The sequence below is a fragment of the Roseococcus sp. SDR genome (assembly GCF_019083995.1).
Lineage (GTDB): Bacteria > Pseudomonadota > Alphaproteobacteria > Acetobacterales > Acetobacteraceae > Roseococcus.
In genome coordinates this window covers 1-376,805 of sequence record NZ_JAHRCU010000002.1, presented here as the reverse complement: position 1 = coordinate 376,805, position 376,805 = coordinate 1, and the positions used below count along the sequence as shown (strand labels likewise).

At 70.4% G+C, this 376,805-nt stretch carries 359 protein-coding genes, 4 tRNA genes, 1 pseudogene and 1 riboswitch; of the genes and pseudogenes, 163 read left to right on the top strand and 201 right to left on the bottom strand.

Annotated elements, in window-relative coordinates; translation table 11 throughout:
• Nucleotides 1-326 precede the first annotated feature (326 nt).
• Nucleotides 327-412: transfer RNA gene (locus KTR66_RS03955), tRNA-Leu, on the bottom strand.
• Nucleotides 413-432: 20 nt separating this feature from the next.
• Here KTR66_RS03955 and lipB point away from each other — a divergent pair.
• From lipB to KTR66_RS03935, 4 genes are all read left to right on the top strand, one after another.
• The gene (gene lipB, locus KTR66_RS03950; protein WP_213610629.1) at nucleotides 433-1,116 is read left to right on the top strand and encodes a lipoyl(octanoyl) transferase LipB; all 684 of its coding nucleotides are present in this window, start codon (nucleotides 433-435) and stop codon (nucleotides 1,114-1,116) included.
• A 358-nt stretch (nucleotides 1,117-1,474) separates the two neighbouring features.
• The gene (gene pufB / locus KTR66_RS03945) at nucleotides 1,475-1,627 is read left to right on the top strand and encodes a light-harvesting antenna LH1, beta subunit (RefSeq protein ID WP_213610627.1); all 153 of its coding nucleotides are present in this window, start codon (nucleotides 1,475-1,477) and stop codon (nucleotides 1,625-1,627) included.
• Nucleotides 1,628-1,639: 12 nt separating this feature from the next.
• Nucleotides 1,640-1,882 carry a light-harvesting protein gene (locus tag KTR66_RS03940; RefSeq protein ID WP_213610625.1) on the top strand — a complete coding sequence of 81 codons (243 nt, stop codon included), beginning with the start codon at nucleotides 1,640-1,642 and terminating at the stop codon, nucleotides 1,880-1,882.
• 101 nt (nucleotides 1,883-1,983) lie between these two features.
• Nucleotides 1,984-3,378, top strand: a complete 1,395-nt coding sequence (locus tag KTR66_RS03935) for a PucC family protein (RefSeq protein ID WP_213610624.1) — start codon at nucleotides 1,984-1,986, stop codon at nucleotides 3,376-3,378.
• A 66-nt stretch (nucleotides 3,379-3,444) separates the two neighbouring features.
• On the opposite strand, the gene KTR66_RS03930 is transcribed toward KTR66_RS03935, so the two are convergent.
• The 7 genes from KTR66_RS03930 to KTR66_RS03900 all read right to left on the bottom strand — a co-directional run bounded on the left by KTR66_RS03930 (nucleotide 3,445) and on the right by KTR66_RS03900 (nucleotide 10,290).
• A complete protein-coding gene (locus tag KTR66_RS03930; RefSeq protein WP_213610622.1) occupies nucleotides 3,445-4,854 on the bottom strand; it encodes a DEAD/DEAH box helicase in 1,410 nt (469 codons plus the stop codon).
• 263 nt (nucleotides 4,855-5,117) lie between these two features.
• Nucleotides 5,118-6,434, bottom strand: coding sequence for a TRAP transporter large permease (locus KTR66_RS03925; RefSeq protein ID WP_213610620.1), 1,317 nt, complete (start codon nucleotides 6,432-6,434; stop codon nucleotides 5,118-5,120).
• Nucleotides 6,431-6,979: a TRAP transporter small permease gene (locus KTR66_RS03920; protein WP_213610618.1), complete on the bottom strand. Its 549-nt coding sequence runs from the start codon at nucleotides 6,977-6,979 to the stop codon at nucleotides 6,431-6,433. The genes KTR66_RS03925 and KTR66_RS03920 overlap by 4 nt, the downstream gene beginning before the upstream one ends.
• Nucleotides 6,976-8,019, bottom strand: coding sequence for a TRAP transporter substrate-binding protein (locus KTR66_RS03915; RefSeq protein ID WP_213610616.1), 1,044 nt, complete (start codon nucleotides 8,017-8,019; stop codon nucleotides 6,976-6,978). Before KTR66_RS03915 ends, KTR66_RS03920 begins: the two co-directional genes overlap by 4 nt.
• Before the next feature lie 143 nt (nucleotides 8,020-8,162).
• Entirely contained in the window at nucleotides 8,163-8,438 is a 276-nt protein-coding gene (locus tag KTR66_RS03910; RefSeq protein ID WP_213610614.1) for an acylphosphatase, read from the bottom strand.
• On the bottom strand, nucleotides 8,435-9,139 hold the full coding sequence (locus tag KTR66_RS03905) for an ATP12 family chaperone protein (protein WP_213610612.1): 705 nt from the start codon (nucleotides 9,137-9,139) through the stop codon (nucleotides 8,435-8,437). Before KTR66_RS03905 ends, KTR66_RS03910 begins: the two co-directional genes overlap by 4 nt.
• Before the next feature lie 47 nt (nucleotides 9,140-9,186).
• On the bottom strand, nucleotides 9,187-10,290 hold the full coding sequence (locus KTR66_RS03900; RefSeq protein WP_213610610.1) for a 2-aminoethylphosphonate--pyruvate transaminase: 1,104 nt from the start codon (nucleotides 10,288-10,290) through the stop codon (nucleotides 9,187-9,189).
• A gap of 117 nt (nucleotides 10,291-10,407) precedes the next feature.
• Here KTR66_RS03900 and KTR66_RS03895 point away from each other — a divergent pair, with 117 nt between their 5' ends.
• Entirely contained in the window at nucleotides 10,408-11,775 is a 1,368-nt protein-coding gene (locus KTR66_RS03895) for an MDR family MFS transporter (RefSeq protein ID WP_371819013.1), read from the top strand.
• A gap of 6 nt (nucleotides 11,776-11,781) precedes the next feature.
• Here KTR66_RS03895 and KTR66_RS03890 read toward each other — a convergent pair whose 3' ends face one another.
• From KTR66_RS03890 to KTR66_RS03880, 3 genes are all read right to left on the bottom strand, one after another.
• Nucleotides 11,782-12,135, bottom strand: a complete 354-nt coding sequence (locus KTR66_RS03890; protein WP_213610606.1) for a hypothetical protein — start codon at nucleotides 12,133-12,135, stop codon at nucleotides 11,782-11,784.
• Between the two features lie 74 nt (nucleotides 12,136-12,209).
• Nucleotides 12,210-15,308: an efflux RND transporter permease subunit gene (locus tag KTR66_RS03885; protein WP_213610604.1), complete on the bottom strand. Its 3,099-nt coding sequence runs from the start codon at nucleotides 15,306-15,308 to the stop codon at nucleotides 12,210-12,212.
• Between the two features lie 12 nt (nucleotides 15,309-15,320).
• The gene (locus tag KTR66_RS03880) at nucleotides 15,321-16,433 is read right to left on the bottom strand and encodes an efflux RND transporter periplasmic adaptor subunit (RefSeq protein WP_213610602.1); all 1,113 of its coding nucleotides are present in this window, start codon (nucleotides 16,431-16,433) and stop codon (nucleotides 15,321-15,323) included.
• 190 nt (nucleotides 16,434-16,623) lie between these two features.
• Here KTR66_RS03880 and KTR66_RS03875 point away from each other — a divergent pair, with 190 nt between their 5' ends.
• Nucleotides 16,624-21,684: an alpha-2-macroglobulin gene (locus KTR66_RS03875; RefSeq protein WP_213610600.1), complete on the top strand. Its 5,061-nt coding sequence runs from the start codon at nucleotides 16,624-16,626 to the stop codon at nucleotides 21,682-21,684.
• 10 nt (nucleotides 21,685-21,694) lie between these two features.
• Here KTR66_RS03875 and KTR66_RS03870 read toward each other — a convergent pair whose 3' ends face one another.
• From KTR66_RS03870 to KTR66_RS03860, 3 genes are all read right to left on the bottom strand, one after another.
• On the bottom strand, nucleotides 21,695-24,544 hold the full coding sequence (locus tag KTR66_RS03870; RefSeq protein WP_213610598.1) for a glycosyltransferase: 2,850 nt from the start codon (nucleotides 24,542-24,544) through the stop codon (nucleotides 21,695-21,697).
• A gap of 7 nt (nucleotides 24,545-24,551) precedes the next feature.
• The gene (locus KTR66_RS03865; protein WP_213610596.1) at nucleotides 24,552-27,470 is read right to left on the bottom strand and encodes a glycosyltransferase family 1 protein; all 2,919 of its coding nucleotides are present in this window, start codon (nucleotides 27,468-27,470) and stop codon (nucleotides 24,552-24,554) included.
• Nucleotides 27,471-27,624: 154 nt separating this feature from the next.
• Nucleotides 27,625-28,503: a branched-chain amino acid aminotransferase gene (locus tag KTR66_RS03860; RefSeq protein ID WP_213610594.1), complete on the bottom strand. Its 879-nt coding sequence runs from the start codon at nucleotides 28,501-28,503 to the stop codon at nucleotides 27,625-27,627.
• A 145-nt stretch (nucleotides 28,504-28,648) separates the two neighbouring features.
• Between KTR66_RS03860 and KTR66_RS03855 the strand changes: the two genes are divergently transcribed.
• From KTR66_RS03855 to KTR66_RS03840, 4 genes are all read left to right on the top strand, one after another.
• Entirely contained in the window at nucleotides 28,649-29,266 is a 618-nt protein-coding gene (locus KTR66_RS03855; protein ID WP_249731812.1) for a MarR family winged helix-turn-helix transcriptional regulator, read from the top strand.
• Nucleotides 29,267-29,269: 3 nt separating this feature from the next.
• A complete protein-coding gene (locus tag KTR66_RS03850) occupies nucleotides 29,270-29,974 on the top strand; it encodes a response regulator (protein ID WP_213610590.1) in 705 nt (234 codons plus the stop codon).
• Nucleotides 29,975-30,030: 56 nt separating this feature from the next.
• A complete protein-coding gene (locus tag KTR66_RS03845; protein ID WP_249731811.1) occupies nucleotides 30,031-31,398 on the top strand; it encodes an ATP-binding protein in 1,368 nt (455 codons plus the stop codon).
• 83 nt (nucleotides 31,399-31,481) lie between these two features.
• Nucleotides 31,482-32,807 (top strand): LLM class flavin-dependent oxidoreductase, encoded by a 1,326-nt coding sequence (locus tag KTR66_RS03840; RefSeq protein WP_213610588.1) that lies wholly within the window; start codon nucleotides 31,482-31,484, stop codon nucleotides 32,805-32,807.
• 7 nt (nucleotides 32,808-32,814) lie between these two features.
• Here KTR66_RS03840 and KTR66_RS03835 read toward each other — a convergent pair whose 3' ends face one another.
• The 11 genes from KTR66_RS03835 to KTR66_RS03785 all read right to left on the bottom strand — a co-directional run bounded on the left by KTR66_RS03835 (nucleotide 32,815) and on the right by KTR66_RS03785 (nucleotide 45,373).
• Nucleotides 32,815-34,272, bottom strand: coding sequence for a PAS domain-containing methyl-accepting chemotaxis protein (locus KTR66_RS03835; protein WP_213610586.1), 1,458 nt, complete (start codon nucleotides 34,270-34,272; stop codon nucleotides 32,815-32,817).
• 95 nt (nucleotides 34,273-34,367) lie between these two features.
• On the bottom strand, nucleotides 34,368-35,348 hold the full coding sequence (locus tag KTR66_RS03830; protein ID WP_213610584.1) for a tripartite tricarboxylate transporter substrate binding protein: 981 nt from the start codon (nucleotides 35,346-35,348) through the stop codon (nucleotides 34,368-34,370).
• Between the two features lie 222 nt (nucleotides 35,349-35,570).
• Nucleotides 35,571-36,428, bottom strand: coding sequence for a fumarylacetoacetate hydrolase family protein (locus KTR66_RS03825; protein ID WP_371819012.1), 858 nt, complete (start codon nucleotides 36,426-36,428; stop codon nucleotides 35,571-35,573).
• Between the two features lie 54 nt (nucleotides 36,429-36,482).
• Complete coding sequence (locus tag KTR66_RS03820; RefSeq protein ID WP_213610582.1) at nucleotides 36,483-37,877, bottom strand: amidase; 1,395 nt, start codon at nucleotides 37,875-37,877, stop codon at nucleotides 36,483-36,485.
• Nucleotides 37,878-37,908: 31 nt separating this feature from the next.
• Nucleotides 37,909-38,316, bottom strand: a complete 408-nt coding sequence (locus KTR66_RS03815) for a hypothetical protein (RefSeq protein ID WP_213610580.1) — start codon at nucleotides 38,314-38,316, stop codon at nucleotides 37,909-37,911.
• A 27-nt stretch (nucleotides 38,317-38,343) separates the two neighbouring features.
• Nucleotides 38,344-38,760 (bottom strand): hypothetical protein, encoded by a 417-nt coding sequence (locus KTR66_RS03810; RefSeq protein ID WP_213610578.1) that lies wholly within the window; start codon nucleotides 38,758-38,760, stop codon nucleotides 38,344-38,346.
• Between the two features lie 97 nt (nucleotides 38,761-38,857).
• A complete protein-coding gene (locus tag KTR66_RS03805) occupies nucleotides 38,858-40,147 on the bottom strand; it encodes a hypothetical protein (RefSeq protein WP_213610576.1) in 1,290 nt (429 codons plus the stop codon).
• The gene (locus KTR66_RS03800) at nucleotides 40,147-41,829 is read right to left on the bottom strand and encodes an AMP-binding protein (RefSeq protein ID WP_213610575.1); all 1,683 of its coding nucleotides are present in this window, start codon (nucleotides 41,827-41,829) and stop codon (nucleotides 40,147-40,149) included. Before KTR66_RS03800 ends, KTR66_RS03805 begins: the two co-directional genes overlap by 1 nt.
• Nucleotides 41,830-41,946: 117 nt before the next feature.
• A complete protein-coding gene (locus KTR66_RS03795) occupies nucleotides 41,947-42,924 on the bottom strand; it encodes a hypothetical protein (RefSeq protein WP_213610574.1) in 978 nt (325 codons plus the stop codon).
• Nucleotides 42,921-44,210, bottom strand: coding sequence for an adenylosuccinate synthase (locus tag KTR66_RS03790; protein WP_213610573.1), 1,290 nt, complete (start codon nucleotides 44,208-44,210; stop codon nucleotides 42,921-42,923). The genes KTR66_RS03795 and KTR66_RS03790 overlap by 4 nt, the downstream gene beginning before the upstream one ends.
• A 5-nt stretch (nucleotides 44,211-44,215) precedes the next feature.
• Complete coding sequence (locus KTR66_RS03785) at nucleotides 44,216-45,373, bottom strand: ATP phosphoribosyltransferase regulatory subunit (RefSeq protein ID WP_213610572.1); 1,158 nt, start codon at nucleotides 45,371-45,373, stop codon at nucleotides 44,216-44,218.
• 78 nt (nucleotides 45,374-45,451) lie between these two features.
• On the opposite strand from KTR66_RS03785, the gene KTR66_RS03780 reads away from it, so the two are divergent.
• A complete protein-coding gene (locus KTR66_RS03780; protein WP_213610571.1) occupies nucleotides 45,452-45,982 on the top strand; it encodes a hypothetical protein in 531 nt (176 codons plus the stop codon).
• 12 nt (nucleotides 45,983-45,994) lie between these two features.
• Here the strand turns inward: KTR66_RS03780 and KTR66_RS03775 are convergent, their stop codons facing one another.
• The 4 genes from KTR66_RS03775 to KTR66_RS03760 all read right to left on the bottom strand — a co-directional run bounded on the left by KTR66_RS03775 (nucleotide 45,995) and on the right by KTR66_RS03760 (nucleotide 48,867).
• Nucleotides 45,995-46,513 carry a DinB family protein gene (locus KTR66_RS03775; protein ID WP_213610570.1) on the bottom strand — a complete coding sequence of 173 codons (519 nt, stop codon included), beginning with the start codon at nucleotides 46,511-46,513 and terminating at the stop codon, nucleotides 45,995-45,997.
• A 19-nt stretch (nucleotides 46,514-46,532) separates the two neighbouring features.
• Nucleotides 46,533-47,039, bottom strand: coding sequence for a YbjN domain-containing protein (locus KTR66_RS03770; protein WP_213610569.1), 507 nt, complete (start codon nucleotides 47,037-47,039; stop codon nucleotides 46,533-46,535).
• Nucleotides 47,040-47,248: 209 nt separating this feature from the next.
• Nucleotides 47,249-47,599 (bottom strand): DMT family protein, encoded by a 351-nt coding sequence (locus KTR66_RS03765; protein WP_213610568.1) that lies wholly within the window; start codon nucleotides 47,597-47,599, stop codon nucleotides 47,249-47,251.
• Nucleotides 47,596-48,867, bottom strand: a complete 1,272-nt coding sequence (locus tag KTR66_RS03760) for an AmpG family muropeptide MFS transporter (protein WP_213610567.1) — start codon at nucleotides 48,865-48,867, stop codon at nucleotides 47,596-47,598. The genes KTR66_RS03765 and KTR66_RS03760 overlap by 4 nt, the downstream gene beginning before the upstream one ends.
• Nucleotides 48,868-48,913: 46 nt before the next feature.
• Between KTR66_RS03760 and KTR66_RS03755 the strand changes: the two genes are divergently transcribed.
• The 5 genes from KTR66_RS03755 (at nucleotide 48,914) to KTR66_RS03735 (ending at nucleotide 52,265) form a co-directional block, all read left to right on the top strand.
• Nucleotides 48,914-49,555, top strand: a complete 642-nt coding sequence (locus KTR66_RS03755) for a histidine phosphatase family protein (protein ID WP_213610565.1) — start codon at nucleotides 48,914-48,916, stop codon at nucleotides 49,553-49,555.
• Between the two features lie 91 nt (nucleotides 49,556-49,646).
• Entirely contained in the window at nucleotides 49,647-50,450 is an 804-nt protein-coding gene (locus tag KTR66_RS03750) for a lipid-binding SYLF domain-containing protein (protein WP_213610563.1), read from the top strand.
• 101 nt (nucleotides 50,451-50,551) lie between these two features.
• Nucleotides 50,552-51,007, top strand: coding sequence for a YcgN family cysteine cluster protein (locus KTR66_RS03745; protein WP_249731834.1), 456 nt, complete (start codon nucleotides 50,552-50,554; stop codon nucleotides 51,005-51,007).
• Nucleotides 51,004-51,945, top strand: a complete 942-nt coding sequence (locus KTR66_RS03740; RefSeq protein ID WP_213610559.1) for a dihydrodipicolinate synthase family protein — start codon at nucleotides 51,004-51,006, stop codon at nucleotides 51,943-51,945. Before KTR66_RS03745 ends, KTR66_RS03740 begins: the two co-directional genes overlap by 4 nt.
• A 5-nt stretch (nucleotides 51,946-51,950) precedes the next feature.
• On the top strand, nucleotides 51,951-52,265 hold the full coding sequence (locus tag KTR66_RS03735; RefSeq protein WP_371819009.1) for a cupin domain-containing protein: 315 nt from the start codon (nucleotides 51,951-51,953) through the stop codon (nucleotides 52,263-52,265).
• 19 nt (nucleotides 52,266-52,284) lie between these two features.
• Here KTR66_RS03735 and glmS read toward each other — a convergent pair whose 3' ends face one another.
• Together glmS and glmU are read right to left on the bottom strand one after the other, a co-directional pair.
• A complete protein-coding gene (glmS, locus tag KTR66_RS03730; protein ID WP_213610557.1) occupies nucleotides 52,285-54,108 on the bottom strand; it encodes a glutamine--fructose-6-phosphate transaminase (isomerizing) in 1,824 nt (607 codons plus the stop codon).
• 25 nt (nucleotides 54,109-54,133) lie between these two features.
• Complete coding sequence (gene glmU, locus KTR66_RS03725; protein ID WP_213610555.1) at nucleotides 54,134-55,432, bottom strand: bifunctional UDP-N-acetylglucosamine diphosphorylase/glucosamine-1-phosphate N-acetyltransferase GlmU; 1,299 nt, start codon at nucleotides 55,430-55,432, stop codon at nucleotides 54,134-54,136.
• A 118-nt stretch (nucleotides 55,433-55,550) separates the two neighbouring features.
• On the opposite strand from glmU, the gene gph reads away from it, so the two are divergent.
• Nucleotides 55,551-56,177 (top strand): phosphoglycolate phosphatase, encoded by a 627-nt coding sequence (gph, locus tag KTR66_RS03720; RefSeq protein WP_213610553.1) that lies wholly within the window; start codon nucleotides 55,551-55,553, stop codon nucleotides 56,175-56,177.
• On the opposite strand, the gene KTR66_RS03715 is transcribed toward gph, so the two are convergent.
• Entirely contained in the window at nucleotides 56,151-56,918 is a 768-nt protein-coding gene (locus tag KTR66_RS03715) for a DUF3108 domain-containing protein (RefSeq protein ID WP_213610551.1), read from the bottom strand. The two genes, gph and KTR66_RS03715, sit on opposite strands and share 27 nt — an antisense overlap.
• Before the next feature lie 83 nt (nucleotides 56,919-57,001).
• Between KTR66_RS03715 and KTR66_RS03710 the strand changes: the two genes are divergently transcribed.
• Nucleotides 57,002-57,076: transfer RNA gene (locus tag KTR66_RS03710), tRNA-Val, on the top strand.
• Nucleotides 57,077-57,345: 269 nt separating this feature from the next.
• Complete coding sequence (locus KTR66_RS03705) at nucleotides 57,346-57,693, top strand: hypothetical protein (protein WP_213610549.1); 348 nt, start codon at nucleotides 57,346-57,348, stop codon at nucleotides 57,691-57,693.
• 3 nt (nucleotides 57,694-57,696) lie between these two features.
• On the opposite strand, the gene KTR66_RS03700 is transcribed toward KTR66_RS03705, so the two are convergent.
• The 8 genes from KTR66_RS03700 to KTR66_RS03665 all read right to left on the bottom strand — a co-directional run bounded on the left by KTR66_RS03700 (nucleotide 57,697) and on the right by KTR66_RS03665 (nucleotide 63,618).
• Nucleotides 57,697-57,876 carry a hypothetical protein gene (locus KTR66_RS03700; RefSeq protein WP_213610530.1) on the bottom strand — a complete coding sequence of 60 codons (180 nt, stop codon included), beginning with the start codon at nucleotides 57,874-57,876 and terminating at the stop codon, nucleotides 57,697-57,699.
• Between the two features lie 58 nt (nucleotides 57,877-57,934).
• The gene (locus tag KTR66_RS03695) at nucleotides 57,935-58,414 is read right to left on the bottom strand and encodes a DUF5681 domain-containing protein (protein ID WP_371819006.1); all 480 of its coding nucleotides are present in this window, start codon (nucleotides 58,412-58,414) and stop codon (nucleotides 57,935-57,937) included.
• Nucleotides 58,404-59,051, bottom strand: coding sequence for a hypothetical protein (locus tag KTR66_RS03690; RefSeq protein WP_213610527.1), 648 nt, complete (start codon nucleotides 59,049-59,051; stop codon nucleotides 58,404-58,406). Before KTR66_RS03690 ends, KTR66_RS03695 begins: the two co-directional genes overlap by 11 nt.
• Nucleotides 59,048-59,398: a hypothetical protein gene (locus tag KTR66_RS03685; RefSeq protein WP_213610525.1), complete on the bottom strand. Its 351-nt coding sequence runs from the start codon at nucleotides 59,396-59,398 to the stop codon at nucleotides 59,048-59,050. The genes KTR66_RS03690 and KTR66_RS03685 overlap by 4 nt, the downstream gene beginning before the upstream one ends.
• A 937-nt stretch (nucleotides 59,399-60,335) precedes the next feature.
• Nucleotides 60,336-60,551 carry a hypothetical protein gene (locus tag KTR66_RS03680; RefSeq protein ID WP_213610523.1) on the bottom strand — a complete coding sequence of 72 codons (216 nt, stop codon included), beginning with the start codon at nucleotides 60,549-60,551 and terminating at the stop codon, nucleotides 60,336-60,338.
• On the bottom strand, nucleotides 60,551-60,793 hold the full coding sequence (locus tag KTR66_RS03675; protein WP_213610521.1) for a hypothetical protein: 243 nt from the start codon (nucleotides 60,791-60,793) through the stop codon (nucleotides 60,551-60,553). The genes KTR66_RS03680 and KTR66_RS03675 overlap by 1 nt, the downstream gene beginning before the upstream one ends.
• Nucleotides 60,794-60,965: 172 nt before the next feature.
• Nucleotides 60,966-62,282, bottom strand: a complete 1,317-nt coding sequence (locus tag KTR66_RS03670; RefSeq protein ID WP_213610519.1) for a site-specific integrase — start codon at nucleotides 62,280-62,282, stop codon at nucleotides 60,966-60,968.
• A gap of 469 nt (nucleotides 62,283-62,751) precedes the next feature.
• Complete coding sequence (locus tag KTR66_RS03665; protein WP_371819004.1) at nucleotides 62,752-63,618, bottom strand: oxygenase MpaB family protein; 867 nt, start codon at nucleotides 63,616-63,618, stop codon at nucleotides 62,752-62,754.
• 58 nt (nucleotides 63,619-63,676) lie between these two features.
• On the opposite strand from KTR66_RS03665, the gene KTR66_RS03660 reads away from it, so the two are divergent.
• Nucleotides 63,677-64,363, top strand: a complete 687-nt coding sequence (locus KTR66_RS03660) for an SDR family NAD(P)-dependent oxidoreductase (RefSeq protein ID WP_213610517.1) — start codon at nucleotides 63,677-63,679, stop codon at nucleotides 64,361-64,363.
• A gap of 5 nt (nucleotides 64,364-64,368) precedes the next feature.
• Here the strand turns inward: KTR66_RS03660 and KTR66_RS03655 are convergent, their stop codons facing one another.
• Both KTR66_RS03655 and KTR66_RS03650 read right to left on the bottom strand, forming a co-directional pair.
• Nucleotides 64,369-65,385 (bottom strand): hypothetical protein, encoded by a 1,017-nt coding sequence (locus KTR66_RS03655; protein WP_213610515.1) that lies wholly within the window; start codon nucleotides 65,383-65,385, stop codon nucleotides 64,369-64,371.
• A 62-nt stretch (nucleotides 65,386-65,447) separates the two neighbouring features.
• The gene (locus tag KTR66_RS03650; RefSeq protein ID WP_213610513.1) at nucleotides 65,448-66,032 is read right to left on the bottom strand and encodes a LemA family protein; all 585 of its coding nucleotides are present in this window, start codon (nucleotides 66,030-66,032) and stop codon (nucleotides 65,448-65,450) included.
• Nucleotides 66,033-66,193: 161 nt separating this feature from the next.
• On the opposite strand from KTR66_RS03650, the gene rpmE reads away from it, so the two are divergent.
• Both rpmE and KTR66_RS03640 read left to right on the top strand, forming a co-directional pair.
• Nucleotides 66,194-66,421, top strand: coding sequence for a 50S ribosomal protein L31 (rpmE, locus tag KTR66_RS03645; protein ID WP_213610511.1), 228 nt, complete (start codon nucleotides 66,194-66,196; stop codon nucleotides 66,419-66,421).
• Between the two features lie 221 nt (nucleotides 66,422-66,642).
• The gene (locus KTR66_RS03640) at nucleotides 66,643-67,125 is read left to right on the top strand and encodes an Hsp20 family protein (protein ID WP_213610509.1); all 483 of its coding nucleotides are present in this window, start codon (nucleotides 66,643-66,645) and stop codon (nucleotides 67,123-67,125) included.
• A 61-nt stretch (nucleotides 67,126-67,186) separates the two neighbouring features.
• Here KTR66_RS03640 and KTR66_RS25005 read toward each other — a convergent pair whose 3' ends face one another.
• Complete coding sequence (locus tag KTR66_RS25005; protein ID WP_213610507.1) at nucleotides 67,187-67,384, bottom strand: DUF1192 family protein; 198 nt, start codon at nucleotides 67,382-67,384, stop codon at nucleotides 67,187-67,189.
• Nucleotides 67,385-67,535: 151 nt separating this feature from the next.
• Here KTR66_RS25005 and KTR66_RS03630 point away from each other — a divergent pair, with 151 nt between their 5' ends.
• Entirely contained in the window at nucleotides 67,536-68,108 is a 573-nt protein-coding gene (locus KTR66_RS03630; RefSeq protein WP_213610505.1) for a DUF1013 domain-containing protein, read from the top strand.
• Nucleotides 68,109-68,155: 47 nt separating this feature from the next.
• Here KTR66_RS03630 and KTR66_RS03625 read toward each other — a convergent pair whose 3' ends face one another.
• Complete coding sequence (locus KTR66_RS03625; protein WP_213610503.1) at nucleotides 68,156-68,326, bottom strand: YdcH family protein; 171 nt, start codon at nucleotides 68,324-68,326, stop codon at nucleotides 68,156-68,158.
• Between the two features lie 184 nt (nucleotides 68,327-68,510).
• On the opposite strand from KTR66_RS03625, the gene KTR66_RS03620 reads away from it, so the two are divergent.
• The 5 genes from KTR66_RS03620 to KTR66_RS03600 all read left to right on the top strand — a co-directional run bounded on the left by KTR66_RS03620 (nucleotide 68,511) and on the right by KTR66_RS03600 (nucleotide 72,940).
• On the top strand, nucleotides 68,511-68,711 hold the full coding sequence (locus KTR66_RS03620; protein WP_213610501.1) for a YdcH family protein: 201 nt from the start codon (nucleotides 68,511-68,513) through the stop codon (nucleotides 68,709-68,711).
• Nucleotides 68,712-68,726: 15 nt separating this feature from the next.
• Nucleotides 68,727-69,215, top strand: coding sequence for a 5-(carboxyamino)imidazole ribonucleotide mutase (purE, locus tag KTR66_RS03615; RefSeq protein ID WP_213610499.1), 489 nt, complete (start codon nucleotides 68,727-68,729; stop codon nucleotides 69,213-69,215).
• The gene (locus KTR66_RS03610) at nucleotides 69,202-70,332 is read left to right on the top strand and encodes a 5-(carboxyamino)imidazole ribonucleotide synthase (RefSeq protein WP_213610497.1); all 1,131 of its coding nucleotides are present in this window, start codon (nucleotides 69,202-69,204) and stop codon (nucleotides 70,330-70,332) included. Before purE ends, KTR66_RS03610 begins: the two co-directional genes overlap by 14 nt.
• Nucleotides 70,333-70,524: 192 nt before the next feature.
• Nucleotides 70,525-71,631: an OmpA family protein gene (locus tag KTR66_RS03605; RefSeq protein WP_213610495.1), complete on the top strand. Its 1,107-nt coding sequence runs from the start codon at nucleotides 70,525-70,527 to the stop codon at nucleotides 71,629-71,631.
• Nucleotides 71,632-71,860: 229 nt separating this feature from the next.
• Entirely contained in the window at nucleotides 71,861-72,940 is a 1,080-nt protein-coding gene (locus tag KTR66_RS03600; protein WP_213610493.1) for an OmpA family protein, read from the top strand.
• 144 nt (nucleotides 72,941-73,084) lie between these two features.
• Here KTR66_RS03600 and KTR66_RS03595 read toward each other — a convergent pair whose 3' ends face one another.
• The 3 genes from KTR66_RS03595 to def all read right to left on the bottom strand — a co-directional run bounded on the left by KTR66_RS03595 (nucleotide 73,085) and on the right by def (nucleotide 74,908).
• A complete protein-coding gene (locus KTR66_RS03595; RefSeq protein ID WP_213610491.1) occupies nucleotides 73,085-73,732 on the bottom strand; it encodes a hypothetical protein in 648 nt (215 codons plus the stop codon).
• Nucleotides 73,733-73,853: 121 nt separating this feature from the next.
• Complete coding sequence (locus tag KTR66_RS03590; protein ID WP_213610489.1) at nucleotides 73,854-74,411, bottom strand: COQ9 family protein; 558 nt, start codon at nucleotides 74,409-74,411, stop codon at nucleotides 73,854-73,856.
• Nucleotides 74,408-74,908 carry a peptide deformylase gene (def, locus tag KTR66_RS03585; protein WP_213610487.1) on the bottom strand — a complete coding sequence of 167 codons (501 nt, stop codon included), beginning with the start codon at nucleotides 74,906-74,908 and terminating at the stop codon, nucleotides 74,408-74,410. Before def ends, KTR66_RS03590 begins: the two co-directional genes overlap by 4 nt.
• Before the next feature lie 155 nt (nucleotides 74,909-75,063).
• Here def and rpsU point away from each other — a divergent pair, with 155 nt between their 5' ends.
• Nucleotides 75,064-75,267 carry a 30S ribosomal protein S21 gene (rpsU, locus tag KTR66_RS03580; RefSeq protein WP_027286066.1) on the top strand — a complete coding sequence of 68 codons (204 nt, stop codon included), beginning with the start codon at nucleotides 75,064-75,066 and terminating at the stop codon, nucleotides 75,265-75,267.
• 175 nt (nucleotides 75,268-75,442) lie between these two features.
• On the opposite strand, the gene KTR66_RS03575 is transcribed toward rpsU, so the two are convergent.
• The 7 genes from KTR66_RS03575 to KTR66_RS03545 all read right to left on the bottom strand — a co-directional run bounded on the left by KTR66_RS03575 (nucleotide 75,443) and on the right by KTR66_RS03545 (nucleotide 80,523).
• The gene (locus KTR66_RS03575) at nucleotides 75,443-76,843 is read right to left on the bottom strand and encodes an NAD(P)(+) transhydrogenase (Re/Si-specific) subunit beta (protein WP_213610485.1); all 1,401 of its coding nucleotides are present in this window, start codon (nucleotides 76,841-76,843) and stop codon (nucleotides 75,443-75,445) included.
• Nucleotides 76,844-76,847: 4 nt separating this feature from the next.
• Nucleotides 76,848-77,246: a proton-translocating transhydrogenase family protein gene (locus KTR66_RS03570; RefSeq protein WP_213610483.1), complete on the bottom strand. Its 399-nt coding sequence runs from the start codon at nucleotides 77,244-77,246 to the stop codon at nucleotides 76,848-76,850.
• 13 nt (nucleotides 77,247-77,259) lie between these two features.
• A complete protein-coding gene (locus KTR66_RS03565; RefSeq protein ID WP_213610482.1) occupies nucleotides 77,260-78,375 on the bottom strand; it encodes a Re/Si-specific NAD(P)(+) transhydrogenase subunit alpha in 1,116 nt (371 codons plus the stop codon).
• A 192-nt stretch (nucleotides 78,376-78,567) separates the two neighbouring features.
• On the bottom strand, nucleotides 78,568-78,849 hold the full coding sequence (locus KTR66_RS03560) for a hypothetical protein (RefSeq protein WP_213610480.1): 282 nt from the start codon (nucleotides 78,847-78,849) through the stop codon (nucleotides 78,568-78,570).
• A 38-nt stretch (nucleotides 78,850-78,887) separates the two neighbouring features.
• Nucleotides 78,888-79,460: a pyridoxamine 5'-phosphate oxidase family protein gene (locus tag KTR66_RS03555; RefSeq protein WP_213610478.1), complete on the bottom strand. Its 573-nt coding sequence runs from the start codon at nucleotides 79,458-79,460 to the stop codon at nucleotides 78,888-78,890.
• On the bottom strand, nucleotides 79,457-79,921 hold the full coding sequence (locus tag KTR66_RS03550) for a nuclear transport factor 2 family protein (protein WP_213610476.1): 465 nt from the start codon (nucleotides 79,919-79,921) through the stop codon (nucleotides 79,457-79,459). Before KTR66_RS03550 ends, KTR66_RS03555 begins: the two co-directional genes overlap by 4 nt.
• Nucleotides 79,922-79,971: 50 nt before the next feature.
• Nucleotides 79,972-80,523 (bottom strand): carboxymuconolactone decarboxylase family protein, encoded by a 552-nt coding sequence (locus KTR66_RS03545; protein ID WP_213610474.1) that lies wholly within the window; start codon nucleotides 80,521-80,523, stop codon nucleotides 79,972-79,974.
• 122 nt (nucleotides 80,524-80,645) lie between these two features.
• Here KTR66_RS03545 and KTR66_RS03540 point away from each other — a divergent pair, with 122 nt between their 5' ends.
• The gene (locus KTR66_RS03540) at nucleotides 80,646-81,539 is read left to right on the top strand and encodes a LysR family transcriptional regulator (protein WP_213610472.1); all 894 of its coding nucleotides are present in this window, start codon (nucleotides 80,646-80,648) and stop codon (nucleotides 81,537-81,539) included.
• Here the strand turns inward: KTR66_RS03540 and KTR66_RS03535 are convergent, their stop codons facing one another.
• The 3 genes from KTR66_RS03535 to KTR66_RS03525 form a co-directional block, all read right to left on the bottom strand.
• On the bottom strand, nucleotides 81,540-82,514 hold the full coding sequence (locus tag KTR66_RS03535; protein ID WP_213610470.1) for a tripartite tricarboxylate transporter substrate binding protein: 975 nt from the start codon (nucleotides 82,512-82,514) through the stop codon (nucleotides 81,540-81,542).
• Nucleotides 82,515-82,579: 65 nt separating this feature from the next.
• Entirely contained in the window at nucleotides 82,580-83,635 is a 1,056-nt protein-coding gene (locus KTR66_RS03530; RefSeq protein ID WP_213610468.1) for a calcium:proton antiporter, read from the bottom strand.
• A 230-nt stretch (nucleotides 83,636-83,865) separates the two neighbouring features.
• Nucleotides 83,866-85,023 (bottom strand): MFS transporter, encoded by a 1,158-nt coding sequence (locus KTR66_RS03525; RefSeq protein ID WP_213610466.1) that lies wholly within the window; start codon nucleotides 85,021-85,023, stop codon nucleotides 83,866-83,868.
• Between the two features lie 181 nt (nucleotides 85,024-85,204).
• Here KTR66_RS03525 and KTR66_RS03520 point away from each other — a divergent pair, with 181 nt between their 5' ends.
• Entirely contained in the window at nucleotides 85,205-85,954 is a 750-nt protein-coding gene (locus tag KTR66_RS03520; protein WP_213610465.1) for a hypothetical protein, read from the top strand.
• Here the strand turns inward: KTR66_RS03520 and KTR66_RS03515 are convergent.
• From KTR66_RS03515 to KTR66_RS03490, 6 genes are all read right to left on the bottom strand, one after another.
• Nucleotides 85,945-86,625 carry a hypothetical protein gene (locus tag KTR66_RS03515; RefSeq protein WP_213610463.1) on the bottom strand — a complete coding sequence of 227 codons (681 nt, stop codon included), beginning with the start codon at nucleotides 86,623-86,625 and terminating at the stop codon, nucleotides 85,945-85,947. The genes KTR66_RS03520 and KTR66_RS03515 overlap by 10 nt on opposite strands.
• Nucleotides 86,622-88,559, bottom strand: coding sequence for an acetate--CoA ligase (acs, locus tag KTR66_RS03510; protein ID WP_213610461.1), 1,938 nt, complete (start codon nucleotides 88,557-88,559; stop codon nucleotides 86,622-86,624). The genes KTR66_RS03515 and acs overlap by 4 nt, the downstream gene beginning before the upstream one ends.
• 204 nt (nucleotides 88,560-88,763) lie before the next feature.
• Nucleotides 88,764-89,075: a hypothetical protein gene (locus KTR66_RS03505; RefSeq protein WP_213610459.1), complete on the bottom strand. Its 312-nt coding sequence runs from the start codon at nucleotides 89,073-89,075 to the stop codon at nucleotides 88,764-88,766.
• Between the two features lie 123 nt (nucleotides 89,076-89,198).
• Nucleotides 89,199-89,654 (bottom strand): hypothetical protein, encoded by a 456-nt coding sequence (locus KTR66_RS03500; RefSeq protein WP_213610457.1) that lies wholly within the window; start codon nucleotides 89,652-89,654, stop codon nucleotides 89,199-89,201.
• Complete coding sequence (locus KTR66_RS03495) at nucleotides 89,651-91,102, bottom strand: amidohydrolase family protein (protein ID WP_213610455.1); 1,452 nt, start codon at nucleotides 91,100-91,102, stop codon at nucleotides 89,651-89,653. Before KTR66_RS03495 ends, KTR66_RS03500 begins: the two co-directional genes overlap by 4 nt.
• Before the next feature lie 14 nt (nucleotides 91,103-91,116).
• Nucleotides 91,117-92,076, bottom strand: coding sequence for a tripartite tricarboxylate transporter substrate binding protein (locus tag KTR66_RS03490; protein ID WP_213610453.1), 960 nt, complete (start codon nucleotides 92,074-92,076; stop codon nucleotides 91,117-91,119).
• A gap of 175 nt (nucleotides 92,077-92,251) precedes the next feature.
• On the opposite strand from KTR66_RS03490, the gene KTR66_RS03485 reads away from it, so the two are divergent.
• Nucleotides 92,252-92,944, top strand: coding sequence for a DJ-1/PfpI family protein (locus KTR66_RS03485; RefSeq protein ID WP_213610451.1), 693 nt, complete (start codon nucleotides 92,252-92,254; stop codon nucleotides 92,942-92,944).
• On the opposite strand, the gene KTR66_RS03480 is transcribed toward KTR66_RS03485, so the two are convergent.
• Together KTR66_RS03480 and KTR66_RS03475 are read right to left on the bottom strand one after the other, a co-directional pair.
• Nucleotides 92,934-93,962, bottom strand: coding sequence for an amidohydrolase (locus tag KTR66_RS03480; RefSeq protein WP_249731810.1), 1,029 nt, complete (start codon nucleotides 93,960-93,962; stop codon nucleotides 92,934-92,936). The two genes, KTR66_RS03485 and KTR66_RS03480, sit on opposite strands and share 11 nt — an antisense overlap.
• A 4-nt stretch (nucleotides 93,963-93,966) precedes the next feature.
• Entirely contained in the window at nucleotides 93,967-94,941 is a 975-nt protein-coding gene (locus KTR66_RS03475) for a tripartite tricarboxylate transporter substrate binding protein (RefSeq protein WP_213610449.1), read from the bottom strand.
• A gap of 169 nt (nucleotides 94,942-95,110) precedes the next feature.
• Here KTR66_RS03475 and KTR66_RS03470 point away from each other — a divergent pair, with 169 nt between their 5' ends.
• Nucleotides 95,111-95,479, top strand: coding sequence for a hypothetical protein (locus KTR66_RS03470; protein WP_213610447.1), 369 nt, complete (start codon nucleotides 95,111-95,113; stop codon nucleotides 95,477-95,479).
• A 12-nt stretch (nucleotides 95,480-95,491) separates the two neighbouring features.
• Here the strand turns inward: KTR66_RS03470 and KTR66_RS03465 are convergent, their stop codons facing one another.
• From KTR66_RS03465 to KTR66_RS03455, 3 genes are read right to left on the bottom strand one after another with little or no spacing between them, the layout of a single operon-like run.
• Nucleotides 95,492-96,376 carry an amidohydrolase gene (locus KTR66_RS03465; RefSeq protein WP_213610445.1) on the bottom strand — a complete coding sequence of 295 codons (885 nt, stop codon included), beginning with the start codon at nucleotides 96,374-96,376 and terminating at the stop codon, nucleotides 95,492-95,494.
• Nucleotides 96,377-96,403: 27 nt separating this feature from the next.
• Entirely contained in the window at nucleotides 96,404-97,342 is a 939-nt protein-coding gene (locus KTR66_RS03460; protein ID WP_213610443.1) for a TAXI family TRAP transporter solute-binding subunit, read from the bottom strand.
• Complete coding sequence (locus tag KTR66_RS03455) at nucleotides 97,339-97,812, bottom strand: Lrp/AsnC family transcriptional regulator (protein ID WP_213610441.1); 474 nt, start codon at nucleotides 97,810-97,812, stop codon at nucleotides 97,339-97,341. Before KTR66_RS03455 ends, KTR66_RS03460 begins: the two co-directional genes overlap by 4 nt.
• A 259-nt stretch (nucleotides 97,813-98,071) precedes the next feature.
• On the opposite strand from KTR66_RS03455, the gene dnaK reads away from it, so the two are divergent.
• The gene (gene dnaK / locus KTR66_RS03450) at nucleotides 98,072-99,979 is read left to right on the top strand and encodes a molecular chaperone DnaK (protein ID WP_213610439.1); all 1,908 of its coding nucleotides are present in this window, start codon (nucleotides 98,072-98,074) and stop codon (nucleotides 99,977-99,979) included.
• 172 nt (nucleotides 99,980-100,151) lie between these two features.
• Nucleotides 100,152-101,285 carry a molecular chaperone DnaJ gene (gene dnaJ, locus KTR66_RS03445; RefSeq protein WP_213610437.1) on the top strand — a complete coding sequence of 378 codons (1,134 nt, stop codon included), beginning with the start codon at nucleotides 100,152-100,154 and terminating at the stop codon, nucleotides 101,283-101,285.
• A 60-nt stretch (nucleotides 101,286-101,345) separates the two neighbouring features.
• Here dnaJ and KTR66_RS03440 read toward each other — a convergent pair whose 3' ends face one another.
• A complete protein-coding gene (locus KTR66_RS03440) occupies nucleotides 101,346-102,320 on the bottom strand; it encodes a 2-dehydropantoate 2-reductase (protein ID WP_213610435.1) in 975 nt (324 codons plus the stop codon).
• On the bottom strand, nucleotides 102,320-103,834 hold the full coding sequence (locus KTR66_RS03435; protein ID WP_213610433.1) for an acyl--CoA ligase: 1,515 nt from the start codon (nucleotides 103,832-103,834) through the stop codon (nucleotides 102,320-102,322). The genes KTR66_RS03440 and KTR66_RS03435 overlap by 1 nt, the downstream gene beginning before the upstream one ends.
• A 191-nt stretch (nucleotides 103,835-104,025) precedes the next feature.
• Between KTR66_RS03435 and KTR66_RS03430 the strand changes: the two genes are divergently transcribed.
• From KTR66_RS03430 to KTR66_RS03415, 4 genes are all read left to right on the top strand, one after another.
• Entirely contained in the window at nucleotides 104,026-105,030 is a 1,005-nt protein-coding gene (locus KTR66_RS03430; protein WP_213610431.1) for a tripartite tricarboxylate transporter substrate binding protein, read from the top strand.
• 4 nt (nucleotides 105,031-105,034) lie between these two features.
• A complete protein-coding gene (locus KTR66_RS03425; RefSeq protein WP_213610429.1) occupies nucleotides 105,035-105,565 on the top strand; it encodes a tripartite tricarboxylate transporter TctB family protein in 531 nt (176 codons plus the stop codon).
• Between the two features lie 206 nt (nucleotides 105,566-105,771).
• The gene (locus KTR66_RS03420; protein WP_213610427.1) at nucleotides 105,772-107,274 is read left to right on the top strand and encodes a tripartite tricarboxylate transporter permease; all 1,503 of its coding nucleotides are present in this window, start codon (nucleotides 105,772-105,774) and stop codon (nucleotides 107,272-107,274) included.
• A gap of 59 nt (nucleotides 107,275-107,333) precedes the next feature.
• Entirely contained in the window at nucleotides 107,334-108,407 is a 1,074-nt protein-coding gene (locus KTR66_RS03415; RefSeq protein WP_213610425.1) for a mandelate racemase/muconate lactonizing enzyme family protein, read from the top strand.
• On the opposite strand, the gene KTR66_RS03410 is transcribed toward KTR66_RS03415, so the two are convergent.
• The gene (locus KTR66_RS03410; RefSeq protein ID WP_213610423.1) at nucleotides 108,408-109,454 is read right to left on the bottom strand and encodes an NAD(P)-dependent oxidoreductase; all 1,047 of its coding nucleotides are present in this window, start codon (nucleotides 109,452-109,454) and stop codon (nucleotides 108,408-108,410) included.
• Between the two features lie 82 nt (nucleotides 109,455-109,536).
• Here KTR66_RS03410 and KTR66_RS03405 point away from each other — a divergent pair, with 82 nt between their 5' ends.
• On the top strand, nucleotides 109,537-110,742 hold the full coding sequence (locus tag KTR66_RS03405) for a CaiB/BaiF CoA-transferase family protein (protein ID WP_213610421.1): 1,206 nt from the start codon (nucleotides 109,537-109,539) through the stop codon (nucleotides 110,740-110,742).
• A gap of 241 nt (nucleotides 110,743-110,983) precedes the next feature.
• Here the strand turns inward: KTR66_RS03405 and KTR66_RS03400 are convergent, their stop codons facing one another.
• Entirely contained in the window at nucleotides 110,984-111,424 is a 441-nt protein-coding gene (locus KTR66_RS03400) for a hypothetical protein (RefSeq protein WP_213610419.1), read from the bottom strand.
• A 175-nt stretch (nucleotides 111,425-111,599) separates the two neighbouring features.
• On the opposite strand from KTR66_RS03400, the gene KTR66_RS03395 reads away from it, so the two are divergent.
• Nucleotides 111,600-113,183 carry an ABC transporter substrate-binding protein gene (locus tag KTR66_RS03395; protein WP_371819014.1) on the top strand — a complete coding sequence of 528 codons (1,584 nt, stop codon included), beginning with the start codon at nucleotides 111,600-111,602 and terminating at the stop codon, nucleotides 113,181-113,183.
• A gap of 50 nt (nucleotides 113,184-113,233) precedes the next feature.
• Here KTR66_RS03395 and KTR66_RS03390 read toward each other — a convergent pair whose 3' ends face one another.
• From KTR66_RS03390 to KTR66_RS03360, 7 genes are all read right to left on the bottom strand, one after another.
• Nucleotides 113,234-113,998 carry an ABC transporter ATP-binding protein gene (locus tag KTR66_RS03390; protein ID WP_213610415.1) on the bottom strand — a complete coding sequence of 255 codons (765 nt, stop codon included), beginning with the start codon at nucleotides 113,996-113,998 and terminating at the stop codon, nucleotides 113,234-113,236.
• Nucleotides 113,991-114,974, bottom strand: coding sequence for an iron ABC transporter permease (locus KTR66_RS03385; RefSeq protein WP_213610413.1), 984 nt, complete (start codon nucleotides 114,972-114,974; stop codon nucleotides 113,991-113,993). The genes KTR66_RS03390 and KTR66_RS03385 overlap by 8 nt, the downstream gene beginning before the upstream one ends.
• The gene (locus KTR66_RS03380) at nucleotides 114,974-115,906 is read right to left on the bottom strand and encodes an ABC transporter substrate-binding protein (RefSeq protein ID WP_249731809.1); all 933 of its coding nucleotides are present in this window, start codon (nucleotides 115,904-115,906) and stop codon (nucleotides 114,974-114,976) included. The genes KTR66_RS03385 and KTR66_RS03380 overlap by 1 nt, the downstream gene beginning before the upstream one ends.
• Before the next feature lie 86 nt (nucleotides 115,907-115,992).
• Entirely contained in the window at nucleotides 115,993-116,787 is a 795-nt protein-coding gene (locus tag KTR66_RS03375; RefSeq protein ID WP_371819000.1) for a molybdate ABC transporter substrate-binding protein, read from the bottom strand.
• The gene (locus KTR66_RS03370) at nucleotides 116,784-117,608 is read right to left on the bottom strand and encodes a substrate-binding domain-containing protein (RefSeq protein WP_213610409.1); all 825 of its coding nucleotides are present in this window, start codon (nucleotides 117,606-117,608) and stop codon (nucleotides 116,784-116,786) included. The genes KTR66_RS03375 and KTR66_RS03370 overlap by 4 nt, the downstream gene beginning before the upstream one ends.
• Before the next feature lie 5 nt (nucleotides 117,609-117,613).
• Nucleotides 117,614-118,300, bottom strand: a complete 687-nt coding sequence (locus KTR66_RS03365; RefSeq protein ID WP_213610407.1) for an ATP-binding cassette domain-containing protein — start codon at nucleotides 118,298-118,300, stop codon at nucleotides 117,614-117,616.
• On the bottom strand, nucleotides 118,297-119,001 hold the full coding sequence (locus KTR66_RS03360) for an ABC transporter permease (protein WP_213610405.1): 705 nt from the start codon (nucleotides 118,999-119,001) through the stop codon (nucleotides 118,297-118,299). The genes KTR66_RS03365 and KTR66_RS03360 overlap by 4 nt, the downstream gene beginning before the upstream one ends.
• Before the next feature lie 82 nt (nucleotides 119,002-119,083).
• Between KTR66_RS03360 and KTR66_RS03355 the strand changes: the two genes are divergently transcribed.
• A complete protein-coding gene (locus KTR66_RS03355) occupies nucleotides 119,084-119,950 on the top strand; it encodes a helix-turn-helix transcriptional regulator (protein WP_213610403.1) in 867 nt (288 codons plus the stop codon).
• Between the two features lie 76 nt (nucleotides 119,951-120,026).
• Here the strand turns inward: KTR66_RS03355 and KTR66_RS03350 are convergent, their stop codons facing one another.
• Nucleotides 120,027-120,566, bottom strand: a complete 540-nt coding sequence (locus tag KTR66_RS03350; RefSeq protein WP_213610401.1) for a carboxymuconolactone decarboxylase family protein — start codon at nucleotides 120,564-120,566, stop codon at nucleotides 120,027-120,029.
• Between the two features lie 51 nt (nucleotides 120,567-120,617).
• Nucleotides 120,618-121,586 carry a tripartite tricarboxylate transporter substrate binding protein gene (locus tag KTR66_RS03345; RefSeq protein ID WP_213610399.1) on the bottom strand — a complete coding sequence of 323 codons (969 nt, stop codon included), beginning with the start codon at nucleotides 121,584-121,586 and terminating at the stop codon, nucleotides 120,618-120,620.
• 116 nt (nucleotides 121,587-121,702) lie between these two features.
• Between KTR66_RS03345 and KTR66_RS03340 the strand changes: the two genes are divergently transcribed.
• Genes KTR66_RS03340 through KTR66_RS03325 form a run of 4 tightly spaced genes read left to right on the top strand, consistent with a single transcriptional unit; the run spans nucleotide 121,703 to nucleotide 125,730 of the window.
• Complete coding sequence (locus tag KTR66_RS03340) at nucleotides 121,703-122,449, top strand: arylmalonate decarboxylase (RefSeq protein ID WP_213610397.1); 747 nt, start codon at nucleotides 121,703-121,705, stop codon at nucleotides 122,447-122,449.
• Between the two features lie 2 nt (nucleotides 122,450-122,451).
• Nucleotides 122,452-124,116, top strand: coding sequence for a M3 family oligoendopeptidase (locus KTR66_RS03335; RefSeq protein ID WP_213610395.1), 1,665 nt, complete (start codon nucleotides 122,452-122,454; stop codon nucleotides 124,114-124,116).
• Nucleotides 124,109-125,428, top strand: a complete 1,320-nt coding sequence (locus tag KTR66_RS03330; protein WP_249731808.1) for a hypothetical protein — start codon at nucleotides 124,109-124,111, stop codon at nucleotides 125,426-125,428. Before KTR66_RS03335 ends, KTR66_RS03330 begins: the two co-directional genes overlap by 8 nt.
• A gap of 47 nt (nucleotides 125,429-125,475) precedes the next feature.
• Nucleotides 125,476-125,730, top strand: coding sequence for a hypothetical protein (locus KTR66_RS03325; protein ID WP_213610393.1), 255 nt, complete (start codon nucleotides 125,476-125,478; stop codon nucleotides 125,728-125,730).
• Nucleotides 125,731-125,742: 12 nt separating this feature from the next.
• Here the strand turns inward: KTR66_RS03325 and KTR66_RS03320 are convergent, their stop codons facing one another.
• Both KTR66_RS03320 and KTR66_RS03315 read right to left on the bottom strand, forming a co-directional pair.
• Nucleotides 125,743-126,168 carry a DUF3830 family protein gene (locus KTR66_RS03320; RefSeq protein WP_213610391.1) on the bottom strand — a complete coding sequence of 142 codons (426 nt, stop codon included), beginning with the start codon at nucleotides 126,166-126,168 and terminating at the stop codon, nucleotides 125,743-125,745.
• Nucleotides 126,169-126,217: 49 nt separating this feature from the next.
• Complete coding sequence (locus KTR66_RS03315; protein WP_249731807.1) at nucleotides 126,218-126,538, bottom strand: DUF167 domain-containing protein; 321 nt, start codon at nucleotides 126,536-126,538, stop codon at nucleotides 126,218-126,220.
• A 215-nt stretch (nucleotides 126,539-126,753) separates the two neighbouring features.
• On the opposite strand from KTR66_RS03315, the gene KTR66_RS03310 reads away from it, so the two are divergent.
• Both KTR66_RS03310 and KTR66_RS03305 read left to right on the top strand, forming a co-directional pair.
• Entirely contained in the window at nucleotides 126,754-128,067 is a 1,314-nt protein-coding gene (locus tag KTR66_RS03310) for an NAD(P)/FAD-dependent oxidoreductase (RefSeq protein ID WP_213610387.1), read from the top strand.
• Nucleotides 128,068-128,090: 23 nt separating this feature from the next.
• Complete coding sequence (locus KTR66_RS03305; protein ID WP_213610385.1) at nucleotides 128,091-128,309, top strand: hypothetical protein; 219 nt, start codon at nucleotides 128,091-128,093, stop codon at nucleotides 128,307-128,309.
• On the opposite strand, the gene KTR66_RS03300 is transcribed toward KTR66_RS03305, so the two are convergent.
• From KTR66_RS03300 to KTR66_RS03285, 4 genes are all read right to left on the bottom strand, one after another.
• On the bottom strand, nucleotides 128,306-129,097 hold the full coding sequence (locus KTR66_RS03300) for an enoyl-CoA hydratase-related protein (protein WP_213610383.1): 792 nt from the start codon (nucleotides 129,095-129,097) through the stop codon (nucleotides 128,306-128,308). The two genes, KTR66_RS03305 and KTR66_RS03300, sit on opposite strands and share 4 nt — an antisense overlap.
• Nucleotides 129,094-129,762, bottom strand: coding sequence for an isochorismatase family protein (locus KTR66_RS03295; protein WP_213610381.1), 669 nt, complete (start codon nucleotides 129,760-129,762; stop codon nucleotides 129,094-129,096). Before KTR66_RS03295 ends, KTR66_RS03300 begins: the two co-directional genes overlap by 4 nt.
• On the bottom strand, nucleotides 129,759-130,955 hold the full coding sequence (locus KTR66_RS03290; RefSeq protein ID WP_213610379.1) for an NAD(P)/FAD-dependent oxidoreductase: 1,197 nt from the start codon (nucleotides 130,953-130,955) through the stop codon (nucleotides 129,759-129,761). Before KTR66_RS03290 ends, KTR66_RS03295 begins: the two co-directional genes overlap by 4 nt.
• Nucleotides 130,956-131,088: 133 nt before the next feature.
• Entirely contained in the window at nucleotides 131,089-132,690 is a 1,602-nt protein-coding gene (locus KTR66_RS03285; protein ID WP_213610377.1) for an EAL domain-containing protein, read from the bottom strand.
• A gap of 139 nt (nucleotides 132,691-132,829) precedes the next feature.
• On the opposite strand from KTR66_RS03285, the gene tcuA reads away from it, so the two are divergent.
• From tcuA to KTR66_RS03270, 3 genes are read left to right on the top strand one after another with little or no spacing between them, the layout of a single operon-like run.
• On the top strand, nucleotides 132,830-134,227 hold the full coding sequence (gene tcuA, locus KTR66_RS03280) for an FAD-dependent tricarballylate dehydrogenase TcuA (RefSeq protein WP_213610375.1): 1,398 nt from the start codon (nucleotides 132,830-132,832) through the stop codon (nucleotides 134,225-134,227).
• A complete protein-coding gene (gene tcuB, locus KTR66_RS03275) occupies nucleotides 134,214-135,353 on the top strand; it encodes a tricarballylate utilization 4Fe-4S protein TcuB (protein ID WP_249731806.1) in 1,140 nt (379 codons plus the stop codon). Before tcuA ends, tcuB begins: the two co-directional genes overlap by 14 nt.
• A complete protein-coding gene (locus KTR66_RS03270) occupies nucleotides 135,350-136,309 on the top strand; it encodes a tripartite tricarboxylate transporter substrate binding protein (RefSeq protein WP_213610373.1) in 960 nt (319 codons plus the stop codon). Before tcuB ends, KTR66_RS03270 begins: the two co-directional genes overlap by 4 nt.
• A 232-nt stretch (nucleotides 136,310-136,541) precedes the next feature.
• Here KTR66_RS03270 and KTR66_RS03265 read toward each other — a convergent pair whose 3' ends face one another.
• The 5 genes from KTR66_RS03265 to KTR66_RS03245 form a co-directional block, all read right to left on the bottom strand.
• Complete coding sequence (locus KTR66_RS03265) at nucleotides 136,542-137,489, bottom strand: beta-ketoacyl-ACP synthase III (protein ID WP_213610371.1); 948 nt, start codon at nucleotides 137,487-137,489, stop codon at nucleotides 136,542-136,544.
• A gap of 6 nt (nucleotides 137,490-137,495) precedes the next feature.
• Entirely contained in the window at nucleotides 137,496-138,593 is a 1,098-nt protein-coding gene (plsX, locus tag KTR66_RS03260; protein WP_213610657.1) for a phosphate acyltransferase PlsX, read from the bottom strand.
• A 33-nt stretch (nucleotides 138,594-138,626) separates the two neighbouring features.
• Nucleotides 138,627-138,827, bottom strand: a complete 201-nt coding sequence (rpmF, locus tag KTR66_RS03255; RefSeq protein WP_213610369.1) for a 50S ribosomal protein L32 — start codon at nucleotides 138,825-138,827, stop codon at nucleotides 138,627-138,629.
• Between the two features lie 156 nt (nucleotides 138,828-138,983).
• Nucleotides 138,984-139,478: a DUF177 domain-containing protein gene (locus KTR66_RS03250; protein WP_213610367.1), complete on the bottom strand. Its 495-nt coding sequence runs from the start codon at nucleotides 139,476-139,478 to the stop codon at nucleotides 138,984-138,986.
• Nucleotides 139,475-140,005, bottom strand: a complete 531-nt coding sequence (locus KTR66_RS03245) for a ubiquinol-cytochrome C chaperone family protein (protein ID WP_213610365.1) — start codon at nucleotides 140,003-140,005, stop codon at nucleotides 139,475-139,477. Before KTR66_RS03245 ends, KTR66_RS03250 begins: the two co-directional genes overlap by 4 nt.
• Nucleotides 140,006-140,094: 89 nt before the next feature.
• On the opposite strand from KTR66_RS03245, the gene KTR66_RS03240 reads away from it, so the two are divergent.
• From KTR66_RS03240 to argF, 3 genes are all read left to right on the top strand, one after another.
• Nucleotides 140,095-140,646, top strand: a complete 552-nt coding sequence (locus KTR66_RS03240) for an outer membrane protein assembly factor BamE (protein WP_213610363.1) — start codon at nucleotides 140,095-140,097, stop codon at nucleotides 140,644-140,646.
• Between the two features lie 103 nt (nucleotides 140,647-140,749).
• On the top strand, nucleotides 140,750-141,952 hold the full coding sequence (locus KTR66_RS03235; protein ID WP_213610361.1) for an aspartate aminotransferase family protein: 1,203 nt from the start codon (nucleotides 140,750-140,752) through the stop codon (nucleotides 141,950-141,952).
• 5 nt (nucleotides 141,953-141,957) lie between these two features.
• Nucleotides 141,958-142,899, top strand: coding sequence for an ornithine carbamoyltransferase (argF, locus tag KTR66_RS03230; protein ID WP_213610359.1), 942 nt, complete (start codon nucleotides 141,958-141,960; stop codon nucleotides 142,897-142,899).
• 6 nt (nucleotides 142,900-142,905) lie between these two features.
• Here the strand turns inward: argF and KTR66_RS03225 are convergent, their stop codons facing one another.
• The 6 genes from KTR66_RS03225 to KTR66_RS03200 form a co-directional block, all read right to left on the bottom strand.
• Nucleotides 142,906-144,441, bottom strand: a complete 1,536-nt coding sequence (locus KTR66_RS03225; RefSeq protein ID WP_213610357.1) for a D-aminopeptidase — start codon at nucleotides 144,439-144,441, stop codon at nucleotides 142,906-142,908.
• Between the two features lie 28 nt (nucleotides 144,442-144,469).
• Entirely contained in the window at nucleotides 144,470-145,438 is a 969-nt protein-coding gene (locus KTR66_RS03220; RefSeq protein WP_213610355.1) for a tripartite tricarboxylate transporter substrate binding protein, read from the bottom strand.
• Nucleotides 145,439-145,471: 33 nt separating this feature from the next.
• Nucleotides 145,472-146,449: a tripartite tricarboxylate transporter substrate binding protein gene (locus tag KTR66_RS03215; protein WP_213610347.1), complete on the bottom strand. Its 978-nt coding sequence runs from the start codon at nucleotides 146,447-146,449 to the stop codon at nucleotides 145,472-145,474.
• Nucleotides 146,450-146,545: 96 nt separating this feature from the next.
• The gene (locus KTR66_RS03210) at nucleotides 146,546-146,899 is read right to left on the bottom strand and encodes a hypothetical protein (RefSeq protein WP_213610345.1); all 354 of its coding nucleotides are present in this window, start codon (nucleotides 146,897-146,899) and stop codon (nucleotides 146,546-146,548) included.
• A 53-nt stretch (nucleotides 146,900-146,952) separates the two neighbouring features.
• A complete protein-coding gene (locus KTR66_RS03205; RefSeq protein ID WP_213610343.1) occupies nucleotides 146,953-147,282 on the bottom strand; it encodes a hypothetical protein in 330 nt (109 codons plus the stop codon).
• 58 nt (nucleotides 147,283-147,340) lie between these two features.
• Nucleotides 147,341-147,679 (bottom strand): hypothetical protein, encoded by a 339-nt coding sequence (locus KTR66_RS03200; RefSeq protein WP_213610335.1) that lies wholly within the window; start codon nucleotides 147,677-147,679, stop codon nucleotides 147,341-147,343.
• Between the two features lie 144 nt (nucleotides 147,680-147,823).
• Between KTR66_RS03200 and lpdA the strand changes: the two genes are divergently transcribed.
• Nucleotides 147,824-149,215 (top strand): dihydrolipoyl dehydrogenase, encoded by a 1,392-nt coding sequence (lpdA, locus tag KTR66_RS03195; protein WP_213610333.1) that lies wholly within the window; start codon nucleotides 147,824-147,826, stop codon nucleotides 149,213-149,215.
• Between the two features lie 147 nt (nucleotides 149,216-149,362).
• On the opposite strand, the gene KTR66_RS03190 is transcribed toward lpdA, so the two are convergent.
• The 4 genes from KTR66_RS03190 to KTR66_RS03175 form a co-directional block, all read right to left on the bottom strand.
• Nucleotides 149,363-150,199 (bottom strand): SDR family NAD(P)-dependent oxidoreductase, encoded by an 837-nt coding sequence (locus KTR66_RS03190; RefSeq protein ID WP_213610331.1) that lies wholly within the window; start codon nucleotides 150,197-150,199, stop codon nucleotides 149,363-149,365.
• Nucleotides 150,196-151,158: a tripartite tricarboxylate transporter substrate binding protein gene (locus KTR66_RS03185; protein WP_213610329.1), complete on the bottom strand. Its 963-nt coding sequence runs from the start codon at nucleotides 151,156-151,158 to the stop codon at nucleotides 150,196-150,198. Before KTR66_RS03185 ends, KTR66_RS03190 begins: the two co-directional genes overlap by 4 nt.
• The gene (locus KTR66_RS03180) at nucleotides 151,158-152,159 is read right to left on the bottom strand and encodes an NAD(P)-dependent oxidoreductase (protein WP_213610327.1); all 1,002 of its coding nucleotides are present in this window, start codon (nucleotides 152,157-152,159) and stop codon (nucleotides 151,158-151,160) included. The genes KTR66_RS03185 and KTR66_RS03180 overlap by 1 nt, the downstream gene beginning before the upstream one ends.
• A gap of 65 nt (nucleotides 152,160-152,224) precedes the next feature.
• Nucleotides 152,225-153,163, bottom strand: coding sequence for a DUF2125 domain-containing protein (locus KTR66_RS03175; protein ID WP_213610325.1), 939 nt, complete (start codon nucleotides 153,161-153,163; stop codon nucleotides 152,225-152,227).
• A 48-nt stretch (nucleotides 153,164-153,211) separates the two neighbouring features.
• Here KTR66_RS03175 and KTR66_RS03170 point away from each other — a divergent pair, with 48 nt between their 5' ends.
• From KTR66_RS03170 to KTR66_RS03160, 3 genes are all read left to right on the top strand, one after another.
• Nucleotides 153,212-153,766, top strand: coding sequence for a gamma-glutamylcyclotransferase (locus KTR66_RS03170; RefSeq protein ID WP_213610323.1), 555 nt, complete (start codon nucleotides 153,212-153,214; stop codon nucleotides 153,764-153,766).
• 74 nt (nucleotides 153,767-153,840) lie between these two features.
• Nucleotides 153,841-155,460: a benzoylformate decarboxylase gene (mdlC, locus tag KTR66_RS03165; RefSeq protein ID WP_249731805.1), complete on the top strand. Its 1,620-nt coding sequence runs from the start codon at nucleotides 153,841-153,843 to the stop codon at nucleotides 155,458-155,460.
• Entirely contained in the window at nucleotides 155,461-156,447 is a 987-nt protein-coding gene (locus tag KTR66_RS03160) for a tripartite tricarboxylate transporter substrate binding protein (RefSeq protein WP_249731804.1), read from the top strand. It abuts the gene before it with no gap.
• Nucleotides 156,448-156,536: 89 nt separating this feature from the next.
• Here the strand turns inward: KTR66_RS03160 and KTR66_RS03155 are convergent, their stop codons facing one another.
• From KTR66_RS03155 to cysD, 3 genes are read right to left on the bottom strand one after another with little or no spacing between them, the layout of a single operon-like run.
• Entirely contained in the window at nucleotides 156,537-158,276 is a 1,740-nt protein-coding gene (locus tag KTR66_RS03155; protein ID WP_213610321.1) for an SLC13 family permease, read from the bottom strand.
• Nucleotides 158,277-158,301: 25 nt separating this feature from the next.
• Nucleotides 158,302-160,161 (bottom strand): sulfate adenylyltransferase subunit CysN, encoded by a 1,860-nt coding sequence (gene cysN, locus KTR66_RS03150; RefSeq protein WP_213610319.1) that lies wholly within the window; start codon nucleotides 160,159-160,161, stop codon nucleotides 158,302-158,304.
• Nucleotides 160,161-161,081 (bottom strand): sulfate adenylyltransferase subunit CysD, encoded by a 921-nt coding sequence (gene cysD, locus KTR66_RS03145; RefSeq protein WP_371818998.1) that lies wholly within the window; start codon nucleotides 161,079-161,081, stop codon nucleotides 160,161-160,163. The genes cysN and cysD overlap by 1 nt, the downstream gene beginning before the upstream one ends.
• 289 nt (nucleotides 161,082-161,370) lie before the next feature.
• On the opposite strand from cysD, the gene KTR66_RS03140 reads away from it, so the two are divergent.
• On the top strand, nucleotides 161,371-162,957 hold the full coding sequence (locus KTR66_RS03140) for a hypothetical protein (protein ID WP_213610317.1): 1,587 nt from the start codon (nucleotides 161,371-161,373) through the stop codon (nucleotides 162,955-162,957).
• 18 nt (nucleotides 162,958-162,975) lie between these two features.
• Here the strand turns inward: KTR66_RS03140 and KTR66_RS03135 are convergent, their stop codons facing one another.
• The 6 genes from KTR66_RS03135 to KTR66_RS03110 form a co-directional block, all read right to left on the bottom strand.
• Nucleotides 162,976-163,989 (bottom strand): NAD-dependent epimerase/dehydratase family protein, encoded by a 1,014-nt coding sequence (locus tag KTR66_RS03135; protein ID WP_213610310.1) that lies wholly within the window; start codon nucleotides 163,987-163,989, stop codon nucleotides 162,976-162,978.
• Nucleotides 163,989-165,080, bottom strand: a complete 1,092-nt coding sequence (locus KTR66_RS03130; protein ID WP_213610308.1) for a GSCFA domain-containing protein — start codon at nucleotides 165,078-165,080, stop codon at nucleotides 163,989-163,991. The genes KTR66_RS03135 and KTR66_RS03130 overlap by 1 nt, the downstream gene beginning before the upstream one ends.
• Nucleotides 165,080-165,781, bottom strand: coding sequence for a hypothetical protein (locus tag KTR66_RS03125; protein ID WP_213610306.1), 702 nt, complete (start codon nucleotides 165,779-165,781; stop codon nucleotides 165,080-165,082). The genes KTR66_RS03130 and KTR66_RS03125 overlap by 1 nt, the downstream gene beginning before the upstream one ends.
• Before the next feature lie 66 nt (nucleotides 165,782-165,847).
• A complete protein-coding gene (locus KTR66_RS03120) occupies nucleotides 165,848-166,795 on the bottom strand; it encodes a hypothetical protein (protein ID WP_213610304.1) in 948 nt (315 codons plus the stop codon).
• A gap of 205 nt (nucleotides 166,796-167,000) precedes the next feature.
• Entirely contained in the window at nucleotides 167,001-167,927 is a 927-nt protein-coding gene (locus KTR66_RS03115) for a hypothetical protein (protein WP_213610302.1), read from the bottom strand.
• A gap of 6 nt (nucleotides 167,928-167,933) precedes the next feature.
• A complete protein-coding gene (locus tag KTR66_RS03110; protein ID WP_213610294.1) occupies nucleotides 167,934-168,224 on the bottom strand; it encodes an HU family DNA-binding protein in 291 nt (96 codons plus the stop codon).
• A gap of 416 nt (nucleotides 168,225-168,640) precedes the next feature.
• On the opposite strand from KTR66_RS03110, the gene KTR66_RS03105 reads away from it, so the two are divergent.
• The 9 genes from KTR66_RS03105 (at nucleotide 168,641) to KTR66_RS03065 (ending at nucleotide 183,146) form a co-directional block, all read left to right on the top strand.
• Nucleotides 168,641-170,170 carry a lipopolysaccharide assembly protein LapB gene (locus tag KTR66_RS03105; RefSeq protein WP_213610292.1) on the top strand — a complete coding sequence of 510 codons (1,530 nt, stop codon included), beginning with the start codon at nucleotides 168,641-168,643 and terminating at the stop codon, nucleotides 170,168-170,170.
• 89 nt (nucleotides 170,171-170,259) lie between these two features.
• Nucleotides 170,260-173,577, top strand: coding sequence for a glycosyltransferase (locus KTR66_RS03100; RefSeq protein WP_213610290.1), 3,318 nt, complete (start codon nucleotides 170,260-170,262; stop codon nucleotides 173,575-173,577).
• 6 nt (nucleotides 173,578-173,583) lie between these two features.
• Complete coding sequence (locus tag KTR66_RS03095; protein ID WP_213610288.1) at nucleotides 173,584-174,495, top strand: class I SAM-dependent methyltransferase; 912 nt, start codon at nucleotides 173,584-173,586, stop codon at nucleotides 174,493-174,495.
• Between the two features lie 23 nt (nucleotides 174,496-174,518).
• Entirely contained in the window at nucleotides 174,519-176,378 is a 1,860-nt protein-coding gene (locus KTR66_RS03090; protein ID WP_213610286.1) for a DUF4915 domain-containing protein, read from the top strand.
• A gap of 126 nt (nucleotides 176,379-176,504) precedes the next feature.
• Complete coding sequence (locus KTR66_RS03085) at nucleotides 176,505-178,382, top strand: class I SAM-dependent methyltransferase (protein WP_213610284.1); 1,878 nt, start codon at nucleotides 176,505-176,507, stop codon at nucleotides 178,380-178,382.
• A 126-nt stretch (nucleotides 178,383-178,508) separates the two neighbouring features.
• Nucleotides 178,509-179,462 carry a hypothetical protein gene (locus KTR66_RS03080; protein ID WP_213610282.1) on the top strand — a complete coding sequence of 318 codons (954 nt, stop codon included), beginning with the start codon at nucleotides 178,509-178,511 and terminating at the stop codon, nucleotides 179,460-179,462.
• Nucleotides 179,463-179,802: 340 nt separating this feature from the next.
• Nucleotides 179,803-181,536 carry a gamma-glutamyltransferase family protein gene (locus KTR66_RS03075; protein WP_213610280.1) on the top strand — a complete coding sequence of 578 codons (1,734 nt, stop codon included), beginning with the start codon at nucleotides 179,803-179,805 and terminating at the stop codon, nucleotides 181,534-181,536.
• A 3-nt stretch (nucleotides 181,537-181,539) separates the two neighbouring features.
• Nucleotides 181,540-182,190 (top strand): polysaccharide deacetylase family protein, encoded by a 651-nt coding sequence (locus tag KTR66_RS03070; RefSeq protein WP_213610278.1) that lies wholly within the window; start codon nucleotides 181,540-181,542, stop codon nucleotides 182,188-182,190.
• The gene (locus KTR66_RS03065) at nucleotides 182,187-183,146 is read left to right on the top strand and encodes a tripartite tricarboxylate transporter substrate binding protein (protein WP_213610276.1); all 960 of its coding nucleotides are present in this window, start codon (nucleotides 182,187-182,189) and stop codon (nucleotides 183,144-183,146) included. The genes KTR66_RS03070 and KTR66_RS03065 overlap by 4 nt, the downstream gene beginning before the upstream one ends.
• A 62-nt stretch (nucleotides 183,147-183,208) precedes the next feature.
• Here KTR66_RS03065 and KTR66_RS03060 read toward each other — a convergent pair whose 3' ends face one another.
• Nucleotides 183,209-183,949, bottom strand: a complete 741-nt coding sequence (locus tag KTR66_RS03060; RefSeq protein ID WP_213610267.1) for a GDSL-type esterase/lipase family protein — start codon at nucleotides 183,947-183,949, stop codon at nucleotides 183,209-183,211.
• Nucleotides 183,950-184,086: 137 nt separating this feature from the next.
• On the opposite strand from KTR66_RS03060, the gene KTR66_RS03055 reads away from it, so the two are divergent.
• Genes KTR66_RS03055 through KTR66_RS03045 form a run of 3 tightly spaced genes read left to right on the top strand, consistent with a single transcriptional unit; the run spans nucleotide 184,087 to nucleotide 187,091 of the window.
• Entirely contained in the window at nucleotides 184,087-185,391 is a 1,305-nt protein-coding gene (locus tag KTR66_RS03055) for a GDSL-type esterase/lipase family protein (protein ID WP_213610265.1), read from the top strand.
• Entirely contained in the window at nucleotides 185,392-186,780 is a 1,389-nt protein-coding gene (locus KTR66_RS03050) for an MBOAT family protein (RefSeq protein ID WP_213610263.1), read from the top strand. It abuts the gene before it with no gap.
• A gap of 11 nt (nucleotides 186,781-186,791) precedes the next feature.
• A complete protein-coding gene (locus KTR66_RS03045; RefSeq protein ID WP_213610261.1) occupies nucleotides 186,792-187,091 on the top strand; it encodes a hypothetical protein in 300 nt (99 codons plus the stop codon).
• Between the two features lie 4 nt (nucleotides 187,092-187,095).
• Here KTR66_RS03045 and KTR66_RS03040 read toward each other — a convergent pair whose 3' ends face one another.
• A complete protein-coding gene (locus KTR66_RS03040; protein WP_213610259.1) occupies nucleotides 187,096-187,698 on the bottom strand; it encodes an SGNH/GDSL hydrolase family protein in 603 nt (200 codons plus the stop codon).
• Between the two features lie 190 nt (nucleotides 187,699-187,888).
• Here KTR66_RS03040 and KTR66_RS03035 point away from each other — a divergent pair, with 190 nt between their 5' ends.
• Complete coding sequence (locus tag KTR66_RS03035) at nucleotides 187,889-188,200, top strand: integration host factor subunit alpha (protein ID WP_213610257.1); 312 nt, start codon at nucleotides 187,889-187,891, stop codon at nucleotides 188,198-188,200.
• A complete protein-coding gene (locus tag KTR66_RS03030; protein WP_213610255.1) occupies nucleotides 188,197-188,571 on the top strand; it encodes a MerR family transcriptional regulator in 375 nt (124 codons plus the stop codon). The genes KTR66_RS03035 and KTR66_RS03030 overlap by 4 nt, the downstream gene beginning before the upstream one ends.
• Before the next feature lie 3 nt (nucleotides 188,572-188,574).
• Here the strand turns inward: KTR66_RS03030 and KTR66_RS03025 are convergent, their stop codons facing one another.
• Nucleotides 188,575-190,620: an ATP-binding protein gene (locus KTR66_RS03025; RefSeq protein WP_213610253.1), complete on the bottom strand. Its 2,046-nt coding sequence runs from the start codon at nucleotides 190,618-190,620 to the stop codon at nucleotides 188,575-188,577.
• Nucleotides 190,610-191,135 (bottom strand): annotated as a pseudogene (locus KTR66_RS03020) (adenine phosphoribosyltransferase). The gene KTR66_RS03025 and the pseudogene KTR66_RS03020 overlap by 11 nt, the downstream one beginning before the upstream one ends.
• Nucleotides 191,136-191,304: 169 nt before the next feature.
• Here KTR66_RS03020 and KTR66_RS25225 point away from each other — a divergent pair.
• Complete coding sequence (locus tag KTR66_RS25225) at nucleotides 191,305-191,499, top strand: DUF2842 domain-containing protein (protein WP_213610251.1); 195 nt, start codon at nucleotides 191,305-191,307, stop codon at nucleotides 191,497-191,499.
• Nucleotides 191,500-191,643: 144 nt separating this feature from the next.
• On the opposite strand, the gene KTR66_RS03010 is transcribed toward KTR66_RS25225, so the two are convergent.
• From KTR66_RS03010 to KTR66_RS02985, 6 genes are all read right to left on the bottom strand, one after another.
• On the bottom strand, nucleotides 191,644-192,612 hold the full coding sequence (locus tag KTR66_RS03010; protein WP_213610249.1) for a tripartite tricarboxylate transporter substrate binding protein: 969 nt from the start codon (nucleotides 192,610-192,612) through the stop codon (nucleotides 191,644-191,646).
• Between the two features lie 83 nt (nucleotides 192,613-192,695).
• Nucleotides 192,696-193,436, bottom strand: a complete 741-nt coding sequence (locus tag KTR66_RS03005; protein ID WP_213610247.1) for a Crp/Fnr family transcriptional regulator — start codon at nucleotides 193,434-193,436, stop codon at nucleotides 192,696-192,698.
• A 91-nt stretch (nucleotides 193,437-193,527) separates the two neighbouring features.
• The gene (locus KTR66_RS03000) at nucleotides 193,528-193,902 is read right to left on the bottom strand and encodes a hypothetical protein (protein WP_213610245.1); all 375 of its coding nucleotides are present in this window, start codon (nucleotides 193,900-193,902) and stop codon (nucleotides 193,528-193,530) included.
• Nucleotides 193,903-193,926: 24 nt separating this feature from the next.
• On the bottom strand, nucleotides 193,927-194,226 hold the full coding sequence (locus tag KTR66_RS02995; protein WP_213610243.1) for a hypothetical protein: 300 nt from the start codon (nucleotides 194,224-194,226) through the stop codon (nucleotides 193,927-193,929).
• Nucleotides 194,227-194,241: 15 nt separating this feature from the next.
• On the bottom strand, nucleotides 194,242-196,728 hold the full coding sequence (locus KTR66_RS02990) for a glycosyl hydrolase family 28-related protein (RefSeq protein WP_213610241.1): 2,487 nt from the start codon (nucleotides 196,726-196,728) through the stop codon (nucleotides 194,242-194,244).
• A 45-nt stretch (nucleotides 196,729-196,773) separates the two neighbouring features.
• Nucleotides 196,774-197,430, bottom strand: a complete 657-nt coding sequence (locus KTR66_RS02985; protein WP_213610239.1) for a hypothetical protein — start codon at nucleotides 197,428-197,430, stop codon at nucleotides 196,774-196,776.
• Between the two features lie 223 nt (nucleotides 197,431-197,653).
• Here KTR66_RS02985 and KTR66_RS02980 point away from each other — a divergent pair, with 223 nt between their 5' ends.
• Genes KTR66_RS02980 through KTR66_RS02965 form a run of 4 tightly spaced genes read left to right on the top strand, consistent with a single transcriptional unit; the run spans nucleotide 197,654 to nucleotide 201,331 of the window.
• Entirely contained in the window at nucleotides 197,654-198,742 is a 1,089-nt protein-coding gene (locus KTR66_RS02980) for an extracellular solute-binding protein (protein WP_213610237.1), read from the top strand.
• Entirely contained in the window at nucleotides 198,739-199,728 is a 990-nt protein-coding gene (locus tag KTR66_RS02975; RefSeq protein WP_213610236.1) for an ABC transporter ATP-binding protein, read from the top strand. Before KTR66_RS02980 ends, KTR66_RS02975 begins: the two co-directional genes overlap by 4 nt.
• Complete coding sequence (locus KTR66_RS02970; protein WP_213610235.1) at nucleotides 199,725-200,561, top strand: ABC transporter permease; 837 nt, start codon at nucleotides 199,725-199,727, stop codon at nucleotides 200,559-200,561. The genes KTR66_RS02975 and KTR66_RS02970 overlap by 4 nt, the downstream gene beginning before the upstream one ends.
• Nucleotides 200,558-201,331, top strand: coding sequence for an ABC transporter permease subunit (locus KTR66_RS02965; protein ID WP_371818995.1), 774 nt, complete (start codon nucleotides 200,558-200,560; stop codon nucleotides 201,329-201,331). Before KTR66_RS02970 ends, KTR66_RS02965 begins: the two co-directional genes overlap by 4 nt.
• Here the strand turns inward: KTR66_RS02965 and KTR66_RS02960 are convergent.
• Complete coding sequence (locus KTR66_RS02960; RefSeq protein WP_213610234.1) at nucleotides 201,321-201,944, bottom strand: hypothetical protein; 624 nt, start codon at nucleotides 201,942-201,944, stop codon at nucleotides 201,321-201,323. The genes KTR66_RS02965 and KTR66_RS02960 overlap by 11 nt on opposite strands.
• A 138-nt stretch (nucleotides 201,945-202,082) precedes the next feature.
• On the opposite strand from KTR66_RS02960, the gene KTR66_RS02955 reads away from it, so the two are divergent.
• Nucleotides 202,083-204,155, top strand: a complete 2,073-nt coding sequence (locus KTR66_RS02955) for a methyl-accepting chemotaxis protein (RefSeq protein ID WP_213610233.1) — start codon at nucleotides 202,083-202,085, stop codon at nucleotides 204,153-204,155.
• A 21-nt stretch (nucleotides 204,156-204,176) separates the two neighbouring features.
• Here KTR66_RS02955 and KTR66_RS02950 read toward each other — a convergent pair whose 3' ends face one another.
• On the bottom strand, nucleotides 204,177-205,706 hold the full coding sequence (locus KTR66_RS02950; RefSeq protein ID WP_213610231.1) for a 4-hydroxyphenylacetate 3-hydroxylase family protein: 1,530 nt from the start codon (nucleotides 205,704-205,706) through the stop codon (nucleotides 204,177-204,179).
• Between the two features lie 57 nt (nucleotides 205,707-205,763).
• Between KTR66_RS02950 and KTR66_RS02945 the strand changes: the two genes are divergently transcribed.
• Genes KTR66_RS02945 through KTR66_RS02935 form a run of 3 tightly spaced genes read left to right on the top strand, consistent with a single transcriptional unit; the run spans nucleotide 205,764 to nucleotide 207,681 of the window.
• Nucleotides 205,764-206,333 carry a TetR/AcrR family transcriptional regulator gene (locus KTR66_RS02945; RefSeq protein ID WP_213610229.1) on the top strand — a complete coding sequence of 190 codons (570 nt, stop codon included), beginning with the start codon at nucleotides 205,764-205,766 and terminating at the stop codon, nucleotides 206,331-206,333.
• Entirely contained in the window at nucleotides 206,327-206,872 is a 546-nt protein-coding gene (locus KTR66_RS02940) for an isochorismatase family protein (RefSeq protein ID WP_213610228.1), read from the top strand. Before KTR66_RS02945 ends, KTR66_RS02940 begins: the two co-directional genes overlap by 7 nt.
• A 50-nt stretch (nucleotides 206,873-206,922) precedes the next feature.
• Nucleotides 206,923-207,681 (top strand): GntR family transcriptional regulator, encoded by a 759-nt coding sequence (locus KTR66_RS02935; protein ID WP_213610226.1) that lies wholly within the window; start codon nucleotides 206,923-206,925, stop codon nucleotides 207,679-207,681.
• Here the strand turns inward: KTR66_RS02935 and KTR66_RS02930 are convergent.
• The gene (locus KTR66_RS02930; protein WP_213610224.1) at nucleotides 207,665-208,558 is read right to left on the bottom strand and encodes a CoA ester lyase; all 894 of its coding nucleotides are present in this window, start codon (nucleotides 208,556-208,558) and stop codon (nucleotides 207,665-207,667) included. The two genes, KTR66_RS02935 and KTR66_RS02930, sit on opposite strands and share 17 nt — an antisense overlap.
• A gap of 127 nt (nucleotides 208,559-208,685) precedes the next feature.
• Here KTR66_RS02930 and KTR66_RS02925 point away from each other — a divergent pair, with 127 nt between their 5' ends.
• From KTR66_RS02925 to KTR66_RS02910, 4 genes are all read left to right on the top strand, one after another.
• Nucleotides 208,686-210,092, top strand: a complete 1,407-nt coding sequence (locus KTR66_RS02925) for an MmgE/PrpD family protein (RefSeq protein ID WP_213610222.1) — start codon at nucleotides 208,686-208,688, stop codon at nucleotides 210,090-210,092.
• 12 nt (nucleotides 210,093-210,104) lie between these two features.
• Entirely contained in the window at nucleotides 210,105-211,475 is a 1,371-nt protein-coding gene (locus KTR66_RS02920; protein ID WP_249731803.1) for an LLM class flavin-dependent oxidoreductase, read from the top strand.
• Nucleotides 211,472-212,446, top strand: coding sequence for a tripartite tricarboxylate transporter substrate binding protein (locus tag KTR66_RS02915; protein ID WP_213610218.1), 975 nt, complete (start codon nucleotides 211,472-211,474; stop codon nucleotides 212,444-212,446). The genes KTR66_RS02920 and KTR66_RS02915 overlap by 4 nt, the downstream gene beginning before the upstream one ends.
• Nucleotides 212,447-212,517: 71 nt before the next feature.
• Nucleotides 212,518-212,592, top strand: a tRNA-Gln gene (locus KTR66_RS02910).
• A 7-nt stretch (nucleotides 212,593-212,599) separates the two neighbouring features.
• On the opposite strand, the gene KTR66_RS02905 is transcribed toward KTR66_RS02910, so the two are convergent.
• The 9 genes from KTR66_RS02905 to KTR66_RS02865 are packed head-to-tail and all read right to left on the bottom strand — an operon-like array spanning nucleotide 212,600 to nucleotide 220,270.
• Nucleotides 212,600-213,274 (bottom strand): nitrile hydratase subunit alpha, encoded by a 675-nt coding sequence (locus KTR66_RS02905; protein WP_213610215.1) that lies wholly within the window; start codon nucleotides 213,272-213,274, stop codon nucleotides 212,600-212,602.
• Entirely contained in the window at nucleotides 213,271-213,561 is a 291-nt protein-coding gene (locus KTR66_RS02900) for an SH3-like domain-containing protein (protein WP_213610213.1), read from the bottom strand. Before KTR66_RS02900 ends, KTR66_RS02905 begins: the two co-directional genes overlap by 4 nt.
• Complete coding sequence (locus KTR66_RS02895) at nucleotides 213,551-213,898, bottom strand: SH3-like domain-containing protein (RefSeq protein WP_213610211.1); 348 nt, start codon at nucleotides 213,896-213,898, stop codon at nucleotides 213,551-213,553. The genes KTR66_RS02900 and KTR66_RS02895 overlap by 11 nt, the downstream gene beginning before the upstream one ends.
• A complete protein-coding gene (locus KTR66_RS02890) occupies nucleotides 213,895-214,947 on the bottom strand; it encodes an ABC transporter ATP-binding protein (protein ID WP_213610209.1) in 1,053 nt (350 codons plus the stop codon). The genes KTR66_RS02895 and KTR66_RS02890 overlap by 4 nt, the downstream gene beginning before the upstream one ends.
• 9 nt (nucleotides 214,948-214,956) lie before the next feature.
• Complete coding sequence (locus KTR66_RS02885) at nucleotides 214,957-215,757, bottom strand: ABC transporter permease (RefSeq protein WP_213610207.1); 801 nt, start codon at nucleotides 215,755-215,757, stop codon at nucleotides 214,957-214,959.
• Entirely contained in the window at nucleotides 215,750-216,610 is an 861-nt protein-coding gene (locus tag KTR66_RS02880; RefSeq protein WP_213610205.1) for an ABC transporter permease, read from the bottom strand. Before KTR66_RS02880 ends, KTR66_RS02885 begins: the two co-directional genes overlap by 8 nt.
• Nucleotides 216,610-217,656 carry an extracellular solute-binding protein gene (locus KTR66_RS02875; RefSeq protein WP_213610203.1) on the bottom strand — a complete coding sequence of 349 codons (1,047 nt, stop codon included), beginning with the start codon at nucleotides 217,654-217,656 and terminating at the stop codon, nucleotides 216,610-216,612. The genes KTR66_RS02880 and KTR66_RS02875 overlap by 1 nt, the downstream gene beginning before the upstream one ends.
• A gap of 51 nt (nucleotides 217,657-217,707) precedes the next feature.
• Nucleotides 217,708-218,559: a 4-(cytidine 5'-diphospho)-2-C-methyl-D-erythritol kinase gene (locus tag KTR66_RS02870; RefSeq protein ID WP_213610201.1), complete on the bottom strand. Its 852-nt coding sequence runs from the start codon at nucleotides 218,557-218,559 to the stop codon at nucleotides 217,708-217,710.
• A gap of 1 nt (nucleotide 218,560) precedes the next feature.
• Nucleotides 218,561-220,270 carry a tetratricopeptide repeat protein gene (locus KTR66_RS02865; protein WP_213610199.1) on the bottom strand — a complete coding sequence of 570 codons (1,710 nt, stop codon included), beginning with the start codon at nucleotides 220,268-220,270 and terminating at the stop codon, nucleotides 218,561-218,563.
• 171 nt (nucleotides 220,271-220,441) lie between these two features.
• Here KTR66_RS02865 and KTR66_RS02860 point away from each other — a divergent pair, with 171 nt between their 5' ends.
• From KTR66_RS02860 to KTR66_RS02785, 16 genes are all read left to right on the top strand, one after another.
• Nucleotides 220,442-221,200 (top strand): ABC transporter substrate-binding protein, encoded by a 759-nt coding sequence (locus tag KTR66_RS02860; protein ID WP_213610196.1) that lies wholly within the window; start codon nucleotides 220,442-220,444, stop codon nucleotides 221,198-221,200.
• A gap of 7 nt (nucleotides 221,201-221,207) precedes the next feature.
• Nucleotides 221,208-221,867 (top strand): amino acid ABC transporter permease, encoded by a 660-nt coding sequence (locus tag KTR66_RS02855; RefSeq protein WP_249731802.1) that lies wholly within the window; start codon nucleotides 221,208-221,210, stop codon nucleotides 221,865-221,867.
• Nucleotides 221,864-222,598: an amino acid ABC transporter ATP-binding protein gene (locus KTR66_RS02850; RefSeq protein WP_213610192.1), complete on the top strand. Its 735-nt coding sequence runs from the start codon at nucleotides 221,864-221,866 to the stop codon at nucleotides 222,596-222,598. The genes KTR66_RS02855 and KTR66_RS02850 overlap by 4 nt, the downstream gene beginning before the upstream one ends.
• A 3-nt stretch (nucleotides 222,599-222,601) precedes the next feature.
• Nucleotides 222,602-223,864 carry an FAD-binding oxidoreductase gene (locus KTR66_RS02845; protein WP_213610190.1) on the top strand — a complete coding sequence of 421 codons (1,263 nt, stop codon included), beginning with the start codon at nucleotides 222,602-222,604 and terminating at the stop codon, nucleotides 223,862-223,864.
• Between the two features lie 6 nt (nucleotides 223,865-223,870).
• Entirely contained in the window at nucleotides 223,871-224,836 is a 966-nt protein-coding gene (locus KTR66_RS02840) for a tripartite tricarboxylate transporter substrate binding protein (RefSeq protein ID WP_213610188.1), read from the top strand.
• Between the two features lie 258 nt (nucleotides 224,837-225,094).
• Nucleotides 225,095-225,658: an ANTAR domain-containing response regulator gene (locus tag KTR66_RS02835; protein ID WP_371818994.1), complete on the top strand. Its 564-nt coding sequence runs from the start codon at nucleotides 225,095-225,097 to the stop codon at nucleotides 225,656-225,658.
• Between the two features lie 168 nt (nucleotides 225,659-225,826).
• Nucleotides 225,827-226,843 (top strand): ABC transporter substrate-binding protein, encoded by a 1,017-nt coding sequence (locus KTR66_RS02830; RefSeq protein ID WP_213610186.1) that lies wholly within the window; start codon nucleotides 225,827-225,829, stop codon nucleotides 226,841-226,843.
• Nucleotides 226,840-228,105, top strand: a complete 1,266-nt coding sequence (locus KTR66_RS02825) for a CmpA/NrtA family ABC transporter substrate-binding protein (RefSeq protein ID WP_213610184.1) — start codon at nucleotides 226,840-226,842, stop codon at nucleotides 228,103-228,105. Before KTR66_RS02830 ends, KTR66_RS02825 begins: the two co-directional genes overlap by 4 nt.
• Before the next feature lie 3 nt (nucleotides 228,106-228,108).
• Nucleotides 228,109-228,984 carry a nitrate ABC transporter permease gene (gene ntrB / locus KTR66_RS02820; protein WP_213610182.1) on the top strand — a complete coding sequence of 292 codons (876 nt, stop codon included), beginning with the start codon at nucleotides 228,109-228,111 and terminating at the stop codon, nucleotides 228,982-228,984.
• A 13-nt stretch (nucleotides 228,985-228,997) separates the two neighbouring features.
• On the top strand, nucleotides 228,998-229,789 hold the full coding sequence (locus tag KTR66_RS02815) for an ABC transporter ATP-binding protein (protein WP_213610180.1): 792 nt from the start codon (nucleotides 228,998-229,000) through the stop codon (nucleotides 229,787-229,789).
• Nucleotides 229,786-230,976, top strand: a complete 1,191-nt coding sequence (locus KTR66_RS24710) for an FAD-dependent oxidoreductase (RefSeq protein ID WP_213610178.1) — start codon at nucleotides 229,786-229,788, stop codon at nucleotides 230,974-230,976. The genes KTR66_RS02815 and KTR66_RS24710 overlap by 4 nt, the downstream gene beginning before the upstream one ends.
• Nucleotides 230,976-232,709: a NirA family protein gene (locus KTR66_RS02805; protein WP_213610176.1), complete on the top strand. Its 1,734-nt coding sequence runs from the start codon at nucleotides 230,976-230,978 to the stop codon at nucleotides 232,707-232,709. Before KTR66_RS24710 ends, KTR66_RS02805 begins: the two co-directional genes overlap by 1 nt.
• A complete protein-coding gene (locus KTR66_RS02800; RefSeq protein ID WP_213610174.1) occupies nucleotides 232,706-234,214 on the top strand; it encodes a sulfite reductase subunit alpha in 1,509 nt (502 codons plus the stop codon). The genes KTR66_RS02805 and KTR66_RS02800 overlap by 4 nt, the downstream gene beginning before the upstream one ends.
• A gap of 55 nt (nucleotides 234,215-234,269) precedes the next feature.
• Complete coding sequence (locus KTR66_RS02795; protein WP_213610172.1) at nucleotides 234,270-236,819, top strand: nitrate reductase; 2,550 nt, start codon at nucleotides 234,270-234,272, stop codon at nucleotides 236,817-236,819.
• Nucleotides 236,819-238,144, top strand: coding sequence for a siroheme synthase CysG (cysG, locus tag KTR66_RS02790; RefSeq protein ID WP_213610170.1), 1,326 nt, complete (start codon nucleotides 236,819-236,821; stop codon nucleotides 238,142-238,144). The genes KTR66_RS02795 and cysG overlap by 1 nt, the downstream gene beginning before the upstream one ends.
• A gap of 44 nt (nucleotides 238,145-238,188) precedes the next feature.
• Nucleotides 238,189-239,136: a tripartite tricarboxylate transporter substrate binding protein gene (locus tag KTR66_RS02785; RefSeq protein ID WP_213610168.1), complete on the top strand. Its 948-nt coding sequence runs from the start codon at nucleotides 238,189-238,191 to the stop codon at nucleotides 239,134-239,136.
• 9 nt (nucleotides 239,137-239,145) lie between these two features.
• On the opposite strand, the gene KTR66_RS02780 is transcribed toward KTR66_RS02785, so the two are convergent.
• The 4 genes from KTR66_RS02780 to KTR66_RS02765 are packed head-to-tail and all read right to left on the bottom strand — an operon-like array spanning nucleotide 239,146 to nucleotide 243,431.
• Entirely contained in the window at nucleotides 239,146-239,586 is a 441-nt protein-coding gene (locus tag KTR66_RS02780; RefSeq protein ID WP_213610166.1) for a DNA polymerase III subunit chi, read from the bottom strand.
• Entirely contained in the window at nucleotides 239,583-240,566 is a 984-nt protein-coding gene (locus KTR66_RS02775; RefSeq protein WP_213610164.1) for an NADPH:quinone reductase, read from the bottom strand. Before KTR66_RS02775 ends, KTR66_RS02780 begins: the two co-directional genes overlap by 4 nt.
• Before the next feature lie 24 nt (nucleotides 240,567-240,590).
• Nucleotides 240,591-241,967, bottom strand: a complete 1,377-nt coding sequence (locus tag KTR66_RS02770) for a leucyl aminopeptidase family protein (RefSeq protein ID WP_213610162.1) — start codon at nucleotides 241,965-241,967, stop codon at nucleotides 240,591-240,593.
• A 3-nt stretch (nucleotides 241,968-241,970) separates the two neighbouring features.
• Nucleotides 241,971-243,431, bottom strand: coding sequence for a leucyl aminopeptidase (locus KTR66_RS02765; RefSeq protein ID WP_213610160.1), 1,461 nt, complete (start codon nucleotides 243,429-243,431; stop codon nucleotides 241,971-241,973).
• Between the two features lie 84 nt (nucleotides 243,432-243,515).
• On the opposite strand from KTR66_RS02765, the gene cysQ reads away from it, so the two are divergent.
• Together cysQ and KTR66_RS02755 are read left to right on the top strand one after the other, a co-directional pair.
• A complete protein-coding gene (gene cysQ / locus KTR66_RS02760) occupies nucleotides 243,516-244,280 on the top strand; it encodes a 3'(2'),5'-bisphosphate nucleotidase CysQ (protein WP_213610158.1) in 765 nt (254 codons plus the stop codon).
• 10 nt (nucleotides 244,281-244,290) lie between these two features.
• Nucleotides 244,291-245,244, top strand: coding sequence for an L-threonylcarbamoyladenylate synthase (locus KTR66_RS02755; protein WP_371818992.1), 954 nt, complete (start codon nucleotides 244,291-244,293; stop codon nucleotides 245,242-245,244).
• Between the two features lie 75 nt (nucleotides 245,245-245,319).
• Here the strand turns inward: KTR66_RS02755 and KTR66_RS02750 are convergent, their stop codons facing one another.
• Entirely contained in the window at nucleotides 245,320-245,616 is a 297-nt protein-coding gene (locus KTR66_RS02750; RefSeq protein WP_213610155.1) for a hypothetical protein, read from the bottom strand.
• Between the two features lie 170 nt (nucleotides 245,617-245,786).
• On the opposite strand from KTR66_RS02750, the gene KTR66_RS02745 reads away from it, so the two are divergent.
• The 7 genes from KTR66_RS02745 to KTR66_RS02715 all read left to right on the top strand — a co-directional run bounded on the left by KTR66_RS02745 (nucleotide 245,787) and on the right by KTR66_RS02715 (nucleotide 255,187).
• Nucleotides 245,787-247,229 carry an FAD-binding oxidoreductase gene (locus tag KTR66_RS02745; RefSeq protein ID WP_213610153.1) on the top strand — a complete coding sequence of 481 codons (1,443 nt, stop codon included), beginning with the start codon at nucleotides 245,787-245,789 and terminating at the stop codon, nucleotides 247,227-247,229.
• Nucleotides 247,230-247,263: 34 nt separating this feature from the next.
• The gene (gene lptF / locus KTR66_RS02740) at nucleotides 247,264-248,394 is read left to right on the top strand and encodes an LPS export ABC transporter permease LptF (protein WP_213610151.1); all 1,131 of its coding nucleotides are present in this window, start codon (nucleotides 247,264-247,266) and stop codon (nucleotides 248,392-248,394) included.
• Entirely contained in the window at nucleotides 248,391-249,515 is a 1,125-nt protein-coding gene (lptG, locus tag KTR66_RS02735; RefSeq protein ID WP_213610149.1) for an LPS export ABC transporter permease LptG, read from the top strand. Before lptF ends, lptG begins: the two co-directional genes overlap by 4 nt.
• Nucleotides 249,512-252,007: an LPS-assembly protein LptD gene (locus tag KTR66_RS02730; protein WP_371818991.1), complete on the top strand. Its 2,496-nt coding sequence runs from the start codon at nucleotides 249,512-249,514 to the stop codon at nucleotides 252,005-252,007. Before lptG ends, KTR66_RS02730 begins: the two co-directional genes overlap by 4 nt.
• A gap of 46 nt (nucleotides 252,008-252,053) precedes the next feature.
• Complete coding sequence (locus KTR66_RS02725; RefSeq protein WP_249731801.1) at nucleotides 252,054-253,421, top strand: peptidylprolyl isomerase; 1,368 nt, start codon at nucleotides 252,054-252,056, stop codon at nucleotides 253,419-253,421.
• Nucleotides 253,414-254,241 carry a 16S rRNA (adenine(1518)-N(6)/adenine(1519)-N(6))-dimethyltransferase RsmA gene (gene rsmA, locus KTR66_RS02720; protein WP_371818990.1) on the top strand — a complete coding sequence of 276 codons (828 nt, stop codon included), beginning with the start codon at nucleotides 253,414-253,416 and terminating at the stop codon, nucleotides 254,239-254,241. Before KTR66_RS02725 ends, rsmA begins: the two co-directional genes overlap by 8 nt.
• A 67-nt stretch (nucleotides 254,242-254,308) precedes the next feature.
• Entirely contained in the window at nucleotides 254,309-255,187 is an 879-nt protein-coding gene (locus KTR66_RS02715) for an MBL fold metallo-hydrolase (RefSeq protein WP_213610147.1), read from the top strand.
• A 21-nt stretch (nucleotides 255,188-255,208) separates the two neighbouring features.
• Here KTR66_RS02715 and KTR66_RS02710 read toward each other — a convergent pair whose 3' ends face one another.
• From KTR66_RS02710 to KTR66_RS02700, 3 genes are read right to left on the bottom strand one after another with little or no spacing between them, the layout of a single operon-like run.
• Nucleotides 255,209-256,423: a CaiB/BaiF CoA-transferase family protein gene (locus KTR66_RS02710; protein WP_213610145.1), complete on the bottom strand. Its 1,215-nt coding sequence runs from the start codon at nucleotides 256,421-256,423 to the stop codon at nucleotides 255,209-255,211.
• The gene (locus KTR66_RS02705; protein ID WP_213610143.1) at nucleotides 256,420-257,661 is read right to left on the bottom strand and encodes an acetyl-CoA hydrolase/transferase family protein; all 1,242 of its coding nucleotides are present in this window, start codon (nucleotides 257,659-257,661) and stop codon (nucleotides 256,420-256,422) included. The genes KTR66_RS02710 and KTR66_RS02705 overlap by 4 nt, the downstream gene beginning before the upstream one ends.
• Nucleotides 257,658-258,824 carry an acyl-CoA dehydrogenase family protein gene (locus KTR66_RS02700; protein WP_213610142.1) on the bottom strand — a complete coding sequence of 389 codons (1,167 nt, stop codon included), beginning with the start codon at nucleotides 258,822-258,824 and terminating at the stop codon, nucleotides 257,658-257,660. Before KTR66_RS02700 ends, KTR66_RS02705 begins: the two co-directional genes overlap by 4 nt.
• Nucleotides 258,825-258,956: 132 nt before the next feature.
• On the opposite strand from KTR66_RS02700, the gene KTR66_RS02695 reads away from it, so the two are divergent.
• Genes KTR66_RS02695 through KTR66_RS02675 form a run of 5 tightly spaced genes read left to right on the top strand, consistent with a single transcriptional unit; the run spans nucleotide 258,957 to nucleotide 263,052 of the window.
• Nucleotides 258,957-259,949, top strand: coding sequence for a tripartite tricarboxylate transporter substrate binding protein (locus KTR66_RS02695; RefSeq protein WP_213610140.1), 993 nt, complete (start codon nucleotides 258,957-258,959; stop codon nucleotides 259,947-259,949).
• A complete protein-coding gene (locus KTR66_RS02690) occupies nucleotides 259,949-260,746 on the top strand; it encodes an IclR family transcriptional regulator (protein WP_213610138.1) in 798 nt (265 codons plus the stop codon). Before KTR66_RS02695 ends, KTR66_RS02690 begins: the two co-directional genes overlap by 1 nt.
• Before the next feature lie 10 nt (nucleotides 260,747-260,756).
• Nucleotides 260,757-261,215, top strand: coding sequence for a MaoC family dehydratase (locus KTR66_RS02685; RefSeq protein ID WP_213610135.1), 459 nt, complete (start codon nucleotides 260,757-260,759; stop codon nucleotides 261,213-261,215).
• Nucleotides 261,215-262,072 carry a CoA ester lyase gene (locus KTR66_RS02680; RefSeq protein WP_213610133.1) on the top strand — a complete coding sequence of 286 codons (858 nt, stop codon included), beginning with the start codon at nucleotides 261,215-261,217 and terminating at the stop codon, nucleotides 262,070-262,072. The genes KTR66_RS02685 and KTR66_RS02680 overlap by 1 nt, the downstream gene beginning before the upstream one ends.
• On the top strand, nucleotides 262,069-263,052 hold the full coding sequence (locus tag KTR66_RS02675) for a tripartite tricarboxylate transporter substrate binding protein (protein ID WP_213610131.1): 984 nt from the start codon (nucleotides 262,069-262,071) through the stop codon (nucleotides 263,050-263,052). The genes KTR66_RS02680 and KTR66_RS02675 overlap by 4 nt, the downstream gene beginning before the upstream one ends.
• Before the next feature lie 6 nt (nucleotides 263,053-263,058).
• On the opposite strand, the gene KTR66_RS02670 is transcribed toward KTR66_RS02675, so the two are convergent.
• The 3 genes from KTR66_RS02670 to KTR66_RS02660 form a co-directional block, all read right to left on the bottom strand.
• Nucleotides 263,059-263,132 (bottom strand) — tRNA-Pro (locus tag KTR66_RS02670).
• A 35-nt stretch (nucleotides 263,133-263,167) separates the two neighbouring features.
• Entirely contained in the window at nucleotides 263,168-264,580 is a 1,413-nt protein-coding gene (locus KTR66_RS02665; protein ID WP_213610129.1) for an FAD-binding oxidoreductase, read from the bottom strand.
• Nucleotides 264,581-264,624: 44 nt separating this feature from the next.
• Complete coding sequence (locus KTR66_RS02660; RefSeq protein WP_213610127.1) at nucleotides 264,625-265,062, bottom strand: MarR family winged helix-turn-helix transcriptional regulator; 438 nt, start codon at nucleotides 265,060-265,062, stop codon at nucleotides 264,625-264,627.
• Nucleotides 265,063-265,127: 65 nt separating this feature from the next.
• Between KTR66_RS02660 and KTR66_RS02655 the strand changes: the two genes are divergently transcribed.
• The 3 genes from KTR66_RS02655 to KTR66_RS02645 are packed head-to-tail and all read left to right on the top strand — an operon-like array spanning nucleotide 265,128 to nucleotide 268,814.
• Nucleotides 265,128-265,529 (top strand): nuclear transport factor 2 family protein, encoded by a 402-nt coding sequence (locus KTR66_RS02655; protein ID WP_213610125.1) that lies wholly within the window; start codon nucleotides 265,128-265,130, stop codon nucleotides 265,527-265,529.
• 52 nt (nucleotides 265,530-265,581) lie between these two features.
• Nucleotides 265,582-267,177: a GMC family oxidoreductase gene (locus tag KTR66_RS02650; protein WP_213610123.1), complete on the top strand. Its 1,596-nt coding sequence runs from the start codon at nucleotides 265,582-265,584 to the stop codon at nucleotides 267,175-267,177.
• Entirely contained in the window at nucleotides 267,177-268,814 is a 1,638-nt protein-coding gene (locus KTR66_RS02645) for an NAD(P)/FAD-dependent oxidoreductase (RefSeq protein WP_213610121.1), read from the top strand. Before KTR66_RS02650 ends, KTR66_RS02645 begins: the two co-directional genes overlap by 1 nt.
• On the opposite strand, the gene KTR66_RS02640 is transcribed toward KTR66_RS02645, so the two are convergent.
• Complete coding sequence (locus KTR66_RS02640; RefSeq protein WP_213610119.1) at nucleotides 268,759-270,369, bottom strand: ABC transporter substrate-binding protein; 1,611 nt, start codon at nucleotides 270,367-270,369, stop codon at nucleotides 268,759-268,761. The genes KTR66_RS02645 and KTR66_RS02640 overlap by 56 nt on opposite strands.
• A 103-nt stretch (nucleotides 270,370-270,472) precedes the next feature.
• Between KTR66_RS02640 and KTR66_RS02635 the strand changes: the two genes are divergently transcribed.
• The 6 genes from KTR66_RS02635 to KTR66_RS02610 all read left to right on the top strand — a co-directional run bounded on the left by KTR66_RS02635 (nucleotide 270,473) and on the right by KTR66_RS02610 (nucleotide 278,381).
• Nucleotides 270,473-271,588: an FAD-dependent oxidoreductase gene (locus KTR66_RS02635; RefSeq protein WP_213610117.1), complete on the top strand. Its 1,116-nt coding sequence runs from the start codon at nucleotides 270,473-270,475 to the stop codon at nucleotides 271,586-271,588.
• Complete coding sequence (locus KTR66_RS02630) at nucleotides 271,585-273,177, top strand: acyl-CoA dehydrogenase (RefSeq protein WP_213610115.1); 1,593 nt, start codon at nucleotides 271,585-271,587, stop codon at nucleotides 273,175-273,177. The genes KTR66_RS02635 and KTR66_RS02630 overlap by 4 nt, the downstream gene beginning before the upstream one ends.
• A gap of 135 nt (nucleotides 273,178-273,312) precedes the next feature.
• Nucleotides 273,313-274,872 carry a phytoene desaturase family protein gene (gene crtI, locus KTR66_RS02625; protein WP_213610113.1) on the top strand — a complete coding sequence of 520 codons (1,560 nt, stop codon included), beginning with the start codon at nucleotides 273,313-273,315 and terminating at the stop codon, nucleotides 274,870-274,872.
• A gap of 2 nt (nucleotides 274,873-274,874) precedes the next feature.
• Nucleotides 274,875-276,455, top strand: a complete 1,581-nt coding sequence (locus tag KTR66_RS02620) for an NAD(P)/FAD-dependent oxidoreductase (protein WP_213610111.1) — start codon at nucleotides 274,875-274,877, stop codon at nucleotides 276,453-276,455.
• A gap of 56 nt (nucleotides 276,456-276,511) precedes the next feature.
• A complete protein-coding gene (locus KTR66_RS02615) occupies nucleotides 276,512-277,279 on the top strand; it encodes a lysophospholipid acyltransferase family protein (RefSeq protein WP_249731799.1) in 768 nt (255 codons plus the stop codon).
• Between the two features lies 1 nt (nucleotide 277,280).
• Nucleotides 277,281-278,381, top strand: a complete 1,101-nt coding sequence (locus KTR66_RS02610) for a glycosyltransferase family 2 protein (protein WP_213610107.1) — start codon at nucleotides 277,281-277,283, stop codon at nucleotides 278,379-278,381.
• A 99-nt stretch (nucleotides 278,382-278,480) separates the two neighbouring features.
• Here the strand turns inward: KTR66_RS02610 and KTR66_RS02605 are convergent, their stop codons facing one another.
• Nucleotides 278,481-278,903 (bottom strand): hypothetical protein, encoded by a 423-nt coding sequence (locus tag KTR66_RS02605; RefSeq protein WP_213610105.1) that lies wholly within the window; start codon nucleotides 278,901-278,903, stop codon nucleotides 278,481-278,483.
• Nucleotides 278,904-279,043: 140 nt separating this feature from the next.
• Between KTR66_RS02605 and KTR66_RS02600 the strand changes: the two genes are divergently transcribed.
• From KTR66_RS02600 to KTR66_RS02585, 4 genes are read left to right on the top strand one after another with little or no spacing between them, the layout of a single operon-like run.
• Entirely contained in the window at nucleotides 279,044-280,669 is a 1,626-nt protein-coding gene (locus tag KTR66_RS02600) for a squalene/phytoene synthase family protein (protein ID WP_213610103.1), read from the top strand.
• On the top strand, nucleotides 280,666-281,880 hold the full coding sequence (locus KTR66_RS02595) for an FAD-dependent oxidoreductase (RefSeq protein WP_213610101.1): 1,215 nt from the start codon (nucleotides 280,666-280,668) through the stop codon (nucleotides 281,878-281,880). Before KTR66_RS02600 ends, KTR66_RS02595 begins: the two co-directional genes overlap by 4 nt.
• On the top strand, nucleotides 281,877-283,205 hold the full coding sequence (locus KTR66_RS02590) for an aldehyde dehydrogenase family protein (RefSeq protein ID WP_213610099.1): 1,329 nt from the start codon (nucleotides 281,877-281,879) through the stop codon (nucleotides 283,203-283,205). Before KTR66_RS02595 ends, KTR66_RS02590 begins: the two co-directional genes overlap by 4 nt.
• Nucleotides 283,206-283,221: 16 nt before the next feature.
• The gene (locus KTR66_RS02585; RefSeq protein ID WP_213610097.1) at nucleotides 283,222-283,977 is read left to right on the top strand and encodes an SDR family NAD(P)-dependent oxidoreductase; all 756 of its coding nucleotides are present in this window, start codon (nucleotides 283,222-283,224) and stop codon (nucleotides 283,975-283,977) included.
• A 6-nt stretch (nucleotides 283,978-283,983) separates the two neighbouring features.
• On the opposite strand, the gene ptsP is transcribed toward KTR66_RS02585, so the two are convergent.
• From ptsP to KTR66_RS02560, 5 genes are all read right to left on the bottom strand, one after another.
• Complete coding sequence (gene ptsP, locus KTR66_RS02580; RefSeq protein WP_213610095.1) at nucleotides 283,984-285,840, bottom strand: phosphoenolpyruvate--protein phosphotransferase; 1,857 nt, start codon at nucleotides 285,838-285,840, stop codon at nucleotides 283,984-283,986.
• Nucleotides 285,830-286,099 (bottom strand): HPr family phosphocarrier protein, encoded by a 270-nt coding sequence (locus KTR66_RS02575; RefSeq protein WP_213610639.1) that lies wholly within the window; start codon nucleotides 286,097-286,099, stop codon nucleotides 285,830-285,832. Before KTR66_RS02575 ends, ptsP begins: the two co-directional genes overlap by 11 nt.
• 98 nt (nucleotides 286,100-286,197) lie before the next feature.
• Nucleotides 286,198-286,644, bottom strand: a complete 447-nt coding sequence (locus KTR66_RS02570; RefSeq protein ID WP_213610093.1) for a PTS sugar transporter subunit IIA — start codon at nucleotides 286,642-286,644, stop codon at nucleotides 286,198-286,200.
• Complete coding sequence (rapZ, locus tag KTR66_RS02565; RefSeq protein ID WP_213610091.1) at nucleotides 286,641-287,582, bottom strand: RNase adapter RapZ; 942 nt, start codon at nucleotides 287,580-287,582, stop codon at nucleotides 286,641-286,643. The genes KTR66_RS02570 and rapZ overlap by 4 nt, the downstream gene beginning before the upstream one ends.
• Nucleotides 287,579-288,025: an HPr kinase/phosphorylase gene (locus KTR66_RS02560; protein ID WP_213610089.1), complete on the bottom strand. Its 447-nt coding sequence runs from the start codon at nucleotides 288,023-288,025 to the stop codon at nucleotides 287,579-287,581. Before KTR66_RS02560 ends, rapZ begins: the two co-directional genes overlap by 4 nt.
• An 85-nt stretch (nucleotides 288,026-288,110) precedes the next feature.
• Here KTR66_RS02560 and KTR66_RS02555 point away from each other — a divergent pair, with 85 nt between their 5' ends.
• Entirely contained in the window at nucleotides 288,111-289,070 is a 960-nt protein-coding gene (locus KTR66_RS02555; RefSeq protein WP_213610087.1) for a serine/threonine dehydratase, read from the top strand.
• A gap of 1 nt (nucleotide 289,071) precedes the next feature.
• Here the strand turns inward: KTR66_RS02555 and KTR66_RS02550 are convergent, their stop codons facing one another.
• Nucleotides 289,072-289,779, bottom strand: coding sequence for an ABC transporter substrate-binding protein (locus KTR66_RS02550; RefSeq protein ID WP_249731798.1), 708 nt, complete (start codon nucleotides 289,777-289,779; stop codon nucleotides 289,072-289,074).
• Between the two features lie 313 nt (nucleotides 289,780-290,092).
• Here KTR66_RS02550 and KTR66_RS02545 point away from each other — a divergent pair, with 313 nt between their 5' ends.
• On the top strand, nucleotides 290,093-292,579 hold the full coding sequence (locus tag KTR66_RS02545) for a response regulator (protein WP_213610083.1): 2,487 nt from the start codon (nucleotides 290,093-290,095) through the stop codon (nucleotides 292,577-292,579).
• A 57-nt stretch (nucleotides 292,580-292,636) separates the two neighbouring features.
• Here the strand turns inward: KTR66_RS02545 and KTR66_RS02540 are convergent, their stop codons facing one another.
• Nucleotides 292,637-293,410: a creatininase family protein gene (locus KTR66_RS02540; RefSeq protein ID WP_213610081.1), complete on the bottom strand. Its 774-nt coding sequence runs from the start codon at nucleotides 293,408-293,410 to the stop codon at nucleotides 292,637-292,639.
• Between the two features lie 68 nt (nucleotides 293,411-293,478).
• On the opposite strand from KTR66_RS02540, the gene KTR66_RS02535 reads away from it, so the two are divergent.
• Nucleotides 293,479-295,008 carry an FAD-binding domain-containing protein gene (locus tag KTR66_RS02535; RefSeq protein ID WP_213610079.1) on the top strand — a complete coding sequence of 510 codons (1,530 nt, stop codon included), beginning with the start codon at nucleotides 293,479-293,481 and terminating at the stop codon, nucleotides 295,006-295,008.
• Nucleotides 295,009-295,061: 53 nt separating this feature from the next.
• Here the strand turns inward: KTR66_RS02535 and ykgO are convergent, their stop codons facing one another.
• The 3 genes from ykgO to argH all read right to left on the bottom strand — a co-directional run bounded on the left by ykgO (nucleotide 295,062) and on the right by argH (nucleotide 296,818).
• The gene (gene ykgO, locus KTR66_RS02530) at nucleotides 295,062-295,187 is read right to left on the bottom strand and encodes a type B 50S ribosomal protein L36 (protein WP_213610077.1); all 126 of its coding nucleotides are present in this window, start codon (nucleotides 295,185-295,187) and stop codon (nucleotides 295,062-295,064) included.
• A gap of 108 nt (nucleotides 295,188-295,295) precedes the next feature.
• A complete protein-coding gene (locus KTR66_RS02525; RefSeq protein ID WP_213610682.1) occupies nucleotides 295,296-295,493 on the bottom strand; it encodes a hypothetical protein in 198 nt (65 codons plus the stop codon).
• The gene (gene argH, locus KTR66_RS02520) at nucleotides 295,490-296,818 is read right to left on the bottom strand and encodes an argininosuccinate lyase (protein ID WP_213610637.1); all 1,329 of its coding nucleotides are present in this window, start codon (nucleotides 296,816-296,818) and stop codon (nucleotides 295,490-295,492) included. The genes KTR66_RS02525 and argH overlap by 4 nt, the downstream gene beginning before the upstream one ends.
• A 90-nt stretch (nucleotides 296,819-296,908) precedes the next feature.
• Between argH and KTR66_RS02515 the strand changes: the two genes are divergently transcribed.
• Together KTR66_RS02515 and KTR66_RS02510 are read left to right on the top strand one after the other, a co-directional pair.
• Nucleotides 296,909-297,469 carry a TlpA disulfide reductase family protein gene (locus KTR66_RS02515; RefSeq protein WP_249731797.1) on the top strand — a complete coding sequence of 187 codons (561 nt, stop codon included), beginning with the start codon at nucleotides 296,909-296,911 and terminating at the stop codon, nucleotides 297,467-297,469.
• Nucleotides 297,470-297,536: 67 nt separating this feature from the next.
• Nucleotides 297,537-297,989 (top strand): nuclear transport factor 2 family protein, encoded by a 453-nt coding sequence (locus tag KTR66_RS02510; RefSeq protein WP_213610074.1) that lies wholly within the window; start codon nucleotides 297,537-297,539, stop codon nucleotides 297,987-297,989.
• 69 nt (nucleotides 297,990-298,058) lie between these two features.
• Here the strand turns inward: KTR66_RS02510 and gcvP are convergent, their stop codons facing one another.
• The 3 genes from gcvP to gcvT are packed head-to-tail and all read right to left on the bottom strand — an operon-like array spanning nucleotide 298,059 to nucleotide 302,414.
• Nucleotides 298,059-300,947, bottom strand: a complete 2,889-nt coding sequence (gene gcvP, locus KTR66_RS02505; protein ID WP_213610072.1) for an aminomethyl-transferring glycine dehydrogenase — start codon at nucleotides 300,945-300,947, stop codon at nucleotides 298,059-298,061.
• Nucleotides 300,944-301,318, bottom strand: a complete 375-nt coding sequence (gene gcvH / locus KTR66_RS02500) for a glycine cleavage system protein GcvH (RefSeq protein ID WP_213610070.1) — start codon at nucleotides 301,316-301,318, stop codon at nucleotides 300,944-300,946. Before gcvH ends, gcvP begins: the two co-directional genes overlap by 4 nt.
• Nucleotides 301,319-301,328: 10 nt before the next feature.
• Entirely contained in the window at nucleotides 301,329-302,414 is a 1,086-nt protein-coding gene (gene gcvT, locus KTR66_RS02495) for a glycine cleavage system aminomethyltransferase GcvT (RefSeq protein WP_213610068.1), read from the bottom strand.
• A 144-nt stretch (nucleotides 302,415-302,558) separates the two neighbouring features.
• Nucleotides 302,559-302,660, bottom strand: a riboswitch (glycine riboswitch).
• Between the two features lie 185 nt (nucleotides 302,661-302,845).
• Here gcvT and KTR66_RS02490 point away from each other — a divergent pair.
• Entirely contained in the window at nucleotides 302,846-303,994 is a 1,149-nt protein-coding gene (locus KTR66_RS02490) for an alpha/beta hydrolase (RefSeq protein ID WP_213610066.1), read from the top strand.
• 4 nt (nucleotides 303,995-303,998) lie between these two features.
• Here KTR66_RS02490 and KTR66_RS02485 read toward each other — a convergent pair whose 3' ends face one another.
• Nucleotides 303,999-305,402 (bottom strand): alkaline phosphatase family protein, encoded by a 1,404-nt coding sequence (locus tag KTR66_RS02485; protein ID WP_213610064.1) that lies wholly within the window; start codon nucleotides 305,400-305,402, stop codon nucleotides 303,999-304,001.
• Nucleotides 305,403-305,578: 176 nt separating this feature from the next.
• On the opposite strand from KTR66_RS02485, the gene KTR66_RS02480 reads away from it, so the two are divergent.
• The 4 genes from KTR66_RS02480 (at nucleotide 305,579) to KTR66_RS02465 (ending at nucleotide 315,470) form a co-directional block, all read left to right on the top strand.
• On the top strand, nucleotides 305,579-306,235 hold the full coding sequence (locus KTR66_RS02480; RefSeq protein WP_213610062.1) for a hypothetical protein: 657 nt from the start codon (nucleotides 305,579-305,581) through the stop codon (nucleotides 306,233-306,235).
• Nucleotides 306,232-307,059, top strand: coding sequence for a cellulose synthase operon protein YhjQ/BcsQ (locus tag KTR66_RS02475; protein WP_213610060.1), 828 nt, complete (start codon nucleotides 306,232-306,234; stop codon nucleotides 307,057-307,059). Before KTR66_RS02480 ends, KTR66_RS02475 begins: the two co-directional genes overlap by 4 nt.
• Nucleotides 307,056-311,678, top strand: coding sequence for a UDP-forming cellulose synthase catalytic subunit (gene bcsA / locus KTR66_RS02470; protein WP_213610058.1), 4,623 nt, complete (start codon nucleotides 307,056-307,058; stop codon nucleotides 311,676-311,678). The genes KTR66_RS02475 and bcsA overlap by 4 nt, the downstream gene beginning before the upstream one ends.
• Before the next feature lie 78 nt (nucleotides 311,679-311,756).
• A complete protein-coding gene (locus tag KTR66_RS02465) occupies nucleotides 311,757-315,470 on the top strand; it encodes a cellulose biosynthesis protein BcsC (RefSeq protein ID WP_213610056.1) in 3,714 nt (1,237 codons plus the stop codon).
• On the opposite strand, the gene KTR66_RS02460 is transcribed toward KTR66_RS02465, so the two are convergent.
• A complete protein-coding gene (locus KTR66_RS02460; RefSeq protein WP_213610054.1) occupies nucleotides 315,467-316,297 on the bottom strand; it encodes an aldo/keto reductase in 831 nt (276 codons plus the stop codon). The two genes, KTR66_RS02465 and KTR66_RS02460, sit on opposite strands and share 4 nt — an antisense overlap.
• A 36-nt stretch (nucleotides 316,298-316,333) precedes the next feature.
• Between KTR66_RS02460 and KTR66_RS02455 the strand changes: the two genes are divergently transcribed.
• The 4 genes from KTR66_RS02455 to KTR66_RS02440 all read left to right on the top strand — a co-directional run bounded on the left by KTR66_RS02455 (nucleotide 316,334) and on the right by KTR66_RS02440 (nucleotide 319,033).
• Nucleotides 316,334-316,966, top strand: coding sequence for a hypothetical protein (locus tag KTR66_RS02455; protein WP_213610052.1), 633 nt, complete (start codon nucleotides 316,334-316,336; stop codon nucleotides 316,964-316,966).
• Nucleotides 316,963-317,493: a sigma-70 family RNA polymerase sigma factor gene (locus KTR66_RS02450; protein ID WP_213610050.1), complete on the top strand. Its 531-nt coding sequence runs from the start codon at nucleotides 316,963-316,965 to the stop codon at nucleotides 317,491-317,493. The genes KTR66_RS02455 and KTR66_RS02450 overlap by 4 nt, the downstream gene beginning before the upstream one ends.
• Entirely contained in the window at nucleotides 317,490-318,155 is a 666-nt protein-coding gene (locus KTR66_RS02445) for an anti-sigma factor domain-containing protein (RefSeq protein WP_213610048.1), read from the top strand. Before KTR66_RS02450 ends, KTR66_RS02445 begins: the two co-directional genes overlap by 4 nt.
• 98 nt (nucleotides 318,156-318,253) lie before the next feature.
• A complete protein-coding gene (locus tag KTR66_RS02440; RefSeq protein WP_213610046.1) occupies nucleotides 318,254-319,033 on the top strand; it encodes a DUF4394 domain-containing protein in 780 nt (259 codons plus the stop codon).
• 96 nt (nucleotides 319,034-319,129) lie between these two features.
• Here KTR66_RS02440 and KTR66_RS02435 read toward each other — a convergent pair whose 3' ends face one another.
• On the bottom strand, nucleotides 319,130-319,933 hold the full coding sequence (locus KTR66_RS02435; protein ID WP_213610044.1) for a cyclase family protein: 804 nt from the start codon (nucleotides 319,931-319,933) through the stop codon (nucleotides 319,130-319,132).
• A gap of 101 nt (nucleotides 319,934-320,034) precedes the next feature.
• Between KTR66_RS02435 and KTR66_RS02430 the strand changes: the two genes are divergently transcribed.
• Nucleotides 320,035-320,511 carry a DUF1203 domain-containing protein gene (locus KTR66_RS02430; RefSeq protein ID WP_213610042.1) on the top strand — a complete coding sequence of 159 codons (477 nt, stop codon included), beginning with the start codon at nucleotides 320,035-320,037 and terminating at the stop codon, nucleotides 320,509-320,511.
• Here KTR66_RS02430 and KTR66_RS02425 read toward each other — a convergent pair whose 3' ends face one another.
• From KTR66_RS02425 to KTR66_RS02410, 4 genes are all read right to left on the bottom strand, one after another.
• On the bottom strand, nucleotides 320,512-321,738 hold the full coding sequence (locus KTR66_RS02425) for an ABC transporter permease (protein WP_213610040.1): 1,227 nt from the start codon (nucleotides 321,736-321,738) through the stop codon (nucleotides 320,512-320,514).
• An 86-nt stretch (nucleotides 321,739-321,824) separates the two neighbouring features.
• Entirely contained in the window at nucleotides 321,825-322,550 is a 726-nt protein-coding gene (locus KTR66_RS02420) for an ABC transporter ATP-binding protein (RefSeq protein WP_213610038.1), read from the bottom strand.
• Nucleotides 322,547-324,043, bottom strand: coding sequence for a histidine ammonia-lyase (gene hutH, locus KTR66_RS02415; protein WP_213610036.1), 1,497 nt, complete (start codon nucleotides 324,041-324,043; stop codon nucleotides 322,547-322,549). The genes KTR66_RS02420 and hutH overlap by 4 nt, the downstream gene beginning before the upstream one ends.
• Entirely contained in the window at nucleotides 324,043-325,665 is a 1,623-nt protein-coding gene (locus KTR66_RS02410) for an efflux RND transporter periplasmic adaptor subunit (protein WP_213610034.1), read from the bottom strand. Before KTR66_RS02410 ends, hutH begins: the two co-directional genes overlap by 1 nt.
• A gap of 62 nt (nucleotides 325,666-325,727) precedes the next feature.
• On the opposite strand from KTR66_RS02410, the gene KTR66_RS02405 reads away from it, so the two are divergent.
• Nucleotides 325,728-326,660: a ketopantoate reductase family protein gene (locus KTR66_RS02405; RefSeq protein ID WP_213610032.1), complete on the top strand. Its 933-nt coding sequence runs from the start codon at nucleotides 325,728-325,730 to the stop codon at nucleotides 326,658-326,660.
• A 45-nt stretch (nucleotides 326,661-326,705) separates the two neighbouring features.
• Here KTR66_RS02405 and KTR66_RS02400 read toward each other — a convergent pair whose 3' ends face one another.
• Genes KTR66_RS02400 through KTR66_RS02385 form a run of 4 tightly spaced genes read right to left on the bottom strand, consistent with a single transcriptional unit; the run spans nucleotide 326,706 to nucleotide 331,056 of the window.
• Nucleotides 326,706-328,040, bottom strand: coding sequence for a class I adenylate-forming enzyme family protein (locus tag KTR66_RS02400; RefSeq protein WP_213610030.1), 1,335 nt, complete (start codon nucleotides 328,038-328,040; stop codon nucleotides 326,706-326,708).
• Nucleotides 328,040-329,302, bottom strand: a complete 1,263-nt coding sequence (locus KTR66_RS02395) for an acyl-CoA dehydrogenase family protein (protein WP_213610028.1) — start codon at nucleotides 329,300-329,302, stop codon at nucleotides 328,040-328,042. Before KTR66_RS02395 ends, KTR66_RS02400 begins: the two co-directional genes overlap by 1 nt.
• A gap of 12 nt (nucleotides 329,303-329,314) precedes the next feature.
• A complete protein-coding gene (locus tag KTR66_RS02390) occupies nucleotides 329,315-330,025 on the bottom strand; it encodes an alpha/beta fold hydrolase (RefSeq protein WP_213610026.1) in 711 nt (236 codons plus the stop codon).
• A complete protein-coding gene (locus tag KTR66_RS02385) occupies nucleotides 330,022-331,056 on the bottom strand; it encodes a 2,5-dihydroxypyridine 5,6-dioxygenase (RefSeq protein WP_213610024.1) in 1,035 nt (344 codons plus the stop codon). Before KTR66_RS02385 ends, KTR66_RS02390 begins: the two co-directional genes overlap by 4 nt.
• 129 nt (nucleotides 331,057-331,185) lie before the next feature.
• On the opposite strand from KTR66_RS02385, the gene KTR66_RS02380 reads away from it, so the two are divergent.
• From KTR66_RS02380 to KTR66_RS02360, 5 genes are all read left to right on the top strand, one after another.
• Nucleotides 331,186-331,653 (top strand): MarR family winged helix-turn-helix transcriptional regulator, encoded by a 468-nt coding sequence (locus KTR66_RS02380; protein ID WP_213610022.1) that lies wholly within the window; start codon nucleotides 331,186-331,188, stop codon nucleotides 331,651-331,653.
• Between the two features lie 130 nt (nucleotides 331,654-331,783).
• On the top strand, nucleotides 331,784-332,731 hold the full coding sequence (locus KTR66_RS02375; RefSeq protein WP_213610020.1) for an Hsp33 family molecular chaperone HslO: 948 nt from the start codon (nucleotides 331,784-331,786) through the stop codon (nucleotides 332,729-332,731).
• A 19-nt stretch (nucleotides 332,732-332,750) separates the two neighbouring features.
• Nucleotides 332,751-333,377, top strand: a complete 627-nt coding sequence (locus tag KTR66_RS02370) for a hypothetical protein (RefSeq protein ID WP_213610018.1) — start codon at nucleotides 332,751-332,753, stop codon at nucleotides 333,375-333,377.
• Nucleotides 333,374-333,763 (top strand): RidA family protein, encoded by a 390-nt coding sequence (locus KTR66_RS02365; protein WP_213610016.1) that lies wholly within the window; start codon nucleotides 333,374-333,376, stop codon nucleotides 333,761-333,763. Before KTR66_RS02370 ends, KTR66_RS02365 begins: the two co-directional genes overlap by 4 nt.
• A gap of 14 nt (nucleotides 333,764-333,777) precedes the next feature.
• Nucleotides 333,778-334,749, top strand: coding sequence for a tripartite tricarboxylate transporter substrate binding protein (locus KTR66_RS02360; RefSeq protein ID WP_213610014.1), 972 nt, complete (start codon nucleotides 333,778-333,780; stop codon nucleotides 334,747-334,749).
• Nucleotides 334,750-334,753: 4 nt separating this feature from the next.
• Here KTR66_RS02360 and KTR66_RS02355 read toward each other — a convergent pair whose 3' ends face one another.
• Genes KTR66_RS02355 through KTR66_RS02345 form a run of 3 tightly spaced genes read right to left on the bottom strand, consistent with a single transcriptional unit; the run spans nucleotide 334,754 to nucleotide 338,413 of the window.
• Nucleotides 334,754-335,977, bottom strand: coding sequence for an MFS transporter (locus tag KTR66_RS02355; protein ID WP_213610012.1), 1,224 nt, complete (start codon nucleotides 335,975-335,977; stop codon nucleotides 334,754-334,756).
• Nucleotides 335,970-336,737, bottom strand: coding sequence for a 2-keto-4-pentenoate hydratase (locus KTR66_RS02350; RefSeq protein ID WP_213610010.1), 768 nt, complete (start codon nucleotides 336,735-336,737; stop codon nucleotides 335,970-335,972). Before KTR66_RS02350 ends, KTR66_RS02355 begins: the two co-directional genes overlap by 8 nt.
• A complete protein-coding gene (locus KTR66_RS02345; RefSeq protein ID WP_213610008.1) occupies nucleotides 336,734-338,413 on the bottom strand; it encodes an acyl-CoA dehydrogenase family protein in 1,680 nt (559 codons plus the stop codon). Before KTR66_RS02345 ends, KTR66_RS02350 begins: the two co-directional genes overlap by 4 nt.
• A gap of 96 nt (nucleotides 338,414-338,509) precedes the next feature.
• Between KTR66_RS02345 and KTR66_RS02340 the strand changes: the two genes are divergently transcribed.
• Nucleotides 338,510-339,385, top strand: coding sequence for a LysR substrate-binding domain-containing protein (locus KTR66_RS02340; protein WP_213610006.1), 876 nt, complete (start codon nucleotides 338,510-338,512; stop codon nucleotides 339,383-339,385).
• An 8-nt stretch (nucleotides 339,386-339,393) separates the two neighbouring features.
• Here the strand turns inward: KTR66_RS02340 and KTR66_RS02335 are convergent, their stop codons facing one another.
• Genes KTR66_RS02335 through KTR66_RS02320 form a run of 4 tightly spaced genes read right to left on the bottom strand, consistent with a single transcriptional unit; the run spans nucleotide 339,394 to nucleotide 342,321 of the window.
• Complete coding sequence (locus KTR66_RS02335; RefSeq protein WP_213610004.1) at nucleotides 339,394-339,717, bottom strand: AzlD domain-containing protein; 324 nt, start codon at nucleotides 339,715-339,717, stop codon at nucleotides 339,394-339,396.
• Nucleotides 339,704-340,381: an AzlC family ABC transporter permease gene (locus KTR66_RS02330; RefSeq protein WP_213610002.1), complete on the bottom strand. Its 678-nt coding sequence runs from the start codon at nucleotides 340,379-340,381 to the stop codon at nucleotides 339,704-339,706. The genes KTR66_RS02335 and KTR66_RS02330 overlap by 14 nt, the downstream gene beginning before the upstream one ends.
• 30 nt (nucleotides 340,382-340,411) lie before the next feature.
• A complete protein-coding gene (locus KTR66_RS02325; RefSeq protein WP_249731795.1) occupies nucleotides 340,412-341,278 on the bottom strand; it encodes a TIGR01459 family HAD-type hydrolase in 867 nt (288 codons plus the stop codon).
• On the bottom strand, nucleotides 341,275-342,321 hold the full coding sequence (locus KTR66_RS02320; protein ID WP_213610000.1) for a quinone-dependent dihydroorotate dehydrogenase: 1,047 nt from the start codon (nucleotides 342,319-342,321) through the stop codon (nucleotides 341,275-341,277). The genes KTR66_RS02325 and KTR66_RS02320 overlap by 4 nt, the downstream gene beginning before the upstream one ends.
• 106 nt (nucleotides 342,322-342,427) lie before the next feature.
• On the opposite strand from KTR66_RS02320, the gene KTR66_RS25220 reads away from it, so the two are divergent.
• The gene (locus KTR66_RS25220; protein WP_213609998.1) at nucleotides 342,428-343,303 is read left to right on the top strand and encodes a DMT family transporter; all 876 of its coding nucleotides are present in this window, start codon (nucleotides 342,428-342,430) and stop codon (nucleotides 343,301-343,303) included.
• Here the strand turns inward: KTR66_RS25220 and KTR66_RS02310 are convergent.
• From KTR66_RS02310 to KTR66_RS02300, 3 genes are all read right to left on the bottom strand, one after another.
• A complete protein-coding gene (locus KTR66_RS02310; RefSeq protein ID WP_213609996.1) occupies nucleotides 343,276-343,632 on the bottom strand; it encodes a DUF952 domain-containing protein in 357 nt (118 codons plus the stop codon). The two genes, KTR66_RS25220 and KTR66_RS02310, sit on opposite strands and share 28 nt — an antisense overlap.
• Nucleotides 343,633-343,702: 70 nt before the next feature.
• Nucleotides 343,703-344,200, bottom strand: a complete 498-nt coding sequence (locus KTR66_RS02305; protein WP_371818984.1) for a cell wall hydrolase — start codon at nucleotides 344,198-344,200, stop codon at nucleotides 343,703-343,705.
• Entirely contained in the window at nucleotides 344,197-344,502 is a 306-nt protein-coding gene (locus tag KTR66_RS02300; RefSeq protein WP_213609994.1) for a hypothetical protein, read from the bottom strand. The genes KTR66_RS02305 and KTR66_RS02300 overlap by 4 nt, the downstream gene beginning before the upstream one ends.
• 61 nt (nucleotides 344,503-344,563) lie before the next feature.
• On the opposite strand from KTR66_RS02300, the gene KTR66_RS02295 reads away from it, so the two are divergent.
• Nucleotides 344,564-344,782: a hypothetical protein gene (locus KTR66_RS02295; RefSeq protein WP_213609992.1), complete on the top strand. Its 219-nt coding sequence runs from the start codon at nucleotides 344,564-344,566 to the stop codon at nucleotides 344,780-344,782.
• 60 nt (nucleotides 344,783-344,842) lie between these two features.
• Here KTR66_RS02295 and KTR66_RS02290 read toward each other — a convergent pair whose 3' ends face one another.
• The 14 genes from KTR66_RS02290 to KTR66_RS02225 form a co-directional block, all read right to left on the bottom strand.
• A complete protein-coding gene (locus KTR66_RS02290) occupies nucleotides 344,843-345,604 on the bottom strand; it encodes a DUF6973 domain-containing protein (RefSeq protein WP_213609990.1) in 762 nt (253 codons plus the stop codon).
• A gap of 55 nt (nucleotides 345,605-345,659) precedes the next feature.
• Nucleotides 345,660-346,145: a hypothetical protein gene (locus KTR66_RS02285; RefSeq protein WP_213609988.1), complete on the bottom strand. Its 486-nt coding sequence runs from the start codon at nucleotides 346,143-346,145 to the stop codon at nucleotides 345,660-345,662.
• 137 nt (nucleotides 346,146-346,282) lie between these two features.
• Nucleotides 346,283-347,710, bottom strand: a complete 1,428-nt coding sequence (gene terL, locus KTR66_RS02280; RefSeq protein ID WP_213609986.1) for a phage terminase large subunit — start codon at nucleotides 347,708-347,710, stop codon at nucleotides 346,283-346,285.
• A complete protein-coding gene (locus KTR66_RS02275; protein ID WP_213609984.1) occupies nucleotides 347,688-347,981 on the bottom strand; it encodes a hypothetical protein in 294 nt (97 codons plus the stop codon). The genes terL and KTR66_RS02275 overlap by 23 nt, the downstream gene beginning before the upstream one ends.
• Complete coding sequence (locus KTR66_RS02270; RefSeq protein ID WP_213609982.1) at nucleotides 347,978-350,260, bottom strand: glycosyl hydrolase family 28-related protein; 2,283 nt, start codon at nucleotides 350,258-350,260, stop codon at nucleotides 347,978-347,980. The genes KTR66_RS02275 and KTR66_RS02270 overlap by 4 nt, the downstream gene beginning before the upstream one ends.
• A 34-nt stretch (nucleotides 350,261-350,294) precedes the next feature.
• On the bottom strand, nucleotides 350,295-350,735 hold the full coding sequence (locus KTR66_RS02265; RefSeq protein ID WP_213609980.1) for a hypothetical protein: 441 nt from the start codon (nucleotides 350,733-350,735) through the stop codon (nucleotides 350,295-350,297).
• Nucleotides 350,735-352,615 carry a hypothetical protein gene (locus KTR66_RS02260; protein WP_213609978.1) on the bottom strand — a complete coding sequence of 627 codons (1,881 nt, stop codon included), beginning with the start codon at nucleotides 352,613-352,615 and terminating at the stop codon, nucleotides 350,735-350,737. The genes KTR66_RS02265 and KTR66_RS02260 overlap by 1 nt, the downstream gene beginning before the upstream one ends.
• Before the next feature lie 3 nt (nucleotides 352,616-352,618).
• Nucleotides 352,619-353,188, bottom strand: coding sequence for a hypothetical protein (locus KTR66_RS02255; protein ID WP_213609976.1), 570 nt, complete (start codon nucleotides 353,186-353,188; stop codon nucleotides 352,619-352,621).
• A gap of 365 nt (nucleotides 353,189-353,553) precedes the next feature.
• Nucleotides 353,554-354,387, bottom strand: a complete 834-nt coding sequence (locus KTR66_RS02250; protein ID WP_213609974.1) for a phage capsid protein — start codon at nucleotides 354,385-354,387, stop codon at nucleotides 353,554-353,556.
• Nucleotides 354,388-354,761: 374 nt separating this feature from the next.
• Nucleotides 354,762-355,496 carry a capsid assembly protein gene (locus tag KTR66_RS02245; RefSeq protein ID WP_213609972.1) on the bottom strand — a complete coding sequence of 245 codons (735 nt, stop codon included), beginning with the start codon at nucleotides 355,494-355,496 and terminating at the stop codon, nucleotides 354,762-354,764.
• 8 nt (nucleotides 355,497-355,504) lie between these two features.
• Complete coding sequence (locus KTR66_RS02240; protein ID WP_213609970.1) at nucleotides 355,505-356,929, bottom strand: portal protein; 1,425 nt, start codon at nucleotides 356,927-356,929, stop codon at nucleotides 355,505-355,507.
• A 5-nt stretch (nucleotides 356,930-356,934) separates the two neighbouring features.
• Entirely contained in the window at nucleotides 356,935-357,162 is a 228-nt protein-coding gene (locus KTR66_RS02235; RefSeq protein WP_213609968.1) for a hypothetical protein, read from the bottom strand.
• A 184-nt stretch (nucleotides 357,163-357,346) separates the two neighbouring features.
• Complete coding sequence (locus KTR66_RS02230) at nucleotides 357,347-357,799, bottom strand: hypothetical protein (RefSeq protein WP_213609966.1); 453 nt, start codon at nucleotides 357,797-357,799, stop codon at nucleotides 357,347-357,349.
• A complete protein-coding gene (locus KTR66_RS02225; RefSeq protein WP_213609964.1) occupies nucleotides 357,796-358,230 on the bottom strand; it encodes a hypothetical protein in 435 nt (144 codons plus the stop codon). The genes KTR66_RS02230 and KTR66_RS02225 overlap by 4 nt, the downstream gene beginning before the upstream one ends.
• Nucleotides 358,231-358,375: 145 nt before the next feature.
• Here KTR66_RS02225 and KTR66_RS02220 point away from each other — a divergent pair, with 145 nt between their 5' ends.
• The 3 genes from KTR66_RS02220 to KTR66_RS02210 all read left to right on the top strand — a co-directional run bounded on the left by KTR66_RS02220 (nucleotide 358,376) and on the right by KTR66_RS02210 (nucleotide 363,520).
• Nucleotides 358,376-359,026: a helix-turn-helix transcriptional regulator gene (locus KTR66_RS02220; RefSeq protein WP_213609962.1), complete on the top strand. Its 651-nt coding sequence runs from the start codon at nucleotides 358,376-358,378 to the stop codon at nucleotides 359,024-359,026.
• A gap of 1,063 nt (nucleotides 359,027-360,089) precedes the next feature.
• Nucleotides 360,090-361,496, top strand: coding sequence for an HlyD family secretion protein (locus KTR66_RS02215; protein WP_213609960.1), 1,407 nt, complete (start codon nucleotides 360,090-360,092; stop codon nucleotides 361,494-361,496).
• Nucleotides 361,496-363,520 (top strand): glycosyltransferase family 2 protein, encoded by a 2,025-nt coding sequence (locus tag KTR66_RS02210; RefSeq protein ID WP_213609958.1) that lies wholly within the window; start codon nucleotides 361,496-361,498, stop codon nucleotides 363,518-363,520. The genes KTR66_RS02215 and KTR66_RS02210 overlap by 1 nt, the downstream gene beginning before the upstream one ends.
• A 4-nt stretch (nucleotides 363,521-363,524) precedes the next feature.
• On the opposite strand, the gene KTR66_RS02205 is transcribed toward KTR66_RS02210, so the two are convergent.
• Nucleotides 363,525-364,934, bottom strand: a complete 1,410-nt coding sequence (locus KTR66_RS02205; protein WP_213609956.1) for a TRAP transporter large permease subunit — start codon at nucleotides 364,932-364,934, stop codon at nucleotides 363,525-363,527.
• The gene (locus KTR66_RS02200; RefSeq protein WP_213609954.1) at nucleotides 364,934-365,482 is read right to left on the bottom strand and encodes a TRAP transporter small permease subunit; all 549 of its coding nucleotides are present in this window, start codon (nucleotides 365,480-365,482) and stop codon (nucleotides 364,934-364,936) included. Before KTR66_RS02200 ends, KTR66_RS02205 begins: the two co-directional genes overlap by 1 nt.
• A 182-nt stretch (nucleotides 365,483-365,664) precedes the next feature.
• On the opposite strand from KTR66_RS02200, the gene KTR66_RS02195 reads away from it, so the two are divergent.
• The 7 genes from KTR66_RS02195 (at nucleotide 365,665) to KTR66_RS02165 (ending at nucleotide 373,175) form a co-directional block, all read left to right on the top strand.
• Entirely contained in the window at nucleotides 365,665-367,644 is a 1,980-nt protein-coding gene (locus tag KTR66_RS02195; RefSeq protein ID WP_249731814.1) for a proton-conducting transporter membrane subunit, read from the top strand.
• The gene (locus KTR66_RS02190) at nucleotides 367,644-368,603 is read left to right on the top strand and encodes a respiratory chain complex I subunit 1 family protein (RefSeq protein ID WP_213609950.1); all 960 of its coding nucleotides are present in this window, start codon (nucleotides 367,644-367,646) and stop codon (nucleotides 368,601-368,603) included. The genes KTR66_RS02195 and KTR66_RS02190 overlap by 1 nt, the downstream gene beginning before the upstream one ends.
• A 115-nt stretch (nucleotides 368,604-368,718) precedes the next feature.
• The gene (locus tag KTR66_RS02185; protein ID WP_213609948.1) at nucleotides 368,719-369,387 is read left to right on the top strand and encodes a hydrogenase-4 component E; all 669 of its coding nucleotides are present in this window, start codon (nucleotides 368,719-368,721) and stop codon (nucleotides 369,385-369,387) included.
• Nucleotides 369,384-370,799 (top strand): proton-conducting transporter membrane subunit, encoded by a 1,416-nt coding sequence (locus tag KTR66_RS02180; RefSeq protein ID WP_213609946.1) that lies wholly within the window; start codon nucleotides 369,384-369,386, stop codon nucleotides 370,797-370,799. Before KTR66_RS02185 ends, KTR66_RS02180 begins: the two co-directional genes overlap by 4 nt.
• The gene (locus tag KTR66_RS02175; RefSeq protein WP_213609944.1) at nucleotides 370,796-372,280 is read left to right on the top strand and encodes a nickel-dependent hydrogenase large subunit; all 1,485 of its coding nucleotides are present in this window, start codon (nucleotides 370,796-370,798) and stop codon (nucleotides 372,278-372,280) included. The genes KTR66_RS02180 and KTR66_RS02175 overlap by 4 nt, the downstream gene beginning before the upstream one ends.
• Nucleotides 372,277-372,654 (top strand): glyoxalase superfamily protein, encoded by a 378-nt coding sequence (locus KTR66_RS02170; protein WP_371818983.1) that lies wholly within the window; start codon nucleotides 372,277-372,279, stop codon nucleotides 372,652-372,654. The genes KTR66_RS02175 and KTR66_RS02170 overlap by 4 nt, the downstream gene beginning before the upstream one ends.
• Nucleotides 372,654-373,175, top strand: a complete 522-nt coding sequence (locus tag KTR66_RS02165) for an NADH-quinone oxidoreductase subunit B family protein (RefSeq protein ID WP_213609942.1) — start codon at nucleotides 372,654-372,656, stop codon at nucleotides 373,173-373,175. The genes KTR66_RS02170 and KTR66_RS02165 overlap by 1 nt, the downstream gene beginning before the upstream one ends.
• Before the next feature lie 3 nt (nucleotides 373,176-373,178).
• Here the strand turns inward: KTR66_RS02165 and KTR66_RS02160 are convergent, their stop codons facing one another.
• The 5 genes from KTR66_RS02160 to KTR66_RS25165 are packed head-to-tail and all read right to left on the bottom strand — an operon-like array spanning nucleotide 373,179 to nucleotide 376,673.
• Nucleotides 373,179-374,102, bottom strand: a complete 924-nt coding sequence (locus tag KTR66_RS02160) for a sugar kinase (RefSeq protein WP_213609940.1) — start codon at nucleotides 374,100-374,102, stop codon at nucleotides 373,179-373,181.
• Nucleotides 374,099-374,710: a bifunctional 4-hydroxy-2-oxoglutarate aldolase/2-dehydro-3-deoxy-phosphogluconate aldolase gene (locus tag KTR66_RS02155; protein WP_213609938.1), complete on the bottom strand. Its 612-nt coding sequence runs from the start codon at nucleotides 374,708-374,710 to the stop codon at nucleotides 374,099-374,101. Before KTR66_RS02155 ends, KTR66_RS02160 begins: the two co-directional genes overlap by 4 nt.
• A complete protein-coding gene (locus tag KTR66_RS02150) occupies nucleotides 374,710-375,162 on the bottom strand; it encodes a GNAT family N-acetyltransferase (RefSeq protein ID WP_213609936.1) in 453 nt (150 codons plus the stop codon). The genes KTR66_RS02155 and KTR66_RS02150 overlap by 1 nt, the downstream gene beginning before the upstream one ends.
• A 27-nt stretch (nucleotides 375,163-375,189) precedes the next feature.
• Nucleotides 375,190-375,783 (bottom strand): DUF1194 domain-containing protein, encoded by a 594-nt coding sequence (locus KTR66_RS02145; protein ID WP_213609934.1) that lies wholly within the window; start codon nucleotides 375,781-375,783, stop codon nucleotides 375,190-375,192.
• Nucleotides 375,780-376,673: a peptidoglycan-binding protein gene (locus tag KTR66_RS25165; protein ID WP_305799099.1), complete on the bottom strand. Its 894-nt coding sequence runs from the start codon at nucleotides 376,671-376,673 to the stop codon at nucleotides 375,780-375,782. The genes KTR66_RS02145 and KTR66_RS25165 overlap by 4 nt, the downstream gene beginning before the upstream one ends.
• Nucleotides 376,674-376,805 lie beyond the last annotated feature (132 nt).

Sequence of the window (376,805 nt, the reverse complement as noted above, 5' to 3'; positions counted from 1 at the left end):
CGCCGCCCAACCGCCTGTGATGCCGAGGATGCGCGTGGCGCGGCGAAGCCAAGCCCACGAAGTGGGCGCCCGGCGTCTGAGGGCGAGCGCAGGATCATCCGGCCGCAAAGCGGCCGGCGCCGCCCAATCGCCTGTGATGTCGAGGATGCGCATGGCGCGGCGAAGCCAAGCCCACGGAGTGGGCGCCCGGCGTCTGAGGGCCCGCGCAATCCCATCCGGCCGCAAGGCGGCCGGCGCCGCCCAACTGCCTGTGATGCCGAGGATGCGCGTGGCGCGGCGAAGCCAAGCCCACGGAGTGGGCGCCCGGCGTCTGAGGGCAAGAAATATGGTGCGGTCGAGAAGATTCGAACTTCCAAGGGGTTTCCCCCACCAGCACCTCAAGCTGGCGTGTCTACCATTCCACCACGACCGCAGACGAGAGCGTCCTAGCGCATGATCCCGAGCTGTTCAACCGACCCCGCCGAAAAACCGCATTGGCGGATCAGCGAGGGCCTCACCCCCTATCCCGAGGCGCTGGCCGCGATGGAGGCGCGCGTCGCCGCGATCCGCGCGGGCACGGAGCCAGAGGCCGTGTGGCTCGTCGAACATCCGCCGAGCTACACCGCCGGCACCAGCGCCCGGCCGGAGGAGCTGATCGAGCAGCGCTTCCCGCATTACGCCGCCGGGCGCGGCGGGCAATGGACCTATCACGGGCCTGGCCAGCGCACCGCCTACGTCATGCTGGACCTCACGCGCCGCCACGGCACCGTGCCGCCGCGCGACGTGCGCGCCTATGTCCACGCGCTGGAGGAATGGATGATCCGCGCGCTGGATCGCTTCAATATTCGCGGCGAGCGGCGCGAGGGGCGCGTCGGCATCTGGGTGGTGAAGCCCGGGGGCGGGGAGTTCAAGATCGGCGCGATCGGCGTGCGGGTCACGCGCTGGGTCTCCTGGCATGGAATCGCGCTGAATGTGGACCCGGATCTCACGCATTTCGGCGGGATCGTGCCCTGCGGCATCGCCGAGCATGGCGTAACGAGCCTGCACGAGCTGGGCGTGCTGGCCACGATGGAAGAGGCTGATTCGGCACTGATGTCGGCCTGGGACGAGGTCTTCGGCGGGGGCGGCGCTGTCTGATCCATGCCACATCCGCGCATGGAAACGACCGTTCGGCTGCCAGAACACTTGACAATTTGACCCTAAGGAATGTCAGATCGAATTGACAGTTGGTTTGTCAAGTTAGATTGACATTCAGGGCAAGGTCAAGATCGCAATGGGACATGACCCACAGGCGGAGATCGCGCGGCCCAGCGCCGTCGCCCTGCCGCATGTCCATGCGCGCCGCCCCGCCGCCCATGCTTCCCCCAACGCTTCCCCCAACGCTTCCCCTCTGGGGGCGCGGCCGGACCGCGCCGCCCCGACGCCGAAGCCCCGAGGAACCCGCTCCTGGGTTCATCACGCAACGTCCACAGGTCTCCAAAGGAGGGACTGAACCATGTCTGAAAATAGCAAGGTCTGGCCGACCGGCCTGACCGTCGGGGAAGCGGAGGAGCTGCACCGCTACCTGATCAGCGGCACGCGCACCTTCGGCTTCATCGCCGCCTGCGCGCATTTCCTCGCCTACACCCTCACGCCCTGGCTGAAGTAGGAGGAAGCCCCCATGATCAATGGCAAGATGTGGCTGGTGGTGAAGCCCACCGTCGGCATCCCGCTGATGCTGGGCGGCGTCGTGGTCTCCGCGCTGTCCGTCCACACGGCGATCCTGCTGAACACGACCTGGTTCCCGGCCTTCCTGCAGGGCAAGCCCCGCGCGGCGGCCAGCCTGTCGGACAGCACCGCCCCGGCCGTCGCGCTGATGAAGCCGGGAACACCCAATGAGTACGCGGCCCTGCTGGTGAAATAGCCAGGGCTGCCTCTCATGGGTTTGACGGGGGGCCGACCCTTGGTTGGGCCGACCCCTCATTCGCCCTTTCGAGCCTCTCGCCGGGACGGGAGACGCCGCGCATGAATCCGCTGACCAGCAAGATCATCCATGGCTGGGCGAGCCTCGGCCCGAAATTCCTGCCCTTCGCCGATGCGGCGACGCCGGAGATGCCGCTCTCGCGCCTGCTGCGCCTCTCGCTCTTCCAGGTCTCGGTCGGCATGGCGATGGTGCTGCTGATCGGCACGCTGAACCGGGTGATGATCGTGGAGCTGGCGGTGCCGGCCTCGCTCGTCGCCATCATGCTCTCGCTGCCGCTGGTCTTCGCGCCCTTCCGCGCGCTGATCGGCTTCCGCTCCGACACGCACCGCTCCTTTCTCGGCTGGCGGCGGGTGCCCTTCATGTGGCAGGGCACGCTGATCCAGTTCGGCGGCCTCGCCATCATGCCTTTCGCGCTGCTGGTGCTGGCCGGCGAGGGCGAGGCGCTGGACGCGCCGCGCTGGATCGGTCTGGCCGGCGCGGGCCTCGCCTTCCTCATGGTCGGCGCCGGGCTGCACACGGTGCAGACCGTGGGACTGGCGCTGGCGACCGACCTCGCCCCCCCCGAGGCGCAGCCGAAGATCGTGGGCCTGATGTATGTGATGCTGCTGGTCGGCATGATCGTCAGCGCCGTGGTGTTCGGCGCGCTGCTCTCCGATTTCACGCCGGGCAAGCTGATCCAGGTGATCCAGGCCTCGGCCGTGGTCACGTTGGTGCTGAACGTCATCGCACTCTGGAAGCAGGAGGCGCGAAACCCCGCCCGCACCGCCTTCCATCTGCCGCAGCCGAGCTTCCGCGAATCCTGGGGCAGTTTCATCGAGGGCGACCAGGCGCTGCGGCGCCTCATGGCGCTCGGCCTCGGCACCGCGGCCTTCTCCATGCAGGATGTGCTGCTGGAGCCCTATGGCGGGCAGATCCTGGGCCTCACCGTCTCCGCCACCACCACGCTGACGGCGAGCCTCGCCTTGGGCGGGTTGATCGGCTTCAGCTATGCCTCCCGCGTGCTGAGCCGGGGCGTGGACCCCTTCCGCATGGCGAGCTTCGGCGTGGGTTTCGGCGTGCCGGGCTTTGCGCTGGTCATCCTGGCGGCCCCCCTGCACATGCCGCTGCTCTTCGGCCTGGGCGTGCTGCTGATCGGCTTCGGCGGCGGCTTGTTCAGCCATGGCACGCTGACGGCGACGATGAACCTGGCGCCCCGTGATCAGGTGGGCCTCGCGCTGGGCGCCTGGGGCGCCGTGCAGGCGACGGCGGCGGGTGTCGCGATGGCACTCGGCGGCGTGATCCGCGATGTGGTGACCGGCTGGGCCGGCCCCAAGGGCACGGGCGCGCTGCTGGGCTATGCCAGCGTCTATGTGATCGAGATCGCGCTGCTGCTGGCGGCGCTGCTGGTGATGATGCCTTTACTGCGGCGCAGGGGCGCAACGGCGCAGGTGGTCTGAAGGCGGGGTCCGGGGTGACACTGTCACCCCGGCGGGGGCCCGGGGGCAGCGCCCCCGGATACCGCCTTACCGCCCGCGCGCCAGAAATCCGCGCTGCTGCGGCTGGCCCGAGGGCCGCTTCCGCCCCGCATCGCCCAGCGGCTTCACATAGGCCCGCGCCGGCTCCATCGGCCGGTTCGGCGCGCGCGGCTCGTCGCGGTGATGATCGCGGCGGTCATGGTCGCGCCGGTCATGGTCACGGCCACCGCCATGCTCCCGCTTCGGCGCGCGCGCATTCTGCTGCGGCGCGCCGCCGCGGCCGCGCTGCGGGCGCACGGGCGTCGCCCGGTCGTTCAGCGGCACGGTCGGGTTGGCCCGGCGATCCTCGCTCTCGATCTTCTGGCGCGTCACCTTCTCGATGGCGCGCAGCAGGCCGACCTCATCCGGCGCCACCAGCGCGATGGCGACGCCCGAGGCGCCGGCGCGCGCGGTGCGGCCGATGCGATGGACGTAGGTCTCGGGCACTTCCGGCAGCTCATGCTGGATGACGTGCGTCACCTCCGGCACGTCAATGCCGCGGGCGGCGATGTCGGTCGCCACCAGCACCGGCGCGCGGCCGGACTTGAACTCGGCCAGCGCCCGCTCGCGCTGGGACTGGCCCTTGTTGCCATGGATCGCATTGGCGGCGATGCCGTCCTGCTCCAGCGACTTCACGATCTTGTCCGCGCCATGCTTGGTGCGGGAGAAGATCAGCACGCGGCCCACGCCCTCGCCGCGCAGGATGCCGGTGAGTGCGGCGCGCTTGCCCGCGCCATCCAGGAAGATGACCTTCTGGTTCACGCGCTCGGCCGTGGTCGAGACGGGGGTGACCTCCACGCGGACCGGGTCGGTCAGCATGTCGGCGGCGAGGCGCGCGATGTCGGGCGGCATGGTCGCGCTGAAGAACAGCGTGCGGCGCTGGGTCGGCACCTGCGCCACGATCTTGCGGATGGCCGGGAAGAAGCCCTGGTCGAGCATCTGGTCGGCCTCGTCGAGGACGAGGATCTGCGTGTGATCGAGGCGCGCATGGCGCGTGCCCATATGGTCCATCAGGCGGCCAGGGGTCGCGACCAGCACGTCCACGCCGCGGGCCAGCGCCCGCTGCTGCGGCACATGGCCGACGCCGCCGAAGACGGTGGCGACGGAATAGCCCATGTGGCGGCCATAGGTCTTGAAGCTCTCGGCGATCTGGCTGGCCAGTTCGCGCGTCGGGCTCAGCACCAGGACGCGGCAGCCGCCGCGCGGCGGGTGGCCGCCCATCTGGGCCAGCTGGTGCAGGATGGGCAGCGCGAAGGCGGCGGTCTTGCCCGTGCCGGTCTGCGCGATGCCGAGGATGTCCCGCCCCTGCAGCGCGGCCGGAATGGCCTGCGCCTGGATGGGCGTGGGGTTGGTGTAGCCGGCCTGTTCCAGCGCGCTCAGGAGGAGCGGGTTGAGGCCGAGGTCTTGAAAGGTGGTCATGACAAATCCAGCTGCGCGGCGCGCGCATCGCGGCCGCGGAAGTTCAGGGTTGGACACCCCGCGTGGCTGGGCTGATCCGGGAGAAGCATCGAAGGGCCCGGCAGTTCGGCTGCCGTATGGCGCCTCAGGGGTGCTGAAGCGCGGCGCCGCTCACGCGGCCGGGCCCTGGCGGGCATGCTTGCCCGCGTGATGTCCTGGATATGGTGCATCGCAAAACAAAGCGCAAGGCAAATCCGCACCGCGCATGTCGGGCATGCGCGGCCTCACCAAAGTCCAGGCAGCCAGAGTGTGATCGCCGGCAGCAACGCCAGCAGGATGATCCGCACGAAGTCCGAGGCCACGAAGCCCATGACGCCGCGATAGGTCTCGCCCATCGGCACATCCTTCGCCATGGCGTTGATGACGAAGAGGTTGAGCCCGAAGGGCGGCGAGATCATCCCCACTTCCACCGACATCAGCACCAGGATGCCGAACCACACCAGCACCTGTTCCCTGCCCAGGCCGAAATCGAGGCTGAGCATCAGCGGGATGAAGATGGGCAGCGTCAGCAGCACCATCGCCAGGCTCTCCATGAAGCAGCCCAGGATGAAATAGATCAGCAGGATCATCAGCAGGATGACGATGGGCGCCACGTCGAAGGTGGCCACCACGGCGGATAGCTCCGCCGGCAGGCGGGAGAGGGCGAGGGCCGCGCTGAACAATTCGGCGCCCAGCAGCACGACGAAGATCAGGCCGGTGGTGACGGTGGTGGAGAGCAGGCTTTCACGCAGCCCCTCCCAGCGCATGCCGCCCAGCGTGACGGCCAGCAGGAAGGTGGCGGCGGCGCCTATGGCCGCCCCCTCGGTCGCGGAAAACCAGCCGCCATAGATGCCGGTGACGACGAGGATGAAGACCATCGCCACGGGCCAGACCTCGGCGGTCGCGCGCAGCTTCTCGCGCAGGTCCAACCGCTCGGCGGGGGGCGCGGCGTTGGGGTTCAGGCGGGCATAGATGTTCACCACCAGCATGTAGCCGGCGGTCGCGATCAGCCCGGGGATGACGGCGGCGACGAAGAGCGTGCCGATGCTCATCTCCGTATAGATCGCATAGATCACGAGGATGACGCTGGGCGGGATCAGGATGCCAAGCGTGCCGCCGGCGGCCAGCGTCCCGGTGGCGAGCGCCGGCGAATAGCCGTTCCGCCGCATCTCCGGCCCCGCCACCTGGCTCATGGTGGCGGCGGTGGCGAGCGAGGAGCCGCAGATGGCGCCGAAAGCCGCGCAGCCGCCGATGGTGGCCACCGCGAGGCCGCCGCGCCAATGCCCCATCCAGGCGCGCGCGCAGCGGAACAGCGCGCGGTTCATGCCGCCCTTGGTGGCGAAATCCCCCATCAGCAGGAACAGCGGAATGACGGAAAGCGTATAGGAGGAAAACCGGCTGAAGGTCATCGAGTTCAGCGTGGCAAACAGCCGGTCCCAGCCGCCGATCGTGGCGAAGCCGACGCCGCCCACCAGCAGCATCGCCACCCCCACCGGCATGCGCAGCGCGATGAGCACCAGGGCGGCGGCGAACATCGCCAGCCCGATATCGAAATCGCTCATGCCGTCTTCCGCACGCGGGCCGCGCTTTCCAGGGCCACGAAGGCGGAGCAGACCATCCAGAGCGCCATGCCGATGGCCGCCCCCGCATAGCCCCACCAGAAGGGGATCTCGAGGAACATGGTCTCGCGCTCACGGTCCCAATTGTTGTAGCCACCGATGGCGAGCCGCCAGGCGAGCACGAAGACGACAGCGGCCGCGACGGCGCGCATCAGCGCATCCAGTCCCGCCAGGCCGCGCGCCGGCAGCTTCTGCGTGAAGAAATCCACCATCACATGCGCGCCGCGCATCTCCGCCAGCGGCAGGCAGAAGGCGACGGCCACGCCCAGCAGCATCTCGACGATCTCGGAATCGCCCAGGATGGGCTTGTTGATCACCGCCCCCTGCAGCACCGAGCCGGTGGTGACCGCGACGGCGGCGATGAGCAGCAGGCCGGCGAAGAGCGCTGCCCAGGTGGCGATGCCTTCCAGAGCCGTGCGCAGCTTCGGGAACGGGATGAAGTCCGGCGCCGCGAGGACGCCGTGTTCCGTGACCTCCGGTGTGCTCAAGTGGGGCGGCCGTAGCGCGCGGTGATGGTCTGGATCGTCTCGAAGAGCTGGCGGCCATTGCGGTTGCGCCGCGTCATCTCGCCCATCCAGGCCTCATAGGCGGGGGCCACGGCGGTGCGCCAGCGCGCCATCTCGGCCGGGCTGATCTCGATGATCTCATTGCCCGCATTGCGCGCGGCATCGATGGCGGGCTGGGTCTGCGTGTCCCAGGCCTCGCCCAGCTGCTTCGACAGCGCGGCGCCCGAATTGGCGTCGATCACCGCGCGCAGCTCGGGCGGCAGGCGCATGTAGCTGCGCTGGTTCATCAGCGTCAGCAGCATGCCCTGGAACAGGCCCACCCCCGGCGGCTCGCTGTGGTATTTCGACACCTCGAAGAGGCGGAAGGGCTGGGTGATGGCCCAGTTGATCAGGAAGCCATCCACCTGGTTGCGCGACGCCGCCTCGTACACGCCCCCCAGCGGAATGCCGACCGGGGTCGCGCCCATCGCCGTCACCGCCTCGCCGATGAAGCGGCCGGCCACGCGCAGGCGCAGCCCGCGGAAATCCTCCAGCGTGCGGACGGGCCGGCGCGAGGTGTGGATCAGCGCCCGGTCGGTCGAGTGGATCGAGATGATCTTGATGCCGCGATATTCGGTGTCCGCCAGGTTCTGCGAGACATACTCGTAAGCCGCCTGGGACATGGTGGCGCTGCGGCCGGTGTTCATGAAGGGCATCTCCAGCCCTTCCGTCCCCATGAAGCGGCCCGGGGTGAAGCCCGGCACCGTCCAGATGATGTCCACCACGCCGTCTTCCAGCTGCTGCGGCAAATCGCGCGGCTGGCCGCCCAGCTGCATGGCCGGGAAGGACTGGATGACGATGCGGCCCTGCGACTGCTGGTTCACCCGCTCGGCCCAGCGGTCGAGGTGGATGGTGTGATCGAGCGCCGTCGGCGAGGAGAAGCTGTGCAGCCGCAGCGTGAAGACCTGCTGGGCGCGGGCCACGAGAGGGGCGGCGAGGGCTCCCAGCGCGAGGCCGGCACCCATGAGATCACGTCGTTGCATGCTTTGCTCTCCTTCGTTGGAAGCAAGCGTCGCAAGCTTTCGGCGCGGATGTCCAGGGTGGCGCCAGCCACCTCTTGGCGGCCCAGGCCGCAGCCGCCTCATCTCGCGCCGCCTCCTGCCCGCAAGGCGGGCAGACCGGAGCCCTAGAGGCTCGGCCGCCGATGGAAGCCCGGCTCTTCCGGCGGCTCGGCGAAGCTCTCTTCGATCGCCGTCACCTGCGCCAGCGGCGGGCCGCGGCGGCAGGCGGTGAGCACGGCGTTCAGCCCATCCTCCTCACCGGCCAGCAGCGCCTCCACCGTGCCATCCGCGCGGTTGCGCACCCAACCCGAGATGCCATGGCGCCGCGCCTCGCGCAGCAGCCAGTCGCGGTAGCCCACTCCCTGCACGCGCCCGGCGATGCGCAGCAGGCGGGCCTTCATCCCTGGCTCAGCGCTGCGAGCCGCGCGGCGAGCGCGAGGTCGGCCGCCACCTTCTCGCGGCGCTCCTCGGCCTCCCAATCGAGGCCCCAGCGTTCCTCCTGGAAGAGTTCGTCCAGCACGGCGAGGCGATGCGCGGCGGCCGGCTCCAGCGCGCCCTGCACGACGGCGAGGCCCAACACGCAACTGCCCAAGGCGGGCACCAGCACGCCCAGCGCGGAAAGGGCCACGGGCGAGAGTGCGGCCACCGCCCCATGCAGCGCGGCCAGCGCCGCCGGTGTCTGCGCCACCGGCATGATCCCGCGCGTCACGCGCAGCTCCGCGCCGAGGTTCGCCCGCGCCCAGTCGAGCCAGGGCTGCCACGCCGCGTTCTGCCGGGCGGCCAGGTCCTCATCCTCGGCGCGGTAGCAGAGCAGGTCCGTCTCCGCATATTTCGCGATGGCGGCGATGGTCGCCGCAGGATCGGGCGCGATGCGCTCCGCCGCCGTGCCGGTGAGGCGGGTGAGGGGGACATCCTCCCAGGACATCTCGCCGCCGCGCTCGCCGCCCGCCGCCTGCCATTCGGCGGCGATCGCCTCGCCCAGCTCACGCGTGGCGACCCGCAGCGAGGCGCCCGTCGGCAGCTTCACCGGGCGGCCGTCGAGGTGGATGGCGAAGCCGTCGCCCTCGGCGACGCAGGTGGCCTGGTTCCAGAAGCGTTTCATGACGCGCCCGTGTTTAGAGCATCCGCCGGGGCGGTGGAATCGGGGAATCAGGCGGCCTGTCGCAGGCCCAGCTCATCCAGCGCGGCCGCGACCGCACGCAGCGCCAGCTCCACATCCGGCAGGCCGATATCGCCGATGGCGCCGATGCGGAAGCTCGGCGCCTCGGTGGTGAAATAGCTGCTGATGGTCACGCCGTGGCGCTTCAGCGCCGCCACGAAATCCGACAGCATCAGCCCGGCCGGCTGATGCACGGTCACGACGATCGGCCCCTGATGCGCCTCCTCCAGATAGGGCTTGAGGCCCAGCGCCTTCAGGCCGCGATGCAGCGCCAGCGCATTGGCGTGGTAGCGCGCATGGCGCACGGCGCGCCCGCCCTCGGCGTCGAAGCGATCGAGCGCCACATCCAGCGCACGCAGCGTCTGCACGGGGCCGGTGAAGCGCAGGCTGCCCATGCCGTTCTGCCGGCTGTTCGCCAGCACATCGGAAAGGTCGAGGCTCCAGGACCGCGCATTCCCCGCGCATTGCTCCGTGCGGTCCACGCGCGCCACCGCGAAGCCGAAGCCCGGCAGCCCCTCCAGGCATTTGTTGGAGGTGAAGACCACCGCATCCATCTCGGGCTGGGCCGAGAGGTCGAGCGGCAGCGCCCCGAAGGCCGAGACCGCGTCCAGGATCATCCGTCGCCCCGCCGCGCGCACCACGGCGCCGATGGCGGCCGGGTCATTCACGATCCCGCTGCCCGTCTCGCTCTGCACCATGCCGAGATGGCCGCATTCCGGATGCGCGGCCAGCGCCGCTTCCACCTCGGCCGGCGTGATGCCGCGCGTGTCGGGCGCGTGCAGCTCCACCACCTCGCGCCCCGCCTCGCGGGCCAGCCGCGCCATGCGCACGGCGTATTCGCCGTTCATCGGGATCAGGATGGCGCCGCCCGGCGCCACATAGGTTCGGATCGCGGCTTCCAGGATCATGTGGCCGGCGCCCTGCAGTGGCAGCGTGACATGCTCGCCCTCCACGCCGCCCGCGATGACGCGGATGCGCTCGCGCAGGCGCGTGTAGAAGGGGCGGAAGGCGGCGTCCCAGGGGGCGATGTCCTCGGCCATGGCGGCGCGCACCGAGGGGTGGGTCTGCACGGGGCCGGGGGTGAGGAGCAGCATCGCGGGTCTTCCAGGGTCTGAGGTGCGGCTCTTGCCGCGAATTCACGCCCGGGGGAACCCCGAAGCGGATGACTTGGGCGCATAAACCTCTACCCTGCGGGAATGGCCGATGCGCGCGTGACCGCCGTGATCGTCGCCTCCGCGCTGTTCATGCAGAACCTGGACAGCGCGGCGGTGGTGACCGCCCTCCCTTCCATGGCGCGGGAGCTGAATGAGGACCCGGCGCGGCTGGGTGTCGCCATCACCTCCTACCTCGTGGCGCTGACGGTCTTCATCCCCGTCTCGGGCTATGTGGCGGATCGCTTCGGGGCGAAGCGCGTCTTTCTCATCGCGATCGCGCTGTTCGGCCTCTCCTCCGCCGCCTGCGGCCTGTCCAACAGCCTGGTCGAGCTGGTGGCGGCGCGGGTGATGCAGGGCATGGCCGGCGCCATGATGGTGCCCGTCGGCCGGCTCCTGCTGCTGAGCGGAATCCGCAAGGACGAGATGCTGACGGCGATGACCTGGCTCACCATGCCGGCCATGCTGGGGCCGATCATGGGCCCGCCGCTGGGCGGCATCCTGACGGACCTCTTCGGCTGGCGTAGCGTCTTCTGGATCAACCTGCCGGTGGCGGCCTTCGGCCTGGTCATGGTGGCCTGGAAGATCACGCCGCTGCCGCCGGCCAACCCCGGCCCGCCCGATCTGCGCGGCCTCGCGCTGGTGGGCGGCGCGCTGGCCGCCGCCATGGCCGGCATCGAGACGGTGGGGCGCGGCGTCTTGCCGGATTATTGGCCCAGCGCGTTGCTGGCGCTGGGCGGCGTGCTGGGCTGGCTCGCGCTGCGGCATTGCCGGCGCGTGGAGAAGCCCGCGCTCGACCTCACGCTGCTGCAGCATGCGAGCTTCCGCCACGCGACCCTCTCCGGCAGCCTCTTCCGGATGGGGGCGGGGGGCGTGCCCTTCCTCGTGCCCATGCTGCTGCAGGTGGGCTTCGGCTGGGGTGCCACGGAAGCTGGCTTCGTCGCCTTCGCCACCGCCATCGGCGCCTTCGCCATGAAGCCACTGACGCGCCCCATCCTGCGCCGCTTCGGCTTTCGCACCGTGCTGGTGGGCAATGGCCTGCTGGCCGCCGCCGGTGTGGCCATCGGCGCCGCCTTCACCCCCGCCTGGCCGATCGCCGCGATGTTCGTGGTGTTGGCCTTCGGCGGCCTCTTCCGCTCGCTGCAATTCACCGCGCTGAACACGCTGGCCTTCGCCGATCTCCCGCGCGAGAAGCTCAGCGCGGGCACCAGCTTCTACGGCACCGCCCAGCAATTGCCCCCGGCGCTGGGTGTGGTGCTGGCCACCACCTCGCTGGAAGTCAGCCGCCACATGGCGGGCCATGAGGCGCTGCTGCCCAGCGACTTCACCGCCGCCTTCCTCATCGCGGGGCTGGTGGTGGCCTCGGCCAGCCCGCTCTTCGCCATGCTGCCGCGCGATGCGGGGGCGGAGGTCAGCGGGAAGCGCTGATCCTGGTCAGCGCGGCACCAGCGCGGGGTTGGTCAATTCGCGCAGGATCTGCTCCTCGCGCCGCGCATCCTGGGAGACGGTGCCCGAGGCGGGCGGGGGCGTCGCACGGCTGGGCGCGCTCTGGCTGCGGCCGGTCTCCTCGCGGAAGAGCTCCGCCTCGCGCCGTGCATCCTGACCCGGCGTGGCGTTGAGCGAGGGCGGCGGCAGCGTGCCGGGCGCGTTCGGGCTCTGGCCCATCAGCTCCCGATAGATCTGGTCCACCGCCTGCCCCTGGTTCTGCTGCGCCTGGGCGGCGCCGGCCAGCAGCGTGATCCCGAGGAGCAGAAGGTGCGACGCCCGCGGGCGCGTGACGGTGATCATGCGGGTCTCCGACGAAGATGCTGCCCTGAGCCTAGCAACATCCCATGACAATCACAGGGGTCTCGCCAGGGGTCTCACTCGGCCGGTGCCGGGCTTGGTCCTTCGACCTTGCCGCGCCCGCGGCTGAAGCGCCGCGCGAGACCGTCGAAGCCCAGATAGAGCACGGGCGTGACGAAGAGCGTCAGCGCCTGGCTGACCGCGAGCCCGCCGATCACGGCCAGGCCCAGCGGCTGGCGCAGCTCCGCCGCCGCGCCCCAGCCGGCCGCGATGGGCACCGCGCCGGCGGCGGCAGCCAGCGTCGTCATCAGGATGGGCCGGAAGCGCAGGATGCAGGCCTGGCGCACCGCCTCGGCCGGCGCCTCGCCCGCGCGCTGTCGTTGCAGGGCCACATCCACCACCATGATGGCGTTCTTCTTCACGAGGCCGATCAGCAGCAGCACGCCGATCACCGCGATCACCGAGAGATCGAGGCCGAAGAGCCAGAGCGTGGCGAAGGCGCCGAGTGCGGCGGCCGGCAGGCCCGAGAGGATGGTCAGCGGATGGATGAAGCTCTCATAGAGCACGCCCAGCACCACATACATGATCAGCACGGCAGCCAGCACCAAGGCCCCCTGGCCCGCCAGCGCCTGCTGGAACACCTGGGCTGAGCCGGAGAAGCCCGAGACGATGGTGGGCGGCAACCCCATCTCACGCTCGACGGCGCGGATTGCGTTCACCGCATCGCCCAGCGCCACGCCTGGCGGCGTGTTGAAGCCGATGGTGACCGCCGGCAGCTGCCCCTGGTGGCCCACCGTCAGCGGCCCCGAGCGGCGCTCGATCGTCGCCACCGCCGAGAGCGGCACGAGCCGCCCGGTGGCCGAGCGCAGATACAGCTTGGCGAGGCCCGTCTCATCCCGCTGGTCCTCGGGCAGCGCCTCGAGGATCACCGGATAGGCATTGGCCTGGCCATAGATCGTGCTGATCTGGCGCGAGCCGAAGGCGGAATACAGCGCCTGCCGCACCTGCTCGACGGAGACGCCGAGCGCCGTCGCGCGGTCCCGATCCACATTGACCATCACCACGGGGCTGTCGAGCTGCAGGTCGGTGTTCACGTCCTGCAGTTGCGGCAATTGCGCGAGGCGGGCTTCCAGCCGCGGCGCCCAGTCATAAAGCTCGTCCAGCCTGAGCCCCTGCATGGTGTAGATGTAGAGGGTGCGGGTCTGCCGCGCGCCGAAATTGATGTTCTGGATCGGCTGGAGGAAGACGCGCATGCCCGGCACGCCCGAGGCCTGGCGCCGCAGCTCCTGCAGGATGGTCGTGATGTCGGGCCGCTGGCCGCGCGGCTTGAGTTCGACGAAGAGCCGGCCCTGGTTGATCGAGGCCGAGCCGCCCACCGCGCCCACCGTCGCAACCACGCTGTTCACATGGGGCGAGGCGGCGAAGATCTGCGCGATGCGCTGCTGCTTTTCCGCCATCGCCTCGATGGAGGCGCCGCGCGGCCCCTCGGTGTTGACGATGACGAGGCCGGTATCCTCGATGGGGAAGAAGCCCTTGGGCAGCTTCACCGCCATCCAGCCCGCGCCGACGACCGAGGCGAGGAAGAGCACCCAGATGATCAGGCGGAAGCGCAAGGCGAGGTCGAGCAGGAAGGCGTAGCTCTTCTCGATCAGGACGAAGCCGCGCTCCAGCGTGCGGTCCAGCAGGCCTGGCGCGCCGTGATGGCCCTTGATCCGGCTCGCCATCAGCGGCGTCAGCGTGAGCGAGACGATGAGCGAGGCGATGACGGCGAGACTCACCGTCGCCGCGAAGGCGTTGAAGACGCGCCCCACCACGCCGCCCATCAGCAGGATCGGCAGGAAGACGGCGATGAGCGAGAGCGTGATGGAGAGCACGGTGAAGCCCACCTCCTTCGAGCCGCGGATCGCGGCGGCGACGGGATGCATCCCCTCCTCGATGTGGCGGACGATGGCCTCCAGCACCACGATCGCGTCATCCACGACGAGGCCGACCGCGATGGTGAGGCCCAGCAGCGTCACGTTGTCGATGCCGTAGCCCAGCGCATACATGAAGCCGAAGGTGATGCAGAGGCTGATCGGCACGGCGATGCTGGGGATCAGCGTCGCCGTCAGCCGCCGCAGAAACAGGAAGCAGACGAGCACGACGAGGCCGATCGCGATCAGCAGCGATTCCTGCACGTCATGCACCGCATCGCGGATCGAACGGCTGCGGTCCAGCATGACGCCGAGGCGCGCGCCGGGGGGCAGGGCGGATTGCAGCGCCTCGACGCTGCGCAGCACGCCATCCACCACCTCCACCGTATTCGCATCCGGCTGGCGCTGCACGGCGAGAACGAGGGCGCGCTGCCCATCCCGCCAGCTCGCCACGCGCTCATTCTGCACGCCATCCGCCACTTCCGCGATCTCGGAGAGGCGGATCGGCGCATTGGCGCGGCCGGCGACGACGAGGTTGCTGAACTCCTCGGCATTCTGCGGCTGCTCGGTCGCGCGCAGCGTCAATTGCTGCCGCTGGCCGCTGAGCAGGCCGACCGGCGCGTTGGAATTGGCCTGCTGGATGGATTGCTGCACCGTGTCGAAGGCGAGCCCCATGGCGGCGATGCGGTCGGGGTCCAGGCGCACGCGCACGGAGAAGAGCTGCTCGCCATAGGTCACGACCTGGGCCACGCCCTGCACGCGGGAGAGCGCGGGCGCGATGATGGTGCTGGCGACGTCGTTCAGCCGGTAGAGTGGCACGTCGCCGCCCGAGAGCGTCAGCAGCAGCACCGGCGCATCGGCCGGGTTCACCTTGCGGTAGCTGGGCGGCACCGTCATCTCGATCGGCAGGCGCCGCTGCGCGCGGGTGAGTGCCGCCTGCACATCCTGCGCCGCGCTGTCGATGTTGCGGCCGAGCTGGAATTGCAGCGTCAGATTCAGCGTGTCCTGCCCCGAGGTGGAGCTCATGCTCTCGAGGCCCGCGATGGTGCTGAACTCACGCTCCAGCGGCAGCGCGACGGATGTGGCCATCGTCTCGGGGCTGGCGCCCGGGAAATTGGCGAAGACCGAGATCACGGGGAAGTCCACGCGCGGCACGGCGGCCACCGGCAGGCGCGTATAGGCGATGGCGCCGGCCACCACGGCCGCGATGGTCAGCAGCAGCGTCATCACCGGGCGGCGGATGCAGAGCTCCGAGATATGCATGGCGGCCGCCCCTCAATTCGCCGCGGAGAGGCGCTGCGGCGCGGGCGCGGCGGGCGGCGCGTTGCGCTCGACGGCGCGCGCGCCTTCGGTCACGCGCTGGGCGCCGTCCACGATGATCTTGTCCCCCGCCGCGATCTCGCCGCGCACCACGGCGCGGTCGCGCAGCGTGCGGACGAGTTGCACCGGCCGCCGGCGGGCCGTGCCGTCGGGGGCGAGGACGAAGATGTAGCGCCCCTGCTGGCCCGTCTGCACCGCGGCGGAGGGAATGGAGATGGCGTCCTGCTCGATGGTCGGCACCACCGTCACGCGCACATATTGCCCCGGCCAGAGCGCGCCATCCGGATTGTCGAAGCGGGCGCGGAGCTGGATGGTGCCGGTCGCCACATCCACCGCGCTGTCCACGAAGACGAGCGTGCCTTGGGCGGGCGGGCCCGTCTCGCCATCGCCCAGCGCCTGCACCGGCACCTCGCCCGCGTTCAGCGCGGCGCGGATCTGCGGCAGCCAGCGCTCGGGCACGTTGAACTGCACGAGGATGGGGTTCATCTGCGTGATGGTCCCCATCGCCACATTCTCCGCCTGGCGGACGAAATTGCCGACGCGCAGCGGCAGCACGCCGAGCTTGCCGTCCGCCTCGGCCGTGATGGTGGCGAATTCGATGTTGAGCCGCGTCTGCTGGATCAGCGCCTCGGTGGCGCGCGCATTGGCAACGGCGGCGGCGGCTTCGGCCGTCGCCTGCTCGAAGCGCTGCTGCGCCGCGAAACCCTCGCCGCGCAGCGCCTGGTAGCGCACCGCATCCGCCTGGAAGCGGACGATCTGAGCGCGGTTGGCGGCGAGCTGCGCTTCCTGCTGCGCCAGCAGCGCCTGGTTCAGCCGCGAATCCAGCGTGAACAGCACCTGCCCGCGCCGCACCAGCTGCCCCTCGGTGACGTGCACCTGGGTGATCTGCCCATCCACCCGCGTGCGGATGGTCACGACGCTCTCCGAGACCACCGTGCCATTGGCCAGGATCTCGATGGGCATGGCGCCCACACGCGCCGGCTCGGTCGTGACCGGGATGCCGGGCTGGGCCGCGGCGGCCAAGGGAAGCAGCAGGGCGAGGGCGAGGGGAATGACGCGCGCGAGCATTTTTGACCGGCTCCGGGCAGGCGAGACACAGCAGGCCACGCGGCGGGCCGCGAACCTCCTGCGATTGAAGCGCATCCGTCGCGAATGCCGCGTGACAACGCAGCAAGGTTACCCTTCGTCACCCCGGGTTCTTCTGGGACTGCAGGGCAAAACGTGCATGATGTCGGGGTTGAGGAAAGGACCGCGTCGCATGTTTCGCTGGCTGGTTGTGCTTGCCCTGTTCTTCACACTTCCGGCGCAGGCCTTCGACCTTCCGGGCCTCTCCCGCGATTCCGGCCAGTATCGCGAGCAGTTGGAGCGCCGCTTCCCCGCCGGCGGCACACCGCAGCAGCGCCAGGCCGCCGAGCAGCGCGCCACCACGGCGGAACGTGCCAACAATTGGGCCAATGCCGCACAGGCCTGGGAGGAACGCGCCGGCATGGGCGAGATGACGCCCACCCAGTGGATGGCCCTGGCCCGCGCCCAGCTGCGCCGCAACCCGCCCGAGCCCGTCCGCGCCATCCAGGCCGCCTGGCAGAACTTCATGATGGTGCCCGCCGGCCCGCCCGAGATCCCCTCGCTGCTGCTGATCGCCGAGGCGCTGGGCCGGATGGACCGCCCGGCCCAGCAGATCGCAGCCCTTGAGGCCGTGCTGCAGCGCGCGCCCAATGATGCGCGCCATGTCGAGGCGCTGGCCCAGGCGCGCCGCGCGGCCGGCCTTCTCATCACCCGCGTGAACACTGAGAGCGAGGCCGAGCCGCCGCGCGCCTGCCTCAGCTTCACCCTGCCGCCCGCCCGGCGGCAGGACTGGCAGCCGCAGGACTGGATCCGCGCCGAGCCCGCCATCCCTGGCCTCGCCATCACGCGCGACGGCGATTCGCTCTGCGCCGTCGGCCTGCCGCATGGCCGCACCACCCGCCTCATCCTGCGCGCGGGCCTGCCCGGCGAGGACGGGCTGCGCCTGAATCGCGATACGGCGCTCAACATCGCCATGCCCGACCGCGCGCCCCGCATGGCCTTCGACAGCCGGGCCTTCCTGCTGGCGCGCGGCCAGCAGGCGCGGGTGCCGCTGGCGCTCATGAACATCTCCGGCGTGCAGCTGCGCATCATCCGCGTGGCCGAGCGCAACCTCGTGCCGCTGACGCGCGACTGGCGCCTGGGCGACCAGATGGATTCCTGGACCGCGCAGGACCTGCAGGAGAGCTGGGGCCGCGTCGTCTGGGAGGGAGCGGTGGAGGTGCCGCGCCACCCGACGAACAGCCTGCAGCGCATCGCCATCCCGGTGCCCGATGCGGTGCGGACCGCGGGGCCCGGCCTCTACGTGATGGTGGCGCAGCCGAATGACGGCACGCGCAACGCCCAAAGCCTCGCCACCGCGCAGCCGCTCATCGTGACCGATCTCGGCCTCACCGCCTGGCGCGGCGCGGGTGGGCTCGCCGTCCAGGCCCGGCACCTGGGCGATGCGCGGCCGGCGGCCGGCGCGCGCGTGGCGCTGATGGCCCGCAACAACGAGATCCTGGCCGAGGCCGAGACCGGCACGGATGGCCTGGCCCGCTTCGCCGCCGCCCTGCTGCGCGGCGAGGGGCCCATGGCGCCGGTCGCCCTGCATGCGAGCACGGCGGATGACCTGGTCGCGCTCGACCTCGAGGCGGCCGCCTTCGATCTCTCGGATCGCGGCGTCGCCGGCCGCCCGCATCCCGGCCCGCTGGACGCCTTCCTCTGGCTCGACCGCGGCATCTACCGCCCGGGCGAGACGGTCCAGGCCATGGTGCTGCTGCGCGACGTGGCCGGGCAGCCCGCGAGCCTGCCGGTGCGCCTGCGGCTGCGCCGCCCGAATGGGCAGGTGGCGGCCGAGACGGTGCTGCGCGATGGCGGCCATTGGCCCGTGACGCTGCCCAGCGCGGCCCCGGCCGGTGCCTGGAAGATCGAGGCGCTGACCGACCCCAATGCGCCCCCGGTGGGCGAGGTGACGCTGCGCGTGGAGGCCTTCGTGCCGGAGCGCCTCGCCGTCGAGGTCGGCCCCGCGCCCGGCCCGCTCACCCCCGGCCGCCCACTGGAAATCCCCGTCACCGCGCGCTTCCTCTACGGCGCGCCGGGCTCGGGCCTCACCGGCAATGCGCAATACCGCCTGATCACCGAGCGCAGCCCCTTCCCCGCCTTCCAGGGATTCCTCTTCGGGCTGGAGGATGAGGTCTTCGCGCCCGACATGCTCTCGGCCGAACTGCCCGAGACCGATGCCCAGGGCCGCGCCACGCTGACGCTCAACCTGGAGCGCGCGCCGGACACGACGCGCCCGCTGCGCGCGGAACTCACGCTGCAAGTGGAGGAACCGGGCGGGCGCGCAAGCCGCGTGGACCTGCCGCTGGCCGTGGCGGGCGCGCCGCGCCTCATCGGCATCCGCGGACCGCAATCGGTGGATGCGAATGCCGAGGCCGGCTTCGACTTCGTCATCGTGAACCCGGCGGGCCAGCCCCAGGCCGGCCAGCTCAGCCTGCGCCTCGTCCGCGAGCGGCCCGATTGGCGCATCGTCATGCGCTCCGGCCAGGCGCGCTACGAGACGGTCTGGACCGACGAGCCGGTGGATACGGCGAGCCTCGCCGTCACCGCCGCAGCACCCGCGCGCTTCGCCCGCAGCCTCCCCTTCGGCCGTTATCGGCTGGAGGCGCAGGAGGCGGGCGGCATGGCGCTGGCCTCCGTGCGCTTCCGCTCCGGCTGGGCCGGCTCGGAATCCGCCGAGGTGCCGGACAAGGTGGATGTGGCGGCGGATCGCCGAAGCTATGCCCCCGGCCAGAACGTGACGCTGCGCATCACCGCGCCCTTCGCCGGCCGCGCCAGCCTCGCCATCCTGACCGACCGGCTGGTGGCGCTGCGCGAGATCGAGGTGCCGGCCGCCGGCGCCGAGGTGACGCTGGAGGCCGACCCCGCCTGGGGCGCTGGCGCCTACGCCGCCATCACCGTCTTCCGCCAAGGCCAGGCGACCGAAGCGCCGGGCCGCGCCCTCGGCCTCACCTGGCTGCAGATCGACCCCGCCGCGCGGCGGCTGGAGGTCGCGATCGGCGGCGAGGAGCGCGTGCGCCCGCAGCGCCGCGTGACCATCCCGGTCAGCGTCACGGGCGGGCAGGGTGCGGTGCACCTCACGCTCGCCGCCGTGGATGAGGGCATCCTGCGCCTGACGCGCTTCGCCACCCCGGATCCGCTGGCGCATTACGCGGGCCGCCGCACGCTCGGCACCGATATCCGCGACGATTACGGCCGGCTGATCCGCGCCAGCGACGGCACGCTCGCCGTGCTGCGCCAGGGCGGCGACGAGCTCGGCGATCTCAGCGCCATGCGCATCCCGCAGCGCAATGTCGTGCTGTTCAGCGGCGTGGTGACGACCGATGCCCAGGGCCGCGCGGAGATCCCGCTCGAAATCCCGGATTTCGCCGGCGAACTGCGCCTGATGGCCGTCGCCTGGGATGGCGCGCGGGTCGGTTCCGCCGCCCGCACGCTGCTTGTCCGGGATGCCGTGCTGGCCGAGGCGATCCTGCCGCGCTTCCTCGCCCCCGGCGACGAGGCGAGCATCGCCGTGCTGCTGCACAATCTCGAACTCCCCGCGGGCGAGGTGAGCGCCACGCTCAGCACCGAGGGTGCCATCGCGCTGGCTGGCCCCAACCGCCTTGCCGCGCGGCTCGCGACGGGCGCCCGCGCCCAGCCCACGGCCACGCTGCGCGCGACCGGCCCGGGTGAGGGCGTGCTGCGCCTCGCCGTCGCCGGGCCGGACGGCTTCACGGCGACGCGCGAGGCGCGGATCGAGGTGCGCTCCTCCCGCGCGCCGCTCTCGGTGGCGAGCGTGATCGAGGTGGCACCCGGCCAGGAGGTCCGCCTCGCGCCGGATGCCGCGCGCTTCCTGCCGGGCTGGCGCGCCACCGCGCGTCTCGGCACGCCCGTGCGCTACGACGCCGAGGGCATGCTGCGCGCACTGGACGCCTTCCCGCTCGCCTGCCTGGAGCAGCTCTCCTCCCAGGCGATCGGCCTTGCCGCCGCCACCACCGAGGCCAGCAGCCCGGCCCAGGCGGCGCGGTTGCAGCGCGTGGTGGATGGCGTGCTGGCGCGGCAGCGCTTCGATGGCAGCTTCGGCCTCTGGTCCGCCCAGGGCGAACCCGAATTCTGGACCTCGGGCTATGCGGTGGAGGCGCTGCTGCGCGCCAAGGCGGCCGGCGCCGCCGTGCCGGATGCCGCGCTGGAGGCGGCGCTGGTCAACCTCTCGGAACGGCTGGAGGAAACCAGCCCGACCGAGCCCGCCGAATACGCGGCGCAGGCGGCGCGGCTGAGCGCGCTCTCCATGGCCGGCCGGCACCGGCTGGGCGCCGCGCGCCGGCTGATGGAAAGCCTGGACCGCCTGCCCACGCCGCTGGCCCGCGCGCAGCTCGGCGCCGCCTTCGCCCGCGCGGGCGATGCGGAGCGCGCGACGCGCGCCTTCACCGCGGCACTCGCCGCGCCCGCCCGGCGCGACTGGATCTATGATTATGGCAGCGGCGCGCGGGATGCGATGGCGATCCTTGTCCTCGCGCAGGAGAGCCGCATGCCGGCCGCCATGCTCACCACGGCGCAGGGTCGCCTGCCCGGGCCGGAGCTGACGCCCGCGCTGGCCTCGACGCAGGAGCAGGCCTGGGCGGTGCTGGCGGCGGCGACGCTCGGCCGTGACGGCCGCCCGGTGCGCGCCAGCCTGGAAGGTGCCGCGGTGACCGGCCGCGTGGTCAACGCGACCACGGGTGGCACGCTGCGCAACCTCGGCGATGCGCCCCTGCCGGTCAGCCTGACCGTCACCGGCATTCCCACCGAGGCGCTGCCCGCCGGGCGCAACGCCATGCAGATCCGCCGCCGCTTCCTGAACCTGGAGGGCATGGCGCTCAACCTGGACCAGCTGCGCTCCGGCACCTCCTTCATCATGGTGATCGAGGGGCGGGCGGAATCCAGCCAGAACCACCTGGCCATGATCAGCCAGGGCCTGCCGGCGGGATGGGAGGTCGAGGCGCGGCTCGGCCCGGGCGCGGTGCCGGGCCTGCCCGGCCTCGGCGAATTGCCCGAGGCGGATGCGCAACCGGCGCTGGACGACCGTGTGGCGGCGGCCTTCGCCTTCACCGCCGATCTGCGCGAATTCCGCCTCGCGGTGCGGCTGCGGGCGGTGACGCCGGGGCGCTTCGAGCTGCCGGGGGCCGAGGTGTCGGACATGTACCGCCCGGCCTTCTTCGCGCGGCAGGCGGCGGGGCGGATCACGATCCTGCCCTGAGCCGCCCGGCTCAGGCGTGCATCAGCCGGTCCACCAGCATGCGCTGCGCCGGGCCCTCGCCGCGCTGGAAGCCGGGATGCAGCCCGTCCAGCACCCGCACCCCCTGCGCGGCCGCGAGGTCCCGTGCCAGGCCAGGCGGCGCCACCAGCACGTCGCCTGCGGCCATCACGGCCGGCCCTTCCGGCGGAGGCTGGCCTGGCAGCTCAAGCTTCTCCCAGGCCCAGCCATGCGCGGTCACCCAGCCGTCGCCCGCCTGGAGGCAGGGTTCGGGCCGCAGCGCGCCGAGCCCCTCGCGCAGCAGCGTGAGGATGCCGGGCTCCAGCCCGCCGAGGCCGACATCGAGCCAGAGGCGGCTCTGTCGCGCTCCGGGGAAGGTCCGGGCCAGGGCCAGCCCCGCCGCCGCCGCGTCCCGCGCTGAGAGCGGCAGGTCCCGGCTCGCCGCAAGCATCTGCGCCAGCCCTGCCTGGGGCCCATGCGTGTAGGAGTGCTCCAGCACGGCGGCATAGGCGGCGGCGATGCGATCCGGGTTCAGCTCCCACAGCGCCCAGCGCCGCGCGGCCGCGCCCATCTCGGCGCGCAGCGACGCATCACGGCCGATCTCCAGCAGCGCGGCGGCAAGCTCGGCGGTCTCAGCCGCTTCGGCGACCAGCCGGCAGCCTGAGGCCTCCATCTCCGCCATCGCGCCATGTCGGTTGGAGACGAGCGGACGGCCCGCCATCAGCACGTCCTTGGCGGCGGCCGAGGTCTCACCCCGGCTGCCGCGCCGAAGCTGCACCGCGAGGTCACAGGCGGCGAGCCAGGCCTGGTAGGTGCCGGGCGGCACGCGGCCCGTCACGCTGACGCGTCCGGTCAGGCCCTGGCGCTCGGCCGCGGCCAGCACCGCGGCGCTGCCATCCTGCGCTTCGCCGACGAAGACGAGGCGTGCGGCGGGCACCGCCCGGGCCAGGCCCGCGAAGCCGGCCAGCACGCGCTCGGGCAGCTTCTGCGGCGTCACGATGCCGAAGGAGGCGACCAGCAGATCCTCCGGCGCGAGGCCGAGCGCGGCGCGTGCCGCCTCGCGTGCCGGCAGCGCTACCGGCTGGCGCATCAGCGGCAGGACATGCGCGTGGGTCAGCGCGGCGTTGCCGTACTGCGTCTCCAGCAGCCAGCGCGCATGGCCGGAATGCAGCACCAGGCCCAACGCCTCGGCCATCGGGCCCGCGCTGCCGGCCAGTTCGATCGGGGCGAAGAGGGCCGGGTAGCCCTCCTCGCGCGCCACGCGCGTGGTCCGAGGCTCCGGCGCGTCGGCCCGGCGGTCGAGCCAGTTGCGCAGATCCGTGATCGCGGCCTCATGCAGCGTGACCACGCCGGGGATGCGCGGCAGCAACTCCTGCAGGATGCGCGTGTGCATCGGGTTGTTGCCGATGTGGTAGAGGACACGGTCGAAACGCCCGCCCTGCTCGGCGAAATCCTCCTCGCTGATCCAGGGCAGACGCCCCGCCAGCGGCCCCTCAGGCGGCGCGGCACTGACCAGGGTCACGGCGTAATGCGCCGCCAGAGCCGGGGCCAGCTCCGCCGTGTAGTCGGCGATGCCGCTGGGCGTCGGCGGCAGGGGGGAGACGATGGCGAGGCTCTTCCGCCGCGCCAGCCGGCCCTTCGCGGCCTTGGGCTGCGCGCGCTCGAAGGCGGCCCAGGCCTCCGCCGCGGCGCGCTCCCAGCTGAAGTCGCGGGCGCGGCGCGGGCCATAGGCGGCGAGGTCGGCGCGCAGTTCGGGCGCCTCCAGCAGGCGCTGCATGAGCCGCGTGAGCGCCCCCGCATCCTCCGGGTCGAACAGCGCATCGCTGCGCGAGAGCACCTCGGGCAGGGCGGAGCGGTTGCTGGCGATGCAGGCCGCGCCACAGGCCATGGCCTCCAGCAGCGGCAGGCCGAAGCCCTCCGCCAGCGAGGGCATGACGAAGAGCGACGCCGCGGCATAGAGCCCCGGCAGGTCGGCGTCGGGGATGAAGGGCAGGCAGATCAGCTCATGTTCGGCGACGCCCGCGCCACGCGCCATCTCGCGCAGATGGGGCGGGTTCACATGGCCGATGGCCAGGCGGTGGCGCGCGCGCAGGCCCTCGGGCAGCGCCGCGTAGGCGCGCAGCAGCAGCCCCTCGTTCTTCCGGAAATCGCCGGCGCCGAGATAGAGCAGGTAGCCCTCGGTCAGGCCATGGCGCTGCAGCAGCGCCGTGCGCGCCGCAGGGTCGGGTGGCGGGGGCGCGAAGCCGGGCGAGGCGCCGCCGCCGATCACCACGACGCGATCGGGCGGCAGGGCCAGATGCCGCAGCACTTCGGCGCGCGTCGCCTCGGAATTGGCGAGCAGCGGCGCGCAGGCCGCCAGCTCATCCAGGCAGCGGGCATACCAGGGGACGAGCCCCGCCTCTCGCCAATGCCCGTCGAGATAGGTCTCGCGCAGCGTCAGCGGGATCAGGTCATGCACCGTGGCCGCGATGCGTGGGCGCTCCCGTTCGGCCGGCCAGGTGGTGACGACATCATGCCGGAAGCCTTCGAAGACGGAGCCGAGATGCAGCAGGTCGGGTGCGGCCGCGCCGATCACCTCGGCGCGCAGATTCTCGGCAAGCCGGCGCAGCGGCGCCTGCGGGTGCTGGCCAGCGGCTGAGCCTTCGGGTGCCGTCCAGCGCACAATGCCGGTGGGGCCCAGCAGCGGGGTGAACTCCGCAGCCAGCCGCGCCGCGGATTCGGCGAGCCGCATGTTGAGCAGGATCTGCACCTCATGCGCGCCGCGCCCGCGCACCAGCGCGCGCGCCAGCTCCAGGCTGAACCGGCCGAGCCCGGCATGGCGCGCCGCGCCCTGCACGCCCTGGAGGTCGAGCATCAGGCGCATGGGGGCCTCAGCCCTTGCGCGAGGCGGCGAGGCGCAGCGCCGCCCGGCCGGCCTCGCCGCCCGGCAGTGGCGTGGCGGGTTCGGCCGTCTCGGCGCGCAGCCGCGCCTCGAGCGCCGTCAGGCGCGTGGCGGAAAGGGCATGCGCGGCACCGCCTTCGGGCAGCATCACGGATTCGATCATCGCCAGCCGCGCGGCCATGTCCGCCTCGGCGGCCCACTGCAGCGCGGCGAGGCGGATCGGCGGCACGCTGCGATCCTCCATCTCCAGCGCGATGCGCGCCTGGCCCTCGGCGTCGGTGGTGACGGCCAGCGGCAGGAGCAGCGCGCCGCCGCCCTCGGGCAGTGCGGTCAGGCCGCCCGGGTGGCGCAGCCGGGCATGCGCGCCGGCGCGGACATGCAGGTGCAGCAGCACGCGAATCTCGCCCACCGCCTCGGCCGGCACGGCCAGCCGCAACACCGCCATGGGCGCCAGCACGCCCACGCCCTGGCCATTGGCCGTCTGGCTCCAGCCCTCGGCCAGCAGGGCGAGCCAATCCTGCGCCGCGGCCGCCGGGCCGAAGATCACGGCCCGCCCCGGCGCAAGGCGGGGTGTCTCATGCGCGACGGCGGTGATCTCGCTGAGCGCCACGCGGATCGGGCGGCGCTCGCCCTCTGGCGGCGGATGGGTCGGCCCATCCACGACGAGGCGCAGCGTCGCGTGGCCGGCCGGCACATCGAGCGCCAGCATCGCTTCCTGGCCCGGCTCGATCTCGGCCCATTGCAGTGGCCCGTCGCCCAGCGCGATGCCGGCGCGGTTATCCGTCGCCCAAGGCGCAGCACGCAGGCGGAGCCAGAGCCGCATGGGCGCAGCACACTCCACCGTCAGCGTCCCGGAGCTGCCGATGAGCCAGGCGCCCGGCGGCTCCGGTGGTTCGAACCCGGCGCCCAGCACCAGCAGGTCGCCCAGCGCGGCTCCCGGCGTGAAAAGCAGCCGCTGGCCGGGCGCGAGGCGGGGTGCCTCCGGTGTTGCTCGCTGCGGGGGCGGCACGGCCAGGCAGGCGGTAAGCTCCGTCAGGAAGTGGCGGGTGACCTCGGGCCAGCCGCGCGGCGTGAAGCCCTCGCGCAGGCGCGCCTCGGCGGCTGCCAGGGCCGCGCGGTCGGTCACGAAATGGCGCACGCGCGCCGCGATGTCGCGCGGGCTGTAGGCGTCGATCGGTTCGGCGAAGCCGCCGGCGGCCTCGGGTGTCGCGCCTTCCAGCGCGGCGAGACAGAGCTTGCCCAACGCCAGGGATTCACCGACCGGCAGGCCCCAGCCCTCGGTGAAGGAAGGGAAGATGGTGAAGAGGCAGCCGCGGTAGAGCCCCTCCAGCTCAGGATCTGAGACGCCATGGACGAGGCGCACCCGGCCACCCAGGAAGCCTGTCGCCTCCAGCTGCTCCATCAGGTCCGTCACGCGCCAGCCCGGGCGGCCCACCAGCACGAGCGGCGGCGGGTCCATCCCCTCGCGCAGCAGGATCTGCCAGGCCTGGAACAGGGCCAGGTGGTTCTTCCGCGATTCGATGGTGCCCACGCAGAGCACGTAGTCCTGGCCCCGCAGGTCCCGCACCGCCTCGGGGAAGGCTGCCGCATCCGGCTTGTCCGGCGGGCTGATGCGATGCGCGAGCGGGACCGGGCGGATCGGGATGGGCGGCGCCTCGATCGCCCTCAGCTGGCGGCCAAGTTCGCGCGCGGTGAATTCCGAGATGGTGAGCGCGAAGTCCCAGAGCGCGGCGCCCTCCTCCAGCCCCTGGCGGAAGGCGGCGACCGTGCCCTCGCTCGTGTGCTCGGGATGGGTGAGGGGGATCAGGTCATAGACGAGGAGACCGATGCGAAGCCCTGCCGCGCGCAGCCGCGCCAGCGCCGAGGGAACGCCCGCCCAGAACCAGAAGGCGCCCATGATGAAGAAGACGCGGGCTGAGGGCAGATGCGTCGGCCGAGCGCGGTCCATCGCGCCGTTCACCAGCGCCTCGGCGCGCAGCGGATCATGCGGCTCGTGCAGGCAATAGGCGATGATGGCGGCGATGTCCTCTCGCGCCAGCGTCCAGAGTGGGCCGAAGCGCTCGGCCAGGAAGACGAAGCGCGCCTCCTCGGCCGCCGCCGGGTCGGCCAGGATGCCCTCGGCGAGACCGAGCTGCACGCGCTGGATGCCGGTGGCGCGCCCGGTGTCGCGCACCATGGTCAGCAGGTCCGTCACGTCGTGCAGCTGTGGCCCGCCGGGCGTGCCTTCCTCGGGCGGGGTGCCACCGACGCGGCGGATGGTCTGCCAGTTCCGCCGCTCGGGCATGAGTCGCCAGGCCTCGCGTGCGGCGGCGATGGCGGCATTGCGCCGGCCGGACTGCAGCAGCGCCTCGGCCAGGGCGCGGTGCGCCGCGGGGTTGTCCGGTGCGCGCGCGACGTCCAGCTCGGCCTCGCGCAGGCGTTCCAGGGCCAGGCGCTCGCGCTCGGAGATCTGGCGGGCGGTGACGCCCGCCGGGCGCGGCCGGATCTCGACGCCGGCCAACGCCGCCAGCTCCTCCGCCGCATGGTTGATGGGCGCGAGCTGATCGGAAAGGGCATAGGCGGCTGCCGCCTCTTCCAGCCGACCCTGGAGTTTCAGGGCGTGGCCGAGTTGGAGCGCGATGTCATGGTCGCGCGGTTGGCGCTCCTGCGCGGCGCGGTAGGCCAGCTCGGCGGCCGGCAGGTCGCCTGATTCCTTGCGGGCATGGCCGAGCTGTACCCAGAGCGCCGCGTCATCCGGTTGAAGGGCGAGGTAGCGGTCGTACTGGCTGGCGGCTTCGGCCCAATCCCGCCGGTCCCGCGCGGCATCGCCCGCGCGCCGCGCCGCCAGCGCGGCCATGCGCCGCTTCGTCCGCTCCCGCTCGGCGGCGCGCGCGGCCAGAAGGCGGGAGAGAAAGGCGAATGGGTTCAAGCCGATGCTCCGGGGGATGACCCTCAATCCCCCGGAGCGGTGCGCCGCGTCAAGCGCTTGCGCCGGCCACTGCCGGCGCGGCTTAGCGGTCCTGTCCTGGTGCGGCTCAGCCGTCTCGTCTTGGCGCGGCTCAGCCGTCTCGTCTTGGCGCGGCTCAGCCGCGACGGTTCACCAGCGCGTCATAGTCCTTCATCAGCGTCTCGGTGATGGCGCCCGGCGTGAAGTCATGCGCGCCGATGCGCCGCACCGGCGTCACCTCGGCCGCGGTGCCGGCCAGGAACACCTCGCTCGCCTTCGGCAGTTCATCCGGATGGATCACGCGCTCCACCACCTTCATCTGGCGCTTGCGGGCCAGGTCCATGACGGTGCGACGGGTGATGCCGTCCAGGAAGCAGGTGGGCTTCGGCGTATGCACCTCGCCATCCATCACGAAGAAGGCGTTGGCGCCTGTGGCCTCGGCGAGGTCGCCCTTCCAGTCGAGCATCATGGCGTCGTCGGCGCCCTCATCCATGGCGGCCTCCTTGCTCATGGTGCCGATCATGTAGAGGCCGGCCGCCTTGCTGGCCGTGGGCGCGGTCTCGGGGTGCGGGCGGCGCCACTTGGCCATGGCGAGGTTCACGCCCTTCATGCGCTGCTCCACGCCGAAATAGGCGCCCCATTCCCAGACGGCGATCGCCACCTGCACGGTCGTCGCCTTCGCGGCCACGCCCATCTCCTCCGCACCGCGCCAGGCGATGGGGCGGACATAGGCATTGGTCAGGCCGTTGCGACGAATCGTCTCGTTGCAGGCATCATCGATCTGCTGCGCGGTATAGGGGATCTCGAAGCCGAGGATCCGGCCCGACTGGAGCAGGCGCTCGGTGTGCTCGCGCAGCTTGAAGATCTCGCCGGCATAGCACCGCTCGCCCTCGAAGACGGCCGAGGCATAATGGAGGCCATGGGACAGGACGTGCAGCTTCGAATCGCGCCAGGGGCGGAATTCGCCATTCCACCAGATCACGCCGTCGCGATCATCGAAGGGAACCAGGGCCATGTATGTCCTCCTTGGCGCCGTGAGAGACCCGAACGGAATGCCGGGGGGCGGATAGGCGCATCATCCTGTCGTTTTACCGTTCCTATGTAGAATGACCGCAAAAAATGTGTCAATGAAGCTGACCGAAAATGGAATCATGGCTGCCATGCCGGAATCACTGAAGTCCGAACTTACCCGCCCTGACGCCCTCCGAGCGGAGCCATCGCGCCCGCCCGGTGGCACGCGCAGCCTGCTCTTCCTCCGCGAGGAGGAACTGCGCCTCGCGCAGGACCTGCTCTATTTCGGCTACCGCGACTTCACCGCGGGGGCGGACCGCATCCTCGCCACGCTCGGCATGGGCCGCGCGCATCACCGCGTGCTGCACTTCGTCGGCCGCGCGCCAGGCATCAAGGTGGGAGAGCTGCTCGCCATCCTGGACATCACCAAGCAGTCGCTCGGCCGCGTGCTGCAGCCGATGATCGAGGACGGCTATGTGCGCCAGGCGCCCGGCCTCACCGACAAGCGCCAGCGCCTGCTCAGCTTGACCGAGCAGGGCGCCGAACTGGAGCGGCGCCTCTTCGACGCGCAGCGCGAATGGGTTCTGCGCGCCTATCGCGAGGCGGGACCGCAGGCTGTCGAGGGCTTCCGCCAGGTGATGCGCGGCCTGATGGGCCCCGAGGCGCGCGCCCAGTTCGAGGCGCTGGAGCGCAGCGCCGCCCCGGGCCGCACCACGCCCACCTTCTCCCCCAACCCGATCCCCCGCCCCGAGTCCCGAGGAGGCTGAGCCATGGCCGAGACGAGCGCCGACATCCTGGTGGTGGACGACGATGCCCGGCTGCGCGCGCTGCTGCAGCGCTTCCTGACCGAGCAGGGCCACCGCGTCGCCGTGGCGGGCGATGCGACGGAGGCGCGCGCCGCCATCGAGGCCATGGCCTTCGACCTGCTGGTGCTGGATGTGATGATGCCCGGCGAGACCGGGCTGCAGCTGGCCGAGCATCTGCGCCGCGAGGGGCATGAGACGCCCATCCTCATGCTGACCGCGCGCGGCGCGCCGGATGACCGCGTGGCGGGCTTCGAGCACGGCGCCGACGACTACCTGGCCAAGCCCTTCGACCCGCGCGAGCTGGCGCTGCGCATCCGCACCATCCTGCGCCGCGTGGCACCCCGCGCCGCACCCACGGCCCTGCCGGACGGGCCCATGCAGCTCGGCCAACGCTGGTTCGACGCCGAGCGTTGCGAGCTGCGCGGCCCCGAGGGCACCCAGCGCCTGACGGGCGGCGAGGCCGCGCTGCTGACGGCGCTCGCTCGCCGCGCGGGCGAGGTGCTTTCGCGTGAGGAGATCGCAGTGGCGCTCGGCACGCCCGATGCCGGCGAGCGCAGCGTGGACGTGCAGGTCACGCGCCTGCGCCGCAAGATCGAGGTGGACCCGCGCGAGCCGCGCTTCCTGCACACCATCCGGCACAAGGGTTATGTGCTGAGACCCGGGCCGTGAATGAAGGGGCCGTCAATGAGGGGGCCTCGAACCAAGGGGCCTTGAACCAAGGGGCCTTGAACCACAGGCCGGCGGCCAAGCGGCCCCACAAGTCGCTGCTGCGCGGCCTCGGCGGGCTGCTGCCGCGTGGCCTGCTGGCGCGCACCCTGCTGATCATGCTGCTGCCGTTGGTCGTGCTGCAGGGCGTGGCGCTCCAGCTCTTCTATGGCGGGCATCTCGACGTCATCTCGCGCCGGCTCTCCGCCGGCCTGGCCGGCGATGTCGCCTTCGTGGCGAACCTGGTGGACCAGGCGCCCGAGGCGATGCGCGGCCAGATCCTGCGCGAGGCCAATTGGCGCCTTGGGCTATCGCTCGGCTTCGAGCCGGGCCAGCAGCTCGGCACGCCGCCCGCGCGCGCCGCCTGGATGCCTTTCCTGCCGCTGGAGGAGGATCTGGACCACGCGCTGCGCGAACGCATGAGCTTCGCCTTCGACGCCGACTGGCACAGCGACCCCCAGGCCATCGTCATCCGCGTGCAGACCGGCACCGGTCTGCTCTCGGTGGAGGCGCCGCGGAAGCGCCTGTTCAGTACCACGCTCTACGTCTTCGTGCTGTGGCTCGTGGGCTCCGCCCTGCTGCTGGCGGGCATCGCCATCCTCTTCATGAAGAACCAGGTGCGCGCCATCCGCCGCCTGGCGGAGGCGGCGGAATCCTTCGGCCTGGGCCGCGACACCGCGCCCATCAAGCCGGAGGGCGCCCGCGAGGTGCGGCAGGCGGCACTCGCCTTCAACGCCATGCAGGGCCGAATCCTGCGTTTCGTGAGCCAGCGGACGGAGATGCTGGCCGGCATCAGCCATGACCTGCGCACGCCGCTGACGCGCATGCGGCTCGCCATCGTCATGCTGCCCCGCTCGCCCGAGACGGCGGAGGATCTGGAGGCACTGAACCAGGACCTCGAGGAAATGGAGCGCATGGTCGAGACCTATCTCGCCTTCGCCCGCGGCGAGAGCATCGAGGCGCCGCGTCCTTCCGATCTTGTCGAACTGGTCGAGGAGATGGCGACGAAGTCCCGCCGCAGCGGCGCCGATGTCAGCACGACGCTGCCGGAGGTGCTGGTGCTGCCGCTGCGCGCCGATGCGCTGAAGCGCGCGCTGGGCAACCTGCTCGACAACGCCCGGCGCCACGCGCGGCGCATCGCGATCGGCGTGGCCGAGGTCCAGGAGGCCGGCCGCCACTGGGCAGAGCTGACCGTGGATGACGACGGCCCCGGCATTCCCGCGGCCGACCGCGCCGAGGCCTTTCGCCCCTTCAGTTCCGGCTCCGCCACCGGAACGGGCCTGGGGCTGGCCATTGCGCGGGACATCGTGCGCGCGCATGGCGGGGAGATCCTGCTGGAGGAGAGCCCCATGGGCGGCTTGCGCGCGCGGATGCGGCTGCCGGTATGACCGCATGGCAGGGCTGCGCCTGCCGCCCTGCAACCTGGCAAGGTGCCGCGCCAAGTCACTGACGTGTACGGAGGGTTTGGCGCATGGCGCGGAAGCAATTGCACCTCGGGGCCTTCATGCGGCCCGTCGTCATCCATACCGGCGGCTGGCGCTATCCCGGCGCCTGGCCCGACGCGAATTTCAGCTTCCCCAAGCTGAAGGCGCTCATCCAGAAGCTGGAGGCCGCGAAGTTCGACGCCTTCTTCATGGCCGACCACCTGGCCCTGCTGAACATGCCCATCGAGGCGCTGCGCCGCAGCCACACGGTGACGAGCTTCGATCCGCTGACCCTGCTGCCGGCGCTGGCCGCCGTCACCGAGCGCATCGGCCTCATCGCCACCGCCAGCACCACCTACAACGACCCCTATCATGTCGCGCGGAAATTCGCCTCGCTCGATCACATCTCGAACGGGCGCGCGGGCTGGAACCTCGTCACCACCGCCAACCCCGATGCGGCGCAGAATTTCGGCCATGACGAGCACATGGCGCATGGCGAGCGCTACAAGCGCGCGCGCGAATTCTACGACGTCGTGACCGGCCTCTGGGACAGCTTCGCGGACGATGCCTTCATCCGCGATGCCGAGAGCGGGATCTTCTGGGACCCGGCGCGGATGCATGTGCTGAACCACAAGGGGCCGGAGCTTGCCGTCCGCGGGCCGCTCAACGTGGCGCGGCCCGTGCAGGGCTGGCCGGTCATCGTCCAGGCCGGCGCCTCCGAGGCCGGGCGGCAGATCGCGGCCGAGACGGCGGAGATGGTCTTCGCCGCCGGCGGCCCCATCGCCGAGGCGCGCGCCTTCTACGCCGATGTGAAGCGCCGCGCCGTGGCCCTCGGCCGCAATCCCGATCACCTGAAGATCCTGCCCGGCGCGCTGGTCGTTGTGGGTGCGACGCTGGAGGAAGCGCGGGAGAAGCGCGCGCGGCTCGACAGCCTGGTGCATTACGAGAGTGCGCTGGGTGCGCTGTCCATCGCGCTCGGCGTGGATGCGCGCGGATTTGATCCCGACGGGCCGCTGCCCGAGATCCCGGAGACGGAGGGCGGCAAGTCGGGCCGCGAGCGCGCCATCGCCATGGCCCGGCGCGACAACCTCACCGTGCGCCAATTGGCGCAGCGGCTCGGCGGCTATGGAGGTGCGGCCATCGTCGGCACGCCGCAAAGCATCGCGGATGAGATGCAGGAATGGCTGGAGACGCAAGCCTGCGACGGCTTCAACGTCATGTTCCCCTTCGTGCCCGGCGGCCTCATGGATTTCACCGAACAGGTGGTGCCGGAACTGCAGCGGCGGGGCCTGTTCCGCAAGGAATATTCGGGCACCACGCTGCGCGAGCATCTGGGCCTGCCACGCCCGGCCAACCGCTTCTTCCCCGCCTGAGCGCGCCTCAGACGGCCAGCTCGCGCGCGCTCTCCTGCACCCGGGCGGTCTTGTCCGCGACGCCGGCCGCGGCCGAGGCGATCTCCTCCAGGCTCTGGTTGACCGACGCCACGGCCCCGGCCGCCGCCTGCATGTTCGCCGACATGTCGCGCGTCACCCCGCTCTTCTCCTCCACCGCCGCGACGATGCCGGCGGTGATGGCGTCGATCCGCGCGATGGCCTGCGTGATCGAGGCGATGGCGCCGACCGCGCCATCCACCGCGCCTTGCACCTGGCCCACCTGGGCGGCGATCTCCCCGGTTGCGCGGGCGGTCTGGGCGGCGAGGCCCTTCACCTCGGAGGCGACCACCGCGAAGCCCTTGCCGGCATCGCCTGCGCGCGCCGCCTCGATCGTGGCATTCAGGGCCAGCAGGTTGGTCTGGCCCGCGATCTCCGTGATCAGCTCCACCACCTGGCTGATGCGCCCGGCGGCGGTGACGAGGTCCTGCACCATCTGCGTCGCGCGCTCGGCCTCGCCGGTCGCGGCGGCGGCGGAACGCGAGGCCTCGCCGATACGGCCGCTGATCTCCGCGATGGAGGCCGCCAGATGCTCGGCCCCGCTGGCCACGGCCCGCACGCTCGCCGCCGTCTCGCGCGAGCGGCCGGCGGCGGCCTCGGCCTGGCCCCGCGCGAGGGAGATACTGCCGCCGACGCCCTGCAACGCGGCATCCACCTCCCGGCCCCGGGCGTTGCGGCGCTGCCGCTCCTGCATCTGGGCGGTGATGTCGGTGGCGAATTTCACCGCCTTCAAGGGCTTTCCGGCCATGTCGAGGATGGGGGTGTAGGTGGCCTCGATCCAGATCTCCCGTCCGCCCTTGGCCAGGCGGCGGAACTGGCCCTGGCGCGCTTCGCCCTGCGCGATGCCGGCCCAGAGCTCGGCATAGGCGGGCAGGGCCGCCTCGGCCGGGTCCATGAAGATCCGGTGGTGCCGGCCCCGCACCTCTTCGATCGCGTAGCCGGTCGCGGCCAGGAAATTCGCGTTGGCGTCGAGGATGTGCCCATCCAGCGTGAAGCTGATCACCGCCTGGCTGCGCTGGATCGCCGCCATGAGGAGCGTGTCCTCCCGCGCGCGGAGGCTGCGCGCAGTGGCATCGGTGGCGAGCAGGATGACCTGCCCCGCGGCCCCGGGCACCGGGCAATAGACGCCGTCCAGCAGAACGTCCTGGCCATCCGGGCCGCTGCATCGGAACGTCGCTTCCCCCGCCATCTCCGGCGCGGGGGTGGCGGGATCGGTGGGCTGCAGGATTTCGCGATGGGGCCGGCCGCGCAACGCCTCGGGGGCCAGGCCGGTCAGGGCGAGGAAGCCCGCATTGGCGTCGAGGATGCGCCCGTCTGGCGAGAGGGTCAGCGCCATGTGCCGCGCCATGATGGCGGCGAGCTGCGTCGCGGGACGCGCGGAGAACAGATGAATGAGCCGCTTCATCATGGTTGGCCGCCTTTTGGCAAGGAGAGCCTGCCCCGATCGGCAGGCTGCCCGCCGCGACTAGGCCAGCCGGATGAAGGCGCGGTTAAGCGCGCCTTCTATTCGACGCGCCCGATGCGCTGCACGGCGCGCACGAGGCGTGCCGAATCCTCCGCGAAGAAGCGCGCGAAATCCGGGGCGTCCAGGTAGCGCGGCGGCGAGCCCGCGGTCTCGAAGGCGCGCTGCAGCTCGGGGTCCTGCATGGCGACACGCAGGCTCTCGCGCAGACGGAGCTGGATCGCGGCGGGCGTGGCCACGGGCGCGAAAAGGCCGGCCCAGATGTAGAACTCCACCTCCGGGAAGCCGGATTCCATGAAGGTCGGCACATCGGGGAAGGCGGGGGCACGCTCACGGCCCCAGCAGGCCAGGACGCGCAGCCGGCCGGATTGCACGTGCTGCGTCACCGTGCCCGGCGCCGTCGCCAGCGCCTGGATATTGCCCGAGAGCAGCGCCGTGATGGCCGGGCCCGCGCCCTGGAAAGGCACGTGCAGCAGGCGGATCTGCGCGGCGGCGGCGAACATCTCCATCGCCACATGCAGCGTGCCGTAGGCGCCGGAGGAGCCATAGGGGATGTCGCCGGGCCGTGCGCGCGCGGCGGCGACGAATTCCGCGAGATTGGCCCAGGGGGCCGAGGCCGGCACGGCCAGCACCGTCGGGTCCGCATTGACCAGGCCGATCGGCGCGAACTGATCCACCGTGTAGGGCGGCGCGCGGCCGAAAAGGCGCTCGGCTTCGGGGATCACGGCCAGCGAGGAGAGGGCCATGAGCAATGTCTGCCCGTCCGGAGCGGCACGCGAGACGAAGCCCGAGCCGATCGCCCCCGCGCCGCCCGGGCGATTCTGCACCACCACGGGCTGGCGGAGGTTTCGCTCCATGGCGGCGGCAACGGGCCGCGCGGCGAGATCGGCCTGGCCACCCGGCGGGAAGCCGACCACCATGGTGACGGGGCGGGTCGGGAAATCAACGCCTTGTGCCATCGCGACACCGCTTGGGGCGGCGCCGGGCAGCAGGGCCAGGAGGCCGCGGCGGTCCAGCCTCATGCGGCGGCGGCGGTGTCGCGATCGTCGAGGAGGCGGGCGGGCTGCTGAGGGGCTTCGTCCCGCGGCGGCTCATAGAAGGCGGCAGCGCGCTGCGCCTGCTCGGGCAGCGTACAGATTTGCGTTGCCGTCAGAGGACGACGCCGCAGCATGGGCAAGGTGCTGGGTCCGCGCAAAGTTGTTCCTCCCACCGAAGGTTGTCACGCCTTAGTCAAAAAACGCGCTTCAGGCGACTCGATTCTCAAGCATTCCAATTCCGGGAACCTCGATCCGCACCACATCGCCGGAGGCGAGGAAGCGCGGCGGCGAGAAGCCGATGCCGACACCGACCGGCGTGCCGGTGGCGATGACGTCGCCCGGCTCCAGCGTGATGCCGGCGCTGATCGCTTCGATCAGCGTTGGAATGTCGAAGATGAGGTCGCTGACCGAGGCGTGCTGCCGCTGCTCGCCATTCACCCAGGTGGTGAGCGTGAGCTTGGCGGGGTCTGGCACTTCGTCGGCGGTGAGGATCGCGGGGCCCATGGGGCAGAAGCTGTCCAGCCCCTTGCCCAGCACCCATTGGCTGTGGCGCTTCTGGAGATGCCGCGCGGTGACGTCGTTGATGATGGTGTAGCCGAAGACGTGCTTCAGCGAATCCGCCTTGGCGATGCCGCGCCCGCCCTTGCCGATGACGACGCCGAGCTCGCCCTCGTAGTCGAGGCCGCCGGTGGGATCGAGATGGCCGAGGATCGGCTCGCCGGTCGCGATGATGCTGGTGTGCGGCTTGCTGAACACGACGGGGAAGGGGGGAACCACATCCTTGGCGCCGCCGTCGAACCCGGAGCCGGCGAATTCCTTGGCGTGTTCGTGATAGTTCTTGCCGACGCAGAACACGTTCTTCGGCGTGCGCGGAATCGGTGCCAGAAGGCGCGCCTCGGGCACCACAGGCGCATCGCCGATGGCAGGAACGCGGCCCGAGGCGATCAGCCCCAGCATGTCGCGCGGGAGGGTGGAATCGATGGCGGTGATGTCACGCACGGCGCCCGAGGAGTCCAGGGCGCCGACGCGGGCACCCATGCCATCGGTGAACGTCACAAGCCGCACGTGTCATGCCCCCGTCACAATGAGTGGCGGGGGTGAAGCATCTTTTCGTGGACGTTACAAGATGGGTGCGGCGGGGGACTGGAGCGCGGTTTCCAGGGCCCTGGCCGCCCGGAAACACAGGTCGTCCCGGTAGAGGGCGGCGGCCACCTGGACGGCGCGCGGCATGCCTTCGGCATCCAGGCCGACCGGGACCGAGATGGCGGGCTGGCGCGTCAGGTTGTGGCTGAAGGTCCAGGGCGCCCAGTCGCGCCAGAGCGCCATGCGCGGGTCGATCGTCGGCTGGTCGGCGGCGAAGGCGGCGGTGGGCGTGCAGGGGGTGAGCATCAGGTCATAACGCTGGTGGAAGCGCGCCATGGCATGCGCCGCCTCGATCCGCATCGCGTCGGCGCCGAGGAAATCCACCGCGCTCATCCGCCCCTCGGCCTCGGCCACCTCCAGGATGCCGGTATCGAGCAGCGCGCGCTTCTCCTCCGGCACGGAGGCGACGAGGCGGGAGAGGGCCACGCCCCAGACGCGGCCGAAAATGGCGCGCGTGTCGGGCAGGTGGGGGTCCGCTTCCTCGACGATGGCGCCGGCCGCTTCCAGCGCGCGGGCGGCCTGCATCAGCGCTTCCTCGCCCTCCGCATCCAGCGGCGCGTCGAAGCCCAGGCGGCGGACGAGGGCCACGCGCATCCCGGCGACACCCTCCTCGATGCCGTCCCGCCAGTCGCGCTTCTCATCCGGCAGGCAGAAGGGGTCGCGCACGTCGTTCCGGGCCATCGCGTTCATCATCAGCGCCGCGTCGCGCACGCTGCGCGCCATGGGGCCGGCCACCGCGACATTGGCGAATGCGCCGAGCGGCCATTGCGGGATGCGCCCGAAGCTCGGCTTCACGCCCACCACGCCGCAGAAGGCGGCCGGGATGCGGATGGAGCCGCCGGCATCCGTGCCGATATGCAGCGGCCCGAAGCAGGCCGCGGCGGCCGCCCCGGCGCCGGAGGAGGAACCGCCCGGCGTGCGCTCGCGATTCCAGGGGTTGCGGGTGATGCCATGCAGCGGGCAGTCGCCCGGCGATTTCCAGCCGAATTCCGTGGTCGTCGTCTTGCCGATGATGACGGCGCCAGCGAGCTTCAGGCCGAGCACCGAGGGCGAGTCTTCCGCCATGGGCGTGGCCTCGGTCGTGCGGCTGCCGCGCCGCGTCGGGAAGCCCGCCACATGCAGCAGGTCCTTCACCGTCACCGGCACGCCATCCAGCGGGCCCAGGGGGCGCCCGGCCGCCCAGCGCGCCTCGCTCTCGCCCGCCTGCTGCAGGGCGCGCGGGTTGAGGGCGGCAAAGGCATTCACCCAGGGGTTCATCCGCGCGATTCGCTCGGTCACCGCCTTCAGCGCCTCCACGGGCGAAAGCGCGCGGCGCGCATAGAGGGCCAGAAGCTCTTCGGCTTCCATCAGGGCGGGGTCGGTCTGGGTCATGCGGGGAGAATGCCCCCGCTCGGAAGGCGCGTCACCTGGGGCTGCGCTCGACGTTGCACTGCTCAATCCGCACGGTTGCGCGGCCATTGGCGAGGCTGGCCGGCAGGGGCGGCAAGCCGGTCCGGATCGGGATGATCAGGCGGCCCGGCCTTTGCCAGCCCCCCGGGCCGGCGTGGACATCGGTCCGGAAGTTCGTGCCCTGGATGGTGATCACCATCCAGAAGGACACGAAGCCGTTCGATGTGTTGATCAGGCCGACGTCCAGGGAATCGGAACTGGGCGAAGCAATCTCCGCGGGGATGAACGAGCAGCCCTCACTCCCGACCATATTCAGCGTAACCGCCGAGGCGGGGATGACGAACTGCGCCTGGACGGGCGCGGCCTGGCCCAGGGCAAACCCGGCGACCAGGAATCCAGGCAGAAGGCGGCGGATTGGCATCAGCGTCTCTCTGGGGTGGGGCGCGCTTCAGCGCCAGTTGCGGGGCGGGCCGCCTGGGGTGGGCGCGGTGGAGCAAGTCTGGATGGTCACGGTGGCGCTGCCATTGGTGATGCTGGCCGGCAGCGCTGGGGTCAGCCCGCGGATCGGGACCACGAGCGAGCCCGGGCCCAGCGCGCCCGTGGCCGCGCTCTGGATGGTGCGGCTGAAGCCCGTGCCGCTCAGCGCCACCTGGACGCTGAAGGAGATCCAGTTCGTACCGGTGTTCGTCAGGCCGACCACCAGCTGGTCCGTGCCGATCGAGTAGATCTGCCCGGGCGAGAGCGAGCAGCCATTGTTCATGCTGTAGTTCAGCGTGACGGCCGAGGCGGGGATGGCGAATTGCGCCTGGGCCGGCAGGGCGAGGGAGAGGCCGGCGAGGAGGGTCAGGGCGGGAAGCTTGAACATGGAAGGCTCGTCTTCAGGTGATCGCTCGCCGGAGATTGCCGCAGGGCGGACGACCGCGCCAATCGGCGGTGACGATCCTGATCGAAGCGCGCGCCTATCAGTGCGCGACGGGCACGCGCGCGGGGCCGATCCGCCGCCGCGCCAGGATGCGTTGCAGATCATCGCGCCGCCCGGCCTCCGCGCAGGCCCGCAGCAGGGTGAACTCCACAAGATCCGTCTGCGCCCGGCTGCCGCCGATGCGTTCGCTCTCCGCCAGCAGCGGCTCCAGCATCTGGATGACCCGCGCGTGGTCGCCTTGCCGGTAGGCCAGGAAGGCGCGGGAGATGGTGGGGATGACCGGCCCCGAAGGGTAGCGCCCGGCCTCGGCCAGGGCCGCGATCTGCGCGATGCGGGCTTCCAGGGCTTCGGCGTCACCGGCCACCGCCTCGGCCAGCATCACATGCATGTCGGCGAAGGCGATGCCGGGCTTGGGGAAATGCGCGCGGGCGAAGTCGCGCATCGCGGTCCAGGCCGCTTCATCGCGCGCATGCCCGGCCAATTCCCAGCGCCAGAGGAAGGAGGTTGCATCCTGCAGCTTCTGCCGCGCCGTGCCGCTGCCGCCCTCCAGCGAGAAGGCGGCGCGGTAGAGGGCCAGCGCCGCATCCGTCTCGCCCGCCTCCAGCTCACCCAGCGCGAGATGCCAGTGCAGATGCCCGTGCAGCACGCCGCCGCGCGGATAGGCTTTCAGCCACTCCCGCAGGAAGGCGCGCGCGGCGTCGGTCTCGGCCTGCTCGTAGCAGAGATGCGCGCGCGAATGCGCGACCCAGGCGCTGTCCGGCCGCTGCGCGAAGGAGGCCTCGACGCGATCGCGTGCCGCCGCGTGCTGGCCGGTTTCGTTCAGCGCCATGGCGTGCGCGGAGGCGAACCACCAATCGCCCGCGTAGTGCGGCGCGAGCCGGTCCATCATCGCCGCCAGCCGCGCCTTTTGTCCGACCTGTCCGGAGGAACCCAGCAGCCCGTTCGGATTGGCGTTGGTGTTGAGCACCATCGCATCGCGCGGCCAGGAATCGATATGCTGCTCCAGCGCGGCGATCGCGGCCTCGATCGGGCGCGTCATCAGCGTGCGATAGAAGGCGATCTGGCTCGCCTCGCGCGGCGTGATGCCGCCGGTCAGCGATTCCGCCGTGGTCAGCGCCTCGGCCGCCGCCGCCGTCTCGCCGCGCAGCAGCAGGCCCTGCGCGCGGCCGACATGCGCGAGCGCGAAGCCCTGATCGGCGGCGATGGCGTCCTCGAAGGCCTCGACGATACCGTCATATTGCGTGAGGATCCGGTCCAGCCCCAGCGCATGCGCATCCCGCGCGGCAGCGGAGCTGGTGGAAAGCGGAAGGCCGTAGGAATCGGTCAGCATCAGCGCAGCTCCGGGAAGTCTTCCTCACGGAACTCGGCCTCCCCGCGCGTGCCGCTGGCGAAGCGCTTCTCCTCCAGCTGGCGCAGCTCCACGCGGCGGATTTTTCCCGAGATTGTCTTGGGCAGGTCGTACACCTCCAGCCGGCGGAGGCGCTTGTAGGGCGAAAGCCGTTCGCGCAGGTGCTGGAAGATGCTGAGCATGGTGGCGCGATCCGCCTCCACCCCCTGGGCCAGCACCAGATAGGCCTTGGGCACGGCCAGGCGCACCGCGTCCGGCGCCGGCACCACGGCGGCTTCCACCACCGCCTCATGCTCGATCAGCGCGCTCTCCAGCTCGAAGGGCGAGATGCGGTAGTCGGACGCCTTGAACACGTCATCCGCGCGGCCGACGTAAGTGAAGTAGCCATCGGCATCGCGCGTCGCGACATCGCCGGTGCGATAGGCGATGGAGCCCAGCGGCTGGAAGCTGCCATCATCATTCTGATAGCCCTGCATCAGCCCCATGGGCGGTGGGTCGAGCAGCAGGGAGACCTCGCCCTCCTCCACCTCATTGTCATCGGGGTCGAGCAGGCGGACGCGATAGCCGGGCGATTCCTGGCCCATGCTGCCGGGCTTCACTTTCTGGCCGGGGAAGCTCGCGATCTGCAGCGTCGTCTCGGTCTGGCCATAGCCCTCGCGGATCGTCATGCCCCAGATCTTCTGGACATGCTCGATCACCTCGGGGTTCAGCGGCTCACCGGCGGAACACAGCTCGCGCAGCGCGCCGCGATGCGGCGCCATGTCCTGCTGCACCATCATGCGCCAGACGGTCGGCGGCGCGCAGAAGGTGGTGACGCCCTGCGCGGCCATCGTCTCCAGCGTGGTGCGTGCGTCGAAGCGCGGCTGGTTGTTGATGAGGATGGTCGCCCCCGCATTCCAGGGCGCGAAGACGTTGCTCCAGGCGTGCTTGGCCCAGCCGGGCGAGGAGATGTTGAAATGCACATCGCCGGGCTGCAGGCCGAGCCAATACATCGTGATCAGGTGCCCCACCGGGTAGGAGCACTGGTCATGCAGGACGAGCTTCGGCTTGGCCGTGGTGCCGGAGGTGAAATAGAGCAGCAGCGGATCGCGCGCCTGGGTCACGCCCTCCGGCGTGAAATCGGCGCTGTTGTCGAGGAGCGCGTCGTAATCCACCCAGCCTGACGCGCCGCCGACCGCGATGCGCGAGACCTTGGGATCGAGCCCGTCGAACTTCGCCGCATCCGTGCCGTTCGCCACCACATGCTGCACACGGCCGCGCTCGAAGCGGTCCTTCAGGTCGGCGGGTGTGAGCAGCGTGGTGGCGGGGATGACGACCGCGCCAAGCTTCTGCGCGGCCAGCATCGTCTCCCAGAGCGGCGCGATATTGCCGAGCATCATCAGGATGCGGTCGCCCCGCTTCACGCCCATGCCGCGCAGCCCGTTCGCCAGGCGGCTGGAATCGGCGGAGAGCTGGGCGAAGCTGCGGGTGGTGGCGCCTTCGCCGAGAATCCGCAGCGCCTCGCTGTTGCCGAGCGGCCCGCGCGCCAATTCGGCGTCGAACCAGTCCAGCGCGTAGTTGAAGCGCTCCATCGCGGGCCAGCGGAAGTCGCGATGCGCCGCCGCGTAATTGCCCCGATGGGCAAAGAGAAGATCACGCGCCTGCTTGAACGCCTCGCCGCTCATGGGGGCCTCCCCGCCCTGTTCTTGTGCGGGGAGGTTAGGCGGTGGGGCGCGCCCCCTGCAATCGGTGACACGGTTGCTTAGACCTCGCACGACCTCCAAACATTGAATGGGCTATCGCTATGCACCCTTTTGGCTTGGCTTGTTGTCGCGTGAGGCGTGTGGCCGAACCACCATGAACCCATCACCGCTTTCTTCGGCCTCCCATTCCTCGACGCCTCCTACGAAACCTCGTCGCAATGGAACCGTAGCAAAGGGATTGTGCACGAGGACAAAATCGCTGCCAGGCTCCACAGGAGCATCGTGAGCGAGGCGTCCGAGATGGGTCGTCGAGTATAAGACGGCGCTTACTCCACGACCGCGTGGATTGGCGAAGAGTGTTGTCGCGACCGCTCCGCCACCGCTCTTCTCAATTTGAGGGCGACTTGACCAACCAATTCTGCTTGAGACACGACTCTCCAGATCGAAGGAAACCGTCATGTGTCCAATAGGAAACAGGGCCTTCAGGATGGTGGGTATTTGAGCTCCCCACCACGCCTCGGGGATGCCGCCGACATTGATGGCGATAACGTAGGCATCGCGGAGCCCAACGAGTCGGCCTCGCATTTGACGTGCGCGCTGCCTTCGCTTCTCGCGTAGTGCCTGCGTCAAACGGAGCAAAATCTGCTCTTCAGGAAACTGCCGCGCAATGGAGACCCGACCGGTCATGGGTTCCAAGGGCGGTACGCTATCGGGAGCGCCTGGAACCCCTGGGCCTGGTGCGACGGCCTCGAACCAGACCTTCTGTCCGCAATCAAGAGTCAGTCCCACGTCAGGGGCGTTGTCCGTCAAGCGCGATAATTTGAAATCGCGCTGGAGCAGGGCGGCCGCAAGATACATTTCCCAAAAACGATCTTGCGTGTGCAGCGGGAACTGGTCGTAGAAATGCTTCGTCGCGTACGGGCGGTAAATCGTCCAGAGCCGTTCCAAGTGGCTCCTGACTAACGTTGCGCGGTCATGTTCAGCTTGAATGGCGGTGTAAAGCTGACACGGTGCTTTCGGCGCTGCCCTCTTCAGCAACTCAATAGGCGCCTCCCATTTCGAGGAGGCGGCTGTCATCCCGCGAAAGGGTCCCTGAGCGCAATGGTGTCGTCGCGGTCGGGCGAGGTGCTGAGCATCATCACCGGCGCCTCCACCAGCTCCTCGATGCGGCGGATATACTTCACCGCCTGGGCGGGCAGCTGCGCGTAGCTGCGGGCGCCCATGGTCGAGCCGGCCCAGCCTTCCATCGTCTCGAAGACGGGCTCCGCCTTGGCCTGGGCGCGCATGGCGGCGGGCAGGTGGCGCATCTCCACGCCATCCACGCGGTAGCCCGTGCAGATCTTCAGCTCCGGCAGGCCGTCCAGCACGTCGAGCTTGGTCAGCACCAGGCCGTTCACGCCGCCGATCTTCACCGCCTGGCGCACCATGGCCGCATCGAACCAGCCGCAGCGGCGCGGCCGGCCGGTGACCGTGCCGAATTCGCGCCCGCGCTCACCCAGGCGCTTGCCGATCTCATCATGCAGCTCGGAGGGGAAGGGGCCGGAGCCGACGCGCGTCGCATAGGCCTTGGCGATGCCGAGCACGAGGCCGATGGAATCCGGGCCCACGCCCGCGCCGGCCGCCGCATTGCCGGCGACGGTGTTGCTGCTGGTCACATAGGGGTAGGTGCCATGGTCCACATCCAGCATCACGGCCTGCGCGCCCTCGAAGAGCACGCGCTTGCCGGCGGCGCGGGCCTCGGCCAGCCGCTCCCAGACCGGCTCGCCATAGGGCAGCAGCTGGGGGGCCAGGGCCAGCAGCGCATCCAGCAGCGGCTGCTTCTCGAAGGGCGTGGCGCCCAGGCCGCGCAGCAGGGAATTGTGGTGCAGCAGCAGCTCATCGAGCTTGGCCGAGAGCGTCTCGGGCTCGGCCAGGTCGCAGAGGCGGATGGCGCGGCGGCCCACCTTGTCCTCATAAGCCGGGCCGATGCCGCGTCCGGTGGTGCCGATCTTGTCCTCGCCGCGCGCCGCCTCGCGCGCGCGGTCGAGTGCGGGGTGCAGCGGCAGGATCAGCGGCACATTGTCCGCGATGCGCAGATTGTGCGGGCCGACATCCAGGCCCTGGGCGCGCACCTTGGCGATCTCGCCCAGCAGCGCGTCGGGGTCCAGCACCACGCCATTGCCGATGATGCCGAGCTTGCCGCGCACCACGCCCGAGGGCAGCAGGCTGAGCTTGTAGGTGGTGCCATCCACCACCAGCGTGTGGCCGGCATTATGGCCGCCCTGGAAGCGCACCACGATCTCGGCGCGGCTCGCGAGCCAATCCACCACCTTGCCCTTGCCCTCGTCGCCCCACTGGGCGCCGATCACGGCGACATTGGCCATAACGCTTAACCTTTCTGAACCAGCGGGACGGGGTTTGCGCCATCCCAGACATGGGTGCAACGGAGGGCGACCGCCCCATCCTCGGCGGCCAGCGCCGCGACGGTCGCATAGCCCTGATCCCGCAGGGCCGCACCCACCGCGGCCGACGTGCCGAGCGGCAGGAAGCAGCGCGGGCGGGGCGGCGTGGCGGGGGCCGCGCGCAGCACCGCATCGGGGTAGAGCGTCATGCCCGTCGCCGGCTCGTCATTGGCCGAGAGATAGCGCCCGCCCTTGGCGAGCTCGCCCGATTGCCCGGGGCCGAAGATCGTGAAGGCGACGCCCACATGATAGCGGAAGCCCCGGAACTCCACGGGGTCGAGCGTGATCCGCAGCTGCGGCGCGCGGGCCGCGATGGCCTCGATGATGCGGGCCGCGTTCTCGGCGATGGCGCGGGCGGCTTCCGGCAGATCGGCCTCCCGCAGCACGGCGAGCGCGGGTCCGGCCGGGCCGGCGGCGGCGAGCAGGCGGGGCAGCAGCAGCGCCACGGGCCCCGCACCCTCGGCCAACGCCGTGACGGCGGCGGCGTCCTTGCGGTCCAGCGCACGGATCAGGCGCTGGGCCAGCGCATCCTCGATGCCCGCGGCATCCAGCAGGGCCTGGGCCATGCGGGGCAGCGTCACGTCGAGCGTGATGCCCGTGACACCCACGCGAGCCAGCGCCTCGGCGGCGACGAGCGCCACCTCGGCATCGGCCTCGGGTGCCGCGCCGCCGATCAGTTCCACGCCCGCCTGGGCCAATTGGCGGGAGGGGGCGAGCTCACTGCCGCGCACCCGCAGCACCTGGCCGGCATAGCACAGCCGCAGCGGCCGGGCCTGGAGGCCGAGCCGCGTGGCGGCGATGCGGGCCACCTGCGGCGTGGTGTCGGCCCTGAGGCCCATCATGCGCTGGCTGACCGGGTCCATCAGGCGGAAGGTCTGCTCGGCCACGGCGGCGCCGGAGCCGCCCAGAAGCCCTTCCTCGAATTCCAGCAGCGGCGGCTTCACGCGCTCATAGCCGTAGCGGGCGAAGCCCTCCATCAGCGCCTCGATGAGCGCGGCCTCCCGCTCCGCCTGGGGCGGCAACAGGTCCATCAGCCCGGCCGGCAGCAGCCCGGGCGGGGTGGTCAGGGAGGTTCCGTCGTTCATGCGGTTACCATCTGTGACAGGGGGGATGCTGACCGGCAAGATGCCGGCATGGCATGGGTGACCCTCGAAGGAGAGCCCATGAACCGTCGTCCCCTGCTGGCACTGCCCCTGATCCTGACCATCGCCGCCTGCGACATCGACCCCGTGACGGATTACATGGGCGGCTTCGGAGACCCGGTGCGCGGCGCCGCCCTCTTCGCGCCCAGGAACCTCGGCGATACCTCCCGCTGGCAGGGCGACCCCGCCGGGGCGGCCATGGCGGCGGCGCAGCTGGAATTCCTGGCCCGCAGCTTCCGCGACAACCCGATCTACAATGTGAACAACGTCGCGACGAGCCAGACGCTCCAATCCGCCGTGGCCGAGATGCGCTCGTACCTCGGCATCGCGCCGGGGGCCCGGAATGCGGATGTCGAGATCCTGCTGCGCCGGGCCAGCGTGGCGCTGCGCGAGGGCAGCCAGGCCCAGGCGCTGGCGGCGCTCACCGGCCCCAATTTCACCGCCCCGCCTGCCGAGGTGCTGCGCCGCCTGGGAGATATGCCGCGCCTGCCCATCGTCTCGGCGGCGGCCGGCATGGCGGCGAATGCGATCAGCCCTGGCCGGCGGAGCTGAGCAGCGCCGGGGCTATCCGGCCCAGGCCTCCGGCCCGATCACCCAGGGCAGGTCGGTATCGTCCACCGTGGCGCCGGCGGCCGTGAGCATGGCATGCGCCTGGCCGCGATGATGCGTCTGGTGGTTGAACATATGGGTGACGAGCAGCCAGCGCGGCCGCTGCATCTCCCGGTTGGTGGCGCCGCTGAACCAGGTCAGCTCGCCTTCGAGGTCAGCCGGCGTGAGGCGCGCGGCCCAGGCCTCGATGCCGGCATCGGCCGCGGTGCGGCGGGCCTTCAGGTCGTCCCAGCCGTTGATCCAGCCGGGGCTGCCCGGAATGCCGGTGGGCGGCCGTTCCCAGGCGTCGAAGCGGTGCATCCACACCGTGTCGCCCCAGACGAGGTGGCACAGCGTGCCGTGGATGCTGCCGAAGAAGGCGCCGCGCTCCGCATGGCGGGCGGCGTCGTCCAGGGTCTCCGCCGCGCCATAGAGGCGGCGGTTCATCTCGGTGTTGTAGGCCGCCATGGCGCGGACCCATGCGGGCGTGATCATGGCGGCCGGGATCCCCCGCTCAGGCCTCGCCCACGCAATCCAGCATGGCGGCGTCCAGCGCCTCGGCCGGGGGCTTGCCGCCCCAGAGGACGAACTGGAAGGCGGGGAAGAAGCGCTCGCACTCGGTGAGCGCGATGTCCACCATGTCCTCCAGCGATTCCGCCGAGGCGCCAGGGGCGCCGCGGAGCAGGACGGCGTGGCGGAAGACGGGCACGCCCTCCTCGCTCTCCAGGCCGAAATGGCCGATCCAGAGGCGCTCATTGGCCAGGGCCAGCAATTCGAAGAGCGGGCCGCGCTTGGCGTCGGGCACCTTCACGTCGAAGGCGCAGGAGAAATGCATGGCGCTGATCTCGGGCGACCAGGAGAAGAACAGCGTATAGTTGCACCATTTGCCCGGGGCTTCCGCCGCCATTTCCCCATCGGACCGGCGGTCGAAGGTCCAGTCATTGGCGATGACGATCTGTTCGAGCACGTCGAGCGGGTTGGTGGCGCGTTCTTCTCCAACCTCGGCCAGCATTCCGGACATGTGGCACTCCCCAGGCACCCCGTTGCGAGCACCCGCCGGGCCCCGGGCGGGCCATGGCGCGTGGGTGGCGGGACCGTGACGCCCCCCGCAGGCCCCCCTTGGCCTAGGGATTGGGGTGCCGCGCCCGACTGACCACCACCGCTAGGGTATGGCACCCTGAATCCGCGCCGCAAGTCCTTCCGAGAAGAAGAAGCTGTGAATAACTCGTCTCAATCCACCGGCAGGAAGATGAAGATCACGGCCGCGACCAGACAGGCCATGGCGGCGAAATAGGTCCAGCGCAGCTGCTCGCCCAGGAAGGTCACGCTGAAGACGGCGAAGACGCCGAGCGTGATCACCTCCTGCATCACCTTCAATTGCTGGCCGGTGAAGGCGCCCGAGGCATAGCCGATGCGATTGGCCGGGACCGCCAGGCAGTATTCGAAAAACGCGATGCCCCATGAGACCAGCACCGCCACGTAAAGCGGCCAGGCGGGGGCCTTGAGGTGCCCGTACCAGGCGAAGGTCATCAGGATGTTGCTGCCGATGAGCAGCAGGGGGGTCAGCCAATAGGCGCTCATGGATCGGGCATCGCTCCCAGGGGTTGCGCCGTCTTCGGCGCCGGCGGCAGGCGCTTCAGCAGCCAGAGCATGATGCAGAGCGCTGGCAGCGCCGCCGCCGTCGTCATCAGGAAGAAGTTCGTCCAGCCCAGCGCCTCGGCCCATTGGCCCGACCACGCCCCCAGGAAGCGCAGCGGAACGGCGGCGAGCGAGGAGAGCAGCGCATATTGCGTGGCGCTGAAGGCGCGGTTCGTCAGGCCCGTGAGGTAGGCGACGAAGGCGGCATCGGCCAGGCCATCGGTGAAGTTCTCCACCCCCACCTGGGCGTAGAGCATCCCCATGTCCCGCCCCGCCCAATAGAGCGCGACATACATGAGGTTGGAGAGCATCTGCAGCAGGCCGGTGATCACCAGGGCCCGACCCACGCCCACCCGCGCCACGAAGAAGCCGCCCGCCAGCACGCCGGCGAGCGACATGACCAGGCCGAAGACCACCGCCACCTGCGCCACATCGGCGCGGGAGAAGCCGATGGCGCGGTAGAAGGGCGGCGTCATGATGCCGGCCAGCGCCTCGCCCAGCTTGAACAGCACCACGAAGAGCAGGATCGCCAGCCAGTACCGCCGCCGCGTGAAATCCACGAAGGGGTCCACCACCGCGAGCTTGATGCGCCGCGCCCAGGACATCGCTTCGCGCGGCGGTGCGGCCGGTTCGGGGGCGAAGAGGACGGCCAGGAAGCCGATCGCCACCAGCCCCGCGCAATAGGCGAAGGCGCCCGACCAGCCGATCAGCCCCACCATGCCGAGCGCGCCGGCATTGGCCGCCAGCAGCGCGAAGCGATAGCCCCAGACATAGCAGGCGAAGCCATAGCCCTGCTCCTCCTCCTCCAGGATCTCGATGCGGTAGGCATCGATCACGATGTCCTGGCTGGCCGAGAGGAAGGCCACCAGCACGGCAACGGCCGCTGTCAGCCAGGCCGCACTTGCCGGGTCCGTGAAGCCCAGGGCGAGGATGGCCACCATCAGCGGCGGCTGGATGGAGGCGAGCCAGCCCCGCCGGCGCCCCAGCGCGCGGAAGAAGGGCGGCGCCGCATGGTCCATGACGGGCGACCACAGGAATTTCAGCGAATAGGCCGTGCCGATCAGCGCCGTGAAGCCGATGGCGGCGAGCGAGATGTTGGATTCGGAAAACCATTGCCGCAGCACGAAGCCGGTCAACGGCAGCGGCACGCCGGCGGCGAAGCCCAGCGCCAGCATGATCAGGAAGCGGCGGTCGCGGAACAGGATCAGCATGCGGCGAGGCTACCGGTCCGCCGGGCGCGCCGCTACACCGCGTGCCATGCACATCACCCGCTTCTTCCTGATCCGCCACGCGCTCGTCGAGCCTTCGGCCCGCGCCATGCTCTACGGCAACATGGATGTGGCGCTCTGCGATGCGGCCCTGCGGGAGGAGGCGGCGCTCTATCGCTGGCTGGCGATGCGGCTGCCGCGCCCGGCCCGCTGGGTGGTCACGCCGCTCAGCCGCACCCGCGCCACGGCGGCCGCCATCTTCGCCGCCGGCTACCCCGAGCAGCCCCTGGTGGTGGAGCCCGACATGGCCGAGCAGTCGCTCGGCGAATGGCAGGGCATCACCCATGAGGCGCTGACCGAGCGGCTGCGCCAGCCGCCCCACCCCTTCTGGCCCCATGCCGCGGCCGAGCGCCCGCCCGGCGGCGAAAGCGTGGATGACGTGCGTGACCGCGTGGGCCCGGTGCTGGAGGGGCTGGCGGCCAGCCTGCCCGGCCAGGATGTGGTCATGGTGGCGCATGGCGGGACCATCCGCGCCGCGCTCTCCCACGCGCTGGACCTCAACGGGCACCAGGCGCTGACCTTCTCGGTGAAGAACCTCTCGCTCACCCGCATTGAGAAGCATGGGCCTGATTGGCGGGTGGTCTCGGTCAACGAGGAACCCTGGCTGATCGAGAACCCGACGCCGCCCTGACCTTGCCACAGAACCCCTGTTGAAAGCCCTTCCGGCGCGGCCCCCGGCTCGTTAGAATCGTGGCGCTGCGAAGGGTTATCGGGGGAAGCTCATGCGCCTTGTCATTCTGGCCGCCGCGGCGGCGCTGCTTGCGGCCTGTGCCGGCTCCCCCCAGGGGAACGCGCCGCAATCGCTGGTGGATCGTTCGGCGCTCACCGTCCAGGACATCCTCTCCGGCGAGAATGACCGGCTCGATGCGGCCAGCGTGCTGCGCCGGGCGCGCGGCGCCGTGGTCTGCCCGCAAAGCTTCCGAGCCGCCTTCTTCGCCGGCGGCTCGGGCGGGAATTGCGTGCTGGTCGGGCGCGACGCCGCCGGCTCCTGGTCCTCGCCCGCCTTCTACGCGGTGGGCTCGGGCAGCCTCGGCTTCCAGGCCGGCATCCAGGACAGCCAGACGCTGCTTCTGCTGATGAATGACCGCGCGCTGAACGCGGTGATCGACCGCCAGTTCAAGTTCGGCGCCGATGCCTCGCTCGCCATCGCGCATCTCGGTGGCTCGGTCGAGGGGGCGACCACCACGGCGCTGGGCGCGGACATCCTCTCCTTCTCCCGCTCGCGCGGGCTCTTCGCCGGCCTCGCGCTGGAGGGTTCGGTGCTGAACCCCATGCCCGACTGGAACGCCGCCTATTACGGGCGGGATGTGGGCGCGCGGGAGATCGTGATCAGCATGTCGGCGCATAATCCGGGTGCCGACCCTCTGCGCGCCGCGCTGATGCGCTTCGGCGGCCAGGCCACGCCGGCCGCAGCTCCCGCGCCTGCCGTGCAGCCGGTGGCGAGCCCCGCCACCAGCACGCGCAGCGGCACGGCCTCGCGGGGTGGCGTGGCGCGCACGCCGCTGCCGCCCCCGCCTCCGCGCTGAGCAGGGTTGCCCGCCCCGCCGTTTCGCACCCGGCGGGATTGGTCTAAACCTCTCGCGTGCTCGCCAACGCGCCCTTCTGGAAGACCAAGACGCTCGACGCCATGACGCGCGCCGAGTGGGAAAGCCTCTGCGACGGCTGCGGCCGCTGCTGCCTCCACAAGCTGCGCGAGGACGACACCGGCCGGCTGCACCACACCGAGATCGCCTGCCGGTTGCTCGACACCGCGACCGCCCGCTGCACCGACTACGCCAACCGCAAGCGCCGCGTGCCCGACTGCATCCGCCTCACCCCCGCCCGCCTGCAGAAGATCGACTGGCTGCCACCGACCTGCGCCTATCGCCTGGTCCATGAGCGGCGGGACCTGCCCGAATGGCACCCGCTGCGCTCGGGCGACCCGGAGAGCGTGGTGCGCGCCGGCGTCTCCGTGCGCGGCCGCGTCGTGCCGGAGCGTGAGGCCGGCGCCTCGGAAGACCACATCGCCACCTGGCCCGGCAACTGGCCGAAACGCGCGGGCGTCAGGCCCGCCATAGGTTCACTGGAAGGAAAGACCCCATGAAGGACGCCCTGTTCGGCGGCATCAACGCTGCCGTGCTCACCGCGATGAAGCCGGACTTCACGCCCGATCTCGACCGCATGGCGAAGCATGCCAAGTGGCTGCTGGCCAATGGCTGCAACGGCCTCGGCATCATGGGGACGACGGGCGAGGCGAACAGCTTCGGCCTGCATGAGCGCAAGCAGATCCTGGAAGGCCTGATCGCCCGCGGCGTGCCGGCCAAGACAATGATGCCCGGCACCGGTTGCGCCTCGCTCGCCGATACGGTGGAACTCACCATCCATGCGCGCGAGCAGGGCTGCCGCGGCGTGCTGCTGCTGCCGCCCTTCTACTACAAGGGCCCGTCGGATGACGGCCTCTTCGCCTATTTCGACGAAGTGGCGAAGCGCGTGGGCGGCGGCATCGCCCTCTACCTCTATCACTTCCCGCAGCAATCGGCGGTGCCCTTCAGCCTGAGCCTGATCGGCCGCCTGCTCGACGCGCATCCCGGCGTCTTCAAGGGCGTGAAGGACAGCTCGGGCGACTACGCCAATATGAAGGCGATGATCGACGCCTTCGCCGCGCGCGGCTTTGAGGTCTATTCGGGCTCGGACGAGTTCGTCCAAAAAATCCTGGCCGAGGGCGGGGCGGGCTGCATCACGGCGGCGTCGAACTGCAACAGCCATTGGGGCGGCATCGTCTATGCCAAGCGCACCGGCCCCGAGGCCGATGCGGCCCAGGCGATGCTGACCGCGACGCGCCGCGCCGCCACCGCCGTGCCACTCATCCCGGGCCTGCGCGAGATCATCGCGCGCAGCACGGGCGATGATGGCTGGCGCGTGATCCGCCCGCCGCACCTGCCGCTCTCGAAGGAGGATGGCGACAAGGCCTGGGCGACCTGGCAGGCGACGGGTGCTCTGCCCCTGCCGGGCATGCCGGCGGTGAAGCAGGCGGCGGAGTAGGCGCGGTGAAGGAGCCGATGCGCTGCCGGGAGCCGGCGGTCGCCGTGCCGCAGATCGATGACGACAAGGTGCGCGTCATCCGCTGGGATTTCGGCCCCGGCGCCGAGACCGGCTGGCACCGGCATGGCTGGCTCTATGTCGTGGTCCCGATGATGGATGGCGAGCTGCTGGTCGAATACCCGGACGGCACGACCAGCACCTCCATCCTGAAGAAGGGCGAGGCCTATCACCGCGTCGCCGGCGTCGAGCACAACGTCATCAACAACGGCCCGGGCCCGCTCTCCTTCGTGGAGACGGAAGTGAAGGCGTTTCCGGGTTAAGCCCGGAAACGCGTCTGCCTCACTCCACCGTCACGGATTTCGCCAGGTTGCGCGGCTGGTCCACATCCGTGCCCTTCAGCACGGCGACGTGATAGGCCAGCAGCTGCACCGGGATGGCGTAGAGGATGGGCTGCGCGAAGACGCCCACCTCCGGCAGCACGATGACCCGCTCGGCGAAGCGCTCCAGCCCTGGCGCGCCCGCCGCGTCGGTGAAGGCCATGATCCGCCCGCCACGCGCCGAGGCCTCCTGCAGGTTGGACAGCGTCTTCTCATAGAGCGGCCCGCTCGGGCAGAGCGCGATGACCGGCACGCTGTTGTCGATCAGCGCGATGGGCCCGTGCTTCATCTCGCCGGCGGCATAGCCCTCGGCGTGGATGTAGCTGATCTCCTTGAGCTTCAGCGCGCCTTCCATGGCGATGGGGAACAGCGCGCCGCGGCCCAGGAACAGCACATCGCGCGCGCCCGCCACCTCGGCGGCCAGCGCCTTGATCTGCGCGTCCTGCTCCAGCACCTCGGCCGCCTTGTGCGGCACTTCCAGCAGCGCCTTGGTCAGCGCGCCCTCATCCAGCGTCGTCAGTTCGCGCCGGGCGCGGCCCAGGCCGATGGCGAGGCAGGCCAGCACGGCCAGCTGCGCCGTGAAGGCCTTTGTGGAGGCGACGCCGATCTCGGGCCCGGCCACGGTCAGCACCGTCGCGTCGCTTTCGCGCGCCATGCTGCTCTCGGGCACGTTGACCACGGAGAGGATGCTCTGCCCGTTCTCGCGCAGCAGCTTCATCGCCGCCATGGTATCCGCCGTCTCGCCGGACTGGCTGACGAGGATGGCGGCACCGCCTTCCAGCAGCGGCGGGTTGCGGTAGCGCAGCTCGCTCGCGACATCGGCATCCACCGGGATGCGCGCCAGCTGCTCAATCCAGTAGCGGCCCACCTGCGCGGCGAAGAAGGCCGAGCCGCAGGCGGTCATGGTGATGCGCGGCACGCGCGCCGCGTCGAAGGGCAGGCGGGGGAGGTTCACTTCCAGCGTGCGCGGGTCGAGATATTGCCGCAGCGTGTCGCCCAGCACGGCGGGGTGCTCGTGCAGTTCCTTCTCCATGAAGTGGCGGTAGTTGCCCTTGCCGGTCGCGGCCCCCGAGACGGCGGTGACCCGCACCTCACGCGTCACCGGATTGTCGTGGATGTCGAAGAAGCGCGCGTCGTTCTCGGAGAGGATCGCCCAGTCGCCCTCCTCCAGATAGGCGATGCGGCGGGTGAGCGGGGCGAGCGCCAGCGCGTCGGAGCCCACGAACATCTCGCCCTCGCCGAAGCCGACCGCAAGCGGCGCACCCTGGCGGGCCACGATCAGCGTCTTGGCCTCGCCCGCGAACATCATGGCCACGGCGAAGGCGCCCTGCACGCGCTTCAGCGCCGCGGCGGCGGCCTGCTCCGGCGTCATCCCCTGGGCCAGCAGGTCATCGAGCAGCAGGCAGAAGGTTTCGGTGTCGGTTTCCGTCTGGAAGACGGCGCCCTTCGCTTCCAGCTCGTGCCGCAGCTCGGCGTAGTTCTCGAAGATGCCGTTATGCACCACCGCCACGCGCGCCGTGGCATGGGGATGCGCGTTGCGCTCAACCGGCGCGCCATGCGTGGCCCAGCGCGTATGGCCGATGCCGGTGGTGCCGCTCAGCGGCGATTCCGCGAGCACCTGGGCCAGGTTGTTGAGCTTGCCCTCGGCGCGGCGGCGCTGCACCTCGCCCTCCACCAGGGTCGCGATGCCCGCGCTGTCATAGCCGCGATATTCCAGGCGGCGCAGCGCCTCCAACAGGCGGGGGGCGGCCGCTTCACGGCCGACGACGCCGACGATTCCACACATGCGATCGAAATCTCCCGGTTGGAGCCTATTTGCCCTTGAAGCCACGGCCCGGCTTGTTCACCTGCCGCCCGCGCGCCACGGCCAGCGCGTCATCCGGCACGTCCTCCGTCACGACGCTGCCGGCCGCCACAAGCGCGCGGTCGCCCACGCGGACGGGCGCCACCAGCGCCGTGTCGCTGCCGATGAAGGCGCCGGCGCCGATCACGGTGCGGTGCTTGTTCACGCCATCATAGTTGCAGGTGATGGTGCCGGCGCCGATGTTGGAGCCGGCGCCCACCGTCACATCCCCCAGATAGGTCAGGTGATTGGCCTTGGCACCCTTGCCGAGGCTCGCCGCCTTCAGCTCCACGAAATTGCCGACATGTGCCCCTTCGCCCACCTCGGTGCCAGGGCGCAGCCGCGCATAGGGCCCGATGATCGCCCCGCTGCGCACCACGCATTGCTCGAGATGCGAAAAGGCGCGGATCGTCACCCCCTCTTCGACCGTGACGCCGGGCGCGAAGACGACATGCGGCTCCACCACCACGTCCCGCCCCAGCTGCGTGTCCCAGGCGAGGCAGACGGTCTCGGGCAGGGTCAGCGTCGCACCGCCCAGCATGGCGGCCTCGCGCAGCTTGGCCTGCACCTCCGCCTCGGCGGCGGCGAGCTCGGTGCGGCTGTTGATGCCGCGCAGCTCGGCCTCCGGCGCCTCCACGGCGCGGTTGCGGCGGCCCTCGGTGCGGGCGGCGCCCACCACGTCGGTCAGGTAGAATTCGCCCTGCCGGTTGTCATTCTTGAGGCCCGCGAGCCAGCGCGCGAGATCGGGCCAGGCGGCGCAGACCACGCCCGCATTGCACAGGCCGATGCCGCGCTCTGCTTCGTTCGCATCCGCCCATTCGACGATGCGCTCGACTTCGCCCGCCGCGTCCTGCACCACGCGGCCATATCTGGCAGGGTCCGTGGGGCGCATGGCGAGCAGCGTGAGGTCCGCCTCCGTCCGCGCCGCCACGAGGCGCTGCAGCGTGGCGGGCGAGATCAGCGGGTTGTCGCCATAGAGCACCGCGACATCGCCGGTGAACCCCTCCAGCAGGGGTGCCGCCATGCGGGCGGCGTGGCCGGTGCCCAGCCGTTCGGCCTGGACCACGCTCGCATGCGGCAGCACGGCCTTCTGCAGCTCCGGCATGCCCGGCCCTGCCACCACGATGATCCGCTCGAACACCGTCTCGCAGGCGGCGATCAGGTGGTTGATCATCGGCCTGCCGGCGATGCGATGCATCACCTTGGGCATGGCGGACTTCATGCGGGTGCCCTGGCCCGCCGCGAGGATGATGGCTGCGCGCATCATCCAGGCGTAGCCGCCCCGGCCCCTGCGCCGCAACCCCGGCGGCGGATGACGCTTTCTTGCAGCGCGTAACGCCCGGGGCTTTCTTGCCCGGCGCCGGCCTGGCGGCTACCACGCTTCCATGCCGCTCGCCATCTTTGATCTCGACGGAACGCTGGTGGACAGCGCGCCTGACCTCCGCGCCGCGCTGAACCGCCTGATGGCGGCGCAGGCCGAGGCTCCCTTCGCCCTGCCCGATGTGGCGGCGATGATCGGTGACGGCGCCCGCGCGCTACTGGTCAAGGCCTTCAACGCCCGGGGCCGGAGCTTCGACGAGGCGCTGCTTCCCGGCTTCCTGGAGGATCTCGAGGCCAATTCCGCGGTTCTGACGCGCCCCTATCCGGGCATGGTGGCGGCGCTGGAGGCCTTGGCCGCGCGCGGCTGGCGGCTTGCCGTCTGCACCAACAAGCCCATTGCGGCCACGCGCGCCCTGCTGGCCGAACTCGGCCTTGCGCCGCATTTCGCGCTCGTCCTGGGCGGCGACAGCCTGCCCATGAAGAAACCCGATCCTGGCCATGTCCGTGGCGTGCTGGAGGGTCTGGGCGTCGCCGCCGCAGACGCGGTGATGATCGGCGACCATCAGAATGATATCCGGGCCGCGCGTGGCGCCGGCGTGCGCAGTGTCTTCGCCGCCTGGGGCTATGGCGATGGCGCGGGCGCGGATCTCATCGCTGCCACGCCGTCAGCGCTGCCCGCGCTCCTCGGATAGTTCCACCAGGCTTGCCTGGATGGTGCCCCACCAGCGGCTGGCGATCTCGACCTGAACGGGGATCGCGGGCGCGCCCGGCTGCGTCACGCCGAAGACCAGCGTGCTGCGCGTCGGCCGGCTCGTCTCCTCGATGGGGCGGTCGAGCGGGATGCCGGCGATGGGACGGCTCTCGACGTCACAGCGCAGCAGGCCGCGATCCGAGGCCAGCACGACGGGATGTGTCCTGACCTCGAACTCGGTCACGCGCCGGCCGTCGAAAGTGCGGGCGCGGACGTCGCACCGCGCCGTCTCCCGCACATGGGCCGTCAGCAGGACGATGGCCGAGAGCGGGTCGATATGGCCGCGCCGCGCGTCATCGGGCACAGGGGTGCGCTCCATGTCCTGCGCGGGTTCGAGCGTTGCGACGCGCGCCGTGCCATCCGGTGCGTAGTCCAGGACCGTGCGGCGTGCCGCGCCGCGCCAACTGCCCTCCGTCTGGTAGCGGCGGGGCTGGGTGGCGCCAGGGTGGAGCAGCCCATCGCTGCGCGCCTGGGTCTCGGATCGGATGAGCCAGGCGGCGACGCCCCGCGTGCGGGAGCGTGTCTCGATGCTGTAGGGCGTGCCGGCGGGCCCGAGGGTGAAGCGCACCTCCGCATCGGCCACAGTGATTCCCGCCGCGGTGATGGTGTAGGTCGCGCGCCATCGCTCGGCGGAGGCCGGGGCCGCGAGAAGCAGCAGGGCAAGGGCGATGCGCGCAAGCATGTGTTAACATGTAGGCCGTGCGCCTTGCGGCGCAACCGGCTTGACAGGAACGGCGTCCCGCCGCAAAGGGAGCGCCATCGGATGGGCGCGTAGCTCAGCGGTAGAGCACTGCCTTCACACGGCAGGGGCCACAGGTTCAATCCCTGTCGCGCCCACCATCCAAATCAATTACTTAGCCCCTACCTCAGATCGCTCGGCACAAGCCGGGGTAACACCGGGGTAACAGCCGTCACGGCAAGCGCGGACCCCGCCACCGTGCTACCCTGGCGACATGCCCACGCCTCGGAAGAAGCCCCTCCCCAAGAGCCTACGCGCCGTCCGGGCCATCCACCCTGGCGACCCGCACCAACCGCACGTCGGCAACCTTTCGGCCCTTCGGGCACGGCTCCTTGCCCTCATAGACGCGGACGATGCGGCGCTTGACGCCTTGGAGGCCGGCACCGTCTCGAAGGACCAGGCGTGGGCGATGATCGAAGGGGCTATGGACGCGCTCACGCGCGCTCTGCTTGGTCTGGACCCGGACGTGGGGCATCTGCCGGCCTGGAACGCTCCCGGCGCCATAGACGCGCACCTGAGGCGGGTTCTGAACCTGCCGGACGGGCCGCCAGAGGATGCGGTCAAGACAGCGCTGGCGAAGCTGCTTCACGTCTCGCGCCAGGTCAGGACCGATACGGGCAAGGGGAGCAAGGATGCCGAGACGGGCAGCGCGGTCCTCATCCACTTCATCGGCCTAACGGCCGCTCATCTGCTTGGGGAATCCCCGCCGCCGGCCTGAGGGTCAGCCCTCGCCGGCAGCCGGCCCGTAGCGCAGCCGCCAGTCGTTGAGGTCCGCCGCCTGCTCCGGAGCGACCGTGACCGCGACCCGGCCCGTCCATCCCGTTGCAGCCCGCCAGGCCGCGACCCGCGCGGCGATCTCGGCATCCGAGAGCCGGTAGCCCTCCATGTGCAGCCATCGCACGGCCCCGGCCTGCCCTCGACCGGCAGCACGTTCCAAGCGCGCGACGCGCCCCGCCAGCTCAGAGCGCCGCACTGCCCACCCCCTGCCGCTCCGCCTCAAGCGCCGCGATCCGCTCGGCCAAGTCTGCCAACTGCACCGCGCCGGCATGGCGCTCCACAAGGCCGGCAATCGCGCCCGCTTCGTCGGGCGCCAGGTGACCACGGGCCACTTCCTCCGCCAGCCGCGCCAGCGCCTCGCCATGGGCGCCAGGTGCTCGCAGATCGGGCAGGGGAACGGTGACGCGCCGTGTGCGGGGGGCTGGCCACGTCCGCGCTAGGACCAGTTCAGCCGCGCGCGCATCGCCAGCAAGCGCCCGATCAAGCACCTGGCGCAGCACCTCGCCCGCGTCGCGCTCCGCCAGCTTGTCCAACTTCAACAGCGCCGCCGGGCGGCTCCCGCGCTTGCTGCCGCCCGGACACCCACTCACGCCGGGAGCGAAGCGCCCGCGCTGGCGACGCGGGCCGCCTGCATTCTCAGGCTCCGCCCCCTCAGGCGGCATTGGGTCGCCAGGCCATTCGCTCGGCCGCTTCCAGCGCAATCCGCATCTCAACAGCCTGGTCAACGCCCGGGACCGCGATCAACACCACCTCCGCGAACGGTTCATCGCTCGCGGTTGGACGACGCGGCAGGCGGAAGTGTCGCGTGTCGGCAAGCACGCTGGCGTTCGTCGCCGCCTGGATCGCACGCAGCGCCCCAAGGTGCCCATAGAGCGCCGCCAGCGCCGCCGCGTAGCCTTCCGCGTGCGGCGAAGCCGCCGCGCTTCCCCATCGCCGGAGGGCTTCGCCGGCAGCCTCCCGCGCCGCGATGATCGCGGCCTCAAGGCGCACGCGCTCGCGCCGCGCGGCTTCGCCGCGTCGCTCGGCCTGGCGCACCGCCTCACGGGCCGCCTGAGCATCACGGGCAAGCTTGTCCGCCTGCTCCTGCGGGATGCGGGCCAGCAGCGCGTCACCCTCGCCAGCCTCAGCCGCTTCGGTGGCCCGGGCCGCCTCCACGCGCAGCGCAGGCAGGGCGGATGAGCACTCAGATTCGATCCGCTGCGCCTGGTTATGCTCGACCATGAGCTTCATGAACCCCGAGCACTCGACCGGCAGTTCAGGCAGGGGGGCCGCCTCCAACTCCATCGCTTCGCGCATCATCGGGCAGCCTCCCGCCGCGCCATCGCCAGCTTCACCAGCGGATGCCCCGCGCCCTTCATCAGCACGACGTGGCACCCGGGCGAGGCCGGCTGATCCACCAGCGACACTTCGGTAATCACCGGCCGGAGGCGATGCTTCGCCGCCGCCGCTCGCGCCTTGGCGATCTCGACCAACGGATGATCGCCGCCCCCCTTCTTCACGTCCTCGGGCTGCGCCTCCGGCGCCCCCGGGCGCTTGCCCGGCAGCATCCCGGCCGCCGCGCCGGTTGCGTGCAGGAGGCGCTGCGCCTCCTTGAACAGCCGCGATGCCTCCCGATAGTCCGCCAATTTCTGAGCCTGAGTCGCCATCTATATCGCCTCCATTGCCTGAGAAAATCCGCAGCCGACCAACGGAAAGCGGCCGGCGTCGCCCGTCGCCATCCACCACCAGGTGACGGCCTCGCCCTTCGACGCCAGCCGCGACGCGGCCGGCCGGGACTGATGTTTTCGCGCAGTAGGCGAGCCATCCGCGCAACTGCACCACGTTCGTTGACACGATCTCGCGCCAGCGCCCCGGCTCCGGTCTATCAGCCATCCAGAGCAAGCCGCCCGGCAGCTTCGCCGCCGCATCGCCCCGATACTCCTTGGCGAGAAAGGCTCGGACGAAGCGCCAGAGGTCCCAGCCCTCCGAGCGCGGCACGACCAGCGCCAGATGCAGATGCACGCCCCGGCGCGGCTCATATTCAGCGCAGCACCACCCGCGCAGGCTACGCCCGCGCCGCCGCTGCCAGTCCGCCACCGCTCGAAGAAGCCGACGCCGAAGCGCACCAACCGCCCGCGCCTCAGCCTCAATCCGCCGCCCGGACCAGTCCCCCGGATGGTCACGCCCGATGCTCCCGCCCGCAGCGCGCGGCGAGATGCCCAGCCGAACGACGCCCTCACCGCGTGCCATCGCTTCCGCGATGACACGCTCACCAGCGGCGATGAGATGACCCACCTTATAGGCGACACTCGCAGAAGCATCCCGGAGGGCGCCATTTCCCGCAGATTTCCGGGGCTTTCCGCGCGATGCGCTGCGCGTCGAAACTTCGCGGTAACTGACGGACCGCGCGCCGGTTCCTTCACCGAAGTTTGCTCCGCCAGGGTAGTCACCCGCAGGCGGGCCGCCATCACGGGGCATCCCCGCGATACTGCTTGTCTAGACGAATCGGGCGCGATAGACTGCAACCTTCTCCGGAAATGGGCATGTGACTTCACCGGCTCGGGGTTCCCTCCCCCGAGCCGGCCCCCACTGGCACGCTTGAAGTCAGGCCGGAGCATCACTCTCGGCCGGCAGGCCCATCGCCGCGATGGCGAGGGCGCGATGCACGCCATCTTCGTAATCGGCGCCCTTCGTCCGCGCTTCCAGCAGCAGGGCGACGATATGCGCCGGCTCGCCAGTCTCACGCGCGCGGCGGATCGCCTCGCGCGTGTCCGCCTCACCGATCTCGGCCGCGACGCCGTAACCGGACAGGATCGCCATTACGCGGCCCGGCGCGCGTCGCGCTCGGCCGTGCTGGCGCAGCGCGCCGATGCGGTCCGCTCGGCCCATTCCAGCAGATCGGACCAGCGATAAAGCGCCCGCCCATTGAAGGTGCGGAACGGCGGGCCACCCCCGCGCGTGGCCTTCGTCGCCAGCGTCGCGGGCTTGATCAGGAAGCCGGCGGCAGTCAGGGCCTCCGCCGCCGCCTTCCGGATCAACAGGGTGTCGGGGTGCAAGGTCATGGTGCGATCTCCGCGCTATTGCCCCTCCGGTGTGGCGATATTTGCGCGGCCAATCTACCGATTTTTTCTGATTACTTTGCCTTGCACCGTTCGATTGCGATTTTGCCCGATTAGTCCGAACAAAGAATCGCAATCCATTGCGATATTGCCCACGTATTCTTGCGATGCGCCCTCAGGCGCCCGCCGCGTGAAGCTGGATGATCTCGGCCCCCGAATTCGCGGCCGGGTCCATTCGGCGCGCGGTTTCGTCCGCGACCTTATCCGCAGCCGCCAGCAGCACATCGTCCGCGTGATGGATGTAGTCCGGCGTCACGCCGCCGCCTCGGGTCTGGTGACCGATCATGGCGCCCACTGTCAGTTCGCCCATCTTGAGGTCGCTCCCCGCCACACTGGCGAAGCTGTGACGCAGCACATGCGCCGTCACGTCGGGCGGTAGCCCTCCAAGCTTGACAATGCGTGCCATGAATTTCTTGAAGCCGGTCATCGTCGTTTCACCGCGCGACGGCGGGAACACCAGCGCCTCCGGCTCGCCGCCTGTGGCAGCCTTCTGGGCAGCAAGCACCTCACATGCCCGCCGCGAGAGCGGGCGCATGCTGAACCCCGTCTTGGTGTCAGGGAGGAGCGCAGTGCGCCACTCAAGGTGGAGGTCGCGCCAGCGTAGGTTGATTGCCTCGCCGCTGCGCCAGCCGGTCAGGGCCAGGAAGCGCGCGGCAGCGACGGCATGCGGCCACATGCCCGCCTCCGAAGCAGCCACCAGCCCATCATGCAGCCGGCGATACTCATCATCTGAAAGGCGCCGCTTCCGCTTGCCATCGGCCGGGCGCAGCACGCCACGGGCGGGATTGTCGGGGCAGATGCCCACCTTCACGCCATAGGCGAAAACGGCGCCCAACAGGCCGATGGTGCGGCTCGCTGTGCCCATGCCGCCGCGCACATTCCGGAAGGCGTGCGCCTTCTCCAACTTTTCGCGCCGATGCGTCTTGCCGTCCGCCACCGCATACATGAACGATTCAAGATCGGACGTGGTGACGCTCCGCGCCTTCCTGTGACCCAGCAGGGGCAGGATGTGGGCATCAATCCGGCTCTGGTCTGTCGCAAGCGTGCTGGCCTTCTTGGTGCCGCCTCGCCGCGTGGGCAGCCGCCCTGCCTTTGCGGCACGCATGTAGGACTCGCACAGTTCCTTGATGGTCGGGGCCTCGCGCGCCTCGCGCTTGGCGGCGGCAGGGTCAGCACCGCCGGCAGCCTCGGCCAAGATCGTCCGCGCCTTCGCCCGGGCCGTCTCAGGCGTCCAGGGGGCGCCGTGGGTTCCGATGGTGAAACGCCGCTGCCGGGCTTCGGCCGTTCTGAACATGACGAAGTAGCTCACGCCCGGCCCCGAGCGCCGCCGGACACCAAACCCCGGCAGTCCGCCCGGCCCGTCGAACAATTCCGAGTGAGGCGCCAGCGCCCGCACCTCCCGCAGTCCAATCTTCCCCACCGCTGCCGCCATGATCGCCCCCGCAGATGCTCCCCCGTGCGGGGTAACACCGCCGGGGTAACAGCGGGGTAACAGCTATCGGCATGCCGACGCAACAGAAAGCGATAGACAGATAATCGCGTCATGGCAAAGGCGATTGATTCGGATCATAATTTCCGAAGACGAATAGTCGTATCGAAGCCGCGCAAAGCAGGGGCCTTGCCTTCACACGGCAGGGGCCACAGGTTCAATCCCTGTCGCGCCCACCATCCGACCTTCTCCTCATGTGGCGATGTGAGGCCGACTGGCCCGCGCGAGACGCTGACCGGAAAAGCGCGCCCCACCCACCTGCGGATGAGCCGGGCGGAGCCCGCAGCATGTTGCGTCAGGGCGGGAAGGGCGAAGCGCTGACCCATCCTCTCCGCCAGGATTTGATCACGCTTCAGACCTCGCTGAGAGGCTGGTTCACGCCTTTGGCGATGCCACCAAAGGCGATCAGACTCTAGCGAAAGGCCCAGCGCAGGGTCTCGGCCAGGCCGCGCGTGCCGGCGCGCAGGAGCGGGCGGCCGAGCGCTGGATTGGCCAGCCCATGCATGTGCCTGGCCCAGTCGGGCAACAGGTCGATTGCCGCCTGGTTGCCCAAGGCCTGCAGGGGCGCGGTCAGCGGCGCGCGGCTGGCCGGCTGCAGCAGGAAGCGACGCACCTCCCGCGTGCGGGCGTCACTGCGCAGGGCGCCACGACCCTCGGTGATCAGCCGTGCCGCCGCGGCGGCGTCGCGCGGAACCGGATCGGCGCCAAGACGTTCGCCGATTTCCGCCATCTCGGCGAAGTAGCGGTCCCGGTCCGCACGGCCCATGCCTGGCTCGCCATAGCGCCGCCAGGCCGCGAGGAAGCTCGTCGCCTCCGTCACATGCACCCAGGCCAGCAGCATGGGGTCATTCGCGCGGTAGGGCGTGCCATCGGGCAGCGTGCCGCCCACCCGTTCATGGATGGCCCGCACGCGCCTGATCGCGGAGAGCGCCTCCTCCTGCCCGCCATAGGTGGTCAGTGCGATGAAGCGCGCGGTGCGGCGTAGCCGGCCATGGAGATCGGTGCGGAAGCTGGAATGGTCCCAGACGCCGGCCAGCACCGCCGGATGCAGCATCTGCAGCAGCAGGGAGGAGATCCCGCCCACCATCATCGAGGTGACGTCGCCGTGCACACGCCATGCGACCGAGCGCGGGCCGAACAGACCATCGGGCCGGCGCGGCACCGGCGCCTCCCCCCGCGCGCGATCATTGAACAGCGCCACCACCCGGGCGGCGATGGCGTCCTTGATCGGTTGGGCGGGATGGGGCGTCGCACGGGCCATGGCTGCGATATGGGGCACCGCTCCGCGATGGGGAGGGCCGCTTGCGGGCTGGCGGCGGCGCCCCCATTCCAGCGACATGCAAAAGGAACCTTCCACCTCCGCGATCGTCATCGGCGCCAGTGGCGGCATCGGCGCAGCGCTGGCCGACGAACTGGAGCGGCGCGGCCAGCCGGTGCGGCGCCTCGGGCGGCGGACCACGCCCGCCCTCGACCTGCTGGACGAGGCCAGCATCGCCCGCGCGGCGGCCGAGACCGGGCCGGGCCTGCGCCTCGTCCTGGACGCGACGGGCTTCCTGCACGACGGGCACTTCCAGCCGGAAAAAAGCTTTCGCCAGCTCGACCCGGCTCACATGGCGCGGAGCTTCGCCCTCAACGCCACGGGTCCCGCTCTGCTGATGAAACATTTCCTGCCCCTGCTGGCGCGTGATGGTCGCGCCGTCTTCGCCACGCTCTCGGCGCGGGTGGGCAGCATCGCGGACAACCGCCTGGGCGGCTGGACCAGCTATCGCGCGGCGAAGGCGGCGCTGAACCAGATCACGCGCACTTGCGCGATCGAACTGGCGCGCACCCGCCCGCAGGCCATCTGCGTCGCGCTGCACCCCGGCACGGTGGACACGTCGCTCTCAGCCCCTTTCGCCAAGGCTGGGCTGGAGGTGCAGCCGGCCGTGCTGGCCGCGGGACGGCTCCTGGACGTGGTGGCCGCGCTGACGCCGGCCGACAATGGCGGCTTCTTCGATCATCATGGCCGGCCCATTCCCTTCTGAGGCGCTCAACCGCCCAGTTGGGCCAGCTCGCGCTCCAGCTCGGCGATCTCGGCCCGCGTCTGGGCGAGGAAATTATCGCGCTGACTGATCTCCGCCTCGGTCTTCAGGTGCCACCCGAAGGCCGTGGTGATGTCCTGCCGCTTGCGGCGGATCAGGGCGCGCAGGTCGTCTCGCCGCGCCGCGCGCTCCGCCGTATCGGCGGGTTCACCCGGCGGGGCGGGGGTGGGGATGCTGGCGGGGGGCGCCGCCGTCTGGCCCGCGCTGCCGGGCCAGTCCTTGCCCAAGCGCGCCAGCTCCGCCGGCATGGTGTCGGGCCATAGGGCACCGTCGCGCGCGAGCCGGGCGAAGATCGCGATCAGGGCGGACCAGCGCAGCTCGGCCAGACGGCGGGCGGCCCGCCGCCGCGCGGCACCGTCCGGGGCCAGCCCCAAAGGTGCGCGGCCCAGCGACTCGGCCTCCTGCCGGAAGGCTTGGGCGGCCCGGGCGCCATGAGCCGTCGCCAGGAAGGCGGCAACATCCTCGAGCCCTGGCCGGTGTGGCAGGCTACGCCGGTGCCGACGCCAGCCGGACATCACCTCGCGCGCCACGATCCGGGCCTCCAGGCGCTCCATCGCGGTCAGGCTCAGGGTCTCCGCGAACCAGTCGTAGAGCCAGGCCAGATGGTAGGCGACCCAGCGCGCCCCCTCGGCCAGCGCTTCTCCCTGGTGCCGCAGGCGCAATGCGAGCCAGGCCGCGGGCGGCAGGGCAAGCCCGCCCAGCGCGAGAGAGGCCTCGCCGGAGCTGGCGAGGAGCACCGCCATAGTGGCCAAGCCCAGCATGGCGGCGTCCATGGCGAGGGTTGCCAGCGTGGCGAGCTTGCCCGCGATGCGGCGCGGCCCCCTCTGGCGCTCGCGCAGCAGGACGCGCGAGCGCAGCAGCAGGGCCCGGGCCTCGGGTCGCTGCTCGGCGATCCCACTGCGTTCGAGCATGGTGATCAATTGGTGCAATTCCTGCACCGAGTGGCGGGTCGGCATGCTGGACAAGGCGTGCTCCGGCGGGATGAGTGGTCCCGCACGGGGCTTCGCACAACCGGATGAGGGCTTCGTTAAGCCATCGGTGCGCCGGGCTCGGCCGCTTGCCCGCGCTCGTTCTGCGTCGTTGGCCCGCGCTCGGTCAGGTCCAGGCCGAAATACTCGAGCGGCCAGTAGTTCGATAGCTTGGCGACGAGGGTGACCGGGGAGCCCACACAGGCCGAATTGTAGGCGAAGGCGGCTTCGTTGAACGCCTCGGCGGCGGCGCTGATCCGTTCGGCCGCCTGCTCGAAGGCATCGGCGAACTGTGCGAGGCGCGCGGTGTCCACCTGGTCCGGAAAGGCCTCGCCATGGATCAGGGCTTCGATGATCGCAGTCTCGAGCGCGTGTTCCGCGGCGCCGGCCGCCTGGGGCGAGAGGTCCGCCACCAGCGCAGCCTTGCGGGCCTTGACCAGGTTCTGCAGCGGTCGCTGCGACTTGCGCGGCAGCGGTTCCAGCGTCTTGACGAGGGGCGTGACCAGCGCGTGCCGGCGCTGCAACGCGGCGGCAAGGGGGGGCCATGCCTCGACCGCCGCCGTATGCAGGCGCTTCAGCCGCGCACGGATCAGTGTGCCCCATCCCAGGAGGACCACCAGCACCGCCGGGATCACCCACTCCATCGCAGCCCGCCCTCCTTCCGCTTCTCCTTGCGATGCTAAAGCGCTTTGGCCGCGATGGGGGAGGGGGGCGCCGCGCTTGCGTCCGCGGCCGGGATGCCCTAATCCCCGGCCTTCAACGGCTGGGCAGCCATCGCCGCCTGCCGCATCCCGGAAAGCCCGACATGAAGCCCGACACGCACCCCGCCTATCACGAGATGACCGTCATCATGACCGACGGCACCACCTTCAAGACCCGCACCGCGGGCGGCAAGCCGGGCGACACGCTGCGTCTCGACATCGACCCGAAGAGCCATCCGGCCTGGACGGGCGTGCAGCGCATCCTGGATACGGGCGGCCAGGTCGCCAAGTTCAACAAGAAGTTCGCCGGGATCGGCATGCGCAAGGGCTGAGGCCCGCGCCATTTGCGGTTTCGGGAGCCGCCCTGGCCATCGGCCAGGGCGGTTTTCGTTGTTGACCTCCCCCCTCTTGAAAGCTTGGCCGCCGCATTCCAGATCGTTGTCGTCGAGGCGCCGTCAGGGCCTCGGCGTGGATCCGGCCAAGGCATCGCCCGCTCTGGGGATGCGCAAGGCGGAACACTCAACCCGGACCTTGCTACCGCAGGAGGTTCTTGATGAACGCCGTTGATTTCTCCCCGCTTCTCCGCACCGCCATCGGTTTCGACCGCTTCGCCCGCCTGTTGGACGGCGCGCGCGTCCAGGCGGAATCGCCCGCCTATCCGCCCTACAACATCGAGGTGACCGGCGAAGACAGCTACGTGCTGACCATGGCCGTCGCCGGCTTCGGCCCGGATGACCTGGAACTCGTCGTGCGCGAGGACACGCTCTTCATCTCGGGCAAGGCCCCGCAGGGCGAGGGCGAGGCGCGCCGCTACGTCCATCGCGGCATCGCCGGCCGTGCCTTCGAGCGCCGCTTCGTCCTGGCCGACCACCTGGTCGTGCAGGGCGCGCGCATCGAGAACGGCCTGCTGCATGTCGCCCTGCAGCGCGTGGTGCCCGAGGCGCTGAAGCCCCGCCGCATCCCGATCTCGGCCGGCGCTGCCCAGCCGGCACCGAGCCGGCCCGTGGCGATCGAGCAGGCGCCCCAGGCCGCGTAAGCTCCTTCCCGAGCTTACCAGGCGCATGGACCGGGAAAGGGGGGCGCGAGCCCCCCTTTTCTCACTCCGGCGGCTTGCGGAAGAACGCCTCGGCCGCGGCGCGATGGCTGCCCGCGGTCAGGATAGCCGCCTCGGCCCGGGCGATTTCCGCCTTCAACTCGGCGATATAGGCGCGCAGGTCCGCCTCCGACCAGCCTTCCAGCCGGGGCGGCTGCAGCCCCTCCCGGGGCCTGGGCCGGGGATCATCCTCGAAGATCACGCGATTTCTCCTCTCCTGGCGGGGCTGCTCCTGCGCGGGGGGTGACAGTCCCCGGGGGGGAACAGTATAGGGCATGCACAGACCGGGTGTGGGCCCCAAGGTCCCCCCGCCCACTCACGGAACCAGACCTTTCTCTCTCGGAAACACTGACATGGCCCAGCCCCTGATGCCCAAGGCAACCGCCGTGTGGCTGATCGAGAAGACCTCGCTCTCCTTCGAGCAGATCGCTGACTTCGTTCAGATGCACCCGCTCGAGGTCCAGGCTATCGCCGATGGCGAGGTGGCGCAGGGCATCATCGGGTATGATCCGGTGGCCAACATGCAGGTGACGCGCGAGGACATCGCGCGCTGCGAGGCCGACCCCACGGCGCGACTGGTGCTGGCCGCGCCCGCGGTGCCGGTGGCCAAGGGCCGCGGCAAGGGCGGGCGCTACACGCCCGTCGCCAAGCGCAATGACCGTCCGGACGGCATCGCCTGGCTGCTGCGCAACCATCCGGAACTCCCGGATGTGCAGATCGGCAAGCTGCTCGGTACCACCAAGGAGACGATCCAGAAGGTGCGCGACCGTACCCACTGGAACAGCGCAAACATCAAGCCGCGCGACCCGGTCATCCTGGGCCTCTGCACGCAGGGTGCGCTCAACAGCGCCGTCACCGTCGCGCAGGAACGCCTGCGCGCCGAAGGCATCGCCATCCCGCTGCCCGTCCCGGCGGAACCGGAATAGGCGAGGGCAACGCGCGCCCGGTCAGGCCGGGCGCGGCGCCGTCGGCCTCAGTGGGAGCGTCGCAGCCGCTCCATCTCTTCCTTCAGGTGCAGCTTTTCCAGTTTCATCTTGGCGATGGCCGCATCATCCGGGCGGGGACGCGCACCCTCATGGGCGATGCGGGTCTCGATTTCGGCGTGACGGGTTTCCAAGGCGCGAATCCTGGGGGCATGCATCATGCGTGGGCATCCTCTTTCGATTTCGCCCGGGCGGGAACGCCCACCCGGGGCATCACCAGCGCGCGCGCTCTGTTGCCAGCGCGCCAAGCCATGCTATCCCCTTTTCGCTGGCTGAGGGAAAAGATTTCGTTTCCCGAGCCGGCCGAATTTCCAGCCCTCGCGATCAGGATGGCGGCACATACGGATGCTTGAAGACCGCGAAGCCCTGCTCCGCCGACTGCACGAACTGCGCAGCGAGCACCGCGACCTCGACACCGTGATCGCCCGGCTTGAGACCGGCCTGGGCGACCAGTTGCAGATGCAGCGGCTGAAGAAGCGCAAGCTGAAGCTCAAGGACGAGATCGCCTGGCTCGAGAGCCAGCTCGTCCCCGACATCATTGCCTGACACAGGACCAGCATCATGGCAGAGAGCGCGCCCCGCGTGGGCGTCATCATGGGCAGCCGTTCCGATTGGGAGACGATGCGCCATGCCGATGAGACCCTGACGGCGCTCGGCATCGCGCATGAGTGCCGGGTCGTCTCGGCGCATCGCACCCCGGAGCGTCTGTTCGAATACGCCAGCACGGCGCGGGATCGGGGAATCCAGGTCATCATCGCCGGCGCAGGCGGGGCTGCCCACCTGCCGGGCATGGCCGCGAGCATGACGGCGCTGCCGGTACTGGGCGTCCCGGTCGAGTCGCATGCCCTCAAGGGCATGGATTCCCTGCTCTCCATCGTGCAGATGCCAGGCGGCGTGCCGGTCGGCACGCTCGCGATCGGCAAGGCGGGCGCCATCAACGCTGCGCTGCTGGCGGCCTCCATCCTGGCGCTGGCCGATCCGGCGCTGGCCGGGCGGCTGGATGCATGGCGCGCACGCCAGACGGAGGGCGTACCGCATGACCCGGCCTGACGCGGCGCTGCCGCTGGGCGCCACCATCGGCATCCTGGGCGGCGGGCAATTGGGGCGTATGAGCGCGATGGCGGCCGCCCGCCTCGGCTATCGCTGCCACATCTTCGCCCCCGAGGCCGATTCCCCGGCCATGCAGGTCTCTGCCGCCGCCACCGTGGCGGCCTATGAGGATGTGGAGGCGCTGCACCGCTTCGCGGCCGCGGTGGATGTCGTCACCTATGAGTTCGAGAACGTGCCGGCCACCACCTTGGCCGCGTTGGAGGGCCGCGTGCCTTGCCGGCCTGGCCCGCGTGCGCTGGCGATCTGTCAGGACCGGGTGGCCGAGAAGCGCTTCCTGGCCGAGGCCGGTGTGCCCGTGGCCCCCTGGCGTCCGGTGGCCAGCCTCGCCGAGCTGGAGGGCGCCATCGCCGCGATCGGCCTGCCCGCGGTGCTGAAGACAACCCGGCTCGGCTATGACGGACGCGGCCAGGCCGTGCTGCGGCGGCCCGAGGACGCGGCGCCGGCCTTCGAGCGGCTGTCACCCAAGCCGCTGGTCCTGGAGGCGTTCGTTCCATTCGCCGCGGAGATCTCGGGCATCGCGGCCCGAGGGCTGGATGGGGCGGTGGCCAGCTATGACGCCGTTGAGAATCGGCACCGCCATCACATCCTCGATCTCTCCTTCGCACCGGCGCGGCTGCCTGCCGGGGCGGCACGGGCCGCGCGGGAGAATGTCGCCAAGGTGGCTGTCGCGCTGGAATTGGTCGGACTCGTGGCGCTGGAGATGTTCCTGCTGCCGGATGGATCCTTGCTGGGGAACGAAATCGCGCCGAGGCCGCATAACTCCGGGCATTGGACGATGGATGCGTGCCCGTGCAGCCAGTTCGAGCAGCATATCCGGGCGGTCGCCGGTCTCCCTCTCGGGCCCGTCACGCGGCATTCCGATGCCGTGATGCGCAATCTGGTCGGGCCGGAAGGGCTGGCGGCTTGGCCGCGGCTGGTGGGGCGGGCCGATGTGGTGGCCCACTGGTATGGCAAGCTGGAGGCCAAGCCGGGGCGCAAGCTCGGCCATGCCAACCGCTTGCTGCCACTGGGCGCTCTGGCAGGTCTGGATGACGCGTCCGCTTGTGACGGATTGTGACCTGTGGCCGAAAAGCCAAAGCGCGATGTTGCCTTTGAGCCACAGATGCAGGGAAATGCGGGGCAGGGTGGTGCATTTGCCGGAACACTGGTGTTAAGGTGCCCCCACGCAGCGAGGATTCTCATCCGAGTGATTTCCACAGGGTGTGCCACGCAGCGACCGAACAAACGTTTTGATCTAAGGAGAACGAGGATGAGCCTCAAGAAGGCCCTTATGGCCGCGACGGTTCTGTCGCTGCCCGTGGCCGCCCAGGCGCAGCCGATCTCGGGCCTGTATCTGGGCGCGGGCGTGGGTGCGAACTACCGTGAGAACAACACCGTCAACCCGCGCCTTTCCCCGTCGGGCATCCTGACCGGTCAGGTCGGCGTTGACACCGACTGGGGCTGGGCTGGCGTGATCAGCGTCGGCTGGGGCTTCGGCAACGGCCTCCGCGCCGAACTCGAGGCGAATGTTCGCCAGGGTTCCGTCGGCTCCGCCTCGATCGCCTCGGCGGCCGGCACGCGCGCCGCGACCAACACGGGCGGCCAGATCTATCAGTACGGCCTGATGGGTAACGTGCTGTACGACATCCAGACTGGCTGGCGTCCGGGCGGCGTCTCCATCACCCCGTATGTGGGCGGTGGTATCGGCGTCGTGCAGAACAACTGGCGCAACGTCCGCGCGAGCGCGCCGGGCGTGAACATCACGATGGACGACACCGCCAACAACTTCGCCTATCAGGCGATCGGTGGCGTGGCGTTCGGCATCACGCCGGCCCTGGCGCTGACCCTCGAATACCGCTTCTTCGGCTCCACGCAGCCGGACATCGGCATCCGTGGCCAGATCGTGGGCGGCCCGAACAACGGCGTCCGCCTGCAGGGCAACTATGACGGCGACAACCTGAACCAGTCGGTTCTGGCCGGTATCCGTTATGCCTTCAACGTTCCGACCCCGGCCCCGGTTGCGGCTCCGGCCCCGGCGCCGGCTCCGGCCCGCACCTTCCTGGTCTTCTTTGACTGGGATCGCGCTGACCTGACCGACCGCGCCCGCCAGATCATCGCCGAGGCGGCGACGAACGCCCGTACGGTCCGTTCGACCCGCATCGAGGTGTCCGGCCACGCTGACCGCACCGGTTCCGCGGCCTACAACCAGCGCCTGTCCGTCCGCCGCGCCGAAGCGGTGGCTGCCGAGCTGGTCCGCCGTGGCATTCCGCGCAACGAGATGACGATCCAGGGCTTCGGCTTCGATCGTCCGCTGGTTCCGACGGCGATGGGCGTGCGCGAGCCGCAGAACCGCCGCGTCGAGATCGTCCTGCGCTAAGCCGGACGTCTCCTCAGCGAGACTTCGAAAGGGGTGGCCTCGGCCACCCCTTTTTTTTGGCGGGGCTTTTGTGTGGCGCAATTAAATGTGACTAATTTGCATCATGTGCTTTGAATGTTGTTGCTTGGGTGCCTGAACCCTCACGTTGCGCGTGCATCCAGTCCGAACGCCTGCTAACAACAAGTATGAATTAATTGATTCTTTGCATTTATATATCGGAAGGATGACCATGACGCTCCGCAGATCGACCTTCGCACTGGGTTTGCTCGCCTCGTGCATGATGGCTCCTGGGATCGCCGCCGCGCAGCAGGTGTCCGGCCTGTATATCGCCGGAGGCCTTGGCGCCAGCTGGAAGGAATCCGTTTCCTCCGGCAACAACAACACGGACTGGAATGTGGGTTGGACCGGCGTTGCCAGTGTGGGCTGGGGCTTCGGCAACGGTATCCGCCTCGAGGGTGAGGTGAGCTACCGTGAGAACGAGTTCGATACCTTCACGCGCAACAACCAGCTTTCCAACAGCGTCGGCGGTGTGAACCGCCAGGTCGGCCTGATGGCCAATGCCCTCTATGACATCCCGACGGGGTGGAGCGTGTCGGGCGTGACCATCAACCCCTACATCGGTGGTGGTATCGGTGCCGGCTGGGTGCAGGGCAGCGGCATTCGTGCCGGCTTCCCGGGCGGTGGCTCCTTTACCATCGACAATGGCTCGGGCTGGAACTTCGCCTATCAGGCCATCGGTGGCTTTGCCTTTGGTCTTGGCCAATTCGTTCCCGGTCTGTCGCTGACGGCCGAGTATCGCTACTACGCGACCCTCGACGTCGATTACAGCGGCAGCAACCGGAGCAACGCCGCCTCGGCTTCCAGCCGCGTGTCGGGCTCTGCGTCGAACCAGAACCAGTCGGTCCTGGTCGGCTTCCGCTACGCCTTCAATACGCCGCGTCCCGCTCCGGTTGCGGCTCCGGCCCCGGCGCCGGCTCCGGCCCGCACCTTCCTGGTCTTCTTTGACTGGGATCGCGCTGACCTGACCGACCGCGCCCGCCAGATCATCGCCGAGGCGGCGACGAACGCCCGTACGGTCCGTTCGACCCGCATCGAGGTGTCCGGCCACGCTGACCGCACCGGTTCCGCGGCCTACAACCAGCGCCTGTCCGTCCGCCGCGCCGAAGCGGTGGCTGCCGAGCTGGTCCGCCGTGGCATTCCGCGCAACGAGATGACGATCCAGGGCTTCGGCTTCGATCGTCCGCTGGTTCCGACGGCGATGGGCGTGCGCGAGCCGCAGAACCGCCGCGTCGAGATCGTCCTGCGCTAAGCCGGACGTCTCCTCAGCGAGACTTCGAAAGGGGTGGCCTCGGCCACCCCTTTTTTGTTGATCGTCCGCCCGGTCCGCTGGGCAGCAGACACAAAAAAGGCGGCCCAAAAGGGCCGCCTTCTCCGCTCTGATGAAGCCGGTGGGTCAGCGCGCGGGCGTGGACCGCTGCGGGGTCTGGCGGGGTGCCGGCGCCGGGCAGACAGGCGCCGACAGGGCCTGGTGCACCTGGCGCGTCACCGACACCTGAGCAAGTTCATTGGGGCTATTTGCAGCCATCGCCGCCTGGAAAAGCGGACCCTGCTCGTTACAGAAGAAGCTGCCGCGATCAATGCTGATGCGCGACTGGCTGTTCGCCAGCTCGGTGATGTACTGGTCGAGCTGACGCTGACCCTGTGCGCCTTCCGTCCGGCGGAAATAGGTCCCCAGAGTGCGGAAGGCCGTCCCAAGCTCCGCCTGGTTCTTGCGGACGAACGCGTTGTAGTTGTCGTGCTGGCCGCAAGCGAGGGCGGCCACCAGCAGTTGGCTTTGCAGGGCGCGGATGTCGAAGGCGGTCTTCTCCGCCGGCTGCAGGCAGGCCTGCCGGCTCGTGGCCGATGCGCCGGGCGCCGGCGCGCGCTGGGCGCTCGTGGTTGCGGCAGGCGCGGCCGGCGCAGCGGCGGCCACCGCAGGGGCCGGCGCTGGCCGCGCGGCCGTCGTCGTGGGGGCCGGATCCTGGGTGCAGGCAGCCAGCGCCGAAAGGGCCGCGACGCCCGTGAGAAGGCGCCGTGCCAGAGGGCTCTTTGAAGGCGTCATTCCGCCCAATCTCCCGATTCGGTGGGCCAGCACTCCGCACCCGGCGAATCCAGGCGAAACGGCCATGCTGACCAGAACAGCATCGCCCTTTACACGCTCCAAGGCTGGCCGCGAAGCCTGTTTACGCGGCTTTCCGCGCCGGTTGAGGCAAATCTTGCAAGCGCCTGTCCAGGAACGACAAAACATCGTCCAGTTCCGGCTCCACGGGGCGCATCCAATAGGCCAGTGTTGCGGAGTAGACGGCGGCCAGGGTGGCGCGGCGCGTATACCACGAGAAATCGGCCGACCGATCCCCCGCGGCATGCCAGATCGCCGAAGCCGTGCGCGCCAGGAGGCGCAGGGCAAGCGGCGCGTTCCAGGGCAGCGCCAACAGCGCCAGGGCCCCGCGCAGGGCGTCACGATCCGGCTGGAGCAGGCGCAGGCGCAACTCCACCACGCGACGGATGCGCTGCGGTGTCCGCAGCACCGCGAGATCCTCGGCGGCGGCTGCCGCATCCATGCGCCCATCCACCAGCGCGAGCCACGCATCAACCGCCCCCGTCACACCCCGCGGGAAGGCGCTGGAGAGGAGTTCAGCCGGCTCGCCGCAGTCGGCAAGCGCGCGGCGCAGCGTCTCGCGGCTCCAACCCTCGGTGCGGGCGCGCCGCACGGCGGCTTCGATCCAGGCGGTTTCGGTCATGCGGATTCCTCCGGAAAACGGGCCAATTCCTCGATGAAGCCGAGTCGGGCCAGATCGGTCATGCGGCTGAGATAGAAGAGGCCATCCAGGTGGTCATTCTCGTGCTGGAGAACCCGCGCGGCGATCCCTTCGGCCTCGCCCTGCACCGGGCGCCCCTCATGGTCCAGGCCACGCCAGGCAACCCGCGCCGGGCGCTCCACCTCGCCGCGCAGGCCAGGGATGGAGAGGCACCCCTCCCAGGCGCGCGCACGCTCCTCCCCCAGCGGCGTGATCTCGGGATTCATGAGCACACGCAGTTCTTGCCCGTCGCGCCAGAGGAAGAGGCGCAGCGCCCGGTGCACCTGCGGCGCGGCGAGCCCGATTCCACCCGCATCGGCCAGCGTCTCGGCCATGTCGAGGATGAGCTGGCGGACCTCCGGGCCGGTGGGGTCCTCCACCTCCGCGGCGCGGCCGAGCAGTACCGGGTGACCCATGCGGGCGATCTTCAGGATGGCCATGCCACTTTCTCGCTGTCCCGGCTGATGTGGGGCTATTTTTCCCGCATGCGAGGGCTTCCCGCCAGAGGGGCGGATGTGTTATGCGCTCCGCACGGCCACGGAGCGTATCGCCCCGGGGCGATACGTCGTTGTCGGCCATCAGGAGATTCGCCCGCGTGCAAGTCGTCGTTCGGGATAACAATGTTGACCAGGCGCTGAAGGCGCTCAAGAAGAAGCTGCAGCGCGAAGGCGTGTTCCGCGAGATGAAGCTTCGCCGGCACTATGAGAAGCCCTCCGAGCGCCGTGCGCGCGAGGCCGCTGAGGCCGTTCGCCGCGCCCGCAAGGTCGAGCGCAAGCGCATCGAGCGCGAAGGCTTCTGAGCCTGGCCCCGGCGCTTCGGCGCCGGTTCTTCCGGATCGAGATGGCGTCGCCGTGGCAGGCTTCCTGCCGCGGCTTTTTGCGTTGTGGCCGGCGCTCACGCGGCGCCACGCAGAGCCCAACAAAAAAGGCGCCGCATCGCTGCGGCGCCTTCTTCGTGTGTGAAGGACCTGCGGCTTAGCGCTGCAGGGCCTGCACGATCTCCTGCGTCACCTTCTTGGCGTCGCCGAAGAGCATCATGGTGTTCGGGCGGAAGAACAGCTCGTTCTCCACGCCGGCATAGCCGCTGGCCATGCCGCGCTTCACGAAGAACACCGTCTTGGCCTTCTCCACGTCGAGGATCGGCATGCCGTAGATCGCCGAGCTCTTGTCCGTCTTGGCGGCCGGGTTCGTCACGTCATTCGCGCCGATGACGTAGGCGACGTCGGCCTCCGCGAATTCGGGGTTGATCTCCTCGAGCTCGTGGACTTCCTCGTAGGGCACGTTCGCCTCGGCCAGCAGCACGTTCATGTGGCCGGGCATGCGGCCCGCGACGGGGTGGATGGCGTAGGAGATCTCCACGCCTTCCTTCTTCAGCAGGTCCGCCATCTCGCGCACCACCTGCTGCGCCTGGGCCACCGCCATGCCGTAGCCGGGCACGACGATGATCTTCTGCGCGTTCTTCATGATGAAGGCGGCGTCTTCCGGCGAACCGGCCTTCACCGGCGCGCGCTCACCGCCGCCACCGGCCGCGGCCGCGCCGCTCTCGGAGCCGAAGCCACCCAGCAGCACGTTGATGATGGAGCGGTTCATCCCCTTGCACATGATGTAGGAGAGGATGGCGCCCGAAGCACCCACCAGCGCGCCGGTCACGATCAGCAGCAGATTGCCGATGGTGAAGCCGATGCCCGCCGCCGCCCAGCCCGAATAGCTGTTCAGCATCGAGACGACCACCGGCATGTCGGCGCCGCCGATCGGGATGATCAGCAGGAAGCCCAGCGCGAAGGAGAGGATCGCGATCACCCAGAAGAGGAAGGGCGAACCGGTCAGCATGAAGAGGAAGATCAGGAAGACCAGCACGCCGCCCAGGATCGCGTTCAGCTTGTGCTGGCCCGCGAAGGTGATGGGCGCGCCGGACATGCGGCCGTCGAGCTTCAGGAAGGCGATGACCGAGCCCGAGAAGGTGATGGCGCCGATGGCGAGGCCGAGCGACATCTCGAGCAGCGAGGCCGTCTTGATGTTGCCGACGACACCGATGCCGAAGCTCTCGGGGCTGTAGAAGGCCGCGCCCGCCACGAAGACGGCGGCGAGGCCGACCAGCGAGTGGAAGGCCGCGACCAGCTGCGGCAGCGAGGTCATCTGGATGCGGTTGGCCAGCACCGCGCCGATCGAGCCGCCGATGGCGAGGCCCGAGACGATCAGCACGAAGCCGCCGAAATCCATGCCGGAATTCAGGATGGTGGCGATGATCGCCACCGCCATGCCGATCATGCCGTACTGGTTGCCCTGACGCGAGGTCTCGGGGTGAGACAGGCCGCGCAGCGCGAGGATGAAGAGGACCGAGGCCGCCAGATAGGCGAGGGTCGAGATCGTCGCCATGGGTTCAGCCCTTCTTCTTCTGGAACATGGCGAGCATCCGGCGCGTCACCATGAAGCCGCCGAAGATGTTCACGGCGGCCAGCGTCACGGCCAGGAAGCCGAAGAGGCGCGCCGCATCGCTCTGCGCCGCCGCGGCCGCCAGGATGGCGCCCACGATGATGACGGAGGAGATGGCGTTGGTGACGCCCATCAGCGGCGAATGCAGCGCCGGGGTCACGTTCCAGACGACATAGTAACCCACGAAGCAGGCCATCAGGAAGATGGTCAGCATCAGCAGGAAGGGCTCCACCACCTGGGCGGCGGGGGCGGCGGCCTCGGCGGCGCGGCGGGCGTATTCCGCCAGCTCCGCCGCGCGGGCCGCAAGCTCGGCGGCCTTGTTGGCCAGTTCGGACTGGGTGCTCATCGGGGCTCTCTCCTCAGGCCGAGAAATTCTTGTGAACGACGGCGCCGCCGCGGGTCAGCGTCACGCCGGCGACGATGTCGTCCTCGGGCGGCAGCTTGGGGGCCTTCGCTTCCTTGTCCCAGAAGGTGGTCAGGAAGGTCAGCAGGTTGCGGGCATAGAGCGCGCTGGCGGCGGCCGGGATGCGGCCGGGCCAGTTGGTGAAGCCCAGCACCTTCACGCCGTTCGGCGTCACGATCATCTCGCCCGGCACCGTCGCGGCGCAATTGCCGCCGGCATCGGCCGCGATGTCCACGATGACCGAGCCGGGCTTCATGCTGGCGACCATCTCGGCCGTCACCAGCGTGGGTGCCTTGCGGCCCTGCACCAGCGCCGTGCAGATCACGATGTCCTGCTTGGCGATGTGGGCCGCGACCACCTCGGCCTGCTTCGCGTAGAACTCGGCGGAGAGCTGCTTGGCGTAGCCGCCGGCCGTCTGGGCCGCCTTGCTCTCCTCATCCTCGTAGCCGACGAAGCTGGCGCCGAGGGACTTGATCTCTTCCTTCGCGGCCGGGCGCACGTCGGTCGCCGAGACGCGGCCGCCCAGGCGGCGGGCGGTGGCGATGGCCTGCAGGCCGGCCACGCCCGCGCCCATGATGAAGGCGTTGGCGGCGGGGATGGTGCCGGCGGCCGTCATCAGCATGGGGAAGCCGCGGTCAAAGGCCTCGGCGGCCTCGATCACGGCGCGGTAGCCCGCCAGGTTCGCCTGGGAGGAGAGCACGTCCATGCTCTGCGCCCGGGTGATGCGGGGCAGCAGCTCCATGGAGCAGGCCTCGATCCCGGCGGCGGCATAGGCCTGCGCGGCGGCGGCATCGGCGGCGAGCGTGCCGATCAGCAGCGCGCCCTTCGGCAGGGCCGCTTCCGGCGCGCGCACGGCGAAGACGATGTTCGCCCCCGCGAGCGCGGCGGCGGCGTCGGCGGCCATTTCGGCGCCGGCGGCCGCGTATTCCGCGTCCGGAATGCCGGAGGCCAGGCCCGCGCCCGCCTCCACCGCAACGCTGAGGCCCATGGCCTTCAGCTTCTTCACCGTTTCCGGCGTGGCGGCGACGCGGCTTTCGCCGGCCCGCCTTTCCTTGAGAACCGCGAGGCGCATACCGTGCTCCAGAAGGATAATCCGCGCTCCATAGTCACGCCGGGCCGGGAAGTGCAAGCGGGGCACCGTGATTTCCCGACCGGAATGTTCGGAAATCATCCGGACAGCGCGGAAACGCCGCAGGGCCTGCCCAGCCATGCGGCAGGCGGCCTTGCCTGGAGGCGTGCGGACAACCCTCCGCGGGCGGGCGGGTCAGCCCCCGCCGGGGCGCGCCATGGCGAGGCAGGGCCCGGCGGATTCCGCGGCCTGGCGGGCCGCATCGCGGCTGATCGCACCGGACATCACCATCGAGACCGCCGCGTTGCGCAGCGCATCCGGGATGGAGGCGCCGCCCAGCACGCCCGGCAGGGCGCGGGTGAAAAGCTGCTGGCCGAGCGGTTGCAGCCCCGCCGCGCAGCGCTCGGCCCCCGCGCGATCCGCCAGGGCCGGCGTGGCGGTGAGGATCAGGGCAGCGGCGAGGGTCCAGGCTTTCATCATCTCTCTCCAGAGGCTGTCCCAGGGATAGGCCAGCCTCAGCGCCGCGCCAATTCCGCCTCCAGCTCCGCGATGCGCGCATCGCGCTTCGCCAGCGCCGCCGCCACATCCGCCGCCTCGAAGCGCTGGGGGATATGCTGCGGGCAATTGGCGTCCCAGGCCGTCACGTCGAAGAGGATCGCCTGTTCGGGAATGCCGGAATACCCCTCGGGCCGCAGCGCCTGGAGCAGGGCCGGATCATCCTCGACCACGCGCGCCGTGCCCCAGAGCTTGATGCGCCGGCGGTTCGCGTAGTCCATCAGGAAGAGATAGGCCCTGGGGTTCTCGGCCAGGTTGCCCAGCGTGATGTATTGCTTGTTGCCCTTGAAATCGGCGAAGCCGAGCTGCGTGGGCGAGAGCACATGCAGGAACCCCGCCGGTCCGCCGCGATGCTGGATATAGGGCTGCCCCTCGGCGCTGGCCGTCGCCAGGAAGACGCTCGTCTGCGCCGCGATGAAGGCGGCGAGATCGGGCGTGATGCAGCCGCGGAACGCCATCTCGGCATGGCGCGGGCGGGCCGTCTTGCGGTCCTGCACCGCGCGGATGCTGGGGGTGAAGGGGAGCTGGTTCATAGCCCCAGCTCACTCAGGCCGGGATGGTCGTCGGGGCGTCGGCCCTGCGGCCAGTGAAACAGGCGCTGCTCGGCGCGGATCGGCAGGTCGTTGATCGAGGCGATGCGGGTGCGCATCAGGCCATGCGCGTCGAACTCCCAGTTCTCATTGCCGTAGCTGCGGAACCAATGGCCGCTGTCATCATGCCATTCATAGGCGAAGCGCACGGCGATGCGCTCGCCCTGCCAGGCCCAGACTTCCTTGATCAGGCGATACTCCAGCTCGCGCGCCCATTTGCGGGTGAGGAAGGCCTCGATGGCGGCGCGGCCCTGGAGGAATTCGGCCCGGTTCCGCCAGCGGCTGTCCTCGGTATAGGCGAGCGCCACGCGGGCGGGGTCGCGGCCATTCCAGGCATCCTCGGCCATGCGGGCCTTCTGGGCGGCGGTCTCGGCGGTGAAGGGCGGGAAGGGGGGGCGGGACATGGCGGGCTCTCCTGCGGGCGGCGGGGGGAAGGCGCCCCCGCCGGCATCATTCACGCGGCGCGGGCGGGCGTCACGGCCGGAAAATCCACCTCGGTCCGGGCCACCTCGTTGAGGTAGTTGGTCCAGGTGTTCAGCGCGACGTGGAGAACGATCTCGACGATCTCAGCATCGCTGTAGCCGGCGAGCTTCACCAGGCGAACCGCGTCATCCTCCACATGGCCGCGCTCCCGCGCCACCTTGGCGGCGAAGCGCACGGCGGCATCGGCCTTGGGGTCGTTCGAGGAGCCGGCGCGGTTGGCGGCGATCTCAGCCGCGTCGAGCTTGGCGAGGTTGCTGCCGAGGTAGCTGTGCGCGGCGAGGCAGTAACCGCAGCCATTGATCTCGGCGATGGCCAACGCGATGCGCTCGCGCGTCTGCGCGGGCAGGCTGCCCTTGGCCAGCGCGCCGCTGAGGCCGAGATAACCCTCCAGCGCAGCCGGGCTGCTGGCCACGGTGCGGAAGAGGTTGGGCACGGAGCCCAGCTGCTTTTGCACGGCGCTGAGGAAGGGGCGGGAGGCCTCGGGCGCGGCGTCGATCGAGGCATGGGTGACAAGGCGGGTCATGGAAGTGGTCCTTCTGGGGCGGCTGGAGGATCCCGCCGCGACAGGAAGGGGTATGCACCGTTGCTGACCGCGCGATAATTTCCGTTATTGGCACTTCATCATTGCTCATGCTGCAATGATGCATGGACCGCTTCGCCGCCATCTCCGCCTTCATCGCCGTGGTGGACCGGCACGGCTTCGCGCCGGCCGCGCGCCATCTGGGCCTCGTCCCATCGGCCGTCACGCGGCATGTGGCGGCGCTGGAGGCGCATCTGGGCGTGCAATTGCTGGCCCGGACCACGCGCTCGGTCACGTTGACCGAGGCCGGCGCGCATTACCTGGAGCGCGCGCGCCGCATCATGGCCGAACTGGCGGAGGCCGAGGAATTCGCGGCGTCCGAGCGGCTGACGCCGGTGGGCCGCCTCGTCGTCTCCGCGCCTGCCGTCTTCGGACGCCTGCATGTGGCGCCTCTGCTGGCGGAGTTTCTGGCCCGGCATGACGCGGTGCAGGCGGATCTGCGCTTGTCGGACCGCTGGGTGAACATGGTGGAGGAGGGCGTGGATTGCGCCATCCGCATTGGCCACCTGCCCGATTCCGGCCTTGTCGCGCGCCGCCTGGGCGAGACGCGGCGGATCATCGTGGCGGCACCCGGCTATCTCGCGCGTCATGGCACGCCGCGTGAGCCGCGCGACCTTGCGCCGCATCGCATCATCCGCTTCTCCGCCTTCGAAGGTGCCGAGGAATGGCGCCTGTACCGTGATGGCGTGGAGGAGCGCGTGCCCATCGCGCCCCGCCTCGTCACCAACAGCGCCGATGCCGCCCTCTGCGCCGCCGAGCGCGGGGGCGGGCTCACCATGGTGCTGGCCTACCAGGCGCGTGAAGCGATCGCGGCCGGTCGCCTCACGCGGGTTCTTGGCACCTTCGAGCCGCTGCCCCTGCCGATCCAGCTCGCCTGGCCCGCGGCGCGGCTGGTGCCGGCCAAGCTGCGCGCCTTCATCGCGCTGGCGACGGAGAGCTGCGACTGGCGCTTCGCCTGATCAGTCGAGCTTGATCGCCGCCTGCCGGATCACCTGCGCGTAGCGCGCGGCGTCGCGTTGCAGGAGCGCGGCCGCATCCGCCTGGGTGCCGCCACCGGGGATGAAGCCCGACTCGCTGATGCGGGCGCGCACGGCGGGGTCGCGCAGGCCGCGATTCACACCCGTCACCCAGCGCGCGGCGATGGCCTCCGGCAGACCGGGCGGGCCCATGACCATGTACCAGACATTGGCGTCGAAGCCGGGGAAGCCCTTCTCGGCCACGGTCGGGATGTCGGGCAGCCATTCGACGCGCTCGGGCATGGTGACCGCGATGGCGCGCACGCGCCCCGCTCGGATATGCGGCAGGTAGGTGGGCAGGGTGTCGAAGGCGATGTCGATCCGCCCGGCCAGGATCTCCGTCACCGCCTGGCCGGTGCCGCGGAAGGGCACATGCGTCATGCGCAGCCCCGCCTGGGCGGAGAGCAGCTCGGCCGCGAGGTGCTGCTGCGTAGCGACGCCGGAGGAGGAGTAGTTCAGCACGCCCGGATTGGCCCGCGCATGGGCCAGGAACCCGTCGAAATCCCGCACGGGGGAGGAGGCCGGCACCACGCCCACCAGCGGCACCGTGCCGGCCAGCACCACCGGCGTCTGGTCGCGGTGGATGTCGAAGGGCGGCGGGTTGAGCAAGGGCGGCACGACGGCCGAGGCGCTCACCGTCGTCATCAGCATCGTGTAGCCATCTGGCCGGGCGCGGGCCAGCTGCCCCACCGCCAGCGTGCCCGAGGCGCCGGGCCGGTTCTCCATGGCGAGCGCCTGGCCGAGCTCTTCCTGGAGTGTGGGCTGGAGCGCGCGGGCGATGATGTCTGTGCCGCCGCCCGGCGCGAAGGGAATCAGGAAGGAGATGCTGCGCGTGGGATAGGCCTGGGCGCGGGCCCCAAGGGGCGCAAGGCCGGGCATTGCGAGCGCACCCAGCAGCAGCGGGCGGCGGTGGATCATGGCGTTTTCCTCGGGTCTTGTTGGCCCGAGGCTACGCGATGCGCCGGGCGGCGCGGAAGCCCGCCTCAGGGCAGGAAGGAGAAGATCAGGAAGACCGCGAAGACGGCGAGGTGCACAGTCCCCTCCAGCACCGTCGTGCGCCCGCTGCCGAGTGTCACCGCCAGCAGCAGGAAGGTGAGGCCAAGCAGAACGGTCATGGATTGGCTGAGGCCCAGGTGCAGCGGTTCGCCCAGCCAGAGCGCCACGCCGGCGACGGCTGGGATGGTCAGCCCCACGCAGGCGACGATGGAGCCGAGCGCCAGGTTGAGCGCGGTCTGCAGGTTGTTGCCGGCTGCCGCCTTCACCGCCGTGATCCCCTCGGGCAGCAGGACGATGGCGGCGATGACGATACCGACCACGGCCAAGGGTGCCCCGATGGCCGCGACGCCGGACTCGAGCGTGGGGGAAAGCTTCTTCGCCAGCAGGATCACGACCAGCAGCGCGACACACAGCAGCAGGAAGGCGAGCCAGGCGGCGGCGCGGGTCGGCGGCTCGCCGTGCAGCCCGTGATCCACCATGAAGTCGCTCTTGTGGCGGACCAACTGGACGTAGAGGAAGAGCGCGTAGAGGGCGAGCGCGATGATCGAGACGAAGACCAGCTGCGGTGGGCTGAAGACCGGTCCCGGCGTGCTGGTGGTGTAGCTCGGCAGCACCAGGGTCAGGACGGCCAGCGGCATCAGCACGACCAGCAGCGCATTGGCGGCGACGGGGCGGAAGCTCTGCGCGAAATGGCGCACGCCGCCCAGGACGAGGCAGAGGCCCAATATGCCGTTGAGCGCGATCATCAGCGCGGCGAAGATGCTGTCCCGCGCCACGGTTGGGCTGTCGCCGCCCAGCATGATGGAAACGATCATCCCCGCCTCCAGCACCGTGACGGAGAGGGCGAGGACCAGCGTGCCGAAGGGCTCGCCCAGGCGCTGGGCCACCGTCTCGGCGTGATGCACGGCAGCGAATACGGCGCCCAGCAGGCCCGCCGTGACCAGAAGGGCGGGTGCGCCGTCACCCCAGAGCAGGGACAGCGCGAGGCCGAAGACAGGCAGCGTCCAGCTCCAGAGCGGCAGCTTGCTGACGGCCTGTTTCATTCCCCGGCATCCCTGATGATTGATGTCTGTCATCATGCCAGAAAGCGCCCCGGGGACGAAACACGGGGCGGTATCCTGTACAAATATGGAACACGCTGGTGGCCCATCGGCGAGGATAGACACCAGGGATTGTAGGTCAGGTCCGCGAATCGGACGATCCCGATTCGTTCGCGCGAATCGGAGTGGAGCTTTGATTTTAAAGGATTTGATCTTTGAGAATCGGGAAATGTTCAGGTCTTGTTCTTTTGACGGCCCATGACGATGCCGAGACCCACCAATCCGAGCGCCGCCACCACCATGGCCGGGGTGAACCCGACCCATTCCCGTGCCAAGCCTATCACCACCGGCCCGGCGGCCTGTCCCAGGAAAAAGTGGAACGCGTGCATCGCCACCGCCGAGGCGCGGGATTGTGGCGCCACCTCCGTCACCCGGGTCTGCAGGGAGTTGTGGAGCATGAAGAAGCCCAGCCCGAGCACACCGCCGGCCACCATGAAAACCACGGCTGCCGGTGCGAGCCCCAACCCCGCCACGCCCGCCCCCGCCAGGCTCCCACCCAGCAGCATCATCCGGCGCGAGCCCAGGCGCGCCACCAGCAGGGGCGCCAGCGCGGCATAGGCGAGTCCGCCCGCGCCGAAGGCGGCGACGGTGAGCCCCGCCTCTCGCGTGCCGCCCAGCCCCGACTCGGCCAAGTGGTTGGCGAAATAGGGAAAACCGCCAAAGACCAGCAGCCCCTCGATGCCAACCGCCCAGAACAGCACCAGCGCAGGCCGGTGGGTCAGCAGGAAGCGATACCGCGCGATGGCCTGGCCGAGGTCGAACCGCCCCGTGGGTTCGGGCGTGCGGTCCCGCAGGATGGTGAGCATGGCGGTCAGCGTCAGCGCGCCACAGAGCAGCATCAGCCCGCGCCAGCCCAGCAGCGGCTCCAGCAGCCCCGCCACCGCGCCGCCCACCATCTGGCCGATGATGGCGCAGGCCAGGAAGCGGCTGATCGCCACCTGGCGCTCGGCCAGCGGCACGCGGTCGCCGAAGAGGGCGAGGGTGGTGGGGAAGATGCCGCCGCCGGCCGCGCCCGTCAGCACGCGCAGCACCATCAGCAGAAGAAGCGTCGGCACCAGGGCGGAGGCCATCAGGAAGAGCGCCTGGAAGGCGAGGGCGAAGGTGATGACGCGCCGCTTGCCGAGTGCATCCGCCACGGGGCCCAGCACCGGTTGAACCAGCGCATAGGGCAGGGCGAAGCAGGTGGCGAGCAGCGCCACGCGTGCCGGATCAGCCTCGAAATCCAACGAGATCACGGCCACCAGAGGGTCGGTCAGGCGGGTCGCGAAGGCGGAGGCGAAGCCTGCCAGCGCGAAGGTGAGGATCAGGGCGCTGTGCGGGGAGCGGGGCATGAGGTCCAGAACTGGCATGGTTGTGGCGTGCGGCAAGGCGGCCACGGTTACGTTTACGTCATCGAGGCGGTCCGGCCCCGACCTCCACCCCGCGCCGCATCACGCGAGGCGCGCTTGCGGTTTCGCCGCCGACAGCGGATGACGCCGGTTCAACCGTGACGGACCGAGCATGGCGAGAAGTGTGATCCTGTTCTCCACGCCGACGAGCGCGAATGGCTCCCTGTTCCGCAGCGCGGCCCATATCGCGGCCGGTCGTTACCGGCCGGTGCCGTGGGTGAACGAAATCTTTGATGCCGGCCGGCCGGAGGATCTGCGCGTGCTGGTGCCGCCGGCCGAGGACTGCCTGATCAAGCACAACGCGCCGGAGCGCTTCAACCCGGCCACGCGGCTTTCGGATTACCGCTTCGTGCTGAACGCGCGAGACCCGCGGGACCTGCTCTGCAACCAGTATCACTGGCAATTCGTCCACCCCTTCCCCGGCGAGACGCCCGAAGCCGCGGAGGCTCGAAAGGAGAGCGTGCGCGCGGCCGGCATCGACCATTTCGTCCTGAATCTGGACATCAGCCCCTATCTGGACGGTTTTCTCGGCGTGGCGCGCCGGATTGCCCCGCCCGACCGGATCTTCATCGGCTACGCCATGTATTGCCTGCATTTCGACGTGGCGATGGAGCGGCTGGCGGCCTTCCTCGGCACGTCGCTGGCCGCGCTGCCGCCCGCCCAGCGCCGGGGTCTGAACAAGGAGCGCGTGGAGAACCTGCCGGCGAATTCCAACTGGATCGGGCGGATCTGGTCCGGCACGGACACGGCGCCCGGGCGCCATCGCCACGAACTCCAGCCCGGGACCATCAGTATCCTGAGCCAGCGCTACGCGCGCTTCCTGGATTTCCTGCGCCGGATGGATGACCCGCGGGTGGCCGAGACCTACGACTGAGACGCCTCGCAGAGGGCAAGCTCCGTCTCCCACAGCTCGCCATAGTCCACTTCACGGGTCTCGGCGAACCATGGTCCACCATTGGTATAGTGGATTCCGCGGGGTATCGCGGCGGGTGGGTCGTACTCGCCGACCAGGAAGTTCCAGTCGGGGGCGAGGGCGCCGATCGCGGCATCATCGGCGACCCAGGCGAACCGATGCAGCTCGGCCGGCGTCAGCCGGTTCACCACCTCCGGCGTCAAAGCCCTGACGGCCGGATGCGCGCCGTTGAAGACCATCAGCGAGGACCAGTTCTTGCGCGGATAGGCCTGCTGCATCTGGCCATCCATCTTCATCGCCTGGCGCGGCACATAGTCATGCTGGACGACATGCACCGCCTTGGCGGGATCGAGGCGCTCGAGGATCTGGCGCAGGTCGGTCGTGAAGAGGATGTCGCAATCGGCGAAGAGGCTCCATCCCTCCGTCGCCGCCAGCCAGGGTGTGAGAAAGCGGGTCAGTGAGAAGGCGGTGCTCGCCGCCTGGTCCGGCGGGCGCGTGTAGAGGCCGAGTTCCCTCAGCGCCTCCTGGCGCAGAGGGTGGACCGCAAGCCCGGGGCCGTGGCGCAGGATCGCGTGGCGGCACACCCGCCACGCGATGTCCTCCCGCGCGTCGTAACCGATGAAGACCTTCAAACCACCCGGTTCTCGACGAGATCCGTCACCACCGCGGGGTCGGCCAGAGTCGAGGTGTCGCCCAGCTGGTCGGTCTCATTGGCGGCGATCTTGCGGAGAATCCGGCGCATGATCTTGCCCGAGCGCGTCTTGGGCAGGCCCGGCGCCCATTGGATCGCATCCGGCGTCGCGATGGGGCCGATCTCCTTGCGGACCCAGGCCACCAGCTCCTTCTTGAGCGCGTCCGACGGCTCCTCGCCCGCATTCAGCGTGACGTAGCAGTAGATGCCCTGGCCCTTCAGGTCATGCGGCATGCCCACCACGGCGGCCTCGGCCACCTTGGGGTGCGCCACCAGCGCGCTCTCGACCTCGGCCGTGCCCATGCGATGGCCGGCGACGTTGATCACGTCATCCACGCGGCCGGTGATCCAGTAATAGCCATCCTCGTCCCGCCGCGCGCCATCGCCGGTGAAATAGAGGCCGGGGAAGGTCGAGAAGTAGGTCTGGATGAAGCGCGCATGGTCGCCATAGACGGTGCGCATCTGGCCGGGCCAGCTGTCGGTGATGACGAGGTTGCCCTCCGTCGCGCCCTCCAGGAACTTGCCCTCGCCATCCACCAGCGCCGGCTGCACGCCGGGCAGCGGCAGCGTGGCGGAGCCGGGCTTCTGCGCGACCGCGCCCGGCAGCGGCGAAATGAGAATCCCGCCCGTCTCGGTCTGCCACCAGGTGTCCACGATGGGGCAGCGCTCCTCGCCCACCACGCGGTAGTACCAGAGCCAGGCTTCCGGATTGATCGGCTCGCCCACGCTGCCCATCACGCGCAGCGACTTGCGGGAATGCTTCTTCACCGGGCCCTCGCCTTCGCGCATCAGGGCGCGGATGGCGGTGGGCGCGGTGTAGAAGATGTTGACCTGGTGCTTGTCCACCACCTGCCACATGCGGCCGAAATCCGGGTAGTTCGGCACGCCCTCGAACATCAGCGTGGTGGCCCCGTTCGCGAGCGGGCCATAGACGATGTAGGTGTGGCCGGTCACCCAGCCCACATCCGCCGTGCACCAGTAGATCTCGCCCGGGCGGTAGTCGAAGACCAGCTCATGGGTGAAGCTGGCCCAGACCATGTAGCCGCCGGTCGTGTGCAGCACGCCCTTGGGCTTCCCGGTGGAGCCCGAGGTGTAGAGGATGAAGAGCGGGTCTTCCGCGTTCATCCGCTCGGGTTCGCAGGTGGCGGGCTGAGCCGCCGCCGCCTCATGCCACCAGATGTCGCGCCCCGCCTGCATGGCGACGTCGGCGCCCGTGTTGCGCACCACCAGCACATGCTCGATCGAGGGGCAGACCTTCAGCGCCTCGTCGGCATTCACCTTCAGCGGCACCTTGCGCCCGCCGCGGCGGCCTTCATCGGCCGTCAGCAGGATCTTGCACTCGGAATCCTGGATGCGGGAGGAGAGGCTGTCCGGGCTGAACCCGCCGAAGACGATGGAGTGCACCGCGCCGATGCGCGCGCAGGCCAGCATGGCGACGGCCGCTTCCACGATCATCGGCAGGTAGATGCAGACGCGGTCGCCCTTCTTCACGCCCAGCGCGCGCATGGCGTTCGCGATGCGGCAGACCTGCTCGTGCAGCTCGGCGTAGGTGACCTTGCTGTCGCTGTTCGGGTCATCGCCCTCCCAGATGATGGCGACCTGATTGCCGCGCCCGGCCTCGAGATGGCGGTCCAGGCAGGAGACGGAGGCGTTCAGCTCGCCATCCTCGAACCACTTGATCGAGACATCGCCCGTGAAGCTGGTGTTCTTGATCCTGGTCGGCGCCTTCATCCAGGCGATGCGCTTGGCTTCGTCCCGCCAGAAGCCGTCGGGGTCGGACTTGGCGCGGGCGACCATGGCGGCGCGCGTCTCGGCATTGACCTTCGCCGTGCTGGCGATGCTGGGCTTGATGGCGATGAGCGCGTCATCCGACATGGGCGTTTCCTTCCTCGAACCGGACCTTGGACCAGGCGTGTTTGCGGAAGATAACCGCATGCCGCCTTGCGCCGCGTCAATCGCGCGATCCGTCGGGAAAGAAAAGACCCTCCCTGGGGTAAGCCAGGGAGGGCGAGTCGGGGTCTGGGAGGGATGGGCCCGGCCGGCCCTCGCGGACCGGCCGGGGTGGTCAGGCCGAGCGCCTCAGTTGGTGCGCGGGGCGCTCGGCGCCGGGGTGGTGGCCGCGGTGCCGGAGGGCTGCGCCGGGCGGGCGGGCGCCTGGGCCGTGCTGCCCCCCTGGCCCTGCACCGAGCCCTGGGCAGGCGTCGCCGGGCGGGCCGCGGTCTGGCCGCCGGGGTTGGTCGGCGTCGCGGGGGCTGCGGCGACGGGGCGCTGCGTGCCGCTCGCGGCGGGGGCCGGCGTGCTGCCGCTCTGGCTCGTCCCCTGGGCGAAGGCCGGGGCCGCGCCGATCAGCAGCGCGAGGGTCAGGAAGGCGGGGCGGAAAGTCTTGACCATCTGAATGTTCCTCCTTGGGGAACCACGTTGCCCGGGGTGGGCTTCGTGTGAGGAGGAATATGCGGGTCGCCTGTGCCGGGCCTTGGGCATCCGCGAGGTATGTTGAGGGCAGGCGCGGCGGATTCAGGGCGATTGCGGCGGACTGCCGCAATCCGGGGGGAAGGGCTGCCAGACACGCCGGAAAGCGAGGGCGGCGAGGCCCCCGGCCAAGGCGCCCGCCAGCGGCAGGAGAGGTTTGGCGAAGAGCAGCAGGTGCAGCAGCAGCGCGCCCGCCAGCGCACCCCCCGCCGCATAGGCCAGCCGCCCCTGCCGCCCGAGCGCCGCGAGCTCCAGATGCACCGGCAGCCCGCCGGCCAGCGTCATCAGGACGGCAAGGGGCCAGGCGAAGACCATGGCCGCCGTGCCCAGGGCGAAGTCGCCAAGCAGCGTCGGCGTGATCTCATCCAGCCCGGCCTTCGGGAGGTAGGAGATCAGCAGCAGCACCGGCAGGGGCGTGAAGCAGGCCACCACCGAGGCCGCGAGAACGCCCAGCAGAAACCGCCCGGGCCGGCCCGCGAGCAGCCGCTGGCGGAAGCTCACCCCTCCACGCGGCGGGCCGGCCCCACCGGATGCATGGCCACCGCCGCACCGCCCGTGGCGCCCGCCGCCGGCAGCGGCCGGAAGCCCTCGGGCACCTCGATGTCGGGCCGCCCGGCGAAGAGCCGCGCCCAGGCGCGGTTCGAGACCTCATCCGCCTCGCGCAGGATGCGCGCCTCATCCATGGTCAGGATCGCGCCGTCGCGCATCAGCCAGCGCCCATCCACCATCACGTCGTCCACGTCGCGCGCCTGGCCCTGATGCACGAAGACCGAGACGGGGCGCAGGAAGGGCACGAGATGCGCGCGGTCGGTGCGCAGCATGATGAGGTCCGCCAGGTTGCCCGGCGCGAGCCAGCCGCCATCGGGCACGCCCATCGCCTTGTAGCCGTTGCGGGTGGCCCAGCGCAGCGCCTCTTCCGGCGTCGGGTTGCGGCCATCCTTGCGGCGCACACGCTCCATGAAGAGGCCGGTGCGCATCACCTCCACCATGTCCTCGGCCATGTTGTCGCTGCCCATGGCGATGTTGCAGCCGGCCTCGGCCATTTCGCAGACGCGCGGGCTGAGGCCGCGGCGGGCGGCGATGGCGGAGTTGAACGCCACATGCGCGCCGCGCTGGCCCAGGATCTTCTCCTCCAGCGGCGCCATGCAGCGGCAATGCGCGCCGATCATCCGGTCATGGATGAAGCCGATGGAATCCAGGAACTCGGTCGGCAGCATGTTGTGATGCGCCTGCACCGCCGCCACCTCGCCCCAGATCTGGTTGAGGTGGATGGTGCAGACCGTGTCCAGCTCCTGCTGCAGCGCGCGCAGGTTCTTGAGCAGTTCGGGCGAGCACATGTCCGGCGCCCAGGCGGAAACACCCACGCGGATGCGCCCCTGGCCCGCGCCGTTCCACTTCGCATGCAGCGCGCGGATGCGGGCGATGCCGGCCTCGCCCACCTTGGCATCGCGCTTGAATTCCGCCGGGTCACCGATGGAGGTGCCCACACGGTCCCAGCTGCGCTCGGCCAGGAGCATGCGCAGGCCCGTCGCCTCCATCGCCGCCGCATAATTCTCGATCTGCGTCGCATCCTCGAGCACGGCGGTGGTGCCGGAGCGCAGCGCTTCCAAGGCGCCCAACTCGCACATCACGCGCTGTTCGTCGGGCGTCAGCGGCGGCAGCGGGATGGGCGAGAGGCCACCGGTGAAGGGCGGCTCATGCGGCGGCGAGAGATCCTCGAAGACACCACGCGCGAGCGTCATCACCAGATGCGTGTGGATATTGGCGAAGCCCGGGAAGATGGCGCGGCCCGTGGCGTCCACCACCTCGGCGCCCGGATACTTCGCGGCGATCTCGGCGGTGGGGCCGAGGGCGGCGATGCGGTTGCCCTCGATGGCGATGGCGCCGTCGTGATGGATGGTGCCGGCCTCGTCGCCGGTCACGATGGTGGCGTGGGTGATGATCTGCATGAGCGTCGCCTTCCCTATTCCGCCTGGATGTTGGCCTCGCGCACCAGCCGCGTCCAGAAGGCGCGCTGCTCGCGCATGTGCTGATCCAAGGCGGCACCCGGCGTGAAGGCCGCGACGGAGCCGAGGCTGATCATCTGCGCCACCATCTCCGGCTGCTGCATCACGGCGCGGAAGCCCTCCTCCAGCAATTGCCGGCGCGCGGGCGGGATGCGGGCCGGCGCGATGACGCCGTTGAAGCCCATCAGCGACCAGTCCGTTCCCGTCTCGCGCACTGTCGGCACATCGGGCAGGGCCGGATGCCGCTCCGGCGAGGAGATGGCGAGCACGCGCACGCGCCCCCCCTCATGCGCGCCGCGGAACACGCCGTAATTGCTGACCATGAGCTGCACATCGCCCGCCAGCAGCCCCTGCAGCGCGGGGCCGGTGCCGCGATAGGGCACATGCGTCATGGAAACGCCCGCCGCGCGCCGCCAGGATTCGTAGAACAGGTGCGGCCCCGAGCCGATGCCGGCCGAGCCGAAATGCAGTGCATCCGGCCGCGCCTTCAGCAGGGCCACGAATTCCTGCATGGTCCGCGCCGGTACGGTCGAGGAGATGACCAGCACCGAGGGCCCGGCCGTGAGCTGCGCCACCCCCACGAAGTCGCGCTGCGTGTCGAAGGGCAGGTTCGGATAGAGCGCATGCGTGATGCCGAGATTGCCCGCATCGCCCATGAAAAGGGTGTAGCCGTCGGGCTCCACGCGCGCCATGAACTCCATGGCGATGTTGCCATTGGCGCCCCCGCGATTCTCCACCACCACCGGCTGGCCCAGGCGTTCGGCGAGCTTCTGCATGATGGGCCGCCCCACCGTGTCCACGCCGCCACCGGCCGGATAGCCGATGACGAGGCGGATCGGCCGGTCGGGGAAGGCGGTCTGCGCGAGGGCAGGGGTTGCGAGCGGCGAGAGGAGCAAGGCGCGGCGCGTGGCGAGCATGGGTCAGGTCTCCGCTGGGACAACCGAGCCTCGCGCTTCGCGGCGGGCGGGGGAAGCCAGAAGTTTCATGCCGCCTTCGGGCATCACGCGCGCGCTGCCCAAGCCTTGGGCGGCGCCCCTTTGGGATGCGCGCGATGCGGGGCATGCTGCGGCCTACACCCGCAGGGAGAAGAACATGTCCAACCCCCAGCCCGTCGCCGGCCTGCTGCTTTTTCCCGGCCTGACGCAGCTCGACCTCACCGGTCCCTATGAGGTGCTGGCGCGCCTGCCCGGCTGGCGCACTGAGATCGTCGCCAAGACGACGGCACCGGTGAAGACCGATCGCGGCCTGGTCATCACGCCCTCCATCGGCTTTGCCGAAGCGCCGCAATTCGACCTGCTGGTGGTGCCCGGCGGCCCAGGGACCGATGACGCGATCCTGGATGCCGAGACGGTGGAGTTCGTCCGCCGCCAGGGCGCCGCCGCGCAGCATGTCTTCGGCATCTGCACTGGCAGCCTGCTGCTGGGCGCGGCCGGCCTGCTGAAGGGCAAGCGCGCGGGCGGCCATTGGGCGGCGCGCGACCTGCTCACCCATTTCGGCGCCGAGGTGAGCGATGCGCGCATGACGCAGGACGGCAAGATCTACACGGCGGGCGGCGTCACCTCCGGCATCGACATGGCGCTGCGCGTCGTGGCGGATCTCGCGGGCGAGGATGTCGCGATGGCGATCCAGCTGCAGATCGAATACGACCCCGAGCCGCCTTTCCGCGCCGGTACGCCCTTCGTGGCGCCGCCGGCGATCGTGGAGCGCGCGCGCACCGCGGGCGCCCAGCGCCGCGCGATCCGTGCGGCGGCGGTGGAGACCGCTGCGGCAAAACTCAAATCGTGAGGCGATAGACGCGCGCGGCGGTGCCCGAGAACAGCGCCGTCCGCTCGCTCTCACTGGCGCCGGCCGCGAGCCGTTTGAAGGCGTTCCACAGCACCGGATAGCTGCACATCCCCTTATCCACCGGGAAGTTGCTCTCGAACATGCAGCGCTCCGCGCCGAAGGCCTCGATGCAGGCCTCGATGGTGGGGCGCCAGGCCGCGGCCAGCGTCTCGGATGTCGGCGGCAAGGGCTGCTCGTGGAAGCCGTAGCCGCCCACCTCCATGGCGATGCCGCCCAGCTTCATCACCACATTCGGGCAGGTGGCGAGCGCCTGGATCGTGGCGTGCCACGGCGCCCAGACCTCCGCGTGCTTGTAAGGCCCGACGCCGATGGGCCCGCCGCAATGATCCACGATGATGGTCAGCTCCGGCACCGCGCGCGCCACTTCCAGCACCTGCGGCAATTGCGGGTGATAGGCCCAGACATCGAGCGTCAGCCCCATCGCCGCGAGCCGCCTGGCGCCCTCACGGAAGGCCGGCAGCGGCAGCGGCCCCGGCGGTGGCGATTCCAGGTTGCTTCGCACGAGCGGCGAGGCATCCCAGGCGGTGCGGTTGCGCACCCCGCGGAAGCGCCCGCCGGCGATCGCCACATGCTCCTCCAGCAGCGGCGTCACGCGGTCGCCCAGCGTCAGGTCCACGATGCCGACGATGCCCGCGCAGGCGCGGGTCTTGCCGCCCTCCGCCGCCTCGGCGATGCGTGTCATGAAGCGCGTCTCGCCCAGCGGCCGGCGCTCCGGCGTCTCCGCCATGTCGTATTGCGAGGCGCATTGGATGAAGACGGTGGCGCGGATGTCGTGCCCCGTGCCCGTATCCGCCAGCAATTCCGGCAGCAGATAGCGCTGGTCCGCCTGGTCCCAGATGTGATGATGCGGATCGATGATCGGCAGGCCCGGATCCAGGATGGGTTCCCGGACCTGGTCGAGCCAGGCCTCCCGGATGGCGATGTGGCGCGAGGCGGTCATGGAGGCGGGCGGGATCATGCGGCTACTCCAGGCGGATGCCGGCCTCGCGCACGAAGCCCTGCCACTTGGCGCTCTCGGCTCGGAAGAAGGCGGCGAATTGCGCGGGCGTATTGGGCTCGGCCGTCAGGTCGCTGGCCTGCAGCGTCTGCTGGAAGGCGGGGTCCGCCACGATCTCGTTCAGCAGCGTCGAGAGCCGCTCCACCACCGGCTGCGGCGTGCCGGTGCGGAGAAAGATGCCGTTCCACTCGACGGTGGCGAAGCCCGGCAGCGTCTCGGAGAGCGCCGGCAGGTTGGGCAGGGCGTTGATGCGTGGCCGCGCTGAGGTGTGCGCCAATGCCTTCACCTGCCCCTCGCGCACCTGGGCGATGGCGCTGTTCACATTGCCGAAGAAGAGCCTGATCTGCCCTGCGACGAGATCCATCAATGCCGGCGCGCCGCCGCGATAGGGGATGTGGTTGGCCTTCACTCCCGCATCGCGCAGGAACAGCTCCAGCACCAGATGCTGCTGCGAGCCGATGCCCGAAGAACCAGCGGCGAAGTTCCCATTGGCGCGTCGCATCGCCTCGATCAGCTCCGGCACGGAATGGATCGGCGAATTACGCTCGACCAGCACCAGCTGTGGGACCGCCATGGTCTGGAAGACCGGGATGAACTCGCGCTCCGGACTGTGTCGCTGCCCGGCGAAGAGGGCAGGGGTCACCGAGATCGGCGTCGCCTGGTTCATGATGGTGTAGCCGTCATTCGCCGCCTGGATCATCGCCTGCTCGCCGATGGTCCCGGTGGCGCCGCCGCGATTTTCCACCACGAAGGTCTGGCCGGTGCGGGTGGCCAGGGCCTGCGCGTAGAGGCGCCCGACAAGGTCCGCCGCGCCGCCCGCCGGCCAGGGCACGATCATCCGCACCGGCCGGTTGGGCCAGGGCGCCTGGGCGAGGGCAGGGGTGGCGAGCGCCAGGGGCGCGGCCAGCAGGGCGCGGCGCCCGCGAGCGTGATGGTTCATGTGATGTTTCCTCCAGGCCGCTTCCGGCGGTGCCGCATCTTGGTTCACTCACTCGGCCTTGACCACCCGAGGGGCATGATCGGCGCCGCCCATGCCGAGCATCGTCCGGATGGATTGGCCGCGGAACATTCCCTTGGCTAGGCTTCCCGCAGCCAAGGAGGATCGCCCCATGCTTCGTGCCGCACTTGCCGCCGCCCTGCTCACCGGAGCGGTTCATGGCGGCATCGCGTCCGCCTCTGCCCAGGGCGTGGATTGCCTGAGCAGCGGCCGCATCAGCATGCTCTCCGTGCAGCGGATCCAGATGCCGGGCGGCGAGGGGGCGGGGCTCGCGATCAACGTCCTCTTGCAGAACAACCAGGCCACCACGCAGAATTTCACGGTGAACTACGTGGGGTTCGGTCGCTACAAGGCGACCAATGAGCGCGTCACGCTGCGCGGACGCCAGCAGGCCACCACCTGGGTGGTGACCTTCCAGGTCGGCGGCAGCAGCGTCACTGACGATACGATCCGCAGCAATGTGCGGCTGACTTGCGACTGAGCGATCCCGGCCTCAGAACCCGTAAAGGCTTGCCGGATTCTCGCTGAGGATCATCGCCCGCTTCGCGGCATCTGGTTCCCATTGCGCCAGCAGCCCCAGCAGGTCGCCGTCATTGGGCATGGGCTTGTCGAAATGCGCCACATGCGGCCAGTCGCTGCCCCAGATGACGCGTTCGGGCGCGGCGGCGATGACGGCACGCGCGAAACTCGCCGTGTCGGAATAGGGGAAGGCCGGCTCGGCCGAGATCCGGTAGAGGCCGGTCAGCTTCACCCAGAAGAGCCCGTCGCGCAGCATGGCGAGAAACTCCTGGTAGCCCGGGTGCGCGATGCCGCCGCGTGCCACCTTGGTGTAGCCGATATGGCCGACCGAGACGGGCAGCCGCATCGCCTCCGCAAGGGTGCGCAGCTGGGCGGGCTTCTCTTCGACATGCACCAGCAATTCCACATGCCAGCCGAAGGGGCGGATCACCTCCGCCACATCCGCCAGGGCATCGAGTGAACGGAAGGGCATTCCGCCCTTGTCCACCAGGTTCACCCGGATGCCGCGCGCGCCCTTCGCATGCATGGCCGCGATCTCGGCCTCGGTCACGCCCTCACCGACGGAGACGATCGCCCTCAGGCGGTCGGGATGGCTGCTCGCGGCATCCAGCACGGCGCGGTTATCGGTGCCATGCACGCTGGCCTGCACCACCACGCCGCGGGCAATGCCGAGCGCGTCATGCAGCGCCAGCAGCCGGCTCACGTCATTGTCGGGCGGCGTGTAGCCGCGCACGGCCTGGTAGGGGTAGCGCGCGGCATCGAAGACGTGGAAATGCGTGTCGCAGGCCAAGGGTGGCATGCCCATGGCGGGCGGGCGGGGCACGGGGTCCGGGCCGGGGCAGTCGCGAATCTCGGTCATGGTCCGACCTTAGGGCCGTGGGCCTGCTCAGCCCAGCAGGCCGAGCCCGCGCAGGAAGCGTCGCACCCCGGGTTGGATCAGCGCCGGGTCGGTGACGGCACTTGCCGTGTTTTCCGCCGTGGTCTCGCTCGCCTGGGCCAGGCGCTGGCCGAGGTCGCCCCGCGCCTTGTGCAGGGCGGCGGCCAGCCGATACCCGACCTCTTCCTCCAAGCCCGGGCGGGCGAGGACAAGGCTCCAGGTCCCCACCGAGTCCACCGCTTCGGCCTGCCCCGGATAGCTTCCGGCAGGCAGCGCCATGGGCCTGAGCGCCGGGTCGGCGGCCAGGATGCGCGCACGTTCGATCGCGTCGGGCGCCACGAAGCGCAGCCCCTGCGGCCCGCGCGCGAGGGTCACGAAGCCCGGCCAGCCCGCCCCCCCGCCCCACAGGGCGGCCACGCGCCCATCCATCACCATCGCCGGCCCGTCGCCCGCGCGGTCGAGCAGCACGCCATGGAAGTCGCGCTCCATGTCGAGGCCGAGGCCCGTCATCACCTGGCGGGCCAGCACCACGAAGCCTGAGCCCCGCGCCCCCCAGGCGACGCGTTGGCCACGCAACTCGGTGATGGAACGGATGGGGTTGTCGCCGCGAAGGCCGAAAAGGCCGGGCTGGGCGTACATGGCGAAGAGCAGCGTCACCCCGCGCCCGGCCGCCATCGCCGCCGTCGCGGTCTCGCCCGCGACGAGGCCGAGATCCACCCGCCCCTCGGCCAGCAGGTTCACGTTTTCCAGGCTGCCGGCGGTGTTGCGCGGCTCGATCGTGAGCGTCGGGTCGGCGGCATGTACGGCGGCGGCGAAGGCGGCGCCATAGGCCGGGAAGCCGCCGCCCGGGGTGGCGGTGGCCAGCGAGAGGGTGATGGGCGCCTGGGCATGGGCCTGGCCGGTGAAACCCAGCATGGGCGCGGCCAGCAGGGGGCGCCGGGAAATCACGCCTCCTCCTCCTCCGGTGCGCGGATCACGGGCAGCAGCGCCGTCTCTTTCACTGTGGCCATGGCGATCTCGATCGAGACGCGCTCCATGCCGGCCAGGGGCCGGATCTCCTCCGCCATCAGGGTCTCCAGCGCCGCGATGTCGGGCAGGCGCAGCTTCACGAGGTAGGACCACTCGCCGGTGAGCTGGTGGCATTCCAGCACCGTCTCCAGCTTGCGGACCAGCTTGCGGAAGGCGATATCCTCCTTGCCCGGGCGGATGGCGACGCGCAGGAAGGCCAGCAGCGGGCAGCCCACCTCGGCCGGGTCCAGCTCGGCGTGCCAGCCGCGGACCACGCCGCGCTCCTCCAGGCGCTTCAGCCGCTCCGCCGTGGCCGAGACCGACAGGCCGGAGACCTTGGCCAGATCGGCCAGGCCCGCGGCGCCATCCTGCTGCACCGCGATGACAATTTTCCGGTCAATTTCGTCCATGGCGGGAGGCTATTCGGATAAACTTGGGGTGTAAACGAAAATCGGGCGTTCCTGTCGGAAAAGCAAGGCTTTGCGCCCTGCAAAATTGCCCGGCAAAGACTTGGGCCCCGCCTCTTGTCCGCGCGCCCGCTGCTCAATACATGGGCAGCAGAAGCCGCGCATGGGGCGCGGAAGCCGCGTGACCGCGCGGCCATAACAGGGGCTCAGACCGGTGCCTGACAGGGGCCGGACGAGAGCCGCCGCACAGGAGCATGCTCGCATGAGCAAAGTCATCGGTATTGACCTCGGGACCACCAACTCCTGCGTCGCCATCATGGAAGGCGGCGAGGTGAAGGTGCTGGAGAACGCGGAGGGCGCGCGCACCACCCCCTCCATGGTCGCCTTCGCGAAGAATGGCGAGCGTCTGGTGGGCCAGAGCGCCAAGCGCCAGGCCGTGACCAACCCGAACAACACCCTCTACGCCGTCAAGCGCCTCATCGGCCGCAAGTTCGACGACGCCATGGTGCAGAAGGAGAAGGGCCTCGCCCCCTTCAGCATCGTGAAGGCCGATAATGGCGACGCCTGGGTCGAGGTCGAGGGCAAGAAATACGCCCCGCAGCAGATCAGCGCGAACGTCCTGACCAAGATGAAGGACACGGCCGAGGCCTATCTCGGTGAGAAGGTGACGCAGGCCGTCATCACCGTCCCCGCCTATTTCAACGACGCCCAGCGCCAGGCGACGAAGGAGGCCGGCGCCATCGCGGGCCTGGAAGTCCTGCGCATCATCAACGAGCCGACGGCGGCGGCGCTCGCCTACGGCATGGACAAGAAGACGTCGGGCACCATCGCGGTCTATGACCTCGGCGGCGGCACCTTCGACGTCTCCATCCTTGAGATCGGCGACGGCGTCTTCGAGGTGAAGTCCACCAATGGCGACACCTTCCTGGGCGGCGAGGATTTCGACCAGCGCGTGATCGACTACCTGGCCGATGAGTTCAAGAAGGAGAACGGCATCGACCTGCGCGGCGACAAGCTCGCGCTGCAGCGCCTGAAGGAAGCGGGCGAGAAGGCCAAGATCGAGCTCTCCAGCTCGAAGCAGACCGAGATCAACCTGCCCTTCATCACCGCCGATGCGAGCGGCCCGAAGCACCTCGTCATGCAGCTCACCCGCGCCAAGCTGGAATCGCTGGTGGAGGACCTGGTCGCCCGCACCATGGCGCCGGTGGACCAGGCGCTGAAGGATGCCGGCCTCTCCGCCGGCGAGATCGACGAGGTGATCCTGGTCGGCGGCATGACCCGCATGCCCAAGGTCATCGAGGCGGTGAAGCAGAAGTTCGGCAAGGAGCCGGCGCGCAACGTGAACCCGGATGAGGTCGTCGCCATCGGCGCCGCCATCCAGGGCGGCGTGCTCAAGGGCGATGTGAAGGACGTCCTGCTGCTCGACGTGACGCCCCTCTCGCTCGGCATCGAGACGCTGGGTGGCGTGTTCACGCGCCTGATCGACCGCAACACGACCATCCCCACCAAGAAGTCGCAGACCTTCTCGACCGCGGATGACAACCAGACGGCTGTCACCATCAAGGTCTTCCAGGGCGAGCGCGAGATGGCGGCGGACAACAAGCTGCTCGGCAATTTCGACCTGCAGGGCATCCCCCCGGCACCGCGCGGCGTGCCGCAGGTGGAGGTGACCTTCGACATCGACGCGAACGGCATCGTCAGCGTCTCGGCGAAGGACAAGGCCACCGGCAAGGAAACCCAGATCAAGATCCAGGCGAAGTCGGGCCTCTCCGACGCCGACATCGAGAAGATGGTGCGCGACGCCGAGGCCAATGCCGAGGCCGACAAGAAGCGCCGCGAGGCGGTGGAAGCGCGCAACCAGCTCGACACGCTGGTGCACTCCACCGAGAAGACCATCCGCGAGAATGGCGACAAGGTGCCGGCCGATGAGCGCGCCGCCGCCGAGGCGCTGATCACCGAGGCCCGCGCGGCCATGGAGAGCGGCGACGCCGATGCGATCAACGCCGCGGCCGAGAAGCTCAGTCAGGCCGCGATGAAGATCGGCGAGGCGATGTACAAGGCCGAGCAGGCTGCCCCGCAGCCCGAGGCCGGCCCCGAGGCCGCCAAGCCGAACGACAAGGTGGTCGACGCCGAGTTCGAGGAAGTGGACCCGAAGAAGAAGAAGGGCTGAGCGCCCGCTCAGTCTGACGGCTTCCAGCGCCCGGGCCAGCAATGGCCCGGGCGTCTCTGTAATTCCGCCTCGACCGTGATCCGCTGTCGCTGGATGACGGTTTCGCCCTGTTGAGAGGATGATTCACCGCTTCGGTGATCCCACCTCCGCGGATCATGCTCTAGGAGTGACCATGGCCAAGCGCGATTATTACGAAGTGCTCGGCGTCAGCCGGGACGCCTCCGAGGACGAGCTCAAGAAGGCCTATCGCAAGCTCGCGATGCAGTTCCACCCTGACCGCAACCAGGGGGATGCGAAGGCGGAGGCGCGCTTCAAGGAAGTGAACGAGGCCTATGAGGTGCTGAAGGACGGCGACAAGCGCGCCGCCTATGACCGCTTCGGCCATGCCGCCTTCGAGGGCGGCGGCGGTGGCGGGGGCGGCGGCAATCCCTTCGGCGGCGGCGGCTTCGAGGACATCTTCGAGGAGATGTTCGGCCGCTTCGGCGGCCGCGGCGGGCGCCAGGCCACCGGCCGCGGCGCCGATCTCCGCCAGGAGGTCCAGATCACGCTCGAGGAAGCCTTCGCCGGCACCAAGAAGACCATCCGCGTGCCCAGCAGCGTCTCCTGCGAGGCGTGCAACGGCTCGGGCGCCGAGGGCGGCAGCGCGTCCGCCACCACCTGCGGCACCTGCCGTGGCACGGGCAAGATCCGCGCGCAGCAGGGCTTCTTCCTGATCGAGCGCACCTGCCCCACCTGCTCGGGCTCGGGCAAGATCATCAAGAACCCCTGCAAGGTCTGCTCGGGCTCCGGCCGGGTGCAGCGTGACCGCACGCTGAACGTGACCATCCCGGCCGGCGTCGAGGACGGCACGCGCATCCGCCTCTCCGGCGAAGGCGAGGCCGGGCTGCGCGGCGCGCCGGCGGGCGACCTCTATGTGGATATCGGCGTGAAGCCGCACCCGATCTTCCAGCGCGAGGGACCCAACATCATGGTCCGCGTGCCGCTGCGCATGACGCAGGCCGCACTCGGCGCCAGTGTGGAGGTGCCCTCCATCGATGGCGGGCGCTCCGCCGTGAAGATCCCGGCCGGCACCCAGACGGGCGATAATTTCCGCCTGCGCGGCAAGGGCTTCTCCGTCCTGCGCAACCCCGCGCGCGGCGACATGTACGTCCAGGTCGTGGTCGAGACTCCGCAGAACCTGACGCCGAAGCAGCGCGAGCTGCTGGAGGCCTTCGAGGCCGAGGCGGTGCAGGGCGGCAAGAGCAGCCCGGAGAGCGAGGGCTTCTTCGCGAAGGTGAAGGAGTTCTGGGACGGGCTGGGCAGGTAAGGGGAAGTCCAGGGCGCTGCCCTGGACCCGCCGGGGCCGAGAGGCCCCGGACCCCTCGACTTAGAGTCCCGCGGCGCGGGCGCGGGCGCGGACCAGGGCAAGCACCGTGCGGCAGGTGGGGGCGGGCAGGCCGGTCAGCTCGGCGAACTCCACGATCACGCCGAGCAGTGCCTCGATCTCCATCGGGCGGCCACGCTCCAGATCCTGCAGCATGGAGGTCCGGTGCGCGCCCACTTCGGCCGCGCCGGCGATCCGCTTGTCCACATCAATGGCGAAACGCACGCCCAGCGCCTCGCCGATCGCCTGCGCCTCCAGCATCATGTTCCGCGCCACCTCGCGCTGGCCGGGATCACCGGTCAGTTGGTCCAGCGTGTTCACCGTCAACGCCGAGATCGGGTTGAAGGCCAGGTTGCCCCAGAGCTTCACCCAGATCTCATCGCGGATCTTGGGCCGCACCGGCGCCTTGAACCCCGCCGCCACCAGCGCCTTGGCCACCGCCTCCACGCGCGGCGTACGCTCACCGGATGGCTCGCCCAGGGTGAAGCGGTCGCCATAGGTGTGCTCGATCACGCCAGGCTCAGGCACATCCGCGGCCGGATAGACGATGCAGCCAATCGCGCGTTCCGGCGCAAGAAGCGCGGAAACCTCGCCACCCGCATCCACGCTCTCCACACGCCGGCCCTCATATTGGCCGCCGATCTTGTGGAAGTACCACCACGGAATGCCGTTCACGGCCGAGACGATGGAAGTCTCGGGCCCCAGCAGCGGTTGCATCTGCTTCGCCGCACCGGCCAGAGAATGCGCCTTCAGCGTGACGATCACCGCATCCTGCACGCCCGCCTCCTCGGCGGTGGCGACGCAGCGCGGATGCACGATGGTCTCCTGCCCGTCGCTGATGAGCTTCAGGCCGTTCTTCTGCATCGCCGCCAGGTGCGGCCCGCGCGCGATGATCGTGACCTCGGCCGACTGCGCCGCCGCCATCTTCGCCGCCATCAGCCCGCCAATGGCGCCCGCCCCGAAAACGCAGATCTTCATCAGAGCGAAATCCCCAGCTTCTCGGCGAGGCCGATGCGCATCAGCTTGCCCGTGGCGCCCTTCGGGATCTCGGGCAGGAAGACGACCTTCCGAGGCACCTTGAAGTCCGCCAGGTACTTCGCCGCGAAGTCACGCAGCTCGCGCTCTGTCAGCTCGGCGCCTTCGCGCAGCACCACGGCGGCACCCACTTCCTCGCCCAGCTTGCTGTGCGGGATGGCGAAGGTCAGCGCCTGCGCGACGGCCGAGTGCGCCGAGAGCACGCCATCCACCTCCAGCGGGCTCACCTTCTCGCCGCCACGGTTGATGAGCTCCTTCAGGCGGCCGGTGAGCTGGAGATAGCCATCCGCATCCAGCATCCCCTGGTCGCCCGTGCGGAACCAGCCCTTCGTGAAGGCCTTGGCATTGGCTTCCGGATTCGCCTCGTAGCCCGCGGTCACGTTGGGGCCGCGGATCACCACCTCGCCCACCTCGCCTTGGGGAAGGAACTCGCCCTCATCGGACATGATGCGCACCTCGGGGCCGGCGGGCAGGCCAACCGCACCCGGCTTGCGCTTGCCGCGCAGCGGGTTGGAGGCCATCTGGTGCGCCGCCTCCGTCATGCCGTAGCTCTCCACCAGCGGGCAGCCGAAAGTGGCTTCCATCGCCTCCATGACCGGCCCGGGCAGCGAGGCGGAGGAGGAACGGATCAGCCGCAGCTTCGCGCGCTGGATGATCTCGGCATTGCGGTCCGCGCGGCTGAGGATCGTCTGGTGCATCGTCGGCACCGCCGTGTACCAGCTGGGGCGTTCCTCATCGAGCAGGCGGAAGAACTTCAGCGCATCGAAGCCGCCCGTGCAGCACACCGCACCACCCGCCGCGACGCTCGACAGCACGGCGGCGATCAGCCCGTGGATGTGAAACAGCGGCATGATGTTCAGGCAGCAATCGTTCTCCGAGAGCTCCAGCGCCGCGCCGATATGCCGTGCCGAGGCGGTGATGTTGCGCTGGCTGAGCGGCACGATCTTCGGCCGCGCCGTGGTGCCGGAGGTGTGCAGCACCAGCGCCTCGTCATCCGCCTGCGCCATGCCGGGCATCTTCGCCGCGCCGGGCGCGCCGCCCTGCAGCGTGAAGCTGCCCGCCGCCTCGCCGGGGATCAGCTCCAGCACCGCGATGCCCAGCGCCTCGGCCGAGGCGCGCGCCGGCGTCGCATCGCCCTGCTGCACGATGATCGCCTTGGGCTTCAGGTCATCCAGGTAGAAAGTGAACTCATCGCCCTTGTAGGAGGGGTTGAGCGGCGCGGTGGACGCGCCGGCCGCAACGCAAAGGAAGGCGGCCGCCATCTCGGGCCCGTTCGGCAGCACGATGGCCACGCGATCGCCGCGGCCGATGCCCTTGCTGTTCAGCGTCGCGACCGTGCTGGCGGCGAGCTGCCGCAGCCCCTCATGCGTCAGCGCCGGGCGTCCGGGCGCGCGCAGCGCTGGCGCATCCGCTTTGCCGCGTTGCAACAATTCACCGAGGTTGCTGATCGCACTCATGAAACGCAGTTCTCCTGGAACACGGACTCAATAAAGCGCGGCATCGCGCGGATGCGAAAGGCTGCCAAGCGGCTTTGCAAGCTTTTCATCGCTTCACAATCAATTGACTCCTTTACGGAACGAGAGGGGTTCCAAGCGCGTTTGTAAAGGGCATTTACAAGCTCGGTTCACGCCACAGGAGGCCGCCGTCCATGATGCTCAGTCGTCGCCAATTGCCGATGATCGGGGCGGGTCTTGCCGTCGCCGGCGGCACGCAAGCCCAGGCCCAACGCGCGTGGGAGCCGCAGCGTCCCGTGCAGTTCATCGTCCCCGCCGGCACGGGCGGCGGCGCGGATCAGATGGCCCGCATCATCCAGGGCATCATCACCAAGCACAGCCTGATGCGGCAGCCGATGATGGTGGTGAACAAGGCGGGCGGCGCCGGCGCGGAAGGCTTCCTCGAAGCCCGCAACGCGCGCGGCAATCCGCATGTGCTGATCATCAGCCTCTCCAACCTCTTCACCACGCCGATGTCCACCGGCATCCCCTTCTCCTGGCGGGATCTCACGCCGGTGAAGATGATGGCGCTGGATGAGTTCGTGCTCTGGGTGAACGCTTCCTCGCCCTGGCAGACGCTGCCGCAATTCGTCGAAGCGGCGCGCGCCGGGCGCATCCGCATCGGCGGCACCGGCTCCAAGCAGGAAGACCAGATCATCACGGTCGCCATGCAGCGCGCCATGGGCACGGAGTTCATCTACGTGCCCTTCCGCGGCGGCGGCGAGGTCGCGACGCAGCTCGTGGGCGGCCACATCCAGGCGACGGTGAACAACCCGATCGAGGCCGTGACGCATTGGCGCGCCGGTACGCTGCGCCCGCTCTGCGTCTTCGACACGCGCCGCCTGCCGGGCGAGGGCCGCATCACCGACACGATGGGCTGGCAGGACATCCCGACCTGCAAGGAAGCGGGCCTCGACGTCGAATACCTGATGCTGCGCGGTGTCTTCGCCGCCCCCGGCATCACCGCGCCGCAGATCGCCTTCTACACCGATCTGCTGAACCGCGTGACGCAGACGCCCGAATGGCGAGAGCTGATGGCCAATGGCGCCTTCAACACCACGACGATGACGGGCGCGCCCTTCGTCGAGTGGCTGACGCGCGAGGAAGCGCGTCACCGTTCCCTGATGCAGGAGGCCGGGTTCCTGGCCGCGGGAGGCTGAGATCATGAGCGTCACCACCGGAAACGACACCCTGGTCGAAGCGGGCGCCGAGCGCGGCCCCAGCATGAAGGGGATGGAGATCGGCACCGCCGTCATCCTGATGGCGATGGGCGGCATCGCCATCATGGACAGCCTGCGCATCGGCGCGGGCTGGGGCAGCGATGGCCCGCAATCGGGATATTTCCCGTTCTGGCTCGGCCTCATCCTGGTCGGCGCCAGCCTGGTGAACCTCGCCATGGCGCTGAAGCCCTCCGCGAAATCCGAGGGCGCGCTCTTCGCCACCTGGCCGCAGCTGCGCATGGTGGCCTCCGTGCTGGTGCCCACCGCGATCTATGTCGCGGTCATCCCCTTCGCCGGGATCTATGTGAGCTCCGCCCTGCTGATCGCCTTCTTCATGATCCGCTTCGGCGAATTCCGCTCCGTCGTCTCCTTCCCCTCGGGCGCGCTGGCGGCGGGTGTCGCCTTCGCGATCTTCGAGCTGTGGTTCCTCGTCGCCCTGCCCAAGGGTCCGCTCGAGACCTACCTGGGATACTGACGTTCCCCACGAAGTTTTCGCTGCCGGAATGCCGCGTTGCGGCATGTCCGCCAGCGAAACCTTCGCGGGGGCCCCGATCTCCTCATTCTTCGAAACTCATCTCATCCCGATGCGGCAAAGCCGCACCGGGGCTCCTCCGGGCGCGCCGTCGCGGTGGCGCTTGAGGCTTCACGCGTGCGCCTGGTGGCGCTGAAGGGTTCGCTGCCATGGAAGAAATCGGCCTCCTGATGCAGGGCTTCGCGGTGGCCCTGCAGCCGGAGAACATCATTCTCATGGTCGCGGGCATCGTGCTCGGCGTGCTCATCGGCGTGCTGCCGGGGCTGGGTGGTGCGAATGGCATCGCCATCCTGCTGCCGCTCACCTTCGCGCTGCCGCCGGTCAGCGCCATCATCCTGCTCTCCTGCATCTATTGGGGCGCGCTGTTTGGCGGCGCCATCACCTCCATCCTCTTCAACATCCCGGGCGAGCCCTGGTCCGTCGCCACCACCTTCGACGGCTACCCCATGGCGCAGCAGGGCCGTGCGGGCGAGGCGCTGGTGGCGGCCTTCACCTCCAGCTTCGTCGGCGCCTTCATCGCCGTGCTGATGATCACCTTCGTGGCACCGCTCGTCGCGCAATTCGCGCTGCAATTCGGCCCGCCTGAATTCTTCGCGGTGATGTTCCTCTCCTTCGCCTGCTTCATCGGCCTCTCGAAAGGCTCGCCCTTCAAGGCGTTGGCCGCGATGATGTTCGGCTTCCTGCTGGCGGGTGTGGGCTTGGATGGCGTGACGGGCCAGCTCCGCATGACCTTCGGCTCGATGGAGCTGATGCGCGGCATCGACTTCCTCGTCGTCGTCATCGGCCTTTTCGGCCTCTCGGAGATCTTCCAGTCCATCGAGGAAGGGCTGCGCTTCAAGGGCCAGTCGGCGAAGATCACCATGCGGACCATGCTCAAGACCTGGGCCGAACTGCCGCGCCATTGGTGGCTCTTCATCCGCTCCTCCGTCATCGGCTGCTGGATGGGCGTGACCCCGGCAGGTGCGACGCCCGCCAGCTTCATGAGCTACGGCGTGGCCCGCCGCATGGCGGCCGACAAGGAGAGCTTCGGCAAGGGCCGCGTCGAGGGCGTGATCGCGCCCGAGACCGCGGCGCATGCGGCCGGCACCTCGGCACTGCTGCCCATGCTCTCGCTGGGCGTCCCCGGCTCGCCCACGGCGGCGGTGCTGCTGGGCGGTCTGATCATGTGGGGGCTGCAGCCGGGGCCCATGCTCTTCGTCGAGCAGAAGGATTTCGTCTGGGGCCTGATCGCCTCGATGTATCTGGGCAACATCGTGGGCCTGATCATCGTGCTGGCCGCCGTGCCCTGGTTCGCGATGATCCTGAGGGTTCCCTTCTCCATCATCGCCGCCATCATCCTGATGGTCTGCGCGATCGGCGCCTACACCGTGAACAGCGCCGAGTTCGACGTGGTGCTGATGCTGATCTTCGGCGTCATCGGCTATGTGATGAAGAAGCTCGACTATCCGCTGGCGCCGCTGGTCCTCGCCTTGGTGCTGGGCGACCGCACGGAGGAGAGCTTCCGCCAGGCGCTGCTGATCAGCGAAGGCTCGCTCTCCGTCTTCTTCTCCAACTGGCTGGTGGGCAGCATCATGGTCGCCGGCCTGACGCTGATGTTCTACCCCGCCATCAGCAAGCTGATGGCCGGCTTCCGCAGCCCGAAGCCGGCCTGATGGCGGGGTAGCCCCGCGCCCCTCCCGGTGCCAGCATCGGCGCCGGGAAGGGACACGCCATGAAGATCACCGGCATCGAAAGCCGCATCCAGCGCAGCAGCTTCACCTATGGCGCCGGCAGCGCGGGCGTGGGTGGCAATCTCCATCTCAAGGACATGGACACGCTCATCCTCCGCGTGGAGACCGAGGATGGCCGCGTGGGCTGGGGCGAGGGCTTCGGCTTCAACCTGGTCGAAACCACGAAGGATGCGCTGGACCGCCTGCTTGCCCCCGCCTGCCTGGGCCAGGACGCGACGGACATCGCCGGGCTGACGCGCATGCTGGCGCGACGCTTCCACAATTTCGGCCGCAATGGCCCGGTCACCTTCGCGATCTCGGGGCTGGACATCGCGCTCTGGGACCTGGCGGCGCAGCGGGCGGGCCAGCCCTTGCATGCGCTGCTGGGCGGCGCGGGCCGCAGGCGCGTGCCGGCCTATGCCAGCCTGCTGCGTTACGGCGTTCCCGAAGACGTCGCCCGCAACACGGCGGCCGCGGTGGCGGAGGGTTATCGCGAGATCAAGCTGCATGAGGTGGACCTCGCCTGCATCCGCGCGGCGCGCGACGCGGCGCCGTCCGAAATCCCCCTCATGCTCGACATCAACTGCGCCTGGACCACCGAAGCCGAGGCCATCGCCTTCTGCCACGCTGTCGCAGGGATGAATGTGCGTTGGGTGGAGGAGCCCATCTGGCCGCCCGAGGACGCGCCCGCCATCGCCCGCGTGCGCGCCGCGGCGGGTGTGGCCGTCGCGGGCGGCGAGAATGCCGGCAGCCCCGCGGATTTCGCCGCGCTGTTTGCGGCCGGCGCGCTGGATGTGGCGCAGCCCAGCGTCACCAAGATCGGTGGCGTCACCGGGCTGATGGAGGTGGCGCGGCTCGCATGCGCGGCGGGGGTCACGCTGGTGCCGCACTCGCCCTATTTCGGCCCGGGCCTGCTGGCCACGCTGCATGTGCTGGCCGCGCAGGCGCAGGAGGCACCGATCGAGGTCTACTATGCTGACCTCGCAACGCCCCCCTATGGCCAGGCTCTGGCGGTGCGCGAGGGCTTCATGACTGTGCCTGAAGGGCCCGGCCTCGGCCTCGCGCCCGCCTTCTGATCACCCGACGGGCGGCTTGCCGAAGGCGGCGGTGTAGCGCGCGATGAAGCGCGGCTTCACCTCCGGGTTCACGATGCGCGGCGGCATGCGCCCCGCCGCCAGTTCCGAGAAGGCGAGGGCCGCGATCTTCGTGATGTTCGCGCGGCTCTCCTCCGTGACACCCGCCGTGTGCTGGCTGGCGATGACGGCGCGGTGATGCAGCAGCGGGTGGTCCACCGGCGGCGGTTCCACCTCCCACACGTCGAGGCCCGCACTCGCCACCTGGCCGGATTCCAGCGCCTCGAACAGCGCGGCCTCGTCATGGATGGAGCCGCGCGCGGTGGTGACGAAGATCACGCCCTTCTTCATTGCGGCATAGGCGGCGGCGTTGATCATGCCGCGCGTCTCTGGCGTCAGCGGGCAATGGATGCTGACCACGTCGGACTGCGCCAGCAGGGTCGCGAAATCCACCTTCTCACCGCCATGGGCCGCGATGGTCGCCGCATCCAGATAGGGGTCGCTGACCAGGACGCGATTGCCGAAGGCGGCCTTCACGATCTCCGCCACGCGCCGGCCGACATGACCGAAGCCGACGAGGCCGACCACCTTGCCGCGCAGCTCGCGCCCCAACAGCGTGGCGCGGTTGCGCGCCGTGCCCGCGATCATCGAGGCCTGGGCCTCCGGCATGCGCTTGAGGCAGGCCAGCATCATGCCGACGGCGTGTTCCGCCACACCCTCCGCATTGCCGCCGGCCTGATTCACCAGCAGCACGCCGGCATCGGTGCAGGCCTCCGGGTTGCAGGGGTCGTAGCCCGCGCCATAGCTCGCCGCCATCAGCAGGTTGGGCAGCTTGCCCAGCAGCTCGGCATGGACATGCAGCGGCAGGGGCAGCTCATCGCGCGCCGCCATGACGTAATAGCCATGGCAGGAGGAAAGCGCCTGGATCTGCTCGCCGGTGCTGGCCTCGAGCGGGATATGGACGATCTCCAGCGCCGGGTCCTGCGCCGCGGTCGCGAGGAAATTGGGGTGGGGCACGAAGCCGACATAGCCGATGCGGAATCTTTGCAACTTGGGTCTCCCGTTTGGCCGGCAGGCTCGCCCAAGCCGCGCCGCTTGGCTAGCCTCACCCCCGCAATCCAGGGAGGATGAAATGGGCGCCGGACCACTCGCGGGCATCCGCGTGCTCGACATGACGACGGTGCTCTTCGGCCCCTATGCCACGCAGCTCCTGGCCGAGATGGGCGCCGAGGTCATCAAGCTCGAAGCCCCCGAGGGCGATGTGACGCGCCACACCGAGCCCGCGCGCAATCCCGGCATGGGCGCCATCTTCCTCACGCTCAACCGCGGCAAGCGCGGCCTCTGCCTGGACCTGAAGCAGCCCGCCGCGCGGGAGGCGGCGCTGGCCGTGGCCCGCACCTGCGACGTGGTGGTGAGCAACATCCGCCCGCGCGCGCTGCAGCGCCTGGGCCTCGATTCCGCGACGCTGCGCGCCGCCGATCCGCGCCTCGTCTTCTGCGCCTTGGTGGGCTTCGGGCAGGACGGGCCCTATGCCGAGAAGCCCGCCTATGACGACCTGATCCAGGGCATTGGCGGCCTGGCGCATCTGGCCTTGGCGCAAGGCGGCGCCGCGCCCCGCTACGCGCCCTTCGCGCTGGCCGACCGCGTGGGCGGCATGCACGCGCTCTCCGGCATCCTGGCCGCGCTCTTGGAGCGCAGCCGCACCGGCCTCGGCCAGGAGGTGGAGGTGCCGATGTTCGAGGTGATGGCGAGCATGGTGCTGGGCGACCATATGGGTGGCCTTGGCTTCGAACCGCCGACCGACCAGGGCGGCTATGCCCGCCTCATCAGCCCCGACCGCAAGCCCTATGCGACGCAGGACGGCTTCATCGGCGTGATGATCTACAACCAGGCGCAATGGGAGCGCTTCTTCGCCGCCATCGGCACGCCCGAGCGCATGACGCAGGACCCGCGTCTCAAGGATCACACCACGCGGCTGCGGCATATCGACGAACTCTATGCCGAGCTTGCCAGCATCTTCGCCACGCGCGGCACGGCGGAATGGTTGGCACTTCTGGAAGCGGCGGACCTGCCCTGCGCCCCGGTGCATGACCTGCCCGCGCTCCGCGCCGACCCGCACCTCAACGCGCGCGGCTTCTTCCAGCCGGAGGCGCATCCAAGCGAGGGGAGGCTCACCCGCATGGCCGCCCCCGTGCGCTTCTCCGCGCATGGCGAAATTCCGCGCCGCCCGACGCCACGCCTGGGCGAGCATGGGCGGGAGGTGCTGCGCGAGGCGGGGCTGGAGGAGGCGGCTATCACGGCGCTGGTGCGGGCGCGGGCGCTGATCCTGCCGGGGTGAGGTCAGCGCGCCAATCCGGCGCGTCAGTTCCGCTGCACCGACCATGTGACGGAACGCATCGCCGGGGCCAGATTCGTAACCAGGCAAGCGAGACGCAATGGCGGCTGCTTTTGCGAATTGATGAACCTCACGGATCAATTGACCCGCTTGGACGATATCGGGAATCGAAGACATGAGGGTTGCTCCTCAGCGTTCAGAATAACGGAACGGGAAACACAGGGAGAGCGCGACCGCAGTCGCTTCAATCGGACGTGGAATCGCCTGGCGCGTCGCAATCCGACATCTCGAACCCGGTGACCGATGTCATGACGTTGACGACACAGGCGCTGCCAAGCGACGGCATGAGGGTCCTCTCCAGCTCATGGGTCGTATCATCACCGTCGAACCGCAACCGGAGGCCAAGCGCCACCGTCGCCTGCCCCATCGAGCGGAAGCGCACGGCACCGTGGTGTGAGACTGAGGCACTGGAGCGATCGAGGGCGATGGGCTGAGCGTTCAAGTAAACGCCCTCGATCATGAGAGGTCTGTTGCTGAACGTCTCAAACCGGATGCGAAGCTCGACGTCTTGCCCGCTCCATCGCGTCGGCGGGCGGAGCGCTTCGCGAAGGCCGAGCAGCCCCACGCAGAGCAGACAAGCACCGAGGAGCAGACGAGAGGCCCGACGCGGGATCAAACGACGCATGTCTCCCTGGATGGCGGGAACATAAGGGGAACATATATGCCATGTCAAGCAAAACTCCCTCTCGCGGATCAGCCAGCCGCGCGCGTGATCATCCGCCCTTCAAGGATGTCTTGCTCCAGCCACGCCGCTTACCCAGGATGGGGGTGTCCCCACCGGAGCCCGCCGCATGACGACATTGCCCCGCCGCAGCCTGCTAGCCGCCCCTTTGGCCGCCCCTCTGGCGCTCGCCGCCCCCGCCATGGTCGCGGCCCAGGGCGCGCGCACGCTGCGCTTCGTGCCGCAATCGGATGTGACGGTTCTAGATCCGCTCTGGTCCACCGCCTTCGTCAGCCGCAACCACGCCTATCTGGTCTATGACACGCTCTACGGCACCGACGCCAATTTCGCGCCGCAACCGCAGATGGCCGAGGGCCATGTGGTCGAGGATGGCGGCCTCACCTGGACCATCACGCTGCGCCCCGGCCTGCGCTTCCATGATGGCGAGCCGGTGCGCGCGGCGGATGCGGTGGCGAGCCTGCGCCGCTGGGGTGCCAGGGATGCCTTCGGCCAGGCGCTCTTCGCGGCGACGGATGAACTCACCGCCCTCGATGACCGCCGCCTGCGCTTCCGCCTGAAGAAGCCCTTTCCGCTGCTGCCCGCGGCCCTCGGCAAGACCACCGTCACCGTCCCCTTCATCATGCCCGAGCGCCTGGCCCGCACCGATCCCGGCACGCAGGTGAGCGAGATCGTGGGCTCCGGCCCCTATCGCTTCGTGCCGGGTGAGCGCGTGGCCGGCGCCCGCACCGTCTATGCCCGCTTCGAGAACTATGTGCCGCGCGAGGGCGCGCCCAGCTTCACCGCCGGCGGCAAGGTGGCGAACCTGGACCGCGTCGAATGGGTGGTGATGCCCGATGCGGCGACGGCCTCGGCCGCGCTCCAGGCGGGCGAGGTGGATTGGTGGGAACAGGCGGTGACGGACCTGCTGCCGACGCTCCGCCGCAACCGCAATATCGAGATCGGCACGCTTGAGACCTCGGGCTGGGTGGGCTTCCTGCGCTTCAACCATCTGCAGCCGCCTTTCAACAATCCGGCCATCCGCCGCGCGATCCTGGGCGCCATCAACCAGCCGGACTTCATGCAGGCCATCGTCGGCAACAACCCCGATCTCTGGCGCGGCAATGTGGGCGTCTTCACGCCGGGTACGCCGCTCGCCAATGACGAGGCGATGGGCGCACTCACCTCCCCGCGCGATCTCGACCGGGTGCGGCGCGAGCTGGCGGCGGCGGGCTATAACGGGCAGCGGATGGTGCTGATCGTGCCCACGGACTTGCCGTTCCTGAGAGCAATGTCGGAGGTCGGCGGTGATCTCTTCCGCCGCATCGGCATGAACCTCGATTACCAGGCGCTCGACTGGGGCACGGTGCTCTCCCGCCGCACCTCGCGCGAGCCGGTGGAGCGTGGCGGCTGGTCCGCCTTCTTCACCTTCGGCGGCGGGCAGGATTTCGCCTCGCCGGCCGGGCATCTCGGGCTGCGCGGCAATGGCACGAATGGCTGGATCGGCTGGCCTGATTCGCCCGAACTGGAAAACCTGCGCAACGCGTGGTTCGACGCGCCGGACCTGGCCGCCCAGCAGGCCATCGCGCGGCGCATCCAGGCGCAGGCCATGCAGGATGTGCCGATGATCCCGCTCGGCCAGTATTTCCTGGCCACCGCGCATCGCCGGAACGTGTCGGGGATCGTGCAGGGCGCGCCGCTCTTCTGGAACGTGCGCAAGAGCTGATCTGTGAGGATGATTCAACGCTTCGGTGGAGACACCGAAGCGGATCATGCTCAGATCAGCGGCGCCACAACCCGCCGCGCGCCGAGCGTGCCGATCGCCGCCTCCACGCCATAGGCGGCGCGCAGCGTCTCGGGCGTGATCAGCGCCTCGGGCGGTGCCGGGCCCTGTGCGCCGCCCTGCGCCACCAGCATCACCGCATCGGCCAGCAGCAGCGCGTGGTCGGGCTGATGCGTCGTCATCAGCACGGCCAGGCCATCGCGCCGGGCCAGCGCCCGCACCTCGCGCAGCACCAGCGCCTGGTTGCCGAAATCGAGGCTCGCCGTGGGCTCGTCCAGGATGATCGCGCGGCCGCCCTGCGCCAGGGCGCGCGCGACCAGCACCAATTGCCGCTCGCCGCCGGAAAGCTCCGTGACCGGCCGGTCGGCCAGATGCGCGATGGAGAGGCGATCGAGCGCGGCCTCAGCCGCCGCGTGGTCGGCCGCGCCGGGGGCGGCGAAAAGGCCGAGATGCGCGGCGCGGCCCATCGCCACCACCGCCCGCGCCGGATAGGCGAAGCCGCCCTGCGCCGCCTGCGGCACATAGGCGAGGCGCTGCGCCACCGCGCGGCGGGAGAGCCGCGTCAGGGGCTGACCCTCCAGCAGCACCGTGCCGCCGAGCGGCGGGATCAGGCCCAGCAGCGTGCGCAACAGCGTCGTCTTGCCGCCGCCATTGGGGCCGAGCAGGCAGAGCAGCTCGCCCGCGCGCAGATGCAGGTTGAGCCCGGAGAGCACCTTGCGGCGCCCATGTCCCACGGCCAGGTCGCGCGCCTCAAGCATGCCGGCCCCGCGCCAGCAGCCAGAGAAACAGCGGCGTGCCGAGCAGCGCGGTCAGCACGCCCAGCGGCAATTCGGTGCGGCCCAGATTGCGCGCGGCCGTGTCCACCGCCAGCAGGAAGGCCGCGCCCAGCAGCATGGAAAGCGGGATCAGGCGCCGCAAATCAGGCCCGCCGAGCAGCCGCGCCATGTGGGGGACAACAAGGCCGATCCAGCCCACGGCCCCCGCCAGTGCCGTAACGGCCGCCGTCGCCAGCGTGGCGCCGGCCACCGCCGCGCCGCGCAGCAGCGCGGTATTGGCGCCCAGCGCCCGGGCCTCATCCTCGCCCAGCGTCAGCAGGTTCAGCCGCCAGCGCAGCAGGAAGAGGATGGCGAGGCCGAGGGCCGCCGGGATCGCCGCCGCCAGCACATCGCCGCGCGTCACCGCGTTCAGCGAGCCGAGCAGCCAGAAGGTGATGGCGGGCAATTGGTTGTAGGGGTCGGCCAGGATCTTCAGCAGGCTGATCGCCGCCCCCATCAGCGCCCCCAGCGCGATGCCGGCGAGGATGAGCAGCAGCGCCGGATCGCCCCGCCCGCGCACCAGCGCGGCCAGGCCCGCGACGCCCGCCACGGCGGCCACACCGCCCGCGAAGGCGAGGCCCTGGATCGCCGCCACCGGCAGGCCGAGGAAGATGCCGAGCACCGCCCCCAGCGAGGCCCCGGCCGAGACGCCCAGCAGATCGGGCGAGGCCAGCGGGTTGCGGAACATGCCCTGGAAGGCCGCCCCCGCGCCGGCCAACGCGGCACCCACCAGGATCGCGGCCGCCACGCGCGGCGCGCGGATGTTCCAGAAGACGATGGCGGCCGGCCCTTCCTCCTGCCCCAGCAGGATGGGCACAAGCTGCGAGGGCGGGATGGGAAAGCGCCCGAAGGCGAGCGCCAGCAGCACGGCACCCGCCAGCGCCGCCAGCGCCAGCCCCCAGGCGAGCGTGCCGCGCATCAACCCGGCAGGGCCGGGCGCAGCAGCGCCGCGATCTGCTGCGGCTCGGGCCGGCGATGGTAGAACAGCGCGTGGAAGTCACTCACGCGCTCGGGCAGCGTTTCAGCCGGTACCAAGCCGAACAGCACGGGCAGCCAGATCAGCCCCAGCAGCCGGTTCACCGCAGGCGGGAAATCCACCCAGCCGAAGGGCAGGCCGGGCGCGAGGACCAGCCGATTGGCCCGCACCGCCGGCAGCGCGCGCCAGAGCGGGTCCTGCCGCGCATGGGCCGGGAAATCGGGATGGATGGCGATGACCCAGTCCGGGTTCCAGGCCAGCACCTGCTCCAGGCTGATCTGCGTGAGGCCACCCGGCCCCAGCGCGCGGCCGGCCACATTCAGCGCGCCGGCGAATTCGATGATCTCGGTGTTGATGGAGCCCGCGAGCCCCGTCTCCAGCCCGCGCGGCCCGCGCACATAGAGCACGCGCGGCCGCCCGCGCTGGCCGAGGCGCGCGGCATGCGCCTCCGCCTCGGCCAGGATGCGCCCCGCCGCCTCGGCGCGCAGATCGGCATCCTTGCGGCGGCCCAGGATCTCGCCCAGGACGCGATAGGTCTCGGGGATGCGCGCCAGCGCGCCGTCCAGCAGCAGCGTCGGGATGCCCGTCTGCTCCTGCACGCGATGGGCGAGGCTGACGAAGCTCGGCGCCACGCTGCCGTAATCCAGCACGAGGTCCGGGCGATGGCGCAGCACCGCCTCGATATTGGCGGTGTTGTCGCGGCCCGTCAGGCGCCCCGTCTCGGGCAGGGCTGCGGCCCCCTCGGTCAGGAAGCTGGCCTCCAGCCGGCTCGGCGGGCGGGCGGGCCAGCCGGCGAGCAGCTCCGGCGCCAGCGTGTAGAGCAGGATGGCGGCGGGCGGGCCGGCCGCCAGCACGCGGCTCACCTTCTCGGGCATGCGCGCGCTGCGCCCCACCGAATCCCGGACCTCTCTCGCAAATGCTGGCGAGGCGAGGGGGGTGGCGAGCAGCGCGCGGCGGAACATCATCTCTCCTTGGGCAGGCCCGGCGCGTCGAAGCCGTGCCGGTCCAGGATCATCTGGCCCTGGGGGGAGAGAATGAACAGGGCCAGCCGCGCCGCTTCCGGCCGGGGGCTGAGCAGCAGCATCCCGTAATCGGCGAAGACCGCCAGCGCCTCCGGCACCTCGATGCGCTGCAGGCGCGGATCGGCGCGCAGCGCCAGCACGGCATTGGTGCAATAGGTGAGGAAGAGGTCCACCGCATCGCGCTCGAACTGCCAGGCGTAGAGGTCACGCCCGGCCGGCGGGCGCGCGGAATCCGGCCCGCCCGTGACCGTCAGCGCCTTGGCCTCCAGCGCGGCGCGCGCACCGGGCCGCAGCGCCTCGGCCCGGGCGAAGAGCGCAAAGGCGTAGTCGCCCGCGGGATCGGCGCGCGGCGTGGAGGTGCCGAGGCGAATGGCCGGGTCCAGCATGCGCGCCAGCAGCGTCTCGGGCGTCACCTCCAGGCCCGGCCGCGCCAGGGCGCAAAGCCGGTTGCGGGCGAAGAGCACGACCGGCATGCCGCGCGTCTCGGCCAGCGCCTGCGGGTGCGCCATGTTCGCGCTGGCGAAGAGGTCGAAGCCCTCGCCGCCCGCGATGCGCTGCCGCAGCAGGCCCGAGGGGGCATAGGTCTCCGTCACCGGCGCGCCGCCCGGCCGGGCGGCGAAGGCGGTGGCGACCTCGGAGAGGGCCGCGCGCAGGCTGCCGGCGGCGGCGAGGCGCAGCGGCTCGGCCTGGGCGGGGGCCGCCATCAGCAGGGCCGCGAGGATCAGCCGCTTCACGAGGTCGGCTCAGGCTGCGCGGCGTTGGGGAAGAAGAGCTGCTCGCCATTGATCTTGTAGCTGGCGATGGCGGCCTGGCCGGCGGGCGAGACGATCCAGTCCACGAAGGCCTGGCCATCGGCGGCCTTCACATGGCTGTGGCGGGCCGGGTTCACCAGCATCACGCCATACTGGTTGAACAGGCGCGGATCGCCCTCGGTCAGGATGCGCAGATCCTGGCGGTTGCGGAAGGAGAGCCAGGTGCCGCGATCGGCCAGGATATAGGCGTTCTGTGCGGCGGCCGTGTTCAGCGCCGGGCCCATGCCCTGGCCGACCGCGCGATACCAGCTGCCGGAGGGCTCGACGCCCGCCTGCTGCCAGAGGCGCAGCTCCGCCGCATGCGTGCCGCTGCGGTCGCCGCGGCTGACGAAGGGCGCGCGCGCCTCGGCGATGCGGCGCATGGCGGCCACCGCATCGCGCGAGCCCGCGATGCGCGCGGGGTCGCTGGCCGGGCCGATGATCACGAAGTCATTGAACATCACGTGCTGGCGGCGCGTGGCGAAGCCCTCGGCCACGAAGCGCTCCTCCGCCGCGCGGTCATGCACGAAGACGACATCGGCATCGCCGCGCCGGCCCACATCCAGCGCCTGGCCGGTGCCCAGCGCCACGACGCGCGCGGTGATGCCGGTCTGCTCGCGGAACAGGGGCAGGATATGGCCGAACAGGCCCGACTGCTCCGTGCTGGTGGTGCTGCTGATGGTGATGACGCGCTCCTGGGCCCCAGCGGGGAGAGGGGCGGGCGTGGCGAGCAGCGCGAGGGCGAAGAGAAGACGGCGGAACATGCGGTTCACTCCAGGATGTCGCCGCGCAGGAAGGCCTGGGCCTCGGCGCTGGCGGGGGATTGGAAGAAGGTCTCGGCGGGCGCCTGCTCGATCAGGCGGCCCCGATGCAGCAGCAGGATCTCGCCGGCGAGGCGGCGCGCCTGGTGCAGGTCATGCGTGGTCATCACGATCTTCATCCCGCGCGCGGCGGCGCGGGCGAGGATCGCTTCCACCGCGCGCGTGGCCGCGGGGTCGAGGCTCGCGGTCGGCTCGTCGAGGAAGAGGATGTCGGGGTGCAGCGCCAGAGCGCGGGCAAGGGCCACGCGCTGCTGCTCGCCGCCTGACAGCAGGCGGGCGGGGCGATGGGCGAGATGCGGCAGGCCCACCTCCTCCAGCGCGGCGGGGATGCGCGCGGCATCCCGGATGCCGGCGAGGGAGAGCGCATGCGCGATGTTCTGCGTGACGCTGCGGCGAAGCAGGACGGGCTTCTGGAACACCATGGCCTGCCGCCCGATGCCGGCCTGCACCACCCGGCCCTGGCTTGGCGCCAGCAGGCCGTGCAGCAGTCGGAGCAGCGTGGATTTGCCCGAGCCATTGGGGCCGATCACGAAGCTCGGCGCGCCGGGCGCGATGCCGAAATCGAGTCCCTGCAGCAGGGCGCGCTCGCCCACGCTGTAGCCCAGCCCCTCGGCGCGCAGCACGGGCCCGCTCATCCGGACCACCGCGCCGAGGCCTCGCGCAGCAGCTGCGCCGCCGCATTCACGCCGAGCACGATCGCCATCAGCACGATGCCGAGGCCGAGTGCCAGCGGGAGGTCGCCCTTGCTCGTTTCCAGCGCGATGGCGGTGGTCATCACGCGGGTGAAGCCCTCGATATTGCCGCCCACGACCATGACGGCGCCGACCTCGGCCGAGGCGCGGCCGAAGCCCGCCAGCAGCACGGTCAGCAGGGCGAAGCGGCCATCCCAGAGCAGGGTGCGGACGGCGCGGCCGGGGCCGGAGCCCAGCGAGCGCAACTGCTCGGCATATTCCTCCCACATGGCTTCCAGCACCTGGCGGGTGAGGGCGGCCAGGATGGGCGTGATGAGCACCGCCTGGGCGATGACCATGGCCGCCGGCGTAAAGAGCAGGCCGAGGGCGCCGAAGGGGCCGGAGCGCGAGAGAAGGATGTAGATGATGAGGCCGGCGACGACGGGCGGCAGGCCCATCAGCGCGTTCAGCACCACGAGCAGCCCCTGCCGCCCGGGGAAGCGCGCGACGGCCAGCAACGCGCCCAGCGGCAGCCCGATGCAGGCGGCGATGAGGGTGGCCGTCAGCGAGACGCGCAGGCTGAGGGCAATGATGGCCCACAGCCCCGCATCGCCCGCGGCGACCAGGCCCAGCGCCTGCTGGAATGCGGCTCCGAGGTCTTGCATGACGCGGCTGTAAGCCCGGCGTCCGGTGGCGTCCACGGCGAAGGCTATTGAACATCTGCCGTCATTTGCCGATATCTGCCGGATGGATGTCTGGACCCTGAAGGAGGCGGCGGGCTTCCTCCGCCTCTCCGAGCGCGCCCTTTATGACCTGGCCCGTGCCCGGCGCCTGCCGGCGGCGCTGGTCGGCGGCAAATGGGTGTTTCCGGCCGAGGCGCTGCGCCGCTGGCTGGTGGCGCAGGCCGAGACCGGCGGCCGCCCCGCCCCGCCCCCCATCCTGGCCGGCAGCCATGACCCTCTGCTGGATTGGGCGGTCCGCCAATCGGGCTGCGGCCTGGCGCTGCGGGCCGGCGGCAGCCTGGAGGGGCTGGATGCGCTGGTCGCCGGCAGCGCGGTGGCGGCGGCGCTGCATCTGCGGGACGAGGAGGGCGGCTTCAACGAGGCCGCGGTGCGCGCCGCCCTGCCGGGCGCGCCGCTGGTGGGGCTGATCTGGGCCTGGCGCGAGCAGGGGCTGATCACGCCGCCCGGCAACCCGGCGGGCCTTGCCGCCGTGGCCGATCTCGCCCGGCCCGGATTCCGCGTCATGGGCCGCCAGCCGCGCGCCGGCAGCCATGTGGCGCTGGTGGGCCTGCTGAGCGATGCCGGCGTGGCGCTGCGCGACGTCGCCTTCCTGCCCGAACCGGCGCTGGCGGAGGATGAGGTGGCCGCCGCGGTGCTGCGCGGCGCGGCCGATGCGGGCTTCGGCATCCGCGCCGAGGCGATGCGCGCGGGCCTGGGCTTCGTCCCCCTCCTGCGCGAGCGCTTCGACCTGGTGCTGCACCGGCGGGACGCCTTCGAACCCGCGATGCAGACGCTGCTCGCCTTCGCCCGCACGCCGCTCTTTGCCGAGCGCGCGGGGCGGATGGGGGGCTATGACGTGACGGAGACGGGGCGGGTGGCGTTCAATCTGTGAGGCTTGTTCAGATCAAAAAAAGGCCTCCGGCGGCTGGGGCCTCGGGCCCCAGACCCCTTGAATCGGCCCGTGATCGTCAGGCGTGGACCTCCTCTTCCTCCTCGATCTGGAGGGCGTCGTTGAAGCGGTTGAAGAAGCCGCAGAGGGTGATGCGCAGCGTCAACTCCACGATCTGCGCCTCGGTGAAATGCTCCAGCAGTTCGGCATGCAGCCCGGGCGTCACGCGGTTCGGCGTTTCCCAGGCCACCTTGGCGTAGCGGATCACCAGCCGGTCCACCGCGTCGAATTCCGCGGGCAGGTCGGCCTCCATGATGCGGTCCACCGCCTCGGGCGAGACGCCGGCGACCACCAGGAAGGGTTTGTGGTGCGCCACGCAGTAATGGCACTCGTTGAGCCGCGAGACGACGACGATGGCGATCTCGAGGTAGCGCTTGGGCAGCGTCGCCGCCGCGCGGAGTTCCATCAGCATCGGCATGAGGTGCCGAAGCGCGGCCGGCACATGCGCGATGACCGCGACCTGGTTACGGAAGGGGCCGTATTGCCCGGCGAAATCCTCGTAGATCGCGGCGAGGTCCGGCGGCAATTCTTCGGAAGGGATGGAACGCACGCGGGCCATGGCATTGCTCCTGTCGGGGAAGGGTGAGCCTGGACCGCGTCCGCGCCGTATTCAATCCACGCTGGCGCCCGAGGCGCGGACCACCGGCGCCCAGCGCGCCGTCTCCTCCGCCATGAAGCGCGCGAAATCGGCACGGCTGGGCGAGGGGCGGGGCAGGCTGCCCCCGGCCGAGAGGCGCGCCTGCAGATCGGGCTCGGCCAGGGCGGCGACCGTCTCGCGGTGCAGCCGTTCCAGGATCGGCTCCGGCGTCTGGGCGGGTGCCACCACGCCGAACCAGCCGGTGGAGACGATGTCCACGCCGCCCTCGCGCAGGGTGGGCACATCGGGGAAGGCGGGAATGCGCTCGGTGCCCGTCGCGGCGATGGCGCGCACGCGGCCGGAGCGCGCCAGTTCCGCCACCGCGCTGACCGATTGGAACAGCACCTGGATGCGGTTCTCGATGAGGTCCGTGTTCATCTGCCCGCCCGCATTATAGGGGATATGCGTCAGCTCGATGCCGGTGGCCTGCGCGAATTGGGCGCCCGCCAGATGCTGCGAGGAACCCGCGCCGACCGAGCCGAAGTTGATCTGCCCCGGCCGTGCCCGGGCATAAGCGATGAACTCCCGCAGATTGGTCACCGGCAGAGCGGGGGGGATGACCATGAGGTTGGGCACCACCGCCATCAGGCTGATGGGCGCGAAATCCGCCACCGGATCGAAGGGCAGGCTGCGATAGAGGGTGCGGTTCACCGCATTGCTCGCGATGCTGGCCAGGCCCAGCACATAGCCATCCGGCGCGGCACGGGCGACCACCGTCATGCCGATATTCGTGCCCGCGCCGGGCCGGTTCTCGATGACGATCTGCTGGCCGATGCGCGCCGCGACGCGTTCCATCACGAGCCGCGCGGTCACGTCGCCCGCGCCGCCCGCCGGGCCGGGCACGATGAAGCGGATCGGCCCGCGCATGGGCCAGGCCTCCTGCGCCTGGGCGGTGAGGGGCAGCAGCGGGCTGGCCAGGACAAGGCGGCGCGAGAGGGGCATGGCGGGCAACTCCGGATTCGCCCCGGCAATAGGCGGCGCCCTCGCCGCCCGCAAGCGTGTCTTGTACAGGCGGGCCTGCGGGGCAAGACTCGCCCCGGAACCAAGAGGATGATCCGATGCGCGATGTGCTGGGCTGGCGGAAGAAATTCGGGGTGATGGGCCCCTCCACCAACACCGTGGTGCAGCCCGATTTCGACATGATGCGCCCGCCGGGCGTCACCTCGCATTACAGCCGCATCTTCACGCCCAACGCGCACGCGGTGAGCAATGAGACCTTCCGCGCCGGCGCCGAGCTGATCGGCGCGAACACGCTGGACGCCGTGCGCAGCGTGATGACCTGCGAGCCGGATTACCTGGTGATGGGCATGAGTGCCGTCACCTTCTTCGACGGCGTGAAGGGGGCGGACGCCTTCGTGAAAAGCGTGGAGGAGGTCAGCGGCCTCAAGGTCAGCGTCGGCTCGCATTCCTGCCACGCGGCCTTGCAGGCCTATGGCGGGGTGAAGCGCATTTCCGTGCTCTCGCCCTACTGGCCCAGCATGAATGCCGAGGTGATCCGCTATTTCGGCGACATGGGCTACACCACGGTGCGCGACCGCGCCCTGCAATGCCCGCGCTGGACCGCCATCGCCGAGGTGACGCCGGCCGAGCTGGTGCCGGTTCTGCGCGAGCTGGATGGCGATGATGTGGATGCCATCGTGCAGGTGGGGACCAACCTCTCCATGGTGCGTCTTGCCGCCGCCGCCGAGATGTGGCTGGGCAAGCCCGTCATCGCCATCAACACGGCCACCTGGTGGCACGCCCTGCGCGCCAATGGCATCACGGACAGGCTGGACGGCTTCGGCCGTCTCATGGCGGAGTTCTGAGCATGCGCTTCGACGGGATCACGGCCCCCACGCCGACCGAGGAGAGCCTCGCGGCCGAGGCCGCCGCCATCAGCGCGCTGCTGGATGCGGGGGATCGCGCGGCGGCCGTTGCGCAATGGGATGCGGCGCGCCGCACCTATGACACCTGGTCCGCGCTGGTGCATCTGCGCTTCGCGCAGGACACGACGAATGAGGAAGCCAAGGCCGCGCGGGAATACGCCGACAAGCTCTCGCCCGTCGCGACCGGGCATGAGGTGGCGATCAAGCGCCGCCTGCTGGCCGACCCCGATCGCGCCGGAATCGAGGCGCTGGTGGGCGGCCATGTGCTGCGCCTGTGGGAGACGGACATCACCACCTTCGACCCTGCCATCGCGGCGGATCTGGAGGAGGAGGCGAAGCTCTCCGCGCGCTACACAGCGCTGCTGGCCTCGGCGAAGATCGAGCTGGACGGGAAGGTGCTGAACCTCTCCGGGCTCGCTCCCTATGCCGAGCATGCGGACCGCGCCATGCGCCATGCGGCCGAAGCCGCGCGCTGGGCCTTCTTCGAGAAGAACGGTGCGGAGCTGGATGAGATCTATGATGCCCTGGTGAAGCTTCGCCATGGCATGGCGGTGAAGCTGGGCGACCCCAACTTCATCCCGCTCGCCTATCGCCGCATGCGGCGCGTGGATTACGACGCCGCCGATGTCGCGCGTTATCGCGAGGAGGTGCTGCGCCATGTGGTCCCGCTGGTGGGCAAGCTGCTGGAAGCCCGCCGCGCGCATTTCGGCTGGGACCGGCTGCGCTACTGGGACGAGGCGCTGATCGACCCTGCCGGCAACCCGGCGCCGATCGGCGACCACGACACGTTGGTGACCGCCGCGCAGACCATGTTCGACCGGATGGACCCCCGCCTCGCGGAGTTCTACCGGCTCATGCAGGCGGGCGGGTTCCTGGACCTCAAGAACCGCCCGGGCAAGGCGGGGGGCGGCTTCTGCACCTCGTTCCCGACCGTCGGCGTGCCCTTCATCTTCGCCAATTTCAACGGCACGCATCACGATATCGGCGTCTTCACGCATGAGATGGGCCACGCCTTCCAGTGCTGGGAAAGCCGCAAACTGCCGGGCATCGATCAGCTCTGGCCCACCATGGAGGCAGCCGAGATCCACTCGATGGGCCTCGAGTTCCTGACGCACCCGCAGATGGGACTGCTGGTGGGCGAGGATGCGGCGGACCGCTTCCGCCGGATGCACCTGATCTCCTCGCTCGCTTTCCTGCCCTATGGCGTCTGCGTGGATCACTTCCAGCATGAGGTGCATGCGAACCCGCATGCCACGCCGGCCGAGCGCCACGCCATCTGGCAGCGGCTGGAGCGGCTCTACATGCCCTGGACCGATTATGGGGATCTCGCCTACCCCGCCAAGGGCGGGCGCTGGCAGGCGAAGCAGCACATCTACAACAGCCCCTTCTACTACATCGACTACACGCTGGCGCTCTGCTGCGCGATGCAGTTCTGGGTGAAGTCCCGCCACGATGCGAAGGCCGCGCTGGATGATTATGTGGCGCTTTGCGCCCGCGGCGGCTCGGCGCCTTTCCAGCAATTGGCGCAGGGGGCGGGGCTGGTCTCGCCCTTCGCGGCGGGCGCGCTGGCGGAGGTGGTCCGGGAGGCGGAAGTGGCTCTTGGCTAGGGTTCTTCTCGCCATTCTGGGCGGCGCGCTGCTTCTGATCTGGCCCGCCGCGCTGAACCTCTATCCGCTCGTCTTCGTCGACAGCTTCACCTACATCCGCCAGACGACGATGGGCGTGCCGCCCTGGGACAAGTCGCTCACCTATGGTGCGGCCATCCATGCGCTGCATGGGGCCTGGTCACTCTGGCCCGTGGCGCTGGGGCAGGGGCTGCTCGCCTCCTGGCTGGTCTGGCTGACGCAACGCAGCCTGCGCGAGGCGCCCTCGCCCGCCGCGCATCTGCTGGTCTGCTTGGGTCTTGCGGCGCTCACCTCGGCGCCCTGGTTCCTGGGGACGGTGATGCCCGATGCGCTGACGGCGCTCGGCCCGCTTTGCCTCTTCCTGCTGGGTTTCGGCAGGCTCTCACGCGCCGAAGTCTGGGCCGTTGGCCTGTTCGGCGCGCTCGCGATTTCAGGCCATATGGCGCATCTTCCGGCCGCGCTGGCGCTGGTGGCACTGACCGCGCTGCTGACGCGCCGCCTGGCCCCCGTGCTCCGCGTGGCGGCACCCCCGCTGCTGGCAGTGCTCGTCCTGGCCAGCGCGAATGCCGCCGCCTTCGGCCGCTTCGCGCCCTCGCCGCATGGCGCGATCTTCCTCCTCGCGCGGCTGCAGGATGACGGTCCGGCGCTGCGCCTGATGCGCGAACGCTGCCCGGAAGACCCCGGCTGGCGCCTCTGCGCCTTCCTCGACCGACTGCCGATGGATGCGGAGGATTTCCTCTGGGGCATCAGTCCGATCAACAGCGAGGCGGATGGCAGCCTGCGCAAGCTGGGCGGGCTGCGCGCCGTGCCAGAAGCGCGGGAGATCGTGGGCGCCACGCTCGCCGCCTACCCGCGCGAGGTGGCGCTGGCCATGATCGGCAATGCGTTGCGCCAGCTGACCCTGTTCCGTGTCGGGGACACGCTGGTTCCCACCTCGCTCTTCAGCACGCGCGAGGTGATCGAGCACGGCTTCCCGCCGGAAGAACTGGCGCGCTTCGACGCCGGGCTGCAGGCGCGTGGCCTTCTGCCGGACGCGGCCGCGCCCTTCCTGATCCTGCATGTGCCGGTGGTTCTGCTGGCGTTGCTGCTGGCTCCTTGGCTGCTCTGGCGCGCGGCGCGGGCGCGGGACGTTCCGCGCGCCGCCCTCATCCTCTTCGCGCTCGTCGCCATCGGGGCCAATGCCGCGGCGACGGGCGCGCTCTCCAAGCCGCTGAACCGCTATGAGGCGCGGATGATCTGGCTCCTGCCGGCCGCGGTGGGCCTCACCCTGCTGGCGCGGCCGCGGCGTCATTGACCACGGGTTTGGGCAGCGTGCAGCATCGCCCGAAACGGAGACGTTCCATGGCCTCGCTGCGCGTCCTCACCGCCACCCTGGCGCTGCTTCTGGTTGGCGCCGCCTGGCCCAGCCCCGCCGCTGCCTACGCCGTGATTTGCAAGCACGGCAAATACGACATCGACGGCCGCTCGGACGAGCAGCTGCGCATCGCCTTCGGCAGCAGCGCCTGCGTGCTCCGCCGCTTCAGCTACCGGACCGATGCCGAGAATTTCGCCCGGAACAACAATATGCGCCCGGGCGGCAACTGCTCCTGCCGGTGACGCGCCCGGCCTTCAGCCCGCGCTGAAGGTGATGTCCTTCGCGCCGTCCCACAGCACGGAGCGGCAGACCTTCGCCAGCCGGTCGAGGTCGGCCGTGATGGTCAGGAAGTGGTTGCCGGCGAGCTGCCCGGCCTTGCTGGCGAAGCAACAGGGGCCATAGGCCACCAGGATCTCGGTCTCGCTCATCGAGGTTGGCATGCCGCCCGGATAGACGATGATCTGCCCCGGCGCCGGGTAACTCGTCGCATTCTCATAGCTGAGGGAGAGGTCGCGCTCGCCCATCGGGATCCAGCAGGCCTCGCCGCTCCAGCGGACATGGATGATGCGGTCCTTGTAGGGCAGCAGGTGGCGGAAGCGGGCCACGGTCTGCGGCGCGGCCTCGGTCTCGAAGCGCGCCTGGAAGATGTCGCCGCCGATATTGATGGAGATGTCGCTCACGATCCTGCCCTTTGCTGGTGTTGCCGGCGGAAAAAGCACGATGCGCGCCTCAGGTCGAGGGGGTGATCCAGGCCGCGACCCGGCGGGCCAGGGCCGGGCCGTCACCCGCCAGCAGCAGGCGCTTCACGCGGGAGCGGTCACCGGCCAGCAGGTGGATGTCGGATTTCCGCAGATCGAGAGCCTTGGCGAGGAAGGCGATGAGCGCGGCATTGGCCGCGCCGTCCACCGGAGGTGCGGCCAGGCGCAGGCGCAGATGCGTACCGGCATCCGGCGTGGTGGCGATGCCGTCGATCCCATCCCGCTCCGCCCGCGGTGTCAGGCGCACGACGAGGCGCACCCCCTCGGGTGTGATCTGGTACGGCTCTGGCAATCCGCTCCTCGTTGCCGGTGCCCCATTGCCATCGGAGCGATGACGCTGATCCGGGACACACTTGCTGGGTGGATATTGCCATGCTCCCTGCCACGACCATAGCCGTCCGATGGGGCGAGCATGTGCGGGCGGACACATGCGCCTTCACCTGCGGTATGTTTTTTGCGAGCAACGATGCCGGGCGTTAGGCTCTTGGGCGCAGAAGGGGGCTTGGCATGGCTGATCCGCACCGCATCGTCATCGTCGGAGGGGGCGCCGGTGGGCTCGAGCTCGCCACCCGCCTCGGCAACCGCTACGGCAAGGGCCAGCGCGCGCGGGTGACGCTGGTGGAGCGCAGCCGCACCCATCTCTGGAAGCCGCTGCTGCATGCGGTGGCGGCGGGCAGCCTGGATCGCGCGCAGCATGAGCTGAACTACCTGGCCCAGGCGCATTGGCACCACTTCACCTATCGCTATGGCGAGATGGTGGGCCTGGACCGGGAGGCGAAAGAGGTCCTGCTCGGCGCCATGCTGGATGAGGAGGGGCGCGAGATCACGCCGGCGAGCCGCGTGGGCTACGACACGCTGGTCATCTCGGTGGGCTCCGTTACCAATGATTTCGGCACGCCGGGTGCGGCGCAGCACGCCATCCCGCTGGAGACGCTGGACCAGGCGAGCCGCTTCAACCGCCGCCTGGTCAATGCCTGCCTGCGCGCCAATGCCCAGCCCGAGCCGGTGCGGCCCGGGCAATTGCATGTCGCGATCATCGGCGCGGGTGCGACGGGCACCGAGCTCGCGGCCGAGCTGCACCGCACGGTGCGCGCCGTGGTGGCCTATGGCCTGGACCGCATCGAGCCGGAGCGCGACATCCGCATCATGCTGGTGGAGGCGGCCCCCCGCATCCTGCCCGCGCTGCCCGAGCGGATTTCCGCGGCGACGAGCGACTTGCTGGCCAAGATGGGCGTCGAGGTACATGTCGGCACGCGCGTGGCCGAGGTTCGCGCCGATGGCGTGGTGCTGGCCGATGGCGGCTTCCTGCCGGCCGAGCTGACGGTCTGGGCGGCGGGCGTGAAGGGCGCGGATTTCCTGAAGGAGATCGGCGGGCTGGAGACCAACCGGATCAACCAGCTCAAGGTGCTGCCCACGTTGCAGACGACGCGCGACCCAAGCGTCTTCGCGCTCGGCGATTGTGCCTCCTGCCCGCGCGAGGGCTCGGAGCAGCCCATCCCGCCGCGCGCCCAGGCCGCGCACCAGCAGGCGAGCCACATGTACAACCAGATCGAGCGGATCCTGGACGGCAAGCCGCTGGAGCCCTTCGTCTATCGCGACTTCGGCTCGCTCGTCTCGCTCGGCAAATACAGCACGGTGGGCAGCCTGATGGGCTTCCTGGTCGGCAAATCCATGTTCATCGAAGGGTATTTCGCCCGGCTGATGTACCGTTCGCTCTACAAGATGCACCAGACGGCGCTGCATGGCAGCGCACCCACCGCCTGGCGCAGCCTCGCCAGTCTCGTCTCGCAAAGGGCGGAGCCCGGTGTCAAACTCCACTGAACCATAAGGAGTGGAGGAAGGACATGGATCGCAGGATGCGCCTGTTCGGCATCTGGGGCACGGCCATCGGGAGCGTTGGCGTCATCATCTTCGGCCTGCTGCTGATGCAGGTGATGGACGACCCCAAGGCCCGTACCGCGGGCCTGAAATGGGGCTTCATCCTGATGGCGCTGCTGGGCGGCATGGGCGTCTTCGTGCTCAGCATGGTGATGACCAAGCGCAAATTGGAACGCCGCGACTAGCTTCCGGTGAAGCGCGGCGGGCGGCCCTCGCGCCGCGCGGCGCGGCCCTCGGCATAGTCGGCGCTGTCGTAGCAGGCATCGGCCAATGCCTGGGCGCGCGCCAGGTCCGGCCCGCCATCGCGGCGGGTCAGTTCGCGGAAGGCGGCCTTGGCGGCGCGCAGTGCGAGTGGTGCGGCCGCCGCCATCTCCGTCGCCGCCACCTCGGCCGCGGCCAGCATCGCCGCCCGGTCCGGCAGCAGCTGCGTGACGAGGCCCATCCGCTCCAGCTCTGCGCCCGCGAAGCTGCGCCCGGTCAGCACCATCAGGCGCGCGGTGGCGAGGCCGGCCACATCCGCCAGTTTCACGATATCCTCCAGCCGGTAGGGCAGGCCGAGGCGGACGGCGGGCACGCCCATCCGCGCCTCCGGGCTCGCGAAGCGCAGATCGCATTGCAAAGCGAGTTCCAGCCCGGCGCCCAGGCAATGGCCGTGGATGGCGGCGATGGCGGGCTTCTCCAGCATCGCCATACGCTCCGCCACCGCGCGCTGCAGCGCGTTATAGGCGGCGGATTGTGCCGCGTCGGCGCGGATCGCCTCGAACTCGGAGATGTCATTGCCGGTGCAGAAGGCGCGCTCACCGGCGCCTTGCAGCAGCAGCACGCGGATGGCGGGGTCGTCCTGCACCTGGTCCAGCAGTCCGGGCAGCGCCTGCCACATCGTGGCGGTGATGGCGTTCATCCGGCGCGGATGGTCGAAGGTGAGGCGCGCGATGCCGCCCGCGACCTCGAGCGTGACGCGCGCTTCGCTCACCCCAGCGCCTCGATCTCCGCGCGCGTCATCAGATCCGCGTATTTCTGGCCCATGTCGAAGAGGTTCGCCTCATGCGGCGCGATGGCGCGGTCGCCCACGCAATCGGTCGCGACGATGGTGCGGAAATCATGCTGCAGCGAATCCACCACGGTGGCGCGTACGCAGCCCGAGGTGGTGCAGCCCGTCACGATGAGCGTGTCCACGCGGCGCATGGTCAGGAAGCCGGCGAGGTTGGTGTCGAAGAAGGCTGAGGCGCCGCGCTTGCGCACCACCAGCTCGCCCGGCGCGGGCGTGAGTTCCGGGATGATCTGCGAGAGCGGCGAATGCTCCGTCAGCTTCAGCAGCGATGGCGCCTTCAGCGTGAAGACCCCGGCATCCGAGCCATCCTCCGCATAGACCACCCGGGTATGCGCGACCGGCCAGCCCTTCCGCCGCGCATGGGCCAGCAGATGCACGGTCTGCTCGATCGCGGGGCCGATATTGCCGCCGCCGAATTGCGAGGGGTCGGCGAAGCCCACGACGTAGTCCACGATGACCAGCGCCGGCGCCACGCCGAAGCCGGCGCGGCGGCCCAGGCCCTGGCGGGCGTAGATCTCTTCATCCGTTTCGCCGTTAGGCGGCTGATTCACGCCCTCGCTGACGCTCGGTCGATCAGACGCTGTCATTGAACCGCCTCCAGGTCCCGCAGGCTTTGGATCATGCTGGTGCGCAGCAGATGCGCCCGATGCCGCGCCGGGTCGGCCACCGTCGCGCGCAGATCATCCAGGAAGGCCTGCCGCACCGCGGGGTCCTTCTGATTGAGGATGCTGCGGTTGCGCAGCGCCTGCTGCTGCACCACCTCCAGCGCCACCTTGCGGCGCTGGCGTTCGTAGCGCCCCATCGCTTCGAGCGGCGCGCCGCGCCAGACGGCGGCGAGTTTCTCCGCGAGGTTCAGCGCGTCATGGATGCCGCCATTCATGCCCATGCCGCCCAGCGGATTGTTCACATGCGCCGCATCGCCGGCCAGGAAGACGCGCCCCGCCACATAGCGCTCGGCCACCCGCTCATGCACGCGATACGCCGTGCGATGGGTGATCTCATAGGCGCCGGCCTTGGGCAGCACCTGCTGCATGCGGCTCTCGATCCGCGCATCGGACAGCATCACCTCCTCGGGCTCCGCCGGGTCGGTCGGCAGCAGAAGGCGCCAGAGATTGCGGTTGCGCAGCAGCACGAACCACTCATCCGGGTCGCTGATATAGGCGATATTGGTCAGGTCCTCGATCGCATCGTGATAAGCGAAGGGTGTGGAGAGCGTCAGGTAGATCTCGGGGATGGTCTGCCCCTCGAAGCCGATGCCGAGGCTCTTGCGGATGGCGCTGCGCGCGCCGTCGGCGCCGATCAGATAGCGCCCGGCCAGCTCCTCGCGATGCCCGTCGGGCCGCTCGATCGAGAGGCGGACGCCCCGCTCATCCTGCGCCACGCCCAGCGCACGCGCGTCGTAGATGAATTCCACATCCGGGTTGGCGGCCAGGCGCTCGCGCAGCAGGCGCGTCAGGCGCCATTGCTCGCATTGCAGGCGATAGGGGTGGCGCGTGTCGTCCGCGATCATCGCATGGTCAAAAGTGGCGATCGGCCCCTCGGCGCGGTCGCGGAACTGCCAGGTGGGGCAGATCAGCCCATCGGCGATCAGGCTCTCCACCACGCCGAAACGGTCCAGCATGTCGAGCGTGGGCGGATGGAAGGTGCTGGCACGCATGCCATCGGGCAGGTCACGCTCGGCTTCGATGACGGCGACGGGAATGGCTTCGGCGGCCAGCGCGGCAGCGGCGACCAGCCCCACCGGCCCGGCCCCCACGATAAGGACACGATCACGAATCATGGGCAGAGCCTAGAGCATGATCCGCTGAGGTGGAATCACCGAAGCGGTGAATCATCCTCGCAACATGGCTGGAGCGTGATCCAGCGATAGCGGATCACGATCTAGGGCCAGGCGCCCGCGGCTGGGAAGCCCGTCAGCCCCAGCTTTCCTGCGCGCCGCTGCGCCGCGCCACCGCCACCGGCTGCAGCTTGGGCAGCGGGCCAGGCCGGCCGAAATGCCAGCCCTGGCCGAGATGGACGCCGAGGCCGCGCATCATGAGCGCCATCTCCTCCGTCTCGATCCGCTCGGCCACCACCCGGGCGCCGACCGCGACCGAGAGATCCACCATGGAAGCGACGAAGCTGCGGTCCCGCTCGCTGCGCATCGCCGCCTCGACGAAGCTGCCATCCACCTTCACGTAATCCACCGGGAAGGCCTTCAGGTAGCGGAAGGCAGCCGAACCCGCGCCGAAATCATCGAGGCAGACCGGAATGCCCCGGCCGCGGAGGCTTTCGAGCGTAGCGGCGGCGGCCGCTTCCTCCTCGATCTCGGCGCTCTCGGTCAGCTCCACCATCAGGCGCTGCCCGGCGGCCGGATGTGCGTCGAGCAGCGCGTCCAGGCTCTTGCGGAAGGCCGTGCTCTGCAGGGAGAGGCCGGAGATGTTCACCGCGATCCGCTGCGCGCCGCTCAGCGCATGCGCCGCCTGCAGCGCGACCTCGGTCACGGCGAGATCGAGCTCCTCCGTGAGGCCCACCGTCTCGGCCAGGGTGACGAAGTCCTGAGGGCCGGCCTCGGTGCCCAGCAGTCCTTTTTCGGGCCGCAGCAGCGCCTCGTAATGATGCAGGGCCCGGTCGCCGAGCCCCATGATCGGCTGGTAGTCCAGATGGAAGCGTCGCTGGGCGATGGCGCGGCGGATGGTGCCGGCGCGTGCCGTGATCTGCTCGACGAAGCCTGAGAGGCCATTGTTGAACCCTTCCTCGCGCAGCCCGGCGGCGCCGGCGCGGGTGAAGGTGGCGAGGCCATGGCGCAGCGCCCGCACCGCCTGGACGGGCGAGAGGGCTCCTCCATCAAGGGGCAGCAGGCCTCCGCTCACGCTGCCGCCCTGGCCCTGCTGCCGAAGCACCGCCTCGAGGCGCTCGGTCACGGCGGCGAGGTCGCGGGCGCTGGCGCCGCAGGCGGAGAGCAGGCCGTAGCGGCCTGGTGCCAGCTCCGCCGCCATGTTCCCGGACTGGCTGGTGAGGGCGGCTCGCATCTCCTCCGTCATCGGACCGGACACTTCGATCAGGCTCAGTCCGCCCGCGCCGGCACCCGGCCGGCGCAGCCGCGTCTCCGCTTCGCGGAGCAGCGCCACGGCGGTGGGCGGGGCATCCGCCGCCGGATCAAGCGGGATCGGCACCGGACCCATGGAGAGGCAAAGGCGCGCGGGCTCCCCGGGAAGGGCCAGGTGCAGGCCAGCCACCACGAAGGGCGTCTGCTCCGCATTCGCGAGGCGGATGACCGTGGGGGAAAGGCGTCCCCGCTCGGGCATCATCGCCAGCGCCGCCGCGAAGCTGCCGCGATCGGAGGGCGCGATGAGCGTGGCGAGGTCCTGGCCCATGAAGCTCTCGGGCGCCGCGCCGAAGCGGTGCCGGAACGCCCCGGCCGTGAAGGCGATCTGCCCCTCCAGATTGGTCTCTACCAGCATGTCCGCGCCGGCGAAGGCGAAGGCGACGAAGCGTTCGCGGTCGCCCAGGGGGCGGCGGGCGGCGATGTTCATGCGCTGGTCTCCCGGTGATCCGGCACGACGTGGTGTCCTCATCGGCCCCGCGGGTATATGCGCGCGCGGGGTGAATCCGCGCTTAAGGCCCGTCCTCCCCCCGCTGGACAGGCGCGCCCCGCCGCGCATATGCAGACATATGGTTGATTTCACACGCCTCTGGGATGTTCTGGTGGTGGGCGGCGGCAACGCGGCGCTGTCGGCGGCGATCACCGCGGCGCGGGCGGGCGCCAGCGTCATCGTGGCCGAGCACGCGCCAAAAGCCATGCGCGGCGGCAATTCCCGCCACACCCGCAACCTGCGCGCCCTGCATCCCAAGCCGACCGACGTGCTCACCGAGAGCTACCTCGAGGAGGAATACTGGGACGACCTCCTGCGCGTGACCGGCGGCCGCACCGATGAGGCGCTGGCCCGCATGTGCATCCGCGCGAGCGAGCATGCGCCAGGCTTCCTGCGCGATTGCGGCGTGGTGTTCCAGCCGAGCCTCTCGGGCACGCTGAGCCTCAGCCGCACCAACGCCTTCTTCCTGGGCGGCGGCAAGGCGCTGGTGAACGCGCTGTACCGCACCGCCGAGAAGCTCGGCATCACCATCCTCTATGACACCGAGGTGCAGCACATCGCGATCGAGGAGGGCTTCGCGCGGGAGGCGATCGTCTCCTGGCGGGGCTTCCCGCAGCGCATCCGTGCCAAGGCCGTCATCGCCTCGGCCGGCGGTTTCCAGGCGAACCGGGAATGGCTGCGCGAATACTGGGGCGATGCGGCGGACAATTTCCAGATCCGCGGCACGCCCTATGCCCAGGGCCGCGTGCTGCGCGACATGCTGGCGAGCGGCGTGCAGGAGGTGGGCGACCCCACGCAGTTCCACGCGGTCGCGAATGATGCCCGCGCGCCCATGGCCGATGGCGGCCTCGCCATGCGGCTCGATTGCGTGCCCTTCTCCATCGTCGTGAACAAGGATGTGGAGCGCTTCTATGATGAGGGCGAGGATGTCTGGCCCAAGCGCTACGCCATCTGGGGCCGGCTGATCGCCCAGCAGCGCGACCAGCGCGCCTTTGCCATCACCGACAGCCAGGCGCTGCACAACTACCTGCCGAGCGTCTTCCCGCCCATGAAGGCGGACAGCATCGCCGAGCTCGCCGTGATGCTGGATCTCGATCCCGTGAAGCTCGAACGCGTGGTGGCGGAGTACAACGCGGCCGTACAGCCCGGCACCTTCCACGGCAACAAGCTGGATGATTGCCGCACCGAGGGGCTGGCGATCCCGAAAAGCCACTGGGCGCGGCGCATTGATCAGCCGCCCTTCTACGGCCACCCGCTGGCGCCGGGCATCACCTTCACCTTCCTGGGCGTGAAGGTGAATGACCGCGCGCGGGTGATGATGGCCGACGGCAAGCCCTCCGGAAACATCTTCGCCAGCGGCGAGATCATGGCCGGCAATATCCTGGGCCAGGGCTATCTCGCCGGCTTCGGCATGACCATCGGCACCGTGTTTGGCCGCATCGCAGGCGAGGAGGCCGCGAAAATTGGAAGGAATTAACCGCCCGCCCGCACCGGCCAGCGCGACGGGCCCGGAGAGCGAAGCCACCATCGAAGCGCGCCGGCAGATGGAGATCTGCAACGCCTGCCGCTATTGCGAGGGCTATTGCGCCGTCTTCCCCGCGATGACGCTGCGGCGGGAATTCTCCACCGGCGATCTCACGCACCTCGCCAACCTCTGCCATTCCTGCAAGGGGTGCTACCACGCCTGCCAATACGCGCCGCCGCATCCCTTCGGCATCAACATCCCGCAGACCTTCGCGACGATCCGCGCGGAATCCTACGCGGAATACGCCTGGCCACAGGGCATGGGCCGCGCCTTCGAGCGCAACGGCACGCTGGTCTCGCTGGCCGCCTTCCTCTCGGTGACGCTGGTGCTGCTGCTGACCATGGCGCTGCAGGACCCCGCCATCCTCTACACGGCGCAGACCGGCACGGGCGCCTTCTTCCGGGTGATCCCTTATTGGCTGATGGTGGGCATGGCCTCGCTCAGCTTCGGCTACGCGCTCTTCGCCATGGGTATGGGGGCGGTGCGCTATTGGCGCGGCACGGCGCCGGGCGCGGGGCAGAAGCCCATCACCGTGGCTCCGGTGGCCGAAGCGGCGGTGGACATCCTGACGCTGCGCAACCTGGGCGGCGGCGGGCATGGCTGCAACGACCTGGATGACAGCTTCGCCCAGGCGCGGCGGCACCTGCACCACGCCATGTTCTACGGCTTCATGATGTGCTTCGCCGCCACCAGCGTGGGCGCCTTCTACCATCACGTCATGGGCTGGAAGTCGCCGCACGCCTTCTTCAGCCTGCCCGTGCAGCTCGGCACCTGGGGCGGCGTGCTGCTCTGCATCGGAACGGCCGGGCTGCTCTGGGTGAAGACCGTGACGGACCCTGGACCGGTCGCGAAGCGCCTCCTGGGCGGCGAATACGCCATGCTGGCGCTGCTGTTCCTGATTTCGGTCACCGGCCTGCTGCTTCTGGCGATCCGCCACACCGGGGCGATGGGCGTGATGCTGGCCATCCATCTGGGCCTGGTGCTCGCCTTCTTCCTGGTCATGCCCTACTCGAAGATGGTGCATGGCGTGTATCGCGGCCTGGCGCTTCTGCGGAACGCGCAGGAGAAGCGCAAATGATCGCGCGCCGCGCCACGCTCGGCCTGCTGGCCCTGCCGGCCGTCGCGCGCGCCCAGGGACAGGCGCGGCCGATCCGGCTTATCATTCCGTTCACCGCAGGCGGCAGCAACGACATCGTGGGCCGCATCCTGGTCGAGGGCATGTCGGCGCGGCTCGGCCAGCCCATCGTGATCGAGAATCGCGGGGGCGCTGGCGGGATCCTGGGCAATGACGTGGTGGCCAAGGCGGCGCCGGATGGGCTGACCATCCTGCTCGCCGGCAGCGGCTCCTTCGTGATTTCGAGCCTGGTGCATCCGCGCGTGCCCAATGACGTCGCCAATGGCTTCGCGCCCATCGGGCTGCTGGGGGCGGCGCCCAACGTCATTGCGGTGCACCCTTCGGTGCCGGCGCGCAACCTCTCGGAACTGGGTGCTTTCGCGCGCGGCAGGAATCCACCTCTGACCTTCGGTACGCCGGGCGCCGGCACCACGGCGCATGCGCTGGGAGCGATGATCGCGCTCACGCTCGGCTTCGAGATCGATCACATCCACTACCGCGGAACGGCGCCGGCCCTGACGGACGTGGTTGCCGGCCGCGTGCAGATGATCACCAATGCGGCCGCGCCCTTCCTGCCCTTCCTTTCGGCCGGGACGCTGCGCGCCATCGCCATCGCCGGGCGCCAGCGCGCCTCCATCCTGCCGGAGCTCAGCACCTCCTTCGAGCAGGGCTTTCCGCAGATCGACAGCGCCACCTGGTATGGGCTGGTCGCACCCGCCGGCACGCCTGCCGAAGCGACGGCACGCCTGCACGCGGCGATGAATGCGACGCTGGCCGACCCTGTGGTGCGCTCACGCCTGACGGAGAACGGCGTGGAGTTGGAGACGAGCCCAACGCCCGCCGATTTCGGCCGCTTCCTGACCACCGAGCGCGAGCGCTGGGGCGCGATCGTCCAGCGGGCGAATCTGCGCGCGGAGTAGGGGCGTGGGCCCCGCCGGAGAGTGACCCAAGCGGATTGCGGCCGCCATCCGAGAATCCGGACCGAATAGGCCCGGCGGGACGCTTCAGCGTTCCGAAGCCGAGGCCGCGGACGCGGCCGCCCGGCGCTTGAGGGGACAACAACGACGAATGCGAGGCGAATAGCCGAGCCGGAACGCTTCAGCGTTCCGAAGCCAAGCGCGCGCGGATGCGCGCGCCCGGCGCCTGAGGGCGTCAAAACCTGATCAAGGCCCCGCCCCAGGTGAGGCCGCCACCGATGGCTTCCAGCAGCACGAGGTCGCCGCGCTGGATGCGGCCGTCATGCACCGCCTCGGCCAGGGCCAGCGGCACGGAAGCGGCGGAGGTATTGGCGTGGCGATCCACCGTCACCACCACGCGCTCGCGCGGCAGGCCGAGCTTCTTGCCCATCGCCTCGATGATGCGGATGTTGGCCTGGTGCGGCACCAGCCACTGCACATCCTCGCGGCTGATCCCATTGGCCGCCAGAGCTTCGTCCACCACGCTGGAGAGCTTGTTCACCGCGTGCTTGAACACCTCGCGCCCCGCCATGCGCAGCGGGCCGGCCGTGCCCTCGACCAGCAGGATGTCGCCATGCCGCCCATCGGCGTGCAGGTGGGTGGAGAGCACGCCGCGCTCGCCCTCCTCCGCGCGCAGCAGGACGGCGCCCGCGCCATCGCCGAAGAGCACGCAGGTGCCGCGATCCGTCCAGTCGAGGATGCGCGAATAGACCTCGCTGCCGATGACGAGCAGGGACTTCGCCTGGCCCGCGCGGATCATCGCATCGGCGATGGAGAGCGCGTAGACGAAGCCGGTGCAGGCGGCCGAGACGTCGAAGCCGAAGCCGCGCGTCATGCCGAGCAGCGCCTGGATGCGGACGGCGGTGGAGGGGAAGGCGTGGTCGGGCGTGGCGGTGGCGACGATGATGCCGTCCACCTCCGCCACATCGGCCCCGGCATGGGCCAGCGCCTGGCGGGCAGCGGCCGCGCCGAGGGAGGCGCAGGTCTCGTCAGGGCCGGCGAGGTGCCGCTGGGTGATGCCGCTGCGTTCGCGGATCCATTCGTCGCTGGTGTCGAGGCCGTAGCGCGCGGCCAGCGCCGCGTTGTCGAGCACGGTCGGGGGCAGGTAGCCGCCGCAACCGGCGATCACGGAACGAAGCGTCAAGGCGGATCAGTCCTGCTGGGCGGTCACGGCCGGCGCATCGGCCTCGGAGCTGGTCATGGGCGGCGCATGGGTGGCGAGGCGGGAGAGGCCCTCGCGGATATTCTGCGTGAAGCCGTGCGTCACCATGTCCATCGCCACATCCATGGCATGGGCGAAGCCGGTGGCGTCCGTTCCGCCATGCGACTTCACGACGACGCCGTTGAGGCCGAGCAGGATGGCGCCGTTGTAGCGGCGCGGGTCCATCCATTCGCGCAGGCGCTCCAGCGCGGGGCGCGCGAGCAGGTAGCCGGCGCGGGCCGGGATGGAGGAGGTGAAGACCTGGCGCAGCAGGTCGCGCATCAGCTTCAGCGCGCCCTCGCCGGTCTTGAGAGCCACGTTGCCGGTGAAGCCGTCCGTCACCACGACATCCACCGTGCCGGCGGCGATGTCATGGCCTTCGACGAAGCCGTGGAAGTTGATCCCGGCATGCCCCTCGCGGAGCACCTCGGCCGCCTGGCGCACGCGGTCATCGCCCTTAAGCTCCTCGGAGCCGACATTGAGAAGGCCGATGGTGGGGTTGGGGAGGCCGAGCACGGCGCGGGCGAAGGCATCGCCCATGATGGCGAATTCGACCAGGTTGCGGGCATCGCACTGGATGTTCGCGCCGAGGTCCAACATGACCACGTCACCCCGCGCCGAGGGCGTGATGGCGGCGAGCGCGGGCCGGCCGATCTCGGGCATCGTCTTGATGACGATCTTGGCGAGCGCCATCAGCGCGCCGGTGTTGCCGGCGGAGACGACGCCCGCAGCCTCGCCCTTGGACACGGCGTCAATGGCCAGGCGCATGGAGGAGTTGCGACCCTGGCGCAGCGCCATGGTCGGCTTCATGTCGCCCGGGATGGCGTCTGGTGCGTGACGGATGACGCAGAGCTTGGCCGCGCGCGGTCGGCTTTTCAGCGCCTCGCGCAGGCGTGCTTCATCACCCACCAACAGAAACTGGGCCTTGGGGTGCCGTTCGGCCGCGAGTTCCAGGCCGTCGAGGACGCTGTCGGGGGCGTGGTCGCCGCCCATGGCGTCAACGGCGAGGGAAAATCGCCGCAAAGCCCCCTCGGAGGGTGCCGCCATGTTCACGCGCGGATCGCCCCACCCGTCATCGGCTTAGCCGCGAACCACGCCCTTCAGCGCATCGGCCGCCGCAACCTCACGGCCGTCGTAATGGCCGCAGGAGGGGCAGACATGGTGCGGGCGCTTCAGCTCGCCGCAGTTGGAGCACTCGACATGCCCTTCCTTCGCCAGCGCCAGGTGGCTGCGGCGCATGCCGCGCCGGGAGGGGGAGACTTTCTTCTTCGGGACGGCCATGGAGCCAGCCTTTCAACAGATAGGGGGCCGTCCGGACGAGTGCCGGTCAGCCCTGGCAGGAGAGGGGGCGGGGTGCGCCCAAGGAGGTACGGCCGCTGCGGGCAAGCGGCAGCAGGGAGGGAGCGCGATTAGCACCCATTCTTCCCCTCGCGCAACCTACCCTTGCGGCTTCAGACGCAACAGCTTTGCAAAGGGGCTATGCGCAGCGTCGTCCTCCGCCGTGTCGGGCATGGTGGCGCCGGGCGCCCGCGGATAGGGGTCGAGCGCCAGCGAGAGCTGCTGCGCCAGCGCCTCGCCGAGGTCGGCCACGCCTTGCTCCGTCTCGATATCGTCCGGGTCGTCCTCGCCATCGGCGGGCTCCATGCCCTCGGGCAGCAGGCGCCAGGCGATCGCCTCGCGCACGGATTGCCGGATGGGTACCAGGGTGATGCCGCAAGCCTGCTCGAGCTCGGCCGTCAGCTCGCCCCGGACCTGGACCGCGCCCTCATCCGCCGGGGTGAGGTGCAGATCGGCCATGAGGCTGTCGAGGCTGATCAGGTCGAAGCGGCGGGCCAGGGCCGCGCGCTCGGCCGGGCCGGCCTCGAGACGGAGGTGCTGGCCGGCGGCGGGCACATGGGCGAGCGGCAGGCGGTGGCTGAACTCTGTGCTCATGCGAAACGCACCTGGCCACGCAGCATCGCCTCCAGATCCTGCCCGGCCAGCAGGGTGGAGAGCCGCTCGGCATGGCGGGCCAACTCCAGCGCGGCGCCCTCGGGTGCCGGCTCCTTCACCCAGATATTGCGCTCCAGCGCGGCGGCCAGCGCGGCGATGTCCGCCTCGTCGAGCGCCTCGCCATAAGCCGTGGCGCGGCCATGAAAGCCCTCCCACAGCATCTTCACGCGCTTGCCCACGCTGAGGTCACCGATTCCCATCTCGCGCAGGTTCACGTCCATGTCGGCGAACATCGCGTCGAACACGGCCTGGCCCAGGGCATCGGCGGTCTTGTCGGTGGCGGCACGCAGGCGGCGGATCAGCAGGCCCACATGCAGGCAGACCAGCTCGAAGCGCCCCGCTGTCGTGTCGGGGACGCCGAGTTCGGCGTAGAATCGGGGCGTCCGGGCGGCGCCGACCGCGGCCGTGTAGAGCTCGAAGCCGGTCCGCTCATGCGGGCGGCGCCGGAACAGGCCGAAAAGGCCCATGATGCAGAAAATCCTGACAAGAGCCTCCGGGCGCGGCGCGCCGTCGAGGCGCATTGACCACGGGGGCAGGGTGGCGTTAAGCCCGGGACATGGCCCGTCACCCAGCCTTGGTCAACATCCGAATCCTGGCCCTCCTGGCGCTGCCGGCGCTGGCCGGCTGCTCCTATCTGCCGCCGATGCCCGAGCGGCCGCGCGACGTGTTCACCACGCCCATCGTCAACCGTGGCCACCCGGTGACGGAGGACCAGATCGCGCAGATCACCACCGGCGTTTCCACGCGCGCCGATGTGCAGGCCCTGCTGGGCAGCCCGAGCCAGACCAGCACCTTCTCGGACAACAGCTGGTACTACATCAGTGGTGTGACGCAGCTGCGCCCCGCCCGCAGCATGGCGCTGCGCTCGCAGCGGGTCGTCGCCATCGACTTCAATCCCGCCGGCACCGTCGCCGAGATCCGCCAGCTCGACTTTACGCAGGGCGACATGCCCCGCGTGAACTTCGTCGAGCGCGAGACGCCGAGCCCGGGCAATGAGCGCACGCTGATGCAGGCGCTGTTCGGCAATGTCGGCCGGATCGGCCCCAACCCGGCCGGCAATGCGGGCATCCTGCCCGCGGGCGGACCCGTGGCCGGCGGCGGCCGCTGAGGTCGCTTTCGCCAGCCAAGGGTTGATTCCTGGCGGTTTTCCGTCACACTGGCCGTTTCCGCCCGCATGTCGCAGGCGGAACACTCCAGAGGAGCGCTGCCGCGTGATCCCCGCCCTGATGCCGACCTACAACCGTGCCGACCTCGCTTTCGAGCGGGGCGAAGGCGCCTATGTGTGGACGGATGCGGGGCGACGATTCCTCGATTTCGGCTCCGGCATCGCCACCTCCTCGCTCGGCCACGGCCACCCGCATCTGGTCAAGGCCATCGCCGAGCAGGCGGCGCGGGTGATGCACGTCAGCAACCTCTATCGCGTGCCACAGGCCGAGAAGCTGGCTGCGCGCCACGTCGCGGCCTCCTTCGCCGACAGCGTGTTCTTCTGCAACTCGGGCGCCGAGGCGAATGAGGGCATGGTCAAGGCGGTGCGGAAGTACCACGCCGAGAACGGCCATCCGGAGAAGTTCCGGATGATCTGCTTCGAGGGTGCCTTCCACGGCCGCACGCTGGCGATGCTGAGCGCCACGGGCAATGAGAAGTACCTGGCGGGTTTCGGCCCGGCCGTCGAGGGCTTCGATCACGTGCCCTTCGGCAACATGAACGCCGTGCGCGATGCCATCACCCCCGAAACCGCCGGCATCATGATCGAGCCGGTGCAGGGCGAGGGCGGCGTCCGCCCGGCTGATCTGCGTTTCCTGCGCGATCTGCGCGCGGTCTGCGACGAGTTCGGCCTGCTGCTGGCGCTGGACGAGGTGCAGACCGGCATGGGCCGCTCGGGCAAGCTCTGGGCGCATCAATGGGCCGGCATCGAGCCTGACGTCATGTCCTCGGCCAAGGGCATTGGCGGCGGCTTCCCGCTCGGTGCCGTGATGGCCAAGGAAGCGGTGGCCAAGCACCTCAAGCCCGGCACGCATGGCACCACCTATGGCGGCGGGCCGCTGGCCTGCGCCGCCGGCAATGCGGTGCTCGACGTGGTGCTGGCGCCCGGCTTCCTGGAGCAGGTGGACCGCGTGGCGCGCCATCTCTGGCGCGGCATGCTGGCGCTGGCCGAACGCCATCCGCGCGTCATCCAGGGCGTGCAGGGCGCCGGCCTGCTGCTGGGCCTGCGCCTCGTGCCCGAGGTGAGCAACGGCGCCATGCAGGCCCAATGCGTCGAGGAAGGCCTGCTGACGGTGGCGGCGGGGATGAATGTGCTGCGCGTGGCGCCGCCGCTCATCATCACCGAGGCCGAGGCCGATGAGGCCCTGGCCATGCTGGACCGCGCCTGCACGGCGCTCACGCCCGCGGAAGCCCTGGCAGCCGCAAAGTGAGCGCGATGTTGAAGACGACGGCCGGGGGCGGCGAAAGCCCCCGGCATTTCCTGGAATTGATGGACCTCGACGGCCCGACCCTCCGGCACATGCTGGAGCTGGGCAAGAAGGCGAAGCGCGGCGAGGTGCAGGGCCAGCCCCTGGCCGGCAAGACGGTCGCGCTGATCTTCGAACTGCCGTCCACGCGTACCCGCGTCAGCTTCGAGGTGGGCATCCGCCAGCTCGGCGGCACGCCGCTGGTGCTGACGGCGCGCGAGATCCAGCTCAACCGCGGCGAGAGCGTGAAGGACACGGCCCGCGTGCTCTCGCGCTATGTGGACGCGATCATGCTGCGCACCGCGGATGTGTCCAACATCCGCGAGCTTGCCGCGCATGCGACGATTCCGGTCATCAACGGGCTGACCAATATCAGCCACCCCTGCCAGCTCATGGCCGATGTGATGACCTTCGAGGAGCATCGTGGCCCGATCGCCGGCCAGGTCGTTGCCTGGACGGGCGATGGCAACAATGTGGCCCAGAGCTTCATCCAGGCCGCCGCGCGCTTCGGCTTCACGCTGCGCATCGCGACGCCGCCCGAGTTGGCGCCGCCGGCCGAGCTGATCGCCTGGGCGCGGCGCGAAGGCGCGCAGATCGAACTGACGAATGATCCTGTGGCCGCCGTGCAGGGGGCCCGCTGCGTCGTCACTGATTGCTGGGTCTCGATGAGCGACGAGAAGGATGGCGAGACGCTGAACCGCCACAATTTGCTGGCGCCCTATCAGCTCAACAGCGCCCTGCTGAAGAATGCCGCGCCGGACGCCATCGTCATGCATTGCCTGCCGGCGCATCGCGGCGAGGAGATCACCGACGAGGTGATGGACGGCCCGCAAAGTGTTGTGTTCGACGAGGCGGAGAACCGGCTGCACGCGCAGAAGGGCGTGCTGCTCTGGGCCATGGGACTGGCCTGAACCCGCTCAGGCACGGGCATAGTCCAGCCCGCGCGCCAGCCAGCAGCCGACCCGCAAGCCGGTGATCGCGCCACCCTCGCGCCGAAAGGCCAGCGTCCAGTCACCCGGCGGCGCATGGTCCAGCGCGCGCGGGCAGGGCAGGGCCCAGAGGTCGGGACCGATCGGCTCCAGCATTTCCATCCGTCCCTGGCCGAGCGCGCCCGAGAATCCCCCATAGGCGACGCCGCCCGCGGTGGTGACGAGCAGCTCCGCCTCCAGTTCCGCGCAGTGATAGCGCCCGGCGATGTCCAGGCCGGGCGTTCCTTCGCAGGGGATGAGGCGCGAGCGGAAATTCTCCTGCGGGCGCTCCATCCAGAGCCCGTCCGGCGCCATATGCAGCCGGGTGCGGGCACTGCCGGCCGAGCCATTGGGCTGGAGGTCCAGCCGCTCCGGCCCTTGGCCGAAGCGCAACCGGATCTGGCCGGGGGCAGCGAGGTCAATGCGGGCTGACAGCCCCGTCTCCGGCTCGCGATAGCTGCCGAGCCAAGCGGGCGCGGGCAGATCCGGGTCGGGCTGCGGGCGTTCCTCGCCCAGCACGGCGGCGAGCGCGTCCAGCGCGGCGCCGGCCGCATCGCCCATGTGGTTGAACAGCACCACCACGGAAATCCGCTCGGATGCCACATGCAGGCGGTGGCTGCGCCAGCCGCGCAGCGCGCCGCCATGGCCGGTGATGGCCCGGCCGAATTCCTGGCCGCGCGCGAGACCAAAGCCGTAGGGCGCCGGCGCGCCATCGGCGAAGGTCACGGGCGCTGAAAGCCGCGTGTAGAGCGCCGCCGGATCATCGCGCGTGGCATCCACATGGCGTTCCCAGGCGATCATGTCGTCCAGGCTGGCGCCAAGCCCAGCATCGCCGGTCCAGAGGATGCGGTTCTCCGCCGCGCGGAAGCCGGTGGCGACGCTGCCCTCATAGCCTTCCGTGCCGTCGGGCATGGCGCGCGTGTCGGCGGCGAGGAAGGCCGTCGCCATGCCGGCCGGTTGGAACAGGTGCTGCGTCAGCAGTTCCGCAAAGGAGCGGCCGGTCTCCGACTCCAGCGCATCGGAGAGGAGGCGGAAATTCTGGTTGCAGTAGGAGAAGCGCGTGCCCGGCGTGAATTGCAGGCTCCGCGTGGCACCGATCAGGCGCGTCGCCTCCGCATCGCCGAAGGGCGCCTCGGCCGGCGAGCCGAGCAGCATGGCGACGGCCCAATAGTCGCGCAGGCCGGACTGGTTGTGCGCGAGGTGGAGCGCGCCGGGTGCAGCCCCCTCCAGCAACCGCAGCCGCGCGCGCACCGCCCCGTCCAGCGCGGCTCCGCTCGCCAGCATCGCCCCGCAGGTGAACTGCTTGGTGATGGAGCACATGCGGAACAGGCTGGCGGGGGTGAAGGGGATGCGACGTTCGGCATTGGCATAGCCCCAGGCGTGGCGCGTCAGCACCTCGCCCGCGCGCAGCACGGCGATGGCGCCGCCCGGGCCCGGATAGGCCCGGGGCAGCGTTGCAAGCAAGGAGTCGAGGCGGTCCGTCATGGGGCGCAGTCTCGCGCCGATGCGGGCTTCAGTCGATGCTGAGGTTCAGGCGGCGGACCGTATCCCGCTCATAGGCCACGCGCTCGCGCGCGAATTCGAGATAGGCCTGCGGGCCTAGATACTCGTTCGGGTTTTCCCAGCGCCGCATGATCGCCTGGCTGGCCTCATCCTCGAAGGCCTTCTTGAGGCTGCGATGGACGATGTCCACGATCTCCGGGTCGAGACCCTTGGGCCCGACGATGCCGTAGGGCGAGGTCACGCTCGGCCCGAGGCCCAGTTCGACCAGCGTCGGCGCATTGGGCGCAGAGGCGAGGCGCGTCGGCGTCCAGGCGCTCAGCAGCTTGAACTCGCCGCTCTCCACCTGCGGCCGCCAGGATTGCGCATCGGCCACGATGTCGATCTGCCGGCCGAGCAGCATGGTCACCCCCTCCTGCGCGCCGCGCGTCGGGATGTGCTCCATCCGCACGCCGCGCCGGGCCAGGATGTCCTCCATCGCCAGGTGGTTGGTGGTGGCGATCCCGGAGGTGGAATAGGTCAGCTCGCCCGGGCGGCGGCGGGCCTCGGCGATCATGTCGTCAAACGTGTTCCAGCCGCGATCGGCGCGCACGGCGGTGCCGAAGACGAAGCCGGTGACCTGCATGATGTAGCTGAAATCCGTCACCGGATCCCAGGTCGGCTGCCGCGTCAGGAAGGGATGGCGCAGGATGGAGAGGTGGTGATGCGCCAGCGTGTAGCCATCGGGCCGCGCCTGCTGCGTCAGGAAGAAGGCGGCGCGGGTGCCGCGCGCGCCGGGCATGTTCTCGATGACGATGCTCTGCCCGGTGTCGCGCTGGAAGATCTCGAACATCTGCCGGTGCAGCGCGTCCAGGCTGCCGCCGGGCGGCCAGGGGATGAGGAAGCGGATGCTGCGGTTCGGGTAGCGCCCCTGGGCCAGCGCCGGGGCGGCGAGCGGGGATGCGGCGAGCGCGCCGAGCAGCGCGCGGCGTTGGATCGTCATTCTTATCGTTTCCTCCCTGAACGCGAAGCCACGCTATTCCATGCGGATGCCGAGCCTCGTGACCATTTCGCGCTCATAGGCGGCGCGTTGCACGACGAATTCCTGGTAGTCGGCCGAGTTGTAGTAGACGAGCGGCATGTCGAACTGATTGCGCACGCGCGTGTTCTCCGGGCTCATCAGCGCCGTGTGGAAGGCGTCATGCAGCAGGCGGACGATGCCCGGGTCCATGCGCGGGGGCGCGCAAAGGCCGTAGTTGGACGTCACCACCAGGTCATAGCCCAGCTCGCGCAGCGTCGGCGCATTCGGAAAGCGTGACACGCGCTCGGCCGTCCAGACGCTGAGCAGGCGCATCTGCCCCGCCTCCACCGGCCCGGCCCAGACGCTGCTGTCGGCGATCATGTCGATCTGCCCGCCCAGCACCTGGGGTACCGCCTCGGAGGCGCCGCGGAAGGTGACATGCGTCATCTCGATCCGCTCGCGCGCCATGATGTCTTCCATCGTCAGATGGTTCGTCGTGGCGATGCCCGAGGTCGCGAAGCTCAGCTTGCCGGGGTTGGCGCGGGCATAGGCGATCATGTCCTGCCAGGTCTGGAAGCGGCTGTTGGTGGCGACCGCCACGCCGAAGAGCCAGCCGCTCAGCCCGATGAAATTGGTGAAGTCGGTCGTTGCGTCCCATTGCGGATTGCGCACCAGGAAGGGGCGGCGGATCACCGAGAGGTGCATCTGGCCGATGGTGTAGCCATCCGGCCGCGCCTCGCGCGCGATGTGCACGGCGTGCAGCGTGCCGCCGGCGCCGCCCCGGTTCTCGGCCACGACCGGCTGGCCCAGCAGGCGGCCGGCCTGCTCGCCCAGGCTGCGGAGCTGCGCATCTGCGCTGCCGCCCGGCGCCCAGGGGATGATGAGGCGGATGGGACGCTCCGGGTACCGGCCCTGGCCGCTGGCGACATGCGGTGCCGCGAGCACGGTGCCGCCGGCCAGGAGCGCGTGGCGGCGTGAAAGCGAGTGGCCCATGGCGTATCTCCCAAGACATCGGCGCATCTTACGGCGCCGTCATCCTCGGATTGGGGCATGGAAGGGGGCCGCTTGCCAAGCCCCTTTCGCCTGCGCTCAGGGCGCGAAGCACCGCAGCGTGGTCGCGGCCTGCAGCGCCCGGGCGTCGAGGTTGCGATCGCTCGTCCCCAGCGCATGCTCGATGCGCCCGCCGGGCGGCAGGTAGCCGTTCAGCGCCTCGGCCGGGCGACTGCTGCCGGGCAGGGTGAAGCTGTAGCTGTAGCGGATGCCCGTCCGGCCGTGGTCGGCCAGGTCCATCCGGTAGATGTAGCTGCCATCCCCAAGCGCGACGCTCGCGAAGCGCGGGGGCGCCAGGCCGAGGGCCGCGCAGTCGCGCTCGACGCCCGGAAGCTGCGCCAGCGCGCCGGCGGGCAGCAGCATGGGGAGGGCCAGGAGGAGAAGACGGCGCATGGGAACCTCGTTGCGGGCGGCGCAGCATGCAACGCCGCGCCAAGCCCGGTCCATCAGGGTTGGCGGGGGATCGGCTGGCAGCGCAGCCGCGTCGCCGCCTCGATCTCTTCGGCCGTGAGCCGGGTGGCGCCCAAGCCGAGCCGCACCCGCTGCATGCGGCCGGCTTCGATGCGCAGGGCCGGCAGGGTGGCCTCGGCCCAACGGGGCTCCACCTGCACGCCGCGCATGCCCGGATTGGAGAGCGTGGCCCAATAGGCGAAGCCCGCGCCCTCCGCCTGGCTGCCGGCGCCCAGGACGATCACCTGGCCCGCGCAATCCTGGGCAGCCGCCGGCAGCGTCCCGAGCAACAGCGCCGCCACCCCCATCCATCCCGCCCCGCGCATGCCGCATCCTTTCCGTCGCGCCGTGAGAACTGCCACGCGGGCGGCCCAATGGCGAGGCTCAGCGAGGCTCGGCGCAGATCAGGGTGGTGGAGGCGCGCAAGGTCGCCTCGGGCACGCCGCTGCTCGTCCGGGCCAGCCAGCGCCGGATCCAGGCGCCGGGCTCCATGCGGAAGGCGGGCTGGTTGAAGGCGCCGGCGCCGTTGTACTGCACCGTCACCTGGACCGCCCGGCCCGAGACGTTGCGCAGATCCACCGAACTGGCCCAGTAGCCACGCTCGGACTGGCTCTGCCAGCCCACCGCCTCCACGACACCGCTGCAATTGGTCGGGATCGCCTGGGCCTGGGCTCCGGCCAGCGGCAGCGCCAGCAAGGCGGCCGCCAGGATCATCTTGCGCATGGTCGTCTTCCCTCCTGATGAGGTGAGCTTGCCCCGGCCCCGCGCCCTGCGCCAATCGGGGCTGCGCATGGCGCCGATCGGCCGCACCTTGCGCCGCGCCCCCGCCCGCGCCAGTTTGCGGCCAAATACGGTTGAGGATCACCCATGTCTGACAGCTTCGACGTCATCGTCATCGGCGCCGGCCCCGGCGGCTATGTCTGCGCGATCCGCGCGGCCCAGCTCGGCATGAAGGTCGCCTGCGTGGAGAAGCGCGCGACCCTGGGCGGCACCTGCCTCAATGTCGGCTGCATCCCCTCCAAGGCGCTGCTGCAATCCTCCGAGCATTTCGAGGAAGCCAAGCACAAGCTGGCCGATCACGGCGTGAACGTGACCGGCGTCTCCTTCGACCTCGCGCGCATGCAGGCCCGCAAGGCCGAGGTGGTGGGCGCGAACACCAAGGGCGTCGAGTTCCTCTTCAAGAAGAACAAGGTGACCTGGCTGAAGGGCGCGGGGCGCATCGTGAACCCCACCACCGTCGAGGTCGCGGGCCAGAGCTACACCACGAAGAACATCGTGATCGCGACGGGCAGCGAGAGCATCCCGCTCAAGGGCATCGAGGTGGACGAGGCGCGCATCGTCACCTCCACCGGTGCGCTGGAACTGGCGAAGGTGCCGGAGCACCTGGTCGTGATCGGCGGCGGCGTGATCGGGCTCGAGCTGGGCAGCGTCTGGGGCCGCCTCGGCGCCAAGGTGACGGTGATCGAGTATCTCGACCGCATCACGCCTGGCATGGACAACGAACTCTCCAAGGCATTCGAGCGGGTGCTGACCAAGCAGGGCTTCACCTTCAAGCTGAAGAGCAAGGTGACCGCTGCCGTCGCCGATGCGACGGGCGTGGATGTGACGATCGAGCCGGCCGCCGGCGGCGATGCCGAGAAGATTCGCGCCGATGTCGTGCTGCTGGCCATCGGCCGGCGCCCCCATGTGGAGGGGCTGGGCCTCGCCGAACTGGGCGTTGCCCTGGACGAGCGCGGCCGGGTGAAGACCGACGCGCATTACGCCACCAACGTGCCCGGCATCTACGCCATCGGCGATGCCATTGCCGGTGCGATGCTGGCGCACAAGGCCGAGGATGAGGGCGTCGCCCTGGCCGAGCAGTTGGCCGGCCAGAAGCCGCACATCAACTACAACGCCATCCCGAGCGTGGTGTACACTTGGCCCGAACTCGCTTCCGTGGGCGAGACCGAGGAGCAGCTGAAGGCCCGCGGGCAGGCCTACAAGGTCGGAAAATTCCCCTTCACGGCGAATGGCCGCGCGCGCGCCATGGGCGACATGGACGGCTTCGTGAAGATCCTGGCCGATGCCAAGACGGATGCGGTGCTGGGCGCGCACATCATGGGGCCCGATGCAGGCACTCTGATCGCCGAGATCGCCATGGCCATCGAGTTCGGTGCGAGTGCGGAGGACGTGGCCCGCACCTGCCATGCGCATCCGACCCTGAGCGAGGCGGTGAAGGAAGCTGCGCTGGCCGTGGACGGCAGGGCTTTGCATATCTGATGCCCTCAGGCGCCGGGCGCGCGCAGCCGCGCGCTTGGCTTCGGAATGCCGAAGCATTGCGCCGGCCGCAGGTGCGGCCGGATTCGTCGTTGGCGGCCCCTGAGCGCGGGGCGGCCGCGTCCTGCCTGGGAACCGTCGCCGCCGGCGTCACGGCGTCTTCAGAGTGAGCCCGCCATCCACAACGATCTCGGCGCCGGTGACGTATTTCGCCTCATCCGAGGCGAGGTACAGCGCGGCGTAGGCCACATCCCAGGCATCGCCCATCCTGCCCATGGGCGGCTGGGCGTTGCGCTTTGCCACGATGGCCGCGACATCGCCGCCGCTGCGCTGGCCAGCCAGGCGCGCCTCCACCAGTGGCGTGTGCATGAGCCCCGGGATCACCACGTTGCAGCGGATGCCCTGTGGCGCGTAGCGCACCGCGATCATCCGCGAGAGGGCCATGACGCCTGACTTCGACGCCGCATAGGCCATGAGGTCCGGACCGATGTTGCGCAGCGCCGCGACGGAGGAGAGGTTCACGATGGCGCCCCCGCCCTGCTTCACCATGATGGGCAGCACGGCACGCGTGCTGAGGTGAACGTAGTGCAGATTATGGTGGAACTGCCTGTGCCAGATCTCCGGCGACATTTCCTCCGGCCCGCCTGGCACGCTGCCGCCCACATTGTTCACCAGGATGTCGATGCGCCCGAAGGCGGCCATGGTGCTGGCCACGATGCGCGCGATCTCGCTCTCCTGCGTGACGTCCGCGCTGAGGGCGAGGGCCTGGCCGCCCTCGGCCGCGATCATCGCGGTGGTTTCCTCGGCGGCGGCCTGGTGGAGGTCCACGCAGGCCACCTGCGCGCCCTCGCGGGCGAAAAGGATCGCCATGGCGCGGCCATTGCCGATCCCTTCGCCAACCGAACCGGCGCCCAGCAGCAGCACGCGCTTGCCGGCGAGGCGCGGCGTGCCGCGCGGAGGCAGCGCTTCGAGCGAGGCGACGCTCATCGCTGCGCCCAGGGCGTGGTTTGCCACAGCGCGCGGTAGCGGCGCTCATCCTCGCGCAGGCGCGCGAACCAGGCCTCGCCGGATTCGTGCCGCACGAGCAGCGAGCGCGCCTCGATCGCGCGAATGAACTCCGGGTCCTTCGCAATGTCGTCCGTTGCTTCCCGGAAGCGCGAGACGATATGCGCCGGCGTGCCGACGGGCATGACCAGGCCGCGCTCGGAGGCCATGGTCACATCCACGCCCTTCTCCTTCAGCGTCGGCAGCTCGGGCGCGAAGCGGCTGCGCTCGTTGGCGGCCAAGGCCAGCAGGCGCATGCCCTCGTTGTTGCTCAGAACATAACCCAGGTTCAGGCCGGTCGAGACGATCTGCTTGCCAAGGATGGCGGTGCGGATCTGCGGGTCGCCCTGGAAGGCCACATGGTTGAAACGCAGCCCCGTGGCCTGCTGCATCAGCACCATCAGCAGGTGGTCATCCGTGCCGATGCCCGGCGAGCCGAAGGTGATGCCCCCCGGATCGCGCCGTGCCGCGGCGAAGAGGTCCTCCAGCGTGCGATAGGGGCTGTCGGCCGCCACCGAGATGGCCGAGGGATCGCCCACGAGGTTCCCGATGGGCGCGAAGTCGTCGAGCTTGAACTGCGCCGTCCGCTCGATCGGGATGGTGAGCAGGCCGGGCATGTTGGTGGTGCCGATGACCGTGCCATCCGCCCGCCCGCGGGCGATGGCGGCCAGTGCCACCTCGCCGCCTGCGCCGGGCCGGTTCACCACGACGACGTTCCCGCCGATCCGCGGCTCCAGGAAGCGGGCATAGAGCCGCGCATCAACGTCGGTGGCGCCCCCCGCGACGAAGCCCACGATGATCTCGATGGGCCTGTCCGGCCGCCAGGAACCAGCCCCCCCTTGGGCGAGGGCAGGCGAGGCGAGAAGCGCCGGGGTGGCGCCGAGAAGCGTGCGACGAAGCATCAGCCGTTTCCTTCCTTGAGCCACTTGATGAGGCGCGAGAGCCCCTCGCGCATCTCCACCTGCGGCTTCCAGCCGATGGCAGAGAAGGCCTTCTCATGCGCGATGCGGAAGGCGCCGCCCGAGGTGAGGCGCACCTTGCCCGCGGTCTCGCCCACGAAGGTCGGCGCCGGGCCGCCGCCGGCGAGCTCCGTCACCAGCTGCACCAGCTCCAGCGTCGTGATCGGCGCGGGGCCGGAGGTGTTGACCGCAACATTGCTGGCCGCACTCTCGAAGGCCATGCGGTTGGCGCGCGCGAGGTCGCCCACATAGACGAAGTGCTTCGTCTCGCTGCCATCACCGAAGATCTCCGGCGGCTCGCCACGCGCCAGCTTCTCCAGCGTCTCGATGATGTAGAGCGCATTGGCCGCGCGGTGGTGCTGCCGCTCGCCATAGACGGTCGAATAGCGCAGCACGACATGGGGCAGGCCGCGCTTGGCGGTGTAGGTGCGGCAGAGCTGCTCGCCGATGATCTTGGTGGCGCCATAGATGATGGCGGCCGGCGGCGCGCCCTCGCTGTAGAAGGGCGTGCCCTCCACTAGGTCGCCCTTGATGCCGGGCCCATAGCCATAGACCGCGTTGGAAGAGGCGAAGACGACCTTCTTCACGCCGCGCGCCGCGCTGGCTTCCAGCGCGTTCTGCACGCCGCGGATGTTCACATCCAGGCCGCCCCAGGCGTCACGGTCCATGTTCAGCGTCATGTAGGCGGCCAGAAGCAAGGCGCCATCGGCACCCTCCAGCGCTGCCAGCAGGTCGCTCATCCGCATCACGTCGCCGCGGATGATCGTGAGACGGGGATGGTCCTTCAGATGCGCGACCGCGCTTTCAGCCCCCATGGAGAAATTGTCGAAGAGCCGGACTTCGGCCGCGCCCGCATCGAGCAATTCGCCCGCCGTGGCCGAGCCGACGAGGCTGCCGCCGCCGATGATGACAAAACGCGAGCCGGCGATGGGGACGGACGCCATGCTGTTCCTCCAAGGTGATTTCTTGGCGGGCAGCATGCGGCCGGGTTCAGCTCAGGACAACCCGGTCAGCGGCGGGGCGCACCTGGCCATTCGATGGGCGGCATGACGCCCAGCGGAATGCGCGCCATGGTCAGGCGACGGCCGCGCAGTTCCAGCGGCAATTCCACGCGCGGCGGCCCGCCCTCAGGCGGCACGCGGGCGCTGAGCATCAGGCCCGCGCGCAGCGCTCCCACCATGTTGGGCGCAACCAGACCGGCCGCCACCACGGCGTTCAGCCCTTCCTGCACGCCCACGAGGGTAAGCGTGCCCCGCCCCTCAGGCTGGAGCTGTGCGTCGAGCGTGAGGGTGGCGCGAAGCTGAATCACCGCCTCGCCCGCACGGGCCTCGGCCAGGCCGATGCTGAGCGCCCCGCCGGCCGCGCGCCAGGCGCTGGCACTCGTGCCCGGTGGAGTGTTCAGCTTGCCGGCGATCTGGAAGCTGTCCAGGCGCGGCAGCCGGGACGCCGCGAGCCCGGCGGCGCGGATGTCGAAATCCAGGCCGAAGAGGTTCACAGCCAGGCCCTGCACGGCGACTTCCTCGCCGAAGCGCAGCCCGTCCCCTTCCAGCGTGAGGCCCTGGCCGTCGAGGCGCAGCCGCGCGATGAGCGAGCGGCTTTGAACCGGCATCGCCCCGCTCGGCTGCAGGAGGCGCTGCGCACCGGTCAATTCCAGCCGCAATTGCCGGTGATCCTGCGGGAAGAGCCCCAGCTTGGCGCCCTCCGATTGCCAGCCCACGCCATTGGGGGCGCGGACCGACAGGCCGGAGAGGTTCAGCACGGCGCCGAACGGGAAGCCGGCACGCTCAGGCGATGCGTGGCTCACCTGCCAGCCCTCGGCCCGGCGCGCCTCGCTCCAGCGCGCCAGTTCCACCTCCAGACGGCTCGTCGCCTCCTGCCAGGTCCAGTAAAGGCCGCCGCCGGCCAGGATCAGGGCGAGGAGGAGGAACGCCCACCATTTTCTTGCCATCCGGGCAGGGTTAAACATCCGCGCCGATTTCGCAAAGGTTCAGGCCGCGTGCAGGAACTTCCTCTCGATGCCGACGGGCATCTCTACGTCTTCGCCTATGGCTCGCTTATCTGGCGTCCGGGCTTTCCGCATCTGGGCCATGAGCCGGCGCTGCTGCGCGGCTATCATCGGCGCTTCTGCCTCTGGTCCCGGCATTATCGCGGCACGCCGGAGCGGCCGGGCCTGGTGCTCGGCCTGGATCGCGGCGGCGCCTGCCGCGGCGTCGCCTTCCGCGTGGCGGCCGCCGAGGCGCCGGCCGTGCTCGACTATCTGGAATCGCGCGAGAACCCGAATGGCGAGAATGTCTATCACCGCCGCCTGCTGAAGCTGCGCCTTGCAGCGGGGCGGGAGGTCCGCGGCATCAGCTACGTGGCCGATCGCAGCCACCCCGCCTATTGCCGCCCTTGCGAGCAAAGCACGGCCGCCACCATCGCACGCGGCGCGGGCAAGACCGGCACCAACCGCGAGTATCTGGAAAACACCGCCCGGCAACTCGCCTCTCTGGGTCTTGCTGACCGCCGGCTGGAGCGGCTGATGCGCCTCGTCGCCACCAGCGGGGACTGAATCAGGTCCCGCTTGCGGGCAGGGGGCCCCAGGCCGTAACCCTTGCGGACAAGACACGCAGGGGAAACGCGAACATGCCGCATGGCCCGATGGAGACCGGCCTCGTCACCGTGCGCGAGGCGACCTACGCGCTGATGCGCGAACTCGGCATGACGACGGTCTTCGGCAATCCCGGCTCGACGGAACTGCCCTTCCTCGACCGCTGGCCGGATGATTTCAACTATGTGCTCGGGCTGCAGGAATCCGTCGTGGTGGGCATGGCGGACGGCTATGCGCGCGCCACCGGCCGCGCCGCCTTCTGCAACCTGCATTCGGCGGTGGGCGTCGGCCACGCCGCGGGCAACATCTTCACCGCCTTCAGAAACCAGGCACCGCTGGTGATCACCGTGGGCCAGCAGGCGCGCTCGCTGCTGCCGGGCAATCCCTTCCTCGGCGCCACCGAGGCCGCGAACTTCCCGCGCCCCTATGTGAAATGGAGCATCGAGCCGGCGCGGGCCGAGGATGTGCCCGCCGCCATCGCCCATGCCCATCGGATCGCCATGCAGCGCCCCTGGGGGCCGACCCTCGTCAGCATCCCGATGGACGACTGGGGCGCGCCCACCCGCCCGCTTCCGGCGCGCAGGGTGAGTGTGGACGTGGCGCCCGATCCGGCCCTGCTGGAGCAACTTGCCGTGGCACTGACGCGCGCGGAACGCCCGGTCTTCGTCGTCGGGCCCGAAGTGGATCAGGAGGGCGCAGGCCCAGCGCTGCTGGCCCTGGCCGAGCACGCGCGCGCGCCCATTCTGGCCAGTCCCTTCGCCAGCCGCGTCGCCTGTCTGGAGGATCATCCGCTTTTTCAGGGCTTTCTCGCGGCCGCGCCCAATGCGGTGGCGGCGGGACTTGCGGGATATGACCTGATCGTCGTGATCGGCGCGCCGGCCTTCACCTTCCATGTGGCGGGCGAATGCGCCGTGTTCCATGACGGCACGCCGATCTTCCAGCTCACCTCGGATGGCGAGGCGGCGGCGGCGGCGGCCTCCGGCACAGCGATCCTGGGCAGCATGCGCCTCGCCTTGCCGGCGCTGCAGGCGCGGCTGCCGATGCCCCAGCGCGCCAGGCCGGCGCCGCGCCCGCCCGCGCCCGAGCCCGCGGCGGCGATCCCGCTGCCGGCCGAATATCTCTTCGCCGCGCTGCGCGCCGCCATGCCGCGCGACGCGATCCTGGTGGAGGAGGCGCCGTCGCACCGCCCGGCGCTGCAACGTCACCTGCCCGTCACGCGCTGGGGCGGCTTCTACACCATGGCCTCGGGCGGCCTGGGCTATTCGCTGCCCGCCGCAGTCGGCGTCGCCATGGCCAACCCCGGCACGCGCGTGGTGGCGGTCATCGGCGACGGCTCGATGATGTATTCCATCCAGGCCATCTGGAACGCCGTCCAGGCGCGGCTGCCGCTCACCATCATCGTCGTGAACAATGCCGGCTATGGCGCGATGCGCAGCTTTTCCCGTGTGCTGGGCGTGGAGGGCGCGCCGGGGATCGAGCTGCCGGGCCTGGATTTCGTAAGCCTGGCGGCCGGCCAGGGCTGCCCTGGGCGCCGCGTGGAGACCGCCGAGGCGCTGCATGCCGGCCTGTCCGACGCTTTCGCCGCCGAGGGGCCCATGCTGCTCGACGTCGTCGTGGATCACGCCATCCCCCACCTCTACCACAAGGCCAAGTAGATGATGGATCGCCGTACGCTGCTCGCCGCCGCCACGCTCCTGCCGGCCGCCGCCACGCTCCTTCCGGCCGCCGCCTCCGCGCAGGCCGCCTGGCCCAGCCGGCCGATGCGGATCATCGTGCCCTTCCCGCCGGGCGGCCTGGCTGACCTGCTGGCCCGACCGCTGGCCGCCAGGTTGCAGACAACGCTGGGCCAGCCGGTGGTGGTGGAGAACCGGCCGGGCGCGGGCGGGAATATCGGGGCGGATCTCGTCGCGAAGGCAGCGGCCGATGGCTATACTTGGCTGCTGGGTTCGATCGGCCCGCTCGCGGCCAACCAGTTCCTGTTCGCGTCCATGCCCTATGACACGCGCACCGCCTTCGCGCCCGCCGCGCTTCTGGTGAACACGCCGAAGGTCATCGTCGTCGCGCGCAACCGGCCATGGCAGAGCGTGCAGCAGATGCTGGAGGCGGCGCGTGCGCGGCCGGATTCCGTCCGCGCGGGCTCCGCCGGCAATGGGTCCTCGCTCCACATCGCGCTGGAATTGCTGAAGCAGCAGGGCGCGGCGCCCATCCTCCATATCCCCTATCGCGGTGCGGCGCCAGCGGTGACGGACCTCGTCTCCGGTCAGATCGATCTCATGGTGGACAACCTGCCCAACATCCTGCCGCAGATCCGCGAGGGCACGGTGCGCGCGCTGGCGGTGGCGACGCCCCAGCGCCTGCCGCAATTGCCCGACGTGCCGACCACGGCGGAGGCTGGGTTGCCCAACTTCGTCTTCGGCACCTGGTTCGGCCTGGCCGCGCCGGCGCGCACGCCGCCTGAGATCGTGGCCCGCATGGCAGGCGCGGTGGATGCCGCCCTACGCGAGGCCGAGATCGGGGGGCGCCTCAGCGAGCAGGGCGCCGTGCTGGGCGGCGGCACGCCCGAGGCCTTTGCCAGCTTCATCGCTGCGCAGACGGCCGCGCTGGAGGCGGTGATCCGGGCCGCGAATATCCGCGCGGAGTAAAGCGCGGTACGCGGCGGCGTTGGTCCGGCCAGCCGATCCTGGCCGGGCTGGTTGCCGACCCCTGCGCGGCCTTGCCGATACGCCGGCGATCAACCCCACCAGTGCAGGGGACCGCTCAGGACCCAGAGCGAGACGACGCTGGCCAACCCATAGACGACCAGGACAACGGAGCCGAGCTTCAGGAAATCGCTGAAGCGGTAATTCCCGGGCGACATCACCATCAGGTGCGTCTGGTAGCCATAAGGCACCAGGAAGGAGGCGGAGGCACCGAATGCGGCCATCACCGCTGCGGCCTCGGGCGGCAGGCCGGTCAGCGACGCGAATTGCAGCGCGATGGGCAGCGCTGTCACCGCCGCCGCCACGTTGGAGAGAAGTTCGGTCAGGAGCCAGGCGAGAACGAAGATCACCGCCAGAGTGGCCAGATTGCCAGCCACGCCGAAGACATCGACCACCATCCCTGCCACGACCCCGTCCAGCCCTGCCTGCGTCACCAATCTGGCCAGGACCAGCGAGCCCCATAGCGCCATCATGAGGTCGAACGGAAAGAGCGCGCGGAAGTCGCGCCCGTTCAGCAACCCGAAGGCCATGGCGCCGCCGACCAGCAGCAGGGTGAGCAGCGCGAACTCCGTGAGCTCGAAGATGGCGAGCACCACGAAGAGGCCGAACATGACGGTGGCGATGATCGCCTCTCGCGGTGACAGCGCCGTCGTGGGCGTGCCGTCGCGCGCGATCAGGTGGAAGTTGGACTGCACCTCCGGGTGCGCGAAGAAATCACTGCCACCGGCGATGGCCAGCAGATCACCCGCCTTCAGCTCGACCTCGCCGAGCTTGCCCGAGAGGCGCTCATCGCCGCGGCGGATGGCGAAGACCGAGGCGCTGAACGCCGCGCGGAAATTGCTGCTTTTCAGTGTCAGCCCGACCAGTGCGGAATCCTGTGCCACCACCGCGTGGTGCACCTGCAGGCCGGATCGTTGCCGCACCTCCTCCATCACGCCCAGGCCCGGGATCGCCATGAGCTCGTCGAGGAAGCGCACATCACCCACAAAGATCAGCACGTCGCCCGACTGCAGGATTTCGTCCGGCCTGACCGGCGAGAGCAGCGCGTCGCCGCGGATCAGTTCCGCGACATAGAAATGGCCGAGGCTGCGCAGGTGGTTTTCGGCAAGCGATCGGCCCACCAGCGGCGAGGCATCGATCACGCGCGCTTCGACATGGAACAGCTCGGGCAGGCGGGCGGCCTCGTTCCCCTTGGGGGCGCGCATCAGGCGCGGTGCCGCCACCAGCACCGCCAGATAGACGGCGAAGGCCGTGACCGAGCCTGCCAGCACGAAATCCATGAAGCCGATCTCGACCCCAGCGCGGGCCGCCTGGCCCACGGTCATCAGATTGGCCGAGGTGCCGAAATGCGTGATCATGCCCCCAGCGAGGGCGACGTAGGAGAGCGGCAGGAGCAATTGTCGCGGTGCGATGCGCGGGTTGCGCGCGGCAGGTCCCATCAGCGCGCCCACCACCGCTGTATTCGGCATGACGGCGGAGACGAGCGTGGCCATCCCGAGGAAGCGTCGGCGGATGGCGCCCTCTGACGCCGGCTTCCGGCTGAACAGCAGCCGGCGCAGCCAGGTGAGCCGGCCCAGCACGCTTGAGAACACGACGAGGCACAGCACCGCGACCAGGGTGGGTTCGCCGAGGGACTCCAGCACCGTGCGGCTGGGCACACGCTCCAGCAGCAGTACGGCCAGGATGAAGGCCAGGAAAGCGCCGGCCATGGGTACCCGGCCGCTGATGAGCGCCACCAGCAGCACGCCCACCAGGATCAGGTCGATCCCCATGCCTGTCACGGCGTTCCTCGCGGGGTCAGGTGGACGACATCCGTCGTTCGATCAATTCCAGCACCTGCTGCGCCAGAGCTTCGGCCGACGGGCCGCTGCCATCCAGCACGACATCCGCCGCCTCGGGCGGCTCATAAGGGCTGGTGACGCCGGTAAAATTCGCGATCTCGCCACGCTTGGCCTTGGCGTAGAGCCCCTTCACGTCGCGCTCCATGCAGACCTCGATCGGCGTGTCCACGAAGACCTCCAGGAACTCACCTTCGCCCAGCATCTCCCGCACCATCTGCCGCTCGGCCCGGAAGGGCGAGATGAAGGAGGCGAGGACGATAAGCCCCGCATCCACCATCAGCTTCGCCACCTCGCCGACGCGGCGGATGTTCTCGACGCGGTCCTGGTCGGTGAAGCCCAGGTCCCTGTTCAGGCCGTGGCGCAGGTTGTCTCCGTCGAGCGAATAGGTGTGGCGGCCGGCGCGATGCAGCGCCTGCTCCACCAGCTTCGCCACCGTGGACTTGCCCGAGCCCGAGAGGCCGGTGAACCACAGCACCATCGGCTTCTGGCCGAGGGCCGCCGCGCGCGCCGCCTTGTCCACCAGGAAATGCTCGTGATGGACGTTGGTCGCGCGGTGCAGCGCGAAGTTGATCATGCCGCAGCCGGCGGTGCGGTTGGTGAAGCGGTCCACCAGGATGAAGGCGCCGGTCAACCGGTTCTGCGCATAGGGATCCATGGGCACGCGCTGCGCCGTGCTGAGATTGCACAAGCCGATCTCGTTCAGCGAGAGGCGCGTGGCCGACTGGTGATCGAGCGTCGTGACGTCCACGCGGTGCTTCAGCGTGGTGACCGACGCTGTGGTCCACAGGTTTCCGATGCGCATCATGTACTGGCGGCCGGGGAGCAGCGGCTCCTCATCCATCCAGAGCACATGGGCGGCAAACTGGTCGGCCACCGCTGGCCGGTCGGCCATGGGTGCCAGCACGTCGCCACGGGCCACGTCCACCTCATCGGCGAGGCAGATGGTGATGGCGTCACCCGCGGTAGCGCGTTCCTGCTCGCCGGCCGGACCGAGGATGCGGGTCACCTGGCTCGTCACGCCCGAGGCCGCGACGACGAGCTTTTCGCCGAGCGCGACAGCGCCGCTCGCCACCGTGCCGGAGAAGCCCCGGAAATCCTGGTTCGGGCGATTGACCCACTGCACCGGGAAACGGAAGGGGATCTGCGTGAGTTCCTCCTCGACGCTCACACTCTCCAGGTGCTCGAGCAGTGTCTCGCCGCGGTACCAGGGCGTGTTGCCCGAGCGCGCGCTCACATTGTCGCCGAAGCGGCCGGAGACGGGGATCGGCACCATGGTGTGGAAGCCGAGGCCGGCCGCGAAGGTCGCGTATTCACCCACGATGCGATCGAAGACCTGTTGGTCGAAATTCACCAGGTCGATCTTGTTCACCGCCAGCACGACATGGCGGATGCCGAGCAGGGAGCAGATGTAGGAGTGGCGCCGCGTCTGGGTCAGCAGGCCCTTGCGCGCATCCACCAGGATGATCGCGAGCTCGCAGTTCGAGGCGCCGGTCGCCATGTTGCGAGTGTACTGCTCGTGCCCCGGGCAGTCGGCGACGATGAAGCTGCGCTTGGGTGTCGTGAAGAAGCGGTAGGCGACATCGATCGTGATGCCCTGCTGGCGCTCCGCCTCGAGCCCATCCACCAGCAGCGCGAGATCGACATCCTCGCCGACCGTGCCGTGCTTGCGGCTGTCGCGCGTGATCGCGGCGAGCGTGTCCTCCATGATCATCTGGCTGTCATAGAGCAGCCGTCCGATCAGCGTGGACTTGCCGTCATCGACCGAACCGCAGGTCAGCAGGCGCAGCAGGCCTCGCGAGAGCGTCGTGCCGTCCATCAGAAATAGCCCTCGCGCTTCTTGCGTTCCATCGAGGCCTCCTGATCGTTGTCGATCAGGCGCCCATGCCGTTCCGAGACGCGGGAGAGGCGCAACTCGTCAAGCACCTGCTCCATCGTCTCGGCGCGGCTCTCATGCGCGCCGGTCAGTGGCCAGTCGCCCATGGTGCGGAACCGGACCCACATCTCCTCGACTTGCTCGCCCGGCTCCAGCGGCATGCGCTCGTCATCGCGCATGATGAGCGCGCCGGAGCGACGCAGCATCGGGCGCTTGGCTGCGAAATAGAGCGGGACCACGGGGATCTGCTCGGCGGCGATGTAGTCCCACACGTCGAACTCGGTCCAGTTGGAGATCGGGAAGACGCGCATGGACTCGCCCGCGGCGATGCGTGTGTTGTACAGGCCCCACAATTCCGGGCGCTGGCCGCGCGGCTCCCAAACATAGCCAGGCGCGCGGTGGGAAAAGACGCGCTCTTTCGCGCGGGCTTTTTCCTCGTCCCGCCGGGCGCCACCGATGGCCGCGTCATAGCCGCCCATGTCGAGCGCCTGGCGCAGCGCCTGGGTGCCCATCACATCCATATGCACCTGGCTGCCATGCGTGATGGGCCCGATGCCGCGCGCAAGGCCGTCGGGATTGGTGTGTACGATCAGCTTCGCATTCAGCTCGGCGGCGCGACGGTCCCGGAACTCGAGCATTGCGCGGAAATCCCAGCCGGTCGCGATGTGCAGCAGCGGGAAGGGGATGCGGCCGGGTGCGAAGGCCTTCATGGCCAGGTGCAGCACCACGCTGCTGTCCTTGCCGATCGAATAGAGCAGGACCGGATTCCGGAAGCTCGCTGCCGTCTCCCGCAGGATGGCGATCCCCTCAGCTTCTAGACGCCGGAGATGGGGGCTCAGGGAGCGAGGCTGGTCCGGCTGCACGAAGATATCCTTGGCTGTACTGACCCCAGAGGCCTCGCCTGCGCCGGCGGCCCGATGCCGCTCAGCGCTGTGCTGGCCGCAACTGACGCCCGCAGTTTGGTCGCCGGTACCTTCTCAGGCATCGTGTCGCCTCAGCTACAGAAGGCGCGTCAATTGCACGCCGAGGGATAGCCGAACAGCCTTCGCGCGTCAAAGAACGCGCGCCGCGCGGGAGGTCGGCTGCGCTTGGCCCCCGGCACCTGCTCGGCTAACGTTCGATCGCCCGTAGGCGGTGCGAGGGAGGATCGAGTTGTCTGAGCATGCCCCGCCGAGCCGGCGCCGCTTCATGGCCCTGGGTTCCAGCGCATTGGCCGCGTCGCTGCTGCCCAGCCCGGCGCTGACGCAGGCCGAACTGACGCCGCAGCGCTTCGGCGCCCGCGGGGGCGACGCGGCCGCCGACACGCTCGGCTGGAACCGCGCCATCGAGGAGGCGAGCCGCACCGGCCGGCCCGTGGTCGGGCGGGGTACCTACCTGCTGCGCGTGGGCGCCGAGACACATGGGCAATGGGGCGGCAAGCCGGATGCGCCGATCCGCGTGGCCGTCCAATTGCGCAGCAACGTGACGGTCCAGGGTGCCGCTGAATTCGTCGTCGCCCCGCCCGAACGCCCTGCCGCGCATCGGCTGGAGCGCCACTTCCTTTTCGGCACCGCCCTGAACGAGCGCCCGGGTACGCTGCGCAACATCACGCTGGACGGCGTGACCTTCGATTTCCGGGAGGAGTTCGGCCGCCCGTATCCGTTCACATATGCCTGCGGCGTCATCGGGGTGGACCGCTTCACGCGACGCGACATGCGCATCCGCTCCACGGGCGCGCAGGCGGGGCGCGGCCTGCTCTCCGAGAATGCGCGCGAGCGCACCGACCGTGGGATCACGCACACCAATATCGTCCAGGGCAGCTACACGCGCTACGAGCAGGGCGTCTCGATGCGCGGCATCCGTTTCGAGCGTTTCAACGAGGCGCTGGACTTCGACGGCCCGTGTTGGGACGTCGTGCTTGACGACCTGCAGTTCCGCGAAGGCTTCCGTGAGGCGCAATGCATCGATTTCGGCGGCGGAGCGCGCTGGCAGGTGACCAACGTCACGGCCGAGAACACCGGGCCGATCGCCTATCTCTACATCAAGGGCAATGGCTGGCCGAGCTACGACAGCTGGCTGCGCAGCGGCGAGCGCTTCACGCCTGACCACGTCCCGCCCTCGGACATCACAATCCGCGGCGTGCGTGGACGCAATGCCGGCTGGGATGGTCTGAAGGGCGAGGCGGTGCGCGTGGGCACCTACCGCAACCGTGCCTGGGTCCGCCGGCAGCCGGGAGGCGCCGGCCCGCGCAACATCACGCTTGAGGATTGGGAGCTTCAGGGCGGTGGGTCGGTCATCGTGAACGATTGCGAAGGCCTCACGATCCGCCGCTTGCGGATGTCAGGCACGCAGAGCCTGAACGACGGCGAGGCGGGGGCGGCGCTGGTGCTGCGCGAGGCGCCGCCGGAGGCGGGCGGTGCCGTCACCGGACAGGTCTCCGACGTCGAGATCCGCAATGCCAGTCACTCGGGCGTGATCGCCATCGCCGGCTCGCAACTCTCGCTCACCGGCATCACCGTGCGCGGTTTCGGTCGGGCGGAGGGGCGGCACGTGCCGGCCGGCATCCGCCTGCGCCCGCGCGCGAGTGGCGGCGCCTTACCGCGCCTCGCACAGGCTTCGGCCAGCGGCGGTCCGCCCGGCGCGCCTGAGATCGATGCCGACCGGCGCCGTGACCCGCCGGAGGAGCCGGAGGCACGCACACCGCGTGAGCGGCGGCGCGACACGCATCGCCCGGTGGAGCGGGGGGGCGCGGTGCCCTGAAGCGGGCGGGGTGGCGCCTCAGCCGCCCGCGCGCCAGCCGCGGTACCACTCCACGAAGCGCGCGAGCCCGACATCCAGCGGCGTGGTCGGGCTGAAGCCGGTGGCGGCCTGCAGGGCGGAGACATCGGCCCAGGTGCGCTCGACATCGCCAGGCTGCATCGGCAGGTCCCGGCGCAGCGCGGTTCGGCCGGTCAGGCGTTCGAGGATGGCGAGGAAATCGCCCACGGCGACCGGCGTGTGGTTGCCGATGTTGAACAGGCGATGCGGCACCTCCGGCACCACGCGGCCGGGTTCGTCCGGCCCGCCGCCGGGTGTGCGCAGCAGGCGCGAGATCGCCTCCGTCACCTCGTCCACATAGGTGAAGTCGCGCCAGACGCGGCCGTGGTTGAAGACGTTGATCTCCCGCCCGTCGAGCAGGGCCTCGGTGAAGCCCCAATAGGCCATGTCGGGCCGGCCCCAGGGCCCGTAGACGGTGAAGAAGCGCAGCCCCGTCAGGCGCAGGCCGAAGAGCGCGGCGTAGGATTGCGCCATCACCTCATTGGCGCGCTTGGTCGCGGCGTAGAGGGAGACGGGGCGGTCCACCGGATCGGTCTCGTGGAAAGGCACCTTGGTGTTGGCGCCATAGACCGAGGAGGAGGAGGCATAGAGCACCGGCGTCGCGGGATCGGCGCGGGAAGCCTCCAGCACCTCGAGGAAGCCGTCGAGGTTGGAATGGCCGTAGGCCCGCGGTTCCTTCAGCGAATAGCGCACGCCGGCCTGCGCGGCGAGGTGGGCCACGGAATCCGGCGCGAAGCTCTGCCACGCCGCGGCGAGCGAGCCTTGCGTCGCGATGTCGAGCGCTTCGAAGGTGAAGCGCGGATGGGTGAGGGCGCGCAGCCGCGCCTGTTTCAGCGCAGGGTCGTAGTACGTGTTCAGGTTGTCCACGCCGAGCACGGTCGCGCCCTCGGTGAGGAGGCGCTGCGTCAGGTGGAAGCCGATGAAGCCGGCCGCGCCCGTGACGAGGACGCGCTGGCCCTCCATCGCCCCTGCCATCAGTCCTCCGCTCCGCCGACCGGTTCTATGTCGAGCAGCTCCTCGTCGCAGACCACGGCGGTGGCGGCCCTGGCGCGGGCGATGCTGCGGTCCTTCTTGCGGGGCGGCGCGGGTGCGGGTGGCGGTGCCTCGCCCGCCGTCGCCGTGGCGTGGCGGAAGAAGAGCCGCATCACATGCTCCACGCCCGCCTCCTCCACTTCGCGCAGGTCGGGGCCGAAATAGGCGCCGCGGTTGTAGGCGCCGGTGATGATCTCGTAGGAGGGGAAATAGGCGACGTCGGCGTGGCTGTCGGCGATTTCCTGCGCTGCGACGCGCAGCACGGACTTCGAATAGACGGTGGATTGCAGCACGTGGCGGTCCTCCGCCGTCGCCTTCAGCGGCACCGGCGATACGGTGAGGATGACGCGCGCGCGGGGATTCACGCGCCGCAAGCCGGCGATGAAGACCGACATGTTCTCCACCACCTCGGCAGCGCGCTCATTGACGAAGATGTGGCGCTCCGGATCGAAGGTGCCGCCGGCGACGCCAGGGCAGACCGGAAAGGCGGCGCCGTCCTCCCGGCTGACGAAGCCCTCGGTCAGGCCAAGGGTGAAGACGAAGATGTCGAGCTCCTCGAACATGCGGCGCACGGCGGCGAGGTGCTGGGCGCGGTCCGCTCGGAACTCCGCCTCGGAAGCGAAGCCGTCGGGCTGGATGGTCGGGCGGAACGGATCGAGGAAGCGAGCACCCTTGCGCCACATGTCCTCGACCGGGCTGAACCGGCCGTAGCAGCGGTCGAAGAGCTGGCGCAGCTGGCGCGTGGTATAGATGTTGCCGAAGCGTGCGGAGAAGACGCCGTAGCCGAACTCGGCCCGCAATTTCTCGCTCAGCAGCGGGTGGCCCGGCTCGGTCACGAAATAGGTGAAGCCGCTCGCACGCAGGCGGCGGGCGATGTGCTGGGCGAAGCAGCTGCCGGCCGTCGCGACCTTGTCCGTTGGGCTCACGGTCATCGGGAACTTCGCGACCGGGTCCACCTCCGTCATCGGGATGTCCTGGAAGCTGCGCCGCCAGGAGGCATAGGGCGGCATGGAGGCGTAGGGATGGTCGGCCATCACGCGAGCTCCTTGAGTTGCCGCAGCACTGCCGCGCCGTAGCGCGCGTTGCCGTGGACGATGTCGCCCCAATACTCCTGCTTCAGGAAGCCATCCGCATCAGCAACCTCGGGTGGATTGCGAGCGTAGCCGATCTGTCGGCTCTTGCAGAACTGCTCGAAGAGCTGGCTGTGCAGCCGCCAGATCTTGTAACGCATGGCGGGCGGCGAGATGCTCGCTACGTCGACCTCCGGATGGGTCTGCGCGACGTGCCGGGCGAGGAAGCCATTGTCCGGTACCGGGGGAGGCGTCTCGCATTGCACGACGGGGACGCCGAGCGCCGCGAGACGGTTCAGGCGGCGGAAATGCCGCCGCATATGCGCGCTGGCAATGGCTCGCACGGCGTCATAGGGCAGCACGGTGCTCCCCTCTGAGAGCGGCAGCGTTGGCGCATCGGGCAGGACGAAGTCGAAGGGCTCGGAGTGGCGCAACAGGCCGAGCATGGCCGGCGTTCCGCCCCCGATGAAGGCGAAGATGCGTGTTGGCTTTCGGGTGGCGACTTCTTCGGAGATCTTGGCCCAGAAGGCCTCGCCCAATTCGCCCTCTTTGTGCTTCGCCAACTTGTGCCTCATCGCAAGGGCCAGCACCGGGATATCGGCGATGGAAGCACCCTTGGCCACGGCGGCGAGATGGCTGTTGCCGACGCAGAACATGGTGGTCACGAGCATACCTCCAGCACGGTTTCCAGGCGCCGCCGTGCTCCATGAATGCACAGGGCGCGCCCCACCCTACGCTGCCTGGGCCGCCACCGGCGCGTCGCCGGCGGTATCGGCAACGACCGCGATCCTGGCGATCGCAGCCTCGATCTCGGCGTGGTGCGCCGGGTTCTCCACGTTCTTCAGGTGGCCCCGCACCATCTCGGTCCCAGGCAATTGCCGCAGTTGGCCGGTCGTCAGGAGATGGAGCTTCTGCACCTCGTGATAATAGTGTCGCACGGTCGGCAGCGTGGCGTAGACGTCCTCGATATGGCGGTTGGACAGCCATCGACCATCATAGGAGAGCGTCGCGCGCCGCTCCGAGAAGACGAACTTGTTGCCCGCGATCGCATGCTGGTTGGCGTTGAGGAGCGAGAACTCCCCCTCGACCTCCGGCAGCCCGAGTTGCTTGCCGAGCTGCGCTTCCTGCCGCTCAAGGACAAGCTTGTCGTACCAGAGATAGATCTTCTCCACATCGGGACGGTGGGCGCGACGATCGAGCCGGATTGCGCCCAGCAGCCAGCGATAGAACAGGCCCCGGATCGCCGTGGTGTCATCGGCCGCGATCTCGTTCCGGCGCATCATGGAATGCACCCAGCCGCGCGGATCGCGCACGAGGCGGAGCATGACGACGCGGTCTACCTCGCCGCGGTCGCGCAGCCGTGCGTAATGGGACACACCGGCCATGGCCTTCGAGGTATCCACCAGCGTCTTCTGGCCTCCATGCGCGGCCGATTCAACGACGGCACGAAAGAACTGCTCCTGCGTCGGATGGCGACGACTCAGGATCCGGCCCCAATAGGGGCAGCCGGGCGCCGTCTCGCCGCAGGGGCAGCGCGAATTGTCGAAGGTCCCGTTCTCCGCCTTGATCCAGAGCTGCCCGACCTCGCCCAGACCCACGACCCCAGGAAAGCAGGAGAGGATCCGGTCCGTGACGGTGGTCCCGCTGTGAGCGAGACCCGCAACCTGAATGACTTGCATGAGACTAATCCCGGGCTTGAGACGACCGAAGGGGCGCAATCAAAAAACGCGAATACTATACCACCGAGGCCGGATCAAACCCAATGGCGGCTGGGCGCTCAGACGTCCGATCTCCGATTGGCATATGGCAATATGAGGTTTGCGCGCGTTCGGGGGCAGCACAAGGCCGCGCCCAAGCATGCGGGCAGGACGATGCCGAACGGCGTCAGGCTGCGTCTGGCGTGCCCGCGCTCTTTTCGCGTTCGCGGCGCGCCAAGCGCTGCTGCTGCCGCTTTGCGCGGATCCGCTCGAACTGCGCGGTGACATATTCGCTGCAGACGGCCGGCGCGATGTCCCGCGGACCCGTTGGGCGTTCCTCCGGGTCAAAGCCGAGCAGGCGGAAATCATCGGCCACCGGCCTCACGAAGAACTCGATATCCTCTTCGAGGAACCAGTTGACCCAATCCTTCGCGGCCTTTCGGCGCGCGACGTAGCCGTGCTTCTTGTCAACCTCGAAATCGCCGCTCACCGGGAAGCCAAGGTAATGGCTCAGTGCGTCGAACTGCCCCGCTACCATGTCCTCATAAGGCATCATGAAGTACTTATCGCCATGATCCCGCTTCATCTTCGCCGCGAGGACGGAGTTTTCCCGCAGCTTCAGCGCCAATTCGTCGCGCCCTGACAATTCACCCAGCCGACGGACAATGGCCATGATGCTCATGGCTTCCGGGCGCTGCTCCTTTGCGCGAAACAGCGCGATGACCTGCTCGATCTTGTCGCGTTCCCGGGGGTGGAACAGGTTGGTCAACATGAAGACCAGCCGGCTCACGATATTGTCGCGTGGGTCGCGGAAAATCACGATCCGCCGCTCAAACCGCTCAAACTCGGAAAAAGCTCCCGGGCGTCGCAGCAACGGGCCGAGTAGGCCCTTGACCAGCCGAACCTCGTCTGTGCTGTCGCGCAGATAGTTCGTGATAGCGGGAAGCTCGGTCGGTTCGAACAGCCCCTCGACCTGCAGGCCGGGCCGCCCTCTCAACGCCGCCCGAATGGCGTAGAAAAGTGCCGTAGTACCGCCCTTGGCGGGACCGAGGATAAGAATGCTGCCCGGCAGTGACAAAGCGGTCTTCTCCATGCCCATCACAAGCCGGTCCACGCTGCCTCAGTCGGCGGCCTTCGACTTCTTCGGCCGGCCGGTTGCCTTGGCCGACGGCTTCAGCACGGTGAAGCGCGCAGCCGTCACAGCCTTCGTCTCACCAGTCTTCGGGTTCACCTTCTCACCGGCCGCACGCTCCTTGAGCTGAAACGCGCCAAGCCCGGGGACGTTGACCTTCTGGCCGGCCTCAACCGCTTCCTTGATCGAGGAAAAAAGCGCCGACACGACCTTCTTCACGTCCCGGCGGGAGACCTGCGTGCTTTCGGCGATCGCGGGCAGCATGTCATCGATCTTCATCGTGTTCTCCTTGAGACGTAGCTCGGAACCTTGGCGGGGATATCGCCTATCACCCTGACTGTCAATTGATACAGGCTGTTAAACCAGGGTGCGCGCTGCTTCGTGCGGCGTGTGACGCCGCCGCGCGCATGCCCCGGAAGCACTCCAGCCCGCCCCATAAACCAGTTCTTGGTGCCACCCACGGTCTTCGGGTCCGCGCGCATGACACGTGATGGCCGAGTGTTCGCAGGATCGTGCCGCGCCGGATGTGCCGGTCCGCGTCCAGCCGCGAGGCCAGCGGGCAAGTTGAAGGCAGGGCCGCCTGGTCCGTGGGGGCGGGACAAATTGGGTGTGCCTGCATCACCGCGCCGCCGCATCGCCGCGGCCGAGGGCGCAACGCGTTGACAACGACGCCATGTAACAACCAAGGTGCTAGGATGATTCTCTTTGACGGGAACGATATCAAGGTCGTCGGTCGGCAGTTCCAGGCGACCGGGGGGGATCTGGTCATCACCTTCACCGGCCGCGCCGCCAACCCGCCGGTCGAGAAGGGCTTTGGCGAGACCTACCTGGAGAAGCGGGGCATTTCCGCGATCCATTTCATCAGCAAGAAAAATCATTGGTGGCAGACGCCCGAGACCGTCGAGGCGCTTGAGAGCCTCCGGGCCTCCGGGGTCTTCGAGGGGCGACGTCTGACGCTCTATGGTTCCAGCATGGGCGGATATGCCGCCATGCGTTTCTCGCGCCTGCTGCAGCCCTACCAGGTGGTCGTCTTCTCGCCCCAGTTCTCGATCGACGCCGCCAAGGTCCCGTTCGAGACTCGTTGGCGCAACTATGCGGCGAAGCTCGATTTCGCTGCGGATAATATGGCCGAAGGGATCGATCCGAAGAGCCGGATGCTGGTCCTGTTTGATCCCATGTTCAGACCCGACGCCAAACATGTCGCGCTGTTCGAAGCACTGCGCCCGGTGGAACGTGTCATCATTCCCTTTGCCGGACATAACACCGCCCGTCTTCTCAGCGAGGTCGGCATCATCACTGCGGTAACGGGTTCTCTGATCCAGGGCGGCTTCGATTGCCGGCAGTTTACCGGGCTCTATCGGCGCGAACGGTGCACCGGGGCCCTGTTCTGGCATGGGTTGGCGGAGACGCTCCGTGCGCATCGCCGTCCGGGCGCCGCGGTGCTGGCGGCACTGGCCTCCGTAAGGCTCCTGCTCAAGCTGGACCGTATGCATGACCGCACGCTGCGCCTGGATATCCTGCACTCCGGTCTCGCTGCGGCGCTGGAACTTGGCCGACTCGATCTGGCGCAGGCGATGCTCGAACTGGCCACGAAGCTGGACGCAGCCAGCGCGCGCAGCCTTAACGCCCAAGCCGCTGTCGCGCGGGCCATCGGCCGCATGGAGGATGCCCATCGCCTGGCGGAGACGGCGGCAAACAGTCACCCCAACGACCTCGCGGCGATGGTCGGACTCGCCAGCATATTGACGGAGCTGGGGCGTACTGAGCAGGCCATTGCCATCCTGGATCGGCTGCCGCCGAAGCTTCAGGGGGCACCGCCCGTGCTGCTCGCGCGCGCTCGCCTTCAGGTCGCGGCGGAGCAATGGGAGGACGCAAAGACGACCCTCCGACGCTTCTGCCGCCTGGAAGGCAGGGACGCAGAGGCGCGGGTGCTGCTGGCGCGATGCTGGGCGCGGACCGGCCGCCCGGACGCGGCAGAGGTGCAGCTCAGGCCTCTTCTTTCCGCCCCGATCGTCAGCCCCCGTCTTGCACGCGAAGCAGTCCTGCTCCTCGAAAGTGGAGGCAGCGGGGCGTTGGCCGTGTCGACCGCAAATTTACATGCCAAATACAATAAAGCTTGCGACATCATTACGGCTTTTGGTGAAGAGCGTGTCTGGTCCGATGATCCCCACATGATCGTCAGGGAGGTGCGTTCTGCGGTTCGGAGTGCCGTCTCCGGCGCCTGAACGGAAGTCAAAAAAGAGAAAGTATGACTTTGTCGCGAGGTGCGGCCTCTCACCCTTGTTGCGCTCAATTTTTCCGATAGAACGCGATCATGAGCAAGGATCTTCCGCGCAGTGTCAGCGTAAGCGACGCCGACGTGTCGAACGATACTGCTGCGGCACTGGCGGCCCTGCGTGCGTCGGTTGACCGTTCCAATGCACACATCGCCCGCCTTGCCGCCGCTGTCGAGGCGGCCTTGCAGCTGCTCGCGAACCGCGCCGAGACTGTTCAGGGCCGGCCGAACGAAGGCCGGACGCCATCCGCCCCCGCGATCGCGACAGTGCCCGCTGCGTCGGATGGCGCGGCCAAGGCGCGATCGAACAAGCGGGCCGTCAACTGGATCATCGGTCCGGCGGACAATGCCGGCTGGGCCTATGGCAACAACGCCAAGCGCCTGGCTGAGCGGCTCCCGAACTTCGAGCACTCCATCGCCGGCAGCGACCCGGCCGCCATCGCGGTCTATTTCGATGCAATCGTCGCTGAGCGCTACCCTGCGGAGGCCCGGCGCTCGGTCCTTCGCATCGGCGGCCCGCGTCCGCTTGATCGCCTCTTCGGCGATGATGTCGAGGCGATGCGCAAGGGCCTCAAGCGCTTCGACGCGATCGTCGCGCTGAACGCCGAGCTCTACCTGCGCGTCAGCCGCGCGCATGGAAATGTCCACCTCATTCCGAATGCACTCGACCTCGAGGAGTGGTCACCCGCCAAGCGCGTGGTGGGCGAGCGTCCCTTCACGGTTGGCTTCGCGGCCAGCCTGAAATCCTCGGCTGAGGCGGAGATCAAGGGCTATCCCCTCGTCAAGGCCGCGACGGAGCGTGCGGGCGTGCAGCTTCTGCTGGCCTCGAAGGGAACGCACCAGATCCCGCATGACCGGATGATCCCGGATTTCTATTCGAAGATCGATGTGCTGCTGCAGCCGGTTGCGCCCGGTCGGGAGGGCACCTCCAATGTCATCATGGAGGCCATCTCGCTCGGCGTCCCCGTGATCACGACGCCTCACGCCGGCTACCACAGCGAGTTCATGGTCAACGGCAAGAGCATCCTGATCGCCGATCGCGACGAGATGATGATCGCCGAGACCATCTCCCGGCTGCAGCGCGACGACCGCTTCCGGCGACGGATCGGCGCCGAGGCGCGGGCCTTCGCAGAGCGGCACCACAACATCGCCCAGGCGGCGCGCGAGTATGGCGAGGTCTTCCGCTCGCTCTTCTCGCAGTCGCGGCGTGCCACGGCGCGGCGGCCCAAGGTCGCCTTCGTGCCTTTCTGGGAACCGCCGGAGAAGTTCGGCTCGTCCCGCCTGCGTGCCAAATACCCTTCGGAGTTTCTGGCTGAGGGCGGCCGCTTCGATGTGGTGCAGGGCTACCACGAGGATGCGGACATCGTCATCGTCGTCCAGATGTGCGACGACGTGGTGATGGCGAAGCTGCGCGCCAATCCGGATCAGTTCCTGATCTACGACGTCTGCGACAAGTACTACGAGAACCCGCGCCTTTTTCGTCATCTCGATCCGCCGGTCTCTTCGATCGACCGCTATGCCGAACTGATCGAGCGCGCGAACCTCGTCACGGTTCCGAGCAGGGAATTGAAGGCGGAGGTCGCCTCCCGCGCACCGCACCGCCCCGTGCGCTACGTGCCCGAGCCGGTGGACTACGGCGCCGTCGCGCGTCCGCCGCGCCTCAACGGCAAGAAGGTTGTGCTGTGGTTCGGCAACCCGGATCGCGGCAACTTCGAGAGCGCGCGCTGGATGCTGGACCGGCTGCGCCGTCGCTTCGGCTACGAGCCGCTGGTCATCTCCCGCCGCAGCTTCTTCAAGGCGCATCCGGACTACCTGCCCTTCTGCCAGGACTGGTCGCTGGAGGCGATGGAGGCGGGCTTCGCGGAAGCGACGCTCTGCGTCGTCGCCTATGACGACGCGGAACAGGCCAAGAGCCCCAACCGCTTCATCGCGGCCATGATGCAGGGCATCCCCACGCTCGTCTCGAACTCGCCGGCTTGCCGCGAGATATTGCGGGCCACGGGGCACGAGGTCGCCGACATCCAGGGCGAACGTGGTCTGGACCGCGCGATGGCGAAGCTCGAGGCCGATCCGTTCCGCCACCTCTACGTCCGCCGCGTGCAGCGCTTCATCGCCGCGACCTGCGGCCGCGAGGCGACGACGCAGAATTACACCACGCTGATCGAGAACCATACCTACGCGCCCGCCCTGTTCAAGGAACGCCCGCGCCGCGTCGGTTTCGTCTCGCACAATCTCTCGCTCGGCGAGGGGGCGCCCTGGAGCCTGTTCGAGCTCGCCTCCGGCCTGTCGAGCCAGGGCATCACGCCCTTCGTCTTCGCGCCTGGCCCGGGTCCGCTCGCACAGCAATACGCCAAGGCCGGCGCCGCGCTCGAGATCTTCGATCCCTACGCCCGGCACATGGTGAAGTCGCTGAACACGCGCTTCGCCGCGATGCGAGACACTGTCATCAGCTTCCTCAAGAAGCACGAGATCGAGGCGCTGGTCTGCAACACGGTGAAGTCCGCGCCGATGGCCGATTTCGCGGCCAGCATCGGCATCCCGAGCATGGTCATCGTCCGGGAATCCTACACCGCGGAGGAGCGCTTCTCGCACTTCACGGGCGATGCGCGCCTCGCCGCGATCCGGGGCCTGACGCAGGCCTCCAATGTGGTCTTCGTCGCCCAGACAAGCCGCGACACCTGGGCCGACCAGGCCATGCGCGGGCAGGTCCATGTGATCCCCAACGGCATTTCCGGTGATCGCTTCGAAGGCGTCGCGGAGATGGACAAGGCGACGGCGCGCGCCCGCCTCAATCTCCCGGCCGAGGGGCTGATCGCTCTGTGCGTCGGCACGGTGAACCTTCGCAAGGGGCAGCGTGAACTGGCCCAGGCCTTCGCGGAGCTGCCGGCCGAGGTGCGGGAGGCCTGCGCCATCGTCTTCCTCGGCGCCGTCGAGGGCAGCGGCCTCAACGACTTCATGCGCGAATTCACGCAGCTTCCCGAAGAGGTGCGCAGGCGGCTGGTCGTCGTCGACGCGACGGAGGATGTGGCGCCCTATTACCGCGCCGCCGACATGTTCCTGATGAACTCCAGCTCCGAGGCCTATCCGCGCAGCGTCGTCGAGGCGCTCTATTCCTCGCTGCCCGTGCTCTCGACCAAGGTCTTCGGCGTGAACGAGCAGGTCACCGACGGTGAGTCCGGCTATCTTTACGACTTCAACGACATGCAGACGTGGAAGCGGCGCTTCGTCGAACTCGTGACGGATGACGCGCGGCGCGAGGCCATGGCGCATCAGGCGCGGCGCGCCTTCTGGAAGCTCACCGGGCACCAGGAAATGCTCCTCGCGTACAAGAGCATTCTCTCCCGCATGATAGGCTGATGTACCATGAGCGACGCTTCCGAGAGCGCAAACCAGATCGCGCCGGCTGATCTCGCGGCTCTTGCGCTGCGCATGCGCCAGCCCGCGGATGCGGCGGCGCTGCTGTTCAACTACGTCTTCCACGGCGCCAGCCTGAAGCCGCGCCATGTGCCCTCGCTGACGCGAATCTTCGAGCAGGTCATCGCGCTTGGCCATGTGGCGATGCCGTTGCAGGTGCGTGCGCTGTGCCACGGCAAGGACGTGCTCGACTTCGGCTGCGGCGCCACCTTGTACGGCCCCGCCTTACGCGCGCTCGGCGCCAACACCTATACGGGCGTGGACCAGGCGCTCGACATGAAGCGCAAGAAATTCCGCAGCCGCCTCCAGAAGAAGACGGTGGACCTGCCCTTCTCCCTGGCCGATGTCGCGCACATGATGCCGGGCGTCAGCTACATCCGCGCGAACGCCGTCAACTCGCGTGAGGCCTGGGACGTCGTCATCATGCAGTCGGTCACCCATCTGCTCGAGAATCCGGCGGCGACCATGGCCCAGATCAGCCGGGCCCTGCGGCCGGGCGGGCAGGTCTGGATCCTGCACGAGAACTACTACGCCTGGGGCGGTCACCAGAAGGAGCCGCGCAGCCCGGCCGCCTTCGATCCTGCGAACGCGGACCACATGAAGTTCGCCGATTGGCGCCATGTCGTGCCCGACCAGCGGCCGGCCGAGCCTGTCGTCATGCCGCTGCGCCTGCCGCAATTGCGCGAACTGGTCTCGGCGCATTTCGAGATCGGCAAGTGGGAGGAGGTGCCTGACCGCAGCGTGATCCGGCCGCGCCTGACTCCGGAAGTGCGCGCACGGCTTGCCGGATATGCCGACCAGGAGTTGCTGACCAAGCAGGTCGTCCTGACCGCGCGGAAACGCTCCGTCGATTTCGACTGATCTTCCCTGGCGTGGAGCGAGCGGTGCGGTTCCTGGCCAGCTTCTGCAACACCGGCCACGCCGACGGGCGCTTCTCGCTCGGCATGTTCACTTGGTCCGCTGGCGCGCCCGTCTTTGAGGGGTTTGTCGACCTGGGCGGGCTGCACCGGCGCCTCGGGTTCACGGGGATCACGGGTCTGTGCGTCGAGAATGGCCGCCTGCATGCGGGCCTGCAGCGCACACCCTCCGCCTTGGCCACATTCGACCTGACGAATGGCACCGCCGCCGCGGTCGAACTCACGCAGGTGCGCAAGCTGCATTCGATCTGCACGGCGGAGCAGGGCCTCCTGCTGGTCTCAACGGGAACCAACCGCATCATCCACCGCAACCGGCAGGATGGCACCGAAACCCCGGCCCATGTGCTGGACCCGGCCGAGCACGACACGCTGCACCTGAACGGGATCGCCATGCGGGACGGTCAGCCCCTGGTTGCGATGTTCGGACCGGCATTGCCCGGCGACTCACGCCGCTTCGGCGAGGTGCGAGACTTGCGGAGCGGCCAGGCGCTGGTGGACCGCCTGCACACGCCTCACAGTGTCGTGATGCGGGGTGACGAGGTGCTGGTGCTCGAATCAGGCTCGGGTCAGCTCCTGCGCACCCGGCCGGGCGGCTCGCACGACGTTCTGCGCAGCTTGTTCGGCTGGGTGCGCGGTCTGCTCGTCACGCCGGAGGCGCTTTTCGTCGGACGGAGCGGCTTCCGGGCCAAATCCGCTTCCCTGGGGCCGGAGCGCAGCCTGCCGGTCAGCCTCCTGGCTGGAATGCATGAGGAGAGCGAGCGGTCAGCGATCTACGTGCTGGCACCCGATGGACAGGCTGCCGCCGCCCTCGACACCAGCGATATCTGCGATGAGATCTACGACCTCGTGGAGCTCGATCCGTCCGCTTGCCTGCCGCTCATGGCAGCGGAGGAGACTGCGCTGCTGCGCGCACGCCGCCGGCGTGACGGAGCTGCGCTCCTGGCGCTGGCGGCCATCCTGCCACCGCTTCCCGCGGCCGAGGCACGATTGGCCGCGGCGGAGCAGGCGGGGGACACCCGTGCAGCGCTCCTCGCCGCCGAGGATGCTGCACGGCTTGCGCCGGCCGATCCGACCTGGCCTTGGCGCGCGAGCGAACTCGCCGGCCAGGCCGGAGATGGGGCGGCTGCCCTGCAGCATGCAGGTCGGGCCGCGGCCCTCGCGCCGAACAGCGTCGCGATGCAACTGGCCCTTGCCGCCCGTGCCCTGCAGGAGGGTGCGCTCGCCACCGCCGAAGGGGCCGTGCGGCAGGCCTTGGAGCTGGAGCCTCGGGGCGCCGCCATCCATGCGATGAACGCGCAGCTTCGTGAAGCGCAGGGCGACCTGACAGGCGCCGCGGCGGCCCTCGAGGCGTTGCTCGACATCACGCCCGCCGCGCGCCACGCGGCCCGGCTTGGCCGGATCTACCTGAGCCTGGGCCGGCGCGAGGAGGCGGAGCGCCTGCTCGACGCAGAACAAGAGGCGGATATCACCGATCCGATGCTGCTCACCGACCGTGCCAGAGCTGCCCTGGCGGCCGGCGAGCCCGCCCATGCGCTCCGTCTGGCGCGGCGGGCCGTGGCCTTGGCGCCCGGCAGACTGGGCCTTCTGCTGCTGCAGGCGCGGGCCGCGGGCGAGGCGGGCGAGACCGAGGAAGCGCGGGCCGCCTTCCAGGCCGTGATCGCGCGGCAGCCGTCCCTGGTGGAGGCGGTGATGGGGCTGGCCCGCCTTGAGATCGGCATCGGCCGCAAGGATCTCGCGGCGAAGGTGCTGCGCGCTGGACTGACGGCGAAGCCCGATCATCCGAAGATCCTGGCCCTGCTCGCCAAGATCGAGAGACGCGCGTCGTGAGCGGAGCTTTGATGCGCCTCGTGATCTCGGGTATCACTCGAACATGGCGCGAAGCGCCTTGCCGCCGGTTGTCTCCACCGTCCCACCGGCCTTTCCAGCCCGCCTTCCGTCCATGTTGGAGCATCGATGTCCAAGATCGAAATATTTAGCGCGAAGGCCGCGAACTTCGAGGCTGACTCGTCCATGCCCTCCATGCTGAGCCTGGACGAGAAGGCGCTCTATCGGGATGTGGCCCGGCAGTACCGCGGCGAGGGCGAGGTGATCGAGATCGGCTCCTGGCTCGGCTCGGGCACGATCGAGATCTGCCGTGGTCTTGAGGAGACCGGCGAGGATTGGCGGCTGACGGTCATTGACCGCTTCCGCTGGAGCAAGCTCTACATGACCCGGTATCCGGAAGTCCCGCTCACCGAGGGGGCGAGCTTCCTGGAGATGTTCCAGGCCAATATGGGCGAACACGCTGCCAGGATGACGTGCCTGCAGGCGGAACTGCAGGACCTTCCGAAGGTTTTCGAACCACCGGCCAAGATCGAGCTGCTCTTCGTCGATGCCCCGAAATCCTGGAGCATGCTGCGGAGCGTCCTCGAGCACCTCGGCCCGCGGCTCCTGCCGGGGGGCAGCGTGGTCTTCCAGGATTTCCTTCACATCACGTCGCGTCAGCTCGTCTGGCTCCTGGCCTCGATTCCCGAGCTGCGGCCCGTCCGGCTGGTGGAGAGCGGCACGGCCGCCGTGTTCCGCGTCGAAGCGCCGGTGAATTTGCGTGATCAGACGGTCCCGCGCAGCATCTCCAGCCTTGGTGTCGAGGAACTCCTGCGCATCTGGCGCCATGCCTGCGATGTCTTCCCTGCCGCCCGCAGCGGTGAACTGTCGGTCGGCATGGCACTCGACCTGCTGAACCTGCAGGCCGATGATGCGGCCGAAGACGTCCTCGCCCATGCGCAGGCGGCCGAAGCCAATGGCGTCCTCGCGGACGAGGTGGAGCGGCTCGCCCGGTACAGCGATCGCCAGATCGGCCGGGCGCTGACGATGGCGGGCGCCTACCTGCGCGGTGGGGTCCGGCCCAGGGCATCCCGCGCGGCCCTTGAGGTGATGGCGGAAGAGGACGCCACCATCGGCGGCAACCAGGAGAACGTGACCCTGCGCGGTCTCTCAAGCGAGGCGCTGGCGGGCCTGGCGAAGGCGCTGCGGCTCCCAAAGACGGGCCGTGACCTGGCAACGCGCTACGCGATCCATGCCCGCGCCACCCGGCAGGACATCTCCCGCCTCGTTCCGCTCTTCGATGCTGCCGTGCGGTCGGGCGCCGTGCTGCAGGCGGCCGGAGTGGCCGATCTCGCCCTGGGGCGTGACGTCGTGGAACTCACCGGGACGATGACGCTGCACGGCGTCGCGTTGCGGGCACTGGGCGCGCGGAGCTACGCCGCGGTCAACCCGCGCCACGACCCGGCGCAGCGCACCTATACCGGCGGTATCGCGGGCCTGCGCCATCGGTCCGCGATCCGGCTCGGCGACGTCGAGGACATGATCCCCTTCTTGACCTATAGCCGCGATGCCGATGCGCTCCGCGGGACCCGGTTCGACCTCGCGATCATCGACGCTCCCTCCCCGGAGATCTCGCTGGATTCGATGCTGGCTACGGCGGCGCGCCTTCTGCGCCCGGACGGCGTGCTCTGCGTCCGCTGGCAGAATGCCTATGCGTGGTCCGGTCATGGACGACGCCCGCAGCGTGCCTCGGAGATCGACCGCAATGATCCCTCCCAGGCCACCCTGCTGGACTGGCGACACATTCGCCACCTGCGGCCGCGGCCGCTGACCCTGACCGCGCTCCGCGAGCAGTTGGAGGCCGTCATGAGCATCCAGGAGTGGCGTCCGCAGGCGGAGGATCCGGCTGTCGTCATGCGCCTGCGCGACAAGGTGCTGGCCGCCAATCCCGACCTCACACTCGCTGACCTCACGACGAGCAGCGTGACGGTCGTCGGTCGGCTCGCTGCGGTGAAGCAGGGGAATTGACGAATGCCCGACCTTTACATCCACATCGGGTCGCCCAAGACCGGCACGACGGCCATCCAGCACTTTCTCGCGGAGAACCGCGAGGCCCTGGCCGCCCGCGGCATCCTCTACCCCTCCGCCGGAACGATGGGCAAGGCGCATCACGTCATCGGCGCCGCGATCTTTCCGGGCCGCGCTGGGCGACTGGGTGACGTGTCGCGCGACACTGCCCTGTCCGAGGCTGTTCACGGCATCGGGCGGGAGATCGAGGCGAGGCGCCCTCGCGTGTTGGTGCTGTCGACCGAGTATCTCTGGGGCGCCATTCCCCCGCGGCAGGTTCGGCGGCTGCTGGATGCCTTCCCCGGTTGGACGCCGCGCATCGTCGCATATCTGCGCCGGCAGGACCTGCTGGCGCAATCGCTCTATGTCCAGGCGATCAAGGGCGGTGCCACGGTGGAGTTTCCCACCTGGCTGGAGCGCGCGAAGGCGGGGCGCAATGCCGGATTTGACTTCAACGGCGTCCTGCAATCCTGGGCTTCCGCCGGGGCCAGCGTGGTTGTTCGCGTGTATGAGAAGGGCAGACTCGAAAGCGACATCCGCGCCGATTTCCTCAAGGCGATCGGCGAGGAGGCGGCGGTTCCGGTTCCACCGGAGAACCGCGCGGTCAACACCGCGCCCGACATGACGACCGTCGAACTGTTGCGTGCCATCAACCAGCGCATCGCCGATCCGGAACTGGCGAACCGGCTGCGCCGGCGGATCATGGGGTGCAGCCCTGCACGCCCGCTCTTCGCGCCGCTCCGATACCTCTCGAGCGAAGGGGCGGCGGAATTGCTGGCGCAATACGCGGAAGGTGACGCGCGCGTTGCACGCGAGTTCCTGAAGGACCCCGATGGCGTGCTGTTCCGCGATCCGTTGCCCGCCGTCGGCGATGCAGCGCCCCAGGATCTCGGTGATCGGGCCCTCCTCGAACATCTGATCGACCTGCTGCCGCAATTGGTCGCGCCCACGGCGCGGGCCGCACGACCCCGCCCCGAGGCCACGGCCAAGCAGCGCCGGCGGGCGGCGGAGAAGGCGGAGCCGGTATCGGGCCAGGAGTGACGTCGCCGCGGCGGCAAGGGTGGCTTGCCTGTCGCGGAGCGCATCGATCTTGCGGGAGCACCTGGGCGGCGGAAAGGTCGGTCGTCCTGGCCGGGAGCGGATCAGGGCATGCGAAGCGGGCGGCAAGGATGCGCGCTCTCGCCCGCAAGGACGCGATGCCAACCGCATAGGGACCCTGGCTCGACAGAGGGCGCGCCAGACCGTCAACCCGGTTGCGCGGTCACCGGTCCGTCCTGTTGGCTCGCCTGCCGGCGAGACTTGCCCCATCCTGGCCGCGCCTGGACACGAGATCGAGGCCATGCCTCGAACATCATCCCCGTGCCAAGACTGGAGAGCCGTGATGCCCGACCCCATCGAGCCCTATGCCCAACGCCCCGCCTTGCGCGGCACGCGGCACATGGTCTCCGCGGGGCATTACGGCGCCGCGCATGCTGCCTTCGCCGTGCTGGAGGCGGGCGGCAATGCGGTGGATGCGGCGGTGGCCGGGGGCATCGCGCTTGGCGTCGTGCAGCCGGACATCGTGAACGTCGCGGGTGTGGCGCCCATCATGATCCGCATGGCCAATGGCGCGGTCTGGACCATCGCGGGCCTCGGCCCATGGCCGCGCGCGACCGACCCGGAGCATTTCCTCAAGGCGTGCGGCGGCACCATCCCGGATGGGCTGCTGCGCACGGTGGTGCCTGCCGCGCCCGATGCCTGGATCACGGCGCTGGCCCGCTTCGGCACCATGCCCTTCTCAGAGGTGGTGCAGGCCGCGATCCGCTTCGCCGAGGGCTTCCCGGTGCATCCGCTGATGGCGGACACCATCGCGGGCTATGCCGAGAAATACGCCCGCTGGCCGTCGAACGCCGCGATCTTCCTGCCGGGCGGCCGGCCGCCCCGCGTCGGCGAGATCTTTGTGCAGAGCGACCTCGCGCGCACGCTGCGCCACATGGCCGATGAGGAGCGCGCGACGCTCGCCCGCGGCGGTGACCGCGCGGCCGGGCTGGAGGCGGCGCGGGCCGCCTTCTATGTGGGCGACATCGCCCAGGCCATCCTGCGCCACCACCGTGAGGAGGGCGGCTGGCTCGCCGCCGAGGACCTCGCGGAATACCGATCGCCCGTGGCGCGCGCCGTGACCCGACGCTTCGCGGGCGTGGACGTCCACACCTGCGGCGCCTGGTGCCAGGGGCCGGTGCTGCATCAGGCGCTGGCCCTGCTGGATGCATCCGCACTGAGGGCCGCCGGCCATAACAGCCCCGACTACCTGCACGCCGTCATCGAGGCGTTGAAGCTCGCCTTCGCCGATCGCGAGGGCTTCTATGGCGACCCGGATTTCGTGGATGTGCCTCTCGATGCGCTGCTCGACCCCGGCTATGCGGCGGAGCGGGCGCGGATGATCGACCCGGCCCGTGCCTGGCCCGACATGCCGCCACCGGGCCGGCCAGCAGGGGCCAGACCCGGCCCCGCCGCTGCGCTGAGCCTGCCGGGCGTTCCATCCGGCCCGCCGCGCGACACCTCCTACATCTCGGTCGTGGATCGCTGGGGGAACGCCGTCTCAGCCACGCCGAGCGATGTCTCGAGCGACACGCCGGTCATTCCGGGCACCGGCCTCTGCCCCTCGTCGCGCGGATCGCAATCCTTCGTCACGCCGGGGCATCCGAGCCGCGTGGCGCCGGGCAAGCGGCCGCGCCTGACGCCCAACCCCATCATGATCGAGCGTCCCGGCGAATTCGTCATGCCGCTCGGCACGCCCGGCGGCGACGTGCAATCCCAGGCGATGCTGCAGGTCCTTCTCAACATGCTGCTCTTCGGCATGGACCCGCAGGACGCCGTCGAGCATCCGCGCGCCGCCACCTATAGCTTTCCGGACAGTTTCGAGCCCCATGTGAGCTATCCTGGCCGGCTGTGCCTGGAAGGGCGGATCGACCGTGCGACGGGCGAGGCGCTGGAGGCGCGTGGCCACCAGGTGGCTTGGTGGCCCGACCGCATCTGGCGCGCCGGCGCCGTCTGCCTCGTGCAGGCCGACCAGCGCAGCGGCATCCTGACGGCGGGCGCCGATCCGCGCCGCGCCAGCTATGCCGTGGGCTGGTAAGGCTTGGAGATCTGTCTCAGCTTCGACAACGGGCCTGAGCCCGAGGTCACGCCGCTGGTGCTCGACGCCCTGGCGCGCCGCGGCCTGACGGCGACCTTCTTCCCGATCGGACAGAAGCTGCGTGACCCGGCGCGGCGGATGTTGGCGGAGCGCGCCCTGGCCGAGGGCCACCGCATCGGCAACCACACACTGACCCACGGCGTGCCGCTGGGCCTGCGCGGGGGCAGCGAAGCGGTGGCCGAGATCACGGCGGCCGAGGCGCTGCTCGGCCCGCTCAACCCGCATCGCCTGTTCCGCCCCAATGGTGGCGGCGGGGCGCTGGGGGACCACCTGCTGAACGCCAGCGCGATGCGGCATCTGCGCTCGGAGGCCTATACGGTGGTCCTGTGGAACGCCGTGCCGGGCGACTTCCGCGACCCTGAGGGCTGGCCCGCCACGGCCCTCGCGCAATGCCGCACGGCCACGGGGCCGGTGCTGCTGGTGCTGCACGACCTTCCCAACGGCGCGATGCGGCACCTCGAGGGCTTCCTCGACCGGCTCGAAGGGGAGGGCGCAAGGTTCACGCCGACGCTTCCGCAGAGCTGCCTCGCATTGCGGCAGGGTCATCCCCTGTGCGAACTTTCCGCCATCTCAAGGGAGGATATCGCGCCATGAAGCGCCGCGCCTTGCTGGCTGCCAGCCTGCTCACCCCCAGTCTCGCGCTCGGCCAGGCCTGGCCTGACCGGCCCATTCGGCTCGTCGTGCCCTTCCCGGGCGGTTCGAGCACGGACATTCTGGGCCGCATCGCGGCTCAGCAGCTCTCCCGCGGGTTGAACGGGGCCACGGTGGTTGTCGACAACCGCGCGGGCGCGGGCGGGACGATCGGTTCGCAATATGTGGCACAGGCGGCGCCGGACGGGCTGACGCTGCTGCTCGGCACCATCGGCACGCACACCGTGAACCCGCACCTGATGCCGAACCTTCCCTATGATCCGATGCGCGACTTCACGCCCATCATCGCGCATTCCAAGACGAAGATCCTGCTGGTCGTGCGGCCTCAGCTCGGCGTGCGCAGCATGGCCGATTTCGTGGCCCTCGCGCGCACGCGTCCGCTGTCGGTCGCTTCCTCCGGCACCGGCACCACGGGGCATCTGGCCCAGGCGCTGCTGGGCGAGGCGACGGGCATCACCACCACGCATGTGCCCTACCGCGACGGCGCCCGCGCGGTGACGGATCTGCTGAGCGGGCAGATCGATTCCATGTTCTACCACACGCAGTTCGTGCGCTCGCATATCGAGTCAGGCACGATGCTGGGCCTTGGCATCACCGGCACCACGCGCAGCGACGTGCTGCCCGGCGTCCCCACCTTTGCCGAGGTCGGCTTGCCGGTCATCAACATCGAGGCCTGGTGGGCGCTCTACGCGCCGCCGCGGCTGCCCGCGCCGCTCACGCAGCGGCTCAACGGCATCTTCAACGCGGCGCTGATGGAGCCCGAGACGCGCGCCGCTTTCGCACGCAACGGCGTGGAGGGCATGGGCGGCAGCCCAGAGGATCTGGCGAGCTTCCAGCGCGCCGAGCTGGATCGCTGGCGGGAGGTGATCCGGCGCGCGAACATCACCGCGGATTCCTGACGGGGCGCGGTCTCGCATCGCGGCTGGGAAAGTCGGGCGCGCGAGGAATTGGCCCTCGCGCGTTACGTATCGGTCAGTCGCCCCAGCCCTTCGGCGAGTTCGGGGAAGATGTTCTCAACCTCATCGAAGAAGAGCGCCGCGATCCTGCGGTAGCCCCATTCGGTGAAGTGTACGCCGTCTTCGGCACGGAAGCCGCGCGGGCCGCGCTCGAGCGCGATGCTGGACTTGAAGCGGCCCTGCGGGTCGCTCGTCGCCTCCCAGGTCGGGATCCAGACCGCGCCGGCGGCAAGCGCGGCACTCTGCTGGATCTCGTTGAGCTGGCGCACGGCATTGGCGAATTGCGCGTCCCGGACGTTGGGCAGGCCGAACCACACGGCGCGCGAGCCCGCCTGGACCGCGGCTGTCACCATCTCGCCAACGCGGCGGCCATAGCCGTCTGCGAAGCCCTGGGTGCCGAAGGCGAAGCGCGACCGCGTCTCGCGAACCACAAGCGGGCGGAAATCATTCGCGCCCACCCAGAAGAGGGTGAGGTTGGGCCGGTGGCGTGCGACGAGATCGCGCGAGACGGTGGGCCAGTCATGTTCGTCGCTGCGGGTCACGCCGGTCGCGTGCAGCGTGCCGTTGGTCACGCGCACCGTCTCTCGCCGGCGGAGCTGACCGTTCAGCGCCAGAAACATGCCCTGGGCGAGCGAATCCCCGCAAAAGAGAAGGTTCACGCGCTCGGGTGCCGGGCGTTCGGGGAGCGGGCTGGGCAGGATGGCGGGCTGCGCCAGCGCAAGGCTGCCCGATGACAGCAGCGCCATTGCGCCATACAGAAGGCTTCGCCGCGAGAAAGATGCGGGGTGGGCGCGGAACGCCACGCGGGTTTCTCCGGGACAGCAGGGGGAATGGGGATTTATATCATGCGAGTTGTCACAATGAAGTCCCCGGCCCGCACGAAATGCTGAACCGCCGCGCGTTTTTCCTGGGCTCCGCCGCTCTGCTCGGTGGCTGCGGCGCAAGGCCGGAGCCCCTGGCCGGCGAGGGCGGGGCGCCGCTCGTGCTGGCCCAGGCGCGGCCCGATGCCGGACTCGAATCCGTGCTGCCGGCGCGCGTGGGCGACAATCCCTATGAACCGCTCGCGGCCGCGCTGCGTGGGGGTGGACGCAACGCGTCGTCGCGCGCCTTGATTCTCGTCCTTGGCGACAGCCACACCGCCGGCCCCGTCATGGTGGGCCACCTGCGCGAACTGATGCAGGCGCGCTTCGGAGCCCTCGGCCCGGGCCGCCTGCCGCCCGGCCGCGCGCAGCGCCCGATCAACGCGAACCAGATCGCGGAGGCCTCGCAAAGCGGCGAATGGACGGTTCGCAGCGCGCTCCGGGCCAGCAACCCCGGCCCCTTCGGCCTTACGGGCTTTCGCCTGACCGGCGAGCGCGCGGGCGATGTCATCACGCTCCGCTCCACTGAAGCCGCCGGCTTCGACCGCATCCATCTGAGCCTCATGGCAGGCCCGGGTGCTGGCAGCTTCCGCCTGCGGGTGGATGACCTCTCGGTCGGTCCGGTCAGCCTGAACAACCCGGTCACGGAATTCCGCCCACTCAGCCTCGACGCCCCCTCCCGCAGCCGGGAACTCGCGATCGAGCTCTCCGGCGACGGCCCGGTCGAGCTGCTCGGCTGGGGCATGGATCGCCGGGGGCGCGGCGTGCTGGTCGAGGGTTTCGGCATCAACGGCGCGACCCTGGCCTCGCTCGACAACCGCGATCCGCTGGTCATGGCGCGCGAGCTGACCAACCAGCCGCCCGCGCTCATCATCCTGGCCTTTGGGACAAATGAGGCGGTGGATTCCGACTTCGACGAAGCCGCCTACGCGGCGCAGCTCACGCGCCAGATCCAGCGCCTGCGCCAGACGCTGCCGCGCAGTGGCATCATGATCATGGGCGTGCCTGATGCCGGTCGCCCCGTGCGCGCCACGCGCCGCGGACGGCCGCCGCAGGGTTGCGCCGCCGTATCGCCCCTGCCGGCCCTGCTGCGCGTGCGCGCGGCCCAGCGCAGCGTGGCGCAGGCGCAACGCGTGGGTTTTTTCGACTGGAGTGCCGAGGTCACGCGCAGTCCCTGCCGACTGCCCGAACTCGCGCGCGGCGATGCGCCGCTGATGCGGCCAGACCTCGTGCACTTCACGCCCGACGGCTATCGCCTGACGGCCGAGCGCCTGCAGGCGCATCTGCTGCGCGGCATGGGCCTCGCCACGCGTACCACCGCCACCTGAATGCTGTTTCCGACCGGCATCTTCGCCATCTTCTTCGCGGTGGTCTTTCTGGGCCATTGGTCGCTCGTGCGGTTCCGTCCGGCCTGGCACAGGCCCTTCCTGCTGGCCGCGAACCTCGCCTTCTACGCCTTCTGGAGCGTGGAGTTCTGTGCGGCCCTATTGCTGGTGGGCTTCTGGACCTGGGGCATCGGCCTGCTGGCGGGGCGCGGTCGCTCCCGCCCCTGGCTCTGGCTCGGCATCGCCGGCACGCTCGGCTGGCTGTTCTATTTCAAATACGCGAACTTCTTCCTGCAGGAGGTGGTGGCGCGGCTCGACTGGCTGGGCATCGGCCCCATGCCGCTGCTCGACATCGTGCTGCCGGTCGGCATCTCCTTCTACGTCTTCCAGGCGATCTCCTACATGGTGGATGCCTATGAAGGTGAAGCCGAGCCCGAGCCCTCACCGCTCAATGTCCTGGTCTACCTGACCTTCTTCCCGCATCTCGCGGCTGGGCCCATCGTGCGCGCGGCGCGTTTCCTCCCGCAGCTGCACGCGCCGCCGGACCGGTTCCGCATCCCCGTGGTGATGGCCTGCATCCTCATCCTGGGCGGGCTCTTCAAGAAGGTCGTGATCGCGAGTGAACTCGCGACGGGCATCGTGGATCCGGTCTTCCGCGACCCTTCGGCGCATGGCGCGCTCGATATCTGGCTCGCGAGCTACGGGTACACGATCCAGATCTTCTGTGACTTCTCGGCCTATTCCGACATGGCGATCGGCTTCGCGGCGCTGCTCGGCTATCACTTCCCGAAGAATTTCGACCAGCCCTTCCGCGCCGTGACCCTCTCGGAGTTCTGGCGGCGCTGGCACATCTCGCTCTCCACCTGGCTGCGCGACTACGTCTATATCCGCTGCTTCGGCGGCAACCGCTGGAATGTCGGCATCGCCTTGATGGCGACCATGGTGCTGGGCGGAATCTGGCACGGCGCGGCCTGGACCTTCGTGCTCTGGGGCGTGATCCATGGCGCCGCCCTCGGCGTGGAGCGCGCCCTGGGCGGCAATGCGGCGCCCGTGACGACGCGCGGGCGCATGCTGCGCTGGTTCATCACCTTCCATGTCGTGGTCTTCGCCTTCGTGCTGTTCCGCGCGCATGACATGGCGGGCTTCTGGGCGATGCTGGCGGGCCTGGTGCAGTTCGACCTGCCGAATGAGAGCGTCACCTGGCGGCTGCTGGCGCTGACGCTGCTCGGCCTGTCCTTCCATTTCTGGCCGGCCGATCTGCGCGAGCGGATCGAGGCCACGCTGCGCCGCCTGCCGGCGCTGGCGCTGGGCGCGCTGTGTGGCGTGGCGCTGCTGCTGATCCTGTTCGCCGGGCCGGAGGGCGTCGCGCCCTTCATCTACTTCCAGTTCTGAGGGACCGCGCCATGCAGCAACCCTGGATGCCCGATGCCCCGCCGCCGCCCCGCGGCGTGCCGGACGATTTTTCCCGCTCGACGGCCGTGCTGCCCTTTGGCCGTGCGCTTGCTGTGCTGGCCATGGTCTGGCTGCTGCTGCTGATGGGCCGCTCCGGCGCCATCCTGGACGCCGCCTATGGACTGCCCATCCTGCCGGGCACGGAGGAACTCATTGCCATGGCTGAGGCCTGGCACGGCGCCATGGAAGCGATCGGCGTCCCCACCATCACGCAGACGTTGCGCTCCGTTCTTTCCTGGGGGCGCGGATAGGCCGTCAGCGCACCATGCTGGCCGGCTGCAGGCCCGCCACCGCGGCGCGCTCCATCCATTGCGACAGCCCCGCCCACCAGGCCTGATAGCCGAGGCCGGTGGGGTGGATGCCGTCATGCGAGGGATAGACGCAGCGGGCCACGCGGCCGCTATGGATGGCCGGCAGGTCTCGCAGGCGGTCGCTCGCACGGCGCAGATGGCGGGTGAGGGCCGCGTCCAGAGCGGCACTGCCACGCTCGAGCGCCGCATCCTGGAAGCAGCCGGGCGTGGCCCAGATGGCCTGCTGGGCCTCCCACCCCTCCATCACGGCGGCGATGCGCAGCGGATAGGCCTCGGCCTCGGCTGCGGTCATGCCGCGGAGGTCATTCGTGCCGAAGACCAGGATGAGGCGCCGGGCGCAGCGCGGTTCCTGCTGGCGCAGCCAGGCGATTCCTGCCCCTGATTGCGCGATGACGGTAAAGCCGAGGGCGCGGGCATGCGGCGCCATGCCCACGGCCAGGCTGTCGCCCAGCAGGATGTCGGGGCAGGCGGTCTCCGCGCGCGCCGGGGCGGCGGGCAGGGCGAGGGCGGCCAGAAGGGCCAGGAAAGGCCAGCGGCGAGGCGGCATGGGCAAGGGACTCCGTCCTGGGGTCGGCGCGCGAGGTGCCAGACCCGGGGTGAAGGGGCGGTAAACGCGGTTTTCGGGGGAGCGCTGCGAAACATGGTTGACGTGGCCTGCTCTTCCCGGCTTTCTTGCCGGTTCAGAGACTTGCGGGCCGCACATGAGATGCGAGGCCGGCCATGACGGAGAGTCGACGATGGATACGCTGACGCGGTCCGGCCTCGCTGAGGCCATCTATGCGGAGGTCGGGCTCTCCCGCAACGAATCAGCCGCCTTGCTGGAGGCTGTGCTCGAGCGCATCTCCAGCGTGCTGGAGACCGGGGAATCCGTGAAGATCTCTGGTTTTGGCACCTTTCTCATCCGTCAGAAGGGGCAGCGCATCGGGCGCAACCCCAAGACGGGCGTTGAAGTTCCGATCCTGCCCCGCCGCGTGCTGACCTTTCGGCCAAGCCAGGTGCTGAAGGCGCGGATCAATGGCACCACTCTCGCCAAGGGCGGCAAGGAGTGAGCGAGCACGCTGATCTAGAGGAACGCCCTCGGCTGCGCAAATCGGCGCAAGCCTTCCGGACCATCAGCGAGGCGGCGGAGCAGTTGAACGTGCCACAGCACGTGCTCCGCTTCTGGGAGACGAAATTCCCGCAACTCAAGCCTTTGAAGCGCGCCGGCGGGCGCCGCTACTACCGGCCGGAGGATCTCGCGCTTCTCAAGCGCATCTCCGATCTGCTCTACACGCAGGGCTACACGATCAAGGGCGTGCAGCGCCTGTTGGACGAGGGTGAGCCCGAATTGCCGCTGGGCGAAGCACAGCCGGAGGAAAGCGCGCTGGCGCAGATCCTGGCGGAGCTCGACGCGATCGCCGTAGCGCTGCGGCGGCTCTGAGCCTCAACGTCCCTTCTGTTCCCGGTCCTGCTTGGCGCGCGCCTCGGCGCGGGCAAGCGGGAAGGCGGCGATGCTGCGATCGGCGAGGCCGGGCAGCAGGTCCAGGATGCGGCGCCATTCCTCCGGCTGTCCGCCCTGGCAGGCATCCTCCAGCGCGCGGGCGGCGTCCCTGAGCGCGATGGCGCCGAAGGTGGCGGCGGCGGCCTTCAGGCTGTGCGCCTCGTCCTCGATGCGGACCGGGTCGGTCATCGCGTGCATGCGCCGCACGCGCTCCTTCGTTTCGGCGGTGAAGACGCTGATCAGGCGTGGCAGGCGGCCGGGGCCGACGGCGGCGCGCAATTCCTCGAGCGTCTCGCGGTCGAGCAGCGGGGCCGTTGCGCCGGGCTCCGCCTCGGGGATCGGCACGCGCGGGCGGCGCGGGCGCGCGTCGAGCACGCGTTGCACGGCGGCCAGCAGCTCGGCCTTGCCGAGCGGCTTGGGCAGGTGGCCGTCCATGCCGGCGGCGGTGCAGCGCTCGGTGTCGCCGGGCATCACGCTCGCCGTCATCGCGATGATGGGCACGCGGCCGCGCGGACCCGGCACGGCGCGGATGGCGCGGGTGGCGGCATAGCCGTCCATCAGCGGCATGCGCACATCCATCAGGATCAGGTCGTAGTCGGAGGATTCGGCCGCGGCGGCCGCTTCGGCGCCGTCGCGCGCCAGCTCGACCGTGTAGCCGGCCTTGCGCAGGATGGCGGCGGCGACGAGCTGGTTCGCCTTGCCGTCCTCGGCCAGCAGGATGCGGCCATGCGCTCCGGCAAGGGGCTGCACCAGAACGGGTTGCGGCGCGATGCGGGGCGGCGGCGTGCCGGATTCCGGCACATGCGCCAGCGGCAGGTCGAAGAAGAAGGTGCTGCCGCGCCCGGGCGTGCTGTCCACCGCGATCTGCCCGCCCATGAGCGCCACCAGCCGCTTGCAGATGGCGAGGCCGAGGCCCGAGCCGGTCTGCTCGCCCGCCTGGTCGGCCTGGGCGAAGCGGGTGAAGAGGCTCTGGCGCAGCTTGGGCGGGATGCCGATGCCGGTATCGGTCACGGCGAAGCCCACATGCCCGTCGGGCAGGGCCGCGATGCGCAATTCCACGCTGCCGCGATGGGTGAACTTCACCGCATTGTCGGTCAGGTTGATCAGCACCTGGCGGATGCGGCTCGGGTCGCCAACGAGCTGTCCTGGCAGCAGGTGATCGAGGCTCGCGGAGAGCTCGATGCCCTTCTCGGCCGCGGCCGGCGCCAGCAGGTCGAGCACGTCCTTCACGATGTCGGCCAGCGAGAAGGGGTCGGAATGGACGTCGAGCTTGCCGGCCTCGATGCGGCTGAGGTCCAGCAGTTCGTTCACGGTGTGCAGCAGGGTCGCGCCGCAGCGCTGGGCCGTCTCGGCATAAGCGCGCTGCTCGGCGTCGAGCGCGGTGTCGAGCAGCAGGGCCAGCGTGCCCATCACGCCATGCAGCGGCGTGCGCACCTCATGCGACATGAAGGCCAGGAAGTCGCTCTTTTCCTGGTTGGCGCGCTCGGCGGCGCGGCGGGCCTTGATGGCCTCGCGCTCGGCGCGCTTGCGGGCGGTCACGTCGTGCTGGATGCCGATATACGCGACGAGCTGCCCCTTCTCATCCATCACCGGGGCCATGCGCAGTTCGTTCACGAAGCGGCGGCCGTCGCGGCGGTGGTTGGTGAATTCGAGGGTGATGGGCTTGCCGGCGGCGATGGCCAAGCGGAGCGCGCGGACGGATTCCTTCTCGGTGCCGCGGCCCTGGAGGAAGCGGCAATTGCGACCCAACACCTCCTCGGGCGGGTAGCCGGTGAGCTGCGTGAAGGCCGGGTTGATGAAGACCAGAGGGCAATCGGGCAGCGAGGGGTCGGCGACCGTGATGCCGGTGGGGGCCGAGGCGATGGCAAGCGCCAGCACACCGTTCAGCCCGGCGGCGGAGACCGCGCCATCCCCCCCCTCCAGATAGGCATTGCCGCCCGCATCACGGATGATGCGGGCCTTTTCGACGGGCGGAGCCCTACTCGTCATAGGTGAGGAGAGTTTCGACGGGGACATCGAGGCGTTTCCTTCCGCCCAGGAAGCTGAGCTCGATCATGGTGGCGACGGCCGGCACCACGGCGCCGGCCTGGCGCAGCAGGTCGAGCCCTGCCTTCATGGTGCCGCCGGTGGCGAGCAGGTCATCGAGCAGGATCACGCGTTGGCCGGGCTCCACGGCATCGGCCTGCATCTCGATGCGGTCGGTGCCGTATTCGAGCGCGTAGTCCAGGCCGACCGTGGCGCCGGGCAGCTTGCGCGGCTTGCGCAACATGATGAAGCCAAGGCCGAGTTCGAGCGCCAGCGGCGCAGCGAGCAGGAAGCCGCGGCTCTCGATGCCGGCAAGAAGCTGTGGCTGGTATGGCGTGACACGCGCCGCCATCTCCGCCATGGCGGCCTTCCAGGCCGGCTCCATGCCGGAGCAGGGTCGAGATGTCGTAGAAGAGGATTCCCGGTTTCGGAAAATCGGGAATGCCACGGATGTGGCGCTTGAGGTCGTTTTGCGTCACGGGATTCTTTGCTGCGATCTGGCCGAAGGGGTGATCCGGGCGGGAGGTCGCCAAGGATGGCGCCTGGCTCCCAACCGAATGGCTTGAACCCTAGTCCCTTTGGCCAATATTTAGCAAGCTTCTCTCCCGCTCCTCGGGCGAGATTGCCAGAGGAGGCCATGTCGTACCTATGTCACGAGCTAAGGTTGCGTTCCTGATCGGCGTGGTCGGATTTATCGTTTATATCGCGGTTGTGGTCGCGTTAGGAGATTTTGTTGTCCATCGACACTGGGCAATACAGTTGGTGTATTATGTGTTCGCTGGCATCATTTGGGTGGTACCGGCCAAACGCCTGATCGAATGGAGCGCCAAAGCGCCGCGGTGACGGGCGCCGCAGCCATGATCTTGCACCACAGTAGTGATGGATGCTTGCGGCCGCGGGGGTTGGCTCACCGTGCCGGCGCCCCGAATACCTCGGCAATACGCGCCCAGGGCGCTGGCCGGGGCGAGGCCCGGCCAGCGACTTGCCTCACATGCTGGCGCCGGAGGCGCGCACGACCGGCGCCCAGCGCTGCTGCTCTCCCTGAACCCAGGCCGCGAGGCCGGCCTGGGGGACGCTCTCGCCAGGCACGAAGGCGATGGAATCCATCCGCTCGCGGATCGCGGGTTCGGCCAGGATCTCGCGCACGGCGGTGCTGAGCCGCTCCGTGATGGCCGGGGGCAGGCCGGCGGGGCCGCAGAGCATGAACCAGTTGAGGCTCACCACATTGCTGAAGCCCGCCTCCCGTGCCGTCGGCACGTCGGGCAGGATGGCCGCGCGCTGCGCGGAGGAGACACAGAGCCCTCGCATGCTGCCCGCACGGATCGCCTGCACATTGGCCGCCGCCGTGTCCCAGAGCGAGGTGGTGGTGCCGCCGAGCACGGCGGTCTGCGCCTCGGGCGCGCCACGAAAGGGGGCGTGCAGCAGTTGGGCGCCCGCCTCCATGCCGAAGAGCACGCCGGTCAGGTGCCCCATAGAGCCGATGCCGGAGGAGCCGAAGCTGACCGCGTCCGGCGCACGCTTCGCCGCGGCGGCGTAGTCGGCCAGGGTTCGGATCGGGCTGTCGCCCTTCACCGCGCAGACGATGGGCGCGCCGCCCATGAGCGAGATGTAGGTGAAGCTCCGTGCCGGGTTGTAAGGCAGGTTTGCCATCATCGAAGGCAGAAGGACCAGCGGACCGGCGGTGGACATCAGCAAGGTGTAGCCGTCCGGCCGCTCATTCGCCGCCGCGCCGACGCCCACCGCACCGCCGCCGCCGGGCCGGTTGTCGATCACGAAGGACTGGCCGAAGACCCGCTCCAGACGCTCCGCCACGGGGCGCATCATCAGGTCCGAAGCGCCACCGGGCGTGAAGGGGATGATCACGCGGACGGATCGGTTGGGCCAGGCCGGCTGCGCCTGTACCAGCGCCGGAGTGGCGAGGAGCGGGGTGGCGGCGAGCAATTGGCGGCGATTCATGAGCAAGTTCCTTGCGAAGACACGCCGGCCTGGATGCAAGCCGCATGCCCAGGGGGGAAGGCCCCGGGCGCCCTCTCTCAGATTCAGGTCGCGTCGCCCTCGGTCAGCCGCAGCAGCGCGTTCATGTCGAGAATCCGAACCGTCTGGTGGCCGGGCTCGCTGATCAGCTTCTGGCGCTTGAAGGATGCGAAGCTGCGGCTCACCGTCTCCAGCGTCAGGCCGAGGAAGTCACCGATGTCGCTGCGCGTCATCGGCATGGGCAGGTCCGTCGGCAGGGGGCCCCGCTGGCGATAGGCGTCAACGAGGCCGAGCAGGAAACTCGCGACCCGCGCCTCGGCCGAACGGCGGCCGACCGAGACCAGCTGGTCCTGCGTGTTGGACAATTCACGGAGGCAGAGGTCGAGCATGCGGCGCTCCATCTGCGGGTAAAGCCGCAGGAGAGAGTCGAGCCGGCCGCGCTCGATGCGGCAGAAATGACCGTTGGTCAGGGTCTCGGCGTCGAAAGGATAGGTTTTTCCGGCGCCGTAGCCGAGGATGTCCCCGGCGAACCGGAAGCCCACCACCTGCTGTTTGCCGTCGGGCAGGAGGCGGGAGAGCTTCACGACGCCCTCCACGATGGAATAGGCGCGCTGCGCCGCGTCGCCCTCGCGGAAGAGCACGCTCTTCGCCGCGAGCTGAAAGCGCTGGGAATCGGCCGAGATGTCGTCCAGCGCCGCGGCGTCCAGCTTATGGCACAGGCCCGCCACCCGGCTGCCGCAGGTCGAACATGGCTCCGCCGGCTGGGCGTCGCGGACCAGGGTGTGGGTGGCGTCGAGCGGGTTCACGGCTTATTCTCTCCCTCAACCAGGGCAGAGAATAAGCCTGACATTCTCCGAGTTGCAAGCTTGGTGACACCGTGCATGTCAACTCATCTTGTCAGTCCCCGGTCATGGTGAAGGCCCCCGGATTGATGGTGACGGTGCCCGGCCCGGCCACTGCGACCGACGTGGTCAGGGGCGACCAGGTGAGGGCATTGCCGCCGCTCGCCGCGTCGAACAGCCCCACATGCGAGAAGCTGCCCGCCGCCGCCGTGAAGGTGAAGCGGACCGACTCGGCGTTCTGCTGCACGCCGGTCCCGGTGAAGACGACGCGCTGGCGTGCGTAGCCGTTGCCGACCGCCTCGCCGCTGATGCCGGTGGGGTCGCTGCCGCCGGTGCCCAGGCCCAGGAAGACCGCCGTGGGCAGCACGGGGGCGCGGCCGCAGAGCGCGCGGGTGAGGATGTTCTTCGCATAGTCGGTGAGGGAGCTCATCGGGAAGGTTCCTTCTCGCTGGGGTCAGATGTCGGTGGCGGTCGCAAAGCGCGAGGGTGCGCCCTCGCCCTCCGGCTGCAGCCGGATGGTGCGGTAGAGATCCTCGACGGCGAGGGTGTAGGGGTCTTCCATCGCTGCCTGGTCGAAGCGGAAGCTGAGGCGCTGCAGGGGCGCCTTGCCGGCGCGGCGGGCCGCCTCGTCGCGGTAGCCGTGCAGCTGCGCCTCGACGACGCCCGCGACACGGTCCACCTGCACATGCGTGAGGCGCCAGTATTCGGCGAAGGCGCCGGTGTCGTTGATCTCGATGGGAATGAGGAAGGCCATGGGATTCTCCTGCGGTCAGCTCGCGGTCGTGGCTTCGACATTGGCGAAGCGCGCCGTGTGGGTGATGGTGGTGGCGGCAGCGCCCGTGACGGTGACGCCGATGGCGCCGTTGGTCGTGTCGGCCGCGATGTCGAGCCGCCAGGCGCTGCCCGCGCCGCTGCTCGCGTTGGGCACCAGCGCGGTGCCTGCGCCCTCGTAGAGCACGATGGTCGCGACGCCGTTGCCCCGCACGGCCGAGACGTTCACGCGCCACGTCGCCGCCGCGGTGCTGCCGGCGGCCTTGGCGATCACGGTCAGCGTGCCGGAATAGGCGGCGAAGTTGGGCAGGACGATCTGGTTGGCCGCCCCGGGTGCCGCGTTGTCGCCGGTCAGGCGCGTGGCCGTCGCGTCCGTTGTCTGCCGGAACAGCACGTGCTCGCCCGACTGCGCGTCACCCAGCGCGGCGATCTGGCCACCAGCCCAGGCGCCGCGGCCGGCGATCCCGCGCGTGCTGGCATTGGCGCCACCCGGGACCCAAGAATTGGCGCCCGAAGCGGTGTTGGTCAGACCGCCGGCGACGGTCGCCCGATTGCCCGATGCCGTGTTGCCGTTGCCGCCGCCGATGCTGGGCTGGGTGCCGCTGCTCACCGTGTTGTTGGTTCCACCGGCCACGACACCGTGCGACGATGAGACGGTGTTGTTGGCGCCGCCGCCGATGGCCGCATTGTTGCCGCTCGCCGTGTTGGTCGAGCCGCCGCCGATGGTCGTGTTGGCGCCACTGGCCAGGTTGTTCTGACCGCCGCTGATGGTTGCATTCGCGCCGCTGGACACCTGCGTCGCCAGCGTGCGCGCAGTCTGCCAGTCGACCGAATTGGCGCCGCGGGCGTTGCCGCCGGACGCGGCATTGTCCGGGAATTGTGCGATCAGGGCGCCCGTGCCCTTGGGCTGCATGATGGCAGAGATGTTCGCGTCCGCGCCCTTTGCGCGCCATCCGGTCCGCGCCGGCGTTCCGGTCACCGCTCCCACCATCTCCGGCCGGTTAACCGCGCTGGCGGGCGTGGTCACCTCCAGCCCATGCGCTCCGGTCGCGCCGCCCAGGCTTGTGCTGCCGGCGGCAAGGCGGGCGATTTCGCCGCCCGCCACGGAGACGCCGAGGCTGCCCGCCGAGGGCAGGAAGAGGCCCGTGTCGTACTGCGCGAGGGAAAGGCCAGGCCGCGCGGCCTCGCCCGCCGGCGCCTGCATCCCGACCGAGCCATTGCTTGCGGCATTGAAGACGGGACCAGGATTGGCGGTCTCGAGCAAAGGCGGGCTGCCCAGATTCACGCGATTGGGCGTGCCGGAGGCGACGTTCGCCAGGTGGATGGCCGCGGCGCCGTTGTTGCGCAGGTTGAAGTTGACGCAGCGCAGCGCACCGATATCCACGCGGTTGCCCGCGCCCTCGATGCGGATCGGGTTGTCCTCCGCGTCGTCGATGCGCAACGAGGCGATCTGCACGCGGCTGAGATTGGTGTTGACGTAGACGCCGATCGAGCCGGGCAGCGGCGCGCCGCCCGCATTGAAGATCTCGCACTGGACGGTCATGGCATCCACCTGCCCATCGGTGCCCGCCGCCTCGACCCAGAGGCCATGGCGCACGAAATCCGCATAGGCCTGGCCGATGCTAAACTTCTGGGTGTAACCGGCGGCCGAGGAGGTGAAGCGGAACATTGACCGGTATCCGAGGACAAAGGACTGGTCCACGAAGACGCCGTCGCATCGGCGGAAGATCATCGCGTCCCCATTCGCCTGCTGCCAGCGCACGACATTGTCGTCCGCCGACCAGAACGGCCAGAGATGCATGTTCAGGATGCGCGAGGTGTCGTAGCCCTCGTCGATCTCGATGCCCGCGGTGAAGACCTGGCCGCGGATACGGCGGAAATCCGTGCGACCGGAATTGCGCACGAAGATGCCGCGGTTGATGCCTGAGAGCATGATGTTGTCGAAATCCACGCCGCCGAAGCAGTCGGTGACGCGGAACAGCCAGTCGTAGTTGGTGGGCGCCCAGCTGGCATTGAGGGCCGCCGTATGGTTCTGCCGGAAGGCCATGTCGCAGACGGCCGAACCGCGGGCGCCGACGCCCGTGAAGGTGAAGGGCGTGAAGCCGGTCAGGTCCACCGTGAGCCAGGTGCCCTGGCCCGGGCTTCCGCCCTCGCTGAAGCCCGCGCCCTGCAGTCGCACAGCGCCGTTGTTGATGGTGATGGCGGAGGCGATGCGATAGGTCCGCGGGCCGAACTGCACCACGCCGCCGGCCGTGCCGAGCGCGTTGATCGCGGCCTGGATGGCGGGCGCGTCATTGGTCGTGCCGTTGCCCACTGCGCCGAAGTCGCGCACATCCACCCCGCGGTCGGCGAGCACGGCGCGGCGCATCTGTGACAGCGTGGCCCGCCGCGTGGCAGCGGTGGGCGAGGTCTGGACGAAGGGCGTGAGGTCGCCATCCGCGACGGCGGTGGCCGCGGGCAGTTCACTGATCTTGAGGTCGGGCATGGGGCTCCGTCCGGGCTGGAGGAAAACGGGGGGCGGCGGGGTCGCTCAGCCCTGCGAGATGGCGGAGCCGTCCTCCTGCAGGAGCTTCGCGCCGTCCTCGATCAGGATGAGGCGGAGGTCCGGCAGGATGTTGAAGCTGCGCGAGGTGGCAACGACGCCGGTGTCCAGCGCATCCTCGATGCGGATGCGATAGCCATTGCCGACGGCCGGCGTCGGCAGGGTGGCGGTGACGTAGCCCTGATCCACATTGGCGAGCACAGCGGGCGGGATGATCTGGTTCTGCGCGTTGCGCAGCGTGATCACCACCTGCTGGATCGGGCCCGTCACCTGCGCCTGCACGGGGATGGAAGTGCCGACGATGATGCCTGCCATCAGGGGGGCCAGGATGATCGTGGAAGCCACGGCGCTGGCCGCCTGGATCATGCGCAAGGTCTGCGCGATGGAACGCGTGAGGGCGATGGGCGTGACCGCGCCGTCGAGCGTGACGCCGGGGCCCGTCGCCGCGTTGCTGCGAACCGGCAGCATGGCCATGGCGTCGGCGGACTGCACGATCATCAGGTCGCCCGCGCGGAGCGTGGCGGCGGCGGGTGCGAAGTAGCCGGCCGTGGTGATGGCGGCCTGGAGGTCGGTGCTGCGATAGTGCCAGAGGTTGAAGCGCGCGGTCTGGATCAGCGGCACGAGGTCGCTAGCGATGAAGGGCATGGGCGTGCGTCTCCTAGGCCATGGGGGCGGCAAGCCGCGCGGCGCGCGGGTGCGACGAAAGGGAAGGGAGGGGGCGGCCCGGGGCTTGGCATTGGGCGCAATGCACCCCTTGGCCCGCCTTCTTTACGAGAACAAATATGGAACGTCAAGGAAAAAAAGCGGATATTGTGAAACCGGCGCCGCTGCGTCATTAGGCTCAGCACCCTGATGCGGAGCCCGCCCCATGCGCCGACTGCTGCTGACACTGGCCCTGCTGCTCTCTGGCCTGAACGCCCAGGCCCAGCAACCCACGCTGAACATCTACAACTGGGCCGACTACATGGACCCCTATGCGATCGAGCGCTTCCAGCGCGAGACGGGGATCCGCGTGCGCTACGACGTCTATGACACGCTGGAGACGCTGGAAGGAAAATTATCCGCAGGCCGCTCCGGCTACGACATCGTGGTTCCCACCAGCGAGCCCGCCTTCAATCGCCTCGTCCGCGCCGGGGCGCTGCGGCCGCTCGATCGCGCGCGCCTGCCGAATGCGGCCAATCTCGACCCCGCCCTGATGGCGCGCATCGCGAGCGTGGATCCGGAGAACCGGCATGGCGTGATCTATCTCTGGGGCACAGTCGGCCTTGGCATGAATGCGGCGCGCATCCGTGAACTCGCGCCCGATGCGCCGCTGGACAGCCTGGATCTGCTGCTGAACCCGGAGCATGCGCGCCGCATCGCGCGCTGCGGCATCGCGGTGATGGACAGTGCCGTGGATGTGCTGCCCTCCGTGCTGCGGCATCTGGGGCGCCATCCGGACAGCACGGCGCAGGCCGATATCGATGCCGCGCAGCGCGCGCTGCTGGCGATCCGCCCCTTCCTGCGCTCCATCCCCTCGCCGCCCGCCATCATTGATGCGCTGGCGGCGGGCGAGATCTGCCTGGCCTTCAGCTATTCGGGCGACGTGATCCAGGCGACGGCGCGCGCGCGTGAGGCACGACGCGCGCATGAGGTGACCTATGTGATGCCGCGCGAGGGCGCGCAGCTCTGGTTCGACATGATGGCGATCCCGGCTGATGCGCCAAACCCGGATGCCGCGCATGCCTTCATCAACTTCATCCTGCAGCCCGACGTGATGGCCGGCATCACCCGCCAGGTGCGGTATCCCAACGCGGTCCCTGCCTCCCGCGCGCTGTTGCCGCCGGACGTGGCGAACGACCCGAGCGTCTTCCCCCCGGCCGAGGCGCTGGCGCTGAGTTTCGTGGCGGGCACGCCGGCCCAGGCGGGAGAGCGCGCACGGGCGCGGCTCTGGGCGCGGTTCAAGGCCGGCCGGTGACGCTGCTGGCGCTGGAAGGGCTGGTCAAGCGCTTCGCCTCGACCACGGCGCTGGACGCGCTCTCGCTTCAAATCGGCGCGGGCGAATTCTTCGCGCTGTTGGGCGGCTCAGGCTCCGGCAAGTCCACGCTGCTGCGCGTGATCGCCGGCTTCGAGGCGCCGGATTCGGGGCGTGTGCGGTTGCAGGGCCGGGACATCACCCGCCTGCCGCCGCAGGCGCGGGACCTCGCCATGATGTTCCAGTCCTACGCTCTCTTCCCGCACATGAGCGTGCGAGAGAACATCGCCTATGGTCTGCGCCGCGCGGGTGAGCGAGACCCTGGGCCGCGCGTGGCGGAACTTGTTGTCCTGCTTGGCCTGGAGGGGTTGGAGGAGCGCCGGCCGCAGCAGCTTTCGGGCGGGCAGCAGCAGCGCGTTGCCCTTGCGCGTGCATTGGCGCGGCGGCCGCCGCTCGTGCTGCTCGACGAGCCGCTGGGTGCGCTGGATTCCGGCCTGCGCGAGCGTACGGGGCTGGAGTTGCGGGCCCTGCAGCGCCGCCTCGGGGCCAGCTTTGTCATGGTCACGCATGACCAGGCCGAGGCGCTCTCGCTCGCCGACCGCGTTGCGGTGCTGGAGGGCGGGCGCATCGCGCAGGTCGCCGCGCCCCGTGAACTTTACGAGCGCCCGGCGACGCGCGCCGTGGCCCGCTTCCTGGGGGCGGCCAATGTGCTGGAGGCGGGGCGCTTCCACCTGCGGGCCGAGACCACCGCGCCCGCCTATGCCCTCCGTCCCGAGCGCATCCAGCTTGCCCCGGGCCTGCCCGAAGCGAATGGCACCCGCGCCACCGTGACCGAGATCGCCTTCCGCGGCGGCGACGTGCTGCTGCTGGCGCAGGCCGAAGGGCAGGTGCTGCGCCTTGTGCTGCCCGCTGGGCTCGCCCTGCCCGAGCCGGGGGCGGAGGTGTTCCTCGCCTGGGACGCGGCTGCCCTGGCGCCGCTCTCGGCATGATCCGCGCGGGCGCCTGGCTCGCGCTGCTGCTGCTGGTGGCGGCGCCGCTCGTCATCGTGCTCGGCATGGGCTTCGGCACTTCGGCGCCCGGTGTGCCGCCCGTCATCCCGCCCATCGGGCGCGCGGGCTGGCAGGGCAGCCTGGAAGCCTGGGCCTTGCTCTTCGCCGACACCTACTACCTCGACGCCGCGCTGCGCTCGCTGCGGCTCGCCGCCATCACGGCGGGGCTTTGCCTGGTGCTGGGCTTCGGCATGGCGCTTGGCATCGCCTCCGCCGCGCCGCGCTGGCAGGCGCCACTGCTGGCGCTGGTGCTGTTGCCCTTCTGGTCCGGGTTCGTGCTGCGCCTGGCGGCCTGGGTCGGGCTGCTGCGCGATGGCGGCTGGGTCAACAGCGTGCTGCTGCAGGCGGGGCTGATCAGCGAGCCGCTGCCACTGCTCTACAGCGAGGGTGCGATGCTGCTCGGCATGGTGCATGGCTATCTGCCCTTCGCGGTGCTGCCGCTGACGGCCACGCTGGCGCGGCGCGACCTGAGGCTGGAGGAAGCCGCGGCGGATCTCGGCGCCGGGCGTTGGACGGTCTTCCTCACCATCACCTTGCCGCTCGCCGCACCCGCGGCCGGCGCCGCTTTCCTGCTGGTCTTCATCCCCGCTGCCGGTGAGGTTGTGATCCCCGAGGTCCTGGGCGCACCGGATTCCGTGCTCTTTGGGCGTGCCATCTGGGGCGAGTTCTTCCAGACGCGGGACTGGCCGGCGGCTGCCGTGCTCTCCACCGCGCTGCTCGCGCTGCTCCTGGTGCCGATCGCGCTCTACCAACGGCTTTCGGTGGCACGGTGAGGCGGGCCTTCCTCGCCCTCGGGCTGATCTTCCTCTGGGCGCCCATCCTGCTGATGGCGGCCTATGCCTTCTCCGGCAGCCGCGTGCCCTTCGAATGGGGCGGCTTCTCGCTGCGCTGGTTCCTGGCGTTGGCGGCCAATGAACGGTTGCTGGAGGCGGCTTGGCTCTCTCTGCGCATCGGCGCGGCTTCCGCGACGCTGGCGACGGCGCTGGGCCTCGCGCTGGGCTGGGTTCTGGCGCGGCATGGGCGCTTTGCCGGCCGCCCGCTCTTTGGCGTCCTGGCGGGGGCGCCGCTTGTGCTGCCCGAAGTGGTCATGGGCCTCGCCTTGCTGCTGCTCTTCGTGGGGCTCCAGGCGCTGACGGGTTGGCCCGCGCAGCGTGGCGCGGTGACGGTCTGGCTCGCGCATGCCTCCCTCGGCATGGCCTACGTCGCGGTGCTGGTGCAGGCGCGCCTCACGGGCCTCGACCCCGCACTCGAGGAGGCAGCGGCGGATCTCGGCGCCACACCGGCCGTGGTGTTCCGCACCATCACGCTGCCGCTGATCGCGCCCAGCCTCGCCGCCGGCTGGTTGCTGGCCTTCACGCTGTCACTGGATGATGTGGTGCTGGCCAGCTTCGTCTCCGGCCCGGGCGCCACCACGCTGCCGGTCTATCTCTTCTCGCAGTTGCGCCTGGGCATGACGCCCGAGGCCAATGCCCTGGCCGTGGTGATGCTGGGCTTCGCCGGCGGCCTCGGCCTGATCGCCTGGATGCTGCGCCTCAGGCGTTGAGCAGCGCGTCAATGTCCGCCTGGGCGAGATCGGCAGCGGTGGGCGCGCTGGCCACCGTCTGCATCTGGGTGCGCACCACCACCTTGGTCTCGGCCGGGCGGGCCTGGCCGGGCAGGACGCGTTCCAGCATGGTCTCCACCTGCTGCAGATGCTGGATGGCGCGGCGGATGCGCTGACCGGTCACGTCCTGGAAGCTGCAGGCCTCGAAGATCGCGTTCACCTTGGCGGCCAGGTCCTGCATGCCCTCGGCATCGCGCGCACCGCTGGAGATCCAGTCCTGGATGGCTTCGGCCGCTTCCAGGATGACGTTCGCGGCGGATTCGGTCGCCATGACCACCGCCTCCAGCTCCACGCCGCTGTTGCGGCTGGCCTCGGCCGGCATGGCGACAAGGTTCGCGATGCGCTCATGCACCAGCGCCAGCTCCCGCGTGAGCTTCTCCTCCGTCATGTCGGCGAGCTGGACACTGGCGTGGAGTTCCGCGCTCAACTCGGCGATGCGGCGGTCGAGGAACTGGTTCATCTCGGCGAAGAGCGGTTGGAACTCCGTGCGGACGGCCGCGCCGACGGCGGCGGACAGTGCGTCCTGCAGGGCAGGCGTGATCTCGGTCGACATGCTCGGGCACCTCGTGCAGCGGGAAACGCAGCGGCAATAGGGGCGACAGCATGAAGTCGCGGTTAATGGCCATTTTTACGTATCAGCAAGACCTTCCGCCTATCCCTCCGCACATCCGGCCTAAAAGGATGCGAGGCGATGCGCGTAAGGACCCTTTTCAATCTGGCGATGCTGTCCATCGGTGCGGTCGCCACCCTCATCGCCGGCGGCTTGGCCTGGGGCGAGTTCCGCAAGGCGGTGGCGGCGCGTGAGGCCGCCGCGCAGGTGGCCGTCTCGGCGGATCTCCTGCGCCTGACCGAGCGGCTCGTGATCGAGCGCGGCAACTACGTGATCCGCATGAATGCCGCCGGTGCCGCGGACTCCGCCGTCATGGGGCGGTTGCGCGCGCTGGAGGTCGAGACGGACGCGGCGCTGCGACGGACGCTCGATGCGCTGCGCGCAGCGGGGCAGGAGGCCGGGCTGCGCCTCCTCGAGAATATGCCCACAGAATTGACCACGCTGCGCGCCGCGCTGCGACCGGCCGCCGAACAACCGCTTCCGGCGCGCGACCAGGCCCTGCGCGCGCGGCCGCAGGCGGCCTATGGCGACATGCTGGCGACTGTGGGCGAACTCCTGGATGGCAGCCATCGCGCCGTCGCCCAGGCCGGCGGCGGGCTCGAGGGCCTGCTGCTGGTCGCCCGCATCACCTGGGACATCCGGGAGGCCGCGAGCCGGCGGATCGTCGTGGTCGGCACGGCGCTGAACAGCGGCCGCGCCCTGACGCCGGCCGAACTGGAGACCATCGCCGGTGCGAGCATGGCGGTGGAAAGCGGCTGGAACCGCGTCCGCATGGTGGTGCGCATGCTGGGCGAGCCGCCCCGCGTCGCGCAGGCCGTGGCCGAGGTCCAGTCGCGCTATTTCGGTGAGCCGACACGCATGACGCAGGCCCTGATCGCGGCGGGGCGCGCGGGCGACGCCTATCCGCTCACGGGTGATGCCTTCACCGCCTGGGCCACGCCGGCGCAGCAGCAGATCCTGGTGTTGCGCGACGCGGCGCTGGAGGCGGCTGCAGCCGAGGCGGGGGCCGCCGAAGCCGCGGCCTGGTGGAGCCTCGCGATGGTGCTGACGGGCGCGCTCGTCGCCGGGCTGCTGCTGGCCGGGCTCGCGGTCATGCTGCGCCGACGGGTGGTGACGCCGATGCTCGACCTGACCCTGAGTGTCCAGCACCTGGCGGATGGGGACCTGGCGCGGAAGATCCCGCATGCGGGGCGCAGCGATGAAATCGGCCAGATGGCCGGCGCGCTGGAGGTGTTGCGCCACAAGGGCGAGGCCGCGCGCGCCACCGAGGCCGCCGCCGCCGCCGCCCAGGCCGCTAAGATCGCTGAGGGCGAGCGCACCCAGGGCCTGATCCGTGCCTTCGAGGCCGAGGTGGCGGAGACGCTGGGCGCTTTCGCGGCGGCCGCCGCGCCGCTCGACGACACGGCCGACCAGCTTGGCCGTGCGGCCGAGGATGCGCGCGATCGCGCCGAGCACATGGCCCGTGCCGCGGGCAGCGCCTTCGAGGAGGTAGGCCTCGTCGCCAACTCGGCGGAGGAACTGGCGGCCAGCATCGCTGATGTGGCCCGGCAGGTGGCGGAAAGCGCGCGGATCGCCGCCAAGGCCGCCGAGGATACCCGCGCGACGGATGCGGCCGTGGGCGTCCTGCTCGAGGGGGCGCAGCGCATCGGCGATGTCGTCGTCCTGATCAACTCCATCGCCGCGCAGACCAACCTGCTGGCGCTGAACGCCACGATCGAGGCGGCGCGGGCGGGCGACGCGGGCAAGGGCTTCGCCGTGGTGGCGGGTGAGGTGAAGGCGCTGGCCGCACAGACCGCGAAGGCGACGGAACAGATCCGCGAGCAGATCGGCGCCATGCAGGGTGAGACGGGGCGCGCGGCCGAGGCCATCCGGGGCATCGGCCGGACCATCGCCGAGGTCAGCGCCATCGCCGTGCAGGTGGCGGCCGCCGCGGAAGAGCAGGCGGCCGCGACGAAGGAGATCGGCCGTGCCGTCTCTCGCGCGGCGAGCGGGACGGAGGAGGTCTCGCGCCAGACGGCGCAGGTGCGCGAGGGTGCGGAGGTCACGGCCACGGCCACCTTTGGCCTGCGCGACGCCTCGGCGGGGCTCTCACAGCAGGCGGCCGCGTTGCGCGGCAAGGTGGACGGCTTCCTGGGGGCCATCCGCACGGCCTGAGCCGCGCGGGGGCCCGCGCGCCTATTCGGCGGCGTTACGCACGGGCAGGGCGGGCGGTTCGCAGCCCGTCTCGCAGCAGCGGCCGGGCTGCTTCGAGGTGCGCTTGCCTTCATCGAGGATGCCCCGGTCGAGCAGACGCTCGACCAGCGCACTGCGCTCCTCCACCGGATAGTTGCGCCAGATCTCGCGCTTCATCGCCTCCGGGCTGCCGCCGCCATGCAGTGAGATCACCGAATACCAGCCGCCCTGGTTGGAGGCCGTCAGATCCTCCATGAAGCGCGCCACATCCAGGCGCTTATCCGCCGGGATATCGGGGCGTCCGGCCAGCACGGCGGCGAGCGAGGCGGCCGTCTCCGGGTTGTGGTCCTCATCCGGGCCGGGCAGCGCCACGATCAGACCGCCCGAGACGTAATGCGCCAGGCGATGCATGTCGTAGATCTGCGTCGCCAGCAGCAGCTTGCCGATATTGCTGAACACCGTCTCCGGCATCACGGCGCCCGAGGGGTCGCGCGTGCCATAGACGCTGGCGGCGACGCCGCAGGCATAGAAGCCCTCGACGATCTTGATGAGGTCCACCATCGCGTCGCGCACATGGGCGTGGCGGTCGGTGTCCAGGCCGTTCGCTTCGATCATCAGCGCGCCGGCGCCGATCAGCAGGTCACCGAAGCCGGCGCGGGCGGCGATGCAGGAATGGCGGTGATGCGTGGCATAGCTGGTGGTCATGAAGCCGGCTTCCGCATATTCGCCTGCGAAGAAGACGCGCTCCCACGGCACGAAGACATCCTCGAACATGACGACGCCGGTGGACTGGCCATACTTGTTGCTGAAGCGGGCCGCGGCCTCGCCCGGGCGGCCGGCGGGGCGGGAGACGATGGTGATGCCCTCGGCATCCACCGGCACGGCGCAGCAGACGGCGAAATCGGCGTCCTCCGGCGTCATCGTCCGGCAGGGCATGACGAGGAATTCGTGCATATAGGGCGCGCCGGTGACGATCGCCTTGGTGCCGCGGATGACGATGCCATCCGCCCGGCGTTCCTTGATGTGGACATGCACGTCGCGATTGGCCTGCTGGCCGGGGCGCTTGCTGCGGTCGCCCTTCGCATCCGTCATGGCGATGCCGAGCGAGAGGTCGCGCGCCTGCACATCGTCGAGATAGGCGAGGAAGCGGGCGTGGCGTTCGCCGCCATGCTCGTCATCGGCTCGCTTTGTGCCCTGGTGCAGCGCGTTCAGCGCGTCATGCGCGAGATAACGCTGGGCGCAGCCGGACTCCCGGCAGAGCAGGCGCACCGCCTCGAGCTTCGTCAGCAGGTCATCCGTGCTGCCATTCACATGCAGCATGCGGTTGGTGACGCGGCCCGAGCCCTGCTGCGTCGCCACCATGCGCTTCTCGTATTCGGGGCGAAGCGCGAAATCATAGGTGACGCCGAGCGCGTTGATGCCCGGTGCCAACAGCGGCTCGTCCGCCACGCTCTTCACCTGCTGGCCATTGACGAAGACGCGCGGCGAAAGTGCGCGCAGCGAGTCGCGATAGGCTTCGGCGGACATGAGCATGGCGGCGTTTCCCTTTGGGCTTGCCGAAAATCTAACGCTGTTCGATTATCCGGGTCAATGAGCGCATCCACCAAGAAGGAACTCGGCCGCCAGCGCATCCTGGATGCCGCGCGGGAGGTCTTTGCCGAGCAGGGCCTGGAGGGGGCGAGCCTGCGCGCCATCGCGGCGCGGGCGGGCTATACGCCGGCCGCGCTCTACTTCCACTTCGACAGCCGCGAGGCGATCTATGCCGAACTGCTGCGCGCCTCGCTGGCCGATCTCACCGCCGCCATCGCCGCCGCCGCGCAGGGGCCGGATGCGTTCCGGCAGGGCGCGCTGGCCTTGTTCGACTTCTATGCCGAGCGGCCACAGGAACTGGCGCTGGGCCTCTATCTCGGCCCCGGCGGGCCGGCGCCGCGCGGGCTGGGGCAGGGGGTGGACCCGGAGCTGAATGCGCTGCTGCTGGCGGCCCTCGCTCCCATCCGGGATGCGGCCGCGGCGGCCTCGGCCGAGCCGGATGCGCTGGTGGCGGAAATCTTCGCCCAGGCCGTCGGCTTGCTGGTGCTTTCCGAAACCCGCCGTTTGCGCTTGTTTGGGCTGCCCGCGCGCGGGCTGATGCAACGCCTGCTGGAGCGCATGCCATGCTGACCCTGGACCGCCGGACCTCGCTGCTGCTGCTGGTGGACCTGCAGGGCAAGCTGCACCCGGCCATCGAGGACGGACCCGCCGTGGCGCGGGAGGCACTGCGCCTGGCGAACCTCGCCAGGCTCTTCGAGGTGCCGGTCTGGGCGACGGAGCATTGCCCGGACCGCATCGGCCCGCTGCTGCCGGAACTGGCCGCGCTGAGCGAGAACACCTTCCATAAGACCAGCTTCGACGCCTGCCGCACGCCCGCCTTCCGCGACGCGCTGCCGCCCGAGCGGACCGACATCGTGATCTGCGGCTATGAGGCGCATATCTGCGTGATGCAGACGGCGCTCGGCCTGCGCGCCCTGGGGCGCCGCGTCTGGGCCGTGCGGGATGCCATGGGCTCGCGCCGGGCGGCGAGCCGGGAGGCCGCTCTGGCCCGGCTGGCGCGCGCCGGCGCCGAGATCATCACCACCGAGATGGCCGGCTTCGAATGGGCGGAGGACGCGACGCACCCCCGCTGGCGTTCCCTGCTGGCCTTGGTGAAGGACCCCGGCTAACAAGAACGGGAATACAAATCCCGGGGGGCGCCGTGACCAAGGGCGACACAATGAAGGGCGACGGTGCGAGCCGGCGTGACATCGCGAATTCCGGCGCTGATCCGCGCCCGCGTTACCGGCAGATCAGCGACGAGTTGCTCGCCCAGATCCGTGGCGGTCAGCACGCCATCGGCAGCATGCTGCCGACCGAGACCGAGCTCTGCGCGCTCTACGGCGCCTCGCGCCACACCATCCGCGAGGCTTTGCGCCTGGTGGAGGAGGCGGGGTTGGTGGCGCGCCGGCAGGGCAGCGGCACGACCGTCATCGCGCATGAGAACCGCGGCCGCTTCGTGCAGGACCTGACCAGCATGGGCGGGCTGCTGCAATACCCGGAAGAGACGCGCCTCACCGTGCTGCGCGCGCGCGAGGTGCCCTCCTCCGAGGTGCCGGGCGTGCCGGAGGGCGAGGCCTGGCTGCGCGTGGAGGGGATCCGCCGCGTGCGCCTCACCACCGCGCCGATCTGCTTCGTCACGCTGCACATCCCGGCCGAGTATGCGGCCGTGATCGAGGAGATCGGCCAGCAGCCGGGCTCCGTCTATGCGATGATCGAGCGGCGCTTCGGGGTGCAGCTCTCTTCGGTCGAGGTGGATCTTTCGGCGGGCGGCGTGCCCGAGGCGCAGGCCGCGCTGCTGGAAGTGGAGCCAGGCGCGCCGGCGCTGATGATCCGCCGGCGCTACCTCGACCAGAATGGCCGCGTCTTCGAGGTTTCGGAGGGCTGCCATCCGGCCCCCCGCTTCACCTATCGCGCGACGCTCAAGCGCGAGGTGTGAGGCCGATCCGCTCGGCCAGCGCCACGATGCGCTGGGCGCGGTCCACGATCGGGTAGTCCACGAAGCGCCCCTCCACCTGGATGGAGGCGAGGCCCTGCGCCTCCGCCTCGGCGAAGGCGGCGATGATGCGGCGCGCGCGCGCCACCTCGGCCTCGGCCGGCGAGTAGGCGGCATTGGCGACGGGCACTTGGTCCGGATGAATGCAGAGCTTGCCCTGGAAGCCCAGCGCCACGCCCCGCGCGCAGGAGGCGGTGAAAGCCTCCATCTCGCGCAGCTCGATCCAGACCGTGTCGATGGGGGCTTCCAGCCCGGCGGCGCGGCTGTGCAGCACCATCTTCTCGCGGGCGCCTTCCAGCACGGTCTCCGCGAGATCCCAGGTGATGCCGAGGTCGAGCGTATAGTCGCCCGCGCCGAAGCTGAAGCGCTTGACGCGGCCGCCGAGGGAGGCGGCGCAGGCGGTGAGCGCGCCGAGGCCCGCCATGCCGCGCGCCGTCTCGATGATCGGCATCACCTCGATGCCGCGAGGGGGCAGGCCGCGCTCGCGCTCCAGGGCTGAGATCAGCCAGTCCACGGCGATGAGCTGGGCCGGGTCCTCAAGCTTGGGCAGCACGAGGCCATCCAGGCGGGGGCCGATCACGGCCTGGATGTCGCCCGGGCAGAACTCCGTATCGAAGGCGTTGACGCGCACGAAGCCGCGGCAGGTGCGGGGGCGGTCGAGCGCCGCGTTCACCAACGCGCGCGCCGCCACCTTGGCCGAGATCGCCACCGCGTCCTCGAGGTCGAGGATGCAGGCATCCGCCCCTGCGGTCAGCACCTTCTCGGCGCGGCGGGCATGGTCGCCGGGGGCGAAGAGGAAGGTGCGGTTCGGGGCGGTCATGCGGCGTCTCCTGCGCGGTTTCCTCGCTGATAGGCGGCGGGGCGTGCCGCGTCCAGATGGATTTGTCCGTATGTTTGACAGGCATGCCGGGACATGCCCATGCTTTCGGAAAAGGGAGACAAACGTCATGGACAGCCTGCCGACCGAGCTTGCCACGCGCACGCCCATTTCCTTGGAGCTGGGCCAATTCGCGACCGCGCTGCGCATGGAGGACATCCCCGCCGATGTGGTGGACCAGGCCAAGCGCCACATGCTGGACAGCCTGGGCATCGCCATCGCGGCCTCCGGCTTCGACTATGCGAAGCGCACCATCGGCGCGATCCATGGCCTGGCGGGGGCGGGCAGCCATCCCGTGATCGGCATGCCCTACCGCCTGCCGCTGCGCGATGCCGTGATGATGAACGGCGCGCTCATCCACGGCCTCGATTATGACGACACGCATTCGGACGCGATCGTCCATGCCTCCTCCAGCACGGTGCCGACGGCGCTTCACATGGCGCGCGAGCATGGTGCCTCCGGCGCCGAGGCGCTGGCCGCCTATATCCTGGGCGTGGAGGGCGCCTCGCGCATCGGCGCCGCCGCGCAGGGCGGCTTCCACCAGGTGGGCTTCCACCCGACCGGCATGGTCGGCGCCTTCGGCTGCGCGCTGACGGCGGGGCGCCTCGCCGGCGCCACGCCCGCGCAGATCGGCGCGGCGCAGGGCATCCTGCTCTCCATGGCGGCGGGTTCCCTGGAATTCCTGGAGGATGGCTCCTGGACCAAGCGCATCCATCCCGGCTGGGCGGGCTTCGCCGCCATCACGGCGACGGCGCTGGCGCGCAATGGCTTCAAGGCGCCACCCGCCGCCTATGAGGGCCGCTTCGGCCTGTTCCGCAGCCATTTGCAGGAGAAGTCGCCCGCCGATCTCTCGCGCTGCACCGAGCGCCTGGGTGAGCTCTGGGAGATGCGGAACAACGCGCTGAAGCCCTATCCCTGCTGCCACTTCAACCATGTGTTCGCCGATGCGGCGCTGGCGCTGCGCGCGGCGCATGGCCTGCGGCCCGAGGACATCAAGCACATCACCGTGCGCATCCATCCGGGCCAGGTGAAGGTGGTGTGCGAGCCGGAAGCGGCGAAGAAGCAGCCGGCCAATTCCTATGACGCGCAGTTCAGTGTGCATTACGCCGTCGCCTCCTGCCTGTTGCGCGGCCGCCTCTCGCTGGACGAGCTGGAGGAAGAGATGATCCGCGATCCGCGCGCGCTCGCCCTCTGTGCCCGCACCAGCTACGAGACGGACGCGACGCTGAACTTCCCGCGCTACTACGGCGGCGAGCTGGTGATCGAGACGATGGATGGCCGCGTGCTGCGCCACCGCGAGGAGATGAACCGCGGCTCGGACGGCAATCCGCTGACCATGGCCGATGTCGAGCGGAAGTTCATGGAAAATGCCGGGCGGCAATTCTCCGCCGCCAAGGCGCGGCGCATCCTCGATCTTGTCATGGGCCTCGATGCGGCGTCCGATGTGATGGCGCTGACGGAAGCGCTCAACGGTTGAGGAAACGAAGTGATGTCACGACGCGGCGAAATGGCCATGGTCGCCTTTCTGCAGGCGCAGAACTGCTCGAACTACCCCGGCTCCTGGCGGCACCCGGAGACCATGCAGGACTTCCTTTCGCCGAAATACTACCAGCGCATCGCCCGTAATCTCGAGGATGGCCGCTTCCACATGGCCTTCTTCGATGATCGCCTGGCCCTGCCCGACATCCTGGGCCGGGACCATGCGCAGGCGATGCAAAACGGCATCCGCGTGGTGAAGCTGGACCTCATCTCGATCCTCACCGCCATGGGCCTCGCCACCGAGAAGCTCGGCCTCGGCGCCACCTATTCCACCACCTATTACGAGCCCTATCACGTGGCCCGCGTCTTCGCGACGCTGGACCACATGCTGGGGGGGCGCGTGGCCTGGAATGTCGTCACCTCGCTGAACGACAGCGAGGCGCACAATATGGGCCGCGCCGAGCACCCCGAGCATGACCTGCGCTATGACCGCGCGGATGAATTCATGGAGATCGTGCTCAGCCACTGGGATGCCTGGGGCGATGACGCGATCATCAATGACCGCGCGTCCGGCGTCTTCGCCGACCCCACCAAGGTCCGGCGGCTGAACCACCAGGGGCGCTGGTACAAGAGCGAGGGCACCTTCACCGTGCCGCGCACGCCGCAGGGAAGGCCCGTACTGATCCAGGCGGGGCAGAGCGGGCGTGGCAAGGCCTTCGCGGCCAATTGGGGTGACCTGATCTTCGTGATCTATCCGAACCTCAAGGCGGGGCAGAAGGTCTATGCCGAGTTCAAGGCGCAGGTCGCCGCCTCGGGACGCGACCCCGCCAAGGTGCGGGTCTGCCCCGCGGTCTATGCCATCATCGGCAACAGCAAGGATGAGGCGGCCGAGAAGCGCGCGCTGATCGAGAGCCTGGCCAAGCCGGTGGACGGGCTCGCCCTGCTCTCCGAGGTGCTGAACTACGACTTCGCCAGCAAGGGCATGGACGAGGCCTTCACCGACGAGGAACTGGCCGGCATCAAGGGGCTGCAGGCCATCCGCGACCGCGTGGTGGCGGGCTCGGGCAAGCAGAACCCGACGCTGCGTGACTTCGTCCAGATCAGCGGCCGCGGCACGATCCGCGAATTCCCCTGCTTCACCGGCACGCCGCAATCGGTCGCCGATGAGATGCAGGAATGGTTCGAGAGCGAGGCCTGTGACGGCTTCGTGCTCGCCGCCACGCATATGCCCGGCGCCTATGAGGATTTCGTGCGCCTCGTCGTGCCCGAATTGCAGCGGCGCGGCGTGTTCCGGCGCGAATTCGCCGGCACCACGCTGCGCGAGAATCTCGGCCTGCCGCGCGCCGCCCCCTTCGATTGGCAAAGGAACCCAGCCGCATGATCCAACGCCGTCACCTGCTCGCCGCGCCCGCCCTGGCGCTGGCCGCGCCCGCCTTCGCGCAAGGCTATCCGACGCGCCCGGTGCGCATCATCGTGCCCTTCCCGCCGGGCAATATGAGCGACCTGATCGCGCGCGTGCTGACGGAGGAGATGCAGACGCGGCACAACGTCCAGATCGTGGTGGACAACCGCGCGGGGGCCACAGGCGCCATCGGCGTGCAGGCGGTGACGAGCGCGCCGCCTGATGGGCACACGCTGCTGCTGACCAGCAACTCGCCCGTCGCGGTGAACCCGGCGGTCACGCCCAACCTGCCCTTCGACGTGCTGCGCGATCTGGCGCCCATGTCGCTGATCGGCTGGACGGGCTTCCTCATCGTGGTGCCGCCCGATCTGCCGGCCAACAACCTGGCCGAGTTGGTGGCGCTGATGCGGGCCAATCCGGGCCGCTACATCGCGGCCAATCCCGGCATGGGGACGGCCGGGCACCTGACGACGGAGATGTTTTCGCGCCTTGCGCGCGTGCCGATGGAGCAGGTGCCCTATCGCGGCTCGGCCCAGGCGCTGCTCGATCTCTCGGCGGGGCGGGTGCATTTCATGATTGATGCGATGACCAGCGCCCAGCCGCAGGTGGTGGGCGGCCGCGTGAAGGCGCTGGCGGTGCTGGCGCAGGCGCGCTCCCCCATCCTGCCGGACGTGCCGAGCATGCGCGAATCGGGCGTGCCCGAGGTGGTGGATTTCCAGAGCCTCGCCTGGGCCGGGCTGTTCGGCCCGGCGGGGACGCCGCCTGCCATCACGCTCTATTGGAATCGAATCTTCAACGAGCTGCTGGCTGACCCTGCCTTCGTGCGTCGCCTCGCCACGCAGAATGTGGAGGCGGCACCACCCGGCGGGCCGGAGCGGCTGGCGGATATCCTGCGCACCGATCTCGGCCGGTGGCAGCAGCTCGTGCGGGACGCGAATATCCGCATCTGACTGCGCAGAGGAATGAAACGCGGAGGGGGGCTTTACGGACCCCTCCGGGCCTCGCTAAACGGCGCCACGGCTGGGGTGTAGCCAAGTGGTAAGGCAGCGGTTTTTGGTACCGCCATTCCTAGGTTCGAATCCTAGCACCCCAACCAGCCCGCCTTATTCCGGCGCGAGCGCCACCCCTGTCCCGATCATCGAATCGCGGGTGACGAGCGCGGCGAGGCGCGCCTCGTCCCATCCTTCCGTGCCTGCGGGGCGGCGCGGGATGACGAGGTAGCGCAGGTCCGCCGTGCTATCCACGACGCGGATGCGCGTCTCCTCCGGCAGGGTCAGCCCGAATTCCGCCAGCACGCCGCGCGGGTCGCGCACGACGCGGGAGCGATAGGCCTTGCTCTTGTACCAGGCGGGCGGCACGCCCAGCAGCATGCGCGGGTAGCAGGAGCACAGCGTGCAGGCGATGACGTGATGCACGCCCTCCTCGTTCTCCAGCGCAATCAGCTCCGGCGCATCGGGGATGGTGATGCCGAGCTTCGCAACAGCGGCCCGGGCGTCGTGCTTCAGCTCCGCGTGGAATGCGGGGTCGGTCCAGGCCTTGGCGATGACGCTGGCGCCAAGCTCCGGCGTGCGGCCCTCCTGCAGCTCGATCTGCCGGGTGATCTGCTCGGCGGTCAGGACGCCCTTCTCGATGAGCAGTTCGCGCAGGGCCCGCTCCAGGATCTGAAATGGGCCGGGCGGGCCCTCGCCATCCTCGATCGGCGCGTGGTCGTGATCATGGTCATGGTCATGGTCATGGTCATGGTCATGATCATGATGATGGTGATGCGGCGTGCTCATGCGGCGGCCTCGCTCTCCAGCCAATCTTCGTAGATGTCGGCCTCGATCTCGTCCTGCGTCGTGCGGCCATCCGGGCCGAGATGCGGGAAGCGGACGCGGTAGAGGAAGAGCTTGGGAAGGCCTGGGCGGTGCTGCGCGAGCTGCGCGGGGTTGTGGAAATGCCCCGCATATTCCAGCACCACGCCGCGATGGCCGCGCAGGTAGAAGGGCGTGCGGCAATGGCCGCTCACGGGCCGGTTGGCGACGCGGACGTGCGTGCCGGGGGCGAAGCGCGGCTCAGGCGGCATCGGCGAGTTCCTTCGTGATGGCGGCCACGCGGGCCTCGATCTCCTCGCGCGTCAGAACCTGCTGCTCGACCAGGAGGTTGGTGATGGCCTGCAGCCAGCGGTCGTAATAGGGCAGGTGGTCGTAGTCCTCCTGCGAGAATTCCTCGATGGCGCGGCGCAGCGCATCGGTCTTGAAGGCGCCGCAGGCCGGGCCGGTCAGCAGCATCAGCATGGCGTCCACGCGCAGTTCGTAGAGGGTGCGCGGATGCTCGGTGCGATCAATCGGGCCGAGGTCGAGGCCGCCGATGTCGTGCATGGCACGCGGACTGGATGATTGCATCGCACGTTCACTGGTCATGCCGGATCCTCCTCGAACAGGATGAGATGCGCCGGGTCAGGGCGCAGATGGACAGTCTCGCCGATGGCGGGTGGCGCCTCCAGCGCGGCAGGCGAGAGGCTCGCCGAAAGCGCCAGGCCCGCTGGTCCCTCGGCATAGAGCGAGGCATGCGCGCCCTTGAAGACGATCTCCGTCACGCACGCGGCGATGCTGCCGGGGCCGGGCGCCGGCAGGATCGCCATGTGCTCGGGCCGGATGCCGAGGCGCACGAGGCCTGGCTTGGCGCCGCCATGGGGGATTTCGGCGCCGCCGGGCAGGCGCAGCGCGCCATCGGCCGTCACCTCGGCCGGGATGAGGTTGGCCTCGCCCAGGAAATCCATCACCGCGCGGCTCTTCGGGCGGGCATAGAGGGTGGCGGGGCGCTCCACTTCACGGATATCGCCCGCGAACATGACGGCGACGCGATCGGCGAGCGAGAGCGCCTCCTCCTGGTCATGCGTGACGATGATGGTGGTGACACCCACCTCGCGATGGATGCGCTTCAGCTCCACCTGCATCGCATCCCGGAGCTTTCGGTCGAGCGCGCCGAGTGGTTCGTCCAGCAGCAGGATGTCGGGCTTGATGACCAGCGCGCGGGCCAACGCCACGCGCTGCCGCTGGCCGCCGGAGAGGCGGGCGGGGTAGCGCTCCGCCATGTCGCTCAGGCGCACGAGGGCAAGGGCTTCGGCCACCTGCTTCGCAATGGAGGCGCGATCCTCGCCCCGCATGCGCAGCCCGTAGCCGATGTTCTGCGCCACCGTCATGTGCGGAAACAGCGCGTAGTCCTGGAAGACGAGGCCGAGGTTGCGCTTATGCGGCGGCAGGCCGAGCACGGAGCGCCCGGCGATGCGGATCTCGCCCGCGCTCACCGGCGTGAAGCCTGCGATGGCGCGCAAGGTCGTCGTCTTGCCGCAGCCCGAGGGCCCCAGCAGCGCCACGCATTCGCCGTCGGCCACATCGAGGCTGACGCCGTGCAGGATGCGGTTGCCGCCGAGCGTCACCTCCACGCGATCGAGCTCAAGCCGGGCCATGCGGTCTCCTCAGCGGGGGATGGAGAGGGAGATGATGCGCCAGCGCCGTTCCGCCAGCAGGATCAGCGCCGCCACCACGGCGACATAGGCGGAAGAGAAGGCGGCAGGCGTCGGGTCGAGATTCTGGCTGATGTAGTTGAACAGCTCGATCGGCAGCGTCGTCAGCTCGCCGCGCACCAGGAAGACGCTGATCGGGTAGTTGTCGAAGCTGATGAGGAAGGCGAAGAGAAAGCCGCTGACCAGCCCCGGCGCCATCTGGGGCAGGGTGACGGTGCGGAAGACCTGCCAGGGCGAGGCGCCGAGCGAGGCGCCGGCTTCCTCGAGCGAGGGGTTGGAGAGGGTGAGGGCGGCGGCCACCGTCCGCACCGGATAGGCGATGACGAGCACGAGGTGGCCGATGACCAGGCTCCACCAGGTGAAGGCCATGCCGAGCAGGATGAAGAACTGGATGAGCGCGATGCCGATGGCGACGATGGGCAGGGCGATGGGCGAGAGCAGCAGGGAGGTCAGCATCGCCTTGCCCGGCAGCGGGCTGCGGACCAGGGCGAGGGCCGCCGCCGCCCCCATGGCGGTGGCCAGCGCCGCGGTGATCAGTCCGATATAGAGGCTCGTGATCGTTGCGTCCCAGATGCGGTTGATTCGGCCGATATTCTCGAACCAGCGCAAGGAGAGGCTCTGCGGCGGAAACTCGATGAAGATCGAGCCGCCGAAGGCGACGACGCCGGTGAAGATCACCGGGAAGACCAGGAAGGCGAGGCCGAGCAAGGCCAGCGTCGCCACCACGATGCGGAAGCCTTTGGCGTCAGGCATGGTGACGGAACACGGCGCGGATCAGCAGCGTATAGGCCAGCAGGATCGCGAAGGTGACGAGGGTCAGCGCCACGATCATGGCCGAGCCGAAGGGGAAGTTCAGCTGCACCAGGAACTGCTCGGCGGCGACCTGGCTGATCATGGCGGTGGCCGGCGAGCCCAGCATGAGGGGTGTGACGAAGGCGCTCATGCAGATGGCGAAGGTCAGCGTGGTGCCGCCGAAGATGCCGGGCATGGACAGCGGCAGCACCGTGCCGAAGAGCGCGCGCCAGGGCCCGGCGCCCAGCGATTGCGCGGCCTCGACGAAGGAGGGCGGGATGCGCGTCAGCGCGCCGTAGATCGGCAGGATCATGAAGGGCAGGGCGTAATGCACCAGCGCCACGATGGTGGCACCCTCGCTGTACACCATGCGCAGCGGTTCATCAGCGATGCCGAGCGCCAGCAGAAGCTGGTTCACCGGCCCCGCATCGGCCAGCGTCACCAGCCAGCCATAGTTGCGCACGATCAGGCTGGAGGCGAGCGAGACGAAGATCGTGATCAGGATCGCCGTGCGCCAGAAGGCCCGCACCTGGAACAGGAACAGCGCGATGGGATAGGCGACGAGCAGCGTCAGCAGCGTCGAGATTGCGGAGATCCGCACCGTCCGCTCCAGCGCGCGCCAGGAGCGGCCGGAATTCCACACGCGGTCATACTGGAAGAGGTGCAGCCCCGCGCGCGGATCCATGTCGTTGGGCGCCGAGCGCAGGCTCTCCTCCACCATGGTGCCGAGCGGGACCAGGTAGAAGGCGATGAGAAAGACCAGCGCGGGTGCCAGCAGCAGAAACCCGGTGAGGCGCGGGGAGGCGCCCTGCATCAGCCGAACACGTTGTTCCAGGCATCGGTGAGGCGGCTGCGCTGCTCGGAGAGGAAGCGCCAGTCGGCATAGAGGATGTTGTCCGGCGGGCCCAGCAGCTCCAGCGTGCGGGGCGAGGGGTTCACATCCTTGTTGGCGGCGCGCGAGTGCAGCACGGTGTCGATCTTGCTCTGGAACTCGCGCGAGAGGCTCATGTTCACGTAGCGCTCGGCCAGTTCCACATTGCGCGCATTCACCGGCATGTTGAGGCCGACGATCTCGCCATGGATGCCCTCGGTCAGCGGCACGGCGGGCTTGATGGGCGCGCCCTGCTCGATGATCGGGTTGATGAAGATGCCGTAGAAGGGCACGAGCGGGATCTGCCCCGATTGCAGCATCTGGATGGCCTGCGGCGCGCCGGTATAGGCGATGGCGCCGTTCTCCTTCAGCCGCGCCAGGTGGCGGATGCCGGCATCGAGGTCACGCTGCGCCTCGGCGAAGGGCTTGCCGGTCGCGATCTGCGCGGCCGTCGTCACCATGCGCACGCCGCTGTTCCAGGTGATGGGCGGAATGGCGACGCGCCGGCGCGAGGAGGGATCCCAGAGCTGCGCCCAGGCGGTGGGCTGCGTCGTCTGCGCGCGGGTGTTGTAGTAGAGCGTATGCACCGCATCGATGACGCCGGCCGAATAGTTGTCGGCCAGCTTGAAGGCGTCGCGCAAGCTCGCCCAGTTGGGGATGTTGGCCGGGTTGTGCGGGCGGAGCAGGCCGGCCTGGGCGGCCGCGAAGACGCCGGCCTCGGAGAACTGCATCAGGTCGGGCGGATTGTCGCGCTGGGTGCGCAGCATGGCCAGCATGTTCGCCGTGACCGATTGCTGCACGTTGATGCGGGCACCCGTCTCGCGCTCGAAGACCGGGTGGAGCTCATCGATCCAGAGGCGGGCGAGGAGGCCCTGGTTCAACACCACGGTCAGCGTGCCGCCGGATTGCGCGCGGCTGGTGACCCAGGGGGCACTCAGCGGCAGCGAGAGGGCGCTGGCGGCAAGGATGGTCCGGCGGGAGGCGATCATGGCGGGCTCCTTCGATGTCCGGACAAGCTGTCGCGGAAGTCACGCGCCTGGTCAAGGGAGTAGCGCGCCGCCGGCGGACCACCATGCTTCGGGCATGGCGCGGGCGGCGGCAATTGCGGCGCCGGGCGTCGCGAAGATGCCGAAACAGGTGGCACCGGAGCCGCTCATCCGCGCCAGCAGGCAGCCGGGCGTGGCGCGCAGCGCGCATAGCACGTCTCCGATGACGGGGCAGAGCGAAAGTGCGGGCGCCTCGAGGTCATTGGTCAGGCGCGCGAGATCGGCGACCATGGCCTCGGCGTCGGGCCATGCGACGGGCAGTTCCGCCAGGGGTGAGAAGCCGCCCTGCCGCGCGCGGAACACGGCGGGCGTTGCCACGGGCACGCGAGGATTGACCAGCAGCAGCCCGCATTCCGGCAAGGCGGGGCCAGGTGTGATCACCTCGCCGATGCCCTGCATGCGGGCGGGGCGAGAGGCGACGCAGACCGGGATGTCAGCCCCCAGCGGTGCTGCGATCCGCGCGAGCGCCGCTTCGCCCAGCTCGCAGCGCCAGAGGCGGTTGAGCAGCCGCAGCGCCGCGGCCGCATCGGCCGAGCCGCCGCCGATGCCGGAGGCCACAGGAAGATGCTTCTCCAGATGCAGCGTGGCCCCCGCCGTGACCTGCGCCTCGGCTGCCAATGCGCGCGCCGCGCGCAACACCAGGTTGTCGGGCTCCGCGGCGAGGCTCTCGCCGAAGGGACCTGCCAGTGTGAGGCTCAGGGCCTCGGCCCGCGTGGCGGTCAGCGTGTCGGCGGCTGGACCGAATACGGCGAGGCTGTCGAGCAGGTGGTAGCCGTCGGCCCGCCGGCCGGTCACATGCAGGAACAGGTTCACCTTGGCCGGGGCGGCCTCCGTCAGGGCGGCCATGTCAGCGCCGCGCGGGCCGGGGCAGGCCGCCGTCGATCTTGCTGCGCAGGCGCTGCGCCTCCGCGGGTTCCGGGTCCATGGTGAGCGCCCGCTGCCATTGGAAGCGCGCCTCGCGTTCACGCCCCGCGGCCCAGTAGACGTCGCCCAGATGGTCGTTGATCGTGGCGTTGCGCGGCTCCAGCTCGACCGCGCGCTCCAGTTGCGCGATGGCTGCCTGGATCTGGCCCATGCGGAACAGCACCCAGCCCAGGCTGTCGGCAATGTTGCCATCTTGCGGGCGCTGCGCCGCCGCGCCCTCCAGCATCGCCTTCGCGCGTTCGAGGTTCACGCCCATGTCGGCCCAGGTATAGGCGAGGTAGTTCAGCACGAAGGGCTGGTCCGGCGAGAGCGCCAGCGCCTGCAGCAAATCCTGCTCGGCCGCCGGCCAATTGCCCGAGCGTTCGCGCGCGATGCCACGAGCATAGAAGAGCGGCCAGTCGGAGGGCCGGATGGGCTCGCTGCGGGCGATGGCGCCGTCATAGGCCCGCGCCGCCTCGGCGAACTGGCCACGCCGGCGCTGCAGATCACCCAGCCGGGTGAGCGGTTGCGGCACGCTGGGCAGCGCCTCCGCCTGGCGGCGCAGCAGGGCCTCCGCCTCGTCCGACCGGCCAAGGCGGTCGAGCAGGACGGCCTGGCGCAGCTGGGCGGCGCCGTAGAGCGGGTCGCCCTCCGGCACCAGCAGCAGCGCCTCGCGCGCGGCATCCAGGCGCTCGCCCTCGGTCAGCGTATCAGCGAGCAGCATCAGGGCGGGGGCGAAATTCGGGCGCAGCCGCAGGGCGAGGCGCGCCATCACCGTCGCCATCTCCTCCAGGCCCTGGCCACGCAGCGCGCTGCCCAGCGCCACATAGGCTTCGGCAATGCCATCGGCCGGGCCTTCGATGGCCCGCTGGGTGAGCACGATCCGCCGCGCGGGCGGCAGCACGGCCAAAGCGAGGTCGTCGCTCGATCCGGCCAGCTGATCGAGCAGGCGCGCCGCCTCGGCCGGGCGGCCCGCGCGCTCCAGGATGCCGGCGGAGAGCATGGCGAGGCGCAGCGTGGGATCGGGCTGGTCGGCGAGGGCGAGGCGCACGAAGCGCTCCGCCTCGCGCGGGCGGTTCGCGGCATCCGCGATCAGCGCCCCGTGCAGCGCGTTCAGCGCCCGGAAGCGGCCCTGTTCGGCCAGCGGCCGCAAGGTGGTCAGCGCCTGATCCGTCTGGCCGCGTCCGGCTTGGCTCCAGGCCAGCAGCACGGGCTGCAGCGCCGCGACCGGCCCCTGGCGGTGCAGGTTGCGCGCCCGCGCCTCCGCCCCCGCCCAGCGCCCGGCCGCGACGTCGGCGCCGAACAGAACGAGCTGCGCCGAGGCATTGTCCGGCAGGCGGCGCGCGAGGCGCAGCGCATCGGGGCGCCCATCCATCAGGCTCGCGATGAAGGCACGCTGAATCAGATCTGGCTGGTCGGGATCGGCCCTCAGCGCGGCGAGCAGGCTGTCGGCGGCCGTCCTCGTGTCCATCTCCTCGCCGGCGAAGCGCCCGACCAGGTAATTGCCGAAGACGGTGCCGCTGGCTGCGATCTCGCCCCGCGTCGGCGCCGAGCGCCCGCCGCGGTCCACGACATTGGGCCCGCCCGCCGCGCAGGCGGCAAGCAGGGTCAGGCCCAGGAGCATGAGCCGGGGGGGCAGGCGTCTCTCGCGCATGCGATCTATGTAGGCATGCGGGGGGGCGACGCACCATGGGGCGTGGTCTGTTCCCCACAGTTGGACGCCACAATGTGACTTTTCCGCATCGGTCCCGCCACAGGGCCGCTTGAACCCCGCGCTCAGCCGTGCCCTCATTCCCCCAGGCAAGGCCAGGAAGGAGAGACCGGCATGTTCAACCGCCGTCATGTTCTGGGGGGAGGTGCGGCGCTCGCCCTCTCCGGGGGTGCCGCGCTGGCCCAGGGCCAGACGCTCAAGGTCGGCTCCACGCCGACCGGCATTCCCTTCACCTTCCTGGACACCAGCCGCAACACCATCACCGGCTTCATGGTGGAGCTGATCACCGAGATCGGCCGCCGCCAGGGCTTCGCGGTGGATGTGCAGGCGACGCCCTTCGCGGCGCTCATCGCCTCGCTCACCTCCTCCCGCATTGACCTCATCGCGGCGGCTATGCTGGCCACGCCCGCGCGGCGCGAACAGATCGACTTCTCCGACCCGGTCTATGCCTATGGAGAGGGTGTGGCGGTGCGCGAGGGCGAGCAGCGCCCCTGGCGCACGCTGGCCGACATGCGCGGCGTGGCGGCCGGCGCGCAGATCGGCACCGTCTATATCGAGCCGCTGCGCGCGGCGGGCCTGGATGTCCGCACTTATGACAGCGTGGCCGACATCATGCGCGACGTCTCGCTCGGCCGCATCGCGGCGGGCTTCGGCGATGCGCCCATCGTCTCCTACCAGATCGCGCAGGGCACCTTCCGCGGCGTGCGGCTGCTGCCGGAATATCGCCCCTCCATTGTCGGCAGCATCGCCATCGGCACCCGCAAGGGCGATCCGGTGATGGCGCGCATCAATGCCGGCCTCGCCAGCATGAAGTCCGATGGCGCCTTCGCCGCGCTGGTCACCAAGTGGAACCTGCCGCCCTCGGCCGCGTGAGCGGCGCTTGACCTGGTCGGGATTTCTGAGGGACGGGCAGCAATTCCTGCCCATCCTGCTGCAGGGCGTCTGGGTGACGATCGCCGTCACCCTCTGCGCATTGCTGCTCTCCACCGCGCTCGGCATCGTCTGGGCGCTGATGCGCACCTCGGGCAAGCGCTGGCTGGAATGGCCGGCAATGCTCTTCACCAACACGATCCGCGGCATCCCGATCCTGGTGCAGCTCTTCTACATCTACTTCGTGCTGCCCGAGCTGGGCGTGGACCTCAACGCCTTCCAGGCTGGCGTCATCGGCCTCGGCGTCGCCTACTCCGCCTATATGGGCGAGGTGTTCCGCGCGGGCATCCTCGCCGTGGATGCCGGCACCATCGAGGCGGCGGAGAGCCTGGGCATGAGCCGCGCGCGCATCCTGACGCGCGTGGTGCTGCCGCAGGCGGTGCGGATCGTGCTGCCGCCCTATGGCAACAACCTCATCATGCTGCTGAAGGACAGCTCCCAGGCCAGCGTCATCACCGTGGCGGAGCTTTCGACGCAGGCGCGGCTCATCGCCTCCTCCACCTTCAAGAACCAGGAGGTCTGGACCATGGCGGCGCTGTTGTATCTCTGCCTGTCCATCCCGCTCATCATCCTGGTGGCGCGGCTCGAGAAGCGGTTCGGCCGGCGATGATCGAGATCGAGCGCCTGCAGAAATCCTTCGGCACGAACCGGGTGCTGGACGGGATCTCATTGAGCATCCGCCAGGGTCAGGTGGTGTGCATCATCGGCCCCTCGGGCTCTGGCAAGTCCACGCTGCTGCGCTGCGTGAACGGGCTCGAATCCTACGAGGGCGGCGAGGTGCGCGTGCTGGGGAAGCGCGTGGATCGCAACAGCCCCGAGATCCGCGCCACGCGCCAGCAGGTGACGATGGTGTTCCAGCGCTTCAACCTCTTTCCGCACCGCACCGCGCTCGAGAACGTGACCGAGGGTCCGATCTACGCCGCCGGCGAGGACCGCGCCGCGGCCGAGAAGCATGCGCGCGAATTGCTGGCGCGTGTCGGGCTGACGGGCAAGGAAAGTGCCTACCCCTCGCAGCTTTCGGGCGGTCAGCAGCAGCGCGTCGCCATTGCCCGGGCCCTCGCCATGCGGCCCAAGGCCGTGCTCTTCGACGAGCCGACCAGCGCGCTCGACCCGGAACTGGTGGGCGAGGTGCTGACCGTGATGCGCGACCTGGCGCGGGAGGGCATGACCATGGCCGTGGTCACGCATGAGATGGGCTTCGCGCGCGAAGTGGCGGACCACGTCGTCTTCATGGACAAGGGCCGTGTCGTCGAGCAAGGCCCGCCTGCCGAACTGCTGACCGCGCCGCGCGAGCCGCGCACGCAGGATTTCCTGCGCCGCGTGCTGCGCCCCCTGGAGTAGCCCATGCTGCCGCCGAGCCTTTATGCCGAGACCGCCATCCCCGCGATGCCCACGCCGCCGCTCACGGGCGAGACGCGGGCGGAAGTCTGCGTCATCGGCGGCGGCTTCACCGGCCTCTCCTGCGCGCTGCATTTGGCCGAGGCCGGGCGCGACGTGGTGCTGATCGAGGCACAGGAGCCGGGCTGGGGCGCCTCGGGCCGCAATGGCGGCCAGGTGAATCCCGGGCTGAAGCCCGACCCGGACCAGGTGATCGCCGATCATGGCGAGGATCTGGGCGGCCGCATGCTCGAGCTCTCCTACGGCGCGCCCGATGCCGTCTTCGAGCTGATCCGCCGCCACCAGATCCAGTGCGAGGCGCGGCAGGAGGGCACCATCCGCGCCGCCATTGACGCGAACAACGCCGAGGCCGTGCGCCGCACCGCCGAGCAATGCGCGAAGCGCGGCTGGCCGGTGGAATACCTGGACGCGGCGGCCATCGCGAAGCGGACCGGCACCGACCGCTATGCGGGCGCCATGCTCGACCGGCGCGGCGGCGATGTGCAGCCGCTCTCCTATGCGCGCGGCCTCGCGCGCGCCGCGATGCAGGCGGGCGCGCGCGTGCATGGCGGCACACCCGCCACCTCGCTTGCACAGGCGGATGCTGCATGGCGCGTCACGACGCCGGGCGGCGCCATCATCGCCGCGCATGTGGTGCTGGCCACCAATGGCTATACCGGCGATCTCTGGCCCGGCCTCAGGCAGAGCGTGGTGCCGGTCTTCAGCTCCATCGCCGCGACGGCGCCGCTGGACGAGGCGGTGGCGCGGAAGATCATGCCGCTGCGCGCCTCGCTCTACGAGGCCGGGAACATCACCGTCTATTACCGGCTGGACCAGAAGAACCGCCTGCTGATGGGCGGCCGCGGCCCGCAGCGGCCGATCACCGACACGCAGCCCATCCAGTATCTGAAGGACTATGCCGAGCGCCTCTGGCCCGAGATCAAGGGTGTGGCCTGGACCCATGGCTGGAACGGGCAGCTGGCGATGACGAAGGACCATTACCCGCATCTGCACGAGCCCGCGCCGGGGCTGCTCGCCGGCCTCGGCTACAATGGCCGCGGTGTCGCCATGGGCACGGCCATGGGGCGGCAATTGGCGCGGCGCATCCTGGGCGAGCGGGTGGACATGCCTGTCACCCCCATCCGCCCCATCGCCTTCCACCGCTTCTGGCGCATCGGCGTCGCGGCCAAGGTCATGGAGGGCCGGTTGCGCGACCGGCTGGGGCTGTGACCGGCCATGCGTGACGTGCTCCGCCGCACCCTCCTCGCCACGCCCTTCGCCACGCCGGCGCTCGCGCAATCCTGGGCGCCGACGCGGCCCATCCGCATGATCGTGCCCTTCGTCGCCGGCGGCAGCACGGATGTGGCCGCCCGCATCCTCGCCGAGCCGATGGGCGAGCGGCTGGGCCAGCCTGTCATCGTCGAGAATCGCGGCGGCTCCGGCGGGAATATCGGCGGCGAGATGGTGGCCCGCGCCGCCCCCGACGGCCACACGCTGCTGATGGGCGTGACCGGGCTGCTCAGCACCAATGTCCACATCTACCGCAACATGGGCTTCAACCCGGCGCGGGACCTCGCGCCCGTTGGCATGGCCTATACGAGCGACATGGTGATCGTCGTGCCGCCCTCGCTGCCGGTGCGCGATCTCGCGGAATTCGTGGCGCTGGCCAAGGCGCGGCCGGGGCAGCTCTCCTTCGGCTCCTCCGGCCATGGCGCCTCGACCCACACGGCGGCCGAATTGTTCCGCCTGGCCGCGGGGATCGACATGCTGCACGTGCCCTATCGCGGCTCGGGCGGCGCCATGGCGGACCTCATGTCGGGCACCATCCAGATGATGCTGGTGCAGATCGCCGCCACCGTCGGGCCCGTGCGGGAGGGGCGTCTGCGCGCGCTCGCCGCCACCGGCCCGCGCCGCCACCCGCTGATGCCCGATGTGCCGACGCTCGCCGAGCAGGGCTACCCCCAGGCCACCGCCACCTCCTGGGGCGCGGTGATGACGACCGGCGGCACGCCGCCCGCCGCCGTGCTGCGCCTCTCCGAGGCCCTGCGCGCGGCATTGGCCAACCCGGCTGCCATGCAGCGCATGACCGGCGCCGGCGTGGACCCCGAGGCGAGCACGCCGGAGGAGGCCGGCGCCTTCATTGCCCGGGAGTCGGAAAAATGGGGCCGCGTGGTGCGCGAGGCGCGCATCACAGTGGATTAGCGCGGCGGGAATCCACCCCGGCGCGGTTTCTCGCCCAACCCCGGTTTCGGACAAATTCCCCCTCGGCCCCGGCCCGGTCGGCAGGGGTGAGGAGAGGGCGGGGGCATTGGTCACGGCATCATGATAGGAAAATAATGCCAAAGATGGAAGCTGAAACCTTCCCGTCTTTTCCCGCCCGCCTCATTCGTGGCATGCAGGGCGTGGGGAATACGCCAGCGCGGCCCGGATCAGGGGGCATGTGCGCTGCGGGTCTTGTTGGTGGATGGCGAGCCTGAGCGCGCGGAAGCGGTGCGCCTGGGCCTGGAAGCGGCGGGTTGTGCCGTCGTGGCGATCGCGCCCGACGTGGCGGACCTGACGGCGCGCGTGCGCGCGAGCCAGGCCGATGTCATCGTCTGCGACCTGGACGACCCATCCCGCGACGCCCTCGAATCCATGCGCGCCCTGAACCGGGACGAACCCCGCCCCGTCGTCCTCTTCGCCGAGCGCGGCGCGCCCGAGCAGATCGAGGCGGCACTGGAGGCAGGCGTCGCCGCCTATGTCGTCGAAGGCCTGGCCCCGGCGCGGGTGCGCCCGGTGCTGGAGGTCGCGATCCGGCGCTTCCGCGCGCATGAGGCGCTGCGCGCCCAGCTCGCCGAGGCGCGCGCGACGCTCGAGGAGCGCGACCAGATCGCCGCCGCGAAGCGCCGCCTGATGCGGGATGAGGGCCTCTCGGAGCCTGAGGCGCATCGGCGCCTGCAGCGCATGGCGATGGAGCGGCGGCTGAAGCTCGGACCCATGGCAGCGGCCTATTTGAACAAAAAACCGGCAATTCAGATCGAATAGAGGCTATTCGATTCCTTTCGCCTAAGGGTCGTGCATTTTTTCGCTTGCGCCCCGCCCGCGCCCCGGATACGAGCCTCCTCACGGGCGGGATGCAATGGCGCATCCCAGGCAAGCCCAACCCTCCTCCCGGTGGCCCATGACGGTCCGCCCGATGCGTGGATCACCCGCTTGCCCTCGCTCGGCGTCGCCTCCCCCCGCATCCGCCCGGCCGCCCGCGTCATGCGCCTGGGCTTCGTGCCGCTGTTCGACGCGGCGCCGCTGCTGGTCGCCGAGGCGCTGGGTCTCTTCGAGGCGGTCGGGCTCCGCGTGGCGCTCTCGCCCGAAGGGTCCTGGGCCGCGATCCGGGACAAGCTGGCCTTCTCCGCGCTGGATGGCGCGCATCTGCTCGCCCCCATGCCCATCGCGCTGGCGGCCGGCCTCGGCGGTGTCGAGGCGCGGCTGCAGGTGGCCTGCGGCCTCTCGCGCAATGGCAACGGCATCACCCTTTCCAACGAACTCGCGGGGGGCGACCTCGCGGCCAAGCTGAAGGCGCGGCGTGGACCGGCCACGCTGGCCGTGGTCTTCCCCTTCTCCTCGCACAACTACCTGCTGCGCCGCTGGCTCCTGGCGCAGGGGATCGATCCGGAGCGCGATGTGCGCCTCACCGCCGTGCCGCCGCCGCGCATGGCGCACCGGCTGGCGGCCGGCGAGATTGACGGGTTCTGCGTCGGTGCGCCCTGGGGGGCGGCGGCCGAGGCGATGGGGGCGGGCCAGGTCGTTGCCGGCACGGCGGAGATCTGGCCCGAGCACCCCGAGAAGCTCTTCGCCTTCAGCACGGAATACCTGGCCACGCATCGCGAGCAGGCGGTCGCCGCCACCGCGGCCATCATCGCCGCGGCGCGCTGGCTGGAAGATCCGGCGAACCGCGTGCAGGCCATCTCCATCATGGCCGGCCGCGCGCTGTGGCAACTCAGCCCCGCCACCATCGAGAGCGCCTTCGACGCGACGCACCGCATCCGCTTCCGCGCCGCCACCCTGCCGCGCCGCGAGGAAGCGGCGCTCTGGCTCTCCGCGATGCGCGAGGCCGGGCACATGCCGGACAGCATCCCGGACGCCCAGGCCCTTTCCCCCTTCAACGACGGGCTGTGGCGCGATGCCGCCGCCCGCCTGAACGAACCCGAGCCCCTTCTGGAGACCACCGCATGAGCCTCACTCGCCGCAACGCCGTCGCCGGCACCGCCGCCCTTCTTGCCGCCGCGAAAGCGGTGAGCGGCGCTGGCGTGCATGCCCAGGGCAGCACCACGCCGGAGGTGCGCAAGGCCGTCTTCGGCTTCATCGCGCTGACCGATGCGGCGCCGCTCATCATCGCCAAGGAGAAGGGCTTCTTCACCAAGCACGGCATGCCGGATGTGGAGGTGAACCGCCAGGCGAGCTGGGGGGCGACGCGCGACAACCTGGTGCTGGGCGGCGGGCGCGGCGGCATTGACGGCGCCCATCTGCTGACGCCCATGGCCTACCTCATCCATATGGGCCGCATCGTGCAGAACAACCAGCCGGTGCCCATGGCGCTGCTGGCCCGCCTCAACACCAACGGCCAGGCGATCAGCGTGGCGGCCAAGCACATGGCGCTCGGCGCGCGGCTCGATGCCTCGCCGCTGCGCCGCGCGCTGAACAGCGACAGCAAGGTCGCCATGACCTTCCGTGGCGGCACGCATGACATGTGGATCCGCTATTGGCTCGCCGCCGCCGGCATCGATCCGGAGCGCGACGTCTCGACCATCGTCGTTCCCCCGCCGCAGATGGTGGCCAATATGCGCGTCGGCACCATGGACGCCTTCTGCGTGGGCGAGCCCTGGAACGCGCAGCTCGTCACCCAGCGCCTGGGCTACACGGCGCTCGTCACCGGCGAGTTCTGGAAGGACCATCCGGAGAAGTGCCTGGCGCTGCGCGCGGACTTCGTGCAGCAGAACCCGCGCGCGACCGAGGCGCTGACGGCCGCCGTGATCGAGGCCGCGCGCTGGTGCGACACGCCCGCCAACAAGCAGGAGATGTGCGAGATCCTGGGCCGCCGCGCCTGGTTCAACGTGCCGGTGGGCGACATCATCGGCCGCATGCGCGGCGAGGTGGATTACGGCGATGGCCGAACCACCACCAATCTTGACCTCACCATGAAGTTCTGGCGCGACCACGCGAGCTACCCCTTCCGCAGCCATGACCTCTGGTTCCTCACCGAGAATCAGCGCTGGGGCATCCTGCCCGAGGGGCTGGAGACCGCGCCGCTCATCGCGCAGGTGAACCGCGAGGACATCTGGCGCGCCGCCGCCGCCCGTGCCGGCGTGCCTCATGGCGAGACGCCCAGCGGCACCTCGCGCGGGCGTGAGACCTTCTTCGACGGCAAGGTGTTCGACCCGGAGAATCCGGCGGCCTATCTGGCCTCGCTGTCCATCAAGAAGCTCTCGGCGGCCTGATCCATGAACGCGATCACGCCCCCCGCCGTCACCGCCACCGCGCCGCTCGCCACCCCGGCCGCGGCACCGGCCCCCAAAGCCTCCGCCCTGATGCGCCGCGTGAGCGAGACGCTGGGCGTCGTGATCCCGCCGCTGCTGGTCGTGGCCGGGTTGTTCCTGCTCTGGGAATGGCTCTGCTCCGGCCCGGGCGCCACGCTGCCGCCGCCCTCGCGCGTCTGGAACGATGCGCGGGAGCTGATCCTCAACCCCTTCTATGACCGGGGCGGGCTGGACAAGGGCCTCGGCCTGCATCTGGCCGCCAGCCTGCAGCGCGTGGCGCTGGGCTTCGCGCTGGCCGTGGTGGTGGGCGTGGGCCTCGGCATGCTGGTGGGCTCCTCCAAGCTCGCCATGCGTGGCCTCGATCCGATCTTCCAGGTGCTGCGCACCGTGCCGCCGCTCGCCTGGCTGCCGCTCTCGCTGGCCGCCTTCCGCGAGGCGCAGCCCTCCGCGATCTTCGTGATCTTCATCACCGCGGTCTGGCCCATCATCATCAACACCGCCGTCGGCGTGCGCAACGTGCCGGCGGATTACCGCAACGTGGCGCGCGTCATCCGCCTGCGGCCGCATGAGTGGTTCCTGCGCATCGTCGTGCCGGCGGCCGCGCCCTACATCTTCACGGGGCTTCGCATCGGCGTGGGTCTCTCCTGGCTCGCCATCATCGCGGCCGAGATGCTGATCGGCGGTGTGGGCATCGGCTTCTTCATCTGGGATGCGTGGAACAGCTCCAACCTCTCGGACATCATCGTGGCGCTGATCTATGTCGGGCTCGTCGGCTTCGTGCTCGACCGGATCATGGCCTTCGCCGGCCGCGCGGTGACGCGCGGCACCACGGAACAGTGAAGGGGCGCACGCCATGAACCGCAGCTTCCTCGAAATCTCCCGCCTCTCGGTCCGCTTCGGGCCGACGGCGCCCCTCGTGCTGAACAGCATCGATCTCAAGGTGGAGCAGGGCCAATACGTCGCCGTGATCGGCCATTCGGGCTGCGGCAAATCCACCCTGCTGAACGTCGTGGCCGGGCTGCTGCCCGCCACCTTGGGCGGCGTGCTGCTGGAAGGCAGCGAGGTGACGGAGCCCGGCCCCGATCGCGCCGTGGTGTTCCAGAACCATTCGCTGCTGCCCTGGCTCACGGTCTATGAGAATGTGAAGCTCGCGGTGGACCGCACCGTCGGGCGCAGCATGTCCCGTGCGCAGCGCCATGACTGGACCATGGAGAACCTCGCCCTGGTCCGCATGGAGGCGCATGCGGCGAAGCGCCCGGCCGAGATCTCGGGCGGCATGAAGCAGCGCGTCGGCATCGCCCGGGCGCTCGCCATGAAGCCCAAGGTGCTGCTGCTGGACGAGCCCTTCGGCGCGCTGGATGCGCTGACGCGCGCGCACCTCCAGGACCAGGTGATGGCGATCCATGCGCGGCTCGGCACCACCATCATGATGATCACGCATGACGTGGATGAGGCGGTGCTGCTGTCGGACCGCATCGTGATGATGACGAACGGCCCCAACGCCACGATCGGCGAGGTGCTGGATGTGGATCTGCCCCGCCCGCGCGACCGGCTGGCGCTGGCCTCCGAGCCGCGCTTCCTGGCGGCGCGGGAGGCGGTGCTGCGCTTCCTGCATGAGCGCCACGCGCTGCCGGCCGCGGCGTGAGCCAGCGCGTCCTCGTCATCGGCGCGGGGCCTGCGGGCACGCGCTGCGCGATACGCGCCGCGGCGCAGGGCGCGCAGGTCACGCTCTGCGGGGCGGAGGCGGCGCTGCCCTATGACCGGGTGGCGCTCTCCTCGCTGCTGGCGGGCGAGAAGACGCTTCCCGACCTGATCCCGCATGATTTGCGCGGCCTACACGCGCAGGGCGTGGCCTTTCGGCCCGCGACGCCGGTCGTTGCGCTGGATCGTGCGGCGGGCGCGGCGGTCACCGCGCGCGGCGAGCGCATCGCCTATGACCGCGCGGTGATCGCGACCGGTTCGCGCGCCATCCGCCTGCCTGTGCCCGGCGCGGATCTGCCCGGCGTGCTCACCTATCGCACGCTGGATGATGTGCGCGCCATGCTGCGCGCGGCGCGGGGCGGTGGTGCAGCGGTGGTGGTGGGCGGCGGCCTGCTCGGCCTGGAAGCCGCGGCGGGCCTCGCCCAGCGCGGCATGAAGGTGACCGTGCTGCACCCCGTGGAATGGCCGATGGAACGTCAGCTCGATGCCGGTGCCGGCGGCCTGCTCACGCGCCGCATGGGCCAGCGCGGCATCCGCTTCGCCATGCCCGCGCAACTCGCCGCCATCGAGGGCGAGGGGCGCGTGACCGGCGTGGTGCTGGCGGATGGCAAGCGCCTCCCGGCCAGCATCGTCGTCATGGCCGTCGGAATCCGGCCCGACACCGCGCTCGCCGCCGCTTCTGGCCTGGCCACCGGGCGCGGCATCCAGGTGGATGCGGCGATGCGCAGCAACGATCCCGCCATTCTCGCCATCGGCGAATGCGCGGAGCTGGAGGGCCGCACCATCGGCCTGGTCGCTCCCGCGCTCGAGCAGGCGGAGATTGCCGCCGCGACGCTCTCCGGCCAGTCCGCCCATTACGCGCCACGCGCCGATGCAGCGGCGCTGAAGGTCTCCGGCACCGCCGTCTGGTCCGCCGGCGAGATCGCGGGCGAGGGCGTCACGCTGCGCGATGAGGAAGAGGACCGCTATCGCCGCCTCTTCCTGCGCGAGGACCGGCTGGTGGGCGCCGTCCTTTATGGCGACGTCAGTGACAGCGGCTTCTACCTGAACCTCATCGCCTCCGGCCGACGGATCGGCCGCCATGCGGCGGCGCTGGCGCTTGGCCCGGCATATGCTCAGGAACTCGCGTGATGGACGGCCCCGGCTTCTCGCCCGAGCAGCAGAACTACCTCAAGGGCTTCATGGCCGGCGTCGAGGCACGCCGTGGCGCGCTGGCGCCCGGAGGAAACGGCGCGCTGGCCCCCGCGGGCGGCAACGGCACCGCGCCCGCCGATGCGTTGCGCGCCGCGCAGGACGCGACCATCGCCAAGGGCGGCAAGCTCGTGCCCCAGGAAGAGGCGAAGCGCGAGAAGCACCCGCTCGACCGCTGGAGCGAGATCACCGCCCGCGCCGAGGCGGGCCAATTCCCGAAGCCCATCGACGATTTCATCGGCCGCTTCCACGGGCTCTTCTTCGTGGGTCCGGCGCAGGATGCCTTCATGTGCCGCCTGCGCATCCCGGGCGGCATCCTGACCGCGCATCAGGCGCGCGAGGTCGCCGCCATCGCCGAGGAATGCGGCGGCGGCTTCATCGACGTCACCACGCGCGCGAACCTGCAGATCCGCCTGATCCCGGCCGCGAAAGGGCCGGAGGTGGTGATGCGCCTCGGCGAGATCGGCCTGCTGCCGCGCGGCACGGGGGCGGACAATATCCGCAACATCACCGCCTCGCCCACCGTCGGCATCGATCCGAATGAATGGGTGGATACGCGTCCCATCGTCCGCGCCCTGCACCATCACATCCTGAACACGCGCGACCTCTTCGGGCTGCCGCGCAAGTTCAACATCAGCCTGGATGGCGGTGGTTCCATCGCCGTGCTGGAGGAGACGAACGACATTGCGCTCAGCGTGGTGCGGGTGAATGGCGAGTATCGCTTCCGCCTCGGCCTCGGCGGCATCACCGGCCACCAGGACCTGGCGACACCTTCCGATGTCGCGGTGCTGCCCAGTGAGGTGGTGAAGCTCTGCGACGCCATCCTGCGCGTCTTCATCGCCCATGGTGACCGGACGGACCGCAAGAAGGCGCGGCTGAAATATCTGCTCGACGCCTGGGGCCATGCGCGCTTCCTGAGCGAGGTCGAGGCTGTGCTGGGCGCGCCCCTGCCGCGCTTCGACGTGGCGGCGATGGAGCGCCCGCCCGCGCCGGATCGCCTCGCGCATGTCGGCGTGCATCCGCAGCGGCAGGAGGGCCGCTCCTGGCTTGGCGTCGTCGTGCCGGCGGCGCGCCTCTCCGCCGAGCAGCTGCGTGGCCTCGCCCGCGTGGCCGAGCGGTCCGGGAATGGTGAGTTGCGCCTCACCGTCTGGCAGAACCTGCTCATCCCGCATGTGGCTGATGTGACGGGCGCGCAGGCGGCGCTGGCCGAGCTTGGCCTCTCGACGGATGCGAATGCCATCCGCGCCGGCCTCGTCGCCTGCACGGGCTCGGCCGGGTGCAAATTCGCCGCCGCCGACACCAAGCGAAACGGCCTGGAGATAGCGTCCTTCCTGGAGGAGCGGATCACGCTGGACACGCCGCTCAACATCCACCTCACCGGCTGTCACCATTCCTGCGCGCAGCATTTCATCGCCGATATCGGCCTGCTCGGCGCGAAGGTGGAGCAGGGCGATGACGTCCTTCCCGGCTACGACATCCACCTCGGCGGCGGTGCGGCGCAGGAGGCGCGGATCGGCCGCCTCATCCGCCCCAAGGTGCAGGCCGGGGCGGTTGCGCCGCTGCTGCTGAACATCCTGCAGCACTGGCAGCAGGAACGCGCGCCGGGCGAGAGCTTCCGCGACTTCTGCGCCCGCCACGCCGAGGACGAGCTGAACGGAATGCTGGAAGCATGAACGTCATCGCCCAGAATTTCGGCCCCGCCCCGGTGCCGCTCATTCCCGATTCCGCGCCCTTCACGGCCGAGCAGCGCGCCTGGCTGAACGGCTTCCTCGCCGGCCTCTATGGCGGCGCGGAGCAGCCTGGCCTCTCCGCGGCCCCGCCACCGCCGGCCGAGGATTTCCCCTGGCACGACCCGGCGCTGGAGCTCGACGAACGCCTGTCGCTGGCCGAGGGCCGCAGCCTGCCGCGCCGCCTGATGGCCGCCATGGCGCAGCTCGATTGCGGCCAATGCGGCTATCTGTGCCAGACCTATGCCGAAGCCCTGGCTGAGGGCCGCGAGACCTCCACAGCGCTGTGCCAGCCCGGCGGCAAGGTGACACGCGATGCGGTGAAGCGCCTCATGGCCGATGTGAAGGTGGCGCCCGCTGCAGCACCCGTCGCGGTGAAGCCGCGCGGCGAGACGGCGCGGCTGCTCGCCTCCGAGCGCCTGACGGGCGAGGGCAGTGGCAAGGATGTCCGCCGCATCGTGCTCGACCTCAGCGGAACGACGGTGAGCTATGAGCCGGGCGACTCGCTCGGCGTCGTCGTCCACAACGATCCGGAGCTGGTCGAGGCCTGCCTCACGCGGCTGAACGCGGCGGGCGATGTGGCCCTGCGCGAGGCCCTCTCCACCGAGCGCGACATCGCCCGCCCGCTGGACCGGACGCTCGATCTCCTGGCCGGCGCCGCGCGCGACCCACGCGAGGGCGCGGCCCTGCGCCGCCTCGCCGATGGCGAAGAAGGCGCGGAACCCTCCGATGCCGACCTGCTGGACCTGCTCGACGCCTTCCCCTCCGCCCGCCCGCCCGTGGCGGATCTCATCGCCTCGCTGCCGACGCTCAAGCCGCGGCTCTATTCCATCGCCTCCTCGCCGCGCGCCACGCCGGGGCGCGTGGAGCTTTGCGTCGGCGTGGTGCGAGACACACGGCGGGGCCGCGTCCGCGATGGCGTCGCCTCCTGCCACCTGTCCTTCCGTGCCGAGGCGGTGCCGGTCTACGCGCAGACCAGCCATTTCCGCCTGCCCGCCCGTGCTGAGACGCCCGTCATCATGGTCGGCCCCGGCACCGGCATTGCCCCCTTCCGCGCTTTCCTGCAGGAGCGCGCGGCGCTGGGCCTGAAGGGCCGCACCTGGCTGTTCTTCGGTGACCGCCATGCGGCGACGGATTTCCTCTTCGCGGACGAGATCGCTGCCTGGCGCAAGGATGGCACGTTGCAGCGCCTCTCCCTTGCCTGGTCGCGTGACGGCAAGGCGAAGGACTATGTCCAGCACCGCATGTTGGAGGACGCGGCCGACCTGTGGCGCTGGCTCCAGGATGGCGCGCATTTCTACGTCTGCGGCGATGCGAGCCGGATGGCGAAGGATGTGGACGCCGCGCTGCGCGAGGTCGCGATGCGCGAAGGGGGCATGAACGCCGACCAGGCGCGCGACTGGATCGTGGCGCTCGCCAAGCAGGGCCGCTACCAGCGGGACGTGTATTGATGCCGCCGGGCCGCTTCGCGCTCCACTGCTTCGCCGCTCCGCGATCGGACCGGTGATGGACGGCTCCCTGATCCCCACCACATGCCCCTATTGTGGCGTGGGTTGCGGCGTGCTGGCCACGCCGGGCGGCGTCGTGCGCGGTGACCCCGCGCATCCGGCCAACCGGGGCCGCCTGTGCAGCAAGGGCGCAGCCCTCGGCGAGACCACTGGCTTGGAGGGGCGTCTCCTCCATCCGATGGTGAACGGCAAGCGCGCCAGCTGGGAGGCGGCGCTGGACGCCGCGGCCGAGGGCTTCCGCCGCGCCCTGGCGCAGCATGGGCCGGAGGGTGTGGCCCTCTACGTCTCCGGCCAATTGCTGACCGAGGATTACTACGCCGCCAACAAGTTCACGAAGGGCTTCCTCGGCACCGGGAACATCGACAGCAATTCCCGGCTCTGCATGGCGAGCGCGGTCGCCGGCCATCGCCGCGCCTTTGGCGAGGACCTCGTGCCCGGCGTCTATGAGGATCTGGAGCAGGCGGATCTGCTGGTCCTCGTCGGCAGCAACCTCGCCTGGTGCCATCCGGTGCTGCATCAGCGCGTGCTGGCCGCCAAGGCGCTGCGCCCGCAGATGCGCCTCGTCGTCGTGGACCCGCGCCGCACCGCGAGCTGCGAGGCGGCCGACCTGCACCTCGCACTTCGTCCGGGCAGCGATGTCGCCCTCTTCGCCGGGCTGCTCGTCCATCTCGGCCGTGCCGGCTTCACCATTCCCGACGCGCTGCGGCAGGAGCTGGATGTACCGGCGCTGACCGGCCTGGAGCCGGCGCAACTCGCGACCTTCCACCACTGGTTCACCGGCACGGAGCGCGTGGTGACGCTCTGGAGCCAGGGCACCAACCAATCGAGCAGCGGCACCGACAAGGCCAACGCCATCATCAACTGCCACCTGGCCACCGGCCGCATCGGCCGGCCGGGCATGGGGCCTTTCAGCGTCACCGGCCAGCCCAATGCCATGGGCGGGCGTGAGGTGGGCGCGCTGGCGAATATGCTCGCCGGCCATCTCGATGCCGAGAAGCCGGAGGAGGTCGCGGCGCTGCGTGATTTCTGGCAGGCGCCCAACCTGGCCACCAAGCCGGGCCTGAAGGCGGTCGAGCTGTTCCGCGCGGCGGAGGAGGGGCGGATCGGCGCGATGTGGGTGATGGCGACGAATCCCGCTGTCTCCCTGCCGGATTCCGCGCAGGTGCGCCGCGCGCTGGCGCGCATCCCAACGCTCATCCTCTCCGATTGCCATGCGGGCTCCGACACGGCGGAACACGCGCAGATCCTGCTGCCGGCGCTGGGCTGGGGCGAGAAGGACGGCACCGTCACCAACAGCGAGCGCGTGATCAGCCGGCAGCGCGGCTTCCTGCCCGCCCCCGGCGAGGCGAAGCCCGATTGGTGGATCATCGCGCAGGTGGCGCAACGCCTCGGCTGGGGTGAGCATTTCGCCTGGCCGAACGCGGCCGCGATCTTCCGCGAGCATGCGGCGGTGACGGAACTCGCGCGCCCCGCGCCGCGCGTCTTCGATCTCGGCGGCCTGGCTGACCTCAGCGATGCCGAATACGAGGCCCTGGCGCCGACGCAATGGCCGGTTCCGCGCCCAGGTTCCGGTATTGGGGCCGCGCGCGGCGGGCGCATCACGCCACCGCTGCAGCGCCTCGTGCCCACGCCCTTCCGCCCGCCCTCCCATCAGGGCGACATGATCCTGCTCACCGGCCGCCTGCGCGACCAATGGCACACGATGACGCGCACCGGCCGCGTGCCGCGCCTGATGCAGCACGCGCATGAGCCGGTGCTGACGGTGAACCCTGCCGATGCCGCAGGCCTCACCGAGGGCGGCCTGGTGCGCGTGGCGAGCGAATGGGGTGAGGCGGTATTGCGCCTCGCGCTCGATCCCGCCACGCCGCGAAACGCCTGCTTCGCGCCGATGCACTGGACGGATCAGCTCGCCCCCCGCGCACGCATCAACACGGCGGTGACGCCCGCGACGGACCCGATCAGCGGCCAGCCCGAACTCAAGCACACGCCCGTCACGCTGACGCCCTTCGCGGTGCGCTGGCATGGCTTCGTGCTGGCGCGCAGGGCACTCGGCACGCAGCTCGCCGATTGGTGCACCGTCGCGCCCGCGGCCGAGGGCGTGACGCGGCATGAGCTTGCGGGCCAGGATGCCGCGCCCTTCGAGCGTCTGGCGCAGGCCCTTGGCGAGGGCCCACCCACCATCGCGCTGCATGCGGAAGCCACCGGCGAGCATCGCGCGGCCTGGCTGCGCGACGGGCAGCTCATCGCGGCGATCTTCCTTGGCCCGGACCACGCCCTGCCGCCGCGCGAATGGCTCATCTCCCTCTTCGCCGAGGCCCGCATCGGCAGCGCCGCACGCCATGCGCTGCTGGCCGGGATGCTGCCCGATGGCCCACCGCCCTCGCCCACGCTTTGCGCCTGCCACGGCGTGAGTGCGGCGACCATCCGCGCCGCGATCGAGGCCGGGGCGGGGGATGTCACCGCCATCGGCGCCGCCACCTGCGCCGGCACGGGCTGCGGCAGCTGCAAGCCCGAACTCGCCGCGCTGCTTGCGATGGCGCCGGCCTGATGCGCCATTTCCCCGCCTTCCTCGACCTGCAAGGCCGCACCGTGCTGCTGCTGGGTGCCGGCGAGGCGCTGGCCGCCAAGGCCACCCTGCTGCGTGCCGCCGGCGCAGAGCTGCGCGAGGCGCCCCGCTTCGATCACGCACTGCTGGAAGGCTGTGCCATGGCTGTCGCCGCCGGCGCGCCGGAGGCGGACCTGGCCGCGCTGCATGCCGCCTGCATGGCGCGCGGCCTGCCCGTGAACGTGGTGGACCGGCCGGAATTCTGTTCCTTCATCACGCCCGCCATCATCACGCGCGAGGGCATCACCATCGGCGTCTCGACCGGTGGCGCGGCACCCGTGCTGGCGCGGCTGATCCGCCAGAAGATCGAGGCGGTGCTGCCGCCTTTGCTGGGCCGCGTCGCCGCACTCGGGGCGAAGTTCCAAGCCGCCGTGCGTGCCCGCATCCCGAGCCTCCCCGCCCGCCGCGCCTTCCTCGAGCGCGCGCTGACCGGCACGCCGGCCGACCTCGCCTTGTCAGGCCGTCAGCAGGAAGCGGAAGCCGCCTTCGCCCGCTTGCTGGAGAATGCCGAGGCCGCGCCCCGCGGCTTCGTGCAGCTCGTCGGCGCCGGGCCGGGCGCGGCCGATCTCCTGACCCTTCGCGCCCTGCGCGCATTGGGTGAGGCCGATGTCATCGTGCATGACCGCCTGGTGAGCGCCGAGGTCCTGGACCTCGCGCGGCGCGACGCACGGCGCATCTTCGTCGGCAAGAGGCGCGCGCAGCATTGCGTGCCGCAGGAGGGGATCAACACGCTGCTCATCGAGCTGGCGCGAGAGGGGCTGCGCGTCGTACGCCTCAAGGGCGGCGATCCCTTCATCTTCGGCCGGGGCGGCGAGGAAGCGCAGGCACTGGCCGAGGCCGGCATCCCCTTCGAGGTGGTGCCCGGCGTCACGGCCGCACTCGGTTGCGCCGCGCAGGCCGGCATCCCGCTGACGCATCGCGATGCCGCGCGCATGCTGACCTTCGTCACCGGCCACACGCGTGACGGGCGGCTCGATCTCGACTTCGCCGCACTCGCCCGGCCCGGCCAGACGCTCGCCATCTATATGGGCCTCACCACCCTGCCGGAGTTGCGAGACGGCCTGGCCCGGGAGGGCTTTGACCTTCGCACCCCCGCCGCCCTGATCGAGCGCGGCGGCTCCCCCCGCCAACGCGAATTGCGCGGCACGCTGACCGAGCTCGTGGCCCGCGCCCCGGCCTGGGCCGGCGATGGCCCGGTGCTGCTGCTGCTGGGCGAGGCGGTGGCGCATGGCGCGCTGCCTGCCCGCGCGGAAGCCGCCTTCGCCTGAGCGCCGGCTTGCGGTAGAAGCCGGGGACCGCCGGAGGAAACACCATGCAGCGCCGTCTCCTGATCGCCACCATCCTGGCAGCCCCCGCCATCGCGCGCGCCCAGACCCAGCCCTTGCGCCTGATCGTGCCCGCCCCGCCCGGCGGCAGCACGGACATCCTGGCCCGGATCCTGGTCGAGCGCGCCAGCGCCACGCTGGGGCAGGCCGTCGTTGTGGATAATCGTGGCGGCGCGGGCGGCATCATCGGCACCGAGGCCGCGGCCCGTGCGGCGGCGGATGGCAACACCATCATCCTCGGCCACAACCAGACGCATGCCTCCAACCAATGGATGGCGCGCAACCTGCCCTACAACGTGATCGAGAGTTTTTCGCCCGTCGCGCGCCTGGCCACGGTGCATCACGCGACGGTGGTGCCGGCCAATTCGCATGCGCGCAACATGGCCGGGCTGATCGAGATGGGCCGCGGCGGGCGGCGCGTCTCCTACGCCTCCTCCCAGGCCGGTTCCGCCAGCCATGTCATCGCCGAGACCTTCGTGCGGCGCTCCGGCATGGATGCGGTGCATGTGCCCTATCGCGGCGGCGGGCCCGCCACGCAGGATACGGTGGCGGGTGTCGTGGATTTCTACGTCTCCACCTGGCCCGGCGTCGTCACGCTGGTGCGCGAGGGGCGGCTGCGCGCGCTCTCCATCGGCGCGGCGCAGCGCGTCCCGGGCTTCCTGGACCTGCCGACCACGGCCGAGGCCGGCGTGCCCTTCATGGCGGTGGATGCCTGGTTCGGCCTCTTCGCCCCGCGTGGGGTGGATGCGGCGCGCGTGACGCGCCTCTCCGAGGCCTTCCTGGGCGCGCTGGCCCAGCCCGAGACGGCCGAGCGCGCGGCCCAGGCCGGGCTGAACGCCGCCCCCATGGGCCCGGCCGACTTCGCCGCCTTCCAGCTCGCCGAGGTGCGCCGCTGGCAGGAGATGGCGACGCTCACGGGCATCATGATGGAGTAGAAGGCCGCCTCAGGCCTTCTTCTCCCAGCCGCGCTCGCCCTGCTGCCAATAGGTCAGCGCGTGCCCAGCCGCCTTGGCGGCGCTCCAGCGCCGGCGCGCGGCAGCGACGGCGTTCTCGTCGCCGCCATCGAACAGGTCGAAGGCACGCGCGTAGAGCGGCAGATGCGCGCTCTCCGCGCCCTCGGTCAGGAAGAGGTGCTGCGCGCCATTGGGCGGCGGCGCATCCTCGGTGGTCAGGAATATCGGCTGCACCGACCCCTCGCGCGTGCCATGCGGCAGCCAGTCGGGCTCGGCGCAGGTCCAGAGGGCGTCATCCAGCGAGGCCATGCGGTCCTTGCTCGCGCAGAGCACGAGGGCGCGCTGCTCCAGGGCGAGCACGCGGCCGAGCAGGCGGGGCAGGGCCTGCTCCAGCGTGCTGCGCGTGAGGTGGTAGAAGCCGATCTCCGTCATGGCACCGTCAGCACGATGTTCCCCATCGCCGTGCCATCCATCACCTTCTCATGCGCCGTCGCGCATTCGGCCAGCGGCAGCGTGGCCGCGATGGCATGCCGCAGCCCGCCCTCGCGCAGCAGCTTGTCCAGCACCATCTCGCATTCCTCACGCGCTTCGGCGCTCAGCTCATAGACGATGAAGAAGCGGATTGCGGCCCCGCAGAGGATCATCGGGAAGAAGCCGAGCGTGATCTCGGCCGCACCCGAGCCATAGGTCACGCAAAGCCCGTCCTGCTTCACGATGCGCGGCAGCAGCGCGGCATTGGCGGCGAGGTCCACCTCGATCACGCGGTCCACGCCGCGCCCGCCGGTCAATTCCTGCACGCGCGCCGCCACATCATCGGCGCGGTAGTTGATCACGGCATCGGCGCCGGCCGCCCTCGCATGCGCGGCCTTGGCCTCGGAACTCACGGTCGCGATCACCTGCTTCGCGCCCAGACGCTTCGCGAACTGGATGGCATAGTGCCCGACGGCGCCGGCACCGCCCGCCACCAGCACGGAATGGCCGATGACACCGCCATCCACCATCACCGCCCGCAGTGCGGTCAGCGCGGGAATGCCGAGGCAGGCGCCCTCCGCGAAGCTCACATTCTCCGGCAGCGGCACGGCCTGGGCGGCGGGCAGCACGATGTATTCGGCCGCCGTGCCGAAGGGCCGCTTCCATTGCCCGTTCCAGAGCCAGACGCGCTCCCCGACACGCGCCGCATCCACGCCGGCGCCGACCGCCGCGATCACGCCCGCGCCATCGCTGTGCGGGATGACGCGCGGCGCCGACATGGGGCGTGAGCCGCCACGCGCCTTGCAATCCGAGGGGTTCACGCCGGAAGCCTGCACACGCACCAGCACCTCGCCCGCGCCGGGCTCGGGGCGCGGCATCTCGCCATGCACCAGGACCTCGCGCGCGGCGCCCGTCGCCTCGTACCAGACCGCCTTCATCATGCTGCTCATCCTCTTGGCCTCTCCCTATAGCCGATGCGGGTCCTCGAAGTGGCGCTCCACCAGCGCGTCCAGCAAGCGCACGCCAAAGCCGCTGGGCGTGCCCTTGGCCGCGGGGAACTCCTCCGTCTCGGCGGTGTCCACGCCCGCAATGTCCAGATGCGCCCAGGGGAGGGTCCCCACGAACTCCCGCAGGAAGGCCGCCGCATGGCTGGCATCGGGCTGCGGCCCGCGCCCGGCCGGCATGCATTGCCGGATGTCCGCGATGTCGCTCTTCAGATCCTCGCGATGCCGTTGCCCGATGGGCAGGGGCCAGAGCCGCTCGCCCACCACCTCGCCCGCCGCCGTCACCGCGGCACCCAGCGCCGCGTCATTGCCGAAGAGCCCCGCGCGATGATGGCCCAGCGCCGTCACGACGCTGCCGGTGAGGGTCGCGAGGTCGAGCAGCGCCTGCGGGCGGAAGCGGCGCGCGGCGAAGTGCAGCGCATCGGCCAGCACCAGGCGCCCTTCCGCATCCGTGTCCACCACCTCGACGGTGCGGCCGTTCATCATGCGCAGCACATCGCCGGGGCGATAGGCCATGCCGCTGGTCGCATTCTCGGCGATGGCGAGTACGGCGACGGTGGGGCAGGGGGAACGCCGACGGGCCAGGGCCAGCATCGCGCCCGCACAGGCGGCCGCACCGGCCATGTCGGCGCGCATCGCCTCCATGCCGGCCGCACCCTTGATGGAGATGCCGCCCGTGTCGAAGCAGATGCCCTTGCCGATAAAGGCCACCGGCGGCGCCTTGAAGCCGCCCTTCCAGCGCAGCACCACGAGGCGCGGCGGATGCGCGCTGCCCTGGCCCACCGCCAGCAGCCCACCCGCGCCCAGCCGGCGCAGCGCCTTGCGGCCCAGCACCGTGACCTCGAGGCCCTCCTTGCGCAACGCCTTCAGCCGCTCTGCGAAGGCGCCGGGCGTCAGGTGATTGCCGGGTTCCGCCACCAAGGCGCGCGCGAAGGCGGCACCAGCCAGCGCTGCCTCCGCCCGCGCCCAGGGCTGCTCCAGCCGCGCCGGTTCCTCGACCAGGAGCTCGATCCGCCGTGCTCGCTTCTCCGCCTTCAGCCGATCGAAGCGCCAGGCGCGCAGCATGGCACCGGTGGCGAGCGCCACCGCGCAGCCGGGCGGCAGGCCACGCGCATCGAGCGCCACGCGCTGGGCGTTGCCAGCCGCCGCGATGCAGGCCGCGCCCAGGCGTTCCCAATCATGCGGGGAGGAGGCGCCTTCCGCGCCCACCCAGCGCTCGTCAGGCGCGAATTCCAGCACCTCGCCCGGCCGGCCGCGGAAGCCCGAAGGGCCGTGGCCCTCCGCGACCGGGCGCAACCGCAGCGCCCCGCGCGAGGGCGCGCGCCGGATCTTCAGCACGGCTCAGCCTTCGTAATGCTCCGCGACGAGGCGATCGAGCATCCGCACGCCATAGGCGGTGGCACCCTTCGGAATGGTCGGGCTGTCCTTGCTGCTCCAGGCCGTGCCGGCGATGTCGAGATGCGCCCAGGGCTTGCCTTGCACGAAGCGCTGGATGAAGCAGGCCGCGGTGATCGAACCACCGGCGCGGCCGCCGCCCACATTCTTCATGTCGGCGATGTCGGACTTGATCTGCTTGTCGTAGGCATCGCCCAGCGGCATGCGCCAGGCGGCTTCGCCGACGGCGTTGCCGGCGGCGATGATGCGCGCGGCCAGCTCCTCGTCATTGGCGAAGAGGCCCGCATGCTCATGGCCGAGTGCGACGATGATGGCGCCGGTCAGCGTGGCGAGGTCCACCATGAAGGCGGGGTCGAACTTCTGGATCGCGTAGTGGATGACGTCGGCCAGCACGAGGCGCCCCTCGGCATCGGTGTTGATCACCTCGATGGTCTGGCCCGAGGCGCTGGTCACCACGTCACCCGGGCGCTGGGCGTTGTGGCCCGGCATGTTCTCGACCAGGCCCACGATGCCGATGATGTCGGCCTTCGCCTTGCGGCCGGCGAGTGCCGCCATCAGCCCGGCGACGGTGCCGGCGCCGGCCATGTCCCACTTCATGTCCTCCATGCCGCCGGCCGGCTTGATGGAGATGCCGCCGGTGTCGAAGGTGACGCCCTTGCCGATGAAGCAGAGCGGCTTGTCCATCTTCTTCCGGCCGGAGCCGTTCCACTTCATCACCACCATGCGCGGCTCGTTGATCGAGCCCTGGGCCACGCCCAGCAGCGCGCCGAAGCCGAGCTTCTTCATCTCCTTCGGGCCCAGCACCTCGATGCCCAGGCCGAGCTTCTCGAGGCCCTTCAGCCGGTCGGCGAATTCGGCGGGCGTCAGGATATTGGCGGGCTCGGAGACGAGGTCGCGCGTGAGGAACACACCCTCCACCACGGCCTTCATCGGCGCGAAGGCGGCCTTGGCGGCGGCGGGCTCGGCCGCGCCGATGGTGAGCTTGGCGAGCTTCGGCTTGTCCTCCGCCTTCTCCATCGTGCGGTAGCGGTCGAAGCGATAGGCGCGCAGCGCGGCGCCCATCGCGAGGCTCGCCGCCTGTTCGGCGGTCAGGCCATCGGCCGCCACCATCGCCGCCGCCTCGCCCGAGATCATCGGCACCAGGCTGCCGCCGAGCTTCTCGGTGTCCGGCGTCTCGCCCAGACCGAGCGCCACAAGCTTGGTGATCCCGCCGGCGGGAGCCCAGAGCGTGGCCGACTGGCCTTTCTTGCCCTTGAAGCCGGCCGCCTCCAGCGCCCGGCCGAGGCCGCCCTCCATCGCCGCATCGAGCGTGGCGGCGAGGCCGGTGAGAGCCGCCCCCTCGGCGATGGGCAGGACGAGGGCGCCGGATTTCGGCAGCGCGGGCTTGGCGAAGGCGATGTCGAGCATAGGGTGATGTCCCGTCTGGAGGTTGCCTATAGGATAGGGGCTGCCTTGCATTGCGTCATCCCGGCCGGGTGGCTAGATCACGGCATGACCCATACCGACCTTCTTGCACTGGCCACCCGCCTCGCGCGGGAGGCGGGCGATGCGATCGAGGCTGTCCGCCGCGCCGGCTTCGCCATCGAACGGAAGGGCGATGCCAGCCCTGTCACCGCGGCCGACCGCCTGGCCGAGGGCATCATCACCGAGGGGCTGCGCCTCGCCACGCCGGAGATCCCCGTTGTGGCGGAGGAGGCCTTCTCGGCGGGTGAAGTCCCGGCCGTGCAGGAGCGCTTCTGGCTGGTGGACCCGCTGGACGGCACGAAGGAATTCGCTGCCGGGCTCGATGAATACGTCGTCTGCATCGCGCTCATCGAGGGCGGGCGGCCCGTGCTGGGCGTGCTGGCCGCGCCCGCGCGCGGCAGTGTCTATGGCGGCATCGTCGGCACCGGCGCCTGGATCGAGGAGGGCGGCCAGCGCCGGCCCATCCAGGCCCGCCGGGCCCCGCCCGAAGGGCTGCACCTGCTCGACAGCCGCTCGCACCGCGATGCGGCAGCGACCGAGGCCTATTGCGCCAATCTTTCCATCGCGGAGACCACGCGGATGGGTTCGGCCCTCAAATTCGCCTGGATGGCCGAAGGCAAGGCGGATCTGATGCCGCGGCTTTCGGCAGGGATCATGGAATGGGACACGGCGGCCGGGCAGGCGGTGCTGGAGGCGGCGGGTGGCCGCGTGGTGGATGCCGAGGGCCGGCCGCTCACCTATGGCAAGCCGGGCTTCCGCAACCCGGGCTTTGTCGCCTGGGGCGCGATGTGACGGGGATGCGGTGACCGCTCTCCTTGACGACCCGCTGGACGCTGCTGCGCTGCTGCGCTCGGGAGCGCTGGTCGCCTTCGCAACCGAGACCGTCTACGGCCTGGGCGCCGATGCGCGGAATGGCCAGGCGGTGGCGGGAATCTTCGAGGCCAAGGGCCGCCCGCATTTCAACCCGCTGATCTGCCACTTCGCCGAGGCGGAGGCCGCCTGGGCCGAGGTGCGCGCCGATGACCGCGCCCGCGCGCTGGCCGCTGCCTTCTGGCCAGGGCCGCTCACCCTCGTGCTGCCGCGCCGGGCGGATTGCCGGATCGACCTGCTGGCCGGGGCCGGTCTGGACACGCTGGCGGTGCGGGTGCCGGCGCATGAGGGCGCCCTGGCCTTGCTCCGCGCCGCGGCCACGCCCGTTGCGGCGCCTTCCGCCAACCGCTCGGGCCGCGTCAGCCCGACCAGCGCCGCCCATGTGATGGAGGAACTGTCCGGCCGGATCGCCGCCGTGCTGGAGGGGGGGGAATGCGCCGTCGGCGTGGAATCCACCGTGCTGGACCTGGCCGGGGGAGGGGCGGCCCTGCTGCGTCCCGGCGGCGTGCCGCTGGAGGCGATCGAGGCGGTGATCGGTCCGGTCGGGCGCCCCCTGCCGCGTCATGCCGGCCCAGCCCCCACGCTGCGCAGCCCGGGCATGATGCTCTCCCACTATGCGCCCACGCTGCCCTTGCGCCTGGATGCGCGGGAGGTGGCGTCCGACGAGGCGCTGCTGGCCTTCGGCCCGCCCTTGCCGGGTGCGGCTGTGACCTACCAGCTGTCCGAGACGCATGACCTGCGTGAGGCGGCATCCCGCCTCTTCGCTGGCCTGCGCGCCCTCGATCGGCCTGGGCTCAGGGGCATCGCCGCCATGCCTGTGCCGGGAGAGGGGCTGGGGCCCGCCATTCGCGACCGGTTGGCCCGCGCGGCGGAGCCGCGGGAGTAGGTGCGCGCGGCGGAGCCGCGGGAAGGGGTGCGTGCGGCGGGATCGCCGGAGTGAAAATTTAGGTGTGGGGTCCGATCAGCGCGGCAGCACCCGGTAATGCTCCTGGTCCTCGCCACTGCAATCGCGCTTCAGCGCGGCGAGCCGGGTCGAGTTGTGGTTGTGGCCGATCCGGTTCTGTCGCGCGATCTCTTCATCGATGGATTGGTTGAAGCCCTGGCAGCCGCTCAGGCGGTTGATCACCATGGGGCTGGCGGTACTCGTGGCGACCGTGACAGGGGTCGGCGCGCCCTGCATCCAGTGCATCAGCCCGAAGCCGCCGGCTGAGCAGACCACGATGACGAGCAGGCTGGACAGGAATTTTCCGGGAGCCATGAGAGAAATTCCATAAATGACACGTTTTCTCTCGGAATATAGCAAGGTTGGCGCGTGTGCAAAATAACATTCCGTTTCCTTTTTGGCATATCGCAGCGTGGAGCCCGAAAAGATGGGCGGCAGCCCCGCGGGGTCTCTGGAGATGCCCCGCGGCCCGGCTATAAACCCGCATGCCCGACCACGCCCCTCACCCCGCCGACCCCTCCCTGCTCACGGCCTTCCGCGACATTCTCGGCGCCCCCGGGGTGCTGGCCGAGCCCGGCGATGTTGCGCCGCATCTGAGCGACTGGCGCGGCCTTTACCGCGGCGAGGCCATGGCGGTGCTGCGCCCGGCCAGCACCGAGGAGGTCTCGGCCTGCGTGAAGCTTTGCGCCGCGCAGGGCATCGCCATCATCCCCCAGGGTGGCAATACCTCCATGGTGGGCGGCGCCACGCCCGAGGCGCGGCCGCGCCAGGTGGTGCTGAGCCTCGCCCGCATGAACCGGGTGCGCGAGGTGGACACGGCCGACATGACCATGACCGTGGAGGCAGGACTGGTGCTTGCCCGCGCCCAGCAGGTGGCCGCGGAGCACGGCGTGCTGTTCCCGCTGAGCCTCGGCGCCGAGGGCACGGCCATGATCGGCGGCCTGCTCTCCACCAATGCCGGCGGCAACACCACGGTGCGCTACGGCAATGCCCGCGAACTCATGCTGGGCCTCGAGGTCGTCCTGCCCGATGGCAGCGTGATCAATGGGTTGCGCCGGCTGCGCAAGGACAACACCGGCTACGCGCTGCGGCATCTCTTCGTCGGTGCCGAGGGCACGCTCGGCATCATCACCGCCGCCGTGCTGCGACTGTTTCCCGCGGCGCGTGAGACGGCGACCGCGCTCTGCACCCTTCCCTCCGAGGATGCGGCGCTCGCTCTGTTCCGGCGTTTCCGCGCCGCCGATGAGGGCGCCGTGCGGGCCTTCGAGTACATGTCCGGCATCGGCATGGGCATGGTGACGGCCACGATCGAAGGCGCGACCCTGCCGCTCGCCGCCCCCGCCGACCACTATGTCCTGGTGGACCTCTCGGCCTCGCGCGAGGGCGCCGGCCTGCGTGGTCTGATGGAGAGCGTGCTGGAGGCCGCCATGGAGGCGGGCGAGGTGGAGGATGCGGCGCTGGCGGAATCCGAAGCGCAGCGCGCCGCCATCTGGCGCCTGCGCGAGGAACACCCCGAGGCGCAGAAGCGTGCCGGCGCCAGCGTGAAGAACGACGTCTCGGTCCCCGTCTCGGCCGTGCCGGAGCTGATCCGGCGGGCCTCGGCCGCCTGCCGCGAACTGATCCCGGGCAGCCGCCCGGTGCCCTTCGGCCATATGGGCGATGGCAACATCCACATGAACCTGGCCCAGCCCGAGGGCATGAGCGCCGCGGATTTCCTCGCCCGCAGCCATGACATCATGGATGAGGTGAACGCGGTGGTACGCGACCTCGGCGGCAGCTTCAGCGCCGAGCACGGCATCGGGCGCCTCAAGACGGACATGATGGAATCCTGGCGGGGTGGCGCCGAATTGGATGCGATGCGCCGGATCAAGGCAGCGCTGGACCCGCAGGGGATCATGAACCCCGGCAAGCTGCTTCCCGATGCGTGACCTTCCGGCCATGGGCTGGTAAGACCGCGCCCATATGAAGCGCATAGACCTCTACATCATGCGGCAGCTGGCGCTGTCGCTGCTGGCGGTGACGGTGGGGCTGGCGGCGCTGGTCTGGCTCACCCAGTCGTTGCGCTTCATCGAGCTGGTGCTGGATCGCGGCCTCTCCATCTGGGTCTTCCTGGAGCTGACCGGCCTGCTGCTGCCGAGCTTCTTCGGCGTGATCCTGCCCATCACCACCTTCGTGGTCACGCTCTTCACCTATGTGCGCCTGGCTTCCGACCGCGAGCTGGTGGTGATGCGCGCGGCCGGGCTCAGCCAGTGGCAGCTCTCCCGCCCCGCCCTGGTGGTGGCGATGGGGGCCATGGGCGTCTGCTTCCTGCTGAACCTCTGGATCACGCCCGCCTCGCACCAGGCCTTCCGCGAATGGCAGTTCGAGATCCGCAACCAGATGGCGGGCCTGCTGCTGCAGGAGGGCGTGTTCAGCTCGGTCGGCGAGGAGCTGACCGTCTATGCGCGGGACCGCGACGCAGGCGGTACGCTCTATGGCATTCTTGTGCATGACTCGCGCGAGCGCGGCGCGCCGGTGACGATCCTGGCCGAGAGCGGGCGCATCGTCTCGACGCCGCAGGGGCCGCGCGTCACGCTGTTCAACGGCCAGCGCCAGCAGGTGGAGCGCGTGGTGCAGCCCGATGGCAGCAGCACCATGCGCCTCACCGTGCTCACCTTCCAGGAGAACAGTCTCGACCTCGCGCGGGCCAGCCGCAACGAGGGCCAGCGCTTCCGCAACGCGCAGGAGCGCACGCTGGGCGAATTGTTCTATCCCGAGGAAGGTGTCTCGGTGCGCGACCGCGGGCGTTTCCTGGCCGAGGGGCACCAGCGCCTGACCGGCCCGCTCACCGCCGTCACATTCGCGCTGCTCGCACTCGCCGTGGCGCTCTCCGGCCAGTTCCGGCGCTTCGGCGGCGGCATCAACCTCTTCATCGGCAGCCTGCTGATGGTGGCGCTGCTGGCGGTGGGCCTGTCCATCGGCAATCTCGCGGCGCGGCAGACCGCGCTGATCCCGCTGATCTGGCTGCATGCGCTGCTGCCGGGCTTCGCCTCCGCCTGGGTCATCTCCGGCATGCCCGGACTGCCGGACCAGCTGCGGGGCTTCGCGCGATGATCATCGCGAAGACCCTCACCTTCTATGTCGCGCGCCGCTTCCTGGCGGCCACGGCGGGGATGCTGCTGGCGCTGACGCTGCTCGTCTCGATGTTCGACTTCATCGAGCTGCTGCGCCGCGCGGCCACCCGCCCCGATGCCGGCTTCGCGCTGGTCGCTTCCATCGCCGGGCTGCGCATGCCCTTTGTCGGCCTGCAGATCATGCCCTTCGCCATCCTGCTCGGCGGCCTGCTGGCCTTCTGGCGCCTCACGCGCTCCTCCGAACTGATCGTCGCGCGCGCGGCGGGCATTTCCGCCTGGGGCTTCCTCTCGGGGCCGTTGGCCGTGGCGCTGTCCTTCGGGCTGCTCGCCATCATGGCCGTCTCGCCCGTCTCCTCCGCCATGCTGGGCCGGGCGGAGCGGCTCGAAGCTTCCTATCTGCGCGCGGGCGGCGGCGTGACGGCCCTGGCCGGCGGGCGGCTCTGGCTCCGCCAGGGGGATTCCGGGCTGGAGCCGGGCGGCGTCGCCGTCATCTCGGGCCGGCCGGCCCGGCTGCTCGGCACCGACCGTCTGGCCGATTTCAGCCTGGCCGACGTCACCATCTGGCGGCTCTCGGCGGGTGGCGCGGCGCTCGCCCGCATCGAGGCGCCGCGCGCCACCCTGCGGCCCGGCCGCTGGGAGGTGGAGGATGCCACCGTCTTCGGGACCGACCGCCTGCCACGCCCGCCCGCCCGCCTTTCCTTGCCCACGGATCTGACGCCGGACCGCATCGAGAACAGCTTCGCCTCGCCCGACACGCTCTCCTTCTGGGCGCTCCCCGACTTCATCGCGATCCTGGAGCAGGCGGGTTTCTCGGCCCTGCGGCACCGGCTGCAGTTCCAGTCCATGCTCAGCACCCCCATCCTCGCCATGACCATGGCGCTGCTCGCCGCCGGCTTCTCCATGCGCAACAGCCGCCGGGGCGGCGTGGCGCAGACCATTGCGGCCGGCGTCGCCGCGGGCTTCGGCCTCTTCGTGCTGGACCGCATCACCGGCGAATTCGGCGAGTCCGGCACCCTGCCGGTCTGGCTGGCCGCCTGGGCCCCCACGGCGACCGGCCTGCTGCTCGCCCTTGCCCTTCTGCTGCATCTGGAGGATGGGTGAACGCCGTGCCCCCCACGCTGCCCGTCCCTCCCTTGCGCCCGGCGCAACCCCTGCCGCGCTTCGCACGCCGCCTGATCCGCCGCGCCCAGGCGCGTCGCCTCGGCCTGCGGCCGAGCCCGCGTCTGTGGCGCGTCCTGGCGCTCGCGATCGCGCTGGCGCCGCTGGAACTGCTGCTGCCGGCGAGCGCGCAGATCGCGCCCAGCTTCGACCCGGCCTCGCAGACCTTCGCGCCCATGGGCTTCGTGGACTCGCAGATGGCGCGGGAGACGCTGCCAAGCCTGGTCGGCGCGCCCTCCGCCGCCGCGCCGGCGGGCCCGGCCGGGGCCTCGCCCGTCGTCGGCGGTGGCGGCACCGATGGCCCGGTCACCTTCTCGGCGGAGGAAGTGGAATACGACCGCGAGCGGGAGCGCGTGGTGGCACGCGGCCGCGTGGAGGCCTGGCAGGGCGGGCGCTTCCTGCGCGCCGACAGCTTCACCTATGACCGCAACACGCGCGTCGCGCTGCTGCAGGGCAATGTCCAGATCATCGAGGCCGACGGCCAGGTCTTCTATGCCGAGGAGGCCGAGCTCGGCGACGGCTTCCGCGACGGCGTGCTGACCGAGATCCGCGCCCGGCTCGCGCAGAACGCCCGCCTCGCCGGCAATGGCGCGCGCCGCACCGATGGCACCGTCACCGAGATCGCGCGCCCGGTCTATTCCTCCTGCAACCTCTGCGAAAGCGATCCGACGCGCCCGCCGCTGTGGCAGATGCGCGCCCGCATGGCCACGCAGGATCGTGAGTCCCAGCGCATCTCCTACCGCGGGGCGACGGTGGATATCGGCGGCATTCCGCTCTTCTACACGCCCTTCTTCTCCCACCCCGATCCGCAGACGCCGCGCGCCTCGGGCTTCCTCTTCCCGACCAACGGCTACACGCGCTTCCTCGGCGCCTTCACCCAGACGCCGTATTTCTGGGCGATCGACGAGACGCAGGACCTGCTGATCACGCCCACGATCGGCACGCTGGCGCCGCCCAACCTGGCCCTCGACTACCGCCGCCGCTTCAACAACGGCGAGCTGACCATGCAGGGCTCGATCGGCTACATGAACCAGGAGCAGGCCGAGCGCGCCGCCGCCGGCGGCACCGGCTCGCCCGGCGTCAACGGCCACTTCTTCTCGCGCGGGCGCTTCGCCATCAACGAGAACTGGCGCATCGGCTTCGACGGCAACTATGCCTCGAGCGACGCCTATCTGCGCACCTACAAGTTCGAATACCGCCGCGTGCTGACCAGCACGGCCTATGTGGAGGGCTTCTGGGGCACCGAGGCCTATGCGCGCATGGATGTGCGCTACTACCAGGGCCTCAACACGCAGGACAATCTCTCCAGCATCCCCTTCGTCGGCCCCAACGGCATCTACGAGCATGCGCCGCGCAAGCAGATCCTGGGCGGCTACGTCACCTCCGATGTCGGCATCCTGGGCCTGACGCGCCCGACCGGCACCTTCAGCCAGCGCCTGGCCAGCCGCGTCGTCTATGAGAACCCGCAGCAGGGCCTCTTCGGCGACCAGATCACCTTCCGTGGGCAGTTCGACGGCACCGGCTATTACGCCGGCAACCAGCAGAACAACGGCTTCAACCCGCTGCCCGAAGCCAATGGCATCCATGCCAATGGCAATATCCGCCTCGCAGCCGACTGGCGCATGCCCTTCATCCGCTCCGCCGGCGAATGGGGCACGCAGATGATCGAGCCGCGCGTGCAGCTCGTCACCGGCCCCAATCTCGGCCGCCAGCTGCGCTTCCCGAACGAGGATGCGCTGGATTTCGAGTTCACCGAGGCCAACCTCTTCCAGCTCAGCCGCTACACCGGCCGGGACCGCATGGAGGGCACGACGCGCGCCGACATGGCGCTGCGCGGCAGCTGGGATTTCGTGAATGGCGGCCGGGCGGAGGCCGTCATCGGCCGCTCCTTCCGCGCCACCCAATCCACCACCTTCCCGCTGAACACCGGCCTGAACGACCGCGCCTCGGACTGGGTGACGCGTTCCACCTGGACGCCGGTCTCCTGGGTGGACATCATCGCCCGCAACCGCTTCGACAGCGAAAGCTTCCAGCACCGCGCCACCGATGCGGTGGCCAACTTCAACCTGGGCCGGGTGGGCGCGCTGAGCAACCTCTCGCTCAGCGGCGGCTACCTCTTCAACAACCGCCTGCCGCAATTCCCGACCAGCACCGGCCGCAACGAGGTTCTGGTGGGCGCCTCCGTGCAGTACCGCACCGCGGCGGGCGGCGTCTGGCGCGCCGCCGGCTCGCTGCGCTACGACGTGGTGGCCGACACGCCTGCCATGATCGTCGCGAATTTCGGCTATGAGGACGAATGCTTCATCCTGGAGGGGCGCTTCCTCAAGCGCTACGCCCGCAACACGACGACCGGCGAACCCTTCATCGGCAACACGGTCTTTCTGGTCAGGCTCGGCTTCAAGACGGTTGGCGACTACTTCTTCCGGGCCATCTGAGGCCCGGTTTCCGGCCTGGGCGGTTCTGCTCTAAGACACAGGGATCATGACCCGCATCCGTCCCCGAATCGCCGCCAGCTTGCTCCCGCCGGGCCTGCGCCCCAGGCGGCTGCTCCCGTTGGGGATGGCGCTGTTGCTCGCCCTGGGCGCGGTGCCCATGGCTGTGGCCCAGCCGCGGCCAGGAGCGGCGCCCGAAGGCGCCGCCGCGCCCGCCGCCGGCAACCGCATCCTGGCCGTGGTGAACGGGGACCCCATCACCCAAGCCGAGGTCACCTCCCGCTCGCGCCTCTTCGCGCTGAATGTGGGCATGGGCGTGGCGCCCGAGATCCTGACCCGGCTGCAGCCGCAGGTGCTGCGCCTCGCCGTGGATGAGCGCCTGCGCATCCAGGAGATCCAGCGCCGGCGCATCGGCGTCAGCGACACCGACATCGCCGAGGCCATCGCCGATATCGAGCGGCGCAACAACCTGCCGCCCGGCTCCATGCGGAACCAGCTGCGCAATGCCGGCATCCAGCCGCGTGTGCTGTTCGATCAGATCCGCGCGCAGATCGGCTGGGGCCGGCTGCTGCGCCAGGCGCTCGGCCCGCTCGGCGAGATCAGCGAGCAGGAAGTGGCCGACGCCATCGCCTCCCGCCGCGCGCAGGAGGCGCAGGCCGAATACCTGGTGAGCGAGATCTACCTGCCGGTGGATGACCCCGCCAACGAGGCCGAAGTGCGCCGCTTCGCCGATGAAGTGATCGGCCAGATCCGCCGTGGCTCGCCCTTCCCGGTGGTGGCCTCGCAGTTCAGCCAGGCGCAGACGGCGCTCGGCGGCGGCGATGTCGGCTGGGTCGGCGTCAACCAGCTCGACCCGGAGGTGGCGGCCATTGTCACCCGCATGCCCCCCGGCGCGGTCAGCAACCCGATCCGCGTGGCGGGCGGCTTCCAGATCGTCACCCTGCGCGCGCGGCGCGAGGGCGGGACGGCGGCGCAGCTCTCGACCATGCTGACCATCCGCCAGGTCTTCACGCCCTTCGACCGTCCGCTCGACCCGCAGGCGCCGACCGAGCAGCAGCGCGCCGTGGTGGAACGCGCCCAGCGCCTCTCGCAGACGCTGCGCGGCTGCGAGCAGGTGGACGCGCTGCCCCGTTCGAGCGACCGCCCGACCGACCCCGGGCCCATCCGCCTCGAGGGTCTGAACCCGCCCGCGCTGCGCAGCATGCTGGCCAGCCTGCCCATCGGCCGGCCGAGCCAGCCGGTGATCGCGCCTGATGGCGTGCTGCTTCTCATGGTCTGCTCGCGCGAGCAGCGGAACATGAATGAGTTCACGCCCGACGCCGCGCGCCAGCAGATCCTGCGTGACCGCGTGGAACTGCTCTCGCGCCAGCTCCAGCGCGACCTGCGCCGCCGTGCCGTGATCGAGATGCGTGTCTGAGTTGACACCCCTCGCCGGCGTCGTCGGCAAGTACGGCCTGGATGCCCGCAAGGCGCTCGGCCAGCATTTCCTGCTGGATGAGACGCTCTGTGCCCGCATCGCGCTGCTGCCTGGCGACCTGGCGGGGCGTCACGTGCTCGAGGTGGGACCTGGGCCGGGTGGGCTCACCCGGGCGCTGCTGGCCAAGCCGCTTGCGCACCTCACCGCCGTCGAGCTGGATGAGCGCGCCATCGCAGCGCTGGAAGAGGTGGTGGCGGCGCATCCGGACCGCCTCACCGTGCTGCGCCAGGATGCGATGACGTTCGACGGCGTGGCGGAACTGCCTGCCCCCCGCCAGGTCGTGGCCAACCTCCCCTATAATGTCGGCACTCCCCTGCTCATCGGCTGGCTGCGTGAGGCCGCGCATTGGGAACGGCTGACGCTGATGTTCCAGGAGGAGGTGGCCTTCCGCATCACCGCCGCCCCGCAGACCGAGCATTACGGGCGGCTCGCCGTGCTCTCGCAATGGGTGGCGCATTGCATGATCGGGATGCGGCTGCCCCCGGGCGCCTTCCGCCCGCCGCCGCGCGTGCATTCCGCCGTGGTGGTCGTCACGCCCCATGCCGAGCAGCCGCCGCCCGAGCTGTTCCGCGCGATGGAGCGCGTGACGGCGGCCGCCTTCGGCCAGCGTCGCAAGATGCTGCGCGGCTCGCTGAAATCGCTGGGCGGCGCCGAGGCGCTGCTGGAGCAATGCGGCATCGCGGGCGAGCGCCGGGCCGAGGAACTGCCGGTCAGCGCCTTCGATGCACTGGCCCGCGCCGTGCTCGCGCGCAGCACCTGACCCTCCCTGGCGCGCCCGCGCGATCCGATTCAGGATAGGCGCAGTCCAAGACTTCGGAGGAACACACATGAAGCGCCTGCAGATCGGCGACGTCGCCATCACCAGCCTCATCGAACGCGACGGGCCCTGGCGGCGGCCGGAGGATTTCTTCCTCAACTACGACAGCGCGGCCAAGGCGGCCGATGTGGCGAAGCTGGCGCCGGAGGTCTTCGACCGCGCCTCGGGCAAGATGGTCATCACCTACCAGACTTTCGTGGTGCGCACCGGCCGCCACACCATCCTGGTGGATACCTGCACCGGCGAGGACAAGGGCTATCCCGCGCCCATGGATTTCCCGAAGCAGCCCTGGCTGGACGCGATGGCCGCCGAGGGGCTGACGCCGGCCGATATCGACTACGTCTTCTGCACCCATCTGCACATCGACCACAGCGGCTGGAACACCAAGCTGGTGAACGGCCAGTGGGTGCCGACCTTCCCCAATGCCAAATACATCTTCCACAAGGGCGAATACGCCGCCTGGGAGGCGCTGGAGCGCGAGGGCAAGGAACGTGCGGGCGGCGCGGGCGGCGTCTGGCGGATGAATTGCGAGCCCATCGTGAAGGCCGGCCAGGCGCTCTTGGTGGATGAGAGCTTCACGCTGGATGACTGCATCAGCCTGATCCTGACCCCCGGCCATTCGCCCGGCCATGTCTGCGTGAAGATCAGCAGCAAGGGTCAGACCGCGATCATCGCGGGCGACATGATGCACCACCAGCTGCAATGCCTGGACCCCACCATGTCCACCATCTTCTGCTGGGACCCGCACGCGGCGGCCGAGAGCCGCAAGCGCGTCTTCGAGGAGGTGGCCGAGACCGACACGCTGCTGCTGCCGATCCATTTCCCCACGCCCACCGCCGGCCGCCTGAAGCGCGCGGGCGGGAGCTACGACTGGATCTTCGCGCGGTAGTTCTGGACAGCCAGGGTTCGCTCATCCGGGCAGGATGAGCGAACCCTCGGCCGCCAGCGCCGCGATCTCTTCCGCCGTGAAGCCGGCCTCCTCCAGCACGGCGCGGCCATGCTCGCCATGGGCCGGAGCGGGGCCGTCCACGCGGCCCGGCGTGGCCGAGAACCAGGCGGGCATGCCGGGGAAGCGCATGGTGCCGTGCCGCGTTTCCTGCTCGATGAAGAAGCCGGTGGCGGCGAGATGCGGATCCTGCAGCACCTCCTCCGTGCTGTTCACCGGCGCGGCGGGGATGCCCGCCTGCGCGAAGCCCTCCAGCCATTCGGCCGTCGTGCGGGTGGCGAGCGTGGCCGCCACATGGCCGTAGCATTCATCGATGTTCTGCGAGCGGCCCTTGAAGCTCTGGAAGCGCGGATCCTTCGACCAGTCGGGGTGGCCGATCAGGTCGAAGAAGGCGCGCCACTGCTTGTCCGTGTAGACGAGGGCCGCGATCCAGCCATCCCGCGTCTGGTAGGGCCGCCGCTCGGGCGAGGCGGCGCGGGGATAGACCGGCGGGCCCAGGGGCGGTTCGAAGAGCGCGCCGTTGATGTGATCGGTCAGCACGAAGTTGGCCATGGTCTCGAACATGCCGACCTCGATCTCCTGCCCCTCGCCGGTGCGGGCGCGGTGCAGCAGCGCCATGAGGATGGCGTAGAGCACGGTGAGGCCTGAGACCTTGTCCGCCACCAGCGTCCCGGAATAGCTGGGCTTGCCCTGCATGCGGCTCTGGATGCCCGCCATGCCGCTGATGGCCTGGATGATGTCGTCATAGGCGGCATTCGGCGCATAGGGCCCGCGGCGGGAGAAGCCATAGACATTGGCATAGACGATGCGCGGATTGACGGCCGCGACATCGGCATAGGTCAGGCCGAGCCGCGCGATGGCATCCGCCCGCATCGCATGCACGAAGACATCGGCGCCTTCCGCGAGGCGCAGCAGCGCGGCGCGCGCGGCGGGCTTCTTGAGATCGAGCGCGAGCCCCCGCTTGCCGCGATTGAGGTTGAGGAACATGGCGCCCTCGCGCGGCGCCTTCATCACCGGCACCTCGCGCGTCGTGTCGCCCTCGGGGCCTTCCACCTTGATCACCTCGGCGCCGTGATCGGCGAGGATCTGCGTGCAGAAGGGGCCCATCAGCACGGCCGTCAGGTCCAGCACCTTGAGGCCGGCCAGCGCGCCGAAGCCGCGCCCGGGTTGCGTGGTCATGGCGGGTTCTCCTTCAGGGCGCGTTCCAGATCCTCGCGCGCGGCGGGGGCGGCAACGGCGATGATGCGGCGGGCGCGCTCGCGCTCGGAGGCGCCGCGCAGATCGGCCAGGCCAAGCTCGGTGACGACGACATCCACATCGGAGCGCGGCGTGGTCACGGGGCCCGAGAGGCGGGCCACGATGCGGCTCGATCCGTCCGAGGCGGTGGCGGGCAGCGCGATGATCGAGGCGCCGCCCAGGGAGCGCGCCGCGGCGCGGGCGAAATCCGCCTGGCCGCCCACGCCGCCGATGACGTTCGCGCCGATGCGCTCCGCATTCACCTGACCGGTGAGGTCCACTTCCGCCGCCGCATTGATGGCGAAGAGGCAGGGAAGCTGCGCCAGCACCACCTCATTGTGCGTGTGGCTGGAGGGCTTGAGCGCGATGGCCGCATTGCGATGCGCGAAGCGATGCAACTCCGCGCTGCCGACCAGCGTGGTGGTGACGGAGATGCCGGGGTCGAGCGGCTTCCGCGCATTCGTGATCACGCCCGCCCGCATCAGCGCCATCGCGCCATCGCCCAGGATGCCGGAATGCAGGCCGAGGTCGCGGTGATGCGTGAGTGCCGCCAGAACCGCCTCAGGCAGAGCGCCGAGGCCGGTCTGAATGGTGGCGCCATCCGGGATGAGGGCGGCCACATGCGCGCCGATCGCGCGCTCCACCGCACTCGGCTGCGCGCGCGGCAGCAGATAGGGCGAGCGGTCGCTGTGCCACACGGCATCGAGCCGTGCCGCCGGGATACGCGCATGGCCGCCCGTGTCGGGGACATGCGGGCTGATCTCGGCGATCACGGTCCGCGCGCGTGCCACCCCCGCATCCATGTAGTCCACGCAGGGGCCGAGGCTGTGCGTGCCCGCCTCATCCGCGGGCGGCAGCAGCAGCAGCGCGACATCGCAGCGGATCTCTCCCGCCGCGATCATGCGATGCACCTGGCCGCCATGCACCGGCAGCACCTCCAGCACGCCGGCACTCGCCAGCGCGCGGAAGGTGCCGAGGCCGCCCAGGCCGCGCATGGCGATGTGATCCGCATGCTCCGGCCGCAGCACGCGCGCCAGGCCCGTGCCAAGGAAGACGCCGACGCCGCCAAGCGCGGCACGCTGTTCCACCAGCGCCTCGACCAGCGAAGGCGGCTCGCCCGTCACCTGGCCCCAGAGGATGTGATCCCCTGGGCGGATATGCCGTGCGAGATCCAGGCTCAATAGGATTTGGGCTGGCCGAGCACGCGCTCGGCGATGTGCGAGAGGATCAGCTCGCGCGAGACGGGGGCGATGCGCGGGATCAGGCTTTCGCGCAGGTAGCGCTCCACATGGTACTCCTGCGCGTAGCCCATGCCGCCATGCGTCATCACCGCCGTCTCGCAGGCGCGGAAGCCCGCTTCGGCGGCGAGATACTTCGCGGCATTGCTCTCGGCGCCGCATTCCTGGCCCGCGTCATAGAGACTGGCCGCCTTCCAGACCATGAGCTCGGCGGCTTCCAGCTCCGCCCAGTTGCGCGCGAGGGGGTGCTGGATCGCCTGGTTCTGCCCGATCGGGCGGCCGAAGACACGGCGTTCCTTCGCGTAATTGGATGCCTTGCGCAGTGCGGCGCGGCCGATGCCCACGGCCTCGGCGGCGATCAGGATGCGCTCGGGGTTCATGCCGTGCAGGATGGCCTGGAAGCCGCGGCCTTCCTCGCCGATGCGGTCCTCCATCGGGATCTCGAAGCCGTCGAAGAAGACCATGTTGGAGTCTACCGCATGGCGGCCCATCTTCTCGATGAGGCGGATCTCCACCTTGCTGCGGTCGATCTCCGTGTAGAACAGGGTCAGGCCATCGGTCTTGCGGCGCACCTGGTCGAGCGGCGTGGTGCGGGCCAGCAGGAGCATCTTGTTCGCCACCTGCGCGGTGGAGATCCACATCTTCTGCCCATGCACCACGTAGCGGTCATTGTGCCGCTCGGCCCGCGTCTTGAGCTGCGTGGTGTTGAGGCCGACATCGGGCTCGGTCACGGCGAAGCAGGGCTTGTCCTTGCCTGCGATCAACGGTGGCAGGAAACGCTGCTTCTGCGCCTCATTGCCGAAGATGACGACGGGGTTGAGGCCGAAGATGTTCATGTGCAGCGCCGAGGCGCCGGACATGCAGGCGCCGGAGGCCGCGATGGCCTCCATCATCAGCGCCGCCTCGAAGATGCCCAGGCCCCCGCCGCCATACTCGGTGGGCATGGCGATGCCGAGCCAGCCGCCCTGTGCCATGGCCGCGTGGAAATCATGCGGGAAGACGCCCTCGCGGTCCTTCGCCAGCCAGTATTCATCGGGGAAATCGGCGCAGATGCGGGTGATCTGTTCGCGGATCGCGGCCTGCTCGGCCGAGAGGGTGAAGTCCATGACGTTTCCTTCCCAGTGGCGCGAGCATGCGGCGAGCAGGCGCGCGCGTCAACGCAGCGCTTGACGTATGCGTTCGCAAAATCATAGCCTGTTCGCATAAACGAACGCCTGATGACAGGCGCTGGAGGAAACATGGTGCTTCTGACGCCGTTCCGGCGCCGCGCGCTGCTGGCCGCGTCCGCTCTGCCGCTGGCCGCATCCGCTCTGCCGCTGGCCGCCCCCGCGCTTGCGCAATCCTGGCCGGACCGGCCCTTGCGCCTCACCGTCGCCTTCCCGGCCGGCAGCCTGACCGATGTGCTGGCGCGCCTGCTGGCCGAACCGCTCGGCCAGCGCCTCGGCCAGCCCGTCGTGGTGGATAATCGCGCGGGCGGGAACGGGACGGTGGGCACCATCGCGGTGCAGCAGGCGGCACCCGACGGCAACACGGTGCTGATCATCAGCACCAGCGCGGCCTCGGTGAATCCGCACATCATCCGCCGCCTGCCCTTCGACCCGGTGCGGGACTTCACGCATATCGGCGCCATTGCCGAGGCGCCTTACCTGCTGGTCGTGCCTGCCAGCAGCCCGGACACCACGCTCGCGCAGTTCCTTGATCGTGCCCGCGCCCGCCCCGGCGAGCTGACTTTCAGCCACGGAAATGCCAGCGCGCTGATCATGACGGAGGTGATGGCCCGCCGTGCCGGCGTGCGCATCAACGCCGTGCCCTATCGCGGCGGCGCGGAGGCGCTGACGGACGTGGCCGCGGGCCGCATCGACTGCACCTTCACCGACTTCGCGAATGGCCTGGCCCAGGCGCAAGGCGGCCGGGTGCGGGGCATCGCGCAATCCGCCGGGCAGCCCACCCCGCTGGCGCCCGAGGTGCCGCCCGTGGCCCAGGTGGTGCCGGGCTATGACATCAATGTCTGGTTCGGCCTCTCCGCGCCCGCCGGCACGCCCGAACCCATCGTGCGCCGCTGGAACGAGGCGCTGAACGGCGCATTGCGTGATGAAGCGGTGGTCGGCCGCCTGCGCCAGCTGGGCTTCCTGCCCTTCACCCAGACGCCCGAGCAGTTCGGCGCCTATATTCGCAGCCAGCTCGCGAGTTGGGGCGAATTGGTCCGCATCGCGGGCGTCGAGCCGCAATAGTGGATGGCGGTTTCACCCCCAGTGAGCAACGTGGCGGCCCGCGCTCCGTCGCGCGCGTGCTGGACCTGGTGGCGCGGCTGGCCGCTGTGCCGGAGGGGCTGACACTGGCCGCGCTGGCGAGTGCGATGGGCGCGCCCAAGACCAGCCTGCTCGGCCTGCTGCGCGGACTCGCGGCCGAGGGCTATGCCGTGCAGCAGGAGGCACGCTGGCGCCTGGGGCCGGAGGCGGTGGGCCTGGCGCGCGCCATTCTCTCCGCCGCCGGCGATGGCGATCTGACCGCCGCCGCGCGCCCTTCGCTGGAATCGCTGGCCAGCGCGGTGGGCGAGACGGCGATGCTGGCCGTCCTCGCGCCCGATCGCCGCGCCATGGTCTATGCCGACAAGGTGGAGAGCCGCACCGCGCTGCGCTTCGCCGCGACCGTGGGCGATGCGCGGCCCATCCATTGCACCGCCTCCGGCCGCGTCATGCTGGCCTTCCTGCCGCCGCCCTGGCCGGCCGAATTCCTGCGCACCGCGCGCCTGACCGCGCTCAGCCCCACCAGCGTGACAGACCGCCGCGCGCTGCGGCGCATCGTCGCCGAGACGCGCGAGCAGGGCTTCGCCGTGACGCTGGGCGAAGCCACCGAAGGCGTCGCGGGCCTGGCCGCCCCCATCTTCGGCGCGCGGGGCGAGGTGGTGGCCGCCATCGTGCTCGCCGGTCCCATCGCGCGGGTCGAACCGCGCCTGCCTCTTCTCTCCCGCCGCGTGCGCGAGGCGGCGGCGCAGATATCCCGCCGCCTTGGCCACCGTCCCAGCTGAAGGAACCATCATGCCCGGCTTGCACTACGAGGAATTCACCGAAGGCCAGCTCTTCGAGCACGCGCTTTCGCGCACCGTGACCGAGGCCGACAACATGACCTTCAGCCTGATGACGCTGAACCCGCAGCCGCTGCACATCGACCGCCATTTCGCGGAATCCACCGAATGGGGCCAGCCGCTGTTCAACAGCCTGATGACGCTCGGCATCATGATCGGCATGTCGGTGAGCGACACCACGCTTGGCACCACCATCGGCAATCTGGGCATGACGGAGGTGCGCTTCCCCAAGCCCGTCTTCCATGGCGACACGCTGCGCTCGCGCACGCGCGTCATCGCCAAGCGCGAGAGCCGCTCGCGCTCCGATGCGGGGCTCGTCGAGTTCGAGCATGAATGCCTGAACCAGCGCGGCGAGATCGTCGCCACCTGCCGCCGCATGGCCTTCATGCGCAAGCGGCCGGTGTCCAGCTGATGCGCAGCTGGCTCTTCGTCCCGGGCGACAGCGAGCGGAAATTCGCGCGCGCCGCGGAAGGCGAGGCGGATGCGCTGATCCTCGACCTCGAGGACAGCGTGCTGCCCGCCAACAAGCCGGCTGCCCGTGGCATCACCCGCGCCATGCTCGAAGCCCCGCGCGGCCGGCAGCAGCGCTGGGCGCGCGTGAACGCGCTGGACACGGGCCTCACGCTGGAGGATCTCGCCGCCGTCATGCCGGCGCGGCCGGATGGCATCGTGCTGCCGAAATGCGCCGAGGCCGGGCAGGTGCGGCAGCTCGGTCATTGGCTTGATGCCTTCGAGGCGGCGCATGGGCTGCCAGCCGGTTCCACGCGCATCCTGGCCATCGCGACCGAGACGGCGGGCTCGCTCTTCGGCCTGGGCAGCTATGCGCAGGCGGGGCCGCGCCTCGCGGCGCTGACCTGGGGTGCGGAGGACCTCTCGGCCGATATCGGCGGCCTGGCCAATCGCGCGGAGGGCGCCTGGCTCGGCGTCTATCGCCTGGCGCGGGAGATGTGCCTGGCGGGGGCCGCGGCGGCCGGCGTGCCGGCGATTGATACCGTGCATGTGGAGATCAACGACCTGAACGGCCTCGCGGCCGATGCACGCGCCGCGCGGCGCGACGGCTTCGCGGGGAAGATGATCATCCATCCGAGCCATGTCGCGACCACCAACGCCGCCTTCACACCGGCGCCGGAGGAACTGGACTGGGCGCGCCGCGTTGTCGCCGCCTTCGCTGATGGCGGGGCAGGGGCGACACGCATGGATGGCAAGATGCTGGACCGGCCGCATCTGCGCCTCGCTCAGCGCCTGCTCGCCCAAGGGGGAACACCATGAAGCGCCGTCACATCCTGGCCCTTTCGGCGCTGGCCACGCCGGCCCTGGCCCCCGCGGTCCTGGGGCAGGAGGAATGGCCGCAGCGCCCGGTGCGCATCATCGTGCCGGCCGCCGGCGGCGGCAGCAGCGACCCCATCGCGCGGCTCCTGGCGCAGGCCTATGCGGCACGCTTTGGCCAGGCATTCGTGGTGGAGAACCGGCCGGGGGCGGCCGGCAATGTCGGCATGACGGCGGCGGCGCGGGCTGCGCCGGATGGCCATACGCTGCTCTTTGCCTTCGCCGGGCCGCTCGCCACCAATCTCGCGCTGTATCGCGACCTGCCTTTCCAGACGCAGCGGAATTTCGACGCCATCGTGCGGATGGGCGGCGTGCCCAATGTCCTGGTGGTGGGACAGGGCTCGCCCATCCAGAGCCTTGGCGATTTCGTCGCGCGGGCGAGGGCGCGGCCGGGCTCGGTGGCCTATGGCTCCACCGGCAGCGGCAGCTCCATGCATCTGGCGGGCGCGCTGCTCTCGGAGGCGGCGGGGCTGGAGTTGAACCACATCCCCTACAGCTCACCCGCCGCCGCGACGACGGATCTGATCGCGGGGCGGCTCGACTCCATGTTCCTCGGCGCGCCAGGCACGGTGCCGCTGCTGCGCGGTGGGCAGATCCGCGCATTGGCGGTCCTGGCCGAGCGCCGTGCCCGCGTGATGCCCGAGGTGCCGACGGCGATCGAGCAGGGCCTGCCCGGCGTGGTCATGGGCACCTGGTTCATGCTGCTGGCGCCCAAGGGCACGCCGCCGCGCATCATCGAGGCGCTGAACGCGGCGGCGAACGAGGCGCTGGCCGGGCCGGGGCGCGAGACGCTGGCGCAGCTGGGGCTGGAGCTGGAGGATGGTGCCGCCGGCGGAACGCCCGCCGATGCGGAGCGCTTCCTGGCCGCCGAGATCGCGCGTCACGCGGAGATCGTGCGGCGGGCGAATATCCGGATCGAGTAGGGCATATCGGGGCGAGAGGATTCGAACCTCCGACCTCCTGCTCCCAAAGCAGGCGCACTACCAGGCTGTGCTACGCCCCGTCCGCTGCGGTGTTTAGGCGCGGCTGCGCGGCGCTTCAAGCGGGCGGCAGCACCTTGCCGGGATTCATCCGGCCCTCGGGGTCCAGCGTCGCCTTGATGGCGCGCATCAGGTCGAGCGCCACGGGCGATTTCAGCTTGGCCATGGCGGCGCGCTTCGATTGGCCGATGCCGTGCTCGGCGGAGAAGCTGCCGCCCAGTTCCACCGCGATCTCGCCGATCAGCCCCTCGAATTCCGGCGCGCGCGCCTGCCATTCGGCATGGCCCATGCCGGAGGGCGCCTGCAGCGAGAGATGGATGTTCCCATCGCCCATGTGGCCGAGCGCGATCATCCGCCCCTCCGGCCAATTGCCGTCGATCAGCGCCTGGCTGCGCTCCAGGAAGTCCGGGATGCGCGAGACGGGGACGGAGGTGTCGGTGGACAGGCCCGGGCCTTCCATGCGCGAGCAGGTCGGGAAGGTTTCCCGGATGTTCCAGAGGTTCTGGCGCTGCGCCTCGCTCTCGCAGATCACGACATCCTCGGCCTCGCCCGCCTCGATCGCTTCCATCAGCGCGGATTCCAGCGCCTCGCGCACCGGGATGGCGGCATGCGTGCTCGCGGCCTCGATCAGGCAGTACCAGTCGGTGGAGAGCTCCATCGGCTGGCGGATGTTGGTGCCATGGCGCAGCGTGATGTCGATGCAGATCTTGCGGATCAGCTCGAAGGCGACCAGCTCCGCGCCGCTTTCCTGGCAGCGGGCGAGAAGCTGCAGCGCCTCGCGCGGTGAACGGACGGCGACGAGCGCCGTCTCGCGCTTGGCGAGCTGCGGAAAGAGCTTGAGCGAGGCGGCGGTGATGACGCCGAGCGTGCCCTCGGCGCCGATGAAGAGGTGGCGCAGCGCATAGCCGGTGTTGTCCTTCCGCACCCGGCGTAGATCATCCAGCACACGACCATCCGGGAGGACGACCTCCAGACCCAGGACGAGATCGCGCGCATTGCCGTAGCGCAGCGTGCGGATGCCGCCCGCATTGGTGGAGAGAGCCCCACCCACCATCGCCGAGCCCTGGGCGCCGAAATGCAGCGGAAAGAAGCGATGGGCCTCGGTCGCCGCGTTCTGCACCGCCTCGATGGTGCAGCCGGCCTCGGCGGTGATGGAATTGTCCAGCGGGTCCACCTCGCGCAGGCGGTTCATGCGCTCCAGGCTCAGCACCACGCTGGCCGGACCCTGGGCGATGGGCACCACCGCGCCCGCCAGCGAGGTGCGGCCGCCGGCCGGCACCACGCAGAGGTCGAGCTGGGCGCAGAGCCTGAGTGCCGCACTGACCTGGGCGGTATCTGCCGGGCGCAGCACGGCTATGGGCTGGCCGTGATAGACGCCGCGCCAATCCACGGCATAGGGGGCGATGTCGGCCTCCGCGCGCAGGCAGGCGGTGGGGCCGAGGGACTGGGTCAGGGCGTCGAGCGGGGACATGGGGCTTCCTTTGCGGCGCATCGCACGCCAGCCGGGTCCCTGCGTCAAGCGGGCGCGAGGCGCTCCAGCGCGCGACGGAGCGTGGCGGCCTCCTCGATGCCGATGCGCGCCGCGAGGCGTAACTCCGCCTCGGCGCTCAGACGCAGCAGCAGTTCCAGCAGGCGCCGTCCGCGCGCTGTGTAGAGGATGCGCCGGGCACGGCCATCCTCCGGGTCCGGGCGGCTCTCGACATGACCGAGCCTCGCCAGATCCTCCACCAGATAGGCCATGCTCTGCTTTGCCATGCCCGCGGCGATGGCGAGCTCGGTCAGGCGGGCGCCGGCCGGCGGCAGATGGCGGAAGACGGCGCCATGCGCCCGGCGTATCTCGGGGAAGCCGCGCGCGGGCAGGGCGCCATAGACCTCCTCGGCCAGGGCCTCGTAGGCGTGGCGCAGCAAGGCGCCCAGCGTGCGGCGGGCTTCGGGCAGGGGCGTGCGGGGCATGATCCATATTGACAGATGATCTGACGAAACGCTAGTGGTCAGATAATCTGACGAAAGAAACGCCGATGTCCGACCTTGTCGCCCGCAACCTCGCCACCGTGGACGCGCATATCCGCGGCGAGGCGCAGGACCCCGCCGCCGTCATGGCGCTCTACGCGCCCGGAATCGTGCTGGAGGTTCCCTCGCGCGGCCTGCGCTTCGAGACGCTCGCCGAGATCGAAGCGAATTACCGCCGCATGTTCGCATCCATGGCCGAGATCGAGCTGACGCCCGGCGAACGCTTCGCCACCGAGGACCGGGTGGTGGATGACTGCCACGTCCGGTTCCGCATCACGGGCGATGGGCTGACCAACGCGCCCTATGGCATCGGCACGCGGGTGGAACTGCGCCTTCTGCACATCTTCGCGATGCAGGACGGGCTGATCGCGCGGGAAACCGTCTTCGAAGGCTGGCGCCGCCTGGATTGACCGCGCGCCGCGCTGCATGGACCATCCCCCCCAAACCGGGGAGGATCGCGGCATGGACGAGACGGATGTGGTGGTGGTGGGCAGCGGCTCGGCCGGCAGCGCGCTGGCCGGACGGCTCAGTGAGGATCCGCGCATCCGCGTGACGGTGCTGGAGGCCGGCGCCAAGGACACGAATCCCTGGCTGCATGTTCCCATCGGCTACGCCAAGACCATGTACCACCCGACCATCAGCTGGAATTACCAGACCGAGGCGGAGGCCGAGCTGCATGGCCGCTCCGTCCCCTGGCCGCGCGGGCGGGTGCTGGGCGGCTCCTCCGCCATCAATGGCCTGATCTATATCCGCGGCCAGGCGGCGGATTACGACCATTGGCGGCAGCTGGGCTGTACCGGCTGGGCCTATGAGGATTGCCTGCCCTACTTCAAGCGCTCGCAGAACCAGGAGCGCGGCGGTGACGATTTCCACGGCTCGGGCGGCCCGCTGACGACGAGCGACCTGCGCGACAAGGGTGTGCTGCCCCAGGCCTTCATCGATGCCGCCCTCGAGCTGGGCTTCCCCCGCAATGACGACTTCAACGGCGCCGACCAGGAAGGGGCGGGCTGGTATCAGGTGACCGTGCGCAACGGCTTCCGCTGCTCGGCCGCCACCGCCTATCTCAAGCCCAACCTGAAGCGCCCGAACCTGCGCCTGATCACCGACGCACAGGTGCAGCGCCTGGTGATCGAGGGCGGGCGCGTCACCGGCGTGGTCTATCGCGTGGGTTCCGAGGAGCGGACGATCAAGGTGACGCGCGAGGTGGTGCTGAGTGCGGGCGCCATCAACTCGCCCCAGGTGATGATGCTCTCGGGCCTGGGCCCGGCGCAGCATCTGGCCGAGATGGGCATCGCCGTGCAGCGGGACATTCCGCAGGTGGGGCAGAACCTGCAGGACCATCTGCAGGCGCGGCTCATGTATCGGGCCAGCCAGAACGTCACGATGAACGAGCGCGTGAATTCCTGGATCGGCATGGCGAAGATGGGGATCGAATTCGCGCTCACGCGCGGCGGCCCGCTCAGCTTCGCCGCCGGCACCTCCGGTCTCTTCGCCCGCGTGCTGCCGCAGAGCGCGACGCCGGATGTGCAGTTCCACTTCATCCCCTGGAGTGCGGACAGCGTGAAGGAGGGGCTGCACAAATTCCCGGGCTTCACCATCAGCGTCTGCCAGCTCCGCCCCGAAAGCCGTGGCGAGATCAGGCTCGCCAGCCCCGACCCCATGGCCAAGCCGCATATCCACGCGCGCTATCTGACGAGCGAGACGGATAAGCAATGCATGGTGGAGGGCGTGAAGCTCGCCCATCGCCTGGCCGAGACCAAGGCGCTCGGCCGCTTCATCGCCGCACCCTATGCGCCCCCGGCCGGCGCGGGGCGTGATGACGCGGCGCTGCTCGACTTCGTCCGCCGCAACAGCGGCACCATCTATCACCCCACCAGCACCTGCCGCATGGGCGAGGATGCGGGTGCCGTCGTGGACACCGAACTGCGCGTGAAGGGGGTGGGCGGGCTGCGCGTGGCGGATGCCAGCATCATGCCGACGGTGGTGAGCGGCAATACCAATGCCGGCTGCATCATGATCGGCGAGCGCTGCGCCGATTTCATCAAGCGGGTCGCGTGATGGCCCGCTTCGACGCCATCATCATCGGCGCCGGCATGTCCGGCATGTACCAGCTCATCCGCCTGCGCGAACTCGGCATGAGCGTCCGTGTCTTCGAGGCGGGCACGGGGGTGGGCGGCACCTGGTACTGGAACCGCTACCCCGGCGCGCGCTTCGATTCCGAGAGCTATTCCTACGGCTTCTCCTTCGACCCGGAGCTGCTGCAGGAATGGAGCTGGTCCGAGCATTTCGCGCCCCAGCCCGAGACTTTGCGCTACCTGAATCGCGTCGCCGAGAAATACGACCTGCAGCGCGACATCCAGTTCAACGCCGAGGTGAAGTCCGCGCATTTCACGGGAGAGGGCTGGCGGGTCACGCTGGCCGATGGCACCGCGCATGAGGCGCGCTTCCTGATCACCGCCATCGGCGCGCTCTCCGCCCATACCCTGCCGCGCATCGAGGGGATCGAGAGTTTTCGGGGCCCGTCCTTCCACACCGCGCGCTGGCCCAAGGAGGGCGTGGATTTCGCCGGCAAGCGCGTCGCCGTCATCGGCACGGGGGCGACCGGCGTGCAGACCATCCAGGAGGTGGCGAAGACCGCGGGTCACCTGACCGTCTTCCAGCGCACGCCCAACTGGTGCACGCCACTGCACAACAGCAAGATCACCGAGGAAGAGCAGGCGCGCATCAAGCAAAGCTACCCCGAGATCTTCGCCCGCTGCGCCGAGACCTATGCCTGCTTCCTGCACACGGCCGATCCGCGCAACACCTTCGACGTTTCAAAGGAGGAGCGCGAGGCCTTTTGGGAGAAGCTCTACGCCTCGCCCGGCTTCGGCATCTGGGTGGGCAATTTCAAGGACAGCTACACCAATCGGGAGGCCAATGCGGAGCTCTCCGCCTTCATCGCCCGCAAGATCCGGGAGCGGGTGAAGGACCCCAGCGTGGCGGAGATGCTGATCCCCAAGAATCACGGCTTCGGCACCCGGCGCGTGCCGATGGAGACGCGCTATTACGAGGTCTACAACCAGCCCAATGTCGAGCTGGTGGACAGCAAGGCCACGCCCATTACGCGCATCACGCCGACGGGTCTTTCCACCACGGAGCGCGACTTCGCATTCGACATCATCATCTACGCGACCGGCTTCGACGGCCTGACCGGCGCCTTCGACCGCATCGACATCCGCGGCCGCGATGGGCGTTCGCTTCGCGAGGACTGGGCCAGTGGCGCGCGCACGCTGGTCGGCATGCTGGCCGAGGGCTATCCCAACATGCTCATGCTGCTGGGGCCGCACACAGCGCTCGGCAATATCCCGCGCAGCATCGAATACAATGTGGAATGGGTGACGGCCCTGCTGCGCCACATGCAGGCGAACGGCCTTGCGATGGCCGAAGCGCGGCCCGAGGCGGTGGAGGGCTGGATGCAGCACGTGCTGGAGTGCTCCGTCGGCCTGCTCGCGAATGAGGTGGATTCCTGGTTCACCGGCGTGAACAAGAATGTCGAGGGGCGGCAGGTCCGCACCCTCTCGCGCTACAGCGGCAGCGCACCGGCCTATCGCGCCCGCGGCGAGGCGATCGCCGCGGGGGGATATGCCGAGTTGCTCTTCACCCCTGCATGCGGATCGGTGTCAGATCCTGCATCCAGCTCTGTGCCTGCGTGAAGTTCTGCACGCGGCGCGAGAGGCCGCGCGGGTTGGTGTCATGCACCACCCAGATCCACATGGCCTGGTCCACCAGGCGGGAATGGAGCCGCGCCAGGACGCGGTTCTGCGCCTCGATCTCGAAGGTGTTGCGCGCCTCCACCACCAGGGCATCGGCCTCCGGGTCCTGGTAATTGCCCCAGTTGAAGCCGCCGCGGATGCGCCCCGCGCCGTAGCTCGGGCCGAGCAGGCCGATATCCGGGTCCCAGAAGGCCCAGGAATTGTTGTTGGCGTGCAGGCCGCGATTCTCGGGGGCTTCGGCGCCCAGGCGGCGGCGGCCGCGCAGCGCCTCCCAGTCCATCACCTCGAATTCCAGCTCGATGCCGACGGCGCGGAAATCCTGCTGGATCGCCTCGTTCATTGGCATGGGCTGCATCTGGCCCGAGCCGGTGGGCGCCACGATGAACTTGGTGCGCACCGGATTGGCGCGGCTGAACCCGGCCTCGGCCAGCAGGCGGCGGGCCCGGTCCGGGTCATAGCCGATCTGGAAGCTGGGATTGCCGAACCACGGGTGACCTTCCGTGATCATGCCTTTGGCGGGCAGGGCGAGGCCGCCCAGCAGCTGCACCAGCGCCTGCCGGTTGATGGCGAGATTGGCCGCCTGGCGGATGCGGACATCACGGAAAGGCGAGCCCTCCACGAAGGAGAGCTGGTGGCACCAGATATGCGGATAGGCATTGGTCACCACCTGATGCCCGGCGGCGCGGATGCGCGGCACGGCATCGGGCGGCGGTGCCTCGATGAAATCCACCTGGTTGGAGAGCAGCGCCGCCACGCGCGTCAGCGCATCCGGCATCGGGATCAGTGCGAGCCGGTCATGCTGGGGGATGCGCGTCCGGTCGAAATGGCTCGAGTTGCGCACCATCTCGAGCCGCTCGCGCGGCACGAAGCGGTCGGCGATGTAGGGGCCGGTGCCGGAGGGGCGCTGCGCGAAGCGTTCCCAGTTGCGGCCCACCTCCTCCCACCGCGCCGGCGAGGAGTAGAAGAGATTGGCCATGAGATAGGGGAAGACCGCGTCCACCACCTTGGTCTCGATCTCGATGGTCATCGGGTCGCGCACGCGCCAGCGCTCGATATTGCCGGAATAGAGGCTGCCCTGGGCCGCCTGGGCGCGGTCGAATTGCGGCGCGTCGCGATCCAGCAGCTTGGCGAGGTTCCAGGCCACGGATTCCGCCGTGAAGGGCGAGCCGTCATGGAAGCGCACGCCGGGGCGGATGCGGAAGATCCAGAGCTTCTTGTTGTCCGCATCCACCGCCCAGGATTCGGCCAGGCTGGGCCGCAGGGAGGCCGCGCGGTCGGCGCGCGTCAGGTCCCAGGCGATCAGCGGATCATAGAGCGTGTAGCCGAGGAAGCGGTTGCCCTCGGCCCCCTGGCTCGGCTGGCCGGTGGTGAAGGGGATGTCGGCGACGGTCATGCCGACGCGCAGCGTGGTCTGGGCCTGGGCCTGGGCCTCAGTGGCCATCGGGCCGGCGGCGGCGAGGGCGGCACCCGCCGCCAGGAGGTCACGACGATGCATCCGGGTCTCCTATGGCGGAATGTTCCGCGACATGAAGGCTGGCATGCGGCGCATCCCCCCGCAACCGCTTCCCGGCGCGGGGTGAAACGGGCAGGATGGGGGCATGGAGAAACGCCCGACCGCCCTGATCCTTGGCGCCGGCATCATGGGGCTATGCACCGCCTGGGCGCTGCTGCGTCAGGGCTTCGCCGTGCAGGTGCTGGACCAGGCGATGCCACCCAACCCCGCCGGCGCCTCGGTGGACCATCACCGGCTGATCCGCCACGCCTATGGCGCGCAGCGCGGCTATATGCGGATGGTGGATGACGCCTATGCCGCCTGGGACCGCCTCTGGGCCGATCTCGGTGAAGTGCTGCATGTGCCGACGGGCGTGCTGGCGCTGGATGAGGCGGAAGGCGCCTGGCTGCGCGAGACGCGCGCCGCGCTCCGGGCGGATGGCCGCGCCCATGAGGACATGACGGCCGCCGCGGTCGAGGCGCGCTTCCCCTACCTCTCGGGTGCCGGCATCCGCGATGCGCTCTTCTGCCCGGCGGGCGGCGTGCTGCTGGCCGAGCGCATCGTGGCGGCGCTCGCGCGGCATATTCAGGCGCACGGCGCGGTGATCGAAGTCGGTCGCGCCACCGCCATCCACCCCGAAAGCGCCAGCGTGACGCTGGAGGGCGGGGCCACGCGCGGCGCGGATGTTCTGGTGGTCGCCGCCGGCCCCTGGATTCCGCGCCTGCTGCCAGGCATCGCCACGCGCGTCACCCCCTCGCGCCAGGTGGTCGTGCGGCTGGAGGCGCCCTCCGCCGCATGGGTCCAGGCGCCCATGCTGCTCGACCTCGCGGTGGAGGGCGGCTTCTACCTGGTGCCGCCCGTCGCCGGCACGCCGATCAAGATCGGCGACCACAGCTTTTCCCGCGAGGGCCACCCGGATGACGACCGCACGCCCGATCCGCGCGAGGTGGAGCGCATCCTGGCGCTGGCCCGCAAGCGCATCCCCGGCATCGAGGGCTTCGCGCGCCTCGGTTCCGCCACCTGCTTCTATGATGTGGAGCCGGAGGAGCGCTTCGTGATCGAGCCGCTCGGGCGCCGCGCCTGGGTGATGTCCGGCTTCTCCGGCCACGGCTTCAAGTTCGGCGCGGTGCTGGGCGAGCGTCTCGCCCTGGCCATCGCACAACCCGCAACCGCCGCGACGCTGCCCGCCTGGGCCGCTGGCGACGAGGTGATCCCCGCATGACCCAGACTGATGACATCCTCTTCGCGCTGACCAGGCTGCACCAGCTCCCCGATTGCGGGCTGGAGGCCGAGGACATCGCCGCCCTGCTGGAGGAGATGCGGAAATTCACCGAAGGGCGGATCGAGCCCGGCTGCATCGAGGCCGACCGCATCGGCGCCCGCTACGCCGATGGCGTCGTCACCTGCCCCCCCGCCTACAAGGACGCCTATGCCGCCTGGGTGGAGGGCGGCTGGCAGGGGCTCGCCGCCGGCGAGGAGCATGGCGGGCAGGGGCTGCCGCTGGCGCTCTGGACCGCGATGTCCGAGCTGCTGGCGACCGCCGACATGGCCTTCTCGCTCGGCCCGCTGCTCACCACCGGCACGATCGAGGTGCTGGAGAAATACGGCACGCATGAGCAGTGCGAGAAATGGCTGCCCGAGCTGAACAGCGGCCGCTGGAATGGCACCATGTGCCTGACCGAGCCGCAGGCGGGCAGCGATCTCTCCACCGTCCGCACCCGGGCCGAGCCGCTGCCCGATGGCCGCTACGCGCTGCACGGCCAGAAAATCTACATCACCTATGGCGCCAACGACATCGCGGCGAACACGCTGCATTTCGTCTTGGCCCGTCTGCCCGATGCGCCGCCCGGCTCGCGCGGCATCAGCCTCTTCGCGACACCCACCCTCCTGCCCGACGGCACGCCGAATGCGCTGCGCTGCGGCGGCATCGAGCACAAGCTCGGCATCCATGCCTCGCCCACCTGCACCATGCTCTTCGAAGGGGCGGTGGCGGAGCTGATCCATGAGCCGCATCGCGGGCTGCAGGCCATGTTCGCGCTGATGAACAATGCCCGCCTGCAGGTGGGCGTGCAGGGCGTGGCGATCGGCGCGCGCGCCGGCAAGCTCGCGGAGGCCTACGCGGCCGACCGCGTGCAGGGCGGCAAGCCCATCGCCCGCCACCCGGACGTGGCCCGCATGCTGGCCGAGATCCGCGCCACCACGCTGGCCGGCCGCTTCCTGGCCTATGAGGCGGTGATCGCGGCCGACCATGCGCGGGCCGGCGATGCCGAGGCGGAGGCGAAGCTCGCTTTGCTGACCCCCATCGTGAAATCCTGGTGCACCGATCGGGGCGTCGAGGCGGCGAGCCTCGGCATCCAGGTGCATGGCGGCATGGGCTTCGTCGAGGGCAGCGGCGCCGCCCAGGTGCTGCGCGATGCGCGAATCACGCCGATCTATGAGGGCACGAACGGCATCCAGGCGCTCGACCTCGTCACCCGCAAGCTCCCGCGGGACCAGGGGGCGCTGCTGCGCCGCATGCTGGCCGAGGCCCGGGCCGCCGACGCCCGCCTCGCCCCCGCGGTCGAGGCGCTGGAGCGGGCCACAAGCTGGATTCTCGCCGCCGCACCGGAGGAGGTGGCGGCCAGCGCCACCGCCTATCTCGAGGCCTGCGGCTGGGTGCTGGGCGGCGCGCTGCTGGCCCGGGCCGCGTCGCTGGAGCCGCGCTATGCGCCCATCGCCGGCTTCTACCTCTCTCGCCTGCTGCCGCGCGCGGAAGCCCATGCGGCTGAAGTCACCGGGGCGGCGGAGGTGCTGGCACTCATCCCAGCATGAGGCTCGGGCATTGCCCCGCCATGTGTCGCCAAATCGCCACAATTGCGCGCGAAGCGCCCGACCTTCCAAGGCACAGGGACTTGCGCGAATGACGCAACGCAGCATCTTGCACGGGTCACAAGAACTCCATCAGGCATGAACGCACCTCTTTCCTCCCCTTCGGTCCGGCGCTCACGCCCGCATGTCGCTGTCATCGGGGCCGGCCCCGGGGGCCTCGCCGCCGCCATGCAGCTGGCCGCATCCGGCGCGCGGGTGACGCTGTATGAGAAAGACGCCGTGGTGGGTGGCCGCACCCGCACCCTGACCTCGCCCGAGGGCTACAAGTTCGACCTGGGGCCCACCTTCTTCCTCTATCCGCGCATCCTGGACGAGATCTTCGCGGCCTGCGGCGCCAAGCTGCAGGAGGAGGTGGAGCTGATCCGCCTCGACCCGCAATACCGCCTGATCTTCGAGGGCAAGCCGAACATCAGCATCGATGCGACGGGCGACCTCGCGCAGATGGAGCGCAACATCGGCTCCTTCGCGCCGGGCGATGTGCCGGGCATCCGCCGCTTCATGGAGGAGAATCGCGAGAAGCTCGCCGTGTTCCGCCCCTTCCTGGAGCGCCCCTTCCTGAACACGACCGACATGGTCGGCGCCGATATCCTGAAGAGCCTGCCGCAGCTGCGCCCGCACAAGCAGGTGGACCAGGACCTGAAGCGCTACTTCAAGGACCCGCGCACGCGGCTCGCCTTCAGCTTCCAGACGAAATACCTGGGCATGTCGCCCTTCAAGTGCCCCTCGCTTTTCACGATCCTGAGCTTCCTCGAATACGAATATGGCGTGTACCACCCGGTGGGCGGCTGCGGCGCGGTGAGCGACGCCATGGCCCGCGTGGCCGAGCGCCTGGGCGTGGACATCCGCCTCAACACCCCGGTCGATCAGGTGACCTTCGCCGGCCGCCGCGCCGTGGGCGTGGAGGTGGGCGGCCAGCACATCGCGGCCGATGCGGTGGTGCTGAATGGCGATTTCGCGCATGCCGTGCCGAAGCTGGTGCCGAACGCCATCCGCAAGGCCTGGTCCGACCAGAAGATCGAGAAGTCGCGCTATTCCTGCTCGACCTTCATGCTCTATCTGGGCGTCGAGGGCACCTATCCGGAGCTGTCGCACCACAATGTGCTGCTGGCCGAGGAATATCAGCGCAACATTCACCAGATCGAGAGCGGCGAACTGCCGGATGTGCCGAGCCTCTATATCCAGAACCCCTGCGTGACGGATCCGAGCCTGGCACCCCCCGGCCATGCCGCGCTCTATGTGCTGGTGCCCGTGCCCAATCTGCGCCATGGCGCAGATTGGAGCGTGGAGGGGCCGCGCTACCGCGACATCGCGATCGAGCGGCTGAAGGTGCTGGGCCTGACCGACCTCGAATCCCGCATCCGCTATGAGCGGATCGTCTCGCCGCAGGATTGGCAGGATGAGTTCTCGGTGGGCTTCGGCGCCACCTTCAACCTCAGCCATGACCTGATGCAGATGCTGAGCTTCCGGCCGCGCAACCGCTTCAATGATACCCAGGGCTTCTACCTGGTGGGCGGCGGCACGCATCCGGGCTCCGGCCTGCCGGTGATCTATGAGGGCGCGCGCATCACCTCGCGCCTCATCCAGCAAGACTTGGCGCTGACGGCGGAGCCCGCCCTCGCGCCCGCCACGGAGGCTTGAACATGTCCCATGTCGTTGTTGTCGGCGCCGGCCTCGGCGGCCTCGCCGCCGCCTGCACCGCGGCCGCGCGCGGCCACAAGGTCACGCTGCTGGACAAGAACCCCTGGCTCGGCGGCAAGGCCGCGCAGCTCTTCCTGGACGCGCCCGATGGTTCGGGAAAATTCCGCTTCGACATGGGGCCCACCATCCTCACCGTGCCGCGCGTGCTGCGCCGCATCTATGCGGAGGCGGGGCGTGACCAGGCCAAGGAACTGCCGCTGATCCGCCTGGATCCGCAATGGCGCTGCTTCTTCGAGGATGGCAGCCGCATCGACCTGATGGCCGATGTGGACGTCATGGCGAAGGCCATGGAGGATTTCGCGCCGGGCAAGGGCCTGGCCGAGGGCTACAGGAAGTTCCAGCGCCTGGCGAAGCACCTGCACGGCGTCTCGGAAAAGTTCTTCTTCTGGAAGTCGGTCGAGGGCATCGGCGACACGCTGAACATGCGCGCCAACCTCAACCCGAACACGCTGAAGGATGTGCTGAGCCTGCGCATGGGCCAGACGGTGGCCAAGGTCATCCGCGGCAATGTGCCCGATGAGCGCCTCGCGCAGATGCTCGACCATTACTGCCAATATGTCGGCTCCAACCCCTATCTGGCGCCGGCCGTGCTCGCCTCCATCGGCGATATGCAGGCGAGCGAGGGCGTGTGGTATCCGGTGGGCGGCACGCGCGCCGTGGCCGAGGGGCTCGCGAAGCTGGCGGGCGAGCTCGGCGCCGATCTGCGCCCCTCCAGCGACGTGACGGGCTTCGACATCGAGAACGGCAAGGTCGTCGCCGTGAAGCTCGCCTCCGGCGAGCGCATCGCCTGCGATGCGGTGATCTCCAACATGGACGCGATCCGCACCTACAAGGAGCTGGTCGGCGGTTCGGCGGGCGAGACCTATGACAAGAAGGGCTTCGAGCCCGCCTGCTCGGGCGTCGTGCTCTATATGGGCCTGAAGAAGCGCTACCCGCATCTGGCGCATCACTGTTTCGTCTTCTCCCGCGATGCGGAGGAGGAGTTCGACGCGATCTACAAGAAGGGCGAGCCCGCGCCGGACCCGACGGTCTATCTGGCCGCCACCGCCGAGACCGACCCGACCAGCGCACCCCCGGGCGGCGAGGCGCTCTATGCGCTCGTCCACACGCCGCATCTGCGGCCGCATCACGACTGGAACCAGATCTTCCCCGGCTACCGCCAGAAGATCCTGGACAAGCTGAAGCGCACGGCGGGCCTGGACGATATCGAGGAGAACATCGTCGTCGAGCAGCGCCTCACGCCGGTGGACATCCACAACCGCTATCGCGTGCTGGAGGGCGCCATCTATGGCCTCGCCTCGCACGGCTCTTTCCTGGGCGCCTTCAAGCCGGGCAACCGCTCGCGCCAGGTGAAGGGGCTGTATCTGGCCGGCGGCGCGGCGCATCCGGGCCCCGGCATGCCGATGGTCATGATGTCCGGCTGGATCGCGGCCGACAGCCTCGACCAGGATCTGGGCGGCCGCGGCATGAGCCCCGAGGCGGAGCTGGCCGGCCGGCGTGAGGCCGAACTCATCGGCGCCTGACGCCGATGGCGACGGAGACGCCGCCTTCCCCTGTCGCGCTCCGGTCCGAGCGGATGATGGCGTTCTTCAACATCGCCTTCAGCCGCACCTTCGCGGGGCATTTCTCGGCATTGCGCGTCGCCCATTGGGGTGAGCCGCAACTGCCCGAGGGGCGGCCCGCCATCATGCTGGCCAACCATCCGGGCTGGTGGGACGGCGTGATGTTCATGCTGTTGATGCGCCGCTTCTTCCTGGAGCGTCCCGGCTTCACGCCGATGGATGCCGAGGCGCTGGAGAAATACCCCTTCATGAAGCGGCTCGGCGTCTTCGGCGTCGAGCAGAATTCGGCGCGCGGCGCGGTGCGCTTCCTGCAGACGGCGAAGCAGGCGCTGGAGGATCCGCGCCACATGCTCTGGATGAACGCCCCCGGCCGCTTCGCCGATGTGCGGGAGCGGCCGGTGCCGCTGGCCCCAGGTGTGACGCGCCTGCCCGAGATCGCGCCCGATGCGGTGCTGGTGCCGCTCGCCTTCGAATACACCCATTGGACGGAGAAGCGGGGCGAGGCGCTGATGGCCTGCGGTGCACCCCTCGATGCGCGTGCCCTGCTGGCCGAGGACCGCGATACGCGGACCGAGACGATCCGCGCCGCCATGACGGCGACGATGGACCGCCTCGCGCAGGATGCGATCAGCCGCGATCCGGAACGCTTCCGCACCGTTCTCGATGGTCGCGCCGGCATGGGTGGAATCTACGGCGCCTGGCAATATATCAGGTCGGTGCTGCGCGGCGAGGCGCATGACCCGCGGCACGACACCAAGGCGCGCCGTGCGGAGAAGCGGGACTAGGATGGAATTCGCCCATATCGCGCTCGCCCTCGCGCTCCTGCCCATCATCTTCGGCACGATCAACCTGATCCGGATGCCGCGGCTGCGTGGCACGCCGCCCTCCGGCACGCGCGTCTCCATCCTGATCCCGGCCCGCAACGAGGCGGGCAATATCGCGGCCTGCCTGGACGCGGCGCTGGCTTCCACCGGCTGCGAGGTCGAGGTGGTGGTGATGGACGATGGCAGCACGGATGCGACGGCCGCCATCGTCCAATCCTACGCGGATCGCGATGCCCGCGTGCGCCTGGTGCAGGCGCCGAGCCTGCCGCCGGGCTGGACCGGCAAGGTGCATGCCTGCGCCCGCCTCGCTGAGGCCGCGACGGGCACGCATCTGCTCTTCATCGATGCGGATGTGCGACTCGCGCCGCATGCGGCGGCCGCCATGGCGGCGCACAGCGCCTCAAAATCCATCGCGATGGTGAGCGGTGTGCCGCGCCAGATCATCCGAAGCCTGGGCGAGGGGCTGACCGTTCCCTTCATCAACTTCCTCCTGATCTGCTACCTCCCCTTCGGCGGGCGGGCGGCGCAGCGCAAGGCGAGCCTCGCCGCCGCCTGCGGCCAGCTCATCCTCGTCGAGCGCGGTGCCTATGAGGCGATCGGCGGGCATGCCGCCATCAAGGGCGTGCTGCATGACGGCATCGCTCTGGCACGCCGCTTCCGTGACCTGGGCCACGACACGGAAATCGTTGACGGCACGCCGCTTGCCACCTGCCGCATGTATGACAATTTCGGCCATGCCTGGGGCGGCTTCATCAAGAACGCGCGCGAAGGCATGGCGACGCCCGTGGGCCTGCCGATCTGGACCGTGCTGCTGGCTGGCGCCCATCTCTGGCCCTGGGCGCTTCTGCCCGATGTCGAGGCGGTGCTGACCATCTGTCTGATGTTCGCACTCCGCGCCGCCGTCACCTGGCGCACGGGCGAGCCCTGGTGGACCGTGCCGCTGCACCCCTTCACCGTGCTGGTGGCGCTCGCCATCCAGTGGACGGCCCTGGTGCGCTCGGCCCTCGGGCTCAAGGCGGGGTGGAAGGGCCGCGCCTATGCGGCGGCCAAGGCCGAGGGCTAGAGCCATTTCACCGCAAGCAAAGACGGTGAAACGGCTCCAGCACGTTGTTTTCACGCATTTTCCGAGTCGCCAAGCAAAGCTGCCTGGCTTGAAAATGCTCTAGGCGGCGGGCGGCCGCAGGGCACTCAACGCGTAGATCTCGCAGGAGTCCACCGCGACCTCGACGGCGCTGCCCGTGAGGTCGTCCGGTAAGGGGGGGCCGGCCAGATGGACCGTACCGGTGCCGCGCCGCAGATTGTCGCAACCGCGATAGCGCAGCGCCTGCCGGCCGTGATGCAGGGTCAGTTCGATGGTCGCCGTGATGCTCCCCGTCACCGGATGGCTCACCCGCACGCGCAGGGAGCGACCCCCCGGGAGGCCCGAGACCTCCAGGATGTCGGGCTGACAGGCAGCCCCCGCCCGCCGGGTGACGCTGACGCGGTGCGGCGGCCAGGTGTAGGCCTCTCGGCCGCTTGCCGTGGTCGGGCCTGGGGCACGAAAGGGAAGCGGGGTGGCGCTGCCAGCGCCCGATATCGGCTTCATCGAGATGTCTCCTCTCTCGATGGCAAATTGGCCGTCCCGGCTGTGCCGTGGCAACGCGGTGGCGCCTCTCGCGCGGATCGGCTCTGCCGATCATCCGGCCTGGGCTGGAAAGCGGGCGCGACACAAGCCACAAAGGCGGCATGAATGATGTGACCGCGCCCGGTGCGCCCAACCGCACCCATGACACGGAGAATTTCCCGACCGCCTCGCTGATCCTGGCGAAGCCGGTGCGGGCGAAGGTCATGGCCTTCTACCGCTTCGTCCGCATGGCCGACGACATCGCCGACAGCGACAGCCTGAGCCCGGCCGAGAAGCTGGCGCGGCTCGATGCGATGGAAGCGTCGCTGGATGATCCCCGCACGCCCATCGCGGAAGGCGCGCGCATGCAGGCGGAGGGCGTGGGCGTCGAGGAAGCGCGCCTCATGCTCTCGGCCTTCCGGCAGGATTCCGAGCAGGCGCGCTATGCCGAATGGCCGGACCTCGTGGATTACTGCCGCCGCAGCGCGGACCCGGTGGGCCGGATGCTGCTGCGCCTGCACGGCACGACGGCCGAGGCCGCGAAGCAGGCGGCGGACGGGCTCTGCACCGCGCTGCAGATCCTGAACCACCTGCAGGACCTGGTGCCGGACCGCGAGAAGCTGGACCGCGTCTATCTCCCGCAATCATGGCTCGCGCTGGCCGGCGGCGAGGCCGCCTTTTTCGAACCGGGCAACACGAAGCGCCGCGACATCCTGGATGCCGCGCTGGATCGTGTGGAGGACCTGCTGGACCGCGCCAGCGCGTTGCCGCGGCTCTGCACCGCGCGGCGGCTGGCCATCCAGTCGGCCATGACGATCGGCCTGGCGCGGCGGCTGCTCGGCAAGCTGCGCACGGCTGATCCGGTGCTGGGGCGGGTCGCGCTGGGCAAGCTCGATTTCGCGGCGGAACTGCTGGCCGCGCCGCTGCTCGGCCCGACCGATCCTGTGCTGGTCGCGCAGCGCGTCAGCCGCGCCGGCTCCTCCTTCGCGCGCGGCATGGCGACGCTGAAGGGCGAGCGGCGCCGCGCCCTCTGGGCCGTCTATGGCTTCTGCCGCGCGGTGGATGACATCGCGGATGGTGCCATGCCCGAGGGCGAGAAGCGCCGGCTGCTGGCCGAGTGGCGCGTGAAGCTCACCACGCCGGATTGCGCCCTCTCGCGCGAGTTGCTGCTCGCGCGCGAGGCCTTCGAGATTCCGCTGGAAGAGTGCGAGGCGATGGTGGCGGGCATGGAGACCGATGCCTCCGACCATCTCCGCCTGCCGGATGAGGCGGCGCTCGATCTCTATTGCCGCCGCGTGGCCGGCAGCGTGGGCGCCATGTCGGTCCGCATCTTCGGCGAGCCCAAGGCCGAGGCCTGGGGGCTGGCGCTGGGCCACACTTTCCAGCTGACGAACATCCTGCGCGACGTGGATGAGGATGCGACGCGGGACCGCGTCTATATCCCGCTCTCCGTGCTGGAGAAGGCGGGCATCCCGGATGGGCCGGCGCGCTCCATCGTCACGCATCCGGCCTTTCCGGGCATCTGCAAGGAACTGGCGGGCCGCGCCGTCGCCGGATTCTTCCGCGCCGAGGCGGAACTCCCGCGTTACGACACCGAGGCGCTGCGCCCCGCGCGCGTGATGATGTGGGGCTATCGCCGCATCCTGGACCACATGCTGCGGCGCGGCTGGTCCGGTGAGCGCCCGCGCGCGCGGATGACGAAGGCTGAGAAGTTCCGCATGGCGGTCTTCGCGGTGACCGGGCGATGACCATCCATGTGATCGGCGCCGGCATGGCCGGCCTCGCCGCCGCGCATGCGCTCGCCACGCAAGGCCACGCCGTCACGCTGCATGAGGCGACACCGGGGGCCGGCGGCCGCGCGCGCGCGCTGCCGGATGGTACGGATAATGGCACCCATGCGCTGATCGGCTGCAACACGGCGGCCCTCGGCTTCCTCGATGCCATTGGCGCGCGGCAATACTGGGTGCAGCCCGAGCCGGGCGGGCTGCCCGTCCATGATTGCGCCGATGGTTCCTCGCGCCTCGTGGCGCTCTCGCCCGCCGGCTGGTGGAATGGCGCCAGGCGGCCGGCCGGAATCTCCTGGGGCGGCGTGCTGGCGATGATGGCGATGGCCTTGCCGCTGCGCGATCGGACCATCGCCGAGGCGATGGCCGCGCATCCGGCTTTCCTGCGTGGCTTCGTGGACCCGCTGGTGATCGCTGCGCTGAATACGCCTTCCGCCGAGGCCTCGACGCGCCGCCTGGGCCAGGTGCTGCGCAAGCTGGGAGCGCCGGGCGCCGCGCGGCTTTTCGTGGCAAGCCGGGGGCTGGGGCCGGACCTGGTGGACCCGGCGCTTGCGGTGCTGGAGACAGCGGGCGCGGAGTACCGCCCCGGCAGCCGTCTCCGCGCCATCCAGGTGAAGGAGGGCCGCGCCAGCAGCCTCACCTTCCAGGACCAGGATGTGATGCTGGGCGAGGCCGACCGCGTGGTGCTGGCCCTGCCGCCCTGGGAGGCGACGCGCATGCTGCCCGGCCTGCCCGCGCCCGACAGCTTCGCGCCCATCGTGAACCTGCATTTCGCCTTCCAGCCGGGTGGCGAGGTGCGCTTCCTCGGCCTGCTCGGCGCGCTCTGCCAATGGGTGCTGATCCGGCCCGGCGGCGTGGCCGTCACCGTCAGCGCCGGCGATGCCGAGGCCGAGCAGGATGTGGAGGAACTGGCCCCGCGCGCCTGGGCCGAGATCCTTGCTGCCGTCCGCGCCTTTCACGTCCCGGGCGACTGGCCGGTGGCGCCGCCGCCCTGCCGCGTGATCAAGGAGCGCCGCGCCACGCCGCGCCAGCGCCCCGGGCCGATTCCGGCGCCGCCGCGCCGGCCGCTGGCGAACCTGGCGCTCGCCGGCGACTGGACCTGGCCCGATCTGCCCGCGACCATCGAGGCCGCCATCTGCTCCGGCCAGGCTGCCGCAAGGGAGATCCTGCGATGACGCCGGCCGAAGCCCTCGCCGCGCTCCGCGCCGTCGAGGCGGCGGAGGGCGCGCCGAGCCTGGATGCGCGCCGCGCCCTGCTGGCCGAACTGCGCCGCGTGGTGCTGAAGCACGCGGCCGCCATCGCCGAGGCCGCCGCCGCCGACTACGGCGCGCGCAGCGCCGAGGACACGCTGTTGGCTGATGTGCTGCTCATCGCCGATGCGTGCAGTTACTCGCGCCGCAAGCTGCGCGGCTGGGCCCGGCCGCGCCGCGCCGCCGTTCCCATGCCCTTCTTTCCCGCCCGTGCCTGGGTCGAGCCTATGCCCAAGGGCGTCATCGGAATCATGGCGCCCTGGAACTATCCGGTGCAGCTGGCCCTCATGCCCGCACTCGACGCCATCGCCGCCGGCAACCGCGTGGTGATCAAGCCCTCCGAGGCGGCGCCGCGCGTGGCCGCGCTCATCGAGACCATCCTGGCCGAGGCCTGGGGGCCGCGCATTGCGCTGGTCGTGCAGGGCGGGCCGGAGGTGGCGCAGGATTTCGCCAGCCAGCCCTGGGACCACCTGGTCTTCACCGGCGGCACCGAGATCGGCCGCAAGGTGATGGCGGCCGCCGCGCCGAACCTGACGCCGCTCACGCTGGAGCTCGGCGGCAAATGCCCGGCCCTGGTGCTGCCCGGCGCGGATCTGAAGCGCGCCGCGCGCAACATCCTCGTCGCCAAGGCCGTCAATGCGGGGCAGACCTGCATCGCGCCCGATACGGTGCTGCTCATCGGCCACAGCGCGGCCGATTTCGCCCGCGCGGCGCGGGAGAGCGGCGTGACCGAGACCGGCACCGCCGTGATCAACGCGCGCCAGCAGGCGCGGCTCGATCGCATCAGCGAGGGGGCCACCATCGCCTGGATGGGGCCGGGGCCTCATTCGGTGGGACTCGCCCTGGCCGCTGGGCAGCTCGCGGAGGAGGAGATCTTCGGCCCCATCCTCGCCATGGAGGAATGCGCCTCGCTGGAGGAGGCGCTGGCCTGGGTGCGCGCACGGCCGCATCCGCTGGCCATCTACCTCTTCGGCGCGAATGCGAGCGAGGAAGCGCAGGTCGCCGCCCAGACCAAGTCCGGCGCGCTGGTGACCGGGCGTGCGGTGGAATACGCGGCCCTGCCGGGGCTGGGTTTCGGCGGCGTCGGCGCCTCGGGCTTCGGGCGGCGCAATGGCGAGGCCGGGTTCCGCGAATTCAGCAATCCGCGCGCGCGTATGCGCAACGGAGGCTGGGCGCTGGCGCGGCTCTTCGATCGGCCGCAGACTGGCTTCGCCCGCAAGCTGATCCGGCAATTGGTGGGCCTGAAGTAGCGAGGAACCCACGGCGATGGCACGAGCAGACCGCATCATCCTGGTGACCGGCGCCGCGACCGGCATCGGCGCCGCCTGCTGCCGCCGGATGGCGGGGCCGGGCACCGCCATCCTGGTGCACACGCGCAAGAACGCGGAAGGCGCGGAGCACACGGCCGAGGCGGTGCGTGCCAAGGGCGGCACGGCCCATGTGGTGCTGGGCGACATCGCCGATCCCGCCACGCCGGCTGCGCTGGTTGCTGCCGCGCAGGAGCACTTCGGCGGGCTGGACGTGGTCGTCGCCAATGCCGGCTTCGCCGACAAGACTCCGCTGCTGCAGACCGATGACGCGCAGATCGCCCGCACGCTGGATACGGTGCTCTGGGCCTTCATCCGGCTCGCGCGGGCCGCCCTGCCGGTGCTGACCGAGGGGCACGACCCCAGGCTGATCGCCATTTCCTCCTTCGTCGCCCACAGCTTCCGCAACGACGTGACGGTCTTCCCCGCCACCTCGGCCGCGAAGGCGGCGGTGGAGGCGCTGGTGCGCGGCCTCGCCATCGAATACGCGCCGAAGGGCGTGACCGTGAATGCGGTGGCGCCGGGCTTCACCCAGAAGGATCCCGGCGCGCACGCGGCCTATTCGCCGGCCCAGTGGGAGATGGTGAAGCGCAGCGTGCCGCTGGGGCGCCTCGGCACGCCGGATGACGTGGCGGCGGCGGTGAATTTCGTGGCCTCGACCGAGGCCGCCTATGTCACGGGCCAGGTCTGGCACGTGAATGGTGGGCTGGTTTAGCCAGCCTTATTTCTCGTTCGTCCGCGCTGCGAATTCATCCACCAGTTCGGCGATGCGCTTCGGGTCGCTCTGCTCCATCACGCGCCGTGCGAAGCGCGCGCAGTCGTCAATGTCGAGCGACCGCACCGCCTGCTTCACGCGCGGGATGGAACTGGCATTCATCGAGAGGCTGCGCAGCCCCAGGCCCAGCAGCAGCGGCACCAGCTTCGGGTTGCCGCCCATCTCGCCGCAGACGCTGACCGGCATGCGCAGGCGCAGCGCGGCTTCGGTCGCGAACTGCATCAGGCGCAGCACGGCGGGGTGCAGCGGGTCATAGAGGTGGGCCACGTCGATCTCGGCGCGGTCCACCGCCAGCGTGTACATGGTCAGGTCATTGGTGCCGATCGCGAAGAAATCGGCTTCCAGCGCGATGGCGTCAGCGGCGAGTGCCGCACCCGGCGTCTCGATCATCGCACCCAGCGGCGGCAGCTTCTCGGGCAGGGCCTCGCCGCGGCGGCGCAGGCGGCGGGCGACGCGCTCATAGATCTCGCGCGCCTGCGCGACCTCGGAAGGTACGGTCACCATGGGCAGCAGGATGCGCACCTGGCCCAGATGCGCGACGCGCAGGATGGCGGCGAACTGCTCCTCCAGCAGCGCAGGGCGCTTTAGCAGAAGCCGCAGGCCCCGCAGGCCGAGCGCCGGATTCGGGCCGGTCGGCACCGGCACGCCCTCGGCCAGCGCCTCCATGTCCTTCTCGCCGCCCCAGTCGAGCACGCGGATGGTCACGGGGTCCTGGCCCATGGCTTCCAGGATGCCGCGATAGGCCTCGACCTGCGCGTCCTCGTCGGGCAGGTCCTCGCGGTTCATGAAGAGGAACTCGGTGCGCAGCAGGCCGATGCCCTGGGCGCCGGCCTCCGCGATCAGCGGCAGCTCCGCCGGGATCTCGAGATTGGCCTGCAGCTCCACCGCCTGGCCGTCCAGCGTCTCGGCCGGCAGGGTCTTGAGCTTGCCGAGGCGCACCCGCTCCTTCGCCTGGGCGGCCAGGCCGGCCTTGGCGCGGGTGAGGGTCGCGGCATCGGGATGCAGCGCGACGATGCCCGCGCCGCCATCCAGCACCGCCATGTCGCCGCGCCGTGCGGCGGCCGTCAGCCCATGGCAGCCCAGCACGGCGGGGATGCCGAGTGCGCGCAGCATGATGGCGGTGTGGCCATCCGCGCCGCCCTCCTCGGTGGCGACGGCAGCGATCTTGCCGGGCTCCAGCAGGGCGGCGTCCGCGGGGGTCAGTTCATCCGCCACCACGATGGCGCCGGCCGGCACGCCCTTCAGGCTGCGGAAGGGGGTCGCCGTCAGGTTGCGCGTCAGGCGGCGGGCGATCTCGCGCACCTCGCCGGCGCGGCGGTTCAGCCCGGCCTTGTCATCGCCCTTGGCGGCGAGGATGGCTTGCGCGATGGCCTCCGCCTCGTCCTGCACGGCGGTCTCGGCCGAAAGCAGCTCGTCCCCGATGCGCTTGCGCGCGCCGCGCAGCAGCCGCGAATTGCCGAGCATGAGGATATAGGCGTCGAGCAGCGGCTCGAGTTCCTCCTGCGCTTCCTCGGGCAGGACGGTGAGGCGGGTCTTGAGCTTGCTGACCTGCTTGCGCGAGAGGGCGGCGGCGTCCTGGAGCTTCGTGCGCTCGTGCTCCACCGCATCGGCGGTGATTTCGCGGCGCGGCGCCTCGGCGGGCTCTTCGGTGGTGTCGTAGATGGTGCCGATGACGATGCCGGGCGAGACGGCGATGCCCGAGAGGCGCTGTTCGGCCGGTTTCGCGCTCCGGCGCGCGGGCTTGGCCTCCGGCTTCGGCTCCGGCCGGGGCTCCGCGTCGCTCTTGGTCGCGTCAGTCTTCATGGAAGCCGGCTTCGATCAGCCCGGCCACCGCGTCCAGCGCCTCGCGCGCGTCCCAGCCCTCGGCCTCGAGCGTCACTTCGCTGCCCTGGCCGGCGCCCAGCATCATCAGCCCCATGATGGAGCAGGCGGGCACGGTCTGGCCGGCGCGGCTGACATTCAGGCAGGCGGAATAGCGCTCGGCGACCGCGACGAGCTTGGCGGCGGCGCGCGCGTGCAGCCCGCGGCTGTTGATGATCTTGATGGTGCGCTTCAGCACCATCCCGTCCCCGCCGGGGCAGCCGCAATCCAGCGGCGGGGCCGGCGTCTCGGCGGCGGAGGCCAGGTGCGGCGCGCCGCCCTCTTCCGTGGGCCACTCGTTCATTGGGCGCTTCCATTCCCGTTCTTGCCCGCCATTTGGGGCGTGGCATGGCCGTTTGCGAGGTCGCTCGCCGCGGTGATGTATTTTCGTCCCGCCTTGGCGGCATGGTCCACCGCCTCGGCCAGCGGCTCGCTGCCGCGAATCTTGGCGAGCTTGACCAGCAGCGGCAGGTTCACGCCCGCGATCACCTCGATCGTCTTGTGGTCGGCGAGCGAGAAGGCGAGGTTGGAGGGCGTGCCGCCCGCGATGTCGGTCAGCACGATCACGCCATCCCCCTGGTCCACATCGGCGATTCGCGCGCGGATATCCGCGCGCCGGCCCTCCATGTCGTCCTCCGGCCCGATGCAGACGGTGGCGACGGCGGCCTGGGGCCCCACCACATGCTCCATGGCGTGGCGCAATTCGAGCGCGAGCCGCCCATGGGTGACGAGCACAAGACCAATCATGTTTCGGTATTCGCGGTGAGGGGCATGGGGGGGGATGCGGGGGGGAGAGAGGTTGATAACACCATATCGGGCAGCTGACCCAGTTCCCGATGCGCGACATCCACACGCCAGCCCTGCTGGCGGAGATGGGCTGCCAGTTTTTCGGCCACGAAGACGGAACGATGCCGCCCGCCCGTGCAGCCGATGGCGATGGTGAGGTACTTCTTCCCCTCGGCCACATAGCGCGGCAGCAGGGGCTCGATGAAGCCCGTGAGGCGCGTCCAGAAGGCGGGGAAATCCGGGTCCGCCGCGACATATTCCGCGACCGCAGGATCCCGCCCCGTCATCGGCCGCAGCAGCGCATCGTAGTGCGGGTTGGCGAGGAAGCGCATGTCGAAGACGAGGTCGGCCTCGCGCGGCAGACCCTTGGGGAAACCGAAGGACTTGATGTTGACGTTCAGCCCCGGCGCCCCCTCGGGCTTGAAACGCGCCTCGATCAGGCGGCGCAACTCAGGCAGCGGCAGGGTGGAAGTGTCGAGGATGAGGTCCGCCGCCTCGCGCAGGGGCGCGAGCAGCGCGGCCTCCCGCGCGATTCCGTCCTGCACGCGGCTGCCCAGCGGGCCGCCCGGCGCCAGCGGATGGCGGCGGCGCGTCTCGGTGTAGCGGCGCAGCAGCACCTCCTCCTCGGCCGTCGCATAGACCAGCGTGGCTGCGATGTCCGGGCGCTGGCGCAGTCGCGCGATCGCGGCCAGGGCCTTGGCCGGATCGAAGCCGCGCGTGCGGGTATCAATGCCCGCGGCGATCGGGCCGGAGCCCTCCTGCACCAGGGCGTCGAGGATGGCGAGTGGCGGGTTGTCCACCGTCTCGAAGCCGAGATCCTCCAGGACGCGCAGGATGGAGGCCTTGCCGGCGCCGGAGAGGCCGGTCACCAGCACGAAGGGACGGCTGTCCTCGCTCATGCGGCAAAGGCCCCGGCGGTCATGGCCGCGCGCCCGGCCAGCACGTCCAGGGCGCGGCGGAGCAGGTCGGGGGCGGAGGGGGCGGCGCCGTCGAGACGGAGCGCCGGCAATTCCAGGCCGAGCGCGGACCAGCGGGCCGGCTCGGGCAGGCGCGCCACCTCGGCCCGCGGTGCCAGCTGCGCCACGAGGCGCAGGGGCGCCGTCTGCCAGGGCAGGCGCTCCAGCAGGCCAAGGCCGAACACCTCCATGCGCCCGGCCAGCGATGGGGGCGGGGATGCGCGCAACAGGCCTTGCTCAGCCTCCAGCATCACTTGGTCATCCGCTACCAGGGTCCAGCCTTGCCCGATGAGACGCAGCACGAGATCCGACTTGCCGCCGCCCGGGGGTGCGAGGATGAGGACGCCTTCGCCGGCCAGGGCCGCGCAGCTTCCATGCAGGAACATTCCCGGCGTCCACAAGGTTCCACCGTGGGAGTTTATGGCAGGATTGGGGCTTGTGCGGAAGGGCGTCCTGGGCGCACCTCAGGCCATGCCCCAAGCACCTGATTCCGCCCTGATCACTCAAGCCGGCATCGCCGCCGCCGACATCGCCGCCGCGGCTGAGCGCATCCGGGGCGACATCCGGCGCACCCCGCTGCTCGAACTGCCCGGCTGGGGCTGCCTGAAGCTTGAGATGCTGCAGGTGGCCGGCAGCTTCAAGCCGCGCGGGGCCTTCAACCGGATGCGGGCGCTGGGCGTGCCGCCCGCCGGCGTCATCGCCGCCTCGGGCGGGAATCACGGCGCGGCGGTGGCGGCGGCCGCGCAAAGCCTCGGCGTCCCCGCGGAGATCTACGTCCCCGAGATCGCGGCCGAGGCGAAGCGCGCGCGCATCCGTGGCTTCGGCGCGCGCCTCGTCGTGGGCGGCGCCACCTATGACGAGGCACGGCAGGCGAGCGAGGTCCGCGCGGCCGAAACGGGTGCCCTGATGGTCCATGCCTATGACCAGCCGGAGGTGCTGGCCGGGCAGGGCACGGTGGCGCTGGAGTGGCAGGAGCAGGCGCCCGACCTCACCCACCTGCTGATCGCCGTGGGCGGGGGCGGGCTGCTGGGCGGCATCGCCGCCTGGCATGCCGCGACGGGGGTGAACCTCGTCGCCGTCGAACCGGAGGGCTGCCCCGGGCTGCATGCGGCTCTCGCGGCGGGCCGCCCGGTGCCCGCGCCGGTGGGCGGCCTGGCGGCGGACAGCCTGGGCGCGAAGCAGGTGGGCGGGTTGATGTTTCCGATCGTGGCCGGGCTCGCGGCGCGCGGCCGGCTGGCTTCCGTCCTGGTGGCGGATGATGCGATCCGCGCCGCGCAGCGCGCCCTCTGGGATGCGGCCCGGCTGGTGGCCGAGCCGGGCGGGGCGGCGGCCCTGGCCGCGTTGCTCAGCGGGACCTGGACGCCGCCGCCCGGTGCCCGGGTGGGGGTGCTGGTCTGCGGTGCCAACACCGACCCTGGCTCGCTGGCATAGGCTACCGGATCAGGATCGGCGTCAGCCCATGCCTCGCGGCGGCACGGGCCAGCGTGCCGTCGGCCCGGGCGGCGCCGACGAAGCTGTTCACCTCGGCCAGCCAGGGCGCGTCATGAATGGGCAGCGCCCAGGCGTAGAGCGTCTCGCCGAAGCGGTCCGGCGGATCGATCACGCGGGCCCAGTCATGCATCAGCAGCATGCGGCGCGTGTAGGGGAAGTCGCTCATGAAGACATCGGCGCGGCCCGCCTGGATCTCCGCCTCGCGCGAGCGGGGCGGGACGACGACCAGCAGCTCCGCCCGGCGCAAGGTCCGGCTCATCAGCGGCTCCATGATGGTGCCCGCCGCGACCGCGACGACGGTGCCCGGCGTGTCGATATCCGACCAGTTGCGGATCCGGGTGTTGTTGCGCGTGGTCACGGCATACATGGGGCTCGCGAGGTAGGGGCGACTGAAGGCCACGCGCTGGGCGCGCGCCGGCGTGATCCCCACCCCCATCATGGCGATGTCGCAATCGCCCGCTTCGATGCGGTCCATGAAGACCGCGAAATTGGTCTCGACGAAGGTCAGCCGGACCGAGAGGCGCGCGGCGAGCGCCCGGGCCAGGTCGATGTCGATCCCCTCCAATTCGCTGTTGCGCGGGTTTCGGAAAGAGATGGCGAAATAATCGGGCCAGATGCAGACTTTCAATTCGCCACGGGCGCGGATCATGTCGAGACGCGAGGCCTGCGCGGGCGGGGAAGCGGCGCCGGGCGCGGCCGCGGCGGATGGCGCCTGGGGTGTGGCTTGCGGCGGGCTTTGTATCCCCGCCTGGGACCATGCCTCGCAAAGTGGGAATAATCCTGCAATAACTGCAAGGACCATGGGCCTGAAAGCACTCCGCAACAGCATTCGCCTCTCCTTCGGCTCTTCGGGCGCCTCTTCGGGCGGCTCCCCGGGTGGCGGAGCGTCGGACGCTTCCGCTGCCACCCCACGGCCCAGCCGACTCTACGCACTTGTCGCCGGTCTCGTCATCCTGTGCCTGATGACCGTCTATGGCATCGTCATGTACCGGGGCCAGCAGGAAGCGGTGCTGGACGCCGAACGGCTCACGCAATCTGTCGCCGAGGCCCTTGCCGATCAGTTGACGCGGGCGATGCAGACGGTGGACATCGTCATGCTCGACCAGGCCGAGCGCAGCGGGCAGGGGGTGGATACCATCCCCGGGCAGCGCACCAGCCTGCTGCGGGACGTCTCCCAGCTGCGCGCCCTGCTGGTGACCGATGCGAACGGCCTGATCATCCATTCCACCGTCGAGGGCCTGGTGGGCCAGAGCCTGGGAGACCGCGAGTGGTTCCGCGTCCTGCGGCTCAGCGGGCAGATGGTGCGCCTCGGCGCGCCCGAGGCGGGGCGATTCCTGGCCGCGCCCGGTGCCCGGCCGATCAGCGAGACGGGACTCTGGTCCATCCCGCTGGCGCGCGCCGTCCGCAACGCGCGCGGCGAGTTCGAGGGGACCGTCATCGCCCTCATCAACCCCGAATATCTCAGCAGCATCGCCCGCCAATATGCCGAGGGCTTCGGCGTGACCGTGCGGCTGCATTCCTTCAACGGCGCCCTGTTGGCACGTTCGGACGGCAGCCGGGCGGGGATCGGGCAGATCCATCCGGGCGCCTGGCCGTTCCGCAACTTCCTGCCGCGCCTGGAGCGCGGCAGCTTCGTGGGTGTGGACCAGGATGGGCAGAATGTGATGGCGAGCTTCGCCGTCACCCGCCAGGGCCTCTTTGTCGTTGAGGTGGTGCGCGCCCGCGCCGATGCCATGGCGGCGAACCGGGCGCTGGGGCTGCTCCTCGGCCTCGGCGTGGCCGGCGCGGGCGCCTTCATCCTGATGGCGCTGGGGCTGATGGTCCGTCAGGCGCAACGGCTGCGCGCCCAGGGCGAGCAGCTGGCCGAGAGCGAGGCCGCGGCCCGCGCCGGCTCCCGCGCCAAGGAGGATTTCCTGGCCTCGATGAGCCACGAGATCCGCACGCCGATGAACGGTGTGATCGGCATGACGGGCCTGCTGCTGGACACCCGCCTCGACGACCTGCAGCGCCGCTACGCCGAGACCATCCAGAACTCGGCCGAGCACCTCCTGATGGTGCTGAACGACATCCTCGACTTCTCCAAGCTGGAGGCCGGCGCGGTCGAGCTGGAGCGCGTGCCCTTCGAGCTCGAGAAGGAACTCTCCACCATCGTCGAGCTCTTCGCGCCCAAGGCGGCGAGCAAGGGCGTCGAACTGCTGGTCGCGCTGCCGGGCGACATGCCGCGCATCATGGTGGGGGACCCTGGCCGGGTGCGGCAGGTGCTGTTCAACCTCGTCGGCAATGCCGTGAAATTCACCGACAAGGGCTGGATCCAGCTCGATGTCACGCTGGAGCCGCTCGGCCAGCGGCGCGGCTGGCTGATGCATATCGCCGTGCTCGATACCGGAATCGGCCTCGACCCCGCCCAGGTGCCGCACCTGTTCGAGCGCTTCACCCAGGCCGATGCCTCGATCCGCCGGAAATATGGCGGCACCGGCCTCGGCCTCGCCATCTGCCGGCGCCTCGCGGAGGAGATGGGCGGCGGCATCGAGGCGGGCCCGCGCGATCCGACCAAGCCGCGTGGTGCGGGCAGCCGCTTCACCTTCTCGGCCAAGCTCGGCCAGCCGCCTGGGCCGGTGGAGGCCGCGCCGGCCACCGCGCTGGCCGGCGTGAAGGTCATGGTGGTGGATGACCTGGCGCTCAATCGCGACATCATGGCCCGCCAGCTCGTCAGCATGGGGGCCGAGCCCGTCCTGGCCCGCGATGGCGCCGAGGCGCTGACGCTGCTGCGAGAGGCGGCGGCCCGCGATCGCTCGATCCGTGCCGTGGTGCTGGACGGGCAGCTGGAGCATGCCCGCGGGCTGGACGTGGCGCGGCAGATCCGCGCCGAGCCCGGCCTGCCGCGCCCGGCCATCCTGCTTTGCTCTTCCGGCGCCTCGCTCGGCAAGGACAAGCCGGAGGAAGGGCTGGTCGAGGGCATGCTCCTCAAGCCCGCCCTCCCAGCCCGGCTGCGCGACAGCCTGCTCGCCGCGCTCGCGCCCCGCGCCGAGGCGCTGGCGCCGATCCTGGCGGACACCACCCCGGCCGCCGTGGAGGATGCCCCCCTGCAGCGGGTGCTGCTGGTGGAGGACAATGCGACCAACCAGCTCGTCATGAAGACCATCCTGGGCAAGGCGCATTGCCATGTGGATGTGGCCGGCGATGGCGGGGAGGCGGTGCGCATGGCCAATGCCAGCGCCTATGACGTGATCCTGATGGATTTGCAGATGCCGGTGATGGACGGGCTGGAGGCCACGCGGCAGATCCGCGCGACGCCCGGCCCGAACCGCCGCACCCGCATCATCGGCCTGACCGCCGCCGTCGGCCCCGTCTTCGAGGCGCAATGCCGCGCGGCGGGGATGGATGACTATCTCGGCAAGCCGGTCCAGCGGGCGGCGCTGCTGGAGCGGCTGAAGCAGAAGGTGGGGTGAGAGCGTGATGCGTTGAGGCGGAATCGCCGAAACGCTGAATCATCCTCTCAGCACAGCTCAGGCCTTCCAGACCCTCTCGGGCCTGCTCCAGAGCACCGGATCGCGCATGGCGCGCGCGAGGTTCGCGGCGATGGCGGTGATCATGGCCTGGCCCTTTTCGGACGTCGCGGCGCGCGGGTCGCCCTTCACGCCGGTGCGCGGCGCACGCTCGGCGAAGCTGTAGAAGCGCGAGAAGCCCGCCGGCGCCTGCACGCCGGCATTGCCGCCCGCAGCCTCCTCGATCTTGTCCTGCCGCACCTGGGCAGGGTCCAGCGCCAGCCACAGCGCCGTCTCGCCCTCGCAGGCATGCATGATGCCCGCCTGGGTGGTGAGCGCCTTGGCGATCTCGACCGGCGCCACATTGGGCCAGGTGGTGGTGACAACGGGCATGCCGAATTCATGCGCCAATTCGCGCACCGAGACGTTCAGCGGATCGATGTTGCCGCCATGGCCGTTCACGATGAGCAGCCGCGTGAAGCCCTGCGCCTGCAGGCTGCGGACCACGCAGCGCAGCACCGCGTGCAGCGTCGCGTGATCCAGCGTGATGGTCCCACCGAAAGGCAAATGATGCTCGGAAAGGCCGGTCCAGAGCGGGGGCAGGACGATGGCCGGGATGTCGGTCGCGAGCTTTGCCGCCTCCACGCTCAGCGCATGGGCGATGAAGCTGTCGGTCCAGACCGGCAGATGCGGGCCGTGCTGCTCCAGGCTGCCGATCGGCAGCACAGGCAGCGCGCCGCGCTCGGCGAGTGCCTTGAGTTCGGGGCTGGTCAGTCTCTCCCAACGCACTTCCATCGTGATCTCCTTCGTTTCGCGCAGCCTCTCCCCCTTGCCGGATGCGCGCAAGCGGGCAGATCAGGGGCATGCTCGACGTGGTCTGGTTCAAGCGGGATCTGCGCGTGGCCGACCATGCGGCGCTGGCGGCGGCGCGCGCGCCCGTGCTGCCGCTCTACATCGTGGAGCCGGAATACTGGCGGGGGGACGATGCCTCGCCACGCCAATGGCACTTCCTGCGGGCGGCGCTTGAGGATCTGCGGGCACAATTGGCGGCGCTCGGGCTGCCGCTGGTGGTGCGCCGTGGCGATGCGGTGGCGCTGCTGGCACGGCTGCATGCCGAACGCGGCATCCGCGCGCTGCACAGCCATGAGGAGACGGGCAACCTCTGGACCTATGGGCGGGACCGGGCGGTGGCGCGCTTCTGCCGCGAGGCGGGCCTGCCCTGGCACGAACATCCGCAATTCGGCGTGGTGCGGCGGCTCGGCTCGCGCGATGGCTGGGCGCGGCGCTGGGCGGGCTTCATGGGGACACCCGTACAGGCACCGCCGCGGGGGCTGTCGGCGCCCGAGGTGATCGAGGGGGCGATCCCGGAGCAGCCCTTCGACTGGAACCCCGAGGACGGGCTGGTCGAGGCGCAGCCCGCCGGCCGCGCGGCCGCGCTTGATCTGCTGGAGAGCTTCCTCGCCGGACGCGGCGCCGACTACCGGCGTGGCATGTCCTCTCCGGTGAGCGCTCCCACCGCCTGCTCCCGCCTCTCGCCGCACCTCGCCCTGGGCAGCCTCTCGATGCGGGAGGTGGTGCAGCGGGTGGAGCGCGCGGGGCGTGACATCGCGGCGCTGCCGCCCAGCCAGCGGCCCCTCCCGGTGGGGGCGGTGCAGTCGCTCGCCTCACGGCTGCATTGGCATTGCCACTTCATCCAGAAGCTGGAGAGCGAGCCCGAACTGGAGCGGCGCGCGGCGCATCCCGCCGCCGAGGCGGCGCGGCGGCCGACCGCGCCGGACGATCCGCTGTTGCTGGCCTGGGCCGAGGGGCGGACGGGCTATCCCTTCCTCGATGCCTGCATGCGCTCGCTGATCGCCACGGGTTGGATCAACTTCCGCATGCGGGCGATGCTGATGAGCTTCGCGAGCCACCATCTGGGGCTCGACTGGGCGGCCAGTGGCGCGCATCTGGCCCGCCTCTTCGTGGATTACGAGCCGGGCATCCATTGGCCGCAGGTGCAGATGCAATCGGGGGCCACGGGCATCAACACGCCCCGTCTCTACAACCCGGTGAAGCAGGGGCTGGATCAGGACCCCGAGGCCGTCTTCATCGCGCGCTGGGTGCCGGAGGTGGCGCATCTGCCGGCCGGGCTGCGCCATATGCCGTGGCGGCTCGAGATCCCGCCCGCCGCGTACCCCGCGCCGGTGGTGGAGCTGTCAGCGGCGCTGCAGGCGGCGCGGGAGCGGATCAGCCGGATTCGCGCGGCCGCGGGCTTCGAGGCGGAGGCGCGGCGCGTTTTCCAGAAACACGGCAGCCGCCAGCGGCGCTTCGCGCAGGATGACCCGATGGGCGAGCGCGCCAGGATCGCCCGGCGCGAGGAAAAGGCGCGGCGGCAGATGACGCTGGATGTCTGACATGAAAATGGGGGGCTGAGCCCCCCATCATCACTCGTCGAACCGGAAGCGGTTCAGCCCTGGCGGGCCTTGAAGCGCGGGTTCTTCTTGTTGAGGACGTAGAGACGGCCGCGGCGACGCACCACGACGCAGTTCTTGTCCCGCAACTTGGCGGATTTCAGGCTGTTGCGGATCTTCATGGCGCGAACTCACGAAACACGAAAAAGGTTGCGGGGAAAGCGATGCCAACCCCGGGGAGACCGCGAGATAATCGGGCGCGGCAGGCGAGTCAACCTCGGCGGGGCGGACTACCGGGGTGGGGGCAGGGGTGGCAGCCCCTGGGAAACGCGGCGGGCGTTGATCTCGGCGCGCTCCTCGGCGGTCAGCGCGGGGTAGGAGCGCGGGAAGGTGATCGCCTCCTGCGGGCCGGGCGGGCGGGGCGGACCCACGCGTCCGCAGGCGGCGAGCGCCAAGCCGGCCAGGGCCAAGGCGGTGATGCGCCTCACGCCAGGCGCTCCTGCCACTCGGCCACCATGGCGCGGACATTGTCCGGCGCCGTGCCGCCATAGGATCGGCGGGAGGCGACGGAGGCGGCGGGCGTCAGCACGCCGAAGACGCTGTCATTGATCCGCGGCTCCACCTCGCGCATCTCGGCGATGGTGAGGCCGGAGAGATCCACGCCCATGCCCTCGGCCTTGGCGACGAGGCGGCCGGTGACGTGATGCGCGTCGCGGAAGGGCAGCTTCAGCTCGCGCACCAGCCAATCGGCGAGGTCGGTCGCGGTCGAGAAACCATCGCCCGCGGCGGCGGCCATGCGGGCGATGTTGGGCTGCATGTCGCGCACCATGGCGGCGCTGGCGGCCAGGCAGAGCGTCAGGTTCTCAGCCGAGTCGAAGACGCCTTCCTTGTCCTCCTGGAGGTCCTTCGCATAGGTGAGCGCGAGGCCCTTCACCACGGTGAGAAGGCCGACGAGGTTGCCGTTGATCCGCCCCGTCTTGCCGCGCACCAGCTCGGCCGCGTCGGGGTTGCGCTTCTGCGGCATGATGGAGCTGCCGGTGGTCAGCCCATCCGAGAGCTTCACGAAGCCGAAGGAGGGGTTGGTCCAGATCACGATCTCCTCCGCGAGGCGCGAGAGATGCGTGGCGCAGATGGCGCAGGCGGCCAGGAACTCCATGGCGAAGTCCCGGCTGCCGACGGCGTCCAGGCTGTTGCGGGTCGGCCGGTCGAAGCCGAGTGCCGCGGCGGTCGCGTGGCGATCAATGGGGAAGCCGGTGCCGCACATGGCGGCCGAGCCCAGCGGGCATTCGTTGAGCCGCGCGCGGGCGTCCAGCATGCGGCCGCGGTCGCGCCAGATCATCTCGGCATAGGCCAGCATGTGGTGGCCGAAGGTGGTGGGCTGCGCGGGCTGGAGATGCGTGTAGCCCGGCATGATGGTGCCGGCATGCTCCCCGGCGCGGGCCACCAGGGCGCGCACCAGGTCGAGCATCTGGGCGGCGAGGCCATCCATGGCGTCGCGCGTCCAGAGGCGGAAATCGGTCGCCACCTGGTCGTTGCGGCTGCGGGCGGTGTGCAGGCGCTTGCCGGCCTCGCCGATGCGCTCGGTGAGCCGCGCCTCGATGTTCATATGGACGTCTTCCAGCGCCTCGGACCATTCGAAGCGGCCGGCTTCGATCTCGGCGGCGATCTCGGCGAGGCCCCGCTTGATCGCGGCCTCGTCATCCGCGCTGATGATCCCTACATGGGCGAGCATGGCGGCATGGGCGAGGCTGCCGCGGATGTCCTGGCGCCACATCTTGGCATCGAAGCCGATCGAGGCATTGATGGCCTGCATGATCGCCCAGGGGCCTTCGGCGAAGCGGCCGCCCCATTGCTGGTTGGTGTTGGTTTCGTTCGGGATGGACACGAGGATATGGCTTCCGGTTTGACGTCGCGCCGCGCTCTGGCTGGCATGGTCCTAGCGCCCGCCTTGCTGGGCGCGCAAGCCGCGCGGGCGGCGGCGGGCGTCGAGCGCCTGCGGGAAGCCGCGCGCCCCATGCCCGCCATCACCTTCCAGGACGCGGATGGCGCCGAGAAGACGCTGGCGGATTTCCCGGGGCAGGGGCTGGTGATCAACCTCTGGGCGACCTGGTGCCCGCCCTGCGTGGCCGAGATGCCGGCGCTGGAGCGGCTGGCGAAGACCTTGGCCGCGGATCGCATCGCCGTGCTGCCGCTGTCGTCGGATCGCGGTGGGCGGGCGGTGGTGGAGGCCTTCTATCAGCGCATCGGCCTGACGGGCCTCGGCATCTGGCTCGACCCGCGCGGCGCGGCGGCGCGGGCGCTGGGCGCGCGCGGCCTGCCGACGACGGTGATCGTGGACCGCCAGGGGCAGGAGCGGGCGCGGCTGGAGGGTGACGCGGCCTGGGACACGGCGCCCTTCGTGGCCGCGATCCGGCGGCTGGTGGGGCCGGCGCCGGCCGCGCGCGAGCCGCTGGTGCGGACCTGATGGACGCGCGCCCGCGCCGGGCCTAGCCTTCCCACAGCCGGCGAGAGACCGGCGAGGGAGGAAGATCATGACCATCAACCGTCGCCATCTGGGCGGGGCCGCCATTCTGGCCGCCACGCTCGTCCCCGTTTTGGCCCAAGCGCAATCCGCTGATGAGCAGGCCGTCGCGCAAGCCGTCGCGGCGTTGACGCGCGCCATGCTGGCGGCCGACCGCGCGGGGCTGGAGGCTGTGACGCATGAGGGGCTGAGCTATGGCCATTCGGCCGGGCGCATCGAGAACCGGGCGCAGTTCATCGGCAATATCGTCGAGCGCAACAATCCCTTCGGCGAGATCAACATCACCAACCAGACGATCCAGGTGAATGGCGAGGATGCGATCGTGCGCCACGTCTTCACCGGCCACACCACGGGTGGCGGGCGGATCACGCCGGTGAATATCGGCATTCTGCAGGTGTGGAAGAAGCAGGCCGGCGCCTGGAAGCTCTACGCCCGCCAAGCCTTCGTGCGGCCCCAGGCCTGATTGCGGGTTCCGAGGGGCAAGCCCCTCGGCGAGAGGGGTCTGGGGAGAGCAGAGCTCTCCCCAGGGATGTTACTCCGCCGCCTGCAACGTGGCCGTCTCCGCATAGGCCTCAAGCGGCGCGCAGGTGCAGACCAGGTTGCGGTCGCCATGGACATTGTCCACGCGCTTCACCGGCGGCCAGTACTTGTTGATCCGCACATAGGGCAGCGGGAAGGCGGCCTGTTCGCGCGTGTAGGGGTGCGCCCAGTCGCTGGCGAGCACTTCCGCCATGGTGTGCGGCGCGTTCTTCAGCGGGTTGTCGGCGCGGTCCATCCGGCCCTGTTCGACGGCGCGGATCTCGGCGCGGATGCTGATCATCGCGTCGCAGAAGCGGTCGAGCTCGGACTTGGTCTCGCTCTCCGTCGGCTCCACCATGAGCGTGCCGGTGACCGGCCAGGACATGGTGGGCGCATGGAAGCCGTAATCCTGCAGGCGCTTGGCGATATCCTCGACGAGGACGCCGCCATTCTGCTGGAAGCCGCGGCAATCCAGGATGCACTCATGCGCCACCATGCCCTGGCCGCCCCGGTAGAGGATGGGGAAGTGGTCGCGCAGGCGGGCGGCCATGTAGTTGGCGTTGAGGATCGCGATCTGCGTGGCGCGCGTCAGGCCTTCGCCGCCCATCATGCGGATATAGGCGTAGCTGATGGGCAGGATGGCGGCCGAGCCGAAGGGCGCGGCGGAGACGGGGCCGAACCCGGTCGCCGGGCCCGCTTCCGCCACAAGCGGGTGGTTCGGCAGATGCGGCGCAAGATGCGCGGCCACGCCGATCGGCCCGACGCCCGGACCGCCGCCGCCATGCGGGATGCAGAAGGTCTTGTGCAGGTTCAGGTGGCAGACATCGGCGCCGATGGAGGCGGGCGATGTCAGGCCCACCTGCGCATTCATGTTGGCGCCATCCATGTAGACCTGCCCGCCCTCGGCATGGATGATCGCGCAGATCTCGCGGATCGCCTCCTCGAAGACGCCATGGGTGGAGGGGTAGGTGACCATGAGCGCGGCCAGGTTCGGGCCATGCAGCTTGGCCTTGGCGCGCAGATCCTCCACATCGACATTGCCGTCGCGGTCGCAGCCAGTGACGACGACCTTCATGCCCGCCATCACGGCCGAGGCCGGGTTGGTGCCATGCGCGGAGCTCGGGATGAGGCAGATATTGCGATGCCCCTCGCCGCGCGCCTGGTGGAAGGCGCGGATGGCGAGCAGGCCCGCATATTCGCCCTGCGAACCCGCGTTCGGCTGCAGCGAGACGGCGGCGAAGCCGGTGACGCGGCAGAGCCACTGCTCGAGTTGCCGGATCATCGCGATATAGCCCTGCGCCTGGTCGGTCGGCGCGAAGGGATGGATATCGGCGAAGCCGGGGAAGGTGACGGGGATCATTTCCGCCGTCGCGTTCAGCTTCATGGTGCAGGAGCCGAGCGGGATCATGGAGCGGTTCAGCGCCACATCCTTGTCCTCCAGCCGCTTCATGTAGCGCAGCATGGAGTGCTCGGCGTGGTGCGAGTTGAACACCTCGGCCTTGAGGAAGCCCGTGGTGCGGGCCAGCGTGGCGGGGATGCCGCCCTTGGGCGTCACGGCGGCGAGGTCGCCCTGGCCGAGGATGCCGGCGAGCGTGGCCAGCTCGGCGCGCGTGACGGTCTCATCCAGCGCGATGGCGATGGCATCCGTGCCCAGGCGGCGCAGGTTGAAGCCGGCGTCCAGCGCGGCCTGCATCACGGCCTCGGTCTCGCTGCCCGTCTCCAGGCAGATCGTGTCGAAGAAGGCGTCGTGGCGCAGCGGGAAGCGCGCGGCGCCGGCCAGCACGCGGGCCTGGAGCGCCACGCGGCGGGCGATGCGCCGCAGCCCTTCCGGCCCATGCCAGACGGCGTACATCGAGGCCATCACCGCCAGCAGCACCTGCGCGGTGCAGATGTTGGAGGTGGCCTTCTCGCGGCGGATATGCTGCTCGCGCGTCTGGAGTGCGAGGCGCATCGCGGGCGCGCCGGCGGCATCGATGGAGACGCCGACGAGGCGGCCCGGCATGCTGCGCTTCAGCGCATCGCGCACCGCCATGTAGCCGGCATGCGGGCCGCCATAGCCGAGCGGCACGCCGAAGCGCTGCGAGGACCCGACCACGATGTCGGCCCCCATCTCGCCCGGGGGCGTGACCAGCGTCAGCGCCAGCAGGTCGGCCGCGACGATGGCGAGTGCGCCGGCCGCATGCGCCGCCTCGATCTCGGGGGTGATGTCGCGCAGCGCGCCGGTCGTGCCTGGATATTGCGTCAGCACGGCGAAGGGCGCCTCGGCCGCGATGGTGGCGGCGAGCTGCGCGGGCTCGGCGAGGACGACGCGGATGCCCACGGGCTCGGCGCGCACCTGCACGACGGCGATGGTCTGCGGATGGCAATCGGCGGCGATGACCAGCGTATCGCTCTTCGCCTTGTGCGCGGAGTGGGCGAGCGTCACGGCCTCCGCCGCCGCCGTGCCCTCATCCAGCAGCGAGGCGCCGGCGACGGGCAGGCCCGTCAGGTCGGTGATCAGCGTCTGGAAATTCACCAGCGCTTCCAGTCGGCCCTGGGCGATCTCGGCCTGGTAGGGCGTATAGGCGGTGTACCAGCCAGGGTTTTCCAGGATGTTGCGCAGGATCACCGGCGGCGTGTGCGTGCCATGATAGCCCATGCCGATGAGGCTGCGCTTGCGGATGTTGCGCTCGGAGAGCGCGCGCAGCTCGGCAATCGCGGCGGCCTCGTTCACCGGGCTCGGCAGGCCGGAGAAATCCATGCCGCGGATCGCCGCCGGCACGGTGCGCGCCGTCATCTCCTCCAGGTCCGTGCAGCCGATGGTGGCCAGCATGGAGGCCACCTCACCGGGCGTCGGCCCGATGTGGCGGCGGATGAATTCGCCCGAATCCTCGAGCGCCGTGAGTTCGCTGAGGACGCTCATGCCAGGCTCTCCACATAGGCCGCATAGGCATTCGCATCCATGAGGTCATCCGGCAGCGCGCCGGCGGGGGCGATCTTGAAGAACCAGCCGGCCCCCGTGGGCTCGCTGTTGATCAGCGCGGGCTCATCCACCAGGCCGGAATTCACTTCCGTGACGCGGCCGGCGATGGGGGCATAGACGTCGGAGGCGGCCTTCACGCTCTCCACGACGGCGACAGCCTCGCCCGCCGTCACTTCGCGGCCCGCTTCGGGCAGGTCCACGAAGACCACGTCGCCCAGCGCGTTCTGCGCGTGGTCGGTGATGCCGATCACGGCCACATCGCCCTCGAAGCGGATCCACTCATGGTCCTTGGTGTATTTCATGTCGCTCATGGGTCGGGCCTCAGCGTGCGTAGCGGTGGGGTTGGAAGGGCATGGCGGCGACGCGCGCGGGCAGCGGCTTGTCGCGGACAATGAGGTCGAGCGCGGTGCCATCGGCCGCGGCGTCGCGCGCCACATAGCCCATGGCGACGGGAGCCCCGATGGAAGGGCCGAAGCCGCCGGAGGTGACTTCGCCGATGATGGCGCCGTCCTTGCGAATTTCCGTGTGGCCGCGCGCGGGCTGCCGGCCTTCGGGCCGGATGCCGACGCGCAGGCGCTTCACGCCATGGTCCAGGTGGTCGCGCACCACATCGGCGCCGCGGAAATTCCATTCCATGCGGCGGCGCTTGCCCATGGACCAGGTGAGGTTCGCCTCGACCGGGCTGGTCGTCTCGTCCAGGTCATTGCCATAGAGGCAGAGGCCCGCCTCGAGGCGCAGGCTGTCGCGCGCCCCAAGGCCGATCGGCATGACGCCCGGCATGGCGAGCAGCGCGCGGGCGAGCTTTTCCGCCTGCTCGGCGGCGACGGAAATCTCCAGCCCATCCTCGCCCGTATAGCCGGAGCGCGAGGCGATGACGGGGATGCCCGCGATCTCCATTTCCATGATGCCCATGAAGCTCATCGGCGTCGGGATCAGGGTTGCGACGGCCGGGCCCTGCAGGGCCAGCAGCGCGCGGTCGGGCAGGGGGCGGAGCTTCACGCCGCTGGGCAGAACGCTCTCGATCAGCGGCAGGTCGATCTGCTTGCGGGAGGCGTTGACCACGAGGAACAGCCGGTCGCCCATATTGGCGAACATGAAGTCGTCCACGATGCCGCCCGCCTCGTTCAGCAGCAGCCCGTAGCGCTGGCGGCCGGGCTTGAGGCCCTGGACATCGGCGGGCGTGAGCTGCTCCAGCGCGGCGGCCGCGCCTTCGCCCACCAGTTCCGCCTGACCCATGTGGGAGACGTCGAAAAGCCCCGCCTGCGCGCGGCAATGCAGGTGCTCGGCCATGATGCCGGCGGTGTATTGCACGGGCATGGAATAGCCCGCGAAGGGCACCATGCGGCCGCCCAATTCGCGGTTCAGCGCATCCAAAGGTGTTGTGCGCAGTGATTCGGACTCGGTCACGTATCCCCCTGCCGCTGGGCGGCATCTGAGTGTCGTGACCCCCCTCTGTCCGAGAGACCTGAGAGATTCAGTGGTTTGCCAGGGCCAACCACCTTACTCCGTCGGTGCCGCCCCCCTTTCGGGAGGCGAGCTTTCCAGAGTGCCCACCCGCGCGCGGCCCTTTTGCCTGAGCGTTTCCGGGGGCCGGTTGCGCCTTCGGCGATCCTTGCCCGATGCCGGGCTCGGATTCTCTCCCGCGCGCGATGCACAGGCCCGAGGGTCATGCCCGCGGATCGTGTCGAACGCAAGGCGTATCGAAGCAGCGCGCCAGGGGGGCGGACGGCCCATGCATGAAAACCAGGCGCATGCGCGCAGAAGCGCCTGAAAACCCAGCCACCGGTTCCCGCCGCCGGTGTCGCGGGCTAGCCTCTCGGGAAACCGGAGGAACCACCATGCTCGAATCGCTCGCCGCGGCGCATCTGCCCCCTGGGGTGCGCGCCCGCCACATTCCGAATGTGAACGGGCTGCGCATGCATGTGCTGGAGGCGGGCGAGGCGGGGCGGCCGCTGCTCCTGCTGCTGCACGGCTTCCCGGAGCTCGCCTATTCCTGGCGCAACGTGATGGTCCCGCTGGCCGAGGCCGGTTACCACGTCGTCGCCCCCGACCAGCGCGGCTATGGCCGCACGGAGGGGCCGACCCCGGTCTATGACGAGGACCTGACCCCCTATCGCCCGCTGGGTTACGTGCGGGACGCCCTGGCCCTGGTGGCGGCCCTCGGCCACACGCACGTCGCCTGCGTCATCGGCCATGATTTCGGCGCGCCCGTCGCCGGCAATGCCGCGCTGACCCGGCCCGATGTGTTCCGCGCCGTGGTGATGATGAGCGCGCCCTATGGCGGCCCGCGCGCCTGGCCGCTGGGCGAGCAGGCCAAGCCCGAGGGCCTGGCGGGCCTCGCTTCGCCCGAACTGCATGCGGGGCTGGCGAAGCTCGACCCGCCGCGGCTGCACTATCAGTGGTTCTATTCGACGCGCGAGGCCGATGCCGACATGCGCCACGCGCCGCAGGGCCTGCACGCCTTCCTGCGCGCCTATTACCACCACAAAAGCGCCGATTGGCCGGCCAACAAGCCCTATCCGCTGGGGTCCTTCACCGCCGAGGCCCTGGCCGTGCTGCCCACCTACTACGTCATGCATGCCGGGATGGGGATGGCGCAGACGGTGGCGGCCGAGATGCCCGATGCCGCCGCCATCGCCGCCAATACCTGGCTGCCGGAGGCCGCGCTTGCCGTCTATGCCGAGGAGTATGGCCGCACCGGCTTCCAGGGCGGGCTGCAATCCTATCGCTGCACGACCAGCGGCCAGGCGGCCGCCGAGATGCGCCTCTTCGCCGGGCGCGGAATCGAGGTGCCCTCCTGTTTCATCGCCGGCGCCAGCGACTGGGGGATCCACCAGAAGCCGGGCGAATTCGAACTGATGCAGGGGCAGGGGTGCCGGGATCTGAGGGGGCTGCACCTCATCCCCGGCGCCGGGCATTGGGTGCAGCAGGAGCAGCCGGCAGAAACGGTGCGGCTGATCAAGGACTTCCTGCGCGGCCTGGGCTGACGCCTCAGCCGCGCCGCAGCGCCGTCGGGTAGAAGCGGCCGCCCTGCCGCGCGCCCTCCAGCACGAAGCCGCCGGGCAGGGGGATGGTCTCCGGCTCCGGCGCGGCATCGGCCCAGGGGTCCCAGGCCTGGTGCAGCACCAGCCCGCCCAGGCCCGGCGGGCGCAGCCCGAAGAGATGCAGGAGGGTGGGCGCCACATCGGTCAGGTCCGCCATGCCCTTCATGGTCAGGCCTGGCGTGAAGGGCCCGCCCTCGAAGGCCAGCACGGTGGCGAGTTCCCGCCGGTGCAGCCCGCCATGCATGCCGCCGCCCTCGGGCACGTCCGGCGCGTCGAAGGGCGCCTGGCCGGGCAGGCCGAAGGCATCGGGCCCCTCATCGCCGGCGAAGAGCAGCACGAGATCGGCCGCGCGGGGGTGGTTCGCCTCCAGCAGGGCGAGCGGCGCCGTCCGGCCCGGCAGCAGCGCCGGGTCATTGGCCAGCAGCGGCCCGGCCCAGTCCTGGTGGGCCAGCCAATCCGCCACCTGGGGCGCGAGGCCCGGGTCATTCAGCCAGATGCCCGGCGCGCCGGCCGGGGCCACGGTGATCGCGGTGCCGCCCGCACCCGCCGGCAGCCCGTCCCGCGCCATGAGCCCGGCGAGGTCGATCCTGCGGTCGCCCGTCACATGCCCGTGGTCGGACAGGACGACGAGGCCGATCGCCTTCGCATCGGGCTGGGCGTCCCGCCAGTCGCGGATGCGGGCCACGCAGGCATCGGCCTCGGCCAGGGCCAGCGCCGTCTCGGGGTGGCCGAGGCCCCGGTAATGGAAGCTGATATCGGGCTCCGGGCACCAGAAGAGCGCCACATCCGGCCGGTGCCGTGGCAGGACATGCTCGGTCAGCACGCGGGCGGCATGGCGGCTGCGGGCCAGGTTGGGCACGGCGGCGGGCGGCGTGGGGCCAAGATGCTCGGCCACCGCCCGCGCTTCCTCGGTCCCGGTATCGGCCGCGTTCCAGCGGAACTGGCCGAGCCGCCGCGCGGCCGCGCTCGCCACCAGCGTCTGGCCCGGCGTGCCGGCCGAGACCACGGCGAAGCTGAGGCCGGCGGCGGCCAGATGCTCGCCGATCCCGGGCCGTTGCAGCGGCGATTCCGCCCCGGCCGAGAGGATGCGGTAATCCTCGGCCTCCTTGGTGCGCAGCAGGCGGTCCGGCGCCAGGGCCCGGTCGAACAGGGTATTGCCCACCATGCCATGCGCCGACGGGCGGCAGCCGGTGACGAGCGAGGGCGTGGCCACCCGTGTCTCGCTCGGGAAGACGCTGCGGGCATTCGCGAAGCGGGTGCCGCGCGCCATCAGCGCTGAGAGCGCGGGCATGGTGGCGGGCGTCACCATGTCAGGCCGAAGGCCGTCCAGCACGATGAGGATGAAGCGCATGGGGAGCTCTCCGGGGCAGGAAGGCAGGATGGCGTCTCATGACGCATGCGTCACCCAGGCGGGGGGGGGCGCAACTGGCGCGAATCTGTTGCGCATGCTGCAAACTGATGGTTAGGCGATAAAGCGGACATGCATCTCGTGGCATGCCGCGCCCGGCGGAAGGGAAACAGGCGAGCTTGCAGCGAGAGATCGCATCCGTGATGGCGGCCTGCGGATTGCGCAACATCCGCTACGTCACCTTCCCGCCGGTCGTCTTCGCGACGCCCGCCCCCGCCGCCGCGCCCGAGCCCTCCCCCGAGATCGAGGCCGAACCGCTGCCGCTGGTCGTGGCGGAACCCGCTGCGTTGGAGACGGCATCCCTCCCGGTCACGGTGGAAGCGCTGCCGCCGCCTGTCATGGCCGAGGCGGCGCCCCTGCTCGCGGAGGCCGTGGGTGCGCCGGTTCCGGCCCTGGCCGAACCGGCTGATATGCCTGCCAAGCCGGGCCCGCCGCCGGCCGTGACGGTCGTCGAGCCTCCTCCTCCTGTGCCGGCGCCCCCCACGCCCATCCCCGTGGCGGTGGAGGGGCCTGCCATGCCGCTCGCAACGCCGCACGCCGCGCCGCGCCCCGGCATGCGCCGCCTCGCCGAGTTCGCCGCCGAACTGGCCGAGGCGCGGCGCCCTGCGCGCGTCGTGCCGCCCGCCCATCCCGCCCCGCTGGCCGCCCCGCTGGCCGCCCCGCCCATCGAGACGGCGCCCGGCGTGGTGCCGCTGCGCCAGTACGCGCTGCTGCAGGACATCGCCGGCGAGCTGCGCCCGCGCCGGGTGCGCGCGCGCAGCGGGAAGCGGGCATGAGCCTGATCGCCTTCGCCTCGCCCAAGGGTGGCGTGGGCAAGACGACCGTGGCCGCGCATGTCGCGGCGCTGTTGGCGCGGCGTGGCCACAAGGTCATCGCGATCGACCTCGATCCGCAGAATGCGCTGCGCCTTCATCTCGGCGTCTCGCTCCGCGAGGAGCGCTGCTTCCTGAGCCGCCTGGGCACGAACCCGTCCTGGCGCGAGGCGCTGGTGGAGACGGAGTGCGGCGTGCGCGTGCTGCCCTATGGGCCGGCCGATCCGCTGCGCGCGCTCGAGATCGCGCAGCTTCTGGCCAATGAGCCGCAGCACCTGGCCGAGCCGGTGCGCGAGATGCTGGCCCTGCCCGACGTCATCGTCGTGCTCGACACGCCGCCCGGGCCCAATGCCGCGCTGGCCTCCCTCATGCCGCGGCTCGACCTCATGGTGATCCTGCTGCTGGCCGATGCCGGCAGTGCGGCCATCATCCCGCAGATCGCCAACAACCGCGTGCTGGGGCGCGGCACCCTGGGCGCCCGCGCGGCCGACCGCGCCGTGCTGGTGCTGAACCAGGTGGACGACACCGAGCCGCTTTCGGACGCCGTCTTCGACATGGCGCGCAACGCGATGGGCAACCGCATGATCGGCGCCATCTGCCGCGATCCGGCGCTGGCCGAGGCGCTGGCCGACAAGCGCATGCTGCTGAATGGCGAGCCCGGCGCCGGCGAGGACCTGGAACTGCTGACCGAGGCGATCGTGAAGCGGCTCAAGCTCTCGCGCCCCGGCGGACCCTCGGGCGGCCGCTCCGGCGGCTTCTCCGCGCTCAGCGAATGGGGCAGCCTGTGAGCGGCGAGCGCTTCTCCGAGTATGTGCAGACCTTCCCGGGGCCGGCGCCACGCAACGCGAGGCTGCTGCGCACCGCCGCCATCCTGCTCGGCCTCCTCGGCGCCTTCTTCTTCATCACCGTACCGATGGAGGAGGAAGGGCAGGTCTGGCTGACCATCGGCGGCATCGCCGCCTTCCTCGTGCTCAACCGCAACAAGTCCCGCAAGGTGGGGCTCGTCCTCGTCGTCCTCTCGGTGATGGTGACCTCGCGCTACCTCTTCTGGCGCGCGACCGAGACGCTGGAATTCGAGACCTGGCTGCAATCCATCCTGGGCATGCTGCTCTTCGGCGCGGAGCTCTTCGCCGGCGCGCTGATGACGCTCTCCTACATCCAGACGAGCTACCCGCTGGACCGCAAGCCCGTCCCCATGCCGCCCAATCCGGACGACTGGCCGACGGTGGACATCTACGTCCCCAGCTACAATGAGAGCCTGGACCTGGTGCGCCCCACCGTGCTGGCGGCCATGAACATGGACTACCCGCGGGACAAGCTGAACGTCTGGATCCTGGATGACGGCCGCCGCGCGGAGTTCCGCGCCTTCGCCGAGGAATGCGGCTGCGGCTACATCATCCGCCCCGACAACAAGGGCGCCAAGGCCGGCAACCTGAACCACGCGATGCGCCACACCACGGGCGAATACATCGCGATCTTCGATTGCGACCACGCGCCGACGCGCGCCTTCCTGCAGCTCACGCTCGGCTGGCTGATCCGCGACAAGCGCATCGCCCTCGTGCAGACGCCGCACCATTTCTATTCGCCCGATCCCTTCGAGCGGAACCTGGTGCGCCAGCGCCTGGTGCCGAACGAGGGGCTGCTCTTCTACGGCGCCATCCAGCCGGGCTCGGACCTCTGGAACGCCGCCTTCTTCTGCGGCTCCTGCGCCGTCATCCGCCGCACCGCGCTGGAGGAGGTGGGGGGCGTGCCGCACGTCACGGTGACGGAAGACTGCCACTGCGCGCTGAAGATGCAGCAGAAGGGCTGGCACACCGCCTATATCCGCATCCCGCTCGCCGCCGGCCTCGCCACCGAGCGCCTCGCGCTGCATATCGGCCAGCGGCTGCGCTGGGCGCGCGGCATGCTGCAGATCATGCGGACGGAGAACACGCTCTTCGCGCCCGGCCTGAAATGGATGCAGCGCTTCTGCTACTTCATCGCGGGCTTCGGATTCCTCTTCGCCCTGCCGCGCGTGATCTTCCTGACTTCGCCGCTGGCCTTCCTCTTCTTCGGCGAGAGCGTGATCGCGGCCAGTCCCGTCGCCATCATCGCCTATGCGGGCAGCCACATGTTCCATGCGGTGGCGACGACGGCGCGGCTGAACGGCAAGCACCGGCATTCCTTCTGGTCCGAGATCTACGAGGCGTCCCTCGCCGTGCCGCTGCTGCCGGTGACGCTGCTGACCCTCTGGGACCCCTCCAAGGGCAAGTTCAACGTGACGGACAAGGGCGGCATCCTGGAGGCGGGCTATCTCGATTTCCGCGCCGTTGCCCCGAACCTCATCATGCTGGGGCTGCTCACCATCGGCTTCGGCATCGGCATCTGGGGCAGCCTCACGCATGACCTGAGCAGCCTGGAAGGCCGCGCCTACCTGCTGAACACCATCTGGGCCGGGCTCTGCCTCATTCCGCTCGCCGGTTCCGTGGCGGTGGGGCGGGAGCGAGAGCAGTCGCGCGTGCGCGCCCGCGTCGAGGCCGACCTGCCGGGCGAACTCATCCTCGCCTCCGGCGAGCGGCTGCCCACGCACAGCGCCAACCTCTCCCTCTCCGGTGCGCGGCTCATCATTGACCGCGCGCTGGGTGTCGCCGAGGGCGATGAGGTGAAGGTCGCCTTCGAGACGGGCGGCGAGACGATCGAGCTGCGCGCCCGCGTGATCCGCTGGGACGGCAACGAGGTCTATCTGGAATTCATCATCGAAACCCTGGCCGACGAGGCCGGCGTGGTGCGTGCCTTCTTCGGCCGCCCCGACGCCTGGCTCTACTGGGACCATTGGCCCGAGGACAAACCCCTGCGCTCGCTCTGGACCGTCGTGCTCGCTTCCGCCGATGCCGTGTTCCGCAAGTACCGCTTCGGCATCCTGCGCCCCTCCAAGCCGGTGGCGGCGCCCTCCAAGCCCCAGGCGCCGCGCGTCTCGGATGTGCTGGCGCCCCGGCGTGGCCCGCCCCCGGCGCCGCCCGCCAATACGCCCGCGCCCGCGCCGGCCAGCACCGCCGCCCTGCTGGCCCTTGCCCTGCTGGGTGCGAGCCCGGCGCTCGCGCAAGCCCCCACGCCGCCGCCCCTGGTCCAGGGGGCCCCACCCGCCGCCTTGGCACCCACCCCTCCGATTTCCGCCCCCTTGGCGCCGGCGTCCGCCGCTGCGGCAGCCATGATGCCTGGCGCCGCCGGGCTCCCGGTCGCCCTGCCGCCGCTGGACCGCGATGCTCTGCCGCCCGGCGCGCGCCTCGTCACGCGCAGCCTGCGCGAGCTTGGCCTCTCGGGGCCGATGCAGCTGCGCGGCACGAATGACCTGCAGGGCGTGCTCTTCGGCCTGCGCGCCGATGAGGTGGTGACCCAGGCGCGCGTGACGGTGGCGGGCGGCGCTTCGCCCGCGCTCATCCCTTCGCTCAGCCAGATCGCCATCACGCTGAACGACCAGTTCGTCGGCACCATCCAGATGGATGCCGCGCGGCAGAGCTTCGGCCCGCTCGAATTCCCGCTCGACCCGCTCTATTTCAGCGAGGTCAACCGGCTGAACTTCCGCTTCGCCGGCCGCTACACGACCGAGTGCAACGACCCGCTTTCCGGCCTGCTCTGGGCCACGATTTCCGACCTCTCGACCGTGCAGATGCGCATCGAGCGGCTGCCCCCCTCGCGCGATCTCTCCCGCTTGCCGGAGCCGATCTTCGACCGGCGCATCCTCTCGGGCCTCGTCACCGTGCCGATGGTGCTGCCCGAGACGCTCGGCCCCTCCGGCCTGCGCGCCGCCGCCATCGCCGCCTCCTGGTTCTCGGTGCAGGCGGATTACCGCGGGGCGAATTTCCCCGTCTCCCGCGGGCTGCCCGAGCGGGGCGACGCCGTGGTGCTCGCCATGGGCGTGGATGCGATCCCCGGCCTCAACATGCCCCGTGTGGACGGGCCGACGCTCGCCCTGCTGCCCAACCCGACCGACGCCTTCGGCACGCTGCTGGTGATCGCGGGCCGCAGCGAGGCGGACCTCGTCGCCGCCGCGCAGGCCATGGTGGCCGGCCGCGCCACGCTGACCGGTGAGATCGCCCGCGTGGTGCCGCCCACCATCCCGGCGCGCCAACCCTATGATTCGCCGCGCTGGATCCGCACCGACCAGCCCGTCACCTTCGGCAGCCTCGTGGCGCGGGAGGAACTGCAATCGGCTGGTTATTCGCCCGGCCCCGTGCGCATCCCCGTCCGCACCGCGCCCGACCTCGTCACCTGGCGCAACCGCGGCTTCCCGGTGCACATCGAATACCGTTCGCCCGGCGGGCCCGTGATCGATGTCTCGGCCTCGCGGCTCGACGCTGCCTTCTCGGGCGCCTATCTGCGCTCCTTCCGGCTGGCGGACCCCGAATGGATCCCGCCCCTGACCGCCGCCGCCGATTGGTTCGCGGAGCTGCTGGGCTTCTCCTCCGCCACGCGCTCGGGCCGCTTCGAGATCCCGCATTACCTCGTCCTGGGCCGGGACGAGCTGCAGTTGCGCTTCGACATGCGCCCCATGGCGCGCGGCGATTGCGTGGCGGTGCCGGCCGATGTCCGCGCCGCGATCGAGCCCGGCAGCACGGTGGACCTCCGCCGTGGCCATCGCCACGCGCGGATGCCCAATCTTGGCTTCTTCGCCTCCTCCGGCTTTCCCTTCACCCGCATGGCCGATCTCTCCGGCATGGCCGTGGTGCTGCCCGAGCGCGCCAACCCGCTGGAACTCGGCGCCTTCCTCGATGTGGTGGGACAATTGGCGGCGACGGTGGGCGTCGCGTCCACGGGGATCCAGGTCGTGACGCCGGGCGGGCTGCCCTCCGCTTCGCAGCGGGACCTTCTGGTGATCGGCACGCTGGGCCGGCAGCCAGCACTGGGCACGCTGTTCCGTGATTCGCCCCTGCGGATCGAGGGCGAGCGGCTGACGCTCTCCGCGCCCGGGCCGCTGCAGGATGTTCGCGCCCTCTTCACCGACGCCCCCGGCAGCGCCGAGCGCGGGCGGGCTTCCACCATGCTGAACGAGGCCTCGGGCGAGGGGCTGGCGGCGCTGATGGGGGGCGAGAGCCCGTTGCAGTCCGGCCGCTCCGTCGTCGCCATCACCGGCGTGACGCCGGCCGCCATCGCGCAGATGGTCGCGGCGCTGACCGATCCGACGCTGGCGCCGCGTATCCAGGGGGACCTCGCCGTGCTGACGGGCGGGCGGGTGGAGAGCTTCCGCACCCAGGGCTCCTATTCGGTCGGCAGCCTGCCCTGGTGGCTGCTGCCGCAGATCTGGCTGGGCGAGCGGCCGGAGCGGATGCTGCTGCTGATGCTGGGCGCCGCCGCCCTGGTCGGCGTTTCGCTCTACTGGGTTCTGCGCCGCCGGGCACTTTCGAGGTTGCGCGCACGGACGCATTCGTGAGATTCAGTCCTTCGGGGGACTGAATCGATGCGTTCTGGGTCTGTGGCTTGGCTGCTCGGGGGGGCAGCGCTGCTCCCTGTGGCTGCCGCCGCGCAGCCGCAGGCCACACCCGCGTCGTTTTCCTCCATGGCCACGGCGAGCCCGGTGGACATCCTGGTGCGCCAGGCCGAACGCTGGCTCGGCATGGATCGGCTGGACCTCGCCGCCTCCTCCATCGAACGCGCGCTCGCGGCTGATCCGCGCAACACCCAGGCGCTGGCTGTCGCCGCCCGGATCGAGGCGGCGCGGGGCAACCGCGCGGGCGCGGCCGGCCTCGCCACCCGCCTGCGCGAGGCGGGGGGCACCGAGGAGCAGCGCAGCGTGGCCGAGGGCGCGCTGCGTGAGGCGAGCGTGGACCGCAACGCGATCGAGGAGGCGCGGCGCCTGGCGCGCGAAGGCCGCGTCGAGGAAGCCGCCGCGCGCTATCGCCAGGCCTTTGGCGGCGGCACCCCGCCGCCCGCCTTCCAGCAGGAATATTTCTCGGTTCTCGCCGGCACCCAGACCGGTGGCGATGAGGGGCGGCGCGGCCTCGCGCGCCTTGCCGAGAGCCCGACGGCCACGCCGCGCGCGCGCCTGAGCTTCGCCCAGACCCAGACCTTCCAGCCCGCGACCCGGCAGGAGGGCATCCGGCGTCTGAGCGCGCTGGCCAATGACCCCGAGGTGGGCGAGGAGGCGCGGCGCGCCTGGCGGCAGGCGCTGAGCTGGAGCGCCGCCGACCCCGCCTATGCGCCGCTGATCCAGGCCTATCTGCAGCGCTATCCCAATGATGCCGAACTGCGCCAGGCGCAGCAGGCCGCACTTGCCGCGGCACCCCGCCCGGACCCGGGCGCCACCGCCCGGCAGGAGGGGTTCGAGCGGCTGGAGGCGGGCGGCGCCGCGGCCCTGCGCGACAGCGCCCGGCAATTCGAGGCCGCGCTGGCCGCCAATCCGCGCGACGCGGATGCGCTGGGTGGCCTGGGGATTGTCCGCCTGCGCGAGAACCGGCCGACCGAGGCGCGCGAATTGCTGGAACGCGCCGTGGCCGCCGACCCGTCGCGCGCCGCGCAATGGCAGGGGGCACTGGATGGCGCGGCCTATGGCCTGGAACTGGCCGAGGCACGCGCGGCGCTGCGGCGCAACGACCTCGACGCTGCCGACACCATCGCGCGCAGCGCCGCCCGCCGCCAGGTGGATGACCGCACCGACATCGAGGTCATCCTCGGCCAGATCGCGCTGCGGCGCGGTGATGCGGCTGCCGCCGAGCAGCGCTTCCGCACGGCGCTGGCCCGCCGCCCCGGCTTCGCGCCGGCGCGCGAGGGGCTGGCCCAGGCGCTGCGTGCCCAGGGGCGCCTCGCCGAATTGCCGCGCATCGCCGATGCGCAGCCCCGCCCGGGCGAGCGCGGGGCCGTTCCCGTCAACAGCATGGCGAACCAGCTGCGGGCCGATGCGGCCCGCACCACCGACCCCTTCGTGGCCGAGGCCCTGCTGCGCCAGGCGCTGACCAGCGCGCCGAACGATCCCTGGATCACCCTCGACCTCGCGCGCGCGCTGCGCCGCCAGGGCCAGCTCGTCCCCGCCCGCGCCGTGCTGGAAGAGCTGGTGATCCGCGATCCGCGGCCGGACAGCCTGTATGCCGCGGCGCTCTTCGCCGATGAGGGCGGCCGCATCGCTGACGCCGAGAACTACCTGAACCGCATTCCGCCCGCTTCCCGCAGCGCCGACATGGCGCGGCTCCAGGCGCGCATCCGCACCCAGCGCGACGTGCAGCGCGCGGCGCAGGGCCTGGGACGGAGCACGGCCGATGCGCGGGTCCAGCTGCTCACCATCGCCGCCCGGCCGGACCCGACCGGCGCCACCGCCGCCGCCGTGATCCGCGCCTTCGGCGACGCCAATGACCGCTTCGGCGCGGCCGAGGCCGCGCGCGTGGGCGAGGCGGCCAACCGCAGCGCCGGCCCGCAGGCGAGGCTCGCCATCGCCGGCGCGCTGCTGGGCGCGGGCCTGGACGGCGAGGCGGCGGGCCTGGCTGACCAGATCGACGCCGTCCCCAACCTCACGGCGGAGCAGCGGCGCGATGTCGCCTCGTTGCGCGCGGGCATCGCGGTGCGCGCCTCCGACCGGCTGAACGCCGAGGGCAACCAGGCCCAGGCCTTCGAGCGCCTGCGCCCGACCCTGGAGCGGGACCCGGAGAACACCGAGGCCAACCTCGCCTTGGCGCGGCTCTACCAGGGCGCCCGCGACCCGCGCGAGGCGCAGCGCATCGCGGAAGCCATGCTGGCCCGCAACCCGCGCAATTTCGACGCGCGCCAGGGCGCCATCGACGCCGCCATCGCGCTGCGCCAGCGCGCGCGGGCCGAGGCGCTGCTGGCCGAGGGCCAGGAGATCTTCCCGCGCGAGAGCCGGATGAGCCTGCTGGAGGCGCGGGTCGCCATCGCCTTCAACCAGGATGATCGCGCCCGCCGCGCGCTGGAGGTCGCCGCCGCGCAACGCCGCGCCGAGCTGGGCACCGCGGCCGGCGTGCCCACGGCCATGGCGCAAGGGATCGGCCAGGGCACGCCCGGCCAGCCCAACCCCTTCGTGCGGCCCGGTGCCGCCGTGCCGCTGCCCGCCATCCCCGGCGCCGCGCCGCAGCCCTCCGACCGGCTGACGCGCGAGATCAACCAACAGATGGCCCAGCTCGAGGACCGCACGGCGCCGCGCGCCAGCCTCGCCGGCACGCTGCGGCAGCGTTCCGGCAGCTCCGGCCTCGAGCGCCTGCTCGATCTGCGCGCGCCGGTGGAGGCGGAGTTCACGCCGCCCGTCATCGGCGGGCGCGTCACCGCCAATGTCACCGCCGTCTCGCTCGATTCCGGCAGCCTTGGCACCGACACCAACACGCAGCGGCGCTTCGGCACCGGCGCGCTGGCGAACCAGCTGATCAATTCGCGCACCACGGCGGCGGGTGTGGCACTCGGCATGACCTACCGGCGCGGCGATTCCTTCCGCTTCGATGTCGGCTCCTCGCCCATCGGCTTCCCGACCTCGACCATGCTGGGCGGCCTCGAGATCGCGCCGCAGATCGGCGTGGCGCGCGTGCGGCTGACCGGTGAGCGGCGCTCGGTCGAGGACAGCATGCTCTCCTGGGTCGGCCAGCGGGACCCGTTCACGGGGCGGAACTGGGGCAATGTGGTCCGCACCGGCGGGCGCGGGCAGCTCGAGCTGCCGCTCGGGCCCGGCTATGTCTATGCGGGCGGCGGCTACTCTGTGTTCGAGGGGCAGAACGTCGCCTCCAACAACCGCATCGAGGCGGGCGCCGGCTTCTCCTACCCGGTCATCCAGGGCCCGAATGGCGAACTCAGCGTCGGCAGCGACCTCGTCTATTTCGCCTATGACCGGAACCAGAGCCACTTCACCTATGGCAGCGGCGGGTATTTCAGCCCGCAGGCCTATACGGCCTTCAATGTGCCGGTGGATTACCGCGGGCGCTCGGGCGATTTCAGCTACCGGCTGGGCGCCACCGCCGGCTACGCCGTGTTCCGCCAGGAGGCCACGCCGGTCTTCGCCAACAACGCGGCCCTGCAGGCGCAGCTGGTGCAGCGGGCGGCGACCATCGGCGGCGCGGCCCCGCTGCTGACGGTGTTCCCCGCGCAGAACCAGCAGAATTTCGTGGGCGGCGTGCGGGCCGACCTCGACTACGCCATCACGCCGCGCATCAATCTCGGCGCCGGTTTCCGCTACGACAAGGCGGCGGATTGGGACGAGACGCGGGTCTTCATCCGGCTCCAGTCCCGGTTTTAGAGCATTGCCAAGGAGCGCTTGCGGCGCGGCGGCGGGAAGGCCGCATCCAGCGCCGCGTGCTCCTCGGCCGTCAGCGTGATCTCGCGCGCCGCCGCATTCTCGCGCAGATGCGCGAGCGAAGTGGCCTTGGGGATGCTGATCACGCCCGGCCGGCTGAGCGTCCAGGCCAGCGCCACCTGCGCCGGCGTCGCCCCGCGGGTGCGGGCTACGGCGACGAGGCCCGGATGGCGCAGCAAGGCGCCGCCCTGGCCCACCGGCGAATAGGCCATCACCGGCATGCCGCGCGCGGCGCAGAAGGGCAGCAGGTCATATTCCGGGCCGCGATGCTCGAGGTTCAGCAGCACCTGGTCGGTCGCGCAATCGGCCAGCGCCGGGCCCAACTCCTCCAGATCCTCCACATCGAGGTTGGAGACGCCCCAGCGCGCGATCTTTCCGGCGGCACGCATCCGTTCCATCGCCTCCACCGTATCCTCCAGAGGAACGGAGCCGCGCCAATGCAGCAGGTAGAGATCGAGGCATTCCACGCCCAGCCGCGTCAGGCTGCGCTCGCAGGCCTGGGGCAGGCCGCGGCGCGAGGCGTTGTGCGGATAGACCTTGGAGACGAGGAAGACCTCGTCCCGCCGCCCGGCGATGGCCTCGCCCACCACCTCCTCGGCGCCGCCCTCGGCGTACATCTCGGCCGTGTCGATCAGCGTGAGGCCGAGGTCGAGCCCCGTGCGCAGCGCCCTGACCTCGGCCTTCCGGTTCGCCGCCCGCTCCCCCATATGCCAGGTGCCCTGGCCCAGGGCCGCCACGCTGCTGCCATCAGGCAGGGTGATGCTCCGCATGCCGTCCTCCTTCATTCGTCGAACAGGTTAGCCGTCATGATCCGCCTTGCCATCGTCTTCCTGCTCGCCCCCCTGCTCGCCCCCCTGGGCGCGCTCGCGCAGCCCGCACCGGCGCAACCCGCGCCCGAGGCGATCGGCCCCTGGCAACTCTCCTGCGTGACCGACCGCATGACGGACCGCACCGCCTGCATCCTGCGCCATCGCGACTGGGTGGAGCGGCCGAGCGTCGGCGTCGGCCTCGGCTTCGAGATCCTGGACCGTGGCGGCCGCGCCGTGCCTGCGGTGACCGCGCGGGACCTCTCGCTCGACAGCGTCGCGCGCGGGTTGCTCGCGGTCGCGGGTTCGGCGCAGCTTCGCCTGGGCACCAACGCGATGATGGAGATGCCCTGCGGCCTGGAAGGGCGCAGCCTGATCTGCGCGCCGCGCAGCGCCGATGCCGCCCGCGCCGCGCAGGAACTCACCACGGCCGAACGCGCCCTGGTCCGCATGTCGGGCCTGGGCAGCAACACCAACGCCGCGACCGAGCCCGCAGAGCTGCGCCTCACGGACACCGCCGCCGCCATCGAGCGGCTGCGCCGGCGCCAGCCGCAGGGCAGCGTGGCGGCCGCGCCTGAACCGGGGCTCGACCTCGGCGGCATGCTGGGCCGCCTGCAGCAATTGATGCGATGAGCGACGCGGCCGGCCTTCTCACCCGCGTCGCCCGCGGGGACCGCGCGGCGCTGCACGCGCTCTACCAGCTGCAATCGGTGCGGCTCTTCGGCGTCGCCATGGCGATCCTGCGCGACCGCGACGCGGCGGCCGATGCGTTGCATGACGGCTTCGTGAAGATCGCCCGCAACGCCGCGCAGTTCGACCCGGCGCGCGGTGCGGCGGAGGCCTGGCTCGGCTCCGTGATCCGCCATGCCGCGCTCGACATCGCGCGCCGGCGCGGCCGGGAGATCCCGACCGACGACGCGGCGCTGGGCGACACGCCGGTGGACGCCGCGCAGCTCGATGCGCTCGCCACGGGTGAGGAGCAGGCGCGGCTGCGTGAATGCCTGGCACGGCTGCCCGAGAAGAACCGCCAGGGCATCCTGCTCGCCTTCGTCCACGGTCTGTCGCATCCCCAGGTGGCGGCGCGGCTCGAGCTGCCGCTGGGCACGGTGAAGGCCTGGATCCGGCGCGGCCTTCTCGCCCTTCGGGAGTGCCTGGCATGAGCCCGCAGGAACGCGACGAACTCGCCGCCGAATATGTGCTGGGCACGCTGGAGGCGCGCGAGGCCGAGGCGGCGCGCGCGCTGATGGTGGGCGATGCCGGCTTTGCCGCGCTGGTCGCGGAGTGGGAGCGGCGGCTGGCGCCGCTGCTGGCCCTGGCCCCGCCGGAAGCGCCGCCGCCCGGCCTCTGGGCACGGATCGAGGCGACGCTGTCGGGCGCCGCACCCGCGCGGGCCGGCTGGCGCTTCCCCTGGCCCGTCTTCGGCCTGGGTGCCAGCGCGGTGGCCGCGGGGCTCGCCGCCTTCATCCTGCTGCGCCCGCCCACGCCGGGGCCGCTGATGACGGTGCTGCTGACGAGCCAGGACCAGTCCGCCTTCCTCGTCGAGGCGGAGCGCGGCGAGATCCGCCTCGCCGCCGTCAATCCGCGCGGTGTGGAGGCGGGGCGCGTCATGCAGCTCTGGGCCTTGCCGCAGGGGGCGACGGCGCCGACTTCGCTCGGCCTGGTGCCGGAGAGCGGGCGGCTGAGCGTCACGCCGCGCGGCATCCGGCCGGAGCCGGGGATGCTGATCGAGATCACGCTGGAACCGCCGGGCGGCTCGCCCACCGGGCGGCCGACGGGGCCGATCCTCTTCATCGGGCGATTGGCGGCGGCGCGCGGCTCCTGAACGCATTTTTTTCGTGACGGCGCTGCATCCGGCCGCGCCGCCGGCCCGTAACGGAAGCAGCAAGGCGATGACGCCTTGTCCTGAACGGAGCCAAGATGATGACGAAGACCCTTCGCGGCGCGCTGCTGGCCGGCGCTGCCCTCCTTGCCTCGACGGGCGCGCAGGCGACGACGCTGGTGGCGCTGACCGCCGACAACATGCTGGTGCGGATGGACAGCGAAACGCGGCGCGCCGATGCCGCACGGCGCATCACGGGCGCCGATGGACGCGTCATCGCGATCGATCAGCGCCCGGCCAATGGCCGCCTCTATGGCGTGACGGAGCGCGGGCAGATCGTGACGCTCGACCCGGCCACGGGCCGCGCGACGGAGGTGAGCCGCCTCAACACGCCCTTCGAATCCGGCGGCCGCGCGGTGGCCGATTTCAACCCGGTGCCCGACCGGCTGCGGTTGATGGGCATGAACGGCACGAATTTCCGCGTGAACGTGGACACGGGCGAGGTGGCGCGCGACGGCACGCTGAAGCATGGCGAGGGGCCGCTTTCCGGCACCACGCCGCGCATCGTGGCCGGCGCCTACATCAACAGCGTGGCAGGCGCGACGACGACCACGCTCTACACGCTCGACACGCTGCAAAACGCGCTGAACGTCCAGGCGCCGCCCAATGACGGCGTGCAGGCCCCGCGTGCGCCGGTCTCGACGCCGCTGCCCACGGGCGTCGCCTTCGACATCCTGACCGAGGGCACGAACAACACGGCCTTCCTGATGGCCGGCGGCGCGCTGCACACGCTGAACCTGGCCGATGGCGTGGTCTCCGCCCGCGGCTCCGTCACCGGCCTGCCGGCCGCGGAGGTCATCGACATCGCGGTGCTGCGCTGAGCACCTGATCCGGCTGCCGCACCCCCACCCCCTCTTTTCCGGGGTGCGGAAGAGGGCGCCGCCGCCCCTCCCAGCGGGGCGGCGGCTGCCGCTTCGTCAGAGAAGGGCCAGAACGCGCGCGGGCCCGCCGGTGCCGCCGGCCACGCGCGGCAGCCCGCCCACCAGGGTTGCGCCGGTCGGCGGCAGTTCGGCCAGGCCCGCCACGCATTCGATGCCCCAACGCCCGGCGCCGAGCCAGTTCACATGGAAGGCGAAATCGCGCGAGCCGCCATGGTCGAGCGAGAGGCTGTCCACCGCCACACCCGCGACGCCCCGCTCCAGCAGCAGGGCCGCGACATCCGGGCGAAAGCCAGGAAAGGCGAGGCCGCCGCCGGGTTGCGCGTTACGGAAGCGCGGCGTGGCGACACGCGCGGCCCAGCCGGAATTGAGCGCCACGCAGGCGCCGGCGGGGATCCGGCCATGCGCGCGTTCATGCGCGGCGACGTCCTCGGGCGTCGCCGCGTAGTCGGCGTGCGCCGCAGCCTTTTCGCGCACATCCAGCACCACCAGCGGGCAGACCAGGGCGCTGGCGGGGATCGCCGCCGCATCCATGCCATTTGCCGAGAAATGCAGCGGCGCGTCGAAATGCGTGCCGACATGCTCGCCATGGGTGATGCGGTTCAGGTTGTAGCCGTCGCGCGCGATGTTCATCACGCGCTCCACCTGGATCGCGGGGTCGCCGCCGAAGGTGGGGAAGTCGGGGGCCAGCACATGCGTCATCTCGACCACGCGGGTGGCGCGCAGGGGCTGCTGTGCCAGGGCATCGGCGGACGGCGCCGCGGCGGCCAGCGCCAGGGCGGCGAGGATGCCGCGGCGGCCGAGCCGCGCGCCGACCCGTTGCATCACGCAGGCATCACACATGGTCGGCTCCTTCGGCGGGTGATGCGTGAGCCTATGAGCCTCGCGCGTGCCAAGGCAATGACCGGAAGGCGCGTGCCGGGCGGTGCGGGTAGGGAAGGGGCATGACCCAATTCCGCTGCGTCCCCATGGACACCCCATCCGCCCAGCGTTTCCGCGCGACGCGCGTGGATGATCGCGGCGGCCCTGCCCACTCGCGCATCGTGGATGGCCCGGGCTTTCCCTGCCGCCATTGCCTGAAGCTGGGCGAGCCTGGCGAGGAGATGCTGCTGGTGAGCTGGAATCTGCCCCTGCCGCAGGGCCCCTACTGGACGCCCTCGCCGGTGTTTCTGCACGCGCGCGACTGCGAGGCCGCCGTGGTGGAGGATGCGCTGCCCGAGACGGTGACGGCGAACATGATCGTCTCGCTCCGGCATTACGATGCGGAGGGGATGTGCCTCTACGACCTCGGCATGGTGAGCGCGGGTGATGCCGCGCTCGTGCCGCTGCGCGAGCGTCTGGCGGACCCGCGCGTGGCCTATGTGAACATCCACACGGCGCGGCCGGGCTGCTGGCTCACGCGCGTGGAGAAGCTTGCCTGATCACTCGTGCCGGAGCGCGGTGATCGGATCGAGCCGTGCCGCGCGCCGCGCCGGGTAATAGCCGAAGAAGAGACCCGTCAGCGCCGAGACGGTGACGGCCAGCGCCACCGCATCCCACTGGATCAGCACCGGCCAGCCGGCGACGCCCGCCAGCGTATGCGCGAGGCCGATGCCGACGATCACGCCGACAGCCCCGCCCAGCAGCGCCAGCAGCACCGCCTCCAGCAGGAATTGGCGCAGGATGTCCCTCCGCCGCGCGCCGACGGCGAGGCGCAGCCCGATCTCGCGCGTGCGCTCCGTGACACTCACCAGCATGATGTTCATGACGCCGATGCCCCCCACCAGCAGCGAGACGGCGGCGACGGCGGCCAGCAGCAGCGAGAGGGTGCGTGCCGACGCGTCGCGCGTGGCCGCGATCTCGCTCAGGTTGCGGATGGAAACGGTATCGGGCTCGTTCGCCGCGACGCGGTGGCGCTGGCGGAAGAACTGCCTGAGCTCCTCCTCCACGTCGCTCATGCTCTCGCCCTCATGCACCTTCACGCTGATGGTGCCGACCGCGCGGGCAAAGGCACGGGGCGCGCCCATCACGCTGCGACGCGCGGTCCAGAAGGGCATGATGACCACGTCGTCCTGGTCCTGGCCCATCGGATTCTGGCCCTTGCGGCCGAGCACGCCGATCACCTCGAAGGGTGTCGAGCGGATCCGGATCTCGCGGCCCACCGGGTCCTCGTCGCCGAAGAGGTTCTCGACGACGGTGGCGCCGAGCAGCACGAGCTTGCGGCCGGACATCGCCTCCTCATTGGTGAAGAAGCGCCCCTCCTGCGTGGTCCAGTCATGGGCGACGAAGTAGTCGGGGTCGGTCGCGACGACGGTGGTGGACCAGTTCTGGTTGCCGGCGACGACCTGCTGCTGCTGGCGCGAGGTCCCGGCGGCGACCTGGACCGCGGCAATCTGCCGGGGGATCTCCTGCGCGTCGTCCCAGCTCAGATTGGGCCGCTGGCCGGCGCCCATGGAGACGCCGCCCAAGCGCACATTGGCGCCCCAGACGACGAGGAGGTTGGCGCCGAGCGACTGGATCTGCGCCAGCACCTGCTGCCGCGCGCCCGCGCCCACGGCGACCGTGACGATGACGGCGGCCACGCCGATGAAGATGCCAAGCGCGGTCAGCGCCGCGCGCAGCTTGTTGGCGGCGAGGGCGCCCAGCGCCGCGAGCAGCGCTTCCGCCATCGAAAGTCCGGCGCGGCGGCCGGGTGGCAGTGGCGGCAGGGGCGCGACCGACCGCGCTTCAGCGGCCGGCGCTGGATGCGGCGCGTTCACTGGAATTTCTGCCGGAGCATGGCCTCGGCATCCACCGGCTGGTAGCGGCTGTCCTCGATCATCTTCCCGTCGCGGAAGCGCAGCGTGCGGCTGGCGAAGGCGGCCACATCGGCATCATGCGTGACGCAGAGGATGGCGACACCCGCGCGGTTCAGCGCCTGGAACAGCGCCATGATCTCGAGACCCGTGCGGCTGTCCAGCGCGCCGGTCGGCTCGTCCGCGAGCAACAGGCCGGGCCCGTTCACCAGCGCGCGGGCGATGGCGACGCGCTGCTGCTGCCCGCCCGAGAGCTGGGAGGGCGTGTGGTGCATGCGCTGGCCCAGCCCCACGCGTTCGAGGGCAATGGCCGCGCGCTCGCGCCGGATGCGGCGCGGCAGGCCGCGATAGAGCATCGGCATCTCGACATTGGCGAGCGCGTCCGAGCGCGGCAGCAGGTTGAAGCTCTGGAAGACGAAGCCGATCTGCTCGCCGCGCAGCGCCGCCACACGATCGGGCGGGAGCGCGGCCACGTCCTCGCCCGCCAGGCGGTAACGGCCGCGCGTGGGCTGGTCGAGGCAGCCGATCAGGTTGAGGAAGGTCGACTTGCCCGAGCCGGAGGGGCCCATGGCGGCGACGAATTCGCCAGGCCCGATCTCGAGGTCCAGGCCCTCCAGCGCGGCCACCACGCCCTCCCCCGAGGGGTAGTGGCGCGTGAGGTCCTGCGTCTCGATCAGCGCGCTCATGGCGGCGGCATCTCGCGCAGCACGGCGATGGCGGCCTCGATCTGCGGACCCATCACCGCATCCTCGCGCATCGTGGGCACATGCCGGCGCAGCGCGGAGACGGCCGGGCGCAGCGCGGGCGCGGCGGCGTGTCCGCGCAGGTCGAGCGCCTGGGCGGCGAGGAGGAATTCGATGGCCATCACCTGACGCAGCGTCTCGGCCGCGAAGGCGGCGCGGCGCGCGGCGAGCGGCGCCATGGGCACATGGTCCTCGGTGTTCGCGCAGGTGGGGACGGATTGGATGGCGCCCGGGATGCTGCGCATGCGCAACTCCGCCACCAGCGAGGCGGCGGTGTATTGCGCGATCATGAAGCCGCTGTTCCGCCCCGGCGTCGCCTCGGGATGGATGAGGAAGGCGGGCAGGCCGTAATTGGTGGCCGGGTCCACCAGGCGCGCGCAGCGCCGCTCGCTCATGACGGCGAGGCTGGTCAGCGCATTGGCCAGGAAGTCCAGGGCCTCGGCCGCGGCCTGGCCATGGAAATTGCCGCTGTTGGAGGTGACGAAGCCATCCGCCAGGCCGAACAGCGGATTGTCATTGGCCGCGTTGATCTCGATCTCCAGCACGCGCTGGCAGAAGGCGCTGGCATCGCGCGCGGCACCGATCACCTGCGGGATGTTGCGCAGGCTCAGCGCATCGCGCAGGCGGCTCGCGCGCGGGGCGAGCACGGCGACGGAGCCCTGCGTGAGCTCGCGCAGGCGGCGGCTCGCCTCGATCTGGCCGGGATGCGGCTTGGCTAGCGCCACGCGCTCATCGAAGCTGTCATTCAGCCCGCCCAGGGCTTCCAGGCTCAGCGCGGCGATCGCCTCGGCCCAGCGGATCAGGGCATCGCCCTCGAGCCAGGCGAGGCAGCCGATGGCGGTGGTCTGCTCCGTGCCGTTGATGAGCGCGATGCCGTCGCGCCCCGTCATCGGAATCTGCGCAAGACCGGCGCGGGCCATGCCCTCGGCGCCGGTCATGCGCTCGCCGTGCAGGCGGCAGAAGCCCTCGCCGATCAGCGGCAGGACGAGATGGGCGAGCGGGGCGAGGTCGCCGCAGGCGCCGACGCTGCCCTGCACCGGCACCTCCGGCAGCAGGCCGGCGTTCAGCATGCCGAGCAGCGCCTCGGCCGCTTCCAGCGAGGCGCCGGTGATGCCGGTGGCCAGCACATTGGCGCGCAGCGCGAGCATGGCCCGCACCTCGGCCTCGGGCATGGGCGCGCCCAGGCCGGCGGCGTGGGACTTGAGCAGGTTGCGCTGCAGGGCCTGGTTGTCAGCGGCCGTCACCTTCGCGCCGTCCAGGGCGCCGAAGCCCGTGGTGACGCCGTAGATGGGCGTGCCATCGGCGATCAGGGCCGCAAGCCGCGCCTCGCCCTCCGCGATGCGCGCGCGGGCGGCGGCGCTGAACCGCGCGGGGGCGCCGGCGGCGATGCGGCCGAGGGTCGCGCAGTCCAGGCCTTCGCCGGCGATCCGTTCCATCAGAAGAGGGGCCTCGCGGTGGGGGCGCGGGCCGGTGCGGCGCCGGCGCGTTCCGTGCCGATGACGACCTGCATGTCGGGCTGCAGATCGCCGCTCAGCACTTCGGTGACATTGCCGTCGGTCAGGCCGGTGCGGATGGCGATGGCGCGTGGCGCGCCGTCCCCCTCGACCACATGGACGGTGCCGGCCGCACCGCCGGCCTGGCGCGCGCCGCGCGCGGCAACCAGGCGTGCACGCTGCTCGGGCGTCAGCACGGCGTTCAGGCGGGATTGCAGCCGCTGGCGCGCGGCCTGGGCCTGCTGGCGCCGCGCCTCCGGGTCGGCGGGCAGGGCCGCCATCCGCTCGCGCATCTCGCGGCCCGCGGCCTCCACTTCCTGGCGCTGGGCGGGCGTCAGGTCCGTCATCTCGCGCAGCGCCGCTTCCATCGGGTTGGCGGGCGTGGCCGGCTGGCCGGCAGCGGCACCCTGGCCGGGCGGGCGCCAGCGCAGTGCCGCATTGGGCACGCGCAGCACGTCGGTGCGCTCGTCGGTGATGATGCGCAAGGTCGCCGTCATGCCCGGCAGCATGCGGCCCTCATTGTTCGCGGCGCTGACGACGACGGTGTAGGTGACCACGTTGTTCACCGTGGTGGGGCTGAGGCGGATGTCCTTCACCGTGCCGCGCAGGTTCACGCTGGGATGCGCCGCAACGGTGAAGGCCACGTTCTGCCCGGCACGGATGCGGCCGATGTCGCTTTCATCCACCGTGGCCCAGACCTCCATCTCATTGAGGTTGGCGGCGATGGTGAAGAGGGTGGGCGATTGCAGCGAGGCGGCGACGGTTTGCCCCAGATCCACGCTGCGCGAGACGATGACGCCGTCAATCGGGCTGCGGATGGTGGCGAAGCCGAGATTGACCTCCACCTGGCGGAGCTGGGCCGCGCGCTGCTCGGCCGTGGCCGTCGCGGCCTCCACCTGGGCCAGCGCCGTGCGGGCCGTGGCCTCGGCAGAGATGAGGTTGGCCTCGGCCTGGGCGATCTGCGCCTGCTGTACGGCGAGGTTGGCGCGGGCGGCATCGGCGCTGAAGCCGGCACGCGCTGCATCCCGCGTGGTGCCGACGGCGCTGCGGCGCAGCTCCTCGGTGCGGCGCGCCTCGAACTCCGCGTCACGCAGCTGGGCCTCGGCCTGGATCGCCTGGCCGCGCGCGGCGGCGACGGCGGCGCGCGCCTGCTCGGCATCGGATTGGGCGCGCTCGGCCTGGGCGCGGGCGACCGCGACGGCGGCCTGGGCGGAGAGCGCATCCGCCGCCGCGGCGGCGCGCGTGGCCTCCAGCTGCTGCGTGTCGAGCCGCGCCAGCACCTGGCCGGTCACGACGCGCTGGTTGAAGTCGCCGGGCAGTTCGCGGATCAGGCCGGAAAGCTGGCTGCCGACGATGACCGTGACCAGCGGGTTCACCGTGCCGGTGGCCGAGACCACGGCCGTGATCGGGCCGCGATCCACGCTGGCGAGGCGCAGGCGCGGGCCACTGGCCTGCGTCGCGCCGGGCCAGCTCAGGCCAAGGGCTGCCATGGCGGGCTGGCCATAGAGATAGCCCGCGCCCAGAAGCGCGCCGGCCAGGACAAGAAGGGCGAGTTTGCGAAGCATGTCTTCTCGAAGCTAAGGCCCGGGTGTAACGCGCTTATGTCGGGCATGGAAAGGATTGTCACATGCGGGTTCTGGTCCTGGGTGCGGGCGCGCTGGGCGGCTATTTCGGCGGAAGGTTGGCCGAGGCTGGGGGCGACGTCACCTTCCTGGTCCGCCCGCGCCGCGCGGCGCAACTGGCCGAGCAGGGCCTGGTGATCGAAAGCCCCTTCGGCGATGCGCGCCTTCCGGTGAAGACCGTGACGGCGGAGGCCCTGCGGCCGGGCTGGGATGTGATCCTGCTCACCTGCAAGGCCTATGACCTGGAGGATGCGATGGCGAGCATCGCGCCCGCCATGGATGCCGGCACCGCCATCCTGCCCGTGCTGAACGGCCTCTCCCATATCGAAACACTGCAGGCCCGCTTCGGCGCGGAGCGCGTGCTGGGCGGCTTGTGCAAGATCCAGGCGACGCTGACGCCGGTTGGCGTGGTGAAGCAGCTGAATGACTGGCGCTGGCTGACCTTCGGCGAGGTGGCGGGGGGCTTGAGCGAGCGCGTAACGGCGCTGGAAGCCGCCTTCGCGGCCGCGCGCGGCATGGAGGCGAAGGCGGTGCCGAACATCGCCCAGCGCATGTGGGAGAAGCTCGTGCATCTCGGCACCAGCGCCATTGGCACGGTGCTGATGCGCGCCAATGTGGGCGAGATCGTTCGCGGCGGCGGCAGCGTCTGGCTGCAGGAGGTGCTGGCGCGCAACGCCGCCATCGCCGCGCATCACGGCCACCCGATGCCCGATGCCTTCATGGCCGAATACCGCGCGCTGTTCAGCGAGGCGGACAGCGCCTACGCCACCTCCATGCTGCGCGACATCGAGGCGGGGCACCGCATCGAGGGCGAGCACATCCTGGGCTTTCTCGCCGAGGCCGCGAAGCGCGCGGGGGTGGAGACGGCCATCCATGACGCGGCCGCGCTGAACGCCCGCGCCTATGAGCAGCGCAGGGCGGCAGGTCGCCTTCGCTGAGAGGCTGATTCACGTGCTTGGTGTGCCACCAAGGACGATCAGACTCTAACCGCCTTCCGTCAGCGCGCGCAGCTTCTCCACCTGCACCTTGCCCAGCGCCGTGCGCGGCAGGGCCGGCACGCGCAGGATGGCGCGCGGATGCTTGAAGCGCGCGAGCTTCGCCTCGAAGCGCGCGGCGATCGCAGCCTCGTTGAAGTCGGGTCCGGCCACGATGACCGCGATCGGCACCTCGCCCCAGCGCGGATCGGGGCGGCCGATGATGGCGTATTCGGTGAGGCCGGGAACCTCGGCCAGAACGCGCTCCAGCTCGGCCGGATAGATGTTCTCGCCGCCGGAGATGATCACGCGCTTCAGCCGGTCGGTGAACCAGAAGCGGTCCGCTTCATCCTGGAGGCCGACATCGCCGGTGCGGAACCAGCCTTCGTGCAGCGCCTCCTCCGTGGCGTCGGGGCGCGCCCAATAGCCCGTCATGACATTGGCGCCGCGGATCTCGATCTCGCCCGGCGTGCCGCGCGGCGCCTCGCTGCCATCGGCCAGCACGATCCGTGCCTCGCAGAGCGGCGCGGCGCGGCCGATGGAGCCGGGGGCGGCCCACGCCTCCTCGCGCGTCTGCGCGATGGCGATGGGGCTCGTCTCCGTCATGCCATAGACCTGCTGCACCGGGATTCCGCGCGCGAGAAAAGCCTCGATGAGCGGGAGCGGCACCTCGGAGGAACCGGCGCCGATGGCGCGCAGCGAGGAGAGATCGGCGCTGGCCCAGCGCGCATGGCGGACCAGCGCCGTCATCACCGCCGGCACCAGCAGCGTCAGCGTCGGGCGCAGCCGCTCCACCGCGTCGAAGAAGGCGTCGGGGTCGAATTTCGGCAGCAGCGTCACGCGCGCGCCGGCCAGCAGCGCGGGCACGGTCTGGATGTTGAGGCCGCCGACATGAAACAGCGGCAGCACCGTCAGCACATGGTCATCCGGCGTCAGCGCGAAGAGGCGGCGCGCATTCTCGGCGTTCGCGTGTAGCGCGGCGCGGCTCAGCATGGCGCCCTTGGGCCTTCCCGTGGTGCCGGAGGTATAGCCGATCAGCAGCGCCTCGCAGGCGGTGGCCGAAGGCATGGCATGCGGCGTGACGGCGCCGGAGGCCGGGCCCTCGCGCAGCAGGGCGAGGCCCGCATCGCCCGCGATCCATTGCAGTTCTTCCGCCGCGAGGCGCCAGTTCAGCGGCACCAGCACGGCGCCGATGCGCTCGCAGGCGAAAAGGCAAGCGAGCATCCCGGGATCATTCAGCCCGATCCAGCCCACGCGGTCGCCGGCGCGGATGCCCTCGCCGCGCAGCAGCGCTTCCTCGGCCTCGATCAGCGGCGTGAGGGCATGGAGGTCGAAGCTCTCCATCAATCCGTCTCGCCCCTCTCGTAGAGCGCCTCGCGGCCGATGCGGTCCACGCAGAGCTCGGCGGTCCAGGGCAGCATGAGGGAACCACAGCGGCTGTCGCGGTAGATGCGCTCGAGCGGCAGGGATTTCAGCATGGCCTGGCCACCGCAGGTGCGGACGGCTTTCGCGGCGAGCGCGTTCGCGTTCTCCATCACCGTGTTCTGCGCGGCGAGCGCGCGCAGCATCTGCTCCTTAGAGGGATCGGGGCCGGCCTCGCTGATCGCCTGAAACCACAGCGCCTTGGTCTGCTCCAGCATGATCCGCATCTCGGCGACGGCGATCTGCTTGGTGGGATACATGCGGCGCTTCACGGGCGGCGTGCCGGGCTGCTCGCCGCGCAGGTAGCGCATGGTGAAGTCATAGGCGGCCTGGGCGAGCCCCATATAGGTGGGCGTCAGTGTCATGAACATGTGCGGCCAGCGCGAGGCGGCCTGGAAGTAGAGGCCGGGCGGCATCAGGGCCGCGCTCTCGGGGACGAAGACATCCTTGAAGATCAGGTTGCGGCTGACCGTGCCGCGCATGCCCAAGGGGTCCCACTCGCCCTCGACCGTCACACCCGGCGCATCCTTCGGGATGGCAAGGTAGAGCGTATCGCGGCGGGAGAGCTTCTCCTCGCCATGCACCTCGGTGCAGAGGATGCCGTAGCAATCCGCATGGCCGGAGAGCGAGGCGAAGATCTTCTTGCCGTTGATGCGGAAGCCGCCCTCGACGGGCGTGGCGGTGGTGCCGAAGGCGACGGTGCCGGCAGCGGCCGCTCCCCCTTCCGAGAAGGGCTGCGAGAAGACGGCGCCACGCTCCAGGATATTCGCGTAATGCAGCTTGCGGCGCGCGTGGTGCAGGGCGCGCGTCGCCTCATCCATCTGCAGGTCGTCGGTCAGCAGCCCGGTCCAGAGCGTGCTGCAGACATGCATGTTCCAGGTGAGCGCGGTGGCGCCGCAATAGCGGCCGAACTCGGCGGCGGCCAGGCAATAGGCGCGGAAATCGGCGCCCATGCCGCCATCCGCGGCGGGGATGCAGATGCCGAGCCAGCCTTCGCGACGCATGTCATCGTAATTCTCGGTGGGGAAGCTCGCCTCGCGGTCCCAGCGGGCGGCGCGCGGGGCCAGGACGCGCGCGCCGAATTCGCGGGCGCGGGCGGTGAGTTCCGCCTCGAAGGGCGAGAGGCGGAAGCCGCGCGGATCGAAGATCGGCGCATCGGCGGTCACGGGCAGCGGCATGTCCATCGGAGCGTCCTTTCAGCGGAGGAAATCGAGCAGCGCCGCGTGGAAGGCGTCGGGCGCCTCCAGCGGCAGGAGGTGGCCGGCGCCGGGGATGACCAGCAGCCGCGCATCGGGCATGGCCTCCGCCATGCGGGCCATGCCGCGTGGGGGCGCCGTCTGGTCGGCCTCGCCGGCGATGAGCAGCGCGGGCTGCGTCACCCGCGGCAGGTCGGCGCGGCGGTCGAAACTGGTCAATGTCGCGAGCGTCGTGCGATAAGCGGCCTCGTCCACGCTGGCCATGGCGGCGATGGCGGCGGGCGCGGCGCCAGGGTCGGCGGCCGGACCGAGCATGGTGGGAACGAGCGCGGCGGCGACGCCGGCCATGCCGAGCCCCTCATCGAGCGGCTTCTGCCGCGCGGCCAGGAAGGCCTCGCGGAAGGCGGGGTCACGGCTGCCAAAGGCGGGGGAGCTGGCCACGATGACCAGGCGCCGCACTCGGTCCGGATGCCGCAGGGCCAGTTCGAGGGCGATCATGCCGCCCAGCGAATGGCCCACCACATCGGCCGGCCCGTCGAGCAGCGCCGCCGCCGCATCGGCCAGCTCGGGGAAGCCCGTCAGCGCGGGCCGCGTCCCGTCATAGCCCGGCATGTCCATCGCGATGACGGGCCGCGGGGCGAGGGCGGCCACGGTCGGCGCCCAGAGCGCGGCGCGGCCGCCGATGCCGTGCAGCAGCAGGGCGGGCGTCACAGCAGCACGCCTTCGCGCACCACATCCTCGCCATCGAGCGAGATGGTGGTGTTGAAGACGGGGATGTCGAAATGGCCTTCGGTGAAGCGTCCGGCGAATTCATTGGCGCCGGTCGAGAAGAGGAAGTTGCCGGCCACGGCGCGCAGCTCCGTCCCGTTCGTGTCCTCGCGGTCGTAGAAGGCCAGCGCCTCGTAGCGCGCGGCGCGGTTCAGCCCCCAGCCGACATGGCTCACCGCATAGGCGGCGCGGTCGCCCCAGGCTTCGAGGTAGCGGCGCATCATCTCGGCATCGGCGCCCTGGCCCTCGATGCGGGTGATGTGGTCTTCCTCGATGGTCAGCGTGATCGGCCGGTCGATGTAGCGCTTGAAGGTGAGGTTCACGTCGCCGGCATCGAGGACGAGCCGCCCGGCCACGGAACCCGCGCGCGGGAAGGCGACGAGGATGCCGCCCGGCCAATGGGCGATGGTGCCCGGCCGATCGGTCCAGCCCCAGACGCCGACGCTGGGCGCGCCTTCCATGTTCACGTGCAGATCCGTGCCGGCGGCGGAGGTGACATGCATGCGCTTCGCCGCGCGCGCGCGCTTCACGGCGGCCTTGGCCTGCGTTTCGTCGGCATCCTGCGGCACCAGGCGCTCCAATGCGTCCGGGTGTTCGTTGCTCACCATCAGCACGCGGCTGCCGGCGCCCAGGATCTGCTTGAGTTCCGGGGCATGCAGGAGCCCTTCGACCGTCAGATCCACGATGAAGGGGCAGGCGGCGAGCGCGGCGAGCGCGGCCGGATGGCCGGCGATGGCGCGTGAAGCGCCGGTGGAACGAATCGGAACCGGGGCGGTCTGTGGTGGCGTTGGGAGAGACATCCGGATGAATCGGGCGCCGATTCGTGCCAACGCCGCCTCTGCCAGGGCGATGTTGAGCGGGCGGGACCGGCTTTCGGTCAGCAGGCAGGCGAGATCGCCCGGGGCCAGCTTGCAGCGGCGGAACACGGCCTCAAAGGCCGAGATCCAGGCGGGTTCGAGCGTCGGAACGGACATCCGCATCTCCCATTTCCGGGGAGGATAACAGATGAATTTTCATATGTCAGGCATCCGTATTTCCCCGTAATTGCATGCCATTGAAACCGGATGACATGTTCCGGCCACAGACATGACCCCGAGGAAGACATGAACGCGCCTGGGCCGGAACGCTTTGTTGACGACTACCTGCTGTATCTGATGGCGCGCGCTTCACACGCCATTTCCTCGGAATTCCACGCGAAGTTGCGGAAGGAAGGCATCTCCGTGCCGGTCTGGCGCGTGCTGGCCACCCTCTCCGGCAGCCCGGGCGAGACGGTGACCGGCCTGGCGGAAGCCTGCCTGCTGCAGCAGCCCACCATGACCAAGTTGCTGGATCGCATGGTGCGAGACGGCATCGTCAAGCGCATGCCCGATGCGCGAGACCGCCGCGTCGTCCGCATCCAGATGCTGCCGCGTGGCGAGCAGATGGTGAAGAACCTGCTGGTCGCCGCCAAGGCGCATGAGGTCGACGTGATGGCGCGCTTCCCGGCGATGGACCGCATGCAGCTGAAGCAGCTGCTGCGCGCCATGATGACCAAGCCTCCGAAGGCGCGGCGCAGCGCCATGGCCGCGTGAAGCTGCCCTCGCCGGACCGGCTGGGCGGGATCATCCTGGTCCTGCTCGTCGTTTCGGCCCTCGTGCAGATCCTGGTGCTGGTGACCGGGTGAGCCTCGCAACCGGCCCCGGTCTGGTCTAATTCCAGGTCGTGACCCAACCGACCCCCGATTTCCTCGACCATGACCGCCCGCCCGTGCCCGACCTCGTGGTGCCGCGCGGCGTCATCCCCTTCCACCTGGACAACAGGCCGGTGCGTGGCCGCCTCGTGCGGCTCGGCCCGCTCGCCGATGCGCTGCTGACGCGACATGACACCGCCGATGCGGTGACGCGCCTGCTGGGCGAGGCGATGGCGCTGACCGCCGGCCTGGCCGCCGCGCTGAAGTATCGCGGCAGCTTCTCGCTGCAGGCCAAGAGCGACGGCCCCGTCTCCATGCTGCTGGCCGATTGCACCGACCAAGGTGCCTTGCGTGGCTATGCCCGCGCCGATGCCGAGCGCGTCTCGCAATATGGGAAGAATGTCTCGGCCCGCGCGCTGCTGGGGCGCGGCTACCTCGCCTTCACCTGCGACCAGGGCGAGGAGATGGAGCGCTACCAGGGCATCGTCGGCATCGAGGGCGCCGACCTCGCGGAAATGACGGGCAACTACTTCGCCACCTCCGAGCAGCTGCGCAGCCATGTGCGCCTCGCCTGCGCGCGCACCGAGCAGGGCTGGCGGGCGAGCGCCTTCATCATGGAGCGCATCGCGACCGAGGGCGGCACGGCCGAGCCGCTGGATGCCGAAGCGCAGGAGGAGGCCTGGCGCACCGCCGTCGTGCTGGCCAACACGCTGACCGATGCCGAGTTGCTGGACGACGCGCTGCCGCCCGAGACGCTGCTGCATCGCCTGTTTTCGCTGGAGGGGCTGGAGCTGGGCCAGGCCCGCGCCCTGGCCTATGGCTGCCGCTGCTCGCGATCCCGCCTCGCGCAGGTGCTGGAAGGCTTCCCGGGTGCCGATCTCGACCACATGGCCGAGGCGGGTGTCATCACCATGACCTGCGAATTCTGCAATTATGGCTTCCGCTTCGACCGCGAGGCGATTCGCGGGAAAGAGGCCTGATTCTCCGGGAGGTTCCGCCATGCCGCATTCTCGGCGCGCCCTGCTTCTGCTGCCGGCCACACTCGCCGCCTGTGCCTCGACGCCGCCCGCCCCGCGCGAGGACGGGCCCCCCATCGCCTATCGCCATCTGACCCAGATCCGCCTCGATGTCGCGCGCATCGACATCGAGGAGCGCATGCCGACGCCGGGCCCGAATGATGCGGGCCGCGATCTGAACCCCACGCCAGCCCAGGCGGTGCGGATCATGGGGCAGGACCGGCTGGCGGCCTTCGGCACCGAGCATCGGGCGCGCTTCAGCGTGACGCGCGCGCAGATCATCCGTAGCCGCAATCAGGGCGGCGGCGGCGTCTTCTCCAGCGATCCCGGCGAGCGGCTGCTGTGCCAGCTGACGGCCCGGGTGGACATCCTGGACGGCAATGACCGGCGCCTCGGCTTCGCCGAGGCCTCGGCGGAGCGCTCGCGCAGCATCGAGAGCACGGCGGCCGCGCGCCGCGCCGGCGCCGAGAGCCTGCTGCGCCAGACCATGTTCGACCTGAACACCGAATTCGAGTTCCAGATCCGCCGCGCGCTGCGCCCCTATCTGGCGGACAACGCGGCGGCGGCCCCGCCCGCCCCCGTTGCCCGTGAGGAGTTGCCCCGCACATGATCACCTTCTCCAACCCGCCCGGCGTGGCGGCCCCCGCCTCGCGCTACTCGCATGCGGCGCTGGTCGAGGGGCCGGGCCGGCGGCTTGTGCTTTCGGGCCAGGTCGGCATCGCGCCCGACGGCACCATCCCGGAGGATGGCGAGGCGCAGATCGCCCTTGCACTTGCCAATCTCCGCACGCTGCTCGACGCGCATGGCATGGGGCCGGCGAACATCGTGAAGCTCACCGTCTTCCTGACCGACACGGCGCTGATCACGCCCTGGCGCGCCGCGCGCGACGCGGCGATGGAGGGCCATGCGCCCACCAGCACGCTGCTGATCGTGGCGGCCCTTGCCCATCCCCGCTTCCTCGTCGAGGTGGAGGCGGAAGCCTTCGCCAGCGCCTGAAAGGCCCATCGCATATGCTGCTGAACCGCCGCTCCCTCCTCGCCGCCCCCGCTTTGCTGCCGCTGGCGGCGCGGGCGCAAACCCCGTGGCAGCCCACTCGCCAGCTGCGCATCATCGTGCCCTTTTCGCCGGGCGGCAGCACGGATGTGGGCGGGCGCATCATCGCCGAGCGCCTGACCGAGACGCTGGGCCAGCCGGTCGTGGTCGAGAACCGCACCGGCGCCGGCGGTGGCGTGGGCGTGGAGGCCGCGGCGCGCAGCCCGGCCGATGGCTACACCATGCTGGTCGCGACCAATGGCGTCATGACCCAGGCGCCGCATCTGGGCCTGATGCGCACGGTGGATGTGCGGCGCGAGCTGACCTACCTCTCCAAGATCTTCACCACGGATGTGATCGTGGTGGTGCATCCTTCGATCCCGGCGCAGACGCTGCAGGAATTCGTGGCCTATGTGCGCGCGCGGCCGGGGCAGCTGAGCTTCGCCACCTCGGGCGTCGGCTCGGGCACGCATATCTTCACCGAGCTCTTCATGGCGGTGACCGGCACGCAGATGGTGCATGTGCCCTATCGCGGCTCGGGCCAGGCCATGGCGGATCTCGTGAACGGCACGGTGCAGGTGATGCTGGACCAGCCGGCCTCCTCCATCGGCCAGGTGCGGCAGCGCATGATCCGCGCACTCGCCACCAGCGGGCCGGAGCGCATCGCCGTGCTGCCCGACCTGCCGACCTTCCGCGAGGCAGGCTTCGGCGAGGCGACGGTGCAGAGCTGGGGCAGCATCGCGGTGCCCACCGGCACGCCGCAGGCGGCGCAGGAGCGGCTTGCGGCCGCGGTGCGCGAGGCGGTCTCCAACCCGGGCGTGATCAGCCGCATGGCGGCGGCGGGCCTCGTCGCGGTCGGCAACACGCAGGCCGAGATGACGCAGTTCGCGGGCCAGGAATTCGAGCGCTGGGGCCAGGTGATCCGCGCCCGCAACATCCGGGTGGACTGAGCCCTCAGGCCGGCGCCGCCCGCGGCCGCGCCGGCGGGCGCGGCCAGGCCATGAGGATCTGCACGACGCCCGCCGTCAGCCCCATGGCCACGCCGAGCTTCCAGGCCAGGTCGTAGCTGCCCATGGCATCGAAGATCACGCCGCCGCCATAGGCGCCGAGGAAGCTGCCCAGCTGGTGGCTGAGGAAGGCGAAGCCCTGGATCATCGCCTGCCAGCGCAGCCCGAACATCTCCGCCACCATGCCCGCGACGAGCGGCCCAACGCCGAGCCAAAGCAAACCCATCAGCGCGGCGAAGACCAGCGTGCTCTCAGGCGTCGGCGGCACGGTGAAATACCAGGCCAGGATGAGCGAGCGGCAGAAATAGATGCCGCCCAGCAGCACGCCCTTGGGCCAGCGCCCGCCTGCCCAGCCGAAGAAGAGGCTGCCCGCCACGTTGAAGGCGCCGATCACCGCCAGCGCCTGCGCGCCCAGCATGGGATCGAGCCCGCAGAGATTGATGTAGGAGGGCAGGTGCGTGGTGAGGAAGACCAACTGCAGGCCGCAGACGAAATAGGCGCCCGCCATGACGAGGAAGCCCGGATGCCGCAGCGCCAGGCGCGTGGCCGCGCCCGCCGAGTTCTCGCCCAGGGTCGCGGCCGGCAGGGGAATGCGGTCCACCCGGCCCGCCACCCAGGCGGCGGGCAGGATGACGAGTGCCAGCAGGAAGAAGCCCAGCACCGCGACACGCCAGCCGAAGGGCTCGGCGAGCATCTGGCCCAGCGGCGCCGCGACCAGCGCACCCAGGGAGCCCGCGGCCGAGACCATGCCCAGCACCGCGCTGCGCCGCGCGGCCGGCACGGCGCGGGAGGCGGTGGCCATGGCGATGCCGCCCGCCGTGCAGGCCATGCCCGCGCCGACCAGGATGCCCGCCCCCAGCATCACCGTCGCCGCACCGCCCGCCTGCGAGAGTGTCAGCATGCCCAGCGCGTAGAGCGCCGCACCCCCCAGCATCACCGCGCGGAAGCCGAGCCGCACGGCCAGCATGCCCGCCACCGGCTGCAGCAGGCCCCAGATCAGGTTCTGGATGGCGATGGCCAGCGTGAAGTCGCTGACGCCGATCGCCAATTCGCGGGAGGCCGGCAGCACGAAGAGGCCGAGGCTCTGCCGCAGCCCCATGCTGAGGCCGAGCATGATGGCGGCCCCCACCAGGATGGGGATGGCGCTGCGGGGAATGCGGGCTTCACTCATCGAAGGCGATCTCCACGAGCGCATCCTCGCCGAAGCGCGCCCGCACCCGCTGGCCGGCGCGGACCGGCAGCATGCCGGTGCAGGAGCCGGTGCTGATCACCTGCCCGGCCCTGAGCCCCTCGCCCCGCCGGCGGCGCGCTTCGGCCAGCCAGAGGATGGGGGCGAGCGGATCGCCCATCACATCGGCGCCGCGGCCTTGGCGGCGCGCCACGCCATCCACCTCCAGCACCACCGCGATGTCGGCCAGGCCCGCGCGCCATTGCGGGATGGGATCGCCGAAGACGTAGCGGCCCGAGGCGCTGCCATCGGCCAGGATGGCGGGCAGGGGCGGCAGGGCGGCCATGGGGAAGCGGCATTCCGCGACCTCGATGCCGGCCTGAACCTGGCCCACCGCCGCGCGGATGCGATCCAGCGTCAGGGGCGAGGCGTCACAGGGCAGGTCCTCCGCCAGGGTGACGAAGAACTCGCACTCGACCAGCGGATCGAGGAGGGCGCGATGCGTGAGCCGTGCGGATGAGGGCATGGCGAAGCGGCGATAGCTGCGGCCATAGATCGGCTCCGTCACGCCGAGCTTTTCGCGCATCGCCGCGGTGGTGCCGGCGATCTTCCAGCCGAGCGTCTCCCAGCCCAGCAGCCCCGCCACCGCATCGGCCACGGCATAGCCCGCCTCGGCATCGGGCGGGACCAGTTCGGGTGGCAGGGCCGGGACCTGGCGCCCCGCCTGCCGCGCGGCGGCGAGGAGCGAGGCGAGCGGCGTCACGCCGCCTCCAGCAGGGTGGCGAGCAGCGGCGCGTCTGCATCCTCCACGGCGAGCGGATCGCGTGGCAGGACGCGATGCGTCAGCACCATGCGCGCCAGCGCCGCGCGGTCCGCATCGCCCGTCCGCGCCGCCTCCCAGGCGAGCGCGGCGGCGCTGGTCAGGTGGTAGAGCGCGCTGGCGGCGGCGCGGGCCAGGGCGGGGTCGGCCTGGGCGCGGTCCAGCAGGTTCGCCGCGCGCGCCAGCGCCTCGGGCAGGCCCGGGAGCGGCGCCTCGGCCTGGAGGCGCGTGATCAGGGCTTGCAGCGCCTCGAAGCCGCGCTCGCGCTCGGCGGCGCGCAACACGTCGAGGGCGATGATGTTGCTCGTCCCCTCCCAGATGCTGCCGAGATGCGCGTCGCGCAGCAGCCGCGCCTCGGGCCATTCCTCGATATAGCCGCAGCCGCCGCGCACCTCCATCGCATCGCCCGTCACCTGGCGCGCGTCGCGGCAGGCGCGGAACTTCACGAGCGGCGTGAGGATGCGCAGCAGCGCATAGGCGCCCTCCTCGCCGGCGTCGGAGCGGCGCAGCGCCTCGGCGGTGGTGAAGACCATGGCGCGGGCCTGCTCGGCGCGCAGCAGCATCTTCGCAAGCTGGCGGCGCATCAGCGGCATTTCGATGAGCCGCTTGCCGAAGGCGCGGCGGTTGCGGGCGACAAACAGCGCCTCGGTCACCGCGCGGCGCATCATGCCGGCGGCGCGCACCGCGTTGGAGAGGCGCGAGGAGTTCACCATGTCGGCCATCTGCTTGAAGCCGGCCTCGGGGTCGCCGATCAGCCAGGCGCGGGCGCCCTCCAGCCGGATCTCGCCGCTCGCCATGGAGCGCGTGCCGAGTTTTTCTTTCAACCGCACGATCCGGTAGCTGTTCGGCGTGCCATCCGGCAGGGTGCGCGGCAGCAGGAAAAGGCCCACACCCTTCAGGCCCGCGGCACCGCCGCCGCGCCGCGCCAGCACCAGCGCGAGTTCCGCATCGGGGTTCGAGCAGAACCATTTGTCGCCGTAGAGCAGATGCGTGCCGTCATTGGCCGGTTCGGCCGTGACCGCGGTGGCGGCGATGTCGGAGCCCGCACCCTGTTCCGTCATGAACATCGCACCCTGGTGCAGCGCGTCCATATCCTGGCTTGCCAACAGCGGCAGGTAGCGCTCGACCAGCTCGGGGCTGCCGAAGCGGCGCAGCGTGCGGGCCAGGCTGTCGGTCATGTTGACCGGGCAGAGCAGGCCGAATTCCGCCTGGGCGAAGAGGAAGGTCAGCGCGTATTTCGCCGCCGGCGGCAGCGGCGCGTGCCAGCCGAAGACGCCTGCGCGGTGGCTCATGCTGGTCAGGCCGAATTCGCCGAAGGCGAGCCGCTCCATCTCACGATAGGCGGGGTGGTAGAGGATGCTCTGTGCATCCTCGCCGCGCCGCGTGCGATGCACCAGCTCGGGCGGGTTGCGGTCCGCCGTGCCGGCGAGCGCATCCAGCTCGCCGCCCGCCAGCGCCCCCAGCCGGTCCAGCTGCGGCAGCAGCACGGCGAGCAGGTCGGCCGGCAGGTAGAGCGGCAGGAGGCGCGCGAAGGCCGGGTCGGCGCGCCAGAGGTTCTGGCCGGCGGCGTCGGGCACGGCCTCGGGGCCCGCGGGGGTGCCGATGGGCTGGATGTTCATGGGGCGCTTCCTGTCCTGACCTCCCCAAAGGCTAGGGTTGCCGAAAGCGAGGCTCAAACGATTTCTCCGGCGCTGGCGTTGAGCTAGGCTCAACGCATGGCCCATCGCGCCCTGCCCCCGCTGACCGCCATCCGCGCCTTCGAGGCGGCCGCGCGCCACCTCTCCATGACCGGTGCGGCGCGCGAGCTGGCAGTGACGCCGGGCGCGGTGAGCCGCCAGATCCGCGAGCTGGAGCAGAGCCTCGGTGTGACCCTCTTCCTGCGCCAGCCGCAGGGCCTGGTGCTGACCACGGCGGGCGAGACGCTCTCGGCCGGCGCTGGCGAGGCGCTGGACCGCCTGGCGCTGGCCACCGGCCGCGCGCGGCTCGGGCGGGGGCGGCCCATCTCGGTCGGCGTCTATGGCTATTTCGCCTCGCGCCTGCTGTTTCCTCGCCTGCGCGCCCTGCACCAGGACCTGCCGGAGCTGGTCGTCGAATGGCATAGCAGCTCCAGCCCGCTCGATCTGCTGCCGGCGCGCTTCGATGCGGTGATCGCGGTGAGCGAGCCGCAGGGGATGCCGGGCCTCGCCGTGGTGCCGCTGGTGCCGATCACGACGCTGCCGGTCTGCGCGCCGCAATGGCTCGAGGGCGGCGTGCCGGACTTCGCGCGCATTCCGCTGCTGCATTCGCGCTGCCGACCGGATGACTGGCGGCGCTGGCTGAACCATGCGGGGCAGGCGAAGCTGCCGCTGCGCGGCGGCAGCACCTTCGAGAGCATGAACGTCGCCATCGAGGCGGCGGCCCAGGGCATGGGCGCGGTGATCGCGATCGAGGCGCTGCTGGAGCCCGATCTGGAGCGCGGCGCCGTGGTGCCGGCGCATCCGCTGCGCCGCCCGACGCGGCGGCACTTTACCCTGCAATACGAGTCCCGCCATGCCGGCAATCCGGATGTGCAGGCGCTGGCAAGTTGGCTGCAGGCGCAATTCGCCGGCTGAAGCGCGCCTCAGCCGGCCGAGATCGCCCAGCCCGCCGCGGTGACGGCCAGCCCCGCCAGCAGCGGCCCGAGCATCCCGCCCTGGAACCGCATCCAGCCAAGCGCGCCCAATACGCCCGCGGCACGCGCCCACCAGGGAATGCCGGCGAGCGCGCCCCCCGGCGCCAGGATGGCCAGCATGATGAAGGCGGCCAGCGTGGCCAGCGCGACCGAGGCCGCCCAGCGCACGAAAGGGTGATCGGGCCGCAGCCTTCCGGCCACCAGCAGCCCCGCCGCGCGGAGCAGCGCGCAGGCCAGGATGAGCAGGAGGAGCGCGAGATCAGCGCCGGCCACGCCGCTCCCCCCAGAGGAAGGCGAGCGTGCCGCTGAGCAGCCCCGCCGCCAGCAACCCCCAGGCGGCGGGCAGCAGCAGGGCCAGCGGCGCGGCGCAGCAGCCGGCGATCACGGCGCGGCGGCCGGGTGGCACCCGCACCTCATGTGCCAGGATGAGCGTGAAGTAGAGCGGGTTCACCAGCAGCATGAGCGCCAGCACCGGCCCCTGCAGCAGCGGCGCGATGGCGTGGCCCAGGATGGTCGCGGTGCCGGCCACCAGCCAGGAGGTGAGGCCGAAGCCCAGGAACCAGCCGAGGCGCTGCCCCTCGGGCAGGCCGGGCAGGCGGCGCATCGCCATGGCCCAGGGGGTGACGGCGATGAAGGGCAGTGCCCACCAGCGGCGCGGCCCGCCGCCCAGCCAGGGCGAGAGGGCGACCGCCATGGGCAGGAAGCGCGCATTGGCGGTGGCCGCGCCGAGCACCGCGGGCAGCGCCCCGCCCGGCAGGTTCACGGCCGCGACCAGCACCATCTGCCCCGGCATGCCATAGACCAGCAGGGCCGCCGCCAGCCCCCAGCTAAGGCTGAGACCGGCCGCCTGCACGGCCGCGCCGAAGGCCAGGAAGGTGGCCGCCATGGCGAGCGCGGGCGCGCCCAGCGCCTCGCGGCACGCGGTGCGAAAGATCATGGGTGCGAGCCTGCCACCAGGCCCGCGCCCCTACCAGCGCAGCGTCCTGAGGGCGGCGATGGGCGCCTCGCCTTCCTCCGCCAGCACATGCGCGAGCAGGCCGGGCGAGGGGTCATGGCCATGCGCATCGGCGGTGAGGCCGGTCAGCGCCCAGAGGCTGTCGATCCCGGCATGGCGCGCGCCGGCGAGGTCGGTGTGCGGCGTGTCGCCCACGGCCACCACACGGCTCTTGTCGGCGATGCCGAGCAGGTCGAGCACGGGGCCATAGACGGCGGGGTCGGGCTTGCCGGCCTCGAAGACGTCGCCGCCCCATTCCAGATAGACATCGGCCAGGGCGCCGGCGCAGAGCAGGCGCTCGCCCGCCACCATCACGGCGCGGTCCGGGTTGACGCAGAGCATGGGCAGGCCCGCTTCGAGGCAGGCGCGCAGCTCGGCGCGATAAGGTTCGACGGAGATGGATTTCCGCTCGGGGTCGGGACCGGTGTTCAGCAGGAAATCGGCGTCCTCGGGGCGGGAGACGAGTTCCGCCGCGCCATCCTCCACCACCGAGAGGTCGCGCTCGGGGCCGATGTGATAGGCGCGGCGGCCGAGCTTGGCGAACCAGGGCAGGTCGCGCTGCTTCAGCCAGAGCCAGGAGACCTCGCCCGAGGACATGATGCCGGCATAGAGGTCGCGGCTGACGCCCATGCCGTCCAGCATCTTCTGGATGAACCAGCCGCGGCGGGGCGCGTTGGTGAGGAAGACCACGCGCTTGCCGCGCGCCTTCAGCTCGGCCAGGCAATCGAGCACGCCGGGATAGGGCTGGCGCCCGTCATGCACCACGCCCCAGAGGTCCAGCACGTAGCCGTCATAGCGGTCGGCGAGGGGGGCGAGGTTTTCGTAGATCTGGATCGTCATGCGCCGGTGCCTACCGCATCGGCGACATGGGCGAAACCGTCCCGGGCCAGAAGTGCCGCCAGTTCGCGCTTGATGCGGCCGATCAGCGCCGGGCCGCCATAGGCGAAGCCGCTGTAGAGCTGCACCAGCGAGGCGCCGGCGCGGATCTTGGCGTAGGCCTGTTCGCCGCTGGCAATGCCGCCCGCGCCGATCAGGACGAGGCGGCCCCCGGCGATCTTGTGCGCGCGGGCCAGCATTTCGGTGGAGCGCTCGAAGAGGGGCGCGCCAGAGAGGCCGCCCGCCTCGCCCTTGTGCGGCGAGCGCAGCGTCTCCGGCCGGGCGATGGTGGTGTTGCTGATGATGAGGCCCGCCACACCGCGCGTGACACAGACCTCGATGATCGGCGCCAACGCGTCCTCGGCCAGGTCGGGGGCCAGCTTCACCAGCACGGGCTTGCCCAGCGCCGGCGGCTGCACCGCGTCGAGGATGGAGGCGAGGCGCGCCTCGCCCTGCAGGTCGCGCAGGCCGGGCGTATTGGGGGAGGAGATGTTGATGGTGACGTAGTCGGCCAGCGGCGCCACGGCGCGGCAGAGGGCGGGGTAGTCGCGCTCGGGGTCCGCACCCTCCTTGTTCACGCCGACATTGGCGCCCAGCACGCCGGGCAGCGGGCGCGCGAGGTCCCGCAGGCGGGCCAGGTAGGAGTCGAGCCCCGCATTGTTGAAGCCCATGCGGTTGATCACGGCCGCATCCTCGGTGAGGCGAAACAGGCGCGGGCGCGGATTGCCGGCCTGGGGGCGGGGGGTGACGGTGCCGGCCTCGACGAAGCCGAAGCCCAGGCGCAGCAGGGGCAGGATGGCCACCGCATCCTTGTCGAAGCCGGCCGCGAGGCCGACCGGGTTGCGGAAATCCAGGCCGAAGGCGCGGGTGGCGAGGCTCGGCGCATCCGCCGCCTCGTCCCGGCCGGCGAGGCCGAGCGCCAGCGCCTTGAGCGCAATTCCATGCGCGGTTTCGGCGTCGAGCCCGCGCATCAGGGGCATGAGGGCGGAGGCGAGGGAGGGCGTCATGCGGCGCTGCATAAAGCCAAATCGCCGCGAAACGAAATCCGGGCCGCGTTGACAGCCCGGGCCGGTGACGCGACATGCAGGGCCACACACGGCAAAGGACAAGATGGTGCGCGGCCCGCTCCTGCTCATGGCAGGCATCGGCCTGTTCGGGCTGCTCGATGCCAACAGCAAGCTGCTGGCCGGCGATTTCGCGGCGGCGCAGGCGATCTTTCTGCGGCATGCGGTGCTGCTGGGCCTGCTGCTGGCCTTTCGCGGTGCGATCGGCTGGCCCGGCGGGCCGCTGCTGACCGCGCATCCCTGGATGCACGGGCTGCGCGCCTGCACCATGCTGACCGCCGGCCTCACCTTCTATGTCGCGGTGCGCTACCTCAGCCTGGCCGATGCCTATCTGATCTTCTTCACGGCGCCCTTCATGACGCTGATCCTGGCCCGGGTCTTCCTGAAGGAGCGCGTGCCGCGCGCGGCCTGGATCTGGTGCGGCGTGGGGTTCGGCGGCGTGATGATCGCCCTGGCGCCGCAACTGGGCGAGGGCGGCAGCCTCTATGGCTTTGCCTGCGCGCTGCTCGGCACCATCGCCTATGCGGCCAACATCACGCTCAACCGTGGCCTGCGCGCCGAGCCCGGCATCGCGCGGCTGGTCTTCTGGCCCTCGCTGTTCGGCGTGCTGGCGACAGCGCCTTTCGCCGCGGCCTATTGGACGCCGCCCGATGTGGTGGAATGGGCGCAGCTTCTGCTGAACGGCCTGCTGGCGGGCGGGGCGACCATCCTGCTGGCCCTCGCCTTGCGGCACAGCAGCCCGGCGCGCCTCGCGCCCTTCGAGTTCATCGCGCTGCCGCTTTCGGTCTCGCTCGACCTGTTGGTCTTCGGCAATGCGCCGGGGATCGAGGTGATCCTGGGTGGCCTGGTCGTGGTGGCGGCCTGCGTGATGAGCGAGCGCGCCGTCTCACGCGCGCGTCACGGGATCTCAGCCGGGAAGGCGTGACGGCCCTCGGCGCCGAGCGGCACCGGGATGGCGCGGCGGATCGCGGAAAGCGGCAGCGGCGCGTAGAGATGCGGGAAGAGGCCCGGCCGGCTGCTGCCCGAGGCCGGCTCCCATTTCAGGGCCTCGCCCAGGGCTTCCGCCTCGGCCTCGATCATCCAGAGGTCGGTGACGCCCGCGCGGTGCTTGGCGGCGGTGGCGCGGAGCTGGGCCGCGGTCGAGAAATGCAGGAAGCCGTCGCGGCGGTCATCGGCGCTGCCGTGATAGGCGCCGGCGGCTTCGGCGGCGCGCCAATCGGCCTCGCGCACCAGGGTGTAGATCAGGGGTTCCATGCGGCCCCTTTAGGGCATGATCCGCGGAGGCGGAATCGCCGGAGCGGTGAATCATGCGCTCAGCAAGTCTTCACGAGGCGTCCAGCCGGTAGAAGGCGAGGCCGCCCGCCTCCAGCGTCGGCATGCGGCCGAGCGACCAGGTGGGCTGGCGCAACAGGTCATGCCAGAGCAGCGCGCCGCGCGTCGCATCCGGCAGGGCGCCGCGCAAGGCGCGCCCGGCGATGCGCCGGCAGACGCTGAGCGCGGCATCGCCCTCGATGGGCGCGGTGAAGAGCGCGTGGCGCTCGTGCCGCGGGTGGCGCACTGGGAACTGGAAGGGCGCGCGCAGCACGGCGATGACGGCGCGCGGCAGCGTCTCGGGCATCGCATCGGCCGTGAAGCGCGTGCGCGCCTCGGCACTCGTCAGCGCGGCATGGGCGCGGTTCACCGCCAGGCAGGCCAGCGCCTCGATGGCGCGGACCGGGCGCGCGCCGGCCTCGGCATAGAGGATGCGGGCCAGCAATTCCTCGGCGGCGGCCTGGGCGGCGAGGCGGGCGGGGGAGGGGGCCTGGTCGGAATGGGTGCTCACTTGTCGTTCTCCTGGTCGCGACGGACGTTCTCGATCTTGTTCTCGATGCGCAGCAGCTGCTCGGAGAGGCGCCGATCCACATCGCGGATCAGCGAGAGCGGCACATAGGTCCGCGCCACTTCGAGCTTGAAGGCGGCCAGCTCGTCCCGCGTGCGGGAGAGGCCGTCATCATGGCGCGACGTGCCCTTCTCGATCCGGCGATCCAGGTCGCGCTTGAGGCCAAGCAGCAGCCAGTAGAGCCCGGCGATGACGGGCGCCTGGGCGGCGTCCATCCACCAGAGGGATGGGGTCATGGGATCCATGGGGGGCCTCCTTGCGGGCGGGCGCGCGCATCGCCACAACAGGCGCGCGGAGAAATCGTGAATGTGGAATGAGCCGTATCTGGAAAGCTGCTGCCGCTCGGCCCTGCACCGGCTGACGCTGGTGGGGCCGCATGGCCGCCCGCCGGGCCTGGCGGACCAGCCCTGCCTGCTGCGGCTACAGCGGATGGGCCTGGCCGAGGAACGGCCCGATGGGCGCTTTTCCATCACCGCGCCCGGGCGGGCGCGGCATGCGAGCGAGATCCTGAAAAAGTCAGCTTAGGCGAGGGGCGCTGCCCCTCGACCCCGGCAGGGGACTTGTCCCCTGCACCCCCCTTCGGGGTCAGGGGCGGGAACGGGTGTGGGCGCGGACGGGGTGTCCATCGCGCTGATAGCCTTGGACCTGGACGGGGCCGTCGGCCGCGTCGTCTTCCTCCAGCATCCGCCGCCAGGCTTCCTGCTTCTCGGCGCCCAGGGCAGCCCGGCGATCGGCGGCCAATTGACGATGGTCGGCACCCCGGCGATATTCCGCACCGCCCATGAGATATTCGGTGACATGCTGCCGGGGCACGCGGCTCCAATCCGGATTGGGCCAGTTCCATTGGCTGCGGTCCGACGATGGATTTGCGCGCCATTCCTCTTCTGGAAGCCAAACCGCCCCGATCACGCCCCCCGACCCATCGCGGGGGCTGCGGTCCATCGCGTCGCGTGACAAGCGCAGCACATCCTCGAAGCTTGTCGCCTGCAAGCCGATGCTGATGCCCAGCAGGTTGTTGCGTCGGTCCATCGCTGTCGCCGCCGCGTGGTTGATGACATCCTCGCCCTGACCCAACACGTCGCGCCGCGCGGCGCTCATCTGCCCCTGAATCTCGTGCAGTTCGGCAAGGCTGCCCGCCGTATCCGCCCCCATGCGGCGGGTCATCTCAGCCACCCACACGATGTGCCGGTACGCATCCGCGGGTCCATTGACGCGACCCGGGAGAAAGGATGCGAGCGCTTCGTTCGTGGCGACCGGGATCGCCAATGAATTCAGAACCGGATTTTGGAGCCAGGACTGACGCGCGATGACACGTCGGTCCTCGGCCGCACGGCCGGGATCGGGCATGGATGTCTCCATCGAAGGGTTGCGGTTGCGGCATCCGCGTCGAAGGCGGATGCCCTCAATAGTTGGGAGGGCCGAACAGCCAACGGTAATCACGGCGAATGCGCCGGAGTGGTCGGCAATCGGAGAGGGTTTCACCGTCCTCGCGGATGCGCAGTTCCATTTGGCAGGAGGTGGGTCGCCTGCGATCCACTTGAAAATCTATCACACGGGTTGGTCCTTCTGGGCCTTCCCGCAGGACAAGCTGACCGTCGCCCACCAAATGGTCGAGGTAGCGCTGCTCCGCAAAAACGTGGCCAGGTTCACTGGCTGGCCAGAGCCTGCGTCGTTCGTCGGGTCGCCCCGTGTAAGGCCCCCCCCAACCATCCAACACGAAGCTGTCAATCAGGAACTCGCGGCTCGTCTCGTTGATGATCCGGATTTCGGCCAGCCCGTAGTCTATTTCGTCGCCCCGCTCGGCACCCCGGAAATATCGCCGGTCTCCCTCCGCGAAGCTGTGATCCTGCCAGGACCAGAGGTCCCAGGCGAGGTTCGCGAGCGCCACCAGGATCAATCCCCGCAGGGACCACCGCCGCAGGGCACGGAGGAAGCGAGGCAAGCGGCCAGGCGTGCCGGATTGGGCTGACACAGGGGAGAAACTCCGGGTGTGGCGCCCAACCCTTGCCGCACCCTCACTCAGCGTCAACCGCCGCGCCAACTGGGCCCGGGCGCGCGGGGCGGCAGGGCCGGCAGGCGCACCGGCTCGGCCAGGATGCAGCCCGCCACCGCATCCAGCCCGTCATCCCTGGCACCCCGCGCATCGGGCCGCCATTCGGCCATCTCGCGCGGGAAGCCGGTGCGGAAGACGCTCTCATGCGCGTGCAGCCGGCGGGCGGCGAGAAGCGGGTCGAAAGCGGCCAGGATGCGCTCCGCCTTGGGGCGGCGGTTGCTGTGCTCCAGCACGGTGCAGGCCACGCCGGCGCGGGCCATCTCGCGCCGCAGCAGCGCGGGCAGGAAACGGCCGAGGCCATTGGTCTCGACGCGCAGCACGGGCAGGATCAGCTCGCGCGCCAGTTCCGCCACCTGGCGGCATTGCTGCGTGGCGGGGTCCTCCGGCAGGTCGGCGCGCTGGGTGATCCAGGCGAGGCGGTGCAGGAAGTGGCGGCCTTCATCATCCGTGTAGGTGGCGGCGAGCACCGAGCCATCGCCGCCGCCTTCCGCGCGGCCGAAGGCCGGGTCCCAATAGCCGCCGCCCGAGGCCATGCGCCGGCCGAGCAGCCAGAGCTGCGCACGGCCATTCGCCTCACGATACTCCGTCTCCTCCGCGTAGCGCAGCAGCAGCGCGGGATCGAGCCGCGCGGCGCTCATGGCCACGGGCTGCAGCAGCATCTGGCGCGCGAAATGCAGCGCGCCGACGCGGCCGCGCAGGGCCTCGATGGCGCCCTCCTTGAAGCGCTCGGGCCAGGCGCTGTGGCCGGCGGCATCCAGGATCGGCACCTCCAGGCGATGATAGCCGTCCAGGAAGCCGTCGCCGGCACGATAGAGGCTCTCCTCCGTGTGCGGCGTGCCGACATAGAGGATGAGGCCGCCCGGCGTCAGCACGAATTCCGTCTCGGCCAGGCGTTCGCGCAGCTCGGCGCGCTTGCCGGGCGTATCGCAATTGCCGGCCACCTCCACATCGTCGCAGATGATGATGTCGGCCCGCGCGCCGGTGATGTTGCCGAGCAGGCCCTGCGCCAGCATCGAGGGGTCGCGCAGGGCGCCCGGGCGCTGCACGGTGAAGCGGTCCGCCGCCCAGGCCTCGTTGCCGTCCGGGATCAGGCCAGCGCAGAGCGGGTGGCGCTCGATGATGCGGCGCACATGGCCCACCATCTTGCCCGCCAGCATCTGGTCGGCCGCGACGACGAGGATGCGCAGCTCCGGGTTGCGGTAGAGCGACCAGGCGCAGAACAGCCCCACCAGCGTGGACTTGCCACAGCCGCGAAAGGCCATGAGCAGCAGGCGGCGCGCGGGCTGTTCCGCCTCCAGCCAGCGCAGGATGCGGCGATGCACCTGCGGCGTGCCCTGGCGGAGCTGGCGATTCCAGACCCAGGCGAATTCGAGCAGGTCAGCCGGGCTCTCCGGGGTCATCCGCGGGCGTCTCCTCTGCGTCCATTTCGTGCCGCGCCGCATCCAGCGCCTGGAGGGCGGAATCCACGGCCGGCGCAATCCCGTCGCCGGCCAGCTTCGCGAGCAGTTCGAGGTGCGAGAGCGCCGTCTTCGCGGCGGACTGTCGGGCGATGAAGGCCTTGCTGTCGGCCTCGTGCTGCGTGTCCTGGACGAAGCGCAGATAGTGGCGCGCAACCAGCGGCAGGGCGGTCTCGAGGTCCTTCGCCCAGCCGCGCGTCTGGCGCCGCCTCATGACTTCACCAGGCGCACCCTGACCGTGCCGGCGCCGAGATCCACCGCGGCGCCGCTGCGGTTCCACGCCGTCACCGTCACCACGTCCTGCGCGCCGATCTGCGCGAGGAAGACGATGCCGGAGGTGGAGAGGGTGAAGGCGGCCTGCACGAAATCGCCCGGCCGCGCGCCGGAGAGCGGCACGTTGAGCTGTGCGCTGGCGCCGGCCGCGATGGAGGGCGGGTCCCATGCGAGTTCCGCGCGCAATTCGCGCGCGCCGTGCCGCAGATCGGGCAGGCCGTAGAGCAGCGGCGGAGAGACGGCGGGGTCGCAGAGCAGGCGCATGGCGCGGACCTCGTAATCCGTGCCGATGCGCGCCACGCCGATGATGGCGTAGGCGACGCTGGGCTCAAGGCGCACCACCTGCAGGCGCGTGAGGTCCGCATCCGTCATGTCGGCCGAGCCCTGCCACCAGCGCGCGGCCGCGTTCCAGGCCATGGACATGCCCGAGGCGCGCACCAGCGGCCCCGCGCCGTCGGTCAGCAGGCCCATGCCCGCGTCGAAGCACTGCACGATGAGGCGCGGATTGTCGGCATCCACCGCCAGCGCGAATTCCCGCGCGCGCGTCGCATCCACGACGAAGCCGAGGCCGCGCCCACCCGGCAGTACCACGCCGCGGTTGGTGAGCACGTAGTCTTCCAGGCCGGGGAAGGCGAAATCGGCCAGCGTCGCCGGGCTGCCGCTGACATTGGTCGAGAGGCAGGCGAGCTGGTCGAAGCCGGTCTGGGACGCATTCCAGCGGAAGGCGGCGGCGCGCAGGCTGGGCACGGCGCCCACCTCGCGGCTGAACTCGCGATGCGCGGCCGCCTGGTGCAGGCCGCGCACCACGGCGCCGACGCGCGCCGAGGCGGTGTCGTACAGAACCTCGAGCGCGTAGCCTTGGCTCGCCCAGGCGACCTCGTAGACATGATCCTGCGCGTTGCCGACGTGATAGGCTGGATAGGGCGAGCAGCCCTCCATCCGCATGCCATAGGCGATGACCGCGCGGCTGTTGACCAGGCAGAGGAAGGGCGCGCCGAGGATCAGGGGGCGGTCGCGCGCCTGCAGTTCGAAGGCGGGGCCGAAGAAGACGTGGCGATTGTGCGCCACATAGGCGCCGGGCTCGGCCGAGAAGCGGATGCCGTAGCGATTCAGCGTCGGATACAGGGCGCTCGCCACGGCGAAATGGCCGCCGTAATAGCGCACGGAGGTGTTCCAGGCGGCGGCCGTCTGCGTGCGGATGTCGAGGCCGATATGGTTGTTCACCATGCGCCCGAGATGGATGTTGCTGTCCTCGAAGCCGCGCTCCACGCCCAGCGTCTGCGCGCCGATGGTGAAGCCCTCGACCTGGCGGATCTCGACCTGGCTGGAATCGAGGTTGCGCAGCACGATCCCGATATCGCCGAAATTCTGCCAGTCGCTGGTCGTGGCCCGGATCACGCGCAGGCCCTGGTAAAGCTTGGCCGCATTCCGCACGGCGCCGCCATCGCCGATGGTGAGCGCAGCCTGGCCGCCGGGGCCGGCGTAGAGGATGCTGCCGCGCATGGTGAGGCCCGCCGCGCCGCCGGGCAGCAGCAGCGGCATGGTGGTGCGGAAGGTGCCCTCGCCGATGACGAGATGCTTGCCCGAAGCCCCGGCCGCGTTCATCGCGGCCTGCAGCGCCGGGCCGTCATCCGTCACGCCATCGCCGGTCGCGCCGAAGTCGCGCGCCGTCAGCGTCTCGGCGAGCTTGTCCTCCACGCTGCGCGGCACGGCGCCGGGGAAGGGTGCCGCGATGGTGCCCGTGCGGTCATAGGTCATCACATCGCCGGTTGCGTCGAAGCCGAGCAGCTTCTCGGCGCGGGCGGCGCGCAGCGGCAGCACCATGCCGGAGGGCGCCTCGGCGGCGGGCTGGCGGATGGCGCCGGCGACGTCGTCCCGCACCTCCTGCAGGGCGGCCACCTGGCGGTCCAGCTCGTCATTCAGCGTATTGGCGCGCAGCACACCGTTGGACTGGAAATCCGTGACGCGCTCGATGGCCAGGCGGCGCAGCAGCGTGAGGCGCGTGCCGGGCGCCGGCGCCTCCGCATAATGGATCACGCCGCCACCGCTCTCCCCCGCGCCCAGGATGGTGAAGCCGTAATCGGCCGGCGCCCCGTCGCGCAGCACCGCGAGGTCCCCCGCCTCGAAGATCGGGAAGGGGTAGGTGAAGGCGGTCTGCACGCCGTCGGCGACGTAGTGCACGCGCGGCGCGATATCGCCGATGCGGATGTGCTCGGACATCAGGGGCTCCGTGGTCTGGAGGAAGGGGAGGGGCTCAGTCGAGCAGGTTGCGGACCGCGTTGCCGAAGCTCGGCACGGCGCGCAGCACGCTGGTCAGCGTGGCGTCGGGGTTGAGCAGCGAGGCGCGGCCGGAGGAGAGCCGCGCGCGGAAGAGTGCGTCGCTGTCCGCCTGGCCGGCCGCCGCGTCGGCGCGCAGGCCCTGCGTCACGCTCGCGGCCGAGCCGTCATCCACCTGGAGCCCGCCGCCGGCGAGGCGCGCGCGGGCGGAGGCGACCGTGCGGGCTACCTGCTCGCCCCGTGCCCGTGCCTCGGCCTGCTGTTGCAGGGTGAGCTGCTGCTGGCGCGCCGCCTCCTGCTGGCGGGTGATCTCGGCCTGGGCACGCTGGGTGGCCTGCTGCTGCTGGGCGGAGCGGCTCTGCGCATAGAGGCCGACGCCGGTGGAAGCCAGCGCGGCGAGGGAAGACAAAGCGGCCATCAGTCGGTCGTCCTCATGTCGGTGGTGACGGAGAGCAGGGTGAGCGGCAGCGGCGCATCGCCCGCGATCCGCCAGAGCGGGCGCATCGCATCCCGCCGCCAGCCCAGCGCGGCCAGGCGCACATCGCCGCTGAAGCGGGGTGGCGCGGCGTCGAGCAGCGGCGTGTCCAGCCGGCGGAAGGCGACCGGCGCCGGCCCGCGGCCGAGGTCCACGTCGAGTGCGGCCGTCTCCAGCAGCCGGAAGCTGACGGAGACAAGGCGCAGCGGCGCGGCGCGGTTGCCGGTGACGCCGGAGAGCTCGGGCGGCAGGGGCTCGATCTCATGCGCGAAGGGCAGGCCGATCTGCGTGGCGAAGGCGGGCGGATCGAGCGTGACGGCGCCCTGCGAGACCATGGCGGCCTGGCGCGGCGCGCCATCGGCGAGCACGCCCACGGTGGCGCCTTCGAGATGGCCGAGGCCGGTCCAGCGGTCCTTCGGCGTCACGCTCGTGCCATCCAGCGCGGCGTCGAGGCCGAAGCCGGGCTCGAAGCGCTCGAGCCGATGCGTGCCCAGGCGCTGGACGGCGACGAAGACGCGGCCATCGACCTCGGCCACCTGGGTGAAGGCGCCCGCCGTTTCCTGCCGCGTCCAGGCCGTCACCTGCTCGGCGCGGAAGAGCGTGAGTGTCGCGAGGCCGCCATCCTCCATCGTCACATGCAGCAGCCGCCGCGACTGGTCATAGGCCATCGAGGTGGGGCTCTGGATGAGGTGCGCGGCGACGAGGCCGAGATCGTTCGACTGATAGGCCTGCTGCACGTCGGTATAGGCGAATTCGTGGATCGCCCTTCCGCTCCGGGCGGCGAAGATGGTGCTGCCATCCACATCCACCGGCGGGATCATGCGCGTGGCGGAACTGCCGATGCGCGTCTGCCGGTTGAGCTGGATGGAGGAGGGTGTCAGCGGCTCGCCGCTCACCATCCATTCGCCGCCCGTGGTGAAGACCTGAAGATGCCGGCCGGAGAAGACGCCGCGGATGGCGTTCACCTGGTCGGAGAGCAGGCCGAACTCGATGCCCTGGTCATCGAGGCCGCTGCCCTTGTCGAAATTGAAGAGATCGCCCGAGCGGGAGAGCCAGAGGCGGTTCGGCAGGTCCCGCGAACCGCCGATGACGAGGCGGTCCTGGTGGAAGCAGGCGGTGACCGGCCAGCCGCGCACCGGGCTGAAGGCCGCCTCCTCCCAGTCTGTGCTGGCGGCCGTGTCGGGCAGCGTCTCGCCCGTGGTGAAGCTGGCCTGCGTGGGAGAGAGGACGGTCGTCAGCACGCCGAGGCGGCCGCGGAAGCGGAAGGGCGTGCCCGCATGGCCGGGCTGGAACATGGCGCCCGGCGCGGTGAGGGTGATGTTGCCCGTGGTCGTGCTCGGTGTCAGCGCGATGCCGCCATCGAGGAAGCGATAGGTGGGCAGCCGCGCCAGCGACCAGGAGCTCATGCTCCAGCTCGTGTGGCTGCTGCGGGTGAGGCGTTGCGGCGCGACCTCCGGGTGGCAGATGAGCAGCGTGTCGGCGCTCTGCGTGAAGGCAAGCTGCGGCAGCTGCGCCGCACTCCAGGGCGCCGGGGCCTGCGCCACCAGCGCATCCTCGACGTAGACGCTGAACAGGCCGTCGGTGAAGACGAGGAGATAGGCCTGCTCGGTGTTGAATTCGAAGGCCAGCAGGCGGGCCGCGCCGGGCAGCATCGCGATGTGGCGCAGGCCGGGGCGGCGCGTGACGCCACCGGTCGGCTGGATGAAGACGTTGCGCAGGCGGCGCGCGCCGTTGGCATAGGCGCGCAGGTCGGCGCGGCCCAGCAGCTCGGGCGCCAGCTCGCCAGCGGCGAAGCTGGATTTGGTCTGGCGGGATGCGGCCATGGCTCAGCCTCGCGCGCGGATCAGGGGGAAGCCGTCCAGCGCCTGGGTCGTGGCCTGCTGGCTGTCGGCGCGGCGCGCGGCGCGCAGCTCGGCCTCGGCCTGGCTGAACAGGAGCTGGGCGCGGCTGCTGCTCTCGGTGAGCGGGATGCAGAACTCGGCGGAGAGGCGGGCGACCAGGGCCGCCGCGAAGAAGGCCGGGAAGGTGCTTTCCTGCGGGCGAAAGATGTAGGTGAGCGTCACCTGTTCCGCATCGCAATGCAGGCGGTCCTCGAGCAGGCGGTAGCTGAGGCCGCGCCCCGCGCCCATGCTTCCGGCGGAGAGCGCGCGGAGGAAATTGGGCGGGAGCTGGAAGGCGTGCGCGTGGTCCGCGCCCGGCTCGGCGGCGAGGCGCGGCAGGCTTTCCTGGCCGGTCGCGAAGCTCCAGGGATGGGCGGAGAGCAGGGCGTCGCGGATGCCGGCATAGAGGCCCGAGGCGATCTCCGCCTCGGCGGTCCCCTCATCCATGGAGGCGATGGCCTGCGCGCCGATGCGCAGCAGGGCGCGCGAGCAGAGTTCGAGCGCGGTGAGCGCCATGGCGGGATCTCCGGGTGGGGGGAGGGGAGAGGTGGCGGCACTCCAGGCAGAGAGGAGTGCCGCCGCAGAAGAAGCACGCCGCAAAGCGGGGGCGCGTCCGGGGGCGTGAGCGCGCCCTTCGAGCATGCGGCCGCAACGCGGCCGCTGCCGCCCAACCGCCCGCATGGCCCGCCGCGACCGTGGCGCGGCGAAGCCAAGCGCACGGAGTGCGCGCCCGGCGCTTGAGGGCGCTTCGCGACTCATGCGGCCGCAACGCGGCCGCCGCCGCCCAACCGCGCGCATGGCCCGCCGCGACAGTGATGCGGCGAAGCCAAGCGCGCGGAGCGCGCGCCGGCGCGTGAGGTCTTACGCCGGCGCGCCGTGCGTCATTCCTTGCAGCGCATCCGCACCACGCCGGCGTCGTCAATCAAGCAGGCACCCTGGCTCATCATGCTGTTGACGAAATGCGCCGCGCGGTCGCCATGCCAGGTGACGTCGGTCGCGATCTCCGCGGCGGCGGCATGGCCGATCGCGGTCTTGTGGAAGAAGTAGCTGGAACGGATGGCGCCGGTCTTGGTCAGGCCGGAATGCGGGATCCAGGTGGCGCCCAGCCACTGCTTCGCCTGCATGCCGCGCCAGGGCAGGTTGGCATCGCCCACGTAATCGGCGCTGGCGAATTCGGGCAGGGCCAGCAGCTCGCTCCACTGCTTCCAGCCGACCACGGCGTAGCGGTTGCCGTCATCGGGCACGTCCATCGCGCCCAGCATCTCGAAGGCGAGCAGCACCTTGGCGCGGGTCAGGCCGTCATTGTCGGTCTGGCCGGACTGCGTGCCCACCGCCTCGCGCGTGCCAAGGTCGAGGGCGGCGATGATCAGCTCATCCGTCTTGCGGCCCAGCGCATGCGCGCCGGCGGAGGCGAGGACGCCGATCTCGTCGGCATTGGTCTTCAGCTCGTCGAGCTTGTCGATCCAGTCGCCCGCGTAGTGGTCCTGCAGGAAGCAGGAGACGGCGGAGTATTCGAGGTTCATCACGGGCACGGCGTTGTTGCGCGCCTTGGAGCTGGCGGTGCCGCGGCCCACGCGCTGGAAGATGGTCGTCGCACCCTTCACGTTGGACTTGCTGCGCACGGCCGGGCGCAGCTTGCTGCCCTGGCGCTGGTAGGCCTCGTGCACCTCGGCCTGGAATTGCGTGACGAAGGCCTGGTCAATCGAACCGGACATGGGGGATCTCCGAGGAGAGGTTTCGGGAAGGCGCATCGCGCGGTTGGCCTGTTCCGGGCCGCGCGGATGCGCCGCATCCGCGCGCCCATCAGGGTTCTGCGCGGATGAATTCGGGCGCCCGCCGCGGCGCAGCCTGTGCGGCCGGCGGCGGGCGCGGCCGCCGACCCGGAGAGGAGGGGCGGGCCGGCGGCCTGGCAGGGCGGGCGCGCGACGTCATCGCGTCGGCGCCTCACGCCCTGCATCTCAGTTTTTGGTGCCCTCAAACGCGTCGCGCCGGAGGCGCGCTGATCGCCCTTGGCTTCGGATCGCTGAAGCGATCCGCCGCGCCTATTCGGCGCGGATCCTCGGCGTGCGTGCCGGGCCTTTTCCGCGCGTCAGCTGCCGACCAGCTTGCGGAAGCCCTCGGTCACGCGCTTGACGATCTCCGGCTCGCGCGTGCGCCAGTAGCGCGGGTCGCGCATCAGGCGGCGCAGCTCGCCCTCGTCCAGCGCCTCGGGGGGCGTGGCGTCGCGCTCCAGGCGAGGCTCGTTGCCCCGCATCATGCGCTCCAATGCCAGCACGCCCTCCTCGGTGGTGGAGAGCGCGTCGAGCACGCCGGGCGACAGGTTGGCCTGGCCCCAGGCCTTGAGCTGCGCGGCCACGCGGCGGAAGCGCTCCTCGCCGCCGAAATGGGCGCGCAGCTTCTCGGCCTGGCGGTCCGCCTCGAATTGCTGCGCGGCCTCCGCCACGAGGGGCAGCAGGCGCTCGGCGGCGAGGTCGTAGAGGAGCTGCACCTGCGCGCAGGAGAAGCCCGCTTCATGCAGGCGCTGGTTGATCTCGGGATCGGGGCCGCAGAGCTCGTGCTTCGGCGTGACCTCGTAGCCCTCGGGGCTGTCGGGGATGCCCATCATCTCGCGCCAGCGGCGGCGCTCCTCGTCATCGGCCTCGGGCGCGGGGGGCGCCAGGCGCTGCGAGAGGCGGCGCTCCAGCTCGCGATAGCTCTTCAGCAGGGCGTCCACGCGCAGCTCGCCGCGCTCGGCATCCCAGAATTTCTCGGGCACCTCGGCGGGGCGCGTGCCGGCGGTGGGCGCCGTGGGCGCGATGGCGGTGTCGAGCAGGTTGTCGGGCATGGGCTGTGTCACTCCGGTTGGACCGAGGGGGCGAGGATTTCGGCGGGCGCGCCGAGGGTGCGGGCGAGCCAGCGGGCGGCGGCGGCGGCATCCACCTCGGCCACCGCGGCCGCCCCCATCTTCGAGACGGCGTCGAGGAAGAGCAGCGTGTTCGCCGCATCGGCGCGGCCCTGCACACGGGCCAGCGGGCTTTCGTAGCGCAGCGCCACGCGCCCCTGGTCGAGCAGCACCGGCGGCACCTCGCCGCGGCGGGCCAGGATGGCGAGGCTGCGCGCGACGAGCGGTGTCAGCAGCTCCGATTGCAGCCGGCCATAGGTGGCGCCGAGGAGGCGGGCCGTCTCGGCGCTGCGCTCCAGCACCTCGGTCGCGGTCATGCGCTGGTCGCGCAGCGCGCCCAGGCGGTCGGCCAGCAGGGCGGTGCGGATGCGGGCGCGCAGATCGTTCAGCACGAGTTGCGAGACGTCGAAATCGCCGGGGGCGGCGAGCGGCGTCAGGCCCGCGCTGCCCGGCGCCTTGGGGATGATGGCGCCGGGGGTGAGCTGGACCGTCGCCGGGTTCAGCACGCCGTCATCCTCCGCCTGCCAGATGCCGGTGACGGCGATGGAGGCGTTCTTCAGGACGAGCTCCACCACGCGGTTGGCGGTGCGGATGTCGGGCAGGGCCTTGATGACGGGGCCGCGGCCATAGACCTCGCCCGGCGCCTTCAGCCAGCGGAAGGCGATGAAGGGCGCGTCGGCGAAGCGGCCCTGCGCCACGAAGATCGGCGCCTTCAGGCCCGGCGCGTCGAAGACGGCGGCGTAGCGATGGCCCTGGCCATCGGGCCAGACCGCCTCGATCAGGCGGTGGCGCAGGGGCTCGGCCTCATCTGCCTCGGCCGCGGCCTCGCGCTGCATCGCGGCGGGGATCTCGGCGAAGGGGAAGCGGCGCAGCATGGCCGCGGTGCTGAGGCGCGTCTCACGGAAGACGGTGTCGAGCCGGCCGGCCGGGCCTTCCTCCAGTACGGCGGTGCGGACGGGGACGGCGGTGAAGCGCAGCGCCGTGGCCTCGCCGGGCGGGGCCTCCTCCACCAGCATGATGCCGGTGCCGGTGATGACGAGGTCGAGGAAGGCCTGGTGCATCTCGACGGCGAAGTTGGAGCGGTCGAGATGCGACTGCAGGGTCTCGGCGGTCTGTTCCAGGGCCGCGGCCTCGGCTGGCTCGGTAAGACCATGGGCGGGGGCAAGGCCGAACCAGCGGGACCAAGGGGGCGTCAGTTCGGCGAGGAGGGAGGCGCCGAGCTGTTCGGCGGCGTCGGCGGCGGTGGCGTCGTAGAGGGTCGCCGCCTCATTCGGGGCGGGCAGCACATGGGCATAGGCGTCGCGCCAGTTGCTTTCATGCGGGCGGCGGCGGGCGAGGGCGGCGTCGTGCCGGGCGAGGATCTGCTGCGGGGTCATGGCCGTTACTCGCCGAGGAGGGATTTGCGGGTGAGCGCGACGGGCAGGGGAGCCAGGACGCCGCGTGCCGAAGTGGTGATGGTCCCCTGGCGGGCACTGGCGCGGCTCTCGCTGCGGGCGGTCTCGGCCGCCTGCGCCGCCTGTGCGGATGGGTTGGCGGTGGGCTCGGGCGTCGGGGCCGGGAGCTGGGGTGGGACCACCACGGGCTTCGGGGCGCGGAACAGGCCTGCCATGCGCGGCGATCTCCTTGCTGGATGGGGGGCGAAACGCCGAAAGGGCCGGCCCCTTCCGCCCGGGGGCGGAGGGGCCGGCCCTTCGGGTGGCCGTTGCTGGAAAAGGGGCCAGGGGGGCGGCAATCCGTGCTGGACGCAATTCGCCCCTTGGCAAAGGTGTTTTACGCCTTGGGCGTTCCGGATGTCAAGTTTTTTTCCTAGATTCATTCATCCAGGCCGAATCCCCCCGCGTCAGGGCCTGGTGCAGGCCGGCGGGCGTGAGGGCGAAGGGCGCATGCGGCCCGAGCACCGCGCGGCAGATGGAGACACAGTTCAGCGGCATGCCGCGCAATGGCGTGCCGAGCGCCTGGTCCTCCAGCGGGTAGGGGCCGAGCGGCAGCAGCCCGGCGCGGCGATAGAAGCCGGGCAGGTCATAGCCCGGGGGGACGGCGAGGCGGGCGAGGAGGAGGCGGCCGGAGAGCGGGTCCACCACGGTCCAGCCGGCCGCGTCCTCGAGGGCCGCGAAACAGTGGCGGAAGCCCGGGCGAAGCAGCCGCTGCCAGGCGTGGTCGGCACGTCCGGAGAAGATGATCCACGCGCGCTGCGGCGATGGATGACGGCGGTGGGCTGGCCGCGGGGGCGGAGGGCGCGCGCTCATTCGGCGCGGCCGGAAAATGGAATGATATCCGCCTCATGCACGCCCAGGCCGGGCGCGCCGGCAACGATGCCCTTCACGCGCAGCGGCCACTCCAGGCGGCTCATCGCCTCGCGCCAGAGCCGGTGGTCGCCGCGTTCCTGCAGGTGCCGCGGGTCGGGCGCCGTGCCGCGCTCGCCCCAGAGGCGCATGATGCGGGCGTGGGCGAGCTCGATCCGGCGCTGGCGATAGAGGCGGTCCAGGCACTTGATCACGTCATCCGGCTCGCAGGGGCGGGGGGTGAGGCCCTTGCCGGCGCTGATCCGTGCGCCGTCACGCCGCGCGACGAGGGCGGCCATGGTCCAGAACCAGGCCTCCTCGGCCGAGGCGAAGGGCTCCGTCCTGGCGGGAGTGGCGAAGCGTGGGGCGTGGCTCGTTCGGGGGGCGGGGGGCATGAGGACGCTTCCTTTCTGGGGCTGTTCGGGAGAGGCAAATGAGAACATTTAGGGAACATAAGGCGAAGCCTCCCTCCCGTGCAAGCGAATTGAGCAACATTTTCCTATTGCGCGATGACGTGACACCTATGATGGTCCTACCGCCATGCGACATGACGACATCTGGCGGGCGATTGATTCGCTCGCTGCCGAAAACGGCCTTTCCGCCTCCGGCCTCGCCCGCAAGGCCGGCCTGGATCCCACGGCCTTCAACCCGTCGAAGCGCATCGGCCCGGATGGCCGCGCGCGCTGGCCCTCGACCGAGAGCGTGGCCAAGGTGCTGGGCGCGACTGGCGCCGGGATCGAGGCCTTTGCCGCGCTTGTCTCGGGCCAGGCGGCGCTGCCCAGCCATTCGCGCGGGCCGCGGCCGACGCGGCGGGTTCCCCTCATCGGCCTGGCCCAGGCGGGCGGGGAGGGCTTCTTCGACGATGCCGGCTTCCCGGTGGGTGGCAGCTGGGACGAGATCAGCCTGCCCGAGATCAGCGACCCCAACGCCTATGCGCTCGAGATCTCGGGGGATTCCATGGAGCCGGTGTTTCGGGATGGCGATGTGGTGATCGTCTCCCCCGCCTCGCCCGTGCGGCGGGGGGACCGCGTGGTGGTGCGCACCCGTCTGGGCGAGGTGATGGCGAAGGAGTTGAAGCGCCAGAGCGCCAAGCGGATCGAACTGGGCAGCCTGAACCCGGCCCATCCGGATTACAGCTTTGACCTGCCGGATATTGCCTGGATGCATCGCATCCTCTGGGCCAGCCAATAGGACGGCGGCGCCCCGCAACATCATTTAGGCAAAGGCATGGATTAATTTAAGCTTCACTTCGCTCGGAAAATGTCTAAAAAACTCGCATTCCCCTCATTCGGTGGCGTTCGCCCTTGGAGGTGCAGGGGTCCTGGGCGCGAGGTGCCGAGACATGGCCTCCGAGGCGGAGGGAACGGGGCAAAAGGCCGCAGCCGCGCCTCACCCGCCACGGGGTGAGGATGGGCGACCCATGCCGCCGCCCTCGCGGCCGGTCGGCCTCCCCTTGTTCGGCCGCAGGCGACCGGCGGCGGAGGATGCCAAGGCCCCAGCCCCGGGCGAGCCCATGCGCCCCCCGGTCCGGATCGAGCCTGTCATCCTCCTCGCGCCACCGCCCGCGGTCCCCAGTGGCGCCGGCCCCCCCGCCGGAGTTTCGCACGCGCCCGGCCCAGGCTTTCTGGCGGCGGTGAGCGAGGCGGCCACGCGCGCTCTGCGGGGCCCATCGGCTGAGGAGCGGGCTTCCGGCCTGCCGCCCGGTCTGGAAGACGCGGCTCGAAAGCCCGCGCCCGTGGCGCCATCCGCGCAGGCGCCGCGCCTCGCTCTGGGCGCGGCTGCCCAGGTTGCCGCGCCCCGACTCGCTGCGGTGGCATCACGCGACGCGAAGTCGGAGGGCCCGCGGGCCGTTCCAGCCCTTCAGGCTGATCCGGTTCTTGCGCAGCCTGTTCCGCCGCCGGTCGCCCCGCGCGTGGAGCCCGCGGCTGAGTCCATTCGCATCCGGCCCGTTCCGTCGCTGCCGGCTGAGGCGCCTCCGGTCGGCGTTGCGTTGGAGCCTCGGGCGGAGGCCATTCGCGTCCAGCCCGCCCCAGTGGCTCCAGCAGTGGCTCCGGCGCTGCCCGAGCCCGTCGAGCCTCCGGCCGAGCCTGTTCGTGTCCGGCCAAGCCCGCCGCCCGCCGCTGCGCCGCTGCCGTCGGTCCCCACGGCACCGGCTGCCCGCCCTGAGCCCATCGGCCCGGCGGGGCCTCCTTCGGCTGAGGCTGCCCCGGCTGTGCCGCCGCGGGCCGCAAGCCCGGTCGCCATAGGGAGGGTGTTGCGCAACCACGCCGAAGCCGCCGCGGCCTGGATGCGTGCTCGGCCCTGGAACCGCCCGGACCTCGCCGGGCGCCTGCGCGAGTCCTGGCGCCGCCACGGGCTGGGCGGGCCGGATTGGGCCGGCAATGCTTTGCGCGGCGTCACCTATGGCGGCGCCATCCTTCTTGCCGGGAGCCTGCTGCTGGCCAGCCTGCCACCCATCCTGGCCGACACCAGCACGCGTGCCGTGGTGAACGCGCCCGTCATCCTGGTGACCGCCCCCATCGACGGCGAACTCGACCGGCTTCGCGCGGAGCCAGGCGACCCCGTGGGTGGCGGCGAGGTGCTGGCGCGCATCCGCAATGAGCGGCTGGACCGCTCCACCCTCATCGGGCTGGAGAACCAGACCCAGGGCACGCGCATCAGCCTGAACGGCTTGCGCGAGCGTATCTCGGTGCTGACCGGCTGGCTGGAGGCGCTCGATCAATCCATTCGCGAGCAACGGGAGGTGGCGCTCAGCGTCGCGCAGGAAGTGGAGCGTGAGGCTCGTGCCAAGGCCGCGAGTGCGGCTGCTACGCTGGCTGAGCAAAGCACGCTCGTCGCGCGGCAGCGCCGCCTGCTGGAGGCGGGCGTGGTGAGCCGCGAAGTGCTGCTGATCGCGCTGCATCGCGAGCGCGCGGCGCAGGAGGAACTGCTGGCCACCCAGGCCTCGCTCGCGCGGCGCGAGGCGGAGCGGCGCTCCATCGAGGCGGGCAGCTATGCCGGGGAATCGCAGAGCGCGCTGGGCGCGCTGATCGAGCGTCGGCGCGATGCGGCGCTCGAGCTCTCCCGCCTCCGCGTGGATGAGGCGCAGCTCAGCAACAACCTCAACGCGCTCTCGGCGCAGACCGCGACGGAGACGGCGCGCCTCGCCCGGCTGCTGGACGCGGAGGTGGCGGCACCCAGCAGCAGCCATGTGCTGCGCGCCTTCGCGAGCCCGGGCCAGCGGCTGAATGCCGGCGACACGATCGCGGGCATGGTGGAGTGCCGCAACGCCTTTGTCGTCGGCATCTTCTCGGTGCGGCAGGCGCATCGGCTGGCCGTCGGCGCGCCTGTCGTGGTGGAGGCGGAGGGCTGGGCCGAGCCGCGCTACGGCCGCGTGCGCCAGGTGCTGCCGCGCACGACCGACCGCGTGGACACCAACTACGCCGTGCCCTTCCCGCCGATGGAGCGGCGCGAGATGTATGTGCTCATCGACCTCGAGCCCGCGCCGCCGATTCGCGCCACGCGCGGCGGGCGGCCGGCCGTGCCCTGCGACATCGGCCGCTGGGTCAGCGTCGAGATCGAGGGCGGCTTTCTCGCTGGCATGGCGAGCGCGGCGCTGCGCTTCTCGCGCAATGCGCTGGCGATGATCTTCGGCCAGGCGCGCGCCGACGCGGGGGGCTGATGCCCGGCCCGCCCGACCTGCTGGAGGCGTTGCGGGCGGGCTTCGGCGTCTTCATCGCGGTGGCGCTCCTGGCCCTTCTGCTCACGCCGAAACGCGCCTTCGACCGCGGGTTGATGGCGCTCGTCACCACGCCGCCCATCCTGATCTACATGCATTGGCGCTACACCCAGACGCTTCCCGCCTATGACTTCGCCTTCGAGCCGATCTGGGCGCGGCTGTTCTTCACCTTCGAGGCGCTTTCCATCCTCTATTCGCTGGGGGCGGTGCTGATCACGCTGCGCAACTCCGAGGCGCGGGTGAAGGCGCAAGCCGATGCGGCGGAGGCGGCGCTCACCGCCAGCGGCGAATGGCCCGCCGTGGACGTGATGATCTGCACCTATAACGAGCCGCTGGCGGTGCTGGAGAAGTCCATCCTCGCGGCGCTCTCGCTCGACTATCCGAAGGAGTGCGTGACCATCTGGGTGCTGGACGACACCCGCCGCGCCTGGCTGCGCGACTATTGTGCCGAAGTGGGTGCCCGCTACATCACGCGGGCCGACAACCGCGCGGCCAAGGCGGGCAATCTCAACAATGGCTGGCGGGTGACGGCGGGCGAGACCAATGCGCCGCTGCTGCTGGTGCTGGACGCGGACTTCGCCCCGCAGCGGCGCATGCTCCGGCGCATGGTGGGGCTGTTCGGCGATCAGCGCGTGGGCGTTGTCCAGACGCCACAATTCTACTACAACCCCGATCCGATCCAGCACAATCTGGGCGTCACCGCCGCCTGGGTGGATGACCAGCGCATGTTCTTCGACCTGTTCCAGCCGGCGAAGGATGCCTGGGGCTGCGCCTTCTGCGTGGGCACCGGCTTCATGGTGCGGCGGGATCTGCTGGATCGCCTCGGCGGCTTCCCGGAAGGGGCGGTGAGCGAGGACATCTACCTCACCTACGGGCTGATGCGGCACGGCTATGAGACGCGCTGGCTGAACGAGCGGCTCTCCATCGGCCTCTCGGCGGAGGATATCGCGGAATACTGCACGCAGCGGGCGCGCTGGTGCCTCGGCACCATCCAGGTGGCGATGCTGGCCGATGGCCCCATGCGCGGGCGCGGCTATACGCTGAACCAGCGGCTGCACTACCTGCACGGGCTGTTGCACTGGCTCTCCAAGCCCTTCCTGCCGCTGCTGCTGATCGGGCCCGCCATCTACTGGGTCTTCGGCGTGCCCGCCTTCCAGACCGACCATGTGGATTTCGTGCGCTACGGCGTGCCGGCTCTGGTGTGCTTCTGGCTGCACAGCGCCTGGATCTCGCGCGGGCGCTCGCTGCCGATCTTCACCGAGGCGGCGCATGCGGTGGCGGCGCTGCCGGTCTCCATCGCACTCGCCTCCGGCCTGCTCCGGCCCTTCGGGCGGCCTTTCAAGGTGACGGCGAAGGGAAGCTCGCGCACCGAGATGCGCTTCAACCGGAACTTCGCCTTCGGCTTCGGCGCGATCGTCGTCGCCAATCTGGGCGGCATCGCCTGGTCCCTGCTGGGGCCGGACCAACCGGTGGAGGTGCCGGCCGAGGATGTGATGAACATCGTCTGGGCCTCCATCGCCATCATCCTCGCCATCGTCTGCCTGCTGGTCTGCTGCGAATTGCCGCGCCCGCGCCGGGATGAGCGGTTCGACCTGCATTGGCCGACGCGGCTCTGGCTGGCGGGGCCGCAGAGGGGAATATTGGGGCCGCATTGGGAGGGCGCGCGGCTGTGCGACGTCTCGGCCGGGGGCGCACGCATCGCGCTGCCCGAGGGGCTCGCCGCGCCGGGGGCGGGCAGCCTGATCTGGTGCGAATTCCCCGAACTCGATCCGCTCCGCGCCCGCGTCGTCCGCGCCACGCCGGGCGGCATGCTGGGGCTGCGCTGGGAACTGGAGGAGGCGGAGCGCCGCCGGCTGATCGCGGCGCTGTTCTCCCAGGCGCCGGAGAACATCGCCGGGACCGGGGATTTCCGCCGGGCGCTGGCGGGGCTGTGGGGCCGCATCCGCAACCCCGACTGGCGGCGATAAGGCCTTACCGGAACACCGGCACCGCGTCGTCATCCACGGGCGGGGGCGGCGGCACGTCGATCACGACCGAGGCAGGGTCCACGCCTGTGCCGCGGTCGATGAAGAAGGTCACGCTCTCGGGCCAGAAGATCACGATGGCAACCAGGATGAGTTGCAGCGCGAGCCAGGGGATGGCGCCCAGGTAGATGTCCTTGGTCAAGACCGACTTCGGCGCGATGGAGCGCAGGTAGAACAGCGCGAAGCCGAAGGGCGGGTGCATGAAGCTCGTCTGCAGGTTGATGCAGAGCAGCACGCCGAACCAGATCAGATCGATGTCGAGCTTGGCGGCGACCGGCGCCAGCAGCGGCACCACGATGAAGGCGATCTCGAAGAAGTCGAGGAAGAAGGCCAGGAAGAAGATGAAGACGTTGACGAAGATGAGGAAGCCGGTCTGGCCGCCCGGCAGGTGGCTGAGCAGATGCTCGACCCAATGGGAGCCGTCCACGCCCTGGAAGACCAGGCTGAACACGGTGGCGCCGATCAGGATGAAGATGACCATGGAGGTGATGCGCATGGTGTTGCCCATCGCCTCGCGCAGCAGCTTCCAGGTGAAGGTGCCGTTCATCCAGGCGAGCAGCACCGCACCGACGGCGCCCATCGCACCCGCTTCGGTGGGGGTCGCGAGGCCCATGAAGATGGTGCCGAGGACGAGGAAGATCAGGCCGATGGAAGGCACCATGCCCTTGAGGACGCGGCGGTAGAGCGGCCAGCCGCGGGCCATCAGCGCCTCCGGCGGCAGGGGCGGCACCTTGTGGGGAGCCACGATCGAGACCACCGCGATGAAGGCGATGAAGAGCAGGATCTGCAGGATGGAGGGGCCGATGGCGCCGGCATACATGTCGCCGACGGACTTGCCCAACTGGTCGCCCAACACGATCAGCACGAGCGAGGGCGGAATGAGCTGGGTGATGGTGCCGGACGCCGCGATCACGCCCGTTGCGATCCGCATGTCGTAGCCGTAGCGGATCATGATGGGCAGCGAGATCATGCCCATGGCGATGACCGAGGCCGCCACCGTGCCGGTGATGGCGCCGAGCACGGCGCCCACCAGGATGACGGCATAGGCGAGGCCGCCCGGGATCTTGCCGAAGAGCTGGCCGGTGCCCTCCAGCAGATCCTCGGCGAGGCCGCAGCGCTCGAGGATCGCGCCCATCAGGGTGAAGAAGGGGATGGCCAGAAGCAGGTCGTTGGAGAGGATGCCGAAGACGCGCAGCGGCAGGTTGCCCAGATAGGCGGCGGTGAAGAAGCCGAGCTCGATCGAGAGGAAGCCGAAGAACAGCCCCACGGCGCAGAGCGAGAAGGCCACTGGGAAGCCCAGCAGCAGGAAGAGGACGAGCCCGCCGAACATGAGCGGGGGCATGAGGTCGAGGGTCATTATTGTTCGGGCCGCTGGTATTCGGTGACGACGGCGACGCCCTGCACCGGGCCGCGCAGGAGCGCGATGCGCTTGATCAGCTCGGAGAGGCCCTGCAGGACCAGCAGGAAGAAGCCGAGCGGGAGCAGGATCTTGGCCGGCCAGCGGATGAGGCCGCCCGGGCTCGCCGACATCTCGCCGCGCATCAGGCTGTCCATGAAGAAGGGCCAGGTCATCCAGCTGAGCAGGATCATTCCCGGAAGCAGGAAGACGATGATGCCGAAGATATCCACGTAGAGGCGGCTGCGTTCGCTCATCCAACCGTAGAAGAGGTCCACGCGGACATGTTCGTTGCGGAACAGGGTGTAGCTGGCGCCCAGCATGACCACCGCGGCGAAGAGGTACCACTGCACCTCGAGCCAGGCGTTGGAGGAGACGTTGAAGCCATAGCGGCTCAAGGCGTTGCCGGCGCTGATGGCACAGGCCAGCAGGATGCACCAATCGGCCAGCCGGCCGAATTTCTCGTTCATCCAGTCCACGCCCCGGCTGAAGGCCAGAAGCACACCCATCGCGTTCTCTCCGCGGGAATGGCGCATCCACGCGCCTGCGGGACGCTCCCTAAAGATAAGTTGCGGCTTGTCCAGCCTGGAGACGGGGGGCGAAGGGGCCTCGCCCTCGGCGCATGGGCTGTTAAGCTGCTCCGGATGGCAAGGCGAATCGAAAACCGGGCGCCCGGAGCCGGGCGGTGTTGATGCTGCTGGGCGCCTGCTTCCTGGCCCTGCTGGGTCTGGGGGCCCTGGGCGCGACCGGCCGTGCGCCGCGCTGGGTCTTTCTGGGCAGCGCGGTGGCAAGCGCGGGGCTCGGCCTCGTCGGGGCCATTGGACTGCCGGCCACGCCGCTGCCCTTCGGCCCGCCCTGGGGTGCCGCGCAGGTGGCGGTGGATGCGCTGGCGGGCTGGTTCCTGGTGATCCTGGCGCTGGCCGCGGTGCCAGCCTGCCTCTTCGCCGCCGCCTCGCCCCCGCCGCCGCGGGCCGAGGGGGCGGGCTTCCCGCTTTTCCTGGCCGGCATGGCGCTGACGCTGATCGCGGCCGATGGCTTCACGCTGATGCTGGGCTTCGAGCTGATGTCGCTCGCCTCCTGGGCGCTGGTGGCGGCGCGGCATGCGACGGGGGCTGGGCGGCGGGCGGCGCGGCTTTACCTCGCTTTCGCGGCCTTCTCGGGGATCTGCCTGATCGGCGCGGTGGGGCTGCTGGCGGCGGGCGGGGGCCTCGGCTTCGCGGCCATGCGGGCGGCCCCGCCCGAGGGATGGCGGGCGGCGGCCGTGCTGGCGCTGGTGCTGCTCGGCGCCGGCTCCAAGGCGGGCCTCGTGCCCTTCCATGTCTGGCTGCCGCTCGCCCATCCGGCCGCGGCGAGCCCGGTTTCGGCGCTGATGTCGGGTGCGATGGTGAAGATCGCCCTTTATGTGATGATCCGCCTGCTGTTCGACCTCTCGGGCGCGGCGCAGCCGGCCTGGTGGGGGCTGCCGCTGCTGGGCCTGGGCGTGGCGACGGCGCTGATCGGCGCGCTCCGGGCCAATCTGGAACGCGACACCAAGGCGATCCTGGCCTGTTCGACCCTTGAGAACATGGGGCTGATGGTGGCGGCGCTGGGCTTGGCACTCGCCTATCGCGGGGCGGACCTCTTGCCCTTGGCGTCCGTGGCGCTGGCGGCGGCGCTGCTGCATGCGCTGAACCATGCGGCCTTCAAGACGCAGCTCTTTCTCTCGCTCGGCGCGGTCTACAGCCTGGCCGGCAGCCGCGATCCGGACCGGCTGGGCGGGCTGATCCACCGCATGCCCTGGGTCGCGGGTTGCGCCATCCTGGGCGCGCTTTCGGCCGCCGCCCTGCCGCCGCTCTCGGGCTTCGCCAGCGAATGGCTGCTGCTGCAGGCGCTGATCCAGGGCTTCCGCGCCTCCGACATGTCGGTCCAGCTCATCGCCGCGGCCTCGCTGGCCGTGGTGGGCATGGCGGTGGGGCTGGCGGCGGCGGCGATGGTCCGGCTGGTGGGGCTGGTCTTCCTCGGCCGGCCGCGCACGCCGCGCGTGGCGGGCGCACCCGACGCGACCGGGCTGATGCGGGTGGCGCTGGTGCTGCCCACGCTGCTGACGCTCGTGCTCGGCCCGCTGGCAGCGGTGGCGCTGGGCGTGCTGGATGGGCCGATCCGCCAGGTGCTGGGGCCGCAGGCGGCGGCACCCCGCTTCGGGCTGGAGCTGGCGCTGGGCGAGGGCGGCTCGCGCTACCTGCCGGGTCTGGTGGCGTTGCTGCTGGCGCTGGTGGTGGGCGGGCTGGTGCTGCTGGTGCGCCGGCGCTCGCCGCGGGAGCCGGCGCGCGGCCCGGCCTGGGATTGCGGCTTCCTGCCGCCGCCGCCGCACATGCCCTTCGGCGATCCGCTCAGCCAGGTGAGCGCGCTCGGCCTGGGCCAGCCGATCCGGCGCAGCCTGGGGGGGCTCGCCATCGCGCCGCGCGAATGGCTGGTGAACCAGCCGCCCGGCTCGCCGGCTGCCGCCACCTTGCGCGTCGAAGGCCAGGATCGCGGCTTCACCCGGCTGCTCTACCCGCTGGCGCGGGCGCGGCGGGCCTTGTCGCGTGAGGCCGAGCAGCTGCGCGGGCTGAGCCTGCGCTTCTATCTGGGGCTGACCTTCGGCACGCTGGTCTCGCTGCTCGCGCTCGTCGCGCTGCTGGAGCGCGGCTGATGGCGGTGCTGGGCGGCCTCCTCACGCAATTGCTGCACATCGCGCTGATGCTGGCCGTGGCGCCGCTGCTGGTGGGGGTGGTGCGCTGGCTGAAGTCGCGGCTGATGGGCCGGCGTGGGCCGCACCCGATGCAGCCCTGGCGCGACCTGCTGAAGCTGCTGCGCAAGCGGCCGGTGCTGGCCGAGGGTGCCAGCCTCGTCTCCCGCGTCAGCCCCTATGTCGCGCTGGGGGCCACGGTTCTGGCCGCCGCCCTGGTGCCGAGCTTCGCCTTCGGCATGGCGCTGGCGCCGATGGCGGACCTGCTGCTGATCGGCGGGCTGCTCGCGCTGGCGCGCGTGGCGCTGGCGCTCAACGGGCATGATGCGGGCACGCCCTTCGGCGGGCTGGGCGCGGCGCGCGAGATGACCTTCGCCGTCTTCGCCGAGCCGGCGCTGATGGTCTGCGTCATGGTCTTCGCCGTGCTGATCGGCGGCACCAACCTGAACGCGATCGGCCATGGCATCGCGGATGGGCAGCTTGGGCTGCGCGTCTCGCTCATCTTCGCGGCGGTGGCGCTGGCCGCCGTGGCGCTGGCGGAGAATGCGCGCGTGCCGGTGGACAATCCGGCCACGCATCTGGAACTCACCATGGTGCATGAGGCGATGCTGCTGGAGGCCTCGGGCCGGCATCTGGCGCTGTGGGAGATGCAGGCGGCGCTGAAGCTGCTGGTCTGGCTCGGCCTGCTGGCGACGCTCTTCCTGCCCTATGGCACGGCCGCACCCGGCAGCGGGCCCTTCGCCTGGGGGTTGGGCCTGGTGCTCTGGGGGGTGAAGATCGGGCTGCTGGCGCTGGCGCTGGCGGTGTTCGAAAGTGCCATCGCCAAGATGCGCGTCTTCCGCGTGCCGGAATTCCTGGGCGGCGCCCTGATGCTGGCGCTGCTGGCGGCGGCGCTGATCTTCGTCTCGACGGGGTTGGCGTGATGGGCCGCCGATTCAGCTCCCCGCGGCTTTCGCCGCTCCGACCATCGGAGGCGTTGCCGGGCCACCGATTCAGCTCTCCGCGGCTTTCGCCGCTCCGACCATCGGAGGCAGGGTGATGGGCTTCGGCGACACCTCCTACGACGTGGCGCATGTGCTGGGCGGCGGCATGCTGCTGATTTCCTTCGTGCTGCTCTATCAGCGGCGGATCTTCGCGCTGGTGAATGCGCTGGCCTTGCAGGGCGTGGTGCTGGCGCTGGCGGCGGCCTGGCAGGGCCATGTGCAGGGCGCGCCGCAACTCTACATCACCGCCGTCATCGCGCTGGCCGCCAAGGGTGTGCTGATCCCGATCTATCTGCGGCGGCTCGTGATGCAATTGCCACCGGCACGGCGTGCGGAACCGGCCTCCGGCATCGGCGCCAGCATGATCGCGGGCTTCCTGCTGGTGGGGCTCAGCATCCTCGTCGTCCTGCCGGCCACCGCGGGTGCCAGGGCGCTGGCGCGGGAGGATCTGGCCATCGCGCTCTCCGTCGTGCTGCTGGGGCTGCTCATGATGGTGACGCGGCGGACGGCGCTGGCGCAGATCGCGGGGCTGATGACGCTGGAGAATGGCCTCGTGCTGGCGGCTGTGGGCGTGGCCGGCATGCCGCTGGTGGTGGAGCTTTCGACCGCCGGGCTGGTGCTGGTCATCGCCGTCATCGCGGGTGTCTTCGCGCGCGTGCTGCATGAGCGCTTCGACAGCCTCGACACCTCCGTGCTCGATCCGCACCGGGGCGAGGGCACATGACGCTCTGGCTCATCCTCGTCCCGGCGCTGGCCGCGGCCTTGTGCGCGGCGCTGCCGGCGCGCGCGGCGCAGCTGAACATCCTGGCCTCCGGCGTCACGCTCCTGCTCGCGCTGCTGCTGCTGGGCGAGCCCGCCGGGGGCGGCTGGCTGCGGGCGGATGCGCTGAACACACCCTTCGTGCTGATCGCGGCCATCGTGGGCTTCGGCACGGCGGTGTTCTCGGCGCAGGACATTGCGGGCGACGGCTTCGACACCCGCCAGAACCGCGCCTATCACGCCGCCTTCCAGGGCTTCATGGCGGCGCATTTCCTCGCACTTCTGGCCGATAATCTCGGCGTGATGTGGGTGGCGATCGAGGCGGGCACGCTGGCCTGCGTGCTGATGGTGGCCCTGCACCGCACGCCGGCTGCGATCGAGGCCGCGTGGAAGTTCTTCATCCTTTGCGGTGTGGGCATCGCCCTCGCCTTGTTCGGGCTGATCGTGCTGGCGCTGGCCGCACAGCCGGTGGCGGGGCATGCGGAGGGGCAGCTCTCCTACACGGCGCTCCGCGCGCTGGCGCCACGGGCGGATGCGGGCCTGCTGAACCTCGCCTTCATTTTCCTGCTGGTGGGCTTCGGCACCAAGGCGGGGCTTGCGCCGCTGCATTCCTGGCTGCCCGATGCGCATGCCGAGGGGCCGACGCCCATCGCCGCCGTGCTCTCGGGCCTGCTGCTGAATGCGGCCATGCTGGGCATCCTGCGCGGCAAGAGCATCGTGGCGGCGCATCCGGAGGCCATCCCGCCTGGGCCCTTCCTGATCGTGATGGGCCTCGTCACGCTGCTGCTGGCGGGCTTCTCGCTCTGGCGGCGGCGCGATGCGAAGCGACTCTTCGGCTGGAGCAGCATCGAGCATATGGGCATCACGGCCATCGCCTTCGGGGTGGGCGGTGTCGCGGGGCATATGGCGGGGCTCTTGCATCTCTGGGGGCATTCGCTGGTGAAGTCGGCGGCCTTCTTTGCCGTGGGGCGCGCGGTGCGGATCAAGGGCGCGCAGCACATGGCGGCGATCGGCGGGCTTGCGACCTCGCATCCCGCCTTGGGCTGGGGCCTCGCTTTGGCCATGGCGGCGCTGGCGGGGCTCCCGCCCTTCAGCCTCTTCGCCTCGGAATTGCTGCTGGCCACCGCCATGGGGCGGGAGGCGCCCTGGCTGCTGCCGCTGCTGATCTTCGGCCTGCTGGTGGCGGGCACGGCGCTGCTGCACGCCATGCAGCGCCTCTGTTTTGGCCTGCCCACGCCGCAGCCCGCGCCGATGGAGGCCGGCCTCGCCACGCTGCTGCCGCTCTGGGGTCACCTCGTGCTGGCGATGATCCTCGGCGTGGCGCTGCCCGGGCCGCTCGCGGCCATGCTGCTCGAAGCGGCGAGGGCGCTGACATGAGCCTGCGCACCCTCATCGAATCCGGCCAGCGGATGGGCTGCACCCCTTGGCCGCGCTTCCTGCTCGACCAGCGCCGCTGGGCCGATCTGGCGCCCGTGCCCGGCTTCGCGCTGCTGGGCCTCTGGGGCGAGCCGGGCTTCGCCCATGCGGCCTTCCTGGATGAGACGCGGCTGGAGGTGCTGCTCGCCTCCGTGCCGGCGGAGGAGGGGCGCATCCCCGCCCTCTCGCCGCGCTGGCCCTCCGCCGCGCTGTTCGAGCGGATGCTGCGCGACCTCTGGGGCATCGAGGCCGAGGGCGGCACGGATGCGCGGCCCTTCCTCGATCACGGCCGCTGGCCGCTGCTGGCGCCGCTCTCGGCGCGGCCGGTGGCACAGGCGCCGGAAGCCAAGCCGATGGAGTTCCTGCCGGTGGCGGGCGAGGGCGTTCACATCATCCCGGTCGGCCCCATCCATGCCGGCGTGATCGAGCCCGGGCATTTCCGCTTCCATGTGCAGGGCGAGATCATCGTCCGGCTCGAGGCGCGGCTTGGTTATGTGCACAAGGGCACGCTCTCGCTCATGCAGGGCAAGCCGCCGCGCGCCGCGGCGCGCTTCGCGGCGCGGCTTTCGGGCGACACCACCGTCGCGCATTCGCTGGCTTTCGCGCGCGCGGCGGAGGCCGCGCTGGAGGTGGAGGCGCCGCCGCGCGCGCAGGCCCTGCGCGCCGCCATGCTGGAGCTGGAGCGGCTGCACAATCACCTGAACGACCTCGGCTTCATCGCCAATGATGCGGCCTTCGCGGTGATCCATGCGCGCTGCGGCTGGCTGCGCGAGGGGCTGCTGCGCGCGCAGCGTGACGCCTTCGGCCACCGGCTGATGATGGATCGCGTGCTGCCGGGCGGCGTCGCGCAGGATGTGGCGCCTGACGGCGTGGCGGCGCTGCTGGCGGCGCTCAGCGCGATCGAGGCTGAGTTGCCCGCGATCCTCGCGCTCTACGAAGGCCATGCCAGCCTGCAGGACCGCGTGCTCGGCACGGGCATCATGGAGCCCTGGCTGGTCGCTGCTTTCGCGCCGGGCGGCGTGGTGGGGCGCGCCGCCGGCCGCGGCTTTGACGCGCGGCTGCTGACGGGCGAACTGGCGCCCGAGGCGCTGGTGACGCAGTCCGGCGCCGATGTGGATGCGCGCTGGCGGCAGCGTTACGCCGAGGTGCTGCAATCCCTGGCCTTCCTGCGCGAGCTGCTGCCGAGCCTGCCGGAGGGCGAGCTGACGGTGCAGCTGCCGCCGCGCGGCGGCGAGGGCATCGCGCTGGTGGAGGGCTTCCGCGGCGAGTGCCTCGCCTGGATGCGGCTGGACGGCGGGGGCGGGATCGAGGCCTGCATGCTGCGCGACCCGTCCTGGCTGCATTGGCCGCTGCTGGAGGCCGCGGTGATCGGCAATATCGTGGCCGATTTCCCGCTGATCAACAAAAGCATCAATGGCAGCTACAGCGGGGTGGACCTGTGACGCCGCGCTTCGACGCCACCATCCCCGTGCTGCGCATCTTCGACCTCGCGAAGGCGCGGGAGTTCTACGTGGATTTCCTCGGCATGAGCTGGGATTGGGAGCATCGCTTCGACGCCGACGCGCCGGTCTTCGCGCAGGTTTCGCGCGGGGCGCTGCTGCTGTTCCTCAGCGAGCATTTCGGCGACGGCACGCCGGGGACGAAACTGCTGCTGCGCATGACGGGCCTGGATGCCCTGCATGCGGAACTGACGGCGAAGCATTATCGCCACGCGCGGCCCGGCATCGTGCAGCAGCCCTGGGGTTGGCGCGACATGGAGGTGGCCGATCCCTTCGGCAATCGCCTGGTCTTCACGGAAGCGATGGAGGGCGCCTGATGCTGATTCCGAAGCTGCTGCGCAACCTCGTCTCCCGCCCGCTCACCGACGCGGCCCCGCCGCCCACCCCGCCCGAGATCGTCGAGGAGTTGCGCGCGCGCCTGGCCGAGGCAGCCGAGGCGCGGTTGGGGCGTTCGCTCGCCATCCGCCAGGTGGATGCGGGCAGCTGCAATGGCTGCGAGCTGGAGGTGAATGCGCTGCAGAATGTGGCGCATGATCTGGAGCGCTTCGGGTTGCGCTTCGTGGCGAGCCCCCGCCATGCCGACATCCTGCTCGTCACCGGGCCGCTGACGCGCAACATGGCCGAGGCGCTCATGCGCGCGCGGGCGGCGACGCCCGACCCGTGCTGGGTGGTGGCGCTGGGCGATTGCGCGGCGGATGGCGGCGTGTTTCGCGGCAGCTATGCCGTGCTGGGCGGGGTCGAGGCGGCACTGCCGGTGGACCTCGTCATCCCTGGCTGCCCGCCCGCGCCGGAGCAGATCCTGGAAGGCTTGCTCGCGCTCATCGAGGCGAATGGCTAAGGCCTAAGCGCCCAGCAGCGCGCGGACCGCATCGGGGCGCGGAATGGGAGCCACGGCGCCATAGCCGGTGGTCGCCAGCGCGGCCGCCGCATTGGCATAGCGCGCGGCGGTGAAGGGGTCATCGCCGGCCAGTGTGCGGGCCAGGAAGGCGCCGCAGAAGGTGTCACCCGCGCCAGTCGCGTCCAGGCTTCGCACGCGATGCGCGGTGATGCGATGGCGGGCCTCGCGCGTCGCCACCAGCGCGCCGGCCGCGCCGCATTTCAGCACCACCAGCGGGCAGAGGCGCAGGTAGAAATCCACCACCGCATCAGGCTCCGAGAGGCCGGTCAGTGCGGTTGCGTCCTCCAGCGAGGGCAGCGCGATGTCGGCCTGGGCGATCGCGGCATGGATCACGGCGGCGGCGCGTGCGGCCGGCCAGAGGCGCAGGCGCAGATTGGTGTCGTAGGAGACGCGCACACCGGCCGCGCGGGCCAGCTCGATGGCGCGGAAGCCGGCGTCGCAGGCGGCATTCGAGATGGCCTGGCTGATGCCGGAGAGGTGCAGGATGCGGGCACTGGCGATGGCCTCGGCCGGCAATTCCTCCGGCCCCATGCGGCTGGCGGCGGAGCCGCTGCGGAAGAAGGCGAAGTGGTGGCCGGACGCGTCATGCGTGACGAGGTAGAGGCCGGTGGGAGCGGCCGGGTCGGTGCGGACGAAGCGGTGATCCACGCCCTCCTCGCTCCAGAGCGCGCGGAAGGCGCGGCCGGCCGGGTCCTCGCCGATGGCGGAGATGTAGCCGACCGAGGCGCCCTGGCGTGCCGCGGCGATCGCGGCGTTGGAGCTGTCGCCGCCGAAGCCTTCCAGGTAGAGCGCGCGGCCCTCGGCATCCGGGGGCTGGCGGTTCAGCTCCAGCATGGGCTCGCCCAGGCAGAGCAGCTCGGGCGTCATGCCAGCGCGGCCCTTGCGGCGGCCTGGAGCGCGGCCTTGTCGCCGGCGGCGATCAGCGCTTCGTCGGCGAGCTTGCCGCCCATGCCGACGAAGGCGGCGCCGGCGGCGAACCATTCGGCGGTGTTGCGCGGGTCCACGCCGCCGGTCGGGCAGAAGGCAACGCCGGGGAAGACGGAGCGCAGCGCCTTGAGATGCGCGGGGCCGCCGCTGGAGGCGGGGAAGATCTTCACCGCGTCCGCCCCGGCTTGCAGCGCCGCGCGCACCTCGGTCGGCGTGAAGGCGCCGGGCAGCATGGCGGCACCCGCCGCGCGCGCCACGGCGCAGACCTCGGCGTCCACCCAGGGCGTGACCAGGAATTTCGCGCCGGCCTCCAGGCAGGCCCGCGCCGTCGCCGCATCGGGCACGGTGCCCGCGCCCACCAGCAGCGCGGGGTCGGCGGCGAGTTCGCGGATCAGCGCCACCGCATCGGGCGTGGTCAGCGTGATCTCGATGGTGGTGATGCCCACCTCGCGCAGCCAGGCCACGGCGGTCGCGGCGTGCGCGGCCGTGCTGGTGCGGATGACGGGAATGATCCGCGCGGTGCGGAGCTGCGTGACGATGGGATGCATCAGAGAACCCGCGTGTACACGATGAAGCCGAGATGCTTCGCGACCTTGTCGTAGAGCAGGCGGCCCGCGGCATTGGTCTCATGCGTCTGCCAATAGACGCGCGCCGCGCCATCGTTCTTCGCGCGGGCGCAGACCGCCTCGATCAGGGCGCGGCCGACGCCCTGGCCGCGCGCCTCAGGCGTGGTGAAGAGGTCCTGCAGGTAGCAATTGGGGCCGATCGCGGTGGTGCTGCGGTGATAGAGAAAATGCGTGAGGCCGAGCAGCTGGCCCTCCTGCTCGGCGACGAGCGCGAAGACCGGCTCATAGGGGTCGAAGAAGCGCGCCCAGGTCATGGCCGTGATGGCGGGGTCGAGCGCGGTCGGCCCCACGCGTTCGTAGAAGGCGTTGTAGCCGGCCCAGAGCGGCAGCCAGCCGGCGTGATCCTCGCGCCGGACCGGGCGGATGATGGGCATGCGGGTCTCCTCCTGGCCCGCATTGGATCATCGAAGCCCCGCCTGCGCCAGTTCCAGCGTCACCTTGCGGCGGATGGCGGCGGCGAAGCTCGCCCAGTCGGGGGCGGCCATGGCGAAGCCGCCCGGTGTGATGGCGTGTTCGCGCAGCCAGTCGCCCGCCTCGGGCGGGCCGACGCCGAGCGCGTTCACGCGCACGCCCTGGGCCTCCGCATAGGCGCGGGCCTGGTGGGTGCGGGCCTCGGCGGATTCGCCGTCGGTGACGAGGTCGATCACCTCCTCCTCCGGCGCGCAGGGGGCGGTGGCGAGCTGGTCGAGGGCCGCGAAGATCGCGCCGCCGATATCGGTGCCGGCCACCTCGCCGCGTGGGGCCTCGCGCAGGGCCGTCGCGAAGGCTTGCGCGTCGGCCGCGCTGCGCAGGATGCGCCAGGGCACCATCTCGCGAGCTTCGTCGCTGAAGGAGAGGGCGGCGACGGCCACGCCCGGGCCGCGCGTGATGGCGCGCTGCACGGCGGCATCCTCGAAGGCGGCGGCATGGCCCTCGGCCTGGAGCTGCCATTCGGCGGGGAAGATGGAGGCGCTGGCGTCGAGCAGGAGCACCAGGGCCAGGGCGCAGGCGCTCATGACAGCAGCGCCCGGAAATTCGGGACGTCCTCGGCCGGCGCGGGCGTCACGGTCAGCGCGTCGTTGAAGAAGGCGCAGAAGCTGTCGGCGTGGAAATGGCCGTTGCCGCGCTGCGTCTGCACCAGGCCCCAGGGATTGGAAGCGGGGCGCAGGCTGCCGGCATTGTAGGCGATGGCGACGAGCGGCGGGTCGAAGCCCGTGACGCGCGCCTGGCGGGCGATGAAGGCGGCCCCCGCCGCGGCCGAGGTCGCGGCGTCCAGCAGGGCGGCGCGGTCGAGCCGGGGGTCGCCCAGCGCCTCGCGCGCGGAGGAAATGAGGGTCTGCATCAGGCCGGGCGAGACGCGGTGGGGCGTGGCGGCGTCGGAGGTGAAGCCCGGCTCCTCGCGCACCGCCTCGGCGCGACCGCCGCTCTCGGTGCAGGCGGTGGCGAGCAGCAGCTCCACCGGCACGGCGAAGCGGCGGGCGGCGGCTTCGAGCGGCGTCTGGTGGCGCGCCCAGCAGGCGGCGGCGATGCGGGGCGGCGTGTTGCCGGGCAGGGCCTGGCCCTCGATGGCCAGGCCCTGCGGCGTCAGGCGCCAGCGGCGCTCGCCGCGGCCATGCCAGTCGCTGAGCGGCGGCAGATAGGGGCGCAGCGCCTCGGCCCAGGGGCGCGGGCGGGTGAGGGCGGGCTGCGCGGTGAGGCGCGCCCAGGTCTCGGGGCCGATGATGCCGTCGGCGGCCAGGCCCTCGCGCCGCTGGAAGGTGGCGACCGCATCGCGCGTCATGGGGCCGAAGACGCCATCCGCCTCGCCGCGCAGGGCGCCCTGGCGGATGAGGGCGAGCTGCGCGGTGCGGATCTCCGGGCCGTTCATGAGCGGCAGGCGGAAGGCGAGGGGGCGGGCGGGGGTCATGGCGTGGCTCCGCAGGCGGGCAGGGTGGTGAGGCGCAGCGCGAGGTCCCGTGCCTCGCGCGAGGCGGCGGGCGCGACGGCGAGGCCGGCGCGGGTGGCGGCGCAGCGCTGCGCCTCCGTGCCCGCGCCCGGG

Bases quoted from the DNA above. Each gene is read 5' to 3' on its own strand.
- KTR66_RS03340 (WP_213610397.1), top strand. From the start codon at position 121,703: ATGCGCGATGTGCTGGGCTGGCGGAAGAAATTCGGGGTGATGGGCCCC.
- KTR66_RS02955 (WP_213610233.1), top strand. From the start codon at position 202,083: ATGCGCGTAAGGACCCTTTTCAATCTGGCGATGCTGTCCATCGGTGCG.
- KTR66_RS03025 (WP_213610253.1), bottom strand. From the start codon at position 190,620: ATGACGAGTAGGGCTCCGCCCGTCGAAAAGGCCCGCATCATCCGTGAT.
- KTR66_RS03440 (WP_213610435.1), bottom strand. From the start codon at position 102,320: ATGAAGATCTGCGTTTTCGGGGCGGGCGCCATTGGCGGGCTGATGGCG.
- KTR66_RS03860 (WP_213610594.1), bottom strand. From the start codon at position 28,503: ATGGCCCTGGTTCCCTTCGATGATCGCGACGGCGTGATCTGGTGGAAT.
- KTR66_RS02535 (WP_213610079.1), top strand. From the start codon at position 293,479: ATGCTCGACGTGGTCTGGTTCAAGCGGGATCTGCGCGTGGCCGACCAT.
- KTR66_RS02370 (WP_213610018.1), top strand. From the start codon at position 332,751: ATGCCGCATTCTCGGCGCGCCCTGCTTCTGCTGCCGGCCACACTCGCC.
- KTR66_RS02185 (WP_213609948.1), top strand. From the start codon at position 368,719: ATGGGCTTCGGCGACACCTCCTACGACGTGGCGCATGTGCTGGGCGGC.
- KTR66_RS03765 (WP_213610568.1), bottom strand. From the start codon at position 47,599: ATGAGCGCCTATTGGCTGACCCCCCTGCTGCTCATCGGCAGCAACATC.
- KTR66_RS03745 (WP_249731834.1), top strand. From the start codon at position 50,552: ATGACGCGCGCCGAGTGGGAAAGCCTCTGCGACGGCTGCGGCCGCTGC.
- KTR66_RS02365 (WP_213610016.1), top strand. From the start codon at position 333,374: ATGATCACCTTCTCCAACCCGCCCGGCGTGGCGGCCCCCGCCTCGCGC.
- KTR66_RS02450 (WP_213610050.1), top strand. From the start codon at position 316,963: ATGAGCGACGCGGCCGGCCTTCTCACCCGCGTCGCCCGCGGGGACCGC.
- KTR66_RS02605 (WP_213610105.1), bottom strand. From the start codon at position 278,903: ATGAAGCCGATATCGGGCGCTGGCAGCGCCACCCCGCTTCCCTTTCGT.
- KTR66_RS03630 (WP_213610505.1), top strand. From the start codon at position 67,536: ATGGCCCAGCCCCTGATGCCCAAGGCAACCGCCGTGTGGCTGATCGAG.
- KTR66_RS03715 (WP_213610551.1), bottom strand. From the start codon at position 56,918: ATGCTTGCGCGCATCGCCCTTGCCCTGCTGCTTCTCGCGGCCCCGGCC.
- lipB (WP_213610629.1), top strand. From the start codon at position 433: ATGATCCCGAGCTGTTCAACCGACCCCGCCGAAAAACCGCATTGGCGG.
- gph (WP_213610553.1), top strand. From the start codon at position 55,551: ATGCCGCTCGCCATCTTTGATCTCGACGGAACGCTGGTGGACAGCGCG.
- KTR66_RS02750 (WP_213610155.1), bottom strand. From the start codon at position 245,616: ATGGCTCCCGGAAAATTCCTGTCCAGCCTGCTCGTCATCGTGGTCTGC.
- KTR66_RS03390 (WP_213610415.1), bottom strand. From the start codon at position 113,998: ATGCTTGAGGCGCGCGACCTGGCCGTGGGACATGGGCGCCGCAAGGTG.
- KTR66_RS03385 (WP_213610413.1), bottom strand. From the start codon at position 114,974: ATGCGCGGCACGCTCGCCTGGGGGCTGGCGCTGGCGGCGCTGGCGGGT.
- KTR66_RS02225 (WP_213609964.1), bottom strand. From the start codon at position 358,230: ATGCCCCCCGCCCCCCGAACGAGCCACGCCCCACGCTTCGCCACTCCC.
- KTR66_RS02575 (WP_213610639.1), bottom strand. From the start codon at position 286,099: ATGGTGCTGAAGCGCACCATCAAGATCATCAACAGCCGCGGGCTGCAC.
- KTR66_RS03885 (WP_213610604.1), bottom strand. From the start codon at position 15,308: ATGCATATCTCGGAGCTCTGCATCCGCCGCCCGGTGATGACGCTGCTG.
- KTR66_RS03425 (WP_213610429.1), top strand. From the start codon at position 105,035: ATGAGCGTCACCACCGGAAACGACACCCTGGTCGAAGCGGGCGCCGAG.
- KTR66_RS25165 (WP_305799099.1), bottom strand. From the start codon at position 376,673: ATGACCCCCGCCCGCCCCCTCGCCTTCCGCCTGCCGCTCATGAACGGC.
- KTR66_RS03795 (WP_213610574.1), bottom strand. From the start codon at position 42,924: ATGACAGCCGCCTCCTCGAAATGGGAGGCGCCTATTGAGTTGCTGAAG.
- KTR66_RS03675 (WP_213610521.1), bottom strand. From the start codon at position 60,793: ATGACCTTGCACCCCGACACCCTGTTGATCCGGAAGGCGGCGGCGGAG.
- KTR66_RS03820 (WP_213610582.1), bottom strand. From the start codon at position 37,877: ATGACCCAGACCGACCCCGCCCTGATGGAAGCCGAAGAGCTTCTGGCC.
- lptF (WP_213610151.1), top strand. From the start codon at position 247,264: ATGAAGCGCATAGACCTCTACATCATGCGGCAGCTGGCGCTGTCGCTG.
- KTR66_RS02490 (WP_213610066.1), top strand. From the start codon at position 302,846: ATGCTCGAATCGCTCGCCGCGGCGCATCTGCCCCCTGGGGTGCGCGCC.
- KTR66_RS03455 (WP_213610441.1), bottom strand. From the start codon at position 97,812: ATGGACGAAATTGACCGGAAAATTGTCATCGCGGTGCAGCAGGATGGC.
- pufB (WP_213610627.1), top strand. From the start codon at position 1,475: ATGTCTGAAAATAGCAAGGTCTGGCCGACCGGCCTGACCGTCGGGGAA.
- KTR66_RS03810 (WP_213610578.1), bottom strand. From the start codon at position 38,760: ATGTTCAAGCTTCCCGCCCTGACCCTCCTCGCCGGCCTCTCCCTCGCC.
- KTR66_RS02205 (WP_213609956.1), bottom strand. From the start codon at position 364,934: ATGACCCTCGACCTCATGCCCCCGCTCATGTTCGGCGGGCTCGTCCTC.
- KTR66_RS02145 (WP_213609934.1), bottom strand. From the start codon at position 375,783: ATGAGCGCCTGCGCCCTGGCCCTGGTGCTCCTGCTCGACGCCAGCGCC.
- KTR66_RS02800 (WP_213610174.1), top strand. From the start codon at position 232,706: ATGAACGTCATCGCCCAGAATTTCGGCCCCGCCCCGGTGCCGCTCATT.
- KTR66_RS03755 (WP_213610565.1), top strand. From the start codon at position 48,914: ATGCACATCACCCGCTTCTTCCTGATCCGCCACGCGCTCGTCGAGCCT.
- KTR66_RS03685 (WP_213610525.1), bottom strand. From the start codon at position 59,398: ATGGCGACTCAGGCTCAGAAATTGGCGGACTATCGGGAGGCATCGCGG.
- KTR66_RS03775 (WP_213610570.1), bottom strand. From the start codon at position 46,513: ATGATCACGCCCGCATGGGTCCGCGCCATGGCGGCCTACAACACCGAG.
- KTR66_RS03215 (WP_213610347.1), bottom strand. From the start codon at position 146,449: ATGGGCCACTCGCTTTCACGCCGCCACGCGCTCCTGGCCGGCGGCACC.
- KTR66_RS03880 (WP_213610602.1), bottom strand. From the start codon at position 16,433: ATGCTCGCGCGCGTCATTCCCCTCGCCCTCGCCCTGCTGCTTCCCTTG.
- KTR66_RS03430 (WP_213610431.1), top strand. From the start codon at position 104,026: ATGATGCTCAGTCGTCGCCAATTGCCGATGATCGGGGCGGGTCTTGCC.
- KTR66_RS03670 (WP_213610519.1), bottom strand. From the start codon at position 62,282: ATGGCGGCAGCGGTGGGGAAGATTGGACTGCGGGAGGTGCGGGCGCTG.
- KTR66_RS03050 (WP_213610263.1), top strand. From the start codon at position 185,392: ATGCTGTTTCCGACCGGCATCTTCGCCATCTTCTTCGCGGTGGTCTTT.
- KTR66_RS03830 (WP_213610584.1), bottom strand. From the start codon at position 35,348: ATGAGGCTGGACCGCCGCGGCCTCCTGGCCCTGCTGCCCGGCGCCGCC.
- KTR66_RS02985 (WP_213610239.1), bottom strand. From the start codon at position 197,430: ATGCCCTTCATCGCTAGCGACCTCGTGCCGCTGATCCAGACCGCGCGC.
- KTR66_RS02430 (WP_213610042.1), top strand. From the start codon at position 320,035: ATGACCCAATTCCGCTGCGTCCCCATGGACACCCCATCCGCCCAGCGT.
- KTR66_RS03035 (WP_213610257.1), top strand. From the start codon at position 187,889: ATGGATACGCTGACGCGGTCCGGCCTCGCTGAGGCCATCTATGCGGAG.
- KTR66_RS02850 (WP_213610192.1), top strand. From the start codon at position 221,864: ATGATCGAGATCGAGCGCCTGCAGAAATCCTTCGGCACGAACCGGGTG.
- KTR66_RS02805 (WP_213610176.1), top strand. From the start codon at position 230,976: ATGGACGGCCCCGGCTTCTCGCCCGAGCAGCAGAACTACCTCAAGGGC.
- KTR66_RS02540 (WP_213610081.1), bottom strand. From the start codon at position 293,410: ATGGAAGTGCGTTGGGAGAGACTGACCAGCCCCGAACTCAAGGCACTC.
- KTR66_RS02270 (WP_213609982.1), bottom strand. From the start codon at position 350,260: ATGTCCGAGCACATCCGCATCGGCGATATCGCGCCGCGCGTGCACTAC.
- KTR66_RS02330 (WP_213610002.1), bottom strand. From the start codon at position 340,381: ATGATCTTTCGCACCGCGTGCCGCGAGGCGCTGGGCGCGCCCGCGCTC.
- KTR66_RS03605 (WP_213610495.1), top strand. From the start codon at position 70,525: ATGAGCCTCAAGAAGGCCCTTATGGCCGCGACGGTTCTGTCGCTGCCC.
- KTR66_RS03185 (WP_213610329.1), bottom strand. From the start codon at position 151,158: ATGCTTCGTCGCACGCTTCTCGGCGCCACCCCGGCGCTTCTCGCCTCG.
- KTR66_RS02865 (WP_213610199.1), bottom strand. From the start codon at position 220,270: ATGCGCGAGAGACGCCTGCCCCCCCGGCTCATGCTCCTGGGCCTGACC.
- KTR66_RS02600 (WP_213610103.1), top strand. From the start codon at position 279,044: ATGAATGATGTGACCGCGCCCGGTGCGCCCAACCGCACCCATGACACG.
- KTR66_RS03470 (WP_213610447.1), top strand. From the start codon at position 95,111: ATGCTTCGTGCCGCACTTGCCGCCGCCCTGCTCACCGGAGCGGTTCAT.
- KTR66_RS02555 (WP_213610087.1), top strand. From the start codon at position 288,111: ATGCCCCAAGCACCTGATTCCGCCCTGATCACTCAAGCCGGCATCGCC.
- tcuA (WP_213610375.1), top strand. From the start codon at position 132,830: ATGGTTGATTTCACACGCCTCTGGGATGTTCTGGTGGTGGGCGGCGGC.
- KTR66_RS03785 (WP_213610572.1), bottom strand. From the start codon at position 45,373: ATGAACGACGGAACCTCCCTGACCACCCCGCCCGGGCTGCTGCCGGCC.
- crtI (WP_213610113.1), top strand. From the start codon at position 273,313: ATGAACGCACCTCTTTCCTCCCCTTCGGTCCGGCGCTCACGCCCGCAT.
- KTR66_RS02255 (WP_213609976.1), bottom strand. From the start codon at position 353,188: ATGGCGCTCACCGCGCTCGAACTCTGCTCGCGCGCCCTGCTGCGCATC.
- KTR66_RS03530 (WP_213610468.1), bottom strand. From the start codon at position 83,635: ATGAAACAGGCCGTCAGCAAGCTGCCGCTCTGGAGCTGGACGCTGCCT.
- KTR66_RS03295 (WP_213610381.1), bottom strand. From the start codon at position 129,762: ATGACAGCGTCTGATCGACCGAGCGTCAGCGAGGGCGTGAATCAGCCG.
- KTR66_RS03095 (WP_213610288.1), top strand. From the start codon at position 173,584: ATGAGCGACGCTTCCGAGAGCGCAAACCAGATCGCGCCGGCTGATCTC.
- KTR66_RS03640 (WP_213610509.1), top strand. From the start codon at position 66,643: ATGAACGCCGTTGATTTCTCCCCGCTTCTCCGCACCGCCATCGGTTTC.
- KTR66_RS03110 (WP_213610294.1), bottom strand. From the start codon at position 168,224: ATGAAGATCGATGACATGCTGCCCGCGATCGCCGAAAGCACGCAGGTC.
- KTR66_RS02345 (WP_213610008.1), bottom strand. From the start codon at position 338,413: ATGAACATCCAGCCCATCGGCACCCCCGCGGGCCCCGAGGCCGTGCCC.
- KTR66_RS02765 (WP_213610160.1), bottom strand. From the start codon at position 243,431: ATGCTCGACATCGCCTTCGCCAAGCCCGCGCTGCCGAAATCCGGCGCC.
- gcvH (WP_213610070.1), bottom strand. From the start codon at position 301,318: ATGAGCGACATGAAATACACCAAGGACCATGAGTGGATCCGCTTCGAG.
- KTR66_RS02165 (WP_213609942.1), top strand. From the start codon at position 372,654: ATGCTGATTCCGAAGCTGCTGCGCAACCTCGTCTCCCGCCCGCTCACC.
- KTR66_RS02895 (WP_213610211.1), bottom strand. From the start codon at position 213,898: ATGACCAGTGAACGTGCGATGCAATCATCCAGTCCGCGTGCCATGCAC.
- KTR66_RS03600 (WP_213610493.1), top strand. From the start codon at position 71,861: ATGACGCTCCGCAGATCGACCTTCGCACTGGGTTTGCTCGCCTCGTGC.
- KTR66_RS02400 (WP_213610030.1), bottom strand. From the start codon at position 328,040: ATGGAGAGCTTCGACCTCCATGCCCTCACGCCGCTGATCGAGGCCGAG.
- hutH (WP_213610036.1), bottom strand. From the start codon at position 324,043: ATGGAACGGATCGCCGGCGAAGGCCTGGACTGCGCGACCCTCGGCCGC.
- KTR66_RS03935 (WP_213610624.1), top strand. From the start codon at position 1,984: ATGAATCCGCTGACCAGCAAGATCATCCATGGCTGGGCGAGCCTCGGC.
- KTR66_RS03545 (WP_213610474.1), bottom strand. From the start codon at position 80,523: ATGACCCGCCTTGTCACCCATGCCTCGATCGACGCCGCGCCCGAGGCC.
- KTR66_RS02410 (WP_213610034.1), bottom strand. From the start codon at position 325,665: ATGCTTCGCAAACTCGCCCTTCTTGTCCTGGCCGGCGCGCTTCTGGGC.
- KTR66_RS02380 (WP_213610022.1), top strand. From the start codon at position 331,186: ATGAACGCGCCTGGGCCGGAACGCTTTGTTGACGACTACCTGCTGTAT.
- KTR66_RS02340 (WP_213610006.1), top strand. From the start codon at position 338,510: ATGGCCCATCGCGCCCTGCCCCCGCTGACCGCCATCCGCGCCTTCGAG.
- KTR66_RS03900 (WP_213610610.1), bottom strand. From the start codon at position 10,290: ATGCTGCTCCTCACCCCCGGCCCCGTGCAGACCCACCCCTCGGTGCGC.
- KTR66_RS03940 (WP_213610625.1), top strand. From the start codon at position 1,640: ATGATCAATGGCAAGATGTGGCTGGTGGTGAAGCCCACCGTCGGCATC.
- KTR66_RS02775 (WP_213610164.1), bottom strand. From the start codon at position 240,566: ATGATGAAGGCGGTCTGGTACGAGGCGACGGGCGCCGCGCGCGAGGTC.
- KTR66_RS02160 (WP_213609940.1), bottom strand. From the start codon at position 374,102: ATGACGCCCGAGCTGCTCTGCCTGGGCGAGCCCATGCTGGAGCTGAAC.
- KTR66_RS02310 (WP_213609996.1), bottom strand. From the start codon at position 343,632: ATGGAACCCCTGATCTACACCCTGGTGCGCGAGGCCGATTGGCGCGCC.
- terL (WP_213609986.1), bottom strand. From the start codon at position 347,710: ATGACCCCGGAGAGCCCGGCTGACCTGCTCGAATTCGCCTGGGTCTGG.
- KTR66_RS02685 (WP_213610135.1), top strand. From the start codon at position 260,757: ATGCCCGGCTTGCACTACGAGGAATTCACCGAAGGCCAGCTCTTCGAG.
- KTR66_RS03325 (WP_213610393.1), top strand. From the start codon at position 125,476: ATGGCCTCGCTGCGCGTCCTCACCGCCACCCTGGCGCTGCTTCTGGTT.
- KTR66_RS03370 (WP_213610409.1), bottom strand. From the start codon at position 117,608: ATGTTCCGCCGTCTTCTCTTCGCCCTCGCGCTGCTCGCCACGCCCGCC.
- KTR66_RS02870 (WP_213610201.1), bottom strand. From the start codon at position 218,559: ATGGCCGCCCTGACGGAGGCCGCCCCGGCCAAGGTGAACCTGTTCCTG.
- KTR66_RS02780 (WP_213610166.1), bottom strand. From the start codon at position 239,586: ATGACGGAGATCGGCTTCTACCACCTCACGCGCAGCACGCTGGAGCAG.
- KTR66_RS03740 (WP_213610559.1), top strand. From the start codon at position 51,004: ATGAAGGACGCCCTGTTCGGCGGCATCAACGCTGCCGTGCTCACCGCG.
- KTR66_RS02560 (WP_213610089.1), bottom strand. From the start codon at position 288,025: ATGTTCCTGCATGGAAGCTGCGCGGCCCTGGCCGGCGAAGGCGTCCTC.
- KTR66_RS03180 (WP_213610327.1), bottom strand. From the start codon at position 152,159: ATGGCGTCCGTCCCCATCGCCGGCTCGCGTTTTGTCATCATCGGCGGC.
- KTR66_RS02615 (WP_249731799.1), top strand. From the start codon at position 276,512: ATGGCGTTCTTCAACATCGCCTTCAGCCGCACCTTCGCGGGGCATTTC.
- KTR66_RS02945 (WP_213610229.1), top strand. From the start codon at position 205,764: ATGAGCGCATCCACCAAGAAGGAACTCGGCCGCCAGCGCATCCTGGAT.
- KTR66_RS03770 (WP_213610569.1), bottom strand. From the start codon at position 47,039: ATGTCCGGAATGCTGGCCGAGGTTGGAGAAGAACGCGCCACCAACCCG.
- KTR66_RS02845 (WP_213610190.1), top strand. From the start codon at position 222,602: ATGCTGCCGCCGAGCCTTTATGCCGAGACCGCCATCCCCGCGATGCCC.
- KTR66_RS03225 (WP_213610357.1), bottom strand. From the start codon at position 144,441: ATGACGGACCGCCTCGACTCCTTGCTTGCAACGCTGCCCCGGGCCTAT.
- glmU (WP_213610555.1), bottom strand. From the start codon at position 55,432: ATGATGCGCGCAGCCATCATCCTCGCGGCGGGCCAGGGCACCCGCATG.
- mdlC (WP_249731805.1), top strand. From the start codon at position 153,841: ATGCCGCATGGCCCGATGGAGACCGGCCTCGTCACCGTGCGCGAGGCG.
- ntrB (WP_213610182.1), top strand. From the start codon at position 228,109: ATGAACGCGATCACGCCCCCCGCCGTCACCGCCACCGCGCCGCTCGCC.
- KTR66_RS03835 (WP_213610586.1), bottom strand. From the start codon at position 34,272: ATGATGAAGCGGCTCATTCATCTGTTCTCCGCGCGTCCCGCGACGCAG.
- KTR66_RS03850 (WP_213610590.1), top strand. From the start codon at position 29,270: ATGGCCGAGACGAGCGCCGACATCCTGGTGGTGGACGACGATGCCCGG.
- KTR66_RS02840 (WP_213610188.1), top strand. From the start codon at position 223,871: ATGCGTGACGTGCTCCGCCGCACCCTCCTCGCCACGCCCTTCGCCACG.
- KTR66_RS02905 (WP_213610215.1), bottom strand. From the start codon at position 213,274: ATGAGCACGCCGCATCACCATCATCATGATCATGACCATGACCATGAC.
- KTR66_RS02610 (WP_213610107.1), top strand. From the start codon at position 277,281: ATGGAATTCGCCCATATCGCGCTCGCCCTCGCGCTCCTGCCCATCATC.
- KTR66_RS03890 (WP_213610606.1), bottom strand. From the start codon at position 12,135: ATGATCACCGTCACGCGCCCGCGGGCGTCGCACCTTCTGCTCCTCGGG.
- KTR66_RS02550 (WP_249731798.1), bottom strand. From the start codon at position 289,779: ATGATCCGCGCCCGTGGCGAATTGAAAGTCTGCATCTGGCCCGATTAT.
- KTR66_RS02440 (WP_213610046.1), top strand. From the start codon at position 318,254: ATGACGAAGACCCTTCGCGGCGCGCTGCTGGCCGGCGCTGCCCTCCTT.
- KTR66_RS02190 (WP_213609950.1), top strand. From the start codon at position 367,644: ATGGCGGTGCTGGGCGGCCTCCTCACGCAATTGCTGCACATCGCGCTG.
- KTR66_RS03080 (WP_213610282.1), top strand. From the start codon at position 178,509: ATGGGCAAGGCGCATCACGTCATCGGCGCCGCGATCTTTCCGGGCCGC.
- rpmE (WP_213610511.1), top strand. From the start codon at position 66,194: ATGAAGCCCGACACGCACCCCGCCTATCACGAGATGACCGTCATCATG.
- KTR66_RS02620 (WP_213610111.1), top strand. From the start codon at position 274,875: ATGTCCCATGTCGTTGTTGTCGGCGCCGGCCTCGGCGGCCTCGCCGCC.
- KTR66_RS02275 (WP_213609984.1), bottom strand. From the start codon at position 347,981: ATGAGGCGGCGCCAGACGCGCGGCTGGGCGAAGGACCTCGAGACCGCC.
- KTR66_RS02360 (WP_213610014.1), top strand. From the start codon at position 333,778: ATGCTGCTGAACCGCCGCTCCCTCCTCGCCGCCCCCGCTTTGCTGCCG.
- KTR66_RS03925 (WP_213610620.1), bottom strand. From the start codon at position 6,434: ATGAGCGATTTCGATATCGGGCTGGCGATGTTCGCCGCCGCCCTGGTG.
- KTR66_RS03485 (WP_213610451.1), top strand. From the start codon at position 92,252: ATGTCCAACCCCCAGCCCGTCGCCGGCCTGCTGCTTTTTCCCGGCCTG.
- KTR66_RS03245 (WP_213610365.1), bottom strand. From the start codon at position 140,005: ATGGGCCTTTTCGGCCTGTTCCGGCGCCGCCCGCATGAGCGGACCGGC.
- KTR66_RS03250 (WP_213610367.1), bottom strand. From the start codon at position 139,478: ATGAGCACAGAGTTCAGCCACCGCCTGCCGCTCGCCCATGTGCCCGCC.
- KTR66_RS02940 (WP_213610228.1), top strand. From the start codon at position 206,327: ATGCTGACCCTGGACCGCCGGACCTCGCTGCTGCTGCTGGTGGACCTG.
- KTR66_RS02150 (WP_213609936.1), bottom strand. From the start codon at position 375,162: ATGCCCATCATCCGCCCGGTCCGGCGCGAGGATCACGCCGGCTGGCTG.
- KTR66_RS03085 (WP_213610284.1), top strand. From the start codon at position 176,505: ATGTCCAAGATCGAAATATTTAGCGCGAAGGCCGCGAACTTCGAGGCT.
- def (WP_213610487.1), bottom strand. From the start codon at position 74,908: ATGGCCATCCTGAAGATCGCCCGCATGGGTCACCCGGTACTGCTCGGC.
- KTR66_RS02930 (WP_213610224.1), bottom strand. From the start codon at position 208,558: ATGACCGCCCCGAACCGCACCTTCCTCTTCGCCCCCGGCGACCATGCC.
- KTR66_RS02725 (WP_249731801.1), top strand. From the start codon at position 252,054: ATGACCCGCATCCGTCCCCGAATCGCCGCCAGCTTGCTCCCGCCGGGC.
- KTR66_RS02745 (WP_213610153.1), top strand. From the start codon at position 245,787: ATGCCCGACCACGCCCCTCACCCCGCCGACCCCTCCCTGCTCACGGCC.
- KTR66_RS02900 (WP_213610213.1), bottom strand. From the start codon at position 213,561: ATGCCGCCTGAGCCGCGCTTCGCCCCCGGCACGCACGTCCGCGTCGCC.
- KTR66_RS03570 (WP_213610483.1), bottom strand. From the start codon at position 77,246: ATGAGCACCCAGTCCGAACTGGCCAACAAGGCCGCCGAGCTTGCGGCC.
- KTR66_RS02475 (WP_213610060.1), top strand. From the start codon at position 306,232: ATGAGCCTGATCGCCTTCGCCTCGCCCAAGGGTGGCGTGGGCAAGACG.
- KTR66_RS03815 (WP_213610580.1), bottom strand. From the start codon at position 38,316: ATGCCAATCCGCCGCCTTCTGCCTGGATTCCTGGTCGCCGGGTTTGCC.
- argH (WP_213610637.1), bottom strand. From the start codon at position 296,818: ATGCAGGCCATCAATGCCTCGATCGGCTTCGATGCCAAGATGTGGCGC.
- acs (WP_213610461.1), bottom strand. From the start codon at position 88,559: ATGTCGGATGACGCGCTCATCGCCATCAAGCCCAGCATCGCCAGCACG.
- KTR66_RS03535 (WP_213610470.1), bottom strand. From the start codon at position 82,514: ATGATCCACCGCCGCCCGCTGCTGCTGGGTGCGCTCGCAATGCCCGGC.
- KTR66_RS02655 (WP_213610125.1), top strand. From the start codon at position 265,128: ATGTCCGACCTTGTCGCCCGCAACCTCGCCACCGTGGACGCGCATATC.
- KTR66_RS03465 (WP_213610445.1), bottom strand. From the start codon at position 96,376: ATGACCGAGATTCGCGACTGCCCCGGCCCGGACCCCGTGCCCCGCCCG.
- KTR66_RS02460 (WP_213610054.1), bottom strand. From the start codon at position 316,297: ATGCGGAGCATCACCCTGCCTGATGGCAGCAGCGTGGCGGCCCTGGGC.
- KTR66_RS02880 (WP_213610205.1), bottom strand. From the start codon at position 216,610: ATGCAGGGCGCCTCCCCGCGCCTCACCGGGTTTCTGCTGCTGGCACCC.
- KTR66_RS02570 (WP_213610093.1), bottom strand. From the start codon at position 286,644: ATGATTGGTCTTGTGCTCGTCACCCATGGGCGGCTCGCGCTCGAATTG.
- KTR66_RS02700 (WP_213610142.1), bottom strand. From the start codon at position 258,824: ATGGACTTCACCCTCTCGGCCGAGCAGGCCGCGATCCGCGAACAGATC.
- plsX (WP_213610657.1), bottom strand. From the start codon at position 138,593: ATGGCGGCACCCTCCGAGGGGGCTTTGCGGCGATTTTCCCTCGCCGTT.
- KTR66_RS02950 (WP_213610231.1), bottom strand. From the start codon at position 205,706: ATGCTCATGTCCGCCGAAGCCTATCGCGACTCGCTGCGCGCACTTTCG.
- KTR66_RS02320 (WP_213610000.1), bottom strand. From the start codon at position 342,321: ATGACGCCCTCCCTCGCCTCCGCCCTCATGCCCCTGATGCGCGGGCTC.
- KTR66_RS03200 (WP_213610335.1), bottom strand. From the start codon at position 147,679: ATGCGCAAGATGATCCTGGCGGCCGCCTTGCTGGCGCTGCCGCTGGCC.
- ptsP (WP_213610095.1), bottom strand. From the start codon at position 285,840: ATGAAGACTGACGCGACCAAGAGCGACGCGGAGCCCCGGCCGGAGCCG.
- KTR66_RS02425 (WP_213610040.1), bottom strand. From the start codon at position 321,738: ATGGCGGAAGCGCTGCTCGCGGCGCTGGGCGCCCTCGCCGCCAACAAG.
- KTR66_RS02545 (WP_213610083.1), top strand. From the start codon at position 290,093: ATGACCGTCTATGGCATCGTCATGTACCGGGGCCAGCAGGAAGCGGTG.
- lptG (WP_213610149.1), top strand. From the start codon at position 248,391: ATGATCATCGCGAAGACCCTCACCTTCTATGTCGCGCGCCGCTTCCTG.
- KTR66_RS03000 (WP_213610245.1), bottom strand. From the start codon at position 193,902: ATGAGCTCCCTCACCGACTATGCGAAGAACATCCTCACCCGCGCGCTC.
- KTR66_RS02265 (WP_213609980.1), bottom strand. From the start codon at position 350,735: ATGGCCGCTTTGTCTTCCCTCGCCGCGCTGGCTTCCACCGGCGTCGGC.
- gcvP (WP_213610072.1), bottom strand. From the start codon at position 300,947: ATGAGCGTCCTCAGCGAACTCACGGCGCTCGAGGATTCGGGCGAATTC.
- glmS (WP_213610557.1), bottom strand. From the start codon at position 54,108: ATGTGTGGAATCGTCGGCGTCGTCGGCCGTGAAGCGGCCGCCCCCCGC.
- KTR66_RS03240 (WP_213610363.1), top strand. From the start codon at position 140,095: ATGGCCCGTCACCCAGCCTTGGTCAACATCCGAATCCTGGCCCTCCTG.
- KTR66_RS03565 (WP_213610482.1), bottom strand. From the start codon at position 78,375: ATGCGCCTCGCGGTTCTCAAGGAAAGGCGGGCCGGCGAAAGCCGCGTC.
- KTR66_RS03010 (WP_213610249.1), bottom strand. From the start codon at position 192,612: ATGAATCGCCGCCAATTGCTCGCCGCCACCCCGCTCCTCGCCACTCCG.
- KTR66_RS03305 (WP_213610385.1), top strand. From the start codon at position 128,091: ATGGATCGCAGGATGCGCCTGTTCGGCATCTGGGGCACGGCCATCGGG.
- KTR66_RS02585 (WP_213610097.1), top strand. From the start codon at position 283,222: ATGGCACGAGCAGACCGCATCATCCTGGTGACCGGCGCCGCGACCGGC.
- KTR66_RS03910 (WP_213610614.1), bottom strand. From the start codon at position 8,438: ATGAAGGCCCGCCTGCTGCGCATCGCCGGGCGCGTGCAGGGAGTGGGC.
- KTR66_RS03480 (WP_249731810.1), bottom strand. From the start codon at position 93,962: ATGATCCCGCCCGCCTCCATGACCGCCTCGCGCCACATCGCCATCCGG.
- KTR66_RS02795 (WP_213610172.1), top strand. From the start codon at position 234,270: ATGGACGGCTCCCTGATCCCCACCACATGCCCCTATTGTGGCGTGGGT.
- dnaJ (WP_213610437.1), top strand. From the start codon at position 100,152: ATGGCCAAGCGCGATTATTACGAAGTGCTCGGCGTCAGCCGGGACGCC.
- KTR66_RS02235 (WP_213609968.1), bottom strand. From the start codon at position 357,162: ATGGCAGGCCTGTTCCGCGCCCCGAAGCCCGTGGTGGTCCCACCCCAG.
- KTR66_RS03360 (WP_213610405.1), bottom strand. From the start codon at position 119,001: ATGCAAGACCTCGGAGCCGCATTCCAGCAGGCGCTGGGCCTGGTCGCC.
- KTR66_RS03595 (WP_213610491.1), bottom strand. From the start codon at position 73,732: ATGACGCCTTCAAAGAGCCCTCTGGCACGGCGCCTTCTCACGGGCGTC.
- KTR66_RS03490 (WP_213610453.1), bottom strand. From the start codon at position 92,076: ATGCTCGCCACGCGCCGCGCCTTGCTCCTCTCGCCGCTCGCAACCCCT.
- KTR66_RS02290 (WP_213609990.1), bottom strand. From the start codon at position 345,604: ATGCCCGATCCCGGCCGTGCGGCCGAGGACCGACGTGTCATCGCGCGT.
- KTR66_RS03680 (WP_213610523.1), bottom strand. From the start codon at position 60,551: ATGGCGATCCTGTCCGGTTACGGCGTCGCGGCCGAGATCGGTGAGGCG.
- KTR66_RS03285 (WP_213610377.1), bottom strand. From the start codon at position 132,690: ATGAACATCGCCGCCCGCCGCCCCCTGGGCGACCGCGAACGCTTCGTC.
- KTR66_RS03355 (WP_213610403.1), top strand. From the start codon at position 119,084: ATGGATGTCTGGACCCTGAAGGAGGCGGCGGGCTTCCTCCGCCTCTCC.
- KTR66_RS03205 (WP_213610343.1), bottom strand. From the start codon at position 147,282: ATGCGCGGGGCGGGATGGATGGGGGTGGCGGCGCTGTTGCTCGGGACG.
- KTR66_RS03270 (WP_213610373.1), top strand. From the start codon at position 135,350: ATGATCGCGCGCCGCGCCACGCTCGGCCTGCTGGCCCTGCCGGCCGTC.
- KTR66_RS03495 (WP_213610455.1), bottom strand. From the start codon at position 91,102: ATGCAGATCATCACCCACGCCACCATCGTGACCGGCGACGAGGCCGGC.
- KTR66_RS02860 (WP_213610196.1), top strand. From the start codon at position 220,442: ATGTTCAACCGCCGTCATGTTCTGGGGGGAGGTGCGGCGCTCGCCCTC.
- KTR66_RS03075 (WP_213610280.1), top strand. From the start codon at position 179,803: ATGCCCGACCCCATCGAGCCCTATGCCCAACGCCCCGCCTTGCGCGGC.
- KTR66_RS02355 (WP_213610012.1), bottom strand. From the start codon at position 335,977: ATGAGTGAAGCCCGCATTCCCCGCAGCGCCATCCCCATCCTGGTGGGG.
- KTR66_RS03650 (WP_213610513.1), bottom strand. From the start codon at position 66,032: ATGGAGTGGGTGATCCCGGCGGTGCTGGTGGTCCTCCTGGGATGGGGC.
- KTR66_RS02245 (WP_213609972.1), bottom strand. From the start codon at position 355,496: ATGCCCGACAACCTGCTCGACACCGCCATCGCGCCCACGGCGCCCACC.
- ykgO (WP_213610077.1), bottom strand. From the start codon at position 295,187: ATGAAGATCCGCAACAGCCTGAAATCCGCCAAGTTGCGGGACAAGAAC.
- KTR66_RS02715 (WP_213610147.1), top strand. From the start codon at position 254,309: ATGAAGCGCCTGCAGATCGGCGACGTCGCCATCACCAGCCTCATCGAA.
- KTR66_RS02980 (WP_213610237.1), top strand. From the start codon at position 197,654: ATGCGCCGACTGCTGCTGACACTGGCCCTGCTGCTCTCTGGCCTGAAC.
- KTR66_RS03335 (WP_213610395.1), top strand. From the start codon at position 122,452: ATGCGCTTCGACGGGATCACGGCCCCCACGCCGACCGAGGAGAGCCTC.
- KTR66_RS02815 (WP_213610180.1), top strand. From the start codon at position 228,998: ATGAACCGCAGCTTCCTCGAAATCTCCCGCCTCTCGGTCCGCTTCGGG.
- KTR66_RS03405 (WP_213610421.1), top strand. From the start codon at position 109,537: ATGGGCGCCGGACCACTCGCGGGCATCCGCGTGCTCGACATGACGACG.
- KTR66_RS02445 (WP_213610048.1), top strand. From the start codon at position 317,490: ATGAGCCCGCAGGAACGCGACGAACTCGCCGCCGAATATGTGCTGGGC.
- KTR66_RS02220 (WP_213609962.1), top strand. From the start codon at position 358,376: ATGCGACATGACGACATCTGGCGGGCGATTGATTCGCTCGCTGCCGAA.
- KTR66_RS03380 (WP_249731809.1), bottom strand. From the start codon at position 115,906: ATGCCCGAGAAGGTGAGCCGCGTGCTGGCGGCCGGCCCGCCCGCCGCC.
- KTR66_RS02635 (WP_213610117.1), top strand. From the start codon at position 270,473: ATGGAGAAACGCCCGACCGCCCTGATCCTTGGCGCCGGCATCATGGGG.
- KTR66_RS03435 (WP_213610433.1), bottom strand. From the start codon at position 103,834: ATGAGTGCGATCAGCAACCTCGGTGAATTGTTGCAACGCGGCAAAGCG.
- KTR66_RS02395 (WP_213610028.1), bottom strand. From the start codon at position 329,302: ATGGACATGCCGCTGCCCGTGACCGCCGATGCGCCGATCTTCGATCCG.
- KTR66_RS03045 (WP_213610261.1), top strand. From the start codon at position 186,792: ATGCAGCAACCCTGGATGCCCGATGCCCCGCCGCCGCCCCGCGGCGTG.
- cysG (WP_213610170.1), top strand. From the start codon at position 236,819: ATGCGCCATTTCCCCGCCTTCCTCGACCTGCAAGGCCGCACCGTGCTG.
- argF (WP_213610359.1), top strand. From the start codon at position 141,958: ATGTTGAAGACGACGGCCGGGGGCGGCGAAAGCCCCCGGCATTTCCTG.
- KTR66_RS03175 (WP_213610325.1), bottom strand. From the start codon at position 153,163: ATGGCAAGAAAATGGTGGGCGTTCCTCCTCCTCGCCCTGATCCTGGCC.
- KTR66_RS02630 (WP_213610115.1), top strand. From the start codon at position 271,585: ATGACCCAGACTGATGACATCCTCTTCGCGCTGACCAGGCTGCACCAG.
- KTR66_RS02405 (WP_213610032.1), top strand. From the start codon at position 325,728: ATGCGGGTTCTGGTCCTGGGTGCGGGCGCGCTGGGCGGCTATTTCGGC.
- KTR66_RS03120 (WP_213610304.1), bottom strand. From the start codon at position 166,795: ATGCAAGTCATTCAGGTTGCGGGTCTCGCTCACAGCGGGACCACCGTC.
- KTR66_RS02675 (WP_213610131.1), top strand. From the start codon at position 262,069: ATGAAGCGCCGTCACATCCTGGCCCTTTCGGCGCTGGCCACGCCGGCC.
- KTR66_RS03690 (WP_213610527.1), bottom strand. From the start codon at position 59,051: ATGATGCGCGAAGCGATGGAGTTGGAGGCGGCCCCCCTGCCTGAACTG.
- KTR66_RS03190 (WP_213610331.1), bottom strand. From the start codon at position 150,199: ATGAGCGTCGCCTCGCTCGAAGCGCTGCCTCCGCGCGGCACGCCGCGC.
- KTR66_RS02590 (WP_213610099.1), top strand. From the start codon at position 281,877: ATGACGCCGGCCGAAGCCCTCGCCGCGCTCCGCGCCGTCGAGGCGGCG.
- KTR66_RS02295 (WP_213609992.1), top strand. From the start codon at position 344,564: ATGTGGAATGAGCCGTATCTGGAAAGCTGCTGCCGCTCGGCCCTGCAC.
- KTR66_RS02435 (WP_213610044.1), bottom strand. From the start codon at position 319,933: ATGTGTGATGCCTGCGTGATGCAACGGGTCGGCGCGCGGCTCGGCCGC.
- KTR66_RS02915 (WP_213610218.1), top strand. From the start codon at position 211,472: ATGATCCAACGCCGTCACCTGCTCGCCGCGCCCGCCCTGGCGCTGGCC.
- KTR66_RS02665 (WP_213610129.1), bottom strand. From the start codon at position 264,580: ATGTCCCCGCTCGACGCCCTGACCCAGTCCCTCGGCCCCACCGCCTGC.
- dnaK (WP_213610439.1), top strand. From the start codon at position 98,072: ATGAGCAAAGTCATCGGTATTGACCTCGGGACCACCAACTCCTGCGTC.
- KTR66_RS02645 (WP_213610121.1), top strand. From the start codon at position 267,177: ATGGCCCGCTTCGACGCCATCATCATCGGCGCCGGCATGTCCGGCATG.
- KTR66_RS03550 (WP_213610476.1), bottom strand. From the start codon at position 79,921: ATGTCCCGCCCCCCCTTCCCGCCCTTCACCGCCGAGACCGCCGCCCAG.
- KTR66_RS02510 (WP_213610074.1), top strand. From the start codon at position 297,537: ATGACCATCAACCGTCGCCATCTGGGCGGGGCCGCCATTCTGGCCGCC.
- KTR66_RS03555 (WP_213610478.1), bottom strand. From the start codon at position 79,460: ATGAACCAGCTCCCCTTCACCCCCAGCATCCGCGCGGTGCAGGACCGC.
- KTR66_RS02825 (WP_213610184.1), top strand. From the start codon at position 226,840: ATGAGCCTCACTCGCCGCAACGCCGTCGCCGGCACCGCCGCCCTTCTT.
- KTR66_RS02180 (WP_213609946.1), top strand. From the start codon at position 369,384: ATGACGCTCTGGCTCATCCTCGTCCCGGCGCTGGCCGCGGCCTTGTGC.
- KTR66_RS03875 (WP_213610600.1), top strand. From the start codon at position 16,624: ATGTTTCGCTGGCTGGTTGTGCTTGCCCTGTTCTTCACACTTCCGGCG.
- KTR66_RS03345 (WP_213610399.1), bottom strand. From the start codon at position 121,586: ATGCCCCTCTCGCGCCGCCTTGTCCTGGCCAGCCCGCTGCTGCCCCTC.
- KTR66_RS03660 (WP_213610517.1), top strand. From the start codon at position 63,677: ATGCAAAAGGAACCTTCCACCTCCGCGATCGTCATCGGCGCCAGTGGC.
- KTR66_RS02660 (WP_213610127.1), bottom strand. From the start codon at position 265,062: ATGCCCCGCACGCCCCTGCCCGAAGCCCGCCGCACGCTGGGCGCCTTG.
- KTR66_RS03905 (WP_213610612.1), bottom strand. From the start codon at position 9,139: ATGAAACGCTTCTGGAACCAGGCCACCTGCGTCGCCGAGGGCGACGGC.
- KTR66_RS03210 (WP_213610345.1), bottom strand. From the start codon at position 146,899: ATGCGCCGTCTTCTCCTCCTGGCCCTCCCCATGCTGCTGCCCGCCGGC.
- rapZ (WP_213610091.1), bottom strand. From the start codon at position 287,582: ATGAGCGAGGACAGCCGTCCCTTCGTGCTGGTGACCGGCCTCTCCGGC.
- KTR66_RS03800 (WP_213610575.1), bottom strand. From the start codon at position 41,829: ATGAGCGGCGAGGCGTTCAAGCAGGCGCGTGATCTTCTCTTTGCCCAT.
- KTR66_RS03040 (WP_213610259.1), bottom strand. From the start codon at position 187,698: ATGCCGCCTCGCCGCTGGCCTTTCCTGGCCCTTCTGGCCGCCCTCGCC.
- KTR66_RS02155 (WP_213609938.1), bottom strand. From the start codon at position 374,710: ATGCATCCCATCGTCACGCAGCTCCGCACCGCGCGGATCATTCCCGTC.
- KTR66_RS03475 (WP_213610449.1), bottom strand. From the start codon at position 94,941: ATGAACCATCACGCTCGCGGGCGCCGCGCCCTGCTGGCCGCGCCCCTG.
- KTR66_RS03400 (WP_213610419.1), bottom strand. From the start codon at position 111,424: ATGCGTCGTTTGATCCCGCGTCGGGCCTCTCGTCTGCTCCTCGGTGCT.
- KTR66_RS03155 (WP_213610321.1), bottom strand. From the start codon at position 158,276: ATGGGGATCGACCTGATCCTGGTGGGCGTGCTGCTGGTGGCGCTCATC.
- KTR66_RS03625 (WP_213610503.1), bottom strand. From the start codon at position 68,326: ATGATGCATGCCCCCAGGATTCGCGCCTTGGAAACCCGTCACGCCGAA.
- KTR66_RS03780 (WP_213610571.1), top strand. From the start codon at position 45,452: ATGAACCGTCGTCCCCTGCTGGCACTGCCCCTGATCCTGACCATCGCC.
- KTR66_RS02935 (WP_213610226.1), top strand. From the start codon at position 206,923: ATGAAGGGCGACGGTGCGAGCCGGCGTGACATCGCGAATTCCGGCGCT.
- KTR66_RS02250 (WP_213609974.1), bottom strand. From the start codon at position 354,387: ATGTCCGGTTCGATTGACCAGGCCTTCGTCACGCAATTCCAGGCCGAG.
- KTR66_RS03160 (WP_249731804.1), top strand. From the start codon at position 155,461: ATGATGGATCGCCGTACGCTGCTCGCCGCCGCCACGCTCCTGCCGGCC.
- KTR66_RS03100 (WP_213610290.1), top strand. From the start codon at position 170,260: ATGAGCAAGGATCTTCCGCGCAGTGTCAGCGTAAGCGACGCCGACGTG.
- KTR66_RS03065 (WP_213610276.1), top strand. From the start codon at position 182,187: ATGAAGCGCCGCGCCTTGCTGGCTGCCAGCCTGCTCACCCCCAGTCTC.
- KTR66_RS03575 (WP_213610485.1), bottom strand. From the start codon at position 76,843: ATGGCGACGATCTCGACCCTCGCCTATCTGGCGGCCTCGGTCCTCTTC.
- KTR66_RS02240 (WP_213609970.1), bottom strand. From the start codon at position 356,929: ATGACCCCGCAGCAGATCCTCGCCCGGCACGACGCCGCCCTCGCCCGC.
- KTR66_RS02960 (WP_213610234.1), bottom strand. From the start codon at position 201,944: ATGTCGACCGAGATCACGCCTGCCCTGCAGGACGCACTGTCCGCCGCC.
- KTR66_RS03310 (WP_213610387.1), top strand. From the start codon at position 126,754: ATGGCTGATCCGCACCGCATCGTCATCGTCGGAGGGGGCGCCGGTGGG.
- KTR66_RS02385 (WP_213610024.1), bottom strand. From the start codon at position 331,056: ATGTCCGTTCCGACGCTCGAACCCGCCTGGATCTCGGCCTTTGAGGCC.
- KTR66_RS25225 (WP_213610251.1), top strand. From the start codon at position 191,305: ATGTCACGAGCTAAGGTTGCGTTCCTGATCGGCGTGGTCGGATTTATC.
- KTR66_RS03870 (WP_213610598.1), bottom strand. From the start codon at position 24,544: ATGCGCCTGATGCTCGACCTCCAGGGCGTGCAGGGCGCGGCGCGCCAT.
- KTR66_RS02890 (WP_213610209.1), bottom strand. From the start codon at position 214,947: ATGGCCCGGCTTGAGCTCGATCGCGTGGAGGTGACGCTCGGCGGCAAC.
- KTR66_RS03750 (WP_213610563.1), top strand. From the start codon at position 49,647: ATGCGCCTTGTCATTCTGGCCGCCGCGGCGGCGCTGCTTGCGGCCTGT.
- purE (WP_213610499.1), top strand. From the start codon at position 68,727: ATGGCAGAGAGCGCGCCCCGCGTGGGCGTCATCATGGGCAGCCGTTCC.
- KTR66_RS02680 (WP_213610133.1), top strand. From the start codon at position 261,215: ATGCGCAGCTGGCTCTTCGTCCCGGGCGACAGCGAGCGGAAATTCGCG.
- KTR66_RS03525 (WP_213610466.1), bottom strand. From the start codon at position 85,023: ATGCCCCGCTCCCCGCACAGCGCCCTGATCCTCACCTTCGCGCTGGCA.
- KTR66_RS02230 (WP_213609966.1), bottom strand. From the start codon at position 357,799: ATGAGCGCGCGCCCTCCGCCCCCGCGGCCAGCCCACCGCCGTCATCCA.
- cysQ (WP_213610158.1), top strand. From the start codon at position 243,516: ATGACCCATACCGACCTTCTTGCACTGGCCACCCGCCTCGCGCGGGAG.
- KTR66_RS02650 (WP_213610123.1), top strand. From the start codon at position 265,582: ATGGACGAGACGGATGTGGTGGTGGTGGGCAGCGGCTCGGCCGGCAGC.
- rpmF (WP_213610369.1), bottom strand. From the start codon at position 138,827: ATGGCCGTCCCGAAGAAGAAAGTCTCCCCCTCCCGGCGCGGCATGCGC.
- KTR66_RS03055 (WP_213610265.1), top strand. From the start codon at position 184,087: ATGCTGAACCGCCGCGCGTTTTTCCTGGGCTCCGCCGCTCTGCTCGGT.
- KTR66_RS02325 (WP_249731795.1), bottom strand. From the start codon at position 341,278: ATGACGATCCAGATCTACGAAAACCTCGCCCCCCTCGCCGACCGCTAT.
- KTR66_RS03060 (WP_213610267.1), bottom strand. From the start codon at position 183,949: ATGGCGCTGCTGTCATCGGGCAGCCTTGCGCTGGCGCAGCCCGCCATC.
- KTR66_RS02200 (WP_213609954.1), bottom strand. From the start codon at position 365,482: ATGGGTGTGCTTCTGGCCTTCAGCCGGGGCGTGGACTGGATGAACGAG.
- KTR66_RS02210 (WP_213609958.1), top strand. From the start codon at position 361,496: ATGCCCGGCCCGCCCGACCTGCTGGAGGCGTTGCGGGCGGGCTTCGGC.
- KTR66_RS03590 (WP_213610489.1), bottom strand. From the start codon at position 74,411: ATGACCGAAACCGCCTGGATCGAAGCCGCCGTGCGGCGCGCCCGCACC.
- KTR66_RS02195 (WP_249731814.1), top strand. From the start codon at position 365,665: ATGCTGCTGGGCGCCTGCTTCCTGGCCCTGCTGGGTCTGGGGGCCCTG.
- KTR66_RS03135 (WP_213610310.1), bottom strand. From the start codon at position 163,989: ATGGCAGGGGCGATGGAGGGCCAGCGCGTCCTCGTCACGGGCGCGGCC.
- KTR66_RS02990 (WP_213610241.1), bottom strand. From the start codon at position 196,728: ATGCCCGACCTCAAGATCAGTGAACTGCCCGCGGCCACCGCCGTCGCG.
- KTR66_RS03790 (WP_213610573.1), bottom strand. From the start codon at position 44,210: ATGGCCAATGTCGCCGTGATCGGCGCCCAGTGGGGCGACGAGGGCAAG.
- KTR66_RS02640 (WP_213610119.1), bottom strand. From the start codon at position 270,369: ATGCATCGTCGTGACCTCCTGGCGGCGGGTGCCGCCCTCGCCGCCGCC.
- KTR66_RS02455 (WP_213610052.1), top strand. From the start codon at position 316,334: ATGATCCGCCTTGCCATCGTCTTCCTGCTCGCCCCCCTGCTCGCCCCC.
- KTR66_RS03695 (WP_371819006.1), bottom strand. From the start codon at position 58,414: ATGCCGCCTGAGGGGGCGGAGCCTGAGAATGCAGGCGGCCCGCGTCGC.
- KTR66_RS03290 (WP_213610379.1), bottom strand. From the start codon at position 130,955: ATGATTCGTGATCGTGTCCTTATCGTGGGGGCCGGGCCGGTGGGGCTG.
- KTR66_RS02875 (WP_213610203.1), bottom strand. From the start codon at position 217,656: ATGATCGCCTCCCGCCGGACCATCCTTGCCGCCAGCGCCCTCTCGCTG.
- lpdA (WP_213610333.1), top strand. From the start codon at position 147,824: ATGTCTGACAGCTTCGACGTCATCGTCATCGGCGCCGGCCCCGGCGGC.
- cysN (WP_213610319.1), bottom strand. From the start codon at position 160,161: ATGGACGGCACGACGCTCTCGCGAGGCCTGCTGCGCCTGCTGACCTGC.
- KTR66_RS02485 (WP_213610064.1), bottom strand. From the start codon at position 305,402: ATGCGCTTCATCCTCATCGTGCTGGACGGCCTTCGGCCTGACATGGTG.
- KTR66_RS02300 (WP_213609994.1), bottom strand. From the start codon at position 344,502: ATGGATCCCATGACCCCATCCCTCTGGTGGATGGACGCCGCCCAGGCG.
- KTR66_RS03610 (WP_213610497.1), top strand. From the start codon at position 69,202: ATGACCCGGCCTGACGCGGCGCTGCCGCTGGGCGCCACCATCGGCATC.
- KTR66_RS03350 (WP_213610401.1), bottom strand. From the start codon at position 120,566: ATGGCCCGCGTGCGTTCCATCCCTTCCGAAGAATTGCCGCCGGACCTC.
- KTR66_RS02995 (WP_213610243.1), bottom strand. From the start codon at position 194,226: ATGGCCTTCCTCATTCCCATCGAGATCAACGACACCGGCGCCTTCGCC.
- KTR66_RS03540 (WP_213610472.1), top strand. From the start codon at position 80,646: ATGGACCGCTTCGCCGCCATCTCCGCCTTCATCGCCGTGGTGGACCGG.
- KTR66_RS03930 (WP_213610622.1), bottom strand. From the start codon at position 4,854: ATGACCACCTTTCAAGACCTCGGCCTCAACCCGCTCCTCCTGAGCGCG.
- KTR66_RS03130 (WP_213610308.1), bottom strand. From the start codon at position 165,080: ATGGCCGACCATCCCTACGCCTCCATGCCGCCCTATGCCTCCTGGCGG.
- KTR66_RS03620 (WP_213610501.1), top strand. From the start codon at position 68,511: ATGCTTGAAGACCGCGAAGCCCTGCTCCGCCGACTGCACGAACTGCGC.
- KTR66_RS02710 (WP_213610145.1), bottom strand. From the start codon at position 256,423: ATGACCACGCAACCCGGGCGCGGCTTCGGCGCGCTGGCCGGCCTCAAG.
- KTR66_RS02885 (WP_213610207.1), bottom strand. From the start codon at position 215,757: ATGCCTGACGCCAAAGGCTTCCGCATCGTGGTGGCGACGCTGGCCTTG.
- KTR66_RS03365 (WP_213610407.1), bottom strand. From the start codon at position 118,300: ATGAGCGGGCCCGTGCTGCGCGCCGAGGGGCTGGGCTACAGCGTGGGC.
- KTR66_RS03805 (WP_213610576.1), bottom strand. From the start codon at position 40,147: ATGCTGACCGATTCCTACGGCCTTCCGCTTTCCACCAGCTCCGCTGCC.
- KTR66_RS03855 (WP_249731812.1), top strand. From the start codon at position 28,649: ATGCCGGAATCACTGAAGTCCGAACTTACCCGCCCTGACGCCCTCCGA.
- KTR66_RS02260 (WP_213609978.1), bottom strand. From the start codon at position 352,615: ATGGCCGCATCCCGCCAGACCAAATCCAGCTTCGCCGCTGGCGAGCTG.
- KTR66_RS03560 (WP_213610480.1), bottom strand. From the start codon at position 78,849: ATGAAAGCCTGGACCCTCGCCGCTGCCCTGATCCTCACCGCCACGCCG.
- KTR66_RS03505 (WP_213610459.1), bottom strand. From the start codon at position 89,075: ATGGTCAAGACTTTCCGCCCCGCCTTCCTGACCCTCGCGCTGCTGATC.
- KTR66_RS03415 (WP_213610425.1), top strand. From the start codon at position 107,334: ATGAAGATCACCGGCATCGAAAGCCGCATCCAGCGCAGCAGCTTCACC.
- KTR66_RS03840 (WP_213610588.1), top strand. From the start codon at position 31,482: ATGGCGCGGAAGCAATTGCACCTCGGGGCCTTCATGCGGCCCGTCGTC.
- KTR66_RS03760 (WP_213610567.1), bottom strand. From the start codon at position 48,867: ATGCTGATCCTGTTCCGCGACCGCCGCTTCCTGATCATGCTGGCGCTG.
- KTR66_RS02595 (WP_213610101.1), top strand. From the start codon at position 280,666: ATGACCATCCATGTGATCGGCGCCGGCATGGCCGGCCTCGCCGCCGCG.
- KTR66_RS02920 (WP_249731803.1), top strand. From the start codon at position 210,105: ATGTCACGACGCGGCGAAATGGCCATGGTCGCCTTTCTGCAGGCGCAG.
- KTR66_RS02925 (WP_213610222.1), top strand. From the start codon at position 208,686: ATGGACAGCCTGCCGACCGAGCTTGCCACGCGCACGCCCATTTCCTTG.
- KTR66_RS02785 (WP_213610168.1), top strand. From the start codon at position 238,189: ATGCAGCGCCGTCTCCTGATCGCCACCATCCTGGCAGCCCCCGCCATC.
- KTR66_RS02695 (WP_213610140.1), top strand. From the start codon at position 258,957: ATGGTGCTTCTGACGCCGTTCCGGCGCCGCGCGCTGCTGGCCGCGTCC.
- KTR66_RS03915 (WP_213610616.1), bottom strand. From the start codon at position 8,019: ATGCAACGACGTGATCTCATGGGTGCCGGCCTCGCGCTGGGAGCCCTC.
- KTR66_RS02175 (WP_213609944.1), top strand. From the start codon at position 370,796: ATGAGCCTGCGCACCCTCATCGAATCCGGCCAGCGGATGGGCTGCACC.
- KTR66_RS03105 (WP_213610292.1), top strand. From the start codon at position 168,641: ATGATTCTCTTTGACGGGAACGATATCAAGGTCGTCGGTCGGCAGTTC.
- KTR66_RS03220 (WP_213610355.1), bottom strand. From the start codon at position 145,438: ATGACGATCCAACGCCGCGCGCTGCTCGGCGCGCTCGCCGCATCCCCG.
- KTR66_RS02420 (WP_213610038.1), bottom strand. From the start codon at position 322,550: ATGAGCGCGCTGATCGAGACGCAGGACCTCACGCGCCACTACCCCTCG.
- KTR66_RS02970 (WP_213610235.1), top strand. From the start codon at position 199,725: ATGATCCGCGCGGGCGCCTGGCTCGCGCTGCTGCTGCTGGTGGCGGCG.
- KTR66_RS03420 (WP_213610427.1), top strand. From the start codon at position 105,772: ATGGAAGAAATCGGCCTCCTGATGCAGGGCTTCGCGGTGGCCCTGCAG.